This window comes from Sphingomonas immobilis, from assembly GCF_030580995.1.
In the GTDB taxonomy this organism is placed as follows: domain Bacteria; phylum Pseudomonadota; class Alphaproteobacteria; order Sphingomonadales; family Sphingomonadaceae; genus Sphingomonas; species Sphingomonas immobilis.
The window spans coordinates 1-345,747 of sequence record NZ_JAUQSZ010000003.1; the positions used below are offsets into that span (position 1 = coordinate 1).

Below are 345,747 nucleotides of genomic sequence, written 5' to 3' on the forward strand. Positions count from 1 at the left end.
GATAGGCCTTGCTCACGCCGCCGTCTCCGGTGCGAACAGCGGTACCCAAAGATCCTGCGATTGTTCGAAACGTACCGCGACCTTCATGCCGATGAACATGCTTTCGGGATCGCAATCGACGATATTGGTGGCGAGCCGCACATCGTCACGAGCTGCACGGTCGACCATCACGCTCACCGGCCGGACCGGCTCAACGCGCTCGAATTCGGAATCATGACCCCGCTGGTCGATGTCGTCACCGATGCGGCGCGGGATTCAAAGAGGCCAAGGACGCCGCCGGCTGACGGGTCGATCGCGCGTCGCCCGGAAGAACATTGACCCAAAGAATAAAACGATAAATAAATACTGTGAGAGGCGCGGCAGATATCAGACCGCGCTCGGAGGATGCGACGATCGAACGATCCCGGCGGCCGATGGCTTTGCCCGGGGGCGCAGCGATGTAGTAACCATTGAAGGAGCACGCCGATGAGCGCAGTCGAAGCCGCGGAACAGGCGGCGACACGGCCTACCAACTATTTTTATCAAGGGGATTGGCCAGGCGGAGACTATACGTTCTTCCAGACCGCCTGGATCGTAGATGATCTTTTCGCCGCGATGCGCAGATGGACGACAGTTTACGGCGTCGGTCCGTTTCTGGTGCTGCCGAAACGCAGCCAACTCGTCGACTATCGCGGCGAGGAGATCGAACTGGAAATTCAGCTGGCCGTGTCGCAAAGCGGGCCGGTACAGCTCGAACTGATCCAGCAATTTTCGGATCGGCCCAGCGTATACCGCGAGATCTTCGGCGATCGGCCGGGCGGGTTTCATCACGTATGCACGATCAGCAAGGCCTTCGAGGAGACCAAAGCGCATTACGAATCGCTCGGCTATCCGTCGATCGCGCGGATTAAGGGGCCGATGAAGGTCGAATATTTCGACACGTTTAAAGATTTCGGCCATATCACGGAACTCGCTGAATATTCACCGGAATTTTTCGGTGCGCATGTCCGCAATGCCGAGATCTGCAAAACTTGGGACGGGACCGATCCCATTCGCATGCTCACACGCGGCGGCTATCGTTTGCCGGAAAGCTGACGTTTGCGCAGCTGTTTCCAAGGTCCGCCCGGCCGCCACCGAACCGCGTAACCCATAAAATAAAACGGCGATTGACAATATTTGACGCCGACGACATCGTTGGCGCCATCGGATCAGATGGCGCAGCACGACGCCGCGGGGATGAGGGTGACGGGAATGATGTTGCGCGACAAGGTTGCCGTCATCACCGGCATCGGTCCGGGGCTTGGCCGGGCGCTGGCGCTGCTCGCGGTACAAGAGGGCGCGACGATCGCTATCTGCGCGCGCACCGCCGAAAAGCTCAATGCCCTGGAACACGACATCCTCGCGCTGACCCCCGACGCGCGGGTGTTGAGGCAGACGACCGATGTCTCTGACCGTGACCAAGCCCGGGCGTTCGTCGATGCCGTGGCGACCCGGTTCGGCAGAATTGACGTGCTGATAAACAGCGCCTACACGACCGGCGCCTACCAGCTCGCGGCGGAAGCCGATCTCGACGACTGGCGGCGGACGCTGGACGTCAATCTGTTCGGGTCGATGAACATGATACAGGCGACGGTGCCGCATATGCGGGCCGGCGGTGGCGGATCGATCGTCAACATCAATACCAAGGTTAGCCGGATGCCGCTCGAGACGATGGGCGGCTATGCGGTTTCCAAAGCGGCGCTGCGGATGGCGACCGCCCAGCTCGCGAAGGAGCTCGGTGGTGATCATATCCGCCTCAATTCGATCTTTCCGGGTTGGATGTGGGGCACCACTGTCGAACAGGGGATGGTCGAGCGGGCGAAGCTCCAAGGCACCACCGTCGCGGCATTGCGCGCCGAGATCGAAAAGGCGATCCCGCTCGGCGCTATTCCGACCGACAGCGAGTGCGCCAAAGCGGTGATCGCACTTTCCTCGGACTATTTCTCTGCGGTAACCGGCGCGTGCCTCGATCTCAGCGCGGGCGAGTATATGCCCGTATGATCGATGCGGTGCTCGCAGGCTTGCATCCTCCGCAGCTCTTCCACGTCGGCGTGGTCGCGGCGGACATTGATGTTGCGATGCGCGAAATGTCTGCCAGCCTGGGCCTCGCCTGGAAAGGCGGGAAAGCCAAGGTCATGGACCTCTGTCTGTATGGGCAAGAGCGTAAGGTGGAGATGCGGATAGCGCATTCCCGGCAGGGGCCCCCGCATGTCGAGGTGATACAGGCGGTGCCGGACAGTCCGTGGGCGCTGCCGCCTGCGACGGGAGTGCACCACCTCTGCTACTGGTCGGAGGATTCGGCTGCGATCTGCGCGCGCCTCGAGGCGGCCGGCAACCGCCGTGTTCTCGGCAAGCCGAGTGCGCCGTCCGGTTATTTCCTTTCGCCAAGCGGGATGTATGTCGAGATCATCGACAAGGATCTGCACGATAGTATCGCGGGCTGGCTTGCGCGTGACTCGTGACTTGCCTTGCCCGGCAAACCGATGAGGTTTCGTAATGACCGATGATGAAACTGCGGCGCTGAAGAAAGTCTGGAACGACTATCTCGACGGCTTGAAATCGGCCGGCGAGCAGCTGTTCCGAACGACCACGCCATCTGACCAGACGACCGCAGCGGAAGGGCTGCGGCATTTGTCGCGACTGACCCGCCTCGGGCTGGTCGCGATGATGGAATATGCCGATCCCGATTTTCCGGTGCTCGCACGCTACGTCGACGAAGTCACCAAGTTCGGATGTGACAACCCCGACACCATCTACCAGCGCGCGCTCATCAACGGCGCGCATCGGTATCGTATCGTGGGGACGCGTAATAGCATCGACTATCTGAGCTTCATCACCGCCAAGCCAGGGGAGAACGGCCGTCAGGACCAGATCGGGCAGATCGATACCAAGACGCTGAAGGTAGGATCGGAGGGTACGTTCGAAATCACCTTGTCGCCCGAGCGGTCCGGCGAAAACTGGCTGCTGATGACGCCTGAAACGAAATCCGTGTCGGTGCGGCAGACCTATCTCAACCGCGCGACCGAAAAACCTGCCGATCTGCGCATCGAGCGGCTCGGCGAGGCCGTCACGCCGCCGTTGCTGACGCTTGAGGCGGTAAAAGCCAAACTGGCGGCTGCGAGTGGCTATACCCAATATTGCGCGACGCTGTTTACCGACTGGACCGAGAGCTATCTCGCGCATCCCAATACACTTCCGCCAGCGGATCAGGACGCGTGTCTGCGCGCGGGCGGCGACCCCAACATCTATTTCTACCGGTCTTTCTGGTCGCTGGCACCCGACGAGGCGCTGGCCGTCCATATCGCGCATATTCCCCAATGCGACACTTGGAACCTTCAGGTCGATAATTACTGGCAGGAGTCGATGGATCACCGATATTTTCGCAGCAGCGTGAACAAGCACACCGCTTGGCTCGACGCGGATGGCGGCGTGACGATCGTGATCGCGCATCGCGACCCCGGCCATCCCAATTGGCTCAGCACCGCCGGACACAGGCTTGGCCATTTCGCGATGCGCTGGATCCGTGCCGCCGAGCACGTCGATCCTGTGGCCCGGCTGATTTCGTTCGACGAAGCGCGGGCAATTCACGGAAAGGCCAAAGCATGAGCGACGATGCGATGTTTTTCCCGCAGGCGCTGATGGACGCCGCGATGGAGCGTACGGGTTTCAGCGATTTCGGTGACATGGATTTCGTCTCGCCGATGAGGATCCTGTGCGACTCGCTTGATCGCGAGGCACCGCTCTCGCCCGCGGGACGGGCGGTGCATCGCGAGCGTCTGATCGGCACGCTGGTCAATCGACTAAACCTTTTTGAATGGCTGCGGCGTCATCCCGACATTGCCGATGAGGAGATTGGCGCGCCGATGATCATCGCGGGTCTGCCGCGCACCGGAACGACGATGCTGTACCGGATGCTGGCGGCGGCGGAGGGGGTGTGTACCCCCAAATTCTACGAGGTGACGAACCTCGCGCCCGCTTTCGATTGGGATTTCGATCCTGTCACCGACGCGCGCATTCCCGCTGCCGAGGTGCGCGTCGCGGGAATGATGGCGGCGATGCCCGAACTGGCGTCGATATATCCGTTCGAGGCGATGGCGCCGGAGGAGAGCATCTTCCTCTATTACGGATCCTTCGTCTCTACGCACGAGCAGTCTTCGGCTTTGGTGCCGTCGTACAACGATTGGTTTGCCACCGCCGACAAGACGCCGGCCTATCGCTATCTCAAGCTCGCGGTGCAATTCCTTCAATGGCAGCGCCGCAGGGCCGGCACGCATCGCGATGGCAATCGCTGGCTGCTCAAGACGCCCGACCACCTTCATGGGTTGCAGGAATTGCTCGACGTATTCCCGGGCGCCAATATCATTCAGACACATCGCGATCCGATCCAGACGATCCCGTCGATCTGTTCGTTCATCCGTGTGCTTCATGCGCCGACCGTCGCACGCGATGACGCCAAGGACATCGGCGATGCCTGGAGCACGATGTTCGCCCACAGCATGAACAAGGTGCCAGCGATTCGCGCGGCCAGTCCGGGACGGTTCCTCGACATCTGGTACCGCGACACTGTCGCCGATCCGCGCAAGGTCGCCGAGGCCGTGTTCGATTTCATTGATCAGCCGCTCACCCAGGCGGGTTGGAACGAGATGCAAAAGTGGCGTGATGCCAACAAGCGCGAAGAGCGTCCGGCGCATAGTTATACACTGGAGGAATTCGGTCTTTCCGAAGCGCGCATCCGCGACGATTTCGCCGCTTACCGTGCTGACTATATCGAGCAGGTAGTCGCCTGATGGCGTTCCTGGCGACGATCGGGGACGTGCGGATCACGGCGGTGTCGGAAATCGAAGCGGTGTTACCGGTCGGCGTGCTGTTCCCCGGGGCGAGCGCGACCGAGCTTGCGGCGATCGATTGGCTTGGCGAACCGTTTGCAACCGCCGCGGGCGAGATCCGTCTGGCGATCCAGGCATTCGTCGTCGAGACGCCGCGGTTGCGGATCCTGATCGATACCTGTCTGGGCAACGACAAACACCGCGCGTCGGGATTCGGGCACATGCTCAAGACTGATTTCCTGGAACGGCTGGCAGCCGCCGGCTATCCGCGCGAGCGCATCGACGTCGTTCTATGCACGCACTTGCACACCGATCATGCCGGCTGGAACACGATGCTGGTCGATGGTCGTTGGGTGCCGACCTTTCCCCATGCGCGCTATCTGTTCGGACGCGCGGAATTCGAATATTGGCAGCAGGCACAGAACGGCGACGATGCCGCGATGTTTCAGGATTCGATACAGCCGATCGTCGATGCCGGGCTGGTCGATCTGGTCGAGGTCGACCATCGGATCGACACCGGCATCCGTCTGACTCCGACGCACGGGCATACGCCGGGCCATGTTAGCGTCGTTATCGAAGGCCTAGAAGCAAGCACGCAGGCCTTTATTACCGGCGATGCCTTCCATAGCCCTGCCCAGGTAGCGCGGCCCGGTTGGGGTGCGTTTGTCGACCATGACTCTCAGCTAAGCGGCGCGACGCGCGTCCGGCTGCTCGACGAGCTGGGCGATAGCGGCGTGCGCGTATTCGGCACGCACTTTCCTGCTCCGATTTGCGGGACGATCGTCCGTGAAGGCGACGGATACAGATTTCTGAGTTGACCTGCCCGATTCGAACGCCGAGGGTGAGATGATGGGCGCTCCGCGAGAGTGACGGGCAGGTGCTGCATGCGATCCCGCAATACAAACTAAAGCAGCTTTGCCTGCCAGCGTCGGTGAGAATCTGCATCGGCGCGGTCGGCACGTCAGCGTTATGCCGTCCTAATTCTCAATCTCCTGAGCGACATTCTCCCGCAGTTCTGGCGCCAGGGCGGACTGCGCATCGAAGACAACGGGCGCTAGAAGAGCCGTTCGCCGCTCGTCGGTTATTTGGGGCCCGGAGCACAATCGGTACGGAAACGATAAATACTCACCCATCGAGCGCGCGATGTATACCGTCCAGCTGATCGGCGAGTACCTGAGCCCTGCCCCGCCGACCTTCGAGAATACTATCGTGGGACTGGGATCGCTATGCCGAACAGGTCCGCAAGGCCCGGTCCGACCTCGACGAGGGTGCGGTAAAGCCCTATGTCGAAATCAATACCGTGCTTGAGAAGGGCGTTTTCTGCGCCGCCCGGCAACTATACGGCATCACCTTCAAGGAACGCCACGACATTCCGGTCTACAATCCGGACATGCGCGTGTTCGAGGTGTTCGACCATGACGGCAAGCACCTCGCGCTCTGATACTGCGACTATTTCAAGCGCGACAATAAGCAGGGCGGCGCATGGAACAGCAGCCTCGTCGGCCAGTCGAAGCTGCTCGGCAAGAGCCTGTGATCTACAACGTCGCCAACCTGCCCAAGCCTGCGCCCGGCCAGCCGCGCTCATCAGTTCGACGACGTGACGACGATGTTCCACGAGTTCGGCCATGCGCTGCACGGCTTCTTCTCAACGATCGCCTATCCTTCCGAGGGGGCCTCGGCGCGCGACTTCGTCGAGTTTCCCTCGCAGTCTAACGAACACTGGGCGCTCGATCCAAAGGTGTTCGCCAATTATGCGGTGCACTACAAGACCGGCGCGCCGATGCCCGCGCCGCTGGTCGCCAAAATCCGCCAGGCCGCGAAGTTCAACCAGGGCTATGCGCTCGGCGAACTGATCGCGGCGGCCGAACTCGACATGCAGTGGCACGCGCTCCCCGCCAGCGCGCCCAAGCAGGATGTCGACGCGTTCGAAAGCGCCGCGCTCGCAAAGATCGGGCTGGACGTCGCGCACGTGCCGCCGCGCTACCGGACCAGCTATTTTCAGCATATCTGGTCCGGCGGCTATGCGGCCGGATATTACGGCTATCTCTGGACCCAGATGCTCGAGAACGACGCCTTCGCCTGGTTCACCGCGCATGGTGGCCTTACGCGCGCCAACGGCGACCGCTTCCGCGATCTTGTTCTCTCGCGCGGACATAGTCAGGAGTACGATACGACGTTCCGCGCATTTTACGGCAAGGATCCGGATATCGCGCCGATGCTGCAGGATCGTGGACTTGCCAATCCGGGGCAATGACCTCGGCTGACGCAGGCTGCATGTTCGACGAAGACGTAGGACAATCCTTCTTGCAGGTCATTGCTCTGCTTTTGACGCAGGCAGATCGCCCGCTGGCATCAACCCATCCATGATCGCCGTCAGGGCAAGCGCGGTCTGAAGCTCCATCGCGCTATGCCCGGCATTGGTGCGCACGTAGCTGACCGGCGCCGCGCCGACGGCCGCCAGCGCGTCGATCAGGCGCGATGCCTGGGTGAGCGGGCATACCTGATCGAAGCGCCCGTGGACGATGTGGATCGGGATGTTCGCGATCCGGTCGACATTGCCGAGGATGTAATCGGGCGCGAGGAACAGATGCTGGGCGAAGAAATGCGCCTCGATCTGCGCGAAGGACAAGGCGAACTCGGCGTCGCCGAACTTGCCGGGATCGTCGTCCTTAGGAATGAGGTTGGAGATCGTGCCCTCCCACACCGACCAGGCGAGCGCGGCGCGCAGTTGCCGGTCGCGGTCGGCATCGCTTGCCGGCACCAGGTCGAAGATCGCTTTGTAAGCCGCCATCATGTCGCCGCGCCCAGCGGTTGAGATGACCTCTACGAACGCCTTCCACTCGTCGGGATAGGCGACGTAGCTACCAGGTTCGGTGAGCGCGAAGGGCGACTCCGCGAAGGTCGCGGCATTGCCCTGGTACATGTAACGCAGATCGTCGCGCGATCCGATGAAGATGCCCCGCAGGATCAGCGTGGCGACATTCTCCGGATGCCGGATCGCATAGACGAGCGCGAGTGTGCTGCCCCAGCTTCCTCCAAAGACGTGCATCCTGCCGGTAATGCCGAGCGCATCGCGCAGGGCGTTGATGTCCTCGACCAGATCGTCGGTCGTATTGCGAACGAGCGCGACCTCCGGTCCCGCCTGGGCTACGGTCGGCGTGCTTTTCCCGCACCCGCGTTGGTCGAACAGGATGACGCGGTAGCGCGCGGGATCGAAGAAGCGGGCCATGACCGGCGCGCAGGCTCCACCGGGGCCGCCGTGCAGGAACATAACGGGTTCGCCCGCCGGGTTTCCGTAATCCTCCCAGTAGAGCGTGTGATCGGGCGCCGTGTCGACCTGCAGCATGCCGCTCTTGTTCGGCATGGCGGCGGGATATTTCCATTCATTGGTGATCGCGCTGGTCGTCTGGAGTCCGGAGAAATCGATCATCTTGCCCTCGTCGCTTGTGAGCGCAGCTAGGCGCATGCGGTTACACCGGCAAGGCAAGGCGGAAGGCGCCGAACGATGAAAGCCTGCGCCAGCGATAGATCGGCGGTGAACGGCGTCGCCGCCACACCGCACCGCCGCCGTCAGTCCTGCGCCGTCGCAACGTTCTCGATCGCGGCCGTGATCTGCGCGCGCAGATCCCGATCGCGGGTGACGTCCAGCAACGACGTCAACGTGGCGCGCGCATCATCGGCGGCGCCCGACATGAGTTGATATTGTGCGAGGGCCCACCATCCATGGACTGCCGAGGGCGCGATCTTCGTCATGCGCTCGTACACCGTCCGGGCGCGCTCATGGTCGCCTTCCTGCTCCGCCCGGCCGGCCTGATTGTTGAGCAGACGGACGATCACATCGCGCGCACTCATCCCGAAAGTTTTCTGAGCCACGCCGCGCGCAACGCCCTTCTCGATGCCGAGAGCGACGTCCAGTTGCGCAGGGTCGACGCTCGCCCCGCCATCGAAGACGTCGATGATCGCAGGATCGTCGGGTCCGACCTGCACGAGGACGTGGCCGGGGAGGTTGAGGACGGTCGCGGTCCAGCCGACCTGCCGCGCAACCGCGACATAGATGATCGCTATGCTGATCGGCAGCCCGCGCCGCCGGTCGAAGACCCGGATCATGTCGGCGTTGACCGCCGCATCGTAGGTGTCGCGGTCACCCGTGAAGCCGTGCTCGCCGTATATGACGTCGGCGAGGATCTCAGCCTGCCGAGCTCCCGTTCGGGCATCCGATCCTATGGCCGAAACCCGCGCCGCCATGTCCGCGACGACCCCGAGATAGTCCGTCACGCTCGCCTGGTGGTGATCCAGGGCCGACAACTCCAGCGCTGCGGCCTCGACCGGAAAGGCGTCGTCGTCCATCAGTCCGAAAAATTCGATTGCCGCGCTCATGCCTGCTTTCCTCAGGGGCCGGATCGTCCTCAGCCCGAAGTCAATGTGCTGACCCCGAGGTAGGAGTTCGTGACGTCGCAACAAGCCTCGCACGGATCGAGAGATGCGCTCACACTCACCGCCGCTCCCGCGAGATCCACGGAACGTTCATCGCCGCGACTTGAGGGGCCGAAATACGTCCTGCGTTCGGAGACCGCTGTCGCAGCCGAAAGCCGCACTCTGCGCTCGACCCAGGAGGGCGGGTTACTGATACCCTCCCTCTTTCCGGTCTTCAGCCGCATCTTCCTGTGCGTGCTCCATATCTTCAGCCTCCGTCTTCCCCGGCTCCTCTTCGAGCGTGTGCTCCGACCCGCTATCCTTCGCGTGGTCCAGTTCGTTGACGTCGGTCTCGAAACCGGGCTCGTCTTCTTCAGGGGCAGCACTTGTCATGGTCATCATCTCCTCATGCTCCTCCAACGATCCGGTCGGCTTGAAAGATGCGAGCGCTTTCGGCCCCTTCCTGGTTTTCTAGGACGGACGGGCGGATTTCAGATGGCAGTTGTTCGGCAACCAGACGCCTCCCTGGCTGGCCTGTAACGTCCAACGCCAGTCGGGCGAGACCGGCTGTGAAGACGCGCCCTTGTCGGATCCGATCGTGGCTGCCGAGCTTCCTGATGAGGACGCGGCCCAGAAAGTGCGTGCTGCCTATGCCGAGTTCGACGCTGAAGGGTTGTTGAGATCGATTAGGTTTTGCCACCCGGAGATTGACCGCCGGATTGAAGAACGGAAAGCCGCATTGCCAAGCTCAGCGCGCGGTCACCGCAAAGGCCCCTGCCCGTTCGCTACCTCGCGCCCGAGATTTCGGATCTGGCTCTCGCTATTCGGCAGGCGCGAGCTGTGAATAATCAATATCTTAACCCACAGTGCCGATACACCCTCCCCTGGAGGAAGGCGCATGCTGCAACTCGTGTATATCAGTACTGCAGTTCCGTCGGTGGGCGAGAATGACCTCTCCAAAATCCTCGCTCGCTCGCGCACCAACAATCGGCACGATGAACTGACGGGGTTTCTTCTCTTCAATGGCCAGCGGTTTCTTCAGGCGCTCGAGGGGCCTGACGCACACGTTGAGAGCACCATCGCGCGGATCGCGACCGACCCGAGACACCGCGCGCTTGTCACGCTCTCACGCCGCGCGATCGACGCGAGAGAGTTTGGCGAATGGGCGATGGCCTCGTTCGGCTTGCGCGATCGTGATGGCGCAGCCGCCATCGCCCGGGTCGATGCGTTGACGACCAAGGCCTCGCCGAACGTGCGGGCTCAGTTTACCAGCTATGCAAGGCTACGGGCCGCCTGAAGTCGCAAGCGCCGCGCAGCGGTCACTTCGGCCGGTCCGCCGGATACTCCTCGGGCGTCACGTTACCGACATTAAGGCGGTCTTCGACCGTCTCCGTCGGCTGGCCACCCGGCGTGTCGGTCTGCCCGCGATCGAGCGTGTCGCTGGGGCTGCGGGCATCGCCTTCCTGCTGGTGCTCGGTCGAGATGTTCGGCGCAGGCTGCGTCTCGGTCGCCGAAAGTCATTCTACACGACGAAGATCACGCGCGCTGGCTTGGCGCCCCGATAGAGGATGCGCTGTCGCTCGGCTGGGCCTTCCCGAGCCAATTGCTCGCGGTCGACGCCTGATCTCGCCCCATTAATGGGCCATCGAGGTGCCGCCAGGTACATTTCCGCGCAACGCCAGCACGAGCGACAGCAGGCTCTGGCCCGTTCCTTCCTGCGCTGCGCGCAGTTCCTTGGTCCGGCGCTCGACATGCTTGGCCACGGTCTGCGCGCCGAGCCGCAGGTGGCGCGGGGTCGTCAGATGCGTATCATTGTCGAGCAGAGTCGCCGTGCATAGCGACAGGAAATCGATCACGTCGTCCGCGCAAACGTCCCCATCGGAGCTGACGGACGCGAGCGCGTCGAACAGCTGGGGCATGACCTGCTGCACAAGCTGGAACTTTGCGGCGTCGTCGACCTTGAACGTGTCCATGTCTTACTCCTCATGACCTGAAGCGATTGATCGCTCGTTTCCATTCTCCCATGTCTGGCATGCGGAGCCGAATATCAGCCTCGGTTTCCGCGACGAGTGCCAACCTCGCGGGGCGGATGCGCCTGCGAAGCTGCGCGCCACACTTACGACACCAGAAGCGAACGCATGCCGCGCGCAGATTGTCGTCCCAGCCACGCTTGTGAAAATGCCACCACAAACCATGCGGGTTGAACGCCGCGCTGTGCGGGCAGCAGCTTCATATTGGCCGCACCGCATGGTGCCACGCTGCCGCTTCGAAAATGAAGGTCGCGATGAATTGATCGGGATCGGTCGTGCAAGGGCTCGCGACTCCAGCGGCAATCGCACGCGCCAACTCTTGCGCCGCGCGCTCGCGTAGGCACGGATCAGGCATAGTGATGCCGACACGCGCCCAGCCGGGAGCAGCAAGGATCGACTCCGCAATGGCTGTGTCAGGCGTCAGGAGCGCGAATCGAGTCACAACAAGAGAATAGAACAAACAACGAACGTATCAACCTGTGTCGGCGCGCCGCGGCGCGACTCACGCGCCCGTCAGGTGCCCTTGCGATCCTCGGTCTCGTCGAGCTTTGCGAGGTTTGCTTGCGGGTCGGTAGCGTTCGCCATCGAGTTCGCTTCAGCATCGAGCCGAGACGATAACAGCGGGTTATCGCGACGCTGGTCTTCTAGAAGCTCGATAACCTTCGCGATCTTTTTTTCGCTCAGCACGGCAATCTGGAGCGTGAGGCGCGCACGCTTTTCAGCAAGCACATCTTCGTGCCGCTGTGTCGTGAGAATGAGCAGCGCGACAAGCAGCGCAGCAATCGTGGTAGAGATTTCCAGGCTCGGAAATGGGAAGGCATCGGGCGCAGGCACGCCGATGTGCGCAAGCACGACGTTGCCGGCCATCCAAGCCAGTATCATGGCCAGGATGATACCAGTCGCAACGGGCTGTCCCAAAACGCCGGTGAACCGGTCCGCGAGCCTCTGCAGCAGCCCTGCTTCCGCGTTATGGGCCTCGTAGATTGCAGCGAGCGCCTCGATCGTCTCGTCGACATGCTTTTTGGGAGTGTCGTCCGCCATCGTTGCTGAACGAGCCATAGACCCGAAAGACCCTTTCGCCCGTTCCGTCATCAAATAAAGGAGCGCCACTCAAGATGGCTTGGCGCGCTCCTTCATATGTACCGGCTGTGCATGCGAGCCGCGACCAGATCGCGGGTACCCACCCGTCGAGCACGAACCGCTTCGATGTAGCGACTTCAAACACATGCGGCGGATCAAGCGCCAAGACGCACCACCTCACCCATTGGGCCCGCGCCGCGAAAATCGCCTGCTGCGAGGCAGATCAGTTCTTTGTGAACCAGCGGCTTTGTCACGACGAGCAAGTCGCTTGATGTCTAGCGGGATGCGCGTTCCTTCGCGGCCAAATTAATCGCGGTCTTGCTTAACGTCTCTTCCGCACCGTCCGCCATGGTTTCCCAAACGGCCGCGGCACGCTCATGCATTTCACGACGGTTTTGCAGCTTCGTCTGCGCTGCGGCCGCGCGCTGGGCGGCTGCATTGGCGCGGTACGTCTCGATGGCGTTCATTCAGGATCCCGTGCGACTTCAGCACCGTGCCGCATCAGATCTAAACCCGCCGGGACGGACCCGAGTTGCATCTCTTTTGAACAACGCGTGGATCGGGCGTCGTCGAGCTCGTTTTGGCGTGGCGGTAAGATCAGGGAAAGGCAGATCAGCGCTTAAAAGGGCGCACTGATCTGGTGGAGCGGCGGATCTGAATGCCCGAGCGCGCCATCATCGACGGGGCACGACGGGCAGCCTCGAAGGGCTGAAAATCAGGTGCGCATCGCTTGCTCCGGCCGGACACCCTGCCGGCGTAGCCCAAGCAGCACGTTGCCCTCGGTGGAGAGGTAGTTGTGGGCATAATCGAAGCGCGGCGTGTCGGCGAACAGCAGGTAGTAGTATTTCATCTGCTCGGACCACCAATAGCCGGGACAGTGATCGGCCTGGCGCTTGGGCCTTGCAGTGACATCGGCAAGATCAGTGTAGCCGAACCGCGCCTTGTTCCAGCGCTTCATCGCAAGGAAATGGTCACGACCGATCTCTCGCCAGCGCGGATTGCGGTCAAGCAACCAGAGGGTGAAGGCGGCGTCGGCAAGCTCCGGGCGAAGCGCGTTGGTCACCTGGGCCGGCTTGGCGGTGGCATAGTCATAGCCCTCGGGCAGCACGCCGAAGCGACCCTGCACCTTCGCCCAGCTCTCCGTGTAGGCCGCGCCTAGCTTCAACGCCCCGCCCTGCCCCAGCAGTCCGCCGTAGAAGGAGGCGAGTTCGTCTTGCTCGGTCGAGACCACCGCGCCGGTCTCGAAGTCGACGTCCGCGAACCACAGGCTGCCGTGCTTCCAGACCTGTTGGTGTTTCAGGATCGCGGCGGTGCAGACATCATACATGCGCTTGCATTCGGCATCGCCGAACAGTTGCCACCCGTCCCAGAGATATTCGAAGAAACTGTCGCAATAGGAGCCGACGGTCGCGCGGCGGTCCCGCCATGCGCCGGTCAGCACGTCGATCTGCGTCGCCACGAGGTCGAGCTTCGAACGCCGCTCGAAAATGGCGACCGCGGCCTTGCGCGCCGCGCGGCCGTAGCGCGGATCGCCGGTCAGTTGGCTGAGCATCTCCCATTCGGGAAGATAGGTCGCGATATCGGCGGGGCTGGTGACCGGCTCGCTCGATGCGTGCGTGCGCAGGTTGATCTTGCGGTACGGCATGCCGGTGGGCGTGTCGAACGCCGGGAGCAGGCGGTCGGCGAGATCGCGCGCCTTTGCGAGCAGCACCGGATCGCCACAAGCGTGGTGCGCGGAGAGCAAGCCGCCGAGCAGCCGGATCGAGGTCTCGAACACCGAGACCACGCCATCGACGTCGAAATCGAGGTTCGCCTTCACCCAGTCGACGCCGTCTTGGAAACGACTGTCGAGGCCCATCACCCAGAGCGTATCGAGCGCCTCGACGAGGCTCAGTCCGAGGTGACGGTCCTTGAGCGGGAAGCTCGACACGCCGCCGCTGACCGGCTTGATCTCGTCCTTGCCCCAGGCATGGGCCCTGTAGAGATCCCAGGCCCAGATCATCTCGGCCCTGACCTCCTCCCCAAGCGCAGCCCAGTCCGTAGCTCTGTCCCGGCGCGCAGCACCCCAGAGTGGTCCGCCTGCCATGAGACTACCCGTAGCCGCCGCTGTACCGACCAAGAGCCTACGACGATCGCTGCGCATATCCTGCGTCTCCTTCACCCCCACCATGCGCCGAGACCGAGGCGATGCAAGATCGAAGGCGGGCCGTCAGCCGCGCGCTGGCCCGTCCAGGCCGAGCAGAAGCGTCGGTATGAGTTCCGAGACGGTGGGATGAACCGCCACCGCCCAGCACAGCACATCGAATGGTTGGCCGGCCGACATAGCGTCGAGGATGCCGTGAATCGCCTCATTGCCGCCGTTGCCGAGGATGGCGGCGCCGAGAATCCGCAGCGTAGCACGGTCAGCGACGACCTTCATTAGCCCTTTGGTCTCGCCCTTCTCTTTGGCGCGGCCTCCGCGTCCTCGGGCGCGTCATGATAAGCACGTCATGGCCCTACGCAGCCAAAGCCAAGCATGCGATCAGCGATTTTGCCTGGGGATCGGGTTCGTCACAGCATCTCGAGGGCGACCGGACCGCGCGGAGCCCGGAACACCGCGTCAAGCTTGTCGAGCGTGACCCTGTCCAGCACCACATCTGCCGCCGCGCGGTTCTCCCGAACATGGGTGACATCGCTTGCCTTTGGAATGGCGACCAGGTTTGGCTGTCGCAGCGTCCAAGCCAACGCCAACTGTCCGGGCGTAAGCTGTGCCTCAGCGGCAATCGTCGCCAACTTTTGATCTCCGATGAGCCTGCCTTGCTCGACCGGACTATAGGCCATCACGGCCATATCGTGCTGCTCCAGCCACGGGATCAAAGCGTGTTCAGGCCCTCGCCGCGTGAGGTTGTAAAGGATCTGGTCGGCTACACAGACAGCGCCGCCTGCCGACAGCAACTCGATCATATCATCGGTGTCGAGATTGCTAACGCCCCAGTGACGGATCTTCCCGTCGCGCCGAAGCGCCTCCATCGCCTCCACTGTTTCGGAAAGCGGTATCCGCCCACGCCAATGCAGAAGGTAGAGATCCAGCCGATCCGTCCCGAGCCGTCGAAGGCTAGCTTCGCATGCACGCGCAAGGCGGTCTCGCGACGCATTCTGCGGATAGGCTTTGCTGACCAGAAAGACCTGGTCACGCAGTCCGGCGATGGCTTCTCCCACCAGCGTTTCGGTAGCGCCGTCACCGTACATTTCCGCCGTATCAATGAGCGTCATGCCGAGTTCGATGCCCACGCGGAGCGCTCGGATCTCGTCGTCGCGGCTCTGAGAACGCTCGCCCATGTTCCAGGTGCCCTGGCCGAGGCAGGGTACGTCCTCGTCGCTGGTCAACCCGATGCGTCGCATACGCCCTCACCAGCCCTCCAACTCGCGCGACGCCAACGCCTGGCACGCAGAATCGGCCACGACCGCCACAGGAAATTGTGGAGCAACCAACACCTGATCAGCTATCGCGCGGAATCAGCTATCGCGCGAACGCCGTCAGGCCGTTCCGCGCTCCAACAGCCGCATGAGGCGCGCCGAGAAGGCACGCGGATCGAGCGGTAACTCGCCGTCAGCGATGCGGGCCTCATCGAAGAGAAGATGGGCGGCGTCCGCACGAATGTCCGAACTCTCTTCGAGTGCACTCAGTTTCTCGACGAGCGCATGGCGCGGGTTGATCTCCAGCACCGGCTTGACCGCCGCGTCGAGCCGCCCTGCCCCTGCAAGCAGCTTCTCGAGCTGACGGTCCATGCCCTGCTCGGGCGCGACAAGGCACACCGCGCTTTCCGTCAGGCGATCGGACGGGCGAACATCGGAAACCGCATCGCCAAGCGTAGCTTTTACGAAAGCGATAAACCCTGTGACAGAAGGCGACGCCGCTTCTGCTGCTGGCGGCGCACCGTCCGCTAGCGGGATCAGGCTGAGGTCAGAGATGCCCTGCGTCACCGATTTGAACGGCTTGCCACCAAAATCGATTCCCGACGACGCCCAGAAGCTGTCCACGGGATCGGCGAGGAGCAGAACCTCAATCCCGCGGGCCCTGAAGCCTTCCAGCTGCGGCGATGTCGCGAGCCGGTCGAGGTCATTGCCGGTCGCGTAATAGATCGCGGTCTGGTTGTCCTTGAGGTCGGCGACATAGTCCTTGACCGAGCGCCATTCGCCGACCGAAGTCGTCGTCTTGAACCGGGCTAGCCCGAGCAACGTCTCGCGGCGCGAGAAATCCTCGTAGAGGCCTTCTTTCAGGACCGGGCCGAACTCGTCCCAAAGCTTGAGATACGCTGCCGTTTCGTTGGCTGCGAGCTTCTCGAGCTCGGAGAGCACGCGATTGGACACGCCTCTCTGGATTGCCGCCAGCACGGGGCTTTCCTGGATCATTTCGCGCGAGACGTTGAGCGGCAGGTCGTTCGAGTCGACCAGACCACGGACGAACCGCAAATAGCGCGGTAGGATCTGTGCCTCGTCGGTGATGAACACGCGGCGGACATAGAGCTTCATCCGGCCGGCGCGGTCGGGATCGAACAGATCGAACGGCTTGGTCTCGGGAATGAAGGCGAGCACGGTATATTCGTGCAATCCCTCGGCGCGGTAGTGGAGCGTCAGCGCAGGCTCATCGAACTGGCCAGCGGCGCTGCGATAGAAATCCTTGTATTCATCCGCCGTGATCTCGCTCTTGGCACGTGTCCAGAGCGCGGCGCCGTCAGCGATCTGCTTCGGCTCAGACCCCTGCGCGTCCTTGAGGAAGATCGGCACCGGAACATGGCCCGACTGGGTCTTGATCGTGCGCTCGATCGTGTAATCCTCGGTATAGCCGGCTGCCTCCTCCTTGAGGTGCAGGACCACGCGGGTCCCGCGTGCGGGCGCCTCTGCAAGCTCGACCGGCCGGATCGTGTAGGTGCCGAGGCCGTCCGAGGTCCAGGTCGCTGCGCTGTCGGCGCCGGCGCGACGGGAGAAGACGTCGACCTGATCGGCGACCATGAAGGCCGAGTAGAACCCGACACCGAACTGTCCGATGAGCTGGCTGCCTTCGGCATCCTTGGCACCGGCGATCCTGTCCATGAACGCCTTGGTGCCCGAGCGCGCGATCGTGCCGAGCGCGTCGGCGAGCTCGGCCTCGCTCATGCCGATGCCATTATCCTCGATCGTCAGGCGGCGGGACTTGGGATCAAGCGTCACGGTGATGCGCGGCTGCCCGTCATCACCAAGCAGGCTGGCGTCGCTCAATCCCTCATAGCGCAGCTTCTCGCACGCATCGGCCGCATTCGAGATCAGCTCGCGCAGGAAAACGTCCTTGTCCGAATACACCGAGTGCACCATCAGGTGCAGCAGCTTGGCGACATCGGCCTCGAACGATCGGGTTTCAGGTGCGGCTTCGGTCGTTGTCGTCATAATGGATTTCCAGTAAGATTGCCTGGCGCAGATGGCCGGCGACGGCGGCGCTTTCAAGTTGTGCGGCTCTCCTCGCCTGGCGCCGGTCCGGGTTTTGACGTCGGCGCGATCAAATCGAAGCCGATCGCTGGCGGCGCCCCCTGTCCGAGGAAACCCGCACCAGCGCTGGCAAGTCCGCCGGCAATGCGTGAGATGCACCTTCGTGGCTGCGCCGCTTCTGCCCCCCAGTCACCGCGCATTCGCTTGGAAGTGGCCCCGTCGCCGCCATCGGAAATGAACCCGGAATGTTGCAGGGCGTTCGACATCCGCACGCGAGCAGCGAGGGAGAGGTTTCATGAAACTCTATTATGCCCCGGGGGCCTGTAGCCTTTCGGATCACATCGCTCTCCACGAGGCGAACATCGCGTTCGATCATGAGAAGGTCGACCTGAACGCCAAGGTTACGGAGTCCGGCGCCGACTACACGCAGATCAATCCCAAAGGGTATGTGCCTGCTCTCGCGCTCGATACCGGCGAAGTCGTGAGCGAGAATGTCGCCATCCTCGAATGGATTTCGCAGCAGGACACTTTGCTCGTTCCGCCCGGTCCGCTCGGCCGCACGCATCTGCTCGAGGTCCTCGCCTATATTTCGAGCGAGGTGCACAAGGCTTTCAAGCCGTTCTTCTCCGGTGCCGGCGCGGAAGAAAAGGCCGAGGCCCGCAAGACGATCCTCAAGCGGCTTTCCTATCTGTCGGACACCATGCAGGGAAATTTCCTGTTCGGCGACGCGATCAGCGCGGCCGACTGCTATCTGTTCGTGATGTTGCTCTGGGCGACCAAGAACGAAATCGCATTGCCGGCGAAGCTCACGGGGCTGCGCGATCGCATGCAGGATCGTCCTGCCGTCCAGAAAGCCATGCAGCATGAAGGTCTGTTGTGATGGGCGCTGACCGGGACGTCCCCAGGATCGATATCAACATCGCGGACCAGGCAACGCTGGACGGCGTGGAAAGCCTGCGGGGCCACGGCCCGGAGATCGTCCGCTACCGTGCGGAGCGCGGACGGTTCACGGATCTGCGGCAACTGGATGAGGTGCCGGGGTTGTGCGGAAAGCTTGACGACGGTGATCGCGCGATGTTGACGGTCGGCGGCTGAGCGTCACAGCAAGCTCTTTGCCGTCCGGTAGCAGTCCTCGATATGGGCATTGCCGACCAGCTTCATGGCGCCGAAGCTGATCGCTGCGGCAACGCCGGAGCCGATCACAGGGACATATCTGGCGACTGACGCTGTGGCGACGCGTGCGCCGACACGCTTCAACAGGCTGGTGACCAGGCGTTTGGTGACCATTCGTCCGATCACGTTGTTGCCCATGCTCGCAGCCACGACAAAGATCCGCTCGGCGTTCTGAGGATCGAGTTTTTCGACCTGATCGTGGTCCAGGCCGAAGCGCTTGCTGATATCGGGCAGCAACGTCGCCAGCAGGCCGACATCGGCGACGATATCCGCGCCGGGGATGGGAACGACAGCGGCCCCTGCCGACATCATCGCGCGCGTTGTGACGACTCGGCGGCATTCGCGGCGGATGCGCTCGAGGTCCTCCAGGGTCTGATCCGTCATGACGTCACCTGCGGTTGTGCCTTCGCCGTCGTCGACGCCGCCGCTGGAGCGCGCAGGAACCCGGCGCGGCCCCGTTCGGCCAAACTCTGAGCTGCGACCCTATCGTGTTTCAACGGGATCTTCGCGCGCATGCTCTATCTCTCCCTGATCGGGGGAATCCGGCGCAGGCGCCTCTTCAAGCGTTCGCTCCGAGCCATTGTCGTTCCGATGGTCGCGTTCATCGACGTCGGTCTCGAACCCAGGTTCGTCGTCTTCGGGGCCACAGGTCATGGTAGGGTCTCCTCACCGTCCTCAACGAACCGGCGCCGCATAAGGGTTCTTGTCGCAATCCGGTTGGTTTCGCGCCGTCCGCGTAACGTCCCGCGACGACAGCATGCGCACGCCCACTTCCGCCGCTGACCGCCGCCTCGACGCGCAGCGCGGCAACCGTCGCAGTGTGACCGACTTTGGCGACGTCGGGCACCCCCGACGCTGGAGCCAGACGGACAGTCTCAACAACGCACTCGAGGGCAGCCCTCACCGCCCGCATCCGTGTCCGCACCGTTCTTCCGGATGAGGCGGCACAGGCGGCACTTTAATTCCGCTTTGGGCGCATTTCGCCGCCTTTAGCGCGCAACGGGAACCGGTGGCCGAGGATTAGCCTTCAGGATCCGAGCTCGACCCTCGTCGGCAGCGAAGTGCCCGGATGCTTGAGAGCGATCGGCCTTTCCCGCATCCACTGGACGACAGGTTCGATCAGCCAAACACGCTGAAGCGCGCCCCGTTTCATCCTTTCAGCCAGGGCGCCGTTGGCGCCGGGAGGCCCCTATGGACCGACAGCCCTTGCGCGTCGCTCGTCCACGATGACTGCCGATTCGCTCCGCGCGCTGAGCACAGCCGATGGCGGCCCCGATCCGGAAGCCTCGGCGATCTGCACGGGGTGTCACGCCGTCGGTGCGCTCGACCTCGAGATCGAGGCACGCGTCACCGCCCGGCTCGAGCGCGATGCCTGGATGTGGCGCTTCCGCCTCGTCGCGATCGAGACCCTCATGCTGGCGGCTCTCGTTGCCGCAGCCGGTCTGACATTGGGTCAGCCCGTCATGGTGGTACTCCGCGCGGCCCTGATCGTCGGCGCAACCTGCTTCGCAAGCGGCCTGTTGTTGCTCAGCCTGTCGGCCGGAACTGCGAGGCTGTTGACCAGGGTTCGACGCTGGAGGCACCGGTGAGCGGCCTCCTGTCCTGCAGCCCCTCGCCGATGGCGGTTCGCCTGTGCGTGAGTGCGACGATGCTCCTCTTCACACACCTCGCCTTCGTCCTGCTCGCGCCGGCGGTCACCGGCGCCGTGAAGATGCTCGGCTGGATCGTCGGCGTCGTCGCGCTGGCAGCCTTCGGGCTCGCCCTGTTCGGCACCTGGCCGGCAGCCTCGCAAATCTGGGGCGGGCGCGATGACCGCTGAGCGCAGCGAGCGCCGCGCGCGAGCGATCGCCGCGGGGCAGTTCGGCACGACGATCCTGCTGGTCGTCGTCGCGGCCGGGCTCGCCGCGACGGCACGCGCCGACACGAGCACGATCGGCCGAACCTGGCCGGTCGCCGAACCGGATGCGCTTGCCGAGATCGAGGCGAAGGTCGCCACCTTGCCGCGCGACATGAGCAAGAATTTCGGGCCGCGCGACCGTTGGAGCGCGATGCGGGCGGCAACGCTCGGAATGGCCCCGGCCGATCGCGTCCGCACCGTCGTGCCCTTCTACACGCTCGATATGGATGTGACGCTGCCGGACGGGCATGTGCTCTATCCCAAAGGCTACACCTTCAATCCGCTCGCCTATGTGTCGCTGCCGCAGCGGCTGGTGATCGTGCATCCGCGCGATCTCGCCTGGGCCTTGCGCGCCGCTCGGCCGGCCGATTTCATCCTGCTGACGGCCGGCGACGCGATCGCCGCCAGTGAACGGACCGGGCGCGCGATTTTCATTCTCGAGGAGCGCGTCAAGGCCCGGCTCGGGCTGACCGTCGCGCCCGTCATCGTCGCACAGGCGGGCCAGAAGCTCGTGCTGACCGAGATGGGACCGGAAAGCCTCGGCAAGCCCGCGCCGCGGACGACAGGGGCAAGCCGGTGAGGCGGCAGCTTCGCCTTATCGTCGTTGCGCTGGCGCTGAGCCTCGCCGGTCTGTGCTGGCCGGCGGCGGCTCACGCCTCGGGCTGCGACAGCAGCGTCTTCAACCCGATCACCAAGGTCCGCTGGACCTGCATCTTTCCGATCACGATCGGCGGGATCCGGATCGGATCGTTCGACAAGCTCGACAAGGCGCTCGACGCGCAATCGGCGTCGAAACCGCTCTGCGCATGCCGCAAGGGCCTGACCTTCTGGTTCGGAATCAAGGTCTCCTACTGGTCGCCCAACCGCATGGTCGACGTGGTGACCGAGCCCGGCTGCATGATGGCGCTCGGCGCCGATTTGCTGCCCACCCGCGGCAAATTGCAGGGCAGCCAATCCTCGATCTCGGACGGAACGAACACGCGCAAGATGTTCGCACAAATGCATTATTATATCTCGCCCGTCTGGAAGATGCTCGATCTGTTCACCGATCTGCCTTGCCTGCAGGACGACGGGTTCGACGTGGCGCTGGTCACCGAGGTGCTGCCGACCTGGCAGTCCGCGACACTCGGCGCGATCATCCAGCCGGAAGCCGTGCTATTCGGCAATCCGGCGGCGGGCCTTGCGTGCATGGGCGACAGTGCCGCGGCCGCGGCGGGCAAAGTGGTCGATCCGCTCTTCTGGTGCATGGGCTCCTGGGGCGCGACCTATCCGATCGCCGGCGACATCCATTTCGATGACAGCGTCGAAGCCTGGGCGGGACTTGCCGCGCGTGGCACCTTCATGATGGGGCGGCTGGGCGCGCTGACCATCAGCACCAGCGACGGCTGCGCGTTCAAGGCCAGCCCGATCTGGACCAAGTCGCGCTACAAACTCCAGATCCTCGAACCGGTCAAAGGCGGCAAGTGCGTTAATATCGGCCGGCCGGGCGCGCTGTGGTCGAGCGCCAAGCACGCGCCCGGCAAGGACAATGCCCAGTTCATGCTTTTCGAAAAAGTGATCTGCTGCGCCGGGATCACGGTGCTGTGAGCAGGTCGCTTCCCCGACACCTCGCGCATCTGTCCGGCTTCGTCCGGTCTGCCCGCCAAGGCCCTTGCGGCTGCCGACGGGTGCGCGGGGTGGGAGCGGCGCCGTTCTCCCTCGGCGGCGTCGCTCCACCTACGGTCAGTGCGGTCGCCGCGCCCTCACGATCCGGGGCCCCCTCCCCGTTCCGGATCGTTCTGGCGGCCGCACTGGCCACCACGGCCTTTTCGAGCGCAAACGCGCAAAGCATGGAGGACCGCGCGCGCGCTGCCGCCACGGCGTCGCGGGCCAAGACCAGCGACAGCGATACCCTACGCCAGAATTACGTGACGCCGGGGCTCGCCGGCCAGCCGATCTCGACGATCGACAGCAGCAAGAGCTTCAACCCGAATCTGAGCTGCCAGAAGACGGCGACGCTGATGGAGGTCATCGTGCAGCCTTCAGGCACCGGCGATCTCGGGGCGGTCAAGATCGCGCGCGATACCGATCTCGATGGTACGGTCGACACCCAGACGAGCCTGCCGGTTCCGGTCTCGGGGATTTGCGCCAATGGCGTGATCGCCTGCATGCCAGGAACCTGGAACCAGTGCCGCTATTTCCGCTGGGCAGTCGATGCGAGCGGGGCGCTGACGCTCAAGGAAGGCGAGATGACCGAGCTCGCCGGCTGCTATTGCATCAACAACAGCTGCGGTTCCAACCTCGCCTGGAACAACCTGCCCTCGGTGCTCGGCGATCTCGGCGGCGGCATGGTCGGGGCGCTGACGACGGCGGATCCGCGCATCGGCGTGGCCGCGGCGCAGGTCGACGGGCCGGTCATCCGCTATGTCGGCGCCCAGACCACGGCTTGCGCGGCCGACAAGACGCTGCCGCAGTCGGCCTATCTCGCCAATCCCGTAACGCTGGCGGGCGATGCGGCCGTCGCATCGAGCGGCAGCAGCGTGTTCCAGGCACTGACCAATTCGCCCGCCGGCCTCGGCAAGGTCCGACAGCTTCGCGCCTGCACGATCGAGCGGCAGGTCATGGTGACCAAGCGATCCGTGCCCGAGATCATCGATCGCATTTCCGGCGGCTACAACACCGTGATCCGCGGCAGTTCGGTCGACTTCTATCTCGGCGAGCCGCGCGACAATGTGAACCATGGCGGCAATTGCGGGCTGATCGATTTCAAGATGACGCTGCAGGTCGACGCCCCCGAACGGATCGTGGCGGCAGGGCTCGTCTATCTCGCCGCCGACGACTGGGCACAGTTGCGCGTCGATGGTCAATTGATCGCGTCCGGCGAATGGCCCTGGCTCTCGAACGGATATCCGCCCGGCGATTGCGAACAGGGTCGAACCTTCGAACAGCGCCCAAATATCGATCTCAAGCCCATGCTTACCAAGGGAAATCATGAAATCTGGCTGCGCCTCGGCGTCGGCGATGTCGGCGAGGGCATCGCGCAGATCCATGTCGACACCGACACCAGGTGCCAGAGTACGGAGCGGGTGGTCGATCAGTGCGGTGCCATCGCCGGAGACGCCCGCTGCCATCTCGACACCGAGACGGTCGACGGGGTCGATACCTTCCGGAACGGGGTGAAGACCGGCCTTACCCCCCTCGTCCAGACACGCGTGCTCGGCTCGGCCGAATGCCCGGTCCAGCTCACCCGGCCGTTCTTCGAGCGAAATCGCACCTATGCCTGCACGCTCGACAGCAATGCGATGGCAGAGCCCGATCTCAGCCGTGGGACCTACATCCTCGACCATTCGACAGAGACCATCCTCGCGGACCAGACGCGGGCGGCGGACGGCACCGTGGCCGTGTCCACCCGGCCGTTCACCCTTCCCGACCGCGGGACGGTCCCGGCGTGCGAGCCGATCTGCAAGACGCGCGCGCCGAGCGCCAATACCGGCGCGGCGCCGGCGGGCGTCGTCGCCAGCCAGCAGAATGCGCCTGCGAGCCACGACACCTTCTATCACGTCTGTTCGGCCGACAATGTCTGTCCGCTCGAGCCGGGTGAGGAAATCGTCTCGGCCTGCGGTTGCCTCGACGATTTCCCGGAAGCCGTGGCGATGATGCAGGCCGTGCGCCTCGCCGGCGCCGACATGACCTGCACGACGGCGGTGCGATGATGCGCGCGCCTTCGCTTGCTTTGCTTGCCGGTCTTGGTCTGCTCGGCCTCGCGGTATCGGCTCATGCCGCGACTGCCATGCCGCAACGAACGCTGCCGACGGAAATCCGCGAGCCGGTCGAGCCCACAGATCCGACCGGGCCGTCCGATCCCGGATCCCCGTCGAACAAGGGCGGACCATCGAACCCTGTCACCGGACAGCTCTGTGCCGCCGATCTCAATGGCAACGGTGACGCAGCGGATCCGGGCGAGATCGCATCCTGCGATCGGACGCAGGGCGGAGCCCCGCAATGTCCCATCGGCCGTGTCGCCTGCATCGCCGACGAGACCGGCACATATGGCTGTCCGATAGGGCCGCAATATGCCTGCATGACGCCAATCGGCGGCGGCAACCCGCAATGCTCGTCCAATGCGTGTGCGGACCCGGCGATCACGCCGTTTCAGGAAACACCGCCGATCAACGATCCCGGCGCGCCTGCCGACGGCGCGGTCGATGCCGAGGGCAATTGCACGGCCAATATCGAGATCTTCGGCGGACGCGGCATGCGCTGCCGCCCGCCCGGCATCGCCAACACCTTGTCCAACTGCTGCAAGAACAAGGACAGGATCATCAAGGACGGCATGGGGTCGAAATTCTCGTCGCTGAGCCTCAAGATCCAGGTCATCAAAGGCGTGTTTCGCGGCGTCAGCGCAGCGTTCCAGGCGTTTCGTGCAGGCGCGACTGCCGGCGAGGCCGCCAGTGCCGGGTTCAACGCGATCATCGGCGTCGACCCGACGTCGATCGCGATCAACCTCGCCATCAACTTCCTGATCGAAGTGCTTCTGCAGGGCTGCGACCAGGAGGATATGGAGACGGGCATGCTGCGCAGCTCGGGCATGTGCCATGAGGTCGGCGCCTATTGCACGGTGAGCTTTCTCGGCCTGTGCCTGCAACCGGCGCGCGGCAATTGCTGCTTCAACACCAAGCTCGGGCGGATCATCCAGGAGCAGGGCCGGCCGCAGCTTAAGTCGTTCAACGGCATCGGCTGGGGCACGCCCGAGCATCCGGTGTGCCGCGGCTTCACGCCCGAGGAATTCCAGGCGCTCGATTTCAGCAAGATCGATCTGAGCGAATATTATGCCGAGATCGAGGCGCGAGCGCAGACGACGATCCAACTCGAGATGAAGGACCGCGTCGATGCGTACCTCCAGATCATGCACTAAAGTGGGCGCCGCGCTGGCAGTCCTGCTCGCGAGCGCCGCGCTTGCGCAACAGCCGGCCGCTACGGGCCAGGACGCGCGCGCGGCGATCAGCGCGGAAGGCAAGGCCGCGATGGAGCGGCTGCGGGCAGCCGCCAAGCCCGCACAGGACCAGCTGACCGGGCCGACGCTGCCGAAACGCACCGATGACCCGGCCGCGAGGCGGGCGTTCGAAGGCTTGCGCAAGCGCGCGGCGGCCCCGGCCCTTGAGGCCCGTGTCCGCGGCGCCCTCGACGCCGGAGAGGCGCGGATGGCGGCCGAGCGCGAGGCCATGGCATCACGGCTGCGCCAGGCGCTCGGCCTCGCAGCGCCGGAGATGGCGGCGATCGCCAAGGCGACCCCGGCGCCCGGGCCCAAGACCTGGGTACCGCTTCTGCTCGTCTCCTCTTCAATGCCGCTCGCCGAGCTGCGTACTTACGCGCAGCAACTCGAACGCGTGCGCGGCGTGCTTGCCTTTCGCGGCATGCCCGGCGGTCTCGCCAAGGTCGGACCGATGGCAAAGCTCTCCGCCGATATCCTGCGCATCGATCCGGGCTGCAGCGGCCCGGCGTGCGCGATGCGGGGAGTCCAACTGATCGTCGATCCAATCGTGTTTCGCCAGCACAGTGTCACGCGCGTGCCGGCGCTCGCCATGATTCCCGGTGATCCGACCCAGGCCTATTGCGAGCGGGAAGCCGAAAGCCCGCGCGCAAGTCACGTCGTCTACGGCGATTCCGCGCTCGCCGGTCTGCTGGAAGAATATGCGCGCCTCGGTGGCAAGGAGGAGGTGCGCGATGCTCAGTCTCTGGCGGCTCGCTAGGGCAGCCGCGCGTCGGGTGCGCCGCCTGCCCCGCGAGGCAGCGGACGCGCTGGGCGGGCGCCATCTCGGCGAGGGCGCGCGTTCGGATCGGCTGTACCTGGCCATCCTCATCGTCACGCCCATCACTGTAATCTGCTGGTGGCTGCTTGGACAGGTCACGATCGTGATGAGTCCCTCGATCGAGGCCATGGTCGTGCGGCCCGATCCCGGACCGATCGCCAAGGGCGATTATGTGATGTTCACGCTGTCGCACGCCCTGGCGGGTGCGGAGCCGGTCAGCGTGACGAAGCATGCTCTTTGCATGCCGGGCGAACGGCTCAACATGATCGAGAAACCCTCGAGCGTGTCGCGCAGCGAATGGGACGGCTGGTATTTCTGCAACGGCGTGCTCCTCAACGTCAGCAAGCCGTTCGCACGCGACGGGATGCACCTGCCGCATCTCTTGTGGGCAGGCCCGATCCCATCCGGGCTGGTGTTTGTCGGCTCGCCCAGCCCGAACGGTTTCGACAGCCGCTATTTCGGGCTCGTGCCGCTGGCGGCGCTGACCCGCGCCAGGAGGCTCTTATGATCCGTTCCCGCGCCGTGGCGGCGCTGAGCGGGTTGGCGGTCACGGCCTTGCCGGGCTGCGCCCTGGCGCAGGCCTCCGCCCCTGCTCCGCCCTATATGAACTACAAGCACGGCTATTGGTGGTATGAGCCGCCCAAGCCTCCCGAGGCGAAGCCGGTCGAGCCTGACGCCGTCCAGAAGCCAGTCATCCCGCCAATGCCGGAGCTTGCGACCTGGACGCCGCCCCGGATCCGCAAGCTCATCGAGCAGCAGCGCGACTATGCGGCAACCGTGCTGACGGTGGAGGCAGTCGCCGACTTCTGGAAGCTCGAGGATTTTGCCCGGCGCAAGGCGCGCGCCTTTGCAGGCGTCACGCAAATGGCGATGCTGATCCATCCCGAGCTGAACGCGAAATCCGCCAACCCGATGGTCGGCGATGCGCGCGCAGCCCTTGGTGCGCAGAAGGATGCGGTGCGTCAGACCTATTTGCGCGCGAAAGCCGGCGAGTTCGCGCTGGTCATGTTCTCCCGGTCGTCCTGCGCCTACTGCAGGGTAGAATGGCCGATCGTGCAGCGCTTTCAGGACGAGATGGGCTGGCAGGTGACGGCGATGGACCTCGATCGCCGCCCGGACCTCGCGCAGCGCTTTGGGGTGACGGTGACGCCGACGACGATGGTGATCCGTCGCGGCAGCCAGCAGCGGATGACGATCGCCAACGGCGTCGAGGATTATCCCAATCTGGCGCAGATGGCCTATCAGGCAGTGCGGTTGCTGAGCGGCGACATCAAGCCCGAGCAGTTCATGACGGGGCCGGGCGAGGATGGCGGCTTCTTCGACGCCTTGGCGAATGGTCCAGTCGCCGCGGCGGAAGGCGAACGGAATGGCCCGTTACCGTAAGCAGAATGCTGGCGCCGGAATGATTGCTGCTCGCTTCGCGCGCGCTTGAAATCCCAAGCGTCCACAACCAGATCCCTCTCATCGTCAACAGTGGAAAGGAGGTGGTCAGATGTCTCATTGTCATATGCCGATCGCGGCAGGAACTTCGAGCTTAGCCTCCACCGCGGGGGTCCAGTTCGCCTAAGCCGTTCCGCGTTCGCTGGACAATGGAAAGGCCGTCCCGGCAGCGGGACGGCCTTTCACATTCTGGCGCTTAGGAACTTGGGCGCAGACGTGTCGCACGGAACGCCGAAGAATACTGGTGTCGGCAATCAGGCGGGCGCGACACCATCCGCGTTGACGATATTGTCGCCGACCAACGTGCCAATCACCCGGACACGCTTTTCGACATGATCGATCGGCACGCGGTGCAACTCGAGCTCGAAGCGTCCGCCGGCATCGCGCCGCAGAAAGAACGCTCCACCATCCCGAATCAGCGTGCCGGTTTCGTTGATGCGGGTTCCAATGCTGGCCATGGCCAGATGGTATCCCCTGCCCCGCTTCAGGTTCAAGGGCATGTTCGCAAACTTCTGTAAATAGCACCGCGCCCGCTTACCAGGACGGCAACACCGGCGGTGGTCGTTGCGCGCTCCATGCTGCGAAAAAGGGCGCAAGTTCGCCCGGCAATTGGGCCTCGAACCCTGCATCGAGCGGGTATTGTGGCATCGCTTCAGCGACCGCGTCGAGCAGCAGCATGCCCTGTTTGTGATCCTTGGGCCGCTTCTGCGGGTTTCGCTTCTTCTGCTCGGCCATCCACAGCTTCTGGAGCGCGAACCAGCGCGGGTCTGGCGCGATGATGCGCGCGGGCGAGCCGTCGCGGCAGACGACAACATGACTGACCGGCGTGCCCAGTAACAACCATTCCTGCTCCGGAAGCGGCACAGGGCGTGGTCGATCGGCCCGCGCCATCGTGCCAGCCCGCGAGGGCGCGACGAGGATCTCGACTTCGTAGGCTTTTGCGTTGCGGGCCTGGAAGGTGCGCTCGGTGTTGACGGTGAATGTCGGATCGACCGTCTTAAGGAGATCCCAGACACGCTGATCTTCCGCTTCCCGCTCGGCTGCCCAGGCAAGATCGAGGTCTTCGGTCTCGTCCGGAAGCTGGCGGATGAAGCCGTTCGCCTCGATCGCATAGGCTGTTGTCGCGTTCGTGCCGATGACCAGGAGATCGGACCCAAGAAGCGACCGTCGATCGGCTTCGCGCAGGATTGGCCCGGCCGCGCTGGCAAGCATCGGGAGGCGGAGCGCCCGGTAGAGCCGCGCACTTTCGGCGAGTGTGCCGGCAGCCCCGTCCCGTCGCAGTTTCGCGTCGGCCTTGGCGGCACGATAGGCGCCGAAGCGCGCTTCCTGCGCCGCAGACCACGGCCCAAGGCTCTTTCCGTTGCCGCCGCGATCATGGATTTCGTAGAGATAGGCTTTACCGGCAACCTCCTTGCGCCGGAGGTCATAGGGCATTTGGTGCAGCGTCTGTTCGGCAGACATCCAGGCGTCGTAGCGCTGGTGCAGATTGACAAGCAGCCTCGCCTGTTCTTCCGTGAAGGGTGTGACCGTCCGCATCATTATCCCACATAGCACGGAAGGATAAGAACGTGGGATAATTACCATCTGAGCGTTAAAACGCGTTATCGCTTTACGCCTACTGTCCCGCAAAGGGGACGTTCTTCACTTTGTGGGATAAATGGCGATAGAGAGGCGCGCTGCCACATCTACTGCAGCGCATCCCGTCGCTCGATGTCCCATCGTTGCGCGATCTCGGCGGCAGCGGCCCGAACATAAGACGCGCCCTGCGGCACGAGTTGCGCAAGCGTCCATTGGACACCGGGGCCCACATCGGGCGCCGCAAGAATGCGGATGCTGGGCTGCGTAATGTCACCCGCCCGCCGCCACGTCGCTAGGGTCGAGCGCCCGCACGCGCAGCTCGCCGACCGGCTCGAGCATCGAATTCCTGACGATCTCCGAACTGTGTGCAGTCCCCCCGACGAGCGGTCGCCGCTTCAAATTGGCTTGAAGTGCAGAGGGCGTCCCTTGCCCCAAGACGCGACGCCGGTGCCCTAGCGGCACGTTATTGCCCACCGCATTGTCCAGCCACGGACGGTGTCGCATCCCGCCGGCATGAGCAGTCCCTTCATGTCCGTCTGGCCGGTCGTGCGCGCCGTGCCCCTGACTATCCTTTCCGGCATCGGTGCGACCGCGCTTGTGATGCCGAACAGCGCGGCGGCGCAAGCCGATCGCACGGCGGCGGCCCGTGCGGCAGTCCATCCGGTCCAGAACGAGAGCGCCCTGAAGCTGTGGCTCGGCCGCGTTCCGCTGACGCACGCCTTCCCGCCCGATTTCGCCGACACACTGAAGGGTCAGGCGCCGCTCTATCTCATCGAGATGACAACGGCGCCGGGCTGTCTCGCCTGCGCCGATCTCTGGGCAGCTTTGGGCGCCCTGCGCGTGCGCTACGGATGGCAGGTCCGCACGATCCCCGGCGAGGAGGCGATGGTGCGGTCAGGACGGCTCGGCTTGCCCTGGGTCGGACACCCGGTCGCCTGGGTCCGGCCTGTGGCCGACGAGACGCGGCTGATCCCGATCGCGGTGGGCACGGATCACCCCCTCAATCTCGCGCGCAACCTCTATCTTGCCGCCAAGATGCTGACCGGCGTGCGGCCTGCGGTCGCCGTACGCGCCATGTCGAAATTCACTGGAATCGTCAGCCCGGTCCGCGAGGGCGTTTCCCGATGAGCCCCGCGATCAGAGGTAAGGCCTTGGGCATCTGGCCTTTGTCCAAAGCGTTGCGGCCGCCATCCGCGCTCGTGAAGTTCGCAGCCTGGCTAGTCTTGATGGTGGCCGTATTCGGCGCCTCGCCCGCGAGCGCCCAAGGCTGGGCCGAGAGCTGGTTCGACAATGTCACCTACACGAGCCCCGGCAGTTTCGAGGATCAGACCCGCGGCTATCTGACCGCCGGCGGCATGTCGGGGCGCGTCGACGTCCACAATGACTATCTGATGTCGCTCTCACTCCCCAAGGTGAAGGCGGGCTGCGGCGGCATCGACATGTTTCTGGGCGGCATGTCGTTCCTCGATCCCGAATATCTCGTCCAGAAGCTCGAGAGCATCCTGCAGGCAGCCCCCGCGGTCGCGTTCCAGTATCTCCTTGAGACGCTCGACGAGAAGATGGGCAACATCATCTCGAAGATGGAGGCCGCGACCAACTTCCTCAACTCGATCCAGGTCAACGACTGCCGCATGGCGAACCGGCTCGTCCAGATCGCCAAGGGCGATGATAATATGTCCGGGATTATCGAGGAGATGACCGGCTATCGCTCTATCAAGCAGGGGTTCGCCAAGAGCTTCCAGCAGAGCCGTGAGAAGATCGAGGCCAACAAGAACAATCCAACCGAGGATCTGAAGGACGCACTCAACAATTGCCCGGCCGAGGTCACCGACATCTTCCGGACCGGCTCCTTGCTGGGCCATGCCGCGGCGCGCGTCGGCGCGGGCGACTGGGCGGGCGTGATGCGCGCGCGGGTCGGCGACATCTACATGCGCTGGGATCCGACCGACAAGGTGCCGCTCTTCTCGGCGATCCCGGCGTGTCCCAACCAGGATACCGAGAGCGCGCAGGATTTTCTGACCGGCCGCGTTCAGACCCGCGCGCTCAATGTGCCGAGCTCGCCCGCCGACTGCCGGCAGGACGGCAGCGGCAAGGGCGCGCTGATCCTCGCGCGCAACCGGATGCAGTCGATCGCGGTCAAGATCCGCACGCGCGCGACGCTGGCGCCGGAGGAGAAGCAGTTCGTCGCCAATGTCCGCACGCTCCCCATCTACCGCATGCTCGAATGGGGCGTGCGCCAGGGCGTGGTCGACTCGGTGGTCGGCGATACCGACGAACTGGTGGCGCTGACCCTCGCCTATCAGATGCTCAACGACCTCACCCGCTCGATCGACTTCGCGGTCAGCAATGCGGAGCGCGGCGCGACGGTCGCGGGAGCCTCAGCGCCCGACAGTCCAAACATGTGTCAGACCAAGATCCTGACCAAGGGCCTCGAGCAGCTGCGCGACCTGCGCGACGAGGTGCTGCGCCAGCGCGCGCAGATGCGGCAATCCTATATGGCCGCGCTGAACGCGGCGAACCTGTCAGCGTCTTATGCGGGCCTTGTGCGCCAGCGCGACCGCGATGCGCGCGATGCCGTCGGGACAGCCTCAACCCGAACCCCTTGATATCGACCGGGATGCGTCACTCAAGCTCGGCAAAGGCCGTTTCCAGGCGGTCCAGACGACCCGCGATCGCGGCTTTCACAGTGGAATGGACGTCGTCCTTGAAGTCGTCGGGCATCGCGCCCCTCGCGAGGTCGGCGGCGGTGGCGGCCTTTTCGCGAACTTCCGTCACTACCTTCCTGATGACGGTCGGCCCCATGCCAGCGATCTTCGCGGTCTGCACGAAATGCCGCCCCAACACCTCTTCCATGCGGTAGTGGCGATTCTTGCCGGCCGACATGGCCAGACGGAAACGCTTGCGATCCAGCTGTCCGCGATCGACGGTCCCCTGCACCGTCAGCACGTCGTAAAAGGGCGTGAGCCTGAAACCCCCACCGGGGCGCAAAAACAGGCTGAAGTTCTTGGCATGCCCATCCGTCGCTCCGATCAGCCAAAAGATGATCTGGCTGGCGAGGAATGCAGCCTGGTCGGCGGTTGAATCATCGCTACCGCCGAGCAAGCGGATGATAGCGGCAGCCGTCGGGCCGCCCTCGTTCTGGTATTTCTGAGATGACGGTATGCCGAGAGCCTGACAGCAATCCTCCTGGGGAAGGCGCAGGAGCCGGCCATCCGCGTGCCATTGCCGGTCGAAGCGTTCGACGACCAGCACGCGGCGCTTGCCAAACGTCGCGATCTCGGTGCGGGCGACGGGCAGCCCGAACGCGCTCATCAGGGCAAGGCAGTAATGCTCGTTGTCGACGCTTGCGGTCATGTCGATCGTACCGGTTGAGGTGGGAATTTCTCCGAGCTGAGGCTTCAGGATGTGCGTGGTCGGCGTTGTGCCGGTCGGCCGCACCCATGTGTCGTTGTGGCGCAGCAGCGCTGTCTTCTCCTGGGCTCCCGCGATCGAGATGCGGAAGTCCTGGTCCGGATTGATGCCCAGCGGCGCGCCTTTGAGGCCCGCAAGGATTTTCTCGATATCGTCGTCATTCACCGTGCCGCCCTGGACGGCATCACCGGCATTGAAGGCCTCGCCCTCTGGCAGGAACTGCATCGCCCCGACGCAGTCCCGGCCGATGCGCGCGAGCAGGCTGTAAGGATCTGTTCCGTCGGCGCCCGTGCGCTCGGCGACACGACGGCGGATATCGCCGCTGTCGGGCAGGAGATTGTCGAACACGGCCAGAACCGGCGCACCGCGATAGGCAGCCGCGCGAAGCGGCAGCGACAGCGATGCGGCAAAAGCGTGCTGCCAGTCGAGCCAACTCTGGTCGTATTGGAACATTATGGCGCCGCTCGACTCTTTGGAGAGCCGGCCGACATGGCGACTGTTGATCAGCACGTTCAGGGGCGCGTGAGTCTTCTGCCGCGACATATCAGAAGATCTCACCGATATCCGCGCCGCCCTTGTCGCGGGGTCCGATCCGCATATCGAGATCCAATGCAGCCAGAATGCCGAACAGGGTCTCGAGCTTCGTGCCGAGCTGACCGCCTTCGATACGCGAGATGGTTTTCTGGCCGGTTCCAACCAGGTCCGCCAGGGCTTGCTGCGTCAGGGCGCGATGCACCCGCGCATTGTGGATGAGGGTGCCGAGCTGTTTCGAGGATCTTGCGAGGTGGGTCATGGGGATGCCTTTCAGCATCCATATACCCCGCAGGGAATAAAATTGCAATATACCTTGTGGGGCATATTCGGGAATTATACCCTATAAGGCATAATATCTACTTATGCCCTATAGGGTATAACGCTCCAGCTTCGCGCAATCACAGAAGTGTCGTATCGCGAAACTCGACCTCGCCGCCTCAGATCGCGACATTGCGGGACATGTACCGCAAGGGCGCCGCGAACGGCACTTCAGTGCCCTCACGGTGGCGGGCGCAGTTCCGCTCCGCCAGGCTCCACGGACCATTTTTCGAAAGGATCGAGTTCATGCGCCCGTCGAGCTGGACGGTGGCCCGGCCGCGTCGTGCGCCTTCGGCGCGCTTGGTCCTGCCGGCAGCGAGAGCCTGACCATGGAGACCAGCTTCCACACCTATGATGGCTTCGCCGAGACGGTCGAGGCGTTTCGGCTCGTCTCGATGATCTTCGCTGATCCCCGCTACGAGACGCTCGTGCTGATCATCGCGACGGTCGGGATCGGACTCGGCGCACTGCTGGCGAGCGTTCGGGGTTCCGGTGCCGGCCTGATGGCGTTCGGGTTCCAGATCCTGGTCGGGATCGGCCTGTTCGTGGGCCTCGTGAGTGTGACGGGCACGGTCCATGTCTACGACCGGGTCAGGAACGCCTATCAGCCGGTCGGCGGCGTGCCGGTGCTGCTCGTGCTCGTGGCCGGCGTCACCAATCTGATGGAGCGCGCGCTGGTCGAGACGATCGACGACAACACGCTCGATCCGAATGCCAAGATCGAGTTCGGCGCGGGCGGGCACAGTTTCGACCTGTTCCTCAATGCCGTCTCCCCGCGCGGCCCGATGACCGACACGTTTCTCGACGCGACGATCAAGGACTATGTCCGCCAATGCTATCCAGTCGCGCGCGTGTCGCCGGCCTACGGCGTCGACGACGACAAGCTGTTTCGCACCACCACCGATCTGCCGGCGGCGTTCGCCGCGATGGCCGGCCCCTCGACCTTCTCGACCGTCTACACCCAAGGCGACAAGGGCGGCACGACGGTGAGCTGCGAGGAAGCCTGGACGCTGATCAACGAGCGCCTGTCCGACCCCAATCTGTTCGATGCCTACACGAAGCAGATCTGCGGACAGACCGGGTTCGACACGGCCGTCCCGGCGCAGCTCCAGCGCTGCCGGTCGCAGCTGGGCGACATGGGCCAGATGATGCTCTCGCGCCCGCTGTCGACCCAGGGCCTGTTGACGCACATCCTGCTCGGCAATGCGGTCGGCGACGTGCTGTTCGAGGATTCTCCGGCAACGGCCGCGCGGGTGATGGCGAACCGCGCGGTGATCTCGAGTGGGCTCTCGACCATGTCAGCCGCCAACGAGTGGATGCCGACGATCCGCGCGACGGTCTTCGGCATCATGCTGTTCATGGTGCCGATCGCGCTGCTGTTCATCCTCACGCCGATCAATCTGCGGGTCGCGAGCTTCGCGCTTGGCCTCTTCGTGTTCGTGGCGCTGTGGGGCGTGATCGATGCCGGCATTTACCAGCTGTCGCTCGGCCGCGCGATGGGGGTGCTCGGCGAGATGCGGAGTAACGCGCTCGGCGCCAACGCCTGGTTGATGGCGCCCTCTGCCGCCATGAAGGCGCTGGCGATCTTCGGCACGTTCCGGACGGCGGCGGCAGGCCTTGCGGGCGCGTTCGTGTTCACGGTGTTCCGCTTCTCCGGCAACGTATTCTCCTCGCTCACCGGCGGCGCGCTCGGCGCGGTCGGCCAGGCGAGTGCGGCTGCTGCCCCGCTTGCGACATCCGAAGGCTATGCGAGCGCGCTCGAGGCGCAGGCGTCGGCCGCGGGGACGCGCGCCCGGGCGGGCGCTGCCAGCAGCTTCGGGGATTTCGGGGAGCGGTCGAGTTTCCAGCAGACCCGCACCTTTGGGGAGACGGGCACGATCATCGGCGAGGGCTCGGGCCCTCCCGGGGGGACGGCGCTGGCAATGGGCGGGATCGATGGTGCCCGGGCACTCGGTGGCCTCGCCCCCGCCATGGGCGGCCGCGACCTGTCCGACCCGGCGGTCGCGCGTGCGGTCCAGGCCAATGCTGCAACGGGCGCAATCCACCAGTTCGCCGAGAAGGACGCGCTCAGAAGCCTTGGCACGACCTATTTCGGCCAGGGCCAGCAGGGCGAGAAAGCGTTCGCCGCCTTCGCCCAGAACATGGTGCAGTGGCGCGCGTTCGGCGACGAGCGCGCCTACGACATGATGCTCTCGGGCGCGCAGCGCCATTTCGAGCGTAGCGGCTACGATGCCAAGGATGCCGCGCTGAAGGCGTCAGGCGTGATCGGCGAGGCGCAAAGCAATCCCCTGTTCGCCAAACTCACCGCCAATGCGTTCGACCAGGAGCAGATCCTCACCAACGAGCTGACCGCCGCGCAGGTCCAGGTCGGCGCGATGGCGGGGCGCCGCGATTTCGCGGGCGCGGATGTAGCCGGCGTCGAGCGCCGCAACGTCGCGACCGAGCAGGCGAGCCGGAGCGGCACCAACCAGGGCCAGCGCGACGCCGCGCAGATGCTCGGTCTCCCGGTCCAGGAGACGAGCCGCCGCATCGGCTTCATCACCGCGCTCTCCGGGGAAGCCCGCTCCTCCGCCCTCACCCAGCTCGCCCGCGCGACCGGCCGCAACGAGGCGCAGGTGCTGAAGGCGATGGAGACCTATAGCGCCGCCACCCAGCTTGGGACGGCGGACGGTGCGACCGCGGAGGCCGCACGCGAGGGCACCACGGTCTACGGACGAAGCAGAGACACGGCGGGCTATGACTTCGCCGAACGGGCCGGCAAGCTCGATGCGCAGAAAGAGACCGGGCTCGACGGCACGCGGAGTGCCGCCCGGATCGGCGAACAGCGGCGACAGGCCGACAATGAGGGGTTCGCGGCGGGCGCAGAGGCGGCGGGCATGTCCACCCGCGAGGCCGCGCGTCTCGACAGCTTCATCCGGACGCTCGGCCAGGCGGCGGGCAACCAGGTCGACATGGCCGAGGGCGGTGCGCAGGGCATTGCGGACCGCGCCAGAAACGACCGCACGACCAGAATCGTCGACAGCGAGCGGCTGTCGCGCATGCAGGCGCTGCTGCGGGCGAACGGGGTCACGATGACCAAGCGTCAGCTGGCGATGGCACAGAATGGCGACCTGGCGCTTAACGTCAGCCCGCAGGTGGCAAGTCAGCTTCACAAGGCCGGTCTTATTAGCGACAGCCAGTACGGCGCGATCGCGCAGGGTGGCCATGCCCGCTTCAGCTTCGCCGCCAACGACCTGTTGGTTTCGAGCAGCAGCGATTTCCAGAAATCCGCCAGGGCCGACACCAGCACGCGGTTCGAGGCAGGCAAGCAGGCCGGGCCCGACACGATCGAGCATTTCCTCGGCGGCGGCAAGGAAGGCCATGCTGCGATGGCGAACTGGCTCAAGGGCGGGTTCGAGATGGACCGCACCGGCCACTGGCGCCTCAAGCCCCAAGTCGCCGATACGCTTCAGCGCGACGTGCAGGCGGTCATGGCGCAAACGGGTTGGCAGCGCGCGCTCACACGAAGTGAGCAGCATCAGATGACGATCGGCGACGCGGTTAGCGGGCAAGTATCGGGGGGCGCGTCTGCGACTTCTTCTGCTGACGCGAAAGGGCGTTCCGTTGGCCGAACAAGAGGGAGCGCAAGCTTTGCGCTAAGCGGTTCTAGCTCGGACGCGGCGGTCAGTTCAACGGCTGCCAACGGCACGATCGACATAGTCAACTACGACGTCCGAAACGCGATCGCCGAAGCTGAGCGGATTGCTTCGCGGTCGAGCACGCCAGAGCAGGCTTTCAGTGCCGAACTGAGCCGACAAGTACTGGGCGGCAGGGGTCTGCGGAATCGCTATCTCAGGGAAGCGGACGCGGGTCGCGGCTTAGGTGACTTCTTGGCGCCGTTGTCGTCGCACGAGCAGGAACAAATCCTGAGCACTGGTCGCTTCTCCGGAGATTTGGACAACGGCCAATGGGACGGTAACCCGGAGTTCAAAAAGCGGTAGAATAATCGGCTTATCAGACCTGTCTCACCGGGTGCGCGGGATTTAACGGACTGGCCGGGTTTGTGGGGTTGGCAAGTGACAGCGGGTGATTGGCATCGATCATTATATTCGTAGGAGCATCAAAACCAAAATCGCTATCGTCGCCATCAGTGCATTCAAGTCCTTGTTCATCATCGCCAAGTTTCCAGCGAAAGAAAACGACCGCCCTGCACCAGAAAAATAACAGCGTGAAGATTATCGTTTGCGGCAGAAGTAAAGCTGGGAACATAACCCCATCGCGCCATGCCGCGATTTGACGTAGATCAGTGCTGTGGGCAGCATACTTCAAAGAACAATATACAAGGCAGGTGACCCACCAGACCTTCACATACCATGGCCGCCAAAAGAAATCTGACAGTCGTGGCCCCTCAGGATTGACGATTGGCTCATTGGCCTCCTTCGCCGTTTCGAGATCTTCGTTCACAATGCTCATCCCATCCAATCTGAAAATGACCGAGCTAATATGGTTCAGGAATGAACAGTTAAGACCGACCTTGCCCGAGAAAGGCTTTTGTGTCGACGCAAACTAGCACGATCCTGCCAATCTGGCAGAATTTGTTCTCTTTCAAACACGCAATCATTTAATCGTTCGAAGTACTAATGCCGGCCAGGCATTATATCGATTTTTTGGATAATTCAGACGTAAGCACCGAAATTTGCTCAGTGCAGATCGCGTGAACGACACGCCCGAGTTCCTCCGCGTGAGTCCCCAGCCACGTGAGTTCTTCCAAATCGATCCGGTAGTGTTTTGAATACCGAGCCTTCACGTATGCGTCTTTAAGCTTCTCAAATGCCGCACGATCCTTGCGTTTCTCTCTCGGCCAAGCTTCGAATAGCCGTCGGTCGAGACGTTCAGCCTGCGTACGAAGAAAAATGAGATTATGAACATGCGGAGTGTAGAAAGTACGGACAAGCAAAACGCAGTGGTAGAGGCGCTCTACACATTGGTGCAGTTCGAAAGCTGCCTTCTTGTATCGATGCTTTTCGGTGTTCGCCCGAAAATCGTCGAAAAATTCTGCAGCACTGGGAAACCACTCCTCGAAATATTCGCGGGCGAGCGCCAATGCCTGTTCCGGTGTTTTCGGCTTCGGCTGGTGTAGCTCGGTATCGTCAGACTGGTAGAGTGCGATACCGTCGTTCGCGATATCGATGAAAAAGTAGCGCCCGTGCGCAAGCCCATCGTTCACTTGCTGAAGCGTGTGAACGATGAAATTCACCGGAGTGTGGAGCGCTTTCGTCACGGCCAATTCGACGTTCAGGCGCTCTTCTGCTCGCGACCAATAATCCAGTCGATCGGTCAGCTCGTCCTGGTTGACGATCACAAGAAGGTCGAAGTCGGAGCGATAGGCTTTGGAGGTATGCGGCTCATCAACCCAGCCTCCCCGCGCGTAGCTTCCGTAAAGAATGATCTTGAGGATCCGCCCGTTTTTCGTGTCACCGGTCGCCAGCTTGGTGGCGTCGTGCAATTCCTCGAATAGGATCTGGACGACGCGGTCGAGCTCTCGCTGTTTTGCTGCCGGGAGATGATCAAGGTCGGTGCGCATCAGGATCTTCCTAGCCCACGATTTCGGCTCGTGCCCAGCCCCACTCCGCTTTCCCCCCACCAATGACCGCACCGGACCGCATCAAAGAGCAGACACGCAAACGCGCTCTCCCTCCCCTTCCTGGCGTCATATGGGCACTGGCGCTCGAAATAGGCTATCCGCGAAAGAGCGGGTCCCGATCGAAGCTAGCCTGGTTGCAACAACATCGGACAACACCGATCCTGACCTGACGAAGCGGCAGGCAGGCAGATGGTCATCTCTTCGTTTTGGCTTTTGCTGACCGGTTACGGCGAACCGCCGCTGTAGCGCTATTGTCCGCATTCTCCTGTGCGAGCTTGCGCCATCGCTCGAAGCGAGCGGAATCAAGATGGCCGTTCGCCATGGCGGCGCGGACCAAACATCCGGGTTCGCTCCCATGGGTACAGTTCGCGAACCGGCACGTCAGCGCGACTGCGGTTACGTCATCAAAGACTTCTGTCACGCCGGAGCTCACTTCAGACATCTGGAGCTCGCGCATGCCCGGCGTGTCCACGAGCCAGCCGCCTTCGTTCGCACCACCGGCGATGCGATGCATCTCTCGGACTGTCGTCGTGTGCTGCCCCTTGCCGTCACCTTCGCGAACGGCCTGTGTCGCGATGCTGTCCGATCCTTTGAGCGTATTTACGAGAGTCGATTTGCCGACACCGGACGACCCCACCAGCGCGACCGTCTTTCCGAGGCCGCAATACCCCGCGAGACGGGCGGCGCTCGTCGGGTCACGCCCGTTTATGAGTTCCACTCGCAACCCGGGCTCAAGCGCGCGTGCCGCGTCGACGAAACGCTCAGGTTCAGGCGACCGGTCGGCTTTCGTGAGCACAACCACCGGCTGGACGCCGGTGTCGCGCGCCAGCACCAGATAGCGTTCAAGCCGCGCGATATTGAAATCCTGATCGCAGGACGAGACGATGAAAAGCGTGTCCACGTTTGCAGCAATGAGCTGCACCCGACGCTCATCGCCCGGAGCGGGTCTCTTGAACAGGCTCGACCGATCGAGGATGCGCACGAGACTTCGTGTGTTCCGATCAACCAGCAACCAGTCGCCGACGGTGGGGCGCTCCTCTGCACCTCCTGGGACAGGGAGGCTGGACGAGATCGAGTCCTCGATCCCTTCGCCAGAGACGGTCACCATTCCGCGGTGAACTGACATCACGCGAACGGGCTGGCAATCGTTACGCTCTTCGGCGGCGACCTGCTCGCTGAAGAACGGCCTCCAGCCCATTTGGACGAGCGTTAAATCGGACGGCTGCATCATCGCGTCAGGGCGCTCATGATATGCCTGATGGATCCGCACCGGGCGTTGCCTGCTCGGCTGCCCGTTTCTCCAGCTTGGCTTGCGCCTTCTTTGCGGTCTCGACCGCCTTGGCACGTTCGCGCTCTCGGCGCTCGAAGTCGTAATTCGTTTTGCGGGGTATGTCAGTTGCTCCGGATCGGCGCGCAGACGCGAACAGAACGCTCAGCCCGGGCCGTCCTCCCCGGCTACACGGATCTCTCGTTGGCGACTAGGCTAGCAGCAAAATGCGAGCACCGCTGCGATGCGAGCCTCAGTTGCCCTCGGCGTCGACCATGAATACCACCGGCTTGCCGCGCGACGTGGGCTCCCAACCCGCCGCCAACGCGGCGCGCACACCGCGCGAGATCGTCGGGTCGTCGAGTTGGAGGCGCCCGCGCGGCAAACCTTTCAACAGCCGCTTGGGCGGCGGGAATTCGAGGTGCGCTTCGCGTTTGGCATCCCGCTGCAACAGCGAAATCGTCATGCCCTTCCACCCGTCGTCATCCGACAGGTGCGGCTCGTGCTCGAGGTGCCACTCGTAGGTAAAGCCATCGACATCTACGGTGCCGGCGGTGTTCTGAGACTTCGACATATCGGCGGACCTAGCACGTACATCTCGCGAAACCACGAGTCAGTCTTCAACCGAGGAAACGCGCAAGAGATTGTTCCGCGGGCTCAGGCGATTCGGCCTATGCGCAGCAGCGTTTGTATTTCTTGCCCGAGCCACAGGGACACGAATCATTCCTGCCGACCTTCGCGGGAATTACGGCCTTCGAGGGCGCTGCCGCCGAGACGTCGTCTCGCGCCCGCGCTGCATGGAGCCGAAGGATGCAGTCTCCGATATCTTTGGGTGCCTGGCTCTGCATCGCATTGATCTGCACGCTGTCGAGATCGCTCTCGTTGCGGGCGATCGCGATCAGGCTCGACAGACCGGAAAGCGCTTGGGCTGTCACGGGATCGGCATTCTCGGCCCAAGCAGCCCAGTCGTCCGGCCGCAACGCCACCGCATCCGTGAATCCGTCGATCCACGGCTCCCAGAGCACATCGCCGTTGCGCTCGTCGATGTCGAAGATCGGTTGCGGCTTACCGCGCTCCAAATCGCGAAGAATCTCGTTATACCGCGCCATCACGGCATCGGCGAACCATTGGACGTCGAGCGGATCCTCGAACGGTGGCGTGCCGTTGTCGATGCCCCATACAAGCTGCATCCACTCGTCTGGCGCGACAGGTTCGGGCCCGACGAGAACGCCGGTAAGGAAGCCGTCCAGCTCGGTCAGCAGCATCGGCTCGTCGAGGGGAAGATCGGCGAGCGCGCCGTCGAGGCGGCGAAATCGTGAGGGGATTTTCTTCATGGCGAGCCGTGCGATCATTGGAGTGCAAGGCGCGTCCATAGCCAGCCGACAGCGCCGAGACATGACAATTCTCTCTGCTCGATGAGCGCCTGACGTAAGATGAGCCCGCCTCGCGCACCCCTAAGGCAAAATTCGTCGGTTCGAATTCGCTCTTGTTCGCGATAGGGTCGCGCCCACAACGGACAAACCTGCCACCTTTCCGGAGACGATCAATGGCGAAAGCCACCCCCCTGCCCGACCTGACGCTCAACGAGCAGGAACTGATGGGCACCTATTCAGAATTCATGCCCGTCGTGATGGATATGCTTCAGAGCTTTCATCCCGAGACGCCCATCACCGGCGACGATCTCTACAGTTTCTTTGGTCTGTGCGTCGGTGCGCTAATCGACAATGACAGCCACATCACGACGCCGCGCGATATCCGCCTCGGCGCTGAAACCTCGGCGGTTCATGCGGTCGGGTGGGCCAAGCGCTTCCGCGAGATGCGCGGCGACGACGGGCCGAGTTTCCTCGCCTTCGTCCTGGAAGAAAAGCATAAGCTGGCCCAACCGCACGTGCATGGGCCGGGCTGCAAACACGATCACTGAGGCTGCCCGATACCAGGCCCTCCTGAGCACGTCCTACATGCCGACGTCCAGCGAGATCAGGAAGGTCTTAGCATGGTTCGGGATCACCCCGAACGCCGCGGACGACTAATTGTACATAGCTGAGCTGCCGGACGGCTTTTGGGCCGGTTCCAGACTGGCAGCTTTTAGGAAGCAAATGCGAAAAGCCGCCTTTTCTGCAATGTCGAGCAAGCGCGATCGGTAAACTCTGACTTAAGTCAAATTCATCGCAAGAGAGAATGAAATCGATAGATCGATATTCCGCGCATCTCCAAGTGAGATATATTAAAGCAGGTGACATTCTGTTCGCGCGGCAGCGTTACAGCGAGACGCCCCATATCTGGTCACCGGACTCGTCAATGACGATCACGCCAGTGCTACCAACTGGTTCAACCTGACCATCGGTCAGAAAAGCGATGCCGGCTATGTCACTCGCAGGCAGCTTGGCGAGTGTCCTCCCGCCGTCTGGCGTTCTCGCGACGATCACGCCCCATTTGACGGAGCCATCGCGTTGGTAGAGCACAGTGTACGTCTCGATCGTCGCAGCACCCTCATACGCCTCGACGATCTGCGGAACGGCGCTCCGATCGGCATCCGCCTCCGCCTGAAAGTGGAAGTCGTTGGGAAACGCCGCCGCCGCGATGGGCTCGCGCCCGATCACGATCGTATGGTTGTGCGTAGCGAAGCCGCCGTTCGCGAAGAGAAGGCCGTACCTGCCGCTCTCGCGAAGCTTCAGGACCATGCTGACGACGGCATGGCTCATGTAGTTGCCGATCGGCCCCCCGCCGAAAGTGAGCCCGCCGAACACCGTCGCAGGCTTTTCGATCGGCCAGTCGAGCACGCGACGCGCCATCTTGGGCACGCACGGGAAACAGCTGTAGAGTTCCACAAGGTCGAGATCGGCGGCCCGCATCTTATTGAGGTCCAGTGTTCGGCGAATAGACACCGCCATACTGGGGCTGCGGTCATAACGATCGCGGCCAAGCGGGTCGTCTGGCTCATGCGCGGCGGCGCCCATGCCGACGTAGATCAGTTGTGCGTCAGGAACGCCGCGCCGCCGTGCCTCGGCGAGGCTGGTAACGATGAACCCCGCACCCTGATTGACCGAAGAGTTCGCGACCATGAACTTGGTATAGGGGAATGCGATCGGCCGGTTGTCCGCGGTCGGCTCTACGATCGTCGCTACGCTCGCCGGCTTGTGAATCCATGCGCCGGGATTGGCATCGGCAACCTCCGAAAAGCGCGACCATATTTCGCCGCTTTCGTGCTGGGCTACAGCCAGCGTCTGGCCGTAGGCGGCACGTCCTGCGTTTTCGTAGAGCGGGTAGACGTCGACCGGCGCGACCAGGCCGTAGCGGCTGCGAAAGGATGGTTTTCCGCGTGACGACATCGCGCGGGACGCGTTCTGCGCCGACACGTCCGTTCCCTGTGCGGCGGCGGCGCGCTGCGCAGCCGTGCGCAACGCTTCGCCGCCCGCGACGGCGGCGATCTTGAGCTCACCGGTGCCGATGCGATTGGCGGCCTGGTTCAGCAACAGGATCGGGCTGTCGCCGCTGGCCATTTTCGTTTGCTCGCAGATCGCCGAATGCGCGCCAATCCGCTCCGCGAGGCCAGGCGCGATCGGATTGAGCGCGCGAAACGAAATCTGGTCGACGACCGCGAGCGAATCGAGATCGGCCAGCCATGTACCGCCGGCATCCTCCTCCGCCGCGCGCAACGCAGCCTCCATCAGGCCTGCGGAATCCAGGCCGGACTGCGGATCGGCAGGCCGGTCATTGACCTGCCCCACACCGACGATGACGGGAATACGCTCGGGATCGTTTCTCATGGCTCGCTCCTAACGTCCCTTCCAAACGGGCGCGCGCTTTTCCGCAAAGGCCCTCGGGCCTTCGCGCGCGTCTTCTGATCGCATCAGCGCGCCGCTTTCCTTACGCGTCTGGGCCCACGCGGTCTCATCGCTCGCGACTTTGCCATCGACCATGCCCAGCGCGATGCGCTTGCTCGCCTGCACGGACAGCGGTGCGTTGACCGCGACCCGCTCCGCCAGTTCCAGCGCAGCATCGAGCAACGTCGCCCGCGGGGCCACCGCGTTGATCAGCCCGAGGTCGAGCGCCCTGGCGGCATCGATAGGATCACCGGTCAGCAACATTTCCATCGCGATCTTGCGAGGGAGCTGCTGGACGAGCCGGAATGCCCCGCCGGCGCCCGCCAGGATGCCGCGCTTCACCTCCGGCAACCCGAAGCTCGCCGTGTCTGCCGCAACCACCAGATCGCAGGCCAGCGCGATTTCGGTACCGCCGCCAAGCGCGGTGCCGTTGACGGCGGCGATAAGCGGCTTGGAAATCGGGTGCGCGACGATGCCCGCGAAACCCCAGGCGACTTTCTCGGGATCGGCCGGCGCGATCCGCTCGCCGCGCGACAGCGCTTTGAGATCGGCGCCGGCGCAGAAGCTCTGATCGCCGGCGCCGGTGACGATCACCGCGCGCACCTCGACATCACGCTCGGCTTCGGCCATTGCTTCGCCCGCGCCCAGCCACACCGCCTCGTTAATGGCGTTGCGCGCCTCCGGCCGATTGAGCGTCACGATCATGACATTGCCACGGCGCTCGACGAGCACGGCGGGTGCTGTGGAAAGCTCGGTCATGCTGCGGTCTCCTCCGGCATCTTGAATTGCTCTAGAACGTTCGCCGCGATCAACCGCTCGATCTCCGCATCCGAAAGGCGCAGATCTTCCCGCAAGATCTTCGCCGAATGCTCGCCCATCAAGGGTGCGGGGCGCTCCGGCGGATCCGGAAGCCGTTCGGACACGATCGGCGTGGTCTCGACCTTGAATGCGCGCTTCATGTGCGGGTGCGTGACCTCCCGAAAATAGTGTCGCGCCTCGTAATAGTCGAAGCCGGGCAGCTCGGAGACCCGCAACATCGCCCCGGCCGGCACCCCGGCAGTTTGCAACACCGCAGCAGCCTCGCGCGGCGCCTGACCCGCGAGCCATTCGGCGAGCGGAACACCCCCGGTGACGGTGGCCACGGCCTGCATGTCGGCCTGATCGCGGATCGTGACGACGCACCATTCGTCGTCACCGTGACAAGGATACACGGCGGACTGGGCGGGATCCTCGGTCACGACATGCCCCGATCGCTCCAACGCATCGGCGGCGATCCGCGGTGCCATATGGCTCAGCATGACTTCGGCCTGGCTCACGCTGACCGATCCACCTTTCCCAGTCTGCAGGCGTCGGATCATCAGCGCGAGCACACCGATCACACCGATCCGTCCGGCGACATGATCCGGGTACACCGTGATCGCGTCGCTGAAGCTGTCGGGTTCGCCCGGATAGCGCCACTGCATGGTGAGGCCCGCCGAGGCCCGCACCAGCGGTCCGTAGCCAAGCCGCTTCGACCAGGGGCCCGTCGGGCCGAACGCCGAGCTGTCGGTGACGATGATGCGAGGGTTGACCGCTTTCAGCGATGCATAATCGAGCCCGAGCGACTCCAGCGTGCCGCCCTTGAAGTTCGACAGCAGCACGTCGGTCGTCTCGATCAGCTTGAGCAACAGCGCCTTACCCTCGGGATCGCGGACGTTGAGCGCAAGACTGCGCTTGTTGCGGTGCCCGGTGGCGAACGTCGGCGAGATCAGTCCGCCGGTGCGATTTTGGCGCGACCCGTCGGGAAAAGCCGCATTCTCCACCTTGATGACGTCCGCGCCCTGATCGGCGAGCAACCGGCCGCCCTCCGCGCCAACCACGATTACGCCGAAATCGAGGACCCGCAAGCCCGATAGCGGTCGATCGCCACCAGCCTCTGGCCTTGCCGGCTTCGAACGCGGCGCCCATGCAATTGGCCCGCTCGGCACTTCGGGCGCGGGGCCGTCTATCCCCATCCGCACACCGTCTATCTCCAGCACGCCATCTGGAAGCGGAGCCAGTACGCCGGCTGCGATCTCGACCGGAACGAACGCCTTGCGGGCGATCATCTGCTCGCTCTGCAGCGCTTCGTCGAGATCGAGCACCGCCGCCGTCGGCACGCCGAAACGCTGACCGGCCTCCTCCAGTTCGTACCGCGTCTTGTCAGCGAAGAAGCGCGTGATCGCCGGAATCAGCGTCGGCGACGCAAAGCGGGTTTGCAGAAGGTCGTACGAAGGATCGGCGAACGCCTCCGGTCGTCCCATCCACTCGAACATCCCACGCCATTGGCGCGCGGCCAGCACGCAGAGCCGGACGAACCCGTCCTTACACGGAATGATCGGATATTGATGGCGCGCTTCCGCCCGCCCGCGCGGCAATTGCGACGCCGGGACCCCCGCCGTCGCGCTGCCGGCGATACCGTATCCGGGATCGAGCGCTTGCGACGCCCCGTCGAGCGTCGAGAAGTCGAGATGATCGCCATGCCCCGTTTTCAGCGCGTTGTAGTAGGCCAGCAGGGCTACATACGCAGCCTGCACCGCCGCGCAGGTAAGAGCGAGATAGCCAGGCGGCGGCAATGGCTCGCGACCCGGTATGCCCGAGCGGGACAGTTCGCCCGACAAGGCGTGGTAGACCGGACCGCTGCCGACCCAGTCGCGATACCCGTCGGTATCGCCGAAATCCGAAACGCTGAGCACGACCAGCGCGGGATTGGCGGCACGCAGCGCCACCACATCGGTGCTTCCAAGCGGCGCGATCAGGATGTCGGTCTCGACGGCGAGCGCAGCGAGCTGCTCCACCGGCGCCGTACGCTTGCCGAGGTTGGCGGCGACGAAATCGAGGCTGACGCCGCCCGCCATCAATCCTTCGCGTCGGTCCTCCCCGCCGCCGGTCGGTTCGACGCGAACCACGTCCGCGCCAAGTTCGGCGAAGTGCCGCGCGATCGCCGCCATCGGGCCGCTGACCGCGTCGAGCACGCGCACCCCGTTCAGGGGCCGTTCGGTCATGTCCATGTCCCCAGTATCAGCCGGTCACGGCGCGCGAGGTGCGGAATGGCACGTCGCGATCGAGCTCGATCTCGCGCGGCAGGCCGAGCACACGCTCGCTGATGATGTTGCGCTGGATCTGATCGGTTCCGCCACCGATCGACGTCATATAGGCGTTGGCCGTACGGTAGTTGACGTCGGCCGCGCGCTCGTTGTCAGCGCCGTCGAGCATGCTCGCCGCTCCGAGGATCTGCGTCATCACGGCGGCATCGGTGTGCAGGATACGCGACATGGCGAGCTTGCCGAGCGACATGATCGGCGATGACGTGCCCTGCGCCATTTCTTCCTTCGCGCGCGCGACATTGAGCGCGTTGAGCTGGCGATAAGCTGTTGCCCGCGCGATTTCCTGCCGGATCAGCGGATCGTTGATTTTCCCGGCTTCGCGCGCGATATCGATCAGGCTGACGACGTTGCTTTTGCTCGAGCCCTGGCGCCGCTCGCCGGCGCCATCGCCCATGATCAGGCGCTCGACCGCGAGCGCGGTCTGCAGCACTTTCCAACCTTCGCCTTCCTTGCCGACAAGGTTCTTTGCCGGCACAACGGCGTTATCAAGAAACACCTCGTTGAAGTGGCTGTCGCCCGTGATCTGGTTGATCGGCCTGATCTCGACGCCGGGCTGGCGCATGTCGATGAAGAAGAAGCTGATCCCTTGGTGCTTGGGCACGTCCCAGTCCGTCCTGGCGATCAACAAGCCGAAATCGGCCTTGTGCGCGCCGGACGTCCAGACTTTCTGGCCATTGACGATATATTCGTCGCCCTTGCGCTCGGCGCGCGTGCGCAGCGCGGCGAGATCCGAACCGGCGCCCGGTTCGCTGTATAGCAGGCAGTTCGTATATTTGCCGGTCAGAAAGCCCGGGATGAGCCCGCGCTTCAGCTCGTCGGTCCCGAAGGTCATCAGCGTCGCCGCCGAGATATTGGTGCGGTCCTGTCCTGCACCGGGCGCGCCGGCCTTGCGGAAAGCGGCAAGGACGGTGCGGGCATCATCCTTGTCTAGACCGCGGCCGAACCATTCGCGAGGCCAACTCGCGACCGCCCATCCCGCTTCGAAGACCTTCTCCATCCATCCACGGATGCGCCCGTCCGCATCTCGCGGCCGACCATTCTCCTTGTCCCAATGTTTCGTCAGGAAGGCTTCGACTTCGGCGGCGACGTCGCCCTCGACGACCACCGGCTGGCTAAGAACGTCGTTCATGCTGCAGTCTCCAGAGCCGAAACATAGCGGTCGCGGTGATAGGCCGACGCACCGAATAGCTGCGCATCCACCCGCGCTCGTCGTAAATAGAGATGCGCGGGATGTTCCCACGTAAAGGCTATGCCGCCGTGCATCTGGATCGCCGCCGCAGCGACCTGATGAAAGGCGTCGGCGCATGCAAAAGCGGCGAGGCTCACCAGTGCGGCCGCATCGGGCGTACCCTTCGCAAGCGCCTGCGCGGCGGCACGTGCCGCCGACGTGGCGGACTCGACCTCGACCAGCAGGTCTGCCGCCATATGCTTGAGCGCCTGGAAACCGCCGATCGGCCGTCCGAACTGCACGCGCGTGCGAAGATACTCGACCGTGATGTCGAAGATCCGGCGCGCGGCGCCGGCCTGCTCCCCCGCCAGCGCGACACGCGCCAGATCGAGCGTCCGCTCGACCGATGAACTATCGACGCCTGCGAGCACCTTTGCCGCAACCTTGTCGAAGCGGATCCGCGACAACCGGAGTGTCGGATCCCAAGCCTGCAGAGGCTCAATCGTCACGCCGCCGGCTTTCGAATCAACCTCGAAAACGGCTACACCGTCGCCGGCTATGGCGACGACCAGCAACACGTCGGCGATGTTGGCCGAAAGGACGTAGCTCGCCGTGCCGCTCAACCAGCCGGCCGTCGCAACGACGCCGATATCGTCGCGCGTCCACAATCCGTTGTCGCCCGTCACCGCGACGGTGGCGATGGTCTCGCCGGAGGCGATCGCGGGCAGCAGGCGCGCCTTGAGATCCGCGTCGGAGGATTCCGCGAGCAGCGCGACGGCCATCACACCGCCCGACAACAAGGGAGCGGCCAGCAAGGCGGCGCCCGCCTCCTCCATGATCGTCTCGACATCGAGGATACTGCCACCGACGCCGCCATGATCGGGATCGACCAGCAAGCCGGCGATGCCCATGTCTGAGATCGCCTTCCATAAATCCGTATCATGCCCGCTATCGGACGCCATGGTCCGCCGCAGATCGGCCTCGCTCGCTTTCTCGGACAGGAGCCGCGCGAAACCCTCGCGGATGGCGGCCCGCTCCTCTATCCCGATCGTGGTCATGCGAATCCTCTCGTGACGTTCCGTAGCCATTTACCAGACGGTCACCGTCGGTATATCGATTGAATAAGCGATGCAAGAGACTCCAACCGATAGCGACGAAGCTCGGGCGACGGGACGCGGACGACCGCGTGACCCCCGGATCGAGACGCGCATATTGGATGCGGCGCTCGTCCTTTACGGCCGCCAGGGGTGGCTCGGGTTCAGCCTGGATGGCGTCGCGCGGGGCGCGCGGGTCAGTAAGGATGCTCTGTATCGGCGCTGGAAAACCCGGGAGGCGTTGCTTCAGGACGCACTGCACCAGCGGTGGGATTGGGTCGCAACGATCAACGAGGGCAATGTGCGGAGCGATCTGCTCGAACTCGGCGCACGCACTTTCGATACGTTCGCTGGTCCTTATGGTGAGGTCGCGCTGCAGTTGCGCGCGGACGCACGGCGCTTCAGCGAGGTTCGATCGTTCGCCGAGCCGTATCGCGAGCTAATGGTCCATCAGGGCCGCGGCATTGTGCGTCTGGCTATTCAGCGTGGCGACCTGCCATCGTTTGCGAACCCCGGCATAATTATGGATCTGCTGGTCGGCGGCATTATCAATCACATCATCTCCACGCCGCGACGCCTGCGCGACGCGATGCTCGCCGGCGGTCCCGTGTTTGTGCGAACGATGGTTGATCTTGTGCTGGCCGGCGTGCAGCAGATCACGCATGACGAAACCGGACACTGATACGGCGTGCTTCGCGGCGGAGGATGGCGGTTACCGGCCGCTGAACTTGGCGCGAAGCTATTGGGGTCGGGATGCGCTGGGCGGTCGCGCCGTCGTGGGGCTGCTGGGCTATGAGATCGAGCGGCTGCATGGCGCCGATACGCTCGTACCGGCGCGGCTCACAGTCGACATGTATCGCCTCGCGCCATTTGCCTCCCTACAGATCCGGTCGCGCGTCATCCGGGACGGGCGACGTCTGCGCCTGGTTGAGGCGGATCTGATCGCCAACGGAGAAGCGGTGGCGAGAGCATCCTGCCAGTTTCTCGCGCCCACACCCCCGCCGGCCGGACGCGTCTGGTCGCCCGCACCCTGGAATCCGTCGCATCCCGATACGATCAAAGACGAGAAGCGAGAAAAGCGCGGCGCGTTCGAGCAGCGAACGGTTTCGGGCCATCTAGGCGCCACAACCGAAAAGGGCTGCTGGATTCGCGAGCGTTTCGCTCTCGTCCAAGGCCAGCCCTTCACGCCGTTTTCGCGCGTTGCCGCCGCGGCGGACTTTGCCAGCCCCTATTCCAATATGGGAGATGCCGGCATCCGCTACATGAACACCGATGTCACCATCCATCTCCACCGCGTGCCGACCGCGGAATGGATCGGCTTCGAGGTCACGGGGCACGAGGCATCACAGGGAATCGCCGTCGGCCATTGCCGCTTGCACGACCTCGATGGACCGATCGGCTACGTTAGCTGCACTGCAATCGCCAACGAGCGACGACCGTCGTCATAATGAGAAGTAAGTAAAGCAGCCCAGCGGTTGCGCGCCGACACTAGAGCTAAGGTCGTGGGCCATTGATCGCACTTTGCAGCGATTGCTCAAGCCAGCGACGCGTATCTGCGTCGATCCCGTTTGCAAAAACATCAAGCGGCAGCAGCTTCCAGTAAGTGAAGAATCCGCTGCACAACATTGATACCCGCGCGGCGCGAAGTGCGCCATCAGCGCCACCGATCCAGCGCCCGAGGGGTGCAACCACACGCTCGTCGAGCGTTGACAAGACAATCACCCGAGCCGTCGGATCGGTCATCGCCAACAGCATTATCAGGAGCGGGTTAGGCGAATCACGTTCCCCATCGAGGAAATGCGCTACGACATGCTGACCGAAGCTTTCATGCGGCGTATCCAGCATGCGGTCGATATCCAGCGCCTCGGCCAGCGCGGCTGCGAATAGCCCCTCCTTCGACCCGAAGTAGCGGCGCACCAGGGATGCGTCGATACCAGCAAGTGCTGCGATCTCGCGTACACCACCGCCGGTATAGCCGACAGTTGCAAACACGCTCTGCGCTGCCGCAAGAAGTTCAGAGCGAGTCCTCACGGCGTCCCTTTTTCGCGGCAAGTCCTCAGCTGTTGACATATAAGTAGCCATGCCGCCATTAAGGCGTCGAAGAGCGCCGTGCGCAAGCGGTGACGAGGTGGGAGGGCAGGACATGACCTATATTCCAGTCAGCATTGACGTAACCGAGGCACTGCCGGTGGATGTCACCGAAGGTGAGAAAATCGCCATTGCCGCCTGGATCTTTCCGGCAACCGGAACCCCGCCACCCGTGCCAAGCGTGGTCGCGCTGCTCAACGGCGGGAGCTACGACAAGCGCTATTTCCATGTCGAGGTGCCGGGCCGCACGGGCTATAGCGTAGCTGAAGAACTCGCATCGCGGGGCCATCTCGTCATCCTCCTCGATCATCTTGGCGTCGGCGAGAGCTCGCGTATCCCGACGCAGATGAAGGCGACGCGGCAAATATGCGCGCTTGCCAACCACGCAGCCGTACTCGAAATCCACCAGCGTCTTGCGAACGGTACGCTCGATCCCGCGATCCCAGCGATGCCGCAGTTTCTGAAAGTCGGCGGTGGCCACTCGATGGGCGGCTTTCAGACCATCACCCAGCAAGCAGAACACGCGACCTACGATCGTGTCCTTATCCTCGGTTACACCGCCATCGGCGTTCACCTGACCGTGGGCGGTCAGCAGGTCCCCGCTGAGCGGCCGATTGACCCCGCGATGGGCGACTATTGGCTGCTCGACCATGCCGGCATCGCGGAGAGCTTCCACTGGGACGATGTGCCGCGCGACGTGCTCAAGGTAGACGAGGAACTCGCAGTCGAGGTGCCGACGTTGCTATCGAACCAGTCGACCCAGATAGGCATCGTCTCCGATGACGCCGGTCGTATCACCGTGCCGGTCTATATTTGTCTCGGCGAACGGGACGTATCGCCGCGTCCTCATGACGAGCCAAGTTACTACAAGCGTTCAGGCGACGTGACGCTGCATATCCTGCCGAAATCCGGTCACTGCCAGTCCTTTGCCAGCACGCGAATGCAGATGATCGACCGCATCGATGGCTGGATCAGAAGCTTGCCGAAATGAGGGGCGGCCATCTCGCCGATCGGCGCGCCCTGATAACGGGCGCGGGAAGTGGCCTCGGCGCCGCAATCGCAGGCGTGTTCGCGCGCGAGGGTGCGCGGCTGGTCCTTGTCGACAGAAACGATACCGGGCTGACCCAAGTCGCCGGCAAGCTAGGAGACGCGGTATCTCATACTATCTGCGCCGATCTGAGCGATGCATCCGTTTGCGATAAAATAGTGCAGGAGGCGGTTGCGACCTTCGGCGGTCTTGACATCCTCGTGAATAATGCCGCAATCCTCCACTTCGCCTTGTCACCCGACGTCACGCCCGAGATGTGGGACAAGACGCTGGCGGTAAACCTCTCCGCGCCGTTCCACCTCATTCGCTCGGCTCTCCCGCATTTGCTTGCCGCCTGCGGTAATGTCGTCAATATCGCTTCGTCGGGCGCGATCATCGGCACCGCTTACACCACTGCCTATTCGACGGCGAAGGCGGGGCTGATTCACATGACCAAATGCCTTGCGATGGAATATGCGCGCCAGCCGATCCGGATAAATGCGGTTGCGCCGGGCGCGATGCGAACCAATATCGGCACTGACCTTTCGATCCCGGATGCAGCAGATCGAGACCTGATGGCGCGCTATAGCGGGCTCCGCCCGGCGGTCGACCCGATCGAGGTGGCAGAACTGGTCGCATTTGTCGCCTCGCCGCGCGGATCGGCAGTTCATGGTGCCTGCCTAAGCGTGGACGGGGGAGTCACCGCGGGTTAGGAAAAAGGCTCATCGGGGGCCATCGGGATGTAAGAGTAATACGGCTCTGTCAAACCAAATGCACTGGGCGTTAGGGAGCGCACGGTAAGCGGCGTGAATGTCTCGCCCCGTCAACGCGCCAGGCCGTTCCGCTACTTCCGCTCGTCGCCTGAGGTGATTCGGCTGGTAGCGCTGATGTGTGTCCGCTTCCCGCTGTCGTTGCTAAACGTCGAGGACCTGCTGTTCGAACGCGGCATCGATATTTGCCACGAGACCGTGCGGCATTGGCGGAACAGGTTCGGCCCGATGTTCGCGGGCAATAACGGCGTTTCTGCCCACGGGTGCGTCCGAATGAGCTCGGACATCGCTCCCTCACCAAACAAGATGGCGAAATTGCTTTTCTGAGGTTAAGTCGCGGTCACCAGACCCTTTGATCGTAAGACGCCACGCTGCGCAACGTTCGTGAAGCCCTGTCGCAGAGTCCATCGAAGCGAGAAGATTGCCAACGGTCGCCAGCTCACAAGTTTGCGGCTCAAAGCTTTTTGAGGATCGGTCGCAGCCTTACGGATTGCAATGTCCGGTTCTCACCGCCGCGGCACGTTCATTTCGATGAGGCCGAGACATTACATGTGCTGGAAGGCACCTTCGACTTCGAAATGTACGGGAGAAATCGCTGATCGTCGGCGCTGGCGATGTCGTGCACGCGCCGGCATCCGCACAATAGTTGCCAAAACGAAAGACCGCTTGCAACCCGCCGCAGAGGTTCATCGGTCGACTGAGCCAACGGCTGCTTTTGGCATCATTGGCAAGACGCTCGAACGACTGAAATTAGGGCGCAAAGTCGCCGCCGGCTTCGGCCATTTTGGAACGCCCTCTTCCGCCTTGATCCTTGCATTTTTAATCAGTTGTTTTGCCGTCTGAAGGCAGACATGTTTGCATAGCATTTCGGGAGCATGGGACGATGCGGGCTGTTTGTCGGGCTTGTTGCGATATCAGCAGCGGCCGCGTTTCCCTGGAAAACATCTGCCCAACCGACAACGCGCCTATGCGGCCCGGTTGAAGAAACAGGCTCAGCATGCCTGCTTGCGAGAAAAGAACTCCCCGCCTTGGCTGCCGGCAAAGTCTTTTGGCACCTTGATCGGTTTTCATCAAAAAACTCCGCCGAGCGAGTTGCCATCGCAAGCAGCGTGATTGCGGATGCGTTTGGATCGACCCGGCTTTTCACCCTAGCGAACGCGGGATGGCGGTCGCGCGGCGGCAAACATATAACCACTGTCGGCCCTCTTCCGGTCGCGCCTGCCGGCACCTATGCCGTAGAATATCTCCGCTCCATCTTCAGCCTCGGCACCACGGCGCCATTGCATGTCCACTCGGGGTCGGAAGCATTCTACGCCGTCAAAGGCGATACTTGTTTTGAGACGCCGGACGGCGTTCAAATCGGGCAGCATTTGTCAGGGGAAACGAGGATACAAAGTCCACTACAAACTCAGCAAAAATCTAGCACGACCGCCTCGCCTTTACGGCGAGATACTCTATCTTTGATTGCTTTCCAACTATAGAGATGCCCTGCATTCAATTACCTGAATAATTTTGCGCTGGTATGATGGTCTTTTTAGCCGAGGAGAAACAGCGGACCTCGTCCAATATTTCCTGCAGTCGCTGGATCGCTATATCAATGCTTTCCATATCGGAGCGATCTGAGCGGTTGCCGTCCAAGTGCATTTGACCGACCGCATGGTGACAGTTCTCAACCAATTCGGCCAAGGGTGCACGACATTCTGCCTCGAGTCTAGAGATGCTCGCGAGACGGGCCGCCTGAAGCTTGCAAAGGTCTGTTACGCGACAGTCCAACGTATCGGCGGCCATCCGGCATTCGGCTGCCTCAAGTGCCAATTCGTCTCGTGAATCCAGACTACGACCAAGTTCGATCGCCATCATGGCAATATAGGCGCAGGCTGAAACGATTGAGATCAAAGCAAGCCAAGTTTTTACGCCCTGCTCAATTTCCTGCCCCGGCGGCAATGAGCCAAGCAAATGTACGAAAGCAACCGTCTCAACTCCCAAGATTAACAGCATCAACAGCCACATCTTGATTGGCGGTGTCAGATAGAAGGATGCGAGCAGCGGCACAAATACAAGCCATAGAAGAAACGGTGATTTCAATCCGCCATAGGCATAGCTCGCCCAGAAGACGGTTACCGTCAGGTGCTGCAAAGACAGCAAGCTCAGCGCCCTATGGGACCCGCCAGCAGCCAAAATTGGCGGGTACAACCAAAAGAGAGCAACAAGGGCCGAATAAGCCAAAAGGCGCCCGTCTGGCGCAAAGCCAAGAACCAGGAGCACGATACTGAGGCATAGACCGATGCATGGTCCATAAATGTGACTCAGTACGAACATTCGGGTGCAGCGCTGGTCAGGCGCACCGTGAACGGCTTCGGCCGCCAAGGCAGCAGGGGCGGTTTCCATCGAAGCAGCCTTCAGACGATCGATCACCGAAGAAGGAAATTTGCTCTGCCTGATCAAGCCCTTGCACCTCCGTGTAACCCGCAGTTAACGCCAGCGGCTTAATGGACCGTTATGAGCGGCGACGTCCTTTCCTCGCTTTGGGTTAACGCAGCATCGCGGAGCCGATCGGCGCGGCTCCGGCGTGACCCTTTGTCATCCGACGACATCCGGGCGCGCAGCTTCTTCATTCTCCATGCTTTTGGGCCGCTGTTCGGTCTGACGGTATGCGGCGTGCTGATCACAGTTGATCCCTCGCCGATTTCTGTCGGCGCGCTGTCGGTTTTGGCGGTGGTTCTGCAATGGCTGATCCCGAGCCTCGCGCGACGGCATCTGGAGAAGGCCGCTTTCCTTTCAGTGATGTTGATCAGCGGGATCAGCCTCACGGGGGCCTACTTTTTTGGTGGTATCAGCTCCCCGTTCTCGCCTTGGATCATCGTGGCCGTGCTGCTGGGTTTTCTTTACATTCCCGGGGCAGTGCATCGATGGACTGTTGCAATTGCGACAGAGGGCCTGCTTTTCGGATTGGCGGACTTGCTTTGGCCTTCGCCCACGCGGCTATCGGCGCCTGATCTTGGCTTTCTTTTCATGGCCTCGGCCTTCACAGCCACTTGCTATGTCGCGGTCATCGCGGTCTATTTCGGCCGCGTCCGGAAGGATGGATCCAAGCTTGCGCGGATCGCGCGTCGTCACGACGACGTTGCGCGCGCGGCTCGCCAGACGATTGCTGAGCTCGAGGAAGACGACCGCCGCGCCGTCGCCTTTATGGCGCGGATCAGCCACGAATTACGCACATCCCTGAATGTGGTCGTAGGCTACAGCGAATTGTTGCTGGAGGAAGCCGAAATTGACGAACGCGATCATGACGCGGCGCGCCTGTGGCAAGTGATGACCGCCAGCCGCAACCTGCTCACAGTCATCGCGGATAGCGATCGGCTAGCCGGGCCAACGCCGACGGTAGGCGTAAGCCTCAGACCATCAAATGAACTGCCTTCGACGCAGGTTATGGGAGCGCGCCCAGATTTGAGGAAGTGGCGGCGGACACTTTCTGACGGCGCGCTTCCGATGGCTGTTTTTGCTTTCGCTTCTGGGGTTGCGACTGTGGCCGCCCCAACTGTGCTCCTGGCGACCATTCCAGGCTGCCTTGTGCTTGGTGGGCTTGCGATCCTTCTACGTAAACGAATGGCGGCGGCTCCGGACGACACGCCTGATCCCTTGACTGGCCTGCCACGTCGCACGGTTGTCATGCGGGCGCTAGACCAATGCCTTTCGGGTACGCGCGCGGCGTCGGCCGCTTTACTTTTCGCCGATCTCGACGGGTTTAAGGAGATCAATGACGGTCTCGGCCATGATGTTGGCGATCAGCTTCTTGCATCCATTGCGGCGCGCTTTTCCAGCGTTATGCCGGATGGAGTGATCCTTGCGCGTTTCGGTGGCGACGAATTCGGTGCTGTCGCCTTGGGCGATGACGCACAGTTGGTGTTGGAAGCATTCGCGACCGCGATCATCGACGCGCTGGTCGCGCCGGTCCAGACCGCAGAACACTATTTGAGCGTGGGCGTATCTATCGGCATCGCCTTTGGCCATGCTGGTGAGCACTCTGGTAACGAACTGCTGCGCCGGGCCGACATTGCGATGTATCGAGCAAAGAAAGACAAACGCGAGCCAATCCAAATTTTTCACGCCGAAATGGACGAAGGGCTCAATTTCCGTCGAACGATGCGCCAGGGCTTGGAGGAGGCCCTGTCCGGGAACCAGCTGGATCTACATCTGCAACCCGTGGTCGATGCGCGCAATGGCACACTCACCAGTGCCGAGGCGCTGCTACGCTGGACTCATCCTTTGCTTGGTCCGATCTCGCCCGCCAAGCTGATCGCGCTGGCGGAGGAAAGCGGGCAGATCGTCGCCGTCGACGACTGGGTTCTTGAGCGCGCGCTTCAACACATTAAGCAGCTCGGTGACGTGCCCGTCGCGATCAATATCTCGCCGGTTCAGTTTCGCCGTCGCGACTTTGCACGTAAGATTGTCGACCGGCTCGAAGCGCATGGTGTATCGCCCGGCCAGCTCCGGCTGGAGATCACCGAAGGCGTGCTGGTTACTCATACGCGCGCCGCAGGGCGCGCAATTGCGGAATTGCGCGAGGCCGGCATCAAGATCGCTCTCGACGATTTCGGCACGGGATATTCGAGCCTTAGCTACCTCAAGGATTTCGGCTTCGACTTTCTGAAGATCGACCGCGGCTTTATCCGGGCACTTGACGATGGCCGTCAAGGTGCGGAATTGCTGCGCGCAATTGTCGATCTTGGGCACAGCTTGTCGATGCGCGTCATTGCTGAAGGCGTCGAGACCGCCGAACAAGCCGGCGCCGTGCAGCTCTTCGGATGCGATTACATCCAAGGCTATTTCACCGGCCGGCCGATGCCGATTGACCAGTTTCAAGACTGGCAAGCGAATGCCGCAGTCAGAGAATTGCATTCGCTGGCCCCTCATAAGCCAGATATTGGCAACCTAGGATATCAGGTCAGCCAAGTCGTCAAATAGACTTAATCTGGTTAGAGAACGATGTTGTGCGATTTACGCGACCGACAGGAAAGCTTCTGCAGTCGGTGCGACACGTCCATGACGGTGGGCGCGACGGTTTGGACATCCCCTTAACGCGCGCGTCTTGCAGGCGCAGGTCGATTGGGACCGAGTCCTCGTACGGCAAGGCGTTAGCCGCCGGGTCTTGGCCAGTGCCTCATTCGCACCATGGGCGCTCCTGGCAGGCATGTGCGCGTTCTCATTGGGTATCTTTGCTTAAATATATGCGGTTACGTTGATAGATAGATATCTGGTATCGCCAGTGGCCGGGGCGTTCGGCGCGTTGAGCAGGAACCGGCCCTTAGCAAGCCACACGCCGTCCACCTCGAACCGCAAACGCTCCGGCACGATCCAGGCGCGGACGCGCGCATCGAATTGCTGCCCGGCGAAGCTTCCGGAAGCCCCTGTCGCGTCGCGGACGCCTGTGCCGGAGAAGGTGTCCGTGGGTTCCGCGAGCCAGAGCAGGCGGTAGTTAAACATCACGTCGAACCGCTTGCCGGGCGTCGCCTCAACACGCGCGCCGGGCGTGACCACGTTGGTGCGCGCGATTGTGTTATAGAGCCCGACCGGCCCGAGATCCGCGCGGCGCATGCCGAACAGGCTGTCGAACCGGGTATAGGTCCCGCCCGCCTTGTCGCCGGACGCGATGTCGAACTCGGCCGTCAGTCGTGGCTTCCACCCGCCGGAGAAGGTGTAGCCGAGATCCGCGTGCGCGAACCACGCGCTGACCGGCACACGCGGCGCGCCCGCGAGATTGGTGGTGCTGATCCCGCCCGACTGGTAGATACCCTCGACCTGATAGTGGATGCGGCCGGGCTTCGGATCGCGCACCACGCGGGCATCAACCGTGTCGAGCGACCGGTCGCGCGTCGGGCGGCCCGGCGCATCGCGCTCGCCGAGGTGGAAGAAGCCGAGTTCGACCGTCGCGTCGCCGACCGTCCTGGCCCGCGAGACGAGGCCGCCCCAAAGCACCTGATCGAAACTCTCGCGGTCCAGCCCGCTTTTGTTGTCGAGCAACGAGGGCAGGTCATCCGGCAACCGCGCCTGCGGCAGTGTATAGACCAATGTCGCCTTTACCCCGCCCCTCAGCCCGAGATCGGCGCGCAGGCCGGTGAAGGCGTTGGTCGTGTTGCGATAATCGTCCGCCGCCACGAGACGCCGAGAGCCGAGATCGAGCAGGAAGCGCCCCGCCTTCACCGTCAGCGCCGTGCCCGCGCCGAACGGATGCGCGATATCCGCCGCGACCCACGCCTGCACCGGCTCGAGCGTGTTGACCTCGTTGGTCGAGATCGGCGTGCGCGCATCGGCAAGCCAGGAGCGGCTGTCGTACACCTCGGCACCGATGCGGAGCGGTCCTGTCTTGTAGGTGGCGGTCACTATAGTGCGCAGGTCGATCAGCGCATCGCTCGCGTTGAATCCGGGCCGCACCTGCCCGTCGATCGTTTCATACCGCAGCCGCATCGACGCGCCGATATCGAGGCCTTGCTTTGTGGGTGGCGGGTTCTGGGCGCGGGCCGGCGCGCCCTCGGCGGCACTACAGACCGCGATCACAAGAAAGATCGCCCGCAGCCGCGAGGCCACGCCTCGCTTCACTGTCGCGCTGGTCATGCCGCGGTCTTGGCGCGGGTCGGCGTGTGCGAGGTCCAGTCGTGTTTTTCGTCGCGGGCATCGCGGCACCAGCGGTAGAGCGCGTCGTAGACGAGCATCCCGGCCTCGAGCTGGGCATAGTCATCGGAATATGTTCGCGACAGGCCGAGCGAGATCGCCAGGAGACCAGCCGCTTCGGGCGCGACCTCCAGCCGGTCGGTGTCGGCGCCGCGCACGATCGTCGCGAGATGCGCCGGCGATGCATGATCGGACAGCCCGAACGCTTCCAGCATCACATCGAACGTGCAAAGCTCGCCGCGATGGCTCCAGCGCACACGGTCGTCGGGGATGTCGAACGGCTCGGCGTGCTGCTGCGTCGCGACAGTCAGCACCTCGACCGGTGCGACGAACAGGAACCGCGCCGCGGGATCGACGAAGCGGCGGATAAGCCACGGGCAGGCGATGCGATCGACCTTGGGCCGGGCGCGCGTCACCCACCACGTCCGCCCGTCGTCGTGGCGCGGCGGCAAGGCACCCAGCGAAGCCGTGAGATGGCTGCCCGCGCGCGAAGCACTGAAGCCGCCTTCCAGCGCCTCGACGGCAAGACCGTCGCTGCGCAGCACCGTCGCGATCGATGCTCCGGCCGAACCATCACTATCGACGATTACGACGCCGCCATTGATCTCGCGAGCCCATGTCAGAGGCGACGCCACATCGCGTAATATCGATCCGGGTACGGCCTGTTCGGGGTGGGCTCTAACGTCGATGATCGTCGGCGATCCCGGCAGCCCGATCAGACGGGCGAGTTTATCCGGAGCAATTTGATTACTGGCAGGCATGGCGCGTCCTCGTCGATCATCTGGACGCGATGCTTCGGCCGAAGCCTCGTGGGGAGATCGCGGTCCCCATGTACTCAATAAAGCGGTTGAGTTGCCCGGCTGTCAAGCGGCGGCTTTTGGGCTATGGCTAGAAAGCCTGAGCGGCTGAAATTGAGGCGCAAAGCCGCCGGAGCAATGGTTTTAAGGCGCGTAGCAGTCACGGCGCACTACCGGCTTCGCGCGACCGCGTTTGCTGACACTCGCGCAGTTCTGCGAACGCCGGACCGAGAGCGCAGCTCAGGCGTCGAGCAGCGTCCTGATCCTGACAGCCAGATGTTCGATCGCGAAAGGCTTGCGCAACAGCTCGACCCGGACACCGCCCACTTCGCCAAGCGCTGCCTCTTCACGGTCGTAGCCGGTTGCGAAGAGGACTTTGAGATCGGGATGCGCGCGCCGCGCTGCATCGGCAAGCTCACGGCCGGTCATGCCAGGCATGACCATGTCGGTGAACAACAGCTTCACGCCAGGTTGGGTCGCCAGGATATCGAGCGCCTCGGCACCGTTTGAAGCATGCCGCACGAAATAGCCGAGTTCGCGTAAAGCCTCGACGTTCGTCAGGCGCACCATCTCTTCATCCTCGGCGACGAGAATGATCTCCTCCGGCGATCCCGTTGGCACCATAGGACGAAGTTCGGGCACCTCTTCATTTTCTGCGGCCAGCCTTTCGCTGCGGGGCACCAACATCTCTACAGTCGTGCCTACGCCAAGTTGCGATTGGATCCGCACGCGACCGGCCGACTGATCGATAAAACCGTAGATTTGCGACAGTCCAAGCCCGGTGCCGCGCCCGACTTCCTTGGTTGTGAAGAATGGCTCGAAAGCCCGACGGATCGTTTCGGCGGACATGCCCTCGCCATTGTCGATGATCCGTATGCGCACATAATCCCCGGCGGAAAGGTCGACGCGAGCCGCTTGTGAAGAAGACAAATTCACGTTTGCGGTTGCGATGATCAATTCGCCGCCTGTCGGCATCGCGTCGCGGGCGTTCGCCGCCAGATTGACGATCGCATTCTCAAACTGACCGCGATCAATGAGGACGCACCAGACGAGATCCTCGAAGTCGAACCGAAGTCGGACCGTCTCGTCAAGCGTACGGCTCAGTAAGGGCGCCATGGACTTTAGCAGATGATTGACGTTGGTGACGACAGGTTCGAGCTTCTGGCGCCGTGAGAATGCGAGCAATCTTCGTGTGAGCTCGGCGGCGCGATTGGCCCCGTCCATTGCATTGTCGATATAACGATCGACGTCGTCCCGGCCGCTCGCGCGGCGTCGCCGCGCCAGGTCGAGGCTGCCGATGACAATCGCCAGCATGTTGTTGAAGTCGTGCGCGATTCCGCCGGTCATCTTACCGACCGCCTCGAGGCGGAGCGCCTGCTGCACGCGTTCGTCGGCTTTGCGCTGCGCCACCATCACGCGCATCAGCGTCCAGACGAGTCCGACCGCAAGCGCGATGCTGATGACCAGCGCGACGGTCGACGCGAAGTTGGACCACCACAAGGGCGTATCGAAGCGCGCCTTCGGCACAGCGACATGCGTTGACCATCCGGTGATCCGGGATGTCGAGAACGCCGTGTAATTCGCGAGACCTTCGAAGGTGACGCCCTGATAGATACCGCGCTGACCGCCCCGGATGGCGTCGAGCACGAAATGTGTGGCAGGTTTGCCGACACGGTCCGCGAAATTTTGCGTGCGGGCAATGAACCTGCCCGACCCGTCGACGATCGCGCTTGTGCCCTCGGCCGGCGCGCGCGCGATTAGTTCCTTCTGAAAGATCGCAGGATCAAGGATGATCCTCATGACGTATCGGATCGCGCCATTGCGCCGAACCGGCGCGTCGACGGCGATACACGGACAGCCTTCACCCGACCTCGTGATGCTTTCGAACGCGAGTGGCGCCGTTGCCAGGCGCTTGACGATCGCCGGATCGACTCGGAAGGGCTTACGCTCGCCAAAGGGCCGGCGAAGGTCGAATATTTCCTGACCGCTCTGCGTGTCGATCAGACGGACCGACTTCCAGTCGTAGTTGAGCGCCCGCAACTCCTGCGCCCTTACATAGGCACCAGCCCAATCGTCGCGCTTTACGGTTGCGGCGCTCGCGAGGGCCAGCGCCGAGGCGCGCGTCCGCTGCATGTTGCCATCGAGCTCGGCCATAATGGCATCGGCCTTGGCGAGCGTCGCGGTCTCGAGCGATTGACGCTCCGCCCGGTACCCAAACCCGAATTGTAAGGCGACGAAGATCAGCGACGGCAGCAGGATGGCCGCAACGAGCAACGTGAGAGTGATTTTGTTCGCTGTCACGGTCTTGTCGGCCATGACTACTTTTCGCGTTGCGGCGTGCAAACGGCAAGGCGAAAGCTTGATGAGAGTAGGGCAGCTTTTGAGAACGCTAAGCGATTGTGCGAACGGCCGTATATGGGGTGCCCAGCCGACAGGCAGCAAATACCAGAAACTGCCAAGCGACTCTTGGGCCATGAGCTGCCTGACGGCTTCCACGCGCTCACTTGTATGAAGCAGCCCGGTGCGGCGGCCTGAATACGACGGTTTACCCTGAACGAGTCAATTTGCGCAGCGGCTTGTGCGCCGCCACTTCGAACGTCAATCAAGTGTTTAGCCGCAATTGCATCGTGTTGCGCGGGATGCCGTAGCGCTCTGCAACATAAGCAGCGCCTGCTATTTGCTTGGAAAATACTGCCCTCGAGATGGATGGGCATAGCGGCAGCCATCAACTTATTCGGCGTCAACACCGCCTCTTGCGGCGTCATTCCCCTGCCGAACGCCTAGGCAAACGGTCGCGACAGGCACGGCGTAAGCAGACGCGAGCGCGTAGAGGCCACAATACGTGACGCCTTCTACGATAACCGCCTGGGCCTCGCGCTTTGCCTGCGCTGCCAACCGCTTGGTATTGCGCGCCTGCTCGACCGACGCCTGACGGTCGGCGCGGTCGACCCAAAAGAAATTGGCGGGGCCATAAGAACGGGTCCTATCGGTACGCTCGAAGTCGCAATTAGGCCGGTCGCCGCCGACATCGGCGGCGAAGGCAGGAAAATCTGCCCAGCGCGGATCGCAACCCTGGATGCTGCTGGCTGCGCGTGCGCGCACCCCGACCCAGCACTCATGGAGCGGCGTCCCGGTCTAACCATGACTGCGATTTGTTGGAAAAGCTTTCAGCGCGAACCTGGTAACGAGAGCGAAATTGTCGGGGTCGAACGGCTGGGTGCGGTCCGGCCGCATCAGGATGATCCCCGTCTTGACCCCTGCTCCGACGGCCGCGCGGAAAATAGGATAATCTAGCCATGCCTGATCGATCTCGAACCCCTGCCGGCGGGCAACATTCTTCATCGACTGCCAGCGTTTATAGACGGGGATGCGATGATCGTCATGAGGGCATGCTTGGTACCGTGTAGGCCGACTAGTCGGCTGAGGTCCGCCTGCGTGCCCAGTCAAAGTTAGCCGGCCCCAGGCCTGATGCCAGTCTTTGGGGATCATGACCGCGCAGTGGCTGCAGCTCGCCGCGATGTCGGCCTCGAAGCGATCGAAGTCGCGCCATTCCTCGACGGCACCGCGGTCGTCAGGCTTTTCGGCCCGGCACAGCATGGTCCGCCAGCGCCGGCAATGGAGTGTACTGACCTTGGGGTGATCGACGAACGAGGCGGGCTGGATTTCGAAGTCGTCGGGGCCCCACGGTTTGGTTCGGTCCTTGCGGACGGGGCGGTCCTCGCGTGAGCGTTGCGAGATCGGCCGCGAAGCGCTCCCAGTCCTGCCAGCCGGCGCCCAACTCCGAGGAGGCATTGTTCCGCATCGCGCGCCAGCGGCTCCACAAAAAGGTGCCGGCGACATTCCGCGCATTCGCAAGACGCGCTGCCGACGGATATCACAGGCGAACATCGGACCGAACCTGTTCCACCACATCCGTACAGTTTCATGAATGATGTCGATGCCGCGCTCGAACAGCAGATCCTCCACATTCCGCGACGACAGCGGGAAGCGAACGCCAATCATCATCACGAGGCGGTTCACCTCGGGTGATGAGCTTAAACGCCGAAACGGACTGGGTGGTAGGGCTTGAGATTTGCGGCTCATCCGATCCCGGCATCATCGAACACCGCTGTGTGCCACGTTGCTTTGACAGCGCCCGATCGAGGCTTGGCGTTTGCTTCCAAATGATATACAGACTGAATAGTCCCGAAAGGGGGGCACCGTTGCTGCAGCGACTTTCCGGCCGGTTGATCTGGAGCGTCGTTCTCCTGCGACCGCCGCTCTGAATGTTGAAGCGCTCGCTTCAGCGAAGTTCGAAGGCATGGCGTAGTTGCTGAGAGCTCGAAGCTCTGCCCGCGCTGGAACCGGGGGACGTGCGCGAGCAGAGCGAGCAAAAGGCCATACATCCGACCTGCTGCCCTTCTGTGCGATATTGGTTAAATTTTTGTCACCGAAGCAGCGATGCCCGAGCCGTCGCACATCGCCAATGCTCGCGCCCTTGAGCAATGGGCTGGCGATCTGCACGACCGTGCGGCCGACATATCTGACCCGTCGCGGTGAATTGCTCGATCCGACGCGCTGACAGCCGAAGGCGAGCGCATCGCTGGTGCGGTGCGCGCTGTGTTCCGGTGAAGTAGAGCTTACCGGCTGCTGATTATGCGGCGGTGATTGTCAGTCTTCGGCATATCCGCGGCGCAGCTTTGCGACCCGATCTCGGAGATCGTTCCAGCTGATATCGACTGGCGCGTGAGGCACGTCTCTCATGGCAAGTGTCAAATGTAGACCGGCAGATCCCGTGTCGCTCCGCCAAATGGCTTTGATCGCCCTTAGTATCTGATCCTTCGCAAAATCTTGGCGAGGGGCTTTGCTGAGAACGTCGATCATGTTTTCCAGTAGGGCCGGTGCATGCGCGCGTCGCTCAGGTTCGTCGCGGTTTGCCACCCAAAGGTGAAGCGCGTCCTCAGCCGCGCTTCGCGCTCGTAAATTGTCTTCCATGCCCCCTCCGTCATGAAATCTTGCTGCGTGATCAACACGATGCGGTTTAATCCGGTTGCATGCAGTTGCGACGATTCGCAATCAGTTCGCATCGGTTCGTCGTCACAACCGTTCACGCCCTAACGTCCGACCGTCCGGGACGACCCGGTAGGCCCGCCTCGGTACCGCCTCCCGGCCTACCGAAGCGGCGAGGTTTAGCTCGGAGGCGCGTATGGCCAAGACATGGCAGCGTAATTGGCTTGATAATCGCATCCGTGGCCGAGCAGGCCAAGTTGCACGCAAGGGCCGTCTCGCCCGCACCAACGGCTTGTGCGAGCACTGCACCAAGGCGGGGCGGGTGACTCTCGCGACCAAAGGCGATCACATCAAGTCGCTGGCGCATGGCGGCGAGGACGTCGCCGACAACACGGGGCAGCACCGGCGACGATCCGGCGTTCACGCGCGCGCTCGTGCTGGCGCGGCTGCCGCTCTACATGTGGACCAAGCCGGATGGGCATAGTCTGGCGGTGCTGACGGCGGCACGGGCGATCGTCTGATCCGGGCAGGCCTGCATGCGTTTAAATCGCGTGACTCAAAAACTAGAATATTTCTATCCGAATGCGCTCAATGGAAGATCGCGGTCGCAGAGTGAATCAGGGCTGCCCAAAGCACTAGCGATGCGGGGGCCGCCAGCAGGATTCCGTGAGCGCCAAACGGATGGCGTCGGGCGCGAGGGACGTGCGAACTGAAAGCGGTGGGACTTGGCGACACCGCGCCAGTTGGCTTTGCCACTTTCTCTCTCCTAGACCGATTCACCGTTTCTCCCGTTGACAGCTCCCCACATTCTATTTGTTTTGCAACGGTTTTTTCTTTTGAGCATGGCGCACTTTCAGTGCGCCGCAGCGCAGGCACCGCGAGACGGTGGTGCCCGCGCGCGCAGTTTCCTTGGTAATCCAGCGATGTATCCCGAACTGGCAGAAAAAAATCATCCGTCGACCCCTGTCGCACCGCAGCGCTTCGAAGGCAGAATAGTTCCTGCCGGTCAGCGGGGCGGGTCGAACTCAGGCTGCTCGCCGAGCGCCGCGTCGATCATGGCACTCCGATCACGGATCGCTGTCACGCTTTTCTGGCCACTGCCGAGCCACGCGGCTTTCATCGCTTCGGTAGGCTCGCGCATCGCCTCGATGATGGCGCGCGCTTCCACAACATGTACCTGCCAGCCAAACCACGTCAGCCAGGTAACGTGACCTTCGCCGATGCAGACTTCATCCGGGTCTCGCCATTCGAGCCTGCAGATTTCGGGTGCAACCTTTCGATCATCGTTTTAAGCATGGATCTCCTTGACGCAGTAGAAGCGTTTTAAAACTTCAGGCCAAAGACAACGCTTGATCCTTACGCCTTGCCCGCCGAACGGCGCTGCCGATGAAACCGAATCCACTAATCATCATCGCCCATGATGCTGGTTCTGGCGCAATGGCAGCTGCGAATACGGCCGAAAATTGAAGATCGTAATTATTAGCAAAAGTGTTTACTACCGCGCCCTCAGGATTGCCGCTGCTGCCGAGGTTGAAGTAACTGCCGCCGGAGTAATATTCCCCCGTATTTCCCACGTTGATAGCCCGAAACGTGACGGTGCTTGAGCCCGGATTTGCTGAGTAGGGCGTAATAGCAAAGGCGTAAGTATCACCGGCAGTGGTGGCGACGTTGATGTTGTTTAACGTCAACGTACCAGATGCGAGCGGATTAAATTGGGTGAGATATAGCTGCTGGCCAATCGTAGAAGTCGCAGCGTTGTAATCATAAACGCCAAAGCTGTAGGTGCTTGCCGGATCGCCACTGAGCACCTGCAAGGACACAGTTTGGAGCGACTGACCCGGCGACGTTATGGATTGACCTAATGCAAGGTCTGGCCTCGCCACCAAGAGCGATCCACCTTGGCCGTTTCCGGTGCCAATAGTCGTTGTTTGTGCTTTGGCCGGGACCACAGAAATCAACAAAAGCAGGCTCGCTGCACCAATTAGTCGCGTCAACGCCATTGCTCGAGTCCCCCAGTTCGTTTGTGGCTACATAGGTTTACCGACCTGGGAACCCCAGCAGAATCTTTGCGGTAAGCTTTAGTGCGGGCTGATGTAAGTGGTCGGTCCACCCACCGCGCTCAAAGCCAAATCCCTCCTGCGCAGACTAACGGCCACGACGACTGAGCCAGCGCCGCCAGCCCCGACGCTTCCGAATACCCTGATCCAAACCATAGCTATGCGGCGTGATCTGCGACCAGAGCATTATCCCGCACAGCGCGGAGAAGAGTATCAGAACGGCAAAAAGCCCGTACATCATGTCATTGAAAATCCCGCAACTCCTGAGCACCCCGTAATAAGCAGGCACTGCCAGCATCATCCGAAAACAGTGGCTATGTACCGCAGCCGGGCTCGTCAGGCGAGAGCAGTTGCTGTTCTTTTCCGTTGCCGCATCGCGCCGCCGACCAAGCCAAAGCCACCGATCATCATCGCCCAAGAGGCCGGCTCCGGCGCGGCGGCGATGCCACTGACGCTGAACGCGGTATCTTGGGAGGTATTGGCGATGAACGCCAAGTTGGAACTGGTAGTGAAAAACACGTCACCGCCCGCATAGGGATTGCCAGCGCTGCCCGACGACAGGAAAGAGAAGTCGGTATACATGTAATAAGTTGAACCGCCGGTCAGCGAAACGGCCGGGTCGAAGGTGAAGATGCTGTTGTTGGCATTCGCGATGGCGAGAAAATCCGGTGAGGCCGTCGAAGCCGCTAACCCATCCGGCGTGCCGGTATAGGGCGCGCTATAAAGTTAGAGGTTACCGGTCAGCAAACGCGATGAAGCAGTCTGATCGAGAAAGGCGACCTGGATATTGTCATAGTTCGCACCCACCGAACCCGCCGTGAAGCTCTGACCTAGATAGGAGGTCGTGGAGCCCTATGCGGTTGTGCTTTGCGCGAGCGTGACACTCTGCGCGGCGACGGGGGCGGTATGCCCCACGGCCAGCGTCAATATGCCAAACGCCATAACCAGCCGCTGCTTCAATGTCATCTTGTGCCCCCGTCCACCGACGCCCGCATCGATTCGAGCGCTTCCGCCAATGATTGGGGCCTTTGCGAGGAGGATCGCACTGACTTCGCGCAAGTGTCCTCGCTTCGAAGCGCGGGTGCGCTGTTTTACTGCCCAACTCAGTCCGAACCTCGCCCGCAACCTTATTAGCCGCCTGGCTCAGCGCCGCGATCGTCATCGGCGATAAATGCGTTTCCCGTGCTGGACGGCGGAACGTCGGCGCAAGGGAAACGCATTTCTCGTCGAGCCGCGTGTTGTCGTTCCACAGTCCGACTCGCACACATGATGCCATGCGCAGCGCCGGGAAACGCTGGCGCGGCTTAGTCGTCCTCTTCCTCTTCATCGCTCTCGTCATCGCCGCCGTTCTCGACATCTATGTCACGGCTAAATGTGAGCGTGACGATGTCGCCGTCTTCATCGAATTCGACCAGCTCAAATTTCTCGTCGGTTGCTACGTCGCGCACCACTTCGACCAGAGAGCGCGCCCTTGGAGAAAGGCTTTTAATATTCATGAGTTAGGCCCCTCTTCGTGTCCTGACCCGCCGCAACGAACTTTGGAAACGATGTATCCGGCGAGCGCTTTGAAAATCTGCACGCTCGTGGCCCGAAGTAAGGCCAGGCCGAGAATGACGGGGGGCGCCGCCTCGGCCTGGCCTGCCACCGGAAAAAAGGTCGTCCCCCAAATCGGCTGGCAGCTTTCCAACAGTTGCGGCACACGATAGTTTCGAACGTCGCCCGGTGTGGGCAGGTGATCGATTAGTCGCCTCTCTCTGCGCGGAGCCGCTCGATCTCTTTTTCCGCCGCTCCCTCGACACCCGCTACTTCATTACGCGCGCCTTTCATGGCGACGATCAGCTCGTCGATCTTAAGATGCAGCGCGTTGTCGCGGCGGCGCTGTTGATTGAGCACCATCTGGGTAAGGATGAAGCCGCCGATCGTCAACGCAGAAGCCAATGCTGCCTCGCCGCCGCCAAACACCAGCCATGCAACGCAGCCAACGAGGACTACCGCCTGGACGACGCTGTTTGCAGCAAAGTTCGAAACTGCGGTCGATGCTCGTTCAAGTGGAAGACGAAGCCAGTCCATTATGTCAGAACGCGCTCAGCCGGGAGCCGGCTTATCCCGCCCAACAAAGTGTGTCCGCTTCTCACCGTAGAAAATCGCGAGATTGGCGACGATAAGCTGACTAACCGTCGGCTGCCGGTCGCCTGCGATCTCAAGTCAACGTGCCGAAGCCTGCCGCTGACGCTCGGCATCCTGCCGCTGAGCCGCGGCTTCACGCGCCTTGTGCTTGTAGTAATAATGGCCAGCGACGCAGCCACCCATAGCACCCACCACGGCATGGTGATGGGCAAAGTGCCCGGCAACTCCGCCCGCGATAGCGCCTCGAATGCAGCCCTTCGCATGCACAGGGGATGCTGAGCTGGCAGCCAGACCGACGGTCGACACGATCATCGCGAGTTTCTTCATTGGTTGCTCCTTGGAAGGCTACCTGCGACAGACATAAACGCTGCTTTCCAAAGGCGGATCCATAGGCTCTCCGCTGCATTCACGCGCGCCCGCGATCGGTCGCGAAACGGCGTCTCAACCTAGGGACGATACATAAACTGGTCACCAATGGATTAGCCAAGGCGAGCAAAGTCATGGAGAGCGAAAAAGAGGAGGCGCGGCGCAGAGCGTCGGAATGATGACCGTAGACGACATGTTGTCGAAGACCTGCCTTTCCCCGATCGTCGTAAACAAGATCGCCGAGCTGGAATGGATCGTCGGTAGCCCGGCTAAACGCTGATCCTACCAAGCAATCACAACGCGCCGTAATCGGAGCGACGACTGGGAGGCGGGCCATCGGCGTTGGTATCAGCGACGTAGACGAAGGCGCCGCCGTTGTCCGTAAGGCCTCTTTAACTGCCCCCTGCTACTAGCGGAAACTGCCGCAAGAACCGCAGTGTTCGCGAGGAAAATATGTCAGATCACCCAGGGTTCGCCGTCGCGTGGCACCCGACCTACAATAATATTTTGACCATGCGAATAGTGGGTTTCTGGCCTACTAAAACGGTGACCGAGTTCATCGACCAGGTCTGGGCAAACCTCGCGCAGAGGCCGGATGTCGAATACGACAATCTTTCGGACATGAGTGGTCGGGGCGTCCAATCGCAGGAAGTGCTCGAAGCGATGATGCGGGCTGGGGAAGACATTAAGCGCCGTCGGCCTGCCCGACGCACCGCCGTGATTATGGGGGACGCCGCGCGTCCTACTCTCACCCAACGGCAAGTGAATCGAACCGTCGAGAAAGTCTTGGTGGAATCGCGCCAGTTTGTCGCCGAGCCGGAGGCTCTGGCATGGCTTCTTCAGGAGTAAAAGAGACCGCGCTAGGCAACGGCGTCGTCAGGCGATCAGCCAGGTCTCTGCGGCGGTAATCGAGAGAAACGCCTTTGTGCCGACGTGCGGCATTCGCTGCCTGAGGCTCGCTTTTGTTAAACTGCTATCGACCACCAACGCTATCCGATCGTCGGCCTGGAAGATGGCGCTATTGGCCACCGCGAGGCGCGCGGCGACATCTGCCGACTGTATCGACACGTCGCGACGATCAACCAACACGCGAACTCGTCCGAACATCGCGCGACTTGCGACCACGCAGGATTTAAGGGCGGCAATGTAGCGATCGGTCTCGTCGAGCGACCAGCAATCTCGGGCTTCGCCGCGAACTAGCATCGCTTCGGTATCGAGCCGTATCTGATACAAAATCACGCCGTCGCTCACACGCTTCAGTGCCGTGGGCACTAAGGCGGACGGGCTGATTGCCGCTGAAAAGGACGCGTTCAAATGCACTCTCGGCACAAAGCGGATTTCCATTAACGAAGCGTTTGAAGGGCGCGGACCGCAAGGCCGCTTCGACCAAGGTCTAGTTCCAATCCAGTTGATCCGCGCCGATCTGTGGATTGTAGCACAGTGTCGAGGATCGCCCTCTACGCGGGCCCGACGCCAGCAGAGGCATGGCCTTGGCGGTGATGCGGGCGGCATCAACGATGATTGCGCCCATGTCCTTCATCTCTCGCTCGAAGGTATTCACCTCGTAGAGATTGATCGCCTGGACGGTCGCTTGCATCTCGTCGATCGCATCGTCGAGCGATCCGATCAGGCTGACGATCGCGCCGCGATCGAACGGGGTCAGGAAGGTCTCGCGCACCGTGCGCAGCACCTCGCGGTTGATCTCGTCGGCGTCATTCTCGCGCTCGATGATCTCGCGGATATGATCCGGATTGCCGTCTTGCAGCAGCCGCGCGAGCGCGTCAGCGGCGGCCACCAACGTCACGACATGCGCCTCGAACAGTTCGAAGAAATTGCCGCTGTTGGGGAAAAGGCGCTGGAACCAGGCGAACATGTGACCAACCTTCAATTTGTAGGCGACGGTGCCGAGGAGGGAATTGCGGCGGGCCGCCGCCTTGAAATCCACCGGCCCGAACGAGCGGATCAGGTCGCGCAGATCAGGTTCGTCGACGGCTTCCGCCGCTTCGGCAAGACTGAACCAGCGCCGTTCTCGCTCGGGCCGTTCCTTCCACCAACCAAGCTCGGTATTCCCCGCGAGCGGGAAGGACATGGACGTCGATCATCAGCGACGCGCCGTTGTTGCGGCGCTTGCGATAACGACGAACCGAGCGGCGTCGGGCAGACGAGCCCGAGCACGCCGGCTTCCTCCTCCGCCTCGATCGCCGCCGCATTGTGCGCCGTGACGCCGGTGGGATGATTGCCCTTCGGGATGACCCAGTGCTTCGTCTGCCGCGATATAACGAGCAGAATGTTGAGGGGTGCTTCGATCGCGTTCCCAACAGGGCGGTAAGGCAAGGCTGCAATCTGACGAATGGCGAAGCTCCCTCGCCATTACGAAGCTCCCTCGCCATTACGGCGTCGCGAAGAGTTACACTTTTGTGACGGCATCCGGCAACAACAAGCAGGGAACACTTTTTGCGGTTGGCCCCAGCAGGGAACGGCAGGTTTTGGATTTCGAGTGGGTTTCGTCGAACGGCGGCAATTAGGGCGCAAAGCCGCCGGAGCGCTTCCACGTCAAGCAGACGCAGCTTACTTTACCGGCACCACATTCGCATGTCGCGCGAACCATCGCCATGTGCCGCCGGTGCGGACATAAATATTGGTGTAACGACGCTTCAGAGGGACAGCTCCATAGATGCGTCCAAGCTCGCTTTGCGCGGTCGGGGTGAAAACCTCGCCGCCCATCACCACGCCCACGTTGCCGTTCACCGCCACACTTTCGACCGAGCGTTCAAAGTTCTCGGCGCCAATTTGGCCATTGCGCATCATGGCAAGGAACTGCTCCCGAGTAAGCACACGTCCCGTAGGCGCATTGATCGTTAGCTCCGGCGCCGAGAGCGCTGCCAGTCCGTCGACATCCGCTGTAGCCACCATTTCCTTTTGCTGAAGGTCGAGCTTCGCCAAAGTTTCGCTAGCGTGGTCCCGTTTGTTCAACTGCGAAGCAACTGGTGTCGCGGCAAGTGCCGCCAACAGAAGCGCGCAAAACACATTCGAATTGTGGCGCATCGAAGCCTCCCGATAAGATGCGCTTTTCTGCACGCGAATGCGGCCCGACCGCAATCCACGCAATAACCACCGTGCGCCCGCGCCTTCCGCGAACAGTCGCTTGCGGGATCACTTTCGACTAGGCTTAGCGGCTGATTTTAGCGCAAAGCCGCAGATCAGAGGCCGCCTCAGCACCCTTCCGTCAGCATACGATGTGCGCCGATAGGACAACATCCAGACCAGTCTCCCCCTTCGCGACCGCGCGCGCTGCGGTCGAAGTCGATCCAGCCATCGTTGAGGCTGTCCACCATGCGGATGGGAGAAAGCGCCGCCCTTTCTCGGGTTCGGTCCGCCATGAAAATCGCCGCACCCTCTCACTCTCTGTCCCGCGGCGCTAGGCGCCAGCCACGCCGACGGATCGATCGGAGCTCCGAAACTACGTCCCATCCGATTGGCGCTGCTTGGCGGCGTCAGCGAATACGTCGTGGCGCCCCGCCCTTCAGCCAACCTCGGACCAGGAAAGATCATCGCTGTGTGCCCTTCGAGCGCCTAATTCCGCCGAAAGCTGTATCCTCGATGGGCGCTACGCTTGCACGCGATCAAGCACGTCACGCACTTTTCCAGCCAGAGTCACATAGGTAAAGGGTTTGGAAATCAAGTCGACACCAATATCGAGCCTGTCGTCATGCATGATCGCATCGCGGGTATAGCCCGAGGCGAACAGCACCTTGATGTGTGGGTGCAGGTTGCGAGCTTTCAGCGCCAGTTCCTCCCCCGACATCTTTGGCATGACCATATCCGTGAGGAGAAGATTTATGACGAAATCCTCACGCTCGAGCAGGCGGAGGGCGGATACGCCATCATGCGCTTCGATCACGCGATAACCGAGTTCGCGTAGAATACCGACGGTGTAGGCCCGAACCTCATCATCGTCTTCCACCACCAGCAGCGTCTCGGTTCCCCCAGCGACCGCGCCCTGCGCGCCTGGACTTTCGAAGCTGTCGCCTCCCCTGTCCGTTTTTCGGCCGAGGTAGAGGGTGAACGTCGTCCCTTCGCGCTCTTCAGAGTCAATGGCGATGTAGCCGCCCGACTGTTTGGCGAAGCCATAGACCATCGAGAGGCCGAGTCCCGTTCCTTTCCCCACCTCTTTCGTCGTGAAGAACGGATCGAACACTCTCGCGACCGTATCGGCAGACATGCCAATGCCCGTGTCGGTGACCGATATGGCAATGTATTGACCAGGCGGCGCGCCATCCGGACCTTCTTCAGCGAGTTCGACGTTGCGCGCCGCGATCGTGAGGGTGCCGCCGCCGGGCATTGCGTCACGTGCGTTCACGGCAAGGTTCAAGATCACGTTTTCGAGCTGGTGCGGATCGGCCTCAACCGGCCAGAGATCGTCGTCGGCGACGATCTGGATTGCGATCGATTCCGTGATCGAGCGAGTCAGCAGGTCAGACATGCCGGCGAGAAGGCGATCGACGTCCACCGTTTTCGGGTCGAGCGGTTGCCTGCGCGAGAAGGCGAGCAGGCGCTGGGTGAGCGAGGCCGCGCGTTCGGCGCCCTTGAGCGCATTCTCGAGCGAGCGGCGCGCGCGCGGATCGCCGCCGGAGTCGAAGCGGCGCAGCACCGTGTCGATATTGCCGATAATGATCGTCAGCAGGTTGTTGAAGTCATGGGCGATGCCGCCGGTCAGCTGGCCGACCGCCTCCATCTTCTGCGCCTGACGGAGCGCTTCTTCGGCCTCGCGGCGTTCGGCGACTTCCTGCTCGACGCGCACTTCCAGCGTATCGGCAAGGTCGCGCAGCCGCGCTTCCTGTTCCTTCGCGGCAGTGACGTCGTAGATCACGCCGATCAGGCGATAGCCCGATCCCTCGCGCACGATCTCGCCACGCCGCGCGATCCAGCGCGCCATGCCGTCCTCGTTCCTGACGATACAGAAGACGCCGTCCAATGTTTCGGGGATGGTGTCGTGACCGGGCTGCGGAATGAGCAGCGGCTCGCCTTCGGTCAGTACGCCGTTGATCGTGCGAACCGGCAGGACGGATGCCGGGTACAGTCCCAGCAATTGACAGAATTCCGACGAGACGGTCGCGGTGGCAAAGCCGTCGATATATTCGAACGTCCCGATCCCACCCGCCGATTGCGCGACGCGCAGCCGTTCCTCTGTGCGCTTGCGTTCCGTGACATCGACAAGCAGCCCGGTGAAACGGACGGGCATGTCCTGTTCGTCGAAATGGGCCTGCCCGCGGCCGTGCATCCAGAGGATGGAGCTATCCGGCGCGACGACGCGAAATTCCTTGGAGAAAACCTCCGCGCCGCCGAGAATGCCCGCCAGCGCGATGCGCATCCGCGCCCGATCCTCGGGATGGATCGCCTTAAAGAAAAGCTCTGTGGAAACGCCCGCCAGCGCCTCTTCCGGATCGAGACCGTAAAGTTCGGCGAAGCGCGCGTCGGCGTGCAGCACGCCCTCCACAATGTCCCAATCCCAGCTGCCGCTGGCGCCGGCCGCGACGAGGATCGACCGCGTCCGCGCCGCTTCGGCCTGAAGGCGGGTCTCAGCCATCGGTCCCGACGACGCGCGCGATGAATTCGTCGAGCAGTTCCTTCAGAACCTCGAGCGAGGGAATGTCCATAATCATCGCAATATATCCGCGGATGTCGCGCTTGCGGACGGCGAAGTCGATGTAGAGGAAGAGGACCAGGCCATCCGCGGTCTCGTTCGCGCCGACTCCGAACAGCGTCGCGCCGTTGCCGCGGAGTACCTCCGGGATCGTCATCGTCAGCGACCGCTTGAGCATGTTCGCCATCGTCGCGAGACACGAATTGAGAATGATGTTGCCGGTCTCGGTGAGCGCCTCATGCTCCATCTCGACGACTTCCTGCGCCGTAAGGGAGTCGCCGGTGACGGCGCGGACCAGTTCGAGGCTATTCGCTTCCGGGAAGATCAGTAGCGCGCGCCCGGAAAATGGGCCGCTGAAATCCTGCCGGACGGCGACCAGATCGGCAGCCTCGCGTTCACTGATCAGCCGCGCCGCGCGGCTCTGGCTCACGACGTCGATCGACGGGACCGAAAGCGTGACGTGGTCACCGATCATCTTGCGCAGGCTCGAAGCGGCTCGGCTGACGCCGATATTGACGATCTCGGTCAGGGCATCGCGCTCGAGCTCGCCGAGCGCCACGCTGTCGGGGATCATGCCTTGGCCGACCGCAGCCGAAGCGCGGCACCGGACAGGAAATCCTCAAGGCTGTCGGCCGTGACCGGCTTGGCGACGAAGGCCGCGCCGATCGCGCGGGCGCGGGCGATGATCTCATCCTGAATGTTCGCGGTGATGATCGCGATCGGCATGGTGGGGCGCAGGTCGCGGAGTTCGGCGGCGAGCTGGAGCCCATCCTTGTCGGCCATGTTGAAGTCGATCAGCGCGACGTCGACGCTGTGTGCCGCGATGATCGTGTGGGCTTCGACGGCGCTGCCCGCCTCGACCTTCTGCCATTCGGGCTGAAGCGCGGCCAGCGCCTTGCCGGCGACGATGCGCGCGAGCTTGCTGTCATCGACGATCAGAACAGTGAAGGGCATTCGCGTCTCCAGGGTGCCGTGTAGGCGTTACGTGCTTTCCCTCCCGAGGAGCGCGACCCGCACACCATAGGAGCAGGCCGGCGTCTTGTCATTGCATCAGATCAACGACGTGCTGCGCTAAGAATTCGCTATCGGGGATGCCCAGAACAGGCGGTCGCGCAGCCAGCAGCACCTGCAGGACCGCGAGATGCAGTCGCTGCGTCGCCGACAGGTCGATTGCGGCACCGGGATGTTCCTGAAGCGCCACGATCAGCAGTTCCGCATCCTCCGCCCGGCAGCGCCCGGCGAGATGGATGACGTCGCCGTCGACGCGGACGCTCACGCCGCGAGCGCCGGCAGATCGAGAACGAGCAGCACGTCGCCGTCACCGAGCAAGGTCGATCCCGTCACGCCCGGAACACCGGCGAGGATGCCGCTCGACGGTCGCACCAAAGTATCGACCCGCTCGGCAAAACCATCGACCGTCAGCGCGACATTTTCGCCGCCCGAGCGGGTCACCAACAGCTTGGTCGCGGCATTCGACCGCTCCGCGACACCGAGCAGCGCGGCAAGGCTCAGGACCGGCACGGTGCGCCCGCGCAACACACACGCCCGACCGCCGCCGACCGGCATCAGCGCGCTGGTGTCGACGCGCACCGTCTCCACGATCTGGTCGAGCGGGACGCCGTAGCGGTCGCCGCCGATCTCGACGATCAGGAGCCGCGTCGTCAGTGCATTGGCCGGCAGACGCAGCAGGAAGCGCGTGCCCGCGCCGGGCGCGCTTTCGATCTCGATCGTGCCGCGCAGCCGATCGACCGCCGTGAGCACCGCGTCCATGCCGACGCCGCGCCCGGAGACCTCGGTCACGGCGGCGGCGGTGGAAAAGCCCGGCGTGAAGATCAGGCGCAGCGCCGCGGCGTCCGAGAGTTGCGCGGCCGCCTCCTCGCCGATCAGCCCGCGCGTCGCCGCGACCCCGCGGATACGGTCGGCATCGATGCCGGCCCCGTCATCCGCGAGGACGAGGAGAATTGCATCGCCGTCGCGGCTGGCGGTCAGGGTGATCCGCCCCGCTGCCGACTTGCCGGCCGTCTCGCGGTCGCCAGGCGCCTCGATGCCGTGATCCACGGCGTTGCGCACCAGGTGCAGCAGCGGTTCGAACAAGCCGTCGGCGACCTGCTTGTCGACCTCGAGCCTTTCGCCGGACATCGTGAAGGCGACCTGTTTGCCGAGCGACGCCGCGATCTCGCGCACCATGCGCGGCAACCGGCGCAACGTCGGCGCGAGGGGTACGAGGCGCACCGCGCTTACCCCGCGATGCAGATCGCTTGCCGCGCGCTCGATCCCCGCCTGCACCGCGCGGATACGGGCTGCGAGATCGCGGTCGATCGCATCGGCCTGTTCGGCGAGCGGCGCGAAGGCGTTGACAGCGACGACCAGTTCGCCGAGCCCGTCCGCCAGCGCGTCGATCCGCGCGGCGTCGACCCGCAAGGTGGCCGCGGCGTGCCCTGTAACGCCCACGCTTTCCGGCTGCGCATCGATGAACGGTGCAATCGGGTGGATTGCGACCTGATCGGGCATCATCCGGAATGCCGCCTGCACCGCCTCGATCGCGGCAGCGCTCAGGCCCTCGATGATCGATGTGCAGACAAAGGGGTCGATCTCGGCCAGCGTGGGCCAACTGCCGCCTATCGGAAGGACAGCCAGCGCGACGATCTCGGGCACGCCCGCCACGACGGCGAGCGGATCCTCGCCGCGGAAGAAGCACTCGGCATCGGGCGTGTAGCGGAACGCCGTCAGAGCGGTCGTCGCACCCTGCAGGACACCCCGCTCGCGCTCGATCAGCGCATGCACCCAGAAAGACGGAGCTGGGGCGACCTCCTCCGACGCCGCCGGATCAGCGCCCGGCAGCCGCGCGATCGCCGCCGCCGCGACCGCTTCGGCGTCCGGCGACAGCGCGCCACCCCCTTCGAGATCGTCGACCCAGCGGTCGATCGCATCGAGGCAGCCGACGATTGCGGCGATGGTCGCGGCATCGAGCATCGCGCGTGCCTTGCGGGCGCGTTCGAGCACCTCTTCGGCCGCGTGCAGCACGCGCTCCGCCGGCCCCATCGGGAAGATGCCGACCGAGCCCTTCAGCGTGTGGATCGCGCGGAACGCGCTGTCGATCGCTGCGGCATCCTTCGGGTCACGCCGGAGCGTATCAAGATCGGCGGCCGCCTGCGCGATCAGGTCGCGCCCTTCGATCAAGAATTGCTCGAGCAGATCGTCCATCACGACTTACGATAGACGATTGCGTCCTCAAGGCGAGCCATCACGAAGGCGTCGCTGATGCGCGACATCGACTCGCTGTGGCCGAGGCAGAGGAAGCCGCCATGGTTGAGACTGGCGTACAGGTTCCGCGCCGCCTGGACGCGCGAGGCATCGTCGAAATAGATCAGCAGGTTGCGGCACAGGATAACATCGAACATGCCGAGCCCGCCGAGCGTGGAGCGCTCGATGATGTTGGCCGGCACGAACCGCACCGACTCGCGCAGATCGTCGATGATCTTGCGGCGATGCCCGCGTTCCGGCTCAAAATAAGCCTCGACGACGGCCGCCGGCAATTTCGCCAGCGCGCGCTCCGCATAGCGGCCGACGCGCGCCTGATCGAGCGCATGCGTATCGATGTCCGATCCGACGATCTCGATATTATAGGCATCGACCAGCGGCCAATTCTCCAGCAGCCAGATCGCGATCGAATAGGCCTCCTCGCCGCTCGAACACGGCATCGACCAGATCCGCACGAGATCGCCCGGCCGCTTGTCGCGGATCACCGCCGGCAGGATCTCGCGGCTGAGCGCGGTGAGCTGATGATCCTCGCGGTAGAAATAGGTCTCGTTGATCGTGAAGGCGTTGATCAGCGCCTCGCGCTCGGTGCCGTCGGTCGCCGCGAACGCCAGATAGGAGTATGCGGTGGAAAACCCCTTTTTCGCCATCCGGTCGGCGACGCGGCGCTCGATATAATAGCGCTTGCTCGGGCCAAATATCATGCCGCTCCAGCGGTAGAGCAGGTCGCCGATGCGCTGCATCTCGTCATCGGAGAGATGCAGCGCGAGACCTCTCTGGGGAACGCCGGCATCGCTCACGTCGCAAGGAGCGCCGTAAGTTCGTCCGCAATCCGGTCGAGCGGGGCGACGATCGAGGCGCCATCGGCGGCGACGAGCGCGCCGGGCATGCCCCAGACTACGGCGGTATCGGCGGATTCGGCGATGGTATGGCCGCCGGCGGCCTTGAGTTCTGTCATCGCCGTGGCTCCATCGTTCCCCATCCCGGTCATCAACACGCCGACGAGGCTTTCGGGCGCGACGAGTGTCATCGCGCTCGCAACGAGCCGGTCGACGCTGGGATGCCAGTAGCGCTCGGGATCGCTCGGCGCGGCGAGCGCGTGAAGCACGCCGGAACGGCGCGTGAGGACGAGGTCGGCATCGCCACGCCCGATATAGACGTGTCCCGGCACGAGCGGCGTCGCCTTGCTCACCTCGCTGACGCCGAGCGCGCAGAGCCGGTCGAGACGGCGGGCGAGCGGGCCGGTGAATGTGGCCGGCATATGCTGCGCGACGACGATCGGCCACGGAAAGCCCGGCGCGAGCTGCCCGAGCAGCGCATCGAGCGCGGGCGGCCCCCCGGTCGAGCAGCCCACAAGCACAAGCCCCTCTCGCGGCAGCGGCCCGGCAGGGGGCGTTATTCTGCGAGGGATGCGCGGTGCCGGCGGAGGCTTGCGCAGCGCGCCGCTGGCCTGCGCCCGGACGCGTTCGCGCAGCCGGGTCGCGCGCGAGATGCGCGCGCCGGCCGCCTGCCGCACCTTTTCGACCAGCGCGGGCGCCAGCGCGGCGATCTCCAGCGACACCGCGCCGCGCGGCTTGGCGACGAAATCGACCGCGCCGAGCGCCATCGCCTCGAGTGTCTCATCGGCGCCTTCGGCGGTAAGCGACGAGACCATTACCACTGGGCATGGCCGTAGCACCATGATCCGGTCGAGGCAGGCAAGCCCGTCCATGCCCGGCATGTGGATGTCGAGCGTCACCACGTCGGGCGCAATCGCGACGAGCATATCGAGCGCTTCCGCGCCGCTGCGCGCGATCGCGACCTCGAAATCGCCCACCGCGGTAAAGACCTCGGAGAGCAGCCGCCGCATTAGCGGCGAATCGTCGACGACCAGCAGCTTGATCACGAGGCGGAGGCCGCACCCTTTCCGGCAATCGCGCGCAGCAAATCCTGCTCGGCACGGTCGAGCAATTCGCGCGGCGAGACGATCAGCACGATCCGCTCATCCCGCTCCAAATTGGCGACGCGGTCGAACACACGCGTCTGGTCGTTGCCGAGGTCGGGAGCGGGACGCAGTGCACTCTGCGCGACGCGCAGCACGTCCGAGACCGCGTCAACCACGAACCCCGCGACCAGATCGCCGATCCGCACGACCATTACCCGGCGCTTGCCGCCGCTCACCGAGTCACTCCCGAACCGCTGGGCTTGGTCGATCACGGGGATGACCTGCCCGCGCAGGTTCATCACGCCCTTCACGAACGCGGGCGCCTTGGGCAGGCGCGTCAGCTTTTCGGGAAGCGAAGCGACCTCCTCGACCGCGCCGATCGGCAGCCCGAAATCCTCCGCGCCGATCCGGAACACCAGGAATTGCTCGAAGGTGTCTGCGATCGCGGTATCGCTCATAGTTTGCTCTTCGCTCCCCTCGAACAGGCGCGCCGTGATGTCGTCGCGCAGCAGATGCTCGGCCGCCAGGATCGAGACCAGTCGGGTCCCGCTATCGAGCCGGCAGATCGCCTGGATGCGCGCCTCGGCGCCGCCGCGCGCCAGCACCTGCGGCACGGAGTCGATATCGTCTTCCGACACGCTCAGGATTGCGCGCATCGCATCGACGACAAGGCCGACCCGGTGACCGCCGACGCGCACGAGGAGGATGCGCCCGCGCGTCTCGTCAGTGCCTTCGGGCAATCCAAGCAGCACCCGCAGGGAGAGCAGCGGAAGGATCCGCCCGTGGACCGCCATGCTGCCCACCACCGCCGGGTCCGCAAGCGGCATCCGCGTGATCTCGGCGGGCACGCGCAGCACCTCCTCGACCATGCCGAGCGGGAAAGCGAATTCCTGTCCGCCGATGGCGCAGACCACGAGCGGAACGGTCTCGATCTGCAGGACGGTCTCGCCATCCGCGGCGATCGCCGCGTCGTGGCTGCGCCGCGCGACGGCTGACGGTCGCGACCGCGCGACGAGGGCCGAGACGTCGAGGCGTTGCAGCGCCTGGCCGTCCTCGGCATCGGCCGCGCCGAGCTGCGAAACGCCGTCCACCGCCAGCCCCAGAGTCTCGCCGTCGTCAACGATAACGATCCGACGTTCGTCACCACCGGCTCTGTCGAGCAAAGTCGCGAGCGACAGCACCGGCACCACCGCGCCGCGCACGTTGGCAAGGCCCATCAGCGCGGGCGGCGCGTGAGGTACGCGTGCGAGCCGCGGCATCCGCGCGACCTCGCGCACGATCGTTGACGGCACGCCGAAATGCTGGCCGTCGATCGCGAGTGCCAGCAGTCGCTCGCCGAGGACGGCCGCGTTCGCCACGCTCAGGCCGTCCCGCCGGCGAGCGCGGTGGCGATCGACGCGATCTCCTCAATCGCGGCGGCGAGCGCCTCGGCGCCCTGCGCCTGTTGCCGGGCAGCGGTGCCGGCCTCGCGCACGGCGCTGCTGGCGATGTCGGCGGCTTCCGCGATCTGATCGGTGCCGCTGCGGATCTCGCGAACCGAGCGCAGGATGTCCTCCGATCCCGACAGGGTGACCTGATTTGCCGCCTGCGCGCTTTCGAGATCGCCTATGATCGTGCCGAACCGTTCGACCATCGCGCGGTTGCGGCCGATCTCGACCTCGGCCGCGCCGATCACCTGCTCGAGATCGCGGCGGATCAGCGAGACCTGATCCTGCATCGCGCGGACGATGTCGCTTGCGCGGCCCGCGCTGGTCGATGCATCGCGCGACAGCTTGCGGATGTCGCCCGCCACCGTCGCGAAGCCGCGCCCGGCCTCTCCCGCGCGCGTCGCCTCGACGGAGCCGCTGACGGCGAGCATATTGGTCTGCACCGAGACGAGCGCGAGGCTGTCGGTGATCTTCTCGATCCTGCGACCGGTCCCAGCAAGCGTGGAAAGTAGCTGGGTCACCGCCCGCACCTCGACGAGGCTGGCCTCGACGCCCGTGGCGAGCCGTTCGATCGTAGCACGGCTGTCGTTCGCGCGCGTTACGATCGCAGCGATCCGCTCTGAGGCGTTCGTGGCGCGCGTCTGCGAGATTTCCGCGGACTTCTCGATCTGGCCCATCGCGGCATTGGCTTCCTGCGTCGCTGCCGCCTGGATTTGCGTGCCGCGCGCGATCTGCTCGAGCGCGACTTGGATCTGCACCGCCGCGCCCGACATTTCCTGCACCGTCGCCGAAAGCTCTTCGGCCGACACCGCGACCTGTTCGACCGCCGCCTGATTGCTCTCGGTGCCGGAAATATCCTGGATGAGCGCGCCGAGCGCCTCGGCGGTCTGCTGGCTCTGTTCGAGCGAGGCCGCCTGCTGCTCGATCGCCTGCTGCGCTTCGGCGGCCGCGGCGGACTGTTCCTCGGCAGCGCTGGCGACCTGTTCGGCCCCTTTCTCCGCCTCGCGCGCGGCGCTCTCGGCCTCGGCCGAGGCGGCAACGATTTCTTGAGAGTCGGCACCCACGGCTGCGAGTTCCTCGCGCGAGAGCTTGAGCTGCGAGACCACGTCGCGGCCGACCTGCGCCTCGCGCGTTGCCAGTTCGGAGGCCGCGCGGACGCGCTGGACGATCGCCTTCACGTCGGCGGAGACCCGCCGGGCAAGGTCTTGAATGTCGCCCGCGCTCGCTTCCGAACTCTCGGCCAGCGCCCGCACCTCATCAGCGACGACGGTGAAGCCGGTGCCCGCCTCCCCCGCCCGCGCTGCCTCGATCGTGGCATTCAAGGCAAGCAGGCTGGTCTGGTCCGACACGTCGGCGACGCTCTGGCCGATGCCGCCGATATCATCGGCGACGGCCTCGAGCGCGGAAATTACATCCACCGTTGCAAGTTGGCGCTGCGCGTTGAGCTCGATCGCTGCCACCGACCCATCGATCTGACCACTGATCTCGACGAACGCGCCCTGCACCAGATCCGACTGTCTCCGGGCGCTTTCGGCGCCGTCGCGCGCGTCGCGGAAATTGCGATTAAGCGCCGCGATCAGCCCCAAAGACTCTTGCGCCGCTCCTGCTGCCTCTTCCGCGCCGCTCGAAATCCGGTCCATCGAACGCTGCAATTCGTTCGCCGCGGCTGAGGCTTCCCCAATCCCGCTCGAAAGCTCCTGCGTCGCCTGATCCATCCGCTCCAGGGCATTTGCCGGACGTTTGGCATTGGGACGCGCCGGTGCGCGCGCAGGTTTGACAACCGGTTCCGCAGTCGCCGCCGGGGTGCCCTTCGAGCGCGACCCCAAGGCTGATTTCTTTACAAGCGTCATTGGGGTCTCGTCAGGACGGCAAAGCACGACGGTAGAGCAAGCGCCTGTCCTGCACCAGCCACCCTTCTGACGACCCGTAGCATGGAGGGCTGGACCGTTTATCCCGCCTACGAATTCAGGCGCACAAATCGCTTCGGCCCAACGCTGTGCTTCCAGGCCCGCTTACGCCACCGCGCCTCACTGCTGCACCCTTTGCGAACGCAGCCGGCTGAGACCGACGCACGTAACCTTCCAAATGACGACATCAAGGAGTGACCAATTGGTGACTGAGGGCCATCCACTTGCGCCAACCACCCATGGAAGCCAGATTGGTGGCAACGTTTCCCGATGAGTTCGGCTGGCAGTTCGAGCCGAAATGGGATGGATTCCGCGCGATTGTCTTTCGCAGGGAGATGCGATCGGTATTCGGTCGAAATCGGGTAAGTCGCTTGCTCGTTGCTTCCCCGAGATCGTCGCGACTGTCGCCGCGACGCACAACCGATCGTTCGTTGTTGATGGAGGACTGACCCTGCCGATCAATGGCGCGCTCTCGTCGACGCGCTTCAGGCGTGCCTGCAGCCCGCCGAGAGCCGTATTCGTAAGCTAGCGGTTCAGACACCTGCTCAGCTCATGGTGTTCGATTGCCTCGCGCTCGGCGAAACAATTTATCGACCAGCCCTTATCGATGCGAAGGCGCGCTCTCGAGCGCCTTCATGCTGCAAATGGGTCAGAGCGCCTGCCCGCTGCGAGACGCTGGAGGCCGGCCTCGCCTAGCGTATTGCGACGCCCGCCGCTGCCTAGGCCCCCGGTGCCGCCGCGATCAAGGCGAGCGTGTGCGGATCGCGTTCACCGCGAAACCAGCGGGCAAGCGCAGCGTCGAACAAAGCGGTCGGCCTGGCCATCTCGAACAGGGTCAACGACGATCGCAACTTCATGGCGTCGGTTTCGCCGAACACGGCAACCGCATCGCTGGTCGACAGGTCCTGCAACGCCTCGACGCATTCGACATAGCGCGCGCCGAGTACCGGATGGTCGAGATAGGCTATCGCCACGGCGATCGAAGCGATGCCATAATATTGAGCCGTCGAACTGCGCCCCAAGCTGGTGAGCTGGGGGAAGACGAACCACATCCAGTGCGAACGCTTGGCGCCTCGGCGGATTTCGCCGAGCGCGGTCGCATAGATCGGCGCCTGGGCTTCAAGAAAACGGTCGAGCGAAGCAGCGATCGCCATGTTCATCGCAAAGCCGCCTGTGCAGACACCGGCGGATATTCGCCCTTACCGACCGGATACCTGGCCAGCACCAGATATTGGGTATCGTACGGCTTTTCGCGACGGTCGGCCCATTCCTTGAACCATTTCCGGCCGTTGGCGACGCGCTTCAGCGCATAAAAGAAGCCGCGGTCATTCTCGCCATTATCGCCGGTCGCGGCGGCATAGAAGTCGAGGTGCCACCGGCCGTCATGCTTCGAAAGCAAGCCGGCATCATCGCGCTTGTCCCGCTTCTGCAGGATCGCCCAGCCAAGCGGCACGTCGCCGGGCGGCTCGAACCAGACGGTGGCGCCGATATGGCCACCTTGCCACTGCGACCGGTCCATGAGGCCATTGTGTTGGAACCAGCGTCTTCGCTCCTCCCCGCGCAGATGACCTGACGGGGGTTGCTCGACCGTCAGACGAAAGATCGCATTCCGGGCATTCAGCGCCGCCATATAGTCCGGCGAGCACGGGATATTGCCACGGCCATCGGTCAGCTGAATGCGTTCGGTAAGCGCCGGCAGCAACATTCTGGTCGTTCCCCTCAAGCCAAGGTCGGCGTCGTGGCGCAAATCTATGGTGCTGTGTACCGGTCGGCAGGCGATCATTTCCGGCGAGCGCGGTGAATTCTGTGCGGGTGTCAGTCGAGAGAAGGTCAGGCCGAGAAAAGCGGGGGGCTGCCTCGGCCTGACCTACCACCGGAAAAAAGGTTGTCCCCAAATCGGCTGGCACGACCTCAACTATCGCACTGCAGCATTAGTTGCGCCGTGGCCGCCTCACTTCCTGGATACGATCAAGGTGCAGGTAGCGATCATCGAAATCACCAACGCGGGCAAGTTTCGCAAAATCGATTACCCGGACGACGCGCTTCGTGCGTTCAATCAAACCCTCGCTTTGCAGTGCCTGTAAGGTCCGATTTACGTGAACGCTGGTCAAGGCGAGCGCATCCGCCAGATGTTCCTGTGTCATCGGCAACACATAGTCGGACTGCGAGCCGAGGCCTGCAACCGGGAGACGTAGCGCAAATTCACAACGCAAATGTGCTGTTCTAGCTCGCGCGTCGCGACGTCCGACGTTGAGTGTCCATTCGCGAAAGATCGCGGCATCGACAAGCGTTTCATACCACATCGCCTGACCGACCAAAGGGCGATCGGCGGCAAGCTGTCGGATTGCCAGTGCAGGTATCAGTGCGACGTCGATCGCGGTCAGAGCCTGAACATTGTGGTCCGCTCGCCTCAGAATTGAATTGTGCAGATCGACCACGTCACCTTTCATATGGATCGAGAATATCTGACGGCCGCCGTTGCCGGCGACTTTGTGGCGAAAGGCATAACCTGACATAGCAAACACGCATGGGTAGGCCGGTCGTCTTCCCGAACAATGAAATCCTGCGCCTGTCTGGTGCGCAGGGTGTGCGGAAGCGCGAGCACAGCCGCACAGTCGGCTTGATCCAGCGGCAGCCAAAGCTGGAGCTTGTCTAACATCGGAGCCAGGGCAGACGCGGCAGACATGATCGCTCCGTTCTTTTGACGGGAGCGCTTCGCATCTCTCAGCCATCGACAGCCAAGGATCGGCCGATGGTGGAGATACCCTAGACAGAAACCGACGGCGTGTCGCTGGGTTATTAAACGACGAGGCTAATATGCATCAGCTTAGTCGATTTCGGTCGTCGACTTGCTGATTTGCGGTGCGCTGGCCCAACCTCTCGGCGCAGCTCGCGCGTTCGAATCCCCGGACATTGCTGCGCACATACGTCGGTATAATCCCGCCTTGAATTAATAACGCTCGTTATAGAGAGCCAGTGCGCTAGGCCATAGCCTCGAAAATCGACCGTGTTGGAGGGGACCAGTGCCGATCTATCGATTCTGTCGCATCGATGATCGCAACAGGGAAATCGAGAGCTTTGTAGTTGAGGCTATCGACGACGACGGAGCGATTGCTGAGGCGATAAGGCTCGATCACGCGCATTTCATCGACATATGGCTTGGCACGCGCATGATCTCACGCGTCTGCCCGCGCAATCGCGGATCGCACTCCAATTGAGTACTGGCGGCATTCGGCAAGCCCCATGACCGCCACCGTCAATCAACCAGCCTTGGCTATTTCAAACAGTTGGTAATTGCCTGAACGAGCATCTCAGCGTTGAACGGCTTTTTCAAATACGATGCCTTGTCAAAGGAAGCCGGCAGATCGCTTTTATCCTTGCCGGTCAGGAAGAGGAACGGAATCCTGGTTGTCTTCAGTGCCTCCGCCAGCGGATATGAGAGCTCGGCGCCAAGGCTTATATCAAGCACTGCAGCGTCGAGCGGAGTTGAATAGTCCAGACTTTCCAACGCCTCTACGACTGTGGCGAACGGACCCTCAATCTGCGCGCCAGCGTCGATGACCATGTGGGCGATGTGATCCGCGATAAGGGCGTTGTCCTCCACAATGAGAATTCGAAGTCCTGAGAGCGGTGCGAGGTGCTGCATGACGCACCCTGTCAGTCCGCCGGCTGCAAAGATAGCTCTAACCGGGAGTTCAGTGATCGTAATTGCAGCCAGGTCCGTGAACATGCGGCTCCTTGCGAGCCTCGTCCACGACGTAGGCGAGGAAGGATGGCCCATCGGCCCCACGCATCTCCTTCAGCTTCTTCACCCAACTCAGCGCGTGGACTGCCGCCGTCTCGCTACCGAGGCGCAGGTCGCGCGGCGTCGTCAGATTGCTGTCGTTGTCGATCAGGGCGCCGAAGCACAGGCCGAAAAAGGCGTAAAGATCGTCTCCGGTGACAGGCGTTTCCGGATGGAAGCTCTGCAACATGTCCATCACCACCGGAAAGAATTCCGAGTAGGTGCCCATCAATTCCTGCTCGTTGAGCGTCAGGTCAGGAAGGGTTGCGGATTAGGCTATCGTCGTTGCTCCTCGGCATTCGCAGCCTGTGCGCGGCATTCTGTGATGAAACTACAGCGCTGCCGGCTGCCGGAACAACCCTGATGTCGTCGACCCGTCCGCAGTCGGCAGCTCGCTCACCGCTCGTCAGGACTCGGGTTCTTCGGCCCTCATGACCGCACCCTTGCCCAGCGGCTCGATGTGGATCTCGTCCAGTTGCGTCAGAAGATCATCGAACATCTCGTCATTCGCCACGGGGATTGCGCGCTTGAAGCCCGAACCTAGTCGGTCGAGATCGCGTTGAGTCAGCAGTCCAACGGCAACTATGCGAGTATCGGTCATAAGCGATCCTGTCGCCGTAAGAACCGCTCGCAATATCAATTGTGCCAACCGTTACGGTTGCAGCAATCATTATTCCGCCGCTGCGAACATCGCTGCTGTATTTTTGCCAGACCGGGCCCTCGCCTTGGCACCGAGCCATAAGAAGGATTTTCGCTTTCCACCCGTAGCAAACGTTTGGGTTTGGCCTGAGCGCTCGGCTGCTTTTAGGATCGCTTGCGAGTTCCTCGAATGACCGTTTTTAGGGCGCATAGCTGCCAATGCATTTCGGCCCAGCCCGGTCTTTGCGATGACGGACAGCCACGCCAAAGCGAATGCCCACCTAAGCGAATGTGAAAGGTGCCAACCGTATCGATATATGAACTGGCAAGTGCCCAACGATGTCGCCATCGGCCTGCACGGGGGCCGCGTCGTCGCTCGCTATCGTGAGTTCAGTGCAGCGGAAATGGTCCGCGCCCGGCATCCCCCAAATCGATCGGCCCGTCAGCATGTACCTGGCAAACCGCAGAACATCGGTGCGGGACGCGCGCCGCAGCGCGATCACGTCGAATTCGGGTGAGAAGACGCTTGCTTCCGGCGTCAGTGCCCAGCGTCCCGCGAAATAGCGACCTTTGGCGACATAGACCGCCTCGCACGCGGTTTGCCCACCCGCGTGGAACAGCATGATCTTCGCGCGCGGCCAGCGGAGCAGGAACCCGGAAACCGCGAAGAGGTACGCGGCGCGCCCAATCACGCGTTTCAACGCGGATGACACGGTCGCGACGGCGTAGCTGTCCGGCCCAACGCTCGCGCAGCTCGCCATCGGGATATCGCCGACCAGGCCGACATAGTGGCGCGCACGCTGGCCACCGTCGAGGATGCGCCGAACAAAGGCTTCCGGGTCGCGCGGATAGCCGCTTTCCATGGCAATCAGATTGACGGTGCCATTGGGGTATACGCTGAGCGAAACATCGCGGCCCGACCGGCACACAGCTGCGACGACATGGCGCAAAGTGCCGTCGCCTCCGGCGCAGCAGACGTGATCGGCACGCTCGTCGACCGACAGTGGGCTCGAGCCGCTCTCGGTTTCGATGAGCGTCACCCCGCTGGAGGTAAAACAGCGTCGCAGCGCGGCGATACGTCGCTTTGCGAAGCCACCGGCGCGCGGATTGGTGAACACCTGTACGGTATCAACTTTCCAGTCGGCCGGGGCGGCCTCGCCCGGTCTCTTTTCATTTCCTCGAGACGCAACCTGTGCGGTGTTCTGCTCGCCCAATCTCAGCATCCAGTTTGCGGTTGTGCATAGCGATTGATCTTGCCCTCCGTGACGAATGGCGGATCGCTATTAGGGACGTCACCCGTGACGCTAAAGCCTGAGTTAAGGCGCTTCTAAGACATGAGAAGCGAAGTTTATGGAGCATTTCCGTCGCGAACTTGCCCGACATCGCCACAACAGCCCGGCGGGACATCTATTGATACGTGAAAGCCCCGCAGCCTGGGGGGGCGGCTGCGGGGCTTAGTGCGACCCGTGTTATCCACGTGACACCTCTACAACGACACGGTGCGCAATTTGTTGCCAGGTTCTTTGGGATCGAGGGGATGGGCCAGCGGTTTCCCGCGCGACGTAACTGCACGCTGAGTGATGTCGGTTTTCGGGATTATTGGACGCTTGGACTAATGACCGAAACTAGGGCGCGTAGCCGCCACGATGCCCAGGCCTTCCGATTTCGCGACTAGCGATTTTCTCAGCTTTCGCTACTACGCAGATAGGGAAACGGGTTCACGTCTGAACCCTGATACCATCGCTGCGCTGTCGTCGTTCGTGTCATGCCGAAATGAAGATGGTAGTTGCCCGGTGCGGCGTCGCCAGTATCTCCGACATAGCCGATCACCTGTCCAGCCGTGACCAGTTGCCCCTCGTGCAGTCCTGGTGCGTATCCGGCCAGATGGGCGTAGTAATACGTCCAGCCCCGCCCGAGCGACCGTTCGTAGATCGTGGTGCCTCCCAGACGGCTTTGGAACAGCTTCTCGATCGTGCCTGGTGCTGCTGCGCGGACCGGCGTCATCGCACCGGCGACAATATCAATGCCGTGGTGAGCGCGCTTGCCATTGTCTCGAGGGTCGCCCCAATTGTCCTGCAGAGTTGCAGCCTGCACGCCTGCGACGGGGATTATCAGCGCCGGTCTGCCGGCCCTCGTGCTCTTGCCATCTGTAGGTAAGGGCGCTGCGCGACCCCGGACTTGGGCATCCGGCAACAGCGTCAGCGCTGCCATCCATAATGCCAGCACCGCCCCGAATGCTCCGAGCAGCAGGAGCAGGAGCCGACGCATCGCTCAGAGCTGGAACACGGCCGGGGTACCGGCTTTGACCATCAGCGACAGCCGCGCCGCATCCCAGTTCGTGAGCCGAATGCAGCCGTGGCTTTCGGCACGACCGATCGTGGCGGGCTCCGGCGTTCCGTGGATTCCGTAATGCGGCTTGGAAAGGTCAATCCAGACAACGCCCACGGGACCGTTGGGACCGGCCGGCAGGGTGGCCGGATCGTCGCTCTTCTTGGCGTTCCAGAACAGCTTCGGATCGTAGTGAAATTTGGGATTATAGTCCGCGCCCTGAATTTTCCACGTCCCGATCGGCAGCGGATCGTGTTCGCTACCCATCGTCGCCTGAAACTGCGCAACGAGTTTGCCGCCCGCATCATAGACCTTGAGCACCTGATCGGACTTGTCGACCACGACCTTTGCCGCAACGGGCTGCTTCGCATCGACGTTCAGGCCGGCGAGCGTCTTGCGCCACGTTTCGTTCAGTTTCGGACCATAGGCGCGGGAATAGGGCAAGGCGTTCGGAAACACGACTGGAGTGCCGGCGACGAGCGGTGTCCGCGGCGGATTGAGCGCGCGCAATGCCTCCGGTGTGGTGTGGAACATCTCGGCCAACTTCTCCATGACGGAACTGTAGCCAAGCGACGACAGCTTCGCCTGCTGATCGAGCGCTTTGGGGATAGGGCTGATGAACGGACCCGCCAGCACCTCCGCGCTCAGGCGCAGTTTCCGTGTCGCAGGCATCGTCGCATAGGGCTTGAGCGCTATGCGCGTCGCATCATCGAGCGTACCGGATGTCGTAAGACCGCGCGATTCCTGAAAACCCTTCAGTGCGGTCGTGAATGACTTGCCGGTCTTCCCGTCCAGCAGCCCCGGCGAGAAGCCGAGGTGGTCGAGCACGACCTGAACCTGCAGCACGGATTGGTCCACGTTGGCCGGGGCGCCAGCCGACGCAGCGGCGGAAGCGGCCGAAACAATCAGGGCCGTCGCAACAATGAACTTATGCATGTCGTCAAACCTTGATGAGCCTTGCCGTCGAAAACGACACGCACGCCCGATGTGTCCCCAACTCCGCGATCACCGCGAGCATCTGAAACGATTTGAACTGCCCCGCCGTTTTGCAGCACACGCAGCGCGGCTGCACAGGAAGACGAATGGTCCTCGCAAAATTCATCCTACTCGTGCGGTTCGCTATCTGCCTGTGCGTGCTCGGCTGTCTGACTCTGATGCCTTGGGCATCCGCGCGTAAAGCGCGACCGCGGCCAGTCGCGGAGTTGCTGGTAAATGCCACGACCGGGACTATTCTCGCTGCGCATCTGCCGGACGTTTCACGCCGGCCTGCGTCGCTCGCGAAGATCATGGCGCTGTATCTGGTGTTCGACGCTATCGACGCCGGCCGCCTGCACCTCGACGACAAGGTCCGGATATCGCGGCGCGCGGAACGACAGCCGCCTTCGACCATGGGCCTTCCCGAAGGCAGGTCATTGACCGTGCGCGCTGCGATCCAGGCCATTGCGGTTCACTCCGCGAACGACGTCACCGTTGCGATCGCCGAGAAAATCGCCGGCAGCGAGCGCGCGTTCGCAACAGCGATGACCGCCAAGGCGCGCAAGCTCGGCATGAGCAGCACGCGCTTCCACAACGCCACCGGGCTGACCGATCCCGCCAATACGACCACGGCACGGGACATGGCGACCCTCGCAAGGGCGTTGCTGCGAAATCACCCGCGCGATTATGCGGTGTTCGCGACGCGGTCCATTCGCTGGCGGTCGCTGCCGATGATCAACCACAACCATATGCTCGGCAAGGTGCAGGGCGTCGACGGGATCAAGACCGGTTACACCGCCGATGCGGGTTACAACATCGTGAGCTCCGCAAAGCGGCGGGGACGACGGGTCATCGCCGTCGTTCTCGGCGCGGAATCGGTGCACGCACGCGATGCGCGTGCAGCCAAGCTCGTGGACTTCAGTTTTGCGCGCAAGCGCTGATCGTCAGACCTTCGCGGAGTAGATCATGCGGCCCTGGCCGAGGCGCGCGAAAACCTGCTTGAGATCGCTCTCGCCGACCGCGAAACATCCCTGGCTGCGTCCGAGCTGGCCATGCGTTCGCAGCATGTCCGCGTTTGCGTACCAGGCGGCGTGAACGACCAGCGCGCGCGACAAGGCGTTGCTGTTGGTAGGATCGAGCCCGATCAGTCGCTGCGACTTGCCGTGTTTGCCAATGTAATAGTCCGAAGCGAGGAAAGCGCCCTCGCTCGACGCATTGGACCCTTCCGCGTTCGAGAACCGCTGGAGGAAGCCGGTATGGGCGGGATCGCTGCCGCTCCCGTGCGCGACCAGCAAGGTGGTCGCCATGCCGTTTGCCATATCGACCAGAAAGAAACGCGGCCGCGACGAGGGCTGCGCGAAATCCGCGATGGCAATCCGGTCGTGATGTGGGATCTGCGATCCGTGACGCTGGAGCGAGGCCAATGCGCTGCGCAGGAGTTCCGGACGTATGACGCGGCTCGACGCCAACGGCTGCACCGTGGCCGGCACGGCTGCCGCGACTGCCATGCGCGGGATGGCTGCAACGCTGGCGAGTGCCAGCCCGGCTTTGCCGAAAGACCGTCGTGACAACGCGATGTTCCGATACTCCATTTGCGGTCGATACCCCATAAGCGTGCAATTTGGTTGTAGCGTTGATCGATGAGCGGCCGATGAGCGGAATCCGATCGGTTCCCATCCGGAGATGGCGCCTGTCCGACGCCTGGGTCGCCCTATCGCAACAATTGCGTACATGCCGATTATAGGATCGAAAATCAAGGCTTTGCGTTCACCTCTTCAGACAATTGCCCGGGCACCGTGCTTCGCGATCGGCGGCCGGTATGTCGAAAGGTAGGCTAATGGCATCGTTGCTATTCCGCTGTGGCCAGTACGCCGCGGCCGCTGCTCTCATACTCCCGCTCGTGGCGCACGCGCGCGACGCAGAGCCGACGGCTGACGTCGTGGCGATGCTCAGTGCGGGCGATTTCGTCTGGGACAGCGCTCACAAAGTCCCGGCGAACGCCACCGGCACGCGCATCGTTATCAGCATCGCCGACCAGAAGCTGTACGTCTATCGGGGGGCGACGCTGCTTGCCGTCTCTGCGGTTTCCACGGGCAAGCCCGGTCACGACACGCCGACGGGTGAGTTCAAGATCCTCCAGAAGCAGGTCGATCACAAATCCAGTCTCTATGACGACGCGCCCATGCCGTACATGCAGCGGCTTACCTGGGACGGTGTCGCAATTCACGCCGGGCGCGATCCAGGCTTTGCGGACTCACATGGCTGCGTTCGCGTGCCCTTAGCTTTCGCGTAGAAACTGTTCGCCGCGACGCGCCTGGGCGCGCGGGTTTCGATCACGGACGAGAGCCTGGCCCCCTACCCCACGCCGGATGCCCAAGCGATAGCTGACCCCCTAGATCTAGCACTCGAGACTCCCACGCTGCCAGATAACCCACAGTCTGTGCGCTAGCAGGTCGGTCGCGCAAAATCAGGAGAAGAATTAAACAACGGCCGGGTCTAAGGCTTATAGCGCAAATATCTCTAGAGTGTTCGACGTGAGCTTTTGAGATCGAGTAAGGTGGGTCCGAGGAGGAACAGGTGATCGACGCAGCCGCAAGCGTCGAGACAGTCCTCGTCGTCGACGATGAGGCGAGCATACGGCCTTTATCGATAAGGTCCTGGATGCAATCGATTATACCGTCATCGGCACCGCCGACGGCGCGGCCGGACTCAAGGTTTGCAATCAGGCGCAAGGATCGAGCCGCTGATACCGGATGTCGGACTTCCCAACGGAATGAACAGCAGACAGGGCGCCGACGCGGCACGGGCGCTCAGGGCTTGCCCGAACGTTCTCTTCATCACCGGGTCCGCGGAGAATGCCGCGGTCGGTAGCGGTCATCTTGAACTCAAATGGAATTGCTGACCAAACCGTTCATGATGCAGGCTCTGGCAGCAAAAGTTGCTGGCATAATGGCCTAGTCCAATACTGCGTGAATTGCCCGACATGTGCAACGAGCGCCTATGAATCGCGTCTCACCTAAACGTCGCGAGCCGGACGGTTCGTTACCGCTCCCGCAGATCCCTTCAAAGCACCGCTGCGATCAGACCAAGACTTTGCGCCTGATTGGCCTCGACATACCAGTTGGCGGGCGCCTTGGTCAGGACCTCGTCCATCGTTACGCTCGATCCGCGGATAAGATTCTCGAACCCTTCGTTCTGAATGGCGATTGACGCTTCGATCTCGTGCAGCGTCGCCTTGACGGTGGCCACACAGGTTGTGAGCGGACCGTCGATCGTCAGCTGCTTCGAAAGCTTGCGCTCATGGATCATCAGCCTTGTGCCGCGCGTGAGATAGCGATTGGGAAGCGCGAAGAAGCTCATGAAGGTGGTGCCCGCCGAATAGATCGCGGCCTTGCCGAGGAAGACGAACCGGCGGCTCGTGTCAAGATCGCTCAGGAAACGGATATCCTCGCCCATCATCCGCGCGACTTCCGGATCGCCCCCGAGCGTAGAGAGCTCGATGACGACCAGCCCGGTCTGCGGCGCGGTGGCGAGCTGCTCGCGGAAACTCTTGTACATCTCGTAATCGACGGTGCCCGAAAGCAAGACCGACGGCACCGCGAAATCGGCTGCGGCGAGGATCGTGTCGTTCATGGTCTTTCCTGAATGATGCGGCCTCGCGCAACGCGGCGCGACGCCGAAGGTTCAACTAGGCCGCATGGACATCGACCTTTTTTTTCATTTCCAGAAACGCAGTGCGCGGCAGGTCGCGATGAAGCCGTGGCGTCCTTAGCCTCGGCGAGCTGAACGAACCCATCGGCATCGACACCTTGTCAGCCGGCCGCCAACTTAATTTGAAATAGGGCCGCGTCCGCGTAAGCGGCCTAAATCGTATTCCTGTGCCCGGCCCCACGGCCGCTGCGACTGGCAGGATAGTCGGCGTTTCATTGCTCCCGCGCGATCGGAGCGCGCAAACGGGGGAGCGGTCGCATCCTTGAGGCTGTCGTCGATCTGATCCTGCACCGCCCCGTCGGGCGCTCAACCGTTCGCCATTACGGCAAGCCTTCCAAGTCACCGGCACGACGAAATCAGATCGGCTTCGCGATGTTCCAAGACCGCGACCGACCCGCAGTGTCAGCCTTTAACGGCTAGTCCGTCGGCGGCCAGACGGACACCTGTGTTAGCTACATCGGGTTCGCCACGGGAATAGGTGCCTATCAGCACGCCTGCACCCAGGACGCGGCCCCTCAGCGCCTCGACAAAATCCGACCGGCCGGGGTTGGGCGCCAGGGCAGGCCCATCGCCGAGCGCGAACAGTTGAAACACATAGTCATGCGACCCGTGTCCGGTCGGGGGATCGGGCGGCAGCCAACCTTCGCCGAGAAAGCTGTTGCGACCGATATCGGTTGCACCGGGCTCGCCCGACCCGTCCGGGCGGATCGCGCCTTCTTCAAGACGGCGAAGATCCGCCGGGAGATTCCAGGCAATGGCATGGACAAGGGGTCGCGTGGCCGGCGCGTCAGGATCTTCGACGATCAGCGCAAAACTTCGCGTCCCCGATGGCGGATCGCGCCACATCAAAGGTGGCGAGACACCGGTGCCATCGGCGGTAAAGCGTTCCGGCAAGCGACCACCCTCGCCGAACGCGAGACTGGCAAGATCTAGATCATGCGCGGTGCCCGCGAATTCGGGCTGCGCGATGACGAGCTTCTCGGACCCGGCACGGACATTGCGCAACAGGTGGCCGAGCCAATGGGGGACATATTCGAGCATCTTGAACTTTCGTTCGCAAAGGAAGCGCGAGTGAAGCCGCGCCGCCGGGACGGGCGCGTTACGCGGCCGTCGCCACGGGCTGCTTCGGGGCGGTGCCAACAAGCGCGATGGCGAGCGCAGCACCGATCGCCGCGCCGATCGCGATTGTCAGCGCCGGGCGGGCCGCCGCGCCTTTCTGCATATCAGCGGCGACAACGCCGGCATCCTGCTCGTTAATCGATTGACCGATCTTACGAATGCGACCGGTCACGTCTGTCACGAGCGAGTGAATCTCGGGCCCGAGCGGCAAATTCGCCTCTCCAAGATAGTGATCGAGCGTATCGGCCGCACCGACGACAATGTTGCCGACTTTTGCGATCTGCTGGTTGGCCATCGTCACGGCGAATTGGGGAATTGCCGACCCATTGCCGCCGTCGGCTGTGAATGCCTGCTGATCCGTAGGTGTTTCAAGGGTCTCATGTTCGGGCATAGGGGCTCCTGGATTGCAAAGTTGCGGCGGGGTTCGCGTGGCCGGCCGACCGCGGGGCGACCGGTCGGGACGATTCTAGGCCTTGAGTCCCTTGGCCATGTTGAGATGCGCCGTGACCGTCGGCACGAGATCGCTCGCGAATGCCTTCAGCGCCGGGACGTCCCCGGTCGCCGCATAAGCCTTGAGCGCGTCGAGCGTCTGCTGGTGGCCGCCCGTTTGCGCGTCGATATAGGCCTTGTCGAAATCCGCACCCTTCAATGTCTTGAGTGCGTCCAGTTTCGACTGCTGATCGGCGGTTAGCGTCGGATCGGGCGTGATCGCCGGCGACAAGCCCGCCGCCGTCGATTTGAGCTTGTCGGTCGATTTCGTGTGCGCATCGATCATCATCTGCGCGAATTTCTTGACCGATGCGGAAGTCGACGTCTCCAGGGCGGCCTTGGACGTCGCGATCTCGAAGGCGTCACTCGATGCTGCGGTGTTCGCGAACGTCTGGCCGCCACTGGCTGCGGGTGCCGGTGCCACGGCAACGGTGTTCGTGGTCGTGTCACTGACCGTCGTGGCGTTAGAAGTGACGTCGGTCGATTCCGTCTTGTGACCGCAAGCCGACAGCGTGAGCGTAGCTGCCGAAAGGAGCACCAAGCTTTTGATCTTCATGATTTTCGTCTCCTGTTGAAGCATCGTGATAGCCTTGCGTTTTAACGGCCCGCAGCGGGCGTCGTTCCGTGATGCGGCAACGGCGATCGGGATGCAGCGGACCCTTGTTTGCTGGCCTTCGTTACCGGGAAAGCGATTCTCAGATCGCAGAACGACCACGGGAGCGAACGATGAGCATTTTCGGCAGCATCATGGGCAAGATCTTCGGTCATGCCAGCGCCACTCCGACACCGGCATCCCCTCAAGCGACCGCCGATGCGCCTGCGTCTTCACCGGCCTCGTCAGCGCCTTCGCCGACGCCGACACAGGCTCCCACATCTGCCGCACCCGCGGCGCCGGTCGACGTCGGTGCGGTGCTGAGTGAGATGGCGTCGATGAAGGAAGGCGGCGGCAATTATCAGACGTCGATCGTCGACCTGCTCAAGCTGCTCGATCTCGATTCCAGCCTGTCAGCACGCAAAGCACTGGCAGATGAACTCAACGTTCATGCCGGGGCGGACGGCAGCGCCGAAGAGAATATCGCGCTTCACAAGGCGGTGATGGCGAAGCTCGCAGAAAATGGCGGTGTGGTGCCCGACAGCTTGCGCGGCTAAAGGCCGAGCGGGGCTCGCCCAACGAGCAGGTCCCGCTCCCTTCTTGCAGCATTCAGTCAGAACATCAGCGGCCTCTGGTCAAACGCCACACTGTGTCGCCGACATCGTCCACGATCAGCAGCGCGCCCTGAGCGAACGACCGACAGTCCGACCGGTCGCGGCTGACTTGAAACAGTTCCGCCAGCCATAACGCTCCCTTTTCGTTTGCAATGAAAAAGATACGATCGCGGGATGCAGGTCGTTTCGGACTGACGATCAGCCCGGAAGCGTCACCTCGCCCTGATCCTCGCCATTCCAATAATGCAAGCGCTCGGCATGCACCTTGATGAGCGTAAGGCACAGCGTGTCGACGCCCTGTTTGAACCAGCGGTCGAGATCGCTGTTCCAATGCGCCTCGAACAGGCCCTTGTCGCGCAGGATCTCGGCTTTGCCTTCAGCTGCGATGAACATCGGCGGCTTGCCGAGCAGGCTGACATTGCCGTGCAGCGTGAGCCCGACGTTCGGATTGCTCTCGATATCGGTGACGGTCTTGGTGTCGTCGAGCGCGAAGAACCAGCTGTCGCCGTCATAATCGACGTCGCGGTTGTTGCTCATCGGCCGTGCGGCGAGGCCGCCGTCGGGCGACTGTGTGGTCAGCATCGTGAAGTCGATGTCACGCATGACCTCGGCGAGATCGGCGAGTTTCTTGGCCATCGTGATGACCCTCAATCCTGCGCCGAGCCGGGTTCGGCCATCTTGCGGTGCTGCTCGGCAAGAACCGATGCAGGCGTCACATGCGCGAGTGCCGCCTGCACCTTATTCTTCCAGCCCGAAACGATGCTGGCCTTGCCTGCCATCAAGGCGTCCCAGCCGTCCTTGGCGACGTCTGCAGGCTCGCTCTTGCTGTCGGAGGCGCCGACCGAGGTATCGAGCATGTCGGCGCGGTCGAAGAATTCGGTCTCGACCGGCCCCGGCATCAGCGTCGTCAGCGTGACGCCTTTGGCCTCCTTGATCTCGTTGCGGAGCGCATCGGTGAAGCTGTCGACGAACGCTTTGGTGCCGTTGTAGACAGCCTGGAAGCTGCCGGGGATGAAGCCGGCGATTGACCCGGTCACGAGCACCTTGCCGTCGTCGCGCGCGACCATGTCCTTCAGCACCTTCTGCAGCAGATACGCCGTTCCGGTGATGTTGGTATCGACCACGCGTCGCCAGTCGGCGAGATCCTGGTCGAGAAACCCGTGGCCGAGTCCACGCCCGGCATTGGCGCAAAGCAGGTCGATGCGCCGCCCGCCGGCTGCCGCGAGCAACATGTCTACGCCTTCGATGGTGGAGAGATCGGCCTCGACCGATTGCACGTCGGTGCCGAACTGCTTGAAATCGGTCGCCGCTGCGTCGATCAGCGGCTCATCGGCGACGACGAGAATGTCGTAGCCGTCCTTCGCCGCAAGCGTTGCCAGTTCAAAGCCGATGCCGGTCGAGGCACCCGTGATGATCGCGAATTTGTCAGCCATCATCTCTCTCCTATTCGGCCGCGACGGCGAAGTCGGGCTTGAGCACGACCTTCGTCACTTCGTTCTGGTTGTCGTGGAACATCTTGTAGCCCTTGGGCGCATCCTCGAGGCCCATGCGGTGCGAGATCAGGAACTCGGTATCGATCTTGCCCTCCATGATCGCGTTGAGAAGCGCGGGCATGTAGTGCTGAACGTGAGTCTGGCCGGTCTTGAGGGTCAGGCCTTTCTCCATGAAAGCACCGAGCGGGAACTTGTCTACGAAGCCGCCATAGACAGCGGGCATTGAGACCCGCCCGCCCTTGCGGCAGGCATGGATCGCCTGGCGGATGGAGTGGGTGCGGTCCGTGCCGAGAAACGTCGACTTCTTGATCTGGTCGAGCACGTTGTCGACGAAGAAGCCGTGCGCCTCTAGCCCGACAGCATCGATCACCGCATCGGGGCCGATCCCGCCGGTCATCTCCATCAGCGCCTCGTAAGTCGCACTCTCCTCAAAATTGATCGTCTCGGCGCCGAACTTCTTCGCCAGCTCCAGCCGGTGCGGGAAATGGTCGATCGCGATCACCCGGTCCGCGCCCATCAGGAACGCCGACTGCACTGCAAACAACCCCACGGGTCCGCAGCCCCAGACCGCGACGATATCGCCGGGCTCGATCTGCGCATTCTCCGCCGCCATCCATCCGGTCGGCAGGATGTCGGAGAGGAACAGCACCTTCTCGTCCTCGACGCCGTCGGGGATGACGATCGGGCCGACGTCGCTGAACGGCACGCGGACATATTCCGCCTGACCGCCGGCATAGCCGCCGGTGAGATGACTGTAGCCGAACAGGCCGGACATCGGCTGCCCGTACAGTTCTTGGCCGATGTCCTGATTGTCTGCCGGCAGGCCATTGTCACAGGCCGAATATTGGTGCTTGCCGCAATGGTAACAGCTGCCGCAGGCGATGGTGAACGGGACGACGACGCGCTGACCTTTCTGCAGCTTCGACTTCGGTCCGACCTCGACCACCTCGCCCATAAATTCATGGCCGAGGATGTCACCCGACTGCATCGTCGGGATATAGCCGTCGTAGAGGTGGAGATCCGATCCGCAGATCGCGGTCGACGTCACCTTGATGATCGCGTCGCGCGGGTTGAGGATTTCAGGATCATCGACCGTATCGACGCGGACGTCGTGGCGGCCGTGCCAGGTGAGCGCGCGCATCAGGCCTTCTCCTCTTCGAGCTGCTTCTTCGTGAACGAGGCCGTGGCGATCTCGCCGGTTTCCATGAGCTGCTTGAAGCGCCGGAGATCGCGCCGCGCCTGGATCGCCGGCTCGCGCTGGAACATCTTGGCGATGAGCTTGCCGATCGTGCCCGCAGGCGGATCGTAAAGGATCGTCGCGGTGACGACCGCGCCGCGCGCCCCCGCGTCACGGAAATCGATACGGCCGCTATTCGGCACGTCCGCGCCGTCTTCGGACACCCAGGCGATCAGTTCGTTTTCGCGCTCCTCGGTGACGACCGCGTTCCATTCGACCGTCTTGCCGCCGGGTGCCTTCACGACCCAGTGCGAGCGCTTGTCGTCGATCGGAGAAACCGACACGACATTGTCCATAAAGGTCGCGAGATTCCCGAAGTCACGCCAGTACGCGTAGAGCTCAGCGACGGGCCGGTTGATCGTAACGGCACGGCCGACGATCGAAGTGGCAGCGCCCTGCCCCGGCTTGTCGATCAGGGTTTTGGTGGCGTCGTCTACCGCGTCCCTGCGCTTGGATGCAGCGAGCGGCGCATCGTCGGCGGGGCGCGTGTCGGCTTCATCGGCCACGGCTCGTCTCCTGTCTGTTGGTCTGATACCTAAAGCGAGCGAGCGCGTTGCAAGTTCCTGTCAGTATCCGCTTGTTTCGTGCGCGAAACCAATATGTTAATGCTCGTTACTACTCACGTACACAACGCTCGCTTCCTTTCCGCGGTCAGAGGATTTCGTTGAAACTTCGCCCGCCCCCTTCCGAATCGGACAACCCTGATCGCCGCACGGTGGTTGAGGGCAGCCCCGTGGCGGGTGTCAGTCTCGCAGCAGGCCCGACTCTCGCTGAAGAGGCTAAAGCCGTGTGCCGCTGCATGAACATCCCGGCCCGCCACTGCACCGGCTATAGGGGCGACAAGGGCCTGCCCACACTGGTCGGTGACATGGATTTCTCGGCGTGCTCCGAGGCCTATCTGGGTGGCCGCTCATACGTGTTCGACACACGGCATAACTATCCGCGAAAGTGCTGCACCCTGATGGCGCGGGGCCGCGACGCGATCGATGTCGCACTGACCAACAGATCCGGACCGGCGCAGCTCACGCGCTCCGATCTACACCAATGAGGACCGGCTTGGGATCATCGAAGGCGCGTCTAGACGAGGTGCCGATCGCGCAGCAGCGACAATTCCTCGGGCGGGCGGCCGCGAAAGTCAATGAATGAGGTGGCAGGATCGCGGTCGTTGCCATGCGCCAGCACTCCGTACCGAAAGCGCGCCGCAAGCACCGGATCGAACACGTCGCCAACTTCCGTAAAGGCCGCGAAACTTTACGATTCCTCATCACGCCTTTGCGTTTGATCTAGCTTGTGCCGAAATCGAAATTCGCCAGGATTTGCTCAGCACCGAAAGCCAGATCGACGAAAGGACTGACGTACTTAAATTAAGCCTTGGCGCAACGCTCCGACGGGCTAAATCAACCGCTTCCTAATGGACCTTCTGGGCCGGGAGTGGGCCGGCAGCTTTCGGCTCGCGACCGAACAGACCGGCCCTATCGCTGGAGCAATTCCAGGGTGACGCCGTTGGTCCAACCGAAGCCAATTTCGGTGCCGTATTCGCCGCCGCCGCCGGCGGTGCCGCGCTCGACATCGTATTTTTCCAGCAACTGGCCGGTCTCGCGGTAAAATCTGTCGATCATGCGCAGCCAATGCTGCGCAATAGTGTCGGCAAGGTCGGTCTGGCCGTATGCGCGCAAACCGGCGACGGCGACCCATTGCAGCGGGGCCCAGCCGTTCGGGCTATCCCATTGCTGGAAGGTACATGCCTCGGTCGTCACCAAACCGCCAGGCCGAAGCAATCGCCTGAGCGCATTGGCGATCGCCAGCGTGCGCTCGGGCGGAGCGATACGCGTAAAAAGGACGAACCCAAGCGCCGCCGTCACTAAGTCGTCGCACGCATTGCGATCCAGGTCATAATCGGCATAGCAACCGGCCGTCCCGTTCCAAAGATGCCGATCGAATGCGGCGGCACGATCTGCTGCGCGCTTTGTAAAGGCGTGCGCCGCGGCGGCGTCGCCAAGCGCTTCGCTCTCTGCGGCGATGGCATGTTCAAGTCCGTACAAAAGCGCGTTCAGATCGGTCGGCAGCAATCGCGTCGTTCGGATCGTCGCGAGCGTCGCGCGGTCGCCGAGCCAGCGCGAGCTGAAGTCCCACCCACTTTCCGCAGCCGCGCGCAGATCACGCCACAGTTCCTGCGAGTCGCGACCCGGCGTCGCGCGCGCAAGTTCCACATCCTCGCGCCAGGATTCGTCGCGCGGCGCGGCGCGATCGTCCCAATACCGGTTGAGTAGCGCGCCATCTGCGAGCCGGACGACGCGGCGGTGTTCGCCGGGCGCCGCCAGCATATCCTCGCCCGCCATCCAGAAATCATGTTCGACCCGCATCCAGCCGAGCCGCTGGCGCCGCGCCGCCTCGCTCTTGTCCTGTGACAGAGCGGCCATGAGATAAAAGACCGGCGGGTGTGATCGGCTGAGATAGTAACTGCGCGTGCCGTTGGGGATGTGGCCGTAGCGCGTCAGCAGGTCGCCGAAGATCGCGATCATGTCCTCGACCAGATCCTGCCGGCCGGAGCGCGCGAGGCCGAGCATCGTGAAGTAGCTATCCCAGTAATACAGCTCGCGGAAACGGCCGCCCGGCACGACGTGACGGCGCGTCAGCGGCAGCAGCGATCCGCCCGCATCCGGCCGGTCCGGCTCCCGGGTCAGGCTCGGCCACAATGCGGTGATGTGGTCCGCGAGCGGCAGCGCGTCGGCCGGTGCCGCGGTCGCATGATCTTCTGGCAGAATGAAATTGGCGAGCACGAAAGCCCTTAGCGCGGCATCGTCCGTTCCGGCCCGCGCCCGCGCCCAATCCTCGAGGATCGCTGCGACCGGGCGGCGCGGAACGGCGTCGGCGAAGGTCTTGGAATCCGGGAACAGCCCGCGCTCTTGCACGGCGGCGAACAGCGGCCCCCAGATATCGGACGGCGTCGGTGTCATGCGGCCGCCCCGCTACCCTGCCGACGACGAATGATCGGCAGGATCAGCGCGATCAGCGCCATCGGCACCAGCGTGAAATAGAAAGCAAGAGTACCGGGCAGATGCTGAAACAGCATGCCGGTGATGAAGGAGCCGATCGTCCCGCCAAGCGCGGAGAAGATCACGATCAATCCCATCATCGCGGCATGGCGGTGGCGCGGCAGCGCGCTCAGCGCGACGGAGCAGAGCGTCGGGTAGATCGGCGCGAGGAACACGCCGAGCAGCGGGAAGAGATACGCCGCAATCGGCGCGTGGAACCAGTCCACCGCCGCATTCGGCTGCACACCCTTGGCGAGCGGCAGCGACAGCAGCACCAGCGCCGCGACGCAGACGAGGCACCCCAGCAACGCGGGCAGCCACGCGACACGCCGCAGCACCACGCCCGAGGCGAGCCGCCCCAAGGCTGAGGCCCCGACGAAGATGCTCGCCAGTTGTACGCTCATCGCCGCTGGCAGGTGCAGCACCTCGTTGTTGAAGGTCGGCAGCCAGGTGCCGACGCTCTGTTCGATCAGCACGTAGAAGAACAGCCCGGCCAGCACCGCCAGACTCGCCGGCAGGATCGCGAGGCGCGCCATCTCGCCCCAATGCGCGTTTTCGGATCCTTCGGGTGCGGCGGCACCGCGTTCATCGATCGGCGTGACGGTCCACAGGAGCGCCATCGCCGCGAACGCCGCGCCGAGCGCCCAATAGACGCGCAGCCAGCCGTTGCCGCTGTCATCGAGCGCGATGAACCAGCCGAACAGCCACACACCGGCGAGGATGCCGGCCATGAACACGCCCTCGATGATGCCGGTGATGCTGGCATGATCGTTCGGGTCGCGCGCCAGCAGGCCGATCGTCGCATAGGTCGCGACCTTGGCGATCGCGAAGCTGAGGCCGATCACGACGAACAGCGCCTGCATCGCGAAAAACCCGCCCGCGAACGACACGGCGAAGCACGCCAGCGCCATCAGCGCCAGAACGGCGATCAGCGCGCGGCGGAAGCCGAACAGCGGCACCCGCGTCGCGACGAGGAAGGAGACCGCCACGACGGTCAGGTCCTTGCAGGCCTCCAGCGTGGAGCCCATCGGCTTGGTCGCGTCGAAGTGGCGGATCGATTGTAGGATGACGACGCCCACACTGTTCATCATCACACCGAGCAGGGCGTAAGTGAGGGCGAGCGCGACGATGACGCGGAGGCGGCTCATTTCTTGTCCCCTGCCGCGAGATGGCGATCGAAGAAGCCCGCGATCAGGCGGAATGCCTCCATCGATTCGGGCATGTCCGGCCACATGAAGAAAGCGTGCGGCAGGCCGTCGAAGAGATAGAGTTCCGACGGCACGCCGGCCGCCGCAAGACGGCGATGCGCCAGCGTCAGCGCGCTGGCGGCGAAATCACGGCTGCCGGCCAGCAGCAGCGTCGGCGGCATGGCGCGCGTCGCATCGTCGGAAAGCAGCGCATAGGCCCGCGCGTCGGTCAGCGGAACGCCGGTGAGATAGGGGCTGACCGGCGGCGTCGTCACCGGCGCGGCGCCGGTTAACGGGCCGGACAGGAGCAGGCTGTCGCCGGTATAAGGCGCGCCGGTGCTGCAGAAGGTGCCGATCGCGCCGGGGCGCGGCAGCCCCTCGCCCTGTAGCGACGCGGTGGTCTGCGCGACCAGTGCGCCGCCCGCCGAACAGCCGTAGAGGCCGATGGCCTCCGCCCGGTAGGTCTTGAGAAGGACTCGGTAGACCGAACTCATGTCCTGCGATGCGGCGGGGAAATGGTGGTCTGGCGCGAGGCGGTAGTCGATCGTCACCACGCGCACCCGCATCACCGCCGCGATCGGGATCGCCTCGACCAGCGCGCCGCTGCCCGCGCCCCACAGGAACGCGCCGCCATGCGCGTTGATCAGAACACGGCCGCGATTGGCCGGACTGATGCCCTCGGCCGGCTCGACCACGTCGACACCGACCCCGCCGATCGTCTCGTGATGAACGATCGTCTTGAAGCGGCGTTGCATCTCGCCGAGGCGATCGTCGTTAAAACGCTGGTAGAAAGCGCGCTGCTTGGGGATGTTGCCGGCAATGTCGGCAGGCGCGGCCGCCGCGTCCATACGTTTGAGGATCGCGACCGCTTCCGGGCTCAACTGGTTCGACGGAGGCAGAGAGAAACCCGGCACTGCCACCTGCGCGCTGGTGGCCGAAAACGCCACGCACGACGCGGCGACAGCGAGCATCATTCTTAGCCGCGCACCGATCACCGACAGTCCCCTCCACCTGGCGGGAGTAAATGCTCCTCGCGTTCCGTGATCGAGTAGGTCGCCATGAAAAGGTTTTCAAGAAAAAGCTGATCACGTCTCGCGGATCACCATCTCGGTAGGAAGCAGGGTAGATCGCGCCCGCGCACCGTCGAGCTGCTGCATCAGTTTCTCTACGAGCAGCGCACCCGCGACGTCGGTCTTTTGGTTGATCGTGGTAAGCGCCGGCGTGAAGTGCGCCGCCGGAGGTATGTCGTTGTAACCAACCAGAGAATAGTCGCGCGGAGCGGTCAGGCCGTGCTCGCGAAATGCGCCCACTGCAGCCATCGCCGCCGTGTCGGAGAAGGCGAAAACCGCGTCGGGGCGGGCTCCACTGACGAGATAGGAGGATACCGTCTGCGCGGTGGCGGTGAACGCCATCGATACGATCGGCAGGAAATCGACAGTGATGCCCTCGGCCGGGTCGGCCTCTTGGCAGAGCCCCTCGTAGCGCAGGCGCAGCTCCTCGTGGCGGATATCGCCGAGAAACAGCCAGCGCCTGCGAGCTCGTTCGCGGAAATATCTGCCGGCCAGCCGGCCGCCGCGAATATTGTCACTTCCCACCGCGCAATAGCCCGCATCCTTGCCCACCGCCCCCCATACCACCATCGGCACGTTGCGTTGGGCCATCGTCCGCAACATCGCGTCGCGCGTCCCCTGCCCGAGAATGATAAAGCCGTCGGCACCACGCGCACGGTAGAAATCTTCGAAAGCGCGCGCGTCGTCGAGGCCCGGCGGGGACAGCAGCAGCTCTTGGTCGCGGATTGAAAGCGCCTCGGAAACACCTGCAAGCAGCTCAAAAATAAAGGGATCGCCGATCGCCCCGTGTCTGTGTGAAGCGAAATCGAGCATCACCGCGACAGTTCCGGTCCGTGCCTGACGCAGTTTCTGCGCATTGCGATTGACGACGTACCCCTGTTCGCGCGCGACATCGAGGACACGCGCGCGCGTCTCTTCGGTAACGAGCGGACTGTCGTTGAGAACGCGCGACACCGTAGGCATCGATACATTCGCGAGCCGCGCAATGTCCTGCATCGTCGGGCGAGAAGCGCGTGCGCCGCGCTCCGGCGTTTTCGACAGATCATCGCTCATGAGAAAGACCGTAAGCGAGCCCGCGGTAGTGTGGCAAGCCTGCAACAGCGCATTTGACGATACTCTTGAAATGGATTTCATTACGATTTAGCTAGCGACCCACCAAGGCAATCATGCCGGTTTATTCGCAAGGGGAGGATTTATGATCCGCACCGCTATCTATTTGCTCAGCGCCGCACCGCTCGCGCTTTCCGCCCAAATCGCCCACGCCCAGTCGGAGCCCGTCTCGACACCTGACACCGCAGCGCCCGCTGCGGACGAACCGGTGCAGAGCGACATCATCGTGGTCGGCACCGCCGGCGGCGGCACGCGCCGTCAGGATGCCGCCTTCGCCGTCACCACGCTTAGCAGCGATGCGATCACCCGCGCCGCGCCGACCAGCACGGCCGACATCCTCCGCACTGTTCCCGGCGTCATGGCCGAAAGCTCGGGCGGCCAGAACGGCGCGAATATCTTCGTGCGCGGCTATCCTGCCGGCGGCGATGCGCAATTCGTGACCTTCCAGATCGCCGGCGTGCCGATCTTTCCACCCTCGACGCTGTCGTTCCTAGAGAACTCGCAACTCATCCGCCTCGACGAGACGGTCGAGCGCGTTGAGGCCGTGCGCGGCGGCACGGGCTCGCTGTTCTCGGCGGGGCAGCCCGGGCTCACCGTCAACGTCGTGCCGCGCATCGGCGGCAAGACGCTGAAGGGCTTTGCGAAATTCTCGATCACCGATTACGGCGACAAGCGCGGCGACGCTTGGATTTCCGGTCCGCTGAACCAGGACACCACCTTCATGGTCGGCGGCTATTACGCGCAGGGCCACGGCATCCGTAACCCCGGCTTTGACGCAGAAAAGGGCGGTCAGATCACCGCCAACATCCATCATGATTTCGACGGGCGCGGCTCGCTCGAAGTCTATGGTCGTTACCTCAACGATCACGGTCAGTGGCTGCTGACGATGCCGGTCGTGCAGAACGGAACGCAGATCAGCCAGTATCCGGGCTTCTCCGGCAACAGCAACAGCCTGATCGGCCCGGAGACGCAGGTCGTCACCAACGCCGCGGGCCGCCGTATCGACATCTCGGACGGTCGCGGCGCGAAGATTTTCAACGCCGGCATCACCTTCGATTATGAAGTCGCCGACGGGCTGCGCGTGCGTGAACGTACCGCCTATCTCGGCGGCACGGCCAACACCAACGGCCTCGTGCCGGTTGCGGCACCGACCACGGCGGCGGCGATGGCGGTTACGCTCGGCGGTGCGGGCTCGACGGTCGGTTCGCTCAACTATGCCAACGGCGGCGGCGCGGTTTCGACCGGCGCCAGCACGCAGGTGCTGCAGGCCGGCGCGTGGAACGTCCAGAAAAAGATCACCTCGTTCGTCACCGACTCGGCACTCGAGTGGAAGACCGGCGGCAACACGCTGACGGGCGGCTTCTATTACGCGAACTACACGACTCATGATAATTGGGCGCTCGGCAACAACGTCCTGCTGACGGCGACGCCCAACGCGCGCCTACTCAGCCTGACGCTCGGCGATGGCCGCGTCGCCTCCAGCACGACCGGCACCAGCGGCGGCCAGGGCTTCCTCGTGGACGGCAGCTACACCGGCAACGACTACGCCTTCTACGCGGTCGACGAGCTCCAGATCACGCCGGAACTGCGGGTCGATGGCGGCATCCGCTGGCAGCGCCATGAGGTGACGGGCCAGGTTCGCACGCCGGGCGGCACCGTCAACGTCGATGGCAACGCCAACACGCTGTACGACAACGTCTCCAACGTCCTCGGAACGACGCCGCAGGTCATCAATTACGGTGCGGAAGCCTGGTCGTGGACGGTTGGCGCAAATTACGACTTCTCGCGCAATCTGGGCGTCTTCGCGCGCTACAGCCGTGGCAACAGCTTCCCGCAGTTCGACAATCTGCGCGGGCTGAGCGACTCGGCCATCGCCGCGCACACCGGCACGGCGGTGACGGCGAAGGTCGATACCTATGAAGGCGGGGTGAAATATTCGAGCCCGCTGCTCAACCTGTATCTGACGGTGTTCCACAACAAGTTCGACGGTCTGGCGACGACGCAGATCGTCACGCTGCCGGGCGGCGGGACGGGCGTGGTGTCCTCGATCGGCGGCGCGAAGGCGACCGGCGTCGAGCTCGAAGGCGTGGTGCGGCCGGTGCAGTGGTTCAGCCTGACGGCGTCGGGCACGTATCTCGACGGCACCTATCAGGGCTATTTCACCAACAACGGCCTGAACAACAACACCGGCAACATGGTGCAGCGTCAGCCGAAATGGGCCTGGCGCGTTACCCCGGCGCTCGACGTGAATGTCGGGGGGCTGAAGCCGTCGCTCTACGCGACGGTGCAATATACCGGCGATCGTTTCTCCGATCCTGAAAACCAGCAGCTCCTGCCGCATTTCTACCAGGTCGATGCGGGTGTGTCGGTGACGATCGCCGATCGCTACACGTTTCAGGTGACGGGCAACAACCTCACCAACGAATTCGGTTTAACGGAGGGCAATCCCCGCCAGATCGGCTCGCAGGGCGCAGGCGTGGTGCTGGCGCGTCCGATCCTCGGCCGCTCGTTCCGCTTCAGCGCGGCGGTGAAGTTTTAAGGTGCTCCCCGAGTGCCCGCTTTCGGTTCCCCTGCCGGAAGCGGGCCATTTTCGTATAAGGAGTGCGCATGGATCGGCGTGACGTCCTGAAGGGTATCGCGGGTGTCGCGGCGGTCTCCGCCGCGCCGCTGCGCGCGGTGGCGGCCACACCGCCGAAACGCAACGTCCTGCTGCTGATCTCCGACGATCAGGGGCTCGATGCCGGCTGTTACGGATTGGGCATCAAGACGCCGCGCCTCGATCGGCTGGCGCGTGAGGGCACGCGCTTCACCCAGGGCTACGCCACCGTCTCGTCGTGCAGCCCGAGCCGCGCGTCGATCTATACCGGGCTCTATACGCACCAGAACGGCATGTACGGTCTGGGCCATGACGTGCACCACCAGTCGCTGCTGCCGGGCATAGAGACGTTGCCGGCGATGCTGCGCCGGGCAGGCTATGCGACCGCGCTGGCCGGCAAGAAGCACGTCGGGCCTGACGCCGCCTTCCCGTACGAAGCGGAACTGGTGCCGGAACGCAGCGGCATCCGCGACGTCCACGAACTGTCGGTCGCAGCGGCCAGCTTCATCCGCGCGAGCGACGACCGCCCCTTCTTCGTGACGGTCGGCTACAGCGATCCGCACCGTGCGGCAGGCGGCTACGGCAACGGCCCCGCATGGCCGGGCGTGAAACCGGTCATCTACGATCCGAAGCGCGTGCCGATTCCATCGCATTTGCCCGATCTGCCGGCTGTGCGGCAGGATCTGGCGGATTATTACCAGTCGATCAGCCGGCTCGACAGCGGCATCGGCATGTTGCTCGACGATCTCGCCGCGATGGGCCGCGCGGACGATACGCTGGTGATCTTCCTGAGCGACAACGGCCGCCCCTTCCCTGCTGCCAAGACCAATCTCTACGATCCGGGCCTGCATCTGCCGCTGATCGTTCGCGCGCCGGGCGCGGCCCCTTCCATCAACGATGCGATGGTGAGTTGGGTCGATGTCGCGCCGACGATCCTCGCGTGGACCGGTGCTGCCGGGCCGAATTACAAACTGTCCGGCCAGTCGCTGCTGCCGCTGCTCGGCAAGGCGGGCGATCCGGCGCGCGACGCGGTGTTCGCCAGCCACGATTTCCACGAGATCAATCAATATTATCCGATGCGCGCGATCCGCACGCGGACCCACAGCTACATCCTCAACCTCGCGCATCCGCTCGATTATCCGATCGCGGGGGATGTCGCCGGATCGCCGAGCTGGCAGGCGATCGCCGCCGATCCGGCGATCCTGCTCGGCAAGCGCACGCAGGCGGCCTATCTGAAGCGTCCGGCCGAGGAACTCTACGACCTGAAGCGCGATCCCGATGAGGTGGTGAACGTGGCGAACGACCCCGCCTATGCCGCCGTGAAGGCGCAGCTCGCCGAACGCCTGCGGGCAAGCCGCGCGGCCACCAAGGATCCGTGGCTCGCCGGGCAGACCGATCCCTACAGCCATGTGGGCAAGCACGAATGAGCGACAGTCCCGATCGCCGCGGCGTCCTTCTGGCCGGCAGCCTCGGCGCATTCGGGCTCTACAGCTGGGCGGCGGGCGCGGAGGCCGCGACACCGCAATCGCTGACGACACTCAGGCGCAAGCCCGGCTTGAAGCCGAAGAACATCCTGTTCGTCCTCACCGACGATCATCGTTACGACGCGCTCGGCTTCATGAAGACACAAGGCTTCGGCGACACGCCGACGCTCGACCGGCTGGCGCGCGAGGGCGTGCATTTCCGCAACGCCTTCGTCACCACCGCGCTCTGCTCGCCGAGCCGCGCGTCGATCTTCACCGGCCTCTACGCGCACCAGCACCGGGTGGTGGACAACAACCATCCGATCCCGCCCGGCCTCGTCTATTATCCGCAATATCTGCAGCATGCCGGGTACGAGACCGCCTTCATCGGCAAGTGGCACATGGGCATCGAAACCGACGCCCCGCAGCCGGGCTTCGACCGCTGGGTCAGTTTCAAGGGCCAAGGCCATTATCTGCCGCATGAGGACGGCCTCAACGTCGACGGCCACAAGGTGGCGCAGAAGGGCTATATCACCGACGAGCTGACCGATTATGCGCTCGACTGGATCGGCAGGCGCGACGGCAAGCGGCCGTGGATGATGCACTTCGCGCACAAGGCGGTGCATGCCGAGTTCATCCCGGCGGAGCGCCACAAGGGCCGCTACGACAAGGAGACGTTCCGCTATCCCGACAGCATGAAGCCTGGCGTGCCCGGCCGGCCGATGTGGGTGGAGAACCAGCGCAACAGCTGGCACGGCGTCGATTATCCCTATCACGGCAAGCTCGACATCGGCGATTACTACAAGCGCTACATGGAGACCTTGCTGGCGGTCGACGAAGGCCTGGCCAAGATCATGGCGTTGCTGGCGCGGCGGGGCGAACTCGACGATACGCTGATCGTCTATATGGGCGACAACGGCTTCATGTTCGGCGAACACGGCCTGATTGATAAGCGGGCCGCCTACGAAGAATCGATGCGTGTGCCGCTGATCGCGCGCTGCCCGTCGCTGTTCGGGCGCGGTGCGGTGGAGCAGGTCGTCGCTAATATCGACATCGCGCCGACCATGCTCGCGGCGGCAGGGCTGGAAGCGCCTACGCACATGGCGGGCGCGGACATACTGCCGCTGATCGGCGGACGGGACGTGCCGTGGCGCAAGGAGCTGCTTTACGAATATTATTGGGAGCGCAATTTCCCGCAAACGCCGACCGTTCACGCGCTGCGCGAGGAGCGCTACAAATATATGCATTTCCACGGCATCTGGGATACCGACGAACTTTATGACCTGACCGCCGATCCGCAAGAAAGCGACAATCTGCTCGCTCGTCCTGGTCACGAGGCGATGGCGGAGCGAATGAGCACGAAACTGTTCGACCTGCTCGAGAAAACAGGCGGGATGCAAATCCCGCTCAGCGCCGACGCCGGTGAACGCAACGAACTGCGTAATCCAGCAGGATCCTCGGGTGCTTCTTTCCCCTCACGCTTCTTCCGGCCGCCTTTACGCTAAAGGCCGATGTTGCCCGTCGCTCTGAACCGAAGTGTCGCGGTCTCAGCAAGAAACGGCAGGTTTTGGGTTTTGTGTAGGCGTCTTCGAGCGGCGACAATTTGAGGCGCGTTGCGGCGGGTGTGACGAAAACTCGGGCGGTTAATCGCCACCGGTACCATTCACCTGGCCGAATTGGGAGATCGAACCCGGCTGTACCCACTATTTGGCTATTTAATTGCGCACCCTTGAATCGGCACGACGGCGCGGCGCTCGTCCGCCGTTGCGATCCGCGCCGCCGAGCCGACGCAAGATCCTGGCGCGGTGATGATAGTGACGTACCGAGGTGGGCGCGATATGCGGGGTACCGATGATCCGTCTTTTCTCGCCTACGTGGTGGACGAGACTCAGAAGGAGCCGCCTGTTTACGGGCTCGGCTGCAATCACGCCCGCTGATCGCGCGATTCAGCACGTCCAAACCTCAACGTGGTCGATTTAAGACGTGTTTGCCGTTCAGATTCTTCGTCGTGATGTTCGCCAATCCCATAGATATGCCTGTATCAATTCGAAACTATCGCCACCGCGCAGCCGGTTGCACTGCAGCAATCATTGTGGTGCCTTGGCGCCCATGCGTATCTTCTGTTTGCTCGGGCATCGACGAGCCGATGGCGTCCTCCACGGCATGATTTTTTTGGGTGAATGTCGAACCTGCGCGACGCCGGTTGTAAAGCGGCCCGGTGGGCGCTGGTATCCGATCCCAAAAGGCTACCGTGTGGTCTGGAGAAAGGAAGGGCAGCACGCGCTCCCGCCGCGAGAACTACTGTCGCGGGCGAGGAAGGAAGCTCCATTTCTCCACCGCCGCCGATCGCGACATGTCGATCCTATGTCTGCCTACCGAATCGAATAATTCAAACCGACCGCAAGTTCGTTGGGCGAATGGCCCTCTGTCACTCGTCCTCTAGGGGCACTTGGCAAAACGACCCTTGGCATTGCGGCACTTGCCGTCCTTGCCCTTCGAAATGCCGGTGCTCGTCGCCTTTGCAGGCTCCGGGCATTTCACGAACTTGCCCTTGGCGTCCTTACAGGGCTTGGCGGCGAGCGCCGGAGTAGCCGACAACGCCAGCGATGCGACGGCGAGCAGTGCGATGCGGATCAGTACATTCCTCCTGCCGAAAGTCGGTGAGCGCAAACTATCCCGGTGCTGGGTCGATCGCAATATCGACGCCCAAATCCGCTCAGGACTTCGGCACCGCCAGCCGATCCAATTCCACGGGAATCTTATGGAACCGTTCGACGCTGGCGCCATCGCGCGCCAATGCCAGTGCTCCGATCCGCTTCACAATCCACCACGGCGCACGATCGTTATGCATGCGCCGGATGGTCAGCGGCTCAGGAAGACGCTCCGTTTCTGGCCTCAGTGCAGTCACGACTGCGGCTCGGTCAATCCGTAGTTCCAATCGGCGGGAGGAAGACCCTCATGACCAAGCGCACACAAAGCGTCGTTTAGCCTGATCGCAACGTCAGTGAGATGAAGCGAGTCCGCGATGCGCAACGACGCCTCAATGGCGACCGCGAGTTCGTCGAGACTCATTTCGTTGGACACGTTTCCATGCTTCTCCAGCTTCCGCTCAACGCCCCCTCGCGTACATTACCAGCGTGAGCCCACGAGTCGAATCGCTGACAAAGACACAGGTCGAGTGCCTCAGAGCCAAATGGGATGGCATGACCGACGCTGAAATCGCGAAAATGCGGAATACATCGAGGCGCGTGGTAGAAATGCACAACGCCGAATCTCGACGAAAACTGCGCACTAACACTACTGAAAGCGCAGCAAAAATAGCCGCTCGAGAATTGGGGTGGCCACCTTCGGATCGACCTTCGGATCGCAAATCCGAACTATCTCAAACTTCGATTTTCCCGCCAGCCATCTCCCACGGCCTGGAGCAGGCCACGGAGACTTCCGCGTTACGGGACATCGGTTGGAACTACGATCCGCCGCCGGCACGCATTTCGCCGTGGCCTCTCCGATCAAGGGGAGCACGCCGCAATGACCTGAGTATCTCGACACGCAATCTCTGGATCATCGCTATCGCGATCGGGATGCCAGCGGTTTTGGTGCTCTGCATGATGATGGGCGACTATCTGGGTCGGCTCGTCGCCGGCATTTCCCACTTCCTCGGCCCTTGATCGCTTCATTTGCCGAAATTCATTCGGCTCAGGGGGTATCATCATGCTGAACCATCGTCTCGCTGCGGCCCGTAAGGTCGCTGCGCATCTCATGCCGGCTGAAGCCGACCTCGAAAGCTCCATCGTTCGGAATGCACGTCTACAGATCGCGATCGTCGAAGCGCGTCAGGAAGCCAAGGCCCCGAAGAACCTTGGTGCAGCCGCTCTTGTGCACCTTGCCGACGCCGGCCAAGCCCTGGCAGCGGCCTGGACCTCCATGACGAGCGCCCATTCCGCGCTGCACGAAGATCAACGACTGGCCGGTCTCAGCACCTTCGCCTTTGGCGATGTTGACGAGACGCCGACCAAAACGACCGGCATTCACGCCGAACCAGTCCTGCGCGAAGTCGCCTGACGCCGCATTGACGGGATAGAGCAAGTGCGGTCTTCATATCTGCGTGTGGCATATAGGCGCCTTTCTGATCTGGTTGACCATGTGCTGCGGACTCGCCGCTTTGGTGGGTGGGGCGGCCGAGCGGCGAGCGGCGGCGTTGCTGGTTCTGGCATACGTCGCATCCTTCATCGCGGCCCGGATACGCGCCCACTCTCAATACACGGCAGTGTATTACGACGCCTGGATCATCGACCTGCTCCTCCTGATCGCTCTCTACGTTCTGGCGATACGATCGACCCGGTTCTGGCCGATGTGGCTGGTCGCGATACATGTGCTAGCGGTGATCGCGCACCTGCTTCGGGTCATCGACCCCCTGATGATGTTCGAGGGCTATTACGGGATCATCAATCTTGCGGGATGGCCGATGGCGGGGATTGTCGGGATCGCAGCATTTCGGCATCGCTATCGGGTCCGGCGCTTCGGCAGCGATCCGTCCTTCGCGACCTTCTGAGTTGTGCCAGACCGGGTAATGCAGACGTCTGGGCGGAACGGCTGCTCAACGAATACGGCACGCTCTACGCCGTCATACGGGGACCGGCTCGTCGCACCCTTCCGTTTTTGAACGGATGTTACGATGCCCTCGACCTGCTGCAGACGATGCATGCCTGCCATCTGGAGATGCTCCGGGGAGAGGTGGAAGAACGGGAGCCTCTCACCGGGGAAGACGCGGTTCAGTATCTGACGGCTGCAATTGGTCACGAGGAAACCGAGGTCGTCTGGGCGCTCTTCCTGGACCACCGATACCGGCTGATCAAAAGCGAGGCGCTGTTCCGGGGCGGCTTTGACAGCTGTAACATTGAAGTCGGCATGATCATGCGTCGCGCGCTGGAACTCGAGGCGCGTGCTCTGCTCCTCGCGCACAATCATCCCAGCGGTGACTGCACGCCAAGCCACGCGGACAAGATTCTCACCTCTCAAATCGCCAGGGCCGGGAAGGACCTTTCCGTAACGTTGGTAGATCATCTGATCATATCTGCGGAATCGTTCACGAGCTTCCGCAGAGAATTGCTGCTGTGATCCTCTCGTTTGGCGCTGTCCTACAGCGACGCGATTTGCAAAGTAGCATCATGCCCTCCCCAAATGATCCCGATGAACGTACAGAGTCTCGCTGGCGAGAAATGGGTGAAGCTATCGAGTTTTGGGTGCTCGCGGCACTTGTTGCCGGTGCGCCGGTTTATGGCATTATCTCCGCACTCCTCGGCGCGTTCCGGAATTAGCGCCACGATGCGCGTGCCCGACTGGCAAACGCTCTGCTCTGCGCGGACTTTTGATGCGTTGCTGCTTCTGCACTTCGGCCCCGGTGAACTCGACGAGCTCTCGCCCGAGGAGTATGACGCCGCGATCGGACGCCTGCGCGATGGCTTCGGTCGGGAGCAAGACCCTGGGCGCCGTTTCGCTCTGTGGGCACTTTTGCATCTGTTCGATGAGGCCCCTTCGCTTGAGCAGACTTTCGACGATCCAGCCACGATCATAGCGGCGCATGAGTTTGTGAACGCATCGGAACCTGTGATCGTTTGAACGCGCCTCGACTTGCCTAATAACATGAGACCGGCGTAATCTCAGGTCGGATTTGCCCCCGCAAAATTGGACAATGACTTCGGCATTATTGATCGGGTGTCCGCATCGACGAACCCGACAGCTGTCTGAGGGCCAAGTGCCAAATCTCGGTCGTCTCGGCCGCTGCTCGCCGCTGGATGAACGAACAACCGCTTTCAGGACGTCGCCGCTTCGATTTCGATGGCCGATGTGAGCACGCTTAGGTGCCACGCGGTAGCCGGTCGGAATACCTTCAGGGTGCCACTGTACTAGCTTTCATAGCAACTGGTCCAGACGAGAAACCGTCCAGACCAACTGACCTCGTCTAAATGTCTACAGACCTTCCGCCTATTGCGCCGTCTTCTGAACCTCACCCTGACCCATGGCAGACACCAGAACACCGCCGTTGCTGCTGAAACTGGCCGCCGGCAGCGTTGCGAGCTTATCGCCGACCTTCATGCTGATCGTCTCGATCCGCTCCCGCGCGTCGGTGGCGGCCGAGCGGACGCGGCCGATGACGTTGCCGGCGGTGTCGCGCACCTTCATGCCGCGCGGCCCCCCCGAGCCCGATCCGGCACCCTCGCCGCTGCCCGAAAACGCCGCGCCGTCGATGCCGCCATTCGCATTGCCCGATGCAATGCCGTCCGCCGAGCCGGAGCCCGACGTCAGACCGGTCGCGCGGTCTTTCGCCGTGCTCACGACATTGCCGGCACGATCGCGCAAGGTGCCGACGGCGTTGACGGCGCGGTCACGAACCGTCCCGACCGTATTGCGCGCAGTGCCCACGGTGCCGCGTGTTGATCAGTGTGTTTCAGGTCAGGACACAGCTTCAGGAATGGACGCTGAGCAATATCCCTAAAATCCTCATGGCGACATTTCTGCTCATCGCCATCGGAATTTGGTGATGGGACGTGTCACGCAGTTCGCAACATCTTTGTATCTTCTCATTTCTACGCTCGCCAACTGAACCGAGCCGGGCCTACCGGAGGTATTGGGCTGTGAGACACGCTGCCATATCGAGGTTGCTTGCGTCACCGTAACATTGATCTTCGGCCTCGGTAGGCGGGATGTTCCGATGGGTTCAAGCAGCCGGCGATGGTTGGACCAGTCGACGCGTTCGAGCGTGGCATATTCGACGGCTTCGAAGCTGCGCCACGGTCCACGCCTGTGGATCACCTCGGCCTTATAAAGGCCGTTGATGGTCTCGGCCAACGCGTTGTCGTAACTGTCGCCCACGCTGCCGACCGACGAGTCGATCCAGGCTTCGGCGAGGCGCTCGGTGAACTTGATGGGCACGTATTGCGAGCCGTGATCGCTATGATGGATGAAGCCGCCCCGATGGGTCGGCCGACGATCGCGAAGCGCCTGCTCCAGGGCATCGAGAACGAAGCTGGCATGTGCCGTCCTGCTGGCCCGCCAACCGACGATCCGCCTGGCGTAGGTGTCGATGGCGAAGGCGACGTAGACGAACCCCGCTGAAGTCGCCACGTAGGTGTCGGCAACCTAGGTCGGGACACCGGCACGCTTGCCGCTATCGACCTCGGCCTTCTTCATCCACTCATGCAGCGTCTGCGGAACGCAGCCGATCTTCTCCCCGATCGACACCACCAGCGCCCAGCGAGACGGCCAATCGCGCTCGTGATCGGCCACCCTCCGCACCGCCGCTCGCGCACCTTGGGTGCAAGCTTGTTCGTCGTCTTGCTCATAAAGGCTCCACCTTCTCAGGAGTTGGAGCCTCCGGCAAAGCCGGCGCGGTTCAAACAGCTTCATCGCGCCGCACGAACGCGATCACTATCTCCAGCAAATAGCGCGTCCCCCAACGCTGAAGTTATGGTGTATCGGTGAGCCACTGGCTATCGAGACGGACGATTTGCGCCATCTGCATCTGGGCGTTTGTGGCGAGGTCAACAGGGCCGTTTACCGTCACGCTGCGGCCTCCACCAAATGGCCCGCCGAGCGGCAGCAGCGCATAAGCCGTCGAATCTGCGATCATTGGCCTCAAGATATAGGGCCCGGGCGCCAAGGGCAGACGGTCAATCTTGCACCGTACAGTGGAGCGACCTGGAGCAAGCTGGCGACCGGCGAAGTCGAAAACTGAGGAGACGCAAGTCATGCCGTCTGGCGTCCAGAGCGAGAAGCCGGGGAAAATGCCAACAACGTCGGGCATTTGCATTTGGATTTCCATTTCCAAGGTAATGGTAGATCCAGTTTCGGCATGACTCTGCGCGACTTCCCCGAAGCCGAGTGCGAGGATCGCCACTGTGGCGCCGTCGTCGGGCGCGAACGGCGTTTCATGCCGCTCTGTTTCCGCAAGATAGGCACGGACGATCGCCTGCGTCTCACCCTCAGCAGTGACGCGACCATGGTCGAGCAAGATGCCGCGTTGGCACACCGCATGAACATGCGCGATCGCGTGCGACACTAAGAGCAAACCACCACCGCGCGCCAGAAATTCCTTCATGTACGTCAGACACTTGCGTTGAAACGCCACGTCTCCAACCGCGAGCACTTCATCGACGAGCAACACGTCGGCTTCCAGCAGAGCGGCAATACCGAACGCTAAGCGCGCCCGCATACCCGTGCTGAAGGTCTGAAGAACTGTATCGGCACTGTCCTCCAGTCCGGCGAAGGCAAGCACGTCGGGAACCATTGCGGCGGCGCGTTTGCGATTGATGCCGTGGAGCTGCGCCGCCAGTCGGATGTTTTCACACGCAGTGAGCAATGGGTTGAGACCAGCGCCAAGCTCAATGAGCGCGACCACCCGGCCGCGTATTACAACCCGGCCGCGGTCCAGGGGTAATAAGCCGGCCAACACCTTCAGCAGAGTCGACTTTCCCGCACCGTTGCTTCCGAGCACCGCCACAGCCTCGCCGGCGTGCAGCTGTAGGGACACGTCATCGAGCGCCCAGAATTCGCCCCTGCGTAACCGCATCAAGCGCTGCGTGGGCAAAAATTCGGCGAGAATGTCGAGCGCGCCGTATAACAGCGAGCGGCGCACACCGGGGCAGAACCTCTTACTGGCGCCATCGACCTGAAGGAGCGGCTTGGTCATTACCCTAGCCGCGCGACGATATGCGGTCGCGCAAGGCGGTAGATGAACCAAGCTACCAGCAGCAGCGCGGCAGCAAGCGCGGCTGTGGCCGCAAAGCCGTTTGACACTGATAAACGCACCAACAGATTACGCGGCGTGTCCAGCAAAGGTATGAGCGGGTTGAACCGCTGCACGCCGCTCGCGGTAATTGGATAAGCGACCGGCATCGCGAACACGAGCAGGTTTGTCACCAGTAACAGGCCTCGCGCGCCATCCTCGTATAGAAGCGTAATCGGCGCAAATAGAAGACCGACCGCCAGCCCCAACATTGCCACAGGAACCGCAGCAAAAGGTGCGAACAGCGTCGTCGTGCCCAATGGCACTCGCAGGAAAATGCAAAGTATCAGTAACGAGCCAAGCCGCACGGCTGCGTTGAGGAACGCCTCATATACACCCGCCAAGATCATAGCCTCGTGTGGTACACGTAATCTCGTGACCGTGCCGCGATGTGCGATCAATTGTCGCGTGGGGGCGTTCAGCGTTTCTAACAACAACTGCCATAAGGTCGTACCGGCAAAAACAAACACCGCAACCGGCATGCCGATATCTGGAAAGTGGAAAATTCCGCGCGCCTGAACATAGCTGATTGCGGTCACCGCCATGATCGCCGGAATAAAAAGCCAAAGATGCCCGAGCAGGGCGCGACGGCTCTGGGTCTGCAAGCCCGCTTGGAACAGCGTAAACCCGAGCGACAGACTCTGATGGAGATCGGTTGCCGCCTCATGCACAAAGCGCCGCCCGTTGCGGAGCTGCGGGCCGGCTTCGTAGATGATCTGTTTCTTCATGACTTCATCGTTTCCCTTGCCGCCGGTCTGGTCCTCGTAATGCAAAGGACAAGCCCCTAGCTCGCAGTATGGCGAGGAAGAGTGTCGCCTCGCTTAGCAAAATCGGGGCGAACAGGATCAGATGTGTTAACAGGACGGCCGCATCCTGCGGATGGCGCGAGGTAGCCGCCAGCAAAAGTGAGAGCGGCAGTAACGTGACGTAGTAATCAGCCAACAGCGTCACACATTGTGACCGCGGCTCTACGAGGGTGATCGACCACTGCCGTGCCTGCAGTTTGATGATCGTCGCGGTGCTGTAGGCGGCGAGCCCCAGCGCCGGGATTTTTCCCGGCAGCAATGCAAGCAGCGCGAACAGCGTGATTAGCTCCAGCGGGAAGAACAGCCGTTCGCCGCAACGCCTCGCCTTATTCTCGCCGACGCGTTGAACAAAGGTTTGGCTACCGCTGCGGCGGTCCGCATCCGCATCGCGTAGCTGATGACCGAGAATTGAGCGCAACCCTGTCCCAAGCGCCCAGACGGCGAGAACGCCTGTCCAAAACGGCCACGGCGCAACACCCGCCGCGCGAAACGCGACCAGCGCGGCGGTAAGGCTTGGGAATAGGTGCGCTCCACACGCATCCGCCATAAGCCCGGCAAATCCGCACTCTTTGAGGCGCAGCGGCGACAGCGAATAGGCGGTGAACGAGAGCCAAGCGGCGACGTAGACGAGAACAAGAGCCGGATCGTCCCGCCAATGATATGCAAAAGCCACGCCTGACGCGACGAGTGCCACTATGAGCACCATCGAGAGCGCGATGCGGCGTGGGCGTCCAGCCAACCGGTTTGGCTTTCCTGCCGCGCGATCTTCGCGAATGTCAGCCAGGTCGTTGATGATGCTGACGTAGGTGGCGCCAACCACCAATGCGGCCAATAACACGAGCCCCTCACGCCAGGCCGGGACGATCGGTCTACCAGTCAAGATGAAGGGCGCGTAGAACGCGGCGAGTAACGTTGGCATCTTGGACGACCACCAGTCGCTCGCCCGTGCTATCGAGCCGACATCGCTAAAACGCTTTCCCAGCCCCTTCATCGTTCGGCCCTCACCCTCTCATGTTGCCGCTACAAGTTCCGCCGGAGGCAGGCTACAGGATTGCGTTAGATGCTGATATTCGAGGAGGTTGGACCGAAGATGGCCGGGGGTTCAAAGGCGCAGCGGGACGTCGATGGCGAACAGGTCAACGCCGCCATCGACCGCGGCCTTGCCTATCTCGCCGAGCATCAATATCCCAATGGCGAATTCTGCTGCTATATCGCGATCGATGAGCCGATGCAGGGCTGGTGCGTTACCGACAGCACGGTCTTTGCGACAATGGTCGTCGCCTCATGCCTGGTATCGACAGAGGCCCATCCCGCAAGCGAGCACATGCTGCGCAAGGCGACAATATACATGCAGTCGCAGCAACACCATGGACCGACATGGCCGGTATTCTCCGATCGCCACCGCTGGCACGCGGCAGTTCCGTACGATTCGGATAGTCTCGCCTATGCCTCAGCCTTTCTGCAGGCTCGCGGCATCGTATATCCTGCGCTGAACATCCCGTTGCTGCTCGCGAACCGCAACCGCCAGGGTCTTTTCTTAACCTGGTTCCTGTTGCGACCCGTCTGGCCAAGGAATCGGACGCATTTGCGCGTCACTGCCAAGCGACTGCTGCACCCGTTGCGCAATATACTGTTCTGGCGGGCCAATGAGTGTGATCCCGATGACGTCGACATGGGGATCAACGCCAACATCCTATATTATCTCGGCGAGCGACCGGAAACGCTTCCGATCGTGACTGCCTTACTGCGTGTCATTGTGGAGGGGCGCGAGGACGATTGCGACAAATGGTACCGCAACAGGTTCAGCATCTATTATCTCATCGCTCGAGCATATTCGAAGGGAGCGCACGGCCTTGCTCCGGCGCGGGATCTGATCGTCGAACGCATCCTCGCGACCGCGCAACGCGATGGCAGCTTCGGTACCTCGATCCTCGATACGGCGTTTGCAGTCTCAACATTGCTGTTACTCGACGCCCCGACAGCGCAGGTCCATCAAGCGGTGGCAGCGTTACTAGATCAGCAGACCCAGGCGGGAAATTGGGTGCGCTGGCTATTCTATTACGGCGGCCCGCAGCGCTCGCAAGGATGGGGGTCGGAAGAGTTGACCACCGGCTTCTGTCTCGAAGCTGTGGCGCTTTACCGAGCGAAATTTGGAATCTCAGTCTAGGCCGATTGATCCGCCGGGGCGAGCGTTCGTTCGGCCGCTCGCTCAAAAGCGTGGCCGACAGGTAGTCCGGTATCCGAACTCGGAGCGCGGTTATGCGCCCCTTGCCGTGCCGCTAAGATCGATAATTCGGCAGCGAGAGTCGCAGACGGGTCAGAAGGAATCTGCGTGCGGATGGAGCGACCGGCCGCTTCGCCGATGGCTTGCCAATCGTCGCGAGAAGCCCATGCTTCCTCAAGAATGGCGTCGATCTCGAATTCGCTATGTCCAGCGGCAACGAACCCAGTTCTGCCATGCTCGATCACTTCAGCGCCTCCCCCAGCGGGCGTGATGACCGCGACACGCCCGCTCAGCATTGTCTCTACCACCGCGAGCGGCAGCCCCTCGCAGCGTGAGCACAGCACCAAGCCGTGATGATCGTCCCAAACTCTCTCAGGTGTAGCGATAAATCCCGGGAAATCGGCCCGTTCGACGTCAAGATACCGCGCCATCTCGCGCAACCCTTCTGCGTCGGGCCCCGCCCCATAGAAGCTGACACGGAGCGGACGTTCACGCCATTTCGGCTGCGCCAACACGCGAAGTAGCGCCGCTTGTCCTTTCTCCACAGTGTCCAGCCGGGCGACGCAAGCGAGACGAAAGCCGTTGCCAGTATCAGGCCAGTCGTCGCGCTTGGCCCACGGAACGAGGAAAGGGTTCGCCACCACGCGAGCATTGGGCAGACTGCCTGCAATCTGTTCCTCGGTAAGGCGCAGATTGTGATTGGAGACGAAAAGACTTTCGACCGCGCCGCGGTGCGCATCCATGAAAGCTCTGCGAATTTCATCCCTTGGCCAATGCATATCATCTGCTTTCTGGCTGATAAGCACATAGGAAAGACCGACCTGCCGACAACGCTCGGCCCATTGCCAACCCTCGTAGTTCAGGCCTTGCGAGATTATCACCAGATCGGGTCGGGCAGAACGAAATAGATGGTCGATCTTCGCTGCCTGCGTCATTCGCGTAAACGGTGTGCAGGCGTCGATAAGATGCCTGATCTTGAACGGAATCATGCCCGTGTTGCGCAGATCGAAATGGCGAACGCCGCGCTTTTCGAGTCGATCAAGGGGCGTGATATTGGGGCGGGGAGTCTGAGAGCCCGTGACGACCCGATGACCGGCGTCGGCGAGAGCGAGGGCCGTGCGGCTCCATAACTCTTCGCTGCCACCCCACAGCTTGTTGGTGCTTAAAAATGCAAAGCTAAACTCGGCTGCGGAGCGAACGCCCGTCATCCCCTTCCCTTCGTCTTCAGCCGCGTTCCTCCACGGCAGATTTCGAACTGTAGGCAAGCGGAGGCCGATTGGGTACCAATATCGTGTTCGTCAGAATGTTGGCTCCGAGATCCCGCGTGAGAGCAGGCCCGCAAGCGGGATCGATCGAAGCGCTAACCTGTCGCTGACCTGAGCCATGTTGACGTGCGCCCCTGAAATGTGACCGATTTTCGGCAAGTCCGACGCGAAGGAGCCGGACGAAGATGCGCGGCAGCTGACCTGCTGCCCGTTTCTTGGACCGTTTTGAGCTGGAAAATTCCAGTTTAGGATTGAAGGCTAGGTGACGGAGTGGACGATGAAGAGATCGAAGTTCAGCGAGGCGCAGATTGCATTTGTGTTGAAGCAAGCTGAGGACGGCACGACGATCGGCGAGGTATTCCGGAAGGCGGGGACCAGCAACGCGACATTTTATGCACGGCGCAAGAAGTACGCCGGGCTGATGCCGTCGGAGATGCGGCGGCTGCGCCGACGCCACCAGTCTCATCCAGGTAAACATTGATCTGCCGTTGCCGATCGACCGGGCCGTCGATCTCGGGTGCCACAAGGGCTATCCGGGGCACCAAGTCTATAACATGCCGCTCGAACGCACGCTTTCGCGGAGGCGTGAATTGAGCGAGTTCAGCATCTACCCGCTGTACGGCCCACAGAGTTTTCCCGCCGAAGGGTCGGCCAATTTCGGCATCGAACTCGCCTTCCCGAACGACGAACGCACCACCTTCGAGAAGGCGGTACTCTTTCCCCTGGCTGGCTTGGTCCCTGCCGGGGCAGCACACAATTACGCGCTCGGCGAGGCGACAAAGGCGCTAGCCGGCGCGCGCTTCACCCTCGCCCGCGACTATCTCGAAGACCGCGTCACTCGCGATCAGGCAATGGCGTTGACCCAGAAATACAGTCTCGTTTCCGAAGAAAGCGCGCTACCACCTGCCGCATTAGTCTGACAGCGCCCGCGAGCCTCTTGTGGACGCTTTTCTCGTATTCGGTACCCGAGATTACGCAGAGGCGAACATCTTCTGTATCTCGCCTGAGGTCACTGGGCGGCGCGCCTGGCCGACGAGGTCCATGCTGTCGGTCTTGAGGCCGCCCAGATTTTCTCGTGGCGAAACGTCGACATTGCGGCCTAGATGTCGCAGCGCCCCGACCATACAATTCTCGCGACTGCCTAACGTCGTGAAAGGGTCGTAGCTGTATTCGCGCATAACTGTCTTATGGGTGATAGCGTCGATTACGCTGTCGGATAGTCCATTGATCGACGCATAGAGATATTCTGGACAGTTCGGCCACAACGTGTCCGAATGTGGGTAGTCCGCCTCGTAGCAGACCATGTCGGGATTCATATAGTCGAGGCTCTTGAGCCCAAACTGATCATCGATGAAGCAAGTGATGATGTGGCGCTTGAAGACGTCCGACGGCCGCTCCTTGCCGAAATCACTGAAGGTCCACTCACGGTGATGTTCGTAGGTGAAGTCGGCGCGCTCGAGCAGATAAGGCACCCAGCCGATGCCGCCCTCAGACAGCGCCATGCGCAGGTCGGGATAGCGTTTCCAGAATGACGCAAAAAGCCAGTCGGCGGCAGAATTGGAGATTGCCATTGGCATGGTGGTGATCCACGCGTCGATCGGCGTTTCGTCGGATGCGTGCGCGGCCTCTGACCCGGTGCCGATGTGGCAGTTCAGCACCATCTTATGATCACTGCACTTCTTCCACACAGGTTCCCAATAGGCATTATGGATGCTTGGCAAACCACCTTTGAAAGGATTGTCAGGAAAGGAAATGGCATGAACCCCTGCCTTCGCCATCCGATCGATCTCCGCAACCGTCTCGGTCATGTCCCAGAGCGGAAGGATGACCATCGGGATCAGTCGTCCTGGGCCGGCGCCGCACCAATCCTGAACCTGCCAGTCGTTGTAGGCTCGAACTGCGCGAAGCGCCTTGTCAGGCGCACCGTTCTGAGCAGCTGTGATGAACGCCCCACCCGCAAAACCCGGCATCGTCGGAAAGTTAAGCGACCCCAGGATGCCATTGACATTCATGTCATCAATGCGTGCCTTGGGATCGAAACAACCAGGACGTAGCTGCTCGAAGCGGGTCGGCTCCATGCCAAACTCAGACCGCGGGCGACCGACGACGGCGTTGAGACCGATGGTGGGATAGACGGTATCGTTCCAGAGCCAGGCGTCCTTGCCGCCCCGATCGACGATCCGGGGCGCTTCGTCTTTAAACGCCGCGGGATAATGGGAGACGAAAGCATTCGCCGGTTCGACGTTGTGATCGTCAACGCTGACCAAAATCATGTCTTCCATTTTCATTTCGCCACCCCCTGATGTCGTATTTCTCACGTTCGAGTCCGGTATAGAAAACTGACGATTAGTCAATTATATGCGACTGGTTGCGCTAAGCCCGGGTCAACGCTCAATTTGGTGATGGCTCTGTCAAGTCAACAGGCACGGCGTAGCGGGGCGCTGTCAGAGCAACGTGGCAGGAGCGGTGTCCGATAATACCGGGTCCGGATGAGCCGCAAATCCTGAGCACTGCCGCTAAGCCCATCCCTCTATTTCAACCTTCACCCGAGGTGACCCGCCTCGTGGTGATGATGTACGTGCGCTTCCCGCTGTCATTGTGGAATGTGGAGGATTGGCTGATCGAGCGCGGCATCGAAATCAGTCATGAGACTGTACCGATAGCCGAGGGATTGGCGGGCAACGTGCGATCGTTCAACATCATCGCTCGGGAGCGCCGGTCGCGCCGGAAGAACGCAGCGGCAGAAGGGCTCATGACGCGCGAAGAGTTTGAGCGGTAGAACGCCGAAGACCCGGAGCCATCAGTCACGCCTTGGCTGATCCCGCCCAACCGATACAGGCTAGCGTACCGATCAGGGTGGAGCGCGGCACTTTGAAAATTCTGCACTGTCAGAGCTTCGAGGCAGCTATTTTTCTACATGGTTCGGAGCGCATTCAGCTTACGCAAAATCCTGCTTTGTTCCTGAAAAATCTCGTTCGCGTTTCCGCATAAAGGAACCAGATGCTGGTTGGTCTAACAGTACCGTTCGGGCTGTTTTCACCAAAGCCTGCAAGCCGCCACAGCCCTGCGGCGGGTACGCCGCATGGCACCCTCGCCGGCCGCAACGTGAACGTCCTGGTTGTGGGGCCAGGCGATAGACGGAGCCTCAGCTGGTCGCAGCCTTCAAGCGGCCTGCGACATATCCTCGGTGTCCAGCAGCACGTAGCCGCGGCCCCAGATCGTTTCGATATAGTTTTCGCCGTCGCATGCCAGGCTGAGCTTCTTGCGCAGCTTGCAGATGAAGACGTCGATGATCTTGAGCTCGGGCTCGTCCATGCCGCCATAGAGGTGGTTCAGGAACATTTCCTTGGTGAGCGTCGTGCCCTTGCGGAGCGAGAGCAGCTCCAGCATCGCATATTCCTTGCCGGTCAGGTGGACGCGGCTGCCATCGACCTCGACCGTCTTGGCGTCGAGGTTCACGGCGAGCTTGCCGGTGCGGATGACCGACTGGCTGTGGCCCTTCGAGCGGCGGACGACGGCGTGGATGCGCGCGGTCAGCTCTTCGCGGTGGAACGGCTTGGTGACGTAGTCGTCGGCGCCGAAGCCGAACGAGCTTACCTTGCTGTTCATGTCGTTGATGCCGGAGAGGATCAGCACCGGCGTCTGCACGCGGGCGAAGCGCAGCTTCTTCAGCACGTCATAGCCGTGCATGTCCGGCAGGTTGAGGTCGAGCAGGATGATGTCGTAATCATACAGCTTCCCGAGATCGAGGCCCTCCTCGCCCAGATCGGTCGCGTAGACGGTAAATCCTTCCGAAGTCAGCATAAGCTCGATCGCCTTGGCGGTCGTCGGCTCGTCCTCGATCAGCAGTACGCGCATGCGGGGCTCCTTTAGGCCTGCGCCTAAACAAAGTTGGTTAACAACTCGTCAATCTTTAAAATTGGGTGGCGCGGTCATCGTGCTTCACCGTGCGTTCAGCCGATGCGACCCTAACGCGATGCGTAACCTTCCCCGGAGATACCCCTTTGACCGAAGTGTCGACGCTTACCGAATTGACCGCCCACATCGTTGCGGCGCATGTTGGCCATAACAATGTCGCCATCAGCGATATTGGCGGCGTGATAGAGAGGGTTTATGCCGCCCTCTCGACGCTGGGAACGCCAGCGGTGGAACCCGGCACCAAGCCGATTGGCGCCGTGTCGGTGCGCGCCTCGATCAAGCCTGATCATCTTGTCAGCATGATCGACGGCAAGCCGTACAAGATGCTCCGCCGCCACCTCAGCCAGAACGGTTACACGCCGGAAAGCTACCGCGTGGCCTTCGATCTGCCCAAGGATTACCCGATGGTCGCCAAGAGCTATACCGAAACGCGGCGGGCGCTCGCGATAAAAATCGGCTTGGGCAAATCAAGGGCGGCCGCGCCCGAGCACGTTGTCGCGAAGCCCGCACGTAAGCCGCGCGCGAAGACGCCAACACCAACCCTCGACGCCTAAGGCTGCGCGCCGTCGGCAAGCGCTTCGCCTCGCAAAGTGCCCTGACAGCTTGACGATAGTGCATCGTACCAAAGCGTTATGCCTCATCAACACCGACCGGCGCCCACTTCTTGCTCGGGTATGGGTCGAGAGCGAATTCCCGCCATGGGGTGGATTGCGGACGTTGGCGATGCCAAGTTATCCTAATGACAGACCGGGCATTCCTTCAACTCAATCTCGTGGAACGCAGAGCCGAACGACCCCGCACCCGAGGTTCAGAAAAATGGTTCGGAAGTGACATTGCAGTTCCGCTTGAACCCTTGGGCCTACGAGGCGTCGGCAGATGAGCAAGGACGGCTGACCTTCGACGGATGTTCGAAATGGAGGCTCGGTAGCACCAACGATGAAGGCTGGTATCGCGGGCAGTGCCGCTACAGCACGATCGCTCCAGCATGGGGTGAGTTCTACGAAATTGTCGGTACTGACGCGCTCGCGCATGCACCCACCGACTGGAAGTCGACCAACCATGAGCATGCGGGAAAGCGCCACTTTCTCTTCTACTTGCGTGACGAGACGTTCGAGTGCTTTGCGGATGAATGGAGCTTTTTCCGCTCGCGCTGACGTCCGCTATGGGTCGTTAGCGGACGCTCGGGAAAGTCCCAGCGGAGCTTAAAGTCGCGCTACATGCCACTGAATCGAATTGCGCCTATTAACAGACTTCGCTACCCGGCGCTGTTGCAGTGAGCGCTTGTTACGAAATTGGCCGTGCGTTAGAAATGTCCATGAGATTCGACGATCGGACGGCGGCCTCCCGGGCAGACGGAGTTACTGAAACGCGATTCGATCTCGACACCGATGCTCTGGTCGTTACCTTATATTCGGAGCTTCGCAAAATCGCCCGCCGCGAACATCTCCGCGCAGGGGCACCGCAGACATTGCAGACGACCGCGTTAATTGGCGAAGTCTATCTTAAGCTCAAACGCCACGAGGTCTGGCAAAGTCGCCCGCATTTCCTCGCCTGCGCATCGACCGCGATTCGGCACCTGTTGGTCGATGCCGCCCGCGCTAGATCGACGGCAAAACGTTCGGCGCCTCAGATGGAATATGACGACCGCGTCGCAGACGAAAGAAGTGACCGAGATCTCGTCAAGCTTGGTGATGCGCTTGAGAGTCTCGCACGCATAGACAGCGAGCTTGCGCGGCTGGTCGATTGCCGGTTTTTCGCGGGCTATGACGAGCGCGAAACCGCCGAAATTTTGGGCATTAGCGATCGCACCGTGCGACGTCGGTGGGTGCAGGCGAAGGCGTGGATTCATAACGAGATCGCCGCGTGACGGCTTTCTTCGACGCGAAGCCGATCAGACTTTGACGCGGCAACCGACTGCTGAAGAATGGGACGCCATTTTAGCGGCATTCGAGGGTATCGTTGACCTGCCCGAAAATATGCAGGAAGCGGCGGTTGCGGCAACAGGACTCTTACCGTTCGAAGCGGGACAATTGCGGCGGTTGCTGGCCGCCAGTCGCAGTACCGGCGTTCTAGACCGGCAATTTCCGGCTTCGCAGCCCGACCCGGACAATTATGCGTCTATTGCCCCGGGGACGCGCATAGGGCGGTTCCGCGTCGACAATCTAATCGGGAGGGGCGGCGCGGGCGAAGTCTATTATGCGGAACGCGCGGCCGGCGGTTTCGGACAGCATGTGGCCCTGAAATTGCTTCGCGCCGAGGCGATCGACCGTTTCGCCTCGTTCGATTTCGAACGGAAGTTGCTCGCCTCGCTTGACCATCCCGGCATCGCGCGCCTGATCGACGGCGGCACGGCACCTGACGGGCGGCCTTACATGGCGCTCGAGTATGTGCCCGGCGCGACAATCATTGATTGGTGCGCAGAACATGACGCCAGCCTGGAGACGCGACTGAAGCTCTTCGTCGACGTCTGCGATGCCGTTGCTTACGCTCACTCCAAGCTGATCGTGCACCGCGACCTGAAGCCCTCCAACATCCTTATCGATACGGGCGGCCGAGCCCGTCTGCTGGACTTTGGAATTGCCAAGCTGATCGACGAGGCAACGCTGGACCGCGCGCTCACTGGGCACGCGATGCTGACTCCGGATTATGCGGCGCCGGAGCAATTGGAAAATGGCACGACTACCGCCGCAACCGACATTTATGCGCTTGGCGCCGTGCTGTTCGAACTGCTGACCGGAAATCGGCCGTGGCAGACTGGCGGTGCACACGTTCCATCTCTTCTCCGCCGCATCCTCGACGAGGACGTGCCGGTCCCGAGCCGCGTCGCCACAGCCAGCTCGCCGATCGCGCCTAGTCGCATCCGGGGTGATCTCGATGCGGTCATTCTCAAGGCGATGCGACGCAATCCGGACCAGCGCTACATCAGCGTCGGCGAACTGGCCGAGGATCTGCGCCGCCATCTCAGTTCGATGCCTGTGAAGGCACGGCAAGGTTCTACGCCCTATTACCTCGGTCGATTTATCCATCGCCATCGTTGGGCAGCAGCCGTCACCATCGCGGCGATCGCAGCGATATTGATTGGCGCAGCGGGGATAGCTTGGCAGGCGCGAAACACGGCGATCGAGCGCGACGCCGCGCGCGCGGAAGCGGGGCAGTTGAAAGCGCTGAATGACGCAATGCAGCTTATGTTTCGCGACGCAACCGGCACCACACGGCAGAGATCCATGTCCGTACGCGAAATGATTGAGGGGACGACGCGCCGTATGATTCGCACGCTCCCCCCCGATTCCCCCAACGCAGCTCAGACTGTCACGGCGCTGGCCGACCTCTACCTTGGAATGGAGAACAATGACGATGCCAAGGTGCTGCTGACGCAGGCCCTGAAGCGCGGGATTGGCCGATCCGATCCCGTTAACGCAGCGCGATTTAGGCTTAAACTGGGCACGATTCTCGCAACTGAAGGCCGTTTCGCTGACGCCGAACGGATGCTTGCGAGTGCAGATCGCACATGGAGTTCGGATAGCGTGCGTTTCCGTCGCGAACGCGTCGAGACTGCCGGTGCGAAGGCTCTGATCCTGCGCCGCACCAACCGGCCAAATGCGGCCACAGCCGTGCTGATGGACAACCTCGTTGATGCCGAGGAAAACTACGTCAACGACGACCGCAATCTAGCTGCACGCTACGCTAGCATCGTCACCCTCATGCTAGACACCGACCATTTCGCCGAGGCTCACAATCTGCTTAGTCGAGCCGACGCGACTCTCACGCAGACTGCGCATCCGCATTCGGAAGGAGCGCTCAACCTGCATCGGCTCAGCGCGGAATTGATGATACGGCAGGGTCAGACTGCTGCCGCCGCAGACATCTTCAGGCTGTTGATCGCCGATAGACGGCGTTATTTCGGGCCCGGCATCGCACTTGCCGTAGATCTTCTTCGCTTTGCCCGACTTTTCAACCAAGTTGGGAAACCGGCGAAAGCCCTCACATTGCTGAGCGCTGCCGCGCCGATGGCGATCGAACATTTTGGCGAAGCAGACAAGACGACCTTGCTCGTCCGCGCGGCGCAGATTGAGGCGTTGATCGATCTCGACAGATTGACGGAAGCACGGGCACTGGCCGAAAAAGTCGCGAACCCCGAACAGCATCTCGACAGCGACACCCTAGCGTTAGCGCGTTATCGCCGGTCTCGTGCCGCGCTCACCTTCGCTCTCGGCGATCCCACTGCTGCGCGCAATATCCTCATCACTGCGGACGATGCGGCAGCGAAGCTTGGCAAAGGTAGCCGCGAATATTTTCTGAGAGAAACTCTCCCCATCCGTCGGCGTTTGAGCCGGGCCTAACTCTACTTAAAAAAAATATGGACGATCGTGGCCGGAAATGCGGCGCGCTGCCGTCTAGGTGAAGCGACCCAAAGACCTTCAATTCGGAAGGTCTGGAACTTCAGCCCGGGCATTTTACTTGCTCGGGCTGCTTTTTGGGTGACGGAGCGATGCGGGGATGGTGCTGAAACATCAGGGCTTTGCTGCGACGCTCGTCAGCACGCTGTTGATTTCCGCTTGTGGAAGCGGCGGCAGCACGTCGACAGCCGACAGTATCAATGCCACCGACGCGCGAAAGGCCGCCGGCCCTAGTGTTACCAACGCCTGCGCGTTGATCGACAAAAGCGTCGTCGCCTCGGTGCTCGGCAGCGGGATCAAAAGCGCTGAACTAAGCGCAGTGAAAGACGGCGCGGGAGGCACCGAGCAATTCTCGCAGTGCGCTTACACGTTTGAGAGCGGCAAGATGATCGTCGTGTCGGTCGGTCAGTCGCCCGACAATCCCGGCGTCGAGGAGATTCAAAAGCGCGCCGTCAGCCAGACCGCGATCGTCTCTAATACACCGCCCGTGAAGGTCGACGGCGTCGGCAAGGCTGCACTGTGGAGCCCTGACATGCATATGCTGCAAGTCTATCTGGAGGGCGGGCGCTTCTACTATATCAATATGGCGAGCGCCGGCGGCGACGAAGCGCAGGCGACCGCAGTCACGCTAGCGCACAAGCTCGGCGCATGAGGCTATTCGCAATTGCCGCTCTGGCGCTAATCGCCGCATCGTCTGCTCCGTGGGTGCTGGGCGATATCGGCTTAAGCCAAGGCGGCCATGTCGTGAAATTCGGCGTTCCGCGCGCTGCAGCGATTGCGGCAGTTTCGGCAGTCTCGGGCAAACCGATCAAGGCTCACAGCATTCCCGATTGCGGTCAGGGCGAACCGATGAGTCGCGTAGAGTTCAGAAACGGCCTTGGTATGGAGTTTCTGAGAGGCAAATTTTCCGGTTGGACACTGGATGGAAACGGCGACCGCAGCTTCAAGACTTCGAAAGGCGTTGGCATCGGCGCCACCCTTGCGACGCTAAAGAAAGCCTATCCCAGCGTGACCGTCGACGACGGCTCGCTAGGCGTAATGTTCACCGTCGAGAACGGCCCGTCAGGCTTCCTCGATAACACGAAGCCGACCGCGCACGTCACATCGCTCTACTCGGGCGAGACCTGCATGATTTCGTGATTTTTTGGGGGGGATGGAATGAGCAGGACCAAGTTCGCCGGGCTCGCCGGCGCCGCAATTGTGCTTGCTGTAACGGGCGGCTGTTCGTTCAAGTCGGCGCACGATGGCAATACCGCTTCGCCGCCGGTCAATACTACCGTCGTCGCGGCCAAAACCACGCCGAGTTCCACGGCGAGCGCCGCGCCGACGACTGCCGGGTTCAGCCCGGACAGCACACCGCTTGCAAACCCGACGCTCGGGGCATGGCCCTATTTCGGCATGATGGAAGGCTACGAGCGCTTCGACGAGAAGAACATCGCGAGTTCCGAAGCCAAAAAATATCTTGAGGACGTCCCTTACGATCACTGGCAATTTTTTGACGGTACCAAATTGATCACCGTTGAGGGCCGCACGATGACGACCGGCGGCAAGGGCACAACCGCCTCCTTCTTCCAGATTCAAAAGACCTACGAGAAGCTCGTCCACGATCTCGGCGGCGTCACGGTGTACGAAGGCACCGGCAAGCCGATGAAGGACGACAAGATCATGTTCTCCGACCGGCGCTACCGGGCGAACTACGTCTACGAAGAAGACCAGATGGGCGTCTACATGGTGCGCACGCCAACCAGACAGATCTGGGTTGAGGTCTATCACCCCTGGGAAGACAATTCGAAAAACTACTGGCTGACCATCGTCGAGAAGAAAGCGCTCGAGGTGAAGGTCAAGATGATCCCCGCCGAAGTGATGAAATCGGCACTCGACAGCGTCGGCCACGTCGCTCTCTACTTGAGCTTCGATACCGACAAGACGGATATGAAGCCAGAGTCCGCGCCAGTCCTGTCCGAAATCGTTAAGCTGATGAAGGCGAACCCGGCGCTGAAATTGACCGTCGAGGGCCATACCGACAACGCCGGCACTCCCGCCCACAATCAGGCTCTGTCAGAAGGCCGCGCATTTGCTGTGGCTACTGCGCTGAAGGCGCAGGGTATCGCAACCGACCGATTGCAATCAATGGGCTTCGGCCAGTCGAAACCGATTGCAGACAATCTCAGTGAGGACGGGCGCGCGAAAAACCGGCGAGTTGAATTGGTCAAAAGATAGGTTCCGGCTGAGGAGCGCAGATCAAGAAGGTCAGGTGGCCAACCTTACTTTTCTGGAAAGGGGATTTTATGGCAAATGGTTCAGGTCCGGGTGCATATCGCATTTTCAACACCGCAACCGAGCTCGAAAAAGCGTATCCGCAACTCAAGGGATGGGCACCAGAGTTGTCCATGTCTATCGAACTAACAAACTTCGACATTGCCAGTTGCGAGCTTAAGCCGGAGCATAAGGATGGCATCTATCGCGGTAGTCTAGGAACGAGCGACAGAGAATATAAGGTCGCGTGGTCATTTGGTTTCCACAGCCATACAGGCGGCCAGGCGTTCAATTCACAGCTTGCCGAAGCACGCGCCGACAGTGCGATAAGATTCGCGTACAGCATGCGTGGTCCAGACACGGTTGTCGGCGAATGGAAGCACACTTCGGTTTCTTGGCGACCCGGCTTTCCTGATGGTGAGTCTGCTGAAATGCGAAAAGTGCTGATCGTCTATTTTAAAGGTCTCCCTATCCGCCCGCCCATTGCAATGGGGCCTACAAAGAACAAGCGGTAACGTCGTGAGAGTGGTATCCGCCATATCGCACGCATTTGAGAATTTTAGAACGTCCTAAAGGTTGAACTTCAGTAGGTAGGGCTTGATTGCGTGATCAGTGGGATTGGGCTTTGACAGGAACCTTGCGCGGCCCGCGCTTGCGGGCGGTTGCGGTTGGAGCTGCCGCCGCTGCAGATTGCGCCTTGGTTTTTGCAGCGCGGCCCTTCTGGCCCAGACCGATTTTATGCGCCATCGCGCGGCGCGCCTCCGAATAGCTTTCTGCAACCATTGGATAGTCGGAGCGCAGATTGTAGCGCTCGCGATATTGGACATCCGTCAAGCCGTGGGTCGACAAGTGACGGCGCAAGGTCTTGTACGGTTTGCCGTCGATCATAGAAATGATGTGGTCTTTCGACGCCAGCGACTTCCTGGCAGTGACGGCTGGCACGTACTCTGGCTCAGACGGCGCCTGTTCGAGCGTCTTCGTAGGTGCGGTGAGCGCCCTTCCCAGCTCCAGGATCGTGCTGTGCATAGTCCGCAAAAACGTCGGCACGTCTTCAGGCGCGACGCGGTTGTTCTGATTGCCAAGCCAAGCAATCGTCAACTCTGTTGCGAGTTCAACTGAGTTGAGCGTTTCGTCGGCCATTACCCAAATCCATTTTCGCAAAGTCGCTGTTGCCGCCAAATCGGATGTTACAGCTACATTGTCCAGGTTAATTAAGGCGCACGCCCGTCGATCGGCGTCTCAGAAGGCGGCGTCTTTATTGCCAAATTTTTTCCCTGCGCGCTGCGGACGATGCAACGTCCGATCCTAAAAGCTGGGCAGAAAAATGGGACAATCTTGCTTGGTGCCGTCGCGCTCGACAATGTTCCTTTCACGTCCGCAATCGACATGACCATCGGCTTATGCGCGTTTGGCCGCGGAACCCTCTTATTCGACTGTGGTCAACCGTATCTGGATACGTCGAGGCAAGCGTGGCCGTGATGCTATTCCCGAATAGGTCTGAATAAGCGGATTGTCCCGACAGCCTGGTCGTCGAGGATTCGGCGCTGACTTTCCCAGAGGGCGCGATCCTGCTCCGCCCGGGCGTCCGGACGCGGATCGGCGAGGGGGTGCGTCTGGGGATGGCGGTCAAGCGGCATTTCGCGCTTGTCCGCGAGATCATGCCGACAGCGGCGAGATGCCCGGACAGCGTGGTCTGGTGTTGATCGGACCGTCCGCCAGGACCGACCGCGCGGGTGCGGAAGCGCTGGCCCGCGCTTGGCGCGATCGGCCGTGCGGCGCGCGTGGTGCTGCCGCCGGAATACGCTCTGCACCTCAAGTCCGCAGTCAGCCTGCTCGACGAGGACAGCGCGCTCACTACGCGCGCCGGCGAAGACAGCGGGCTGTTCGCGAGCTTCCGCCAGCTCGTCGTGCCGGCCGGTGAGGAAGCCGCTGCCAACGCGCTCCGAGTCAACCGCAGGCTCCTTGTCGGCAGCCAGTTCCCGGCGACGCTGCCGATGCTGGCGGACGAAGGCTATATCGTCGTCCCGCTCGACGCCCTACAAACCTGACTGATAAATGCAGGCCTCTCGTGCAGGTCGCTACGCTGGTCTCGGCGGCAAGCCAACGTTGGCAGGCGCCCTGTGGCATGACCGAAAGTTCCAATGTCGACCGTTCGGGTCGTCGCTCAGATTTGAAAAAGCGAACGGCCGTTTTCGGGCGCGCTCGCATTCCGCTTGGACGGCCGAAAGGAAGCACAAAGCTGACGGGGGATTAGCGGCAGGGTCGTCACCGTCGGCATCATGCACCGCTCTGAGGTCCGGACTGTCGCAACGCTGTCTAAAGCCCACCCTGAAAATTGAACGCGAAGCGATATGATCGCTGATTGCCTCGCCGCTTGCCTGCCGTCAAAGGCGATGTCGCCGAAACAAGCGTCAGGCTGCCGTCCGCGACCTGAACCGGCACCCCGAGCGTCAGATCAACGGAACGCGACCATTCGCCGCCCAGCACGGTCGCGCGCACGATCAATCTGCCCGCTTGTATGCACTGCACATTGACGGGGCAGCGGCTGTCCTCGATGAGCTGTTCCGGGCGAACATGCGGTCCGTTCACGGCGGCGATCTGACCAAGGCGCACCGGCCCTTCGACCGGCATTGCGGAGGCGCAATCGCCTACGGGCAGGAGCGCCAGCGTAGTTCCTGCGGCGTAGAGAAAGCCCTTCAGCCGCATGATGCAGCAGTGACCTTGCCCTTGAACACCGTCACCGTCACACGATCTTCGCGATAGTCCTGCGTGACCACGTCGCCCGGAGCTATCCGGCTCACCGTGGCGCTTCCAGTTCGGCGGCGGATCGTCACGTCGCTCGGCACGGCCCGGCCAACAAGACGCGTGGCTGCCTGCGGACGGCATTTGGTTGGCGGGACGCCAGCCGAGGCGCTAGCTTCTGCGCCCATTGCTCCAAGCGTGATTGCCAAAATGGCGGCGGCTTTTAGTTTCATACATCATTCCCGTAGGCGAGTTTCGAAGCGGAATAGCGTTTCGAACCTGAACGCAGCCCGAAGCTCGCCTACGCTATCCGGTGGCCATCCCCTCAGCGGCATGCAGTGGCGGCCGTTCGAACTGAACAGACTTCCCCGCTCGCCATACAGCACGGCTTTCAAAGGCGCGCGCACGAGAGTCTTGCCAATTCGCAGTGAGATCGTTGCGGCTTGTGTCCGCCGGCTATGATCGAATACTGGCCCCGAGACCCAACGAATATCTGCGACGGCGCGGTGCCCGCCGGCGATACGTACCGGCAGCAGGACGGGGCCGGGGTGCATCCCTACCGGTGCCCGTCGAGAGGCCGGCAGCACGCGACCACGCGCATCGCGAAATTCGATCATCTGCAGACCCGGCAAAGAGCAGTCGCTTCCGATATTGCGGATGGATAGCTCGACGCCCGAATGTGACATGCCATTGAAGTCACCGTCTTGCCGTCCACCTCAGGCGAAGCTGGTAGGCTTTGCACGGGGTTGTAGACGCGGCTTGTGCGGTGGGAATTCAGGTACCGTATCGGGCGGAGCGCGCCAAGAGATGACCGGGAATGGTCAGGATGCCCCAGCGAGAGAGTGTCTGGGCATCGAGAATAGACCACTCTTCCCCGGTAGCCCCCCCTCGACACTTCGAAGACTGTCGAGACAGAGTTTGGGTAACGGGTGAAATGCGCCGGCATGCGCCAAGCGAATGATTGGTTTCAGGCTCACTATGGCCTTCGTGAAATTTGCCTCTCACCAATACCCAACTTCATGCGGCAGCGATCCGGCGAAGCTAGTCGATAGAGCGCATGTAGGTCGCGGGACTGCAACTTTAGCGTACCCTCGGTACGCACTGTCCACAGCCTTTTGATTGACGTCGATCAGCCATGGCGAATAGTTCCAAAAAAAGCAAAAATATATATTATTTTGAATGGCATCCAATCGATGACCTGAGCCGTATGTGCGGCCAGCGGAAATATAGCGGCGAGCCTGATCCCGCCGGTTTTCGCGTGTGCATAACAGGAGTTTTCTATGGGTCTTCTCACAGCAATCGTCGATAACGGTTCGCAGCTTTCGCGCCGGCGCAACCTTTTGCGCTACACATCGGCATTGCCCGTGTTGGCCCTTACTTTGGTCGTTGGACCGCAGGCATTTGCGCAGGAAGAATGCGGCCCCGCCACATCCGCGACCGTTACCTGCACCAGCGCGGGCAATCCTTATCCGAACGGCATCAGCTACATCGCGCCGCCGCAGGATCTGACCATCAATCTCGATTCCGATGTCGTCGTAGATACGACGAACACCCTCAACATCGGTATCCTCGCCGTCACCACGCCGACCAATTCGATCACCATCAACGCCGATACCGGCGCCTCGATCACGACCAGCGACGCAGGCGCGTTCGGCGTGCTGGCCGGTACCACAGCAGGCGACGTCACCGTCAACACCGGCAACGTCATCACGCACGGCGATTTCGCCTACGGCGTGCTCGCGGTCGCCGATACGGGCGACGTGATCGTCAACAGCAACACCATCACGACCGATGGCGCGGGCGCGGATGCCGTCAACATCTCGACCGGCCAGGGCAACATCACCGCGACAGGCTTCACCATCGTCACCAACGGCGCCGGCGCGGACGGCTTCAATCTGCTGACGCAGGGCGGGGACATCAACGTCACGCTGGCGCGCAGCATCTTCGGCGGCACGGTCATCACCAATGGCGACGGGTCGATCGGCGTGTCGGCGGTGGCGCCGGGCGCGGGCAACGTCAGCATTGTCGGCAACGGCCCGAACGGCTTCGGGCCGAGCGCCGTCATCACCAGCGGCGCGGGCTCGACCGGGGTGCTGGCGACCGCGGAGAACGGCAACGTGCTCGTCGATCTCTCGCAGGTGCAGACGACGGGTGCGGGTTCCGACGCGATCGTCGCGACCTCGACCGGCGGCACCGTCACCGTCAACGCCTCGGCAGTGACGGCGAACGATGGGCGCGGCATCGTCGCGACCGGCGCGGCCGGCGCGACCGTGACGCAGAGCGGCAACTTCATCGGCACCGGCGGCGACAATCATGCCGCCGTTACCGTGGCGTCCACCTCGGGCACGGCACGCGCGACGATCAGCACCGCCTTCACCAACGGCGCGAATTCGAACGCTGTCGACGTCAGCAGCGCGACCGGCGACGCGATCGTCTCGGTCGGCGGCGTCTCGACGCAGGGCGCGGGATCGACCGGCGTGCGCGTGAGCGGCAACACCGCCTCCGCCTCGGTCGCGTCGGCGCGCACCTTCGGTGACAACGCCGTGGGCGTGCTGGCGACCGGAACCGGTGGCACCGCAGCCGTCGTCAACAATGGCGACGTCACGACGACCGGCACCGGCAGCAGCGGCATCGTCGCGACCGGCACGACGGGCGTGACCATCAGCGGCACGGGTTTGGTTTCGACCGCCGGTGACACGGCGACGGGTATCGACGCGTCATCGACGGGCGGAATCGCCTCGGTGACCTCGGGCCCGGTCTCGACCACGGGTTCGGGTGCGGTCGCCATCTCAGCGCGCGGCACCAGCGCGACCGTCACCGCGAACGGTCTTGTCTCGCGGTCCGGCGCGGCGGGCGCTGCGCCCACTGCCGCCATCGTCGTGCAGGGCACGACTGGCACTGCAACCGCCAATGTCGGCAGCGTGACCGGCTCGGGCACCGGGATCAGCGCCGTGCAGCTTAACGGCGCGACGACGGCGGCCGCCACGGTACGTACGGGCGGCGTGGTGACCGGCAATGTCGACGGCATCGCCATCACCTCCGCCACCGGCTCGACCGTGAGCAACGCGGGCACGATCAATACCGGCACCGGCTATGCGATCCGGGCGACGGGCGGTGCGGCAACCGTCAGCAACAGCGGCTCGATCAATGGCCGCCTGCTGCTGACCGGCGGCAACGATAGCGTCACCAACAGCGGCACCTTCAACGCCACCCAGGCGAGCGACTTCGGTGCCGGCAATGACAGCTTCGTCAACAGCGGCACCTACAACAGCTCGAGCGTCACCGACCTCGGCGCGGGCAACGACAGCTTCACCAACAGCGGCGTGTTCATCGCCAATGCGGGTGGCGGGCTGAACTTCAACTCCGGCACCGACAGCTTCGCCAATTCCGGCACGATCCGCATCCTGCCCGGCACCGCGACGGCGGGGACGACCAGCTTCACCGGGCTGGAGAGCTTCGCCAACTCGGGTACGATCGACCTGCGCAACGGGCACACGGGCGATGTCTTTACGATCGGCACGTCGGCCTACACCGGCTCGGGTGCGAGCACGCTCGGCCTCGACGTTCAGCTCGGCGGGGCGACGCCGACGGCGGATCGCTTCGTCACGGGCGCGGCGACGGGTTCCACCGCGATCGTGCTCAACAACCTGACCACGGGCGTGCCCCAGCTCAACCCCGGCATCGTGCTCGTACAGGGCGGCGCTGGCAGCAACGCCGGGGCCTTCACGCTCTCGGGCGGCAACGTGAACTACGGCTTCGCGAGCTACGGCCTGCGCTTCAACGCGGCGGACAACAGCTACCTGCTGGTCGGCGCACCGTCGGAGGCGGCGTTCCGGACGCTGAAGGTTGCCGAGGGCGCGCGCACGCTCTGGTACAAGTCGGCCGATGCGTGGAGCGCGCACATGACTTCGCTCCGCGACGCGACCTGGCGCGCGACCGACGGCGGCGAGACCCCCGGCTCTGGCCTCTGGCTGCAGATGTACGGATCGAGCGACACGCGCCGCAACGGTACGCAGGGTTTCACGACCTTCGGCCAGGCGGGCACGGCCAACCTCGGCTACAAGCAGGATGCGTTCGGCGGGCAGATCGGCTTCGACTTCGGCGCGCCAAAGCCGGCTGGCGGCTTGGTGTTCGGCATCACCGGCGGCTATGTCAGCTCGGAACTCGGCTTTGCCGGGTCGCCGGACCGGATCCGCTATGACACGATCAACGGCGGCGCGTATCTGAGCTTCGTCTCGGGCATCGTCTTCGCCAACGCGCTGGGCAAATACGATTATTCGTGGATCGACACGAGCTTCGCCGGCACCCGCACGAAGCTCCACGGCAACAGCTACGGCGCGCAGGGCGAGGTCGGCGTCCGCTTCGGCGGCACGCGCTTCTTCGTCGAGCCGGTCGCGCAGGTCGCTTATGTGAAGACCAATATCGACACCCTCGTCGCGCCGGGCTTCTCGTTCGACTTCGACGAGCGCGATGGTCTTCGCGGCAAGGCGGGCGCGCGGGTCGGTGCGGCGTTCGACCTAATGGGGTCGAAGGGCCTGGTCTACGCTTCCGGCATGGCGGTGCATGAGTTCCGCGGTCAGGACGGCGTTGCCCTTACGAGCGGTGGCCAGACCGTGGCGTTCTTCAACAACCGGATCGGCACTTATGGTCAGGGTGCGGTCGGCTTCAACGTGACGACGCCGGGCGGTGTCACCGGCTTTATCGAAGGCTTCGGTGACTATAGCGACGATTATCGCGGCGGCGGCGGACGGGCTGGCATTCGCCTGCACTTCTAGGACGAGAATGAAGAATATGGAGCGGCCCACTCGCGCCGCTCCATATTCGAAAAGGCGGCTCGGGCGGCCGCTTTCGGCTTAGCCGCCACTACGATTGACTGACCGATATTGAAGCGCTTCCCCGACCGGCAGCTGTTTAGCCAAAGGCCGACCGGCGGGTTAAGCGCGTCGTGCAGCGCGATGGCGAAATCTACGGCGTGCAGGCACGAAACTTCATCGTTCCCGAGGACGGTTTAGCGATCATCGTTTTTACCAACCGATCCTCCGACGACTTCCCAATGGGCGAAATTTGGCAGCGGCCGGGATTTGTTTACGACCGTGTCTCAGCCGCAGCTTGCGGCGCGGTCGACGCTGGCCGTTAGGACGGCGAGTTTCGGGACCGGCCCGAGCTTGGCGGAAGCGCTGATGTCGGGGCGCATTGGCGTCACGACAAATAAGCATCCTAGGATAATTGCGATTCACCGGAGCAGCATCGCTGCCTCTCGATCGATCTGTCGGAGCATGTCCGCTCGGATCTTTTTTGAAGCAATACAGTAGCCTTGCCAGTCATCCATAATTGATTGCGTTGTCCACTGACCGATATGACTTGCTGACGCCACTCGCGAGCGCTGCTGGTCTGCGCGGAGCTCCCCAAGCACTGTCCTTCCGGCAGGATCTGTCGCAAGGCCCGGACTTGCCAGCAAGGCCTGCACGATCGTCGCTCTGCGTCGGCTGGCCTGGGTTAGCCTCAACCGGGCCGCGGCCAATGAGGGCATATCGGGCGTAGTCTTTGCGGTCTCTTTCGCGATCGCGAAGATCAGCCTTCGCAATTCGGCATGCGCCTCGCTAAGCGCCGTCTGCTCCTCTCGTCGCATGTTGCCCCGCCTTTGAACGATGAGCGGCCATAATACGGGCCCTACGCTCTACCGCAATTGCGTCGATCAATTCTGCGCGGCTCCACCGTCAGCCGGCGATCGGTGCGGTAAATCGGTGGCCTCCGGTCCATGGCTGGAACAGATCCCAGAGCGCGACCGCTCCATGATTGATCGAGAACAATGTGAGAACGTCAACGTGTTGCTAGACTGCTGTTATTCTGCCGTAACGACGAGCTCGTCATCGGCGCAACAGGGAGCCGCACGATGCCTACACTCGACGATCAAGCCTATTTCCGAATGCGTGCGGCTACCGAGCGCGAGCGCGCGAACGCCTGCAGTGATCCCGCGATTGCTCGAACCCATCGCCAGATGGCCGACGCCTATGATCGTCGGTTAATCGGTCAGACAGGCTTAGAGAAAGCGAACGCGGCACGATAAAAATCGCCTCGGCTAATCGCACGGGCTCCCGTCGATCCGGTCGCGGGCGCGTGCACCGCATCATCGATACTCGACGTTTGAGGGAGGCAGCGAGCAAGTTGCGGCGTTCGATCAGGCTATCGGCCATGTTCGTTTCCCGAGGAGATAAGAGCGTCAGGAAACAGCGCCAGCGAGGTATAGCGCGACGCCGGCGGCGGAGGCGCTACCGAGCGTTGTGAAGATGCCGATTCTGAGGCGGAACATGGCGATGATCGCCGCGAGAGAGAGCGCCGACGCCCACGGATCCACGCTAACGATCACTGGCATATCGAAGCGCAGCGGCCCGGCCGCGACCGGCACCACCTTGCGAAAGATCGTATGGATCGCGAACCAGACTGCGAGGTTGAGCACTACGCCCACGACAGCCGCCGTGATCGCCGACAGCGCCCCCGACAGCGCCGTGTTGCCGCGCATCCGCTCGATGAACGGCGCGCCGAGGAAGATCCACAGGAAGCACGGCACGAACGTGACCCAGGTCGCGAGCAGCCCGCCGAGCGTTCCCGCAAGCAGCGGCGAGAGCATGCCAGGGTGGCGATACGCGCCCATGAAGCCGACGAACTGCAGCACCATGATGAGCGGCCCCGGCGTCGTCTCGGCCATGCCGAGCCCGTCGAGCATTTCCGGCGCGGTCAGCCAGTGATAGCCTTCGACCGCTTGCTGCGCGACATAGGCGAGCACGGCATAGGCGCCGCCGAACGTCACCACCGCCATCGTCGAGAAGAAGGTCGCGATCTGGGTGAAGACGTTGCCGTGCCCGAGCAGGAGCAGCAGCGCGACAACGGGTGCCAGCCACAGCACCAGCCAGATGCCTGTGTGCCGCAGCGTCTGGCCGATCGGAGGACTGGCATGTGCGGGCAGTTCCTCGCCGAGAAGCGTGTCGGCATCCTCGACGATCTCACCCTTGCCGGCTTTGTGGCCACCGCCGACCTGGAACGCGGCGACGCCGGCCCGCCCGCCGAGATAGCCGATGATCCCGGCCCCCAGCACGATCACCGGGAACGGCACGCCGATAAAGAAGATCAGCACGAACGCAAGCGCCGCCAGCCCGCGCATGACATTGTTCTTGAGCGATCGCCCGCCGATCCGCACCACCGCTTGCAGCACGACCGCGAGCACCGCGCACTTCAACCCGAAGAATAGCGCCGAGATGATGCCGACCCGGCCGTAGAGCGCATAGATCCAACTCAGTGCCATGATCGACAGCGCGCCGGGCAGGACGAACAGCGCGCCTGCGACGATACCGCCCTTCGTGCGGTGCATCAGCCAGCCGATATAGGTCGCGAGCTGCTGCGCCTCCGGCCCCGGCAGCAACATGCAATAATTTAGTGCGTGCAGAAACCGATGCTCGCCGATCCAGCGTTTTTCCTCGACGAGGATGCGATGCATCACCGCGATCTGCCCGGCGGGCCCGCCGAACGACAGCGCCGCGATCCGGAGCCAGACCCAGAAGGCCTCGCCAAGCGTCACCGGCTGCGGCCGTGCGTCCGCGGCTTGCGTCCGTGTCGCGCCGGTCATGCCGAGGTCTTGGCGCGGGTCGGCGTGTGCGATGTCCAGTCGTGCCGCTCGTCGCGCGCATCGCGGCACCAGCGATAGAGCGCGTCGTAGAGGAGCATTCCCGCCTCGAGCTGGGCATGGTCGTCTGCGTACGTCCGCGACAGGCCGAGCGAGATCGCCAGCAGGCCCGCCGCCTCGGGCGCGAGGTCGAGCCGGTCGGTATCGGCGCCGCGCACGATCGTCGCGAGATGCGCGAGCGGCGCGTGATCGGCGAGCCCGAACGCCTCCACCATCACGTCGAATGTGCAAAGCTCGCCGCGATGGCTCCAGACCACACGGTCATCGGAGATATCGAAGGGTTCTGCATGCTGCTGCACCGCTACCGTCAGCACCTCACCCGGCGCGACGAACAGAAATCGCGCTTCGGGATCGATGAAGCGGCGGATCAGCCAAGGGCAGGCGATACGATCGACCTTGGGCCGTGCGCGCGTTACCCACCACGTCCGCCCGTCGTCGTGGCGCGGCGGCAAAGAATCTAGCGAAACCGTGGCATGGCCGCCAGCGCGCCAAGCAGCGAAGCCACCTTCCAGCGCCTCGGCGGCAAGACCGTCGCTGCGCAGCACCGCCGCGATCGAGGCTCCGGCCGAGCCATCACTATCGACGATCACGACGCCGCTATCGTTTTCTCGTGCCCACGTCAGGGGCGATGCCACGTCGCGGAATATTGATCCGGGTACGGCCTGTTCGGAGTTAGCTCTGACGTCGATGATCGTCGGCGATCCCGGCAACCCGATCAGGCGGGCAAGTTTGTCCGGTGTAATAACACTATTGGCAGGCATGGCGCGTCCTTGTCGGAAATCTGGACGCGATGCTTTAGCCGAAGCCTCGTGGGGAGATCGCAGTCCCCATGCGCTCACTAAAGCGGTTGAGTGGCTCGACTGTCAAGCGCCGACTCTTGAGCAACACGCTCAAGAGCCTGGGCGGCTGAAGCTGCGACTCTTTGCAAACGGCAAATTCACCGCGCATCTGATCTAAGCGGCGCTTTCAGGATCGACACCGACGGCTCTAATGTTGAGGCGCTAATCCGACACTCGGCTGCTCGTAACCGGTTTGGATTGAACCGCCTGCAGTCATCGGCCGGCTAGGCCAGTCGAATGGGACGAGTGATCTTAATTGCGTCAGTACCCGCATCGATGTTCGCGACGAGCCACCACGCGCGAATTTGGGTACGCAAAAGGGCTTAAATCATTGCATCAGCCAAGTAGTACCCCTTCCGCTTCACGGCCGCGAAGGGGTACATCGAGCCGCCGACTATGGGAGATACGTCGTCGCCGGAGATTCGATTTGTTGTGACGCAATCTGGCCGGTATTGTGTGGGCGTTGTTCTTGTGGCGCAGGGTCACTGCTATCGCCTGCGTCAAATGCAGGGGCATCCGCTTCATCTAAATGCTTGGAATATACCTCAACGTTTTCAAGCGCCGTCTGATTCGTTACTTTAGTCCGCTTAAAATCGGTCTCGCTTACATAGGCAGCCTCGGTATCGAACCGGTCATACCGGTCAGGCACGCTCGACCTATAGTTGGAAGAAGGAAACGCTTCGGCTGTGGACGAAACCAGATATGGTTCGGGGAACTGGGTGAAGCTCGCCGAGCTTGGCAGAGGCGTCGACGCGGCGGGCGCGGTCGTCCTCTGATCACCCCGATCAGCTTCAACAAGGCTGGTGTAAGTGCTACCTCGATATGCTTTGTAGAAATCGAAGTCCTCGCCCTGAACCGCTGTAGCACCGAGCGAACCTGCGATGATACTAGCAGCGGCTCCAGCGACAATCAGCACTGTTGTTTTCAAGGATAAGAAACGCGACATCTCAACGGTCCTTGAAGAAGCCCGCGATCAACACTCCGGAGGAAGCCTGAACATTCTGGAAACACCAGACGGCTGTCTAATCCGACCGACCAGCGACCCCTCCGGCATTCGTTGAAGAGCGAGTTGCCCGGGTTACCCGGCGGCGTTCTCGCGCGGCTGAGAAAACCGCCGACGCTACGATCATCAGCACAGCAATAATCGAAATAAGATACACAAGGCCTATCGTGATGAGGATGTTAGCGAGCACGCGACGGCCTCACAGGATAACGCCGACAACGGGCCTGGGTGCTGTCCATGACGATGGTCCCACCCCGTTGCCGGCGTATGTCATAAACTCAGTTGGTTGCGTGGTCCGCAGCCTTGCTAGCTGCATCCCCGACCTTGCTGGCGCCATCACCGACCTTGGAGGCCGCCTTGGTAACCGCATCGGTCCGGATGGTATCGTTCCGGTTCTGCGCCAGAAGGAAATAGCCCCCGACGATCACCGCGATGAGGAGGACGATCGCAATCAGGATGGTGGCACCAGAGCCGCCGCTGCGTTCGATAACCGTAGTGTTGGGGGCTTGTCGATCGGCCATGAATTTTCTCCTATTCCTCGTGCGAAAGGTCACTCGATCTTGCCTCGCTGATCGCCATCCTTGGCGCCAGACCCGCCGTCCCGAGTATTTCGTCAAGGCTGCGAAATGGGCCGCAAGGCGGCAAGTTCCGAAACCGGCGGAACGTTGGGAAATTGTATATCGGTCAGCTGGTCGCGCGCTTTGAGAGACTATCCGCTCGAAGTTAGGCGCCATCTGAAAGAGCAGACGCGAGCGGCAAATCGATCACGATTCGCAGCCCGGGCTCAGCGCTATCGATTGACAGTGTCCCGCGATGAATACCGGCGATAGCGGAAACCAGGTTGAGGCCGAGGCCATGGCCGTCGGTGCTACGGCTCTCATCGAGACGTACGAAGCGTCGGGTTATCCGCGCAAAATCCTCGGGCGGAACGCCAGGTCCGTCATCCTGCACGGAGATGCCTGCACGATCGCCACAGGCAACTACCTCCACGTGGATGCGTGTTCCCGGCGGCGTGTGGACCTGTGCATTCTCCAAGAGGTTCACAATCGCCTGCGAGAGCAATTCGCGATCACCGAGAACCCATATATTTGGATTCGTTGCCCAGCTGAGGTTGCGATAGCCATCCTCTACGACGGGAAGAAAGCTCGTGCAGAGGTCTTCCGCCAGCGCAGCGAGATCGATCGGTTCGAAGGATCGCGCCGCCGCGCCGCCCTCGATCTCGGAAATGCGGAGAATGGCCGAAAAAAGCGACAAGAGTTCGTCGCTCTGCGTCAGCGCCTTGCGAAGGGCGAGGTGCTGCAGGATGGGATCCATGGGACCCTCGAGCGCCTCGTCGATCTCACTTCTCATGCGTGACAGGGGCGTACGCAGATCATGAGCGACATCTGTCGAGACCTGTCGAAGGTTTTCCATCAGGTCAGCGATCCGGTCTAGCATTGCGTTGAGGGATCGCCCGACGCGATCGAATTCATTGTCTCCCGGTCGTGAAGGAACGCGTCGCTGCAGGTCGCCTGCAAGGATCGCTTCCGCCGTTCCGGTTATCTGCTCCAGCCGCGTCCGCAGGAAACCGCCGAGCAAAAAGGCGCCGCCCGTACCGAATACGAGCATCAAAAGAAGGGCACCGGCGAACAAGGCCAGGATCGTCCCGTCCAGTTGCTCGACGGCCTCACTGTCGAGCGCAACCACGAGCGTCCGATCCGGCGAGAGTGACGTTACCTGGGCTCGCGCCTCGTCCCTGCCCTCTTCCGGATCTTTGAAAACAAGAGTTTGCCAGCCGACATCCGGACGCGGCGTATCGAGATGGCCGGCGACACGCCGCCCGTTTAATCCGAAGACGGCATAGCCGAACCCGTCAGCAACAGAATCCCGCTCTCGACGATCGATGTTTGCACGGAGTTCAGGCATGCCGCCGCTCCGAAATTCGTGCACGAGTTCATCGCTTTCTGCGCTGATCGAGGCGTCCTGCTGACCTCGAAAATTGGCATCCGCGGCGAAATACACCATCGTTCCCAGCCCGGCGATCATGATGGCAAAGCCGGCGGAATAGGTAAACGCAATGCGATAGGCCGAGCTTGCCCAGATATTACTCATGGACGCGCATCCGATACCCTGCGCCCCTTACGGTCTCGATTGGATCCCCGGGGGCTACCGCCTTCAATTTTGTACGCAGCCGGCTGAGATGAGTCTCGACCAGGTTCGTCCGGGGATCAAAATGGAATCCCCAGACGACCTCCAGAAACATCGCGCGCGTGACGCAGCTACCCGCGTTGCGCATCAGAACTTCAAGCAGCGAAAATTCTCTGGGCTGCAGATGGACGAGCGAACCAGCCCTCCGCGTTTCCCGAGTCAACACGTCGATCACAACATCACCCGCCTCGAACCGCGTAAGCGCCCTGCCGAGAGTCCAGCGACGCCGTATCGCCGACAACCGGGCTACGAGTTCGGTTACGGAGAAAGGCTTTACGAGGTAATCATCCGCGCCAGCGTCTAGCCCCGCTACCCGATCAGCGATGCCGCCCAGCGCAGTCAGCAGAATGACGGGCGTATGGATTGAGGCGGCCCGCCAGCCGCGCAATACATCGATCCCGTCTATCCCCGGCAACATCCGATCTAGGACGACGACATCGATGTCGGAATTCTTTCCATGGCTAAGCGCATCGCTTCCGGACGTGACGCGGATTACCTCATGCCCGAGCTTGGTGAGCGCGCGGGTAACCGGAAGAGCGGTTCCATTGTCATCTTCAGCAAGCAAAATACGCATGGCGGCTCCGACAAATACAAACTGGTCGCGGCAACCACATCAGAGGCGCACGGGCCTTCGGACAGCGACGATGTACCTTGTCCCTTGATCCTTTGCCGAAAGGTATCATCAAGACTAAAAAAGAGCGTGTTTGCGCAGACGCCCGGGCTCGCTTTCGCGACGCACCGGCTAAGCTTCGGGCGGCGTAGCGCGCAGACAACGAAGGCCTGGGGGCATCGCGTCCTATGGTTTAAAGGCCTTGCCCGAATGGGGTGCGCCGCCCGGATTTGAAACTCCAAGCGACGCGTCCCAATGAGATCAGCAGCCGTGGCGGCGATTCTGCGCGGCATCGTGCCGCTGGTCGAGGTGACGGCCGAGAAGCGCGCCCCCAACACCGCCGGCGATAGTTCCGAGCGCATCGCCGCCAATCGCATTGCCGATAAGGGCACCGCCAACGCCGCCGGCAATCGTACCCGTCGTGCCCCGCGAGCGGTGACAGTCCTGATAATATACGCGACCGTGACGAGCATAACGATGCCGGGCATCCGCTGCGGTCGGTACCGCTACTGCGGAGACAACCGTTGTCACGGCGCAGAGCGAGAGGAGGACTTTACGCATCTTAAAACTCCCAATAAAGATTTGCTGAAACATTGGTGGGGCGAAGTTGCACGAAAACTCTGTCGCTTCGCTGAACCGATGTGTTAGCTTATTGTCAGAATTGCTTCGCACTGGCTGAATGCCTTTCGGTGAAATGTGCGATTGAGCGCTGATGAATTCCTTTGATATTCTGCTGACGCGCTCAGTCAGAAAGCCGGAAACTCGCTTATTTCGATAGGCTGTTCGTTGCCCCGTTCGCCGCGGCGACCACGCTCTCGAACACTGCGTCATGCAGCGGTGCGGCGAATGCGAACCCGTAGAGGTCGCCCTTTTTCCATTTTACGACGGCGGGCAGACCAGCCAGATTGGGTATTTTCAGGTGTGCCTTGGAGCCGAGCGCCAGCCGGTGAACGGTGTCGATCTGGAAGCCAGTACGCGACAGATTGGTAACCTCGACATTCAATTTGTCGAACCCGCTCACGCGCAACTGCGCGCGGAGTCTGAGCCCGACCCGCTCCGACCCGCGCTCCCCTCTCGGTTCTTCAGATACGACCATGGGCAGTCGAAGTAAGCCGCAAATCTCGAGGAAATAAGTTACAAATTCCCAACTTTCCCGACCTTTTGGCTCGCCGAATGTCGGTCGCTGCCCCCTGCCCGGCAAGGTGCATTGGTCCCCCGCGTCATCCTGGCATGCTATATATTGGAGCAGTCGCTACTGCCCTTGTTGAAGTGAGGTTGCGAGATCCCGAGTATCAACCGCAACAGAGAATTTTACACCGAACCGATCGGCTAGGACCCACTGTACTGCCGCGTTGATGCTCATCCCTGGCAGATCGAATGTCACTACGCCGCGCGGATCGGCACCACCGACGCAATACAGCAGCGCACCGGTCGAGGAAATGTTGAGCACGTGCGCGCGGCGCACACCCGTGATGTCCACAAGCCGGGTCGGCGCGAAAGCCTTGAGCCTGCGAGCATCACGCCGGTCCGTGGTCAACCCGTCGGCGAGCGAGGAAGAGCAATTCATGCGGCAAGCCTCGCGCAGAATTTCATCTCAAAGTCGGAGGCGCGGATCGGGCGCCCAATGTGCCATCCCTGCGCGTAGTCGCACCCGGCCGCGGTGAGCACGTCGAGGATTGATTGCGTTTCGACCCCCTCGGCCACCACCTTATAGCCGAGTTCGTGCGCCAGCTCGATCGTCGAGCGGACCATTACCTGGTCGCTGCGATTGTCGGCGAGGCCAAGCACGAAGCTCTTGTCGATCTTGATCTCCTTGGCGGGCAATCGCTTCAGATAGGTCAGCGTCGATTGTCCCGTACCATAATCGTCGATCGACAAGCCGATGCCGAGTGCCGCGAGCTGTTCCAGCGCCGTGATGGCGCGTTGCGGATCGGCCATCGTAGCGGATTCCGTGACTTCCAGCGTCAGCAAGGACGGGTCGATCGATCCGTCGGCGACCATCGCCCGTACCGCCGTCAGAAACTTCACGTCCGTGGCGAGCAAGGCGGACACATTGACCGCGACATTGATCGGCGTTCCCGCCGCCGCCCACGAGGCCGCATCCGCCACCGCGCGGCCCAGCACGAACAGTGTCAGGTCGAGGATCCGGCCGCTCGCCTCTAGCGCGGGAATGAAGGCGTCTGGCAGGATGGCGCCGCGTTGGGGATGCTGCCAGCGGACAAGCGCCTCAGCCGCCGTCACCTGCCCCGATGCGATAGCCATTTTCGGCTGGTAGGCGACCCAGATGTCTCCAGCCGCCAACGCCTCATTCAACTCGCTGGCAAGCGATAGCCGCCAGTCGAGCTGCCGGTCGATCTCGTCGTCGTAGAGCTGCCATTCCTTGCCCAACTCGCCGGCCTGATCCGCGGCAAGGATCGCGCGGTCCACCAGCTTCGAGGGCGACATGGTGCCCACGTCAGCCAGTCCAAAAGCGGAGCGCAGCTCAATTTTGCGTCCCGCGACCTCCAAAGGGGACCGTAACAACGCGATAATGCCTTCAACCTGTTCAACGCACGCCGCCGCATCGTCGTCCTGAGAAGCCCAGGCCAGAACGCTTTCCTCTAGACGACAAATCGCCCCGTTTCCTGTGGGGTCAACACGGTCCACGATGCGCTGGATAAGCTCCGCCGCACGCTCCTGCCCGAGAACGCCGGCCGTATCGCGATAACTCTCGATCCGCATCGCAATCACCGCTCGTGGGGGAGCGCTCTTTAGAGCGTCCTCAAAACCGCGTCGGTTTTGCAGTCCGGTGGCCTGATCGACGGTGCGGGCGTGCTGAAAGGAGCTATAGAAAGACAGCGTCAAGGCGAGAATGGTGCCGACGAACAAGGCGCACAGCGCTGGCGTGATATCGACCGTGCCGAGATGCATGGCCTCAAGCGCGAGCGGGACGAGCAGCAACGACAGTGCGGCGCCACTGATCGCCAAGCCCTTTCCTCGGCGGCCAAGGCGCGCGCAGAATGCCAGCACCGCGACGGCGCCCAGTAATGGCAGCATCATTCCGCGGTCGACCGGGCTCGATCCGTCGGTAAGCGTTTCGGCCGCTAGTAACTGGATGGTCGGGCCGGGGATTACGCCGTAGCGCGGAACCGGATACCGATCGCCGAGCTCGATCGCGGTTGCGCCAATCAAGGCGGTCTTACCGCGCAAGGCACCCGCCGGAATACGCCCCTCGACGAGGTCAACAAAACTGATGCTGGGGATCGTGGCGGGGTCGATCGCTCCGTCGATCGCGAAGTCGGTATCGGACCGTCCGGCGCTGGCGGCCAGCATCGCGCCGATCGAAGGACGCGGCGTGTTCGCAGTCGTTACGCCGAAGGGATAGCGGCGCACCATGCCATCTTCATCAGCATCGATGTTGACCGCCGCCAGCAACGCCTTCTCGCGCAGCGCGGGAATGGGCAGATTCTCGTAGGTGCCGCCTCCGGTTTGCGCGCTGAACTGGCGAAACGTTGGAAGCAGGATCGGCACTTTGGCAGTGGCGATGGCCTTGGCCAGCTTCCGATCTCCGGCTGGGTCGCTGCGTGACGAGAAATCGACGTCGAACGCGATTCCATCGGCGCCCGCCCGCTCTAACATCTCGATCGCCTGCGCATGATATCCGCGCGGCCAAGGCCAGCGGTTGAGCTTCGCCAGCGAGCGCGGATCGATCTGCACCAGCACGAAATGGCCGCTCGCTGGCCGCATTCGGATGGCGTCACGTGCCGAATGGAGTTGCTGCTCGAACCCCACGCCGTAACCGCTAATGTCGACCCCAACGCCACACAGCAACGCTACGAAAGCTACGACTGCCCAACGCGCCTTCCTAACCCAAATGCTCAGCGCAGCAGCGAAAGAGGCGGTCCTCGATCTCATTGGGCTAATGTTGGCTGAAATGTGAAACGCATGTCGCCCGGCCCTTTAGGGATGACCGCCGTTACCGTGCCCGTTGCCCGCGCCGCCGTTTCCGTTGCCGTTACCGCCGCCGTTGCTCGATCCGTTACCGTTCCCGTTATTGGTACCGCCATTGCCAACGCCGTTGTCGCTGCCTGACCCCGAACTACCTGAGCCGCTGTTGCCGTTTCCGTTTCCGTTTCCGCCAGCGTTGTTAGATCCGTTCCCGTTCCCGCTGGAGGATCCGCCATTACCGTTGCCATTGTTGCTGCCAGACCCGGTATTGCTCGAGCCGCTGTTGCCGGCTCCGTTTCCGTTACCGCCAGCGTTGCTCGATCCGTTGCCGTTCCCGTTGTTAGAACCGCCGTTCCCGATGCCATTGTCGCTGCCAGACCCGGAATTGCCCGAGCCGCCGCTGTTGCTATTGCCGTTCCCGCCGGCATTGCTTGATCCGTTGCCGTTGCCGTTCCCGTTATTGGAGCCACCGGCACCATTGCCGTTGTCGCTGCCAGACCCGGAATTGCCCGAGCCGCCGCTGTGGCTGTTGCCGTTGCCGTTCCCGCCGGCATTGCTTGATCCGTTGCCGTTGCCGTTCCCGTTATTGGAACCACCAGCACCGTTGCCGTTGTCGCTGCCAGACCCGGAATTGCCCGAGCCGCCGCTGTTGCCGTTGCCGTTATTGGAGCCGCCATTTACAACGCCGTTGTTGCTGCCCGACCCGGAGTTGCCCCCGGCGCTGCCCGACCCATTGCCGTTCCCATTGCCAGAACCGCCATTCCCACTACCGCTGCTCGACCCGGGGCTGGTCGATCCGCCGTTGCCATTTCCGCTCCCGTTGCCACCGGCGTTGCTCGATCCGTTACCGTTGCCATTATTGGAACCGCCATTGCCGTTGCCGGACGAGCTTGGCGAATTCCCGGTGCCGCCACCCGCCGCGTTCGTGCTGCCACCGCCGCTCGCAGCAAGGCTGGCAAGCCGCGTTTCGGCAGGTGATGGCGTTACCGCCGCGAGCGCGACATTGACGCTGGTAGTCCCGGAAACAAGACCATCGCTCAGCGCGCCGATTGAGCGTGGAGTTTCCTCCACGGCTTCGGCGATAACGATGGCGGTGCTTTCATGATGCGCTGTCTGTACGGTACTGGGCGCCGATTCAGGTTCGCCGTTCGCTTCGGCGACAACCGCCTGGGTCAATGGTCCAGCCTTGGATGAGGCTGACGAGCCCGAATTCGTAGCCAGACCTGGTGAGCGCAGCACCTCAGTTGTCTTACCCTGCACCGTAAGCTGCCCGAGATCGGCCGCGCCTACGATGGCGATGTTGCCCGGTTCGACAAGATGATGCGCGCCCCCGTCGAGCGTCGCGACCTCGACCGCACCCTCGACGACCTGCACCGAAGCGCCGCCGTCATCGACCGTAACGCTGAAGGTCGTGCCCTTTACGACCGCTGCAAGATACGGCGTCTGCACGCCGAAGTGAGGCGCGGTCCCCTTCTTGACGCTGAAGACCACGTTGCCGATTTTCTCGATGAATTGCATCAACCCGCCGGATTCCTGCGGATTGGCGATCTGCAGCCGCGTGTTCGGCGCGACGACCGCATATTGCTCGCCGTTGACGAGCACGGCGCGCGCGTTCTGCGCCGTCGATACCACGTCACCGGCCTCGACACGGCCGCCGCGGAGCGCTGCCTTCGTCATGCCGCCATGCAGGACCAGCACGCCGGGCGAGGCTTCGGAGATCGTCCAGCCCGCCGGCGCGGCGTGCGCGGCTGTGGCGGTAAATGCCGAGCAGAGCAGCGCGATCCTGATGAGCCGCATCGATACATCTCCTGTCGCGGAAAGAGGCCCGCATTTCTCCGAAGATTCGGCTCATAAGTCCTTGGGCGTAAAAGAATTGGCAACCAGTGATGGTTAAGCACTTCCCCAATGTTTCGCGTATTGACCACATCGATGCTGCTTGCCGCTGCACTCGTCGCGCCCGCGATTGCGCGTGCCCAGAGCGCCCCTCCTGTTCAGCGCCTTGATACGGGCGTGCTCGTTCGTGAAACCAAGCCCGAGGTCCCGAGCGAGGCACTCCCACGCCCTGAGATCGAAACCCCTGCGCGCGCGGCGGAACCGGTCGCGGTGGCGCCAGGCGTGATGGTCGGCGCGATCATGATCGACGGGGGAGAAGAGCTTTCCCGTGCAGAGTTGATGACGGCGGTATCTTCCTTCATCGGCCACCGCCTGAATACGGCGTCGATGCAAGATTTGCTCGCGGCAGTGTCCGGTGTCGCACGCGCACATGGTTACATTTTTGCGCGCAGTTCGATTCCTGCTCAGACGATCAGCGCAGGTGTGCTGCACGTCGGATTGGATCTTGGTCGGATCGGCGAGATTCGTGGCGCGACCGGAAAGGACGGCGAGGTGCTCAGTGCACTCGCTCCGCTCATCGGCCATGCGCCCATGCAGGCTGAACTCGAGCGAAGACTGATGCTGGCGGGCGATCTGCCCGGCGTTTCGATCGGCCGGGTTCGGTTCGTTCGTGAAGGGACGCGCGGCATCCTGATCGTACCCGTCACGCGCAAGCGCGTTCAAGGCCTCGCGACGGTGGACAATCGCGGGCTGGATGCGCTCGGGCCGGTACGCGCGCAAATCTCGGTCGACGTCAGCCAGTTGCTCATGGAGGACGATCGCATAGGCATGCAGGTGGTCACGACGCCGCTTGAGCCGCGCGAACTGTTCGCGCTCTACGGGCGCTATGAGATTCACCCGACCGCCAGCGGCACCGAGGTCGCTTTCTACGGCTCTTACGGGCGTACGCATTCAGGCGGCCGCTGGAGCGCTTTCGATCCCGAGGGCGAGAGCTTTAGCGCAGGCATGAGCATTACCCAGCCCATCTTTCGGGGCCGCCGCGAAAGCTTTTGGGCGAGCGTGCAGTTCAACCATGTCGAGACCGATTCATGGTGGGCAGGCGCACTCAGCCAGCGCGACCGCATTACGACGATCGGTGCCTCGATCAACGGATATGCGCCCTTTGCAGGCGGGCGCCTGCGAGCCGGAGCGGGCGTCAATCAGGGCGTTCTCGCGTTAGGCGCGATGGGACCGAACAATCCGCTTGCTTCGCGGTTCGCGGCGGGCTCGGATTTCACCGTTTTCAACTTCTGGGCAAATTGGGTAGGCGATATCGCTGGACCGGTCAGCGCAAGGTTGGCCGTCACCGCGCAGGCGAGCACCAATCCGCTGCCGGCCGTACAGCAGATCAGCATCGGCGGCCCCTATTTCGGGCGCGGTTACGATTTCAGCGAGCGAATGGGCGATGAGGGCGTGCTGGGCTCGGCCGAATTGCGCGCGAAAGTGGTCGATAAGTCATCTGGGCTAGTACGCTGGACGCAAGTCTATGCCTTCGCGGACGGCAGTCATGTTAGAAGCCTGCGCAACGATTTTGGCACCGGAGATCTCTATTCCGCAGGAGCAGGGGCGCGGCTGACGCTGGCGGAAAATCTCGGCGTTGAATTGGAAGCAGCGTTCCCGATCAATTCTGTCCGATACGATAGCGGCAACAAATCGCCCCGCGTGTCATTCAGCGTCAACAAACGCTTTTGAGCAGTCGATCGCGACCGTCGACGCAGCTTTACATGGCCAACTAGATGATGACCGGTGGGTTTCGGGAGTTGCTTTCCCCGCAGTGGAATGACCAAAAGCTGAGCGCATTCCTGACACGCTAACTTTCTAGAATAACGATGCCGTGCTCATCGCGGCGTACGTCGCGCGCCAGCTGATATCACTCGTTGCGCACCGTCGCGATCAGTGAGGATCCCGAGCGGGCGTGGCGGTCGAGTGCTTGCCGCAAGCGCGTCACGATCACGTCGACGTTACGCGCGCTCGTTACCCTGCCATTGTTGAGCGCGCTCACCAGAAATGAGCGCGACAGAATCCGACGCGGTCTGTCGGCCAAGGCGACGAGAACTTCAAACGTCGACCCGGGCAGCTCGACGCGGTTCCCAGCGGGACTGACCAGATAACGGCGTGTCACGTTCAGATACCAATGTCCGTTTGAGGACGACGTAAGCTGCGGCCCCGGGGCGACCCCGCTCCTGCGTCGCAGGATGCCAGTGATGCGCGCGCGCAACTCCGCGCCCGGCATATCCGGACTGACGCAATCGGCCGCTCCTCCTGCGAACGCCGCTACGCAACCGTATTCGTCGCTTCGTTCCGCGACAACAACGATAGCACCCAACCGATCACGGCCGACAGCGACAAGGGCAAGCTCAAACACACCGATCGGCAATATTGAGAGGTCGTAGTGCCCGGTTCGGTCCATGAGAATTCCGGGTTCCGACACAGGAATCAGCTTGATTGCATGATATGACGACAACGCTTGCGCCACATGCACGGGCCAATGCTGGCCGTCAGAAATGAGCACCAGGACCTCCGCCATGCAGAAAGGCATGACATTTTTGTGACAATCGTCATTGTGCTGCAGTGCGACATTGCAGTTTTGTTACGGTTATGCGCACGTCTCGAACCATGGAGCGAAACGCATTTCTCGCTGGTGCACTTTGGGCAATGCTCATCGCCGCACCAGCCTTTGCTAATGACGACGCCCAGCTTTGGACCAGCGCCACGGCGACCGTGAATGTCGGCAGCCATGTGCGAGTGTCCGAAGAGGTCGTCACGCGCTTCAGCGATTTCCGGCATGGCTTGTATGAAGTCGAGAGCAACACGCTGCTAGGGTATCGTGTCGCACCTCACGTCACGGTTTGGGCAGGTTACACGCACGATCCCTTATACGATGGCGGCAAGTTTCTGGTGATGGAGCGCCGAGCGCGCGAACAGATCACCTACGACGATCTTCTCAAGCTTGGTCCCGGGATCATCAGCGCGAGGCTGCGCATCGAGCAACGATGGCGAGACGGGCTCGCCGGCACCGGCTGGCGCGTCCGCCCCTTCATTCGCTACGTCGTGCCGCTGCGTCCAGGCAGTCGGACGGCGCTCGCCTTCTCGCACGAGAACTTCGTCGGTCTGAACTCCGTCGTCTTTCGGCAGGCGACGGGTGAGGAGCGGATGCGCAATGCAGTCACGCTCGCGCTACCGATCGCACACCGGGCGACGTTCGAAATCGGCTATCTCAATCAGCACGCTTTTGCAGGCACCCAGGAAACCGACCACGCCTTCACCCTCGCGATCGGCCGGACACTCTGATGAACGCTTCGGTCGTCGCGATCGTGCTGCTCGCCGCGATGCTGCACGCGAGCTGGAACGCGCTGCTGCGCGCGGGCTCCGACCGCTTGTGGTCGATCACGATCATGTGCATCGCGGTCGGCCTGGTTTGCGTGCTCGCGATCCCGTTCGTGCCGATACCCGCTCGCGCCAGCTGGGGATGCGTGCTCCTCTCCGGCCTGTTCCACGTCGGCTATAACCTTTTCCTCATCCAGACTTACCGCCACGGCGACCTCGGCCAGACCTACCCCATCGCGCGCGGCGTCTCCCCGCTGCTGATTTCGCTGGGCGCAGCTTTGTTCGCGCACGAACTGCCCGACACGATGAGCCTGATCGGCATTCTGCTGGTCTCCGGCGGCATCGTCTCGCTTGCCTTCCAGGGACGAGCGCTCGGCCGGGACACTTTGCTTTACGCCCTGGGAACCGGCTGCTTCATCGGCGCGTATAGTGTGACCGACGGGATCGGCGTGCGGCTTTCCAGGACACCCGTCGGTTACACGCTCTGGATGAGTCTCATGTCGGGCCTTTTCATGCCTCCGGTGTATGCGTTCGCCCGCGATTGGCGCGGTCTGATACGGGGGCCGCGCGAGACCGGGCTGGCGGCGACGGGCGGAATCGTTTCCGTACTTGCGTACGGGATCGTCATTTTCGCGATGTCGTTCGGGCCGATGGGCGCCGTTTCGGCGCTGCGCGAAACCAGCGTCGTTTTCGCGGCGCTGATCGGTTGGCTTTTCCTCCGCGAACGCCTGACCGCTTACCGAATCGGCGCGTGCGTCGTGGTAGCAACTGGCGGGCTGTTCATCGGCCACGCAATTTAGCCCGCTCGCGTCAGCGGCATCTGAAATCAGAGAGGGCAAGTGCAACGCCGGCCAGTATTCCGGCGGCAGCGATCAGCAGACCCGGCAGGCTGAAAGTCCCGACCATCGCGCGGGTCGCCAGCGGAATTGCAGCCAAAAACGCGACCGACGCACCGCCGCCCGCCCGCCAATGCTGATGCACCAGCAACCAGAACGCCAGCGCCAGTTCGAGAAAGGCTACAGCGAGCGCAAGTTCTTGCCAGACCTCGCTCATCTTCGCCTCAGAACAGCAGAGTCAGCGCGTAGAACAATGCGCCGACGGCAGCCGAAGCCGGAATCGTGATGATCCACGCGATCACGACATTGCCGGCGACCCCCCAGCGTACCGCCGACGCTCGCCGGGCCGTACCGGCCCCGACGATCGCGCCGGTGATGGTGTGGGTCGTCGAGACCGGGATGCCCAGCCAGGATGCCGAGAACAGGATGATCGATCCGCTCAGCGACGCGCTGAACCCCTGGTGCTGCGAGAGCTTGGTGATGCGCGAGCCCATCGTCTCGATGATCTTCCAGCCGCCGGTCATCGTGCCCATCGCGATCGCGACATAGCAGCTGATCGCCACCCAGTGCGGCACCGCGAAGGTGCCGTGCAGATAGCCGGTCGAATAGAGCAGGACGGTGATTACCCCCATCGTCTTCTGCGCATCGTTGAGGCCGTGGCTCAGCGAATAGGCACCCGAGGACAGCAGGTGCAAATTACGAAAGGTCTTCTCCGCCCAGCGCGAGCTCGCGCGGCGGAACAGCCAGCTCGTTGCCAGCATGATGAGCATCGCGAGGATCATGCCGAGCGTGGGAGAGAGCACGATCGCGATCAGCGTCTTGTTAAGACCGATCCACTTGATGCTACCGATACCGGCGTGTGCGACGCCGGCGCCGATCATCCCGCCGACGAGCGCATGGCTGGACGAAGAGGGGATGCCCTTGAGCCACGTCACCACATTCCAGAACATCGCCCCGCCGAGCGCGCCGAACACCACGGCCGGCGTGATGAAGTCCTTGTCGATCAGCCCCTGGCCGATCGTGTCCGCGACCTTGTGCAGGCTCGGGAAAACGATCGTCAGGAAATAGGCGGCGAAGTTGCAGGCGGCAGCGAAGCCGACCGCGTGGACGGGCTTGAGCAGGCGCGTCGCGACTACCGTGGCAATCGAATTGGCGGCATCGTGCAGACCATTCAAAAAGTCGAACGCGAGCGCGACGACGATCAGGCCGATCAGCAGCGGAAGGGCGAGCTCGTGCATGGATCAGCTATGATCGATGACGATGCCGTCGATCTCGTTCGCGACATCCTCGAACGCGTCGACGATGCGCTCGAGATGCTTGTAGATCTCGCGCGCGACGATGAATCCCATCGCGTTGCCGCCGTCCTGCTCCTTGAACGCGCGCTTCACGCCCGCGGTGTGGATGTCGTCGGCATGGCTCTCCATCCGCACCAGCCGCTCGGTAAGTTCGTGCAGGCGCGCGCCGTTGGTACCGACATCGCGCAGCAGCGGCATCGCCTCGGCGGTGATGCGGGCGGCGTCGACGATGATCGCGCCCATGTCCTTCATCTCGCGCTCGAAGGTCTTCACCTCGTAGAGGTTGATCGCCTGGACGGTCGCTTGCATCTCGTCGATGGCATCGTCGAGCGACCCGATCAGGCTGGTGATCGCGCCGCGATCGAACGGCGTGAGAAAGGTCTCGCGCACCGTGCGCAGCACCTCGCGGTTGATCTCGTCGGCATCGTTCTCGCGCTCGATGATCTCGCGGATGTGATCGGGATTGCCGTCCTGCAACAGCCGCGCGAGCGCGTCGGCGGCCGCGACGACCGTCACGACATGCGCCTCGAACAGTTCGAAGAAATTGCCGCTCTTGGGGAGCAGCCGCTGGAACCAGGCGAACATGTGACCAACCTTCGATTTGTCGGCGACAGCGCCGAGGAGGGAGTAGCGGCGCGTTGCCGCCTTGAAGTCGACCGGCCCGAACGACCGGATCAGATCGCGCAGATCGGGTTCGTCGACGGCTTCCGCCGCTTCGGCGAGTGTGAACCAGCGCCGCTCGCGCTCGGGCTGTTCCTTCCATGAACCTAGTTCTGTGTTCACGGCGAGCGGGAAGACGTCGACGTCGATCATCAGCGACGCGCCGTTATTGCGACGCTTGCGGTAGCGATACGATCCAAGCGGCGTCGGACAGACGAGGCCGAGCACGCCGGCCTCTTCCTCCGCTTCGATCGCGGCCGCATTGTGCGCGGTGATGCCGGTCGGATGATTACCCTTGGGGATCACCCAGCGTTTCGTCTGGCGCGACGTAACCAGCAGGATGTTGATCGGAGCCTCGAGCGCGTTGCCGATCGCGCGGTAAGGCAAGGCAGCGATTTGGCGAATGACATGGCTCCCTACGCCACGAGAGCGCCAGGCACGATTACACTTTTATGACATCATGCGGCAACCTATGATGCCTCCCAGGCGACGCGCCGGACGACCTCGACCCGAACCGGGCGGCTCAGCGCCATCGCCTGGCCCCTTGCTGGATGAATGAACGGCAACTCGGACTTTCTGGGAGTTAAGTTAAACGGCACAGAATAAGGCGCAATTCTGCCGTGCAACCTTCAACCAACGAGGTCGCTCGCCGATGGCACTAGGGAGTTCGCGACTGACCGGCTTTGGTTGCTTCGCCTTCGGCAGGGATCTAGACAGTCTTTGGAACGGCGACCTCAACCGACTTTGCAGCGATCTTGGCGGTGACAGGCGTCCGCGCGAGCACCTCGCCATCAATCGATATCTTGAGAGTGGGCGTCGTCTCCACGCGGAAAGAGCACGCCCGGAACTCTTCGGTGTGAGCATGCCGATCGCGCAACTTGAAGAACTTGGCATACCAATCGGCGGCGAGCCTTGCCTTGCTGCGGCCAACGACTGCCTGGATCACGATCTCTCCGCTCTCGACATCGGCGGTGTCGGACAACTCGACACCGCCATGATAGCGCCCATTGAGGATACGGACCTCTGTCGACCACAATTCCTGCTGGGTCTCGCCGTCATCGAGCCGAAGCCGGAACGCGCGGAAACTGATCGAGCAGCGGAGGGCCCAGAGAAGGTAGCCGACACGCCCGAGATAGCGCTTGAGATTGTGCGGCACTGTCTCGCCGATCATCGTCGACAAGCCGATCGATGCGCCATTCACGAAATAATCGCCATCGATCATGCCGAGGTCTACCCGCCGCCGCACACCTCCCGCGATTACCGCGATCGCGCCGTCGAGATCGAGCGGCAACCGCAGGGTGCGGGCAAAACTGTTCGCCGTGCCGAGTGGCAACACCGCGAACACACAATCGGTGCCGACGAGCTCGTCGATAGTGCCCGAAAGCGATCCATCGCCACCGCCGACGATGACCATCGGTGCACCATCGGCGACCGCCTCGCGAACAATCGCGGCGAGCGTCTCGGGATCTTCTACAGCGTGCGCCGCAAGCAGTGTCACGCCGTTTGCCTCGAGTTTCGTCCTGGCCTTCTCAAACAGGTCCTTGCCCGAGCGCGAGTGCGCGTTGACGATCAGCGCCGCTTCGCGCGGCAATGGTTTTGTTGTCATCTCGTAACAACTCGCGCGGGCGCGATTTGGATGCAGCGCAACCATCCATGGATTTGGCCCGTTGGGAATGCGTGGCACGGATCGCACATCTCTCCGATATTCATTTCGGTGCCCACGACCCGCGGATAGTGGACGCGACGGAGGCGTGGTTGATCGCGCAGCGTCCCGATCTCGTCGTGATCAGCGGCGATTTCACGCAGCGTGCGCGCGTCGCGCAGTTCCGAGAGGCATCGGCCTACCTCAACCGACTGCGGTCGGCAGGGTTGAAATTGCTGGCTGTCCCCGGCAATCACGACGTACCGCTGTACGACGTAATCCGACGCTTCGCCGCCCCGCTCCGGCGTTACGAAAGATATATCAGCAACGATCTCTGCCCGTGGTTCGAGAATGACGAGGTCGCGGTGCTCGGGCTGAACACGGCGCGCTCGCTGACGATCAAGGATGGCAGGCTCAACCACGCGCAGCTCGCGATGGTACACGACAGGTTCGCCTTGGTCGCTAGCGCAAAAACCCGGATCCTCGTTACGCATCACCCGCTATTCGCGATGCCGATCGGGGCGGGCGGCGAACTTAGCGAGGCGGTCGGGCGGCATGACGATGCCGTCAGGGCCGTGTGCGAAGCTGGCGTCCATATCGCACTCGCAGGGCATTTCCACCGCACCTATGCGGAGGCCGCGCGCAAGATGGTTGAGCGCGCAGGCCGGTCGCTGATCATTCAGGCCGGTACTGCGACCTCTACCCGGCTCCGCAACAACGAACCGCAAAGCTTCAACTGGCTCGACGTGGAGCGCAGCAACACGGTCGCGCTTCAGGTCGTGGCATGGAACGGCACCGGTTTTCAGGGTGCCAGCCATGTTCAGTTCGATTTCAATGGCAGCGATTGGTCTTCGCAAGTCTTGACCGACGATCCAGCGTCGAAACGGTCTGCGGTACCCAGGCAACAGTGCGAGCCCGCAACTCGCTGAGCGCCGCGTACAAGAGCTCCGGACAATATCATGCCCGGGTGGCGCGTCATTGCCGCATTTACTGAATTCATCCGATCATCGGGCGGGCCGTTTGCCGAGATAAAGGCGAATGCTTTCTATTTCGGCGCTGGTCATGATCGATAGCCGCTTCGGCGCTTCCTCGCCCATAAGAACCGCCTTGCTCCCATCCTGCTTGATCCCTGTTCTCACAAGCCGCTCAAAGCCTGCCGGTGAATAGGTTGCCGCGACCATCAGGTCGGGCGCATCGCCTGGCTGTGGGTTGCGCGGGCCTTTCAAGTCGGGGCCGTGGCATTCAGCGCAGGTGATAGATGCCAGATACCGCCCCTTCGCGTATTGCTGCCCTAGGTCCGCAGGGTTGCGAGCTGCCAACCGCGCCGCTTCGTCAGCCGAGTTTTGAAATCCTTGAGCGAGTGCCGCCTTAAAGAGCGGGCCGAATTTGATCGGCGGATGTAGTTGCCCGGTGGGGGGCACCGTGCGTAGCCACGCGATTAAGTCCTGCATGTCCTCATGTGACAGCCGCCGATGCACAAACGTGGGCATGAACCACAAAGGCGTGCCATCCATGCGCTTGCCGGTGCGAAGCGTCTGGTCGATCTGGGCATTGCTCAACCCAGGAAGAATTCGCGAGAGATTGCTGCTCCAGGCAAAGGCAAACTGGGCGTTTTCCTCGAAGACATGGCCGTCCAGCTTCTCGCCATGACAGCTGATACAGCCCATTTCCGTGGCCAACCGCAATCCGTGCGCGCGCTGCCGGGCGCCGGCCTGTGCGCAAGCGGCCAAGGCCAACAGACTCACAAGCCAGGCTACCGTGCGCAACCTCATCGTACCTCCCTCGCCGCTCAAATTAAGTTGGTGCGTCCGCAATGACCAACAGTTGCCGTTTTCCATATGCGCAGTGTTGTCACAGATATCCGACCGGACGCATTGTGTTCGCCCTCAGGCAAGATCGCCATGGGCCGGCCGAAAATATGTTATGTAGGGCCTGATGGCGCCGACGGTCAGCCCTCGCTATTACCATCCATTCGGCGTAAGGACATTTCATCGTCGAAGCCCTCTCACGAAGCGTCCGACGACTGAGAGACGCGTAGCGCTCCCGCTTTGACGGGAGGCTTTATGTCACGATCAGCGGACACACTCTATCTTGCGCGCCGGGCCGCGATATCGCGCGCTGCCGCGCTGTGCGCGACCGATCGCTGTTCGAGGATAGCACATGGTAGCCTTGCGAAAGCCTATCAACGCCGCGTCGATGCTGCCGACGCGGTAGCCGAACTGGAGAATACGGAGCCAGCAGATGGTTGGACGCATGGAGGCATTCGACGACCGATCTCCCGCTGGCTCACGCCAAATCTCTTCGCGAGGCCGATACGAATTTCGGCCGACCTGACGGGCGATGTGGCCGCATCTGGCAACAGGCAAACGCAGCGACGGGTGATCCCGGCATGAAAGAGGTCGAGATCCTGCGATCCCAAGCTGAGGAGGCCATCAGGAGCGCGCAATAGCAACCGACGACACGATCCGTCGTCGATGCACGGTGTCCGCCGACTGGTGGAATGAGATCGCCGATGCCTTGGAGGGCGCTGACCAAGGCCGGTTCAGCGTGCTAACGCAAGGGGTTGTTCCGTTCGACCAGCACGCTCGAGATCGGTGGCAGGATATTCAGATATGCTCGCACTGACGTTACATTCGCTGTTGAGCTCGCACGCGCCCGATCACCTCCGGAATCACTGGGACGAAGGCAGGTTTATGAGCGCCTGTACGATATGCGGGCGGCCGATGATGAAGGCGCCGGGCGGTCGCTGGCGCATATCGCCGGCACGCCGCAAATGAGCATGCTTCAAGGCCACGAGATCCAACTCGGATGGAGCGTCGTCCGGCACGAGCCCTGGCATTTTGTCGGGCTGTTTGCGACGGAGGCAGAGGCGCGGGATAAAGCGGACGAGATGGGGCCGGACTATATCGCGCGTTATGGCGAGCGGCAGGAGGACACGTTCAGTTTTCATGCCCGGGACGGCGGCGGCAATATGATGGCGGGCTCGATTTTCGCGTCCTCCAGGAATGACACGTGGCTGGACTGAAATGGCGTTACTTGGAGTAACGCCGGCCAAGACGTCGACCAGCCGGTGAGCGTTATCGTCCAAGGCGCCGGACCGTTGATTCCCATCAGGGCAGCCCGAGATCAGATTAGCTATGGTCTGATCGTCGCCAGAGGCCAATCCGCAAGAGAGGGGCTGCATGAAAAGAACAGAGAATAGTCCTTTCCTCGATCGCATCCTGACGTGGTCGCTTGATCACCCAATGCCTGCGCTCCGTCGCTATCTCATCGCAACGCTGGTAATCCTGATGATCGCCGTCGTTCGCGCCGCGTTCGTAACCGAGCTGTTGCCCTGGCTCCTGTTCATTCCCGCCGTTGTGGGGATCACGCTGATCCTCGGAGAAGGCACTGGGCTATACGCCAGCCTTCTGGCGACATTCGCGGCTGCGATTACCCTCGGCACTTTCGTACAGGAATATTATCTGACCGGGCAGCAGTGGGCCGGATCGGTCCTCTTTCTGATTACCGCTGGCGGTCTTGCCCGGGTGGTCGGTGAGCTTCGTGCAGCCTTCCGCAGGGCAAGAGCCCTGAACGTCGAATTGTCCGAGCGTGAAGCATTTACCTCCAGCGTCCTCGCGAGCTCGACAGACTGCATCAAGGTCATCGACTTGGACGGACGCCTCTCCTTCATGAGCGAAGGCGGCATGAAGGTTATGGAGGTCAGCGACTTCAACGACATCAAGGGGTGCCCCTGGCCAGACTTCTGGCAAGACGCGGGCAACACCGAAGCGCGCAACGCGATCGCCAACGCCAAACTGGGGCTGACCAGTCACTTCACCGGCAAGGCCGACACTTTTCTCGGCACGCCTAGATGGTGGGATGTATCGGTGTCTCCGATCCTTGGGCCCGACGGCAAGCCCGACCGCATCCTGTCGGTGTCACGCGACATGACCGCGCTGCTGGAGGCCCGCGAGCAGCAACAACTTTTGAACGGCGAACTCGGTCACCGGCTGAAGAACGTGCTCGCCCTCGTGCAATCGATCGCCAATCAGACGTTTCGGCAATCCGACAGTGTGGAGGAGGCCAATGCCGCGTTCGCGTCGCGGCTCGCGGCACTCGGGAAAGCTACCGACGTGCTGACGTCTACAGCGTGGCGGAGCGCACACCTCGACGATATCGTCAGGGCGGGTCTCACGTCGGTCGAGGGGCTAGGCGACCGCGTGCAGACGGGCGGACCAGCCATGAAGCTGGATTCGCAGGTGGCGTTGGCCCTGACGCTTGCCTTGCACGAGCTCGCCACCAATGCGTGTAAATATGGCGCACTCTCAAACGATAGCGGGATGGTGTCACTGATCTGGGATTATGAGGCGGTAGAGAATACGAGTGACACGCGTTTCAGTCTTCAGTGGCAAGAGCGAGGTGGTCCTCCAGTGCTCCCGCCCACGCGGAAAGGTTTTGGGTCCAAGATGATCGAGCGGTCTCTACGCTCCTATTTCCGAGGCGAAACGTCGTTGAGCTTCGATCCCGCTGGTGTCGTTTTCAGGATCGATGCACCTCTTCCGAAATCCGGCGCGTCGGTCGCCTGATCTCGTGGGACAAGCGATCTCCGAAGAGCGCCATGCGATTCTTATCGTCGAGGATGAGGCATTCATCCGCTACGACCTCGTCGACTTTTTCGAAGATGCCGGGTTCCAGGTCTTCGACGCCGAGAACGCCGATGTCGCGATCGAGCTCATGGCTGCAAACCCCTCTATCCGCATCGTACTGACGGATGTCGACATGCCTGGGTCCATGGACGGCGTGAGACTCGCGCATGTTATTCGCGACCGCTATCCCCCGACGCTGCTTCTGATCGCGTCTGGCGCGAGGAAACTGGAGCAGGGCGACATGCCGCCCGGTGCGACGTTCATAGCCAAACCCTTCGATCCTCGCTCTTTGCTCAGCAGGATACGGGAAGCCGGTTTGCCCAGTTAAGCTTTTAGCATCCCGGCGACCCTCCGTCGGAAACCGGTTGCTGCATAGGAATTGTCGATGCCGAAGTGGCGTTTATGACCATGGCGACGCTGCCCGGTTCCGCATCCGATTGCGAAGCTCTGATCGCGTACGACGCGGCACAATCGCGGCTCGCGACACATTCGATCCCGCTCGGTATTGAACGGGCGTCGCTCGCCAAGGCCGGCCGACGCGCTGTGGCAGAAGCCGTCTACGCGCGCATCGACAGTCCTCGTGCCGACACCGCCGCGATGGACGGCTATGCCGTGCGCAACGCCGATATCGATACCGGCCAGCGCGCCTTTCCTGTCACCGGCACGCACTTTGCGGGCGGAGCCTCAACTTCTCCGCTCACGCCGGGTTCGGCGGTGCGGATCATGACCGGCGCGCCTTTACCCGCTGGCGCCGACCGCGTGGTGATGCTTGAACAGGTTCGTCTGGAAGGCGACCGGGTCATCCTGCCGCAAACTCTGTCCGCCAAGGTTCACGTCCGCCGGCGCGCGTCCGATTTCGCGGCGGGCGACACGCTGTTGAAGCCGGGCCGCGTCATCGACCCACGCGCCCTGCTGATCGCCGCCGCTGCCGATGTTGCCGAGCTTGCCGTTTGGAGGCGACCGCGCGTCGGCTTCCTGTCCACCGGCGACGAGCTAACCGATCCCGGAAACGCCGCCGCGACCACGAGCGACATCCCTGACTGTCTCGCCGAGGCGGTGGCTCTGCTCGCCCGGCAGTGGGGCGCCAAACCGGCCGGCGCTGCACGCGTTGCAGACGATGCCGAAGCGATCCGCGGTGCTGCTGAGGGCGCGCTTGCCGACTGCAATGTGCTCGTAGTGATCGGCGGCGCCTCACGCGGCGACCGCGATTTCGCGCGCCTGGCATTGCTGCCGCTCGGCCTCGACCTGGTGTTCGCCGATGTGGCGATCAAACCCGGCAAGCCGGTGTGGTACGGCCGGATCGGCGCACAGCACGTGCTCGGCCTGCCCGGCAATCCGACCGCGGCAATGACGGTCGCGCGGCTCTTTCTCGCGCCACTGCTGACCGGATTGGATGGGCGCGGCACCGATGCTGCGCTGGTTCCAACAATGCTGCCGCTCGCGGACGACGCGCCGACGGCCATTCGCGAGCAATTCCTGTGCGGACATGCCGATGGTGCTGGTGTTCGGATTATCGAACGGCAGATGGCCTCGTCGCAGGCGATGCTGCGGAACGCCGACATGATCGTGCGTATTCCTGGCGGCGCAGCGCCATCGCCGGCCGGCACCTCCGTCGCGACGTTTCGCTTCTAGTGACCGATCGTATCCTTGGTGCCGTCATCGCCGGCGGCCGGTCGCGCCGGTTCGGCAGCGACAAGGCGCTCGTCATGATCGCTGGCCGCCCGATGATCGACCATGTGATCGCGGCGCTGAGACCGCAGGTCGACGGCGTGATCGTCTGCGGTCGCGCTTGGCCAGGCCTTACCGCGATTGCGGACGAACGGCCCGGCCGGCTCGGCCCGCTCGCCGGCCTCGAAGCGGCGCTTCGGCACGCGGTGGAATGCGGCTACGCCGCGGTGCTGTCCGTCCCCGTCGACACGCTTCCTTTGCCTGGCGACCTTCCAAGACTGCTCGCAAGTGAAGGGCCAGCGACGTTCCGGAAGCAGCTACTCATCGGATACTGGCCCATCGACTCCTTGCCGGCCTTGAGCCGATATCTCGATGCCGGGGACAGATCCTTGCACGGCTGGATCGCGGTATCGGGAGCGCGGGCGGTCGATGAACCTATCTCGATCTTCAACATCAATCACGAGGCCGATCTTTCGGCGCTCGACACGTGATTCAGCATTAGTCGTCGAGATCCTCGAGCTGCTTTACCTGGTGCATCGGACAGCCGTTTGCTTCTGCGCGGTAGTTCGCGGAGAATTCGTAAGCCTCCCGCCGCACGCGGTTGATAGCGCCAAGCGGCTGGTGCGCAGCGAGCCCGTGCCAAGGGCTGAACGACAACGCGTCCTCACGCCTCTGGCTGTGGCCGTTTTCCCAGGAGATTTGCGGCGCCGCTTCGACGGTGGCGACGGTCACGAACGGACTGAGCTTTTCGTCCCACAGGACAGTCGGATCCTCGACCGGCATCTTCTCGAGGTCGCGGCAGAACTGTACGCGCAACTCCCACGTGCCGCCCTGTTCGACAATCACTTCTCGAACGTCCTCTCGCAGGGCGTCCGGGCGACCCGCGACATCCACTTTATCACCGGTGCGTTCGGTCAGACCCGGCGACACAGGAGCGAGGGAGAACTTTGCGATGAGATCGCCGTAGCGATAGGCCGTTTGGGAGAAATACGTTTCGCCGAGTGGATGGGTCTCGGGCGCACCGCCGAGCGAGCTGATGAGCACCGAACTTCCGCCGACCGCCTCCAGAGCGCCTTCAAGCACGCGCAGCGTTGCCGACCACGCCTTTTTCAGACCTTCGGCCTTATCGGTGGTCGCTGCCAGAAGCTTCAGATTTTTCAGAAACGCAGCCGGAGTCGAAGCCCCGAACACCGGCCCATTGACCATCACGAAGTCCTGATCGCCGTCGTCCGACTCAGGCAAACGCTCGCCGGACACGCCCAGAACCTTTAGGGCAACGCCCCGAGGCGAACTAACACCGTCGTCGAGAATGTCGCCCGGTGACGTCGAGAAGCGCAGGATGGCCTCATAGCTGCCGGGAGATGCAAATAGACCTTGCGCGAGTTCAGGCGGCAGGCCTGGAAGAACCGTGAAAGTGCCCGTCACGATACCGTGCCCTTTTGCATGAACGCCGCGAACGGCGTGACCATAATCCTTTCGGGTCGTCTCCATGATCGAGCGAAAGCTATCTTTGAAGCCGTCGATTGTCTGCGCCTCGTCAGACTGTGGCTGTTCATAGGAAGGGTTGTAACGGACGGGGGGTGCGACGGTCATTAGGCAGGCTCCCGGTGGGAAATGCGATTGTTAAGCGAACGAGCCGGCGGTCTGCTCGTTCCCATAAGCTTTTGAAATCGGGGCTCGCTCTACAAAGGCAACCAACGACGATCCCACCGGTTGACAGGCGGTCGGCGAGGGTATCGGATCAGCATATGACGGAGCAAAAGTCGGACGAGCCGCAGATCGAGCCTTTCAAGGGGCCAGCGGGCGGCTGGGGATCGGTGCGATCGCTGGCGGAAATCCTTCCGCGCGAGCGTGTCTCGCCCGAGGCGTTCCGCGAATTGGTGCGCCAGAACAAGCCTGACGGTTTCCAGTGTGTCAGTTGCGCCTGGCCGAAGCCGGCCAACCATCACCCTGCCGAATTCTGCGAGGAGGGTGCCAAGGCGACGGCGTGGGAGCTGACGACGCTGCGCACGACGCCCGATTTCTTTCGGGAGCATACGCTGACCGAGTTGCGCGGCTGGCGCGATTACGACCTCGAGCAACATGGCCGTCTCACCCATCCGCTGCGGTACGATGCCGCGACCGACAAATACGTCGCGGTGTCGTGGGACGAGGCGTTCGGCGCGATCGGCGACAGTCTGCGTCCGCTCGATCCAAAGTCGGTGGTGTTCTATTCCTCGGGCCGTACCAGCCTCGAAGCCTCGTACATGTACGGGTTGATGGCACGGTTGTTCGGCAACCAGAACCTGCCCGACAGCTCCAACATGTGCCACGAATCCACATCGGTCGGGCTTAAGGCGGCGATCGGCGTGCCTGTCGGCACGACCCGGCTCGAGGATTTCGAGCATTGCGACGCGATCTTCTTCTTCGGCCAGAATGTCGGCTCGAACGCGCCGCGCATGCTCCACGATCTGCGCAGTTGCCGGAAGCGCGGGGTCGAGATCGTGACGTTCAACCCGCTCAGGGAGCGCGGGCTCGAACGCTTCACTGATCCGCAGAACCCGCTTGAGATGGCGACGCTGAAGGAGACGGCGATCTCCACGCAATACCATCAGGTCAGGGCCGGCGGCGATATCGCGGCGATGATGGGCATCGCCAAGTTTTTGGTTGAATGGGACGACGCCGCGCTCTCGGCGGGAGAGCCGCCGGTGCTCGATCATGCCTTCATCGAGGCCCACACCAAGGGCTTCGCCGATTTCAGCGCCGCGGTTCGGGCCGCCGACTGGGGTGCGATCCTTCTCGAATGCGGCCTGCCGAAGGACGAACTCGAAGCCTCGGCGCGGATTTACGCCAAGGCCAAGGCGGTGATGGCCATCTACGGTATGGGGCTGACGCAGCATGTAAAGGGCGTCGAGAACGTCCGCATGGTGGTGAACCTGCTCCTGCTGCGCGGCAATATCGGCAAGCCCGGCGCGGGAGCCACGCCGGTGCGCGGCCATTCCAACGTGCAGGGCCAGCGCACCGTCGGCATCACCGAGAAGACCGAGTTGGTGCCGGTCGAGAAACTCGAGGCGCAATACGGCTTCACCGCGCCGCGCAAGAAGGGCCTCGACACGGTCGAGAGCTGTCGCGGCGTCATCGACGGATCGGTCAAGGCGTTCGTCGCGCTCGGCGGCAATTTCCTGCGTGCCGTGCCGGAGACGGCGGCGATGGAGGAAGCGTGGCCGCGGCTCGACCTGTCGGTGCAGATCGCTACCAAGCTTAACCGCAATCACCTCTTTCCAGGCAAGGTCACGTACCTCCTCCCCTGCCTCGGTCGGATCGAGGAGGACGTGCAGGCAAGCGGCCCTCAGGTCGTAACGGTAGAGGATTCGACCAGCTGCATCCACGCCTCGCGCGGCAAGGCGACACCGGCGAGCGAGCACCTGCTGTCCGAACCGGCGATCGTCGCTGCAATCGCCAACCGCATTCTGCCGCCCAACCCCAAAGTTGACTGGGACGCGTGGGTTACGGACTACGCCCGCATCCGCGACGCGATCGAGACGACCTATCCGGAGGTTTTTGTCGATTTCAACAAACGCCTCTTTACGCCGGGCGGCTTCTGGAAGGGCAACAAGGCGACCGAGCGGATCTGGCTGACGCCGAGCAAGAAAGCGGAGTTCCTGGTGCCCTCGGGCCTGTCGGCGACGGGCTTTGACGATGCCAAGGGCCGGTTCCGGCTGATGACCCTGCGCTCGAACGACCAGTTCAACACGACGATCTACGGCTATCATGATCGCTTTCGCGGGGTGAAAGGCACGCGCGACGTGCTGTTTATGAACGCGGATGACATCGCCGAGGCGGGCCTGGTCGAAGGCCAAATCGTTGCGCTCGAAAGCGACGCCGACGATGGCAAGGTACGCCGCCGCGATGGGCTTATCGTCACGCCATATAGCGTCCCGCGTGGCTGTCTTGGCGCCTATTACCCCGAGTGCAATGTCCTGATGCCCGTCGAACATCATGCCGAACAGAGCCATGTGCCAGCCGCCAAATCAGTGCCGGTAAGGATCGCCGCCTGAACGCGCTAGCGCCCGATCACGTCCGGCTGGAACTATCGTGCGTGACGGCAGACGGCGCCCCGCCCACGCTCACCGATCGAGCGGTCGCGGTGGAAATGCCGGTCGCGATTGAAGTCGCGGGAATCAGCTATGCCGTCCTTATGGCGACGCCCGCTGATCTCGAGGATCTCGCTTACGGTTTCGCTCTGGCCGAGCGTCTCATTGATAGGGCCGAGGATGTTGTCGATATCATGGCGCACCGTGCCGAGCATGGTATCATCGTGCGGCTGACGCTCGCAGATTCTGTAGCGCATCGGGCGCTCGACCGTGTGCGTCACCGTGTGTCAGAAAGCGCCTGCGGGCTATGCGGCGTCGAAAACCTTGAGCAGGCGATGCGTCCGCTGCCGCCGCTCGCCACGCGCTGGCGCGGCGATGATACTGCAGTGTTTCGGGCTCTATCGGAACTAGACGCGATGCAGCCGCTTAATCATCGCACGCGCGCCGTGCACGGCGCGGCGGTGTGCCGGATCGACGGCATGCCCTGGCTTGTGCGCGAAGATGTCGGCCGCCACAACGCGTTCGACAAGGTGATCGGGGCAATGCTGCGTGTGCGCCAGGATTGGGACGGCGGTTTCGCGCTTCTAACCTCGCGCTGTTCCTATGAACTCGTCGAGAAAGCTGTGCTCGCGGGCTGTCCGATGCTCGCCACGATATCGGCCCCCACATCGCTCGCTGCCGAGCGTGCCGCCGCCGCCGGGCTCGCATTGCGTGTCGTGGCACGGCCCGACGGTCTCTTGGCAACGCAGTGACGGATAAAGGTCTCAAATGGGCGGGAGCTGATCAAGCAACTTGTCGAGGGTAATCGGATAGTCGCGAACGCGGATTCCGGTCGCGTTGAACACCGCGTTGCCGATGGCGGCGCCGGCCCCGGATATCCCGAGCTCACCGATCCCTTTTGCCTGAAGCGGGTTGGCAAACTGGTCGCGTTCGGTGAGAAAATGCACCTCGAGCTGCGGAACGTCGGCATTCACCGGCACATGATATTCGCCGAGGTCGTGGTTCACGACCTTGCCATTGCGCGGATCATGGACAAGATCCTCCGTAAGGGCAGCGCCGATGCCGAAGGTCATCCCGCCGAGACACTGCGATCGCGCGGTCTTGGCATTGAGAATGCGCCCCGCCGAAAACACGCCGAGCATCCGCCGCACGCGCACCTCACCGGTGGTGGCATTGACGCCGACCTCGGCAAAATGCGCGCCGTAGCTCGCCTGCTTGCGCTGCGTCTCCATGTCGCCTGGCGCGATCTGGCCCGTCGCCTCCAGGCCTTCACCGACAAGCTCGGCGAGCGCGATCTGACGGTTCCTGGCAGTCGCGATCCCGTCCTTGAGCGTGAGCTCGTCGGGCACGCATCCCATGGCCGCTGCAAGCCGTTCGCGTAGCCGCTCACACGCGAGATACACCGAGGACCCGCTTGACCCCGCGCCCCAAGATCCGCCCGAGCCCGCACCGGGCGGCGAATTGGTATCGCCAAGGTTCACAGAAATCCGATCGAGCGGCAGGCCGAGCAGCTCGCCGGCGATCTGGCCGAGAATGGTGTAGGTGCCGGTGCCGATATCGGTCATATCGGTGGCAATGGTCGCGCGACCATCCGGGTCGATTGAGACCGTCGCGGCCGACTTCATCAGCATGTTCGAGCGCACGGCCGCCGCCATCCCCATGCCGACGAGCCATTCGCCGTCGCGCACCTGCGCAGGTTCGGGATTGCGCACGTCCCAGCCGAACCGCTCGGCACCCTCTTCCATGCAACGCAGCAGTTGCCGGGTGGACCAGGGCACCTTTTCCTCGGGCGCTTCCTTGGGCTCGTTGCGGCGCCAGAACTCGATCGGGTCGAGTCCGATCTTATGGCAGAGCTCGTCGAGGGCAGCTTCGGTCGCCATCATGCCGGAGGCTTCGCCCGGTGCTCGCATCGATCCCGCCAACAGCAGGTTAAGCCGCACGATGTCGTGGTTGATCACGCGGTTGTCGCCAGGATAGGCGAAATGCGTGCCGACGCCCGCCGGTTCGAAGAAACTCTCCCCCGGCAAATTGCTGGTCTTGGTCTCATGGCCGACCCCCGTAAGCCTGGCCTCCGCATCAACCGAGAACCGCACACGCTGTTCGGTGCTCGCGCGTCGCACTGTGGTCTCGAAAACCTGAGGCCGGGTCATCACCGCCTTTATCGGACGCCCGAGCTGCTTCGCGGCGACGGCCGCCGCGACCGATTCCGGTGCTACGCCAAGCTTCGAACCGAAGCCGCCACCGATATACACTGCGATAATTCGAACCTTTTTGGCGCTGACTCCGAGCGCTTTGGCGAGCTGCAGCTTGTCGGACGACGGCATCTGGTAGGAGCCGTAAAGTGTTAGCGTACCTTCCTCCCACACGGCGATCGAGGCGTGCGGCTCCATCGCCGCGCTGTTCTGGCTTGGCGTGGTATAGACCACGTCGACTGACGCATGCGCGTCGGCCACCGCCCGATCGAGATCGCCCTGATGGAAATAGCCTGGGATGTTGTTGAACGTTCCCTTCTCGCTGTCTGCCTTGAGCGCCTCGAAATCGAAACGGCCTTCCGCTTCTTCATATTCGACAACGAGGCGCTCGCCGGCATCCCGCGCGGCTTCGTAGCTTTCGGCGAGCACGATCGCGACGATCTCGCCGAAATACTGGACGTCTTTCACGCCTTGCGCCGGCGCCTTGCTTTCCCCGCCCTGCTGCGGGTTGCGGATGAAGGTCGCGAAATCGGTGATCACGTCAATCACGCCGGGGAGCCCGCGGACGGCATCAGCATCGACCCGCGTGATCTTGCCGCGCCCGAACTTCGCACCGACGAGATAGCCATAGGCTAGGTCGGGAATCGCATATTCGGCCGAATAGGTCGCACGCCCGGTGACCTTGAGCGGCCCTTCGCTGCGGCTGAGCGGCTTTCCGATGAGGCCTTGTGCGCCGATGTCGAGCAGGCTGGACGGGACCGGCAAGTCCATGACGAGGTTGTTTGTGTCGCTCATGCGGTAAGCTCCCGGAGGCTGGCGATGAGCGTTCGCTTCGTGAGGGGAATCTTGAAGTCGTTCGCGCCCTGTCCTTTCGCCGAGGCGAGCAGCGCATCCGCCGCCTGAGCAAACAGCGCGTCGGAGGGTGCATGACCCAACAGCAACGCTTCGACAGACGTGTCGCGCCACGGCATAGGTCCGAGGCCCCCAAAAGCGAGGCACGCCGAGGCTATTATCCCGTTTTCGACGGAGACTACGCCAGCGACCGACACTAACGCGAAGGCGTAGGACGCCCGGTCACGGACCTTGCGATACAACTGCCGGCCGGGCGGCGGCGGGGGCAGCTCGACATGGGTGATAAGCTCGCCGGGCTCGAGTCCCGTCTCGATGTGCGGCGTGTCACCAGGCAGGCGGTAGAAATCATGGATGCTGATCCGGCGGCGATCGCCGTCGGCCTTCAGCGTTACGATTGTCGCGTCGAGCGCGCGCATCGCGACCGGCATGTCGCCGGGATGCGTGGCAATACACGCCGCGCTGGTGCCGAGCACGGCGAGAATGCGGGTGTACCCCCCGATCGCCGAACATCCCGAGCCGGGGACCCGCTTGTTGCAGGCCATCGCCGTATCGTAGAAATAATAACAGCGGGTGCGCTGAAGCAGATTGCCGCCTGTCGTTGCCTTGTTCCGCAACTGCCCGGAGGCGCCCGCCAGGAGGGCGCGGCTCAGCACCTCGTACCGCTCGCGCACGCGCGCGTCCGCAGCCAGGTCGCTGTTTGGAACCAGAGCTCCGATCAGCAGGCCGCCCGCATCGGTATCCTCGATCCGGTCGAGATTGAGACGACTGATATCGACCAGCGTCTCAGGCGTTTCGATCTGAAGCTTCATCAGGTCGAGCAGGTTGGTGCCGCCGGCGATGAATTTCGCACCATTGCCGACGAACCGTACCGCGTCCTGGGGGCTCGTCGCCTTCTCGTACACGAAACTTTTCATGCCTGCGCCGCCGCGACATCGCGAATGGCATCGACGATATTGGGATAGGCCGAGCAGCGGCAGATGTTGCCGCTCATGCGTTCCGAAATCTCGTCATCGTTGAGATCGACGTCGCGGAGCGACGGGCTGACATGGCTCGGCCATCCCTTCTTAAGCTCGTCGAGCATACCGACCGCCGAGCAGATCTGGCCGGGCGTGCAATAGCCGCACTGATAGCCGTCGTGCGATACGAAAGCCGCCTGCAACGGATGCAGGTCTTCAGGTGACCCAAGACCCTCTATCGTCGTGATGTCGTCATCTTGATGCATGACCGCGAGGGAGAGGCAGCTGTTGATGCGCCGTCCGTTGATGAGGATCGTGCAGGCCCCGCACTGGCCATGATCGCATCCCTTTTTCGACCCGGTCAGTGCAAGATGCTCGCGCAACAAATCGAGCAGCGAAACCCGGTTGTCGACCTCGACCTGATAGAGGGTCCCGTTGATAGTGAAATGCATACGAACACCCCTGCGCATCTTCTTCTGCGCTAAACGCTGTCACAGCGGGTTCGTGTCCAGACGGCACTATGTATTTTCGGCATGGCCGTGAGCTATCCCAAATGAGACAGTCTCGCCGATCTGCCAGAGTGTTGCCTTAAATTGTGGCGAACGCTGGCGACTTTCTTTCTAAGAACGCGTCAGAAGATCCGAGAGCGGCCTTCAAAAGAGCCAACACACCGTCAGTATTAACGCACATCAAGATTGGTGTTCTAATCGGAACTTACGCTTGTCACGCCTGTTCGATCTCGGAGCGTCAAGAAAACAGGATCATCATACTATGTTTCGGATAAAATTTGTAAGTGCAGCGTCCATCCTTGCGCTTGCGGCGCCCGTCTTCGCGCAATCTCCGGTGTCGCCGAACGCAGCACCGCCGCCGCCGCCGATGAAAACAATGGTGATGCCGGTACCGGCTGCAGCCGACATGCAGGCGGTTCTCGACCAGTTGCAGGCGCTCGGCGCAAAGCCGATCGAAATGCTCACGCCGGTAAAAGCGCGTATCCAGCCTTCTGCCGCAGACGCCGCCAGGGCGGTTATGCGCATGAAGGGCATATCGACCGCCCCCGATCCCGCCGTCGCAACGATGGATATGCCGTACGGCGCCGACCCTATGCAGTTCGCGCGCATCTACAAGCCTGCTGGCGGTCCAAACGGCCAGCCGATGCCTGTTATAGTGTATTATCACGGTGGCGGCTGGGTGATTGCTGACGTCACCACCTACGACGCTACGCCGCGGCTGATGTCCAAGCAGCTGAACGCAATTGTCGTGTCGGTCGAATATCGTCACGCGCCCGAGGCGAAGTTTCCGGCCCAGCATGACGATGCGGCCGCAGCCTATCGCTGGGTGCTGCAGAATGCTGGAAGCTGGGGCGGCGATTCCGCTAGGATTGCGCTCGCCGGTGAGAGCGCTGGTGGCAATCTCGCGGTAGCAACCGCAATCTATGCGCGAGACAACAATCTCACCGCGCCGCTGCACGTGTTGGCCGTTTATCCGATCGCTAACAGCGGCATGACGTTGCTGTCGCGCAGTGACAGCGCCAATGCCAAGCCGCTCAACACGACGATGCTCAAGTGGTTTGGATATTATTATTCCAACACCATGGCGGACCAGATGGATCCGAGGATCAATCTCGTGAAAGCCGATCTGCACGGGCTGCCGCCGACGACGATCGTCAACGCGCAAATCGATCCCCTGCGGTCGGACGGCGAGACGCTCGCAGAAGCAATGCGCGGTGCCGGCGACAAGGTCGAACAGCGGACGTTTCCCGGTGTGACGCACGAGTTTTTCGGCATGGGGACGATCGTGCGCGGTGCCTATGACGCGGAAATGTACGCGATCGGGCGGCTGGGCAAGAGCTTTGACAAGGCGCGCTGAACCTGCGTTCTCATTCAATTTAGGAACTTATTATGATGAAATTCTCGATCCTGATCCCAGCGTCCGCCGTTCTTTTCATGGCGGTTCCCGCCGCGGCGCAGGTTATGACGCCGAGGGAATATGTTATGACCGCTGGCGCCAGCGACTTATACGAGCGACAGTCGGCGCAGATCGTTCTTGAGACGACCGCTAATCCCGACGTCAAATCGTTCGCCACGATGATGCTGAGCGCGCATGCCAAAAGCACGGCTGACGTGAAGGCGGCCGCGATGAAATCAAAAATCAAGGTTTCGCCCCCGATGCTGATGCCGGCCCAGATGGAGATGGTCGCGCAGCTCAAGGCCGAGAACGGACCCGCGCGCGATGCTGCCTATCTTGCGCAGCAGAGATCGGCTCATGGCCAAGCGCTCTTTGTGCAGCAAGCTTATGCGATGGGCGGCACCGCGCCCGCGCTGAAAGCCGTCGCCGCTAAAATCGTCCCCGTGGTCAAGATGCACATCGCCATGTTGATGAAAATGTAAGGTAGACGTTGCCGACGATCACGGTGATCGCCGTTCGTCGGCAACCTGTCCCGCTCACGATCCGCGCAGATCCAGACGGTATTATCCCAAACGTAGCGGCAACCGTTTCCGCCGGGATCGCCATCCTATTTCGCGCGGAACCACAACTAGATCGCGTTGCAAGATCGGTTTTCGCATCGGTGCATCGCTTTATGGATCACCAAGCCACGGAAAATTGTATTCGGGAGATCATCTGGTGACGATCGACGCCGAACGTCGGGCAAGCGGGCCGCTGGTTCTCAATCAAGGTCGCCCCCACTGTGCCTTCAGTCACAACTGACCGACCCGCGATTAAATCTTCGACGTTCAACATATTGGCGTCTGCGGGGGCTGGCTGCTTGGGCCGAGGATAGAATGCTCCTGGCGGTCAGGCAAAACCTTAGTGGAACGTATGCTGCGAATGAAAAACGCTTCATAGGCCGACTATGCATTCCTAGCGTCTGGCATTCTGAGGAAATTTCAAATGATGCAACTTGGAGGTCAGACGCCGCCTCGACTCGTTCTTCAGCTCGGATATGCCGGCCTTATTCCTCAGATTGCTGCACTGGCAGTGCTACTCGCGCACGACCCCGAATACCATTTTATGGCGTTGGCGATGGGCTATGCCTATGCTGCGCTGATCCTCAGCTTTCTTGGTGGCCTATGGTGGGGTCTGGCTGCACAGGCGCAAGAGGATGTGCCCCTTTGGCTATGGTTCGCAGCTGTCGCGCCGTCGTTGATCGCTTTTGCATCGGCCTGGCCGTGGGCAACCGGCACCAAATGGCCCGGCTCTTCCCTTATCGTACTTGGCGTCGCTTTGATCGCGTCGCTCGCGGTCGATTTCCGCCTCAAAGCCAACGGGCTTTGTCCTCCATGGTGGCTCCACCTCCGCATTCCGCTCTCGATAGGCCTGGGCCTTTCAACGCTCTTGATGGCCGCGTTCGCCTGACAAAGCCTCATGGCTCCGTTCAAAGATTAGCTGATCGAAATCATGCCTACGAGATTTCTGGGAACTCTGGGTCTTAGCCATGCGCTTCCTCGCAACACACGACGGCATGAAGACGCGGTCGAGGAGATAAGCTATGGGAATCATGCTGACCGCCACCTTCGACACTCGACGCGACGCGGAAATGACTGTCGAACGACTGGTGCAGGAGTTCGACGTCGACCGCACCGCTATCTCGATCGCGTCCGAGGGCGATGCGAATACGGCTGGCGATCTGCTGGCAGGCTCAGACACAGCAGCCGATCAGCCGGGCCAGGATGATCGAGACGATGCCCCCTTGCAGGGCGCGATCGTTGTGACAGCAGAGGTTGAAAATGAGGAAGCCGCTGAATTGGTTCGTGCGGCTTTTTCAGAATTCGACGCAGCAGGTGTCGTCGAGACAGAATAGGAACGGTCTTTTACAATATCATTCCTGTGTTTCGGAGCAAGCTCAAAGTTATAAATTTGTGGTGACCTGTCGCTGGACAATAAAAATATTGTACGAAGCCGACGCCCGACCTGCCTGGCCAACCAGAGTCGCTGAGTCTTTTTGGAGCGGAGGCCGGGCCGGACAGTAACTCGACCTAAGAACTTTCCGCTATCTCAACAGACTGTTAGAAACCATAACCGTGCCAAGGTGAATCGGCCTGCGTCGTTCTTTGGTGGCGACGACGCGAAAAAGAGGCGAACTAAATTCGGTCAGCACGATTTGACGAATTGGTAGCAACCGTTCCGCCACCCGTCCGTTCGGATCCTTGTTAATCCCGTATTCTCGAAGGCTCAAAGAGGAGGCTTGACTGTATATCCTGTCGATAGCCTTGGGCGGCTGCCTGAAAGGACCACCCGTGGAATTCGGGCTGACCGAAGACACCGGTGGTCATATCACCTATGCGTTAGGTGCGGCACAGGCCTTGGCAGGCAGAAGCGATGTAGGTCGGGTCGAGATCGTCACGAGACTGATTGAAGACGACACCCTCGGCCCGGCTTACGCTGTGCCTTATGAGCCCGTATCAGCCAAGCTGGCGATCCGACGTATCGGAACCGGCAACCGGTCCTACTTATCAAAAGACGCAAACGCGGCCGACCGCGCGGACTTTGCCGAGGCTCTGATCGCTCATCTCATGAGTGACGTCGCCCGACCAGATATTATTCATGCGCATTTTGCCGATGCCGCCGAGGTCGCAGAACGCGTTCGCGATGCACTGGATATCCCGTTCGTCTACACGGCGCATTCGCTTGGCATCGACAAGGCCGCGCTGGGATCGGCGGCTGCGCCGATGACGAAGCGTCTGGCTGAGGAGGATCGCGCGATCGGCGCGGCGGATTTGATCATCGCCTCGTCGCGGGACGAGGCCGAGCGACAGTTGATGCTCTATCCCTCAGCATGCCCGGCCAAGATACATCGGCTGCCACCCGGTGCCGGTATTGCCCGGAAAGGCCCGATCGACCTCGACCGTGCGCGCGCACTAATCACCCCTTTCCTGCGCGATCCTGCCAAGCCGTTGATTCTCGCTATCGCGCGGCCGGTCGCGAAGAAGAACCTCGAAGGACTCGTCGATCTTTACGGCGCCGATGCTGATCTGCGCGCGCGCGCCAATCTCGTCATCGTCGCAGGTCTGCGGGATGGACCAGCGAGCGGCGAGCCCGAACAAAATGGGGTGATCAGCGCGTTGCTGGCTGGGCTGGATGCGCACAACCTGTATGGCCAAATGGCAATTCCAAAGCGCCATAGCCAGGCCGATATTGCCAGTCTGTACGCGCTGACGCACGAAACCGGCGGGGTTTTTGTGAACCCGGCTCTCACGGAACCCTATGGCCTCACGTTGACCGAAGCCGCGCTACACGGGGTTCCGGTCGTGGCAACGTGCCACGGCGGACCAGCGGACATCGTGGCTACGTTACGCCACGGTCGGATTGCCGATCCCCGCAACCCACGCGCGTTTGCGGACGCGATACGTGCATTGCTGTCGAATAGGATCGAGTGGGCCCGGGCGTCGGCCGAAGGGCGATACCGCAGCGAGACCTTGGACTGGCACAGCTACGCAGCTTCCTTCGTAGCACTTGTGAAAGGCTTGACCGCGCAAGCGCTTGCTGCTGCTTCAGCAAAAAAATTGTTGCTGTGCGACATCGACAACACCCTAACCGGATGCACGGTTGGCGCGGTCGGACTTGCCGCATTTCTTGCCACGCAACCCGAACTGGCGTTCGGGGTCGCAACGGGGCGATCATTACAGGAGGCGGAGCGGCTGCTTACTGAGTGGCGGCAGCCGCCACCGCGTGTTTTGATCACCTCCGTTGGCAGCGAGATTTACTGGCGACGCGGCGCGCGGCTGGTGGCAGATCAAGCGTTCGCGAAGCGGATTGCGGAGGGTTGGCTGCCGGACGAGGTCGATGAGCGCGTCGGTCAGATCCCTCGTGTCGAGCGTCAGCCGCCGGTCGAGCAACGGCGCTACAAACGAAGTTATTTTGCTGATGATCCGGCGGCTATTGCGGCAGTGCGCGCCGCGGTCGCAGATCTTCCGGTGCGTGTTATTCACAGCCACGGCCGGCTGCTAGACATTTTGCCTGAACGCGCTGGCAAGGGTGCCGCAATGGCGTGGGCTGCGAACCACCTCGGGATCCCTGAGTGCGACGTCTACGCCGCAGGCGACAGCGGCAATGATCTCGACATGCTGGACAGCGTCCGCAACGGCATCATCGTTGCAAATCACAGCGCCGAACTGGTGCCGTTGCTGGGGCGCCCGACCATCTATCTGTCCCAGCAGTCGCACGCAGCCGGCGTCGTCGAAGGAATGCGCGCATTTGCCATGAAGGAAGCCGCATGATCCGACCGATCGGCTATTTTGTTCATCATCAGGGGCGTGGTCATGCCGAACGTGCGGCGGCGATCGTCAACGCGCTGCCGCCGACCCGCCCGGTAACGCTGTTCTGCGCACGCGACAACATTTTTCCGGCGCTTGGCAGGCACGTCCGTATCCAGCGTATCCCGTCGCTTTTCGAAACACCGGCTGATGCGCCACAGGCATTGGCGGGCGCGCGCACCCCGGCAACTTTGCATTGCGCACCGCTCGGCTGGAGTAGCATTACCCAGGCAATCGCGACGATCACCGCCTGGTTCGACAGCGCGCGGCCCGCATTGTTCATTACCGACGTGTCGGCCGAATTGGCGCAACTGGCCCGGATCGCGTCGATCCCTTGTATTACGGTGCTCCAGCACGGCCAGCGGGATGATCTCGGTCATATGGTGGCGTACGAATCCGCGATCGGCGTCCTCGCCCCCTATGCGCCTGCGCTTGAACAGCCGGGCCGCCCCGTCTGGATGCGCGCTAAGACGCATTACGCGCCGGGTGTGGGAATACTTCCCACGCATATTGCCCGCGGTAAGGCGCGCGAGGCGCTCGGGCTTCCTTTGGACGCAGACATCGTGGTCGTCATCGCGGGCGGCGGCGGCACGGGTACTCCGGGTACGCCGCTGACGCTCGGCGCGCGCGCCGAACCGGACGCGATCTGGCTGACGATCGGCGCGGTCGAACGCGAATGGCATGCAACTTCGCCGGCCAATCTGCGGCATCTCGGGTGGGTCGACCGCCCGGAAGTGTACATCGCGGCTGCCGATAGGATTGTCTCATCGGCAGGCAATACCACGGTACATATGATTGCCGCTGCCGGCCGGCCTTGGATCGTGGTGCCGGAATGGCGCTATTTTGACGAACAAATCTGGAAGGCCCGCATGCTGGCACACGTCGGCGCGGCGGTGATGCTGGATCACTGGCCCGCACATCCCGCAGCTTGGGCCGCTGCCTGGACAAAGGCCGCGGCACTCGATCTTGACGCGCAAAAAGCCTTGGTCGACCCGTTCGCAGCACAAACCTCGGCAGGATGGATCGAGGCGCAGGCGGAAGCGTGCTGGGCGAATCCGCCGGTCGAAATCATGCCGCTGGCGCTTGTTTCGGAAGGAGTGCGATCATGAGGGTCAGCGTCTGCACGTTGGCGCACGGCCGCGCGGAGCATCTGCGTAACATGGTGCTGGGCCTTGACGCACAGCAGCGCCCACCGGAGGAGCTCGTCATCGCGGTCATGCAGCCGGAAGCGTATGTATTGCCCGCGACCCGCTTCCCGGTGCGGCAACTGATGGTCGGTACTGGCGGCATCCCGCTGGCTGCCGCGCGCAACGCCGCGGCAACCGCCGCGCAGGGCGAAACGCTGATTTTTCTGGATGTCGATTGCATCCCCGATCCCGCTTTCGTAGCCGATTATGCAGGGTTGCTGGAAACGCTCGACGCGACCCTGATGGGCGAAGTGCTGTACCTGCCGGCTGGCGCCAATTCGGGAGACCTGGACTTCGCCCGCTTCGCCACGGTGGGCATCAAGCATAGCGAACGTGCCGGACCGCCTGAACAGACAATCGGGGATTGCAGCGATTATCGCTGCTTCTGGTCGCTCAATTTCGCGATGCGTCGCACGACATTCCTCAAAGTCGGGGGTTTTGACGAGAATTATGTCGGCTATGGCGGTGAGGATACCGATTTCGGCCGGATGGTCTTCGACGAGGGCGTTCCGCTTTACTGGTGTCGCGGCGCGCGGGCCTATCATCAGCACCACGCGCACCACATGCCGCCGGTGCACCATATCGACAGCGTGCTCGCCAACGCCGCGCATTTTCGGGACAAATGGGGACATTTCACGATGGAGCATTGGCTCCGTGCCTTCACGCTGATGGGTCTGGTGCGGCTGGAAGACGGCGAGCATGTCCAACTACGCGCCGTCACCGAAGACGATCTCGCGCTAACGCGGCAGCAGGCGGACCAACCCTATGCCAGCACGGCGGCCGTTCTCGCGATACTGGAAGGCCGCGCTGCCATGGCTGCCGCGTAGGCGGCCTCGTAGCCCTCGATCATCTTGGTTATGGAAAAGTGTTCGGCCACACGCTTCCGGCATAGCTCTCTTGGCAAGAGCAGCGCCAATCTGATCGCTTCGGCCAGTGCGGCCGGGTCTGCGCTCGGCGACAACGCGCCGCTATTCCCTATCACTTCGCGAAGCGCACCTCGGTCGATCGCTGCGACGGGTACGCCACACGCCATGGCTTCGGCCGCGACCAATCCAAAGGGCTCGTCCCACATTGGCGTGGCGACCAAAACCGACGCCGCACCGATTGCGTCGATCAGCGCCGGACCCCCGAGATGCCCATGATATACGCAGTCGGCGCCGAGCAATGGTGCAACATGGTCTTCGAAATAGGTCTGACAGTCCACCGGCCCGTATAGGTCGATGGGCAGCTCAGCAACGCTTGCCGCCAAAGCCGCAACCGCCGTCCCCTTGTTTGGGGTGATGCGTCCGCACCAAGCGGCGCGGCCATTGCCTTTCGGCCGGTAGCGCCAGCGATCGATATCGATGCCATTGTGCACGACGGACGCGGAAGCGGGAGGCGCTGTCCACCAGCTCTGCAAATGGCTGTGGGATGTCGCGGTCTGCCGAAGCCATGATGCGCTGCAGATATCGACCATCCTCGCAAGACCGGCGAAAGGCGGAACGTGGAGGGAGGTGACCATTGGCAGACCATCGCGCAATGCCCAGTGGTGCAATGCCGGATGCATGGCATTGTTGTGCACAATATCGAAGTCGCTACCGACGATAGCGGCCCAGGCGCGCCCAAATGCCGCGTCCTGGAATGCGGTGAGATCGGCCGTTCCGTGCCACAAGGCCCATGGCAGTACCGCCTCATAATGCCGGTCCGCCACGGCGTGCAGCGGTAAGGCAGGATCGCTGTCGCCGCTGGCGAACAACGTAACGTCATGTCCGCGGCGTACGAGCGCATCGACCAACTGGTGGGTATGCGCTTCCATCCCGCCCATGAAGGGCAGCCTGATCGGATGCCGTAAGTGCGCGACAACCGCTATGCGAACAGGCGGGGTCAACGCCCGAAGGCTTCCTTCACCTTTTCCGCAGCCTTGGTTATCAGGCCCTTTTCGGCCTCTTCGGCCTGCGCCTTGGTCTTGAACGCGGCACCTTCCGGTTCGGCTGGCGGGGCGTAAACAGAGAACAGCTTGAGGGTGCCGTCGCCCTTGTTGACGACGTTGTGCTCGGCACCCTTGGGCACGACAATCAGGTGGTTGGGTCCGGCTTTGGTCGAATGGCCATCGATAACGATCTGCGCCTCCCCATCGACAATGAATGTCGTTTGGTCAGCGGAGTGCGTCTCCAAGCCAATCTCCTCCGCAGCCGGGATGCTCATCAGTACGATTTGGATCTTGGGATCGCGATAAATCTCCTTTTGCCAAAGGTCGTTCTTTCGCGCGAGCTCGATCATGTCCTTATTGAAGATCGTCATGACGTCGACTCCCGTTGCTGGTTCGCATTGCTCGACGCCTGATGACGCAGAGCGTTCCGCCGCAAATAAAGAAAGAAATCGCGATAACCTCGAACGGTGTTGGGGCGCATGTCAGTGGTGAGCGCAGATCCCCCTACCGCGCATTACGCGCTAGAACGCTCTGCTAATTCGTCGGTTTTAGAATGTCCGCCACCTTGGTGGCCAGTGCTTCCATCGAGAATGGCTTGGTCAGCAGTTCCATTCCAGCTTCCAAGTGACCATTTCCGACGGCAGCGTTTTCAGCATAGCCGGTGATGAACAGAACTTTCAGGTTCGGCCGCAACGAGCGGGCCGCGTCAGCAACCTGACGCCCGTTCATGCCGTTCGGCAACCCTACGTCCGTGATCAGCAACTCGATCTTCGCACCCGACTGGAGCACCTTAAGCCCGGCGGCACCATCGGCGGCGCCGATGACGGTATAGCCGGCGTCGTCCAGAACCTCGTCGATCAGATGGCGGATCGTCGCCTCGTCGTCGACGACGAGAATCGTCTGCCCCGTAGCCGCATCGGACCTGATCCGGTCCTGTTCGATTTCAAGGTCTGGTGCCTCGCCGTGATGTCGCGGCAGATAGATGCAGACCGTCGTACCGCTGCCGACCTCGGAATAGATGCGAACCTGACCGCCAGACTGGCGAGCGAAGCCATAGATCATAGAGAGGCCAAGTCCGGTTCCCTGTCCGAGCGGCTTTGTCGTATAGAACGGCTCGAACGCGCGCTCGACTGTCTCAGCCGACATTCCGGAACCGGTATCGGTAACACAGACCGACAGATATTGTCCGGAGGCGAGATCGCGCTCTTTCGCCGCGCGGTCATCCAGCCATTTGTTTGCGGTTTCGATCGTCAGGCGACCGCCGTCCGGCATCGCGTCGCGGGCATTAATGCAGAGGTTGAGCAAAGCATTCTCGAGCTGGCCGGCATCGATGTTCGCCGACCACAGACCGGCTGCACCAACGACTTCGACCGAGGTCGTTGGTCCCACGGTTCTGACAAGCAGGTCCTCCAGGCCATTGATCAGGCGGTTGACGTCGGTCGGCTTCGGATCGAGGGTCTGCCGTCGGGAGAAGGCGAGCAATCGCTGAGTCAGCGACGCGGCCCGGCGCCCCGCTCCCTGGGCGGAAAGAATGAAGCGATCGAGGTCGTCGAGCCGACCGCGGGCGATCCGTGCCTGAAGCAGCTCGAGATTGCCCATCATGCCGGTCAGCAAATTGTTGAAGTCATGCGCCAGCCCGCCCGTGAGCTGCCCGACGGCTTCCATCTTCTGTGATTGGCGAAGTGCCTCTTCCACCACCTCGCGTTCGGAGATCGCATCGGCGATACGCTGCTCGAGCGTGCGATTGAGGTCCTGAACGGCCGCCTCGGCCTGCACGCGCGCCGTGACGTCGACGGAGGACCCGACAAGTCCGACGACATCGCCGGCGCTGTTGAACACCGGGGACTTAGTCGAGAGCCAGACCGCGGGCGTTCCATCGGCGAGTCTGACCTCTTCCTCGGTCTGCTCGCTGCGGCCGCTCTCCATGATGCGACGATCATTGGCCATGATCGACGCGGCTTCATCCTTGTCCTCGAGCAGTTCGGCGTCTGTCTTTCCGAGATATTCCTCGGGAGGCTTGCCGAAGAGCGCGGTTGTGCCGCGATTGCCAATGAGTAGCCGGCCGTCGCGGTCTTTGGCGTACACGACACCGGGCACGGTCTCAGTGAAGGAGCGCAGCAATTCGGTCGCGCTGTCGCGTTCTGCCTCGGCCGCCCTGCGCGCTTCGATGTCGAGAAGGACGCCGGGAAGTTGGACTGCCCGGCCCTCTGCATCCTTCTCGACGCGGCCATTGGCTTCGATCCAGCGATAGACCCCGTCGCGGTGCTTCACGCGGTATTCGCATCGGTACCGACCGCCTCGCGCCATCGCCGACGCAATGGCCTCGTCCACGCGCGCCTGATCATCGGGATGGACAGAGTCGAGTACCTGCTCAAGCGGCAGGCCGGTCCTGCATAGCTCCCGCGATAGACCGAACGAGTCGGCAAACCGATTGTCAGCGATGAATTTATCGGCGAGCACGTCCCAGAACCAGGTGCCGACGATTGCGCCGGCATCGAGCGCGAGCTTGAGTCGCTCCGAGGCGTTTTGTTCTTCAGTGACCTCGATGAAGGTGCACATCGCACCCTGATGGTCTCCGCCAGGAGCGATCGGCACGACCCAATATTCGACAGGGAGGGGTTCGCCGCCGTTTACAGGGAAGAAAAGCTCGCCCCGAATATGCGCCGAGGTTCCGTCGCGCGCGCAACGATAGATCGGGCAGTCGGCAACGTCATAGTGCGATCCATCGGGATGGTGGCCATGGATGAGGCCGTGCAGCTTGCGCCCCACGGCATCCTCCTCCCGTTCGAACCCCATCATGCGCAGGAACGCCGCGTTGCAGACCGTGGTCACCCCGTCCCTGTCGACCGCGTAGAACCCCTCGATCATGGAATCGAGCAGCAGACGTATGTTGGCTTGAGTGCCGCGCAGCGTTTCGGTTGCCAGGCGCTGTTCGGTCCGGTCGCGCAGCACTTTGACGAAGCCGACCGCATCGCCACCGTCGTTACGCAGGACGGTCATCTCGCCGCTGGCCCAGAAGCGCTCGCCGGTCTTCCTGAGATGCCAGCGCTCATCGTTACCCGCGCCCGTCTCTAGAGCACACTCCATCTCAGTAGCAGGTCGTTCGGCCGCGAGATCTTCCGGTGTAAAAATGCGGTCCACGGGCTCGCCGAGCATTTCCGCCTTGGTCCAGCCAAGGGTGAGCCGAGCACCCTCGTTCCACGCGGTGACCCTCCCGGCTCGGTCGGTCGCGATGATCGCAAAGTCGGTCGCGCTATCAATGATCCAGCGATTGAGCGCGTTGTCGGGCATGGAAGTCCTGTTTTCGAGACGTTAGTGCGAGATCGTATGAAGCGTGCGAGCGACATAAAGTATCCGCGCTCGCCAGTGATGACAGTTTATCGCGCTGATTCTGACCAGCCGAAAACATGGAGCCGATCAGGAGACACCACCCTCAGGGCCCTGGACAGTCGCAGAGACCGCGGCATTGCATGGCCTTGATACCATCCGGCTGGCTGTCAGGTGAGAATAAAAACCCACCACTAAGACGTTCCGCAACTCTTATCAGGGCTGTCGCAATGTCAGCTATCAGTCGCAGAATCCGCCCCGTTGCATGTCCAAAAATAAGGGTACTTAGCCGCCAACAGTTACCTGGCCAAAATCCTCAGCCACTCTAAATGGCGTTAGCTCGGCCTGCGCAATTACGCCGCCGCGCTCATCGGACTTGCTATCATGGCCGCCACCATGTCCCCTTCAATCGGGCGGCTGAAGAGGTATCCCTGAATGCTACTGCACCCCTGCCCGCGCAACCTCGCGAGCTGATCGTCATCCTCAACGCCTTCCGCAGTGGTTTCCATGTGCAGTGCCGTCGCAAGATCAACGATAGCACGCACAATCGCGGCCGAGCTCGTGTCGTTGGCGACCCTGTCGACGAAGGACTTGTCGATCTTGATCTTGTCAAACGGGAAGCTGCGCAAATAGCTGAGCGAAGAATAGCCCGTGCCAAAATCGTCAAGCGCGATACGTACACCCATCGCGCGTAGTTGGTGAAGCAGCGAGACTACGGCGCTCTCTCCTTCGAGAAACACGGATTCCGTGATCTCGATCTCCAGCCGCGAATGTACCAGCCCGCTGCGTGACAGCGCTTGAAATATGACGTTGGCGAACCCCGATGCGCGGAACTGGAGCGGTGACACGTTGACCGCCACGCGGACGTGATCGGGCCATTTGACAGCTTGGCGGCAAGCCTCGTGCATCACCCACTCCCCGATCGCTATGATCATGCCGGTTTCTTCCGCCACGGGAATGAACTCAGCGGGTGGCATGTTCCCGCGCTCGGGATGTTGCCAGCGCAACAGTGCCTCGAAGCCACTGATACGATCCGATTTGAGATCGAAGATCGGCTGAAAATTGAGCCGGAACTGACCAGTCTGAAGCGCCTCGCGCAGATCGAGCTCGAGTTGACGGCGTTTGCGCGCGGCGGCATCGAGCGCTGGCTCGAAGAACCGGAATACGCCGCGGCCATCCTGTTTGGCACGGTACAACGCAAGGTCGGCGTTCTTGAGCAATGTGTCAGGGTCTTCGCCGTCGCCGGGGCTGATCGCGATGCCGATGCTGACACCAGTTGCGACTTGGTGGCCATCGACGCGCATCGGCTGACGCAGGTGATCGAGCACGAGTTGTGCCAGCACGCGCGGCCGGTCGGGATCGTCGCGACCGGCAAGGATGACAGCGAACTCGTCACCGCCCAGGCGCGATACCAAGCCATCGACGGCAAGCTTGGACAGGATCTCGCCAACACGCCGAAGTAGCTCATCGCCGACCGGATGGCCGAGCGTGTCGTTGACGCTCTTGAACCCATCTAGGTCGAGGCAAAGCACCGTCACCTTCTCGCCCATCTTGTTCGCGCGGGTCATGTCCGCTTCGAGCTGCTGGCGAAAATAGGTGCGATTGGGCAAGCCCGTCAGCGAATCGTGGAATGCGAGATGCGTGATGTGGTGCTCGCGCTCGGCGATGCCCGCAGACATCAGATTGAAGCTTTGCGCCAAGCGGCCGATCTCGTCGCAACCCTCCACCAGCACCTCGGCGCGGCTGCCCTCCTCAAGCGCCTTGGCGGCTGCGTCGAGCGCCGCGATCGGCCGTGCGATGCTGCTGGCCAGCCGACCGCTGCCGATCAGCATCAGAATCAATCCGAGCAGACCCGCCAACGCGATGCCGATCTGCAGGCTGCGGTATGATGCGAGGGCTTCCGCTTGCGGGTAGCTGAGCAGAAGTACTGCTTCAGGTTTATCGTTGCGGCCCGCGAGGCGTTTCACCAACGCAAAAGCGGGGCCACTCGGCAAGTCGATAGTCGTCGGCGAAGTTTCGCCGCCTGCCTGCGCGATCATTGCGTCCAGTGTGAGGTTCGGCGGCACGCGGGAGTCACCCGAAGTCCAATGACCTTGGGCGTCGCGGCGCAGGATCGTTGCTTTCAGCGGAATGGCAGACAGATGTTCAAGCGCCGTCATTTCGCCGGCATCGAGCGGAACGGCGAAGATTACCGAGCCGATCTGGACGGGGGCAAGGATTGGCGACGCGACGACGCGGTAGGCGCCGCCTTTTGTGCTGATGACCGCATCCGAGCGATCTGTGGAGAGGGAAGCCGGCAGCCCCGCAACCACGCCGCGGAGATCCGCCGGACCATCACCAATTACGTCGCCCGCCTGATCGACGACGAAGGCATTGGGCACATCTGCGCGCTCGCGCAGATTGGCGACCGCCGAGGCGATCGTCGAACGATCTCCACTCGCGACTGCGGTGCGAAAGCCGAAATCGCGCGCCACCACATCGCCAGAATTCGCAAGCGACTTTGCGCGCAACGTCCAGATGCGGTCATATACGGTGCCGCTCGTCGTCAACTCCGCGCGAACGCTTTCCCGCGCATGCGCGAGGATCATCACCTGACCGACCAACGCGACGACGATGAGGGACACTGCGAACAGCGCGGTATAAAGCACCGAAAGGCGCGTGCTCAGGTGACGAAACCGGAACAGTCCCCCCATCCGCCTCGCCGCTGCGAAAACGCTCATTTGCCGCGAACTGAGTATGTTGCGGAGAGTCCGCCCGCAGGGACAGTTATCGTCTGGGAGAGCATGTTGCCGGTCGTTCGGATCGCCGGGTTCCAAAGCCGCACGGTCGCAGCGCCGGCGGGTACGTTCGGGATGGTGACGTGCCCGCTCGCATCGGTGATCATCGCATAAGGCGTATCGACCACGAACACGAACGCGCTCATCGAATCGTGGATGTTGCAGCCGAGAGAAACCACCCCTGGCTTGTCGAAAGTCACGCTGCGAGCATCCTCCTTGCCGTACAACTTCAGGTCGAACTTCTTCGCAGGCGAAAATGAATAGACGTGGTGGCGCACCTTGTCGCGATTGGGGAAGCTGACGCTCGCACCGACCGGAACGATCAGGATGTGCGGCATGAACATGATGTTCTGCTGCGCTATCTCATAGGGCCATGGAAACTTAATGGGCCCCGCTGGCTTGTGCGGGCTGTCGATCAGGACGACGGCATTCGGCATCGGCTGGCCGGAGGCGTCGCGCACGTCGATATTGACGGTCGCCCCCACGCCGGGGGCGGCGGAAAGGGTCGCGAACACGACCGCGGAACAGGCAATAAGCACGCGCATAATCATGGCTTTAGCGGCCAAGGGTGAGCAAAGCTTCAAGACCGACTTAACGATATACTAACGATACATTGCCAGAGCCTGATCCCTGAACAATCAGGATAGTTTTCATGACGGCGGCTAGGTCATGGCTGATGGCGACTGCGCTGCTCGCGGGAATTGCGGCTGCCGTGCCCGTCCAAGCTGGCGAGCGGCGTGACGGCGGCAAGCTCGTTCTGACCGACGGCATATCGACGGTCGAGGGATCGGCGGGCGGTGGCCTTGCAACTTGGGCGGTAATCGCGGGCGCGGAAACCAAGGACGGCATTGGCGGCACCGTTCACGCGACATACGTCGCCTTGCCCGATTTCGACCTGACCAGTTTCGGCGGCGCCATCGGCATCTCGAACCGTGTCGAATTTTCTTACGCGCATCAGATCTTCGATACTCGGGCAGTGGGCGCTGCGCTGGGGCTCGGGCAGGGCTTCACCTTCAATCAGGACCTGTTCGGCGCGAAAGTGCGGCTGATCGGTGACGCGGTCTATGATCAGGACAGCCTCCTCCCGCAGATCGCGGTCGGCGTACAATATAAGATCGCCAATCGCGGAACCGTGATCCGGGCGGTCGGCGGGAGGCAGTCGCGCGGAACCGACTTCTATGCGTCGGCGACGAAATTGGTGCTGTCGAAAAGCCTTTTGCTAGGCGCGACGGTGCGACTGACCAAGGCCAATCAGTTCGGTTTGCTAGGCTTTGGCGGCGACCAAGACGACAGCTACCGCGCGCAGTTCGAGGGATCAGTCGGAACGCTGCTCACCCCGAACCTGGCAATTGGCGGCGAATATCGCACAAAGCCGAGCAACCTCGGTTTTGCGCGCGAGCAGAATGCGTGGGACGGTTTCGCAGCATGGTCGTTCGACCGTCACGCGACACTGACGGTCGCCTATACCGACCTCGGCGACATCGCCACCGTGCGCGGCCAGCGCGGTGCTTTGTTGTCGCTGCGTGGGCGTTTCTGAACTAGGCTCGCGTCATGATGATCGTGTTCTTTACCGTCGCATTTGCCGCGCAGGCCGTGCCGCCGGGCGAGGAACCCGTCGAACCCTATACCCAGAGCGATGCCAACGCCGGCGCCACCCCGTTTCGCGGTGCGGGGATGCTGCGGGCGTTCCACGGCCGTACGGGCATCAACCGAATGACCGACGATTTCGTCGACCGGCTCCTCGCTGACAAGCGCATCACCGATATTTTCAAGAGCCAGGACATCGTGCGCCTACGCCGTCTGCTCAAAGAGCAATTTTGCTACATCCTTAACGGCGGCTGTGCGTACACCGGGCGCACGATGAAGGCCTCCCATAACAATCTCGGCATTCAAGAGGCCGATATGGGCGCATTGGTCGAGGATCTGCAGGCCGCCATGAGGAAGGAGAAAATCGGCTTCTTCGAGCAGAATCGCTTTTTGGCGAAGCTGGCACCGATAAAGCGCGAGGCCGTCCAGCGCTGAACGAGCTTGGCGCATGCTGTCGAAGACGCGAGCATAGCGCACCGCCTCTTATTCCAAATTGAACGGCTGCAATGATGGCGCCTAACGGCCCTTGCCCTCAGAAAACTTCCAAATCCAATCCGCGGAAGAATTGCTCGCTGTGGGCTGGTACGCGACCAATCGTGTTGGCTATTGTTGTTTCGGCGGCCCGTTGAATGAGCTAGCCAGTCGTTATGACGAGAGGGCAAAATTCAAGAATTTCAGCTGCCAACGGTAGCGAAGCCGCGCCGAACGTGACAGCGCCTGTCGCGCTTTCTGAGAACGCCGCTCCCGCTATTGCTCCCTATCCGTTCCTGACAAACGGCGGCGCCTGCGCCAAACTCATTGCTGCAAAGGACTGGACGCCGACCCCACTCGGATCAATTGAAAGTTGGCCAGCGAGCCTCAAGACCGCCACCGCCATAGTGCTGCGATCTCCCGTGCCAATCGTCATGTTGTGGGGTAGCGCCGGCATCATGCTGTACAACGACGCTTACTCAGCGTTCGCCGGCGGTCGGCATCCCCGATCATTGGGATCAAACGTTCGCGACGGATGGCCGGAAGTCGCAGACTTCAATGAGACTATCATGCGCGCGGGCCTCGCCGGCGAGACGCTGCATTATCGTGATCAAGAGCTGACACTCTACCGGCACGGCTCGCCCGAGCAGGTTTAGATGGATCTCGATTATTCGCCGGTGCTCGGGGAGGACGGCGAGCCGGCCGGCATCATCTGCATTTTGGCGGAAACGACCGAGCGGGTGGCAGCCGAGCGACGAACAGCATTCCTGCTTTCGCTGTCGGATGCGCTTCGGCCGCTTGCCACGCCGGCGGCGATCATGGCGCTGGCGGCCGAACGCCTGGGCGAACAGCCCAACGCGAGCCGTGTCTTCTATGCCGAGATCGCCAACGGTCTGATGACGGTGGAGGCTGACCACGCACGCGGCGTCGCTTCGATCGTTGGCAAGCATTCGCTTGAGGCGTTCGGTCCCGATCTGCTCAATGCCTATCGCACCGGCGCACCGGTTGTGGTTCACGACGTCGCCGGCGACGGGCGGCTCAGCGAACCAGCCCGCGAAGGTCTTCAATCGCGCGAGGTCGGTGCGTTTGTCGATGTCGTGCTCTTCAACGAAGACCTATGGGTCGGCCTTCTAGCGGTGCAGAGCGCATCGTCGCGAACCTGGACGGCAGCTGAAGAAAGCCTCGTTCAGGAAGTAGGCGAACGCATCAGGCCGGCGGTCGAACGCGCGCATGCGGAGGTCCGCCTGCGCGAGCTTAACGAGACGCTCGAGCAGCAGGTGGTCGAGCGGACCGAGGAGCTTCGCCGCTACCAAGACATCGTCGAGGCGACGGTCGCGCCGATCTGCGCCTTTGACACCAATTTCCGCCTGATCGCGTTCAACCGAGCGCACAATGACGAATTCAGGCGGGTCAACGGCTTCGACACGAAGATCGGTGACGTTTTCCCGGATCAATTCATCCCCGAGCAAAACGCGGCCATGCGGCGCCTAATGGGTCGCGCCTTGGCAGGCGAGAGCTTCACGGTCCTCGAGGAGTTCGGCAGGCCCGAGCTCGGCACGCCGTGCTGGGAAATCACCTATACGCCGCTTCGCGATGGTGCGGGCACTGTCGTCGGCGCTTTCCACAGCGCGATCGACATTTCAACGCGGCTGGTGGCGCAGGCCGAGCTGGAGGTGGCGCAGGAGGCCTTGCGCCAGAGCCAGAAGATGGAGGCGATGGGCAGCCTGACTGGCGGCGTCGCGCATGACTTCAACAATCTGCTGACGCCAATCATAGGCTCGCTCGACATGCTGGTTCGAAAGGAGCTTGGCAACGAGCGCGAACAACGGCTCATCGGAGGCGCATTGCAATCTGCCGAGCGCGCCAAGACGCTCGTTCAGCGGCTGCTCGCGTTTGCACGCCGCCAACCCCTGCAGCCGACGCCGATCGATCTCGAAGACCTCGTCTGCAGCATGGCCGATCTCATCGGTTCGACCTTGGGGCCGACGATTGCCGTCAACCTGGACATCGAGGCGAACCTTCCGCCTGCGAGTGCCGACGCCAATCAGCTGGAGATGGCGCTCCTCAATCTGGCGGTGAACGCCAGGGATGCCATGCCCGATGGCGGCGTGCTCACGATCGGAGCCCATCGCTGCAGCGTTACAGACGGCGACGTCGCTGGCATCTCAGCCGGCAGTTATGTGTGTCTCGTCGTGCAGGACACTGGCACTGGAATGGACGCGACCACGGTGGCGCGCGCCATCGAACCGTTCTTCTCGACCAAAGGCGTCGGCAAAGGGACTGGCCTCGGACTTTCCATGGTCCACGGTCTCTTGGCGCAGCTCGGCGGGGGACTCACGATCGACAGCGCGCCTGGTCTCGGAACGAAGATCCAGCTTTGGATTCCGATCAGCGCCGAGGTCGTAATTATCGATGCCCAAGCGCCACCGATCTTGCTTGCATCGGATTTTGCCGGCCGCGCATTGCTCGTGGAAGATGAGGAGCTCGTTCGCATCAGCACCGCCGAGATCCTCGTTGACCTGGGGTACGAAGTTTCGGAGGTCAGCTCGGCGGAGGATGCGCTTCGCCTCGTTAGCGAGGGCTTTGTACCAGATGTGCTGATAACTGATCACCTCATGCCCGGCATGAGCGGCGCCGAACTGGCGCGCAGCCTGAAGTCTGGTCAACCCCAGCTTCCTGTGCTGATTGTCTCGGGCTATGCCGATGCGGACGGCATTGCTCCCGATCTTCCCCGGCTTACCAAACCGTTTCGAAAGGATGAGCTGGCCGCCAGTCTGTCTGCGCTGTCCCTTTCGAGAGCGCATCAATCCGGTTAGTCACCTATCGGCGATGGACCTCTTGCGCGCGCAAGCGGGATCGTAGGCTCGCTCTCATCGAATGTCGGCTAGCCACTACAGATTCCCAGACTCGCCGAACAATCGGTCGGTTCAGACGGCCGCCTCGAGATCTCGTACGACCCAGAATTGCTGCACAACGGCCGCTGGACCGCAGACGCCTTCAGCGCGCTCCGCGAATAGCTAATGCGACCAGTCTCTTTTAGAACAATCGTCACTGCGTCGCGGCGAGGATCACAGCAACCGTTTCTTCTGGCTGGTCCCACATCGGAAAATGCCCGCTTGCCTCAAACCAGTGCAGGGTGGCGGAAGGAAAGGCCGCCCTCGCCCGTGCTGCCTGTCTCGGTAGACACAGACGATCATGGCGGCCCCAGCCGATCACAATCCGAAGCGCTGGATCAGCGGCTGGACCAGTTTGCTCAGGTCCGCCTGCAAGGTCACCGACTAACGCATCGAATGTCGCTGTCGTGCTGAGCGTGGTCAGCTCCGTTGCAACGATCTTTGGATCGAGCGCCCAAGGACGGGCCGACAGCTGCGCCAGCAAAGCAGTGCGGGAAGCAGCGTTTGCGCTCAGCTTCGGCAGGAGAGGCCGGATTGCCCGAACCAGCCGTCCTGATAGTCCTATCGTCGTCTTGAAGAATGTGCGCTCCCAACCGCGCCAAAACCCCCCTGGATCCAGCGCCACGACGTTGCCGACCCGACCACGCCGAGCAAGTTCAAGGACGATCCGCGCACCCATCGAGCTTCCAACGACGTCGATCCCGTCCAGCCCCTTGTCGACAAGATAGCGCTCGACGCTACCAACCAGACCATCGAACGTTCCGCTATCCTGCTCCGCCGGGGTGGCACCATGTCCCGGAAGGTCAATCGCGATCACGGTCCGTTCGGCATTGAGCCGGTCAACTATAGTGTCCCACGATCGCCAGCTGCCGCCAAGACCGTGAATCAGGAGCAGCTTACGGCCAGAGCCGCGTTGAACTTCGTTCATTCAGGAACACTCTCGTTGTTTGATTCCCTGAACGACCATGCTCAGCGTTCGGGGCCAACAAGAGTCTCGATTGATGGCGGCCGATGCGTGCCGCGTATCGACCGCAACGTCTCAGTCGCGGTCAGGACGCGACCGACCTCGTCAGGCGGCGCAGTATTTCGTCTTCCAGAACGATGCTGATATCCGCGCCACTGCGGCGTAATTCCTCGGCCTTGCGATGATCGGCGTGCGCCGTGAAAAAGCGACCAAAGGGCTGCTCCTTGCTGACGACCAGCATCGTCGTGGTCGCGCCGACCGCCGCAACGATGCAAGCACCTTCGGCCGCTAAAGCGCGCGCCAGCAAGCCGTCGCGCGGCGCCCCGAGGAGGGCAATGCGCTCACCTTTCAAAGGGCCGCACGGCGCGGCCTTGGGAGCCGGACCGCACCGCCCACGTGCCGGTGTGAGCCAGCCAGCAAGGTCGATCCCCGTGTGCTCCATCGCCCGCACGACCACTGTCCCCGCCGCGCGGGCGTCGCTGAGCGCATCGTGATGCTTATGCCGGATGCCAAGATATTTGGTCAGCACGTTGAGGCGGTGGCTCGAGAGTTCTGGCCAGGCGCGCTTGGCAACGCGAACGCTGTCGAGCCAAGTCGTCTCAATCACAGGCCGGCTATGAATGCGGCACGCAGCCCCCAACGCGCCTTTGTCGAAATAAGAATGCGCTACGGTGATCCGGCCACCAAGATGATCGTCGATCGCGGCATGCACGTCGGCGAAGGTGGGCGCTCCCTCGACGTGATCGCCGGTGATCCCGTGAATACGGATGTTGAACGACGAAAAGCGGTCGAGCGGATCGACCAGCGTTTCATATTCAAAGACTTCGACGCCGTTCCGGAACCCAACGATCCCTACCTGGCAGATGCTGCTGACGTTCGAGCACGCGGTCTCGACGTCGACGACGACGAAGTCGGGCACCGTTTGGTCTGATGTGACTGGACCGTTGATCGAGAAGACAGATGCGCTCATCTGGCGGAACATATCGTGTCCGGCATCGCTTCGCACCCCCTTATGTTCTCAGCCGGCCGATGGGTCTTGGCGGCTGCATGACAATCCCCATATCCGTTTCAAGTCTCTGGAAACGGATAGAAATGGCAAACGGCTGGGCACCCGACAGCGCGGTTCAGGATCAAATCGACGATACGGTAAAGGACGCTGTCGCATTCGCACGCGCGCGCATGCCGTCCGGGCCGAGCGCCGAGGATTGCGATCTGTGCGGAGAAGAGATTTCGGAGCGGCGACGCGCTGCCGTTCCCGGTGTCCGCACATGTGTTGCCTGTCAGTCGGAGCGCGACAAGCGCCCCGCCCTTTCCGGCATCAACCGTCGCGGTAGCAAGGACAGCCAGTTGCGGTAGCCCCAATCGCCTGCCGATCTGCCGGTAACTCTGGCCCGATGCGCGGAGCCTGCGAGCGTTCTCAAGGTTCGTCGTGGCCAGTTGTGACGGAGTTAGCATCGCGACCACCCTATCGCAAAGGCTTCCGGGCGCGGGCAACCTTTGACACCAAAGCAGGTGTGCAAAGCTCATAGGTGCGGGGCCTGGACGGGCAGAACCGTCTTCTCCGTATAAATTGTTTCGCGGTACCCTGATTATAGATCAGGCAGGATCTGGTCGGCGCGGCCCCAATGCTGCAAGTCTTTCGAAGCAGCCCGTTGCAGCATCGCTTCTGCGTCGCCGATATGCCAGCGCGATGCTGTATCGAGGCTGCGCAGTTCCTCCCAGGTTACCGGGACCGCGATCGGCGCGTGTTCGCGGGATCTCGCACTGTAGGGCATCACAGCCGTGGCCCCGCGCTGATTGCGCAGATAGTCGATGAAGATCTTGCCTGTGCGCCTCGCCTTTGCCAACGCGGCCGTGAATCGATCCGGCTCAGCCTGGGCTAAGGCCATGGCAAAACGGTGCGCGAAATCCTTTATCTCGGGCCACTCCGCCGAGGGTGTCAGGGGGGCGATGACGTGCACCCCCTTCCCGCCCGTCACCATCGGAAACGTGACGAGCCCCATTTGCGCGAGCGTGTCCTGGAGATGGAGGGCGGCGGAGACCACGTCGCTGAACGCGAGACCCTCGTCGGGGTCAAGGTCGAAAACCAGCCTGTCTGCCTTCTCGACATCCTCGATGCGCGCGCCCCAGCCGTGAAACTCGATCGTGCCCATCTGCACGCAGGTCAAGAGACCAGCGGGCGTATCAACGAACAAATAAGGCTCTTCATGACCATCTTTTTCCAGGATGCCGACATGGCGGACGTCGTCCCCGAAAGTCCCGGCGTCGTGCTTTTGAAAAAAGCATTTTTTTGCGCGCCCTTGCGGACACCGCACCAAGCTGATCGGGCGACTTCCCGCCCAGGGCAGCATGATGTCTGCAACCGCTTCGTAATAGTCGGCGAGCTGGCCTTTGCTCAGCTTGCCTTCCGGAAAGATAATGCGCTCGCGGTTGCTGATCCTGACACCGCTCGTCACGGTCGGTGTGGCGACCAATGCGACCTTTGCGGGTTTTTCCAGGACCACGGCTTCGGGCTTCTTGTCCTCGCGCAGGCCCAGATAGCTGGGGTGGCGCAGAACGCCCTCATCGGTAAATTCAATATAGGCGATTTCTGCGACCAGCTTGGGTTTGATCCAGTGGGCGCCGCGCACCGCGGCGCGGGGTGCCTCGACAGGCGCCGTTTTCTGTTCAAGCGGCGCCATGATTCCCATCAGCCGCTCGATCTCGTCCCCGGTGAAACCGGTGCCGACCTTGCCTGCGTAGCGAAGCTTCCCGTCCTCGTTTACGCCCAGGAGCAGCGAGCGGAACCCGCGCTGCTTGTCCGACGGTGTCCAACCTACGATGACGAATTCTTGGCGACGAATGCACTTTGTCTTCACCCAGCTGCCGCTTCGTGAACCGCTATATTTGGCGTCGACACGTTTTGAGATGACGCCTTCGAGGCCGGCGCCGCAAAAGCTGTCGAACAGCTTTTCGCCCTTGCCGATGATATGGTCTGAATATCGCAGGCGTCCGTGCACCTCCCCCATCAGGGCATGCAGCAGTTCCTTGCGTTCGATGAGGGGTCGCTGTGTCAGATCCTCGCCATCCAATTCCAGCAGATCAAAAGCGAAATACTGGATCGCGCTGGGATCGCCCTTCAGCGCCGCCTGCAGCGCCTGAAAGCTGGTCCTGCCGTCCGGCAAGGTTACGACAGCTTCTCCATCGATGAGGGCGCTCGTGGCGGTAAGACCGACGGCATCGGCGATGAGGTGCGAAAACCTGTCGGACCAGTCGAGCCCGGAGCGCGTATAGGCACGGCCTTCGCCGCCGCCCGTCGCGAGCAAGGTTCGATAGCCATCGTATTTGAGCTCGTGCAGCCAGCGATCTCCTGGCGGCACATTGTCGACCAACGCCGCGAGTTGCACGGGCTGAAACGGTGGCAGCGTGCCCTTGGGCATTTTCCGCGTCCGCCCGGAAACCGAAGCTTTGCCTTTTGAAATCTTCGGCGACGGAGCTCCGGACCCCGCGCGCTTTGCAGCTGCGCCAGCCGCTATTTCGTCCATCGTCCGATCGGTGTCGACGCTGGTGAGATGAATGCCGACGAGATCGTCGGAGCCGCCGGCGAAAGCATCGTTGACCTTGCGCAAAATCCAGTTCTCGGCCTTTTCCTTGCCGCGAGGTTTGAGACGAAACAAAATCCACTCGCCGCGCATGCGCCGGCCGTGAAGGATGACATGCAGGTGGCCTTCCGGCAAGGTCTGCCGCGGATCCTTGCCGGGGATTGATTCCCAGGTGCCGTTATCCCAGAGCATGACGGTGCCGCCGCCATATTCGCCCTTGGGGATCGTGCCCTCGAAGCGAGCATAATCCAGCGGGTGGTCTTCCGTGCGCACCGCCAGGCGCTTGTCATCCGGATTGACGCTTGGGCCCCGCGTCACCGCCCAGCTGACGAGGACGCCGTCAAGTTCGAGCCGAAAATCATAATGGAGCCGCGTGGCGGCGTGCTTCTGAACGACGAACCCATTGCCGCTGGTCTGCTCGGTCGCACCGGACGGTTCGGCCGTCCGCGCAAAATCGCGTTTGGCGCGGTACCGCGCAAGACTATCGGCATCCGATGTCTTCTTCGCCGTTGTGCTGCGCGCCATGCTGGTGTCCTTCGTCGTCACAATCCACAGGCGCCGGGAGTCGTTCCGCCCCGCTTCCGCTCAGGAAATGGTGCGGACAAAGCGATAGCTTCGCTGCTCGAACCCCGTCGATCGAAAGAAGTTGTGCGAATTCTTGAGATCAATGTCGCTCATGACCTCGACCGTCGTGCACTTTGCCTTGGCAAGCGCTGCAAGCGCCGCGTCGAGCAGCCTGGTTCCGATCCCGCATTGCCGTCGCTTATCGGTGACCACAAGGAGTGAAATGCGGCCGACCTTGCCGCGGTGGAGCGTCGCGACCGTGGTCCAGGCGCAGCATCCCACGAGGTCGCCATAAGCCGCGATCATCACGCCACCCCCTGCCTTGCGGACGCGCTCAAGGTTTGCGGCGGCGGCTGCCCCATCGATCGTGATGCCGTTCAACTGTCCAAGCAATCGGGCCAGCGCCTTTCCGTCAGCAGGCTTCGCCGCGCGCACGACGAGTTCAGGCTCGGGAACAAGCTTCGGTTTGGCAGCCGCCGTCGGTCGCACGAAGACCGACGCCTCGCGCTCTCGCGGGTGCGGCGTCTTGCCGAGGCCCGACGGCGCAGCCTTTTTCGTTGAGGCGGGCTTGCCCTTTGCGGGTGGTGTGTCCTCTTCTCTCGGAAGCGCGACTGCCTTCTTCGTCAAAGGCTTTTCCGCCGGCAATTGCGCCGACTGCCGCCACGTACCGGTCGCGCCAGCGCGCAGATACGCTTCGATATCTTCAGCGCTTGCTGTCAGCTCGCCGTCGCCGATTCCCAGCAGCGGCTTTCCCTCCGCGTCGGTCAGGCCAAACTTCCCGAAGTCGCCAACGCCAGCCTTTCGCCGTCGGGACTTGACCAGTTTCAAGCCGCGGTGCTGCGCCAGCTCGCGCAGCTCATCCATTTCGCCCTCTGCCATTTTAGGGCAGCCGGGACGAGTCGGCGTCACCGCCGGTTATGGGAGCAGGAAGGCGATGACTCGCTTTGGCGTGGATTGGATTCGGCTCGGCGCTCAAGGCGGAACGATCGATTCTGCCGCTCGCTGCGCTGCCATGCGTGCCTGTCGTTTTCCGAAATCCGCGATGATCGAGCGTGTCTGTTACGACGACGCCGCGCAGACGATGAGCATCGCGTTTCGGTCTGCGATCAAATACTTTTATTACGACGTGCCGGAGCCGGTCTTCGCAGCTTTCTGCCAAGCGGCATCGGCAGGCACTTTTTTCAACGAACAGATCAAGGGGCGCTTTCGCTGTCAGCGGGACCCGGACCGACGTCGCTTCGGTCCAAACGCCAACCTCGAACTGCCCGCGCGGTGAGACATTAGGCATCGCCAAGGACGCGGTAGACGGCCATCAAGTGTCGGGACGCGCTCGCCCGCGCCTTTGGCGAGCGTATCGTTACGTCGTTGGTCTCCTTGAGCATCGTCAGCATTTCCAACACCTCTGCGCGCGACATGCCGCTGTCGCGCAGGTGGGTTCCGATCAGCGTCAACAGGTTGCTCCACAATGTGATGGCGCCTTCGGCAAACGCCTCTGCGCTGTCCTCGCTTGCGATCTCGGACGTCGCCTCGACCACCGCCCTAAGCCCGTTTGCGCGCCGGCGCCTTGGCGGGCTTGTCGGTCGCCTTTTTGGCTGCGGCCTTGGCGGGCGCTTTCTTCGCCGCAGTCTTGTCAGCGGCACCGGACCCAATCGATTTTTTCAGCGCCGCCATCAGGTCGACGACGTTGCTGCCGCGCGGATCGGCCTTCTCCGCGCCATCGTCGATGTTGAGCGTCTTGCCTTTCTTTTTGCGCTCGATCAGATCTTTGAGAGCATCGACATAACGGTCGTGGAAGTCGCTAGCGTCGAACTTGCCGGTCTTCTTGTCGATCAGGGTCGTTGCCAGATCTAGCAGTTCCTCATCGGGATCGGAATCCGCGATCTCGCGAAAGTAGCTCGCCGCCTTGTTGACCTCGTCAGCGTAGCGCAGTGTTTCCATCACGATCCCGCGTCCGCAGGCCTTGATGCTGACGACATATTCGCGGCCGCGCATGGCGAGCTGGCCGAGCCCGATCTTGCGGCTGCGGCGCAACGCTTCGCGCAAGACGATGAACGCTTCCTCGGCGAGGTCATCGGCCGGCACGACGTAATAGGGCTTTTCGAAATAGATCATGTCGATGTCCTGGGCATCGACGAACTGGGTAAGCTCGAGCGTCTTCTTGCTTTCGAGCTTTACGCCTTCGATTTCCTTTTCGTCGAGCAGGACATATTCGCCTTTGGCATATTCGAAGCCCTTGACGATCTCGTTGACGTCAACCGGCCCAATGCCGGGAACGACCTTTTCGTATTTGATGCGCTTGCCCGAGGGCTCGTGGATTTGATTGAAGGCGATCGTCGCCCCGCTCTTCGTAGCGGAGTAAATCTCGACAGGGATTGATACGAGCGCCAGTCTGATCTGGCCTCTCCAATACGGACGTGCAGCCATCACATGGTCTCCTAAACAGGAAACTCTATACTCTCCACGACGGACCTGCGTTCCCGCGTCGAGCGATATGACGCGAGCCGCGGTGAGCCAGCACGCCGCACGTGACCGCGCTGCATCTACCGCGACGCCAAAAACTTACTTCTTCAGCTTTGCCGCAGCGGCGTTGAGCTTGTCGCGGTCGTTGCCGATCCGATTGATCAGGCCCTCGGCCTGTTCCTTGCTGATGTCGTGCTTGCGCGCGAAATAATTGACCTCATAGCCTTCGCCGCCTGCGACCTTTCGGCGGTCCGCAGCGCCACGTTTCGTTTTGTCATCCGCCATGTGTGTTCTCCTTCCAGTGCAGAATCAGCGGCGGGCGCAGGAGTTCCGCCGCGACGCGGTCCATGACGATGCCGGGGATTCCCGACGATCACAGACGTGCGAAGACGGCGGCGCCCCTCACCATTGCAGACTGATCTCGCCGCTCGCCGGGACGCGGAATTCGACGCGGTCCGGTCCGGATGTGAAAGGCCGGACCGTCTCCCCTGAAATCGTCCGCAGCCTGACCTTGGGCATCGTCGCGCGCGGCAAGCGCATCAGGATGAACTTCGCTTCCCGGGTATGTCCACCGTCTAGGCCGAAGGTGAGCGAGCGTTCGGAGGTCCGCTCGCTGGTCACCGGAAAGTGATCGCAAAAAATCCTGAAGGGGGCGCCGCTGACATTGTGGAACGCCCGGCTCGCAAACACGAAGGCGGCGCCTGCGCCGTAGATCTCCTGCCCGACCTGTCCGGCGGGCTGCCCGTCGACATACAGGTCTTCGATCGGAAAGGAGAGTGCGCGATCGATGTGGCCATTGCGAATGTCGTCTTGGGCAAGCGCATCCGCAGGGAGCGCGTCGGGATAATAGAACCACGCGCGGTCGAGCGCATATTTGCAATATTCGCTGATCAGCAGTCGTGCGGCCGGATCGAGGTCTGGACCGCTGTCTTTCAGATATTGCTCGAACGCGGCAAAGCTGTCGAAGCATTCGAAGATCGCCATATATGGCGCATCGTGCAGGCAGGTGGCGCCGAGGAAGACCTTGTACCGGGCGGCGTGCGCGATTTCCGATTCCCAGATCACGCAATTGTGGAAAAAGCTCGCCAGATAGACATAGCCCTGTTGCAGGTAATAGGCCTCGTCGGTGATGCGCCAAAGCCGCATGCACGCCGCGGCCCCCCAAGCGGTCAGGTTCGCCTGATAGTTCAGTTCGAAGCGCATCTCTCGCGCCGCGTCGATCGCGTAACGCGCTTCCTTCAGGAAGGTCTGATCTCCGGTAAGCTCATAGGCCTGCACCATGACATAGGCATAGATGCCGCCCACGTCCGTCTGACCAAGCCCGTCCTCATTGCGCGCCTCGACGATCACGTCGAAACTGTCGACCTTGAACTGGATCGGCCAGGCATAATTGAAATGTCGCGCTGCTTTGACGGCCAGACCGAGCGCGCCCTCGAACAGCCGCTTGGCGCGTGCGTCACCGGCTCGGGCGAGGTGCCCGAGGTTGAGCAAGGGATGGTAGAGATACCAACTGTCGACCGCGAGCTTGTCCTTGTCCTTGCCGACATTCGGCAGGTAGCGGCGCATCGTCTCGAGATCCGGGTCATGGAATTTCTCCAGGCCCCGTTCGAGCGCTTCGCAAAACGGGATGTCCTTGCCTGTCCAGTCGGCATAGTTTCGCAGCGGCGCGATGATCGCCATCTGCACCATGACATCGGGATATTCGGATGCCGTATATGGATGGATGTAGGTGTGCCCGTAGTGGCGGATCGTAGCCTCGGGCGCCGTTTCAAGGTCCTTGAGCGTCTGGTCGGCGCGCGACACCCAGTCCCGAAACGCCGTGTCGGGCGCCTCGAGCTGGCGGTAGGCCGTACCCAGCAATTGCAGGAAGCGACGCGCGGAATCCTGTTCGTCGCAAGCGGTGGCATTGTGGAAGACCAGAATTGCGTCCGAGATCGTGACGCTTTTGCCCGCGGGCAGGGGGTTGACCGGGGGCGTGCCACTCTGCGGCGGCGTTGGCGGAAGATAGCCTAGTTCAGGCCATTCGCCACCGACCGCGCCGTCGGGCTTGGTGTCGGTTGCGCGGAAATAGTCATTCAGCGCGGTCAGATTCTGAAGATACAGCACGCTGCCGAAAGCGGGCTGATCGAGATGGAAATAGCACAGGCCGACATTCAGCCCGCGTTGGGCCGCCTCGACCGCGCCTACAGCCGCTAGGGGATCGTCGCCCGCACCGAGCGGATAGAGATCGCGCGGAAAGTACGGGACCAGAAGCGGTGCAGCGGGCGTGAGGGTGGTCGTGACGCGGAGCAGCGCGAGTTCGAGATCATCGCTGCGCAGAACGACGCTCTGTGTGCCGATGGCGCTCTCGACCTCGAGATGCAGCAGTTCGCCTGGCCCGCGACGCCGGCGGGACACTTTCGTGGGACGGCCCGCGCAATATGCGAGGCGCAAGGCCAGGCCCCCCTTGGCGGCGCGTCGTATGATGGCCCAGAGGGAATCCTGTCCGACGCAGATCTCCACGTCACGGTCCCCGAGCGGCAAGGTCGTGATGCGCCGCATGCCGGCCGCGAGCTCGGCTGCAAGACCAATGGCCGCCGGACTCCCGGCGATCGCGTTCTTCATTTCGGCGGACCTCCCTGTCCTTCCCGACGCGGCTCGTCGGCCGCCTACCGGGTTTTTGCTGCTGTGGTGAACGTGCCCTGCGTAACTTCACCGGACGCGCAAAAGCTGCGCTCGGCGAGCAACTTTAACGGTCCTTCCAACAAGTGGTTGCAGCCTTGTGATTTTCAGAATGCTGCGGGTTTTGCGGCACGTCTGTTCGATCCACTATCGGAACAAAACACTGGCTCGTCGGAGCTTCGCCGCGTCGCCGGACGATACGCTGCGGGCGTTCGTGAGGTGGGGACGTTTGCGATCACGCGGTCAGCAGATGGCAGCGTTTTCCCCGAGCGGCCGCACGACATCTTGCCGTGTGAGGCCCGATCTAGAGATGTGAGACGCAACCTTGCAACACGACCGGCAGTTGAAGGCGTTCCCCGTCCAGGAGTTTCTCGATGTCACACCAGCCCCCCATTCCTGACGCCGCGACGTCTCCCTATCCGCTGCATCCTGCGCCGATCGCGTCCGGGCCAAATCCCACAAGCACGTCAGAGGCTGGCGAGGGTCACGCGACCGGGTCCGAGAAAGGGCTTTCTGCCGGAGCGCTTGGCGTGGGCGCAGCCGTGGCGTTTGGCAGCGTTGCCGTCGTTGGCGGATGGTTGTGGACCCTGCGCCGAACGCGGCGCGCAGCGGCGAGCAGTGTATCCGACGCCAAGGCCAAGCGCGGCGGACCCGCCCAGCGGCGTACCGCGCGCGGTGAACCCTATGAGGTCAGCTATTTCGCGCGGAAGCACCGGATCAGCGCGGCAGAAGCGCGCGCCATCATCAAGCAGGCCGGGCCCGACCGAAAAGCGGCCAACCGTCTCGCCAGCGAGCGCGCGAAATAAGCACCCGTCTTGGTTCACTTATAAAACGGGTCGGACGCGCGCTCCTGCGAACGTTCGATCATTGAAAGGCGATGCTATGACAGAAGCGAGCTGGGGCGACACGACAGAGTCTCCTGAAATTCCTTGGCGCATGAGCGCGTCGCTCGAGAACGTGCCCCGCGGCGATTCCGAGCTCGCCGAGGTCACGAGTCTGGAGGGTGCGGTTCGCGCCTGGCTCGCGCTTGATCCCTCCCACCGGAACGCTGCCAACCTGAGCGTCGAACATGCCATTCAGATTGATGGCGTGTCGGTCACGACCTTTGCCGGCGAAGGGATTGCCGTGCTTGCCGAGCGACTACCCGATCATGGAAGCTCATAAGTCGGGGTGACGCCTCACCTGATGGCGCCCTTCCCCACGCCGCCCACATACCTGTGGTCACGCCCTGTCAGACGATCGTCAGCGCCGCTCGCCGCCGTGTCGTATATTCCCGCGCATTGGCCTCGCCAATGTCTCGAGCCTCCTCGCAATCGCGGTACCCATAGCCGAACATGGGCACGATCCCGAATTGCTCGACCTCCCAGTCGCGGCGGGCATCCTCCTCGTCATCGCTTTCGTGATCATTGGCCGGCCGGGTCGCCGCGTAGGTCTCATAGCCGACATTCGAGAAGGTGAGATCATACGCGTCGGCGGCAGGATCGAACGGCGGCTTGCTCCGAGAGACGCCGATATCGTGCACTTGATGTTGATGCGGCATACGCAGCTTTACGACCTCGCGGACGCCCTGATGCTCGTCGAACGTGGCGTCGACACCCTCTTCCGTCACACGATAGATACCGCATCGCTCGCCAGTGCGGGCCTCGACAATCTCGCCGTGGCTGAAATCGAAAAACCGCGTGCTCGTCAGGCTGAGCGGCTCGTCCTCCCAGAGCAGCCAGAAACGTCCCTCGAATTCCATTTCCATCTCCGACTCACGAGACAGTGAACATAGAACATTTCAGGAACAATGGCGAGTCTGGAGGTGCTGGTCAGGACCCATCGCCATCCGGTACGGCGCCCGCAATGCGAAGCTGGCGGACGATGCCGTTAAAGGCTGCCGTACAGCCCTGCGCCCGGCCGATCGCATTGTCGGTCCCCGCCGCATCCCAGAACATCTCCAGCGGCCAGCGGTCCGGGCAGAAGTGCAACAGACATCGCAGGGCAAGGCGCACCTCGACCGTCGCCACCGCCGACTGAGTCGAGCGCATCATGGCGGAACGGAGGACACGGACAGAAAGCTCGATGACGATACGCTGGTGTCGCGAAAGCGAAGCGGGCACGCTCAGTGGAAATCGTGCGATTTGATGCGCACAAGATCCTCGGGATCGGCGCCGCCTGCGAATGGCGGATGATAGAGGTTGTGGGGCTTCGGGACCCAGCCCGGATCGCCGCGATCGGGTGCTCCGGCATGCGTTGCGCCGTCGCCGCGCCCGGTCCGGTGCGGAAACTGCATCGAGCCGACCTGGCGCAGCATGTCGGTGCGGTCGACCATGTGATCGACGATGACATGGATGACCTCCCCCTCCTTCTGGAGGCGACCGCGCAGGCTGACCATCGACGACGACATGACGACGCGGCGATACGTCTCGAAGCGGTCGGGCCAGAGGATGCCCTGTGCAACGCCGGTCTCATCCTCGATCGTAATGAACAGCACGCCTTTGGCGCTGCCGGGCTTCTGCCGCACGAGGATCACGCCGGCGACCTCGACGTGTCGGCCGTCCTTGATGCGGGTCAGATCGGCGCAGGTGCGAATGCCTTCGCGTTCCAGCCCACCGCGCAGGAACGAAACAGGATGTGCGCGCAGCGACAATTGCGTCATCCGATAATCCTCAACCACCTCGCGTCCATCGGTCATCGGAACCAGGACAACCGCCGGCTCGAGCCCTTCCGGGCTGAAGCCCGCCTCGCGCGCGTCGGCGGCGGCGAACAGCGGCAGCGGCGCCTCACCCAGACCTTTCACCCGCCACAGGCCCTGCCGCCGATCGTCACCGAGCGCGTGGAATACATCGGCCTCGGCCAGCCGTTCGATCGCGGCGCGCGGAACCTCGGCACGGCGCCAGACCTCCTCGGCCGAGCCGTACGGCAGGTCGCGGCGCGCGGACACGATCGCCGCGCCATGCAGATTGGCGAGCCCGCGAATCTGCCCGAACCCGAGGCGCACCGCGCGATACGGCCCATCGGTCGGCTCCAGCGTGCAATCCCAGCGGCTCCGGTTCACGCAGATCGGCCGCACCTCGACGCCGTGGCGCTCGGCATCCTGAACGATCTGCGCGGGCGCATAGAAGCCCATCGGCTGCGCGTTGAGGAGGGCTGCACAGAAGACGTCGGGATGATGATGCTTCATCCACGAGCTGGCATAGGCAATCTTGGCGAACGAGGCGGCATGGCTCTCGGGAAAGCCATAGCTCCCGAAGCCCTCGATCTGCTTGAAGGTGCGCTCGGCGAAGTCCTTAGGATAGCCGCGCTCGACCATGCCGCCGACAAGCTTGTCGTAGAAATGGCTGACGCCGCCCGTCAGCTTGAAGGTCGACATCGCGCGCCGGAGCTGATCGGCCTCCGCAGGCGTGAACCCGGCGCCGACGATCGCAACCTTCATCGCCTGCTCCTGGAACAGCGGCACGCCGAGGGTCTTTTCGAGCACGGCGCGCAGTTCGGGCTTGGGATATTCCGGACGTTCCCTGCCCTCGCGTCGCCTAAGATAGGGGTGGACCATGTCGCCCTGGATCGGACCCGGCCGCACGATCGCCACCTCGATGACGAGGTCATAGAAGCGCGTCGGCTTCATGCGGGGCAGCATCGACATCTGCGCGCGGCTTTCGATCTGGAAGACGCCAAGCGTGTCGGCCTTCTGGATCATCGCATAGACGTCCGGATCGTCGTCCTGCAGGTCGGCCATCGTGACGCGGATGCCCTTGTCCGCCTCGAGCATGTTGAAGGCGCGGTTCATGCAGCCGAGCATGCCAAGGCCCAGTACGTCGACCTTCATGAACTTCAAGGCGTCGATATCGTCCTTGTCCCATTCGATCACCTGGCGGTCGGCCATGGCGGCTGGCTCGATCGGCACCAGATCGTCAAGCCGGGCTTCGGTCAGCACGAACCCGCCGGGGTGCTGAGACAGATGGCGCGGCGTGCCGATCAGCCGACTGGCGAGGTCGAGTGCCAGTCGCAGTCGCCGGTCGCCGAGGTTGAGGTTGAGTTCCTTCGCCTGTTTCTCGCCGACGCCTTCCGCCGACCAGCCCCAGACCAGGCCCGATAGCGACGCGGTCAGATCCTCGGGCAGGCCGAGCGCCTTGCCGACCTCGCGGATCGCGCCGCGCGCGCGGTAGCGCGTGACGACCGCGGTCAGCGCCGAGCGGTCGCGGCCATAGGTCTCATAGATCCACTGAATGATCTCCTCACGCCGTTCATGCTCGAAATCGACGTCGATATCGGGCGGCTCGGGGCGCTCGCCGGAGACGAAGCGCTCGAACAGCAATTCATGGCGGATGGGATCAATCGAGGTGATGCCGAGCACGAAGCAGACACAGCTGTTCGCGGCCGACCCGCGCCCCTGGCACAATATCCCGCGCCGCCGCGCCTCGTTGACGATGGCATGTACCGTCAGGAAATAGGGGGCGTAAGCAAGCTTGCCGATCAGCGCGAGCTCGTGGGTGATCTGGTCGGCGTGCGCCTGCGGCACACCGTCCGGAAACATTCGCTCGGCGGCTTCGCGCGACAGCTTTTCGAGCGCTTCCTGCGCGCTTAATCCGTCCAACACGCGCTCGTGCGGATATTGATAGCTCAGTTCGCCGAGATCGAAGCTGCACAGCCGGGCGATATCGGCGGTCGCGCGGATCGCGTCGGGAAAGTCCGCGAAGCGGCGCTCCATCTCTTCGGGCGATTTCAGGTGGCGATCGCCGTGGCGTTCGCGCCGATAGCCGAGCCGGTCAATCGTCGTCCCTTCGCGGATCGCGGTGACGACATCCTGCAAGAGCCGCGCCTCGGGCGCGTGATAGAGCACATCTCCGGTCGCGACCGCGCGCACCCCCGCCTTGCGCGCCTGCGCGGCCAAGGCATGCAGGCGCACCATATCCTCGGGGCGCCGACGGAGCGCCAGCGCGAGATGCCCGCGCCGCCCGAAGACCTCGCGCAGCGCCCCAAGGTCGTGATCCAGCCGATCGTCGGCCAAATCGGGCAGCAACGTCGCGACCAGTCCGTCGGCATGATGCGCCACATCCGCCCAGCTCAGCTCGCACCCACCCTTGCCTGCCCTTGCCTTGCCGACGGTCAGCAGCCGCGTCAGTCGCGACCAGGCCGCGCGGTCGGTCGGATGCAGGAGCAATTGTCGGCCGTCGTCGAGCACGATGCGGGCGCCGGGGATCAGCCGAACGCCGGTCGCCTTCTGTCCCTGCCAGGCACGCACCATGCCGGCGACGCTGCCGAGATCCGTGACGCCAAGCGCGCCGTGACCGAGCAGCGCGGCCGCCGAAAACAGCTCTTCGGGCGAGGACGCGCCGTGCAGAAACGAGAAATGCGTGGTGACGTGAAGCTCGACATAGGTGGACACGGGTGACGCCTGACGCCGTTGCCGGCCGATTCGATGTTCGCTCTATGTTCCAATGTGCGCGGGCCAGCGTCAACCCGCCAAAGCCGTGTACCGCCGTCCATGCCTGCAGCCGCTGCCGCTCTTTGCGTGAGCCTCCGGAGGCGAAAGATCCGGCGCTCCCTCTCAGGCAGCCCGAGGAATGGATAATCGACGTGATGTCGATCAGCTTCGCGCAACTATCGGTGGCCGCCGATCATTTGCGTCGCATGAGCCGATATTATTTTCACGTTTTCAATGACGAGGAAACCCGTGATGACGAGGGACAGGAGTTCCCCGACGTTGCGGCGGCGCACGCGCGGGCACGCTATGAGGTGCAACGCCTTGCTGCACATTCGATCACCGAACATGGGCATCTTGTCCTGCACCACCGCATCGAGGTCGAGGACCAGGACGGGAATTGGATCGCCACGGTCCAGTTCGGCGATGTCGTCGAGATCCGACAGTAAACCGTCTCAACCCGCCTCCTCTAAATGCAGATAGCGGGGATCGAACTGGCCGATCGTACAGAGTCGCTTCCAGTCGAGGATTGTGACGCGCTTAGGTTTCACGTCGACGGCGCCCGCTTCGCGCAGCACGCGGAGCATCCGGTTGACATGCACCGGCGTCAGGCCGGTCGCATCGCCGAGTTGGGCCTGCGTCAGCGGCCAGTCGAATGCGCGGCCGTCACGGCACTCGCCGATGCCGAAGCGACAGGAGAGTTCAGCGAGCAGATGTGCGACGCGCGCGTCCGCCGACAAACGCCCGAGCACCAGCGCCCATTCGGACAGGATGGCGGCGTCCACCACACAGTCGCGCCAAAAGGCTTCGGCGAGCGCGGGATGCCGCCGCGCGAGGTCGCGGATGTTCGCATGTGCGACGCGGTAAATGGTGCATTCGCCGATGCTCTGCAGCGCGGTCGCGGCCTTGGGCAGTGCGACCGAATGCAGATCCGCCATGTCGCCGGGAATATGAAGCGCCGTAATCTGCCGCTCACCGCTTCGCGCCTGTCCGAACCGCCCGGCCATGCCCTCGACGATCAGACAGGCCCGGTCGACATGCTCCCCCAAATTCACGAAATCACGGTTCGATTTGACGAAGACGAGATTGCCCGGAAGCGCCAGAACCGCGGCACGTTCCTCCTCATTCAGGTCGGACCGCAGCGTGAGGCGGTCCAGCCACAGGGCCAGCCCTGTGTTTTCATCCGGCATGATATTTCCCCGTTTCAACCGCACGCGGCGTCTGACGCGCCCCGTTGCGGGCAGATGAACCCCATGACCGGCGAAATCCTCGCCGATTTTCGTCTAACTCGCGGCACGTTTCTTGGCTCCATCACCGCTTCTCGCGCGCAATCCTTTGCGCATGACAGGGCCCCTTTGGTCAACCGAAGGCGCCGTGCATCCACCACGACAGGTCGCCAGTCTCCGACTGAATCCCGTCGCCGCGCCGGAAAACCCAGAACCGACGCCCTTCGCGATCCTCGACCCGAAAATAATCGCGCACCGCCCAGATTTCCGCGTCGCGCACCCACCACTCGCCGTGAATCCGTTCGGGACCGTCGCCTGCCACGATCTCGTGCAGCGTCCCGCGCCATTCGAACCGGCGCGGTGGATGGTCCGGAAGCAAGGCGATCACGCGCGACAAGGGTTCGGGCCGGGCGAGCATGCGCACCGGCCGGAGCCAGCGCGGCCATCCCGCCACGGTCTCAAGCGCTGATACCTGTACGACCGCCCGCTCCGGGACGTCGCTCTCGAGCGGTGCCGCCTTGAACAGCGCGCGGTGACCGATCCGGCCAGCGAGCTGGTCGATGAGCGGCGCGACATCGACATGCCGGTCTTCGCCCGTCAGCACTGTAGCCAGAGTTTCGGCACCGAGTGGCTCGGCCAGTCGCGCGATCAGGCGTCCCGCCTCGATCCCCATCCCCGGATCCACCGCCTCGAGGCGCAGATGCAGCAGCCGGGCGAGGTGCCGCCCATCGCGGCTCGCCCGCGCCAGTCCGACCTGGACGTGCTGCTCGCTACCATCGATACGGAAGAGCGTCAGCACCAGCCGACGCGCCCCCAGACCTTCCGCGCGAAGCTGTCCGGCCAGATCGCCCGCAAGATCCGTCATCACCTGCGTGATCGCCTCGAGCGTGCCGATCGGCTCCAGCAACCGGCACTCCGCGGTCGGCGTGGCGAACGGCACCACGCCTTCGATCGGCTCCGCGACGCGTCCGATCGCCTGGTCGAGGCGTTCGATCGCGCCGCGCCCGAGCCGTCGCGCAAGCGGTCCGCGCGGCAGCGGCAAGAGATCGACGACCCGCTCCAGGCCGAAGCGCCGCGCCGCCGTCAGCGCCGCATCCTCCAGCCGCAGCGCTGCGACCGGCAGCGGCGCGATCGCCTCGACCGCAAGACCGGGCGGGATGATGGTGATGGCCTCGCCGGAATGGCGCGCCAAAGCGTGCGCCGCGCCGACAGTATCGGAGATCGCGATATGTGCGGTCAGATGAAGACGCGCGAGGAACGCCACCAGCCTGCGGCAGAAGACGGCTTCACCGCCGAACAGATGTGTCGTGCCAGCGAGGTCGAGCAGCAGGCCGTCCGGTGGCGCGGCTGCGGCGGTCGGGGTCCAGTGCCGGACGCCGTGCAAAGCGAGCCGCTCAAGCGCCGCCCTGTCGCGCGCGGGATCGGCCTCTTCCACCTCGAGGTCGGCGTATAGCGCGCGCGCCTGCGCAATCGGCATGCCAGGCAGGAGACCGGCCGCGAGCGCGTCCGCGCTCGCAGCATAGATCGTATCGCGCTGGCCCTGGCGGATCGACAGGACAAAAGGCGCGCTCGCGGGTGCGCTGTCGGGCACCGCGCGGGATGCAGGCGCGCCGCCATCGTCGGCCCGCACGCCACGGAACGGATGGACCGCCGCTTCGGACCGGCGCCCCATCTCGCGATATGGCGGCTGACGATGCGCCGCCACGTCTCCGGACTGGGCCCAGCGCGCGCCCGGCCGCCAGTGCCCGCCGCGCGGGACCGAACACGCGCCCGGATCGTCGTCGACGGGGAGCGCCGGCCCGGCCCTGCCGTCAGGCGGCGTGTGCGCGGCGCCCCGCCCCAACCGCTCGATCGGCAGATGCGGCAGGAAGACCGAGGCGACCCTGCGCATCGCAGCCCTCCAGTGTCAGGGTGAAAGGCGCGCCATTTCGCTGGCGGACGAGATCGACACGCCAGTGCGCTCGCCCGACGCCGGGCATACTGAGCGGCGTCGATGATGCACATCCGATCCGCCAGCGCGTCGCGGCGGCCGAGGGCGCATCGAGCGGATTTGCATCGCGTCGGCGCCACCGGCGCATCAGCAATGCGGTGCGGCCGCCATCGGCGGCGGCAAGCTGGAGGCGCCGCGTCGCCGTCATGTCCGCGCGGCACACTTCGCCGACGACCGCGCCGAACGACCCGTCGCGCAAGGCATCCTCCATCACGGCGAGCACGTCGCGATCCTCACGCGCTTGCGCGAACACCACCCGGTCGGGAATCAGGCCTGCCTGTTCCAGTCCCGGCGCGTAGAGATCGAAACGCGTGAGCGCCCACAAGATCGGCAGAGACGGCACTGCACGGGCGGCAATGCCGGTCGTGAACAGCGTCGCGGCGGCATCTTCGGTAAGCGCCGTGCCCGCGGCGGTGATTTCATGCAGGCTACCGGTCGCGATTCCGCCATCTGCCAGGCGGCGGTCGAGTTCGCCGACGCCGAAGGTCACTGCCCCGCGCGCGCGGCCCGGCGTCTCCAGCGCCGCGATATGCCGGCGCAGATCGTCGACGGTGGCAAGGCTGCCGGTCGCATTCATCGCGGATCAGGGGCCCGAACGCCGTCCGCCATCGACCGGAAGGTGATGGACCAGCGTGTCTGCGTCATCTCGACGATACTGTGTTCCCAGATGTGGCGCGCCTCGCCGCTGAGACGATAGAGCGCGCGCGGCTCGAGGGGTGCCGAGCGGCGCTCGAAATGGCCGGGCTTTCGGCGCCGCAGCCGGAGGATCGCGGGTGCACCGAGCGAGAGACCGACGACGTGTTCATAGACCGGGCGATCGCGGTGCCATCCTATTCCGGCACCAGGATCGTAGCGGATGACCAGCGCCTGCACGAGTGCCTCGGGTGCAAGTCTGGCAAAGGCCGCGGCGCGCGCGCGGATCGGGAGCAGCCAGTCCGGAAGCGGATCGGCCGCCTCGACGCGACCGCGCGCGAAATCATAGCCGACCCCGAAGGATGCGGTCAGCCGCTTCCCGAGCCAGCGTTGAAACCTGAACGGTTCGAGCGCGCAGGCGTCGATTTGCGTGATCAAAGCGCGCTCCTGTTCCGGCGTCACGATCTCCGAGACGCTCTCGAATCCCGGCACGACGGCAAGGCCGAACAGATCGCGGGTCATCGCGTTCACCAGGGAATCTCCGCGACGAAATCGGCCAGGTCGCCGAACGTTACGTCGTCGAACCCGGGCTCGTCGCCGAGCGCGATCAAGGGCGCGACCGCCGCCGCCGCGAGCAGATCTTCCTGACGATGTCGCGCTTGCGGATTCCGCGCCTCCCAGCGGCGCAGCGCCGCGATACGGGACGCGACCGCTCTGGAGGCGTCATCCACCAGCATTTGCGTCACCGTCACGGTCGGTGTTGCCGGCGCGTCGGCATCCCGGGCCCTAATTCGATGGTCGTTGTTCGTCATCTCGCCTTACTCCCTTACAGCGCCAGCGCGGGCTGGGCGGCGAGAGCGTCATCGTCCCACAGTTCGGCCTTGAAGGTGCCTGTCGGCAGGGCGCGCAGTATCTCGGTTTCGGGCACCAGAGCGTCCAGCCAGTCCATCCGCCGGTCGCGGTGGACGACCACCATCTGACGCTCGGCGTAAGCTCGCACATCGTCGTTGCTATCGATCGTCAGCGTCGCATAGGCGCTCGACCATCTCGGCCTCGCCGGTCGCCAGATGCCTGCGAGGTAGAACCAGTCGCCATCGACGCGAGTAAAACGATAGCGCTGCCCACGGCGTGTATGGAAGAATTCGGAAGCCGGCACGAGGCAGCGGTTCGTCGGAAATGTCCGGCCTTCCGCACGAACTGCCTCGAACGGTCGTTCCTGCGGCCAGGCAGGCTCGAGCCCCCAGATCAGATTGACCATCTCCACGCGCAGGTCGCGCCCGCGCCGGATCACGGCACCGGGATTGCCAATCCTGTCGGCATGCGTTGTCCTGTTCGCCATACCACCGCTTCCCGGCCGCTGGCCGTCTGTTCCTGCTACCGATACGACGCCTTGGCACGTTCGAATCGACTCGATAGACGAAGAACATAGCAGGAACGACCCGAACGACAAAGGTGGGAGCGACGGACGATGTGCAACGACTACCGGCTCAATGTTGATCTCGACACGATCGCGGGGGACTTCAGCGCGCTGCGAATCAAAATCGACTTTCCGGAGGGCGCACCCAACATCGCGGCGCGCGAGGATATCAAGATTACCGAGATCGCGCCGATCGTGCGAGCGGGGTCGCATCCGGACAAAGTCGACCTCGTACAACGCCGATGGAGTTGGCCAAGTCCGAGCAAGAAGCCGGTCTACAACTTCCAGTCGGAAAACCGGTCGTTTGACGAGAATCGGTGTCTGATCCTGGCGGACGGCTTCTACGAATTCACCGACCCTGAACCTGTCGAGGGCGCGCCGAAAAAGCGGCTGAAGGACAAATGGCTCTTCACGATGCGGGGCCACAGGCTGTTCGCCATCGCCGGGATTTACCGCCGTCATCCCGAAGTGGGGGAGGCTTTCACGATGCTGACGGTTGCCCCCGGACCTGACATCAAGCCTTATCATGACCGGCAGATCGTCGTCCTGCCGCGCGAGGACTGGGCCCGCTGGCTCAACCCCGTCTATCCGGCGGCCGATCTGCTCAAGCCCGCGCCCGCCGGATCGCTGGAGGTCACGCGCATCCGCTAAGCAGACGCGCGCAGCGCGCGCGCCGATGGTTTCGATCGGCGGACGGACCTTTCCGTGCCGAACACTCGTTTGCGGGTGGCGCGGCGCAATCTCGCGTGCGGTGCGAGGAAAGGTGCAGCCATGAACACAACGACATTGAAGGGCGAGGGGCAGGAAATCGGCGGCAGTCTCAAGGAGGCCGCAGGCAAGGCGATCGGCGACAACGGATTGGCCAGCGAAGGCTTTGCCGACCGGATTGCCGGCTCCGGAAAACAGGTCATCGGTGCGCTTACCGACGCGCTCTCCGACCCGCAGACCCTGTTCGACAAGGCGAAAACCTTCGCCCGCGAGCGCCCTTACGCCACGGCGGCGCTGGTCGGCGTCCTGGGTCTGGCCACATTCAACACGCTGCGCGGCAAATAAACGCCGAGGGGACTGGCGGGCGGCGTTTCTCGCGCCGTCCATCAGCCTCCGCGCTTTCAGGCAGAGGCCTCATGCCGACAGAGCCGCCAAGCTTCCCAACCATCGCTCGAGCGACCCAAGCGCGCCCGGCGCTATGCGATCGTCGGCGGACAACGCGGCGTGCTGTTTCAACCCGAGCGCGCAAGTGTCGCCCTACCGCCAAATCCGTTTGGGCCAGGACGAGGCGGCCACGCGCGCCTCATCACGCGAACATCGTAAGCGCCACGTATCACGGCCGCCCGTTTCGACGGGTGTTGGCCAGAGGCGCAGCACATTCTCCGAAGACATATCAACATGCCTGACGGGCAGCATCAGCCGGATCAGGCTCAACTGCACGCGATCGTGGAAGGGTTGAGCGACGGCGTCATCCTGATGGACCCCGATGGTCGTATTGTCTGGGCGAACGACGCGGCGCTCAGGATGCATGGATGCACAGAGCTTCAGGAATTGGGCGGAACGGCGACGGGATATCGGAACCGGTTCGATCTCCAGCTTCGCAATGGTCAACCGATGGCCGCGAGCGCCTATCCCTTGGCGCGCCTGTGCCGGGGAGAAACGTTCGAAGACGTCATCGTCGATGTCCGCAAAGCGCATCAGAGGGAGCCCGACTGGGTCCACCGCGACCGCGGGCTGGTGCTAAACCGCGACGGCAAGCCCGATTGTCTGGTCCTGATCCTATGCGATGCGACCGAAGCTTATGAGGCGGAAGAACGCTTCGAGAGCATGTTCAACGCAAATCCTGCTCCGGCGTTGATCGTTCGGCTTGCGGACTTGCGCTATGTGCGGGTCAATGAGGGGTTCCTCGATTTGTCGGGATGGGACCGCGATCAGATCATCGGACGTTCGCTGTATGAGGTCGACATCCTCGGTCAGGCTGCGGAAAAGGACAAAGCGAAGGCGCTTCTCGCGAACGGCGAGACGATACCGCAGATGGAGGCGGACCTGCCGCTGCCAGACGGCGACAGCAAGCTTGTGCTCCTGGCGGGGCATCCCGCCGAAATGCCGAACAACGAGCCATGCATGATCTTCACCTTTGCGGATCTTGAACCGCGCCGCCGCGCGGAGATGGCGCTGCGCCAGAGCGAGGAGCGGTTCGCGACCGCCTTCCGGTTCGCACCGGTGCCGATGCTGCTCACCAGTCTCGACGGTCACCGCATCCTCAACGTCAATCACGCTTTCCTCGCGCTGACCGATTGGGGACATGACAGCGTCGTCGGCCGCAAACCCGCCGAGATCGAACTGTTCGAAAGCTCCGCGACACGGCGCGAGATCGAGAAGAAGGTGTCGGAGAGCGGGTCCTTTCGCGGCTACGAACTCCAGGTGAAGACACGCACCGGCGCGCTGGTGACCTGTCTGGCCTCGGCGGAGACCGTTTCGATCAATGGCCAATATTGCATTCTCGCCGCGTTCCAGGACATCAGCGACCGCAAGCGCACCGAGCTCGATCTCATCGCCGCCATCGAAGCGGCGATGCAGGATTCAAGTTGGCTCAGCCAGAAGATCATGGACCGGCTGGCGGCGCTTCGGGACCCCTCGCCGTCGGGCAAGGCCGCGCTGCCGATCGTATCGCTGACCGCACGCGAGCGCGAGGTGCTGGGGCTCATCACGCAAGGCAAGACCGACGACGCGATCGCGGAAGCGCTCTCGCTGAAGCGCAACACCATACGCAATCACGTCGCGCGGCTTTACGCCAAAATCAATGCGCACAGTCGTGCCGAGGCCATCATCTGGGCGCGCGACCGCGGGCATCAGCTCGGGTTCGATCCCCACCATTAAGTGCGCGAATGGGTGCCGACGCACCCATCGATGGGGTGCCTGCGCATCTTTGAGGGCAGGCAGCGCGCCCTTATTTCTCCACCATCCGGGCCACTGCCCGGTCTGAAAGGAGAACGGCAATGTCTATTCTTGCATGGATCGTGCTCGGCCTCGTCGCGGGCTTTATCGGCAGCAAGCTCGTCAATCGCACCGGAGAAGGGCTGCTGCTCGACATCGTGCTGGGCGTCGTCGGCGCGGTGGTCGGCGGGTTCCTGTTCAATCAGTTCGGCGCGTCCGGCGTAACGGGTCTGAACATTTACAGCCTGCTCGTTGCCGTCGTCGGCGCTGTCGTCGTGCTCGTGCTGTACCATCTCGTCGTCCGCGGCACCGCACGCTGAACATTTACGGATTCCAGAACGTCACGGACCGCCTGGCACGACGCCGGGCATAGGAGAGATCATCATGACAGAGACAATTACAGGCTTGTTCGACCATTACGGCGACGCACGCCGCGCGGTTCAGGATCTTGAGGCTGCGGGCGTCCCGCACCGCGACATCAGCATCGTCGGCCATGACAAGGACGGTCCCGCCGCGGAAGCCGCCGAAGACGCTGGCAAGGGCGCAGGTATCGGTGCTGCTGTCGGCGGCGTGGGGGGTCTGCTGGCCGGTCTTGGCCTGCTCGCCATTCCCGGCATTGGCCCGGTCGTAGCCGCCGGCTGGCTGGCGGCAACGGCGGCGGGTGCAGCGGGCGGTGCCGTTATTGGCGCGGCCGCGGGCGGCCTGGTCGGCGCACTGACCCATGCGGGCGTTCCGGAGAAGGACGCGCACGTCTATGCCGAGGGCGTCCGCCGCGGCGGCACGCTTGTGACTGCCAAGGTCGACGAACCCTTGGTGCCGACGGCGCGCAACATTCTGAGCGACGACCGCACCGTCAACGTGGCGGATCGCCGTCAAGCCTATGAAGCGCAGGGCTGGAGCAAGTTCGACGGAGCGGCGCCGGCCTATACCGACGACGCCATCGCCGCAGAGCGAAGCCGCTACGACCGCGTCTAATCGCCCTCTTCCGAAGGAACAGCCTTATGCGTATCGCTCCGATAGCCCTGCTCGGGGTCGCCTTGCTGGCGACGCCCGCACTGGCACAAGTCGCACCGGCAAAAAACAATGTCGCGATCAAGGACACCCACACCGTCGATGACGGGACGTCCCGCAGCGGCGCCAATTCGTTCACACAGGCTCAGGCGCGCGAACATATCGCTAAGTCCGGATTCACGAACGTTTCGGCGCTGACCAAGGATAAGCACGGCGTCTGGCGCGGCACCGCGCGCAAGGGCGGCCGCACGCTGCACGTGGGTCTCGACTTCAAGGGCAACGTCTCGACCGGACGCTGACGCAGAGGCGGCGGCCCATCGACTGATGGGCCGCCGCTGTCCCGGTTGCCTGATCGCCGTCGCTCGGGGCCAATTCGCGACGTGGGAGACCATCGTTGGATAGCTTTTTCACCCGAGTAGCGTCGCGCAGCGCGAGCCTGATGGGTCAGCCTGTCGCGTTCATCATCGCGACCAGCTGTTGCATCCTTTGGGCCGTGACGGGCCCGCTCTTTCATTATTCCGACACCTGGCAACTCGTCATCAACACCGGTACGACCGTGCTGACATTCCTGGCGGTCTTCCTGATCCAGAATAGTCAGAACCGCGACGGATCCGCCATCCAGGCCAAACTCGATGAATTGATGCGCGCGATCCCCAATGCGCGGCCGGAGTTCATCGGTATCGAACATCTGACGGATGCGGAAATCTGCGCGATCCGCGACGCCCTGGAGCGCGAAGCGGGCGCCGGGTCTAACTCTGCCGCGTCTGCGGATGGCACGGTCGACGAGCTGCTGTCCCGACGGTGAGGAAGCTGGTGCTGGTAACGGCCCAGCGGCACGCCGGGTGAGTGCCGCAACGAAGCCGCCCGAACTGAAGACCAGAAGCACATAGTCCTTAGGCGACCCCACCGCCGTTCAGGGGAGCGCCGCCGCCTCCTTAAACATCATTTGGTGGTCGGCTTTTGGTCATCGTGAAGATGGTCGTCCTTGCCGTCATGTTCGGTGCTACCCTCGTCCTCCCCGCCCTTGGGCTCATAGGGTTCTGACGCTGTATCCTCACGCTGTTCGGCGGGTTCGTTCGGCATGATGTCATCCTTCAAAGTTTGAGCGTCGCACGCGATCAATCGGTGCCCTCGTCGGGATCGATATCGCGCCCCGCCTGCGCCAGCTTTTCGGTCTTGTGGGGATCGTCCTCATCGACATCCCGCGCCTCTGGGGGCGTCCCGCCCGCCGGCTCGGGATAGTCTTCCGGCTTCACCGAACTCTGGTTCTTCACCGCCTGCAGATCCGCGACATCGCGCGCGTCGCCACCCTTATCGAAGCTGCCGCCCGGCTTGTTTGGTTCGTCGCTCATGTCTTGTCCTCTCGAGTGGGTCCGGCCTTCAGGCGGTCCGGAAAATCACGCCCCGCCGGGGGTAGCGACGTCAAAGTCTTCGCCCGGATTGCCGCCGCCCGCACCGGCACCGCTATCGCTGACCTTGCCGTCCGCAGGCACGGCACGGCGCTGCTGCCCGGCGCGCCACGCCGCCTGTCCGGCGCTGTCAAATTCCTGCCCGGAATAGCCGCTGCCCGTCCCAATCGCGCCGATGTCGTCGTCTGCCGGCGCGTTCATCGGCGCACGCACGCCGATGTCCGGGCCGATGTCCTTTTCGCCGCGAGGTTGGAGCTGATGCTCCACACCGTCAGGACTGCGGGTCTTTTCGATTGGCATGAGCTTTTCCTTCGCTCTTCCAACGCGCCAGAGACCAGAATGGCCACATGGCGGAAAACGCGGTCGCCATTGCCGCGGGCGCGCGCGACCCGGCTGCACTAGAGCGCGTCGCTGCGCAGGAGGCGTTGAAGTGAGAGGGTATCTGTGGTGGCGGCGCCTGAGGCCGTATTGTCGAAAATAGACCAGCACCGGGATCCCGCCGCGCCCTCCGCAACGATCGAGCGTGCGAGCAGTTCGAGACGTTCAGCATCGTAGGGAGAATAATAGATGCGAGGTGCCCCGTGGAGACGATGATAGCGCAGGCCGCTCCATCCGCCGGGCTCCGCGCCATCCGGTAGCAGAACCGGGTCGGCAGCGACGCGGGCGACATGCTGCGCGAGCATGGCGGCGGTCGCACCGTCGCCTGCCCAGCTGGCATGACGTGGCTCGCACGCAAGGCCCAGGTCCGGACCGACCCGCCCCCGCACCATCTCGAAGAAGCTGGTTGCGGTAGCGGCATCGAACGCGAAGCTGGGGGGCAGCTGGAGAAGAAGCACCTCGAGCTTCGATCCCAGCCCGCCTGCCTGATCCAGAAAGGTTGCGAGAGCATCGTGCGCGTCGACCAGCTTGCGACCGTGGGAGATATCTTTCGGAATTTTTACCGAAAAGCGAAAATCGGGCGGCGTGCTGGCCGCCCAGCGTTCGTAGGTCGCGCGCTTGTGCGGCCGGTGAAAGGAAGAATTGATTTCGACCGCCGGGAATAGCGATGCGTAGCGTTCGAGGTGTGATCCATGAGCTGGGAACGCCTCGGTGGAAGCGCGTGGGATCGACCAGCCGGCGGTGCCGTATCTAGGTTCGGCGGCTTTCGAAGATTCGGTCATTGTTGCGTGAGTGCCTCGAACCACGCGGCGTAGGGCGTGGTTCGCACCATATGTCTGTTGAGATCGGGCGCTCCATCGGTCCACCATGGTGGGCCGCGCTCACCCAGCGCGATCTTCGCGCTGCCGACCGCCGCGTGCGCGGTAGCTTCCGTGGCCGGGTCACCCGCTTTTCTGGCCTGATGCACCGCGCGACGGGCGTCCATCAGCGCCTTGACGAGGGACGCGCGCTGCGCGGATGGCAGGTTCGGATTTGAGGCGCGCCACAGCCGCCCCCGCACAACTATGTAGCGCCCATCGGGCGTGACCGGCGATCGTCCATCAAGGTCCCGGGAGGCCGGCTGACGGGTGTCTTCGCCCGGCCGTGGTTGGGCAACGCGCTTCACGGATTCACCATCGCCCGATCTGCTCAGCCCTTGCCGATTTCACGCCAGCTCTTTTCCTGGACGTCTACGCCGTGCTTCTTGGCGGCGGCCTTGATACGCTTCCAGGCGGCGTCGCGCTCGTCATCGCTCACGTCCTTCACCTGGTTGAACCGGGCGATGGCGTTGCGGACATGGCTCGCATTCTCCAGCGGCTCTTTGCGCTGCTTCGCAAATGCGAACGTGCTTGAATCGAGCGCGTCGCGGTCGGCAGTCTTGAGGTCAGCCATGATCATCTCCTGTGGAGGCTAAACGAACGACCGCGCGTTCCGTTCGTCTCGGAGGTACCGGGAGGCACATGCGGACATGCAGGCGGGGCGCCCGGATCCTCTACATGCCTCAGCAACCGATCAATCAGCGGCGCCTGGCTTGGCAGGATGCAGTGCCGAGCCCCGGCAACATCAAACCAGCACGCCTCGTCGACCTCGGGCACCGAGCGCTTTCGCCCGCTGCGGGGCGGCCATTCGATCTCGATCATCGTGCTGACCAAGGCGGCCGGGTCCATGTCGCGCTCGACCGCGAAGCCGGCGACGATCTTTCCGGCGGCCTGACGAATTTCCCCCAAGGATATCAGCGGCTCGTCGATGACGATTCCGAGTTCCTCGGCGACCTCGCGCCGTGCTGCGGTGGCATCTTCCTCGCCGCGTTCTACCAGACCTTTCGGGAGCTGCCAGGCGCCCGCGTGTCGGTTCCGCCAGAACGGTCCGCCGGGATGCACGAGCAGCATCTCGAGCATGCCGCGCGTGTGGCGGTACAGGAGAATGCCGGCGCTTCGGGCAGGCATCAGCGCTTCTTCCCACGGCTGGGCTTTTCGTCTGAAAGCGCAATCCAGACCGGCGCGTGATCGCTGGTCTTGTCCCAGCCGCGCACGTCGCGATCGACCTGCGCGTCCACGAGACGAGCTGTCAGCGAAGGGCTGAGCAGCAGATGATCGATCCGCAGACCTGCGTTCCGACCATAAGCGTTCCGAAAATAATCCCAGAAGGTGTAGATCGTCTCGTCCGGGTGGATCTTGCGCAAGGCGTCGGTCCAGCCCTGGCCCGTCAACCGGAAGAAGGCCTCGCGGACCTCCGGCGCGAACAGCGCATCCTCGCGCCAGCGTTCGGGTTTGTAGACATCGGCCTCCGTCGGCATGACGTTGAAATCGCCGGCGATGACGACGGGCAAGCCGCTATCGAAGAGGCTTGCGGCATGCGCGATCAGTGCGTCGAACCATTTGAGTTTGTAGTCAAACTTCGGCCCCGGTCGTGGGTTGCCGTTGGGCAGATACAGACCGGCAATCAGAATGCCGTTGACGGCCGCTTCGATGTACCGGCTCTGCGCAGGGTCCGGATCGTCCGGTAGCCCGCGACGTGTCTCGTGGATCTCCCCGACGCGGCTGAGCATCGCGACGCCGTTCCAGCTCTTCTGCCCGTGCCATATCGCATCATAACCAAGGTCGCGAATCGCTGTTTCCGGAAATTTCTCCTGCGGCGCCTTCAGTTCCTGCAATACCACGACGTCGGGCTCGGCTTCCCGCAGCCAGCGCAGCAGGACGGCAAGGCGGCCGTTGACGCCGTTCACATTATAGGTCGCGATTTTCACAAGAGCGGGTCCCTTTCACGCAGCCTGGAAGGTCTCCCTAGGAATGTGCGTGATCCGACAGGCGAGATCGGCTTCGCCGGAAGCGACGATGTAATGGTCGCCGCCATCGGCTATGCCGGTGGTGAACACCACGTCGCGAACATACATCTTGTCCTCGAGGGGCTGGGTCAGTGCGGGTGCCGCTTCGAGCAAAGGTGTGTGACTGGTGGCGACGACCTTGGCCGGATCGTCGCGGTCGAGGATCGACCAGTAGGTCCGATAGATCCCGACGATCTCGCGCGGTTCGACGCCGTGCCACAAGGTCAGCCAGCCGCGATCGGTCAGGATCGGTGGCGTGCCACCGCCCATGCGGGCCGTAAACACCGTCGCCGCGTGCGGCCGAATGCCGGGCTCGCGGTGGGGCTTCCAGTGCAGGGCGTCCGGCGAGGTCGCCAGATTGATCGAGGGCCCCCCGCGCCATTCGCTGCCCGGCGGATAGGCGAAGTACAGATCTCCAAGGGGCCGGGTTTGCGCCCAATATTTTCCCTCGATCTGGCCTTCGAAGATCAGCATGTCCTTGTTCTGATGGTCGAGCACGATATCCTCGAACACGAAATCGAGGCCGTTCTCCGAAGTGTACAATGTGGTGGAATGGCGTTCGGGGCTGACCGAACAGGTCGTCATCAACCAGCGTTCTCCGACCTTCGACACGCGCGGATCCTCGACGCCGTAGCATTGGAAACTGGCGTGCGGCGCGATCGCCTTATCGTAATGGACGGTCACGACCTCAAGCCCATCGGGCGTGAGCTCCACGGGCAGGATCCACGAGAGCGACGTCAGCGCCATGACCTTCCACGCGCCACCCCGCACGAGGAATTTGCGCGGGTCGGCCGTGTCACAAAGATCCAGCGGCCAGGCATCGAGACAATATCGTCCCTCCTCCCACCGGATTGCCTGCACATGGCCGTCGACCACGGGTTTGCGCAGCGCCTCGGCGACGCGAACGAAAATGGCCAGATTGCCATTTGGCAGACGCGTCAGCGCGGGGTTGAAGGCGCCGAGCACATAAGTTTCGGCATCAAAATGACCGGCGAGCGGAGAGCGCGAAAGGTCAATGTCATCCGGCCCGAAGATCAGGCGATCGACGGCGAAGCCCGTCATTCTTCACCCCGGGCGCGGGGTGCGATCGAGATTTGCTGGACGACGGCGCGGCGCGGCTGGGTCAGCGCGAAATGGACGGCGACCGCGATATCCTCGGCGCGCAGCATCGTCTCTTTGCGGTTTTCCTCGGCCTGTTCCTCGGCGGTATACGTGGCGTACTGAAAGTCCGCGCCGGTCTTTGCAGGCTCGACGTTGCAAACCTTGATGCCTTTCGGGCCAAGCTCCTTGCGCACCGCTTCCGCAAACCCGGCGATACCCGCTTTCATGCCCGCATAGACGCTGCTTTCGGCCCCGAGCAGATGCGATGCGACCGATCCGATGAAGATGATATCGCCGTGATCCTTCATGATGTCCGCAGCGGCGTATGCGGTGGTCAGATAGGCGGTGAAATCGACTGCCACAGCGTAGCGAAGCTCTTCCGCGGTCATCGCCGTCAGGCCCTTAGCCGGGATCGCGGCATTGATGATGGCGATGTCGAAATCGCCGAAATAGTCCTTGGCAGCCCGCACGAAGCGGTCGACGGCATCGGGCTCGGCAAGGTCCAAGCTGATCCCGTCACCCTTGCCGACGTCGCGGATCCGCGCGAGTCCATCGTCAAGGTGCTGCGGATCGCGACCGCAAACGAACACGTCGACCCCTTCCGCGGCGAGCAGCACCGCGATCGCGCGGCCAATCCCGGTGGTACCGCCGGAGATGAGCGCCTTTCGCCCGCTCAGGGACGGCCGCTTCGTATGGGCGTCGGACAGCGGGATGGCAGGCGGCTCGGCAAGGTCGGACATGATCTGGCTCCTTCAAGAGGCGAACAACGGCCTGAGGCGGTAGTTCCGGCCAAATGTCTTTTGGGGGTCTGCCGTCTCGATTAGCGCGCGGCGAAGAGCCGTTTCTGCGAATGTCCTTGCAACCGTGCGCCAATGCCGGGGGTTAGCAAGGAGCGCGAGGAGCTGCGAGCCGCGCGATAGGAATATGAATGAACGATATCGAGACGTACCGCGCCCATGCTGCCGAGGCGCGCGCCGCCGCAGCGAATACGACTTTGCGAAATCGCCGGGAGATGCATAAGCGCTCGGCCATGGTCTGGGAGACCATGGCAACCAGCGCCGAGGAAAATCGGAGCAAGGCCGCCGTGAATCTGGCGGCTAAAACCAACGCGCGCGACTGAGCCGCGTCGTCCGATCCCGACGCGTAAGGACCGTTGAGAAGATCGAGAAGGGAGCCACAGGATGCCCCAACGCTCGCGACCGCTTAGTTTAACGCGGGATGGACCGGCGTGCATAACCGAATGTGCTGCGATTGCGCCAATCGAAGGGCCATCACGCGGGAGAACGTGATGGCCCTTCCCGCTACCGGGACGGCCATTGGGGGAAGGCCGATCCGGCGCGGATCTCGCCGTCGCTGCGCCAGGATCGGGCTCGAGCCGATCGATCACAACACGCAACAGCCGCGGTCGAAGCGTGGCGCAAGATTACAAACGATCGGCGGTCCGCTCGCGCGCGCCGGCGCAACACCGTGGCAGCCTGACTCGGGAGTTTGGGGAACGATTCGCTGGCGATCGCCTCGCTGCTCACCGTTACGGTCGGGCCTGGCCCTCTTCCATTTTTGCTGCGAGCTGATCGGCCATCGCGCTGTGCGATTGTATCAGCGCGCTCGTATCGGCCGCAACTGCACGAAGGTTTGGATCGTCGCCCGAGGCGGCATAGACCTCTACCGTCACGAGCGCGGCGTGATGCGCAAGAACCTGCTGGCGGGCGTAAAGCCGGTCGAACTCGCTTCCGCGAGCACTCTGGAGGGCGCTCAGGAACATCGACTGGTCGCCGCCGATCCCGGGCGGGGGCGCGGCAAGTTTCGACCGCGAGACCGCATCCGCCAATGCTTGAGACGTCTTTCGATGATCTTCGATCATCCGAGTCGCAAAGCCACGAACGTCGGGGTTCTCGCTTTGCGCGAGCGCGGTGACCGCCTCGTCGATCTCGAACTGGTCGGACTGCGCCGACGCCGACACGAACTCACGGGTCCTTTGCGACCCAGGGCCTTGCGCAAATGCCGGAGCGACCAGCGCCAGCGCGGCACCGCCCGCTGTCAGCACCCGCAGCGGCAAGCGCATGCGCAACTGCCTCATGGCTGACCCTGTCCGCCGCCGGCGCCGTAGATGTTGCCGGTCGTATAGCTGCCATCGTCCTCGGCGAGCCGCACATAGATGCCGGCGAGTTCCGCAGGCTGGCCCGGCCGGCCAAGCGGCGCGGTCGCCCCAAAAGTCACGAGCTTGCCCTGGCTTGCGCCGCCCGAGACCTGCAACGGTGTCCAGATCGGACCCGGCGCCACGCCGTTCACCCGGATGCCTTTAGGCCCAAGCTGCTTTGCCAGGCTCTTCACGTAATTCATCGTCGCGGCCTTGGTTTGCGCATAGGCATAAAGGTCGCCGTCCGGATTGTAGGCCTGCTCCGACGCCGTGCCGATGATCGCGGAGCCGGGGTCGAGATGGGGAACCGCCGCGCGAATGATCCAGAACGGCGCATAGATGTTGGTCTTCATCGTGCGGTCGAATTCCTCGTCGGTGACATCGAGGATCGAGGGAATGGATTGCTGGCGCGCGGCGTTGCAGACGAGGATGTCGAGCCCTCCAAGGCCTGCGAGAGCCTTGGCCACGAGATCCTTGCAGAAGGCGGCTGTACGGATGTCGCCGGGCAGTGCCACAGCCTTGCGACCTGCCTGGCGGATGAGCTCCACCACTTCCCGGGCATCGGGCTCTTCTTCGGGGAGATAGTTGATCGCGACGTCAGCGCCTTCGCGTGCAAAAGCAATCGCAGCCGCGCGTCCCATGCCGCTGTCGCCGCCCGTGATGAGCGCCTTGCGGCCGGTCAGACGCCCGGATCCGACATAGCTTGTGTCGCCGTGATCAGGCCTCGGGTTCATCTTGCTCGCAAGCCCTGGCCACGGCTGCGACTGCGACTTGAAGGGCGGCTTCGGGTATTTGCTGCGAGGATCCTGCTTGCCACCCGGCTGCGCTTTGGACCCACCCATCTGGGCGGCGACCGGCGAGGCTAGGGCTGCCGCTGCGCCGAGAGTTGCTGCCTTGAGCGCCTGTCGGCGTGTCTTTTCATCCATATGCGGTCCTTCCATGCGGCGATGTCAGGGTCCGCTGAAAGATTGAACTCGCGATCAGTTGGTGAGGTTGCAGAAGGTCCCATGAATTTGACGCTGATATCGATCAACGATCAGCCCATTTCATGAGGAAAGACTATAATACCAAACCGCATTTGCCTGGCCGTCTTGCCGACATGCCTGACGACGGGACAGCATCAATGCGCGGTCAAAGCGCGCGTCAGCGTATCGCCGCGAAGCGCCAGCACCAGCGACAAGAGACTCTGACCCGTCCCTTCCTGCGCGGCGCGCAACTCCTTGGTGCGACGTTCGACATGCTTGGCAACGGTCTGCGCGCCCAGCCGAAGATGGCGGGGGGTCGTAAGATACGTGTCGTTGTCGAGCAGTGTCGCGGTGCACAGCGATAGGAAATCGATTACGTCATCTGCACAGACGTCGCCGTCCGAGCTTACCGACGCAAGCGCATCGAACAGCTGCGGCATCACCTGCTGCACGAGGTGAAACTTGGCAGCGTCGTCGACCTTAAAGCTATCCATCATCTATTCCTCATATTGCGACTCGCTCCGCGCAACGGCAGTGGGTCAGGATCGGCAATCGGCGTCTGCGAACCTCCCGCCGTAATCGCGCGCGCGAGTTCGTGCGCCGCGCGCTCGCGCAAACCCGGATCAGGCATCGTGATGCCAATCCGGGCCCAACCGGGCGCGGCGAGGATCGACTGCGCGATGAAGGGTTCGGGCGGAGCACAGCGAATCGGGCCATGAGGCGAGAATAGAACAAATTAAGAACAGGTCAATCTCGTGTCGGGCTCACGAGAAGCGAAATACATATGAGACGAAACGGGCTCAGGCTCCGCACGCAATACGGTGCGCTCGCATGCGTTTAAAACGCTAGAGTTTCCAGGCGGTCTACAACGGCACAAAGACGTTCGTCGACAGCTTCACCGATGCGCTGCGCAACGAGATTAGGGACTCGAAGGGTGTCACACTGACAACGCTGATGCCCGGCCCTGTCGAGACCGAATTCTTCGACCGCGCCGACATGCTCGATACCTCGGTCGGGGCGTCGAACGACAAGAGTGACCCCGCCGATGTGGCCAAGGACGGCTGGGATGCGCTGATGACCGGCAAGGCCAGCATCGTATCGGGCTGGAAGAACAAGGGACAGGCAGCGCTCGCGCACGTCACGCCGGCCTCGGTCCTTGCCGAACAGCATCGCAAGATGGCCGAGCCCGGCTCAGCAGAATAATACGCCGTGCCGGGCGGTCAGCAATCTCGCCAGAATGATGGATGACATCGCCTTGATCACGCGGACGATGCAGGAGAGTCCTCCGCGCTTTGTTCGGTTGAACACGCTCTCAATTGCGTTGGCGTCGCCAGCAGTGACCGCCTGCAGCTGACCATCGTCGCCTTAAGCGAAAGCTGCGCCGTGAGCGACGTCAGTCGGCAAGGCCTTCGAGTAAAGCCTGTACCCGCTCGCGCCGGTTCGTATCATCCGTGCGCTCTGTCAGCAGCCAGCGGCCGTGCTTCTCCACCAACCCGGTGCTGTGCGGCTCGAAATCGGGGCGCGGCGTGAGCGCGATCGCAGCGGCTCCGGCGTCAATTCGAGCGACGCGGGCGATCCGCGCGGCAAGCCGGATCCGGGCGCCGGCCATCAAAGCTTCGGTTTCTCTCGGAAGGGGGCCGAAGCGATCGAGCAATTCGTCCTCGAAGGCATCGATTGCGGGCTCTTCCACAAGACGTGACAGGCGGACGTAAAGGGATAGGCGCACATCGTCCTCCGGGATCCAGCTTTTTGGGATGGCTCCAGCGGCGCCGATATGGAGCTCGGGCGTCCAGCGCTCGACCGCTTCACCGCGCGCAGCGCGAACGGCAGCGCCCAGCAAATGCTGATAAAGGTCGATACCGATCAACTTTATGTGCCCTGCCTGGGTGTCGCCGAGCAGATCGCCCGCACCGCGCATGTCCAGGTCGCGGGCGCTGATTTCAAATCCGGCACCCAGGCGATCGAACGTCGCGAGCGTTCGCAGGCGCTTGAGGGTTCTCTCGCCGATCGCCCCATCCGCTTCCGTCAACAAGATGACCTGCCCGCGGCGATTGCCCCGGCCGACGCGTCCGCGCAGCTGATGAAGCTGCGCCAGCCCAAACCGGTCGGCACGCCAGACGATCATGGTGTTGGCGCGGGGAACGTCGAGCCCGGCTTCGATAATATTGGTGGCGAGCAAAACATCGCCGCGCCCGGCGCTGAAATCGACCATCACCTCGTCAGTGTCAGAGGCCGGCATTTTGCCGTGCGCTTCGACCAGCAAGAGATCGGGCACGAGGCGCTTCAGCTTGGCGGCGAGCGGCGCCATGTCTTCGATGCGCGGCACGACCACGAAACTTTGCCCGCCGCGTCCCTTTTCCCGGATCAGCGCCGTGCGGATTCGCCCATCGTCATAGTGATCGAGGCTGGTGCGGATGGGTTGCCGCCGCGCGGGCGGGGTTGCGATGATCGAGATCTGCTGCAGCCCGATCAGCGCCATCTGCAAAGTGCGGGGAATGGGCGTGGCGCTGAGCGTCAGCAGATGGGTCTCGCCCTTGCCGCGGAGGCGCAACTTGTCGGCGGCGCCGAACCTTTGTTCCTCATCGACCACGACGAGCGCGAGATTTTTGAAAGTTACGCCTTTAGCCATGACCGCGCCTGTGCCGATGACGATTTGGATCGACCCGTCGCGAAGGCCGGCCTTGACCGCCTTTTTCTCGGCAGCGCTCGATAGTCTCGACAAGGCAGCGACAGTCACACCGGTGTCTACAAAGCGGCTTCGGAAGCTTTCGTGATGCTGGCGCACCAGTACGGTCGTCGGGGCCGCGACCACGACCTGATGACCGGAAAGCGCCGCGAGCGCCGCGGCCCGGAGTGCCACTTCGGTCTTGCCGTATCCGACATCGCCCACGACCAGACGGTCCATGGGCTTTCCGCTCGCCAGATCGTCGCGCACGGCGGCAATCGCCCGGGCCTGATCACCAGTTTCGTTGAACGGAAAGCCGCTTACGAACCGCTCATAGGCCGCAGAATCTGGCGCCAGCACTGGCGCGCTGAGCTTCGCGCGCGCCGTGGCAAGCGCGGTCAGCGCTTTCGCGCTTTCGGCAATCGCAGCGTCGATCGTGCCCCTGCGCTTCTGCCAACTCGACCCGTCAAGCTTGTCGAGCGTCACAGCATGGGCATCCGTGCCATAGCGCCAGATCCGATCGGCCTCCTCGACCGGAACGAGCCTGCGAGCTCCAGCTGCATATTCCAGCGCGATCATTTCGCTCCCGCCGTCCCCCGAAGACGGCGCAGGATCCAGCCCGGCAATACGCCCGATTCCGTGATCCTCGTGAACGACGACGTCGCCGATCCGAATTGCCGTCTCCCGATCGGACCACGGGTTGCCGGCACCCGCGTCACCATCCTCGAGTACCGCGCGGCTCCCCAGAAGGTCGGCAGCGGCGATCAGCACCAGAGACTCTGTGACAAATCCCGCATCCACCGGGAGTTCGACGCAGGCCGCCGTTCCAGGCTTCGGGCTCGCGAGCTCTGACCAGTCTGCAATCTCGGAAAACTCTACCCCAAGCCGCTTGGCCAGCCTGCCACGCAAAAAGCGGATGTCGCGACCGCTCCCAGCGAGCACCAGGGAATGTCCTGCCGCAAGCAGCGGTTTAACGAACCGCGTCAGCGCGGCAAGTGGCGCGCGCGTCTCGGCAAAGCGTGGCACAGATACAAAGTCATCATCGAAAGACAGCCCGCGCCACGCCGATGCGGCGCGCGACCACTCTGCAGCGTCGATCGCGTCACAGTGTGGCGCAGCGCCCTTGGCGGCGTCCGTGGCGAGCTGGACAAAGCGCTGCCGCCGTGCGTCCGCCTTTTCCGACATGCCAAGCACGCCCGGTGTCAAATGGGATAGACAGGACACGGCCTCTTCAATCGGCGGTTCCGCCGCGCGGCCAATTTCGAGACTGTCACGGTCGTCGCGCGAGCGTTGCGTGATGGGATCGTACGAACGGATCGCAGTAATCCGACCGTCCCCAAATTCGATACGGGCCGGCAGCCCGGCGTCTGCGGGAAAGATATCGATCACCTCCGCCCGGACTGCCATTTCGCCGGGTTCATCGACCCGGTCGTCAGCAAAATATCCGAGGGCCTCGAGTTGCGCGGTCAGCGCTTCCGGATCGATTGGGTCGCCGGCGTGTAACGTCGGCGGTGCACCATTAAAGGCCTCCGGGAGAGGATAGCGCCTGGCCGCGGCTTCCCCGCTCAGGATGCAGGCGATGTGCGCGCGCACGGGTTCGGACTGGAGCCCACGCAAGGCGCGCAACCCTGCGACCCGGCGGCCAATATTCGCCGGCGATGCCGGCGCGACGTCGCCTGGGAGAGCATCGCTCGAAGGCAGATGCACCACCGCATCGTCCCGCGTGATTTTGCGCAGCACTGCGGCCAAACGTTCCGCATCTTGCTCGTCGTCGGTGAGATAGACGACGTTGCTCTCGGTCAGGGTCTTCGCGAGCTGCGTGGCAATGAAGGCGAGGTTCATGCCGCCTGCGCCACTTGCGGGACCGCAGTGTCGGGCCAGTCCCCGTCCTTGAGCGGCGCAAGCGCCTCGAAGGCTGCGTTCGACAAATCTATGCTCAGGCCGTCGCAATGAAAGACGATGGCTTCACGCGGGACGGCCCGCAGCTGTTCGGCGATGCCGCCTGCTGCCGGGCTCGCGACGACGACGTAGCTGACTTCGCCGGTCCGGCACTCGATGAGGGCCTCGACGGTCTTGCCGACAGTTCGGCCGTCCTTGGTATCGACGCTCATCCCGGCGATGCCCGTCGCCGTGAACAGCGTCGGGGCGGAGGATTTGCGACTGGCGTCGCGCGCCGAGCGACCGCCATCTTCGTAGGCGCGCTGTCGACCAAGCCAGCGCCAGATGCCCACGAGGTTTACGAGCGTCAAAAACGCGTTGGTGGCGAGAAGGTTAGTTTGCCCCGATGATAGGCCGACCACTATCCAGGAAAGCGACCCGATCACGAAGACGACAAAGCCCCAGCCGGTGGTACGGGCACCGAGATTTGCGGCCGTCATCATGGCAGCGATCATGGTCGCGATCGGGGCGACCCATTCGGCGATTTCCGTCAACCTGCATCCTCTCGGCTCATGCGCCGCGCGACGTGGCGGCGTCTCTCATTGTCGACATCGGGGCCGGAACTGCTCCGGCCCAAAATACTGCTTCAGCGCATCAAGCCCGCCGCCCGCAAAGCGTCCTCGATGACATCGGATATGCCTTTGCCCGGCTTCGGCGGAGCTGCGCTCACATCGACGGCCGGCGTTTCATAGGAGACGGGCGTCCTGCCTACTGATGCAGCCGGTGGAGCAGCGCTCATCGGGGTCTGTGAAAGAAGACCGAAAAAGCGTGCGATCTCTCGTGTCGAGCTTATCCCTGCTTCCAGCATGAAGGGTCCCGGAACACCGCAGGCTTCCGCACCGCGCGTCGCAAGAGGGACGCCGTGTCCCATGCCGGGCACAAGAAAGCTTTCGATCCGCGTCGTGCCTGACGGGTCGGTCCAGGATTGGCGCATGCTGCCGGAGAACGTGTCCGAGCGCGCTGGAGCAGAGGAAAGGCCGTGAACGCCGCGCCACTGGGCCGTGAGGCGCTTGGCGTTCTCGGGAACGACGACCGTATCAGCGGCACCGTGCCAGATAGAAATGCTCGGAAAACGAACCGGCGCGGGCGCGGCGTTTCGAACGAGATCGACAAGCGCCGCCTCGGCGGGAAACCCCTGCCCTCGCATCCGTGCCAGCGCGTCCGCGACGCCAGTCGCGCTGCCATAAGCCAGGCCGGCGATAATCGCGCCTGCCGCGAACGTCTCGGGGTAGGTTGCCAGCATGACCGAAGTCATCGCGCCGCCGGCCGAAAGTCCGGTAATGTAGACGCGCGCCGGATCAAGATCATAGGTCGCGATCATGGCGGTGATCATGTGCCGGATAGATGAGGCCTCGCCTTGACCGCGCCGTATGTCGTCAGGGGCAAACCAGTTGAAACAGCGCTGCGGATTGTTGGCCGCCTGCTGCTCTGGATAAAGCAGGGCGAAGCCGCATGTGTCGGCTAGCCGCGACCACCCCGAACCATCATCGTAGCTTGCAGCGCCTTGGGTGCAGCCGTGCAGCACCACGACAAGAGGCGCTTGCGGTAAGAGCCCGTTGGGAATGTATTTCCACGCGCGCAGCGCACCGGGGTCCGGTCCAAATTCCGGGAAAGTTTCAAGCCGATTTTCCAGCGGCGGGGTGACGCGAGCGGCAGCACTACCCTTTTGAGCCACCAGCTCCATGATCGTTCGACCTAAACGTGACACTGTGTGACCCCCGGGCGCAGACGAAGGCTGCAGAGGTGTAACGCTTTCGCCAGACCGATCGTTGCTGCAGTGCACAATCAATTTCCCGGACCGCGCGCGGCCGCTCGCCGCAGCGGTGAGAGGCGTGCCAAATCATTGCGGATCGTCGTCGCTGCTACGCCGCCTTCCCCCATCGCATGACTGATCTGATCGAGCCCGAGGACGACATCTCCGGCTGCATAGAGGCCCGGCACGTTCGTGCGTTGATGAGCATCGACGGTCAAACAGCCTTCTTCGCTCGTCCGCGCGCCCACGCCGCGCGCCAGTTCGGAGCGGATATCCGAGCCCAGTGCCGGATAGACGGCGTCGAACGCTCTGGAGCCGTCGGCAAAGGTCAGCACGGCTTTCGGACCCGTAAAGTCCATCGTCGAGCAGGCACCGAGGATTTCGACTCCGGCTTCTTCAAGCTCGGCACGTTGGCTTGACGTTAGGTCATGCACGTCGTCCGGGGCGATCAGTGACAGGCTCGCTGTGAAGCTCCGAAGAAACAGCGCTTCGCGCAGGCCACGCTCGCCCGTTCCCAGCACCGCGACCTGCTTGTCGGTCACTTCATAGCCGTCGCAAATCGGGCAATATCGCAACTGACCGGTTGCCAGGGCGCGGGCATGGGTCTGGTCGTCAAGGCCTCGGGGTCGCCGATTTACGACGCCGGTCGCAAGGAGCACCGTTCGCGCCTCCCACGCGGCGCCGTGGGCTAGGGCGATGAAATGCCCTTCCGCATGTTTTTCCAGGGTTTCGATGGTGCCTTGCAGGAGGCTGGCACCATAGAGTGCGGCCTGTTGACGCATCCTGCCGACAAGGTCGGAGCCGGCAATACCGCCCGGGTATCCCGCATGGTTTCGGGTTAGCGGAATCGAAAGCGCCCGGCTAAGCCCGGCGTCAAACACCCTTACCGCCAGGTGAAACCGTGCCAGATAGATTGCGGCGGTAAGGCCGGCTGGTCCGCCGCCGATCACCAAACAATCAGCAATACCGGTCATCTCCGCCGACGCCCGGTCACCGAAGGGATATGGTCGAGCGTTGGCAACGGACGGCCGCCATAGCCGAGCCTGCATCGGTCGACGGTCGGACCGGTAATACCGAGACCAAGCACGACTGCCCTCGGCATTGCACACCCGCTCAATGCGCGCCGGACGTGTAGCGCTCGAATTCCTCGTCGTAGCGCGCCGTGATCCGCGCCTGTTCTTCGGCGTCCGCGCTCTCGGCGAGCTTGAGGAACCAGGTGCCTTCCTCGGAATAGACGTGATGCGCGACCGCGCCGCGAATGTGTTCGAGCTTATCGAGATAGTCTTCGCTCAAGGGGTCCAGCCGCTCGAGCAGGCCCATCTCCATCTTGGCTGCCGACTGCTCCTGATAGGCAAGTTCGGCATGGCCGACTTGTTTGTCCGCGGCGAGCGCCGGATAGACAGCGGCCTCTTCCGCGATCGAGTGCCCAGTCAGCAGCAGCGCAAGCTCCTGCTGCGCCTTGCGTCGGGCGACCGCAGTCTCTGCGATCTTCACGGCGTCGAAGAGATCCTCGATCTCTCGGTGGTGACCCAGGATTTGCGAGAGCCAGCTGCCGGGTTGCGCAGCAGCCTGAGCTTTTGCTCGTGCCTCGACGCGCGCCTTTTCGCTTTCGGGCGGTGTAACGGCAGAGACGACCTTGTCGATAAGGGACATGGTGAAATCCTTTCGTTTGCGTCGTCGCTCAACCGTTGCGGCACAACCCCGTTCCGGGCTCGACCTCGGGCTTGATCCGCATCAGCACGATTGTCCGGAACGTTGGCATCCGGGCGGGCGTCTATGCCGCCATGACAAAATTGCAGACACCGATGTTCAACTGGCGGCACCAAAGCCAGGATGACCTCCAGCAACGTCTTCTCGCCTATGTCGCGGAGCCCGACTTTCCCTGCGTCGGCGCGAAGGCGGCGCTCGCGCGTGGAACGCTGCAGGTGCTGGCGTGCGACCGCATCGACAGTGCCTGGGACGACCTGCGCATTCATGACGGTCTGCTCACCTTTGCCGCAGACTATCGCCGCGATCCAGCTCTGTTTCGCAGCTTCGCCGTGGTGTTCGAGGGGCCGGACGATCTCGACGAGGCGGCGTTCGAATCGGCGCTGTGGGAGCGCGCGCAGTCGCTCTCCGACAAGGATGTGTGGCGCGGGCAGGGCTACGATTCTTCCGTCAGCGCCGACCCGGACAGCCCGCATTTCTCACTGAACTTCGGCGGTGAGGCGTTCTTCATCGTCGGCCTCCACCCGCAGGCAAGCCGCCCCGCGCGCCGCTTCGCGCGGCCGGCGATGGTGTTCAACCTGCATGATCAGTTCACGATGCTGCGCGCGCAGAACAAATACGAGGGCATGCGCGAGAAGATCATGGTCCGCGACGAAGCGCTGGCGGGCACGCGCAACCCGATGCTAGCGCGCCACGGCGAGGCGAGCGAGGCGCGGCAATATTCGGGCCGCGCGGTCGATGGCGAATGGCGATGCCCGTTCCAATATTCGGGCACCGATTCGGGCGATCCGGCGTGAGCGACACCGTCACCATCCCGGAGCGCAGTGGCGTCGCCTTTACGCTTTCCTCGGGCCAGACGCTCACCGTCATCGATCCGAAGGGCATGCAGGTCGCCGATCTGCTGGCCTTCAACGCGCGCGATATGGACGAGGTGATCTCTTCCGGCCGCACGCTTGATTATGCCGAGACGATCCGGCTGACGACCGGGCACAGCCTCTATTCGAATCGCAGCAATATCCTGCTCGAGATCGTCGAGGACAGCGTCGGCCTGCACGATTTCCTGCTGACGCCGTGCAGCCGCGAGACGTTCGTGCATTTCTATCCCGACCTGCCGCAGCATCGCGGCTGCTTCGGCAATCTCGCCGCCGCGCTTGAGCCCTACGGCGTCCTGCCGGATCGCATCCCGGTCGCGTTCAACTGCTTCATGAATGTGCCGGTCGACGGCGCGACGGGAAAGCTCCGCGTCGAGCCGCCGGTCAGTAAGGCGGGCGACCGCATCGTGTTCCGCGCGGCGATGGACCTCGTCATCGGCCTCACCGCCTGCTCCGCGCCAGCCTCCAACGGCGGCAGCTTCAAGCCGATCGCCTATCGTGTCGATTGATCGAGACGGTCCGGGACGCAATGCCGCGCCTGCGAACGAACCGGAGTCACCCAACGGTATCGCCGCGCGTCGAAACCCTGCTGCTAGGCGCCCGTGCCATCGGGACCGTACTCGCGTTGGCCGGCATCACGTTGACGCTTTTCCACTCCCGACAGGCTCCACGGTCGCCGGCGCTGCCCGGCAATCGGTACTCGACCACTCTCCGTCGACCCATGACACGGGAACTTAACGTCCTGGCCGGAAGTTTACCGAGAACAAATGCAGTACAAGGACAGATCATGGCTGACCAGCTCGACAACCCGAAACTCGAATCCCACCCGGGATCGAACACGGAGAAAGATCCTGCCGATTGGGTATCGGGCGATGACCCGATGACAGGGGCGCAGGCATCCTATTTGACCACTCTCTCCGAGGAAGCCGGGGAAGTGCCGCCGGCCGATGGACTGAGCAAGGCCGACGCCTCCCGTCGTATCGACGAACTCAGGGAGACACTCGGAAGGGCGGAGAACTGAAGCCTTCACCGGAACGCCGGAACTCTGGTTGTCACAGTCCGTTTCGCATCCGCACCGTCAATCAGGCGGCACGATAAGGAGAGGCGACATGGGTAAGGGCATTTTGCTGTGGCTGCTGGGCATTCCGCTGCCGATCATCATCATTCTCCTGCTCGTCTGGCACTGAGCATGAGCACCAATCCCTATAGCGCGGTCGATCCCGCCCTTTACCCGAGCGGCGCCCCCGCAGGGCCAGCCGGATCGGCCATGTCGTGGTCAGCCATAATGGGCGGGGTCGTCGCTGCGATCGCGCTGACCCTCACGCTTCTCACCATCGGCTCCGCCTTCGGTCTGGCGTCGATCTCCCCGTGGCCCGGCGTCGGTGCGGCGGCGTCGACCTTTACGATCGGCGCGGGCATCTGGCTGATCGTCACCCAGTGGTTGTCGGCGCTGATGGGCGGCTACCTCGCCGGTCGCTTGCGGACGCGGTGGCACGGCCTTCACACCGACGAAGTGTTCTTTCGCGACACGGCGCACGGGTTCCTGACCTGGGCGACGGCAACCATGATCCTTGCGATCGTCGCAGTCGGCGCCGGGGCGCTCGCGCATATTGCGACCCCCGCGACCGACGTCGTCGTAACCAAAGAAGCCGCCGATGCCGCGCGCAAAACGGCCGCTGCTTTTGCCACCTTCACAGGGCTTTCGCTGCTCATTGGCGCCTTCATCGGCAGTGCCGCTGGCGCCGTCGGCGGCAGACTTCGCGACCTTCACCCCTGACCTTTTGCCGCGGAGCGAGGCGGTATGGACATCACGTCCTCAGCTTCGCTTCGTGGCTTTTGGGCTCAGGGTCTCCGATGAAGATGCGGTGAAGCGTCTTTCTGCGATATTGCCACGGCATCGCGAAACAGGACCGTGAAGGCTGTGCCATCGTCGACATTCTCGACCTGAATGAAACAGTCGAGACACAGGCAACCGTCGCGCATCTCGCCGGACATAATGTCTCGCGCGCTTCGCACCGCATAGCGCCGTGCAGACTCCATATCGTCGAAATCGTGCCCCTGCTCGTCGGGGGTGACCGCTCCCGCTTCGTGAAGATGAAACAGATAGTGCGCCACGGTTGTCTCCCGGCCGCGGCAGCTGAACGGTGACGCTGCCTCGAGCAATCAATCAATGACCGGGATGCGCCATCGTATCCGGATATTCGTGCTGATCGAGGTCAAACATCGCTTTTGGACAATGATGATAAACACTGATCGAGATTACGACGATTGCGCGGGCTGATCGTGCTCGCCCTGCGTTGAAGCCCCGTGCCGCGTCCTGCGGTGGGGAATTCAGACATGGCGCGCGATAGCAGCAAGACGGACAACAAGAAGTTGAAGGGCGAAACGCCGAAAAAGGCTCCCAAGCTGCCGGTCGGCGCTGATAGCCCCACATCTTTTGCGGAAGTTCAGGGCGCTGGCGGCGAAACCCACCAGTCGACCAACGATCCGGCGCTGACCCTGACGAGCGCACAGGGCATTCCGGTCGCCGATGGTCAGAACAGCCTCAAGGCGGGGCCTCGCGGCCCGACCTTGCTTGAGGATTTCCAGCTCCGCGAGAAGATCTTCCATTTCGATCACGAGCGCATCCCCGAACGCGTCGTCCACGCCCGCGGCTACGGCGCGCACGGCGTGTTCGAGCTGACGGACAGCCTTGCCGATATCTGCCGCGCGGATGTGCTCGGCACGGTCGGGCAGCAGACCGAGGTCTTCGTGCGCTTCTCGACCGTTGCCGGCAGCAAGGGATCGCCTGATCTCGCCCGCGATGTGCGCGGCTTCGCCGTGAAGTTCTACACCAAGGAAGGCAATTGGGATCTGGTCGGCAACAATATCCCGGTCTTCTTCATCCAGGATGCGATCAAATTCCCGGATCTGGTGCATTCGGTCAAGGAGGAGCCCGATCGCGCCTTCCCGCAGGCGCAGAGCGCGCACGACAATTTCTGGGACTTCACCAGCCTGAGCCCGGAAGCCTGGCACATGGTGATGTGGCAGATGTCGGACCGCACCATCCCGCGCTCGTTCCGCACGATGGAAGGGTTCGGCGTCCACACGTTCCGGCTGCTCGATGCCGAAGGTAATTCGACCTTCGTCAAGTTTCACTGGAAGCCGCGCCAGGGTCTGCAGTCTGTGCTGTGGAACGAGGCGGTCAAGGTCAACGGTGCCGACCCCGACTTCCATCGCCGTGACCTGTGGGAGGCGATCGAGTCAGGCGACTTCCCGGTCTGGGATCTCGGCGTGCAGCTCTTCAGGGAGGAGGACGCGGCCAAGCTGCCGTTCGATCACCTCGATGCGACCAAGCTGATCCCGGAGGAACTGGTCCCGGTGCGGATTATCGGCGCCATGACGCTTAACCGCAATGTCGACAATTTCTTCGCGAACACCGAGCAGGTCGCCTTCTGCACCGCAAACGTGCCGCCGGGCGTTGATTTCAGCGACGATCCGTTGCTGCACGGCCGCAACTTTTCGTATCTCGACACGCAGCTGAAGCGGCTTGGCGGGCCCAACTTCACGCACATCCCTGTCAACGCGCCGCGCTGTCCCGTCATGCACTTCCAGCAGGACGGTCACATGGCGATGACCAACCCCAAGGGTCGCGCCAATTACGAGCCCAACAGTTGGGGCCCGGAAGGCGGACCGCGTGAGAATCCCGCGCGCGGCACGACCAGCTTCGCCGCGCCGCTCGACGGACCGAAGCAGCGCATCCGATCGGAGACTTTCGCCGATCATTACAGCCAGGCGCGGCAATTCTATCTCAGCCAGCAGCCGATCGAGCAGAAGCATATCGGTGACGCGCTGACCTTCGAACTGTCGAAGGTGGTGCGGGTCGACATCCGCGCGCGCGCAGTCTCGCATCTGCTGAACATCGACGCCGACCTCGCGGCGACGGTGGCGAATGGTCTTGGCATGGCGCTGCCCGAGGCAGCGGTTGCGGCGCGGCCGACGATCGATCTGCCGACCTCCGACAAGCTCAGCATCCTCGCCAACGGCCCGAAAGACTTCAAGGGTCGCAAGATGGGCCTGCTGCTGACCGACGGCTCCAGCGCGGACCTGTTCACCGCGTTGACTGGGTCGCTCGATGCCGAGGGTGCGGTATGGGAAGTGATCGCCCCGAAGATCGGCGGCGTGACGCTGGACGATGGGACCGCGGTCGCTGCCAAGCAGAAGATCGATGGCGGTCCGTCGGTGTTGTACGACGCCGTTGCCGTTCTGCCCTCCGCAGCGGGTGCCGCTCTGCTTGCCAAGGATGCTGCCGCCAAGGACTTCTGCGCGGACGCGTTTGGGCATTGCAAGTTCATCGGCTTCAGTGCCGAGGCTGCTGCCCTGTTCGACGCGGCCCGCATCCCGGAGATGGACGCAGGGTTCGTCCAGCTAGCCAAAGCCAAGGATGCCAAGGCCTTCGTCGCGACCTGCCGCGCCCTGCGGTTTTGGGACCGTGAGCGCAAGGTCGATCTAGACGCTGCTGCATAACAAGGCTGAGGGAGGCTATCGCCGAGGGGCGCAGATTTCTGCGCCCCTCAAGCGCCGGAGCCTCTGCCGAACTTTTGAGATCGCGGCGCTCTGGAGCCGACATTTAACTCGTCCGAGCCCGACAGCGCCCCTCCGGCTCGGTCAGCGGAAATTGTCGATGACAGGCTGCTACGATAGGTTCGTTTCGATCAGGCCATCATCTCGTCGATCTTCGCGGCCAGGGCATCCAGAGAAAACAGCTTGGTGATCATCCCCATGTTCGTACCGGATAGTGATGGGCAGCAGGGTTGATCGCAAATGTCGGCCATTCGAGCGCCTTGTGATCGACCTCGGATTCACTGGTGATGACGAGCGTGTTGGTAGAGCTGGAAAAGGTCGTTACCGCAACTGCGTTCCCGAACACGTCTGTCGTCCAGGCAATATCCGCATCGGGTCGAACTATAGCGAGTGTTTGAGGGTCGTGAGGTCAGCGCTGTCGCGAGGCGTCAAAACTAGCCGATGCGGTAGGAGAGCCACGCGAGCCCCATAGTGATACTCTGGCCAATGCTCGACTTTCAGGCGCACTGGACAGCTTGCCGGCGCTCACCGCCCGGGCAGTCGGTCATTCTAAGCCCATACTGTGCGATCCCGTTTCTCCCGGATGCTAACGCTGAAGTGTTGGCACGAGCCGATCGGGACCTCGGGCATGAACACCGGGAAATGAGGCTTCCGCTTGCCACGCGATATGGGCACTGCGAAGCCTTTGCAGCAGATAAAACGCCTCATGTGATTGGATTGGAACCGTCGTCCGCAGAAGCGAAATTCAAATCCTTGCGACTTTGGTCGAACTGGAGGGGGCGCCCCTGCGCCTGATCATCACCAGTTAACGGTTTACTCTTGCTATCACCGCGACGGAGCCGGGGATGAGCTCAGTGCCGACAGCCTATTATGATGATAGCACTGGAATTGTGCATACGGTCGCGAGCCGGCTGGCGACGATCAAAGAATTTGATGCGTATATGCCGCAGGTAACCGAGTTGCTGGCCCGTAGTCAGGCCCGACATGGATGTGCCCTCCACCTAGTTGAAGCTTCGGACAATCCAATTCAGGAAAAGAGTGCCTTTGCTCACATGTCGGACGCAACGAAGGCACAAGCACATCTGAGCGTCCGGTGCGCGGTGGTCCTGAGTTCTGCGTTGGCGCGCATGCAAATCCGTCGCATGCCGCAAAGCGCCGAGCGAGAATTTTTTGGGTCGGTAGCCGAGGCAACGACCTGGTTGCTCGGTCCGCAGCACCGTGCGGCTTTGGCGTGATCACAGTGACCGGATATTCGGTACGACGCGACCGCGATCGCAAGATGATCATCTGCACCGTGAATGCGTCTTACGAGGAACAGCACTCCCTCACTTTGCTCCCGGAACTGGCAGATGCGATTGCCTGGGCGCGCGCCTCTGCGTCGCTGAATGTCCTGTTTGACAATCGCGCAGGCCGCCCTCTTGCTCCAGCGACATCGGAAGCGATCCGCAAGATCATGTTTGAAGACGCGAGCCCCACCGATCGCGTCGCGATATTGGTGCCGTCCAGCGTCACGAAAGGCCTGGCACGCCCGCAGACCAACGCACATTGCGGGCTTTTTCTCTCCGAGAGTGCGGCATTGATGTGGCTGATCGGCGAGCATCCGGCGCGACCCGGCGTTTACCAGGATGCCATTTGAAACGAGCTTGAGCTTGAGGGCGCAAGCCAATTGCGCGGCGCGGCACTACAATCTTTGACCGTCGCTACCGGTTAAGGAAATGGCCGCGCGCGATCGTTAGCCAATTCGCAGCTCCCGTGATACGCAGTCATTGTCTCGCGACACGGTGTTATCGGAAAGTTGCTCCGAACGGATAGCATCCTGTCCAACCCGCGCGGCTGCGCGGAGGACGAATGAGCGATCAGCATGCGACTTGGGACGAAGGGGCGTTGCGGCGCGCAATCGACGCTGCAGAGGTCGCGTTGTGGCGCTGGAATGTCGACACCGACGCCCTACACATGGATGCTCGCGCTTATCGCCTGTGGGGCATAGCAGACGATGTTGTCGTAACGTTCGGTGCTCTCTCCGAGCATATTCATCCCGCTGACCGCGACCGCGTCGGCGCCGCGTTCAACGCGACGCGCGCTGGCCCGGGTGCCTATGAGATCGATTTTCGGATCGTGCTCGGCTCGGAAATCCGCTGGATTTCGGCGCGCGGCCAAGGCGGCGATGTCGGAATGATCGGGCGCCTCATGGCGGGCATCTTTCTCGACGTCACCGGACGCAAGCAAGCCGAGGAAGGGCATGAGCTGCTGGCTGGCGAAATGAGCCACCGGGTCAAGAATCTGCTCGCGATAGCGACGGGGTTGACGGCCATAACGTCACGCTCGGCGCGGTCCGCCAAAGACATGGCGGAACAGCTCACGGGCCGGCTGACGGCGCTTGGTCGAGCGCACGACCTTGTCAGGCCGATTGCTGGCAGCGATGGTGACGCCGCGCTGCTGGGTGACCTCCTGACTGTTCTGCTCGCTCCCTATGACGATGAGGGCGCTTTCGCCGGCCGCATCCGCGTCGCGGTGCCGCGCATGGGGATAGGAGAGACAAGCGCAACCACGCTTGCTCTGGTCATCCACGAACTGGCGACAAACTCTCTCAAATATGGCGCGCTATCCGACGAGAAGGGTACGCTTGATGTAAGCTGCGCCATCCAGGACGACGTCGTCGTGCTGATCTGGACCGAACGCGGCGGACCGGCGGTAGTGCCCCCTGCAAACGCCAAGGGTTTCGGCAGCGATCTGGTCAATCGCAGCGTCAGGGGTCAGCTCGGCGGCAGCATCGACCATGACTGGTGCGCCGAAGGCGTCATCGTGACACTCCGCCTTGCCAAACAACGGCTAGCGAACTGAGCCACTGCGAGTCCAACGTTGCCACGATGCCGGCTCGGGTCCACCTACTAACCGGCGCTACTGCAAGCGGACACCCCAGCGCCCGGACGAAGCCCTATTCATCAATATCTTAATTGATAGCGACGATACTTGGAGGCCTGGAGAATGGCGTATGTTGCAAATCGTCTACATCAGTAGCGCTCTATCGTCGGTTACGAATGCCGACGTATCGAGCTTGCTCGCTCGCTCACGTACGAACAATCAGCGAGATGGGATCACAGGGCTGCTGTTCTTCAACGGTCAGCGCTTTCTCCAAGCGCTTGAAGGGCCCGACGAGCATGTAGAGCGCACGATAGCGAAGATCGCGACCGACCCACGACATCGTGCGCTGGTCACCCTCTCCCGCCGTACCATTGTTGCTAGAGAGTTTGGCGATTGGGCAATGGCATCGTTTGGCCCGCTCGACCGTGATGGAAAGGTTGCCATCGCCCGGATCGACACGCTGACCGCCCAAGCATCACCGAATGTCCGCGCGCTATTCACCAGCTATGCGAGACTGCGCGCGGCGTAACAGACCGCAGCCCCTTCGGGCTCATTTCGGCCGATCTGCCGGATAGTCTTCGGGTTTGACGCTGCCGACATTGGGGCGGTCTTCGACTTTTTCGGTCGGCTGCCCGCCCGGCGTATCGTTCTGTCCGCGATCGAGCGTATCGCTAGGGCTGCGCGCATCGCCTTCACGCTGATGCTCAGTCGAGATATTAGGCGCAGGTTGTGTCTTGGTCGCCGTATTGGGCGCCAAGCCTTTCTTGCCCGGTTCGGTCGACAGGTTCGGACGGGGCTGTGTTTTGGTGCTCGTGTCGTCGGCCATCAGAAATCTCCTTAAGACTTCAACGAACCGGTCATGAACGGCGTTCCGTTGGTGGTTCGGTATCTTCGTTGAGGAACACATTTCGGTACGAACATTCTCTGCCACCGCAAGATGGACGCTTACATCGCCAGTGCCGGGCATCAGCACGAGCCAAGGGCGCTTCGCCATGACTCGCGCCAGCGGCCCTGCGGCGAGACAACCTGCTCGCGCGCGGTATTTTCTCGCGCAGGAATGATTCAACTGGAATCTGTCGCCACATCGTAACCGCAATATTTCGCCCATTTCTTCATCAGCTTCCGACGTTTCATGAACAGGTCGCCGCGCCGATAGGCCGCTTCGGTTTTCCCCGCGATGACGTGCGCCAAGGCCATCTCACAAACCTCATTCGGAATGTTTGTCGTTTCCGAGGCCCAATCGCGAAAGGTGGAGCGGAATCCATGAACCGTTTCGGGCCGGCCCATACGGCGGAGTAACATGGGCATGGCCATGTTCGAGAGCGGCTTGTCTCGAGCGACTGTTTTGAAGATAAGCCCAACTCGCTGCTCCTCGGGCGTGGCTTTGAGCAAGCACAGAGCGGGGGTCGAAAGCGGAACCCGGTGTTCGCGCTCGGATTTCATGCGCTCGGCAGGAACAATCCAGACCTTCTGAAGCAGGTCGATCTCGTCCCATTGCGCGGCCACGATTTCGTTCGTCCTCGCAGCCGTCAGGATAAGGAATTCGAGGGCCCGTGCCGCAGTGCCTTCTCGAGCACGAAGCTTCCGGATGAACACCTTGATCTTGGCAAACGGCAAGGCGGCGTGGTGGCCTCTGAGACCTTTGCGCCGCCGCGGAAGCAACTGGTCGAGATGGCCGCGCCAGCGCGCCGGATTCTCGCCGTCGCGCAGCCCTTCTGCTTTGGCAGCATTGAGGACGCTTTCAATGCGCCCTCTCAGCCTATTGGCGGTCTCAGGCACCCTGGACCAGTGCGGCTTTAGCACCCGCAAGATTTCTGGCGTGCCAATTTCCTCGAGGATCATCTTGCGGAGTGGTGCGGCGTACACGGTCAGCGTCATTTTCCACTGTGCGACGTGCTTTTCGTTGCGGAACGTCGCGCTCATCGTCTCAAAGAAAGCATCGGCATAGGTACCAAAAGTGACATTGCGTTCGGCACGATCGCGTTCGGCTTTCGGATTCTTGCCTTCGGCGATCAGCGCTCGGCATTCCGCAGCCCGCTCTCGCGCCTTGGCCAGCGACAGAATTCCCGCACCGCCCAGGCCCAGCTCGCAGCGTGCGCCGCGCCATGAATAGCGGTAAACCCAGCGACGCCGGCTTTCGCCTATGATGAGGTACAGGCCACCGCCATCGGCATATTTGCCGGGCTTTGTCAGATTCGCGATTTTGAGGGCGGTAAGGCGGTGTATCGCGCGCGCGGTCATAGTCTCGAACTCCGGTTCAAGACCCCTTCCCGCCATGGGTCGGATAGGGATTCCAGCAAATGCGCCTTGATCGGGTCCCCCATTGGGTCCCCCAATTGCGGCGCGCTTGCACGATCCGGCTTGAGACTAAGCGAGACGCCTGTGATTCTCAAGCGCTTGATATTTAAGGGTTTTTGAGACGTCTTGAGACGGTCTGAGACTCTGTGAAAAGGCATAGTTGGCGGAGAGGGTGGGATTCGAACCCACGGTGAGCTTGCACCCACGCCGCATTTCGAGTGCGGTACATTCGACCACTCTGCCACCTCTCCGCGAGGTCGTAAGATGCCGTCTGATGGAAGGACCAAAGAGCCGGCACCGGTCGGTGAGCGGGCGCCTCTAACGCAATCGTCACAGGCAGACAAGAGCGTGTGTCGCTATCTTCTTGTGCGGCCGCGAACACACCCTAGATTGGTGTGATGCAACGCACGACCCTCTCGGCTCCGCCCTTCGATTCGGCGGTGCCGCTTCCCGCCATCACGCACGCCCGTTTCGCGATCGGCGATGTGGTGCGGCACCGGAGCTACGATTTCCGGGGCGTGATCTTCGACGTCGATCCGGTCTTCGCGAACAGCGAGGAGTGGTATGAATCGATCCCGGAAAGCGCCCGCCCGCGCAAGGATCAGCCCTATTATCACCTGCTCGCCGAGAACACCGAGTCGAGCTACGTCGCGTATGTGAGCCAGCAGAATCTGGTGGTCGATGATACCGACGAGCCGGTCGATCATCCCGCCATCGCCGGGCTGTTCACCGAATTTGCCGACGGCCGCTACACCCTCCGCCGCGAGCACCGCCACTAAGTACTCTGACGACAGCGTAGAAGCCCCGGCGGATCGCTCCGCCGGGGTCTTTCGTGTGCCGGAACCCGGGACGCTTCGCCTCCCGGGGCCCTGCCCTTGTCAATATTTGGCGCGCAGGCGGACGTACCAGAAGCCGCCATTGAGACCGAAAGGCCCGCCGCTCGACGGATAGATCTGACCGTCCGAGCTGCCGCCGGTGATCGGGAAGATCGAATTCGACAGCGGCGACAGCTTGTCGGGGCGCTCGTCGAGGATGTTCTGCCCACCGACCGTCACCGAGTAATTCTCGGTAATGTTGTACGTCACGTCGAGATCGCTGACGAACTTCGAGCCGAAGGTCTGCGCCGGGCCGTAGCTGATCGCCGCTTTCCACCAGCTGTAGAAATTCTCGCGGAAGTTGATGCTCAGCGGGCCGAGCGCCCAGTTGGTGGTGAACACCGCGCGGTGATTCGGCGCGCCATGCTCGATATCGAGAATCTGGTCACTACTGATCGAGGAGCCGGGCCGGGTGACCTCTGTCTTGTTGTAGTTATAGGCGAGCGTGAAGTTGATGATCGCCTCGCTCAGCGAGGTCTTGTAGGTCGCCACGACGTCGATACCGCGCGTCCGGGTATCGAAATCGTTGGTGAAATACTGAACCGAGCCGCCAACCCCGACCGCCGCCAGCGCAGGCTGCGCGGCAATGTTCGCCGCCGTCACGTTGAAGGTTTTCGAAACGCCGATGCGGTCGCTCACGTCGATCTGATAGGCGTCGATCGTCAGCTTCAGGTTCTGCGCGGGGGACAGCACGACGCCGAAGCCATAGTTCATCGACGTTTCGGGGCGCAGCGGCACCGCGCCGTAGAAACGCGAGATCGCCGTATCGACCGGATAGGTGCCCGTCTGCGTCTGCACGCCGTTGTTGAATGCGGTCGTCAGGATCGAGGTGTGCGACTGGCCCGGCGATGGCGCGTGGAAGCCGTTGCCGATCGTGCCGCGAACCGAGAGGAAATCGGTCGCCTTCCAGATCGCGTTGAACTTGCCCACCCACGATCCGCCGAACGTGTTGTAATTCTCGTAACGGCCCGCAGCGCCGACGCTCAGATTTTCGACGATGTCGGTTTCGAGATCGACATAGGCCGCGAAGCTGCGCTGCGTCCAACTCCCGGCTGCGTCCGGGCTGGTGCCGCCATAGCCACTGGCACCCGGCGACTGCCCCTGCGTTTCGCGGGGATCCGTCGGCGTGTAGAGCGAATAGACGCCGGGCGAGACCAGAGTGTACAGCGTCTGAGCCGAGGCATAAGGCCCTGCGCCATAGGACTGCACGTCACCGGCGGTCAGCGTGTATTTCTCCTGCCGGAATTCGCCGCCGCCGGAGATCGTCAGCGGGCTCGCGAAGCCGACTTCGATCGGATAGCTCAAATCGATGTTGGCGTTGATTTCCTCCTGCTGGAGCGCGCCGAACTTGAAGCTGGTCTGCGACTGCGGGCCGTAAGAGCCGTTGAGCGAGCCGAACATCGACAGGTCGAGCGTGTTCTTCGCATAGGTGCCCGACAGATCGTAGGTGAAGTCGCCTGCGCTGCCCTTGTAGCCGAGCGTACCGTAGAACTGCTCGCTCACACCGACGAACTGCGGGGTGAACCCACCCGGGTAGACCGACGTGAACTGGAAGTTGTTGGCGTCGCGTACGAACCCGCCCGTCGGGCAGGTTGCGTTGCCGGCGGGGCACGGCGTCAGATAATAGATCTTCTTGAAATAGTCGTTGGCGCTGCCGCCGCCGATGCCGGTCGTGGTCGGGAAGGACCAGTCGAGCACGGGACGATAGTTGAAGCTCTGAGTCGCCTTCGAGCGCGCATAGTTGGCGAACAGATAGATCTTGCTGCTGTCGGTGACGTTGAGCGCCGAGTTGACGAAGAACTTGTAGCTCTCGGTCGGCGACGAGCCCCAGATCTGCGCCGGGCCTGGATAGTTGGGGATCCGGTTGACGACGCCGGGCTGTGCCTGCGCGAGGAACACTGCCGAGGGGCGCGTCACGCCGCGGCTGGTCTGGCCGTCGTTATTGTATTCGCCGGCGATGTTGATGAAACCGAGATCGCCGATACCGAAGCCAACGTCGCCCGCGACCTGCACGCTCTTGCCGTCGCCGTTCTGGTAATATTGACCATAGCGCGCCTGCAGCTCGATGCCGGTCTTTTCCTTGAGACCGTAGTTGAGCACGCCCGCGATCGCGTCCGATCCGTATTGCGCGGTCGCACCGTCGCGCAGCACCTGCAGGTTGCCGACCGCGATCGCCGGGATCAGCGAGATGTCGGCACCCTGCGAAGCCGCCGAAAGCGCGGTGTCGGAGCCGCCGGCGACCTGCACCAGCGCGGAGCGGTTGTAGCGCTTGCCGTTGATCATCACGAGCACTTCGCTGGCCGGCAGGCCGCGCAGCGACGGCGCGCGCACGAAGGTCGATGCGTCGGTGATGGTGTTCTGCGGCACGTAGAAGGACGGGATGATGTTCTTGACGATGTCGAGCATGTTGCCCGACGGCTGGTTGGTGAGCTCGGTCGCGCTGATGACGTCGATCGGCGAGGCGGAACTCGTCACGGTGCGATCCGTACGGCGCGTGCCGAGCACGATGACGTCGGTTTTCTCGTCATCGGGTGCCACTGTGGCATCGGACGGCGGCGCATCGGGCGCGAGAGCGGCGGGCGCATCGGCCGGCGCGGCAAAAGCTGGCGTTGCCGCAATACTGGCTACCGCCAGCGCGAGCAGCGAAATCGAGTTCTTAATCATATCGTCTGAGTCCCCCAGGCTGATTCCGGTGGCTCTCAGGCTGTCCGCCCCTGACTATGTCTTTTCGTTGATGCTCCTTCGTTCCGCCTGCTTTTCTCAGATGCCGGTCTTTTCGCCGTACACCCCGACCGGACGCGCGCTACCCCTTGCCGCAAAGCGCAGCACGTCGGGGAAAACCCGCCATTCGATCTGTTCTGGTCGGCGATACGGAAACATCCCCCCGTTCGCCGAATCGGATGACGCCACAACGCTCGCCGCATTGCAACATAAACTTCACGATTTTCGGGACGCCTCGGACCAATGGGCAAGTCCATCGGGAAGTGATGCAGACCTGCAACGATTTCAGCACCTTGCCGCATCACTATTCGCAACGCATCGTACGAAAAATGTGCGCACCGCGTGCCTGCAAAACCGGCTGCCAAATGGCTTTCCAAGGTTGACAGCCGCGCCACCTTCGCATAGCTGGCGCTTCTTTCCCGCGCCGGGGCTGTCCTCAGCGTGGGCCATAGGTATTTGAAAGTGATGAAGGCCATGTTCGCAGTCGTGCGCACGGGCGGCAAGCAGTATCGCGTTGCCGCTGGAGACAAGATCGTCGTCGAGAAGCTCGACGGGGAAGCCGGTTCGTCGATCACGCTCGGCGATGTCCTGCTCGCGGGCGAAGGCTCCGAGCTGCAGTCGGTCGACGGCCTCACCGTCTCGGCCGAAATCATCGCGCAGGCGAAGGGCGAGAAGGTCATCGTCTTCAAGAAGCGCCGCCGTCACAACTATCGCCGCCGCAACGGCCACCGCCAGCAGCACACGATCCTGAAGATCGTGAGCATCGGCGCTGCCGAGAAGAAGGCGAAGACCAAGAAGGCCGATTCGGCCCCCGCAGCAGCCGAGGGCGAAGCCCCGGCAGCGCAGGCGTAAGGAGTAGATCGAGATGGCACATAAGAAAGCAGGCGGTTCGTCGCGCAACGGTCGTGATTCGGCCGGCCGTCGCCTTGGCGTGAAGAAGTTCGGTGGCGAGATCGCCATTCCGGGCAACATTCTCGTGCGCCAGCGCGGCACCAAGTTCTACCCGGGCGTGAACGTCGGCATGGGCAAGGACCATACCCTTTTCGCGCTCGTCGAAGGCCGCGTGGCCTTCCATCAGGGCAAGCTCGGCCGCAAGTTCTGCTCGGTCGAGATGGTGGCGGAAGCCGCCGAATAACGGGCAACCGGACGGGTTGCCCACCAGGGCGACCCGGGTGTCCGAAACGGATACCGAAACAAGGGAGACGGGTCGCCCCGGCTCCCTTTTTTCATGCTCCCTCCACGGCTTCTGTCGCGTCCCTGTCATCCCGGCATGCGAGCGCAGCGGCAACGACGAGGAGAGAGTCGCATGTTCGCGCGGACTCAGAGACTGACGCTGCGGCCGCGCTGGCCGGAAGACGCCGCCGCCATCACGCGAGCCGTCGCACACGAAAGCGTGGTGACGAAGCTCGCCCACCTGCCCTGGCCCTATACGCAGGCCGATGCCGAGGCGTGGCTCGCCATGCCGCGTCCGAAGATCGATGCGACCTGCCTGATCCTCGAGCATTGCGGCGAGCGGCCCCGGCTGATCGGCGCGATCGGCATCGAGGAGACGGCGAACGGTGCCGAGCTAGGCTATTGGCTGACCCCGGACGCCTGGGGCCGCGGCTATGCGACCGAGGCGGGGCACGCGATGATCGGTATCGCGCGGCACGCGCTGGGGCTGAGGCGGCTGCGCGCGGGCTATTACCAGGGCAATGAAGCCTCAGGCAACGTCTTGCGAAAGCTCGGTTTTCGTGAGACGGGCGCGGCTACGCGCCCCTGCCGTGCGCTGCGCCGCGATGTGCCGTCGGTCGAGATGGCGTGCGATCTCGACGTATCTGACGTACCGGCGGACTTGTGCCTGGCGGCGTGAAAAGTCACACTAAGGTCACACTGATCGGACCTTTCGGGCGGGCGCGCAAAGCGTGGCAGAATCGAGCGGATCGGCAATGAGAAAGAGCGGGTCGCAGGATAGCGAATCGCGCCGCTGTAGGACAGATCAGGCCGCAGCCAATGTCTCTGGCGGCAGCACCGCATCGGCATAGTCGCTGGTCGCGCGGGCGATGAGGTGGCGGTCGTCCACTTTCCACGGGTGGAAGCCGGGCAGGAAATAGCCGAACCACGCGCCGAAGATCTTCCGCGCGATGCCCGGCCGCACCAGCGCATAGGCCAGCACCGCGCGGTGCGCGCGCCAGCCGGTGATGCCGTCCTGCCGCAACAATTCGATCATGCCGCGATAGCGATCGACGAAGAACTTCCGTGTCGCGCGCAGCATCGTCAGCGCCTTGACCAGCCAGCGCCGCAGGCGCGGCCACTCGCGCGTCGCGTGCAGCCATGTATCATAGGCGACGCCCTTGTGCTCGATCTCCTCGGCGGCGTGCCAGCGCCACATCGCGGCGGCCTGCGGCTCAGCCCCCGCGAAATGGCGGGGATCACGCAGCACCTGATGCGCGAGGATCGCGGTGAAATGTTCGAGCGCCATCGTCGCGGCGAGCTTCATGATGGCGGGCCGCCCCTCGGTCAGCGCGAGCGCTTCGTCGACATGCCTGTCGAGCAGCGACACGTCGTAGCCCTGATCGGTGACGTGGCGGTTGAAGGCGACATGCTCGCGCGTGTGCATCACCTCCTGGCGGATGAAGGCGTTGATCTCGCGTTCCAGCCGGGGCGGCGTCCCGTCGCGAAAGGCGCGGACGCTCTCGATGAAATAGCCCTCGCCCTTGGGGAAAGTGACGGAGAGCGCGTTCCAGAAGGCGGTGGCGATGGGGTCGCCGGCGAGCCACCAGCGGCCCATCGCCTGCCCGCGACCGAAGCGGAGGTCGCGCGGGGTGATGGTGAGGTCGGGCGGCGTACGGGTCATGGTGCGACGCGATATTGGGTTTTTGGGGGCTGGTGCAAGCGTCATGGCAAAGCCGTGCCGTCGGACGACGCTCGTCGCGCCGCCGGCCGGGCGCGCTCTAGCCTCGCTTTAGCTGCGCTAAAGCGTTAGGACGCGCGCCATGCACTTTCTTGACCAAGCAAAGATCTTCGTCCGCTCGGGCGCGGGCGGCCCCGGGGCCGTTTCGTTCCGGCGTGAGAAGTTCATCGAATATGGCGGCCCCGATGGCGGCAATGGCGGCAAGGGCGGCGACATCGTGTTCGAGGCGGTGGCCGGGCTGAACACGCTGATCGACTTTCGCTACACGCAGCATTTCCGCGCGCCGCGCGGCCACGGCGGATCGGGCAGCAACCGCACCGGCGGTGGCGGCGACGATCTGCTTATCAAGGTGCCGGTCGGCACGCAGATCTTGGACGAGGAGCGCGAGGAAGTGCTGCTCGACTTCACCGAGGTGGGCCAGCGCGAGGTTTTCCTGCGCGGCGGCGACGGCGGGCGCGGCAACGCCAGCTACAAGACATCGACCAACCGCGCCCCGCGCCAGCACGGCACCGGCTGGCCCTATGAAGAGGCCTGGGTATGGCTGCGGCTGAAGCTGCTCGCCGATGCGGGCCTCGTCGGCCTGCCGAATGCGGGCAAATCGACCTTCATCAATGCCTGCACCAATGCGCAGGCGAAAGTCGGCGCATACGCCTTCACCACCACCCGGCCGCAACTGGGCGTGGTGCGCCACAAGCAGCGCGAGTTCGTGATCGCCGACATTCCCGGCCTGATCGAGGGCGCCGCCGAGGGCGCTGGCATCGGCGACCGCTTCCTCGGCCATATCGAGCGCTGCAAGGTGCTGCTCCATCTGGTCGACGCCAATGACGACGATGTCGGTGAGAGCTACCGAATCGTGCGCGACGAGCTCGAGAATTACGGCGGCGGGCTGACCGACAAGCCGTTCGTCGTGGCGCTCAACAAGATCGACACGCTCGACGACGAGCTGATCGCGGCGCTGTGCGGCGAGCTGGAAGAGGCGAGCGGCGCGGAGGTGATCCCGGTGTCGGCGGCGGCGGGCACCGGCACCGACTGGGTGCTCGACCATCTGCTGGAGGCGATCGGGCCGGATGCGACCGCGGTCGCCGAGGATGACGAGGGCGAGGATTCGATCGAATGGTCGCCGCTCTAAAGCGGTAAGATCACGCGCACGCCGTCGAGCGTCGCCACCCTGCCCTGCGCGGCCGCCGGCACCCTGGCATCGGGCAACAGGACGTAGAGGCGGTGCGGATCGAGGCGGCCCGCCTCGAAATCGCGCTGTTCCTGCGCCAGCCGCCGGGCGGTTTCGGCGCTGGTGCGCGCCTGGTAGACGAGGCGGACGGGCTTGCGCGCATCGACCGCGCGCCAGGCGACTTCCTGGAACAGATCGAGCTGCTCGGTCGCGTCGGGCGGCATGAAGGTGACGTCGCGCGCCGCGGCGATGGCGGCGGTCCAGCGCGGATCGCGCGTGCGTTTCCACTTGTCGCGGTCGCCAGCGATGGCGGCATCGTGGCGCATCATCGCCGAGAGCGGGATCATGTCGACGACCTGCAACGCGAGCGCGCCGGCCAGAACCAGGGCGGCGCGGCGGCTCGAAAGGCGGTAGGCGGCGGTGATCGCGACGAACACCAGGACATAGGCGACCGGCCAGAACAGCCGCGACGAGGCGCGCACCGGATCGAGCAGCGCGAGCCCGGCTTGCGACAGCGGCAGCGTGAAGAGCGTCCGCCCGGCGAAATCGACGCGGTGCGAGATCGCCAGCAAGGTCAGCACGACTAACGCGGGGACCAGCCACAGCAGGCGGCGGTGCAGTGCGGCGATCGCCGGTGCGGGGGCGCTGCGCCACAGGATCAGCGGGGTGGCGACGATCAGCAGCAGGAGCCCCGCGCCGAGATACTGGAAGGCTTCCATCTGGCGGTCGGCGGCTTGCGCGTGCGCGGGGAGGAAGGCCGATAGCCCCTGCAGCGCCGGGTTCCAGACGGCATCGACCGGCATGCCGAAGCGGCCGTAAGTGCCCGACGACAGGATCGCGCCGCGATCGACCAGCATCGCGAGGATCGCCGCGACGAGGCAGAGCGCCCCTGCCGCGCCGAGCGCGAGGCCGGCGCGCCGCCGCCAGTCGGGCGCCGCGACGAAACGCTCGAGCATCGCCGATCCCCAGATCGCGGCGACCATCACCAGCAGATAGGAATGCATCGCCGCCGCGACGCCGAGCACAGCCAGCCACCAGCGCCAGTCGCCTGCGCGGCGTGGATCGACATAGACCCATAGCGCCCAGAGGATGAGCCAGTGAGCGCAGAGATTGGCATGGACCTGCCGCACGTAGAGCGTCGGCAGCAGCGTGAGCAGCAGCACGCCGCACCACAGGGCCAGCGGCGTTTTCGCATAGGGGGCGAGCAGCGCCCGTGCGAGGACCAGGTGGAGGATCAGGCACGCCAGGAACCACGGCCCCACGAACTGCAGATCCCCGCCGACATCGCGCGCGACCGGCGCGACGACGAGCGCAAGCAGCGGATTGCTGTCGGTGAACAGCAGGCTCACGCCCTCCGGCGCGCCGAGCAGGTGCGTGCGGAAGCCGTGCGCGGCCGGATCGGCGAGCCAGGCGTGAACGCCCAGCGCATTCTCGGCATTGTCGGTGCCGCGCAGCAGCCAGCCGATATTGGTGGGATCGAGCATCGCCACGTTGAAGAAGGCGACGAACAGCAATGCCGCCAGCAGCGCGATGACGGCCATGTCGATGGGCGAGCGATGGAGCGGGCGCATCGCGTGCTTCTGGCCGATGCGGGCAAAGATACGGTTAATGCGGGTATAATGGCGCGTCACAAATCGGAAATGCGAAAGTCCTTATTCTTCGTCCGAAATGCCGGTACAGCCGCTGCTTCGACAATCGTCGGGGGGCGATAGCGTGGGGATGTTTCAGCAATTCGGGAAATGGGGCTTCATCGCACCGCGCGATATCGGCCTGTTCCTGCGCAGCGCGCGCACCGACACGACGCTGGCCGATCTGCGCACGACCGTGGGGCAGCAGGCGGCGTTCGACACCGTCTATGCCAGCGGCGACCCCTGGGCATCGAGCGACCCGCGCTATTTCTACCAGCGGCGCAAGTATGAAGTGCTCGCCGGTCTCGTCCCGGATCGCCGCTTTTCGCGCGCGCTCGATCTCGGCTGCGGGCACGGCAACCTCGCGCGGAAGCTGGCGGCGAAGGCGGACAGCGTGCTCGGCGTCGATATCGCCGGTGTGGCGATGGAACAGGCGGCGATCACGCATGCCGACGTGCCCAATCTGCGCTTCGAACAGGGCGACGCGCTCGACCTGCCGGCGCGCTACGACGGCCAGTTCGATCTCATCACCATCGCCGACATGATCTATTATCTGCCGCCGCCGATCGAGGATGCGTGGCTGAAGGATCTCGCGACGAGCGTGGCGCGGTTGCTGAGCCCGGGCGGCATCCTGCTGCTGGCCAATCACTATGTCTACGCGCGCGACAAGGACAGCCGCATGTCGCGCCGCATCCATGACGCCTTCAGTTGGTCGCCGAGCCTGCGGGTCGTGTCGCAGCACCGGCGACCCTTCTATCTGGTGTCGGTGCTGGCGGGATAAGACGCGCCGCGCTAAGCGCCCTCCCGATATGTCGCTGTTCCCCCCCGCCTCCTGCCCGCGGCTGATCGTCAAGATCGGATCGGCGCTGCTCGTCGACGAAAGCGGCGGGGTGCGGCGCGAGTGGTTGGCCGGGATCGCCGCCGATATCGCCGCGCGGGCCAAGGCGGGGCAGCAGGTCGCGGTGGTGTCGTCGGGCGCGATCGCTTTGGGCGCACGGCGGCTCGGGCTGCCAAAGGGCGGCCGCGCGAGTCTGGAGGATGCGCAGGCGGCGGCGGCGACCGGGCAGATCGCGCTGTCGCAGGTCTGGGCGGAGATGCTGGGCGCGCAGGGTCTGACCGCGGCGCAGATCCTGGTGACGCTCGACGATCTCGAGGACCGGCGGCGCTACCTCAACGCCGCGGCGACGCTCGACCGGCTGCTCGGGCTGGGCGTGGTGCCGGTGCTGAACGAGAATGACAGCGTCGCGACGGCGGAGATCCGCTTCGGCGACAACGACCGGCTGGCGGCGCGGGTCGCGCAGGCGGCGGGCGCGCAGGGCGTGGTGCTGCTGTCGGACGTCGATGGGCTGTACGACCGCAACCCGGCGCTGCCCGGCGCGGTGCATATCGAGCGGGTCGAGCGGATCGATGCCGCGATCGAAGGCATGGCGGACGCGGGCTCGGCCTCGGGCATGGGATCGGGCGGGATGGTCTCGAAGATCGCCGCCGCGCGCATCGCCAATGCGGCGGGCGCGCACCTCGCCATTGCCAGCGGGCGGACCGGGCATCCGCTGTCGATGGCGGCGCGGCATACTCTGTTCGTGGCGGAGAAGTCTGCCCCGGCGCGCAAGGCGTGGCTGGCCGGCGGGCTGACGGCGCGCGGCACGATCCATGTCGATGCCGGTGCGGCGAAGGCGTTGAAGGGTGGCGCGAGCCTGCTCGCGGCGGGAGCGACGCGGGTGGAGGGCGATTTCCGGCGCGGCGATCTGGTCGCGATCTGCGGGCTCGACGGGCGGACGCTGGCGCGCGGGCTGTCGGAATATGACGCGCCCGAGGCGGCGCTGCTTACCGGGAAGCGCAGCGGCGAGCATGCCGATATTCTTGGCTATGCGCCGCGTACCGCGATGGTGCATCGCAATCATATGGCGTTGTTGTGAACCCACCCCTCCCCACTTCCGTTCGCCCTGAGCGAAGTCGAAGGGCATGCCCCGGAATACGTGCTTCGACTTCGCTCAGCACGAACGGTGGGGGTCTAGCGTGAGCATCCTCGCCATCACCGGCGGAACGGGTTTCGTCGGCAAGCGGCTGATCGACCGCGCGCTGGCGGACGGTCATCAGGTCCGCGCGCTCACCCGCCGCGCGCAGGCGCACCGGGCGGGGGTGACATGGATCGAGGGGGCGCTCGACACGCCCGATGCGCTGGCGCGGCTGATGGAGGGCGCGGAGGCGGTGATCCATGTCGCGGGCGTGCTCAACGTGCCGACGCGCGCGGACTTTGCAGCGGGCAATATCGCGGGAACGCAGGCCGTGGTCGATGCCGCCACGGCGGCGGACGTGCGGCGTTTCGTCCACGTCTCCTCGCTCGCCGCGCGCGAGCCGCAATTGTCGCTCTACGGCTGGTCGAAACACGGCGCGGAAGAGGTCGTGGAGGCATCGTCGCTCGACTGGACGATGGTGCGCCCGCCCGCCGTCTATGGCCCCGGCGACATGGACATGCGCGACATGTTCCGCATGGCGAAGCACCGCCTCGCGCTGACGCCGCCTGCCGGACGGCTGTCGGTGATCCATGTCGACGATCTCGTGCGGTTGCTGCTGGTGCTGGTCGCCACCGATCCGGGGCGCATCATCCTGGAGCCCGACGACGGCACGCCGGGCGGCTGGACGCACAGGAGCTTCGCGCGCGCGCTCGGCGTGGCGGTGGGGCGCGGAGTGATGCCGATCGCGCTGCCGCGCGCGCTGATGAACGCGGCCGCCTCCGCCGACAAGGCGATCCGCCGGCGCGGCGCGCGGCTGACGCATGACCGCGTGGCCTATTTCTGCCACCCCGACTGGGCGAGCGTGCCCGAGCGGCGGCCCGACCCCGCGCTGTGGCGCCCCGAGATCGCGACGCCCGACGGCCTCGCGCAGACGGCGGCATGGTATCGCGCGAACGGCCTGCTATAGATTTGCCGGAATGCCGCCGCATTTGCTTGGCAACGCTGGCGGGCGGCCACTTTCCACAAGGATTTCCATGAGCGACCGAGCCCAAGTCTTCGATACCGTCACCGGCCTGATCGAACCCTTCAACAAGAAGCAGGTCGCGCTGAGCGATGCGACCACCTTCCAGGGCGATCTCGAATGGGACAGCCTGACGGTGATGGATTTCGTCGCCGCGATCGAGGACGAATTCGACATCATCATCACGATGAACATGCAGGCCGAGATCGAGACCGTCGGCCAGCTCGTCGATGCCGTGATGAGCCTGAAGGCGTAACCGACATGACCGAAGCCGCCGCCACCGCAGACGCCCTGCCCGCCACGCCCGCCGCAGTCGCCCCCGAGCGCGACCTGTTCAGCAAGTTCGACGCGCTGATCGCCGAGCGCGAGGCGCTGATGGCGACGGGCGTGCGCGACCCGTTCGCGATCGTGATGGAGAAGGTGCTGTCGCCCACGCTGGCGATCATCAAGGGCAAGGAGACGATCCTGCTCGGCACGTACAATTACATGGGCATGACCTTCGACCCGGACGTCGTGCAGGCCGGCAAGGACGCGCTCGATAACTTCGGATCGGGCACGACCGGCAGCCGCGTGCTCAACGGCACCTACTCCCCGCACAAGGATTGCGAGGAGGCGCTCAAGGAGTTCTACGACACCGATCACGCGATGGTGTTCTCGACCGGATATCAGGCCAATCTCGGCATGATCTCCACGCTCGCCGGCAAGGGCGAATACATCATCCTCGACGCCGACAGCCATGCGTCGATCTACGACGGCTGCGCGCTCGGCAATGCCGAGATCGTGCGCTTCCGCCACAACAGCGTCGAGGATCTCGACAAGCGGCTCGGCCGTTTGCCCAAGGAGCCGGGCAAGCTCGTGGTGCTCGAAGGCGTCTATTCGATGTTCGGCGACATCGCCCCGCTGCCGGAAATGGTCGCGGTCGCGAAGAAGCACGGGTGCATGGTGCTGGTCGACGAGGCGCACGGCATGGGCTTCTTCGGCCCCAACGGGCGCGGCGTGTACGAGGAACAGGGCGTCGAGGCGGACGTGGATTTCGTCGTCGGCACCTTCTCCAAGTCGGTCGGCACGGTCGGCGGCTTCTGCGTGTCGAACCACCCGAAGTTCGACGTCATGCGGCTGGTGTGCCGCCCCTATGTTTTCACCGCCTCGCTGCCGCCGTCGGTCGTCGCCACCGCCGCGATCTCTATCCGCAAGCTGATGCATGCCGGCAACAAGCGCGCGCACCTTTGGGAAAATTCGAAGCGCCTCCACGGCGGCCTGAAGGAGATGGGCTACACGCTCGGCACCGAGACGCCGCAGTCGGCGATCATCGCGGTGATCCTGGAGGACCAGACGCAGGCGGTCGCGCTGTGGCAATCGCTGCTGGAGGGCGGGCTCTACGTCAACATGGCGCGGCCGCCGGCGACGCCGGCGGGCACCTACCTGCTGCGCTGCTCGCTCTGCGCGGAGCATAGCGCCGAACAGGTCGAGACGATTCTCGGCCTGTTCAAGGCGGCGGGGCAAGCGGTCGGTGCGATCGGCTGAGGAGCAATCCCTATGGGAAACTCCCGGCTTTTCACGAGTCGCGCTTCGCTGTAATCTCGCGCCATGAGTGGGACAGAGGGGGACAGCGCCTTCTTGCAGGAGGCGGGCGATCAAACGGCGGGCACGGCCTGGCGGATGATTCTGCTGGTGATGATGGCCGTGCTGGGCGCGGCCGTCCTCGTCGGGCTGATCGTCACGCTCGCCACCGCAAATACCCGGCGCGACGAGGCGCTCAAGCTCCAGAGCCACAGCTATGAGGTGATGATCCTCGCCCGGACGCTGTCCGGCACGATCTCCGGCGCGGAGGCGTCGCTCGGCCGCTACGTCATCAGCGGCGACCAGCAGCTGGGGCAGGAATATTCGGAACGGTGGCAGCTCGCCGGCACGCAGATCGCGCGGTTGAAGCAACAGGCGTCAGACAATCCGGCGCAGGTGCGGCTGATCAACGAACTCGCCGCCGCTTACCGCGCGCGCGGCCGGGCGCTGGAGGTGATCGCGCTCAGCACCAATTACAAAAAGAACGACCAGGCGCTGGGGCTCTATTACCAGGCGCGCAAGGCGGACTCGCTGCCGCGGATCGACCGGCTGCTCGAGGAGATTTCGGACCACGAGCATGATCTGCTCGACAGCCGCACCGCCAACGCGATGCGCAAGGTCGATCAATCCAATTTCTTCGCCAAGATCCTCGTGGTGTTCGGCGTGCTGATCGTGATCGGCGCAGTGGTGCTCGGCTGGCTGACGATCGAGGCGATGAAGCAGGAGGCGATCGCGACCGCCGATGCCGAAGCCGAGCGCGAGCGCGCGGGCCTGCTGGAAGAAGCCGTTACGCGCGCCACCGACGAACTGCGCGCGCAGGAGGCGCGGATGCGGCAGGCGCAGAAGATGGAGGCGATCGGCCAGCTTACCGGCGGCATCGCGCACGACTTCAACAATATGCTCGCCGTCGTCATGGGCGGGCTGGAGCTCGCCAAGCGCCAGCTCGGTCAGGACGACGAACTGGTCGAAAAGCATATCGACAGCGCGACCGAGGGTGCGCTCCGCGCCGCCGCGCTGACCCGGCGGTTGCTCGCCTTCACGCGCGAGGAAGCGCTGCGGACCGAGCCGGTCGATCCCGGTGCGGTGGTGGCGGGCATGTCCGACCTGCTCGACCGCACGCTCGGCGACACGATAGCGGTGGCCGTGCGCGATGCCGGCAGCGGGTGGCAGGTGCGGGTCGACCGCTTGCAGCTCGAGAACGTCGTCCTCAACCTCGCCGTCAACGCGCGCGATGCGATGGACGGACGCGGCACGCTGACGATCACGACCGCCGGCACGACGCTGTCGGCGGGTGCGGTCGGCGATTGCCCGGCGGGCGAATATGTCAGCCTCTCGGTCACAGACACCGGCGCGGGCATGACGCCCGAGGTGCTGGAGCGGGTTTTCGAACCGTTCTTCACCACCAAGCCGGTCGGCAAGGGCACCGGCCTGGGCCTAAGCCAGGTATTCGCCTTCACGCGCCAGGCCGAGGGGGAGATCGCGCTGCGATCGACGCCGGGCGAAGGCACGACCGTTACGCTCTACCTGCCGCGCCGTGACGGCAAGGCGGCAGCACCGGCGCTTCAGCGCCCTGCCCCCGCGGTTCGGCAGGACGTGGAAAGCGGGCCGCTCGACATCCTGGTCGTGGAGGACGATCCGCGCGTCCTGGCCTCGACGATCGGCGCGCTGGAAGAGCTCGGCCACCGCGCGACGGCGTGCAACGATCCGCTCGCCGCGCCCGCGATGATCGCGGCCGACCCGGCGATATCGCTCGTCATCTCCGACGTGCTGATGCCGGGACAGACCGGGCCCGAGATGATCGCGGGGCTGCTCACGCAATATCCGGCACTGACCGTGGTATACGTCACCGGCTATGCCGGCGATGCCGGCGGCGAGGCGGAATTCGGCGGGCACACGGTGTTGCGCAAGCCCTTCACCATCGCCGGCCTGGAAGCGGCGATTGCCGATGCAGCGGCAGGGAGCGGCCGCACGATGCCGCTGAACGGTATCGCCGCCGAGTGATTGAAGGGCGCGTGATTTCGTAGCTGACGGGGGCGCCTTCCGCCGATATAGCCCGCCGATCCGGCTCTTTTTCCCGCGCCGCCCGTTCTCCCGTCGCCCATCCCCGCATCCAAGGCCGCCTTAGTCAGTCCATGAAGTCCATCGACCGATACATGGCCCGGCTGATCGCGGTGCCGCTGTTCTCGACACTCGTCATCTCCGCGATGCTGCTGGTGCTCGATCGCATGCTGCGGCTGTTCGATTTCGTCGCGACCGAAGGCGGGCCGATCAGCGTGGTGTGGCGGATGCTCGCCAATCTGCTGCCCGAATATCTCGGTCTCGGCATCCCGATCGGCCTGTTGCTTGGGGTGATGCTGGCGTTTCGCAAGCTCGCGACCACGTCGGAGCTCGACGTGATGCGCGGCGTAGGGATGAGCTACACCCGGCTGCTCTACGTGCCCTTCCTCTACGCGGTTGTGCTGGCGGCGATCAATCTCGCCATCGTCGGCTTCATCCAGCCCGACGCCCGCTACAATTACGAGAAGCTGCGCTTCGAGCTGCGCACGGGCGCGCTCGGCGCGTCGATCAAGGTCGGCGAGTTCACGCATTTCCCCAACGGCGCGACGGTGCGGATCGAGAAGAGCCAGAACAACGGGCACGATCTGTCGGGTATCTTCGTCCAATATGCGGGCAAGAAGGGCGAGTGGTACGCCGTCACCGCCGAAAGCGGGCAGTTCCTGGCGACGGACAATCCCGACGAGATCATCTTCCGCCTGACCCGCGGCACGCTCGTCAACAAAGCGCCGGAATTCGCGACGCCGCGCGTGCTGACCTTCACGTCGCACGATCTGCCGATCCCGCTGCCCAAATACGAGAATTTCCGCGACCAGGGCACGACCAATCTCGAGCTTACCCTGCCCCGCCTGGTCGAGGTCGGGCATGATCCGAAGGCCGCCGCGAAGGACCGCGCGGAAAGCCGCGCCGCGTTCCATTACCGGATCGTCGAGGTGACGACGATGTTCCTGCTGCCGTTCCTCGCGCTCGCGCTCGGCGTGCCGCCGAAGCGGTCGACCTCGGCGCTGGGGGTCATCCTCGGGATCGTGATGATCGTCGCCTATCACAAGGTGAACGAGTATGCGATGGGCCTGGGCGGACGCGGCGGACTCGATCCGATCTTCGCGCTCTGGGGGCCGTTCCTGATCTTCGCCGCGCTCGTCATGTGGATGTTCTACACCATCGCCTTCGTACCCGGCGGCCAGCCGATCGGCGGGCTGGAGCGGGTCGCGGCCAAGACGGGCAAGCTGCTCGGCCGGCTGCTGCCGCGCCGGCGCGCGGAGGCCACGGCATGAGTTCGCTTCACCTTTTCCCGTCGCGCACCGTCTCGCTCTACATGGCGAAGATGTTCCTGGTGCGCGCCTTCGCGATCCTGGGCGTGCTGGTGCTGATCCTGCAATCGCTCGACCTGCTGACCGAGAGCGGCAAGGTGCTGGCCTATCAGGGCAATGGCGATGCCGAGATCTGGCGCTACGTCGGCCTGCGCGTGCCCGAGATCATCGCGACCTTCCTGCCCTATTCGGTCCTGCTCGGCGCGATCATCACGCTGTCGACGCTCAACCAGAACAGCGAAGTCATCGCGCTGAAGGCATCGGGGCTGTCGGCGCATCAGATCCTTGCGCCGTTGATCGTCGCGGCGATGGGCGTGGCGGTAATCTCCTTCGGCTTCAACGAGCGGATCGTGGCGCGGGCGACCGCCTCGCTCAACCAGTGGCAGAAGGTCGGTTACGGCCCGATGCCGATCGACCGGGGCGACCGATCGAACGTATGGGTGCGTGACGGCGACGACCTGATCCAGGTCGACCAGATCAAGGGCCGCGGCGATGCGGCGAAGCTCGGCGGCGTGACGCTGTACGACCGCGACGGCGGATCGCTGAGCGGCGTGGTGCGCGCGACCTACGGCAAGCGCGAGGGCGACGGCTGGCGGATCTGGCCGGCGACGCGCTTCGACATCGCCACCGACAAGGAGACTGCCGAGGGCTCGATCGTGATCGGCCACGGCGTGCGGCCCGACCAGTTCACGCTCGCGAGCGTCGATGCCGACGGGCTCGACTTCATCCAGTTGCGCGAGGCGATCCACGACCTCAACGCCGCCGGCCGCCCGACGATGGCGCTGGAGGGGACGCTTTGGCACAAGCTCTCCGGGCCGCTGTCGGCGCTGCTGATGCCGCTGCTCGGTGCGGTGGCGGCGTTCGGCATCGCCAGGTCGGGCAAGCTGTTCATCCGCGCGGTGATCGGCATGGGGCTCGGCTTCCTGTACTTCGTCGCCGACAATTTCGCGCTCGCGATGGGCAATCTGGGGGCGTATCCCCCCTTCCTCGCCGCCTGGGCGCCGTTCCTGCTGTTCCTGATGATCGGCGAAGCGGTGCTGATCCGCACCGAGGAGTAATCCCCGACCTCCGTTCGCCCTGAGCGAAGTCGAAGGGCACGGGTGGGCGTCGGACATGTGCTTCGACTTCGCTCAGCACGAACGGCTGGGAGGAACTACCCGAGCGACCGCCGGATCTCGAAGATCACGCCGCCGAATACCGCCAGCCCCGCGAGCAGCGCCAGCAGCTTGAGCCACACCATCGCCGCTTCGCGCGCGGACGGGCGGGGTTGCGGCTCGCTCATTCGCGCCGCGCGCCCATCGTGCTGCGCACCAGCCGCCCGACCAGACCCGGCAGCCCCGCATAGTTCGCGCCGTGATAGGGCGATCCCTCGCCGAGCGCCGCCGCAAGCCGGCGGTGCGCCTCGCCGAGCGCGTGATAGGGCACGCTCGGCACGAGATGGTGGAGCGCGTGGTAGCGAAGGCCGACCGGCGCCCACAGGAACGGCAGCAGCGCGGGCGGCGGCACGTTGACGCTGTCGAGATATTGCGCCGTGACGCTCATCGCCTCGCCCTCATTCTCCCACAGATGCGCGACCAAAGTGCGGACCTGGTTGAGCAGGGTCGCCACCGCATAGATGCCGAGGAAGATGGCGAAGGCGCGCAGCGGGATCACGCCGGTCGCGACGCCCGCGATCAGCGCCATCGCCCACAGGCTCGTGGCGGCCTCCAGCCGCAGCCAGAGATCGCGGGACTCGCCCTCGGGCGGGCGGCGCTTGAAGGCGGGGTTGATCTTGAGGCCCGAGCCCTGCTCGACCAGCCAGGTGCGCAGCGGCGGAATCACTAGCGACAGCGGCGTCAGCACGCCGAAGCGCAGCAGCAGCGCGACCGGCGCGAGCAGCGCAGTCAGCACGAACAAAGGCAAGGTCCATGGCTTCATCAGCGCGAGCGGGAGATATTCCGGATCCTCGATCGTGCCGTAGCGCGTGCGCGCGTGGTGAAGGTTGTGGACGCCCTCGTACATGAAGCTCGGCACCATCATCGGGATGCCGAACAGCAGGTTCCACCCGAGCCGGAAGCCGGGCAGCGCGCTGTGCTTCATGTGCGTGATCTCGTGGATGAAGCTGCCGGCGCGGAACAGCGCCAGCGCCGCGACCGCGCCCGCCAGGATCGCCCAGGGCGAATGGATCAGGATCGCGGCGGCGAGTGCGGCGTAACCCACCAAGGTCGAGGCGAGGAAATCGCCCCAGTAGATCGCCGGGCGGGGCACGTGCAGCTCGCGCGTCAGCTCGGCGGCGGTGCGCAGCATGTCCATGTCGTCGGCAATACGCCCCACGCGCTGCGAAGCGGTCGGCGCGGCGGCTTTGTGGTCGGCAAAAGCGGCGGTCGTCATGGGGCGATGCATTCGCCCAACATAGTGGCGGCAGAAGGGCAGCAACAGGGCGGCCACCGATCTAACGGCTTGACGTCACGCGCGCCGTGCGGCTTCAAGCGCCAACGCGCGACGGGAGTGCGCGATTGACGCTTCAACCGAGGAACGCGGTCGTGCCCAAAGACTTCACCATCCGCCCGATCGACAGCAAGGCCGATCGCAAGACGTTCATCGATCTGCCCTTCCGGCTCTATGCCGACGATCCCAATTGGGTGCCGCCGCTGAAGGGCGAAGCGCTGGGGCTGGTGACGCCCGCCAAGAACGGCTGGTTCAGCCATGCCAAGGCGCAGCTTTATCTGGCGGAGCGCGCGGGCAAGGTCGTCGGGCGCATCTCCGCGCATATCGATACGCTGGCGCTGGAAATGCCGGCCGCGCAGGGCTTCGGCCCCGGTGTCGGCCAGTTCGGGCTGCTCGATGCCGAAGACGGCGAGATTGCCGCCGCGCTGATCGAGACCGCCGAGGGCTGGCTGCGCGCGCAGGGGATGACGCGCGTGCTGGGGCCGATCAGCATGTCGATCTGGGAAGAACCGGGCCTGCTGATCGAAGGGTACGACCATCCCCCGACGATAATGATGGGCCATGCCAAGCCCGAATATCGCGGCTGGATCGAAGGCGCGGGCTATCTGCCGGTGAAGCAGTTGATGACCTACGACCTCGACATCACGCAGGAATTTCCGCCGATCGTGCGGCGCATCATCTCGTCGGGCGAGAAGAATCCGCGCATCGTCATCCGCGAGGTGAACAAGAACAGGTTCGACGAGGAAGCGGCGATCATTCTCGCCATCCTCAACGATGCATGGTCGGATAATTGGGGCTTCGTGCCGCTGACGCCGCCCGAGATCAAGGACGTCGGCGTGAAGCTGAAGCCGATCGTGTTCAATGACCTGATCCGCATCGCCGAGGTCGACGGGCGGCCGGTGGCGTTCATGATCACCCTGCCCGATCTCAACGAGGCGATCGCGCCGTTCAAGGGCAAGCTCTTCCCCTTCAACGTCATCAAACTGCTGTGGTGGCTGCGCGCGCCGAAGGTGCGGACGATGCGCGTGCCGCTGATGGGCGTCGTGAAAGAACTGCAATCGTCACGCCTGGCGAGCCAGCTCGCCTTCATGATGATCGAATATATCCGCCGCGCGGCGATCACCAAATATGCGGCGACGCGCGGCGAAATCGGCTGGGTGCTCGACGACAATCAGGGGATGCGATCGATCGCCGAGACGATCAACAGCAAGATCAACAAGGTCTATCAGGTCTACGAAAAGACGCTGTGAAAGGGTGCGCGGCGCCCCCGAGGGGTGAAGGGCGCCGCGCGGACCGGCATCAGATCACTTGTCGGTGAGCGGGTCGATGCCGGTCTTCTCGATCCACTCCTTGCGGGTGTGGCATTCCTTGTGCGGGATGCGCGATCCGATGATCGTGTCGATCACGCAATATTTGGTCTCGGCCTTCGGCGCGGCGGGGGCGACGTCGGCGATCTTCGCGCCTTCGCCGGAGACGGCGGTGGCTGCGGGTTCGGTGGCGAGGGCGGGGACGCTGGCGAGCGAGATTGCGGCTGCGGCGGCGAACAGGGTGAACTTGAGCATGACTTCCTCCACTAGAAGCGGCTCCGTCATCGTGCCGCATCTGTGTTAGTGCATTAGTCATGCCAAACACTAAAACATCGGGATTTCAATGGGTTGTTACGAAGTTGAACCGAAAATGAATGGTGCGCCTGGCTGAAGCTGCGCGTCATGTACCAGATGTTGGGAAAATTTCCGGGTGCCTAGATGCGGCGCGCGATACCGAAATAGATTTCCGCGTCAGGCGCATCGTGATCGAGCCCGGCGATGCCGCCGATATCGAGCTGGAGATCGTCGCGCACCATCCACGCCAGCGACAGCGCGCCGAGCGCCTGGGTCGATTTTCCGGCGGGATCCTCGTCGCGCAGCAGCTGGACTTCGGCGGTGCCGGTCAGCTTCCTGGTGAGCGCCAGCGCGAGGCCTATTGTGGCACTGGCGGCGAAATGACGGCCGCGGCCATCCTCGTTCACCGCCGCGTCGATCTCCGGCGTTACTTCAAGATTGATTGCGTCGCTGACGTCGTAGGTTACGGGCAGCACCAGCCCCGCGCCCCAGTCCCCCGCTCCCACGGGCGCCCGACCGACCGGAACCGTCACGAACGGCAGCACGGCGATGCTGAGCCCCTTGCCGTCCGGGTGGAGCAGGTTCGCCTTCACCGCCAGCTCGACATCGCCGGTGCGCGTCGCGGTATCGACCGCGCCGCTCGCCTTGTCGCGGGCGCGGACAACGCCGAGCGGTGTCCAGTCGATCTGCGCCTCGATACTGTCGGTCAGGCCGACGCGCAGCTTGGTGTCGCCGATCAGAAACGTATCGGTTCGGCTGTCCGGGTCGTTCTGCAGGCTCCAGTCGCCGAGCGCGGTCTCGATCGAGACGCGGCCCGGCGCCACCGTGCAGGCAGGTGTACCGAGGCCGGGGCGCTCCGGGCAATACTCACGTTCCTCGGCGAAGGCGGGCGTCGCGACGAGCAGCGCCAGCGCGCCGAGCAGGAGGTGCCTCACCTGAGCCGCACCCAGGTCGGGGCATGATCGCTGGCTTTTTCCCGGCCGCGATAGTCCTTGTCGACGCCCGCATCGACGAGGCGGTCGGCGGCAATCGGCGAGAGCAGAAGGTGATCGATGCGGAAGCCCGCGTCGCGCTGCCACGCGCCGGCCTGATAGTCCCAGAAGGTCCAGATGCCACCCTTGGGATTGCGCGTGCGCAGTGCATCGGTCCAGCCCTGCGCGACGAGGCTGCGGAAACCGGCACGGCTTTCGGGCTGCATCAGCGCGTCTTCCTGCATCGCGCGCACCGAATAGGTGTCGTCGTCATTGGGGATGACATTGTAGTCGCCCGCGAGCACCACAGGGACTTCCTCCGCCAGCAAATCCAGCGCGCGGGCGCGGAGGCGATCGATCCAGCGCAGTTTGTAGTCGAACTTGGGACCGGGCTGCGGATTGCCGTTGGGCAAATAGATCGAGGCGATGACGGTGCCGCCGACCTCGGCTTCGAGATAGCGGCTGTGTTCGTCCTCGACCTCACCGGCGAGGCCGCGCTGCCGTTCGACCGGCGCCGTGCCCTTGGCCAGCACAGCGACCCCGTTCCAGCTTTTCTGGCCGTGCCAGACCGCGCCGTAGCCTGCGGCCTCGATATCCTTGACCGGAAAGGTCTCGTCGCTCGCCTTCAGTTCCTGCAGGCAGACCACGTCCGGTTGCTGTTCGGCGAGATATTCGAGCAGGCGCGGCAGGCGCGCCTTGATGCCGTTGACGTTGTAAGTGACGATCTTCACGCGAGGGTGAACGTCAGATCGAGAAGCTGGCGCCGCAGCCGCAGCCCGAGGCCGCCTGCGGATTGGTCACGCGGAAGGCCGCGCCGCCGAGTTCCTCGACATAATCGACCGCCGATCCGCGCACGAGATCGAGGCTGATCGCATCGACCACAAGCCGCACCTCCCCGTTTTCCGCGACAGTGTCGTCGCCCTCCACGCCGTCCGCGAAGCCGAACTTGTACTGGAAGCCCGAACAGCCCCCGCCATCGACCGACAACCGCAGGATCGCGGGCTTGCCCTGCTTCGCCGCGATCGTCGCGACACGCGCGGCGGCGGAATCGGTGAGGATGATGTCGGGAGCGAGTGCGGTGGCCATGCGACAGAGATAGGCGGTGCGGGGCGCGACGGCAATGCTCGGACGATGGGTGTCAGGTGATCACCGGCTCCACCGTCACCGGGAAATTCACCGAGCGGGCGATGAAGCACATTTCGTGCGCCTTGTGGTGCAACTCCAGCGCGAGCGCGGCGTCGGAGCCCTGAGCGATTTCCACGCGCGGGCGGAGCGTGACGGCGGTGAACTGCCCTGCCCCGTTCGCTTCCTCGGTCATCTCGCCTTCGGCATCGTCGACGTATGAGGTGACGACCACCCCCGCCCCCGCGCAGAGACCGAGATACCAGAGCTTGTGACAGGCAGAGAGTGAGGCGAGCAGCAGTTCCTCCGGGTTCCAGCGCGCCGGGTCGCCGCGGAAGCTGGGGTCGGACGATCCGGCGATCGGCGGCTTGTCGCCTGCGGTGATCGCGTGGGCGCGGTCGTAGCCGGCATAGGAGGCGGTGCCCGCACCGCGATTGCCTTCCCATGTCACGCGGACCCGATAGCGGTGCTGCTTTACGGCCATCTCACTCTCCCCCAAGTGCGAAGGGCGCCGGTCTCGCGACCGACGCCCTTTGCGTAAACTCAAAGTCCGACGTCTCAATCGGCGGAGTCGGAGGCCACTTCGCCGGTCGCTACGGGCACGGTGTGGATCGTCTTGTCCTGCGCGGCGACGGTGAAGTCGGCGCTCTGCAGGAACGGCATCGGATTGACCGCATGGCCGTCCATGCGGACTTCGTAATGGAGGTGCGGGCCGGTCGAGCGGCCGGTCGAGCCGACCAAAGCAATCAGTTGGCCGCGATGGACGCGGGTGCCGGCAGCGACGAGGATCTTCGAGAGGTGGCCGTAGCGGGTCTGGATACCCTTGCCATGATCGATCTCGACCATGTTTCCATAACCGCCCGCGCGCTCGGCACGGTCGATCATGCCGTCGGCAGTGGCGTAAACGGGCGTGCCGACCGGCTGGGCGATATCGACGCCGGCATGCATCGCGGCGACGCGGCGGAACGGATCCGAGCGGATGCCGAAGGTGCTGGTGAAGCGGATCTGATCGACTGGCTGCACCGACGGGATCGAGATCGAGCTGATCTGCTCCGCATCGTCGAGCTTCTTCCAGGTCTGGAAGAGCGAGCGGTACTGCATGTCCGCGCGGACATCGACGGCGGCATCGCTGGCGGTGCTGACGGCACTGGCAGCGTTGGCGGCGGCGGTGTTGGCGACTGCTGCATCCGCCGCATTCGCGGTGCCGGCGCAGGCGAAGGTCGCGAGACCTGCCAGCACGAGACCGGAAATTCGGGTGGTGAGCAACGATTCTACCTGCGCAAACTTCGGCAGGCTCGACGCAATCGTGTGTATCTTCATCTGTCCCCGGCGACTGTTATGCGTTTGCCGGAGAACAACGGCACCCGCCCCTTACTGTCCTGGCCGCAGCCCCTCCGCGTCCCGGACACCCTCACCTGACGGGGAAATGCTTAATGAGGCAAGCACTTGGTAGTAATCGCGGGTTAGACCGGCCCGTCGGCGCGCCGAGTCGTTGAACGGAGGCTTCAAACTGCCTCGAAAATGGCGGCCGACGAGCGCCCGCCAGTAGAATCCCGGAGCCTCGCCGGCGGCATTGCAGCCATATTCGAACCACTTGGTGCCCGCCCCGACGTGGCGGATTTCGTCCTCGAAGATGCGCCGCAGGATGCGCGCCGTGGCGACATCGCCGGCCGCATCGGCGCGCGCGATCATATCGGGCGTGACGTCGAGCCCGCGCGCCTCCAGCACCATCGGCACGATGGCGAGGCGGGCGAGCGGATCGTGCGCAGTTTCCGCGGCCGCCTCCCACAGTCCGTCGTGGGCGGGAAGCGCGCCGTAGTGGCTGCCGAGCGCCCGCAGCCGCCGGTCGAGCAGCGCGAAATGCATCGCCTCGTCCGCGCCGACCGCGAGCCAGTCGCTGGTGAAAGCGTCGGGGAAGCTCGCGCCGAACCGCCCCGCCATGTCGAAGGCGAGATCGATGGCAATGAACTCGATATGCGCGAGCGCGTGGAGGAGCGCGATGCGAGCGCGTTGGGAGCCGGCCTTGCCGCGCCGGGGCATCAGGTTGGGCGCCAGAAGTTCTGGCGCGGCGGGGCGCCCCGGCCGGTCGGGCATAGCGCTGCCGTCTGCGGGGCCGAACGCGCCCTTCCGCCAGCCGCGCGCGGCGGCGCGGGCGGCCTTTACCTTCGCATAGGGGTCGGTCGCCTCCAGCACCTGCCGGATGGCGACGGAGATGCTCGTCACGTCAGGCTTTTCACCGCCGCCAGCACCGCTTCGGCATGGCCCGCGACCTTCACCTTGCGCCATACCTGCGCGAGCGTGCCGTCGGCGGCGAACAGGAATGTCGAGCGCTCGATGCCCATGTACTGCCGGCCGTACATGCTCTTTTCGACCCACACGCCGAATGCCTCCATCGCGACATGCTCGTCGTCCGAGGCGAGCGGCACGGCGAGATCGTATTTGGCGGTGAACTTGCGGTGCTTCGCAGGCGTGTCGGCGGAGACGCCGAGGACGTCGGCGCCGGACTTGCGGAACTCGGAATAGAGCGCGGTGAAATCCTGCGCCTCGCGCGTGCAGCCGGTCGTGTCGTCCTTGGGATAGAAATAGAGGACGAAGGGCGCGCCGGTTTTGTCGCGCAGCTTGAGCGGCGTGCCATCCGCCGCGACGAGTGTGACGTCGGGGATCATCGCGCCGGGTTCAATCGCCATCATTCGCTCCTGTGATTTCGGCAAAATATCGTGAGACCTCCTGCCGGGTCGTCTCTAGGGTGGCAACCACCGCCGCCCAATCCGCCATGCCGAGCGCGCGCGCGATCAATGCCTGCGTCGGCGCGGACGGAATGGCGGAATCGGGTGCGACCAGGCGGAGGATGACGAGCAGCCGCGTCAGGAATGCGCCCGCCTCGACCAGTTCGGCGGGCGCGGCCCCTTCCGCGACCAGCCCGGCAATCGCTTTGCCGAGATTTGGATCGAGCCCGATGTGGCGAGTGAGTTGGACGATGTGGACCGCGAATTCGAGATCGACGAGCCCGCCCGGCAGCAGCTTCGCGTCGAGGGGGCCGTGCGGCGGCTTGTGCTTCGCCATCTCCGCGCGCATCGCCAGCGCGTCGGCCGGGATATCGCGCACCGGGCGGTCGCCGTGCAGCACCGCCGTAACGCCGGCCGCGACCTGTTCGCGCGCCGCAACCGATCCGAATACCGGTCGCGCGCGAGCGAGCGCCATATGCTCCCAGCTCCACGCGCTCTCGCGCTGATAGCGTTCGAAGCCGTCGAGCGAGACACTGATCGGCCCCTGCGTGCCAGAGGGGCGCAGTCGCGTATCGACCTCGTAGAGCGGGCCGAAGGCGGTCGGCGTGGAGAGCGCGCTGCTCACGCGCTGCGCGAGGCGATTGTAGAAGAGGACCGCGCCGAGCGGCTTTTTGCCATCGGACTCGGCCTTGTAGTCGCCGGTGAAGAGGTAGACGAGATCGAGGTCGGAAGCGTGCGTCAGCGCGCCGCCGCCGAGGCGACCGAGGGCGAGGATGACGAGTTCGCTGTCGGGCACGCGGCCATGCACGCTCACAAATTCTGCGATCGTGGCGCTCGCGAGCACCTCGATCGCAGCCTCGGCGACGCGGCTGTAGCCGGCGGCGACGTCGAGCGCGTCGCTGGTGCCCGCGACGATCTGCGTGCCGAGCGCGAAGCGCTTCTCCGCCACGATACGGCGGACGTGATCGAGCCGCGCCTGATAATCGCCGCCGCCCGCCGCCATGACGCCAGCGAGGTCCGCGACCGACCCGACCGGGCCAAGCGCGCTTGCGTCGATCAGCCCGTCGAGCAGTTCAGGCCGCCCGGAAAGCGAATCCGCCAGCGTGACGGCGTGGGCGAGGATCAGCGCCAGCAGTCGCGCGAGCGCCGGCCGCGCCTCCAGCAGGCGGAAGAAGTTGATCGCGCTGGAGAGGCGCGACAGCATCTGGTCGAGCTTGGCGATGGCGGCATTGGGATCGGGCGCGGTCGCGAGCGCCTTGATGAGGCCGGGCAACACCGCCTCCAGCGCCGATTGCGCCGCCTCGCTGCGCAGCGCCGGATAGCTGCCGCCGCGCCAGTGCGTCACCATCCGCGCCGCCGCCGCGCCATCGGTGAAACCCGCAGCGGCGAGCTCTTCCGCGAGCGGATCGGCATCGAACGTCACGCCGCCGCTGTCGGGCGGGTCGAGCGCGTCATAGGCGCGGCCGACACGCTCGACGTGCGGGTGCAGCAGGTCGAGCAGCGCCGCGCTGCTTTCGACGCCGTGGAGATGCGCGAGATTCTCAAGCGGGGCGCCTTCGGGCAGGCGGTGGAGCTGGAGGTCATCGACCATCTGCACGCGGTGCTCGATTGTCCGCAACAACGTGTAGGCGCTGGCGAGATCGCGCGCCTCGTCGCCATCGATCCACCCTGCCCCGGCCAGTTGCGCCAGCGCGTCGCGGGTCGCGGGCGCGCGCACCGAGACGTCTCGGCCGCCGTGGATGAGCTGGTGGATCTGCGCGAAGAACTCGACCTCGCGGATGCCGCCGCGCCCGCGCTTGAGATCGTAGCCGGGGCCGAACGCCTGCCCCTTGGCGTGATGATCGCGGATGCGGCGTGAGATACCGCGAATCTCGCCGATCGCACCAAAATCGAGCGCGCGCCGCCAGATGAAGGGCTGGATGGCGGTGAGGAAGTGCCGCCCCAGCGCCAGGTCGCCGGAGGCCGCGCGCGCGCGGATGAAGGCCGCCCGCTCCCACGGCAGCGCCAGCGATTCGTAATAGGAAATGGCGGCATCGACCGGCAACGCGAGCGGCGTCGCCTCGGGAGATGGCCGCAGCCGCAGATCGACGCGCAGCACATAGCCGTCGCCGTCGCGGTTCTGCAGGATCTCGACCGCGCGCCTGGCGATCCGCACCGCCGCCTCGACCGGCTCTTCCCGCGCGCGATGCGGCAGCGTCGCGGGGTCGAAGATCAGGATCGGGTCGATGTCCGAGGAATAATTGAGCTCGCGGCTTCCCTGCTTGCCGAGCGCGATGCCGGCGAAGCCGCGCGGCTCCTCGCCCGGCATCTTCTCAAGGATGGCGGCATGGATCGCGGCGTTGAGCGCGCGGTCGGCGAAATCGGACAGCGCGTGCGTGACGGCGGTGAGATCGAGCGTTCCGGACAGGTCGCCGATCGCGACGATCAGCGCGAGCCTGCGTCGCTCCAGCCGCAGGCGCTTCGGCACCGGCATATCGGGATCATCGACCGCCACGACGTCGAGCGACGGCATCGCGCCGCTCTCGAGAAGCTCGGCGAGGTCCGGTTCGCGGTCCAGCAACAGCGACAAGAACGGCGCATGGGCCCGCGCCCGCGCCACCGCATCGACGATTGCGGATTCTTTTGCCAACTCAAGCATAACGAAGGTGACATCGCGGCTTGGCCAGCAAAAGGGAAGCAACAAAAGACGAACTCGCCCGTTGTAGCTTCATGTCGATCAAGTCCGAACCGGCCGTGCGCGAAACGATCCAGAACGGATACGCTGTCGGCGTACCGCAATTCTGCGATACTGTTGGCGGATCGCTGGCACAGGCTTTTGCCACGGGCGACGACGATCTCGGCGATTTCGAAGCGTTGCTGCGCCAACTCGATGCCATTCCGGCGAGCGCCGAAACCCGCAATTGAGCCGCTTCAGCGGTCCTTGCTGAGATCCGCAACCTCACCCATGATCGTGTCGAGCGCGGTCATTCCCGGTTCGTTGCTGTGTGTGCGACGCGACGGCAGGCTGTTGTCGTTCATCAGCGCCTCGAGCGCGACGCGGCCGCGCGCGACGCGGCTCTTGATCGTGCCGACAGCGACGCCGCAGATATCTGCCGCTTCCTCATAGGCGAAACCTCCCGCGCCGACCAGGATCAGCGCCTCGCGCTGCGGCTGGGGGAGATGCAACAAAGCGCGCTGCATGTCGCCGAGTTCGACGTGACGGTCCTGGCTGGCCGGAGCCGCGAGAATGCGGTCAGCGACGAGATCATCCCATTCGCCCTTGAAGCGCGCGCGGCGCATCTGCGAAAGATAGAGATTGCGCAAGATGATGAACGTCCAGGCGCGCATGTTTGTGCCGGCCTGGAATCGCTGACGAGCGGCCCATGCCTTCATCAGCGTTTCCTGGACAAGGTCGTCGGCGAGGTCGCGGCTGCCCGACAGCGAGCGCCCAAACGCGCGCAGGTGCGGGATGACGGTTGCCAATTCCTTTTTGAAATCACCATCCGAAAGCGCGACATGCTCCACCACCTCGGCCGGAGCGTCGTCATCGTCTTCGGTTATGTTCGAATCGCTCATCAGCATCCGTTTCGTTTCCCGTGTCTCAACATGGTGAGGGGGGCGTCAAAGTCCAACCGGGCGGCCATAAAAGGCCGCCCGTCAGTGTCCGTTCCAGATGAGGATGATCGCGAACAGCACGATGATGGCGATTAGCGAGATGCCCAGAACGTAGCGCGTGACGTGAGGCGTTACTCCGCCGCGCGCGTCGTTTCCACTGATCTCAGTCGGTTCGTTTTCGTCAGCCATGAGGTAGAAACGGATGAAATCCGTTTTGGCTCCGTACCGAATGGAACCGGGCCTGAAAAAAGTTTCAGGCCGGCACCGTCGCCGCGTCGAAGAACAAGGCCTGGCTGATCGCCGCCTTTACGGTAGACCGCTGGAAAGGCTTGGTAATCAGGAAGGTCGGCTCGGGGCGCTCGCCGGTCAGCAGACGCTCGGGGAAGGCAGTGATAAAGATCACCGGCACTTCGAACTCGGCAAGAATGTCCTTCACCGCGTCGATGCCCGAACTGTCGTCGGCAAGCTGAATATCGGCCAGGACGAGGCCCGGACGGTCTTCCATCGCCAGCGCCACCGCTTCGTCGCGGGTGACGGCCACGCCGGTCACTTCGTGGCCGAGATCGCGCACGATCGTCTCGATATCCATTGCGATGATCGGCTCGTCCTCGATGATGAGAACGCGGCTGCGCGTCTGCTTCTCGATTTCGGACAACGCCTCGGCGACGAGCGATTCGACCTCAGCCGGTTCAACCTCGATAAGGTACGCCGTATCCTCGGGCGTGAAGCCTTCCATCGCTGTCAGCAATAGCGCCTGACGCGACAATGGCGTCATGCGGGCGAGGCGCGCGCGGGCGATCGCCTCTACGCTGGCACCTTCGTCGGCACCGGCATTTTCCGCCGTCTCGTCGTAGTTGGTCGAGCCCCAGATCGCCTGGAACATGCGATAGAGGCCCAGGCGCGGGTCCACGTCCTTGGGAAATTCGGTCGGTGCCGCGACGATCGCCTCGAGCGTGGCGCGGACGTAGCGATCGCCGTGCGACTGGCTGCCGGTAAGGGCGCGGCCGTAGCGGCGAAGAAACGGAAGGTGCGGTGCGAGCTGCTGGCCAAGCGACATGACTGTCGAAAACTCCTCGAAAAAAGCGACCGTCATTCTGAAAGCGACGGGACGCAGATGCAATGCGCTTCGCCCGGAAAACGACCCCCCGGAGTTTTTCGCATCGCAAGTGGAACAATCGAGCGGGTCTTTAGTTTCATCGCCACTACACGACGTGTATCGACATTTTTCTCGTTTCCCGGAAATGGTACGGGAGCATAACAATCTGCCGGGGTGAAACCCGATGCCCAAGGGGGACGACATTGCGTTCTGGCGAAGAGTCTTCGAAAAAACCGCCGAGCGCGCGCGCGAAGATCCAAAGCAAGGATCGTGACATGGGCGCGGCGCTGCGCACGGTCTACCAAAAGACCGTGGACGAAAAAGTGCCGCCCGAGATGCTCGACCTTCTGGGCAAGCTCGACTGACCCCAGTAATGGACGAGCCAATCGGCGCGCCCGTCGTTGATCCGGTGCCGCATCGCAGCGCGATCGCCCGGATTCCGACGGGCGCGAAAGTTTTTCTGATTCTGAGCGCGGCGTTGCTGCCGCTGGCGATCATCGCCTTTTTCGCGACGATACGGACGACGCAGATCGCCGACCAAGGCGCACGCGCGGCGCTGCGCATCGCCACCGCCGAGAGTGCGCGGAAAGTCTCCATCGAGCTTGTCGGCGACATGACCGCGCTGCGGGTGGCGTTGAGCGCGCTCGACGCCGACCCCGGCGACGCGCCGAGTTGCGCCCGCGCGACCGGCGTGTTCGCGCCGCAATCCGCTAACGGTGCGCGCTTCGTAGTCTCCGATGCGCGCGGCCAGCCGATCTGCGGCAGCGCTTTTTCCGCCGATGTCGCTCCGGCCACCCCGGCGGGTGAAGATCCGATCGCCGCGCGCGTAATCGAAGGGCGCGGCGTGACGTTGTCGATCCGCGGTGCGAGCGGGCGGACGCGCGCCGCCGCCTTCTTCCCCGCCACTCTCCTCGCCGACGTCGCACGACCGAGCGAATTCGCGCCCGATTACGAGGCGAAGCTGGTGCTGGGCACCGATTCGGTCTCGCTGTTCGAACTGCCCGAACGCGGCGTTCTCGACCGGCGCGAGACGATCCGGCTTGGCATCGGCATCGGTGGCCTGGTTTTGCAGACACGCGCATCGAGCGGCGAGATCACTTCGCCGCTGCTCGTCGCGATGCTGCTGCCGATCGTGATGTGGGCCGCGGCGGCGGGCATCGCGTGGTTCATCGTCGACCGGTTGCTGATCCGCCCGCTGCGCCGCCTGCGGCGTAGCGTCGCCGCCTATGTTCCCGGTGAAGAGATCGCGCTCGATACGATCAACGTGTTGCCCGCGCAGGAGATTCGTGAGCTCGGCGACACCTTCCGCACGATCAGCCGCACTGTCGCCGAACACGAGGCCGGCCTCGCGGAGGGACTGGTGCGTCAGACGAAGCTGACGCGCGAGGTGCATCACCGCGTGAAGAACAATTTGCAGGTCATCTCCAGCCTGATCAATTTCCACGCGCGCGGCGCGAAGAGCGCGGAGGCGACCGCCGCCTATGCCTCGATCCAGCGCCGGGTCGATGCGCTCGCCGTCGTCCATCGCCATCATTTCGCGGAGCTGGAAGAGAATCGCGGCCTGTCGTTGCGCTCGGTGATCGGCGAGCTTGCGTCGAACATCCGTGCGACGGCACCTGAGGGCACTGGCAAGCTCGGCATCGCGGTGGAGGTCGCGCCGCTTCTCGCCAGCCAGGATGTTGCGATCGCGATCAGCTTTCTGATCACAGAGCTCGTCGAACTGGCGATGACCTTCAGCCCGGCGGCGCAGGTGCGCGTCTCCATACGCGATGCCGACGTGCCCGATCGCGCGGTCGTCCGCGTGGCATCCCCGGCGCTGATCGAGACGGATGACCTGCGGCAGGTGATCACGGATCGCTACGGTCGCGTTACCGAGGGGCTCGCGCGACAGCTGCGTTCGAAGCTGCACTACGATCCGTTGGTCGGCGCCTACGAAATACAAATTCCGGTTTCGGGCCGCGACTAATTTTTTTGAGAAAAAATATCGAAAATTTCTCGTGGGGCCGGGAACCACTTTGGGCAGAGGCCGTTCTACACTTCGGATAGTGACCTTATGCCCCCCCGCTCTCGCTATCCAAGACATGGGACCGAACCTGCCGCCCTTCCCCCCCCCCCCCCGGCGCCAGGTTCGGTCCCAAAACTTTTCAGGCTCCTGAAATCCCCCACATTTTCGATTGATCTCATAAGCCGTTGCCGATGCGGAACGGACCACCGCGTCGATCATTGATCGCCTGCAAGGCTTTCAGGAGATCCCCAATGCGCAAATATATCGGACTGGTCCTCGTCGCCGGAGCGTTGCTCGTCAGCGCGTGCAACACGGTCGCCAAGACCGCTCACGACACGAAATAAGATCGGTTCGAGCGGCGTGGAACAGTCTTGCCGGGCGGGCGTTCCCCAGCCACCCGAAATCGGGTCACCAGCGTAACAAACCGAGAGGTTGTCATGAACAAATTGATTCTCCTCGCGCTCGCGGCCGGTGCCGCCATCGCGACGATTCCCGTGGCGGAGGCCCGCGACGGTTGCGGCCGGGGCTTCCATCGCGGTCCGGCCGGGCATTGCCGCCCGAACGGCTATGCGCGCGGCGGTCCCGTCGTGGTCGGCGGGCCCGGCGTGTCGCTGGTTGTCGGCAACTACTATCGTGGCAGGGGCTATTGGGATGGTCGCCGCTATTACCGCGAGCGCTATCGCCATCACGGCGGCTGGCGCTATCGCTGAGGCGCGCGCCTTACGAGGCTGGAAGGGCGGTGGTCGCAAGACCGCCGCCCTTTTCGTTGGCGATCAGGCGGCTTCGGTCTCGGCGGAGCGCTTGCGGCGGCCGCGTTCGGTAAACCAGATCGCAATCAGCGCGAGTTCGTAGAGCGCTACCAGCGGCACCGCGAGCATGATCATCGATCCGGCATCGGGCGGCGCCAGCACCAGCGCGATAGCGAAACAGCCGACGATTGCGTAGCGACGCGCGCCGATCAGTTGCTTGCGCGTCACCAGCCCAGCCCGCTCGACCAGCATCAGCACGACCGGCAGCAGGAACGAGATGCCGAAGGCAAACAGGAACTGCATCACGAAATCGAGATATTTGTCGACCGCCGGCAGCGCCGTCTGCTGAATGCCGCCGACATTGCCCTGATAGCTGAGCAGGAAATGCAGCGCGCCGGGGATCGCAACGAAATACGCTAGGCTCGCGCCCAGGACGAACAGGAACGGCGTCGCGATGAGAAACGGCAGCAGCGCGGCCTTTTCCTTGCGGTAGAGGCCGGGTGCTACGAACTGCCAGAGCTGGTTGGCGATGATCGGGAAGGAGATCATCAGCCCGGCGAAGAACGCCACCTTGATCTGGACGAAGAACGCCTCGAACAGACCGGTGTAGTAGATCTGCTTCTGCCCGGCGGCAATCAGCGGCTGGACGAGGAAGCCGAAGATCGGCTCCGCAAAAACGAAGCAGACGACGCACGCCAGCGCCAGCGCGCCAAGGCTGAACAGCAGGCGGCGGCGCAGCTCGACGATATGATCGAGCAGCGGCGCACGTGACGCATCGAGATCGTCGGCGGGCGCGTTCACGACTGCGCCTTGCCCGTATCTCCGGCCGCGGGTGCCTGTTCGGGCTCGGCGGGCGCGAGCGGGGCGGGCTCGACCGAGGGATGCGCGACCATCACCGGCGGACCATCCTCGCTATACGGCTCGTGGCCGATATCATGCTCAATCGCGCCATTCTCTAGAGCAGGCGCCGGCGGATGCTCGCGCATGATACGCGCATTCTCCTCCGCCCACTTCTTTTCCATTTCGTGCAGCTCGGCTTCGCGCACCATCGTGTCGAAGCCGCTGCGGAACTGCCCGGCGACGCCGCGCACCTTGCCGACCCAATAGCCGGCGACGCGCATCGCCTTGGGCAGATCCTTGGGCGGAATCACGACGATCGCGACGGTGCCCAGGATCAGAAGCTCCATCGGCGCAAAATCGAACATCGTGAAGCAGCCGCCCTAGTGCGCAAAGACCGCCTTAGCGGTCCTCGCCGACCTTCTCGCCCTGTGCGGTGAAGGCGGGCTCGGCCACCTTCTTCGCTTCGATACGGCTCGGCTCGCGGGCCGGCTCGTCCTCTTCGGCCATGCCCTTCTTGAACTGCTTGATGCCCTTGGCGACATCACCCATCATGTTCGAGAAACGGCCGCCACCGAGGATCAGGATCGCGATACCGCCGAAAATCAGCCAGTGGACGAGGCTAAAACTACCCATCACAAATCTCCCAGGAGTTGAGCCTATCTAGTCGCCTTCGTCGGCGTTTGCCACCTCGTTGATGTCCGTATCTTCGAGCGCGCTTTCGAAGGCGAGATCGACCGGATCGAGCAGCCCCGCAGCCTTGAGATCGTCGATTCCCGGCAGGTCGCGCCTGCTGGCGAGGCCGAAATGCGCGAGAAACTCCGGCGTCGTCGCGTACATCAACGGCCGGCCCGGCACCTCGCGCCGCCCGGCGGGGCGCACCCAGCCGGCTTCCATCAACACGTCGATCGTCCCCTTGGAAATCTGCACGCCGCGGATCGCCTCGATCTCCGCGCGAGTCGCGGGCTCGTGATAGGCGATGATCGCCAGCGTCTCGATGCCCGCGCGGCTGAGTTTTCGAGGCTCCTCGCGGTCGCGGCGGAGCAGGTGCGCCATGTCGGCCGCGGTCTGGAAATGCCAGCGCTCGCCGCGCCGCACGATCTCGATGCCACGCCCGGCATACTGGCCCTGCAGAGCCTCTAGCGCAGCGCGAACGTCAGCCTCCTGCCCGAGATGTGCGCGGATCGCGTCGAGCGTCAGCGGTTCGGTTGCGGCGAACAGGATCGCCTCTACCGCGCGAGTCAGGTCGTCCGGCGGCGTCACGAGGCTGGAACCTTGAGATACAGCGGCGCGAAGGGCGACTTCTGCTGGAGTTCGACCCGGCCTTGCCGCGCCAGTTCGAGCGCGGCGAGAAAGCTGGAGGCGAGCGCCGACTTACGGAAGATGCCGCTCGCCGCCTCGGGCAGGAAGCTCTCGATCGCGGTCCACTCGACGCTCGCGCCGACCAGCCGCGAGACGCGCTCCAGCGCCGCCTCCAGCGTCATCACCGGGCGATCGGCGACGATGTGCATCACCGGCCGGGTGCGCGCGTTGATCCGGCCATATGCGGCGATCAGATCGTAGATCTCCGCCTGCCACAGCGCCTTGCGCACCGTCCGCAGACCCTCGGGCGCGCCGCGCCGGAAGACGTCGCGGTCGATCCGGTCGCGCGCGATCAGCCGCGCCCCCGCCTCGCGCATCGCGTTCAGCCGTTCGAGCCGCAGTTGCAGGCGCAGCGCCAGTTCCTCGGGGCTTGGCTCGACCTCGGGATCGCGCGGCAGCAGCAGCCCCGATTTGAGGAAGGCGAGCCACGCCGCCATCACCAGATAATCCGCCGCGATCTCCAGCTTCAGCTCGCGCGCCTCCTCGATGAAGCGCAGATACTGATCGACCAGCGCGAGGATCGAAATCTCGCGCAGATCGACCTTCTGGTTGCGCGCCAGCGCCAGCAGCAGATCGAGCGGGCCCTCCCAGCCCTCGACCTCTACGGTGAGGGTATCGTCGTCGCTCACACGAGCGCCAGCAAAGCGTCGCGCTTGGCGATCAGTCCGGCGAAGTCCGCCTCTTGGCGCTTGTCCGCGACGCTCGCCATCGCGCGATCGAGCCGGTCGCGCGATTGCGGCGCCATGACGTCAAGGCGGCTGACGATCTCCTCCATCTCCTCCATCCGGCCCCAGCAATCGAGCACCAGATCGCATCCCGCCGCGATCGCACCCGCCGCCTTCTCGCCCGCCGTGCCCGATAGCGCCTTCATGTCGATATCGTCGGTCATCAGCAGTCCGTCGAAACCGATCTTTCCACGGATGACATCCGCGATGACGGTCGGCGACAGCGTCGCGGGCCGCTGGTTGTCCCAAGCGTCGAACACGATGTGCGTTGTCATTCCCATCGGTGCGTCATTCAGCGCGCGGAACGGCTCGAGGTCGATCTCCAGCTCAGCCTCGCCCGCCGTCACGCGCGGCAGTTCGAGGTGGCTGTCGACGAGTGCGCGGCCATGCCCCGGCATGTGCTTGACGACGCCGACCACGCCTGCACGCGCGAGGCCCTGCAGGATTGCCCGCCCCATCGCCGCGACGCGCATCGGCTCGTGCCCCAGCGCACGGCAGGTGATGATCTCGGCGGTGTCCGCCTGCGCAACATCGACGATGGGCCAGCAATCGACGGTAATGCCGACCTCGGCAAGCATCAGGCCGGTCGCATGGGCGTTGGCGCGCGCCGCCTCGATCGCGGAGATCGGCGCGATTTCGTAGAGCGCGTCGAAGGCCGGGCCGGCGGGAAACTCAGGCCATTCGGGCCCGCGCATCCGCGCCACGCGCCCGCCCTCCTGGTCGATCAGGATCGGCAGGTCGTCACGGCCCGTCATCGCGCGGAGATCGTCGGTCAGCGCGCGGACCTGCGCGCGCGTCTCGATATTGCGCCCGAACAGGATGTAGCCGGCGGGCTCGGCCGCCGTGAAGAACGCGCGTTCGTCAGGGGTGATGGCGGGGCCGGAGAGGCCGAAGATGACGGGCTTCATGGGAGCGGCATATCAGTGGGTCAACCCAACGCAAAACCGTTCTCCCGCGAAAGCGGGAGTCCAGTCACGAACGCTGCGCTGCTTGGCTCTGGGCCCCCGCTTTCGCGGGGGAATAGGTTGCGCTCAATCCTTTGCGACGAAACAGGCCTCGCCCGCGACCTTCATCTTGCCGCACAGTTCGCTCGCCTGCCCTGCGCTTCCGGCGTTGACGCGCAGGCGGTAGGTCGTGTGGCCGTTGACCTGCGCCGCCTGCACCGACTTGCCGAGCGAGGCGAGATAGATCAGCCGCTTCGAAATCTTGCCCCAGGCTTCGTTCGCCGCAGCCTCGGTCGGGAACGATCCGATCTGGACGAGCGCACCGCCGGACGTGCCCGACGCGATCGATGGGGTTGCCGTCTTCGCGGCGAGCTTGCCCGACGAGGGCGGCAGCGCGACGACGGCCTTGCTGGCGCCGGCACCTTCGGTCGTCGCGGGAGCCGCCTTGTGACCGGTGATCGGTGCCTCTGGCACACCCTTCAGATTGATCGATGCGTTCCCGTTGTGGGTGCCGTTGCTGGTGGCGATGGCGGTATCGCCTTCACCCTCGACCTTCATGCCGCCCGGCTCGTTGGGCTTGACCTTATAGTCGCCCTCCTGCGCAGCGATCATCGCGCCGTTGCCGTCCATGCCGGGGCCGGCGCGGAAATACTGGTAGCCGAAGATCGCCGCCGCCACGACCGCGAGCAGGCCGATGACGATGCCGACCACGGTCAGCGTCGAGGGGCCTTCGCGGTAATCGTCGTCGGCGGTTTCCAGCCAGGGCAGCCGATCGTCATCGGGGCCATCGGTCTCTACGCTACTCATCAGTTCATCTCCTGAACCGCCTCGACACCCATGATGGCGAGGCCGTTGCGGATGATCTGCCCTATCGCGTCGGCAAGGAAAAGACGCGCGCAGGTGACCGGCACGTTGTCCACGTTCAGGAAGCGCCGCTCGGGCCGGTCGTTGCCGGCATTCCAGAGGGAATGAAGTTCCGCCGCCAAGTCATAGAGATAGAATGCGATCCGGTGCGGCTCGCGTGCAGTGGCAGAGGTTTCGACGATACGCGGGAACTGGGCCGCGAGCTTCACCAGCGCAAGGTCTTCCGTTTCAAGCTGGGACAGATCGACCGCGCCGCACACGATTCCGGCCTCCGCCGCGCGCCGGTGTAGCGAGGCGATGCGGGCGTGCGCATATTGAACGTAGAAAACCGGATTTTCCTTCGACGCCTCGACCACCTTGGCGAAGTCGAAGTCCATCTGCGCATCGGCCTTGCGCGTGAGCATGGTGAAGCGCACCACGTCCTTACCGACTTCGCGTACGACATCAGCCAACGTCACGAAGTTTCCGGAACGCTTGGACATTTTGACGGGTTCGCCGGCGCGCAGCAGCTTGACCATCTGCACGAGCTTGACGTCGAAGCGCGTCTTGCCGCCGGTCAGCGCCGCCACCGCCGCGACGATCCGCTTGACGGTGCCGGCATGGTCCGCGCCCCAGATGTCGATCAGCGCATCGGCGGTCTGCGCCTTCTGGTAATGGTAAGCGAGGTCGGCGCCGAAATAGGTCCACTGCCCGTTAGACTTCTTGATCGGCCGGTCCTGATCGTCGCCGAACTGGGTCGAGCGGAACAGCGGCAGCACGACCGGCTCCCAGTCCTCGGGGGTCTCACCCTTCGGCGCCTCGAGCATGCCGTCATAGATCAGGCCCCGCGCGCGCAATTCGGCTTCCGCTGCTTCGGGCTTGCCCGCCGCCTGCAACTCCGCCTCCGACGAGAACAGGTCGTGATGAATGCCGAGCAGCGCGAGATCGCCCTTGATGAGCACGATCATTGCCGCAACGGCGGCCTTGCGGAACGGCACCAGCCATTCGCTCTCGGGCGCACCGACAAAGCGGTCTCCATATTCCTGTGTTAGCGCCTGCCCGACCGGCACGAGATAATCGCCCGGATACAGTCCCTCGGGGATCTCGCCGATATCCTCGCCGAGCGCCTCGCGGTAGCGCAGGTGGACCGAGCGCGCGAGCGTATCGACCTGCCCGCCCGCATCGTTGACGTAATATTCGCGGATGACCTTGTGCCCGGCGAACTCCAGCAGCGCGGCAAGCGCATCGCCCACCACCGCGCCGCGGCAATGCCCCATGTGCATCGGCCCCGTCGGATTGGCCGAGACGTACTCGACGTTAACGGTGATGCCCTTGCCTGTTTCCGAGCGCCCGTAATCGCCGCCCGCATCGCGGATCGCCGACAATTCCGCGCGCCAGGTATCGTCGTTCAGCCGCAGATTGATGAAGCCCGGCCCCGCGATCTCTACCGCATCGACCTCGTCGAGCGCACGCAGCCGTTCGGCGATCTTCTCCGCCAGCGCGCGCGGATTGGTGCCGGCGGGTTTGGCGAGGACCATAGCCGCGTTGGTGGCGAGATCGCCGTGGCTCGGATCGCGCGGGGGCTCGACCGTGACGGCGGCGCGGTTGAGCCCGGCGGGCAGAGCGCCCGCCGCGACGAGCGCATCGAGCGCCGCATCGAGATGCGCGGTGAAACGAGTGTAAAGGGTCATGGCGGGTCCGGTCGTCAGAAGCGAGCGCGGGCCTTAGCGGAATGCCGCTCGCGACTCAAACTGCGCCCCGAACGGGCAGGCCCCGCCCCCTGCCGCAGCAGGAGACGGGGCCACCTCTCTCCCCGAAGGATCAGAACGAGAAGCGCAGGCTCGCCTTGCCGCCGTTGTCGGTGCGGCCGCCGCCATGCCGACCCGAATAGGACAGGCCGAACGTAAGCCGGCTGGCGAGTTTCGCATCGAGGCCGAGATCGAGCGAGAGCTGGTCGCTCGCGATCGGCGTGCCCGTCACCGTGAACAGCGAGCCGCCCGCGAAGGAGAGCGATGCCGCCGGCAGCGTCTTGCTGGCGAGACGATAGCCGACGTCGCCCTTCAGGCGTACCGCGCTGCCGATCTTGGCGTCGACACGGATGCCGGCGGTGCCGACCACCCAGTCCTGCTTGCCCGAGCGGAGCGACAATGCCGCCGCGCCGCCGCGCTCGCCCGCCGCGTCGCCGTCGACGTTGACATAGGCGACGTTGACGAACGGCCCGAGCCCGCCGCCGGTCGGGAGCTGCCAGCGATAGGCGAGTTCGCCGAACACTTGCGCCACCTTGACCTTGTAGTTCGAGGCCAGCGAGTCGGTGAAGCCGGTGAAGGACGCCACGCGGTTCGCCTTGATGTCGCGCCAGGTATAGCCGCCGCCCAGGCTCGCGCTGAACTTGCCGTCGCCGTAACCACCGTAGACGCCGAGGTTGATGTCGTCGGCCGAAGCGTTCGAGACGCGGTCGGCGACGCGCAGCGTGCTGTTGGCATAACCGCCCATCAGGCCGAGGCGGAAGGCATCGCCGTGTACCACGTCATAGCCCAGGAAAATGCCGCCGATGTCGCGGGTCGATGCCGCGGCATTGAAGTTGGTCTGCGCATTGCCCCACGATCCGAAGGCGTGGCCCCAGACCGGCTCCGGCGGCGCATCGGTGCCCGCCTGCTGCAGGTGGCCGAGCATCGCCTCGCGAACGAAGCGGCTGTCCTCGAACGCCTGGCCGCGCACCGTGGCGTGGAGTTCGCCCGAGGTGGCGTCGAACGCCGCGCGTGCTTCCGCATCGGTCTGCAGGTTTACGATCGGGGTCCAGATCGGCCCGCTGCCGATGTCCGACCCGCCCGCCGAGGCGATCTGGTTGGGCGTCAGGCCCGCCGCCGCGAAGCGCCGCGTCTGCAGCGCCGACAGATAGACGTTCGTCGCGTCATACGTGTCGACGAGGTTGGAGAAGGCCGAGACGCGCAGGTCGCCGGTCAGCGTGACCTTGCCCGTCACCCCGCCCGCTGCCGTGATGATCGCATATTTCGAGCCGACCAGCACGCGCGTCGGAGCAGTGCGGGTGACGTTGACGACCGCGCCGGTGGCGACGGTGGCCGCACCGGTGGCGATGATGCGGTCGGACGAGGTCGTGTTCAGTTCGACCTGATAGGTCGCGCCGGCAGCCTGATTATAGTTGCCCGCCACATTGAGCGTGCCGATCGAGTTGCCGGGGGCGATCGTGCCGCCGGTCTGCACGTCGGTTGCGCCGACCGTGCCGCTGCCCTTCAGCGTGGCGCCGGTCCCGACGGTCACGGCCGAACCCGCGATCGAGCCATTGACGGCCAGCGTGCCGGCCGAAACCGTCGTCGGCCCGGTCATCGTGCTGGTGCCGCCGAGGATCAGCGTGCCCGCGCCGGTCTTCTCGACCGCAGCGGTGCCGGCGAGTGGCGTGTTGACCGTCGCCACCATGTTCGGCGCGGCGGTGCTTTCATCGCCGACGTTGAACTTCACGCTGGAGCCGGTCAGCTCAAGCCCGTCAGTGGCCGTGTTGCCGTTGATGATGTAACCGCCGACCTGGAAGTCGAGACCGGCGACCTTCACCTGGCCCATGCTGTTGTCGACGACGACCGTGCCGGGCGAACCCGCGAACACGATCTCCGCGCCCTGCGGCTGCGAATTGTCGGGGATGCCGTTGGCGCCGGTGAAGGTCGAGCGGTCGCTCGTCCATACGCCGTTGCCGCCCTGTACCACGCCATCCGCGCCGTGGCCCGCTGAGTCGCCGTCCCAATAGGCGCGCGGTGGAGTGCCGCCGGGGATCGGGATGACACCGCCGAAACCATCGAGATAGGCATAGCCTGCGTGGCCGCCGTACGGACAGTCGTTGGCGAGCAGCGACAGGATGAAGTCGTGACCGACGCGGCTCGACACGTCGATCGATTGCGTCAGCCAGTCGGTATAATACCAGCCCGAGTTCGACTGTGTGAACGTGCCCGAAGCCGCCGTGGCGGAGTTGAGGTTGTACGTGAACAGAACCTCATTGGTCGTCGCGTCGGTTAGCGTGATGATGAAAGCATCGGAATCGGTCGGGCCGTGCGAATCCTGCAAAACGGCCGCATATGCAAAGGCGATCTGACTGTCGGTATAGCCATTTACGCGCTGGCTGATCACTGACACGCTGTCGTTATTGACCGGGTTGTTGACCATCGCCGAATAGTTTCCGGCGTAGACCGTCCGCAGATTGTTGTCGGTGTACGCATCGAAGCCAGGCGTAGTCGTGACGACGACGCTCTGCGACGCATCATAGCGCGAACCACCGGGCAGATAGTCTGAAGCGACCGGATACGGTCCTCCCGTCCAGGTTCCGCCGCCTGTCGTCCAACCGTTGATAGTACCGTCCTCGAATCCACCGTTGACGAACGTCTGCGAATACGCCGGATTGGCAACGGCGATTGCCGCCACCGACGTGGCCAATGAAATCAAAAGCTTTTTCATGCTGTCCCCCGCACCCCTAACCACGAAAAATCGCGGTGGTGATTGTCTGTGCAGGACGATTAGAGTCGCTGCGCCGGAACAGTATTGTATAAAATCAGCATCTTCGGTTTCGCGACGATGGCTGTACCGTTTATAGATTGATCTCGATTATAGATTCTGCGGGGTCATCTTTGCCGACTATGCGGCATGTCCTTTGATTATAAACGGAAAATAGGGATTGGCGCGCAGCGTCGGCAAACAGCTCGGCTGCAACTTTAGAAGGTCGCGCGTAACGTTTTTTTAACACTCTTGCTGCGCGCAGCGGCGTGCGGCGGCAAGATTCTGACGCAACGACTCGGAAGGGCCAGTCCGGCCCGAACGCGGTTCGGGGATCAGAACCCGTCGGGCAGGTCGATCGGGCCGACGACCTCGCGGTAACGCGAAATGGCGTAACGGTCAGTCATGCCGGCGATGAAATCGGCGATGTGGCGGCTGCGGCGCGGCTCGTCGGGTGGCAGGCGCTCCGCCCAGCCCGCCGCCATCAGCGACGGATCGGCGCGATAGGCGGCGAACAGGCCGGCGACGATCCCTTCTGCCGCCTCCGCCGCCGCCAGTTGGCGCGGATGGTGATAGAGGTTGGCGTACATGAAGCGCTTTAATTCGCGCTCGGCCTCCGCCATTTCGGGCGAGAACACCGCCACGCAGCGCCCGGCCGCGCGCACGTCGTCGGCGTTCGCGAGCGCCAGCGTGTGCGCGGTCGCGGTGGTCGTCGCGATCAGATCGTTGACCATCGCGCCGATCTGGCTGCGGATCAGTTCGCCGATCAACCGCTCCGGCGCAATGCCCGGAAAGCGCGCGGTCACCCGTCCCCACCCGTTCGCGACCATCGGCACCGCCAGCAACTGGTCGAGCGTCAGCAGCCCCGCACGCAGGCCATCGTCGATATCGTGATTGTCATAGGCGATGTCGTCGGCGATCGCCGCGACCTGTGCCTCGAGCGAGGGCCAGTGCTCGATCGCGAGCGGAAAGGTCGCATTGGCCTCTGCCAGCGCCCAGCCAGGCGCGGAGACAGGCCCGTTGTGCTTCGCCAGCCCCTCCAGCGTCTCCCAGCCGAGGTTGAGCCCCGGCCAGCGCGGATAAGGGCTGTCGATCCACATCAAGGCGCGCAGCGTGTTGCCGTTGTGATCGAAACCGCCCTGCATCGCCAGCGCGGCCTGCAACGCGGCCTCGCCGGCATGGCCGAACGGCGGGTGACCAATATCATGCGCCAGCGCGAGCGCCTCGGTCAGATCCTCGTTGAGCCCGAGCGCGCGCGCGATCGTCCGCGCGATCTGCGCCACCTCCAGGCTGTGCGTCAGCCGCACGCGGAAATGGTCGCCATCAGGTGCCATGAACACCTGCGTCTTGTGGCGCAGGCGCCGGAAGCTGATCGAATGGATGATGCGATCGCGGTCGCGCTGGAAAGCGTCGCGCGGGCCGCGAAGATCGCCGCCCTCCTCATGATAGAGCCGTCCGCGCGTGGCGGCGGGATCGGCGGCGAGGTTTGCAAGGGGCCGAGTCATGCCGGAGGCGATACTCACTTGGACGGCAACTTGTCGACCTTTTGGCCCACCTCGCTGGTGAAGACGAAGCCCGACATACCCTTTTTGGTAAGCGTGTTGACGAAGGCCTGCGCCTCCGCCTGCGTGGCGAAGGGGCCGGTCAGCAGGCGGTTGGTCGCCTTGAGCGGCGTCGCATAAGCCTGCTTGCCCTTGAGCGTATCGCCACCCTGCCCTTGCTTGAGCTTGTCCCACGCCTTGGGCAGATCCTTGGCATTGGCGCCGCCCGACACCTGTACCCAGATGCGCGGGGTCTCCTTCGGCTTTTTCTTCTCGTCGGCGAGCTTCCTGGCGTCCGCTTTCCTGTCCGCGGCCTTCTTGTCCTTGGCATCGGCGAGCTTGGGATCGGCCTTCTTGTCGGCGCCCTTTTTGCCATCGGCGAGCTTCGCGTCGGTCTTCTTGTCGCCCGGCTTGCGGCCCTTTGCCGTCGTGTCGTCCGGCGCATCGGCATCGGCCAGCTTCTTGCCGCTTGCGGTTTTCTTCGCATCCGCCGCCTTGGCGTCGAGCCTCTTCGCGTCGGCGAGCTTCTTTTCGGGGATCTTCTTTTCTTCCGGCGCGGGCTTGGGCTCGGCCGGTTTCTTCGCCGTGGCGACCGGCTTGGGCTGCACCGCCACAACCGGCGCAGGCTCCGTCCGCGCAACGATCGGCTCTGGCGCGGGTTCGGGCCTGGCGCGGGCGGGCGCGTTCACGCCCAGTTCGGACGCGGGCACGCCGATCCCCGCGATGATCGAGGAAAGAATCGAATCCTCGCTCCGCACCGGCGCGACAGCGGCAACCTCGACGGGCGGCGGCGCGGGTGCCGCCGCGACGGGTTCGGGCGAGAAGCCGGGTTGAGCAGCGGCGGACACGGGCGGCGTAACCGCAGCGGCCGTCTGGGCAGGCGGCGGGGCGATCGGGGCGGCTGGCTGCGGCGTCTGCACGGCGGGCGTCGATGCCGCCGCGACGGGGACCACGACGCTGGTCTCGGGGCGCACCTCCGCGGGTACGGGCGCCACCACTTGCTGCGTGACGGGCGCAGGCGTCACCGCCCAAACCTCGGGCTTCGGTTCCGGCTTCGGCGGCAGCGCGGCGATCTCGATGCGCGTCGGAACCTGCGGGGCCGTCTTCACGACCTCGACAGGCTTCGGCGCGGGGGTGGCAGCGACGGGTGCGGCCGTGAACATTGTCCGCGACGGGGACGGCTCTGTCTTGAGCACTGCCTGCGGCGCAGGCACGGCAAGCGGCTGACGCGAGGGCACGACCGTCGCGACCTCGACCGGCGGCTTCGCGGTGGGCTGCGCGACGGGCGCACCCGGCTGGCGGGTTGGCAATTGCTGGACGAAGAAATTGCCCCCGGCCGGCACCGGCGGGCGATACGGGTCCGGTTGCCGGTAGCTATCGGCACGCTCGACATAGGCGGGCGGCGGCGGCAGCGGCGGCGGGCCCGGCGGCGCGGCGGACTGGAACGACAGTTCGGCGCGGTCCTTGCGCCCGCGCCGGGGGCGCGACGTGCGATCGTCGCGCACCTTCTCTTCGCGCGGCTTCACCTTCAGTGCCGCCACCTGCGTCCGCGCATCGGGATCGGGGCCGAGCGGCGGCAGTTGCGGCACCTGCCGCGCGTCGATGATGCGCTCCGGCGTGGGCCGAATCTCGCCGAAATGCACCGCGAAGGCGCGATCGATCTTGGACAGCGACGGAAGGCGCTCGAAGAAAGGATGCAGGCCCTGCGCCATTCCCGCCGGCATCATCGTCGTCGCGATCTTGTCCGCGCCCGATTGATCTCCGCCCATCGCCAGCACAAAGGCGCGCACCCGCCACGCCGCCCGGTCGCTTTTGCGCAGCAACGGATCGAGCAGCGCCAGCGCCTCCTCGCGCTTGCCGCCGATGCCGAGCGAGAGCGCGTAGCGGCGCGTCGTCTCGTCGCTCGCCCCGGCCTTCAGCGCGAGGCGATAGTCGCGCTGTGCCCGCTCCTGCTCGCCGATCAGATCGTAGGCGAGGCCGCGGTCGGCGGCGAAATCAGCGACGCGCCCGCCCATCCCCTCCGCCTCGTTGAAACGGCGCAGCGCCTCGCCCGGCCGCTCGCCGCTGACGAGCAAGCTGCCGAGCCCGGCCTTGATGCGGGCGTTGCGCGGATCGATCCGCTCGGCGCGCGCGAAGAAGCGCGACGCCGCGGTCGGATCGCCCAGCCGCAGCGCGAGTTCGCCGGCGCGGATCAGCGCCTCCAGATCCTGCGGGTTGGTCGCCAGCGCGCGCATCTGATCGGCGAGCGAATCGGCGTCGGAGCGCGGCGGCGGGGCCGGCGTGTAATAGGGGTTCTGCGCGAGCGCGGGGACGGAGAGCAAGGCTGCGGCGGACGCGGCCAGAAGAAGCGGGATACGGCGCATTGTCAGCAACCCTTGCACCCAACGCGCCTCAACGGGAAGTGGCTAGCGGCACGTGGATGCGCCAGATCGATACGTCGCGGCGACGAGGATGCGCGGCCACATCCACCCCGGCCTCCGCCGGGGTGGATGCATCCAGGTTACTGGTTGTTCTGGCGGTGCAGGAAACGCGGGATTTCGACCGCGTCCTTGTCGGCCGGGGCCTCGTCCTCGCGCGCGGCATTGCGCGACACGCTCGACATGCGCTCGAACAAGGTGCCGCCCAGCTTCACGCGCGGCGCAGGCGCTACGGGTTCGGGCGCAGGTTCCGCCTCTGCCGCGGGCGATCCGCCCGACAGCCAGCGGCGCTTGACGGGAGCCTCGGGAACAACCTCCGCGGCGGGCTCATCGTCGCCGAACACCAAAGGCTTGGGCGCGGGTGCCACCTCGGATTCGCTGCCAAGTACGAGTTCGTCGGCATCGGCCGCCGCAATCGGCAGCGGTTCGTCGGCGACTGGCGTTTCTTCCGCAACCGGCGCGGGCTCGGCGGCGGCTTCGGGCTCCGCCGCAACCGGCTCGGGCGCCGCTACCGGAGCGGGCGCGGGTTCGGCTGCCTTGGGTGCGCTGAAGCTGAAGGCGCGGGTCGGCGCGGGTGCCGCCACCGCCGGCTGCGCATCCGCCTCGATGCCGGTCGCGACGACCGACACGCGGATCTTGCCCTCGAGATCGGGATTGAACGCCGAACCCCAGATGATGTTCGCATCCTCGTCGACCAGCTCGCGGATGTGGTTCGCGGCCTCGTCGACTTCGAGCAGGCGCATGTCGTCGCCGCCGGTGATCGAGACGATTACGCCCTTCGCGCCCTTCATCGACACGCCGTCGAGCAGCGGATTGGCGATCGCCTTGGACGCGGCTTCGATGGCGCGGTTGTCGCCCTCGGCCTCGCCGGTGCCCATCATCGCCTTGCCCATCTCCTGCATCACCGAGCGGACGTCGGCGAAATCGAGGTTGATGAGGCCGGGCATCACCATCAGATCGGTGATGCCGCGCACGCCCTGCTGCAGCACCTCGTCCGCCATCTCGAACGCTTCCTTGAAGGTCGTGTTGGCGTTGGCGACCAGGAAGAGGTTCTGGTTGGGAATGACGATCAGGGTGTCGACGTACTTCTGCAGTTCCTCGATGCCGGCTTCCGCGCTCTTGGCGCGGCGATTGCCCTCGAAGGCGAACGGCTTGGTGACGACGCCGACGGTCAGGATGCCCATGTCGCGCGCGGCCTTGGCGATGACGGGCGCGGCGCCGGTGCCGGTGCCGCCGCCCATGCCGGCGGCGATGAAGCACATGTGCGCGCCCTGCAGCATCTTGGCGACGCTATCGATCGTCTCCTCGGCGGCGGCGCGGCCGATCTCGGGGCGGCTGCCCGCGCCGAGCCCCTGCGTGATCTTCGCGCCGAGCTGGATCTTGTGGCTTGCGGTCGACTGCTTGAGCGCCTGCGAGTCCGTGTTCGCGACGAAGAAATCCACCCCCTGGACGTCCGCGCGCATCATGTTCGCGATCGCGTTGCCGCCGGCCCCGCCGACGCCGATCACGGCGATCCGCGGCGTGAGTTCGTCGACTTCGGGCGCAAGAAATTCGATGCTCATCTTCGCTTCTCCACCGCGCCTCCCCCAAACGAACTTCGGCGCGTCTATGATTAACTATCCTGCACTATCGGTCGGCGCTGTTCCAGCGGGAATGACGCCGACCGTCGTATTTCCTTAATAATTCGCCCTGGCGGCGGCGACGATCCGGCGGAACAGCCCGAAGCCCTTGGGCCGGTGGACGGTCTGCCCCGCGCGCGACAGCGAGCGCAGATCGATGGGATCGGTCGCCGCGTAGAAAGCGAGCCCCGCCAGCGTCGCGAAGGCCGGGCCCGAATGCGCCTCGGGCAGCGCGGAGAGGCCGCGCGGCTTGCCGATCCGCACCGATCGGCCGAGCGCAGCCTGCGCGTAATCGGCGATGCCGTTCAGGTCCGCGCCGCCGCCCGTCAGCACGACCTGCCGCCCGACCGGCCCCTCGAACTTGAGATCGACCAGTGCCTTTCGGATCTCGGCGATCAGATGATCGAGCCGCTGGCGGATCACCGCGATCAGTTGCGCCTTGGTGATGCGCGTGCCCTCGCCGGCATCCTCCTCGCCGGAAATCGGCGAGACGTCGATCATCTCGTGATTGTCGCGCGGGCTCGTGTTGGCCGAGCCATGCACACACTTTACCCGCTCCGCCTGCGCGCGGCGCATGCCGAAGGCGGAGGCGATGTCGTCGGTAATGTCGGCCGCCCCGACCGGGATCGAGGTCAGCCCGACCAGCATGCCGCCCGCGAACAGCGAAACGTTGGTGATGCCCGCGCCCATCTCGACCAGCGCCACGCCGAGCTCGCGCTCCTCTTCCGAAAGGCACGCCATGCCCGTCGCGACCGGCGATGCGATGATCGATTTCACCTCGAGATGCGCATTCGCCACGCAAAGCCCAAGGTTGCGCACCGGCGAGCCATCCGCCGCGACGACATGGATATGCACGCCGAGCCGGTCGGCATGCAGCCCGAGCGGCCGCTTCACCCCCGTGAGCCCGTCGAGCGTATAGAGCGCCGGCTGCGCGTGCAGCACGATGCGCCCGGCAGGATCGATCGACTCGCGCCCGGCCTGCAGCAGCGCATCGATGTCCGACTGTTCGACGCGGTGCCCACCCAGCTCGAACTCGACCGAGGCGACGTCGGACACGAGGCCACCCGCCGAGAAGCTGACCCAGACATTCTCGATATTGGTGCCCGCGATCCGCTCGGCCTGCTCGACCGCCTCGCGCACCGCCGCCTCGGTCGCGGCGGCATCGGCGATATAGCCGCGCTTGACGCCGCGGCTCTCGCGCTGGCCGGTGCCGAGCACGATCAGTTCGCCGCCGTCGCCCTTCTGCGCGATCATCGCCGAAACCTTCGACGATCCGATATCGAGCGCGGTGATCAGTCCTTCCGGTGCCATCTTCGCCATTACGCCTACCCCTGCCCTGCCGTAACCTTGCGCTTGCCCGCCGCCGACGGCGTCTGCGGCTTGATCTCCTCTTCGGAGGTGTCGCGACCCGCAATATCGCCGGATTTACGCGCCACCAACCTAGTAGGATCCCGCATGTCGAAGCGGATCCAGCCCTTGTTGAGCAAAGGCTGCACGCCGTCCATCTCCGCAAACTTGACCAGCGCCCGCGCCGCCGCATCCTCGCCCTCGGGCAGGACGAGCGTCTCGCCGGTCTCGAATGTCAGGTTCCAGCGGCGATTGCCTACCCAGGTCGCCGCCTTCACCATCGGCTTCAGCGCCGGGGCTGCATCGAGCAGCTTCTTGTAGGCATCATTCTGTTCGTTGGCATGCTCGCCGATCACCAACGGCAGATCGGGCATCGCATCGGCGCGCACCGGCTCCAGATACGTTCCGTTCGCGGAAATCAGCGCGAGATGGCCCTGGTTCTGCCAGATCGCCGCCGGCGTCCGCTCGACGATATGGACGAGGAGCGTATCGGGCAGCCGCCGCGACACGTGCGCATCCTCGATCCACCCGCTATGCGCCACCAGCCGCTCCCGCGTGCTTTCGAGGTTGACGAGCGGCATCGCCAGCGACGGCTGTTCGAGCGCGATCTTGTAGATCGTGTCCTGATCCATCCGGTTGAGCCCGGTGATCTGCACGTTGTTGATGCGAAAACCCGCCTCGCCGATCCCCTCGCCCACCGCCTGGCCGACCGCACCGGGGATGCCCATCCACACTGCCATCGCCAGTACGCCCGCGCACACCGCGCCGACGATCGTCCACGATGCGATCCGCGTCAGCATCTCCTCGCTGATCGGTAGCCTGGCGATGATGCGGTCGATGATCGACTGGCGCGGTTGCTTGCGCCGCTTCTGCTGGACGGGCCGCCGCGCGGTGCCGCGCTTGATCGTGCGGCTCATGCAAGCGCCTCCCCAAGCGCTTCGTCCACGATCTTCTGCACCAGTTCGGCATAGCTCATGCCGATATGTTTCGCCTGTTCGGGCACGAGGCTCAAGGGGGTCATGCCGGGTTGCGTGTTGACCTCCAGCAGGAACAGCCCGTCGACCCCGCGCTCGTCGTCCCAGCGGAAATCGGAGCGCGACGCGCCCTTGCAGCCGAGCACGCGGTGCGCATCGAGCGCGATGCGCTTGCAGGCGTCGGCGACATCGTCGGGGATCTGCGCGGGGCAGACGTGTTCGGTCAGGCCGTCGGTGTATTTCGCGTCGAAATCGTACCAGCCGTTCTTGGGCTTGAGCTCGGTCACGCCGAGCGCCTCGCCACCCAGCACCGCCGTCGTCAGCTCGCGGCCGCGAATGTACGGCTCGGCGAGCAATTCCTCGAATTCCTGCCACGGCCCCGCTGCGCCGCGGGCGATGGGATTGCCGTAATTGCCGTCGTTCGTCACGATCGCGACGCCGACCGACGAGCCTTCGTTGACGGGCTTGAGCACATAGGGGCGCGGCAGCGGATCGCCTGCATACAGGCTCTCGGACTTGACGATCCGCCCGCCCGGCATCGGGATGCCTGCGGGCACGAGCAGCAACTTGGTCAGTTGCTTGTCGATCGCGATCACCGAAGTGGCGAGGCCGCTGTGCGTGTATTTCAGCCCCATCAGGTCGAGCAGGCCCTGCACCGTGCCGTCCTCGCCCGGCGTGCCGTGCAGCGCGTTGAAGACGATGTCGGGCTGCGCGGCGGCGAGCTTCGCGGCGACGTCGCGCGCCATGTCGATGCGCGTGACGCGGTGCCCGCGCGATTCCAGCGCGTCGGCCACGCCGTTCCCCGACATGAGCGAAACCTCACGCTCGGACGACCAGCCGCCCATGAGGACCGCGACGTGGAGGGAGGTGCTCATGCAAAACATCCGTTCGGGCTGAGCTTGTCGAAGCCCTGCCCTTCTTCTGCCACCGTCGAAAAGAAAGGCAGCCCTTCGACAAGCTCAGGGCGAACGGAATTGGGGATCACCATCACGCCTTCACCCCCACCCGCTGGATTTCCCACTCCAGCGTCACGCCCGAATGCGCCTTCACCTTCTCGATCACCTCATCACCCAAAGCCTCGATATCCGCGCTCGTGGCGGAGCCGAGGTTCAGAAGGAAATTGCAATGTTTCTCGCTGACCTGCGCGTCGCCCTTGCGCAGGCCCCGGCATCCGGCGGCGTCGATCAGCGCCCACGCCTTGAGACCTGCCGGGTTCTTGAAAGTAGAGCCGCCGGTCTTGGAACGCAGCGGCTGCGACGCCTCGCGCTCGGCGGCGATGCGATCCATCTCGGCCTGGATCGCTTGTGCCTCGCCAGGCTCGCCCCGAAACGTCGCCGACACCACCACCGCGCCCTCGGGCAGTTCGCTGTGCCGATAGGTATAGCCGAGTTCATCCAGCGTCAGCATCGCCCGCGTGCCGTCGCGCAGCACCACGTCGCACTCCACCAGCACGTCTTTCACTTCGCGCCCATAGGCCCCGCCGTTCATCCGCACGAAGCCGCCGACCGTGCCGGGGATCGAGCGCAGGAACTCGACGCCTGCAATCCCCGCATCGCGGGCCTTCGACGAGACGAGGATACCCGATGCTCCGCCGCCGCACCTGAGTGTCGTCGCATCGACCTGCTCGACGCCCGCGAAAGCCTTGCCCAACCGCACCACCACGCCCGGCCAGCCGCCGTCGCGTACGATCATGTTCGATCCCAGCCCCAGCGCCAACAGGGGGTAATCCGGACTGATGTCCGCCATGAAAATCGCGAGATCTTCGACGTCGGCGGGCTCGAACAATATGTTCGCCGCGCCGCCGCTCTTGAACCAGACGAGAGGAGCGAGCGGAGCGCCTGCCGTAACGCGTCCACGCGGCGGGTGCTGGCGAGAGATGCGCACCGTGTTCATCGACCGCCCCCTACCCCGTTCGTGCTGAGCGAAGTCGAAGCACGTGCGGCGAGCGAAGCGCCCGTGACACGTCCTTCGACTTCGCTCAGGACGAACGGAGATTGGGTGGCGTGACCCGCCATCACATCCACACGCTCCACAGCTTCGTCCAAGTCTGGATCGCCTCGAGGTTGGTCTTGGCCATCTGCTGGCCGACCTCCTGCATCTTCACGAAGGCGTCGCCCGCGCCGAGCGCCTTCTGCCCGGCCTTGAGCGAGGCACGCTGCGCGTCGAGCGACGCCTGTTGCGCATCGAGGATCTGCTTCTGCAGCTTGAGTGAGGCTTCGATATAGTCCTTCATGTGCCTGCCGCCTCGATAGCGGGCGCGAGCCCCGCCGCCCATTTCGTAATATCCCCGGCCCCGAGGCACACCACCATGTCGCCGGGCCGCACGACACCGGCGAGCGCCTCGGCGAGCGCATCGGCATCGGCGATCGTCGCGGCCGAGCGATGCCCGCGCCGCTTCAGCCCCTCGACCAGCACGTCGCTGCTCACGCCCTCGACCGGCGCCTCGCCCGCCGCATAGACCGGCGCGACATAGACCATGTCGGCGTCGTTGAACGCGCCCTGGAAATCCTCCATCAGATCGCCGAGCCGTGAATAGCGATGCGGCTGCACCACCGCGATAACGCGGTTCTCCACGCCCTCGCGCGCCGCCGCCAGCACCGCTTTGATCTCGACCGGGTGGTGGCCGTAATCGTCGATGATCGTCACGCCCCCGGTCTCGCCGACCTTGGTGAAGCGCCGCTTCACGCCGCCGAACTTGGCGAAGCCCTGCTGGATCGTCGCGTCGTCGATGCCGAGTTCCAGCGCGACGCCGATCGCGGCGAGTGCGTTCTGGACGTTGTGCCGCCCCGGCATCGGCAGCTCGATCCCCTCGATCGACCGTGTCGTTCCGTCGCGCTGGCGCACGATCGTCTCGAAGCGGTTGCCGCCCGGTATCGGCACGACGTTGACGCCGCGCACGTCCGCCTGGGTCGAGAAGCCGTAGGTGACGATCCGCCGGTCGCGCACGCGCGGCAATATGCCCTGCACCTCGGGATGGTCGAGACACAGCAACGCCGCACCGTAGAAGGGCACGTTCTCGACGAATTCGACAAAGGCGTCCTTCACCGCATCGAACGACCCATAATGATCGAGATGTTCGGGATCGATATTGGTCACCACCGCGACCGTGCCGTCGAGCCGCAGGAAGCTGCCGTCGCTCTCATCGGCCTCCACGACCATCCAGTCGCTGTCGCCGAGGCGCGCATTGGAGCCGTACTGGTTGATGATGCCGCCGTTGATCACGGTCGGGTCCACCCCGCCCGCGTCGAGCAGCGCCGCGACCATCGAGGTGGTCGTCGTCTTGCCGTGCGTGCCCGCGACCGCGACGGTCGACTTCAGCCGCATCAATTCCGCCAGCATCTCCGCGCGGCGCACGACCGGCACGCGGTTGGCTAGCGCCTCCTCCACCTCGGGGTTGCCGCGCTTGATCGCGGTCGAGGTGACGACCACCGCCGCGTCGCCGAGATTCTCCGCCTTGTGCCCGATCGCGACCGGGATGCCCTTGGCGCGCAGTCCCTCGACGACATAGCCCTCGGCCACGTCGGATCCCTGCACCTGATAGCCGAGGTTCTTCATCACCTCGGCGATGCCCGACATGCCGATGCCGCCGATGCCGATGAAATGGATCGTGCCGATATCGGTCGCGACGCCCTTTTTCATGCGCGTCATGCGAAAGCGGCTTTCTCTGGGAACTTGGCGGGCAAGGGCACGCCGATCTGCAATTCGTTGGGCTTGTCGCCGAGGCTCTCGACCAGATCGGCGAGATCGCGCGCCGCATCGGGCCGGCCGCAGCCGCGCGCGCGCACCGCCGCATTCTGGAGCGCGGCGGGATCGAGACCCAGCCGCTGCATCTGCTTGGCGAGTTCGACCGGCGTGAAATCGCGCTGGTTGATGGTCCGCGCGCCGCCCGCCATCGTCATCTCGCGCGCATTGACGGTCTGATGATCGTCGGTCGCGCTCGGCAACGGCACGAGGATCGCCGGCCGCCCCGCACAGGTCAGCTCCGCCAGCGTGGAGGCGCCCGCCCGCGCGATCACGACATGCGACCACGACAGATGCTCGGGCAGATCGGGAAGGTACGTCGCGAGATCGGCGGCGATGTCGAGTTCCTTGTATTTCGCCCGGCACGCCTCGATGTCCTCGGGCCGCGCCTGATGCGTCACCTGCAACCGGCGGCGGAAGGCGACCGGCAGCATCGACAGGCCATCGGGCACCACCTTCGACAGCACGCTCGCGCCCTGGCTGCCGCCCGTCACCAGCACGCGGAAGATGCTGTCCTCCTCCAGCAGCGGGAACGGCCTGGCGCGGATCGCCAGCACTTCCTCGCGCACCGGATTGCCGACGAGGTGCGTCTTTTCGTTATACGTCTCCTTCAGCCGCTCGACCTTGGCATAGGAGGTCGCGATCGCATCGACTTTGCGCGCGACCAGCCGGTTGACGCGGCCCAGCACCGCATTCTGCTCATGCACCGCCGTCGGGATTTTCCGCGCGAACGCGCCGAGCAGCGCGGGCAGCGCGGGATAGCCGCCGAAGCCGATCACCGCATCGGGGCGGAAGGTGCGGTACAGCTCGATCGCCATCGCGCGGCCCCGCCACATATCGCGCGCCGCCTTGTAGTAGCCGACCGGCCCGCCGCCGAGCCGTCCGGCGGGCAGGATATGCGTCTGGATGCCCTCGAACAGGCCGGGGAAGCGCACGCCGCGCTCGTCGCTCACCAGCGCAACATAGTGGCCGCGCTTCATCAGCTCGGCGGCAAGCGCGGCGGCGGGCACCATGTGCCCCCCGGTGCCGCCGGCCGCGAGAACGAAATGACGGGGTTTACTCATGCACCGCTCCACTTGGCGACATACGGGGACCGCAACACGAAGGGATTGCGCCGGGTCAGCGCCAGCAGCAAGCCCATCCCGATCGAAAGCGCGATCAGCGACGAGCCGCCGTAGCTGATAAACGGCAGCGTCATGCCCTTGGATGGCGCGAGGCCGGTGTTGACCGCCATCGAGATCAGCGCCTGCACGCCGAATTGCGTCGCAAGGCCGGCGGCGGCGAACAGCCGGAATTCATCCTGCTCGTCCAGCAGCTTGACGAACACCCGCACCACGATCGCGAGGAACAGCAGCGCGATGATCATGCACGCGATCAGCCCGAATTCCTCGCCGATCACAGAGAAGATGTAATCGGTATGCCCCTCCGGCAGGCGGAATTTCATCGTACCCCCGGCAGGCCCCGTGCCGCGCCAGCCGCCGTTGGTGATGGTGTTATAGGCCGCGTTGGTCTGGAAATGATCCTGCGCGCCCTCGCCCTCGACGTCGGGAAACAGGAAGGCGTTGATGCGGTTGCGCGCCGTTCCGTAGAAGAAATAGGCCGACACCAGCCCGGCCGGTGCCGCCGCGACCAGCGCCAGCATCACCTTCGTCGACGTGCCCGATATCATCAGCAGCGCGAACCACACGCTGACGAACACGATCGTCTGGCCGAAATCGGGCTGCATCATCAACATCGCACCGACCAGCGCGGTCAGCCCGCCAGTGATGAGCACGACCGGCAACGCCTCGTCCTGCGCGCGCAGCGCCAGCAGCCACGCCACCGTCACCACGAAGAACGGCTTGAGGAATTCCGAAGGCTGCAGCAGCGAGATGCCGAAGTTGAGCCACCGCCGCGCCCCGTTCTTCTCCACCCCGAAGAACGGCACCAGAATCAACAGGATAACGCACACGATCATGCCGAGCAGCGCGAGCCGCCGCGCCACTGACACCGGCAGCATCGATACGACGAGCAGTACCGGGATCGATACGCCGACCCAACCGAGCTGCCACCAGAGATAGAAGAGCGGCGGAATGTGGTGCCGCTCGTCCGAATAGCGCGTCGCCGCCGAGGGCGAGGCCGATCCCACCGCGACCAGACCGATGCCGATCAGCAGCAGCACGAGCAGCAGCAGCACGCGGTCGATATCCCAGAACCACATGCCGAGCCACGAGCGGTCCCCGCGCCCACCACGGCCTTTCAGACGGCCGAACAGGCTCACGACAGCGCCTCGACGAGCTTGCGGAACTGATCGCCACGATCCTCGAAATCGCGGAACTGGTCGAACGAGGCGGAAGCCGGCGACAGCAGCACGGTGTCGCCCGCCTGCCCGTTCGCGGCGGCATCGGCGACGGCCTGCGCCAGCGTGCCGCTCTCGCTGACGGGCAGCCCCGCGCCGCGCAGCAATTCGGCGAACACCGGCCCCGCCTCGCCAATCGTATAAACGTGCGTGACATGACCGAAATGCGGGCGACAGGCGTCGAGCTCGGCACCCTTGGCGCGGCCGCCGACGATCCAGTGGATACGGTCGAACGCTGCCAGCGCGGGCGCGGTGCTTTCGGGATTGGTCGCCTTGCTGTCGTTGACGAAAGCGACGCCGCTGCGCGTGGCGACCTGCTCCATTCGGTGCGGCAGGCCCTTGAAGCTCGCCAGCCCCGCGTCGATCGCCGCGTTCGACACGCCGAGCGCCTCGCACACCGAGATCGCCGCGAGCGCGTTCTGCGCGTTGTGCGGGCCTTGCAACGACGGCCAGCGCGACTGATCCATGCACACGCCGGGCGCGATCTTGGTCAAATCCTCGCCGCGCGCCGAAAGGCTCCGCGCGATTTGGGCCGAGGCGACGTCGCTGATGCCGATCACCGCCGCATGGCCCTTCGACTGCATCGCGAACAGCCGCGCCTTGGAGGCGGCATACCCCTCGAACCCGTCATAGCGATCGAGATGATCGGGCGTGATGTTGAGCAGCACCGCCACGTCGCAATCGAGGCTGAACGTCAGGTCGATCTGGTAGCTCGACAGCTCCAGCACATAGACGCCGCCGTCCGGCAGCGGCTCCTGCGCGAGAATGGGCAGGCCGATATTGCCGCCCATCAGGCTGGGGATGCCCGCCGTCTGCAGGATATGATGGACGAGCGCGGTGGTCGTCGACTTGCCGTTGGTGCCCGTGATGCCGACGACCTTGTGCGGCGGGAGATCGGCGCGAGCCTGCGCAAACAGTTCGATGTCGCCGATGATGGGAGTGCCGACGGCGCGGGCCGTGATCGCGATAGGATGTCTGTTGAGCGGTACACCAGGCGAAACAATAAGCGCATCGAACCCGTCGATCGTCAAATTGTCCAGATGTTCGAGATCTTCGAGGACGAGATTGACGTTACCGTCGCGAAAGCTAGACCAGTCGCGACCGCTCGCCCAGTCAAAAAACTCATTGTCGAATGTGTCGCGCCTCTCAGCATTCGCATCCCAAGCCACCACAATCGCGTCGCTCGCAACCAAACTGCGCACCGTCGCCGCGCCGGAACGCGCAAGCCCCAGCACCGCATATGCCTTCCCGGCGAAGGCGGGACTCGTGATCACCGCAGCTTCAGCGTCGAGAGACCGGCCAGCGCCAGCACCAGCGCGACGATCCAGAAGCGGATCACGACCGTCGACTCAGCCCAGCCGAGCTGTTCGAAATGATGGTGGATCGGCGCCATCTTGAACACGCGGCGGCCGGTGCGCTTGTACCAGAACACCTGGATAATGACGCTCATCGCCTCGACCACGAACAGCCCGCCGATGATGCCGAGCACCAGCTCGTGATGCGCCACCACTGCGATCGTGCCCAGCGCGCCGCCGAGCGCCAGCGAGCCGGTATCGCCCATGAACACGGCGGCGGGCGGCGCGTTGAACCACAGGAAGGCGAGCCCCGCCCCCACGATCGCCCCGCAGAAGATCGCAAGGTCGCCCGCGCGCGGCACGTGCGGGATGCCGAGATAGGTCGCGAACTTGAAGTTGCCCGCCAGATACACGATCAGCATGAAGCTCACCGCCGCGATGATCACCGGCATCGTCGCCAGCCCGTCGAGCCCGTCGGTCAGGTTCACGGCATTGCCGAACGCCACAATCGTGAAGGCCGCAAACACGACGTAGAACCAGCCGAGATCGAGCGCCGCGCCGTTGTAGAACGGGACGTAAAGGTGCGTGCCGTTCTGGTGGATGATCATCGTCGCCGCGATCCCCGCGATCAGGAACTCGCCGAGCAAGCGCACGCGCCCGGACACGCCCTTGGTGCTCGCCTTACGCACCTTGTCGTAATCGTCGAGGAAACCGATCGCCGCGAAGCCGAGCGTCACGAAGGTGCAGGCCCACACGAACGGGTTCGACAGGTCCATCCACAGCAGGATCGACACGACCAGGCTGGTCAGGATCATCAGCCCGCCCATCGTCGGCGTGCCGCGCTTGGCGAGGTGCGATTGCGGGCCGTCCTCGCGGATCGGCTGCCCCTTGCCCTGCCGCACGCGCAGCCAGCCGATGAAACGCGGGCCGATGACGAGGCCGAGGAACAGCGCCGTCGCCACCGCCCCGCCGGTGCGGAACGACAGATAGCGGAACAGGTTGAGCAGCCCGTGGAAGTGCAGCAGCTCGGCGATGAAATAGAGCATTACAAATTCCCGCTTCGCAGCTGTGCGACCACCGCCGACAACCCTACCCCGTTCGAACCCTTGATGAGAACCGCGTCGCCGGGCGCCAGCAGCTCCCGCAGGCGCGCCCGCGCGGCGGCGGCGTCGGGCACATGGACGAAATCGCCCCGCCCCTCAAGCGCCGTCGCAAGCGGGGTCATGGATTCACCGACGAGAATGCCCGTTTCGACGCCCGCCGCCGCGATCGGCTCGGCAAGGGCCGCGTGGAAGGCGGCGCTGCCTTCGCCCAGCTCGCGCATCTCGCCGAGCACGACGAGCTTGCGCGCCGCCTCCTGCGCGCCAAGCACGGCCAGCGTCGCGCGCATCGAGGAAGGATTGGCGTTGTAGCTCTCGTCGATGACGAGCGCCTCGCCGTCCCCGATCGCCACGCCGAAACGCGCGCCGCGACCGGTCAACCCCTCCATCTCGGCCAGCGCGAGCCCCGCCAGCGCAAGATCGCCGCCGACCGCGCGCACCGCCGCCATGACGGCGAGCGAATTGGAGACCCAGTGCGCGCCGGGCTGGCTGATCGTGTAGCTGATCTCGGTCGTGCCCAACCGCGCCGTGACGAAAGTGCCGCCGCTCGCCAAGGGCATCGCCTCGATCGCGCGAACGTCGGCGTCCTTGCCGCTGCCGAAGGTGACGATCTCGGCGGCGTACGGCTTGGCGGCGGCGATCAGCCGGTCGCGGTGCGGGCTGTCGAACGGCACGATCGCGGTGCCGCCCGGCTCCAACCCCTGGAAGATCTCGCCCTTGGCATCGGCGATCGCCTCCTCGCCCGAGAAGAAGGCGGTATGCGCCGGCGCGATCGCGGTGACGAGCGCGACATGCGGCCGCACCAATTGCGTCAGCGCAGCCAGCTCACCGGCATGGTTCATCCCCATTTCCAGCACCGCATATCGGCTCGCGGACGGCATGCGCGCGAGGCTCAGCGGCACGCCGGTATGGTTGTTGTAGCTCTTGACCGAGCGATGCGCGTTGCCGCGCGCGCAGCGGTCGAGCGCCGCGTAGAGCGCCTCTTTCGTGCCGGTTTTGCCGACCGATCCGGTGACGCCGATCACCTTGCCCTGCACACGGGCGCGCGAGGCGCGCGCAAGATCCTCCAACGCTGCCATCGTATCGGCGACGCGCACGCTCGGGTGCGGCGTTTCGGCACTGACGATCGCACCCGCCGCGCCGGCCGCGAAACTCTGGTCGAGGAAGCGGTGGCCGTCGGTCGTCTCGCCGGTCAGCGCGACGAACAGGTCGCCCGAGCCGACCTCGCGCGAATCGAACGTCACGCCGGTCGCCTCGAACGGCGCAGAAGACGTGCCGCCGGTCGCGGCAGCGATTTCGGTGGAGGTCCAGAGGGTCACGCGGCGCCTCCCGACATCCAACCGTCATCCCGGCCTTGAGCCGGGACCCATGTTTCCGCAAACGTGCCGGCCAGAGCCTCATGCCGGCACGCCCGCCCCACGATGGGCCCCGGCTCAAGGCCGGGGTGACGACCATGAGTCATACCGCCATCTCCCGCGCCACGCTCACATCGTCGAACGGCAGGACGAGATCACCGACGATCTGCCCCTGCTCATGCCCCTTGCCCGCGATCAGCACGATATCGTCCTTGCCCGCCGCCGCGATCGCCGCGCCGATCGCTTCGCGCCGCGATCCGATCTCGGTCGCGTGCCGAACGCCCGCCATCACCATCGCGCGGATGCTGGCGGCGTCCTCGCCGCGCGGATTGTCGTCCGTCACGAACACCACATCCGCCATCGCTCCCGCGACGCGGCCCATCTCGACGCGCTTGCCCTGGTCGCGGTCGCCGCCCGCGCCGAACACGACGATCAGTCTGCCGCCGACATGCGGCCGCAATGCCGATATCGCAGCATCGAGCGCGTCGGGCGTATGCGCGTAGTCGACATAAACGGGAGCGCCAGACTTCGCGATCACCGCCCGCTCCAGCCGCCCGCGCACCGGCTGCAACCGCGCGAGGTTCGCCAGCGTCGCCGCGATATCGCCGCCGCACGCGATCACCAGCCCGGCCGAGACGAGCGCGTTCGCGGCCTGATACGCGCCGATGAGCGGCAGCTTCACGACATGCGTCTTGCCCTCGGCCGCGATGGTCAGCGTTTGCCCGAGCAACGTCGGCTCGCGCGACACCAGTTTCAGCGTCTCGCCCGCAGATCCGACCGACAGCACACCGATGCCGCGCGCCTTTGCCGCCGCCACGACGTCCGCAGCATGCGCGTCGTCCGCCCATACCACCGCCGTGCCGTCACCGCTCAGCACCTCGGTGAACAGCCGCAGCTTGGCGGCGAGATAGGCCTCCATCGTGCCGTGATAATCGAGATGATCGCGGCTCAGGTTCGTGAACGCCGCCGCCTTCACCGCCACGCCCTCGCTGCGATACTGGTCGAGACCGTGGCTGGAGGCCTCGAACGCGACATGCGTCACGCCTTCGCGCGCGAGCCCCGCGACGTTCGAGAGGAAGGTGACGACGTCGGGCGTCGTCAGCCCGGTCGTCACGCGGTCGTCGCCGGTCGTCACGCCGAGTGTGCCGATCGAGGCAGCGGAGAAGCCCGCCATCCGCCACAATTGCCGCACCATCTCGACGGTCGATGTCTTGCCGTTCGTGCCCGTCACCGCCACCGCGACATCCGGGAAGGGCGCGAAGAAGCGCGCGGCGATCTGGCCGAAACGGCGGCGCGGCGCGGGGTCGGCGATGTGGACCGCGCCCTCCACCACCGCTTCCGGCCGCGCCACGACGGCGATCGCGCCGCCCGCCACCGCCGCCGCGATATAATCCTCGCCATTCAAGCGTGCGCCGGGAAACGCGCCGAACACCGTGCCGGGCGCGACCTTCCGGTGGTCGATCGCGAACCCCGTGACCGTTGCGGTTTCGCCTGTGCCCGTCAGTGTCCCGAGTTTCATTCCACCGTCTTCGTACTGTCCTTGCCCGGTGCCCGCCAGACCAGCGGCGTCAGATCGGACACGTCGATGTCGCGATTGGCGTCGGGCATCACGCCCAGCATCGCGCCGGTCCGCGCGATCACGCGGCTGACGACGGGCGCCGCCGTCCACGCGGCCGTTGTGAGGCCGAAGCTCTCGGCGTTGCCGATGGGCGAATCAAGCATTGCGACGACGACATAGCGCGGGTTGTCCATCGGGAACACGCCCGCGAACGTCGAGACGTTGACCTTCTTAGAATAGCCGCCGGCACCCGCGACCTCGGCGGTACCGGTCTTGCCGCCGACGCGGTAGCCCGGCGCCTCGGCTTTCTTGCCGGTGCCCATCAGCACGATCATGCGCAGCAACTGCCGCATCCGCGCGCTCGTCGCCTCGGAGAACACGCGCCGTCCCGCCGGCGCCTTGCCCGGCGCGACCTTCAGCAGCGTCGTCGGGCGGAAGATGCCGCCGTTGACGAGCGTGGCATAGGCATTGGCGAGTTGCAGCGGTGTCACCGCCATGCCGTGGCCGTAAGCGGTGGTCATCACCGCCGTGCGCGACCAGTATGTGGGCCAGATCGAGTGCCCCTTCTCCTTCACTTCGATCAGCGGACGCCCGTGGAGGCCGAGCGCCTCGTACATCGCCTTCTCGCGGTCCTCGCCGAGTTCGTCGGCGATGCGCGCGGTGGCGATGTTGGAGGAATAGATCAGCGTCTCGGGGATGTTGAGCCAGCGCTTCTGCTCGTCACCGCGATCGTCATGGATGGTATAGCCGCCGACCTTGAGCGGCACCGTCGCGTCGAAACGCTTCGCCATGTTGGGCACGACCCCGGTCTCGATCGCGTTCGCCATCGTGATCGGCTTGAAGGTCGATCCCAGCTCGTAGACCGATTGCGTCACGTTGTTGCGCATCGCATCGGCGCTGGTGCCGCCGACCTTGTTCGGGTTGTACACCGGCAGCGACGACATCGCGATGATCTCGCCGGTATGCACGTCGAGCACGATGCCGGTCGCTGTGCGCGCCTTGAAAGATGCCATCGCGCGGCCGAGCTCGCTGTCCATCGCCGCCTGCACGCGGCTGTCGATCGACAGCACGATCGGCTTGCCGCGCTGCCCCGGCGCCGTCAGGCGGTCGTCGAACGCGCGCTCGATGCCCGCGCGGCCCGCGATCGTCGGATCGTCGCCGATCGGCCCGATATAGCCGAGCGCATGCGCCGCCAGCGTCGATTGCGGATAGAGCCGCTCGGGCTCCTGCGCAAAGACGAGGCCGGGCTCACCGAGATCGTGGATGGCGTTGACGGCGGCGGGCGATGCGTGGCGGTCGAGATAGGTGAACTTCACCTTCATCGTCAGCCGCTGATAATAATAGTCGCTGTCGCGGCCGGGCAGGATTTCAGCGAGCTTGTCGGCCAGGAAGCGCCGGTCGCCGAGGATCTCGCCGGGCCGCACCGCCACCGTCCAGGCGTCGATCGTGCGCGCCAGCGGCTCGCCGTTGCGGTCGAGGATGTCGCTGCGCACGATCGGATTGACGGCCGCGCCCTGCGCACCGGCGGGCGAGGAGATGAAGCCGAGCAGCGCGATCTTGCCGATCACCGTCAGGAAGCCCGCACCCAGGAACAGCATCAGGATGCTGAGCCGCATGTGCGCCGTCGCGATCAGCGCGTGGCGCTGCCCGCTGGTGCGCCGCTGCGGCACGGGACGGGCGACGAACGTGCTCACCGGCGCGAGCCGCCCTCGGCACGCGCGCCGCTCAGCAGGTCGCCGACGGTCGAATCGCTCAGCAATTGCCGGTCAAGCATGGCGACGGCCTGCGCCTTTGCGCGGGTGACCGCAACCGCCTTCACCGCCGTCACGGCGTCCGCTAGGCTCGGCCCACGGACGTTGCTGATGACGGCGACGGTACGGATCGGCTTGGCGGCGGTGGCGGGAACGACGGCGACGGCGGGCTGCGGTGCGGGCGTCACGACGGGGGCAGCGGCGGCGGCCTGCGTCTCGCTCACCGGTGCGGAGGGCACGAACGACGCGGTCTGCATCCCGCCCGACTGGCGCACGTCGATCGCGGCGAGCCCGGCCTCGTTCGCCACGAACTGCGCGGCGGCGGGGGCGACGAGGCGCAGCGTGTCGCTGTTCCACTGGTCGAGCTGCGCAAGGTTGGCGCGCGTCTGGAACTCGGTCTCCAGCGCGCGGATGTCCTTCCGCGCCTGGGCGATGTCGGCCAGCGTGTGGTCGAGCTTCTTGCGCTCGCCCGCGACCTGCAGCGGCACCAGCAGGAAGCCGAGCGCAACCGCCACGCCCGCCAGGAACCAGCCAAGGGTCTTCCACGCATAACCAAGCATCTCTACGCCCCTTTTCCATCCCACGCGGCCGCCGCCGTGCGCCGCGCAATCCGTAACGTCGCCGAGCGCGCGCGCGGGTTGCGCGCGATCTCGTCCTCGCCGGCGCGCACCGCGCGGCCGACAGTCTCGAAACTTGGTGCGGCCGCCTGGGCCGCCACCGGCAGATGGCGCGAGCCCGAGGGCATGCCGCCGCTGCGCTCCTTCAGGAACCGCTTCACCAGCCGGTCCTCCAGGCTGTGGAACGTCACCACCGCCAGCCGTCCGCCCGGCTTCAGCACGCGCTCCGCCGCCACGAGCCCGTCGGCCAGTTCGCCGAGCTCGCGGTTGATATGAATGCGGATCGCCTGGAAGGTCCGCGTCGCGGGATCCTTCTTGTCATGCGGCCTGTAGGTTAACGCTTTCCTAACCACGTTCGCCAGTTCGGACGTGCGCGTAAGGGGTCTTGCGGAGACGATCGCGCGCGCCACCCGGCGCGAGCGCGGCTCGTCGCCATATTGGTACAGCACGTCGGCGATCGCCGCCTCGTCGGCGGTGTTGAGGAAGTCCGCCGCACTCTCGCCTTCCTGGCTCATGCGCATGTCGAGCGGGCCATCCGACTGGAAGCTGAAGCCGCGCTCGGGCCGGTCGAGCATCATCGAGCTGACGCCGATGTCCATCGTCACGCCGTCGACCGGCGCGGCCCCGCGCGCCTCCAGCTCGGCATCGAGCGCGGAAAAGGTCGCCGCGATCAGCGTCAGCGCGCCGTCCGCCTTCGCGACCAGCGCCTGCCCGTCGCGGATCGCATCGGGGTCGCGATCGAAGGCGAACACGCGCGCGCCCTTGGCGAGCATCGCGCTGGTGTACCCGCCCGCGCCGAAGGTCGCATCGACATGGCTCTCACCGGGGGCGATGGCGAGCGCGTCGATCACTTCGTCGAGCAGGACGGGGATGTGAGGAGCGTCACTCACAACACGATCCCCTTCTGCATGCAGTGATAGCGGCAGCAGCTCGTCATCACCTCGGGCAGCCCCTCGGTGGCGAGCAGAGTCTTGGGATCCCAGATCTCGAAATAGTCGATCACGCCGTAGAAAAAGGCATGTTCGGCGATATTGGCGTGGAAGCGGGGAAAGCCGGGCATGATGAAGCGGCCGCTGCCGTCGAACGGCAGAGCCTCGCCCTGCGCGGCACCGCGCTTGATATTGTAGTTGAACTCGCCGTCGTCGCTGGTGTTCGCGGCCTCGCGCGCGTCGAGCCGCGACGTCAGCACCTTCAGGAAACCGGGATCGTACGCCACCAGGCATTTGTTTTTCTGGTGGACGCCGATGATGACGGTGCCGCCGTCCTTGCCGTCGGGGCGCGGGGCGTTCTGGGCGAGGCTGGAGCGGAGCGACGAGGGGATGGCGACCCGGCCCTTGTCATCGACAAGGCCGAAACCGTCCCCCTGATAGCCTACCCGATCCACCACTGTTTGCCCCGTTTTCGGCAGGCAAATCTCCCCCGTTCCGAAAAACGGCCCCTGCCGAAATCCGGTCGCGCAGTGCGCAGGCGAGTGAGTCTGCCCCCTGCAAGATGATTAACATAGGGTAACTCGGGGACGCAACGGAAAATCCGGGGAAAGTCGGGGCAACTTCGTTTTTCTAAGGGCCATTAGGTATTCGTGCGGAGCGTCTTTCGGCGATGTTCTACAACCGTTCCGGTACACGAACGGGAACGCCCGGGAAAACCCGGGCGCGGGCGTGTTCAGCGATGCGATTTCCCCGCTTCTCCCTGTCCCGAGCGGGCACGCGATTTCAGCGTCGATAGCGCCACATCATTCCCCTCCCTGGAAGGGAGGGGTTCGGGGTGGCTCGCTCTCGAAGAGGCGCAGCGTTTCCCCCACGCCCACCACCCCCGCCCCTCCCGTCCAGGGAGGGGAGATGATGCGGTGGCGCTCAAATCAGGGTTGCGCGGGCTGCGAGCTGTTGGCCGTGGCGCTCGGTGCGACGCCGAGTTCGGCGAGCGGCTCGTTGGTCGGCGCGGCGGCGGGCGGCGGCGCGGTGTTCGACATCCGCGCGACCGTGTCGGCATGGACCTTGGACGCGAACGCCAGCGAGTGATCCTTGGTGCGCGTCGAATAAATGGCGGCAGCGAGGCCAATCAGCAGAAAGACCGAGGCGAGGCCGATCATTCCGACCTTCACGCGCTGGCTTAAATGGCCCGATTCGTGTGCGATCATTTTCATACTGTGGCAAATATGTAACGCAAAACCATCACGTTGTCGATAGCTGCGCTCAGTTCGTCGCAAGCCAGGGGAAAACGGGCAACCCTTTGCTCTCCAGCCACGCCCGGTTGTAGAGCGACGAGAGGTAGCGGAAACCGGTATCGCACAGCACCGTCACCACGCGCGCGCCCGGCCCGATCTGCTTCGCGAGCCGCACCGCGCCCGCCACGTTGATGCCCGATGACAGGCCCAGGCACAGCCCCTCCTCCGCCAGCAATCGCTCGACCCAGGCGAGGCCCTCCTCGTCCGAAATGCGGAACTGCGTGTCGACCGGCGCACCCTCCAGGTTCGCGGTGATCCGCCCCTGCCCGATCCCTTCGGCGACCGACGATCCTTCCGCCTTCAACTCGCCATGCGCATAATATTCGTAGAGCGCCGCACCGTGCGGGTCGCTGAGCGCGATCTGGATCTTCTCGTCCTTCGCCTTCAGCCCGAGCCCCACGCCCGCCAGCGTGCCGCCCGTGCCCACCGCGCAGGTGAAGCCGTCGATCCGCCCGTCCATCTGCGTCCAGATCTCCTCCGCCGTGCCGGTGATGTGCGCGCGGCGGTTGGCGATATTGTCGAACTGGTTGGCCCACACCGCATTGGGCGTCTCCTCCGCGATCCGGCGCGAGGTGTGGACGAAATGGCCGGGGTTCGAATAGGGCGCGGCCGGCACCAGCACGAGCTCCGCGCCAAGCGCGCGCAGCGTGTCCATCTTCTCGCGGCTCTGCGTCTCGGGCATGACGATGATCGTCTTGTAGCCCTTGGCATTGGCGACCAGCGCGAGGCCAATGCCGGTATTCCCCGCCGTCCCCTCGACGAACGTCCCGCCCGGCCGGATGAGCCCCCGCGCCTCGGCATCCTCGACGATGCCGAGCGCCGCCCGGTCCTTCACCGACGCGCCGGGATTGGCGAACTCGCACTTGCCGTAGATCTCCGCCCCCGCCGCCGCGCTCGGCCCCTTCAGGAGCACCAGAGGCGTGTTACCGATCAGGGCGAGCGTATTGGCGGCGATATGCATGCCCCACAGATAGCGCGCGGGGCGAACGGGGCAATCCACCGAAATTCTCTGCGGGCCGAAATCACAGCTTGTGATAGGCGGCGGCGATGACTCTCAAACAGTCGTTCCCACCCGTTGTCGATGCATACGTCCGCGTCCTGATCCTCGGCAGCCTGCCCGGCGAGAAGTCGCTGGCGGCACAGCGCTATTACGCCAATCCGCAGAACCAGTTCTGGCGCCTGCTATCGGGCGCGCTGGCGGAGGATTTCGTCGCCTTGGAGTACCAAGCCCGCCTAGCCCGCCTGCTCTCGCGCCACGCCGGGCTCTGGGACGTGGTCGCCACCGCCCGCCGCGAGGGCAGCACCGATGCCGCGCTGCGCGACGTCAGCGCCAACGACCTGACCGCCCTCGCCGCCAGCCTGCCCGATCTCCGCGCGATCGCCTTCAACGGCGGTGCCGCGCACCGGCACGGCCTGAAGCAGCTCGGCGCGGCGGCGGAGCGCTACGCGATCCTCGCACTTCCCTCGAGCAGCGCGATGCACACCACCGGCCTCGCCGCCAAGCTGCCCGCCTGGCAGGCGATCGCCACCTATCTCACTTAGGCCGCCCGCTGAACCCCGCCGCCGCGCGCAGTTCGTCGGCGTTCATCAGCGCGCCGTCGCTCATCACCCAGTCGGTGTGGCGCATGTCGCCGATCTTCGCCTCGGGGTCGCCGCTCACCAGCACCAGATCGGCCTGCTTGCCGACCGTGATCGAACCCGTATCCTTGCCCGCACCGACCAGAGTGGCGGGCGTCAGCGTCGCCGATTGCAGCGCCTCGCCCGTCGTGAAGCCCGCCTGCACGTACAGCTCCAGCTCGCGGATGATCTCCAGCCCGCCGCCGTCGGTGCCCGCGACGATCGGCACGCCCGCATCGTGCAGCGCCTTGGTCAGCGCGACGAGCTTGGCATAGCTCGCCCGCCAGTCGGCGCGCGTCACGCCGGCGGGCGGCTTGAACCCGCCCTCCCTGAAGCCGCGCTCGACCTGCGGCGGCATCGTGCCGACGAACGGCGCGTAGCTCGGCGAGAGGTCGCCGTTCTCGGGCACATACAGGCTCTCGAAGGTCGACAGCGTGGGATCGACGGTGATCTTCTTCGCCGCCATCTCCGCGATCAGCGACTTCATCGGCTCGGCACCAAGATCCACGTCCTTGGCGTATTTGCCCGGCCCGTTGAACCGCTCGATGCCGTTGTCGATGTTGACGACGCTGTCCGGCAGCGCCTGCATGATAACGAAGTTGATGTGCGTGATCTCGTCATATCCACCCGCGATCACGTCCTTCGGGCGCAGCGTCGCCGGAATATGGCCGTGGACGTGCAGGCCTAGCTTGTGCGCCTCCTTGATGGCGGGCCACAGCCATTCGGGCTTCATCGAGGTGTAGAATTTCACCCCCGGAAAGCCGTCCGCCTTGGCCTTGTCGACCGCCGCCACCGCTTCCTCGGCGGAGGAGACGGTGATGCCGCCCTGTGCCGCCAGCGGCCCCTTGCCGTCGATCAGCACCGAGGAATAGACCGTCGGATAGAGCAGTTCGCCCTTGGCGATCCGCGCGTTCCGCAGCAAGGTCGGCTGGATGTCCGCGCCGGGGTTGCGCGCCGACGTCTCGCCCATCGACAGCAGCATCAGCCCCTGCAGATCGCTGCCAGTATGCATGTGCGCGTCCCAGATACCGGGGCTCAGCGTCTTGCCGGTGCCGTCGATCACCTTCGCGTTGGCCGGCACCTTGATCGACCCCGCCGGGCCGACCGCGGCGATGGTCTTGCCGTTCGTCACCACCGTCTGGTCGGGAAGGAACTTCGCGTTGACGGAATCGAACAGCTTCACATGCGTGAAAGCGACCGGCACCGGTGAGACCTTGCCGAATTTCGCCATATAGGCCGGGTTGCGCGCCGCCAGCGCGTCGATCTGCGCCTTCTGGATCTTGAGGAAATCGTCCTTGTACGCCTCGGGGATCATCGCGATGCCGCCGACATAAGCGAACAAGGTGCCGTCCTGGTTCAACACGATCGGCTGCGGTTCCAGCCCGACGCCCTCGATCGTCCACGATGTCACTGTCTTGGCGGTCGGCCCCGAACCGATCGGGATATCGACCAGTTTGACCATCTTCGCGCTGCCGCCGGGCAGCAGTGTCAGCGTCTTGCCGGACGCCTTGTAGAGCGATTCGGCCGAATATTTCAGCGCCGAGAATGGCCCCCCATAGGTCGAATATTGCGCCTTGCCGTCATACGCGACGGTCGCATCCTCGATCTTGTTCTTCCAATGTGCCTTGCCGTCCTTGATATCGAACGTCTCGGCAATGTCGCCGCCCGGATCGATACCGCGCACGACGACCCTGTCGGGCTGGCCGTTGGGGCCGATGTGCAACGTCTCGTCCTGCTCGAAGATCTGCCCGCGCAGGTTCATGCTGAAACGATAGGCGAGCGTCCCGTCGGGCAGCTTCCACGCCGCTGTCGTGCCGTGCTGCCCGGCCTGGGAGATGATCAGGAACGTCTCGGCATCGGCCGGCGGCACGAGCAATTGCGAGGTCGGCGTCTGCGCGACGGCGGCGGAAGAAACCCCCGCGAGCGCGGCCGCGACAACAAGCGAAATCCTGCGAACAGCCATCGACTCGATCCCCCTAAGTGTGTTTATCGCCTAACACTCTCATGCGACGCGGGGTTCAGCAAGCGTGCCCTTACACTCGCCACCGCCAGTCCCTAGATGCGCTCCGCATCATAGGGGGCACATTATGACCACGCTGTACGAGCAGACCGTCCCGGTCTTCATCCGCAACCTCACGTCGATCGGCAAGGTGCTTGCCAAGGGCGAGGCGTTCGCGGCCGAGAAGGGAATCGATCCGCGGGAGTTGCTCGACGCGCGGCTGATCGACGACATGGCGCCGCTGACCGCGCAGATCCAGCGCATGAGCGATGCCGCAAAGGGCCTCGCGGTGCGGCTCGGCGGGGTCGAGAACGTCGCGATGGCGGATGAGGAAAAGACCTTCGCGGACCTGCAGGCGCGGATCGCCAGGACGATCGCCTTCCTTGAGAAAGTCCCGGCCGACGCATTCGACGGCAAGGAAGACGCACCCGTCGAACTGGCGACGCCCAAGCAGACCTTCACCTTCACCGGCGAAAGCTATGTCGCCACCTTCGCGCTGCCGAATTTCTTCTTCCACATGACGACGGCCTATGGGCTGCTGCGCATGAAGGGCGTTCAGATCGGCAAGATGGATTATCTCGGCGGGGTCTGAGCGCACGCCCCCCGCGAACGCCTCAGGGTGCGGCCCGGTCGTTGCCGTCGCAGGTGAGGCACAACGCGCCTGCCTCGAGCGCGGGCTCCTCGCCGCACATCAGGCAGAGCCCCGCCGCACGCAGCGCGCGCTGTTCGGCGCGATAGCGGCCGAGCCAACCTGTTATCCGCCGCCAGATCCCGATACCGGGCTCGTCGCGGCCCATCTCGCGCAGGTGCGCGGCACTCCGTTCGATTGCCATAAATCCCATCCCCGCCGTGATTGCTAGACAGGTACGCGGCTCTGTCAACGACGCGCTCAAGGTCGGATAAACGGCGCGTTTCAGGGGATCGTTCTGTGACCGTAATATAATCTTTTGCGAACAAGCGGTTGAATCGAGCAGCCCTGTCCTACAGGCCAATGTTCTGATAATGTTCTTCCGTCATGTTTATGCCCGCGCCCGTCCCGAGTCGGCCCCCGGCACCTGCCGACGCACTCGGTTCGTCGCATTTTCGGGGTAGAGATGCGTTACCTTCGTTACCTTCCGAGTCGGGTCTCGTCCTGCCGCCTCGGCCGCTCCGCTGGCTGTTCCTCGATCTCAACAGCTATTTCGCCAGCGTCGAACAGCAACTGAATCCGGCGCTGCGGGGCCGCCCGGTCCTCGTCGCGCCGGTCGACAGCGACACGACCGTCGCCATCGCTGCCTCGGTCGAGGCCAAACGCTACGGCATCTCGACCGGCACGCCCGTGTGGGAAGCGAAACGGCTGTGCCGGGATCTCGTCATCACTCCCGCTCGCCACGAGAAATACGTCGAATTCCACGACGCGGTGATCGCCGAAGTCTGGAAGCACATCCCCGTCACAAAGGTCTGCTCGATCGACGAGGTCGCCTGCCGCCTGCTCGACAATGAAAACAGCCGTGAGGCCGCCGTCGCGCTCGCGCACCGCATCAAGGCAGGCATCCGCGAGCGTGTCGGGGAGTGCCTGACCAGCAGCATCGGCATCGCCCCGAACCGCCTGCTCGCCAAGCTCGCCTCCGACATGCAGAAGCCCGACGGCCTTGTCGTGCTGGAGGCTGAGACGTTGCCACAGCGGCTCTACGCCATGCCGTTGCGCGATATCTCCGGCATCGGCGCGAAGATGGAGCGCCGCCTCGCCCGCGAAGGTATCAACGACATCCGTCAACTCTGCGAACGCCGCCCGCGCGACGCCGGCACCGCCTGGGGCGGCACTAACGGCGACCGGCTCTGGTATCTGCTCCACGGCGTCGATCTGCCCGAGAAGGCGACGCAGAGCCGCACCATCGGCCACAGCCACGTCCTGTCGCCCGGCAAACGCGGGGTAGAGCCGGTGCGCCTTACTGCGCGCCGCCTCGCGTTGAAGGCGGCGAGCCGCCTGCGCCGCAAGCAGTATCGCGCCCGCCTGCTCGTGCTCCACGCCCGGTTCGAGGACGACAAATCGACCTGGCGCACCTCCGTCAAGCTGCCCGCCACGCAGGACAGTTTTCAGGTGCTCGCCGCGCTCGACAAGATCTATCCGCGCCTCGTCACCGCCGGACGGGCCCGGCCCGGCGATTTCCAGATCCGCATGATCGGGGTGACGCTGGCGGAGATCGAGCCGGTCGCGGGCGAGCAGGATTCGCTGTTCGGCCTGCTCGATCCCGACGATCCGCTGGCGCGCGAGACGCGCACGCTCGCGCTCAGCCGCGCGATGGACCGCATCAACGAGAAGTTTGGCCGCAACGCCGTGATGCTCGGCCCGCATTATGGCGGGCGCGTCGACCGCGTCGGCACCAAGATCGCGTTCGGCCGCATCCCCGACCTCGACGAATTCCACGAATGAAAAGGGCCGAAATGGTGCTATGCAGAATATTTTTCACGGCCTCAAAGGCCAAGTATTGACGCAAAGTTTCGCATGCGCGAAGCAACCCACCCATGAAAACTCTGCTCCTCCCCCCCGCCGCCCTTCTCCTCGTCACCCTCGCCGCCTGCGGTGAAAGCAAGCCGATCGTCGTCAGCTCGACCGCTGCCGATCCGAACGCGGCCGAGCTCGCCAAGCGCGGCAAGGTCGAGCTGCCGCCGATGATGACGAAGGAAGTCACTTTCCGCTGCAAGGACCAGAGCCTTGCCGTCGTGTCGTTCTTCCAGGGCGACAAGCAGGTGTTGGTCAAGGCCGACAAGGCCGGCAGCCCAACCAAGCTCGTGGCGGAGAAGGCCGGCGATCCCTACAAGGCGGACGGCTATGAGCTGACCGGCAGCACCGGCGGCATCACCCTCGCCTCGCCCGGCAAGCCATCGCAGGCGTGCAAGGCCTGATTCGGGCGTAACAATCGGCCGCTTGCCGCGCCCCGCGTTCGGCCCGATAATGGCGGGCAGCAATGGGGGAGCCACCGTGTCGACGATCGCGATCTACAGCCTGAAGGGCGGCGTCGGTAAAACGACGCTCGCGGTCAATCTCGCCTGGAGTTCCGCGCAGCAATCCGCCCGGCGCACCCTGCTCTGGGATCTCGATGCCCAGGCGGCGAGCACGTACCTGCTCGCGCAGGGCAAGGCGAAGGATACCGCCCAGTCGGTGTTCTCCAAGGATGCCGACCCGGAAGATCTGGTCCGCAAGACCGCGTTCGACCGGCTCGACATCATCGGCGCCGACGCCTCGCTACGCGGCCTCGACGTGCTGTTCCACGAACTCGATCGCAAGAAGCGCCTGCAGAAGCTGCTGACGGGCCTGCGCAAGCAATACGACCGCATCATCCTCGATTGCCCGCCCGGCCTTACCGAGACCAGCGATCAGGTAATGCGCGCGGCCGATCTCATCGTCGTGCCCGTCATCCCCTCGCCGCTGTCGGAACGCGCCTTCGCCGAAGTGGTGAAGCATCTCGGTGCCAAGGCGCATCTCATGCCGGTCCATTCGATGGTCGACCGCAGGCGCAAGCTCCACGCGACCGCGCTGGCCGAACATCCCGACTGGCCCGTCATTCCGATGGCGAGCGCGATCGAATCCATGTCGAGCAAGCGGGCCCCGCTCGGCAGCTTCTCGCCCAAATCGGCGGGCGCGCAGGCCTTTGCCGGCCTGTGGCGCGCCATCGAGAAGCGCCTGGCTGCATGAGGAATGGGCACGGATCAGGCGGTACGGAAATCCCCCCGCTCGATCCGCAGCTCGTGCTCGGTGCCTATTCGGTCGGCGTGTTCCCGATGGCCGACGCCCGCGACGCCGACAGCGTCTATTGGGTCGAACCCCGCAAGCGCGCGATCCTGCCGCTGGGCGATTTCCACCTCTCGCACTCGCTGAAGAAAGTGATTATCGCCGATCGCTTCCGCGTGACGGTGGATCAGGCCTTCCCGGAGATGATCGCGCTCTGCGCCGAATCCGCACCCGACCGGCCCGATACCTGGATCAACTCGCAGATCGAGCGCGTCTTCGGCGAGTTGCACGCGCTCGGCCATGCCCATTCGGTCGAGGTGTGGGACGGCGACCAACTCGCGGGCGGCCTTTACGGGTTGGCTTTAGGGCGCGCCTTCTTCGGCGAGAGCATGGTGAGCCGCGCGACCAACGCCTCGAAGGTAGCCATCGCCTGGCTCGTCGCACGCCTGCGCACGGGCGGCTTCACCCTGCTCGACTGCCAGTTCATGACCGATCACCTCGCCTCGCTCGGCGCGGTCGAGATCAGCCGCGCGGACTACCTGACGGTATTGTCTGCGGCGTTGGAGGGCGTCGGCGTCGATGGTTCGGGAGTGTCGTCGCCCTCGTCGCCCGATTTCTTCGCGCTCGATCGCTTGGCGGACTTGTCGTCCCCGGCCGACACCGAATTGGGTCCGCCCTCCGGGAAAGTCATCGCGCAGCTCTTGGTCCACACGTCGTAGATCGGGTGCTGGACGACGTTGAGCGACGGCCGCTCCTTGTAGATCCAGCCCGAGAAGAACCGCCGCCACTTGTCATCGAGCCCGCGCACGTCGAGCTGAACGAACGCACCGGTATAATGGTCCTGCTCCCACGGCGCGGTCTGTTCGCAGGCGCGCAGGCGGACGATGGCATCGCCGACGCGCACTGCCTGGCCGGGCTTCAGCGTCACCTCGCGCGCCACACCGTTGCGCTTGTTGAGCAGGCCGAGCACCGCAACGCGCTGCGCCATCGGCGTCGCGCCGAAGGAGGGATCGTCGTCGTGGTTGACATCGACCGTCACGACGTCGCTCGGTCCGCCTTCTTCGTCGAGCGCGGTTCTGGGCGTGGCCTCGGTCGGTGCCGGCTTCGGCGCTCCGCCTTTGTCGCAACCGCCCATCGCCAGCACCGCGAGCAACGCCGCCGCAGCCGGCAGCCGGGCGTTCACGGCTCCGGCGTCCAGGCTTCGTAATCGCCGGTCGCGGCGGCGCGGTGGCCGCCCTTTTCCAGCGCGCCGGGCGGGCGATAGGCGAGCGCGGTGCCGGTCAGGTTGGGCACCGCCGGCTTCTGCCAGGCACGCGGCGCGGGCAAGGCGCGCTCGGGTACGTCATCGACCTGATGATGTAGCCAGCTAAACCATTCTGGCGCGATGCGGCTGGAATCGTTCGGGCCGTCATAGATCACCCATCGGCGCGGGTTGCCGGCGGTATCCTTGCCGCCTTCGTAATAGACATTGCCGAGCGTATCCTCGCCGACGCGGGTCTTGCCCGACAGGCCGATGATAGTGCCCCAGGTGGCGCCGTTCCACCACGTGAATGGATTGAGGTTGATGCCCATGCCGCCCGCTTAGCCTGTGGCGCGGGCGGCATCAACCGCCATCAACGCTTCGGCCAGCCTGGCCAGCGTACTGTATCACCCTCTGCGATATCGAGGTCGGCGGATCGGCCGCCGCGGATCTCCAGCACCGCCGCGACCGGCTCGCCCGATGGTATCTGCGCTTCGGAGAAGGGCGGCGTGTTCTCGGCGATGCGCGCGATCGTGCCATCGGCGCGGATGAAGATGATGTCGAGCGGGCTCGGCGTGTTCTTCATCCAGAAACTGGCGGCCTTCGGCGCGCCGCCGTCGGGCGGATACGGGTGGAACAGCATACCGCCATCGGCCGGGATGTCGGTGCGGAACATCAGGCCGCGCGCCTGATCGGGCGCCGTCTGTGCGCGCTCGACGGTAAAGACGTGCTTGCCGCTGACGCCGCTGATGGTGACAGCGACTTTCGCAGGCGCGTCGGCGGCCTTGGGTGGGGCCGCGCTATCACAGCCTGACAACAGGATAAGGGTCGCCGCAACCGCGGCCGCCAAACGCTTCATGCCCGCTTATTCGGCTGGTTCGACCAGCACCGCAAGCGGCCCCTTGGCGCCGTTGACGATCCGTACGCGCAGCGGCTGATCGGGCTCGACGTCGATGATGCCCGCGCGCCGCAGCGTTTCCATATGCACGAACACGTCGGCATCGTTGCTGGAACGGATCAGGAAGCCATAGCCCTTCAGACGGTTGAACCACTTGACCGTCGCATCTTCCAGTGGGCCGGCGTCGGCGATCAGCGAGGACGGGTCGACGCGGTCGGTCACCGGACGCTCGCGCACCGGCGGCTCCACGGCGTCGGACAGATCGATGGTCAGCACCTCGGTCGCCTGCATGCCGCGGTCGCGTACGACGGCGAGGCATTCGATGCGCGCACCCTCCGGCAGGCTGCGGCGGCCGTGCGCGCGCAGGATGGAAAAATGAATCAGGATATCGCCTGCCTGGGGATCGTCGGCGACGAGGAAACCGAAGCCGCGCGTGGCATCGAACCACTTCACGGTGCCGCTATAGGGATGCGGCTCCGTGCCGCTCCGCGACGGACGTTCGTCAACCTGTTGCAATTCCCGGACTTCCGCGTCGGGAAAAGTCTCTGCACGCATCACTGTCGTTCCCCCAGACGACGGGTTTAACACGAAATATTCTGTCGCAAAAGATCACTCGTAATATTCGAGAGCTTCCCCGGGCGACAAGTTCACGATCTTGCGCGAAAGTTCGAAATCGTGACCACCCCTGATCATCGCCGCGACTTGCTTCTCGCGCAGCGGACGGTCCGCGAGGGCATCGGCGAACGGCCCGATGCGCCGCCGCCGTGCGAATGCCATTGCCGCCTCCAGCGATCGCGCCGCGATCCCCGGCGCTACCGCCTCAGCGTCCTCCGCGCCGATCCCCGCCGCCCGCAGAGCGCCGCTCACGCGCCGCCGCCCCAGCCCGCGCCGCGACATCGCGGTGGCGCGCGTCTCCGCGAAGGCGCGGTCGTCGATATAGCCGAGACCGGCGAGCCGCTCGGCCAGCGCCGCCGGATCGGCCGCCTCCCCTTCCCAGCCGCGCTCACGGATCTTGCGCACGAGATACGACGCCAGCCGCGCGCGCGTCGTCGCAAACCGCTCGACATAGCGCAGCGCGAGGCGTTCGAGCGCGGGCCCGTCGAGCGGCGGAATCGGCCGCTTTTCCGCGCCTTTGCGCCGTTGTTGATAGGGCTGGGACATTGCGCCATCATTGTGCCACAGTCGGACACGATTTTGGAAGCTTCGCGGCAACTGGGGTGCTCGCTTAGTTCGCGGCTACGACGGGAATACAAGCCGCAATCAAGGGCGCAGACGATAATGACGACAGACATTGCAGGTTTCGGGGCGGGTTCCAAGGCACCGGCGGAGAAGCCCGTCCCGGTTGCAACCGCCACGGAAGACCAGCTCGATCGTCGTTTCGCGACGTTCGACACGCTCGGCGAAGCGCTCGATTACGCAGCAATGGGCATGCGCGGGCTTAACTTCCACGACGCGCGCGGCACGCTGGTCCGCCCTTATCCCTTTTCGGAACTGCGCGACGACGCGCTGGCAATGGCGCGCCGCCTGATCGCGAGCGGCGCGAAGCCGGAGGACCGCATCGCCCTGGTCGCGGAGACGGGCCCTGAATTCGCTGCGCTGTTCTTCGGCGTCATCTACGCCGGTGCATGGCCGGTGCCGCTGCCACTGCCGACCTCGTTTGGCGGGCGCGAATCCTATATCGAACAGCTCCGCGTCCAGCTTTCGAGCTGCGACCCGACGATGCTCGTCTACCCGCCCGAGCTGGCGCAGATGGCTGGCGAGGCCGCGCGCCTCGGCGGCGTGACCGGCATCGATTGGGCCGAGTTTGCGACCCGTGAAGCGCCGGAGGCCGTACTCCCCGCCGCCGCCACGACCGACATCGCCTATCTGCAATATTCGAGCGGATCGACGCGCTTCCCGCACGGCGTCGCGATCACGCATCACCAGTTGCTCAACAATCTCGCCGCGCATGCGCACGGCATGCAGCTCGTCCAGAGCGACCGCTGCATCTCTTGGCTGCCCTGGTATCACGACATGGGGCTGGTCGGCTGCTTCCTCTCGCCGATCGCCAATCAGGTCTCAGCCGATTACCTCAAGACCGAGGATTTCGCGCGCCGCCCGCTGGCGTGGCTCGACATGATCAGCCGCAATCAAGGCACCTCGATCAGCTACTCACCGACCTTCGGCTACGATATCTGCGCGCGCCGCATGTCGAGCCAGACCAAGGCGTCCGAACGTTTCGACCTGACGCGCTGGCGCCTCGCCGGCAACGGCGCCGACATGATCCGCCCCGACGTGATGCAGGGCTTCGTCGATGCCTTCTCCGACGCGGGCTTCAAGGCGAGCGCCTTCCTTCCGAGCTACGGCCTCGCCGAGGCCACTCTCGCCGTCTCGATCATGCCGCCGTCGGAGGGCATCCGCGTCGAACTGGTCGAGGAAACGCAGCTCTCCGGCGTCTCGGCCGGGCAGGACCGGCCGCAGCGCTACCGCGCGATCGTCAATTGCGGCAAGCCGGTGAAGGACATGAAGGTCGAGATCCGCGAGGAGGACGGCACGCCGCTCCCCGAACGCGCGATCGGCAAGGTCTGGTGCTCGGGCCCGTCGGTGATGCAGGGCTATTTCCGCGATCCCGAAGCGACCGCCGCCTGCATGGTCGACGGCTGGCTCGACACCGGCGACATGGGCTATCTCAGCGACGGCTACATCTACATCGTCGGCCGCGCCAAGGACATGATCATCGTCAACGGCCGCAATCACTGGCCGCAGGACATCGAATGGGCGGTGGAGCAGCTTCCCGGCTTCAAGGCCGGCGACATCGCCGCCTTCGCGATCACCACGCCGGGCGGTGAGGAGACCCCCGCCGTCCTCGTCCAGTGCCGCAGCAGCGACGAGGCCGAGCGCATCCGCCTGCGCGACGAGATCCGCGAGCGCGTCCGCTCCGTCACCGGCATGAACTGCGTGATCGAACTGATCCCGCCGCGCACGCTGCCGCGCACCTCCTCGGGCAAGCTCAGCCGCGCCAAGGCGCGCAACCTCTACCTCAACGGCGAGATCAAGCCCTACGACATCGCCGCCTGACCGTAAGGCCCGGCGGCGTGCCGGGCCTTACGCAGCGACGCGCGCCTCGCGCTTTGCGGTGTGGCGGTTCACCGGCACCGGCAGGCCGAGGCTGTCGCGGAACGTGACGCCTTCATAGTCCTCGCGGAACAGCCCGCGCGCCTGCAGGATCGGCACGACCTTTTCAACGAACAGCGCGAGCTGTCCCGGCAGCGCCTCGAACACCACGAACCCGTCGGCCGCTCCGCCCTCGAACCACGTTTGCAGCGTGTCCGCGACCGTCTCGGGCGATCCCACGAACGCTCCGCGCGGCGTCGCCAGCCGTTCGACCACCTGCCGCAGCGTCAGATTCTCGGCACGCACTTCCGCGAGGATGCGGTCGCTGCTGCTCTGCTGGCTGTTGCGCCCGATATGCGCGACGTCGGGGAACGGTCCGTCGAGATCGTACTGGCGGAAATCATGGTCGTTGAAGGTGCGCGACAGGAAACCGAAGCCGCTCTCCAGCGATTCCCGCGCGGCCAGCTCGCGGTAGCGCGCCTCGGCCTCGGCATCGCTGTCGCCGATGATTGGGGTGATGCCGGGCAGGATGAACAGCGCCTCCGGGTCACGGCCGAACCCGCGCGCCCGCTCCTTCACGTCGCCGTAATAGCTCACCCCGTCCTCGAACGTCGGCGCGTGCGTGAAGATCGCCTCCGCACGGCGCGCGGCGAAGTTGCGGCCGTCGTCGGACGCGCCCGCCTGGAAGATCACCGGCTGGCCCTGCGGCCCGCGCTTGATGTTGAGCGGACCGCGCACGTGGAAGAAGTCGCCGCGATGGTCGAGCCGGTGGAGCTTGTCGGGATCGACGAACACGCCGCTCTCCTTGTCGGCGACGTGCGCGTCATCCTCCCAACTGTCCCAGAGGCCCTGCACCACGTCGAGATATTCGGCCGCGATCTTGTAGCGGACGTCGTGCGCGGGATGTTCGGTCTTGGAGAAATTGGCGGCGGTATCGCCCAGCCAGGACGTTACCACGTTCCAGCCGGCGCGCCCGCCGCTGATGTGATCGAGCGAGGCGAACTGGCGTGCGACGTTGAACGGCTCCGAATAGCTGACGGTCAGCGTACCGACGAGGCCGATCCGGCTCGTCGCCCCGGCCAGCGCCGACAGGATCGTGATCGGCTCGAAACGGTTGAGATAGTGCGGGCTCGATTTCTCGGTGATCGACAGGCTGTCGGCGACGAACACGAAGTCGAACTTGCCGCGCTCGGCAAGCTGCGCCTGCTCCTTGTAGAAGGCGAAATTGGTGCTCGCGTTGACGTCCTTGTCCGGGTGCCGCCAGTCGTTCCAGGTCCGCCCCACGCCATGAAGGATGAAGCCGAGTTTGAGCTTGCGCGCCTGCGTCATGACCATTGCCTCGCTGAAATTGGGATGCTGCGGATGTACGAACGCGGTGGCGTGACGACGAACGCGTTCTGCTCAACCGCTGATGATATTCTGCAAAGCGCCGGCGCGTTTCAGTGCAGCACCAGATAGCCGGCCGCCGCCGCCGCGCTCTCGAGCGTGCGCAGCGGCAGATAGCGTTCGAGGTCGCCCGGCACGACGCCGCGCAGGAACAGCGCCTCGCGCTCTCCGGCCAGCGCGGGATCGGCGATCACCTCCGCCAGCGCAGCCTTCAGCGCCGCGACGGTATCCGCGTCCGTCCCCGCCGCTGTCACGAACGGCGGCGCCCAGCTTTCCGCCGTCTCGCCGACGATGCGCAGCGCGGGCACAAGTTCGGGCTCCCCGCGCAGCGTCGCGGCATAGGTCACAGCGTCGATCGCGGCGATATCGGCCTCGCCGAGGATGACGGCGCTGATGCTTTGCCGGTGCGCGCCGGTCTCACGCACGTCAGCAAAAAAGGGTTCGCCGCCCGCCTCCCCGGCGATCAGCGCGCGGAACAGGTTCATGCCGGTGTTGGAATCGCGCCCGTTGATCGCGGCGCGGCGGCCGCGATACGCCACGATCCCGTCCGCATCATCGGCTCTTGCGATGATCAGGCTGCGATGCCGCCCGCCTTCGCACCCCGGCGCATCATAGACCGGCACGCCCAGCACCTGCAGCCCCAGCGCAGGATTGCTGACCAGCGGAAAGCCGCAGATCTGCCCGAACAGCAGATCCGGATCGCGCCACACGTCCTGTACCGCACGCCGCCGCTCGAGCCGCTCGGGCACGTCCGCCACGCCGCGCGCGCGCAGCCGCTCGGCGAGCGCCGCCCACAGCGCATCGTTCGCCACTTCCTGCCGCGCCTGGACGTACATGCCGAGCGAGGCGATCCTCACGCTGCTTCCTCCGCGTAGGCCGGGTGCAACGGCGCATCGTGGCGGCGCCACGCGAAGCGCCGCGCGATCTCGCCATAGCCCGCGTAGAGGATCGCTCCCTCGCCTGTCAGCCGCGCGCGGTGACGGCGGTGATAGGCCGGCAGCTCGCGCCAGCCGAGCCCCGGCTGCTCGTGATGCGCGACGTGAAGATTGTTGTTGAGGAACAGCAGCCCGAACAGGCCCGCCCGCTCGACCGATGCGGCATGGCCGGCGGTGCCGAGCCCGGCACGATGCTCCGCGAAGGACCGCACCATCGTCAGCGCCATGCCGGGATAGACGAAGGTCGCGACATACTCCCCGATGCCGAGGCCGACATGATCGAGCCACAGCACAATGAGTGCCACGCCCGCCAGATGCGGCAGCCAATCGCGGGCTACCTGCACCGGCTCGACGGCCACGCGCCGCGCCTCGCCCGCGAGGAACCTGCCCACCGCCACAAACGGCCCGATCAGGATATGGCCCGGCAACGTCGACTGCGCCCGCGCCGCCAGCCACACGACACCCCCGGCCCGCGCGACGTAGCGCGATTCAGGATCGTGTGCCGGATCGGTGATCGCGCCGCTGCGGTGATGCGCGACATGGCTGCGCTCGTAGAGCGCATAGGGCAGCCACAGGCCGATCGGCACGAAGCCGATCGCGCGGTTGATCGCGGCGATGCGCGTCGGATGGCCGTGGATCGTCTCATGCTGCAGCGATCCGTGCCACGCGATCAGCCACGCGCCGATCGCCACTAGCAACGGCGTCGGCAACGCGGCGTGCCAATAGGTCGCCGCCAGCCAGCCGCCATAGATCGCGGCGGCGACGGCCAGCGTTGCCCACTCGGTACGACCGCGCCGTGACGCCATGCGAAATTCGTCCTTCCCTATGGAACGGTCGATTAATCTCTACCGTATCGATGGGATATGCAAGATGACGCGGATTTGCGCGAGGCCAAGTTTTGCTTTCCAACCCGCCGAGGGGAGGAGACCTTGTAGCGAGAGAAATATACGTGTTGTGGCAACAGTTTGTATATTTTCGGACCTGTTCTGAAACGCCGTTCGCTTGAGAAATCTCAAACGGAATCCTTGCCGAACTCAATTGCCCGCCCCCCCTTTATCCTATCGAATTGATGGGTATTGGCGCGACATCAGCGCCTGCATCCATTCGATCTGGGGAACACCGAAAATGACGCGCCTGCCTTCGACTTCCAGCCTGTACGCCCTCGCCTTCGCGACCGCGCTTGGCGGCATCGCCAGCCCGGCGTTCGCGGCTGATCCGCCCGCGCCGGCTCCCGCTGCGGAACCCGCTGCCGACGATATAGCCGACACCAGCCACGACGTCATCGTCACCGCCACCCGCAAGGAAACGCGGCTGCAATCGACGCCGGTCGCAGTCAGCGTCATCGGCGAGGAATTCCGCGCCACGCAGAACGTCGTCACCACACGCGATCTCGCCGGGCAGATCCCCGGCCTCTACACCGCGCCGTCGGGCATCACGCCGCTCACCAACACCTTCTTCATCCGCGGCATCGGCAACAGCGATCCGATCTTCGATCCCACCGTCGGCGTCTATATCGACGACGTCTATCTGCCGCGCGCGATCAACGGCATGTCCGACCTGACCGACGTCGAGCGTGTCGAGGTGCTGCGCGGGCCGCAAGGCACGCTGTTCGGCGCGAACTCGGCGGGGGGCGCGATCCGCTACGTCACGCGCACACCGGGCGACACGCTCGAGGCCAGCGGCGATATCGGCTACGGCAACTTCAACACTGTCAACACGCACGGGTACATCGCCGGCGGGATCGTGCCGGGCGTGCTCGCCGCCAGCCTCGCCATCGCGCACGATCAGCACGACGGCTACACCTGGAACCCGACGCAGAAGCTCTACGTCAACGATCAGAACACAACCGGCGGGCGCATCAAGCTGCTTTTCACGCCGACATCGACGCTGAAGATCACGCTCGCCGCCGACGGCACGATCGATCATTCGCAGGCCGCGCAATATACCGCGACCACTTATAACGCGACCAACCCGGCGCTGTCAGGCCTCGGCGCGATCACCGGCGGCACGCTCTACAGCCCGACGTCGTTCTCGGCCTACCAGCCCAACGTCAGCTATGCCGGGCGTTATCCGATCAACCAGTCGCGCTCGGGCGGGGTCAGCGGTCGGATTGATTACGATGTGGATTCCCACCTGTCGTTCCACTCGATCACCGCGCTGCGCGGGTTCGTGCAAGATCCCGTCAACTACAACAACGACGGCCAGGCGAAGCTGCCCTACAATTCCGCCCAGCCCCGGCCGGTCGAGCTCGCCGACAACTACATCACCTACAAGCAGAAGTCGTTCACCCAGGAATTCCAGCTCCAGGGCAATTGGAACGCCTTCGATTTCACCGCCGGCCTCTATTATCTGTTCGAGGATTTCCGCAGCGACCGCATCGGCTATGTCACCGGTCTGCCGGCGAGCGACACCGCCCTGCCAGCGGCACCCTTCGACCAGATCGGCAAGACGATCACGCGCAACTATTCCGCGTATCTGCAGGCGAACTACCACCTGACTGACAAGCTCACGCTGACCGCCGGCGGGCGCTACATCATCATCACGCGCGGCTTCGATTTTCAGGGCGTGAACTACGACCTCGACGGCCGCCGTATCGACCCCACCCTCTATCCACAGGTGCTAACCGGCGGCGCGATCCCTGCACTCGGCATCAACGTCGCCACGAGCCAGGTGAACTTCAACAATTCCGGCGTGCTCAACCGGAAGACGTGGCGCGCTTTCACGCCCAAGGCGGGCATTTCATACCAGGTGACGCCGACGATCTTCGCCTTCGCCAGCTATGCCAAAGGGTTCGACGCGGGCGGATTCAACAACCGCGCGCTGACGCTCGCGACCGCGCTGCCCTACGACCCCGAGACGGTGAACACGTACGAGGCGGGCTTCAAGACCGACTGGTTCGATCACCGGCTGCGCATCAACGCGACCGGCTTCTACAACGATTATATCAATCTGCAGACCGGCGTATCGGCTTTCAGTCCTATCTCCGGGACGTACGTCAGCACGCGCGGCAACGCGCCTGCGGCGCACACGACCGGCTTCGAACTCGAAACATCCGGGCAGCCTACGCGCAATCTCGCGCTGGCGTTCAACGTGACGTATCTGAAGACTCGCTTCGACGATTATTCGGCGCCTGCACTCGGCACCGTGCCGGCGTATAATTACACGGGCAAGCAATTCGCATCGCAGCCGCAATGGCAATATTTCGCCTCCGCGACCTGGACGATCCCGCTGGGCGACCACGGCACGCTGAAGCTCGGCGCGAGCGGCAATTACATGACGTCCTATTTTTCGGACACGCTCAACACCGCGCAATATCAGATCCCTGCGCACGGCTACGCCAACGCCTTCGTCGATTTCGAGACGGCGGATCATCGCTGGAACTTCACGTTGACCGCTCGCAACCTCGCCGACGAATTCTACTTCTCGTCGCTCACCCCGGTCGGTGCGGGCATCCGCGCCGGCCCCTACGCCGGGACGATCCTGTTGCAGGGTGCGCAGAACCCGCCGCGCACGATCTTCTTCAAGACCAGCTTCAAATACTGAACGAAAAAGGCTCCGATCCCGCCGGGGATCGGAGCCAGGTTCAGGCGGGAGCCTTTCGGGAAAATCGTCAATCAGGCATCGAAGCCGGGTACGTGCCGCTCGGCCTTCCGCAGCGCGGCCGCCCACACCAGATCCGATGTCGATCGCTCGCCCTGCAGCGGGTTGCGCGGACGCTGCATCTGGCGGCGGACCTCGTCCTGCGCTTCCTGCGGCGCCAGCAGCACGTTCTCACGGCCGATGCTGAGGGTGCGAACCTGCGCGGTGCAGGCGGTCTCAAGCTGCTGGATGTTGGTCCACGCCTCGCCTGGGCTCGCGCCCAGCGCCAGCGTGCCGTGATTGCGCAGCAGCATCACCTTGGTGTCGCCGAGATCGGCAACCAGCCGCTCGCGCTCGTCGAGGTTGAGCGCGACGCCCTCGTAATCGTGATAGCTCAGCCGCGGGATCAGCCCGAGCGCGCGCTGGTTGAGCGGCAACAAACCCTCTTTATGGGCAGACACGGCCATACCGTCCGGGCTGTGGAAATGCGCAATGAAATGCGCATCGTCGCGCGCACCGTGGATCGCCGAGTGGATGACGTAGCCGGCATAGTTGATGCCGTACTCGCCCGGCTCGATCAGATTGCCGTCGAGGTCGACCTTGACGAGGCTCGACGCAGTAATCTCTTCGAACGCCAGTCCGTATGGGTTGATCAGGAAATGATGATCGGGCCCGGGCACGCGCGCGGAGATGTGCGTGAAGATCAGATCATCCCATCCATGCCACGCCGCTAGTCGGTAGAACGCCGCGAGATCGACACGCACCTGCCATTCGGCATCGCTGACGGTGTCCGGCACCGTGGGTTTCAACCCCAAGTCCTTAAGCAAAGTCGCCATGATATCACTCCTGAGTCTTGAAGAGGCCGCTGCCGACGCTGGCGTCGAACGCCTCCGCGATCGGCCGTGTGGGGGCGATCAGGCCCGCGCGACCGAAGCGGTCGGCGATCGCCTGTTCGTGTGCGAGAACGGCGGGCGCGATAGCGACCGCGGTGCGGTTGTTGCGGTCGAAGCTCGCGCGGGCGATGTCGATCGGCAGCCCGGTCTCGCGCGACAGCACCTGCGCATACGCCTCGGGATGCGCGCGCGCCCAGTCGAGCGCCTTCGCCTCACGCGCCAGGAAATCGCGGATCAGCGCGCGCTTCGGCGTGATCGCGGCGGCATTGGCGACGTCGAAGGCGACCGGCAGGTCGTAGTCCTTCGCATCGACGATCACCCGCGCGCCCTCCTTGATCGCGATGTTGGTATACGGCGTCCAGCTCGCCCAGGCATCGACTGCGCCGCTGTCGAACGCGGCCTTGGCGTCGCTCGGCGCAAGCAGGCTGACCTTGACGCGGCTCGCCGGGATATGCGCGCGCTCGAGCGCCTGCAGTAGCAGATGATGCCCGATCGAACCGCGCGTCGTCGCCACCGTCTTGCCCGCAAGATCAGCGACGGAACGCAGCGGAGACCCTTCCCGCACGACGACCGCGAGTGCATCGGCCGGTCGCCCCGCCGTTGCCAGCGCGCCGACCGCCTTGATCGGGCTGCCGCTCTGGTACGCGAAGATGAACGGCGCATCGCCCGCAAGGCCGAGATCGGCCGAGCCGCTGCTGACCGCCTCAAGCAAGGTCTGCGCAGCGGGGAATTCCGACCATTCGACCGTGTAAGGCGCGCCGTCGAGCACACCCGCCGCGAGCATCATCGCCCGCGTCGATCCTTTCTGGTTGGCGACGTGCAGCACATCCGCTTTCTGCGAGCCGCAAGCGGTTAACGTCGCGACGGCGAGAAGCACTGCCCCCAATCCGTTCGCCCTGAGCTTGTCGAAGGGCTGTCTTTCTTCATGACCGTCGAAGGAAGTGCAGGGCTTCGACAGGCTCAGCCCGAACGGGATTGGGGGCAAGCGCATCCCGCGCTTAGCCCGCCAATGCCAGCGAGAGCCTCTCGCGGTCGGCGACCTTGCGGCGCACCAGCGGGATCAGCTCGCGCCCGTAATCGATCGCATCGCCGAGCGGATCGAAGCCGCGGATCAGGAAATGATCGATGCCGATATCCCAATAATCGAGCATCCCCTCGGCAACCTGCTCGGGCGTGCCGACGAGGCCAGTCGAATTGCCCGCCGCGCCGGTGAGCTGCGCGACGCCGGTCCACAGCCGCGTGTCGCGGCGCGTCGCGCTCGCCGTCTCCAGCAGGCGCAGCGATCCGGCGTTGGGCGGACGGTGGCCGCTCGTCGGCAGTCCGGCCGCCTCGCGATTGGCGCGAACCTGCTCGACGATCTCGTCGGCCTTCTTCCACGCCGCCTCTTCGGTATCGGCGATCACGGGGCGCAGCGACAGCGAGAAGCCCGGCCGCTTGCCGTAGCGCGCGGCGGATGCGCGCACGCGGCGCACCGTATCGCGCACGCCCTCGATCGTCTCACCCCACAGCGCGTAGACGTCGGCATGCTTGCCCGACACCTCGATCGCCTCGTCCGACGATCCGCCGAAGAACACCGGCAGGTTGTCAGGCTTGATCGCGCTGAACCCCTGGCGGATCTCGTAGAAGCGCCCGCTGTGGTCGAACGGCTGCGCGGCGGTCCACTCCTGGCGAAGGATCGTCAGATATTCGTCGGTGCGCACGTAGCGTTCGGCCTTGTGCGTGCCGGTGTCGCCGTCGCGCGCCATCTCGTCATCGGCACCGCCGGTGATGATGTGGACCGCCACGCGCCCGCCCGAAAGCTGGTCGAGCGTGGCGAGCTGCCGCGCCGCCACCGTCGGTGCGGTGAAGCCCGGCCGGTGCGCGACGAGGAAGCCGAGCTTCGTCGTGATCGCGGCGGCGTGCGCGGCGACGATCTGGCTCTCCGGGCTGTTCGATCCGAACGGGATCAGCACGCGGTCGAAGCCGCCCTCCTCCTGCGCCTTCGCCGCCGCCTCGACATAGTCCTTGTCGAGCCCGCGATCCCGCACCGCCGCCTGCGTTTCGGAGCCGTTGTTGAACCCGATATACCCGATGAAATTGACGCTCATGTCGAGCCTCCCTTGCGAAATCAGATGACGTAGAAACCGTGGGTGCCGTCGCGTTCGAGCTGCGCGACCAGGCCGTATTCCCAATCGAGATAGGCCTGCATCGCGGCCTGTTTGTTGTCCGTGCCCTCGTAGGGGCGCTTGTAGCGGCCCTCGGGCCCGCGCGGCGGCGGTGCGCCGTCCGGGCCGGTTTCGAGCACGCCGTCGAAGGCGTGGTCGAGCACGAAAACCTCCCAGCCGAGCTGCGCGAGCCACGACGCGGTCATGTCGGCGCGCGGGCCGAGATCGTCGGACAGCACGATGCGGCTTCCTCGCACCGGCGCATAATGATCGGTTTCCTGCACGAGCTGCCCGCCCTGCGCGTTGCGGAAACCCGGCAAATGCCCCGCCTCGAACGCCGCCGGCTGGCGCACGTCGTAGAGGTAGAGCGTGCGGGCACTATCCGCCTTCAGCACGTCGAGATCGGCCCAGCTCAGGCGCTTCACGCCCGCGCGGTATGCCACGCGCCGCGCCGTGGCGCGCGCCTCCGTGACGCCCTCGCCTTCCGGATCGGGCGCCGCCTGCTGCCGCCCGGTATCGAGGCTCTGCCCCGCCAGCGTCCAGCCGATCGTGCCGTTCCGGAGCGCGAAGATGCGGTTGGGGAGCCCCGCGTTGATCAGCGACTGCGTGCCGATGATGCTGCGCGTCCGGCCCGCACAATTGACGATGATCGTGGTGTCCGGGTCGGGCGCCGCCGCCCGCGCGCGCAGCACCAGTTCGGCGCCCGGCGCGCTCTGCCCGGTCGGGATGCTCATCGTCGCATATTCGTCGAAGCGGCGCGCATCGAGGATGGCGATATCGGCTTTCTCGTCGATCAGCGCCTGCACCTCCTCGGCCGGCAGCGATGGCGTGTGGCGATTGTGCTCGACCAGTTCGCCGAACGCCTTGGAGTAGCTGTTGACGTCCTCGAACAGTTCGTACCCCGCCGCCTTCCAGCCCGCGAGACCGCCGTCGAGCAGGCGCACTTCGGTGAAGCCGAGCGCCTCGAGCTTCTCGACCGCATCGGCCGCGAGCCCCTCGCCCGCGTCGTATACGACGATCGGCGTGTCGAGGCGCGGGATGCGCCAGCGCGCCTCCGCCTCGATCCGCCGCACCGGCAATTGCGCCGCGAACAGCGGATGGCCGAGCGCGAATTCGGCTTCCTCTCGCACGTCGATCAGCGCGATTTCCGAACCAGCGAGCAGTGCCTGGCGAACCTCCAGAGGGGTGGCTTTACTCATCGTGTCGATCGGTCCCAGATGTTGGGGATCGCGGCGTTCGCATATCCCGAGATGAAGCGTTTCGGGCTGCCGTCCTCGGCGAAGGTCGCGCGCTCGACCGCGCCGATATTGCCGCCGTAGACATGGATGCTGACCGAGGGCCCGTCCTCGCGGCCGTTCGAGACGCGGTGGATGTCGCCGATCTTGGGGCTGACGACATCGACCCGCCCGGCCTCCAGCACCACCTCCTGCCCATGCGGCGCGAGCGCACCGTCCGGCGTGCGCTGGTAGCGCTGCACGCGCTCCGCCCCGCGCAGCACGCCGACCAGCCCCCAGACGCGGTGGTCGTGGACCGGCGTCGACTGGCCCGGCCCCCACACGAAGCTGACGACGCTGAAGCGCTCGCGGCTGTCGCAGTGGAGCAGATATTGCTGATAGCGCTCCGCGCTCGGCTGCACATAGGCGTCGGGCAGCCAGTCGTCGCGCGCAATGAGCCGCGCGAGTAAGGCGGAGCCGGTGGCGAGGATCTCATGCTCGTGCCGCGTCGCGCTCAGCAGTTCGGCGAAGCTGGTGACGAAGCCGCGCAGCGGCGCGGTGTCCGCCTCGCGGGCGGCGTCCGGCTCGGCGACGATGGCGGTCACGGCGTTCATGCCCGCGCACTCGCCAGCCGCACGATCCCGCCATCAGACGGCGCAACCTTGAGATGGCCGAGCAGCGTGTCGCGCAGCCGGGGCACCAGCGCGTCACGCTCCCCGCGGGGCGCGGCGATCCGCTCCTCCGCGACGATCCGGCCGCTGTCGAGCACCAGCACGCGGTCGGCCAGCGCGATCGCCTCGTCGACGTCATGCGTGACGAGCAGCACGGCCGGCGCGTGCGCACGCCACAGCGACAGCACCAGCTCGTGCATACGGATGCGCGTCAGCGCGTCGAGCGCGGCGAAGGGCTCGTCGAGCAGCAGCAATTGCGGCTCGCGCACCAGCGCGCGCGCCAGCGCCGTGCGCTGCGCCTCGCCGCCCGACAGCGTCAGCGGCCAGGCATCGAGCCGGTGACCGAGACCGACCTCGGATAGCGCCTTCTCCGCCCGCTCGCGGACATTCCCGCCGCGCAGGCCGAGCGCGACGTTGCGCCACACCTTCTTCCACGGCAGCAGCCGCGCATCCTGATAGACGACCGCGCGCGATCCCGGCACGGTGATGTCCTGACCACGTGCATCGTCGAGGCCCGCGAGCGTGCGCAGCAAGGTCGTCTTGCCCGATCCCGAGCGGCCGAGCAGTGCGATGAACTCGCCCGGCGCGATCTCCAGGTCGAGGCCATGGATGATCGTGTTCTCGCCGAAGCGGCGCGTGAAATCGCGCAGCCGAACGACGGGCTCGACCGGCACTACGGGAGGAAGATGCTCGGCCGCCTCGGCCAGCAGGAATCCGCGACGTGCATCCATCACGCTTGCTCCACGATGCTGGGGCGCCACACTAGGGCGCGTTTCTCGATTCCGCGCACCAGCCAGTCCGCGCCGAGGCCCAGAAAGGCGTAGACGATCAGGCAGACGACGATGATGTCGGTCCGCATGAAATCCCGCGCGTTGTTGATGAGGTAGCCGAGCCCGGCTGATGCGTTGATCTGCTCGGCGATCACCAGCATGATGACCGCAATGGTCAGCGCGTAGCGCAGGCCCACCAGCAGCGACGGCAGCGCGCCCGGCAGGACGACGTTCCAGATCAGCTCGCGCTGCGTCAGCCCGAAGCTGCGCGCCGCATCGATCAGGCGCGCGTCGATGCCGCGGATGCCGGAATAGAGATTGAGATAGACCGGAAAGACGGTGGCGAAGGCGATCAGCGCGATCTTGGTCGTCTCGCCGATACCGAACCAGACGATGAACAGCGGTGACAAGGCTACGACCGGAATGGTGCGCTTGATCTGCATGAGCGGATCGACCGCCGCCTCGCCCGATCGAGAAAGGCCGGCGACCAGCGCCAGCGCGATCCCCGCGCCGACGCCGAGCCCAAGCCCCGCCGCGACCCGCCAGAACGATACCAGCAGGTTCGCGGGCAATTCGCCCGAGACGATCATCCCGGCCAGCGTCGCCAGCACCTTGGATGGCGCGGCCAGCGTCCTTTCGGGAATGACGTCCGTGCGCGAGCCGAGCTCCCACAGCAACAACAGTGCAACGGGCGAGAACCAGCGCGCCGACACGACCTGTCCTGTCAGGCGCGCGGCAAAATGCGGTCGGGGAATGGCGAGAGCAGTCATGAAATCAAGGCTCGTCTTTGGTGAGCACTGAGGGAACAGGATAATTCCTACTGCTTCAATCGAGTTTCCGGCCCCGGTATATTGCAGAAACTCATAAGGCCCGATTTGTCTCGTAAAACCGCCGATTTTCCTGCCCTTGCAACCGTAGAAAGAATAAGTTGCAATCGGACAATTCCTACTAACTAGATAGGATTATTTCACGCGCGTAAGGTCGGCGCGCCGGGTGCCAAGGAGTACGCGGGGGACGCGATAAAAGGGGCGATGGAATGCCGGTCAACCTGCCGACGACGCTGCTGCGCAGCTTTGTCGCAATCGTCGATTCGGGATCGATGCTCAACGCCTCGGAACAGGTGTTCGTCACCCAGTCGGCACTCAGCCTCCAGATCAAACGGCTCGAGGAGCTGCTCCAGCAATCGCTATTCCTGCGCGAAGGCCGCCGCCTCAGCCTGACGCCGGCCGGCGACATGATGCTCGACTACGCACGCCGCGTGCTCAGCCTGCACGACGAGGCGGTGGCGGCCGTCAGCTCGGGCCGCTTCGCCGGTCCCGCGCGCGTCGGCATGGTGCAGGACTTCGCCGAGACGTTGCTCACCGGCCTGCTCGCGCAATTCTCCGAACTGCATCCCGATGCGCAAATCTATGCCCGCGTTGCCGGCACCGCCGAACTGCAAGGGCTGCTGGAACGGCGCCAGCTCGATATCGTGCTCGGCTTCGGTGCCGCCGCCGATCCACTCGGCATCGCGACCGCGGCGATGAGCTGGTACGGCGATGCCGCGCTGGTCGATCGCGGCGTCCTGCCGTTGGCGGTGCTCGAGACGCCCTGCCGCTTCCGCGAGGCGGCGATCCGCGCGCTCGACGACGCGGGGCGACCCTACCGGATCACTGTGGAGACGCCCAACCTCACGACGTTGCGCTCGGCCGTGCAGGCCGGGCTCGGCCTCACCTGCCGCACGCATCTGCTGCTCAAGGACGTGGCACCGCTTGACGACCCGCGCCTGCCCGAATTGCCCAGGGTCGCCTGCATCCTGCAGGCGGCGGACGGACTCGATGTCGCCACGCAGCGCCTCGCCGATCTTGCGCGCGAGACGGTGCTGGCGCTGCAGGAACCGGTGCGGGAGCCAGTATTGGCATAACTCATCGGTCGCGACCGCCTTCTCGTTTCCGCGCGGACCGCGGGCTCCCTTACCGTGCGTGGACGATCCCAAGGAGCCCGCGCATGACCCAGCAAACCCTTGCCGCCCAGTTCGCCGCCCTCCATGCACAGCGGGAGCGCGACTGGTCGCCCGAACAACTGGCGAAAAATGTGGGGACGCGCGCCGATCTCGTCCGCCGCTACGATGCGCATGCGCATGTTCAGGTTGGCGATACGGTGGAGGATTTCACCCTGATCGGCGAGGACGGCGAGGCGATCGGCCGCGACCAGCTCCTTGCGCGCGGACCGGCGGTGCTGATCTTCTACCGCTTCGGCGGTTGCCCCGCCTGTAACATCGCGCTGCCCCATTACGACCGGCACCTGTCATCGGTGCTGCGAGAAGCCGGCATCCCTCTGGTGGCGATCAGCCCGCAGACGCCGGTCGATGCGACGCTGCGCGCGCGGCAGGGGCTGTCGCTGCAACTCGCCGCCGATCCTCAAGGGACGCTCGCCGACCGGCTGGGCATCGCTTTCGAGACCGACACCGGCGCGATCCCCGGCGTTGAGCGCCCCGCCTTGCCGCAGCCGACGATCCTGATCCTCGGCCCCGACGCGCGCGTCCGCTTCGTCGCGGCCAGCCCTGACTGGCTCGACCGGCCCGAAGCCGACGTCGTGCTGGCCGCACTGCCCGAAGTCGCCCGGGTCCGCGCGGCGGCTTGAAGCCTTAGTAGCCGAGCGCGCGGTCCACCACGTCGCTCGGCGCTTCACCACGCGCGAAACGCGAAATATCGCCGATGATCTTGTCGGCCAGCCGGTCACGCACCAGCATGTAATTGGACGAGACATGCGGCGTCAGCCGCACCTTGGGGTGCGTGTAGAGCGCGTGCCCCTCGGGCAGCGGCTCTGGCTCGGTGACGTCGAGCGTCGCGAAGTCCAGCGGCCCGGCATCGAGCGCGTCGATCAGCGCCTCCTGATCGATCACCGATCCACGCGCCACGTTGATGAGGTGCGCCCCCTTCTTCGCCAGCCCCAGCAGCCCGGCATCGAACAGCCCGCGCGTCTCGGCGGTAGCGGGCACCGCCACGACGATGTGATCCGATTCAGCCACCACCGCCTCGACGCTGTCGAGCAGCCGCACGCCCGGCTCCAGCCCGCCGCCGCGCCGCCGCGTCGCCACTACGCGCGCGCCCAGCGCCGCCGCGCGC

Annotated in this window: 353 protein-coding genes, 1 tRNA gene and 8 pseudogenes; 137 read left to right on the forward strand and 225 right to left on the reverse strand. The window is 63.8% G+C overall.

Features of this window, described 5'->3' with window-relative positions:
* Window positions 1–12: 12 nt before the first annotated feature.
* The gene (locus Q5H94_RS05175) at window positions 13–177 is read right to left on the reverse strand and encodes a PhlB family protein (RefSeq protein WP_304560178.1); all 165 of its coding nucleotides are present in this window, start codon (window positions 175–177) and stop codon (window positions 13–15) included.
* Window positions 178–465: 288 nt separating this feature from the next.
* On the opposite strand from Q5H94_RS05175, the gene Q5H94_RS05180 reads away from it, so the two are divergent.
* The 8 genes from Q5H94_RS05180 (at window position 466) to Q5H94_RS05215 (ending at window position 7,098) form a co-directional block, all read left to right on the forward strand.
* Window positions 466–1,074 (forward strand): VOC family protein, encoded by a 609-nt coding sequence (locus tag Q5H94_RS05180; protein ID WP_304560179.1) that lies wholly within the window; start codon window positions 466–468, stop codon window positions 1,072–1,074.
* Window positions 1,075–1,191: 117 nt separating this feature from the next.
* Window positions 1,192–2,019 (forward strand): SDR family NAD(P)-dependent oxidoreductase, encoded by an 828-nt coding sequence (locus tag Q5H94_RS05185; RefSeq protein WP_304560180.1) that lies wholly within the window; start codon window positions 1,192–1,194, stop codon window positions 2,017–2,019.
* The gene (locus tag Q5H94_RS05190; protein ID WP_304560181.1) at window positions 2,016–2,480 is read left to right on the forward strand and encodes a VOC family protein; all 465 of its coding nucleotides are present in this window, start codon (window positions 2,016–2,018) and stop codon (window positions 2,478–2,480) included. The genes Q5H94_RS05185 and Q5H94_RS05190 overlap by 4 nt, the downstream gene beginning before the upstream one ends.
* A gap of 34 nt (window positions 2,481–2,514) precedes the next feature.
* Window positions 2,515–3,624, forward strand: a complete 1,110-nt coding sequence (locus Q5H94_RS05195) for a DUF1214 domain-containing protein (RefSeq protein WP_304560182.1) — start codon at window positions 2,515–2,517, stop codon at window positions 3,622–3,624.
* Window positions 3,625–3,881: 257 nt separating this feature from the next.
* Window positions 3,882–4,805 carry a sulfotransferase family protein gene (locus Q5H94_RS05200; RefSeq protein ID WP_304560505.1) on the forward strand — a complete coding sequence of 308 codons (924 nt, stop codon included), beginning with the start codon at window positions 3,882–3,884 and terminating at the stop codon, window positions 4,803–4,805.
* Window positions 4,805–5,662 (forward strand): MBL fold metallo-hydrolase, encoded by an 858-nt coding sequence (locus Q5H94_RS05205; RefSeq protein ID WP_304560183.1) that lies wholly within the window; start codon window positions 4,805–4,807, stop codon window positions 5,660–5,662. Before Q5H94_RS05200 ends, Q5H94_RS05205 begins: the two co-directional genes overlap by 1 nt.
* Before the next feature lie 383 nt (window positions 5,663–6,045).
* A complete protein-coding gene (locus Q5H94_RS05210; RefSeq protein WP_304560506.1) occupies window positions 6,046–6,285 on the forward strand; it encodes a M3 family metallopeptidase in 240 nt (79 codons plus the stop codon).
* Between the two features lie 156 nt (window positions 6,286–6,441).
* Window positions 6,442–7,098 (forward strand): M3 family metallopeptidase, encoded by a 657-nt coding sequence (locus Q5H94_RS05215; protein WP_304560184.1) that lies wholly within the window; start codon window positions 6,442–6,444, stop codon window positions 7,096–7,098.
* Window positions 7,099–7,155: 57 nt separating this feature from the next.
* Here Q5H94_RS05215 and pip read toward each other — a convergent pair whose 3' ends face one another.
* From pip to Q5H94_RS05230, 3 genes are all read right to left on the reverse strand, one after another.
* Window positions 7,156–8,274, reverse strand: a complete 1,119-nt coding sequence (gene pip, locus Q5H94_RS05220) for a prolyl aminopeptidase (RefSeq protein ID WP_304560185.1) — start codon at window positions 8,272–8,274, stop codon at window positions 7,156–7,158.
* 140 nt (window positions 8,275–8,414) lie between these two features.
* Window positions 8,415–9,221: a SirB1 family protein gene (locus Q5H94_RS05225; RefSeq protein WP_304560186.1), complete on the reverse strand. Its 807-nt coding sequence runs from the start codon at window positions 9,219–9,221 to the stop codon at window positions 8,415–8,417.
* A gap of 243 nt (window positions 9,222–9,464) precedes the next feature.
* Window positions 9,465–9,659 (reverse strand): hypothetical protein, encoded by a 195-nt coding sequence (locus tag Q5H94_RS05230; protein ID WP_304560187.1) that lies wholly within the window; start codon window positions 9,657–9,659, stop codon window positions 9,465–9,467.
* A 496-nt stretch (window positions 9,660–10,155) separates the two neighbouring features.
* Here Q5H94_RS05230 and Q5H94_RS05235 point away from each other — a divergent pair, with 496 nt between their 5' ends.
* Complete coding sequence (locus tag Q5H94_RS05235; RefSeq protein ID WP_304560188.1) at window positions 10,156–10,554, forward strand: BLUF domain-containing protein; 399 nt, start codon at window positions 10,156–10,158, stop codon at window positions 10,552–10,554.
* Window positions 10,555–10,891: 337 nt separating this feature from the next.
* Here Q5H94_RS05235 and Q5H94_RS05240 read toward each other — a convergent pair whose 3' ends face one another.
* The 8 genes from Q5H94_RS05240 to htpG all read right to left on the reverse strand — a co-directional run bounded on the left by Q5H94_RS05240 (window position 10,892) and on the right by htpG (window position 17,770).
* On the reverse strand, window positions 10,892–11,230 hold the full coding sequence (locus Q5H94_RS05240; RefSeq protein WP_304560189.1) for a hypothetical protein: 339 nt from the start codon (window positions 11,228–11,230) through the stop codon (window positions 10,892–10,894).
* A gap of 256 nt (window positions 11,231–11,486) precedes the next feature.
* Complete coding sequence (locus Q5H94_RS20460; protein WP_341850099.1) at window positions 11,487–11,729, reverse strand: DUF6771 family protein; 243 nt, start codon at window positions 11,727–11,729, stop codon at window positions 11,487–11,489.
* Window positions 11,730–11,800: 71 nt separating this feature from the next.
* Entirely contained in the window at window positions 11,801–12,397 is a 597-nt protein-coding gene (locus Q5H94_RS05245) for a DUF1003 domain-containing protein (protein ID WP_304560190.1), read from the reverse strand.
* Window positions 12,398–12,642: 245 nt separating this feature from the next.
* On the reverse strand, window positions 12,643–12,834 hold the full coding sequence (locus Q5H94_RS05250; RefSeq protein ID WP_304560191.1) for a hypothetical protein: 192 nt from the start codon (window positions 12,832–12,834) through the stop codon (window positions 12,643–12,645).
* A gap of 248 nt (window positions 12,835–13,082) precedes the next feature.
* Complete coding sequence (locus Q5H94_RS05255; RefSeq protein ID WP_304560192.1) at window positions 13,083–14,369, reverse strand: glycoside hydrolase family 47 protein; 1,287 nt, start codon at window positions 14,367–14,369, stop codon at window positions 13,083–13,085.
* Between the two features lie 207 nt (window positions 14,370–14,576).
* Window positions 14,577–14,786 (reverse strand): hypothetical protein, encoded by a 210-nt coding sequence (locus Q5H94_RS05260; protein WP_304560193.1) that lies wholly within the window; start codon window positions 14,784–14,786, stop codon window positions 14,577–14,579.
* Window positions 14,787–14,917: 131 nt separating this feature from the next.
* On the reverse strand, window positions 14,918–15,748 hold the full coding sequence (locus Q5H94_RS05265) for an aldo/keto reductase (RefSeq protein ID WP_304560194.1): 831 nt from the start codon (window positions 15,746–15,748) through the stop codon (window positions 14,918–14,920).
* Window positions 15,749–15,883: 135 nt separating this feature from the next.
* Entirely contained in the window at window positions 15,884–17,770 is a 1,887-nt protein-coding gene (htpG, locus tag Q5H94_RS05270; protein ID WP_304560507.1) for a molecular chaperone HtpG, read from the reverse strand.
* A gap of 334 nt (window positions 17,771–18,104) precedes the next feature.
* Here htpG and Q5H94_RS05275 point away from each other — a divergent pair, with 334 nt between their 5' ends.
* Both Q5H94_RS05275 and Q5H94_RS05280 read left to right on the forward strand, forming a co-directional pair.
* Window positions 18,105–18,689 carry a glutathione binding-like protein gene (locus tag Q5H94_RS05275; RefSeq protein ID WP_304560195.1) on the forward strand — a complete coding sequence of 195 codons (585 nt, stop codon included), beginning with the start codon at window positions 18,105–18,107 and terminating at the stop codon, window positions 18,687–18,689.
* Window positions 18,689–18,904: a ComEA family DNA-binding protein gene (locus Q5H94_RS05280; RefSeq protein ID WP_304560196.1), complete on the forward strand. Its 216-nt coding sequence runs from the start codon at window positions 18,689–18,691 to the stop codon at window positions 18,902–18,904. Before Q5H94_RS05275 ends, Q5H94_RS05280 begins: the two co-directional genes overlap by 1 nt.
* Before the next feature lie 3 nt (window positions 18,905–18,907).
* Here Q5H94_RS05280 and Q5H94_RS05285 read toward each other — a convergent pair whose 3' ends face one another.
* Window positions 18,908–19,366 (reverse strand): hypothetical protein, encoded by a 459-nt coding sequence (locus Q5H94_RS05285; protein WP_304560197.1) that lies wholly within the window; start codon window positions 19,364–19,366, stop codon window positions 18,908–18,910.
* 99 nt (window positions 19,367–19,465) lie between these two features.
* On the reverse strand, window positions 19,466–19,636 hold the full coding sequence (locus Q5H94_RS05290) for a hypothetical protein (RefSeq protein ID WP_304560198.1): 171 nt from the start codon (window positions 19,634–19,636) through the stop codon (window positions 19,466–19,468).
* A gap of 572 nt (window positions 19,637–20,208) precedes the next feature.
* Between Q5H94_RS05290 and Q5H94_RS05295 the strand changes: the two genes are divergently transcribed.
* From Q5H94_RS05295 to Q5H94_RS05335, 9 genes are all read left to right on the forward strand, one after another.
* Window positions 20,209–20,571: a hypothetical protein gene (locus tag Q5H94_RS05295; protein WP_304560199.1), complete on the forward strand. Its 363-nt coding sequence runs from the start codon at window positions 20,209–20,211 to the stop codon at window positions 20,569–20,571.
* The gene (locus Q5H94_RS05300; RefSeq protein ID WP_304560200.1) at window positions 20,568–20,801 is read left to right on the forward strand and encodes a hypothetical protein; all 234 of its coding nucleotides are present in this window, start codon (window positions 20,568–20,570) and stop codon (window positions 20,799–20,801) included. The genes Q5H94_RS05295 and Q5H94_RS05300 overlap by 4 nt, the downstream gene beginning before the upstream one ends.
* Entirely contained in the window at window positions 20,791–21,459 is a 669-nt protein-coding gene (locus tag Q5H94_RS05305) for a conjugal transfer protein TraW (RefSeq protein ID WP_304560201.1), read from the forward strand. The genes Q5H94_RS05300 and Q5H94_RS05305 overlap by 11 nt, the downstream gene beginning before the upstream one ends.
* Before the next feature lie 17 nt (window positions 21,460–21,476).
* Window positions 21,477–22,466 carry a TraU family protein gene (locus Q5H94_RS05310; protein ID WP_304560508.1) on the forward strand — a complete coding sequence of 330 codons (990 nt, stop codon included), beginning with the start codon at window positions 21,477–21,479 and terminating at the stop codon, window positions 22,464–22,466.
* 242 nt (window positions 22,467–22,708) lie between these two features.
* A complete protein-coding gene (locus Q5H94_RS05315) occupies window positions 22,709–24,571 on the forward strand; it encodes a hypothetical protein (protein ID WP_304560202.1) in 1,863 nt (620 codons plus the stop codon).
* Window positions 24,571–25,773, forward strand: a complete 1,203-nt coding sequence (traN, locus tag Q5H94_RS05320) for a conjugal transfer protein TraN (RefSeq protein ID WP_304560203.1) — start codon at window positions 24,571–24,573, stop codon at window positions 25,771–25,773. The genes Q5H94_RS05315 and traN overlap by 1 nt, the downstream gene beginning before the upstream one ends.
* Window positions 25,748–26,608, forward strand: coding sequence for a type-F conjugative transfer system pilin assembly protein TrbC (locus tag Q5H94_RS05325; RefSeq protein WP_304560204.1), 861 nt, complete (start codon window positions 25,748–25,750; stop codon window positions 26,606–26,608). The genes traN and Q5H94_RS05325 overlap by 26 nt, the downstream gene beginning before the upstream one ends.
* Window positions 26,583–27,176, forward strand: a complete 594-nt coding sequence (locus Q5H94_RS05330) for a S26 family signal peptidase (RefSeq protein ID WP_304560205.1) — start codon at window positions 26,583–26,585, stop codon at window positions 27,174–27,176. The genes Q5H94_RS05325 and Q5H94_RS05330 overlap by 26 nt, the downstream gene beginning before the upstream one ends.
* Window positions 27,173–28,051: a conjugal transfer protein TraF gene (locus tag Q5H94_RS05335; RefSeq protein ID WP_304560206.1), complete on the forward strand. Its 879-nt coding sequence runs from the start codon at window positions 27,173–27,175 to the stop codon at window positions 28,049–28,051. Before Q5H94_RS05330 ends, Q5H94_RS05335 begins: the two co-directional genes overlap by 4 nt.
* A gap of 311 nt (window positions 28,052–28,362) precedes the next feature.
* Here Q5H94_RS05335 and Q5H94_RS05340 read toward each other — a convergent pair whose 3' ends face one another.
* Both Q5H94_RS05340 and Q5H94_RS05345 read right to left on the reverse strand, forming a co-directional pair.
* Window positions 28,363–28,566: a DUF5818 domain-containing protein gene (locus tag Q5H94_RS05340; RefSeq protein WP_304560509.1), complete on the reverse strand. Its 204-nt coding sequence runs from the start codon at window positions 28,564–28,566 to the stop codon at window positions 28,363–28,365.
* A 76-nt stretch (window positions 28,567–28,642) separates the two neighbouring features.
* Window positions 28,643–29,644: a GSU2403 family nucleotidyltransferase fold protein gene (locus Q5H94_RS05345; RefSeq protein WP_304560207.1), complete on the reverse strand. Its 1,002-nt coding sequence runs from the start codon at window positions 29,642–29,644 to the stop codon at window positions 28,643–28,645.
* Between the two features lie 570 nt (window positions 29,645–30,214).
* On the opposite strand from Q5H94_RS05345, the gene Q5H94_RS05350 reads away from it, so the two are divergent.
* Both Q5H94_RS05350 and Q5H94_RS05355 read left to right on the forward strand, forming a co-directional pair.
* Window positions 30,215–30,814, forward strand: coding sequence for a hypothetical protein (locus Q5H94_RS05350; protein ID WP_431312141.1), 600 nt, complete (start codon window positions 30,215–30,217; stop codon window positions 30,812–30,814).
* Between the two features lie 98 nt (window positions 30,815–30,912).
* Entirely contained in the window at window positions 30,913–32,292 is a 1,380-nt protein-coding gene (locus Q5H94_RS05355; protein ID WP_304560208.1) for a conjugal transfer protein TraH, read from the forward strand.
* Between the two features lie 16 nt (window positions 32,293–32,308).
* Here Q5H94_RS05355 and Q5H94_RS05360 read toward each other — a convergent pair whose 3' ends face one another.
* Complete coding sequence (locus tag Q5H94_RS05360) at window positions 32,309–33,640, reverse strand: type II toxin-antitoxin system HipA family toxin (RefSeq protein ID WP_304560209.1); 1,332 nt, start codon at window positions 33,638–33,640, stop codon at window positions 32,309–32,311.
* A 1-nt stretch (window position 33,641) separates the two neighbouring features.
* Entirely contained in the window at window positions 33,642–33,908 is a 267-nt protein-coding gene (locus tag Q5H94_RS05365; RefSeq protein ID WP_304560210.1) for a helix-turn-helix domain-containing protein, read from the reverse strand.
* Window positions 33,909–34,278: 370 nt separating this feature from the next.
* Between Q5H94_RS05365 and Q5H94_RS05370 the strand changes: the two genes are divergently transcribed.
* On the forward strand, window positions 34,279–37,929 hold the full coding sequence (locus Q5H94_RS05370; protein WP_304560211.1) for a conjugal transfer protein TraG N-terminal domain-containing protein: 3,651 nt from the start codon (window positions 34,279–34,281) through the stop codon (window positions 37,927–37,929).
* 13 nt (window positions 37,930–37,942) lie between these two features.
* Here the strand turns inward: Q5H94_RS05370 and Q5H94_RS05375 are convergent, their stop codons facing one another.
* From Q5H94_RS05375 to Q5H94_RS05395, 5 genes are all read right to left on the reverse strand, one after another.
* Window positions 37,943–38,392 (reverse strand): hypothetical protein, encoded by a 450-nt coding sequence (locus Q5H94_RS05375; protein ID WP_304560212.1) that lies wholly within the window; start codon window positions 38,390–38,392, stop codon window positions 37,943–37,945.
* Window positions 38,393–38,582: 190 nt separating this feature from the next.
* Entirely contained in the window at window positions 38,583–39,512 is a 930-nt protein-coding gene (locus Q5H94_RS05380; protein WP_304560213.1) for a nucleotidyltransferase and HEPN domain-containing protein, read from the reverse strand.
* Window positions 39,513–39,765: 253 nt separating this feature from the next.
* Window positions 39,766–40,842, reverse strand: coding sequence for a ribosome small subunit-dependent GTPase A (gene rsgA / locus Q5H94_RS05385; protein WP_341850088.1), 1,077 nt, complete (start codon window positions 40,840–40,842; stop codon window positions 39,766–39,768).
* 250 nt (window positions 40,843–41,092) lie between these two features.
* Window positions 41,093–41,413 carry a hypothetical protein gene (locus Q5H94_RS05390; RefSeq protein WP_304560214.1) on the reverse strand — a complete coding sequence of 107 codons (321 nt, stop codon included), beginning with the start codon at window positions 41,411–41,413 and terminating at the stop codon, window positions 41,093–41,095.
* A 97-nt stretch (window positions 41,414–41,510) separates the two neighbouring features.
* The gene (locus Q5H94_RS05395; RefSeq protein ID WP_304560215.1) at window positions 41,511–42,191 is read right to left on the reverse strand and encodes a UPF0149 family protein; all 681 of its coding nucleotides are present in this window, start codon (window positions 42,189–42,191) and stop codon (window positions 41,511–41,513) included.
* A 194-nt stretch (window positions 42,192–42,385) separates the two neighbouring features.
* Between Q5H94_RS05395 and Q5H94_RS05400 the strand changes: the two genes are divergently transcribed.
* Window positions 42,386–42,760 carry a hypothetical protein gene (locus Q5H94_RS05400; RefSeq protein ID WP_304560216.1) on the forward strand — a complete coding sequence of 125 codons (375 nt, stop codon included), beginning with the start codon at window positions 42,386–42,388 and terminating at the stop codon, window positions 42,758–42,760.
* Window positions 42,761–43,097: 337 nt separating this feature from the next.
* Here the strand turns inward: Q5H94_RS05400 and Q5H94_RS05405 are convergent, their stop codons facing one another.
* Genes Q5H94_RS05405 through Q5H94_RS05425 form a run of 5 tightly spaced genes read right to left on the reverse strand, consistent with a single transcriptional unit; the run spans window position 43,098 to window position 50,014 of the window.
* Window positions 43,098–44,606, reverse strand: a complete 1,509-nt coding sequence (locus Q5H94_RS05405) for an acetyl-CoA acetyltransferase (protein ID WP_304560217.1) — start codon at window positions 44,604–44,606, stop codon at window positions 43,098–43,100.
* Window positions 44,607–44,615: 9 nt separating this feature from the next.
* Entirely contained in the window at window positions 44,616–45,422 is an 807-nt protein-coding gene (locus tag Q5H94_RS05410) for a crotonase/enoyl-CoA hydratase family protein (RefSeq protein ID WP_304560218.1), read from the reverse strand.
* Window positions 45,419–47,686: a CaiB/BaiF CoA-transferase family protein gene (locus Q5H94_RS05415; protein WP_304560219.1), complete on the reverse strand. Its 2,268-nt coding sequence runs from the start codon at window positions 47,684–47,686 to the stop codon at window positions 45,419–45,421. The genes Q5H94_RS05410 and Q5H94_RS05415 overlap by 4 nt, the downstream gene beginning before the upstream one ends.
* A gap of 16 nt (window positions 47,687–47,702) precedes the next feature.
* Window positions 47,703–48,917 (reverse strand): acyl-CoA dehydrogenase family protein, encoded by a 1,215-nt coding sequence (locus tag Q5H94_RS05420; protein WP_304560512.1) that lies wholly within the window; start codon window positions 48,915–48,917, stop codon window positions 47,703–47,705.
* On the reverse strand, window positions 48,914–50,014 hold the full coding sequence (locus tag Q5H94_RS05425) for an acyl-CoA dehydrogenase family protein (protein ID WP_304560220.1): 1,101 nt from the start codon (window positions 50,012–50,014) through the stop codon (window positions 48,914–48,916). Before Q5H94_RS05425 ends, Q5H94_RS05420 begins: the two co-directional genes overlap by 4 nt.
* A 154-nt stretch (window positions 50,015–50,168) precedes the next feature.
* On the opposite strand from Q5H94_RS05425, the gene Q5H94_RS05430 reads away from it, so the two are divergent.
* On the forward strand, window positions 50,169–50,732 hold the full coding sequence (locus tag Q5H94_RS05430) for a TetR/AcrR family transcriptional regulator (protein WP_304560221.1): 564 nt from the start codon (window positions 50,169–50,171) through the stop codon (window positions 50,730–50,732).
* The gene (locus Q5H94_RS05435) at window positions 50,713–51,498 is read left to right on the forward strand and encodes a thioesterase family protein (RefSeq protein ID WP_304560222.1); all 786 of its coding nucleotides are present in this window, start codon (window positions 50,713–50,715) and stop codon (window positions 51,496–51,498) included. Before Q5H94_RS05430 ends, Q5H94_RS05435 begins: the two co-directional genes overlap by 20 nt.
* Before the next feature lie 46 nt (window positions 51,499–51,544).
* Here the strand turns inward: Q5H94_RS05435 and Q5H94_RS05440 are convergent, their stop codons facing one another.
* Window positions 51,545–52,195 carry a TetR/AcrR family transcriptional regulator gene (locus Q5H94_RS05440; protein WP_341850089.1) on the reverse strand — a complete coding sequence of 217 codons (651 nt, stop codon included), beginning with the start codon at window positions 52,193–52,195 and terminating at the stop codon, window positions 51,545–51,547.
* On the opposite strand from Q5H94_RS05440, the gene Q5H94_RS05445 reads away from it, so the two are divergent.
* From Q5H94_RS05445 to Q5H94_RS05465, 5 genes and pseudogenes are all read left to right on the forward strand, one after another.
* Window positions 52,194–53,129 carry an alpha/beta hydrolase gene (locus Q5H94_RS05445; protein WP_304560224.1) on the forward strand — a complete coding sequence of 312 codons (936 nt, stop codon included), beginning with the start codon at window positions 52,194–52,196 and terminating at the stop codon, window positions 53,127–53,129. The genes Q5H94_RS05440 and Q5H94_RS05445 overlap by 2 nt on opposite strands.
* A complete protein-coding gene (locus Q5H94_RS05450; RefSeq protein WP_304560225.1) occupies window positions 53,126–53,878 on the forward strand; it encodes an SDR family NAD(P)-dependent oxidoreductase in 753 nt (250 codons plus the stop codon). The genes Q5H94_RS05445 and Q5H94_RS05450 overlap by 4 nt, the downstream gene beginning before the upstream one ends.
* Window positions 53,879–53,971: 93 nt before the next feature.
* Window positions 53,972–54,172 (forward strand): annotated as a pseudogene (locus Q5H94_RS05455) (IS6 family transposase); the annotation flags it as partial.
* 429 nt (window positions 54,173–54,601) lie between these two features.
* Window positions 54,602–54,778 carry a hypothetical protein gene (locus Q5H94_RS05460; RefSeq protein ID WP_304560226.1) on the forward strand — a complete coding sequence of 59 codons (177 nt, stop codon included), beginning with the start codon at window positions 54,602–54,604 and terminating at the stop codon, window positions 54,776–54,778.
* 185 nt (window positions 54,779–54,963) lie between these two features.
* Window positions 54,964–55,416, forward strand: a complete 453-nt coding sequence (locus tag Q5H94_RS05465; protein ID WP_304560227.1) for a hypothetical protein — start codon at window positions 54,964–54,966, stop codon at window positions 55,414–55,416.
* 13 nt (window positions 55,417–55,429) lie between these two features.
* Here Q5H94_RS05465 and Q5H94_RS05470 read toward each other — a convergent pair whose 3' ends face one another.
* Window positions 55,430–56,380 carry a hypothetical protein gene (locus tag Q5H94_RS05470; RefSeq protein ID WP_304560228.1) on the reverse strand — a complete coding sequence of 317 codons (951 nt, stop codon included), beginning with the start codon at window positions 56,378–56,380 and terminating at the stop codon, window positions 55,430–55,432.
* A gap of 132 nt (window positions 56,381–56,512) precedes the next feature.
* Between Q5H94_RS05470 and Q5H94_RS05475 the strand changes: the two genes are divergently transcribed.
* The gene (locus tag Q5H94_RS05475; RefSeq protein WP_304560229.1) at window positions 56,513–58,900 is read left to right on the forward strand and encodes a putative bifunctional diguanylate cyclase/phosphodiesterase; all 2,388 of its coding nucleotides are present in this window, start codon (window positions 56,513–56,515) and stop codon (window positions 58,898–58,900) included.
* Between the two features lie 255 nt (window positions 58,901–59,155).
* Here Q5H94_RS05475 and Q5H94_RS05480 read toward each other — a convergent pair whose 3' ends face one another.
* The 6 genes and pseudogenes from Q5H94_RS05480 to Q5H94_RS05505 form a co-directional block, all read right to left on the reverse strand.
* Window positions 59,156–60,547, reverse strand: coding sequence for an alginate export family protein (locus Q5H94_RS05480; RefSeq protein ID WP_304560230.1), 1,392 nt, complete (start codon window positions 60,545–60,547; stop codon window positions 59,156–59,158).
* Window positions 60,544–61,365 carry a sulfurtransferase/chromate resistance protein gene (locus Q5H94_RS05485; RefSeq protein ID WP_304560231.1) on the reverse strand — a complete coding sequence of 274 codons (822 nt, stop codon included), beginning with the start codon at window positions 61,363–61,365 and terminating at the stop codon, window positions 60,544–60,546. Before Q5H94_RS05485 ends, Q5H94_RS05480 begins: the two co-directional genes overlap by 4 nt.
* A gap of 276 nt (window positions 61,366–61,641) precedes the next feature.
* Window positions 61,642–63,717, reverse strand: a complete 2,076-nt coding sequence (locus Q5H94_RS05490; protein WP_304560232.1) for an ATP-binding protein — start codon at window positions 63,715–63,717, stop codon at window positions 61,642–61,644.
* 414 nt (window positions 63,718–64,131) lie between these two features.
* Window positions 64,132–64,503 carry a hypothetical protein gene (locus Q5H94_RS05495; RefSeq protein WP_304560233.1) on the reverse strand — a complete coding sequence of 124 codons (372 nt, stop codon included), beginning with the start codon at window positions 64,501–64,503 and terminating at the stop codon, window positions 64,132–64,134.
* Window positions 64,504–65,241: 738 nt separating this feature from the next.
* Window positions 65,242–65,484: pseudogene (locus Q5H94_RS20485) on the reverse strand (hypothetical protein); the annotation flags it as partial.
* A 776-nt stretch (window positions 65,485–66,260) separates the two neighbouring features.
* Window positions 66,261–66,491 (reverse strand): hypothetical protein, encoded by a 231-nt coding sequence (locus tag Q5H94_RS05505; RefSeq protein WP_304560235.1) that lies wholly within the window; start codon window positions 66,489–66,491, stop codon window positions 66,261–66,263.
* A gap of 264 nt (window positions 66,492–66,755) precedes the next feature.
* On the opposite strand from Q5H94_RS05505, the gene Q5H94_RS05510 reads away from it, so the two are divergent.
* Complete coding sequence (locus tag Q5H94_RS05510; protein ID WP_304560236.1) at window positions 66,756–66,911, forward strand: hypothetical protein; 156 nt, start codon at window positions 66,756–66,758, stop codon at window positions 66,909–66,911.
* Window positions 66,912–67,199: 288 nt separating this feature from the next.
* Here Q5H94_RS05510 and Q5H94_RS05515 read toward each other — a convergent pair whose 3' ends face one another.
* From Q5H94_RS05515 to Q5H94_RS05545, 7 genes and pseudogenes are all read right to left on the reverse strand, one after another.
* Window positions 67,200–67,343, reverse strand: a complete 144-nt coding sequence (locus Q5H94_RS05515; protein WP_304560237.1) for a hypothetical protein — start codon at window positions 67,341–67,343, stop codon at window positions 67,200–67,202.
* 53 nt (window positions 67,344–67,396) lie between these two features.
* The gene (locus Q5H94_RS05520; RefSeq protein WP_304560238.1) at window positions 67,397–67,558 is read right to left on the reverse strand and encodes a hypothetical protein; all 162 of its coding nucleotides are present in this window, start codon (window positions 67,556–67,558) and stop codon (window positions 67,397–67,399) included.
* A gap of 163 nt (window positions 67,559–67,721) precedes the next feature.
* Window positions 67,722–68,390, reverse strand: coding sequence for a PEPxxWA-CTERM sorting domain-containing protein (locus Q5H94_RS05525; protein ID WP_304560239.1), 669 nt, complete (start codon window positions 68,388–68,390; stop codon window positions 67,722–67,724).
* 393 nt (window positions 68,391–68,783) lie between these two features.
* Window positions 68,784–68,888: pseudogene (locus Q5H94_RS20490) on the reverse strand (PEPxxWA-CTERM sorting domain-containing protein); the annotation flags it as partial.
* Window positions 68,889–69,751: 863 nt separating this feature from the next.
* On the reverse strand, window positions 69,752–69,943 hold the full coding sequence (locus Q5H94_RS05535; protein ID WP_304560241.1) for a hypothetical protein: 192 nt from the start codon (window positions 69,941–69,943) through the stop codon (window positions 69,752–69,754).
* Window positions 69,944–70,187: 244 nt separating this feature from the next.
* Window positions 70,188–70,517 carry a low affinity iron permease family protein gene (locus Q5H94_RS05540; protein WP_304560242.1) on the reverse strand — a complete coding sequence of 110 codons (330 nt, stop codon included), beginning with the start codon at window positions 70,515–70,517 and terminating at the stop codon, window positions 70,188–70,190.
* A gap of 135 nt (window positions 70,518–70,652) precedes the next feature.
* Window positions 70,653–70,901 (reverse strand): hypothetical protein, encoded by a 249-nt coding sequence (locus Q5H94_RS05545; protein WP_304560243.1) that lies wholly within the window; start codon window positions 70,899–70,901, stop codon window positions 70,653–70,655.
* A gap of 585 nt (window positions 70,902–71,486) precedes the next feature.
* Between Q5H94_RS05545 and Q5H94_RS05550 the strand changes: the two genes are divergently transcribed.
* Complete coding sequence (locus tag Q5H94_RS05550) at window positions 71,487–71,789, forward strand: hypothetical protein (RefSeq protein WP_304560244.1); 303 nt, start codon at window positions 71,487–71,489, stop codon at window positions 71,787–71,789.
* A gap of 27 nt (window positions 71,790–71,816) precedes the next feature.
* On the opposite strand, the gene Q5H94_RS05555 is transcribed toward Q5H94_RS05550, so the two are convergent.
* The 15 genes and pseudogenes from Q5H94_RS05555 to Q5H94_RS05625 all read right to left on the reverse strand — a co-directional run bounded on the left by Q5H94_RS05555 (window position 71,817) and on the right by Q5H94_RS05625 (window position 87,616).
* A complete protein-coding gene (locus tag Q5H94_RS05555; protein WP_304560245.1) occupies window positions 71,817–72,284 on the reverse strand; it encodes a hypothetical protein in 468 nt (155 codons plus the stop codon).
* A 109-nt stretch (window positions 72,285–72,393) separates the two neighbouring features.
* Window positions 72,394–73,274: pseudogene (locus Q5H94_RS05560) on the reverse strand (DUF47 family protein); the annotation flags it as partial.
* A gap of 234 nt (window positions 73,275–73,508) precedes the next feature.
* Complete coding sequence (locus Q5H94_RS05565) at window positions 73,509–73,985, reverse strand: nuclear transport factor 2 family protein (RefSeq protein ID WP_304560246.1); 477 nt, start codon at window positions 73,983–73,985, stop codon at window positions 73,509–73,511.
* 562 nt (window positions 73,986–74,547) lie between these two features.
* Entirely contained in the window at window positions 74,548–76,527 is a 1,980-nt protein-coding gene (locus Q5H94_RS05570) for a hybrid sensor histidine kinase/response regulator (RefSeq protein WP_304560247.1), read from the reverse strand.
* Window positions 76,520–77,158 carry a chemotaxis protein CheX gene (locus tag Q5H94_RS05575; RefSeq protein WP_304560248.1) on the reverse strand — a complete coding sequence of 213 codons (639 nt, stop codon included), beginning with the start codon at window positions 77,156–77,158 and terminating at the stop codon, window positions 76,520–76,522. Before Q5H94_RS05575 ends, Q5H94_RS05570 begins: the two co-directional genes overlap by 8 nt.
* Window positions 77,155–77,538 carry a response regulator transcription factor gene (locus Q5H94_RS05580; protein WP_304560249.1) on the reverse strand — a complete coding sequence of 128 codons (384 nt, stop codon included), beginning with the start codon at window positions 77,536–77,538 and terminating at the stop codon, window positions 77,155–77,157. Before Q5H94_RS05580 ends, Q5H94_RS05575 begins: the two co-directional genes overlap by 4 nt.
* 88 nt (window positions 77,539–77,626) lie before the next feature.
* Entirely contained in the window at window positions 77,627–77,860 is a 234-nt protein-coding gene (locus Q5H94_RS05585; protein ID WP_304560250.1) for a hypothetical protein, read from the reverse strand.
* The gene (locus Q5H94_RS05590; protein WP_304560251.1) at window positions 77,857–79,788 is read right to left on the reverse strand and encodes a chemotaxis protein CheA; all 1,932 of its coding nucleotides are present in this window, start codon (window positions 79,786–79,788) and stop codon (window positions 77,857–77,859) included. The genes Q5H94_RS05585 and Q5H94_RS05590 overlap by 4 nt, the downstream gene beginning before the upstream one ends.
* Window positions 79,788–80,642 (reverse strand): CheR family methyltransferase, encoded by an 855-nt coding sequence (locus Q5H94_RS05595; protein ID WP_304560252.1) that lies wholly within the window; start codon window positions 80,640–80,642, stop codon window positions 79,788–79,790. Before Q5H94_RS05595 ends, Q5H94_RS05590 begins: the two co-directional genes overlap by 1 nt.
* A complete protein-coding gene (cheB, locus tag Q5H94_RS05600; protein WP_304560253.1) occupies window positions 80,639–81,727 on the reverse strand; it encodes a chemotaxis-specific protein-glutamate methyltransferase CheB in 1,089 nt (362 codons plus the stop codon). The genes Q5H94_RS05595 and cheB overlap by 4 nt, the downstream gene beginning before the upstream one ends.
* Window positions 81,724–83,124 (reverse strand): chemotaxis protein CheW, encoded by a 1,401-nt coding sequence (locus Q5H94_RS05605; RefSeq protein WP_304560254.1) that lies wholly within the window; start codon window positions 83,122–83,124, stop codon window positions 81,724–81,726. Before Q5H94_RS05605 ends, cheB begins: the two co-directional genes overlap by 4 nt.
* 2 nt (window positions 83,125–83,126) lie before the next feature.
* A complete protein-coding gene (locus Q5H94_RS05610; RefSeq protein ID WP_304560255.1) occupies window positions 83,127–84,833 on the reverse strand; it encodes a methyl-accepting chemotaxis protein in 1,707 nt (568 codons plus the stop codon).
* A 986-nt stretch (window positions 84,834–85,819) separates the two neighbouring features.
* Window positions 85,820–86,254 carry a DUF1810 domain-containing protein gene (locus Q5H94_RS05615; protein WP_304560513.1) on the reverse strand — a complete coding sequence of 145 codons (435 nt, stop codon included), beginning with the start codon at window positions 86,252–86,254 and terminating at the stop codon, window positions 85,820–85,822.
* Window positions 86,255–86,256: 2 nt separating this feature from the next.
* Complete coding sequence (locus Q5H94_RS05620) at window positions 86,257–86,805, reverse strand: hypothetical protein (protein ID WP_304560256.1); 549 nt, start codon at window positions 86,803–86,805, stop codon at window positions 86,257–86,259.
* Window positions 86,806–87,031: 226 nt separating this feature from the next.
* A complete protein-coding gene (locus Q5H94_RS05625; protein WP_304560257.1) occupies window positions 87,032–87,616 on the reverse strand; it encodes a Crp/Fnr family transcriptional regulator in 585 nt (194 codons plus the stop codon).
* A 507-nt stretch (window positions 87,617–88,123) separates the two neighbouring features.
* On the opposite strand from Q5H94_RS05625, the gene Q5H94_RS05630 reads away from it, so the two are divergent.
* On the forward strand, window positions 88,124–88,318 hold the full coding sequence (locus Q5H94_RS05630; protein ID WP_304560258.1) for a hypothetical protein: 195 nt from the start codon (window positions 88,124–88,126) through the stop codon (window positions 88,316–88,318).
* Between the two features lie 56 nt (window positions 88,319–88,374).
* Here Q5H94_RS05630 and Q5H94_RS05635 read toward each other — a convergent pair whose 3' ends face one another.
* From Q5H94_RS05635 to Q5H94_RS05660, 6 genes are all read right to left on the reverse strand, one after another.
* The gene (locus Q5H94_RS05635) at window positions 88,375–88,830 is read right to left on the reverse strand and encodes a response regulator (protein ID WP_304560259.1); all 456 of its coding nucleotides are present in this window, start codon (window positions 88,828–88,830) and stop codon (window positions 88,375–88,377) included.
* Window positions 88,796–89,113, reverse strand: coding sequence for a hypothetical protein (locus tag Q5H94_RS05640; protein WP_304560260.1), 318 nt, complete (start codon window positions 89,111–89,113; stop codon window positions 88,796–88,798). The genes Q5H94_RS05635 and Q5H94_RS05640 overlap by 35 nt, the downstream gene beginning before the upstream one ends.
* Window positions 89,114–89,290: 177 nt before the next feature.
* Window positions 89,291–89,485, reverse strand: a complete 195-nt coding sequence (locus tag Q5H94_RS05645) for a hypothetical protein (protein WP_304560261.1) — start codon at window positions 89,483–89,485, stop codon at window positions 89,291–89,293.
* Window positions 89,486–89,804: 319 nt separating this feature from the next.
* The gene (locus Q5H94_RS05650) at window positions 89,805–90,737 is read right to left on the reverse strand and encodes a diacylglycerol/lipid kinase family protein (protein WP_304560262.1); all 933 of its coding nucleotides are present in this window, start codon (window positions 90,735–90,737) and stop codon (window positions 89,805–89,807) included.
* A 469-nt stretch (window positions 90,738–91,206) separates the two neighbouring features.
* Window positions 91,207–91,791: a M23 family metallopeptidase gene (locus Q5H94_RS05655; protein ID WP_304560263.1), complete on the reverse strand. Its 585-nt coding sequence runs from the start codon at window positions 91,789–91,791 to the stop codon at window positions 91,207–91,209.
* Window positions 91,792–91,794: 3 nt separating this feature from the next.
* Entirely contained in the window at window positions 91,795–92,787 is a 993-nt protein-coding gene (locus tag Q5H94_RS05660) for a L,D-transpeptidase family protein (protein ID WP_304560264.1), read from the reverse strand.
* A gap of 146 nt (window positions 92,788–92,933) precedes the next feature.
* Between Q5H94_RS05660 and Q5H94_RS05665 the strand changes: the two genes are divergently transcribed.
* Entirely contained in the window at window positions 92,934–93,767 is an 834-nt protein-coding gene (locus Q5H94_RS05665) for a D-alanyl-D-alanine carboxypeptidase family protein (RefSeq protein ID WP_304560265.1), read from the forward strand.
* A gap of 3 nt (window positions 93,768–93,770) precedes the next feature.
* Here the strand turns inward: Q5H94_RS05665 and Q5H94_RS05670 are convergent, their stop codons facing one another.
* Window positions 93,771–94,418, reverse strand: coding sequence for a murein L,D-transpeptidase catalytic domain family protein (locus Q5H94_RS05670; protein WP_304560266.1), 648 nt, complete (start codon window positions 94,416–94,418; stop codon window positions 93,771–93,773).
* A 245-nt stretch (window positions 94,419–94,663) separates the two neighbouring features.
* Between Q5H94_RS05670 and Q5H94_RS05675 the strand changes: the two genes are divergently transcribed.
* Entirely contained in the window at window positions 94,664–95,119 is a 456-nt protein-coding gene (locus Q5H94_RS05675; protein ID WP_304560267.1) for a L,D-transpeptidase family protein, read from the forward strand.
* Window positions 95,120–95,889: 770 nt separating this feature from the next.
* Here the strand turns inward: Q5H94_RS05675 and Q5H94_RS05680 are convergent.
* The 4 genes from Q5H94_RS05680 to Q5H94_RS05695 all read right to left on the reverse strand — a co-directional run bounded on the left by Q5H94_RS05680 (window position 95,890) and on the right by Q5H94_RS05695 (window position 98,701).
* Window positions 95,890–96,459: a peptidase S14 gene (locus tag Q5H94_RS05680; RefSeq protein ID WP_304560268.1), complete on the reverse strand. Its 570-nt coding sequence runs from the start codon at window positions 96,457–96,459 to the stop codon at window positions 95,890–95,892.
* A 480-nt stretch (window positions 96,460–96,939) separates the two neighbouring features.
* Complete coding sequence (locus Q5H94_RS05685; RefSeq protein ID WP_304560269.1) at window positions 96,940–97,578, reverse strand: YbhB/YbcL family Raf kinase inhibitor-like protein; 639 nt, start codon at window positions 97,576–97,578, stop codon at window positions 96,940–96,942.
* Window positions 97,579–97,636: 58 nt separating this feature from the next.
* Window positions 97,637–98,047 carry a hypothetical protein gene (locus Q5H94_RS05690; RefSeq protein WP_304560270.1) on the reverse strand — a complete coding sequence of 137 codons (411 nt, stop codon included), beginning with the start codon at window positions 98,045–98,047 and terminating at the stop codon, window positions 97,637–97,639.
* A gap of 75 nt (window positions 98,048–98,122) precedes the next feature.
* Window positions 98,123–98,701, reverse strand: a complete 579-nt coding sequence (locus tag Q5H94_RS05695; protein ID WP_304560271.1) for a DUF4142 domain-containing protein — start codon at window positions 98,699–98,701, stop codon at window positions 98,123–98,125.
* 170 nt (window positions 98,702–98,871) lie between these two features.
* Here Q5H94_RS05695 and Q5H94_RS05700 point away from each other — a divergent pair, with 170 nt between their 5' ends.
* Window positions 98,872–99,294 (forward strand): DUF3597 domain-containing protein, encoded by a 423-nt coding sequence (locus Q5H94_RS05700; RefSeq protein ID WP_304560272.1) that lies wholly within the window; start codon window positions 98,872–98,874, stop codon window positions 99,292–99,294.
* 255 nt (window positions 99,295–99,549) lie between these two features.
* Here Q5H94_RS05700 and Q5H94_RS05705 read toward each other — a convergent pair whose 3' ends face one another.
* From Q5H94_RS05705 to Q5H94_RS05720, 4 genes are read right to left on the reverse strand one after another with little or no spacing between them, the layout of a single operon-like run.
* Window positions 99,550–99,987 carry a pyridoxamine 5'-phosphate oxidase family protein gene (locus tag Q5H94_RS05705; protein WP_304560273.1) on the reverse strand — a complete coding sequence of 146 codons (438 nt, stop codon included), beginning with the start codon at window positions 99,985–99,987 and terminating at the stop codon, window positions 99,550–99,552.
* Window positions 99,988–99,998: 11 nt separating this feature from the next.
* A complete protein-coding gene (locus Q5H94_RS05710) occupies window positions 99,999–100,784 on the reverse strand; it encodes an SDR family NAD(P)-dependent oxidoreductase (protein ID WP_304560274.1) in 786 nt (261 codons plus the stop codon).
* 10 nt (window positions 100,785–100,794) lie between these two features.
* Window positions 100,795–101,985: a zinc-dependent alcohol dehydrogenase gene (locus tag Q5H94_RS05715; protein ID WP_304560275.1), complete on the reverse strand. Its 1,191-nt coding sequence runs from the start codon at window positions 101,983–101,985 to the stop codon at window positions 100,795–100,797.
* Window positions 101,985–102,587: an SRPBCC family protein gene (locus tag Q5H94_RS05720; RefSeq protein ID WP_304560276.1), complete on the reverse strand. Its 603-nt coding sequence runs from the start codon at window positions 102,585–102,587 to the stop codon at window positions 101,985–101,987. Before Q5H94_RS05720 ends, Q5H94_RS05715 begins: the two co-directional genes overlap by 1 nt.
* Window positions 102,588–102,745: 158 nt before the next feature.
* On the opposite strand from Q5H94_RS05720, the gene Q5H94_RS05725 reads away from it, so the two are divergent.
* Entirely contained in the window at window positions 102,746–103,129 is a 384-nt protein-coding gene (locus Q5H94_RS05725) for a transglutaminase-like domain-containing protein (protein ID WP_304560277.1), read from the forward strand.
* 29 nt (window positions 103,130–103,158) lie between these two features.
* Here Q5H94_RS05725 and Q5H94_RS05730 read toward each other — a convergent pair whose 3' ends face one another.
* The 5 genes from Q5H94_RS05730 to Q5H94_RS05750 form a co-directional block, all read right to left on the reverse strand.
* On the reverse strand, window positions 103,159–103,302 hold the full coding sequence (locus tag Q5H94_RS05730; protein WP_304560278.1) for a hypothetical protein: 144 nt from the start codon (window positions 103,300–103,302) through the stop codon (window positions 103,159–103,161).
* A 251-nt stretch (window positions 103,303–103,553) separates the two neighbouring features.
* Window positions 103,554–105,038: an alpha,alpha-trehalase TreA gene (gene treA, locus Q5H94_RS05735; protein ID WP_304560279.1), complete on the reverse strand. Its 1,485-nt coding sequence runs from the start codon at window positions 105,036–105,038 to the stop codon at window positions 103,554–103,556.
* Window positions 105,035–106,264, reverse strand: a complete 1,230-nt coding sequence (locus Q5H94_RS05740) for an MFS transporter (protein ID WP_304560280.1) — start codon at window positions 106,262–106,264, stop codon at window positions 105,035–105,037. The genes treA and Q5H94_RS05740 overlap by 4 nt, the downstream gene beginning before the upstream one ends.
* Window positions 106,261–107,277 carry an alpha/beta hydrolase gene (locus Q5H94_RS05745; RefSeq protein ID WP_304560281.1) on the reverse strand — a complete coding sequence of 339 codons (1,017 nt, stop codon included), beginning with the start codon at window positions 107,275–107,277 and terminating at the stop codon, window positions 106,261–106,263. The genes Q5H94_RS05740 and Q5H94_RS05745 overlap by 4 nt, the downstream gene beginning before the upstream one ends.
* A 111-nt stretch (window positions 107,278–107,388) precedes the next feature.
* The gene (locus tag Q5H94_RS05750; RefSeq protein WP_304560282.1) at window positions 107,389–108,507 is read right to left on the reverse strand and encodes a LacI family DNA-binding transcriptional regulator; all 1,119 of its coding nucleotides are present in this window, start codon (window positions 108,505–108,507) and stop codon (window positions 107,389–107,391) included.
* Window positions 108,508–108,568: 61 nt separating this feature from the next.
* On the opposite strand from Q5H94_RS05750, the gene Q5H94_RS05755 reads away from it, so the two are divergent.
* The 3 genes from Q5H94_RS05755 to Q5H94_RS05765 all read left to right on the forward strand — a co-directional run bounded on the left by Q5H94_RS05755 (window position 108,569) and on the right by Q5H94_RS05765 (window position 114,047).
* Window positions 108,569–111,022: a TonB-dependent receptor gene (locus Q5H94_RS05755; protein WP_304560283.1), complete on the forward strand. Its 2,454-nt coding sequence runs from the start codon at window positions 108,569–108,571 to the stop codon at window positions 111,020–111,022.
* Between the two features lie 68 nt (window positions 111,023–111,090).
* Window positions 111,091–112,506, forward strand: a complete 1,416-nt coding sequence (locus Q5H94_RS05760) for a sulfatase family protein (protein WP_304560284.1) — start codon at window positions 111,091–111,093, stop codon at window positions 112,504–112,506.
* Complete coding sequence (locus Q5H94_RS05765; RefSeq protein ID WP_304560285.1) at window positions 112,503–114,047, forward strand: sulfatase family protein; 1,545 nt, start codon at window positions 112,503–112,505, stop codon at window positions 114,045–114,047. Before Q5H94_RS05760 ends, Q5H94_RS05765 begins: the two co-directional genes overlap by 4 nt.
* 934 nt (window positions 114,048–114,981) lie before the next feature.
* Here the strand turns inward: Q5H94_RS05765 and Q5H94_RS05770 are convergent.
* Together Q5H94_RS05770 and Q5H94_RS05775 are read right to left on the reverse strand one after the other, a co-directional pair.
* Window positions 114,982–115,212 (reverse strand): hypothetical protein, encoded by a 231-nt coding sequence (locus Q5H94_RS05770; RefSeq protein WP_304560286.1) that lies wholly within the window; start codon window positions 115,210–115,212, stop codon window positions 114,982–114,984.
* A 46-nt stretch (window positions 115,213–115,258) separates the two neighbouring features.
* Window positions 115,259–115,450 (reverse strand): hypothetical protein, encoded by a 192-nt coding sequence (locus tag Q5H94_RS05775; protein WP_304560287.1) that lies wholly within the window; start codon window positions 115,448–115,450, stop codon window positions 115,259–115,261.
* A 229-nt stretch (window positions 115,451–115,679) separates the two neighbouring features.
* Here Q5H94_RS05775 and Q5H94_RS05780 point away from each other — a divergent pair, with 229 nt between their 5' ends.
* The 5 genes from Q5H94_RS05780 (at window position 115,680) to Q5H94_RS05800 (ending at window position 118,161) form a co-directional block, all read left to right on the forward strand.
* Window positions 115,680–116,210, forward strand: a complete 531-nt coding sequence (locus Q5H94_RS05780; protein WP_304560288.1) for a helix-turn-helix transcriptional regulator — start codon at window positions 115,680–115,682, stop codon at window positions 116,208–116,210.
* A 43-nt stretch (window positions 116,211–116,253) separates the two neighbouring features.
* Complete coding sequence (locus Q5H94_RS05785) at window positions 116,254–116,604, forward strand: hypothetical protein (protein ID WP_304560289.1); 351 nt, start codon at window positions 116,254–116,256, stop codon at window positions 116,602–116,604.
* A 43-nt stretch (window positions 116,605–116,647) separates the two neighbouring features.
* Window positions 116,648–117,094, forward strand: coding sequence for a hypothetical protein (locus tag Q5H94_RS05790; RefSeq protein WP_304560290.1), 447 nt, complete (start codon window positions 116,648–116,650; stop codon window positions 117,092–117,094).
* Entirely contained in the window at window positions 117,001–117,660 is a 660-nt protein-coding gene (locus tag Q5H94_RS05795; RefSeq protein ID WP_304560291.1) for a JAB domain-containing protein, read from the forward strand. Before Q5H94_RS05790 ends, Q5H94_RS05795 begins: the two co-directional genes overlap by 94 nt.
* Before the next feature lie 63 nt (window positions 117,661–117,723).
* Window positions 117,724–118,161 carry a hypothetical protein gene (locus tag Q5H94_RS05800; RefSeq protein WP_304560292.1) on the forward strand — a complete coding sequence of 146 codons (438 nt, stop codon included), beginning with the start codon at window positions 117,724–117,726 and terminating at the stop codon, window positions 118,159–118,161.
* Between the two features lie 366 nt (window positions 118,162–118,527).
* On the opposite strand, the gene Q5H94_RS05805 is transcribed toward Q5H94_RS05800, so the two are convergent.
* On the reverse strand, window positions 118,528–118,965 hold the full coding sequence (locus Q5H94_RS05805; RefSeq protein WP_304560293.1) for a hypothetical protein: 438 nt from the start codon (window positions 118,963–118,965) through the stop codon (window positions 118,528–118,530).
* 20 nt (window positions 118,966–118,985) lie between these two features.
* On the opposite strand from Q5H94_RS05805, the gene Q5H94_RS20495 reads away from it, so the two are divergent.
* Window positions 118,986–119,084, forward strand: coding sequence for a flagellar biosynthetic protein FliQ (locus tag Q5H94_RS20495; RefSeq protein ID WP_431312147.1), 99 nt, complete (start codon window positions 118,986–118,988; stop codon window positions 119,082–119,084).
* Window positions 119,085–119,158: 74 nt separating this feature from the next.
* Here Q5H94_RS20495 and Q5H94_RS05810 read toward each other — a convergent pair.
* The 5 genes and pseudogenes from Q5H94_RS05810 to Q5H94_RS05830 all read right to left on the reverse strand — a co-directional run.
* A pseudogene (locus Q5H94_RS05810) lies at window positions 119,159–119,673 on the reverse strand (DDE-type integrase/transposase/recombinase); the annotation flags it as partial.
* Window positions 119,674–119,682: 9 nt separating this feature from the next.
* Complete coding sequence (locus tag Q5H94_RS05815; protein ID WP_304560294.1) at window positions 119,683–119,829, reverse strand: hypothetical protein; 147 nt, start codon at window positions 119,827–119,829, stop codon at window positions 119,683–119,685.
* A 178-nt stretch (window positions 119,830–120,007) separates the two neighbouring features.
* Entirely contained in the window at window positions 120,008–121,231 is a 1,224-nt protein-coding gene (locus Q5H94_RS05820; RefSeq protein WP_304560295.1) for an ABC transporter ATP-binding protein, read from the reverse strand.
* Entirely contained in the window at window positions 121,231–122,100 is an 870-nt protein-coding gene (locus tag Q5H94_RS05825) for an ABC transporter permease (RefSeq protein WP_304560525.1), read from the reverse strand. Before Q5H94_RS05825 ends, Q5H94_RS05820 begins: the two co-directional genes overlap by 1 nt.
* Window positions 122,060–123,124 (reverse strand): UbiA family prenyltransferase, encoded by a 1,065-nt coding sequence (locus Q5H94_RS05830; protein ID WP_304560296.1) that lies wholly within the window; start codon window positions 123,122–123,124, stop codon window positions 122,060–122,062. Before Q5H94_RS05830 ends, Q5H94_RS05825 begins: the two co-directional genes overlap by 41 nt.
* A gap of 69 nt (window positions 123,125–123,193) precedes the next feature.
* Between Q5H94_RS05830 and Q5H94_RS05835 the strand changes: the two genes are divergently transcribed.
* Window positions 123,194–124,300 (forward strand): hypothetical protein, encoded by a 1,107-nt coding sequence (locus Q5H94_RS05835; protein WP_304560297.1) that lies wholly within the window; start codon window positions 123,194–123,196, stop codon window positions 124,298–124,300.
* Here the strand turns inward: Q5H94_RS05835 and Q5H94_RS05840 are convergent.
* On the reverse strand, window positions 124,297–125,565 hold the full coding sequence (locus Q5H94_RS05840) for a glycosyltransferase family 4 protein (RefSeq protein ID WP_304560298.1): 1,269 nt from the start codon (window positions 125,563–125,565) through the stop codon (window positions 124,297–124,299). The genes Q5H94_RS05835 and Q5H94_RS05840 overlap by 4 nt on opposite strands.
* A gap of 334 nt (window positions 125,566–125,899) precedes the next feature.
* Here Q5H94_RS05840 and Q5H94_RS05845 point away from each other — a divergent pair.
* A pseudogene (locus Q5H94_RS05845) lies at window positions 125,900–126,088 on the forward strand (transposase); the annotation flags it as partial.
* Between the two features lie 124 nt (window positions 126,089–126,212).
* Window positions 126,213–126,542, forward strand: coding sequence for a hypothetical protein (locus Q5H94_RS05850; RefSeq protein ID WP_304560299.1), 330 nt, complete (start codon window positions 126,213–126,215; stop codon window positions 126,540–126,542).
* A gap of 51 nt (window positions 126,543–126,593) precedes the next feature.
* On the opposite strand, the gene Q5H94_RS05855 is transcribed toward Q5H94_RS05850, so the two are convergent.
* Window positions 126,594–127,910 (reverse strand): amidohydrolase family protein, encoded by a 1,317-nt coding sequence (locus tag Q5H94_RS05855; protein WP_304560300.1) that lies wholly within the window; start codon window positions 127,908–127,910, stop codon window positions 126,594–126,596.
* A gap of 263 nt (window positions 127,911–128,173) precedes the next feature.
* Here Q5H94_RS05855 and Q5H94_RS05860 point away from each other — a divergent pair, with 263 nt between their 5' ends.
* Window positions 128,174–128,401, forward strand: coding sequence for a hypothetical protein (locus tag Q5H94_RS05860; protein WP_304560301.1), 228 nt, complete (start codon window positions 128,174–128,176; stop codon window positions 128,399–128,401).
* A gap of 383 nt (window positions 128,402–128,784) precedes the next feature.
* On the opposite strand, the gene ctrA is transcribed toward Q5H94_RS05860, so the two are convergent.
* Window positions 128,785–129,480, reverse strand: coding sequence for a response regulator transcription factor CtrA (gene ctrA, locus Q5H94_RS05865; RefSeq protein WP_304560302.1), 696 nt, complete (start codon window positions 129,478–129,480; stop codon window positions 128,785–128,787).
* A 146-nt stretch (window positions 129,481–129,626) separates the two neighbouring features.
* On the opposite strand from ctrA, the gene Q5H94_RS05870 reads away from it, so the two are divergent.
* The 8 genes from Q5H94_RS05870 to Q5H94_RS05905 all read left to right on the forward strand — a co-directional run bounded on the left by Q5H94_RS05870 (window position 129,627) and on the right by Q5H94_RS05905 (window position 136,708).
* Complete coding sequence (locus Q5H94_RS05870; protein WP_304560303.1) at window positions 129,627–130,094, forward strand: Ros/MucR family transcriptional regulator; 468 nt, start codon at window positions 129,627–129,629, stop codon at window positions 130,092–130,094.
* A gap of 273 nt (window positions 130,095–130,367) precedes the next feature.
* Complete coding sequence (locus Q5H94_RS05875) at window positions 130,368–130,694, forward strand: hypothetical protein (protein WP_304560304.1); 327 nt, start codon at window positions 130,368–130,370, stop codon at window positions 130,692–130,694.
* A 161-nt stretch (window positions 130,695–130,855) separates the two neighbouring features.
* A complete protein-coding gene (locus Q5H94_RS05880) occupies window positions 130,856–131,407 on the forward strand; it encodes an ECF-type sigma factor (protein ID WP_304560305.1) in 552 nt (183 codons plus the stop codon).
* Window positions 131,408–131,438: 31 nt separating this feature from the next.
* Entirely contained in the window at window positions 131,439–133,880 is a 2,442-nt protein-coding gene (locus tag Q5H94_RS05885) for a serine/threonine-protein kinase (protein ID WP_304560306.1), read from the forward strand.
* Window positions 133,881–134,037: 157 nt separating this feature from the next.
* On the forward strand, window positions 134,038–134,589 hold the full coding sequence (locus Q5H94_RS05890) for a hypothetical protein (RefSeq protein ID WP_304560307.1): 552 nt from the start codon (window positions 134,038–134,040) through the stop codon (window positions 134,587–134,589).
* Complete coding sequence (locus Q5H94_RS05895) at window positions 134,586–135,077, forward strand: hypothetical protein (RefSeq protein ID WP_304560308.1); 492 nt, start codon at window positions 134,586–134,588, stop codon at window positions 135,075–135,077. The genes Q5H94_RS05890 and Q5H94_RS05895 overlap by 4 nt, the downstream gene beginning before the upstream one ends.
* Window positions 135,078–135,095: 18 nt before the next feature.
* Window positions 135,096–136,157 (forward strand): OmpA family protein, encoded by a 1,062-nt coding sequence (locus tag Q5H94_RS05900; RefSeq protein ID WP_304560309.1) that lies wholly within the window; start codon window positions 135,096–135,098, stop codon window positions 136,155–136,157.
* A 68-nt stretch (window positions 136,158–136,225) separates the two neighbouring features.
* On the forward strand, window positions 136,226–136,708 hold the full coding sequence (locus Q5H94_RS05905) for a hypothetical protein (RefSeq protein ID WP_304560310.1): 483 nt from the start codon (window positions 136,226–136,228) through the stop codon (window positions 136,706–136,708).
* 94 nt (window positions 136,709–136,802) lie between these two features.
* On the opposite strand, the gene Q5H94_RS05910 is transcribed toward Q5H94_RS05905, so the two are convergent.
* Entirely contained in the window at window positions 136,803–137,333 is a 531-nt protein-coding gene (locus Q5H94_RS05910) for a Ros/MucR family transcriptional regulator (RefSeq protein ID WP_304560311.1), read from the reverse strand.
* 593 nt (window positions 137,334–137,926) lie between these two features.
* Between Q5H94_RS05910 and Q5H94_RS05915 the strand changes: the two genes are divergently transcribed.
* Entirely contained in the window at window positions 137,927–138,241 is a 315-nt protein-coding gene (locus tag Q5H94_RS05915; RefSeq protein WP_304560312.1) for a hypothetical protein, read from the forward strand.
* Between the two features lie 268 nt (window positions 138,242–138,509).
* Here Q5H94_RS05915 and Q5H94_RS05920 read toward each other — a convergent pair whose 3' ends face one another.
* From Q5H94_RS05920 to Q5H94_RS20500, 3 genes are read right to left on the reverse strand one after another with little or no spacing between them, the layout of a single operon-like run.
* Window positions 138,510–138,899 carry a hypothetical protein gene (locus Q5H94_RS05920; RefSeq protein WP_304560313.1) on the reverse strand — a complete coding sequence of 130 codons (390 nt, stop codon included), beginning with the start codon at window positions 138,897–138,899 and terminating at the stop codon, window positions 138,510–138,512.
* Complete coding sequence (locus Q5H94_RS05925) at window positions 138,890–139,168, reverse strand: I78 family peptidase inhibitor (RefSeq protein ID WP_304560314.1); 279 nt, start codon at window positions 139,166–139,168, stop codon at window positions 138,890–138,892. Before Q5H94_RS05925 ends, Q5H94_RS05920 begins: the two co-directional genes overlap by 10 nt.
* Before the next feature lie 3 nt (window positions 139,169–139,171).
* Complete coding sequence (locus Q5H94_RS20500) at window positions 139,172–139,621, reverse strand: DUF4232 domain-containing protein (protein ID WP_431312142.1); 450 nt, start codon at window positions 139,619–139,621, stop codon at window positions 139,172–139,174.
* 594 nt (window positions 139,622–140,215) lie between these two features.
* Here Q5H94_RS20500 and Q5H94_RS05930 point away from each other — a divergent pair.
* Both Q5H94_RS05930 and Q5H94_RS05935 read left to right on the forward strand, forming a co-directional pair.
* Window positions 140,216–143,710 carry a beta strand repeat-containing protein gene (locus Q5H94_RS05930; protein ID WP_304560315.1) on the forward strand — a complete coding sequence of 1,165 codons (3,495 nt, stop codon included), beginning with the start codon at window positions 140,216–140,218 and terminating at the stop codon, window positions 143,708–143,710.
* A 170-nt stretch (window positions 143,711–143,880) separates the two neighbouring features.
* Window positions 143,881–144,072 carry a hypothetical protein gene (locus tag Q5H94_RS05935; RefSeq protein ID WP_304560316.1) on the forward strand — a complete coding sequence of 64 codons (192 nt, stop codon included), beginning with the start codon at window positions 143,881–143,883 and terminating at the stop codon, window positions 144,070–144,072.
* Between the two features lie 1,083 nt (window positions 144,073–145,155).
* On the opposite strand, the gene chrA is transcribed toward Q5H94_RS05935, so the two are convergent.
* The 6 genes from chrA to Q5H94_RS05965 form a co-directional block, all read right to left on the reverse strand.
* A complete protein-coding gene (gene chrA, locus Q5H94_RS05940; protein WP_304560317.1) occupies window positions 145,156–146,556 on the reverse strand; it encodes a chromate efflux transporter in 1,401 nt (466 codons plus the stop codon).
* On the reverse strand, window positions 146,553–147,374 hold the full coding sequence (locus Q5H94_RS05945; protein ID WP_304560318.1) for a sulfurtransferase/chromate resistance protein: 822 nt from the start codon (window positions 147,372–147,374) through the stop codon (window positions 146,553–146,555). The genes chrA and Q5H94_RS05945 overlap by 4 nt, the downstream gene beginning before the upstream one ends.
* 472 nt (window positions 147,375–147,846) lie before the next feature.
* Window positions 147,847–148,398, reverse strand: a complete 552-nt coding sequence (locus Q5H94_RS05950) for a hypothetical protein (RefSeq protein ID WP_304560319.1) — start codon at window positions 148,396–148,398, stop codon at window positions 147,847–147,849.
* A gap of 335 nt (window positions 148,399–148,733) precedes the next feature.
* Window positions 148,734–148,976 (reverse strand): hypothetical protein, encoded by a 243-nt coding sequence (locus tag Q5H94_RS05955; RefSeq protein ID WP_304560320.1) that lies wholly within the window; start codon window positions 148,974–148,976, stop codon window positions 148,734–148,736.
* A 202-nt stretch (window positions 148,977–149,178) separates the two neighbouring features.
* On the reverse strand, window positions 149,179–150,546 hold the full coding sequence (locus tag Q5H94_RS05960; protein WP_304560321.1) for a HAMP domain-containing sensor histidine kinase: 1,368 nt from the start codon (window positions 150,544–150,546) through the stop codon (window positions 149,179–149,181).
* Window positions 150,539–151,216 (reverse strand): response regulator transcription factor, encoded by a 678-nt coding sequence (locus Q5H94_RS05965; RefSeq protein WP_304560322.1) that lies wholly within the window; start codon window positions 151,214–151,216, stop codon window positions 150,539–150,541. Before Q5H94_RS05965 ends, Q5H94_RS05960 begins: the two co-directional genes overlap by 8 nt.
* Window positions 151,217–151,522: 306 nt before the next feature.
* Between Q5H94_RS05965 and Q5H94_RS20505 the strand changes: the two genes are divergently transcribed.
* On the forward strand, window positions 151,523–151,900 hold the full coding sequence (locus tag Q5H94_RS20505; RefSeq protein WP_431312143.1) for a hypothetical protein: 378 nt from the start codon (window positions 151,523–151,525) through the stop codon (window positions 151,898–151,900).
* Between the two features lie 118 nt (window positions 151,901–152,018).
* Here Q5H94_RS20505 and Q5H94_RS05975 read toward each other — a convergent pair whose 3' ends face one another.
* The 4 genes from Q5H94_RS05975 to Q5H94_RS05990 all read right to left on the reverse strand — a co-directional run bounded on the left by Q5H94_RS05975 (window position 152,019) and on the right by Q5H94_RS05990 (window position 156,976).
* A complete protein-coding gene (locus Q5H94_RS05975) occupies window positions 152,019–152,273 on the reverse strand; it encodes a PilZ domain-containing protein (RefSeq protein ID WP_341850091.1) in 255 nt (84 codons plus the stop codon).
* A 231-nt stretch (window positions 152,274–152,504) separates the two neighbouring features.
* Window positions 152,505–152,819, reverse strand: coding sequence for a PilZ domain-containing protein (locus tag Q5H94_RS05980; protein WP_304560325.1), 315 nt, complete (start codon window positions 152,817–152,819; stop codon window positions 152,505–152,507).
* Window positions 152,816–155,023 (reverse strand): putative bifunctional diguanylate cyclase/phosphodiesterase, encoded by a 2,208-nt coding sequence (locus tag Q5H94_RS05985; RefSeq protein WP_304560326.1) that lies wholly within the window; start codon window positions 155,021–155,023, stop codon window positions 152,816–152,818. Before Q5H94_RS05985 ends, Q5H94_RS05980 begins: the two co-directional genes overlap by 4 nt.
* Window positions 155,024–155,191: 168 nt before the next feature.
* Window positions 155,192–156,976, reverse strand: a complete 1,785-nt coding sequence (locus Q5H94_RS05990; protein WP_304560327.1) for a FecR family protein — start codon at window positions 156,974–156,976, stop codon at window positions 155,192–155,194.
* A gap of 108 nt (window positions 156,977–157,084) precedes the next feature.
* On the opposite strand from Q5H94_RS05990, the gene Q5H94_RS05995 reads away from it, so the two are divergent.
* Window positions 157,085–158,743: a ShlB/FhaC/HecB family hemolysin secretion/activation protein gene (locus tag Q5H94_RS05995; RefSeq protein ID WP_304560328.1), complete on the forward strand. Its 1,659-nt coding sequence runs from the start codon at window positions 157,085–157,087 to the stop codon at window positions 158,741–158,743.
* 178 nt (window positions 158,744–158,921) lie between these two features.
* On the opposite strand, the gene Q5H94_RS06000 is transcribed toward Q5H94_RS05995, so the two are convergent.
* On the reverse strand, window positions 158,922–159,578 hold the full coding sequence (locus Q5H94_RS06000; RefSeq protein ID WP_304560329.1) for a winged helix-turn-helix domain-containing protein: 657 nt from the start codon (window positions 159,576–159,578) through the stop codon (window positions 158,922–158,924).
* 128 nt (window positions 159,579–159,706) lie between these two features.
* Between Q5H94_RS06000 and Q5H94_RS06005 the strand changes: the two genes are divergently transcribed.
* Together Q5H94_RS06005 and Q5H94_RS06010 are read left to right on the forward strand one after the other, a co-directional pair.
* A complete protein-coding gene (locus Q5H94_RS06005; protein WP_304560330.1) occupies window positions 159,707–160,342 on the forward strand; it encodes a DUF2490 domain-containing protein in 636 nt (211 codons plus the stop codon).
* A 23-nt stretch (window positions 160,343–160,365) separates the two neighbouring features.
* Window positions 160,366–161,178 carry a DMT family transporter gene (locus Q5H94_RS06010; protein WP_304560331.1) on the forward strand — a complete coding sequence of 271 codons (813 nt, stop codon included), beginning with the start codon at window positions 160,366–160,368 and terminating at the stop codon, window positions 161,176–161,178.
* A 10-nt stretch (window positions 161,179–161,188) separates the two neighbouring features.
* Here Q5H94_RS06010 and Q5H94_RS06015 read toward each other — a convergent pair whose 3' ends face one another.
* The 4 genes from Q5H94_RS06015 to Q5H94_RS06030 form a co-directional block, all read right to left on the reverse strand.
* Window positions 161,189–161,431 (reverse strand): hypothetical protein, encoded by a 243-nt coding sequence (locus tag Q5H94_RS06015; RefSeq protein WP_304560332.1) that lies wholly within the window; start codon window positions 161,429–161,431, stop codon window positions 161,189–161,191.
* A gap of 7 nt (window positions 161,432–161,438) precedes the next feature.
* On the reverse strand, window positions 161,439–162,452 hold the full coding sequence (locus Q5H94_RS06020; RefSeq protein WP_304560333.1) for an inorganic phosphate transporter: 1,014 nt from the start codon (window positions 162,450–162,452) through the stop codon (window positions 161,439–161,441).
* Between the two features lie 3 nt (window positions 162,453–162,455).
* Window positions 162,456–163,556, reverse strand: coding sequence for a DUF47 family protein (locus tag Q5H94_RS06025; RefSeq protein ID WP_304560334.1), 1,101 nt, complete (start codon window positions 163,554–163,556; stop codon window positions 162,456–162,458).
* 322 nt (window positions 163,557–163,878) lie between these two features.
* Window positions 163,879–164,775 carry a diacylglycerol/lipid kinase family protein gene (locus tag Q5H94_RS06030; protein WP_304560514.1) on the reverse strand — a complete coding sequence of 299 codons (897 nt, stop codon included), beginning with the start codon at window positions 164,773–164,775 and terminating at the stop codon, window positions 163,879–163,881.
* 71 nt (window positions 164,776–164,846) lie between these two features.
* Here Q5H94_RS06030 and Q5H94_RS06035 point away from each other — a divergent pair, with 71 nt between their 5' ends.
* Window positions 164,847–165,740, forward strand: coding sequence for a metallophosphoesterase family protein (locus Q5H94_RS06035; protein ID WP_304560335.1), 894 nt, complete (start codon window positions 164,847–164,849; stop codon window positions 165,738–165,740).
* A gap of 75 nt (window positions 165,741–165,815) precedes the next feature.
* Here the strand turns inward: Q5H94_RS06035 and Q5H94_RS06040 are convergent, their stop codons facing one another.
* Window positions 165,816–166,583, reverse strand: coding sequence for a c-type cytochrome (locus Q5H94_RS06040; RefSeq protein WP_304560336.1), 768 nt, complete (start codon window positions 166,581–166,583; stop codon window positions 165,816–165,818).
* A 938-nt stretch (window positions 166,584–167,521) separates the two neighbouring features.
* Between Q5H94_RS06040 and Q5H94_RS06045 the strand changes: the two genes are divergently transcribed.
* The 5 genes from Q5H94_RS06045 to mobA all read left to right on the forward strand — a co-directional run bounded on the left by Q5H94_RS06045 (window position 167,522) and on the right by mobA (window position 171,598).
* Entirely contained in the window at window positions 167,522–167,836 is a 315-nt protein-coding gene (locus Q5H94_RS06045) for a hypothetical protein (protein WP_304560337.1), read from the forward strand.
* Between the two features lie 157 nt (window positions 167,837–167,993).
* A complete protein-coding gene (locus Q5H94_RS06050; RefSeq protein WP_304560338.1) occupies window positions 167,994–169,379 on the forward strand; it encodes an HWE histidine kinase domain-containing protein in 1,386 nt (461 codons plus the stop codon).
* Between the two features lie 4 nt (window positions 169,380–169,383).
* Window positions 169,384–169,767 (forward strand): response regulator, encoded by a 384-nt coding sequence (locus Q5H94_RS06055; protein ID WP_304560339.1) that lies wholly within the window; start codon window positions 169,384–169,386, stop codon window positions 169,765–169,767.
* A gap of 80 nt (window positions 169,768–169,847) precedes the next feature.
* A complete protein-coding gene (locus Q5H94_RS06060) occupies window positions 169,848–171,071 on the forward strand; it encodes a molybdopterin molybdotransferase MoeA (RefSeq protein WP_304560340.1) in 1,224 nt (407 codons plus the stop codon).
* Window positions 171,071–171,598 (forward strand): molybdenum cofactor guanylyltransferase, encoded by a 528-nt coding sequence (gene mobA / locus Q5H94_RS06065; RefSeq protein ID WP_304560341.1) that lies wholly within the window; start codon window positions 171,071–171,073, stop codon window positions 171,596–171,598. The genes Q5H94_RS06060 and mobA overlap by 1 nt, the downstream gene beginning before the upstream one ends.
* A 7-nt stretch (window positions 171,599–171,605) precedes the next feature.
* Here mobA and Q5H94_RS06070 read toward each other — a convergent pair whose 3' ends face one another.
* A complete protein-coding gene (locus Q5H94_RS06070; RefSeq protein ID WP_304560342.1) occupies window positions 171,606–172,700 on the reverse strand; it encodes a catalase family protein in 1,095 nt (364 codons plus the stop codon).
* 155 nt (window positions 172,701–172,855) lie between these two features.
* On the opposite strand from Q5H94_RS06070, the gene Q5H94_RS06075 reads away from it, so the two are divergent.
* Window positions 172,856–175,144, forward strand: a complete 2,289-nt coding sequence (locus tag Q5H94_RS06075; protein ID WP_304560343.1) for an FdhF/YdeP family oxidoreductase — start codon at window positions 172,856–172,858, stop codon at window positions 175,142–175,144.
* 41 nt (window positions 175,145–175,185) lie between these two features.
* A complete protein-coding gene (gene fdhD, locus Q5H94_RS06080; RefSeq protein ID WP_304560344.1) occupies window positions 175,186–175,932 on the forward strand; it encodes a formate dehydrogenase accessory sulfurtransferase FdhD in 747 nt (248 codons plus the stop codon).
* A 12-nt stretch (window positions 175,933–175,944) separates the two neighbouring features.
* Here the strand turns inward: fdhD and Q5H94_RS06085 are convergent, their stop codons facing one another.
* From Q5H94_RS06085 to Q5H94_RS06095, 3 genes are read right to left on the reverse strand one after another with little or no spacing between them, the layout of a single operon-like run.
* Entirely contained in the window at window positions 175,945–178,167 is a 2,223-nt protein-coding gene (locus Q5H94_RS06085; protein ID WP_304560515.1) for a xanthine dehydrogenase family protein molybdopterin-binding subunit, read from the reverse strand.
* The gene (locus Q5H94_RS06090; protein ID WP_304560345.1) at window positions 178,164–179,138 is read right to left on the reverse strand and encodes an FAD binding domain-containing protein; all 975 of its coding nucleotides are present in this window, start codon (window positions 179,136–179,138) and stop codon (window positions 178,164–178,166) included. Before Q5H94_RS06090 ends, Q5H94_RS06085 begins: the two co-directional genes overlap by 4 nt.
* Window positions 179,135–179,632 (reverse strand): 2Fe-2S iron-sulfur cluster-binding protein, encoded by a 498-nt coding sequence (locus Q5H94_RS06095; protein ID WP_304560346.1) that lies wholly within the window; start codon window positions 179,630–179,632, stop codon window positions 179,135–179,137. Before Q5H94_RS06095 ends, Q5H94_RS06090 begins: the two co-directional genes overlap by 4 nt.
* 268 nt (window positions 179,633–179,900) lie before the next feature.
* Between Q5H94_RS06095 and Q5H94_RS06100 the strand changes: the two genes are divergently transcribed.
* From Q5H94_RS06100 to Q5H94_RS06130, 7 genes are all read left to right on the forward strand, one after another.
* Window positions 179,901–181,046 carry an alpha/beta hydrolase gene (locus tag Q5H94_RS06100; protein ID WP_304560347.1) on the forward strand — a complete coding sequence of 382 codons (1,146 nt, stop codon included), beginning with the start codon at window positions 179,901–179,903 and terminating at the stop codon, window positions 181,044–181,046.
* 35 nt (window positions 181,047–181,081) lie between these two features.
* Window positions 181,082–181,567, forward strand: coding sequence for a DUF4142 domain-containing protein (locus tag Q5H94_RS06105; protein WP_304560348.1), 486 nt, complete (start codon window positions 181,082–181,084; stop codon window positions 181,565–181,567).
* 502 nt (window positions 181,568–182,069) lie between these two features.
* Complete coding sequence (locus Q5H94_RS06110; RefSeq protein ID WP_304560349.1) at window positions 182,070–182,534, forward strand: DUF3429 domain-containing protein; 465 nt, start codon at window positions 182,070–182,072, stop codon at window positions 182,532–182,534.
* A 133-nt stretch (window positions 182,535–182,667) separates the two neighbouring features.
* Window positions 182,668–182,979, forward strand: coding sequence for a hypothetical protein (locus tag Q5H94_RS06115; protein ID WP_304560350.1), 312 nt, complete (start codon window positions 182,668–182,670; stop codon window positions 182,977–182,979).
* 436 nt (window positions 182,980–183,415) lie between these two features.
* Window positions 183,416–185,395, forward strand: a complete 1,980-nt coding sequence (locus tag Q5H94_RS06120) for an HAD-IIB family hydrolase (RefSeq protein ID WP_304560351.1) — start codon at window positions 183,416–183,418, stop codon at window positions 185,393–185,395.
* A complete protein-coding gene (locus Q5H94_RS06125; RefSeq protein ID WP_304560352.1) occupies window positions 185,392–186,540 on the forward strand; it encodes a glycosyltransferase in 1,149 nt (382 codons plus the stop codon). The genes Q5H94_RS06120 and Q5H94_RS06125 overlap by 4 nt, the downstream gene beginning before the upstream one ends.
* A complete protein-coding gene (locus tag Q5H94_RS06130; protein WP_304560353.1) occupies window positions 186,537–187,445 on the forward strand; it encodes a glycosyltransferase family 2 protein in 909 nt (302 codons plus the stop codon). Before Q5H94_RS06125 ends, Q5H94_RS06130 begins: the two co-directional genes overlap by 4 nt.
* Here the strand turns inward: Q5H94_RS06130 and Q5H94_RS06135 are convergent.
* From Q5H94_RS06135 to Q5H94_RS06155, 5 genes are all read right to left on the reverse strand, one after another.
* The gene (locus Q5H94_RS06135; RefSeq protein WP_304560354.1) at window positions 187,382–188,422 is read right to left on the reverse strand and encodes a glycosyltransferase; all 1,041 of its coding nucleotides are present in this window, start codon (window positions 188,420–188,422) and stop codon (window positions 187,382–187,384) included. The two genes, Q5H94_RS06130 and Q5H94_RS06135, sit on opposite strands and share 64 nt — an antisense overlap.
* A gap of 59 nt (window positions 188,423–188,481) precedes the next feature.
* Entirely contained in the window at window positions 188,482–188,898 is a 417-nt protein-coding gene (locus tag Q5H94_RS06140; protein ID WP_304560355.1) for a cupin domain-containing protein, read from the reverse strand.
* 163 nt (window positions 188,899–189,061) lie between these two features.
* Window positions 189,062–191,818, reverse strand: a complete 2,757-nt coding sequence (locus tag Q5H94_RS06145; RefSeq protein ID WP_304560356.1) for a hybrid sensor histidine kinase/response regulator — start codon at window positions 191,816–191,818, stop codon at window positions 189,062–189,064.
* A gap of 389 nt (window positions 191,819–192,207) precedes the next feature.
* Window positions 192,208–194,547, reverse strand: coding sequence for a putative bifunctional diguanylate cyclase/phosphodiesterase (locus tag Q5H94_RS06150; protein WP_304560357.1), 2,340 nt, complete (start codon window positions 194,545–194,547; stop codon window positions 192,208–192,210).
* Between the two features lie 23 nt (window positions 194,548–194,570).
* On the reverse strand, window positions 194,571–195,215 hold the full coding sequence (locus tag Q5H94_RS06155; RefSeq protein WP_304560358.1) for a methylamine utilization protein: 645 nt from the start codon (window positions 195,213–195,215) through the stop codon (window positions 194,571–194,573).
* A 68-nt stretch (window positions 195,216–195,283) separates the two neighbouring features.
* Between Q5H94_RS06155 and Q5H94_RS06160 the strand changes: the two genes are divergently transcribed.
* The 4 genes from Q5H94_RS06160 (at window position 195,284) to Q5H94_RS06170 (ending at window position 199,505) form a co-directional block, all read left to right on the forward strand.
* Window positions 195,284–196,168, forward strand: coding sequence for a DUF3034 family protein (locus tag Q5H94_RS06160; RefSeq protein WP_304560359.1), 885 nt, complete (start codon window positions 195,284–195,286; stop codon window positions 196,166–196,168).
* A 14-nt stretch (window positions 196,169–196,182) separates the two neighbouring features.
* Window positions 196,183–196,653: a group I truncated hemoglobin gene (locus tag Q5H94_RS06165; RefSeq protein WP_304560360.1), complete on the forward strand. Its 471-nt coding sequence runs from the start codon at window positions 196,183–196,185 to the stop codon at window positions 196,651–196,653.
* Window positions 196,654–196,925: 272 nt separating this feature from the next.
* A complete protein-coding gene (locus tag Q5H94_RS20465) occupies window positions 196,926–197,345 on the forward strand; it encodes a hypothetical protein (protein WP_341850092.1) in 420 nt (139 codons plus the stop codon).
* Window positions 197,346–199,505 carry a GAF domain-containing hybrid sensor histidine kinase/response regulator gene (locus Q5H94_RS06170; protein WP_341850093.1) on the forward strand — a complete coding sequence of 720 codons (2,160 nt, stop codon included), beginning with the start codon at window positions 197,346–197,348 and terminating at the stop codon, window positions 199,503–199,505.
* 232 nt (window positions 199,506–199,737) lie between these two features.
* Here Q5H94_RS06170 and Q5H94_RS06175 read toward each other — a convergent pair whose 3' ends face one another.
* Window positions 199,738–200,511 (reverse strand): alpha/beta fold hydrolase, encoded by a 774-nt coding sequence (locus tag Q5H94_RS06175; RefSeq protein ID WP_304560361.1) that lies wholly within the window; start codon window positions 200,509–200,511, stop codon window positions 199,738–199,740.
* A 121-nt stretch (window positions 200,512–200,632) separates the two neighbouring features.
* Window positions 200,633–201,529: a 3'-5' exonuclease gene (locus Q5H94_RS06180; protein ID WP_304560362.1), complete on the reverse strand. Its 897-nt coding sequence runs from the start codon at window positions 201,527–201,529 to the stop codon at window positions 200,633–200,635.
* A 110-nt stretch (window positions 201,530–201,639) separates the two neighbouring features.
* Here Q5H94_RS06180 and Q5H94_RS06185 point away from each other — a divergent pair, with 110 nt between their 5' ends.
* Window positions 201,640–201,903, forward strand: coding sequence for a DksA/TraR family C4-type zinc finger protein (locus tag Q5H94_RS06185; protein WP_304560363.1), 264 nt, complete (start codon window positions 201,640–201,642; stop codon window positions 201,901–201,903).
* Between the two features lie 233 nt (window positions 201,904–202,136).
* On the opposite strand, the gene ligD is transcribed toward Q5H94_RS06185, so the two are convergent.
* Both ligD and Q5H94_RS06195 read right to left on the reverse strand, forming a co-directional pair.
* A complete protein-coding gene (gene ligD, locus Q5H94_RS06190; RefSeq protein ID WP_304560364.1) occupies window positions 202,137–204,653 on the reverse strand; it encodes a DNA ligase D in 2,517 nt (838 codons plus the stop codon).
* Between the two features lie 60 nt (window positions 204,654–204,713).
* Complete coding sequence (locus tag Q5H94_RS06195) at window positions 204,714–205,556, reverse strand: GNAT family N-acetyltransferase (RefSeq protein WP_304560365.1); 843 nt, start codon at window positions 205,554–205,556, stop codon at window positions 204,714–204,716.
* Between the two features lie 70 nt (window positions 205,557–205,626).
* Here Q5H94_RS06195 and Q5H94_RS06200 point away from each other — a divergent pair, with 70 nt between their 5' ends.
* Window positions 205,627–205,968: a KTSC domain-containing protein gene (locus Q5H94_RS06200; protein WP_304560366.1), complete on the forward strand. Its 342-nt coding sequence runs from the start codon at window positions 205,627–205,629 to the stop codon at window positions 205,966–205,968.
* Window positions 205,969–205,972: 4 nt separating this feature from the next.
* Here the strand turns inward: Q5H94_RS06200 and Q5H94_RS06205 are convergent, their stop codons facing one another.
* The 4 genes from Q5H94_RS06205 to Q5H94_RS06220 all read right to left on the reverse strand — a co-directional run bounded on the left by Q5H94_RS06205 (window position 205,973) and on the right by Q5H94_RS06220 (window position 209,756).
* Window positions 205,973–206,227, reverse strand: coding sequence for a hypothetical protein (locus tag Q5H94_RS06205; protein ID WP_304560367.1), 255 nt, complete (start codon window positions 206,225–206,227; stop codon window positions 205,973–205,975).
* A gap of 4 nt (window positions 206,228–206,231) precedes the next feature.
* Complete coding sequence (gene ku / locus Q5H94_RS06210; protein WP_304560368.1) at window positions 206,232–207,116, reverse strand: non-homologous end joining protein Ku; 885 nt, start codon at window positions 207,114–207,116, stop codon at window positions 206,232–206,234.
* Between the two features lie 135 nt (window positions 207,117–207,251).
* Window positions 207,252–207,437: a DUF3606 domain-containing protein gene (locus Q5H94_RS06215; RefSeq protein ID WP_304560369.1), complete on the reverse strand. Its 186-nt coding sequence runs from the start codon at window positions 207,435–207,437 to the stop codon at window positions 207,252–207,254.
* Window positions 207,438–207,554: 117 nt separating this feature from the next.
* Window positions 207,555–209,756 carry a hypothetical protein gene (locus tag Q5H94_RS06220; RefSeq protein ID WP_304560370.1) on the reverse strand — a complete coding sequence of 734 codons (2,202 nt, stop codon included), beginning with the start codon at window positions 209,754–209,756 and terminating at the stop codon, window positions 207,555–207,557.
* 587 nt (window positions 209,757–210,343) lie between these two features.
* On the opposite strand from Q5H94_RS06220, the gene Q5H94_RS06225 reads away from it, so the two are divergent.
* Together Q5H94_RS06225 and Q5H94_RS06230 are read left to right on the forward strand one after the other, a co-directional pair.
* Entirely contained in the window at window positions 210,344–210,619 is a 276-nt protein-coding gene (locus tag Q5H94_RS06225; protein WP_304560371.1) for a hypothetical protein, read from the forward strand.
* Window positions 210,620–210,695: 76 nt separating this feature from the next.
* On the forward strand, window positions 210,696–210,977 hold the full coding sequence (locus Q5H94_RS06230) for a hypothetical protein (protein WP_304560372.1): 282 nt from the start codon (window positions 210,696–210,698) through the stop codon (window positions 210,975–210,977).
* Between the two features lie 67 nt (window positions 210,978–211,044).
* On the opposite strand, the gene Q5H94_RS06235 is transcribed toward Q5H94_RS06230, so the two are convergent.
* The 3 genes from Q5H94_RS06235 to Q5H94_RS06245 all read right to left on the reverse strand — a co-directional run bounded on the left by Q5H94_RS06235 (window position 211,045) and on the right by Q5H94_RS06245 (window position 215,181).
* Window positions 211,045–211,554 (reverse strand): hypothetical protein, encoded by a 510-nt coding sequence (locus Q5H94_RS06235; RefSeq protein WP_304560373.1) that lies wholly within the window; start codon window positions 211,552–211,554, stop codon window positions 211,045–211,047.
* 70 nt (window positions 211,555–211,624) lie between these two features.
* Window positions 211,625–211,846 (reverse strand): hypothetical protein, encoded by a 222-nt coding sequence (locus Q5H94_RS06240; RefSeq protein ID WP_304560374.1) that lies wholly within the window; start codon window positions 211,844–211,846, stop codon window positions 211,625–211,627.
* A 71-nt stretch (window positions 211,847–211,917) separates the two neighbouring features.
* Window positions 211,918–215,181, reverse strand: coding sequence for an error-prone DNA polymerase (locus Q5H94_RS06245; protein ID WP_304560375.1), 3,264 nt, complete (start codon window positions 215,179–215,181; stop codon window positions 211,918–211,920).
* A gap of 194 nt (window positions 215,182–215,375) precedes the next feature.
* On the opposite strand from Q5H94_RS06245, the gene Q5H94_RS06250 reads away from it, so the two are divergent.
* Complete coding sequence (locus tag Q5H94_RS06250; RefSeq protein ID WP_304560377.1) at window positions 215,376–215,666, forward strand: DUF6894 family protein; 291 nt, start codon at window positions 215,376–215,378, stop codon at window positions 215,664–215,666.
* A gap of 6 nt (window positions 215,667–215,672) precedes the next feature.
* Here the strand turns inward: Q5H94_RS06250 and Q5H94_RS06255 are convergent, their stop codons facing one another.
* The 6 genes from Q5H94_RS06255 to Q5H94_RS06280 form a co-directional block, all read right to left on the reverse strand.
* Window positions 215,673–216,407, reverse strand: a complete 735-nt coding sequence (locus tag Q5H94_RS06255; RefSeq protein WP_304560378.1) for a Crp/Fnr family transcriptional regulator — start codon at window positions 216,405–216,407, stop codon at window positions 215,673–215,675.
* A gap of 169 nt (window positions 216,408–216,576) precedes the next feature.
* Entirely contained in the window at window positions 216,577–218,334 is a 1,758-nt protein-coding gene (locus Q5H94_RS06260) for a Y-family DNA polymerase (protein WP_304560379.1), read from the reverse strand.
* Entirely contained in the window at window positions 218,255–219,010 is a 756-nt protein-coding gene (locus tag Q5H94_RS06265) for an ImuA family protein (protein ID WP_304560380.1), read from the reverse strand. The genes Q5H94_RS06260 and Q5H94_RS06265 overlap by 80 nt, the downstream gene beginning before the upstream one ends.
* Entirely contained in the window at window positions 219,007–219,588 is a 582-nt protein-coding gene (locus Q5H94_RS06270) for an alpha-ketoglutarate-dependent dioxygenase AlkB (protein WP_304560516.1), read from the reverse strand. The genes Q5H94_RS06265 and Q5H94_RS06270 overlap by 4 nt, the downstream gene beginning before the upstream one ends.
* 5 nt (window positions 219,589–219,593) lie before the next feature.
* Complete coding sequence (locus tag Q5H94_RS06275; protein ID WP_304560381.1) at window positions 219,594–219,878, reverse strand: hypothetical protein; 285 nt, start codon at window positions 219,876–219,878, stop codon at window positions 219,594–219,596.
* Between the two features lie 14 nt (window positions 219,879–219,892).
* A complete protein-coding gene (locus Q5H94_RS06280) occupies window positions 219,893–220,405 on the reverse strand; it encodes an SOS response-associated peptidase family protein (protein WP_304560382.1) in 513 nt (170 codons plus the stop codon).
* A 129-nt stretch (window positions 220,406–220,534) separates the two neighbouring features.
* On the opposite strand from Q5H94_RS06280, the gene Q5H94_RS06285 reads away from it, so the two are divergent.
* From Q5H94_RS06285 to Q5H94_RS06315, 7 genes are all read left to right on the forward strand, one after another.
* The gene (locus Q5H94_RS06285) at window positions 220,535–221,134 is read left to right on the forward strand and encodes an SOS response-associated peptidase (RefSeq protein WP_304560383.1); all 600 of its coding nucleotides are present in this window, start codon (window positions 220,535–220,537) and stop codon (window positions 221,132–221,134) included.
* Window positions 221,135–221,254: 120 nt separating this feature from the next.
* Window positions 221,255–221,536: a CsbD family protein gene (locus tag Q5H94_RS06290; RefSeq protein ID WP_304560384.1), complete on the forward strand. Its 282-nt coding sequence runs from the start codon at window positions 221,255–221,257 to the stop codon at window positions 221,534–221,536.
* A 333-nt stretch (window positions 221,537–221,869) separates the two neighbouring features.
* Window positions 221,870–223,351, forward strand: coding sequence for a helix-turn-helix transcriptional regulator (locus Q5H94_RS06295; protein ID WP_304560385.1), 1,482 nt, complete (start codon window positions 221,870–221,872; stop codon window positions 223,349–223,351).
* A gap of 119 nt (window positions 223,352–223,470) precedes the next feature.
* The gene (locus Q5H94_RS06300) at window positions 223,471–223,728 is read left to right on the forward strand and encodes a GlsB/YeaQ/YmgE family stress response membrane protein (protein WP_304560386.1); all 258 of its coding nucleotides are present in this window, start codon (window positions 223,471–223,473) and stop codon (window positions 223,726–223,728) included.
* 64 nt (window positions 223,729–223,792) lie between these two features.
* Window positions 223,793–224,383, forward strand: coding sequence for a general stress protein (locus Q5H94_RS06305; protein ID WP_304560387.1), 591 nt, complete (start codon window positions 223,793–223,795; stop codon window positions 224,381–224,383).
* A gap of 26 nt (window positions 224,384–224,409) precedes the next feature.
* The gene (locus Q5H94_RS06310) at window positions 224,410–224,718 is read left to right on the forward strand and encodes a hypothetical protein (RefSeq protein WP_304560388.1); all 309 of its coding nucleotides are present in this window, start codon (window positions 224,410–224,412) and stop codon (window positions 224,716–224,718) included.
* 95 nt (window positions 224,719–224,813) lie between these two features.
* Window positions 224,814–225,224: a low affinity iron permease family protein gene (locus tag Q5H94_RS06315; protein ID WP_304560389.1), complete on the forward strand. Its 411-nt coding sequence runs from the start codon at window positions 224,814–224,816 to the stop codon at window positions 225,222–225,224.
* A gap of 137 nt (window positions 225,225–225,361) precedes the next feature.
* Here Q5H94_RS06315 and Q5H94_RS06320 read toward each other — a convergent pair whose 3' ends face one another.
* The 10 genes from Q5H94_RS06320 to Q5H94_RS06365 form a co-directional block, all read right to left on the reverse strand.
* Window positions 225,362–225,502 carry a hypothetical protein gene (locus Q5H94_RS06320; RefSeq protein WP_304560390.1) on the reverse strand — a complete coding sequence of 47 codons (141 nt, stop codon included), beginning with the start codon at window positions 225,500–225,502 and terminating at the stop codon, window positions 225,362–225,364.
* A gap of 35 nt (window positions 225,503–225,537) precedes the next feature.
* Window positions 225,538–225,771: a hypothetical protein gene (locus Q5H94_RS06325; RefSeq protein ID WP_304560391.1), complete on the reverse strand. Its 234-nt coding sequence runs from the start codon at window positions 225,769–225,771 to the stop codon at window positions 225,538–225,540.
* Between the two features lie 45 nt (window positions 225,772–225,816).
* A complete protein-coding gene (locus tag Q5H94_RS06330) occupies window positions 225,817–226,128 on the reverse strand; it encodes a hypothetical protein (protein WP_304560392.1) in 312 nt (103 codons plus the stop codon).
* Window positions 226,129–226,226: 98 nt separating this feature from the next.
* Window positions 226,227–226,988 carry a DUF72 domain-containing protein gene (locus tag Q5H94_RS06335; RefSeq protein WP_304560393.1) on the reverse strand — a complete coding sequence of 254 codons (762 nt, stop codon included), beginning with the start codon at window positions 226,986–226,988 and terminating at the stop codon, window positions 226,227–226,229.
* A complete protein-coding gene (locus Q5H94_RS06340; RefSeq protein WP_341850094.1) occupies window positions 226,985–227,371 on the reverse strand; it encodes a hypothetical protein in 387 nt (128 codons plus the stop codon). The genes Q5H94_RS06335 and Q5H94_RS06340 overlap by 4 nt, the downstream gene beginning before the upstream one ends.
* 23 nt (window positions 227,372–227,394) lie before the next feature.
* Entirely contained in the window at window positions 227,395–227,637 is a 243-nt protein-coding gene (locus Q5H94_RS06345; protein WP_304560394.1) for a DUF6582 domain-containing protein, read from the reverse strand.
* Window positions 227,638–227,639: 2 nt separating this feature from the next.
* Entirely contained in the window at window positions 227,640–228,191 is a 552-nt protein-coding gene (locus Q5H94_RS06350; RefSeq protein ID WP_304560395.1) for an NUDIX domain-containing protein, read from the reverse strand.
* Complete coding sequence (gene xth, locus Q5H94_RS06355) at window positions 228,191–228,991, reverse strand: exodeoxyribonuclease III (RefSeq protein ID WP_304560396.1); 801 nt, start codon at window positions 228,989–228,991, stop codon at window positions 228,191–228,193. Before xth (Q5H94_RS06355) ends, Q5H94_RS06350 begins: the two co-directional genes overlap by 1 nt.
* A gap of 15 nt (window positions 228,992–229,006) precedes the next feature.
* A complete protein-coding gene (locus tag Q5H94_RS06360) occupies window positions 229,007–230,131 on the reverse strand; it encodes a glycoside hydrolase family 130 protein (protein WP_304560397.1) in 1,125 nt (374 codons plus the stop codon).
* Window positions 230,128–230,910, reverse strand: coding sequence for an SDR family oxidoreductase (locus Q5H94_RS06365; protein ID WP_304560398.1), 783 nt, complete (start codon window positions 230,908–230,910; stop codon window positions 230,128–230,130). Before Q5H94_RS06365 ends, Q5H94_RS06360 begins: the two co-directional genes overlap by 4 nt.
* A gap of 188 nt (window positions 230,911–231,098) precedes the next feature.
* Here Q5H94_RS06365 and Q5H94_RS06370 point away from each other — a divergent pair, with 188 nt between their 5' ends.
* Entirely contained in the window at window positions 231,099–231,290 is a 192-nt protein-coding gene (locus Q5H94_RS06370; protein WP_304560399.1) for a hypothetical protein, read from the forward strand.
* A gap of 408 nt (window positions 231,291–231,698) precedes the next feature.
* Here Q5H94_RS06370 and Q5H94_RS06375 read toward each other — a convergent pair whose 3' ends face one another.
* The 4 genes from Q5H94_RS06375 to Q5H94_RS20470 form a co-directional block, all read right to left on the reverse strand.
* The gene (locus Q5H94_RS06375) at window positions 231,699–232,232 is read right to left on the reverse strand and encodes a DUF4142 domain-containing protein (RefSeq protein ID WP_304560400.1); all 534 of its coding nucleotides are present in this window, start codon (window positions 232,230–232,232) and stop codon (window positions 231,699–231,701) included.
* A gap of 11 nt (window positions 232,233–232,243) precedes the next feature.
* A complete protein-coding gene (locus Q5H94_RS06380; RefSeq protein WP_304560401.1) occupies window positions 232,244–233,233 on the reverse strand; it encodes an SDR family oxidoreductase in 990 nt (329 codons plus the stop codon).
* A 194-nt stretch (window positions 233,234–233,427) separates the two neighbouring features.
* On the reverse strand, window positions 233,428–233,769 hold the full coding sequence (locus tag Q5H94_RS06385; RefSeq protein WP_304560402.1) for a hypothetical protein: 342 nt from the start codon (window positions 233,767–233,769) through the stop codon (window positions 233,428–233,430).
* The gene (locus Q5H94_RS20470) at window positions 233,766–233,981 is read right to left on the reverse strand and encodes a DUF6771 family protein (protein ID WP_341850100.1); all 216 of its coding nucleotides are present in this window, start codon (window positions 233,979–233,981) and stop codon (window positions 233,766–233,768) included. The genes Q5H94_RS06385 and Q5H94_RS20470 overlap by 4 nt, the downstream gene beginning before the upstream one ends.
* Before the next feature lie 140 nt (window positions 233,982–234,121).
* Between Q5H94_RS20470 and Q5H94_RS06390 the strand changes: the two are divergent.
* Window positions 234,122–234,475: pseudogene (locus tag Q5H94_RS06390) on the forward strand (SDR family NAD(P)-dependent oxidoreductase); the annotation flags it as partial.
* Window positions 234,476–234,665: 190 nt separating this feature from the next.
* Here the strand turns inward: Q5H94_RS06390 and Q5H94_RS06395 are convergent.
* The 5 genes from Q5H94_RS06395 to Q5H94_RS06415 all read right to left on the reverse strand — a co-directional run bounded on the left by Q5H94_RS06395 (window position 234,666) and on the right by Q5H94_RS06415 (window position 241,281).
* Complete coding sequence (locus Q5H94_RS06395; protein ID WP_304560403.1) at window positions 234,666–237,779, reverse strand: helicase-related protein; 3,114 nt, start codon at window positions 237,777–237,779, stop codon at window positions 234,666–234,668.
* The gene (locus Q5H94_RS06400) at window positions 237,776–238,369 is read right to left on the reverse strand and encodes a PRC-barrel domain containing protein (RefSeq protein ID WP_431312144.1); all 594 of its coding nucleotides are present in this window, start codon (window positions 238,367–238,369) and stop codon (window positions 237,776–237,778) included. Before Q5H94_RS06400 ends, Q5H94_RS06395 begins: the two co-directional genes overlap by 4 nt.
* Window positions 238,370–238,461: 92 nt before the next feature.
* Window positions 238,462–239,559, reverse strand: coding sequence for an extracellular catalytic domain type 1 short-chain-length polyhydroxyalkanoate depolymerase (locus Q5H94_RS06405; protein WP_304560404.1), 1,098 nt, complete (start codon window positions 239,557–239,559; stop codon window positions 238,462–238,464).
* A 101-nt stretch (window positions 239,560–239,660) separates the two neighbouring features.
* Window positions 239,661–240,602, reverse strand: a complete 942-nt coding sequence (locus Q5H94_RS06410) for an NAD(P)/FAD-dependent oxidoreductase (RefSeq protein WP_304560405.1) — start codon at window positions 240,600–240,602, stop codon at window positions 239,661–239,663.
* A gap of 139 nt (window positions 240,603–240,741) precedes the next feature.
* The gene (locus tag Q5H94_RS06415; RefSeq protein ID WP_304560406.1) at window positions 240,742–241,281 is read right to left on the reverse strand and encodes a hemerythrin domain-containing protein; all 540 of its coding nucleotides are present in this window, start codon (window positions 241,279–241,281) and stop codon (window positions 240,742–240,744) included.
* 131 nt (window positions 241,282–241,412) lie between these two features.
* Between Q5H94_RS06415 and gntA the strand changes: the two genes are divergently transcribed.
* The 4 genes from gntA to Q5H94_RS06435 all read left to right on the forward strand — a co-directional run bounded on the left by gntA (window position 241,413) and on the right by Q5H94_RS06435 (window position 243,984).
* The gene (gene gntA, locus Q5H94_RS06420; protein WP_304560407.1) at window positions 241,413–242,132 is read left to right on the forward strand and encodes a guanitoxin biosynthesis heme-dependent pre-guanitoxin N-hydroxylase GntA; all 720 of its coding nucleotides are present in this window, start codon (window positions 241,413–241,415) and stop codon (window positions 242,130–242,132) included.
* Complete coding sequence (locus Q5H94_RS06425; protein ID WP_304560408.1) at window positions 242,087–242,716, forward strand: urea carboxylase-associated family protein; 630 nt, start codon at window positions 242,087–242,089, stop codon at window positions 242,714–242,716. The genes gntA and Q5H94_RS06425 overlap by 46 nt, the downstream gene beginning before the upstream one ends.
* Window positions 242,717–242,994: 278 nt before the next feature.
* Entirely contained in the window at window positions 242,995–243,228 is a 234-nt protein-coding gene (locus Q5H94_RS06430) for a DUF3072 domain-containing protein (RefSeq protein ID WP_304560409.1), read from the forward strand.
* A gap of 168 nt (window positions 243,229–243,396) precedes the next feature.
* Window positions 243,397–243,984: a hypothetical protein gene (locus Q5H94_RS06435; protein WP_304560410.1), complete on the forward strand. Its 588-nt coding sequence runs from the start codon at window positions 243,397–243,399 to the stop codon at window positions 243,982–243,984.
* 65 nt (window positions 243,985–244,049) lie between these two features.
* Here Q5H94_RS06435 and Q5H94_RS06440 read toward each other — a convergent pair whose 3' ends face one another.
* Entirely contained in the window at window positions 244,050–244,322 is a 273-nt protein-coding gene (locus Q5H94_RS06440) for a DUF6894 family protein (RefSeq protein WP_304560411.1), read from the reverse strand.
* Window positions 244,323–244,544: 222 nt separating this feature from the next.
* Between Q5H94_RS06440 and Q5H94_RS06445 the strand changes: the two genes are divergently transcribed.
* A complete protein-coding gene (locus Q5H94_RS06445) occupies window positions 244,545–246,713 on the forward strand; it encodes a catalase (RefSeq protein WP_304560412.1) in 2,169 nt (722 codons plus the stop codon).
* A gap of 247 nt (window positions 246,714–246,960) precedes the next feature.
* On the opposite strand, the gene Q5H94_RS20510 is transcribed toward Q5H94_RS06445, so the two are convergent.
* Both Q5H94_RS20510 and Q5H94_RS20515 read right to left on the reverse strand, forming a co-directional pair.
* Complete coding sequence (locus tag Q5H94_RS20510; RefSeq protein ID WP_431312148.1) at window positions 246,961–247,155, reverse strand: transglutaminase N-terminal domain-containing protein; 195 nt, start codon at window positions 247,153–247,155, stop codon at window positions 246,961–246,963.
* Window positions 247,152–247,277 (reverse strand): transglutaminase N-terminal domain-containing protein, encoded by a 126-nt coding sequence (locus tag Q5H94_RS20515; RefSeq protein WP_431312145.1) that lies wholly within the window; start codon window positions 247,275–247,277, stop codon window positions 247,152–247,154. The genes Q5H94_RS20510 and Q5H94_RS20515 overlap by 4 nt, the downstream gene beginning before the upstream one ends.
* Window positions 247,278–247,624: 347 nt before the next feature.
* Between Q5H94_RS20515 and Q5H94_RS06450 the strand changes: the two genes are divergently transcribed.
* The 4 genes from Q5H94_RS06450 (at window position 247,625) to Q5H94_RS06465 (ending at window position 250,161) form a co-directional block, all read left to right on the forward strand.
* On the forward strand, window positions 247,625–248,005 hold the full coding sequence (locus Q5H94_RS06450) for a hypothetical protein (RefSeq protein WP_304560413.1): 381 nt from the start codon (window positions 247,625–247,627) through the stop codon (window positions 248,003–248,005).
* A 5-nt stretch (window positions 248,006–248,010) separates the two neighbouring features.
* Window positions 248,011–248,406: a hypothetical protein gene (locus Q5H94_RS06455; RefSeq protein WP_304560414.1), complete on the forward strand. Its 396-nt coding sequence runs from the start codon at window positions 248,011–248,013 to the stop codon at window positions 248,404–248,406.
* A 212-nt stretch (window positions 248,407–248,618) separates the two neighbouring features.
* Window positions 248,619–249,611 (forward strand): sensor histidine kinase, encoded by a 993-nt coding sequence (locus Q5H94_RS06460; RefSeq protein WP_304560415.1) that lies wholly within the window; start codon window positions 248,619–248,621, stop codon window positions 249,609–249,611.
* A gap of 151 nt (window positions 249,612–249,762) precedes the next feature.
* On the forward strand, window positions 249,763–250,161 hold the full coding sequence (locus tag Q5H94_RS06465; protein WP_304560416.1) for a BLUF domain-containing protein: 399 nt from the start codon (window positions 249,763–249,765) through the stop codon (window positions 250,159–250,161).
* Between the two features lie 21 nt (window positions 250,162–250,182).
* Here the strand turns inward: Q5H94_RS06465 and Q5H94_RS06470 are convergent, their stop codons facing one another.
* From Q5H94_RS06470 to Q5H94_RS06480, 3 genes are all read right to left on the reverse strand, one after another.
* Window positions 250,183–250,458, reverse strand: a complete 276-nt coding sequence (locus Q5H94_RS06470; RefSeq protein WP_304560417.1) for a hypothetical protein — start codon at window positions 250,456–250,458, stop codon at window positions 250,183–250,185.
* 236 nt (window positions 250,459–250,694) lie between these two features.
* Window positions 250,695–251,873: a tyrosine-type recombinase/integrase gene (locus Q5H94_RS06475; RefSeq protein ID WP_304560418.1), complete on the reverse strand. Its 1,179-nt coding sequence runs from the start codon at window positions 251,871–251,873 to the stop codon at window positions 250,695–250,697.
* 218 nt (window positions 251,874–252,091) lie between these two features.
* Window positions 252,092–252,181, reverse strand: a tRNA-Ser gene (locus tag Q5H94_RS06480).
* Window positions 252,182–252,328: 147 nt separating this feature from the next.
* Between Q5H94_RS06480 and hspQ the strand changes: the two genes are divergently transcribed.
* Entirely contained in the window at window positions 252,329–252,709 is a 381-nt protein-coding gene (gene hspQ / locus Q5H94_RS06485) for a heat shock protein HspQ (protein ID WP_304560419.1), read from the forward strand.
* A 99-nt stretch (window positions 252,710–252,808) separates the two neighbouring features.
* Here hspQ and Q5H94_RS06490 read toward each other — a convergent pair whose 3' ends face one another.
* Window positions 252,809–255,469 (reverse strand): TonB-dependent receptor plug domain-containing protein, encoded by a 2,661-nt coding sequence (locus Q5H94_RS06490; protein WP_304560420.1) that lies wholly within the window; start codon window positions 255,467–255,469, stop codon window positions 252,809–252,811.
* A gap of 531 nt (window positions 255,470–256,000) precedes the next feature.
* On the opposite strand from Q5H94_RS06490, the gene rplU reads away from it, so the two are divergent.
* From rplU to Q5H94_RS06505, 3 genes are all read left to right on the forward strand, one after another.
* Complete coding sequence (gene rplU, locus Q5H94_RS06495) at window positions 256,001–256,378, forward strand: 50S ribosomal protein L21 (RefSeq protein WP_304560519.1); 378 nt, start codon at window positions 256,001–256,003, stop codon at window positions 256,376–256,378.
* Window positions 256,379–256,391: 13 nt separating this feature from the next.
* Window positions 256,392–256,661 carry a 50S ribosomal protein L27 gene (gene rpmA, locus Q5H94_RS06500; RefSeq protein ID WP_304560421.1) on the forward strand — a complete coding sequence of 90 codons (270 nt, stop codon included), beginning with the start codon at window positions 256,392–256,394 and terminating at the stop codon, window positions 256,659–256,661.
* A 171-nt stretch (window positions 256,662–256,832) separates the two neighbouring features.
* Entirely contained in the window at window positions 256,833–257,378 is a 546-nt protein-coding gene (locus Q5H94_RS06505; RefSeq protein ID WP_304560422.1) for a GNAT family N-acetyltransferase, read from the forward strand.
* A 126-nt stretch (window positions 257,379–257,504) separates the two neighbouring features.
* Here Q5H94_RS06505 and Q5H94_RS06510 read toward each other — a convergent pair whose 3' ends face one another.
* Window positions 257,505–258,362: a metal-dependent hydrolase gene (locus Q5H94_RS06510; protein WP_304560423.1), complete on the reverse strand. Its 858-nt coding sequence runs from the start codon at window positions 258,360–258,362 to the stop codon at window positions 257,505–257,507.
* A gap of 139 nt (window positions 258,363–258,501) precedes the next feature.
* Between Q5H94_RS06510 and obgE the strand changes: the two genes are divergently transcribed.
* Window positions 258,502–259,548 carry a GTPase ObgE gene (gene obgE / locus Q5H94_RS06515; RefSeq protein WP_304560424.1) on the forward strand — a complete coding sequence of 349 codons (1,047 nt, stop codon included), beginning with the start codon at window positions 258,502–258,504 and terminating at the stop codon, window positions 259,546–259,548.
* Here obgE and Q5H94_RS06520 read toward each other — a convergent pair.
* On the reverse strand, window positions 259,545–261,158 hold the full coding sequence (locus Q5H94_RS06520; RefSeq protein ID WP_304560425.1) for a DUF6311 domain-containing protein: 1,614 nt from the start codon (window positions 261,156–261,158) through the stop codon (window positions 259,545–259,547). The two genes, obgE and Q5H94_RS06520, sit on opposite strands and share 4 nt — an antisense overlap.
* A gap of 148 nt (window positions 261,159–261,306) precedes the next feature.
* Here Q5H94_RS06520 and Q5H94_RS06525 point away from each other — a divergent pair, with 148 nt between their 5' ends.
* The 8 genes from Q5H94_RS06525 (at window position 261,307) to lptG (ending at window position 270,174) form a co-directional block, all read left to right on the forward strand.
* Window positions 261,307–261,996, forward strand: coding sequence for a class I SAM-dependent methyltransferase (locus Q5H94_RS06525; RefSeq protein WP_304560426.1), 690 nt, complete (start codon window positions 261,307–261,309; stop codon window positions 261,994–261,996).
* A 28-nt stretch (window positions 261,997–262,024) separates the two neighbouring features.
* Window positions 262,025–263,131: a glutamate 5-kinase gene (gene proB, locus Q5H94_RS06530; protein ID WP_304560427.1), complete on the forward strand. Its 1,107-nt coding sequence runs from the start codon at window positions 262,025–262,027 to the stop codon at window positions 263,129–263,131.
* Between the two features lie 100 nt (window positions 263,132–263,231).
* On the forward strand, window positions 263,232–264,137 hold the full coding sequence (locus Q5H94_RS06535; RefSeq protein WP_304560428.1) for an NAD-dependent epimerase/dehydratase family protein: 906 nt from the start codon (window positions 263,232–263,234) through the stop codon (window positions 264,135–264,137).
* Window positions 264,138–264,204: 67 nt separating this feature from the next.
* Window positions 264,205–264,447, forward strand: a complete 243-nt coding sequence (locus tag Q5H94_RS06540) for an acyl carrier protein (protein WP_304560429.1) — start codon at window positions 264,205–264,207, stop codon at window positions 264,445–264,447.
* A 5-nt stretch (window positions 264,448–264,452) separates the two neighbouring features.
* Window positions 264,453–265,715, forward strand: a complete 1,263-nt coding sequence (gene spt / locus Q5H94_RS06545) for a serine palmitoyltransferase (protein ID WP_304560430.1) — start codon at window positions 264,453–264,455, stop codon at window positions 265,713–265,715.
* Between the two features lie 63 nt (window positions 265,716–265,778).
* Window positions 265,779–267,752, forward strand: a complete 1,974-nt coding sequence (locus Q5H94_RS06550) for an ATP-binding protein (RefSeq protein WP_304560431.1) — start codon at window positions 265,779–265,781, stop codon at window positions 267,750–267,752.
* A gap of 152 nt (window positions 267,753–267,904) precedes the next feature.
* On the forward strand, window positions 267,905–269,080 hold the full coding sequence (locus Q5H94_RS06555; protein ID WP_304560432.1) for an LptF/LptG family permease: 1,176 nt from the start codon (window positions 267,905–267,907) through the stop codon (window positions 269,078–269,080).
* Window positions 269,077–270,174, forward strand: coding sequence for an LPS export ABC transporter permease LptG (gene lptG, locus Q5H94_RS06560; protein WP_304560433.1), 1,098 nt, complete (start codon window positions 269,077–269,079; stop codon window positions 270,172–270,174). Before Q5H94_RS06555 ends, lptG begins: the two co-directional genes overlap by 4 nt.
* 95 nt (window positions 270,175–270,269) lie before the next feature.
* On the opposite strand, the gene Q5H94_RS06565 is transcribed toward lptG, so the two are convergent.
* Both Q5H94_RS06565 and Q5H94_RS06570 read right to left on the reverse strand, forming a co-directional pair.
* Complete coding sequence (locus tag Q5H94_RS06565; protein ID WP_304560434.1) at window positions 270,270–270,398, reverse strand: hypothetical protein; 129 nt, start codon at window positions 270,396–270,398, stop codon at window positions 270,270–270,272.
* A complete protein-coding gene (locus Q5H94_RS06570; RefSeq protein WP_304560435.1) occupies window positions 270,395–271,486 on the reverse strand; it encodes a fatty acid desaturase family protein in 1,092 nt (363 codons plus the stop codon). Before Q5H94_RS06570 ends, Q5H94_RS06565 begins: the two co-directional genes overlap by 4 nt.
* Before the next feature lie 152 nt (window positions 271,487–271,638).
* Between Q5H94_RS06570 and Q5H94_RS06575 the strand changes: the two genes are divergently transcribed.
* Window positions 271,639–272,793 carry an N-acetyltransferase gene (locus Q5H94_RS06575; RefSeq protein WP_304560436.1) on the forward strand — a complete coding sequence of 385 codons (1,155 nt, stop codon included), beginning with the start codon at window positions 271,639–271,641 and terminating at the stop codon, window positions 272,791–272,793.
* 54 nt (window positions 272,794–272,847) lie between these two features.
* Here the strand turns inward: Q5H94_RS06575 and Q5H94_RS06580 are convergent, their stop codons facing one another.
* The 9 genes from Q5H94_RS06580 to Q5H94_RS06620 form a co-directional block, all read right to left on the reverse strand.
* Complete coding sequence (locus Q5H94_RS06580; RefSeq protein ID WP_304560437.1) at window positions 272,848–273,105, reverse strand: hypothetical protein; 258 nt, start codon at window positions 273,103–273,105, stop codon at window positions 272,848–272,850.
* A gap of 179 nt (window positions 273,106–273,284) precedes the next feature.
* Window positions 273,285–274,079, reverse strand: a complete 795-nt coding sequence (locus tag Q5H94_RS06585) for a transporter (RefSeq protein ID WP_304560438.1) — start codon at window positions 274,077–274,079, stop codon at window positions 273,285–273,287.
* Window positions 274,076–274,846, reverse strand: a complete 771-nt coding sequence (gene xth, locus Q5H94_RS06590; protein WP_304560439.1) for an exodeoxyribonuclease III — start codon at window positions 274,844–274,846, stop codon at window positions 274,076–274,078. Before xth (Q5H94_RS06590) ends, Q5H94_RS06585 begins: the two co-directional genes overlap by 4 nt.
* A gap of 13 nt (window positions 274,847–274,859) precedes the next feature.
* Window positions 274,860–275,201 (reverse strand): iron-sulfur cluster insertion protein ErpA, encoded by a 342-nt coding sequence (gene erpA / locus Q5H94_RS06595; RefSeq protein ID WP_304560440.1) that lies wholly within the window; start codon window positions 275,199–275,201, stop codon window positions 274,860–274,862.
* Between the two features lie 52 nt (window positions 275,202–275,253).
* Window positions 275,254–275,721 (reverse strand): OsmC family protein, encoded by a 468-nt coding sequence (locus tag Q5H94_RS06600; RefSeq protein WP_304560441.1) that lies wholly within the window; start codon window positions 275,719–275,721, stop codon window positions 275,254–275,256.
* Window positions 275,722–275,795: 74 nt separating this feature from the next.
* On the reverse strand, window positions 275,796–276,557 hold the full coding sequence (locus Q5H94_RS06605; protein ID WP_304560442.1) for a M23 family metallopeptidase: 762 nt from the start codon (window positions 276,555–276,557) through the stop codon (window positions 275,796–275,798).
* Window positions 276,558–276,608: 51 nt separating this feature from the next.
* Entirely contained in the window at window positions 276,609–277,460 is an 852-nt protein-coding gene (locus Q5H94_RS06610) for a ferritin-like domain-containing protein (RefSeq protein ID WP_304560443.1), read from the reverse strand.
* Window positions 277,457–277,927: a peroxiredoxin gene (locus Q5H94_RS06615; protein ID WP_304560444.1), complete on the reverse strand. Its 471-nt coding sequence runs from the start codon at window positions 277,925–277,927 to the stop codon at window positions 277,457–277,459. Before Q5H94_RS06615 ends, Q5H94_RS06610 begins: the two co-directional genes overlap by 4 nt.
* Window positions 277,914–280,601 (reverse strand): bifunctional [glutamine synthetase] adenylyltransferase/[glutamine synthetase]-adenylyl-L-tyrosine phosphorylase, encoded by a 2,688-nt coding sequence (locus Q5H94_RS06620; RefSeq protein ID WP_304560445.1) that lies wholly within the window; start codon window positions 280,599–280,601, stop codon window positions 277,914–277,916. The genes Q5H94_RS06615 and Q5H94_RS06620 overlap by 14 nt, the downstream gene beginning before the upstream one ends.
* A gap of 20 nt (window positions 280,602–280,621) precedes the next feature.
* On the opposite strand from Q5H94_RS06620, the gene Q5H94_RS06625 reads away from it, so the two are divergent.
* On the forward strand, window positions 280,622–280,867 hold the full coding sequence (locus Q5H94_RS06625) for a hypothetical protein (RefSeq protein WP_304560446.1): 246 nt from the start codon (window positions 280,622–280,624) through the stop codon (window positions 280,865–280,867).
* Window positions 280,868–280,873: 6 nt separating this feature from the next.
* Here Q5H94_RS06625 and Q5H94_RS06630 read toward each other — a convergent pair whose 3' ends face one another.
* The 3 genes from Q5H94_RS06630 to Q5H94_RS06640 form a co-directional block, all read right to left on the reverse strand.
* Window positions 280,874–281,518, reverse strand: a complete 645-nt coding sequence (locus tag Q5H94_RS06630; RefSeq protein WP_304560447.1) for a sigma-70 family RNA polymerase sigma factor — start codon at window positions 281,516–281,518, stop codon at window positions 280,874–280,876.
* A gap of 81 nt (window positions 281,519–281,599) precedes the next feature.
* Window positions 281,600–281,746 (reverse strand): hypothetical protein, encoded by a 147-nt coding sequence (locus Q5H94_RS06635; RefSeq protein WP_304560448.1) that lies wholly within the window; start codon window positions 281,744–281,746, stop codon window positions 281,600–281,602.
* Between the two features lie 64 nt (window positions 281,747–281,810).
* The gene (locus tag Q5H94_RS06640; protein ID WP_304560449.1) at window positions 281,811–282,614 is read right to left on the reverse strand and encodes a response regulator; all 804 of its coding nucleotides are present in this window, start codon (window positions 282,612–282,614) and stop codon (window positions 281,811–281,813) included.
* 242 nt (window positions 282,615–282,856) lie between these two features.
* Here Q5H94_RS06640 and Q5H94_RS06645 point away from each other — a divergent pair, with 242 nt between their 5' ends.
* From Q5H94_RS06645 to Q5H94_RS06655, 3 genes are all read left to right on the forward strand, one after another.
* On the forward strand, window positions 282,857–283,018 hold the full coding sequence (locus Q5H94_RS06645) for a NepR family anti-sigma factor (protein WP_304560450.1): 162 nt from the start codon (window positions 282,857–282,859) through the stop codon (window positions 283,016–283,018).
* Between the two features lie 8 nt (window positions 283,019–283,026).
* Entirely contained in the window at window positions 283,027–284,619 is a 1,593-nt protein-coding gene (locus Q5H94_RS06650; RefSeq protein ID WP_304560451.1) for a sensor histidine kinase, read from the forward strand.
* Between the two features lie 476 nt (window positions 284,620–285,095).
* Entirely contained in the window at window positions 285,096–285,368 is a 273-nt protein-coding gene (locus tag Q5H94_RS06655; protein WP_304560452.1) for a GCG_CRPN prefix-to-repeats domain-containing protein, read from the forward strand.
* Between the two features lie 63 nt (window positions 285,369–285,431).
* On the opposite strand, the gene tatC is transcribed toward Q5H94_RS06655, so the two are convergent.
* From tatC to Q5H94_RS06805, 30 genes are all read right to left on the reverse strand, one after another.
* A complete protein-coding gene (gene tatC / locus Q5H94_RS06660; RefSeq protein WP_304560453.1) occupies window positions 285,432–286,208 on the reverse strand; it encodes a twin-arginine translocase subunit TatC in 777 nt (258 codons plus the stop codon).
* Window positions 286,205–286,612: a Sec-independent protein translocase family protein gene (locus Q5H94_RS06665; protein WP_304560454.1), complete on the reverse strand. Its 408-nt coding sequence runs from the start codon at window positions 286,610–286,612 to the stop codon at window positions 286,205–286,207. Before Q5H94_RS06665 ends, tatC begins: the two co-directional genes overlap by 4 nt.
* Window positions 286,613–286,646: 34 nt before the next feature.
* Complete coding sequence (locus Q5H94_RS06670; protein WP_304560455.1) at window positions 286,647–286,880, reverse strand: twin-arginine translocase TatA/TatE family subunit; 234 nt, start codon at window positions 286,878–286,880, stop codon at window positions 286,647–286,649.
* 27 nt (window positions 286,881–286,907) lie between these two features.
* Entirely contained in the window at window positions 286,908–287,507 is a 600-nt protein-coding gene (gene scpB / locus Q5H94_RS06675) for an SMC-Scp complex subunit ScpB (RefSeq protein WP_304560456.1), read from the reverse strand.
* Window positions 287,504–288,235 carry a segregation and condensation protein A gene (locus Q5H94_RS06680; RefSeq protein ID WP_304560457.1) on the reverse strand — a complete coding sequence of 244 codons (732 nt, stop codon included), beginning with the start codon at window positions 288,233–288,235 and terminating at the stop codon, window positions 287,504–287,506. The genes scpB and Q5H94_RS06680 overlap by 4 nt, the downstream gene beginning before the upstream one ends.
* Window positions 288,232–289,239, reverse strand: coding sequence for a glycoside hydrolase family 3 N-terminal domain-containing protein (locus Q5H94_RS06685; protein ID WP_304560458.1), 1,008 nt, complete (start codon window positions 289,237–289,239; stop codon window positions 288,232–288,234). The genes Q5H94_RS06680 and Q5H94_RS06685 overlap by 4 nt, the downstream gene beginning before the upstream one ends.
* 123 nt (window positions 289,240–289,362) lie before the next feature.
* Window positions 289,363–290,082: an SPOR domain-containing protein gene (locus tag Q5H94_RS06690; protein WP_304560459.1), complete on the reverse strand. Its 720-nt coding sequence runs from the start codon at window positions 290,080–290,082 to the stop codon at window positions 289,363–289,365.
* Entirely contained in the window at window positions 290,082–291,809 is a 1,728-nt protein-coding gene (gene argS / locus Q5H94_RS06695) for an arginine--tRNA ligase (RefSeq protein WP_304560460.1), read from the reverse strand. The genes Q5H94_RS06690 and argS overlap by 1 nt, the downstream gene beginning before the upstream one ends.
* A gap of 130 nt (window positions 291,810–291,939) precedes the next feature.
* Entirely contained in the window at window positions 291,940–294,576 is a 2,637-nt protein-coding gene (locus Q5H94_RS06700) for an autotransporter outer membrane beta-barrel domain-containing protein (RefSeq protein WP_304560461.1), read from the reverse strand.
* A 371-nt stretch (window positions 294,577–294,947) separates the two neighbouring features.
* Window positions 294,948–296,117: a deoxyguanosinetriphosphate triphosphohydrolase gene (locus tag Q5H94_RS06705; RefSeq protein WP_304560462.1), complete on the reverse strand. Its 1,170-nt coding sequence runs from the start codon at window positions 296,115–296,117 to the stop codon at window positions 294,948–294,950.
* Between the two features lie 14 nt (window positions 296,118–296,131).
* The gene (locus Q5H94_RS06710; protein ID WP_304560463.1) at window positions 296,132–298,516 is read right to left on the reverse strand and encodes an SPOR domain-containing protein; all 2,385 of its coding nucleotides are present in this window, start codon (window positions 298,514–298,516) and stop codon (window positions 296,132–296,134) included.
* A 137-nt stretch (window positions 298,517–298,653) separates the two neighbouring features.
* A complete protein-coding gene (gene ftsZ, locus Q5H94_RS06715; RefSeq protein WP_304560464.1) occupies window positions 298,654–300,132 on the reverse strand; it encodes a cell division protein FtsZ in 1,479 nt (492 codons plus the stop codon).
* Between the two features lie 114 nt (window positions 300,133–300,246).
* On the reverse strand, window positions 300,247–301,509 hold the full coding sequence (gene ftsA / locus Q5H94_RS06720) for a cell division protein FtsA (protein ID WP_304560465.1): 1,263 nt from the start codon (window positions 301,507–301,509) through the stop codon (window positions 300,247–300,249).
* A gap of 5 nt (window positions 301,510–301,514) precedes the next feature.
* A complete protein-coding gene (locus Q5H94_RS06725; protein ID WP_304560466.1) occupies window positions 301,515–302,453 on the reverse strand; it encodes a cell division protein FtsQ/DivIB in 939 nt (312 codons plus the stop codon).
* Window positions 302,450–303,385: a D-alanine--D-alanine ligase gene (locus Q5H94_RS06730; protein WP_304560467.1), complete on the reverse strand. Its 936-nt coding sequence runs from the start codon at window positions 303,383–303,385 to the stop codon at window positions 302,450–302,452. Before Q5H94_RS06730 ends, Q5H94_RS06725 begins: the two co-directional genes overlap by 4 nt.
* Window positions 303,386–303,497: 112 nt before the next feature.
* Window positions 303,498–304,403: a UDP-N-acetylmuramate dehydrogenase gene (gene murB, locus Q5H94_RS06735; protein WP_304560468.1), complete on the reverse strand. Its 906-nt coding sequence runs from the start codon at window positions 304,401–304,403 to the stop codon at window positions 303,498–303,500.
* A gap of 121 nt (window positions 304,404–304,524) precedes the next feature.
* Window positions 304,525–304,743 (reverse strand): hypothetical protein, encoded by a 219-nt coding sequence (locus Q5H94_RS06740; protein ID WP_304560469.1) that lies wholly within the window; start codon window positions 304,741–304,743, stop codon window positions 304,525–304,527.
* Entirely contained in the window at window positions 304,740–306,149 is a 1,410-nt protein-coding gene (gene murC / locus Q5H94_RS06745; protein WP_304560520.1) for a UDP-N-acetylmuramate--L-alanine ligase, read from the reverse strand. The genes Q5H94_RS06740 and murC overlap by 4 nt, the downstream gene beginning before the upstream one ends.
* Window positions 306,150–306,154: 5 nt before the next feature.
* Entirely contained in the window at window positions 306,155–307,315 is a 1,161-nt protein-coding gene (gene murG, locus Q5H94_RS06750) for an undecaprenyldiphospho-muramoylpentapeptide beta-N-acetylglucosaminyltransferase (RefSeq protein ID WP_304560470.1), read from the reverse strand.
* Window positions 307,312–308,451 carry an FtsW/RodA/SpoVE family cell cycle protein gene (locus Q5H94_RS06755; RefSeq protein ID WP_304560521.1) on the reverse strand — a complete coding sequence of 380 codons (1,140 nt, stop codon included), beginning with the start codon at window positions 308,449–308,451 and terminating at the stop codon, window positions 307,312–307,314. The genes murG and Q5H94_RS06755 overlap by 4 nt, the downstream gene beginning before the upstream one ends.
* A 56-nt stretch (window positions 308,452–308,507) precedes the next feature.
* Window positions 308,508–309,863, reverse strand: coding sequence for a UDP-N-acetylmuramoyl-L-alanine--D-glutamate ligase (gene murD, locus Q5H94_RS06760; protein WP_304560471.1), 1,356 nt, complete (start codon window positions 309,861–309,863; stop codon window positions 308,508–308,510).
* Window positions 309,860–310,930, reverse strand: coding sequence for a phospho-N-acetylmuramoyl-pentapeptide-transferase (mraY, locus tag Q5H94_RS06765; protein WP_304560472.1), 1,071 nt, complete (start codon window positions 310,928–310,930; stop codon window positions 309,860–309,862). The genes murD and mraY overlap by 4 nt, the downstream gene beginning before the upstream one ends.
* The gene (locus tag Q5H94_RS06770; RefSeq protein WP_304560473.1) at window positions 310,930–312,303 is read right to left on the reverse strand and encodes a UDP-N-acetylmuramoyl-tripeptide--D-alanyl-D-alanine ligase; all 1,374 of its coding nucleotides are present in this window, start codon (window positions 312,301–312,303) and stop codon (window positions 310,930–310,932) included. Before Q5H94_RS06770 ends, mraY begins: the two co-directional genes overlap by 1 nt.
* 139 nt (window positions 312,304–312,442) lie before the next feature.
* A complete protein-coding gene (locus Q5H94_RS06775; protein WP_304560474.1) occupies window positions 312,443–313,858 on the reverse strand; it encodes a UDP-N-acetylmuramoyl-L-alanyl-D-glutamate--2,6-diaminopimelate ligase in 1,416 nt (471 codons plus the stop codon).
* Window positions 313,855–315,591 (reverse strand): peptidoglycan D,D-transpeptidase FtsI family protein, encoded by a 1,737-nt coding sequence (locus tag Q5H94_RS06780; RefSeq protein ID WP_304560475.1) that lies wholly within the window; start codon window positions 315,589–315,591, stop codon window positions 313,855–313,857. The genes Q5H94_RS06775 and Q5H94_RS06780 overlap by 4 nt, the downstream gene beginning before the upstream one ends.
* Window positions 315,588–316,208, reverse strand: coding sequence for a hypothetical protein (locus tag Q5H94_RS06785; RefSeq protein ID WP_304560476.1), 621 nt, complete (start codon window positions 316,206–316,208; stop codon window positions 315,588–315,590). Before Q5H94_RS06785 ends, Q5H94_RS06780 begins: the two co-directional genes overlap by 4 nt.
* A 2-nt stretch (window positions 316,209–316,210) precedes the next feature.
* Window positions 316,211–317,155, reverse strand: coding sequence for a 16S rRNA (cytosine(1402)-N(4))-methyltransferase RsmH (rsmH, locus tag Q5H94_RS06790; RefSeq protein ID WP_304560477.1), 945 nt, complete (start codon window positions 317,153–317,155; stop codon window positions 316,211–316,213).
* Window positions 317,152–317,652 (reverse strand): division/cell wall cluster transcriptional repressor MraZ, encoded by a 501-nt coding sequence (locus tag Q5H94_RS06795; RefSeq protein ID WP_304560478.1) that lies wholly within the window; start codon window positions 317,650–317,652, stop codon window positions 317,152–317,154. Before Q5H94_RS06795 ends, rsmH begins: the two co-directional genes overlap by 4 nt.
* A 471-nt stretch (window positions 317,653–318,123) precedes the next feature.
* Window positions 318,124–318,402, reverse strand: a complete 279-nt coding sequence (locus Q5H94_RS06800) for a hypothetical protein (protein WP_341850096.1) — start codon at window positions 318,400–318,402, stop codon at window positions 318,124–318,126.
* Between the two features lie 55 nt (window positions 318,403–318,457).
* Window positions 318,458–319,450, reverse strand: a complete 993-nt coding sequence (locus tag Q5H94_RS06805) for a cysteine synthase A (protein WP_304560522.1) — start codon at window positions 319,448–319,450, stop codon at window positions 318,458–318,460.
* Window positions 319,451–319,536: 86 nt separating this feature from the next.
* Here Q5H94_RS06805 and Q5H94_RS06810 point away from each other — a divergent pair, with 86 nt between their 5' ends.
* Window positions 319,537–320,031 carry a DNA-deoxyinosine glycosylase gene (locus tag Q5H94_RS06810; protein WP_304560480.1) on the forward strand — a complete coding sequence of 165 codons (495 nt, stop codon included), beginning with the start codon at window positions 319,537–319,539 and terminating at the stop codon, window positions 320,029–320,031.
* On the opposite strand, the gene Q5H94_RS06815 is transcribed toward Q5H94_RS06810, so the two are convergent.
* Window positions 320,024–322,069: an amidohydrolase family protein gene (locus Q5H94_RS06815; RefSeq protein WP_304560481.1), complete on the reverse strand. Its 2,046-nt coding sequence runs from the start codon at window positions 322,067–322,069 to the stop codon at window positions 320,024–320,026. The genes Q5H94_RS06810 and Q5H94_RS06815 overlap by 8 nt on opposite strands.
* Before the next feature lie 124 nt (window positions 322,070–322,193).
* Here Q5H94_RS06815 and Q5H94_RS06820 point away from each other — a divergent pair, with 124 nt between their 5' ends.
* Window positions 322,194–322,697 (forward strand): DUF1993 domain-containing protein, encoded by a 504-nt coding sequence (locus Q5H94_RS06820; RefSeq protein WP_431312146.1) that lies wholly within the window; start codon window positions 322,194–322,196, stop codon window positions 322,695–322,697.
* A gap of 22 nt (window positions 322,698–322,719) precedes the next feature.
* Here the strand turns inward: Q5H94_RS06820 and Q5H94_RS06825 are convergent, their stop codons facing one another.
* Window positions 322,720–322,938 (reverse strand): hypothetical protein, encoded by a 219-nt coding sequence (locus Q5H94_RS06825; RefSeq protein WP_304560482.1) that lies wholly within the window; start codon window positions 322,936–322,938, stop codon window positions 322,720–322,722.
* Window positions 322,939–323,126: 188 nt separating this feature from the next.
* Here Q5H94_RS06825 and Q5H94_RS06830 point away from each other — a divergent pair, with 188 nt between their 5' ends.
* From Q5H94_RS06830 to aat, 4 genes are all read left to right on the forward strand, one after another.
* A complete protein-coding gene (locus Q5H94_RS06830) occupies window positions 323,127–324,518 on the forward strand; it encodes a DNA polymerase Y family protein (RefSeq protein ID WP_304560483.1) in 1,392 nt (463 codons plus the stop codon).
* Between the two features lie 92 nt (window positions 324,519–324,610).
* The gene (locus Q5H94_RS06835) at window positions 324,611–324,991 is read left to right on the forward strand and encodes a hypothetical protein (protein ID WP_304560484.1); all 381 of its coding nucleotides are present in this window, start codon (window positions 324,611–324,613) and stop codon (window positions 324,989–324,991) included.
* 76 nt (window positions 324,992–325,067) lie between these two features.
* Window positions 325,068–325,781, forward strand: coding sequence for a ParA family protein (locus Q5H94_RS06840; RefSeq protein WP_304560485.1), 714 nt, complete (start codon window positions 325,068–325,070; stop codon window positions 325,779–325,781).
* The gene (gene aat, locus Q5H94_RS06845; protein WP_341850097.1) at window positions 325,778–326,536 is read left to right on the forward strand and encodes a leucyl/phenylalanyl-tRNA--protein transferase; all 759 of its coding nucleotides are present in this window, start codon (window positions 325,778–325,780) and stop codon (window positions 326,534–326,536) included. Before Q5H94_RS06840 ends, aat begins: the two co-directional genes overlap by 4 nt.
* Before the next feature lie 35 nt (window positions 326,537–326,571).
* On the opposite strand, the pseudogene Q5H94_RS06850 reads toward aat, so the two are convergent.
* From Q5H94_RS06850 to Q5H94_RS06870, 5 genes and pseudogenes are all read right to left on the reverse strand, one after another.
* A pseudogene (locus Q5H94_RS06850) lies at window positions 326,572–326,952 on the reverse strand (DUF2155 domain-containing protein); the annotation flags it as partial.
* Between the two features lie 44 nt (window positions 326,953–326,996).
* Complete coding sequence (locus tag Q5H94_RS06855; RefSeq protein WP_304560486.1) at window positions 326,997–327,389, reverse strand: NADH:ubiquinone oxidoreductase subunit NDUFA12; 393 nt, start codon at window positions 327,387–327,389, stop codon at window positions 326,997–326,999.
* A 41-nt stretch (window positions 327,390–327,430) separates the two neighbouring features.
* A complete protein-coding gene (locus Q5H94_RS06860; RefSeq protein ID WP_304560487.1) occupies window positions 327,431–327,916 on the reverse strand; it encodes a DUF192 domain-containing protein in 486 nt (161 codons plus the stop codon).
* Between the two features lie 6 nt (window positions 327,917–327,922).
* On the reverse strand, window positions 327,923–328,510 hold the full coding sequence (locus Q5H94_RS06865; protein WP_304560488.1) for a cold-shock protein: 588 nt from the start codon (window positions 328,508–328,510) through the stop codon (window positions 327,923–327,925).
* Between the two features lie 54 nt (window positions 328,511–328,564).
* Window positions 328,565–329,116: a regulatory protein RecX gene (locus tag Q5H94_RS06870; protein ID WP_304560489.1), complete on the reverse strand. Its 552-nt coding sequence runs from the start codon at window positions 329,114–329,116 to the stop codon at window positions 328,565–328,567.
* A 117-nt stretch (window positions 329,117–329,233) separates the two neighbouring features.
* Between Q5H94_RS06870 and Q5H94_RS06875 the strand changes: the two genes are divergently transcribed.
* Entirely contained in the window at window positions 329,234–331,012 is a 1,779-nt protein-coding gene (locus Q5H94_RS06875) for a fatty acyl-AMP ligase (RefSeq protein ID WP_304560490.1), read from the forward strand.
* A gap of 27 nt (window positions 331,013–331,039) precedes the next feature.
* Here the strand turns inward: Q5H94_RS06875 and Q5H94_RS06880 are convergent, their stop codons facing one another.
* From Q5H94_RS06880 to Q5H94_RS06890, 3 genes are all read right to left on the reverse strand, one after another.
* A complete protein-coding gene (locus Q5H94_RS06880) occupies window positions 331,040–332,377 on the reverse strand; it encodes an LLM class flavin-dependent oxidoreductase (protein WP_304560491.1) in 1,338 nt (445 codons plus the stop codon).
* A 110-nt stretch (window positions 332,378–332,487) separates the two neighbouring features.
* Entirely contained in the window at window positions 332,488–333,291 is an 804-nt protein-coding gene (locus Q5H94_RS06885; protein WP_304560492.1) for a phosphate/phosphite/phosphonate ABC transporter substrate-binding protein, read from the reverse strand.
* Complete coding sequence (locus tag Q5H94_RS06890; RefSeq protein WP_304560493.1) at window positions 333,288–334,175, reverse strand: fatty acid desaturase; 888 nt, start codon at window positions 334,173–334,175, stop codon at window positions 333,288–333,290. The genes Q5H94_RS06885 and Q5H94_RS06890 overlap by 4 nt, the downstream gene beginning before the upstream one ends.
* A gap of 319 nt (window positions 334,176–334,494) precedes the next feature.
* On the opposite strand from Q5H94_RS06890, the gene Q5H94_RS06895 reads away from it, so the two are divergent.
* Window positions 334,495–336,912 carry a TonB-dependent receptor gene (locus Q5H94_RS06895; RefSeq protein ID WP_304560494.1) on the forward strand — a complete coding sequence of 806 codons (2,418 nt, stop codon included), beginning with the start codon at window positions 334,495–334,497 and terminating at the stop codon, window positions 336,910–336,912.
* 71 nt (window positions 336,913–336,983) lie between these two features.
* Here the strand turns inward: Q5H94_RS06895 and Q5H94_RS06900 are convergent, their stop codons facing one another.
* From Q5H94_RS06900 to Q5H94_RS06930, 7 genes are all read right to left on the reverse strand, one after another.
* A complete protein-coding gene (locus tag Q5H94_RS06900; protein ID WP_304560495.1) occupies window positions 336,984–337,784 on the reverse strand; it encodes a class II aldolase/adducin family protein in 801 nt (266 codons plus the stop codon).
* 4 nt (window positions 337,785–337,788) lie between these two features.
* Entirely contained in the window at window positions 337,789–338,727 is a 939-nt protein-coding gene (locus Q5H94_RS06905) for an ABC transporter substrate-binding protein (RefSeq protein ID WP_304560496.1), read from the reverse strand.
* A 112-nt stretch (window positions 338,728–338,839) separates the two neighbouring features.
* On the reverse strand, window positions 338,840–339,928 hold the full coding sequence (locus Q5H94_RS06910) for an LLM class flavin-dependent oxidoreductase (protein WP_304560497.1): 1,089 nt from the start codon (window positions 339,926–339,928) through the stop codon (window positions 338,840–338,842).
* Between the two features lie 20 nt (window positions 339,929–339,948).
* Complete coding sequence (locus Q5H94_RS06915) at window positions 339,949–341,184, reverse strand: rhodanese-like domain-containing protein (RefSeq protein WP_304560498.1); 1,236 nt, start codon at window positions 341,182–341,184, stop codon at window positions 339,949–339,951.
* Window positions 341,181–341,813 (reverse strand): cysteine dioxygenase family protein, encoded by a 633-nt coding sequence (locus Q5H94_RS06920; RefSeq protein WP_304560499.1) that lies wholly within the window; start codon window positions 341,811–341,813, stop codon window positions 341,181–341,183. Before Q5H94_RS06920 ends, Q5H94_RS06915 begins: the two co-directional genes overlap by 4 nt.
* Entirely contained in the window at window positions 341,810–342,601 is a 792-nt protein-coding gene (locus Q5H94_RS06925) for an ABC transporter ATP-binding protein (RefSeq protein WP_304560500.1), read from the reverse strand. Before Q5H94_RS06925 ends, Q5H94_RS06920 begins: the two co-directional genes overlap by 4 nt.
* Entirely contained in the window at window positions 342,601–343,410 is an 810-nt protein-coding gene (locus Q5H94_RS06930) for an ABC transporter permease (protein ID WP_304560501.1), read from the reverse strand. The genes Q5H94_RS06925 and Q5H94_RS06930 overlap by 1 nt, the downstream gene beginning before the upstream one ends.
* 266 nt (window positions 343,411–343,676) lie before the next feature.
* On the opposite strand from Q5H94_RS06930, the gene Q5H94_RS06935 reads away from it, so the two are divergent.
* Both Q5H94_RS06935 and Q5H94_RS06940 read left to right on the forward strand, forming a co-directional pair.
* Window positions 343,677–344,543, forward strand: a complete 867-nt coding sequence (locus Q5H94_RS06935; RefSeq protein ID WP_304560502.1) for a LysR substrate-binding domain-containing protein — start codon at window positions 343,677–343,679, stop codon at window positions 344,541–344,543.
* 83 nt (window positions 344,544–344,626) lie between these two features.
* Complete coding sequence (locus Q5H94_RS06940) at window positions 344,627–345,262, forward strand: peroxiredoxin-like family protein (RefSeq protein WP_304560503.1); 636 nt, start codon at window positions 344,627–344,629, stop codon at window positions 345,260–345,262.
* A 4-nt stretch (window positions 345,263–345,266) separates the two neighbouring features.
* Here the strand turns inward: Q5H94_RS06940 and Q5H94_RS06945 are convergent.
* Window positions 345,267–345,747 (reverse strand): NAD(P)-dependent oxidoreductase (locus Q5H94_RS06945; RefSeq protein ID WP_304560504.1); only part of this gene is annotated, 481 nt, incomplete at its 5' end.

Coding starts and splice junctions, on each gene's coding strand:
- Q5H94_RS05180 (WP_304560179.1), top strand. CDS start 466: ATGAGCGCAGTCGAAGCCGCGGAACAGGCGGCGACACGGCCTACCAAC.
- Q5H94_RS05185 (WP_304560180.1), top strand. CDS start 1,192: ATGGCGCAGCACGACGCCGCGGGGATGAGGGTGACGGGAATGATGTTG.
- Q5H94_RS05190 (WP_304560181.1), top strand. CDS start 2,016: ATGATCGATGCGGTGCTCGCAGGCTTGCATCCTCCGCAGCTCTTCCAC.
- Q5H94_RS05195 (WP_304560182.1), top strand. CDS start 2,515: ATGACCGATGATGAAACTGCGGCGCTGAAGAAAGTCTGGAACGACTAT.
- Q5H94_RS05200 (WP_304560505.1), top strand. CDS start 3,882: ATGATCATCGCGGGTCTGCCGCGCACCGGAACGACGATGCTGTACCGG.
- Q5H94_RS05205 (WP_304560183.1), top strand. CDS start 4,805: ATGGCGTTCCTGGCGACGATCGGGGACGTGCGGATCACGGCGGTGTCG.
- pip (WP_304560185.1), bottom strand. CDS start 8,274: ATGATCGATTTCTCCGGACTCCAGACGACCAGCGCGATCACCAATGAA.
- Q5H94_RS05225 (WP_304560186.1), bottom strand. CDS start 9,221: ATGAGCGCGGCAATCGAATTTTTCGGACTGATGGACGACGACGCCTTT.
- Q5H94_RS05230 (WP_304560187.1), bottom strand. CDS start 9,659: ATGATGACCATGACAAGTGCTGCCCCTGAAGAAGACGAGCCCGGTTTC.
- Q5H94_RS05235 (WP_304560188.1), top strand. CDS start 10,156: ATGCTGCAACTCGTGTATATCAGTACTGCAGTTCCGTCGGTGGGCGAG.
- Q5H94_RS05240 (WP_304560189.1), bottom strand. CDS start 11,230: ATGGACACGTTCAAGGTCGACGACGCCGCAAAGTTCCAGCTTGTGCAG.
- Q5H94_RS05250 (WP_304560191.1), bottom strand. CDS start 12,834: ATGAACGCCATCGAGACGTACCGCGCCAATGCAGCCGCCCAGCGCGCG.
- Q5H94_RS05255 (WP_304560192.1), bottom strand. CDS start 14,369: ATGATCTGGGCCTGGGATCTCTACAGGGCCCATGCCTGGGGCAAGGAC.
- Q5H94_RS05260 (WP_304560193.1), bottom strand. CDS start 14,786: ATGAAGGTCGTCGCTGACCGTGCTACGCTGCGGATTCTCGGCGCCGCC.
- Q5H94_RS05265 (WP_304560194.1), bottom strand. CDS start 15,748: ATGCGACGCATCGGGTTGACCAGCGACGAGGACGTACCCTGCCTCGGC.
- htpG (WP_304560507.1), bottom strand. CDS start 17,770: ATGACGACAACGACCGAAGCCGCACCTGAAACCCGATCGTTCGAGGCC.
- Q5H94_RS05275 (WP_304560195.1), top strand. CDS start 18,105: ATGAAACTCTATTATGCCCCGGGGGCCTGTAGCCTTTCGGATCACATC.
- Q5H94_RS05280 (WP_304560196.1), top strand. CDS start 18,689: ATGGGCGCTGACCGGGACGTCCCCAGGATCGATATCAACATCGCGGAC.
- Q5H94_RS05285 (WP_304560197.1), bottom strand. CDS start 19,366: ATGACGGATCAGACCCTGGAGGACCTCGAGCGCATCCGCCGCGAATGC.
- Q5H94_RS05290 (WP_304560198.1), bottom strand. CDS start 19,636: ATGACCTGTGGCCCCGAAGACGACGAACCTGGGTTCGAGACCGACGTC.
- Q5H94_RS05295 (WP_304560199.1), top strand. CDS start 20,209: ATGACTGCCGATTCGCTCCGCGCGCTGAGCACAGCCGATGGCGGCCCC.
- Q5H94_RS05305 (WP_304560201.1), top strand. CDS start 20,791: ATGACCGCTGAGCGCAGCGAGCGCCGCGCGCGAGCGATCGCCGCGGGG.
- Q5H94_RS05315 (WP_304560202.1), top strand. CDS start 22,709: ATGGAGGACCGCGCGCGCGCTGCCGCCACGGCGTCGCGGGCCAAGACC.
- traN (WP_304560203.1), top strand. CDS start 24,571: ATGCGCGCGCCTTCGCTTGCTTTGCTTGCCGGTCTTGGTCTGCTCGGC.
- Q5H94_RS05325 (WP_304560204.1), top strand. CDS start 25,748: ATGCGTACCTCCAGATCATGCACTAAAGTGGGCGCCGCGCTGGCAGTC.
- Q5H94_RS05330 (WP_304560205.1), top strand. CDS start 26,583: ATGCTCAGTCTCTGGCGGCTCGCTAGGGCAGCCGCGCGTCGGGTGCGC.
- Q5H94_RS05335 (WP_304560206.1), top strand. CDS start 27,173: ATGATCCGTTCCCGCGCCGTGGCGGCGCTGAGCGGGTTGGCGGTCACG.
- Q5H94_RS05340 (WP_304560509.1), bottom strand. CDS start 28,566: ATGGCCAGCATTGGAACCCGCATCAACGAAACCGGCACGCTGATTCGG.
- Q5H94_RS05345 (WP_304560207.1), bottom strand. CDS start 29,644: ATGCGGACGGTCACACCCTTCACGGAAGAACAGGCGAGGCTGCTTGTC.
- Q5H94_RS05350 (WP_431312141.1), top strand. CDS start 30,215: ATGTCCGTCTGGCCGGTCGTGCGCGCCGTGCCCCTGACTATCCTTTCC.
- Q5H94_RS05355 (WP_304560208.1), top strand. CDS start 30,913: ATGGTGGCCGTATTCGGCGCCTCGCCCGCGAGCGCCCAAGGCTGGGCC.
- Q5H94_RS05360 (WP_304560209.1), bottom strand. CDS start 33,640: ATGTCGCGGCAGAAGACTCACGCGCCCCTGAACGTGCTGATCAACAGT.
- Q5H94_RS05365 (WP_304560210.1), bottom strand. CDS start 33,908: ATGCTGAAAGGCATCCCCATGACCCACCTCGCAAGATCCTCGAAACAG.
- Q5H94_RS05370 (WP_304560211.1), top strand. CDS start 34,279: ATGGAGACCAGCTTCCACACCTATGATGGCTTCGCCGAGACGGTCGAG.
- Q5H94_RS05380 (WP_304560213.1), bottom strand. CDS start 39,512: ATGCGCACCGACCTTGATCATCTCCCGGCAGCAAAACAGCGAGAGCTC.
- Q5H94_RS05390 (WP_304560214.1), bottom strand. CDS start 41,413: ATGTCGAAGTCTCAGAACACCGCCGGCACCGTAGATGTCGATGGCTTT.
- Q5H94_RS05395 (WP_304560215.1), bottom strand. CDS start 42,191: ATGATCGCACGGCTCGCCATGAAGAAAATCCCCTCACGATTTCGCCGC.
- Q5H94_RS05400 (WP_304560216.1), top strand. CDS start 42,386: ATGGCGAAAGCCACCCCCCTGCCCGACCTGACGCTCAACGAGCAGGAA.
- Q5H94_RS05405 (WP_304560217.1), bottom strand. CDS start 44,606: ATGAGAAACGATCCCGAGCGTATTCCCGTCATCGTCGGTGTGGGGCAG.
- Q5H94_RS05410 (WP_304560218.1), bottom strand. CDS start 45,422: ATGACCGAGCTTTCCACAGCACCCGCCGTGCTCGTCGAGCGCCGTGGC.
- Q5H94_RS05415 (WP_304560219.1), bottom strand. CDS start 47,686: ATGACCGAACGGCCCCTGAACGGGGTGCGCGTGCTCGACGCGGTCAGC.
- Q5H94_RS05420 (WP_304560512.1), bottom strand. CDS start 48,917: ATGAACGACGTTCTTAGCCAGCCGGTGGTCGTCGAGGGCGACGTCGCC.
- Q5H94_RS05425 (WP_304560220.1), bottom strand. CDS start 50,014: ATGACCACGATCGGGATAGAGGAGCGGGCCGCCATCCGCGAGGGTTTC.
- Q5H94_RS05435 (WP_304560222.1), top strand. CDS start 50,713: ATGACGAAACCGGACACTGATACGGCGTGCTTCGCGGCGGAGGATGGC.
- Q5H94_RS05445 (WP_304560224.1), top strand. CDS start 52,194: ATGACCTATATTCCAGTCAGCATTGACGTAACCGAGGCACTGCCGGTG.
- Q5H94_RS05440 (WP_341850089.1), bottom strand. CDS start 52,195: ATGTCCTGCCCTCCCACCTCGTCACCGCTTGCGCACGGCGCTCTTCGA.
- Q5H94_RS05450 (WP_304560225.1), top strand. CDS start 53,126: ATGAGGGGCGGCCATCTCGCCGATCGGCGCGCCCTGATAACGGGCGCG.
- Q5H94_RS05480 (WP_304560230.1), bottom strand. CDS start 60,547: ATGACCAGCGCGACAGTGAAGCGAGGCGTGGCCTCGCGGCTGCGGGCG.
- Q5H94_RS05485 (WP_304560231.1), bottom strand. CDS start 61,365: ATGCCTGCCAGTAATCAAATTGCTCCGGATAAACTCGCCCGTCTGATC.
- Q5H94_RS05490 (WP_304560232.1), bottom strand. CDS start 63,717: ATGGCCGACAAGACCGTGACAGCGAACAAAATCACTCTCACGTTGCTC.
- Q5H94_RS05510 (WP_304560236.1), top strand. CDS start 66,756: ATGGCGGCGAGGACGTCGCCGACAACACGGGGCAGCACCGGCGACGAT.
- Q5H94_RS05515 (WP_304560237.1), bottom strand. CDS start 67,343: ATGATTTTTTTCTGCCAGTTCGGGATACATCGCTGGATTACCAAGGAA.
- Q5H94_RS05525 (WP_304560239.1), bottom strand. CDS start 68,390: ATGGCGTTGACGCGACTAATTGGTGCAGCGAGCCTGCTTTTGTTGATT.
- Q5H94_RS05535 (WP_304560241.1), bottom strand. CDS start 69,943: ATGAATATTAAAAGCCTTTCTCCAAGGGCGCGCTCTCTGGTCGAAGTG.
- Q5H94_RS05540 (WP_304560242.1), bottom strand. CDS start 70,517: ATGGACTGGCTTCGTCTTCCACTTGAACGAGCATCGACCGCAGTTTCG.
- Q5H94_RS05545 (WP_304560243.1), bottom strand. CDS start 70,901: ATGAAGAAACTCGCGATGATCGTGTCGACCGTCGGTCTGGCTGCCAGC.
- Q5H94_RS05555 (WP_304560245.1), bottom strand. CDS start 72,284: ATGGAAATCCGCTTTGTGCCGAGAGTGCATTTGAACGCGTCCTTTTCA.
- Q5H94_RS05565 (WP_304560246.1), bottom strand. CDS start 73,985: ATGCGCCACAATTCGAATGTGTTTTGCGCGCTTCTGTTGGCGGCACTT.
- Q5H94_RS05570 (WP_304560247.1), bottom strand. CDS start 76,527: ATGGCTGAGACCCGCCTTCAGGCCGAAGCGGCGCGGACGCGGTCGATC.
- Q5H94_RS05575 (WP_304560248.1), bottom strand. CDS start 77,158: ATGATCCCCGACAGCGTGGCGCTCGGCGAGCTCGAGCGCGATGCCCTG.
- Q5H94_RS05580 (WP_304560249.1), bottom strand. CDS start 77,538: ATGCCCTTCACTGTTCTGATCGTCGATGACAGCAAGCTCGCGCGCATC.
- Q5H94_RS05590 (WP_304560251.1), bottom strand. CDS start 79,788: ATGGACGATCTGCTCGAGCAATTCTTGATCGAAGGGCGCGACCTGATC.
- Q5H94_RS05610 (WP_304560255.1), bottom strand. CDS start 84,833: ATGGACCGGATTTCGAGCGGCGCGGAAGAGGCAGCAGGAGCGGCGCAA.
- Q5H94_RS05615 (WP_304560513.1), bottom strand. CDS start 86,254: ATGGCGATCGCTGCTTCGCTCGACCGTTTTCTTGAAGCCCAGGCGCCG.
- Q5H94_RS05620 (WP_304560256.1), bottom strand. CDS start 86,805: ATGTTGCTGCCGGCGCTTACCGAACGCATTCAGCTGACCGATGGCCGT.
- Q5H94_RS05625 (WP_304560257.1), bottom strand. CDS start 87,616: ATGTCAGGTTATGCCTTTCGCCACAAAGTCGCCGGCAACGGCGGCCGT.
- Q5H94_RS05635 (WP_304560259.1), bottom strand. CDS start 88,830: ATGTTCACGGACCTGGCTGCAATTACGATCACTGAACTCCCGGTTAGA.
- Q5H94_RS05640 (WP_304560260.1), bottom strand. CDS start 89,113: ATGGGCACCTACTCGGAATTCTTTCCGGTGGTGATGGACATGTTGCAG.
- Q5H94_RS05645 (WP_304560261.1), bottom strand. CDS start 89,485: ATGACCGATACTCGCATAGTTGCCGTTGGACTGCTGACTCAACGCGAT.
- Q5H94_RS05655 (WP_304560263.1), bottom strand. CDS start 91,791: ATGCGTCGGCTCCTGCTCCTGCTGCTCGGAGCATTCGGGGCGGTGCTG.
- Q5H94_RS05660 (WP_304560264.1), bottom strand. CDS start 92,787: ATGCATAAGTTCATTGTTGCGACGGCCCTGATTGTTTCGGCCGCTTCC.
- Q5H94_RS05665 (WP_304560265.1), top strand. CDS start 92,934: ATGGTCCTCGCAAAATTCATCCTACTCGTGCGGTTCGCTATCTGCCTG.
- Q5H94_RS05670 (WP_304560266.1), bottom strand. CDS start 94,418: ATGGAGTATCGGAACATCGCGTTGTCACGACGGTCTTTCGGCAAAGCC.
- Q5H94_RS05675 (WP_304560267.1), top strand. CDS start 94,664: ATGGCATCGTTGCTATTCCGCTGTGGCCAGTACGCCGCGGCCGCTGCT.
- Q5H94_RS05680 (WP_304560268.1), bottom strand. CDS start 96,459: ATGAACGACACGATCCTCGCCGCAGCCGATTTCGCGGTGCCGTCGGTC.
- Q5H94_RS05685 (WP_304560269.1), bottom strand. CDS start 97,578: ATGCTCGAATATGTCCCCCATTGGCTCGGCCACCTGTTGCGCAATGTC.
- Q5H94_RS05690 (WP_304560270.1), bottom strand. CDS start 98,047: ATGCCCGAACATGAGACCCTTGAAACACCTACGGATCAGCAGGCATTC.
- Q5H94_RS05695 (WP_304560271.1), bottom strand. CDS start 98,701: ATGAAGATCAAAAGCTTGGTGCTCCTTTCGGCAGCTACGCTCACGCTG.
- Q5H94_RS05700 (WP_304560272.1), top strand. CDS start 98,872: ATGAGCATTTTCGGCAGCATCATGGGCAAGATCTTCGGTCATGCCAGC.
- Q5H94_RS05705 (WP_304560273.1), bottom strand. CDS start 99,987: ATGGCCAAGAAACTCGCCGATCTCGCCGAGGTCATGCGTGACATCGAC.
- Q5H94_RS05710 (WP_304560274.1), bottom strand. CDS start 100,784: ATGGCTGACAAATTCGCGATCATCACGGGTGCCTCGACCGGCATCGGC.
- Q5H94_RS05715 (WP_304560275.1), bottom strand. CDS start 101,985: ATGCGCGCGCTCACCTGGCACGGCCGCCACGACGTCCGCGTCGATACG.
- treA (WP_304560279.1), bottom strand. CDS start 105,038: ATGACACCGACGCCGTCCGATATCTGGGGGCCGCTGTTCGCCGCCGTG.
- Q5H94_RS05740 (WP_304560280.1), bottom strand. CDS start 106,264: ATGAGCCGCCTCCGCGTCATCGTCGCGCTCGCCCTCACTTACGCCCTG.
- Q5H94_RS05745 (WP_304560281.1), bottom strand. CDS start 107,277: ATGATGCTCGCTGTCGCCGCGTCGTGCGTGGCGTTTTCGGCCACCAGC.
- Q5H94_RS05750 (WP_304560282.1), bottom strand. CDS start 108,507: ATGAAATCCATTTCAAGAGTATCGTCAAATGCGCTGTTGCAGGCTTGC.
- Q5H94_RS05755 (WP_304560283.1), top strand. CDS start 108,569: ATGATCCGCACCGCTATCTATTTGCTCAGCGCCGCACCGCTCGCGCTT.
- Q5H94_RS05760 (WP_304560284.1), top strand. CDS start 111,091: ATGGATCGGCGTGACGTCCTGAAGGGTATCGCGGGTGTCGCGGCGGTC.
- Q5H94_RS05765 (WP_304560285.1), top strand. CDS start 112,503: ATGAGCGACAGTCCCGATCGCCGCGGCGTCCTTCTGGCCGGCAGCCTC.
- Q5H94_RS05785 (WP_304560289.1), top strand. CDS start 116,254: ATGCTGAACCATCGTCTCGCTGCGGCCCGTAAGGTCGCTGCGCATCTC.
- Q5H94_RS05795 (WP_304560291.1), top strand. CDS start 117,001: ATGGCCGATGGCGGGGATTGTCGGGATCGCAGCATTTCGGCATCGCTA.
- Q5H94_RS05800 (WP_304560292.1), top strand. CDS start 117,724: ATGATCCCGATGAACGTACAGAGTCTCGCTGGCGAGAAATGGGTGAAG.
- Q5H94_RS05820 (WP_304560295.1), bottom strand. CDS start 121,231: ATGACCAAGCCGCTCCTTCAGGTCGATGGCGCCAGTAAGAGGTTCTGC.
- Q5H94_RS05830 (WP_304560296.1), bottom strand. CDS start 123,124: ATGAAGGGGCTGGGAAAGCGTTTTAGCGATGTCGGCTCGATAGCACGG.
- Q5H94_RS05835 (WP_304560297.1), top strand. CDS start 123,194: ATGCTGATATTCGAGGAGGTTGGACCGAAGATGGCCGGGGGTTCAAAG.
- Q5H94_RS05840 (WP_304560298.1), bottom strand. CDS start 125,565: ATGACGGGCGTTCGCTCCGCAGCCGAGTTTAGCTTTGCATTTTTAAGC.
- Q5H94_RS05855 (WP_304560300.1), bottom strand. CDS start 127,910: ATGAAAATGGAAGACATGATTTTGGTCAGCGTTGACGATCACAACGTC.
- ctrA (WP_304560302.1), bottom strand. CDS start 129,480: ATGCGCGTACTGCTGATCGAGGACGAGCCGACGACCGCCAAGGCGATC.
- Q5H94_RS05880 (WP_304560305.1), top strand. CDS start 130,856: ATGAGATTCGACGATCGGACGGCGGCCTCCCGGGCAGACGGAGTTACT.
- Q5H94_RS05890 (WP_304560307.1), top strand. CDS start 134,038: ATGGTGCTGAAACATCAGGGCTTTGCTGCGACGCTCGTCAGCACGCTG.
- Q5H94_RS05895 (WP_304560308.1), top strand. CDS start 134,586: ATGAGGCTATTCGCAATTGCCGCTCTGGCGCTAATCGCCGCATCGTCT.
- Q5H94_RS05900 (WP_304560309.1), top strand. CDS start 135,096: ATGAGCAGGACCAAGTTCGCCGGGCTCGCCGGCGCCGCAATTGTGCTT.
- Q5H94_RS05905 (WP_304560310.1), top strand. CDS start 136,226: ATGGCAAATGGTTCAGGTCCGGGTGCATATCGCATTTTCAACACCGCA.
- Q5H94_RS05910 (WP_304560311.1), bottom strand. CDS start 137,333: ATGGCCGACGAAACGCTCAACTCAGTTGAACTCGCAACAGAGTTGACG.
- Q5H94_RS05920 (WP_304560313.1), bottom strand. CDS start 138,899: ATGCGGCTGAAGGGCTTTCTCTACGCCGCAGGAACTACGCTGGCGCTC.
- Q5H94_RS05925 (WP_304560314.1), bottom strand. CDS start 139,168: ATGAAACTAAAAGCCGCCGCCATTTTGGCAATCACGCTTGGAGCAATG.
- Q5H94_RS20500 (WP_431312142.1), bottom strand. CDS start 139,621: ATGTCACATTCGGGCGTCGAGCTATCCATCCGCAATATCGGAAGCGAC.
- Q5H94_RS05930 (WP_304560315.1), top strand. CDS start 140,216: ATGGGTCTTCTCACAGCAATCGTCGATAACGGTTCGCAGCTTTCGCGC.
- chrA (WP_304560317.1), bottom strand. CDS start 146,556: ATGACCGGCGCGACACGGACGCAAGCCGCGGACGCACGGCCGCAGCCG.
- Q5H94_RS05945 (WP_304560318.1), bottom strand. CDS start 147,374: ATGCCTGCCAATAGTGTTATTACACCGGACAAACTTGCCCGCCTGATC.
- Q5H94_RS05950 (WP_304560319.1), bottom strand. CDS start 148,398: ATGTCGCGTTTCTTATCCTTGAAAACAACAGTGCTGATTGTCGCTGGA.
- Q5H94_RS05955 (WP_304560320.1), bottom strand. CDS start 148,976: ATGGCCGATCGACAAGCCCCCAACACTACGGTTATCGAACGCAGCGGC.
- Q5H94_RS05960 (WP_304560321.1), bottom strand. CDS start 150,546: ATGAGTAATATCTGGGCAAGCTCGGCCTATCGCATTGCGTTTACCTAT.
- Q5H94_RS05965 (WP_304560322.1), bottom strand. CDS start 151,216: ATGCGTATTTTGCTTGCTGAAGATGACAATGGAACCGCTCTTCCGGTT.
- Q5H94_RS05980 (WP_304560325.1), bottom strand. CDS start 152,819: ATGAATTGCTCTTCCTCGCTCGCCGACGGGTTGACCACGGACCGGCGT.
- Q5H94_RS05990 (WP_304560327.1), bottom strand. CDS start 156,976: ATGCGGCTCATCAGGATCGCGCTGCTCTGCTCGGCATTTACCGCCACA.
- Q5H94_RS05995 (WP_304560328.1), top strand. CDS start 157,085: ATGTTTCGCGTATTGACCACATCGATGCTGCTTGCCGCTGCACTCGTC.
- Q5H94_RS06000 (WP_304560329.1), bottom strand. CDS start 159,578: ATGGCGGAGGTCCTGGTGCTCATTTCTGACGGCCAGCATTGGCCCGTG.
- Q5H94_RS06005 (WP_304560330.1), top strand. CDS start 159,707: ATGCTCATCGCCGCACCAGCCTTTGCTAATGACGACGCCCAGCTTTGG.
- Q5H94_RS06015 (WP_304560332.1), bottom strand. CDS start 161,431: ATGAGCGAGGTCTGGCAAGAACTTGCGCTCGCTGTAGCCTTTCTCGAA.
- Q5H94_RS06020 (WP_304560333.1), bottom strand. CDS start 162,452: ATGCACGAGCTCGCCCTTCCGCTGCTGATCGGCCTGATCGTCGTCGCG.
- Q5H94_RS06030 (WP_304560514.1), bottom strand. CDS start 164,775: ATGACAACAAAACCATTGCCGCGCGAAGCGGCGCTGATCGTCAACGCG.
- Q5H94_RS06040 (WP_304560336.1), bottom strand. CDS start 166,583: ATGAGGTTGCGCACGGTAGCCTGGCTTGTGAGTCTGTTGGCCTTGGCC.
- Q5H94_RS06045 (WP_304560337.1), top strand. CDS start 167,522: ATGCGGGCGGCCGATGATGAAGGCGCCGGGCGGTCGCTGGCGCATATC.
- Q5H94_RS06050 (WP_304560338.1), top strand. CDS start 167,994: ATGAAAAGAACAGAGAATAGTCCTTTCCTCGATCGCATCCTGACGTGG.
- Q5H94_RS06060 (WP_304560340.1), top strand. CDS start 169,848: ATGGCGACGCTGCCCGGTTCCGCATCCGATTGCGAAGCTCTGATCGCG.
- Q5H94_RS06070 (WP_304560342.1), bottom strand. CDS start 172,700: ATGACCGTCGCACCCCCCGTCCGTTACAACCCTTCCTATGAACAGCCA.
- Q5H94_RS06075 (WP_304560343.1), top strand. CDS start 172,856: ATGACGGAGCAAAAGTCGGACGAGCCGCAGATCGAGCCTTTCAAGGGG.
- Q5H94_RS06085 (WP_304560515.1), bottom strand. CDS start 178,167: ATGAGCGACACAAACAACCTCGTCATGGACTTGCCGGTCCCGTCCAGC.
- Q5H94_RS06090 (WP_304560345.1), bottom strand. CDS start 179,138: ATGAAAAGTTTCGTGTACGAGAAGGCGACGAGCCCCCAGGACGCGGTA.
- Q5H94_RS06095 (WP_304560346.1), bottom strand. CDS start 179,632: ATGCATTTCACTATCAACGGGACCCTCTATCAGGTCGAGGTCGACAAC.
- Q5H94_RS06105 (WP_304560348.1), top strand. CDS start 181,082: ATGAAATTCTCGATCCTGATCCCAGCGTCCGCCGTTCTTTTCATGGCG.
- Q5H94_RS06110 (WP_304560349.1), top strand. CDS start 182,070: ATGATGCAACTTGGAGGTCAGACGCCGCCTCGACTCGTTCTTCAGCTC.
- Q5H94_RS06115 (WP_304560350.1), top strand. CDS start 182,668: ATGGGAATCATGCTGACCGCCACCTTCGACACTCGACGCGACGCGGAA.
- Q5H94_RS06125 (WP_304560352.1), top strand. CDS start 185,392: ATGATCCGACCGATCGGCTATTTTGTTCATCATCAGGGGCGTGGTCAT.
- Q5H94_RS06130 (WP_304560353.1), top strand. CDS start 186,537: ATGAGGGTCAGCGTCTGCACGTTGGCGCACGGCCGCGCGGAGCATCTG.
- Q5H94_RS06135 (WP_304560354.1), bottom strand. CDS start 188,422: ATGGGCGGGATGGAAGCGCATACCCACCAGTTGGTCGATGCGCTCGTA.
- Q5H94_RS06140 (WP_304560355.1), bottom strand. CDS start 188,898: ATGACGATCTTCAATAAGGACATGATCGAGCTCGCGCGAAAGAACGAC.
- Q5H94_RS06145 (WP_304560356.1), bottom strand. CDS start 191,818: ATGCCCGACAACGCGCTCAATCGCTGGATCATTGATAGCGCGACCGAC.
- Q5H94_RS06150 (WP_304560357.1), bottom strand. CDS start 194,547: ATGGGGGGACTGTTCCGGTTTCGTCACCTGAGCACGCGCCTTTCGGTG.
- Q5H94_RS06160 (WP_304560359.1), top strand. CDS start 195,284: ATGACGGCGGCTAGGTCATGGCTGATGGCGACTGCGCTGCTCGCGGGA.
- Q5H94_RS06165 (WP_304560360.1), top strand. CDS start 196,183: ATGATGATCGTGTTCTTTACCGTCGCATTTGCCGCGCAGGCCGTGCCG.
- Q5H94_RS06170 (WP_341850093.1), top strand. CDS start 197,346: ATGGATCTCGATTATTCGCCGGTGCTCGGGGAGGACGGCGAGCCGGCC.
- Q5H94_RS06175 (WP_304560361.1), bottom strand. CDS start 200,511: ATGAACGAAGTTCAACGCGGCTCTGGCCGTAAGCTGCTCCTGATTCAC.
- Q5H94_RS06180 (WP_304560362.1), bottom strand. CDS start 201,529: ATGTTCCGCCAGATGAGCGCATCTGTCTTCTCGATCAACGGTCCAGTC.
- Q5H94_RS06185 (WP_304560363.1), top strand. CDS start 201,640: ATGGCAAACGGCTGGGCACCCGACAGCGCGGTTCAGGATCAAATCGAC.
- ligD (WP_304560364.1), bottom strand. CDS start 204,653: ATGGCGCGCAGCACAACGGCGAAGAAGACATCGGATGCCGATAGTCTT.
- Q5H94_RS06195 (WP_304560365.1), bottom strand. CDS start 205,556: ATGGATGAGCTGCGCGAGCTGGCGCAGCACCGCGGCTTGAAACTGGTC.
- Q5H94_RS06200 (WP_304560366.1), top strand. CDS start 205,627: ATGACTCGCTTTGGCGTGGATTGGATTCGGCTCGGCGCTCAAGGCGGA.
- ku (WP_304560368.1), bottom strand. CDS start 207,116: ATGGCTGCACGTCCGTATTGGAGAGGCCAGATCAGACTGGCGCTCGTA.
- Q5H94_RS06215 (WP_304560369.1), bottom strand. CDS start 207,437: ATGGCGGATGACAAAACGAAACGTGGCGCTGCGGACCGCCGAAAGGTC.
- Q5H94_RS06220 (WP_304560370.1), bottom strand. CDS start 209,756: ATGAAGAACGCGATCGCCGGGAGTCCGGCGGCCATTGGTCTTGCAGCC.
- Q5H94_RS06230 (WP_304560372.1), top strand. CDS start 210,696: ATGACAGAAGCGAGCTGGGGCGACACGACAGAGTCTCCTGAAATTCCT.
- Q5H94_RS06235 (WP_304560373.1), bottom strand. CDS start 211,554: ATGGAATTCGAGGGACGTTTCTGGCTGCTCTGGGAGGACGAGCCGCTC.
- Q5H94_RS06240 (WP_304560374.1), bottom strand. CDS start 211,846: ATGATGCGCTCGACTCAGTCGGCGGTGGCGACGGTCGAGGTGCGCCTT.
- Q5H94_RS06250 (WP_304560377.1), top strand. CDS start 215,376: ATGTCGATCAGCTTCGCGCAACTATCGGTGGCCGCCGATCATTTGCGT.
- Q5H94_RS06255 (WP_304560378.1), bottom strand. CDS start 216,407: ATGCCGGATGAAAACACAGGGCTGGCCCTGTGGCTGGACCGCCTCACG.
- Q5H94_RS06260 (WP_304560379.1), bottom strand. CDS start 218,334: ATGCGCAGGGTCGCCTCGGTCTTCCTGCCGCATCTGCCGATCGAGCGG.
- Q5H94_RS06265 (WP_304560380.1), bottom strand. CDS start 219,010: ATGAATGCGACCGGCAGCCTTGCCACCGTCGACGATCTGCGCCGGCAT.
- Q5H94_RS06270 (WP_304560516.1), bottom strand. CDS start 219,588: ATGACCCGCGATCTGTTCGGCCTTGCCGTCGTGCCGGGATTCGAGAGC.
- Q5H94_RS06275 (WP_304560381.1), bottom strand. CDS start 219,878: ATGACGAACAACGACCATCGAATTAGGGCCCGGGATGCCGACGCGCCG.
- Q5H94_RS06280 (WP_304560382.1), bottom strand. CDS start 220,405: ATGGCGAACAGGACAACGCATGCCGACAGGATTGGCAATCCCGGTGCC.
- Q5H94_RS06285 (WP_304560383.1), top strand. CDS start 220,535: ATGTGCAACGACTACCGGCTCAATGTTGATCTCGACACGATCGCGGGG.
- Q5H94_RS06290 (WP_304560384.1), top strand. CDS start 221,255: ATGAACACAACGACATTGAAGGGCGAGGGGCAGGAAATCGGCGGCAGT.
- Q5H94_RS06295 (WP_304560385.1), top strand. CDS start 221,870: ATGCCTGACGGGCAGCATCAGCCGGATCAGGCTCAACTGCACGCGATC.
- Q5H94_RS06300 (WP_304560386.1), top strand. CDS start 223,471: ATGTCTATTCTTGCATGGATCGTGCTCGGCCTCGTCGCGGGCTTTATC.
- Q5H94_RS06305 (WP_304560387.1), top strand. CDS start 223,793: ATGACAGAGACAATTACAGGCTTGTTCGACCATTACGGCGACGCACGC.
- Q5H94_RS06310 (WP_304560388.1), top strand. CDS start 224,410: ATGCGTATCGCTCCGATAGCCCTGCTCGGGGTCGCCTTGCTGGCGACG.
- Q5H94_RS06320 (WP_304560390.1), bottom strand. CDS start 225,502: ATGCCGAACGAACCCGCCGAACAGCGTGAGGATACAGCGTCAGAACCC.
- Q5H94_RS06325 (WP_304560391.1), bottom strand. CDS start 225,771: ATGAGCGACGAACCAAACAAGCCGGGCGGCAGCTTCGATAAGGGTGGC.
- Q5H94_RS06330 (WP_304560392.1), bottom strand. CDS start 226,128: ATGCCAATCGAAAAGACCCGCAGTCCTGACGGTGTGGAGCATCAGCTC.
- Q5H94_RS06335 (WP_304560393.1), bottom strand. CDS start 226,988: ATGACCGAATCTTCGAAAGCCGCCGAACCTAGATACGGCACCGCCGGC.
- Q5H94_RS06345 (WP_304560394.1), bottom strand. CDS start 227,637: ATGGCTGACCTCAAGACTGCCGACCGCGACGCGCTCGATTCAAGCACG.
- Q5H94_RS06350 (WP_304560395.1), bottom strand. CDS start 228,191: ATGCCTGCCCGAAGCGCCGGCATTCTCCTGTACCGCCACACGCGCGGC.
- Q5H94_RS06360 (WP_304560397.1), bottom strand. CDS start 230,131: ATGACGGGCTTCGCCGTCGATCGCCTGATCTTCGGGCCGGATGACATT.
- Q5H94_RS06365 (WP_304560398.1), bottom strand. CDS start 230,910: ATGTCCGACCTTGCCGAGCCGCCTGCCATCCCGCTGTCCGACGCCCAT.
- Q5H94_RS06370 (WP_304560399.1), top strand. CDS start 231,099: ATGAACGATATCGAGACGTACCGCGCCCATGCTGCCGAGGCGCGCGCC.
- Q5H94_RS06375 (WP_304560400.1), bottom strand. CDS start 232,232: ATGCGCTTGCCGCTGCGGGTGCTGACAGCGGGCGGTGCCGCGCTGGCG.
- Q5H94_RS06380 (WP_304560401.1), bottom strand. CDS start 233,233: ATGGATGAAAAGACACGCCGACAGGCGCTCAAGGCAGCAACTCTCGGC.
- Q5H94_RS06385 (WP_304560402.1), bottom strand. CDS start 233,769: ATGATGGATAGCTTTAAGGTCGACGACGCTGCCAAGTTTCACCTCGTG.
- Q5H94_RS06395 (WP_304560403.1), bottom strand. CDS start 237,779: ATGAACCTCGCCTTCATTGCCACGCAGCTCGCGAAGACCCTGACCGAG.
- Q5H94_RS06405 (WP_304560404.1), bottom strand. CDS start 239,559: ATGGAGCTGGTGGCTCAAAAGGGTAGTGCTGCCGCTCGCGTCACCCCG.
- Q5H94_RS06410 (WP_304560405.1), bottom strand. CDS start 240,602: ATGACCGGTATTGCTGATTGTTTGGTGATCGGCGGCGGACCAGCCGGC.
- Q5H94_RS06415 (WP_304560406.1), bottom strand. CDS start 241,281: ATGTCCCTTATCGACAAGGTCGTCTCTGCCGTTACACCGCCCGAAAGC.
- gntA (WP_304560407.1), top strand. CDS start 241,413: ATGACAAAATTGCAGACACCGATGTTCAACTGGCGGCACCAAAGCCAG.
- Q5H94_RS06425 (WP_304560408.1), top strand. CDS start 242,087: ATGCCCGTTCCAATATTCGGGCACCGATTCGGGCGATCCGGCGTGAGC.
- Q5H94_RS06430 (WP_304560409.1), top strand. CDS start 242,995: ATGGCTGACCAGCTCGACAACCCGAAACTCGAATCCCACCCGGGATCG.
- Q5H94_RS06435 (WP_304560410.1), top strand. CDS start 243,397: ATGAGCACCAATCCCTATAGCGCGGTCGATCCCGCCCTTTACCCGAGC.
- Q5H94_RS06445 (WP_304560412.1), top strand. CDS start 244,545: ATGGCGCGCGATAGCAGCAAGACGGACAACAAGAAGTTGAAGGGCGAA.
- Q5H94_RS06460 (WP_304560415.1), top strand. CDS start 248,619: ATGAGCGATCAGCATGCGACTTGGGACGAAGGGGCGTTGCGGCGCGCA.
- Q5H94_RS06465 (WP_304560416.1), top strand. CDS start 249,763: ATGTTGCAAATCGTCTACATCAGTAGCGCTCTATCGTCGGTTACGAAT.
- Q5H94_RS06470 (WP_304560417.1), bottom strand. CDS start 250,458: ATGGCCGACGACACGAGCACCAAAACACAGCCCCGTCCGAACCTGTCG.
- Q5H94_RS06475 (WP_304560418.1), bottom strand. CDS start 251,873: ATGACCGCGCGCGCGATACACCGCCTTACCGCCCTCAAAATCGCGAAT.
- hspQ (WP_304560419.1), top strand. CDS start 252,329: ATGCAACGCACGACCCTCTCGGCTCCGCCCTTCGATTCGGCGGTGCCG.
- Q5H94_RS06490 (WP_304560420.1), bottom strand. CDS start 255,469: ATGATTAAGAACTCGATTTCGCTGCTCGCGCTGGCGGTAGCCAGTATT.
- rplU (WP_304560519.1), top strand. CDS start 256,001: ATGTTCGCAGTCGTGCGCACGGGCGGCAAGCAGTATCGCGTTGCCGCT.
- rpmA (WP_304560421.1), top strand. CDS start 256,392: ATGGCACATAAGAAAGCAGGCGGTTCGTCGCGCAACGGTCGTGATTCG.
- Q5H94_RS06505 (WP_304560422.1), top strand. CDS start 256,833: ATGTTCGCGCGGACTCAGAGACTGACGCTGCGGCCGCGCTGGCCGGAA.
- Q5H94_RS06510 (WP_304560423.1), bottom strand. CDS start 258,362: ATGACCCGTACGCCGCCCGACCTCACCATCACCCCGCGCGACCTCCGC.
- obgE (WP_304560424.1), top strand. CDS start 258,502: ATGCACTTTCTTGACCAAGCAAAGATCTTCGTCCGCTCGGGCGCGGGC.
- Q5H94_RS06520 (WP_304560425.1), bottom strand. CDS start 261,158: ATGCGCCCGCTCCATCGCTCGCCCATCGACATGGCCGTCATCGCGCTG.
- Q5H94_RS06525 (WP_304560426.1), top strand. CDS start 261,307: ATGTTTCAGCAATTCGGGAAATGGGGCTTCATCGCACCGCGCGATATC.
- proB (WP_304560427.1), top strand. CDS start 262,025: ATGTCGCTGTTCCCCCCCGCCTCCTGCCCGCGGCTGATCGTCAAGATC.
- Q5H94_RS06540 (WP_304560429.1), top strand. CDS start 264,205: ATGAGCGACCGAGCCCAAGTCTTCGATACCGTCACCGGCCTGATCGAA.
- spt (WP_304560430.1), top strand. CDS start 264,453: ATGACCGAAGCCGCCGCCACCGCAGACGCCCTGCCCGCCACGCCCGCC.
- Q5H94_RS06550 (WP_304560431.1), top strand. CDS start 265,779: ATGAGTGGGACAGAGGGGGACAGCGCCTTCTTGCAGGAGGCGGGCGAT.
- Q5H94_RS06555 (WP_304560432.1), top strand. CDS start 267,905: ATGGCCCGGCTGATCGCGGTGCCGCTGTTCTCGACACTCGTCATCTCC.
- lptG (WP_304560433.1), top strand. CDS start 269,077: ATGAGTTCGCTTCACCTTTTCCCGTCGCGCACCGTCTCGCTCTACATG.
- Q5H94_RS06565 (WP_304560434.1), bottom strand. CDS start 270,398: ATGAGCGAGCCGCAACCCCGCCCGTCCGCGCGCGAAGCGGCGATGGTG.
- Q5H94_RS06570 (WP_304560435.1), bottom strand. CDS start 271,486: ATGACGACCGCCGCTTTTGCCGACCACAAAGCCGCCGCGCCGACCGCT.
- Q5H94_RS06580 (WP_304560437.1), bottom strand. CDS start 273,105: ATGCTCAAGTTCACCCTGTTCGCCGCCGCAGCCGCAATCTCGCTCGCC.
- erpA (WP_304560440.1), bottom strand. CDS start 275,201: ATGGCCACCGCACTCGCTCCCGACATCATCCTCACCGATTCCGCCGCC.
- Q5H94_RS06600 (WP_304560441.1), bottom strand. CDS start 275,721: ATGGCCGTAAAGCAGCACCGCTATCGGGTCCGCGTGACATGGGAAGGC.
- Q5H94_RS06605 (WP_304560442.1), bottom strand. CDS start 276,557: ATGAAGATACACACGATTGCGTCGAGCCTGCCGAAGTTTGCGCAGGTA.
- Q5H94_RS06615 (WP_304560444.1), bottom strand. CDS start 277,927: ATGATGGCGATTGAACCCGGCGCGATGATCCCCGACGTCACACTCGTC.
- Q5H94_RS06620 (WP_304560445.1), bottom strand. CDS start 280,601: ATGCTTGAGTTGGCAAAAGAATCCGCAATCGTCGATGCGGTGGCGCGG.
- Q5H94_RS06630 (WP_304560447.1), bottom strand. CDS start 281,518: ATGAGCGATTCGAACATAACCGAAGACGATGACGACGCTCCGGCCGAG.
- Q5H94_RS06635 (WP_304560448.1), bottom strand. CDS start 281,746: ATGGCTGACGAAAACGAACCGACTGAGATCAGTGGAAACGACGCGCGC.
- Q5H94_RS06640 (WP_304560449.1), bottom strand. CDS start 282,614: ATGTCGCTTGGCCAGCAGCTCGCACCGCACCTTCCGTTTCTTCGCCGC.
- Q5H94_RS06650 (WP_304560451.1), top strand. CDS start 283,027: ATGGACGAGCCAATCGGCGCGCCCGTCGTTGATCCGGTGCCGCATCGC.
- Q5H94_RS06655 (WP_304560452.1), top strand. CDS start 285,096: ATGAACAAATTGATTCTCCTCGCGCTCGCGGCCGGTGCCGCCATCGCG.
- Q5H94_RS06665 (WP_304560454.1), bottom strand. CDS start 286,612: ATGTTCGATTTTGCGCCGATGGAGCTTCTGATCCTGGGCACCGTCGCG.
- Q5H94_RS06670 (WP_304560455.1), bottom strand. CDS start 286,880: ATGGGTAGTTTTAGCCTCGTCCACTGGCTGATTTTCGGCGGTATCGCG.
- Q5H94_RS06685 (WP_304560458.1), bottom strand. CDS start 289,239: ATGAAGCCCGTCATCTTCGGCCTCTCCGGCCCCGCCATCACCCCTGAC.
- Q5H94_RS06690 (WP_304560459.1), bottom strand. CDS start 290,082: ATGAGTAGCGTAGAGACCGATGGCCCCGATGACGATCGGCTGCCCTGG.
- argS (WP_304560460.1), bottom strand. CDS start 291,809: ATGACCCTTTACACTCGTTTCACCGCGCATCTCGATGCGGCGCTCGAT.
- Q5H94_RS06700 (WP_304560461.1), bottom strand. CDS start 294,576: ATGAAAAAGCTTTTGATTTCATTGGCCACGTCGGTGGCGGCAATCGCC.
- Q5H94_RS06705 (WP_304560462.1), bottom strand. CDS start 296,117: ATGACTCGGCCCCTTGCAAACCTCGCCGCCGATCCCGCCGCCACGCGC.
- Q5H94_RS06710 (WP_304560463.1), bottom strand. CDS start 298,516: ATGCGCCGTATCCCGCTTCTTCTGGCCGCGTCCGCCGCAGCCTTGCTC.
- ftsZ (WP_304560464.1), bottom strand. CDS start 300,132: ATGAGCATCGAATTTCTTGCGCCCGAAGTCGACGAACTCACGCCGCGG.
- ftsA (WP_304560465.1), bottom strand. CDS start 301,509: ATGGCGAAGATGGCACCGGAAGGACTGATCACCGCGCTCGATATCGGA.
- Q5H94_RS06725 (WP_304560466.1), bottom strand. CDS start 302,453: ATGAGCCGCACGATCAAGCGCGGCACCGCGCGGCGGCCCGTCCAGCAG.
- Q5H94_RS06730 (WP_304560467.1), bottom strand. CDS start 303,385: ATGAGCACCTCCCTCCACGTCGCGGTCCTCATGGGCGGCTGGTCGTCC.
- murB (WP_304560468.1), bottom strand. CDS start 304,403: ATGAACACGGTGCGCATCTCTCGCCAGCACCCGCCGCGTGGACGCGTT.
- Q5H94_RS06740 (WP_304560469.1), bottom strand. CDS start 304,743: ATGAAGGACTATATCGAAGCCTCACTCAAGCTGCAGAAGCAGATCCTC.
- murC (WP_304560520.1), bottom strand. CDS start 306,149: ATGAAAAAGGGCGTCGCGACCGATATCGGCACGATCCATTTCATCGGC.
- murG (WP_304560470.1), bottom strand. CDS start 307,315: ATGAGTAAACCCCGTCATTTCGTTCTCGCGGCCGGCGGCACCGGGGGG.
- Q5H94_RS06755 (WP_304560521.1), bottom strand. CDS start 308,451: ATGTGGTTCTGGGATATCGACCGCGTGCTGCTGCTGCTCGTGCTGCTG.
- mraY (WP_304560472.1), bottom strand. CDS start 310,930: ATGCTCTATTTCATCGCCGAGCTGCTGCACTTCCACGGGCTGCTCAAC.
- Q5H94_RS06775 (WP_304560474.1), bottom strand. CDS start 313,858: ATGAAACTCGGGACACTGACGGGCACAGGCGAAACCGCAACGGTCACG.
- Q5H94_RS06785 (WP_304560476.1), bottom strand. CDS start 316,208: ATGCTTGGTTATGCGTGGAAGACCCTTGGCTGGTTCCTGGCGGGCGTG.
- Q5H94_RS06800 (WP_341850096.1), bottom strand. CDS start 318,402: ATGATCGCACACGAATCGGGCCATTTAAGCCAGCGCGTGAAGGTCGGA.
- Q5H94_RS06805 (WP_304560522.1), bottom strand. CDS start 319,450: ATGCATATCGCCGCCAATACGCTCGCCCTGATCGGTAACACGCCTCTG.
- Q5H94_RS06810 (WP_304560480.1), top strand. CDS start 319,537: ATGACTCTCAAACAGTCGTTCCCACCCGTTGTCGATGCATACGTCCGC.
- Q5H94_RS06815 (WP_304560481.1), bottom strand. CDS start 322,069: ATGGCTGTTCGCAGGATTTCGCTTGTTGTCGCGGCCGCGCTCGCGGGG.
- Q5H94_RS06820 (WP_431312146.1), top strand. CDS start 322,194: ATGACCACGCTGTACGAGCAGACCGTCCCGGTCTTCATCCGCAACCTC.
- Q5H94_RS06825 (WP_304560482.1), bottom strand. CDS start 322,938: ATGGCAATCGAACGGAGTGCCGCGCACCTGCGCGAGATGGGCCGCGAC.
- Q5H94_RS06830 (WP_304560483.1), top strand. CDS start 323,127: ATGCCCGCGCCCGTCCCGAGTCGGCCCCCGGCACCTGCCGACGCACTC.
- Q5H94_RS06835 (WP_304560484.1), top strand. CDS start 324,611: ATGAAAACTCTGCTCCTCCCCCCCGCCGCCCTTCTCCTCGTCACCCTC.
- aat (WP_341850097.1), top strand. CDS start 325,778: ATGAGGAATGGGCACGGATCAGGCGGTACGGAAATCCCCCCGCTCGAT.
- Q5H94_RS06855 (WP_304560486.1), bottom strand. CDS start 327,389: ATGGGCATCAACCTCAATCCATTCACGTGGTGGAACGGCGCCACCTGG.
- Q5H94_RS06860 (WP_304560487.1), bottom strand. CDS start 327,916: ATGAAGCGTTTGGCGGCCGCGGTTGCGGCGACCCTTATCCTGTTGTCA.
- Q5H94_RS06865 (WP_304560488.1), bottom strand. CDS start 328,510: ATGCGTGCAGAGACTTTTCCCGACGCGGAAGTCCGGGAATTGCAACAG.
- Q5H94_RS06870 (WP_304560489.1), bottom strand. CDS start 329,116: ATGTCCCAGCCCTATCAACAACGGCGCAAAGGCGCGGAAAAGCGGCCG.
- Q5H94_RS06875 (WP_304560490.1), top strand. CDS start 329,234: ATGACGACAGACATTGCAGGTTTCGGGGCGGGTTCCAAGGCACCGGCG.
- Q5H94_RS06880 (WP_304560491.1), bottom strand. CDS start 332,377: ATGACGCAGGCGCGCAAGCTCAAACTCGGCTTCATCCTTCATGGCGTG.
- Q5H94_RS06890 (WP_304560493.1), bottom strand. CDS start 334,175: ATGGCGTCACGGCGCGGTCGTACCGAGTGGGCAACGCTGGCCGTCGCC.
- Q5H94_RS06895 (WP_304560494.1), top strand. CDS start 334,495: ATGACGCGCCTGCCTTCGACTTCCAGCCTGTACGCCCTCGCCTTCGCG.
- Q5H94_RS06900 (WP_304560495.1), bottom strand. CDS start 337,784: ATGGCGACTTTGCTTAAGGACTTGGGGTTGAAACCCACGGTGCCGGAC.
- Q5H94_RS06910 (WP_304560497.1), bottom strand. CDS start 339,928: ATGAGCGTCAATTTCATCGGGTATATCGGGTTCAACAACGGCTCCGAA.
- Q5H94_RS06915 (WP_304560498.1), bottom strand. CDS start 341,184: ATGAGTAAAGCCACCCCTCTGGAGGTTCGCCAGGCACTGCTCGCTGGT.
- Q5H94_RS06920 (WP_304560499.1), bottom strand. CDS start 341,813: ATGAACGCCGTGACCGCCATCGTCGCCGAGCCGGACGCCGCCCGCGAG.
- Q5H94_RS06925 (WP_304560500.1), bottom strand. CDS start 342,601: ATGGATGCACGTCGCGGATTCCTGCTGGCCGAGGCGGCCGAGCATCTT.
- Q5H94_RS06930 (WP_304560501.1), bottom strand. CDS start 343,410: ATGACTGCTCTCGCCATTCCCCGACCGCATTTTGCCGCGCGCCTGACA.
- Q5H94_RS06935 (WP_304560502.1), top strand. CDS start 343,677: ATGCCGGTCAACCTGCCGACGACGCTGCTGCGCAGCTTTGTCGCAATC.
- Q5H94_RS06940 (WP_304560503.1), top strand. CDS start 344,627: ATGACCCAGCAAACCCTTGCCGCCCAGTTCGCCGCCCTCCATGCACAG.